The sequence below is a fragment of the Bacillus sp. FJAT-28004 genome (assembly GCF_001280845.1).
Taxonomy (GTDB): domain Bacteria; phylum Bacillota; class Bacilli; order Paenibacillales; family Paenibacillaceae; genus Pristimantibacillus.
The window spans coordinates 52,552-513,924 of the sequence record NZ_LGHP01000002.1; the positions used below are offsets into that span (position 1 = coordinate 52,552).

General features: G+C 44.8%; 355 protein-coding genes, 6 pseudogenes, 3 riboswitches and 1 other annotated feature (1 of these 365 only partly in view). Of the genes and pseudogenes, 309 read left to right on the forward strand and 52 right to left on the reverse strand.

Translation table 11 applies throughout. The annotated features are described in order from the left end of the window. From AC787_RS34155 to yajC, 12 genes and pseudogenes are all read left to right on the forward strand, one after another. Positions 1-693: pseudogene (locus AC787_RS34155) on the forward strand (hypothetical protein); the annotation flags it as partial. A gap of 273 nt (positions 694-966) precedes the next feature. After that, a pseudogene (locus AC787_RS22605) lies at positions 967-1,338 on the forward strand (DUF2975 domain-containing protein); the annotation flags it as partial. 13 nt (positions 1,339-1,351) lie between these two features. Next, a pseudogene (locus tag AC787_RS22610) lies at positions 1,352-1,567 on the forward strand (helix-turn-helix domain-containing protein). Positions 1,568-1,714: 147 nt separating this feature from the next. Continuing rightward, complete coding sequence (locus AC787_RS22615) at positions 1,715-2,353, forward strand: BofC C-terminal domain-containing protein (protein WP_054028147.1); 639 nt, start codon at positions 1,715-1,717, stop codon at positions 2,351-2,353. Positions 2,354-2,533: 180 nt separating this feature from the next. After that, positions 2,534-3,037: a crossover junction endodeoxyribonuclease RuvC gene (ruvC, locus tag AC787_RS22620; protein WP_054027249.1), complete on the forward strand. Its 504-nt coding sequence runs from the start codon at positions 2,534-2,536 to the stop codon at positions 3,035-3,037. After that, positions 3,034-3,669: a Holliday junction branch migration protein RuvA gene (ruvA, locus tag AC787_RS22625; protein ID WP_054027250.1), complete on the forward strand. Its 636-nt coding sequence runs from the start codon at positions 3,034-3,036 to the stop codon at positions 3,667-3,669. Before ruvC ends, ruvA begins: the two co-directional genes overlap by 4 nt. A gap of 19 nt (positions 3,670-3,688) precedes the next feature. Beyond that, on the forward strand, positions 3,689-4,690 hold the full coding sequence (ruvB, locus tag AC787_RS22630) for a Holliday junction branch migration DNA helicase RuvB (protein ID WP_054027251.1): 1,002 nt from the start codon (positions 3,689-3,691) through the stop codon (positions 4,688-4,690). Between the two features lie 6 nt (positions 4,691-4,696). Further along, positions 4,697-5,164 (forward strand): thiol-disulfide oxidoreductase DCC family protein, encoded by a 468-nt coding sequence (locus tag AC787_RS22635; protein WP_054027252.1) that lies wholly within the window; start codon positions 4,697-4,699, stop codon positions 5,162-5,164. Beyond that, complete coding sequence (locus AC787_RS22640; RefSeq protein ID WP_054027253.1) at positions 5,154-7,274, forward strand: SpoIID/LytB domain-containing protein; 2,121 nt, start codon at positions 5,154-5,156, stop codon at positions 7,272-7,274. Before AC787_RS22635 ends, AC787_RS22640 begins: the two co-directional genes overlap by 11 nt. Before the next feature lie 10 nt (positions 7,275-7,284). Then, positions 7,285-8,331, forward strand: coding sequence for a tRNA preQ1(34) S-adenosylmethionine ribosyltransferase-isomerase QueA (queA, locus tag AC787_RS22645; RefSeq protein ID WP_054027254.1), 1,047 nt, complete (start codon positions 7,285-7,287; stop codon positions 8,329-8,331). Between the two features lie 19 nt (positions 8,332-8,350). Next, positions 8,351-9,487, forward strand: coding sequence for a tRNA guanosine(34) transglycosylase Tgt (tgt, locus tag AC787_RS22650; protein ID WP_054027255.1), 1,137 nt, complete (start codon positions 8,351-8,353; stop codon positions 9,485-9,487). Between the two features lie 14 nt (positions 9,488-9,501). After that, positions 9,502-9,810 (forward strand): preprotein translocase subunit YajC, encoded by a 309-nt coding sequence (yajC, locus tag AC787_RS22655; protein ID WP_054027256.1) that lies wholly within the window; start codon positions 9,502-9,504, stop codon positions 9,808-9,810. Positions 9,811-9,877: 67 nt separating this feature from the next. On the opposite strand, the gene AC787_RS22660 is transcribed toward yajC, so the two are convergent. After that, positions 9,878-10,270, reverse strand: coding sequence for a TIGR04086 family membrane protein (locus tag AC787_RS22660; RefSeq protein ID WP_054027257.1), 393 nt, complete (start codon positions 10,268-10,270; stop codon positions 9,878-9,880). Positions 10,271-10,499: 229 nt separating this feature from the next. On the opposite strand from AC787_RS22660, the gene AC787_RS22665 reads away from it, so the two are divergent. Next, on the forward strand, positions 10,500-11,252 hold the full coding sequence (locus AC787_RS22665; RefSeq protein WP_054027258.1) for a DUF421 domain-containing protein: 753 nt from the start codon (positions 10,500-10,502) through the stop codon (positions 11,250-11,252). 55 nt (positions 11,253-11,307) lie between these two features. Here the strand turns inward: AC787_RS22665 and spoVB are convergent, their stop codons facing one another. Then, on the reverse strand, positions 11,308-12,888 hold the full coding sequence (gene spoVB / locus AC787_RS22670) for a stage V sporulation protein B (RefSeq protein ID WP_235561095.1): 1,581 nt from the start codon (positions 12,886-12,888) through the stop codon (positions 11,308-11,310). Between the two features lie 218 nt (positions 12,889-13,106). Between spoVB and AC787_RS22675 the strand changes: the two genes are divergently transcribed. The 14 genes from AC787_RS22675 to AC787_RS22725 all read left to right on the forward strand — a co-directional run bounded on the left by AC787_RS22675 (position 13,107) and on the right by AC787_RS22725 (position 28,623). Further along, positions 13,107-13,346, forward strand: coding sequence for a post-transcriptional regulator (locus tag AC787_RS22675; RefSeq protein ID WP_054027259.1), 240 nt, complete (start codon positions 13,107-13,109; stop codon positions 13,344-13,346). Between the two features lie 83 nt (positions 13,347-13,429). After that, the gene (gene secD / locus AC787_RS33375; RefSeq protein ID WP_082361050.1) at positions 13,430-14,662 is read left to right on the forward strand and encodes a protein translocase subunit SecD; all 1,233 of its coding nucleotides are present in this window, start codon (positions 13,430-13,432) and stop codon (positions 14,660-14,662) included. Then, entirely contained in the window at positions 14,652-15,566 is a 915-nt protein-coding gene (gene secF, locus AC787_RS33380) for a protein translocase subunit SecF (protein ID WP_082361051.1), read from the forward strand. Before secD ends, secF begins: the two co-directional genes overlap by 11 nt. 133 nt (positions 15,567-15,699) lie before the next feature. Continuing rightward, on the forward strand, positions 15,700-16,617 hold the full coding sequence (locus tag AC787_RS22685) for a cation diffusion facilitator family transporter (protein WP_054027260.1): 918 nt from the start codon (positions 15,700-15,702) through the stop codon (positions 16,615-16,617). Positions 16,618-16,649: 32 nt separating this feature from the next. Further along, complete coding sequence (gene recJ / locus AC787_RS22690) at positions 16,650-18,656, forward strand: single-stranded-DNA-specific exonuclease RecJ (protein ID WP_054027261.1); 2,007 nt, start codon at positions 16,650-16,652, stop codon at positions 18,654-18,656. A 54-nt stretch (positions 18,657-18,710) separates the two neighbouring features. Then, positions 18,711-19,241: an adenine phosphoribosyltransferase gene (locus AC787_RS22695; RefSeq protein WP_054027262.1), complete on the forward strand. Its 531-nt coding sequence runs from the start codon at positions 18,711-18,713 to the stop codon at positions 19,239-19,241. Between the two features lie 198 nt (positions 19,242-19,439). Continuing rightward, a complete protein-coding gene (locus AC787_RS22700; protein ID WP_054027263.1) occupies positions 19,440-21,620 on the forward strand; it encodes a RelA/SpoT family protein in 2,181 nt (726 codons plus the stop codon). A gap of 53 nt (positions 21,621-21,673) precedes the next feature. Then, positions 21,674-22,117 (forward strand): D-aminoacyl-tRNA deacylase, encoded by a 444-nt coding sequence (dtd, locus tag AC787_RS22705; RefSeq protein ID WP_054027264.1) that lies wholly within the window; start codon positions 21,674-21,676, stop codon positions 22,115-22,117. 92 nt (positions 22,118-22,209) lie between these two features. Then, on the forward strand, positions 22,210-22,380 hold the full coding sequence (locus tag AC787_RS34510) for a hypothetical protein (protein ID WP_162839327.1): 171 nt from the start codon (positions 22,210-22,212) through the stop codon (positions 22,378-22,380). A 679-nt stretch (positions 22,381-23,059) separates the two neighbouring features. Continuing rightward, positions 23,060-24,325, forward strand: a complete 1,266-nt coding sequence (gene hisS / locus AC787_RS22710; protein WP_054027265.1) for a histidine--tRNA ligase — start codon at positions 23,060-23,062, stop codon at positions 24,323-24,325. A 28-nt stretch (positions 24,326-24,353) separates the two neighbouring features. Beyond that, a complete protein-coding gene (gene aspS / locus AC787_RS22715; RefSeq protein WP_054027266.1) occupies positions 24,354-26,171 on the forward strand; it encodes an aspartate--tRNA ligase in 1,818 nt (605 codons plus the stop codon). 29 nt (positions 26,172-26,200) lie between these two features. Beyond that, the gene (locus tag AC787_RS22720; RefSeq protein ID WP_054027267.1) at positions 26,201-26,956 is read left to right on the forward strand and encodes a ThiF family adenylyltransferase; all 756 of its coding nucleotides are present in this window, start codon (positions 26,201-26,203) and stop codon (positions 26,954-26,956) included. Beyond that, on the forward strand, positions 26,953-27,099 hold the full coding sequence (locus AC787_RS34160) for a hypothetical protein (protein ID WP_161807560.1): 147 nt from the start codon (positions 26,953-26,955) through the stop codon (positions 27,097-27,099). Before AC787_RS22720 ends, AC787_RS34160 begins: the two co-directional genes overlap by 4 nt. Positions 27,100-27,315: 216 nt before the next feature. Continuing rightward, positions 27,316-28,623, forward strand: a complete 1,308-nt coding sequence (locus tag AC787_RS22725) for a replication-associated recombination protein A (RefSeq protein ID WP_054027268.1) — start codon at positions 27,316-27,318, stop codon at positions 28,621-28,623. 165 nt (positions 28,624-28,788) lie between these two features. Here AC787_RS22725 and AC787_RS22730 read toward each other — a convergent pair whose 3' ends face one another. Continuing rightward, positions 28,789-29,874 (reverse strand): copper resistance D family protein, encoded by a 1,086-nt coding sequence (locus AC787_RS22730; RefSeq protein WP_054027269.1) that lies wholly within the window; start codon positions 29,872-29,874, stop codon positions 28,789-28,791. After that, positions 29,874-30,446, reverse strand: coding sequence for a copper resistance protein CopC (locus AC787_RS22735; protein WP_054027270.1), 573 nt, complete (start codon positions 30,444-30,446; stop codon positions 29,874-29,876). Before AC787_RS22735 ends, AC787_RS22730 begins: the two co-directional genes overlap by 1 nt. Positions 30,447-30,917: 471 nt before the next feature. Between AC787_RS22735 and AC787_RS22740 the strand changes: the two genes are divergently transcribed. Beyond that, positions 30,918-32,264, forward strand: a complete 1,347-nt coding sequence (locus AC787_RS22740; protein WP_235561096.1) for a hemolysin family protein — start codon at positions 30,918-30,920, stop codon at positions 32,262-32,264. Between the two features lie 70 nt (positions 32,265-32,334). On the opposite strand, the gene mnmA is transcribed toward AC787_RS22740, so the two are convergent. Next, positions 32,335-33,468 (reverse strand): tRNA 2-thiouridine(34) synthase MnmA, encoded by a 1,134-nt coding sequence (gene mnmA / locus AC787_RS22745; protein ID WP_054027271.1) that lies wholly within the window; start codon positions 33,466-33,468, stop codon positions 32,335-32,337. A gap of 201 nt (positions 33,469-33,669) precedes the next feature. On the opposite strand from mnmA, the gene cymR reads away from it, so the two are divergent. The 15 genes from cymR (at position 33,670) to AC787_RS22820 (ending at position 49,833) form a co-directional block, all read left to right on the forward strand. Next, a complete protein-coding gene (cymR, locus tag AC787_RS22750) occupies positions 33,670-34,089 on the forward strand; it encodes a cysteine metabolism transcriptional regulator CymR (protein ID WP_054027272.1) in 420 nt (139 codons plus the stop codon). A gap of 12 nt (positions 34,090-34,101) precedes the next feature. Then, entirely contained in the window at positions 34,102-35,256 is a 1,155-nt protein-coding gene (locus AC787_RS22755) for a cysteine desulfurase family protein (RefSeq protein ID WP_054027273.1), read from the forward strand. Between the two features lie 17 nt (positions 35,257-35,273). Beyond that, positions 35,274-35,810 carry a PRC-barrel domain-containing protein gene (locus AC787_RS22760; protein ID WP_054027274.1) on the forward strand — a complete coding sequence of 179 codons (537 nt, stop codon included), beginning with the start codon at positions 35,274-35,276 and terminating at the stop codon, positions 35,808-35,810. Positions 35,811-35,823: 13 nt separating this feature from the next. Further along, positions 35,824-36,021 (forward strand): hypothetical protein, encoded by a 198-nt coding sequence (locus AC787_RS22765; RefSeq protein ID WP_054027275.1) that lies wholly within the window; start codon positions 35,824-35,826, stop codon positions 36,019-36,021. Positions 36,022-36,176: 155 nt separating this feature from the next. After that, complete coding sequence (locus AC787_RS22770; protein WP_054027276.1) at positions 36,177-37,247, forward strand: AI-2E family transporter; 1,071 nt, start codon at positions 36,177-36,179, stop codon at positions 37,245-37,247. Positions 37,248-37,602: 355 nt separating this feature from the next. Further along, positions 37,603-40,236, forward strand: a complete 2,634-nt coding sequence (alaS, locus tag AC787_RS22775; protein ID WP_054027277.1) for an alanine--tRNA ligase — start codon at positions 37,603-37,605, stop codon at positions 40,234-40,236. Positions 40,237-40,286: 50 nt separating this feature from the next. Beyond that, positions 40,287-40,547, forward strand: coding sequence for an IreB family regulatory phosphoprotein (locus tag AC787_RS22780; RefSeq protein ID WP_054028150.1), 261 nt, complete (start codon positions 40,287-40,289; stop codon positions 40,545-40,547). A 26-nt stretch (positions 40,548-40,573) separates the two neighbouring features. Further along, positions 40,574-40,990 carry a Holliday junction resolvase RuvX gene (gene ruvX / locus AC787_RS22785; RefSeq protein WP_054027278.1) on the forward strand — a complete coding sequence of 139 codons (417 nt, stop codon included), beginning with the start codon at positions 40,574-40,576 and terminating at the stop codon, positions 40,988-40,990. A gap of 8 nt (positions 40,991-40,998) precedes the next feature. Further along, positions 40,999-41,295, forward strand: a complete 297-nt coding sequence (locus AC787_RS22790; protein WP_054027279.1) for a DUF1292 domain-containing protein — start codon at positions 40,999-41,001, stop codon at positions 41,293-41,295. After that, positions 41,295-41,606: a DUF1292 domain-containing protein gene (locus AC787_RS22795; RefSeq protein ID WP_054027280.1), complete on the forward strand. Its 312-nt coding sequence runs from the start codon at positions 41,295-41,297 to the stop codon at positions 41,604-41,606. Before AC787_RS22790 ends, AC787_RS22795 begins: the two co-directional genes overlap by 1 nt. A 214-nt stretch (positions 41,607-41,820) precedes the next feature. Next, positions 41,821-42,927, forward strand: a complete 1,107-nt coding sequence (mltG, locus tag AC787_RS22800) for an endolytic transglycosylase MltG (protein ID WP_054027281.1) — start codon at positions 41,821-41,823, stop codon at positions 42,925-42,927. Between the two features lie 54 nt (positions 42,928-42,981). After that, a complete protein-coding gene (locus AC787_RS22805; RefSeq protein WP_054027282.1) occupies positions 42,982-43,914 on the forward strand; it encodes a peptidase U32 family protein in 933 nt (310 codons plus the stop codon). Positions 43,915-44,016: 102 nt separating this feature from the next. Then, positions 44,017-45,270 carry a peptidase U32 family protein gene (locus AC787_RS22810; protein WP_152970766.1) on the forward strand — a complete coding sequence of 418 codons (1,254 nt, stop codon included), beginning with the start codon at positions 44,017-44,019 and terminating at the stop codon, positions 45,268-45,270. Between the two features lie 198 nt (positions 45,271-45,468). After that, complete coding sequence (locus AC787_RS22815) at positions 45,469-47,685, forward strand: methyl-accepting chemotaxis protein (protein ID WP_235561097.1); 2,217 nt, start codon at positions 45,469-45,471, stop codon at positions 47,683-47,685. Positions 47,686-47,889: 204 nt separating this feature from the next. Further along, a complete protein-coding gene (locus AC787_RS22820) occupies positions 47,890-49,833 on the forward strand; it encodes a peptidoglycan D,D-transpeptidase FtsI family protein (RefSeq protein WP_054027284.1) in 1,944 nt (647 codons plus the stop codon). Positions 49,834-49,913: 80 nt separating this feature from the next. On the opposite strand, the gene ytvI is transcribed toward AC787_RS22820, so the two are convergent. Continuing rightward, complete coding sequence (ytvI, locus tag AC787_RS22825) at positions 49,914-51,074, reverse strand: sporulation integral membrane protein YtvI (RefSeq protein ID WP_054027285.1); 1,161 nt, start codon at positions 51,072-51,074, stop codon at positions 49,914-49,916. A gap of 166 nt (positions 51,075-51,240) precedes the next feature. Between ytvI and AC787_RS22830 the strand changes: the two genes are divergently transcribed. Beyond that, positions 51,241-52,632, forward strand: a complete 1,392-nt coding sequence (locus AC787_RS22830; RefSeq protein ID WP_054027286.1) for a polysaccharide deacetylase family protein — start codon at positions 51,241-51,243, stop codon at positions 52,630-52,632. Between the two features lie 204 nt (positions 52,633-52,836). On the opposite strand, the gene ilvD is transcribed toward AC787_RS22830, so the two are convergent. Beyond that, positions 52,837-54,507, reverse strand: coding sequence for a dihydroxy-acid dehydratase (gene ilvD, locus AC787_RS22835; RefSeq protein WP_414731000.1), 1,671 nt, complete (start codon positions 54,505-54,507; stop codon positions 52,837-52,839). A gap of 201 nt (positions 54,508-54,708) precedes the next feature. Here ilvD and AC787_RS22840 point away from each other — a divergent pair, with 201 nt between their 5' ends. From AC787_RS22840 to AC787_RS22925, 18 genes are all read left to right on the forward strand, one after another. Continuing rightward, complete coding sequence (locus tag AC787_RS22840; RefSeq protein ID WP_054028152.1) at positions 54,709-55,467, forward strand: response regulator transcription factor; 759 nt, start codon at positions 54,709-54,711, stop codon at positions 55,465-55,467. Next, positions 55,457-56,557, forward strand: a complete 1,101-nt coding sequence (locus tag AC787_RS22845; RefSeq protein WP_152970733.1) for a sensor histidine kinase — start codon at positions 55,457-55,459, stop codon at positions 56,555-56,557. Before AC787_RS22840 ends, AC787_RS22845 begins: the two co-directional genes overlap by 11 nt. Positions 56,558-56,653: 96 nt before the next feature. Beyond that, complete coding sequence (locus AC787_RS22850; RefSeq protein ID WP_082361053.1) at positions 56,654-57,622, forward strand: D-alanyl-D-alanine carboxypeptidase family protein; 969 nt, start codon at positions 56,654-56,656, stop codon at positions 57,620-57,622. A 217-nt stretch (positions 57,623-57,839) separates the two neighbouring features. Continuing rightward, the gene (locus AC787_RS22855) at positions 57,840-58,145 is read left to right on the forward strand and encodes an urease subunit gamma (protein ID WP_054027289.1); all 306 of its coding nucleotides are present in this window, start codon (positions 57,840-57,842) and stop codon (positions 58,143-58,145) included. 88 nt (positions 58,146-58,233) lie between these two features. Next, positions 58,234-58,602 carry an urease subunit beta gene (gene ureB, locus AC787_RS22860; RefSeq protein ID WP_054027290.1) on the forward strand — a complete coding sequence of 123 codons (369 nt, stop codon included), beginning with the start codon at positions 58,234-58,236 and terminating at the stop codon, positions 58,600-58,602. Then, complete coding sequence (gene ureC / locus AC787_RS22865) at positions 58,599-60,314, forward strand: urease subunit alpha (RefSeq protein WP_054027291.1); 1,716 nt, start codon at positions 58,599-58,601, stop codon at positions 60,312-60,314. The genes ureB and ureC overlap by 4 nt, the downstream gene beginning before the upstream one ends. 41 nt (positions 60,315-60,355) lie before the next feature. Further along, entirely contained in the window at positions 60,356-61,048 is a 693-nt protein-coding gene (locus AC787_RS22870; protein WP_054027292.1) for an urease accessory protein UreF, read from the forward strand. A gap of 25 nt (positions 61,049-61,073) precedes the next feature. After that, on the forward strand, positions 61,074-61,802 hold the full coding sequence (ureG, locus tag AC787_RS22875; RefSeq protein WP_054027293.1) for an urease accessory protein UreG: 729 nt from the start codon (positions 61,074-61,076) through the stop codon (positions 61,800-61,802). Beyond that, positions 61,802-62,695 (forward strand): urease accessory protein UreD, encoded by an 894-nt coding sequence (locus AC787_RS22880; RefSeq protein ID WP_082361054.1) that lies wholly within the window; start codon positions 61,802-61,804, stop codon positions 62,693-62,695. Before ureG ends, AC787_RS22880 begins: the two co-directional genes overlap by 1 nt. Before the next feature lie 203 nt (positions 62,696-62,898). Further along, positions 62,899-63,342: a MarR family winged helix-turn-helix transcriptional regulator gene (locus AC787_RS22885; protein WP_054027294.1), complete on the forward strand. Its 444-nt coding sequence runs from the start codon at positions 62,899-62,901 to the stop codon at positions 63,340-63,342. Between the two features lie 145 nt (positions 63,343-63,487). Beyond that, positions 63,488-64,525: a BMP family lipoprotein gene (locus AC787_RS22890; protein ID WP_054027295.1), complete on the forward strand. Its 1,038-nt coding sequence runs from the start codon at positions 63,488-63,490 to the stop codon at positions 64,523-64,525. 116 nt (positions 64,526-64,641) lie between these two features. Beyond that, entirely contained in the window at positions 64,642-66,141 is a 1,500-nt protein-coding gene (locus AC787_RS22895) for an ABC transporter ATP-binding protein (protein ID WP_054027296.1), read from the forward strand. Further along, positions 66,134-67,183, forward strand: a complete 1,050-nt coding sequence (locus tag AC787_RS22900; protein ID WP_054027297.1) for an ABC transporter permease — start codon at positions 66,134-66,136, stop codon at positions 67,181-67,183. The genes AC787_RS22895 and AC787_RS22900 overlap by 8 nt, the downstream gene beginning before the upstream one ends. A 1-nt stretch (position 67,184) precedes the next feature. Continuing rightward, positions 67,185-68,108, forward strand: coding sequence for an ABC transporter permease (locus AC787_RS22905; protein ID WP_054027298.1), 924 nt, complete (start codon positions 67,185-67,187; stop codon positions 68,106-68,108). Between the two features lie 62 nt (positions 68,109-68,170). After that, entirely contained in the window at positions 68,171-68,845 is a 675-nt protein-coding gene (locus AC787_RS22910) for a sulfite oxidase-like oxidoreductase (RefSeq protein ID WP_054027299.1), read from the forward strand. A gap of 4 nt (positions 68,846-68,849) precedes the next feature. Further along, positions 68,850-69,572, forward strand: a complete 723-nt coding sequence (locus tag AC787_RS22915; protein WP_054027300.1) for a nucleoside phosphorylase — start codon at positions 68,850-68,852, stop codon at positions 69,570-69,572. Positions 69,573-69,605: 33 nt separating this feature from the next. Then, positions 69,606-70,505, forward strand: a complete 900-nt coding sequence (locus tag AC787_RS22920) for an AraC family transcriptional regulator (RefSeq protein ID WP_054027301.1) — start codon at positions 69,606-69,608, stop codon at positions 70,503-70,505. A gap of 145 nt (positions 70,506-70,650) precedes the next feature. After that, the gene (locus AC787_RS22925; protein ID WP_054027302.1) at positions 70,651-72,147 is read left to right on the forward strand and encodes an alpha-glucosidase/alpha-galactosidase; all 1,497 of its coding nucleotides are present in this window, start codon (positions 70,651-70,653) and stop codon (positions 72,145-72,147) included. Here AC787_RS22925 and AC787_RS22930 read toward each other — a convergent pair. Beyond that, positions 72,144-72,758 carry a PolC-type DNA polymerase III gene (locus AC787_RS22930; RefSeq protein ID WP_054028155.1) on the reverse strand — a complete coding sequence of 205 codons (615 nt, stop codon included), beginning with the start codon at positions 72,756-72,758 and terminating at the stop codon, positions 72,144-72,146. The genes AC787_RS22925 and AC787_RS22930 overlap by 4 nt on opposite strands. A 722-nt stretch (positions 72,759-73,480) precedes the next feature. Between AC787_RS22930 and AC787_RS22935 the strand changes: the two genes are divergently transcribed. Together AC787_RS22935 and AC787_RS22940 are read left to right on the forward strand one after the other, a co-directional pair. After that, positions 73,481-75,835 carry a glycosyl hydrolase family 18 protein gene (locus AC787_RS22935; protein WP_054027303.1) on the forward strand — a complete coding sequence of 785 codons (2,355 nt, stop codon included), beginning with the start codon at positions 73,481-73,483 and terminating at the stop codon, positions 75,833-75,835. A 466-nt stretch (positions 75,836-76,301) separates the two neighbouring features. Then, positions 76,302-77,558, forward strand: coding sequence for an MFS transporter (locus tag AC787_RS22940; RefSeq protein WP_082361065.1), 1,257 nt, complete (start codon positions 76,302-76,304; stop codon positions 77,556-77,558). A 170-nt stretch (positions 77,559-77,728) separates the two neighbouring features. Here the strand turns inward: AC787_RS22940 and AC787_RS22945 are convergent, their stop codons facing one another. Continuing rightward, positions 77,729-78,460, reverse strand: coding sequence for an alpha/beta fold hydrolase (locus AC787_RS22945; RefSeq protein WP_054027305.1), 732 nt, complete (start codon positions 78,458-78,460; stop codon positions 77,729-77,731). Between the two features lie 127 nt (positions 78,461-78,587). Here AC787_RS22945 and AC787_RS22950 point away from each other — a divergent pair, with 127 nt between their 5' ends. From AC787_RS22950 to AC787_RS23010, 13 genes are all read left to right on the forward strand, one after another. Continuing rightward, positions 78,588-79,532 (forward strand): helix-turn-helix transcriptional regulator, encoded by a 945-nt coding sequence (locus AC787_RS22950; RefSeq protein ID WP_054027306.1) that lies wholly within the window; start codon positions 78,588-78,590, stop codon positions 79,530-79,532. A 132-nt stretch (positions 79,533-79,664) separates the two neighbouring features. Continuing rightward, complete coding sequence (locus tag AC787_RS22955; protein ID WP_054027307.1) at positions 79,665-80,471, forward strand: ABC transporter ATP-binding protein; 807 nt, start codon at positions 79,665-79,667, stop codon at positions 80,469-80,471. Between the two features lie 9 nt (positions 80,472-80,480). Then, a complete protein-coding gene (locus AC787_RS22960; RefSeq protein WP_054027308.1) occupies positions 80,481-82,322 on the forward strand; it encodes an ABC transporter permease in 1,842 nt (613 codons plus the stop codon). A gap of 134 nt (positions 82,323-82,456) precedes the next feature. Continuing rightward, positions 82,457-83,059: a GNAT family N-acetyltransferase gene (locus AC787_RS22965; RefSeq protein ID WP_054027309.1), complete on the forward strand. Its 603-nt coding sequence runs from the start codon at positions 82,457-82,459 to the stop codon at positions 83,057-83,059. Continuing rightward, positions 83,056-83,529, forward strand: coding sequence for a GNAT family N-acetyltransferase (locus AC787_RS22970; protein ID WP_054027310.1), 474 nt, complete (start codon positions 83,056-83,058; stop codon positions 83,527-83,529). The genes AC787_RS22965 and AC787_RS22970 overlap by 4 nt, the downstream gene beginning before the upstream one ends. Before the next feature lie 38 nt (positions 83,530-83,567). Then, on the forward strand, positions 83,568-85,034 hold the full coding sequence (locus AC787_RS22975; RefSeq protein ID WP_082361067.1) for a serine hydrolase domain-containing protein: 1,467 nt from the start codon (positions 83,568-83,570) through the stop codon (positions 85,032-85,034). 128 nt (positions 85,035-85,162) lie between these two features. Further along, positions 85,163-85,424 (forward strand) — a binding site (T-box leader). 43 nt (positions 85,425-85,467) lie between these two features. After that, on the forward strand, positions 85,468-87,111 hold the full coding sequence (gene metG, locus AC787_RS22980) for a methionine--tRNA ligase (protein ID WP_054027311.1): 1,644 nt from the start codon (positions 85,468-85,470) through the stop codon (positions 87,109-87,111). Between the two features lie 58 nt (positions 87,112-87,169). Continuing rightward, positions 87,170-87,556, forward strand: a complete 387-nt coding sequence (locus AC787_RS22985; RefSeq protein WP_054027312.1) for a glyoxalase/bleomycin resistance/dioxygenase family protein — start codon at positions 87,170-87,172, stop codon at positions 87,554-87,556. A 132-nt stretch (positions 87,557-87,688) separates the two neighbouring features. Continuing rightward, a complete protein-coding gene (locus AC787_RS22990) occupies positions 87,689-88,615 on the forward strand; it encodes a phosphotransferase (protein WP_054027313.1) in 927 nt (308 codons plus the stop codon). After that, entirely contained in the window at positions 88,612-89,475 is an 864-nt protein-coding gene (locus AC787_RS22995) for a MerR family transcriptional regulator (RefSeq protein ID WP_054027314.1), read from the forward strand. The genes AC787_RS22990 and AC787_RS22995 overlap by 4 nt, the downstream gene beginning before the upstream one ends. Before the next feature lie 56 nt (positions 89,476-89,531). Further along, on the forward strand, positions 89,532-90,443 hold the full coding sequence (locus AC787_RS23000; protein ID WP_082361068.1) for an NAD-dependent epimerase/dehydratase family protein: 912 nt from the start codon (positions 89,532-89,534) through the stop codon (positions 90,441-90,443). Between the two features lie 41 nt (positions 90,444-90,484). After that, complete coding sequence (locus tag AC787_RS23005) at positions 90,485-91,534, forward strand: hypothetical protein (RefSeq protein WP_054027315.1); 1,050 nt, start codon at positions 90,485-90,487, stop codon at positions 91,532-91,534. Then, on the forward strand, positions 91,534-92,547 hold the full coding sequence (locus tag AC787_RS23010) for a S66 peptidase family protein (RefSeq protein WP_054027316.1): 1,014 nt from the start codon (positions 91,534-91,536) through the stop codon (positions 92,545-92,547). The genes AC787_RS23005 and AC787_RS23010 overlap by 1 nt, the downstream gene beginning before the upstream one ends. A 207-nt stretch (positions 92,548-92,754) precedes the next feature. Here the strand turns inward: AC787_RS23010 and AC787_RS23015 are convergent, their stop codons facing one another. Further along, positions 92,755-93,069 carry a 2Fe-2S iron-sulfur cluster-binding protein gene (locus AC787_RS23015; protein ID WP_054027317.1) on the reverse strand — a complete coding sequence of 105 codons (315 nt, stop codon included), beginning with the start codon at positions 93,067-93,069 and terminating at the stop codon, positions 92,755-92,757. Then, a complete protein-coding gene (locus tag AC787_RS23020) occupies positions 93,066-94,358 on the reverse strand; it encodes a DUF455 family protein (protein ID WP_054027318.1) in 1,293 nt (430 codons plus the stop codon). The genes AC787_RS23015 and AC787_RS23020 overlap by 4 nt, the downstream gene beginning before the upstream one ends. 164 nt (positions 94,359-94,522) lie before the next feature. Here AC787_RS23020 and AC787_RS23025 point away from each other — a divergent pair, with 164 nt between their 5' ends. The 11 genes and pseudogenes from AC787_RS23025 to AC787_RS23080 all read left to right on the forward strand — a co-directional run bounded on the left by AC787_RS23025 (position 94,523) and on the right by AC787_RS23080 (position 108,342). After that, on the forward strand, positions 94,523-95,464 hold the full coding sequence (locus AC787_RS23025) for a helix-turn-helix domain-containing protein (RefSeq protein ID WP_054027319.1): 942 nt from the start codon (positions 94,523-94,525) through the stop codon (positions 95,462-95,464). Further along, the gene (locus AC787_RS23030; protein ID WP_054027320.1) at positions 95,464-97,233 is read left to right on the forward strand and encodes a sensor histidine kinase; all 1,770 of its coding nucleotides are present in this window, start codon (positions 95,464-95,466) and stop codon (positions 97,231-97,233) included. The genes AC787_RS23025 and AC787_RS23030 overlap by 1 nt, the downstream gene beginning before the upstream one ends. Continuing rightward, a complete protein-coding gene (locus tag AC787_RS23035) occupies positions 97,234-98,898 on the forward strand; it encodes a response regulator (RefSeq protein ID WP_063847663.1) in 1,665 nt (554 codons plus the stop codon). Positions 98,899-98,931: 33 nt separating this feature from the next. Next, a complete protein-coding gene (locus AC787_RS23040) occupies positions 98,932-100,422 on the forward strand; it encodes an ABC transporter substrate-binding protein (protein ID WP_054027321.1) in 1,491 nt (496 codons plus the stop codon). Positions 100,423-100,545: 123 nt separating this feature from the next. Then, positions 100,546-101,502: an ABC transporter permease gene (locus tag AC787_RS23045; RefSeq protein WP_054027322.1), complete on the forward strand. Its 957-nt coding sequence runs from the start codon at positions 100,546-100,548 to the stop codon at positions 101,500-101,502. A gap of 18 nt (positions 101,503-101,520) precedes the next feature. After that, positions 101,521-102,408 carry a carbohydrate ABC transporter permease gene (locus tag AC787_RS23050; RefSeq protein WP_054027323.1) on the forward strand — a complete coding sequence of 296 codons (888 nt, stop codon included), beginning with the start codon at positions 101,521-101,523 and terminating at the stop codon, positions 102,406-102,408. 1,145 nt (positions 102,409-103,553) lie between these two features. Then, positions 103,554-104,326 (forward strand): annotated as a pseudogene (locus AC787_RS33385) (transposase); the annotation flags it as partial. A 399-nt stretch (positions 104,327-104,725) separates the two neighbouring features. Continuing rightward, on the forward strand, positions 104,726-104,881 hold the full coding sequence (locus AC787_RS35425; protein WP_161807576.1) for a GH32 C-terminal domain-containing protein: 156 nt from the start codon (positions 104,726-104,728) through the stop codon (positions 104,879-104,881). A gap of 19 nt (positions 104,882-104,900) precedes the next feature. Next, positions 104,901-106,403, forward strand: coding sequence for a glycoside hydrolase family 32 protein (locus AC787_RS23070; protein ID WP_152970734.1), 1,503 nt, complete (start codon positions 104,901-104,903; stop codon positions 106,401-106,403). Further along, complete coding sequence (locus AC787_RS23075; RefSeq protein WP_235561098.1) at positions 106,397-107,392, forward strand: PfkB family carbohydrate kinase; 996 nt, start codon at positions 106,397-106,399, stop codon at positions 107,390-107,392. The genes AC787_RS23070 and AC787_RS23075 overlap by 7 nt, the downstream gene beginning before the upstream one ends. 224 nt (positions 107,393-107,616) lie before the next feature. Continuing rightward, the gene (locus tag AC787_RS23080; RefSeq protein WP_054027328.1) at positions 107,617-108,342 is read left to right on the forward strand and encodes an MOSC domain-containing protein; all 726 of its coding nucleotides are present in this window, start codon (positions 107,617-107,619) and stop codon (positions 108,340-108,342) included. An 87-nt stretch (positions 108,343-108,429) separates the two neighbouring features. Here AC787_RS23080 and AC787_RS23085 read toward each other — a convergent pair whose 3' ends face one another. Genes AC787_RS23085 through AC787_RS23095 form a run of 3 tightly spaced genes read right to left on the reverse strand, consistent with a single transcriptional unit; the run spans position 108,430 to position 111,715 of the window. Further along, positions 108,430-110,265, reverse strand: coding sequence for a CotH kinase family protein (locus AC787_RS23085; RefSeq protein ID WP_054027329.1), 1,836 nt, complete (start codon positions 110,263-110,265; stop codon positions 108,430-108,432). Positions 110,266-110,283: 18 nt separating this feature from the next. After that, complete coding sequence (locus AC787_RS23090) at positions 110,284-111,000, reverse strand: DUF4956 domain-containing protein (protein WP_054027330.1); 717 nt, start codon at positions 110,998-111,000, stop codon at positions 110,284-110,286. A gap of 1 nt (position 111,001) precedes the next feature. Continuing rightward, the gene (locus tag AC787_RS23095; RefSeq protein ID WP_054027331.1) at positions 111,002-111,715 is read right to left on the reverse strand and encodes a polyphosphate polymerase domain-containing protein; all 714 of its coding nucleotides are present in this window, start codon (positions 111,713-111,715) and stop codon (positions 111,002-111,004) included. 176 nt (positions 111,716-111,891) lie between these two features. Between AC787_RS23095 and AC787_RS23100 the strand changes: the two genes are divergently transcribed. The 14 genes from AC787_RS23100 to AC787_RS23165 all read left to right on the forward strand — a co-directional run bounded on the left by AC787_RS23100 (position 111,892) and on the right by AC787_RS23165 (position 127,201). Next, positions 111,892-112,809 carry a YhfZ family protein gene (locus AC787_RS23100; RefSeq protein WP_054027332.1) on the forward strand — a complete coding sequence of 306 codons (918 nt, stop codon included), beginning with the start codon at positions 111,892-111,894 and terminating at the stop codon, positions 112,807-112,809. A 75-nt stretch (positions 112,810-112,884) separates the two neighbouring features. Beyond that, the gene (locus AC787_RS23105; protein ID WP_054027333.1) at positions 112,885-114,171 is read left to right on the forward strand and encodes an FAD-dependent oxidoreductase; all 1,287 of its coding nucleotides are present in this window, start codon (positions 112,885-112,887) and stop codon (positions 114,169-114,171) included. Positions 114,172-114,204: 33 nt separating this feature from the next. Further along, entirely contained in the window at positions 114,205-115,161 is a 957-nt protein-coding gene (locus AC787_RS23110) for a phosphotriesterase (RefSeq protein WP_054027334.1), read from the forward strand. Positions 115,162-115,192: 31 nt separating this feature from the next. Further along, complete coding sequence (locus AC787_RS23115; protein WP_054027335.1) at positions 115,193-116,299, forward strand: Gfo/Idh/MocA family protein; 1,107 nt, start codon at positions 115,193-115,195, stop codon at positions 116,297-116,299. After that, positions 116,241-117,065, forward strand: a complete 825-nt coding sequence (locus tag AC787_RS23120; protein ID WP_152970736.1) for an SDR family NAD(P)-dependent oxidoreductase — start codon at positions 116,241-116,243, stop codon at positions 117,063-117,065. Before AC787_RS23115 ends, AC787_RS23120 begins: the two co-directional genes overlap by 59 nt. 31 nt (positions 117,066-117,096) lie before the next feature. After that, complete coding sequence (locus tag AC787_RS23125) at positions 117,097-117,882, forward strand: sugar isomerase domain-containing protein (RefSeq protein ID WP_054027337.1); 786 nt, start codon at positions 117,097-117,099, stop codon at positions 117,880-117,882. A 94-nt stretch (positions 117,883-117,976) separates the two neighbouring features. Continuing rightward, positions 117,977-118,822 carry a sugar phosphate isomerase/epimerase family protein gene (locus AC787_RS23130; RefSeq protein ID WP_054027338.1) on the forward strand — a complete coding sequence of 282 codons (846 nt, stop codon included), beginning with the start codon at positions 117,977-117,979 and terminating at the stop codon, positions 118,820-118,822. Next, the gene (locus AC787_RS23135; protein WP_054027339.1) at positions 118,819-120,318 is read left to right on the forward strand and encodes a CehA/McbA family metallohydrolase; all 1,500 of its coding nucleotides are present in this window, start codon (positions 118,819-118,821) and stop codon (positions 120,316-120,318) included. The genes AC787_RS23130 and AC787_RS23135 overlap by 4 nt, the downstream gene beginning before the upstream one ends. 9 nt (positions 120,319-120,327) lie before the next feature. Continuing rightward, the gene (locus AC787_RS23140; protein WP_063847686.1) at positions 120,328-121,191 is read left to right on the forward strand and encodes a DMT family transporter; all 864 of its coding nucleotides are present in this window, start codon (positions 120,328-120,330) and stop codon (positions 121,189-121,191) included. Positions 121,192-121,288: 97 nt separating this feature from the next. Continuing rightward, positions 121,289-122,371: a Gfo/Idh/MocA family protein gene (locus AC787_RS23145; protein WP_054027341.1), complete on the forward strand. Its 1,083-nt coding sequence runs from the start codon at positions 121,289-121,291 to the stop codon at positions 122,369-122,371. Between the two features lie 34 nt (positions 122,372-122,405). Next, positions 122,406-123,224 (forward strand): sugar phosphate isomerase/epimerase family protein, encoded by an 819-nt coding sequence (locus tag AC787_RS23150; protein WP_054027342.1) that lies wholly within the window; start codon positions 122,406-122,408, stop codon positions 123,222-123,224. Between the two features lie 76 nt (positions 123,225-123,300). Then, positions 123,301-124,266, forward strand: coding sequence for an ABC transporter permease (locus AC787_RS23155; protein ID WP_054027343.1), 966 nt, complete (start codon positions 123,301-123,303; stop codon positions 124,264-124,266). 20 nt (positions 124,267-124,286) lie between these two features. Continuing rightward, positions 124,287-125,234 carry a carbohydrate ABC transporter permease gene (locus AC787_RS23160; protein ID WP_054027344.1) on the forward strand — a complete coding sequence of 316 codons (948 nt, stop codon included), beginning with the start codon at positions 124,287-124,289 and terminating at the stop codon, positions 125,232-125,234. A 50-nt stretch (positions 125,235-125,284) separates the two neighbouring features. After that, positions 125,285-127,201, forward strand: coding sequence for a hypothetical protein (locus AC787_RS23165; protein WP_152970737.1), 1,917 nt, complete (start codon positions 125,285-125,287; stop codon positions 127,199-127,201). 139 nt (positions 127,202-127,340) lie between these two features. Here AC787_RS23165 and AC787_RS23170 read toward each other — a convergent pair whose 3' ends face one another. Continuing rightward, complete coding sequence (locus tag AC787_RS23170) at positions 127,341-128,204, reverse strand: AraC family transcriptional regulator (protein ID WP_054027346.1); 864 nt, start codon at positions 128,202-128,204, stop codon at positions 127,341-127,343. 127 nt (positions 128,205-128,331) lie between these two features. On the opposite strand from AC787_RS23170, the gene AC787_RS23175 reads away from it, so the two are divergent. The 11 genes from AC787_RS23175 to AC787_RS23225 all read left to right on the forward strand — a co-directional run bounded on the left by AC787_RS23175 (position 128,332) and on the right by AC787_RS23225 (position 140,112). After that, entirely contained in the window at positions 128,332-129,171 is an 840-nt protein-coding gene (locus AC787_RS23175) for a phytanoyl-CoA dioxygenase family protein (RefSeq protein WP_054027347.1), read from the forward strand. Positions 129,172-129,210: 39 nt separating this feature from the next. Then, entirely contained in the window at positions 129,211-130,047 is an 837-nt protein-coding gene (locus AC787_RS23180) for a phytanoyl-CoA dioxygenase family protein (protein WP_054027348.1), read from the forward strand. A 450-nt stretch (positions 130,048-130,497) separates the two neighbouring features. Further along, complete coding sequence (locus AC787_RS23185) at positions 130,498-131,736, forward strand: purple acid phosphatase family protein (protein WP_054027349.1); 1,239 nt, start codon at positions 130,498-130,500, stop codon at positions 131,734-131,736. A 14-nt stretch (positions 131,737-131,750) separates the two neighbouring features. Beyond that, complete coding sequence (locus AC787_RS23190) at positions 131,751-132,458, forward strand: response regulator transcription factor (RefSeq protein WP_054027350.1); 708 nt, start codon at positions 131,751-131,753, stop codon at positions 132,456-132,458. Continuing rightward, positions 132,455-133,840 carry a sensor histidine kinase gene (locus tag AC787_RS23195; protein ID WP_054027351.1) on the forward strand — a complete coding sequence of 462 codons (1,386 nt, stop codon included), beginning with the start codon at positions 132,455-132,457 and terminating at the stop codon, positions 133,838-133,840. The genes AC787_RS23190 and AC787_RS23195 overlap by 4 nt, the downstream gene beginning before the upstream one ends. 73 nt (positions 133,841-133,913) lie before the next feature. After that, complete coding sequence (locus AC787_RS23200) at positions 133,914-134,504, forward strand: PepSY domain-containing protein (protein WP_054027352.1); 591 nt, start codon at positions 133,914-133,916, stop codon at positions 134,502-134,504. Positions 134,505-134,609: 105 nt separating this feature from the next. Next, a complete protein-coding gene (locus AC787_RS23205) occupies positions 134,610-135,254 on the forward strand; it encodes a PepSY domain-containing protein (RefSeq protein ID WP_054027353.1) in 645 nt (214 codons plus the stop codon). Between the two features lie 225 nt (positions 135,255-135,479). After that, entirely contained in the window at positions 135,480-136,508 is a 1,029-nt protein-coding gene (locus AC787_RS23210) for an ROK family transcriptional regulator (RefSeq protein WP_054028159.1), read from the forward strand. A 50-nt stretch (positions 136,509-136,558) separates the two neighbouring features. Then, positions 136,559-137,119: a maltose acetyltransferase domain-containing protein gene (locus AC787_RS23215; RefSeq protein ID WP_054028160.1), complete on the forward strand. Its 561-nt coding sequence runs from the start codon at positions 136,559-136,561 to the stop codon at positions 137,117-137,119. Positions 137,120-137,260: 141 nt separating this feature from the next. Continuing rightward, positions 137,261-138,874 (forward strand): ankyrin repeat domain-containing protein, encoded by a 1,614-nt coding sequence (locus AC787_RS23220; protein WP_054027354.1) that lies wholly within the window; start codon positions 137,261-137,263, stop codon positions 138,872-138,874. 59 nt (positions 138,875-138,933) lie between these two features. After that, positions 138,934-140,112 (forward strand): acyl-CoA dehydrogenase family protein, encoded by a 1,179-nt coding sequence (locus tag AC787_RS23225; RefSeq protein ID WP_054027355.1) that lies wholly within the window; start codon positions 138,934-138,936, stop codon positions 140,110-140,112. A gap of 62 nt (positions 140,113-140,174) precedes the next feature. Here the strand turns inward: AC787_RS23225 and AC787_RS23230 are convergent, their stop codons facing one another. Both AC787_RS23230 and AC787_RS23235 read right to left on the reverse strand, forming a co-directional pair. Further along, the gene (locus tag AC787_RS23230; RefSeq protein WP_054027356.1) at positions 140,175-141,671 is read right to left on the reverse strand and encodes a sensor histidine kinase; all 1,497 of its coding nucleotides are present in this window, start codon (positions 141,669-141,671) and stop codon (positions 140,175-140,177) included. Next, positions 141,668-142,354, reverse strand: a complete 687-nt coding sequence (locus AC787_RS23235) for a response regulator transcription factor (protein WP_054027357.1) — start codon at positions 142,352-142,354, stop codon at positions 141,668-141,670. The genes AC787_RS23230 and AC787_RS23235 overlap by 4 nt, the downstream gene beginning before the upstream one ends. Before the next feature lie 215 nt (positions 142,355-142,569). On the opposite strand from AC787_RS23235, the gene AC787_RS23240 reads away from it, so the two are divergent. Both AC787_RS23240 and AC787_RS23245 read left to right on the forward strand, forming a co-directional pair. Continuing rightward, positions 142,570-143,646, forward strand: a complete 1,077-nt coding sequence (locus tag AC787_RS23240; RefSeq protein WP_054027358.1) for a peptidoglycan-binding domain-containing protein — start codon at positions 142,570-142,572, stop codon at positions 143,644-143,646. Between the two features lie 228 nt (positions 143,647-143,874). Further along, positions 143,875-145,500, forward strand: coding sequence for an S-layer homology domain-containing protein (locus AC787_RS23245; RefSeq protein WP_161807561.1), 1,626 nt, complete (start codon positions 143,875-143,877; stop codon positions 145,498-145,500). 145 nt (positions 145,501-145,645) lie between these two features. On the opposite strand, the gene AC787_RS23250 is transcribed toward AC787_RS23245, so the two are convergent. Continuing rightward, complete coding sequence (locus tag AC787_RS23250; RefSeq protein ID WP_054027360.1) at positions 145,646-146,521, reverse strand: AraC family transcriptional regulator; 876 nt, start codon at positions 146,519-146,521, stop codon at positions 145,646-145,648. 98 nt (positions 146,522-146,619) lie between these two features. Between AC787_RS23250 and AC787_RS23255 the strand changes: the two genes are divergently transcribed. Next, positions 146,620-148,929, forward strand: coding sequence for a glycosyl hydrolase family 95 catalytic domain-containing protein (locus AC787_RS23255; protein WP_054027361.1), 2,310 nt, complete (start codon positions 146,620-146,622; stop codon positions 148,927-148,929). 59 nt (positions 148,930-148,988) lie between these two features. Here AC787_RS23255 and AC787_RS23260 read toward each other — a convergent pair whose 3' ends face one another. The 3 genes from AC787_RS23260 to AC787_RS34890 form a co-directional block, all read right to left on the reverse strand. Then, positions 148,989-149,225: a hypothetical protein gene (locus tag AC787_RS23260; RefSeq protein WP_152970738.1), complete on the reverse strand. Its 237-nt coding sequence runs from the start codon at positions 149,223-149,225 to the stop codon at positions 148,989-148,991. 14 nt (positions 149,226-149,239) lie between these two features. Further along, positions 149,240-149,437 carry a hypothetical protein gene (locus AC787_RS23265; protein WP_235561099.1) on the reverse strand — a complete coding sequence of 66 codons (198 nt, stop codon included), beginning with the start codon at positions 149,435-149,437 and terminating at the stop codon, positions 149,240-149,242. Positions 149,438-149,913: 476 nt separating this feature from the next. Further along, entirely contained in the window at positions 149,914-150,075 is a 162-nt protein-coding gene (locus tag AC787_RS34890) for a hypothetical protein (RefSeq protein WP_235561100.1), read from the reverse strand. Positions 150,076-150,600: 525 nt separating this feature from the next. Between AC787_RS34890 and AC787_RS23270 the strand changes: the two genes are divergently transcribed. The 3 genes from AC787_RS23270 to AC787_RS23280 all read left to right on the forward strand — a co-directional run bounded on the left by AC787_RS23270 (position 150,601) and on the right by AC787_RS23280 (position 155,076). Further along, positions 150,601-151,881: a DUF445 domain-containing protein gene (locus AC787_RS23270; protein WP_161807562.1), complete on the forward strand. Its 1,281-nt coding sequence runs from the start codon at positions 150,601-150,603 to the stop codon at positions 151,879-151,881. Beyond that, positions 151,882-153,216: a DUF445 domain-containing protein gene (locus tag AC787_RS23275; RefSeq protein WP_054027365.1), complete on the forward strand. Its 1,335-nt coding sequence runs from the start codon at positions 151,882-151,884 to the stop codon at positions 153,214-153,216. A 210-nt stretch (positions 153,217-153,426) separates the two neighbouring features. Beyond that, positions 153,427-155,076, forward strand: coding sequence for a response regulator (locus tag AC787_RS23280; protein WP_054027366.1), 1,650 nt, complete (start codon positions 153,427-153,429; stop codon positions 155,074-155,076). Positions 155,077-155,192: 116 nt separating this feature from the next. Here the strand turns inward: AC787_RS23280 and AC787_RS23285 are convergent, their stop codons facing one another. Beyond that, the gene (locus AC787_RS23285; RefSeq protein WP_054027367.1) at positions 155,193-157,928 is read right to left on the reverse strand and encodes an alpha-mannosidase; all 2,736 of its coding nucleotides are present in this window, start codon (positions 157,926-157,928) and stop codon (positions 155,193-155,195) included. Between the two features lie 253 nt (positions 157,929-158,181). Here AC787_RS23285 and AC787_RS23290 point away from each other — a divergent pair, with 253 nt between their 5' ends. From AC787_RS23290 to AC787_RS23645, 72 genes are all read left to right on the forward strand, one after another. After that, positions 158,182-159,987 (forward strand): sensor histidine kinase, encoded by a 1,806-nt coding sequence (locus AC787_RS23290; RefSeq protein ID WP_054028161.1) that lies wholly within the window; start codon positions 158,182-158,184, stop codon positions 159,985-159,987. A 27-nt stretch (positions 159,988-160,014) separates the two neighbouring features. Further along, positions 160,015-161,370, forward strand: coding sequence for an ABC transporter substrate-binding protein (locus tag AC787_RS23295; protein ID WP_054027368.1), 1,356 nt, complete (start codon positions 160,015-160,017; stop codon positions 161,368-161,370). A 35-nt stretch (positions 161,371-161,405) separates the two neighbouring features. Beyond that, entirely contained in the window at positions 161,406-162,215 is an 810-nt protein-coding gene (gene lepB, locus AC787_RS23300) for a signal peptidase I (RefSeq protein ID WP_054027369.1), read from the forward strand. A 613-nt stretch (positions 162,216-162,828) separates the two neighbouring features. Beyond that, complete coding sequence (locus AC787_RS23305; RefSeq protein WP_054027370.1) at positions 162,829-163,755, forward strand: ABC transporter permease; 927 nt, start codon at positions 162,829-162,831, stop codon at positions 163,753-163,755. A gap of 34 nt (positions 163,756-163,789) precedes the next feature. Next, positions 163,790-164,674, forward strand: coding sequence for a carbohydrate ABC transporter permease (locus AC787_RS23310; protein WP_054027371.1), 885 nt, complete (start codon positions 163,790-163,792; stop codon positions 164,672-164,674). Between the two features lie 56 nt (positions 164,675-164,730). Beyond that, positions 164,731-166,281 carry an extracellular solute-binding protein gene (locus AC787_RS23315; protein ID WP_054027372.1) on the forward strand — a complete coding sequence of 517 codons (1,551 nt, stop codon included), beginning with the start codon at positions 164,731-164,733 and terminating at the stop codon, positions 166,279-166,281. Between the two features lie 11 nt (positions 166,282-166,292). Beyond that, complete coding sequence (locus tag AC787_RS23320) at positions 166,293-166,508, forward strand: S-layer homology domain-containing protein (protein WP_054027373.1); 216 nt, start codon at positions 166,293-166,295, stop codon at positions 166,506-166,508. A gap of 158 nt (positions 166,509-166,666) precedes the next feature. Beyond that, a complete protein-coding gene (locus tag AC787_RS23325; protein WP_054027374.1) occupies positions 166,667-167,329 on the forward strand; it encodes an HAD family hydrolase in 663 nt (220 codons plus the stop codon). Between the two features lie 292 nt (positions 167,330-167,621). Beyond that, positions 167,622-168,956, forward strand: coding sequence for a spore germination protein (locus AC787_RS23330; protein ID WP_054027375.1), 1,335 nt, complete (start codon positions 167,622-167,624; stop codon positions 168,954-168,956). Next, complete coding sequence (locus tag AC787_RS23335; RefSeq protein ID WP_054027376.1) at positions 168,949-170,028, forward strand: GerAB/ArcD/ProY family transporter; 1,080 nt, start codon at positions 168,949-168,951, stop codon at positions 170,026-170,028. Before AC787_RS23330 ends, AC787_RS23335 begins: the two co-directional genes overlap by 8 nt. Then, positions 170,015-171,073, forward strand: coding sequence for a Ger(x)C family spore germination protein (locus AC787_RS23340; protein ID WP_054027377.1), 1,059 nt, complete (start codon positions 170,015-170,017; stop codon positions 171,071-171,073). Before AC787_RS23335 ends, AC787_RS23340 begins: the two co-directional genes overlap by 14 nt. A 215-nt stretch (positions 171,074-171,288) precedes the next feature. Next, complete coding sequence (locus AC787_RS23345; protein WP_054027378.1) at positions 171,289-172,512, forward strand: enolase C-terminal domain-like protein; 1,224 nt, start codon at positions 171,289-171,291, stop codon at positions 172,510-172,512. A 28-nt stretch (positions 172,513-172,540) separates the two neighbouring features. Then, positions 172,541-173,389, forward strand: coding sequence for an NAD-dependent epimerase/dehydratase family protein (locus AC787_RS23350; RefSeq protein WP_054027379.1), 849 nt, complete (start codon positions 172,541-172,543; stop codon positions 173,387-173,389). Between the two features lie 233 nt (positions 173,390-173,622). Continuing rightward, the gene (locus tag AC787_RS23355; protein ID WP_054027380.1) at positions 173,623-174,753 is read left to right on the forward strand and encodes an ABC transporter ATP-binding protein; all 1,131 of its coding nucleotides are present in this window, start codon (positions 173,623-173,625) and stop codon (positions 174,751-174,753) included. Further along, the gene (locus tag AC787_RS23360; RefSeq protein ID WP_054027381.1) at positions 174,750-177,701 is read left to right on the forward strand and encodes an extracellular solute-binding protein; all 2,952 of its coding nucleotides are present in this window, start codon (positions 174,750-174,752) and stop codon (positions 177,699-177,701) included. The genes AC787_RS23355 and AC787_RS23360 overlap by 4 nt, the downstream gene beginning before the upstream one ends. Beyond that, positions 177,698-178,669 carry a carbohydrate ABC transporter permease gene (locus AC787_RS23365; RefSeq protein ID WP_054027382.1) on the forward strand — a complete coding sequence of 324 codons (972 nt, stop codon included), beginning with the start codon at positions 177,698-177,700 and terminating at the stop codon, positions 178,667-178,669. Before AC787_RS23360 ends, AC787_RS23365 begins: the two co-directional genes overlap by 4 nt. A gap of 4 nt (positions 178,670-178,673) precedes the next feature. After that, positions 178,674-179,531, forward strand: a complete 858-nt coding sequence (locus AC787_RS23370) for a carbohydrate ABC transporter permease (protein ID WP_054027383.1) — start codon at positions 178,674-178,676, stop codon at positions 179,529-179,531. Between the two features lie 27 nt (positions 179,532-179,558). Beyond that, positions 179,559-181,574: a YIP1 family protein gene (locus AC787_RS23375; RefSeq protein ID WP_054027384.1), complete on the forward strand. Its 2,016-nt coding sequence runs from the start codon at positions 179,559-179,561 to the stop codon at positions 181,572-181,574. Further along, positions 181,567-183,795, forward strand: coding sequence for a DUF5696 domain-containing protein (locus AC787_RS23380; protein ID WP_054027385.1), 2,229 nt, complete (start codon positions 181,567-181,569; stop codon positions 183,793-183,795). Before AC787_RS23375 ends, AC787_RS23380 begins: the two co-directional genes overlap by 8 nt. Beyond that, positions 183,795-184,688: a carbohydrate ABC transporter permease gene (locus AC787_RS23385; RefSeq protein WP_054027386.1), complete on the forward strand. Its 894-nt coding sequence runs from the start codon at positions 183,795-183,797 to the stop codon at positions 184,686-184,688. Before AC787_RS23380 ends, AC787_RS23385 begins: the two co-directional genes overlap by 1 nt. After that, on the forward strand, positions 184,685-185,668 hold the full coding sequence (locus AC787_RS23390) for a carbohydrate ABC transporter permease (protein ID WP_054027387.1): 984 nt from the start codon (positions 184,685-184,687) through the stop codon (positions 185,666-185,668). Before AC787_RS23385 ends, AC787_RS23390 begins: the two co-directional genes overlap by 4 nt. Positions 185,669-185,908: 240 nt before the next feature. Then, a complete protein-coding gene (locus AC787_RS23395; protein ID WP_054027388.1) occupies positions 185,909-187,282 on the forward strand; it encodes an ABC transporter substrate-binding protein in 1,374 nt (457 codons plus the stop codon). 1,145 nt (positions 187,283-188,427) lie between these two features. Continuing rightward, positions 188,428-189,510 (forward strand): methyl-accepting chemotaxis protein, encoded by a 1,083-nt coding sequence (locus AC787_RS35430; RefSeq protein WP_414731001.1) that lies wholly within the window; start codon positions 188,428-188,430, stop codon positions 189,508-189,510. Between the two features lie 118 nt (positions 189,511-189,628). Continuing rightward, a riboswitch (cobalamin riboswitch) is annotated at positions 189,629-189,831 on the forward strand. Positions 189,832-189,980: 149 nt separating this feature from the next. After that, a complete protein-coding gene (locus AC787_RS23405) occupies positions 189,981-193,703 on the forward strand; it encodes a DUF4430 domain-containing protein (RefSeq protein WP_054027390.1) in 3,723 nt (1,240 codons plus the stop codon). 76 nt (positions 193,704-193,779) lie between these two features. Then, positions 193,780-195,300 carry an S-layer homology domain-containing protein gene (locus AC787_RS23410; RefSeq protein WP_054027391.1) on the forward strand — a complete coding sequence of 507 codons (1,521 nt, stop codon included), beginning with the start codon at positions 193,780-193,782 and terminating at the stop codon, positions 195,298-195,300. A gap of 221 nt (positions 195,301-195,521) precedes the next feature. Further along, a complete protein-coding gene (locus tag AC787_RS23415; RefSeq protein ID WP_054027392.1) occupies positions 195,522-197,645 on the forward strand; it encodes a right-handed parallel beta-helix repeat-containing protein in 2,124 nt (707 codons plus the stop codon). Between the two features lie 162 nt (positions 197,646-197,807). Continuing rightward, on the forward strand, positions 197,808-199,586 hold the full coding sequence (locus AC787_RS23420; protein ID WP_054027393.1) for a glycerophosphodiester phosphodiesterase: 1,779 nt from the start codon (positions 197,808-197,810) through the stop codon (positions 199,584-199,586). A gap of 32 nt (positions 199,587-199,618) precedes the next feature. Further along, positions 199,619-200,350 (forward strand): uracil-DNA glycosylase family protein, encoded by a 732-nt coding sequence (locus AC787_RS23425; protein ID WP_054027394.1) that lies wholly within the window; start codon positions 199,619-199,621, stop codon positions 200,348-200,350. Positions 200,351-200,380: 30 nt separating this feature from the next. Then, entirely contained in the window at positions 200,381-201,169 is a 789-nt protein-coding gene (locus AC787_RS23430; protein WP_054027395.1) for an SGNH/GDSL hydrolase family protein, read from the forward strand. Beyond that, positions 201,166-202,077, forward strand: a complete 912-nt coding sequence (locus AC787_RS23435; RefSeq protein ID WP_054027396.1) for an ABC transporter ATP-binding protein — start codon at positions 201,166-201,168, stop codon at positions 202,075-202,077. The genes AC787_RS23430 and AC787_RS23435 overlap by 4 nt, the downstream gene beginning before the upstream one ends. Further along, a complete protein-coding gene (locus AC787_RS23440) occupies positions 202,070-203,041 on the forward strand; it encodes an ABC transporter permease (protein WP_054027397.1) in 972 nt (323 codons plus the stop codon). Before AC787_RS23435 ends, AC787_RS23440 begins: the two co-directional genes overlap by 8 nt. 79 nt (positions 203,042-203,120) lie before the next feature. Beyond that, on the forward strand, positions 203,121-203,468 hold the full coding sequence (locus tag AC787_RS23445; protein ID WP_414730994.1) for a hypothetical protein: 348 nt from the start codon (positions 203,121-203,123) through the stop codon (positions 203,466-203,468). Between the two features lie 270 nt (positions 203,469-203,738). Continuing rightward, positions 203,739-206,240, forward strand: a complete 2,502-nt coding sequence (locus tag AC787_RS23450; RefSeq protein ID WP_054027398.1) for a PQQ-binding-like beta-propeller repeat protein — start codon at positions 203,739-203,741, stop codon at positions 206,238-206,240. Between the two features lie 74 nt (positions 206,241-206,314). Then, a complete protein-coding gene (locus tag AC787_RS23455) occupies positions 206,315-206,932 on the forward strand; it encodes an NUDIX hydrolase (protein ID WP_054028163.1) in 618 nt (205 codons plus the stop codon). A gap of 165 nt (positions 206,933-207,097) precedes the next feature. Continuing rightward, on the forward strand, positions 207,098-207,799 hold the full coding sequence (gene sigK, locus AC787_RS23460; RefSeq protein ID WP_053374990.1) for an RNA polymerase sporulation sigma factor SigK: 702 nt from the start codon (positions 207,098-207,100) through the stop codon (positions 207,797-207,799). 537 nt (positions 207,800-208,336) lie between these two features. After that, positions 208,337-209,722, forward strand: coding sequence for a glucosidase (locus AC787_RS23465; protein ID WP_054027399.1), 1,386 nt, complete (start codon positions 208,337-208,339; stop codon positions 209,720-209,722). Further along, on the forward strand, positions 209,719-210,720 hold the full coding sequence (locus tag AC787_RS23470; protein WP_054027400.1) for an aldo/keto reductase: 1,002 nt from the start codon (positions 209,719-209,721) through the stop codon (positions 210,718-210,720). The genes AC787_RS23465 and AC787_RS23470 overlap by 4 nt, the downstream gene beginning before the upstream one ends. Further along, on the forward strand, positions 210,717-211,082 hold the full coding sequence (locus AC787_RS23475; RefSeq protein WP_054027401.1) for a cupin domain-containing protein: 366 nt from the start codon (positions 210,717-210,719) through the stop codon (positions 211,080-211,082). Before AC787_RS23470 ends, AC787_RS23475 begins: the two co-directional genes overlap by 4 nt. Positions 211,083-211,094: 12 nt before the next feature. Continuing rightward, entirely contained in the window at positions 211,095-212,900 is a 1,806-nt protein-coding gene (locus AC787_RS23480; protein ID WP_054027402.1) for a glycoside hydrolase family 36 protein, read from the forward strand. Between the two features lie 102 nt (positions 212,901-213,002). After that, the gene (locus tag AC787_RS23485; protein ID WP_054027403.1) at positions 213,003-213,959 is read left to right on the forward strand and encodes an ABC transporter permease; all 957 of its coding nucleotides are present in this window, start codon (positions 213,003-213,005) and stop codon (positions 213,957-213,959) included. Positions 213,960-213,989: 30 nt separating this feature from the next. Next, on the forward strand, positions 213,990-214,859 hold the full coding sequence (locus AC787_RS23490) for a carbohydrate ABC transporter permease (RefSeq protein WP_054028164.1): 870 nt from the start codon (positions 213,990-213,992) through the stop codon (positions 214,857-214,859). Positions 214,860-215,016: 157 nt separating this feature from the next. After that, positions 215,017-216,630 (forward strand): extracellular solute-binding protein, encoded by a 1,614-nt coding sequence (locus tag AC787_RS23495; RefSeq protein WP_054027404.1) that lies wholly within the window; start codon positions 215,017-215,019, stop codon positions 216,628-216,630. A gap of 236 nt (positions 216,631-216,866) precedes the next feature. Then, the gene (locus AC787_RS23500) at positions 216,867-217,886 is read left to right on the forward strand and encodes a response regulator transcription factor (RefSeq protein ID WP_054027405.1); all 1,020 of its coding nucleotides are present in this window, start codon (positions 216,867-216,869) and stop codon (positions 217,884-217,886) included. Between the two features lies 1 nt (position 217,887). Then, positions 217,888-219,711: a sensor histidine kinase gene (locus AC787_RS23505; protein WP_054027406.1), complete on the forward strand. Its 1,824-nt coding sequence runs from the start codon at positions 217,888-217,890 to the stop codon at positions 219,709-219,711. Between the two features lie 366 nt (positions 219,712-220,077). Continuing rightward, positions 220,078-222,384: a hypothetical protein gene (locus tag AC787_RS23510; RefSeq protein WP_235561101.1), complete on the forward strand. Its 2,307-nt coding sequence runs from the start codon at positions 220,078-220,080 to the stop codon at positions 222,382-222,384. 29 nt (positions 222,385-222,413) lie between these two features. Next, a complete protein-coding gene (locus AC787_RS23515) occupies positions 222,414-223,964 on the forward strand; it encodes an extracellular solute-binding protein (RefSeq protein ID WP_082361197.1) in 1,551 nt (516 codons plus the stop codon). A 33-nt stretch (positions 223,965-223,997) separates the two neighbouring features. Next, a complete protein-coding gene (locus AC787_RS23520) occupies positions 223,998-226,220 on the forward strand; it encodes an alpha-galactosidase (protein ID WP_054027408.1) in 2,223 nt (740 codons plus the stop codon). 14 nt (positions 226,221-226,234) lie between these two features. Next, entirely contained in the window at positions 226,235-227,455 is a 1,221-nt protein-coding gene (locus tag AC787_RS23525) for a hypothetical protein (protein ID WP_054027409.1), read from the forward strand. A 6-nt stretch (positions 227,456-227,461) separates the two neighbouring features. Beyond that, positions 227,462-228,502: a glycoside hydrolase family protein gene (locus tag AC787_RS23530; RefSeq protein WP_200930759.1), complete on the forward strand. Its 1,041-nt coding sequence runs from the start codon at positions 227,462-227,464 to the stop codon at positions 228,500-228,502. Between the two features lie 3 nt (positions 228,503-228,505). Continuing rightward, positions 228,506-229,483: a Gfo/Idh/MocA family protein gene (locus AC787_RS23535; protein WP_054027410.1), complete on the forward strand. Its 978-nt coding sequence runs from the start codon at positions 228,506-228,508 to the stop codon at positions 229,481-229,483. Beyond that, the gene (locus AC787_RS23540) at positions 229,480-231,612 is read left to right on the forward strand and encodes a TIM-barrel domain-containing protein (protein WP_054027411.1); all 2,133 of its coding nucleotides are present in this window, start codon (positions 229,480-229,482) and stop codon (positions 231,610-231,612) included. The genes AC787_RS23535 and AC787_RS23540 overlap by 4 nt, the downstream gene beginning before the upstream one ends. Positions 231,613-231,642: 30 nt before the next feature. After that, entirely contained in the window at positions 231,643-233,952 is a 2,310-nt protein-coding gene (locus tag AC787_RS23545; RefSeq protein WP_054027412.1) for a glycosyl hydrolase family 95 catalytic domain-containing protein, read from the forward strand. A 22-nt stretch (positions 233,953-233,974) separates the two neighbouring features. Beyond that, positions 233,975-235,099, forward strand: coding sequence for a glycoside hydrolase family 88 protein (locus AC787_RS23550; RefSeq protein ID WP_082361075.1), 1,125 nt, complete (start codon positions 233,975-233,977; stop codon positions 235,097-235,099). A 249-nt stretch (positions 235,100-235,348) separates the two neighbouring features. After that, a complete protein-coding gene (locus AC787_RS23555; RefSeq protein WP_054027413.1) occupies positions 235,349-236,899 on the forward strand; it encodes a response regulator transcription factor in 1,551 nt (516 codons plus the stop codon). Further along, the gene (locus AC787_RS23560) at positions 236,896-238,593 is read left to right on the forward strand and encodes a sensor histidine kinase (RefSeq protein WP_054027414.1); all 1,698 of its coding nucleotides are present in this window, start codon (positions 236,896-236,898) and stop codon (positions 238,591-238,593) included. Before AC787_RS23555 ends, AC787_RS23560 begins: the two co-directional genes overlap by 4 nt. A gap of 188 nt (positions 238,594-238,781) precedes the next feature. After that, positions 238,782-239,678 carry an ABC transporter permease gene (locus AC787_RS23565; protein ID WP_054027415.1) on the forward strand — a complete coding sequence of 299 codons (897 nt, stop codon included), beginning with the start codon at positions 238,782-238,784 and terminating at the stop codon, positions 239,676-239,678. 25 nt (positions 239,679-239,703) lie between these two features. Beyond that, positions 239,704-240,579, forward strand: coding sequence for a carbohydrate ABC transporter permease (locus AC787_RS23570; RefSeq protein ID WP_054027416.1), 876 nt, complete (start codon positions 239,704-239,706; stop codon positions 240,577-240,579). A 63-nt stretch (positions 240,580-240,642) separates the two neighbouring features. Next, entirely contained in the window at positions 240,643-242,247 is a 1,605-nt protein-coding gene (locus AC787_RS23575; RefSeq protein WP_152970739.1) for an extracellular solute-binding protein, read from the forward strand. 84 nt (positions 242,248-242,331) lie between these two features. Next, positions 242,332-242,694, forward strand: coding sequence for a cupin domain-containing protein (locus AC787_RS23580; RefSeq protein WP_054027418.1), 363 nt, complete (start codon positions 242,332-242,334; stop codon positions 242,692-242,694). A gap of 102 nt (positions 242,695-242,796) precedes the next feature. Next, a complete protein-coding gene (locus tag AC787_RS23585) occupies positions 242,797-243,048 on the forward strand; it encodes a hypothetical protein (RefSeq protein WP_054027419.1) in 252 nt (83 codons plus the stop codon). 8 nt (positions 243,049-243,056) lie between these two features. Then, positions 243,057-243,797, forward strand: a complete 741-nt coding sequence (locus AC787_RS23590; protein WP_054027420.1) for a Gfo/Idh/MocA family protein — start codon at positions 243,057-243,059, stop codon at positions 243,795-243,797. A 62-nt stretch (positions 243,798-243,859) separates the two neighbouring features. Continuing rightward, positions 243,860-244,840: a Gfo/Idh/MocA family protein gene (locus AC787_RS23595; RefSeq protein ID WP_054027421.1), complete on the forward strand. Its 981-nt coding sequence runs from the start codon at positions 243,860-243,862 to the stop codon at positions 244,838-244,840. Between the two features lie 43 nt (positions 244,841-244,883). Continuing rightward, positions 244,884-246,680 carry a glycoside hydrolase family 36 protein gene (locus AC787_RS23600; RefSeq protein ID WP_054027422.1) on the forward strand — a complete coding sequence of 599 codons (1,797 nt, stop codon included), beginning with the start codon at positions 244,884-244,886 and terminating at the stop codon, positions 246,678-246,680. Between the two features lie 707 nt (positions 246,681-247,387). Next, positions 247,388-247,969, forward strand: coding sequence for a helix-turn-helix domain-containing protein (locus AC787_RS23605; protein ID WP_053344573.1), 582 nt, complete (start codon positions 247,388-247,390; stop codon positions 247,967-247,969). Positions 247,970-248,009: 40 nt separating this feature from the next. Next, positions 248,010-249,131: an ethanolamine utilization protein EutH gene (gene eutH / locus AC787_RS23610; protein WP_054027423.1), complete on the forward strand. Its 1,122-nt coding sequence runs from the start codon at positions 248,010-248,012 to the stop codon at positions 249,129-249,131. Next, positions 249,115-250,893, forward strand: a complete 1,779-nt coding sequence (locus tag AC787_RS23615) for an aminopeptidase P family protein (protein WP_054027424.1) — start codon at positions 249,115-249,117, stop codon at positions 250,891-250,893. The genes eutH and AC787_RS23615 overlap by 17 nt, the downstream gene beginning before the upstream one ends. Before the next feature lie 307 nt (positions 250,894-251,200). Next, the gene (locus AC787_RS23620; protein WP_054027425.1) at positions 251,201-252,247 is read left to right on the forward strand and encodes a LacI family DNA-binding transcriptional regulator; all 1,047 of its coding nucleotides are present in this window, start codon (positions 251,201-251,203) and stop codon (positions 252,245-252,247) included. Positions 252,248-252,588: 341 nt separating this feature from the next. After that, entirely contained in the window at positions 252,589-253,848 is a 1,260-nt protein-coding gene (locus AC787_RS23625; RefSeq protein ID WP_054027426.1) for a Gfo/Idh/MocA family protein, read from the forward strand. Between the two features lie 37 nt (positions 253,849-253,885). Next, positions 253,886-254,818 carry an ABC transporter permease gene (locus tag AC787_RS23630; RefSeq protein WP_054027427.1) on the forward strand — a complete coding sequence of 311 codons (933 nt, stop codon included), beginning with the start codon at positions 253,886-253,888 and terminating at the stop codon, positions 254,816-254,818. A gap of 4 nt (positions 254,819-254,822) precedes the next feature. Further along, positions 254,823-255,716 carry a carbohydrate ABC transporter permease gene (locus AC787_RS23635; RefSeq protein WP_054027428.1) on the forward strand — a complete coding sequence of 298 codons (894 nt, stop codon included), beginning with the start codon at positions 254,823-254,825 and terminating at the stop codon, positions 255,714-255,716. A 33-nt stretch (positions 255,717-255,749) separates the two neighbouring features. Further along, positions 255,750-257,324: an extracellular solute-binding protein gene (locus tag AC787_RS23640; RefSeq protein ID WP_054027429.1), complete on the forward strand. Its 1,575-nt coding sequence runs from the start codon at positions 255,750-255,752 to the stop codon at positions 257,322-257,324. Positions 257,325-257,393: 69 nt separating this feature from the next. Continuing rightward, positions 257,394-260,594 (forward strand): hypothetical protein, encoded by a 3,201-nt coding sequence (locus AC787_RS23645; protein WP_054027430.1) that lies wholly within the window; start codon positions 257,394-257,396, stop codon positions 260,592-260,594. A gap of 323 nt (positions 260,595-260,917) precedes the next feature. Here the strand turns inward: AC787_RS23645 and AC787_RS23650 are convergent, their stop codons facing one another. After that, the gene (locus AC787_RS23650) at positions 260,918-261,469 is read right to left on the reverse strand and encodes a helix-turn-helix domain-containing protein (protein ID WP_054027431.1); all 552 of its coding nucleotides are present in this window, start codon (positions 261,467-261,469) and stop codon (positions 260,918-260,920) included. A 156-nt stretch (positions 261,470-261,625) separates the two neighbouring features. On the opposite strand from AC787_RS23650, the gene AC787_RS23655 reads away from it, so the two are divergent. Then, positions 261,626-262,816, forward strand: a complete 1,191-nt coding sequence (locus tag AC787_RS23655) for a glycine C-acetyltransferase (protein WP_054027432.1) — start codon at positions 261,626-261,628, stop codon at positions 262,814-262,816. A gap of 17 nt (positions 262,817-262,833) precedes the next feature. Next, positions 262,834-263,781 carry an NAD-dependent epimerase/dehydratase family protein gene (locus AC787_RS23660; protein ID WP_054027433.1) on the forward strand — a complete coding sequence of 316 codons (948 nt, stop codon included), beginning with the start codon at positions 262,834-262,836 and terminating at the stop codon, positions 263,779-263,781. 375 nt (positions 263,782-264,156) lie between these two features. On the opposite strand, the gene AC787_RS23665 is transcribed toward AC787_RS23660, so the two are convergent. Further along, positions 264,157-265,008, reverse strand: a complete 852-nt coding sequence (locus AC787_RS23665; RefSeq protein WP_054027434.1) for an AraC family transcriptional regulator — start codon at positions 265,006-265,008, stop codon at positions 264,157-264,159. Between the two features lie 178 nt (positions 265,009-265,186). On the opposite strand from AC787_RS23665, the gene AC787_RS23670 reads away from it, so the two are divergent. The 4 genes from AC787_RS23670 to AC787_RS23685 all read left to right on the forward strand — a co-directional run bounded on the left by AC787_RS23670 (position 265,187) and on the right by AC787_RS23685 (position 271,054). Next, on the forward strand, positions 265,187-266,572 hold the full coding sequence (locus AC787_RS23670; RefSeq protein WP_414731002.1) for a glycoside hydrolase family 4: 1,386 nt from the start codon (positions 265,187-265,189) through the stop codon (positions 266,570-266,572). A 523-nt stretch (positions 266,573-267,095) separates the two neighbouring features. Then, on the forward strand, positions 267,096-267,998 hold the full coding sequence (locus tag AC787_RS23675) for an AraC family transcriptional regulator (protein WP_054027436.1): 903 nt from the start codon (positions 267,096-267,098) through the stop codon (positions 267,996-267,998). A 94-nt stretch (positions 267,999-268,092) separates the two neighbouring features. Continuing rightward, entirely contained in the window at positions 268,093-269,091 is a 999-nt protein-coding gene (locus AC787_RS23680; protein WP_054027437.1) for a phytanoyl-CoA dioxygenase family protein, read from the forward strand. A 168-nt stretch (positions 269,092-269,259) separates the two neighbouring features. Then, positions 269,260-269,448: riboswitch (Lysine riboswitch) on the forward strand. 154 nt (positions 269,449-269,602) lie between these two features. After that, the gene (locus AC787_RS23685; RefSeq protein ID WP_054027438.1) at positions 269,603-271,054 is read left to right on the forward strand and encodes an amino acid permease; all 1,452 of its coding nucleotides are present in this window, start codon (positions 269,603-269,605) and stop codon (positions 271,052-271,054) included. A 204-nt stretch (positions 271,055-271,258) separates the two neighbouring features. On the opposite strand, the gene AC787_RS23690 is transcribed toward AC787_RS23685, so the two are convergent. Next, positions 271,259-272,194 (reverse strand): helix-turn-helix transcriptional regulator, encoded by a 936-nt coding sequence (locus AC787_RS23690; RefSeq protein ID WP_054027439.1) that lies wholly within the window; start codon positions 272,192-272,194, stop codon positions 271,259-271,261. Between the two features lie 123 nt (positions 272,195-272,317). On the opposite strand from AC787_RS23690, the gene AC787_RS23695 reads away from it, so the two are divergent. The 3 genes and pseudogenes from AC787_RS23695 to AC787_RS23705 form a co-directional block, all read left to right on the forward strand. Beyond that, positions 272,318-272,779, forward strand: coding sequence for a VOC family protein (locus AC787_RS23695; RefSeq protein ID WP_054027440.1), 462 nt, complete (start codon positions 272,318-272,320; stop codon positions 272,777-272,779). Between the two features lie 477 nt (positions 272,780-273,256). After that, entirely contained in the window at positions 273,257-274,480 is a 1,224-nt protein-coding gene (locus AC787_RS23700) for a chloride channel protein (protein WP_054027441.1), read from the forward strand. A 33-nt stretch (positions 274,481-274,513) separates the two neighbouring features. After that, positions 274,514-274,935 (forward strand): annotated as a pseudogene (locus tag AC787_RS23705) (sigma-70 family RNA polymerase sigma factor); the annotation flags it as partial. Between the two features lie 310 nt (positions 274,936-275,245). On the opposite strand, the gene AC787_RS23710 reads toward AC787_RS23705, so the two are convergent. After that, on the reverse strand, positions 275,246-276,493 hold the full coding sequence (locus AC787_RS23710; protein WP_054027442.1) for a response regulator transcription factor: 1,248 nt from the start codon (positions 276,491-276,493) through the stop codon (positions 275,246-275,248). Positions 276,494-276,517: 24 nt separating this feature from the next. Continuing rightward, positions 276,518-278,260: a sensor histidine kinase gene (locus tag AC787_RS23715; protein ID WP_054027443.1), complete on the reverse strand. Its 1,743-nt coding sequence runs from the start codon at positions 278,258-278,260 to the stop codon at positions 276,518-276,520. Between the two features lie 399 nt (positions 278,261-278,659). Here AC787_RS23715 and AC787_RS23720 point away from each other — a divergent pair, with 399 nt between their 5' ends. The 8 genes from AC787_RS23720 to AC787_RS23755 all read left to right on the forward strand — a co-directional run bounded on the left by AC787_RS23720 (position 278,660) and on the right by AC787_RS23755 (position 297,988). Next, a complete protein-coding gene (locus tag AC787_RS23720) occupies positions 278,660-279,994 on the forward strand; it encodes an ABC transporter substrate-binding protein (protein WP_054027444.1) in 1,335 nt (444 codons plus the stop codon). A 78-nt stretch (positions 279,995-280,072) separates the two neighbouring features. Next, the gene (locus AC787_RS23725) at positions 280,073-280,945 is read left to right on the forward strand and encodes a carbohydrate ABC transporter permease (protein ID WP_054027445.1); all 873 of its coding nucleotides are present in this window, start codon (positions 280,073-280,075) and stop codon (positions 280,943-280,945) included. Then, complete coding sequence (locus tag AC787_RS23730; RefSeq protein WP_054027446.1) at positions 280,942-281,775, forward strand: carbohydrate ABC transporter permease; 834 nt, start codon at positions 280,942-280,944, stop codon at positions 281,773-281,775. Before AC787_RS23725 ends, AC787_RS23730 begins: the two co-directional genes overlap by 4 nt. Positions 281,776-281,963: 188 nt before the next feature. Beyond that, a complete protein-coding gene (locus AC787_RS23735) occupies positions 281,964-286,529 on the forward strand; it encodes a X2-like carbohydrate binding domain-containing protein (RefSeq protein WP_054027447.1) in 4,566 nt (1,521 codons plus the stop codon). Between the two features lie 752 nt (positions 286,530-287,281). Further along, on the forward strand, positions 287,282-292,774 hold the full coding sequence (locus tag AC787_RS23740; protein ID WP_054027448.1) for an InlB B-repeat-containing protein: 5,493 nt from the start codon (positions 287,282-287,284) through the stop codon (positions 292,772-292,774). Positions 292,775-293,190: 416 nt separating this feature from the next. Beyond that, complete coding sequence (locus tag AC787_RS23745; RefSeq protein ID WP_054027449.1) at positions 293,191-294,963, forward strand: glycoside hydrolase family 35 protein; 1,773 nt, start codon at positions 293,191-293,193, stop codon at positions 294,961-294,963. A 158-nt stretch (positions 294,964-295,121) separates the two neighbouring features. Continuing rightward, positions 295,122-297,050 (forward strand): hypothetical protein, encoded by a 1,929-nt coding sequence (locus AC787_RS23750; RefSeq protein ID WP_054027450.1) that lies wholly within the window; start codon positions 295,122-295,124, stop codon positions 297,048-297,050. A gap of 35 nt (positions 297,051-297,085) precedes the next feature. Continuing rightward, positions 297,086-297,988: an aldo/keto reductase gene (locus tag AC787_RS23755; RefSeq protein WP_054027451.1), complete on the forward strand. Its 903-nt coding sequence runs from the start codon at positions 297,086-297,088 to the stop codon at positions 297,986-297,988. Positions 297,989-298,035: 47 nt separating this feature from the next. Here the strand turns inward: AC787_RS23755 and AC787_RS23760 are convergent, their stop codons facing one another. Further along, complete coding sequence (locus AC787_RS23760; RefSeq protein ID WP_161807563.1) at positions 298,036-300,117, reverse strand: helix-turn-helix domain-containing protein; 2,082 nt, start codon at positions 300,115-300,117, stop codon at positions 298,036-298,038. A gap of 536 nt (positions 300,118-300,653) precedes the next feature. On the opposite strand from AC787_RS23760, the gene AC787_RS23765 reads away from it, so the two are divergent. From AC787_RS23765 to AC787_RS23810, 10 genes are all read left to right on the forward strand, one after another. Further along, positions 300,654-301,631, forward strand: a complete 978-nt coding sequence (locus AC787_RS23765) for an ABC transporter permease (RefSeq protein ID WP_054027453.1) — start codon at positions 300,654-300,656, stop codon at positions 301,629-301,631. A 15-nt stretch (positions 301,632-301,646) separates the two neighbouring features. After that, positions 301,647-302,531, forward strand: a complete 885-nt coding sequence (locus AC787_RS23770) for a carbohydrate ABC transporter permease (protein ID WP_321166161.1) — start codon at positions 301,647-301,649, stop codon at positions 302,529-302,531. Between the two features lie 85 nt (positions 302,532-302,616). Then, positions 302,617-304,164 (forward strand): ABC transporter substrate-binding protein, encoded by a 1,548-nt coding sequence (locus AC787_RS23775; RefSeq protein ID WP_054027455.1) that lies wholly within the window; start codon positions 302,617-302,619, stop codon positions 304,162-304,164. A gap of 100 nt (positions 304,165-304,264) precedes the next feature. Next, positions 304,265-305,542 (forward strand): Gfo/Idh/MocA family protein, encoded by a 1,278-nt coding sequence (locus AC787_RS23780; protein ID WP_054027456.1) that lies wholly within the window; start codon positions 304,265-304,267, stop codon positions 305,540-305,542. A 23-nt stretch (positions 305,543-305,565) separates the two neighbouring features. After that, positions 305,566-305,883 carry an L-rhamnose mutarotase gene (locus tag AC787_RS23785; RefSeq protein WP_054027457.1) on the forward strand — a complete coding sequence of 106 codons (318 nt, stop codon included), beginning with the start codon at positions 305,566-305,568 and terminating at the stop codon, positions 305,881-305,883. 5 nt (positions 305,884-305,888) lie between these two features. Beyond that, on the forward strand, positions 305,889-307,490 hold the full coding sequence (locus tag AC787_RS23790; RefSeq protein WP_054027458.1) for a glycoside hydrolase family 43 protein: 1,602 nt from the start codon (positions 305,889-305,891) through the stop codon (positions 307,488-307,490). A gap of 328 nt (positions 307,491-307,818) precedes the next feature. Then, positions 307,819-312,864 carry an S-layer homology domain-containing protein gene (locus AC787_RS23795; protein ID WP_054027459.1) on the forward strand — a complete coding sequence of 1,682 codons (5,046 nt, stop codon included), beginning with the start codon at positions 307,819-307,821 and terminating at the stop codon, positions 312,862-312,864. Between the two features lie 261 nt (positions 312,865-313,125). After that, entirely contained in the window at positions 313,126-313,899 is a 774-nt protein-coding gene (locus tag AC787_RS23800; RefSeq protein WP_054027460.1) for an SDR family NAD(P)-dependent oxidoreductase, read from the forward strand. A gap of 34 nt (positions 313,900-313,933) precedes the next feature. After that, a complete protein-coding gene (locus tag AC787_RS23805) occupies positions 313,934-314,845 on the forward strand; it encodes a fumarylacetoacetate hydrolase family protein (RefSeq protein WP_054027461.1) in 912 nt (303 codons plus the stop codon). Between the two features lie 4 nt (positions 314,846-314,849). Continuing rightward, the gene (locus tag AC787_RS23810; protein WP_054027462.1) at positions 314,850-315,704 is read left to right on the forward strand and encodes an amidohydrolase family protein; all 855 of its coding nucleotides are present in this window, start codon (positions 314,850-314,852) and stop codon (positions 315,702-315,704) included. A 302-nt stretch (positions 315,705-316,006) separates the two neighbouring features. Here AC787_RS23810 and AC787_RS23815 read toward each other — a convergent pair whose 3' ends face one another. Next, positions 316,007-316,954 carry a DsbA family protein gene (locus tag AC787_RS23815; protein ID WP_054027463.1) on the reverse strand — a complete coding sequence of 316 codons (948 nt, stop codon included), beginning with the start codon at positions 316,952-316,954 and terminating at the stop codon, positions 316,007-316,009. Positions 316,955-317,103: 149 nt separating this feature from the next. On the opposite strand from AC787_RS23815, the gene AC787_RS23820 reads away from it, so the two are divergent. The 3 genes from AC787_RS23820 (at position 317,104) to pflA (ending at position 321,148) form a co-directional block, all read left to right on the forward strand. Beyond that, entirely contained in the window at positions 317,104-317,664 is a 561-nt protein-coding gene (locus AC787_RS23820; protein WP_054027464.1) for a TetR/AcrR family transcriptional regulator, read from the forward strand. A gap of 440 nt (positions 317,665-318,104) precedes the next feature. Next, the gene (pflB, locus tag AC787_RS23825) at positions 318,105-320,375 is read left to right on the forward strand and encodes a formate C-acetyltransferase (RefSeq protein WP_054027465.1); all 2,271 of its coding nucleotides are present in this window, start codon (positions 318,105-318,107) and stop codon (positions 320,373-320,375) included. A gap of 35 nt (positions 320,376-320,410) precedes the next feature. After that, a complete protein-coding gene (gene pflA / locus AC787_RS23830) occupies positions 320,411-321,148 on the forward strand; it encodes a pyruvate formate-lyase-activating protein (protein ID WP_054027466.1) in 738 nt (245 codons plus the stop codon). Between the two features lie 319 nt (positions 321,149-321,467). Here pflA and AC787_RS23835 read toward each other — a convergent pair whose 3' ends face one another. The 3 genes from AC787_RS23835 to nirB are packed head-to-tail and all read right to left on the reverse strand — an operon-like array spanning position 321,468 to position 325,030. Then, the gene (locus tag AC787_RS23835) at positions 321,468-322,247 is read right to left on the reverse strand and encodes a formate/nitrite transporter family protein (protein ID WP_054027467.1); all 780 of its coding nucleotides are present in this window, start codon (positions 322,245-322,247) and stop codon (positions 321,468-321,470) included. A 57-nt stretch (positions 322,248-322,304) separates the two neighbouring features. Continuing rightward, a complete protein-coding gene (nirD, locus tag AC787_RS23840; RefSeq protein ID WP_054027468.1) occupies positions 322,305-322,622 on the reverse strand; it encodes a nitrite reductase small subunit NirD in 318 nt (105 codons plus the stop codon). Positions 322,623-322,624: 2 nt separating this feature from the next. Beyond that, complete coding sequence (gene nirB / locus AC787_RS23845) at positions 322,625-325,030, reverse strand: nitrite reductase large subunit NirB (protein ID WP_054027469.1); 2,406 nt, start codon at positions 325,028-325,030, stop codon at positions 322,625-322,627. Positions 325,031-325,433: 403 nt separating this feature from the next. On the opposite strand from nirB, the gene AC787_RS23850 reads away from it, so the two are divergent. The 4 genes from AC787_RS23850 to AC787_RS23865 all read left to right on the forward strand — a co-directional run bounded on the left by AC787_RS23850 (position 325,434) and on the right by AC787_RS23865 (position 330,454). Then, positions 325,434-326,114, forward strand: a complete 681-nt coding sequence (locus tag AC787_RS23850; protein ID WP_054028168.1) for a response regulator transcription factor — start codon at positions 325,434-325,436, stop codon at positions 326,112-326,114. Continuing rightward, entirely contained in the window at positions 326,111-327,868 is a 1,758-nt protein-coding gene (locus tag AC787_RS23855; protein ID WP_054027470.1) for a sensor histidine kinase, read from the forward strand. The genes AC787_RS23850 and AC787_RS23855 overlap by 4 nt, the downstream gene beginning before the upstream one ends. Then, a complete protein-coding gene (locus AC787_RS23860) occupies positions 327,861-328,349 on the forward strand; it encodes a hypothetical protein (protein WP_054027471.1) in 489 nt (162 codons plus the stop codon). The genes AC787_RS23855 and AC787_RS23860 overlap by 8 nt, the downstream gene beginning before the upstream one ends. A gap of 842 nt (positions 328,350-329,191) precedes the next feature. After that, complete coding sequence (locus AC787_RS23865; protein WP_054027472.1) at positions 329,192-330,454, forward strand: alpha-L-fucosidase; 1,263 nt, start codon at positions 329,192-329,194, stop codon at positions 330,452-330,454. A 133-nt stretch (positions 330,455-330,587) separates the two neighbouring features. Here the strand turns inward: AC787_RS23865 and AC787_RS23870 are convergent, their stop codons facing one another. Then, positions 330,588-331,610: a LacI family DNA-binding transcriptional regulator gene (locus AC787_RS23870; RefSeq protein WP_054027473.1), complete on the reverse strand. Its 1,023-nt coding sequence runs from the start codon at positions 331,608-331,610 to the stop codon at positions 330,588-330,590. 332 nt (positions 331,611-331,942) lie between these two features. Between AC787_RS23870 and AC787_RS23875 the strand changes: the two genes are divergently transcribed. The 7 genes from AC787_RS23875 (at position 331,943) to AC787_RS23905 (ending at position 340,361) form a co-directional block, all read left to right on the forward strand. Next, complete coding sequence (locus AC787_RS23875) at positions 331,943-333,277, forward strand: DUF4832 domain-containing protein (protein ID WP_054027474.1); 1,335 nt, start codon at positions 331,943-331,945, stop codon at positions 333,275-333,277. Positions 333,278-333,284: 7 nt separating this feature from the next. Then, the gene (locus tag AC787_RS23880) at positions 333,285-334,577 is read left to right on the forward strand and encodes an acyltransferase domain-containing protein (protein WP_054027475.1); all 1,293 of its coding nucleotides are present in this window, start codon (positions 333,285-333,287) and stop codon (positions 334,575-334,577) included. A 13-nt stretch (positions 334,578-334,590) separates the two neighbouring features. Continuing rightward, on the forward strand, positions 334,591-335,676 hold the full coding sequence (locus AC787_RS23885) for a DUF4832 domain-containing protein (protein ID WP_054027476.1): 1,086 nt from the start codon (positions 334,591-334,593) through the stop codon (positions 335,674-335,676). Between the two features lie 47 nt (positions 335,677-335,723). Then, positions 335,724-337,007 (forward strand): Gfo/Idh/MocA family protein, encoded by a 1,284-nt coding sequence (locus AC787_RS23890; RefSeq protein WP_054027477.1) that lies wholly within the window; start codon positions 335,724-335,726, stop codon positions 337,005-337,007. Between the two features lie 7 nt (positions 337,008-337,014). Further along, the gene (locus AC787_RS23895) at positions 337,015-337,941 is read left to right on the forward strand and encodes an ABC transporter permease (protein WP_054027478.1); all 927 of its coding nucleotides are present in this window, start codon (positions 337,015-337,017) and stop codon (positions 337,939-337,941) included. 2 nt (positions 337,942-337,943) lie between these two features. Further along, positions 337,944-338,837: a carbohydrate ABC transporter permease gene (locus AC787_RS23900; RefSeq protein WP_063847666.1), complete on the forward strand. Its 894-nt coding sequence runs from the start codon at positions 337,944-337,946 to the stop codon at positions 338,835-338,837. 66 nt (positions 338,838-338,903) lie between these two features. Beyond that, complete coding sequence (locus AC787_RS23905) at positions 338,904-340,361, forward strand: ABC transporter substrate-binding protein (RefSeq protein WP_054027480.1); 1,458 nt, start codon at positions 338,904-338,906, stop codon at positions 340,359-340,361. Between the two features lie 283 nt (positions 340,362-340,644). Here AC787_RS23905 and AC787_RS23910 read toward each other — a convergent pair whose 3' ends face one another. Further along, complete coding sequence (locus AC787_RS23910) at positions 340,645-341,400, reverse strand: helix-turn-helix transcriptional regulator (RefSeq protein ID WP_054027481.1); 756 nt, start codon at positions 341,398-341,400, stop codon at positions 340,645-340,647. 141 nt (positions 341,401-341,541) lie between these two features. Between AC787_RS23910 and AC787_RS23915 the strand changes: the two genes are divergently transcribed. Beyond that, positions 341,542-342,522 (forward strand): nucleoside hydrolase, encoded by a 981-nt coding sequence (locus AC787_RS23915; RefSeq protein ID WP_054027482.1) that lies wholly within the window; start codon positions 341,542-341,544, stop codon positions 342,520-342,522. A gap of 811 nt (positions 342,523-343,333) precedes the next feature. Beyond that, positions 343,334-343,828, forward strand: coding sequence for a hypothetical protein (locus AC787_RS23920; RefSeq protein WP_054027483.1), 495 nt, complete (start codon positions 343,334-343,336; stop codon positions 343,826-343,828). Between the two features lie 363 nt (positions 343,829-344,191). On the opposite strand, the gene AC787_RS23925 is transcribed toward AC787_RS23920, so the two are convergent. From AC787_RS23925 to AC787_RS23935, 3 genes are read right to left on the reverse strand one after another with little or no spacing between them, the layout of a single operon-like run. Then, positions 344,192-345,019, reverse strand: coding sequence for a carbohydrate ABC transporter permease (locus AC787_RS23925; RefSeq protein WP_054027484.1), 828 nt, complete (start codon positions 345,017-345,019; stop codon positions 344,192-344,194). Positions 345,020-345,024: 5 nt separating this feature from the next. After that, complete coding sequence (locus AC787_RS23930; protein ID WP_054027485.1) at positions 345,025-345,993, reverse strand: carbohydrate ABC transporter permease; 969 nt, start codon at positions 345,991-345,993, stop codon at positions 345,025-345,027. A gap of 48 nt (positions 345,994-346,041) precedes the next feature. Then, on the reverse strand, positions 346,042-347,295 hold the full coding sequence (locus AC787_RS23935) for an ABC transporter substrate-binding protein (RefSeq protein ID WP_054027486.1): 1,254 nt from the start codon (positions 347,293-347,295) through the stop codon (positions 346,042-346,044). A gap of 205 nt (positions 347,296-347,500) precedes the next feature. On the opposite strand from AC787_RS23935, the gene AC787_RS23940 reads away from it, so the two are divergent. The 4 genes from AC787_RS23940 (at position 347,501) to AC787_RS23955 (ending at position 355,599) form a co-directional block, all read left to right on the forward strand. After that, on the forward strand, positions 347,501-348,733 hold the full coding sequence (locus AC787_RS23940) for a multidrug effflux MFS transporter (protein ID WP_054027487.1): 1,233 nt from the start codon (positions 347,501-347,503) through the stop codon (positions 348,731-348,733). 657 nt (positions 348,734-349,390) lie between these two features. Next, the gene (locus tag AC787_RS23945; protein ID WP_054027488.1) at positions 349,391-353,128 is read left to right on the forward strand and encodes a discoidin domain-containing protein; all 3,738 of its coding nucleotides are present in this window, start codon (positions 349,391-349,393) and stop codon (positions 353,126-353,128) included. 130 nt (positions 353,129-353,258) lie between these two features. Then, positions 353,259-354,410 carry an S-layer homology domain-containing protein gene (locus AC787_RS23950; protein ID WP_054027489.1) on the forward strand — a complete coding sequence of 384 codons (1,152 nt, stop codon included), beginning with the start codon at positions 353,259-353,261 and terminating at the stop codon, positions 354,408-354,410. Positions 354,411-354,507: 97 nt separating this feature from the next. Then, entirely contained in the window at positions 354,508-355,599 is a 1,092-nt protein-coding gene (locus tag AC787_RS23955) for a HupE/UreJ family protein (RefSeq protein ID WP_054027490.1), read from the forward strand. 183 nt (positions 355,600-355,782) lie between these two features. Here the strand turns inward: AC787_RS23955 and AC787_RS23960 are convergent, their stop codons facing one another. Continuing rightward, positions 355,783-356,385 (reverse strand): hypothetical protein, encoded by a 603-nt coding sequence (locus AC787_RS23960; RefSeq protein WP_054027491.1) that lies wholly within the window; start codon positions 356,383-356,385, stop codon positions 355,783-355,785. Positions 356,386-356,640: 255 nt separating this feature from the next. Here AC787_RS23960 and AC787_RS23965 point away from each other — a divergent pair, with 255 nt between their 5' ends. The 10 genes from AC787_RS23965 to AC787_RS24010 all read left to right on the forward strand — a co-directional run bounded on the left by AC787_RS23965 (position 356,641) and on the right by AC787_RS24010 (position 372,622). Further along, positions 356,641-358,962, forward strand: a complete 2,322-nt coding sequence (locus AC787_RS23965) for a glycosyl hydrolase family 95 catalytic domain-containing protein (protein WP_054027492.1) — start codon at positions 356,641-356,643, stop codon at positions 358,960-358,962. Between the two features lie 224 nt (positions 358,963-359,186). Then, positions 359,187-360,314 (forward strand): glycoside hydrolase family 88 protein, encoded by a 1,128-nt coding sequence (locus AC787_RS23970; RefSeq protein WP_054027493.1) that lies wholly within the window; start codon positions 359,187-359,189, stop codon positions 360,312-360,314. Beyond that, complete coding sequence (locus tag AC787_RS23975; protein WP_054027494.1) at positions 360,301-362,463, forward strand: alginate lyase family protein; 2,163 nt, start codon at positions 360,301-360,303, stop codon at positions 362,461-362,463. The genes AC787_RS23970 and AC787_RS23975 overlap by 14 nt, the downstream gene beginning before the upstream one ends. A gap of 78 nt (positions 362,464-362,541) precedes the next feature. Next, positions 362,542-364,257 (forward strand): sensor histidine kinase, encoded by a 1,716-nt coding sequence (locus AC787_RS23980; RefSeq protein WP_054027495.1) that lies wholly within the window; start codon positions 362,542-362,544, stop codon positions 364,255-364,257. A 7-nt stretch (positions 364,258-364,264) separates the two neighbouring features. Then, positions 364,265-365,860, forward strand: coding sequence for a response regulator (locus AC787_RS23985; protein WP_054027496.1), 1,596 nt, complete (start codon positions 364,265-364,267; stop codon positions 365,858-365,860). A 222-nt stretch (positions 365,861-366,082) separates the two neighbouring features. Then, entirely contained in the window at positions 366,083-367,021 is a 939-nt protein-coding gene (locus tag AC787_RS23990) for a carbohydrate ABC transporter permease (protein WP_054027497.1), read from the forward strand. 63 nt (positions 367,022-367,084) lie between these two features. After that, positions 367,085-367,873 carry a carbohydrate ABC transporter permease gene (locus AC787_RS23995; RefSeq protein WP_054028169.1) on the forward strand — a complete coding sequence of 263 codons (789 nt, stop codon included), beginning with the start codon at positions 367,085-367,087 and terminating at the stop codon, positions 367,871-367,873. A 123-nt stretch (positions 367,874-367,996) separates the two neighbouring features. Beyond that, on the forward strand, positions 367,997-369,382 hold the full coding sequence (locus AC787_RS24000; protein WP_054027498.1) for an ABC transporter substrate-binding protein: 1,386 nt from the start codon (positions 367,997-367,999) through the stop codon (positions 369,380-369,382). 135 nt (positions 369,383-369,517) lie between these two features. Beyond that, positions 369,518-370,759, forward strand: a complete 1,242-nt coding sequence (locus AC787_RS24005) for an alpha-L-fucosidase (RefSeq protein WP_054027499.1) — start codon at positions 369,518-369,520, stop codon at positions 370,757-370,759. A 45-nt stretch (positions 370,760-370,804) separates the two neighbouring features. After that, a complete protein-coding gene (locus tag AC787_RS24010) occupies positions 370,805-372,622 on the forward strand; it encodes a glycoside hydrolase family 35 protein (RefSeq protein WP_054027500.1) in 1,818 nt (605 codons plus the stop codon). Positions 372,623-372,727: 105 nt separating this feature from the next. On the opposite strand, the gene AC787_RS24015 is transcribed toward AC787_RS24010, so the two are convergent. Next, entirely contained in the window at positions 372,728-373,714 is a 987-nt protein-coding gene (locus AC787_RS24015; RefSeq protein WP_054027501.1) for a LacI family DNA-binding transcriptional regulator, read from the reverse strand. 429 nt (positions 373,715-374,143) lie between these two features. On the opposite strand from AC787_RS24015, the gene AC787_RS24020 reads away from it, so the two are divergent. The 8 genes from AC787_RS24020 (at position 374,144) to AC787_RS24055 (ending at position 385,564) form a co-directional block, all read left to right on the forward strand. Continuing rightward, positions 374,144-375,451, forward strand: a complete 1,308-nt coding sequence (locus tag AC787_RS24020) for an ABC transporter substrate-binding protein (protein WP_054027502.1) — start codon at positions 374,144-374,146, stop codon at positions 375,449-375,451. 83 nt (positions 375,452-375,534) lie between these two features. Further along, positions 375,535-376,422: a carbohydrate ABC transporter permease gene (locus AC787_RS24025; RefSeq protein ID WP_054027503.1), complete on the forward strand. Its 888-nt coding sequence runs from the start codon at positions 375,535-375,537 to the stop codon at positions 376,420-376,422. Between the two features lie 29 nt (positions 376,423-376,451). Further along, complete coding sequence (locus AC787_RS24030; protein ID WP_054027504.1) at positions 376,452-377,333, forward strand: carbohydrate ABC transporter permease; 882 nt, start codon at positions 376,452-376,454, stop codon at positions 377,331-377,333. A 65-nt stretch (positions 377,334-377,398) separates the two neighbouring features. After that, on the forward strand, positions 377,399-380,017 hold the full coding sequence (locus AC787_RS24035) for a GH116 family glycosyl-hydrolase (protein ID WP_054027505.1): 2,619 nt from the start codon (positions 377,399-377,401) through the stop codon (positions 380,015-380,017). 41 nt (positions 380,018-380,058) lie between these two features. After that, the gene (locus tag AC787_RS24040) at positions 380,059-382,524 is read left to right on the forward strand and encodes a GH116 family glycosyl-hydrolase (protein WP_200930760.1); all 2,466 of its coding nucleotides are present in this window, start codon (positions 380,059-380,061) and stop codon (positions 382,522-382,524) included. A 26-nt stretch (positions 382,525-382,550) separates the two neighbouring features. After that, the gene (locus AC787_RS24045; RefSeq protein WP_054027507.1) at positions 382,551-383,642 is read left to right on the forward strand and encodes a GTP-binding protein; all 1,092 of its coding nucleotides are present in this window, start codon (positions 382,551-382,553) and stop codon (positions 383,640-383,642) included. Continuing rightward, positions 383,602-384,714, forward strand: a complete 1,113-nt coding sequence (locus AC787_RS24050) for an inorganic phosphate transporter (RefSeq protein ID WP_235561102.1) — start codon at positions 383,602-383,604, stop codon at positions 384,712-384,714. The genes AC787_RS24045 and AC787_RS24050 overlap by 41 nt, the downstream gene beginning before the upstream one ends. A 13-nt stretch (positions 384,715-384,727) precedes the next feature. Then, entirely contained in the window at positions 384,728-385,564 is an 837-nt protein-coding gene (locus AC787_RS24055; RefSeq protein WP_054027509.1) for a nucleotidyltransferase domain-containing protein, read from the forward strand. A 150-nt stretch (positions 385,565-385,714) separates the two neighbouring features. Here AC787_RS24055 and AC787_RS34515 read toward each other — a convergent pair whose 3' ends face one another. Beyond that, on the reverse strand, positions 385,715-385,873 hold the full coding sequence (locus AC787_RS34515) for a hypothetical protein (protein WP_162839328.1): 159 nt from the start codon (positions 385,871-385,873) through the stop codon (positions 385,715-385,717). Between the two features lie 561 nt (positions 385,874-386,434). Here AC787_RS34515 and AC787_RS35110 point away from each other — a divergent pair. The 3 genes from AC787_RS35110 (at position 386,435) to AC787_RS24070 (ending at position 388,125) form a co-directional block, all read left to right on the forward strand. Next, on the forward strand, positions 386,435-386,659 hold the full coding sequence (locus tag AC787_RS35110) for an rRNA adenine N-6-methyltransferase family protein (RefSeq protein ID WP_054027510.1): 225 nt from the start codon (positions 386,435-386,437) through the stop codon (positions 386,657-386,659). 50 nt (positions 386,660-386,709) lie between these two features. Beyond that, a complete protein-coding gene (locus AC787_RS32985) occupies positions 386,710-387,279 on the forward strand; it encodes an rRNA adenine N-6-methyltransferase family protein (RefSeq protein ID WP_268760210.1) in 570 nt (189 codons plus the stop codon). 282 nt (positions 387,280-387,561) lie between these two features. Further along, on the forward strand, positions 387,562-388,125 hold the full coding sequence (locus AC787_RS24070; RefSeq protein ID WP_054027512.1) for a hypothetical protein: 564 nt from the start codon (positions 387,562-387,564) through the stop codon (positions 388,123-388,125). A gap of 228 nt (positions 388,126-388,353) precedes the next feature. On the opposite strand, the gene AC787_RS24075 is transcribed toward AC787_RS24070, so the two are convergent. Beyond that, positions 388,354-388,671: a hypothetical protein gene (locus AC787_RS24075; RefSeq protein WP_054027513.1), complete on the reverse strand. Its 318-nt coding sequence runs from the start codon at positions 388,669-388,671 to the stop codon at positions 388,354-388,356. A 282-nt stretch (positions 388,672-388,953) separates the two neighbouring features. Between AC787_RS24075 and AC787_RS24080 the strand changes: the two genes are divergently transcribed. After that, positions 388,954-389,259, forward strand: a complete 306-nt coding sequence (locus tag AC787_RS24080; protein WP_054027514.1) for a hypothetical protein — start codon at positions 388,954-388,956, stop codon at positions 389,257-389,259. A 205-nt stretch (positions 389,260-389,464) separates the two neighbouring features. Here AC787_RS24080 and AC787_RS24085 read toward each other — a convergent pair whose 3' ends face one another. Then, positions 389,465-391,222, reverse strand: a complete 1,758-nt coding sequence (locus AC787_RS24085; RefSeq protein ID WP_235561103.1) for a sigma-54-dependent Fis family transcriptional regulator — start codon at positions 391,220-391,222, stop codon at positions 389,465-389,467. Between the two features lie 230 nt (positions 391,223-391,452). On the opposite strand from AC787_RS24085, the gene adh reads away from it, so the two are divergent. The 11 genes from adh to AC787_RS24140 all read left to right on the forward strand — a co-directional run bounded on the left by adh (position 391,453) and on the right by AC787_RS24140 (position 404,098). Beyond that, positions 391,453-392,973, forward strand: a complete 1,521-nt coding sequence (adh, locus tag AC787_RS24090) for an aldehyde dehydrogenase (protein WP_054027516.1) — start codon at positions 391,453-391,455, stop codon at positions 392,971-392,973. A 12-nt stretch (positions 392,974-392,985) separates the two neighbouring features. Further along, a complete protein-coding gene (locus AC787_RS24095) occupies positions 392,986-393,351 on the forward strand; it encodes a DUF779 domain-containing protein (protein WP_054027517.1) in 366 nt (121 codons plus the stop codon). Positions 393,352-393,569: 218 nt separating this feature from the next. Next, the gene (rpoN, locus tag AC787_RS24100; RefSeq protein ID WP_054027518.1) at positions 393,570-394,862 is read left to right on the forward strand and encodes an RNA polymerase factor sigma-54; all 1,293 of its coding nucleotides are present in this window, start codon (positions 393,570-393,572) and stop codon (positions 394,860-394,862) included. 355 nt (positions 394,863-395,217) lie between these two features. Beyond that, positions 395,218-396,324 carry a Gfo/Idh/MocA family protein gene (locus AC787_RS24105; RefSeq protein ID WP_054027519.1) on the forward strand — a complete coding sequence of 369 codons (1,107 nt, stop codon included), beginning with the start codon at positions 395,218-395,220 and terminating at the stop codon, positions 396,322-396,324. Between the two features lie 104 nt (positions 396,325-396,428). Continuing rightward, positions 396,429-397,232, forward strand: coding sequence for a sugar phosphate isomerase/epimerase family protein (locus tag AC787_RS24110; RefSeq protein WP_054027520.1), 804 nt, complete (start codon positions 396,429-396,431; stop codon positions 397,230-397,232). A gap of 34 nt (positions 397,233-397,266) precedes the next feature. Next, positions 397,267-398,661, forward strand: coding sequence for a sulfatase (locus AC787_RS24115; protein ID WP_054027521.1), 1,395 nt, complete (start codon positions 397,267-397,269; stop codon positions 398,659-398,661). Beyond that, entirely contained in the window at positions 398,658-399,662 is a 1,005-nt protein-coding gene (locus tag AC787_RS24120) for a Gfo/Idh/MocA family protein (protein ID WP_054027522.1), read from the forward strand. The genes AC787_RS24115 and AC787_RS24120 overlap by 4 nt, the downstream gene beginning before the upstream one ends. Continuing rightward, a complete protein-coding gene (cysC, locus tag AC787_RS24125; protein ID WP_414731003.1) occupies positions 399,659-400,246 on the forward strand; it encodes an adenylyl-sulfate kinase in 588 nt (195 codons plus the stop codon). Before AC787_RS24120 ends, cysC begins: the two co-directional genes overlap by 4 nt. 55 nt (positions 400,247-400,301) lie before the next feature. Continuing rightward, positions 400,302-401,738: a sulfatase gene (locus AC787_RS24130; RefSeq protein WP_054027524.1), complete on the forward strand. Its 1,437-nt coding sequence runs from the start codon at positions 400,302-400,304 to the stop codon at positions 401,736-401,738. A gap of 26 nt (positions 401,739-401,764) precedes the next feature. Continuing rightward, positions 401,765-402,673: an AraC family transcriptional regulator gene (locus tag AC787_RS24135; RefSeq protein WP_054027525.1), complete on the forward strand. Its 909-nt coding sequence runs from the start codon at positions 401,765-401,767 to the stop codon at positions 402,671-402,673. 3 nt (positions 402,674-402,676) lie between these two features. Beyond that, on the forward strand, positions 402,677-404,098 hold the full coding sequence (locus AC787_RS24140; RefSeq protein WP_054027526.1) for a sulfatase-like hydrolase/transferase: 1,422 nt from the start codon (positions 402,677-402,679) through the stop codon (positions 404,096-404,098). Between the two features lie 183 nt (positions 404,099-404,281). On the opposite strand, the gene AC787_RS24145 is transcribed toward AC787_RS24140, so the two are convergent. Continuing rightward, positions 404,282-404,737 carry a VOC family protein gene (locus AC787_RS24145; protein ID WP_054027527.1) on the reverse strand — a complete coding sequence of 152 codons (456 nt, stop codon included), beginning with the start codon at positions 404,735-404,737 and terminating at the stop codon, positions 404,282-404,284. A gap of 157 nt (positions 404,738-404,894) precedes the next feature. Here AC787_RS24145 and AC787_RS24150 point away from each other — a divergent pair, with 157 nt between their 5' ends. Further along, positions 404,895-405,329 carry an Lrp/AsnC family transcriptional regulator gene (locus AC787_RS24150; RefSeq protein WP_054027528.1) on the forward strand — a complete coding sequence of 145 codons (435 nt, stop codon included), beginning with the start codon at positions 404,895-404,897 and terminating at the stop codon, positions 405,327-405,329. An 18-nt stretch (positions 405,330-405,347) separates the two neighbouring features. Beyond that, positions 405,348-405,998, forward strand: a complete 651-nt coding sequence (locus AC787_RS24155; protein ID WP_054027529.1) for a Vat family streptogramin A O-acetyltransferase — start codon at positions 405,348-405,350, stop codon at positions 405,996-405,998. A 205-nt stretch (positions 405,999-406,203) separates the two neighbouring features. On the opposite strand, the gene AC787_RS24160 is transcribed toward AC787_RS24155, so the two are convergent. After that, positions 406,204-407,082, reverse strand: a complete 879-nt coding sequence (locus tag AC787_RS24160; protein ID WP_054027530.1) for a LysR family transcriptional regulator — start codon at positions 407,080-407,082, stop codon at positions 406,204-406,206. Between the two features lie 110 nt (positions 407,083-407,192). Between AC787_RS24160 and AC787_RS24165 the strand changes: the two genes are divergently transcribed. The 4 genes from AC787_RS24165 (at position 407,193) to AC787_RS24180 (ending at position 409,914) form a co-directional block, all read left to right on the forward strand. Continuing rightward, positions 407,193-407,603: a tautomerase family protein gene (locus AC787_RS24165; RefSeq protein WP_054027531.1), complete on the forward strand. Its 411-nt coding sequence runs from the start codon at positions 407,193-407,195 to the stop codon at positions 407,601-407,603. Between the two features lie 2 nt (positions 407,604-407,605). Further along, complete coding sequence (locus AC787_RS24170) at positions 407,606-407,935, forward strand: carboxymuconolactone decarboxylase family protein (RefSeq protein WP_054027532.1); 330 nt, start codon at positions 407,606-407,608, stop codon at positions 407,933-407,935. 121 nt (positions 407,936-408,056) lie between these two features. Then, a complete protein-coding gene (locus AC787_RS24175; RefSeq protein WP_054027533.1) occupies positions 408,057-408,863 on the forward strand; it encodes a helix-turn-helix transcriptional regulator in 807 nt (268 codons plus the stop codon). Between the two features lie 82 nt (positions 408,864-408,945). Beyond that, entirely contained in the window at positions 408,946-409,914 is a 969-nt protein-coding gene (locus tag AC787_RS24180) for a proline dehydrogenase family protein (protein ID WP_054027534.1), read from the forward strand. A gap of 139 nt (positions 409,915-410,053) precedes the next feature. Here the strand turns inward: AC787_RS24180 and AC787_RS24185 are convergent, their stop codons facing one another. Then, the gene (locus AC787_RS24185; protein WP_054027535.1) at positions 410,054-410,368 is read right to left on the reverse strand and encodes a MazG nucleotide pyrophosphohydrolase domain-containing protein; all 315 of its coding nucleotides are present in this window, start codon (positions 410,366-410,368) and stop codon (positions 410,054-410,056) included. Between the two features lie 88 nt (positions 410,369-410,456). Between AC787_RS24185 and AC787_RS24190 the strand changes: the two genes are divergently transcribed. The 3 genes from AC787_RS24190 to AC787_RS24200 all read left to right on the forward strand — a co-directional run bounded on the left by AC787_RS24190 (position 410,457) and on the right by AC787_RS24200 (position 413,504). Further along, entirely contained in the window at positions 410,457-411,029 is a 573-nt protein-coding gene (locus AC787_RS24190; protein WP_054027536.1) for a TIGR00730 family Rossman fold protein, read from the forward strand. 204 nt (positions 411,030-411,233) lie between these two features. Beyond that, on the forward strand, positions 411,234-412,628 hold the full coding sequence (locus tag AC787_RS24195) for an alanine/glycine:cation symporter family protein (RefSeq protein WP_054027537.1): 1,395 nt from the start codon (positions 411,234-411,236) through the stop codon (positions 412,626-412,628). 297 nt (positions 412,629-412,925) lie between these two features. Then, entirely contained in the window at positions 412,926-413,504 is a 579-nt protein-coding gene (locus AC787_RS24200; RefSeq protein WP_054027538.1) for a hypothetical protein, read from the forward strand. 413 nt (positions 413,505-413,917) lie between these two features. Here the strand turns inward: AC787_RS24200 and AC787_RS24210 are convergent, their stop codons facing one another. Continuing rightward, on the reverse strand, positions 413,918-414,868 hold the full coding sequence (locus AC787_RS24210) for an AraC family transcriptional regulator (protein ID WP_414730995.1): 951 nt from the start codon (positions 414,866-414,868) through the stop codon (positions 413,918-413,920). Positions 414,869-415,063: 195 nt separating this feature from the next. On the opposite strand from AC787_RS24210, the gene AC787_RS24215 reads away from it, so the two are divergent. From AC787_RS24215 to AC787_RS24255, 9 genes are all read left to right on the forward strand, one after another. After that, entirely contained in the window at positions 415,064-415,786 is a 723-nt protein-coding gene (locus AC787_RS24215; RefSeq protein WP_054027540.1) for a ThuA domain-containing protein, read from the forward strand. Between the two features lie 232 nt (positions 415,787-416,018). Beyond that, positions 416,019-417,677 (forward strand): DUF4091 domain-containing protein, encoded by a 1,659-nt coding sequence (locus tag AC787_RS24220; protein ID WP_054027541.1) that lies wholly within the window; start codon positions 416,019-416,021, stop codon positions 417,675-417,677. Positions 417,678-418,098: 421 nt separating this feature from the next. Continuing rightward, complete coding sequence (locus AC787_RS24225; RefSeq protein ID WP_235561104.1) at positions 418,099-420,339, forward strand: helix-turn-helix domain-containing protein; 2,241 nt, start codon at positions 418,099-418,101, stop codon at positions 420,337-420,339. 311 nt (positions 420,340-420,650) lie between these two features. After that, a complete protein-coding gene (locus AC787_RS24230; RefSeq protein ID WP_082361200.1) occupies positions 420,651-421,535 on the forward strand; it encodes an ABC transporter permease in 885 nt (294 codons plus the stop codon). Between the two features lie 22 nt (positions 421,536-421,557). Beyond that, positions 421,558-422,457 (forward strand): carbohydrate ABC transporter permease, encoded by a 900-nt coding sequence (locus AC787_RS24235; protein ID WP_054027543.1) that lies wholly within the window; start codon positions 421,558-421,560, stop codon positions 422,455-422,457. Between the two features lie 125 nt (positions 422,458-422,582). Beyond that, the gene (locus tag AC787_RS24240) at positions 422,583-424,292 is read left to right on the forward strand and encodes an ABC transporter substrate-binding protein (protein WP_054027544.1); all 1,710 of its coding nucleotides are present in this window, start codon (positions 422,583-422,585) and stop codon (positions 424,290-424,292) included. A gap of 42 nt (positions 424,293-424,334) precedes the next feature. Further along, positions 424,335-425,744 carry an alpha-L-fucosidase gene (locus AC787_RS24245; protein ID WP_054027545.1) on the forward strand — a complete coding sequence of 470 codons (1,410 nt, stop codon included), beginning with the start codon at positions 424,335-424,337 and terminating at the stop codon, positions 425,742-425,744. A 213-nt stretch (positions 425,745-425,957) separates the two neighbouring features. After that, positions 425,958-427,289, forward strand: a complete 1,332-nt coding sequence (locus AC787_RS24250; protein ID WP_054028172.1) for a multi antimicrobial extrusion protein MatE — start codon at positions 425,958-425,960, stop codon at positions 427,287-427,289. Positions 427,290-427,344: 55 nt separating this feature from the next. Beyond that, a complete protein-coding gene (locus AC787_RS24255) occupies positions 427,345-428,394 on the forward strand; it encodes a glycoside hydrolase family protein (protein WP_054027546.1) in 1,050 nt (349 codons plus the stop codon). 78 nt (positions 428,395-428,472) lie between these two features. Here the strand turns inward: AC787_RS24255 and AC787_RS24260 are convergent, their stop codons facing one another. Continuing rightward, a complete protein-coding gene (locus tag AC787_RS24260; protein WP_054027547.1) occupies positions 428,473-429,441 on the reverse strand; it encodes a hypothetical protein in 969 nt (322 codons plus the stop codon). Positions 429,442-429,746: 305 nt separating this feature from the next. Here AC787_RS24260 and AC787_RS24265 point away from each other — a divergent pair, with 305 nt between their 5' ends. Genes AC787_RS24265 through AC787_RS24295 form a run of 7 tightly spaced genes read left to right on the forward strand, consistent with a single transcriptional unit; the run spans position 429,747 to position 443,583 of the window. Further along, a complete protein-coding gene (locus AC787_RS24265; RefSeq protein WP_054027548.1) occupies positions 429,747-431,522 on the forward strand; it encodes a vWA domain-containing protein in 1,776 nt (591 codons plus the stop codon). Between the two features lie 24 nt (positions 431,523-431,546). Further along, positions 431,547-434,936 carry a tubulin-like doman-containing protein gene (locus tag AC787_RS24270; RefSeq protein ID WP_054027549.1) on the forward strand — a complete coding sequence of 1,130 codons (3,390 nt, stop codon included), beginning with the start codon at positions 431,547-431,549 and terminating at the stop codon, positions 434,934-434,936. 2 nt (positions 434,937-434,938) lie between these two features. Further along, entirely contained in the window at positions 434,939-437,368 is a 2,430-nt protein-coding gene (locus tag AC787_RS24275; protein WP_054028173.1) for a transcription initiation factor TFIID, read from the forward strand. Positions 437,369-437,425: 57 nt separating this feature from the next. Continuing rightward, positions 437,426-438,712, forward strand: a complete 1,287-nt coding sequence (locus AC787_RS24280; RefSeq protein WP_082361090.1) for a vWA domain-containing protein — start codon at positions 437,426-437,428, stop codon at positions 438,710-438,712. A 22-nt stretch (positions 438,713-438,734) separates the two neighbouring features. Continuing rightward, complete coding sequence (locus AC787_RS24285; protein WP_054027551.1) at positions 438,735-439,370, forward strand: hypothetical protein; 636 nt, start codon at positions 438,735-438,737, stop codon at positions 439,368-439,370. Positions 439,371-439,384: 14 nt separating this feature from the next. Further along, positions 439,385-440,644 (forward strand): TRAFAC clade GTPase domain-containing protein, encoded by a 1,260-nt coding sequence (locus tag AC787_RS24290; protein ID WP_054027552.1) that lies wholly within the window; start codon positions 439,385-439,387, stop codon positions 440,642-440,644. Beyond that, positions 440,644-443,583, forward strand: a complete 2,940-nt coding sequence (locus AC787_RS24295; protein ID WP_054027553.1) for a hypothetical protein — start codon at positions 440,644-440,646, stop codon at positions 443,581-443,583. The genes AC787_RS24290 and AC787_RS24295 overlap by 1 nt, the downstream gene beginning before the upstream one ends. Positions 443,584-443,657: 74 nt before the next feature. On the opposite strand, the gene AC787_RS24300 is transcribed toward AC787_RS24295, so the two are convergent. Continuing rightward, positions 443,658-444,485 (reverse strand): sugar phosphate isomerase/epimerase family protein, encoded by an 828-nt coding sequence (locus tag AC787_RS24300; protein WP_054027554.1) that lies wholly within the window; start codon positions 444,483-444,485, stop codon positions 443,658-443,660. Between the two features lie 13 nt (positions 444,486-444,498). Beyond that, on the reverse strand, positions 444,499-445,698 hold the full coding sequence (locus AC787_RS24305) for a Gfo/Idh/MocA family protein (RefSeq protein WP_054027555.1): 1,200 nt from the start codon (positions 445,696-445,698) through the stop codon (positions 444,499-444,501). 138 nt (positions 445,699-445,836) lie between these two features. On the opposite strand from AC787_RS24305, the gene AC787_RS24310 reads away from it, so the two are divergent. Together AC787_RS24310 and AC787_RS24315 are read left to right on the forward strand one after the other, a co-directional pair. Further along, the gene (locus tag AC787_RS24310) at positions 445,837-446,697 is read left to right on the forward strand and encodes an AraC family transcriptional regulator (RefSeq protein WP_054027556.1); all 861 of its coding nucleotides are present in this window, start codon (positions 445,837-445,839) and stop codon (positions 446,695-446,697) included. A gap of 147 nt (positions 446,698-446,844) precedes the next feature. Beyond that, positions 446,845-447,123 carry a DUF2277 domain-containing protein gene (locus AC787_RS24315; protein ID WP_054027557.1) on the forward strand — a complete coding sequence of 93 codons (279 nt, stop codon included), beginning with the start codon at positions 446,845-446,847 and terminating at the stop codon, positions 447,121-447,123. 112 nt (positions 447,124-447,235) lie between these two features. Here AC787_RS24315 and AC787_RS24320 read toward each other — a convergent pair whose 3' ends face one another. Continuing rightward, entirely contained in the window at positions 447,236-448,111 is an 876-nt protein-coding gene (locus AC787_RS24320) for an arylamine N-acetyltransferase family protein (protein ID WP_054027558.1), read from the reverse strand. Positions 448,112-448,317: 206 nt separating this feature from the next. On the opposite strand from AC787_RS24320, the gene AC787_RS24325 reads away from it, so the two are divergent. The 3 genes from AC787_RS24325 to AC787_RS24335 are packed head-to-tail and all read left to right on the forward strand — an operon-like array spanning position 448,318 to position 449,420. After that, the gene (locus AC787_RS24325; protein WP_054027559.1) at positions 448,318-448,542 is read left to right on the forward strand and encodes a spore coat associated protein CotJA; all 225 of its coding nucleotides are present in this window, start codon (positions 448,318-448,320) and stop codon (positions 448,540-448,542) included. A gap of 2 nt (positions 448,543-448,544) precedes the next feature. Next, positions 448,545-448,808, forward strand: a complete 264-nt coding sequence (locus AC787_RS24330) for a spore coat protein CotJB (RefSeq protein ID WP_152970740.1) — start codon at positions 448,545-448,547, stop codon at positions 448,806-448,808. 42 nt (positions 448,809-448,850) lie between these two features. Next, positions 448,851-449,420, forward strand: a complete 570-nt coding sequence (locus tag AC787_RS24335) for a manganese catalase family protein (RefSeq protein ID WP_054027560.1) — start codon at positions 448,851-448,853, stop codon at positions 449,418-449,420. A 442-nt stretch (positions 449,421-449,862) separates the two neighbouring features. Here the strand turns inward: AC787_RS24335 and AC787_RS24340 are convergent, their stop codons facing one another. After that, the gene (locus tag AC787_RS24340; RefSeq protein WP_054027561.1) at positions 449,863-450,396 is read right to left on the reverse strand and encodes a hypothetical protein; all 534 of its coding nucleotides are present in this window, start codon (positions 450,394-450,396) and stop codon (positions 449,863-449,865) included. A gap of 100 nt (positions 450,397-450,496) precedes the next feature. Further along, a riboswitch (SAM riboswitch) is annotated at positions 450,497-450,625 on the reverse strand. A 642-nt stretch (positions 450,626-451,267) separates the two neighbouring features. Then, on the reverse strand, positions 451,268-452,131 hold the full coding sequence (locus tag AC787_RS24345; RefSeq protein WP_054027562.1) for a helix-turn-helix transcriptional regulator: 864 nt from the start codon (positions 452,129-452,131) through the stop codon (positions 451,268-451,270). Positions 452,132-452,269: 138 nt separating this feature from the next. Here AC787_RS24345 and AC787_RS24350 point away from each other — a divergent pair, with 138 nt between their 5' ends. The 8 genes and pseudogenes from AC787_RS24350 to AC787_RS24380 form a co-directional block, all read left to right on the forward strand. Continuing rightward, the gene (locus AC787_RS24350; RefSeq protein WP_054027563.1) at positions 452,270-453,094 is read left to right on the forward strand and encodes a phytanoyl-CoA dioxygenase family protein; all 825 of its coding nucleotides are present in this window, start codon (positions 452,270-452,272) and stop codon (positions 453,092-453,094) included. 636 nt (positions 453,095-453,730) lie between these two features. After that, entirely contained in the window at positions 453,731-454,012 is a 282-nt protein-coding gene (locus AC787_RS34895; RefSeq protein ID WP_235561105.1) for an IS110 family transposase, read from the forward strand. Between the two features lie 185 nt (positions 454,013-454,197). Then, a complete protein-coding gene (locus tag AC787_RS34900; protein WP_235561106.1) occupies positions 454,198-454,623 on the forward strand; it encodes a hypothetical protein in 426 nt (141 codons plus the stop codon). Next, positions 454,614-454,955, forward strand: a pseudogene (locus tag AC787_RS24360) (manganese catalase family protein); the annotation flags it as partial. The gene AC787_RS34900 and the pseudogene AC787_RS24360, both read left to right, overlap by 10 nt. 733 nt (positions 454,956-455,688) lie before the next feature. Beyond that, complete coding sequence (locus AC787_RS24365) at positions 455,689-457,455, forward strand: sensor histidine kinase (RefSeq protein WP_054027564.1); 1,767 nt, start codon at positions 455,689-455,691, stop codon at positions 457,453-457,455. 30 nt (positions 457,456-457,485) lie between these two features. Beyond that, positions 457,486-459,102, forward strand: coding sequence for a response regulator (locus tag AC787_RS24370; protein WP_054027565.1), 1,617 nt, complete (start codon positions 457,486-457,488; stop codon positions 459,100-459,102). Between the two features lie 116 nt (positions 459,103-459,218). Beyond that, the gene (locus tag AC787_RS24375; RefSeq protein ID WP_054027566.1) at positions 459,219-460,565 is read left to right on the forward strand and encodes an ABC transporter substrate-binding protein; all 1,347 of its coding nucleotides are present in this window, start codon (positions 459,219-459,221) and stop codon (positions 460,563-460,565) included. A gap of 91 nt (positions 460,566-460,656) precedes the next feature. Next, a protein-coding gene (locus tag AC787_RS24380; RefSeq protein WP_054027567.1) for a carbohydrate ABC transporter permease crosses the window boundary here: on the forward strand, positions 460,657-461,373 show its 5' portion. Its footprint extends 174 nt past the window's final position; the window shows 717 of its 891 coding nt (coding positions 1-717); it begins with the start codon at positions 460,657-460,659; its stop codon lies off the right edge, out of view.

Consider the following 461,373-nt stretch of genomic DNA (forward strand, 5'->3'; position numbering starts at 1 on the left):
CCGAACCAAGGCATGGTATCGCCAATGGCGACACAGCCAAACCAAGGCATGGTATCGCCAATGGCGACACAGCCGAACCAAGGCATGGTATCGCCGTTTGCGACACAGCCAAACCAAGGCATGGTATCGCCGTTTGCGACGCAGCCAAACCAAGGCATGGTATCGCCGTTTGCGACGCAGCCGAACCAAGGTATGGTGTCACCGTTTGCGACGCAGCCGAACCAAGGTATGGTGTCACCGTTCGCGACACAGCCGAATCAAGGCATGGTATCGCCGTTTGCGACACAGCCAAACCAAGGTATGACTTTCCCATCGAGCGTACAGCCTGAGTTTGGTTATGGCTCTGGCTCTGGTTATGGTCATGGCGGACATGGAAATGTAATGCCAGTTCAAGTACAAAATGATGGTGGTTATGGCTATCCAGTAGCCGGTTTCTCACCATTTTCGCAGCCATTTCCATCGAACCAAGGCTGGCCGCAAACGGCCGGTGTAGGCAATAAGAATCAGGATGATTGCGGCTGCAAAGGCAATCGCTCTGATCAAAATGCTGCCAAGGCGGTCGAAGTGGAAATTGAAAAACCAGTAAAGGCAGTTATACCGCGGAAAACGAACAAAAAGGCTGTTATCCGTACAGTTTCCGTAAGGTCTAATAAACCAAAAAACCGTGGTAACCAGCCTTGGATCAATCGATAAATAGAAGCAACCCCAGAGGTCTTATGTCCTTTGGGGTTTTCTTTATTTTAGGCTCTTTTCGTAAGGATAGCCGCGAAAGCGCGGCGGTGTAGCCCGTAAACGGGGTATCAGCAACGAGCAAATCAGCGTAATGGGCACAGTAAGCTATCGAGCAGGTTAATTGAACAAGTTATAAATTGAATGTTTAAAGTTATAGAGCATTTCTTTGTAATGAGGAATGCTTTTTATCTATGTCTAAAATTAAATTGACAATAACGATGAGAGGTGCATTTTATGGAACGAGGAACAACACTCTTTTTAAAGATAGCTGTTTTTATTATCGGAACTCCAGTTCTTGCTTTATGTATATTTGGGTTGCCTGGGATAGCCGCTAGAGATGCAGCAGCGCATCCAGAAACTGCCTACTTGCAGTATCCCTTTTTGATAGGTGCGTATATATCGGCAACACCGTTTTTCGTTGCCTTGTATCAGGCTTTAAAACTTTTAAGCTATATTGACCAGAACAAAGCCTTCTCGGAATTATCTGTTAGAGCTTTGAAGTATATAAAATACTGTGCAATCACCATCAGCACCTTGATTGTAATAGGAATATTATCCGTATTTATATTGATTACAGGTGAAGGTGAAGACATAGTAGGAACGGTCTGAGGTGAATAACATGGCAATGATAATTAATATTGATGTGATGCTGGCTAAAAGGAAAATGAGTGTAACAGAACTTTCGGAGAGGGTTGGAATAACAATGGCTAACCTTTCTATATTGAAAAATGGAAAGGCAAAAGCAATTAGGCTTTCAACTTAAGAGGCAATTTGCAAAGCATTAGAATGCCAACCTGGGGATATTTTAGAGTACAAAATTGAAGAAGATACTTAAATGCTATACATATTGTTATTTCTTTTTCCAAAAAAAATGAGTATTGGACGAGCAGCATAGTCTATGGATTATTAGGAGTAAATCATTTTGAATATTTATGTAATAATGGCGCATACTATCAAAAAATATAAAGAAGGGGTCTTCCCTATGATGGAATTCAGCCTTTGGAAAAACTTAAAGAAACGTTTACGGAGAAAGCGGCGGCCAGTTTGGATGTTAGGCGTTATTATATTTTGTTTGCTCGCAGGGTGGCTCTTTGTTGCTAATGATAATGAGGTATCAGCTGCGTCCGAGCCATACGTGAATCAAACCAGCGTTATTCGCATGCTGGAGCAGCAAGAAGAACTACTCTCAGTAGAGCTGCGTCTAATTTATGTGTGCGGCGAAGAATCTAAGACGCTAGGTCGAATGAGGGGTAAGGACGTTGTTCAGCTCGTGCAAGCACACCAGGAATGGAAGGTTATGTTGAATCAAGAGCAAAGCACCGTTCAGTTCGAGGAGCGTATCGAAGATTTGTCCGAGCATTGTAAAGCGAACGCTTATATGGGGGTCGACAAAAAAGGAAACCTTACGCTTTATGACGGCGCTCCCAAAAAAGAGAAGGTTGTTCGAACCTTTTTTCAGCTAGACGTACGCTATATGGAGAGCAGCTTGCCGCAAGATAAGTTGGATCAGCTTACCAGAGGAATTCGTATAAGCGACATGGACGAATACAATAGTGTACTCTCGACCTATAGCGACTACGCCATTGAGCAAAACCAGAAAGTAATGAAACCAACTTATTAGTCTGAGAGATTATAAAGGAGATCGCACATCATCGTGCGATCTCCTTTATTTATGTCTATAGGCTGAAATATCAAACGCGCGTTCTCATTCACGCCAACTTTTGCTATAATAGATGAAGCAACTTTAAGCAATGCTTACGAAGCAAGTTTTACATTGTTAAACTTTTGAGGAGATGACCGTTTGCGCGTTCTTGGAATTGACCCTGGTTATGCGATCGTTGGATTTGGATTCATAGATAAGATCGGACATAAGCTTACGCCCGTGCAATACGGTGCTATTCAGACGGAAGCCCATACGCCCTCAGAGCAGCGTTTGCTGCAAGTTTACGAGTCTGCGGGCGCTTTGATGGATAAATATAAGCCGGATACTGTTGGCATAGAGAAATTGTTTTTTAATCGAAACGTAACGACGGCTTTTGATGTGGCGCAGGCTAGAGGCGCCATTATTTTGGCTGCCACACAGCGTGGCTTGCCTATTGGAGAATATACACCGCTTCAAGTAAAGCAAGCGGTCGTTGGTTATGGTAAGGCTGAAAAGAAACAAGTACAAGAAATGGTTAAAGTCTTCTTGAAGCTCTCGGCGGTTCCGAAGCCCGATGATGTTGCCGATGCGTTAGCAGTGGCCATCTGTCATGCGCATTCCGTCGTATTGAATCAGAAAATTAATGAGGTGAAGCGTTCATGATCGATTTTTTAAGAGGCAATGTCGTACATTTAGAATCAGAATATATCGTTCTGGACGTAAGAGATACCGGATACCGAGTATTTACTCCTAATCCATATGCATTTGCCAAAAAAGAGGAACCTGTCGTCGTCTATATTCATCATAACGTCCGTGAGGATGCTGTTTTGCTGTTTGGTTTTGAGACCAGAGAGGAACAAACCTTGTTCCGTAAGCTGCTGGAGGTATCCGGCATTGGACCGCGCGTCGCTTTAGGTATTTTATCAGGCGGCAGACCAGATGCGGTTATTGCTGCTATTCAGCAGGAGAACATAGCGTTTCTCATTAAGCTTCCGGGCATAGGCAAGAAAACCGCACAGCGGATGATTCTTGATCTGAAGGACAAGCTGATCGGCGCGGGGCTGGATGGAGGTCTTTTGACGGCAGCAGGCGTAGCGCTTGATCTTACTTCGAGCAGACATTCAGGTCAAGGAGCAGGCACCGCTTGGCAAGAAGCAAGGGAAGGTCTTGCTGCGCTCGGCTACACTGCTGCGGAGCTTGATAAAGCATGGAATGGACTACAGCATAGCGTGACGGCAGAAGAATCGGTCGATTCTTTGATGAAGCGAGCTTTGCAGCAGCTATTTAAAGGTTAAAGTAGGGAGATGAAGGCAGATGGATGACAGAATCATTTCCGCCAACCTGATGATGGAAGATCAGGCAGTTGAACTCAGCTTGCGTCCCCGTTATTTAGCCGAATATATTGGGCAAACAAAAGCCAAGGAAAATTTAAAAATATATATTGAAGCAGCAAAACTACGTAAGGAAGCACTTGATCATGTGCTCTTGTATGGTCCTCCTGGTCTTGGTAAGACAACTTTGTCGAACATTATTGCCAATGAGCTCGGAGTCAATCTTCGCACGACATCCGGTCCTGCAATTGAACGTCCTGGTGATCTAGCTGCTTTGCTTACAAACCTTCAGGAAGGCGATGTTCTCTTTATCGACGAAATTCATCGCCTTCATCGCACAGTTGAAGAAGTTTTGTACCCAGCAATGGAAGACTTTGCGCTTGATATTATGATAGGCAAAGGACCAAGCGCCCGATCGGTTAGACTCGATTTGCCTCCGTTTACTTTAATTGGAGCAACTACAAGAGCTGGCTTACTATCAGCACCGCTTCGTGATCGTTTTGGCGTAGTGAGTCGACTAGAGTTTTACACGATGGATGAGCTGGCGTTCATCGTTGCTAGAACAGCAGAAATATTGAACGTCAGCATTGTAGGAGAAGCGGCTTCCGAGATTGCGATGCGGTCTAGAGGGACACCGCGGATTGCGAATCGCCTTCTTAAGCGAGTGCGTGATTTTGCACAAGTGCGCGGGGATGGAGTCATCACACATGATATCGCTCGTTCGGCGCTTGAGCTGCTGCAGGTAGATAAAATGGGCCTCGACCTCATCGATTTCAAAATGCTGCAAGCGATGATGACTACTTTTGCCGGCAGGCCTGTAGGTCTTGATACTATAGCAGCGACCATTGGCGAAGAAAGCCAGACAATTGAAGATGTGTATGAGCCGTATTTAATGCAAATCGGTTTTTTACAGCGAACGCCGCGAGGGCGGATTGCTACTGAAAACGCCTATCGACACCTAGGTCTTCCAATTCCGGGGAGGTAGTACTCCATGAGTTCAAGAGCCAAAGGTGCTTCTGAGAAACTATATGTGATCTATGATGGCCATTGCAATCTTTGCCTCGGATCTATAGCGAAGCTGAAGGAGCTCCACTCCATAGCAGATCTGCATTATGTACAAATTCAACAGTTGGAGGCAGCAGGCAGTACGGAACAGCTAATTCCCTCCGTTGGTCGGTTGAAATTCGAAGAGTTGTATGAGAAAATGCATGTTGCTGATGAGCAGGGGCAGCTGTTTGCTGGTGCGGATGGAGTTGTCCGCATATTAAGAACGGTAAAGGGCTTCCGCTGGTTATCTGTAATCTATCGAATACCTGGCATGAATCACATCGCGAATCGCCTGTATCGGTTTGTAGCGAAAAGAAGATATGAATGGTTTGGATCAACAGAACAAAGCTGTTCCGTTAATGGCTGCGAATTGCCGCAGAACAGAGGGGAGAATAATAGGAATGTCAATTAAACGGAATATGAAGCGTTACATGATCATGACGATCGCAATTGTGCTGCTTGCAACCGCTTGGACAGGCTCACCGTCACAGGCAGCAGTGCCAAAGCTCGACAATATTCGGGTTGCTTTGTTCATGCAATTACCTGGGAAATACGATGATACGACAGCAACTGCAACGTTCTCATCAACGAGTGGAATGAGCATTGGTGTGCGGCAGCCGGATGGCATCAATAATTGGTTTAATGTAGATGGAACTACTTCGGCTCGATTTACAGTTGACAGCTTTAAGGTGAAAGTTTACGAGACATCAACGTTTGCTTCAGCACTTGCTGTGCAGAAACGGCTGCAAGCTTTGAAGGGAGCAGCATTCATAACATCCCTATCGAAAAACGGAGCAATCGTCTATCAGGTCATAGAAGGTACATATAAAACAGCTGCTGAGGCTGGTACTGCACAAACGAAATGGACTGGTGACAGTGAGCTGTCTAAGCTGATCGGCGGTTTTAACTCAGTCGTTCAAGGTCCTCTTCATTTGGAAAGCGGCTTATTGCCAAGCAAAGCCGATGCGATAGCGGCTGCAAGCAGCTTCGGCGCAGTAGGCTTGGATGCCTATGTTGCCATTCGTTCACAGCAAAATGGATCATCGAGTTACTCCGTTATGGTCGGGGCTGCTGCAACAGATGCTGAGCTCCAAATCCTTAAAGCAGCTGCCGCAAAAGCTGCAGGCGGAGGAGCATTGAAGGAAGTCGAAGCAAGTTCGGCATACTTGCTTGTAAGGAATGATCATACCATAAGTGCCAAAGCAGAAAGCAGTACAGAGCTTTATATGTTTGCAGGTAGCGACACGAAGATAACGGTCTCGCCAATCGGGACTGATCCGATTAAGCTAACCGAGCGAAGCAGTCGCAGCTACAGAGGACTATTTGAGCTTAGTATACTAAATGGACGTATGGCAGTCGTAAATGAGCTGCCATTTGAACAATATTTATATTCGGTTGTAGGCGTGGAAATGTACCCAACGTGGCCAATCGAGGCACTTAAGGCACAAGCTGTAGCAGCACGGACTTATGCTTTAAATCGAGGATTTGGTTTCCAAATCGCACATGTCGTGGATACGACTTTAAGCCAGGCCTATTATGGCGTAGGCTCAGAGCGGCCGTCAACGATTGCTGCTGTTGAAGCGACCGCAGGAGAAGTCGCTTTGTACAATGGAAAAGCTATTGATGCCATTTATTCTGCTAACAGCGGTGGATTTACGGCTGATTCCAAAGAAGCATGGGGCAATGTGGTTCCTTATATGCAGGCAGTCAAGAGTCCAGACACTACGTCTGAGGTTGGGTTGCATAGCTGGTACCGCGTTGTAGTTCCTAGCGGTTCGATTGGTTATATTCGAGATGATTTACTTGTTGAGACCGGACAAACGACAGCAGCAGGAAGCCGTATTATGCAAGTCAATACAAATGGTACTAAGGTGCGCAAGCATCCCCTTATTCAAGATACCATTCCTGTTGTTGCTCAGGTTGACAATGGTACACAGGTCGTTGTACTAGACAAAAGCGTTGAGTCCAATTCGATGACATGGATACGTGGTCCTTTTAGCGCGCAAGAAATGTTATCTACGATTAATGCGAAAGCAAAGTCTCCTATTTCAGGTCCGCTTAAATCATTAGAAGTGAGCCAGCGCGGCGCTTCAGGTCGTGCTACAGAAGTTCTGGCTAATGGGCAGAAAGTGGTTGTTACCTATCCGATCGATTACCGCGCTGCATTAGGCGTGCAAGGCTCCTTGCCAAGTACATTGTTCCAGATCGAGGAAACAGCGAAAGTCGCTATGCTTGGTGCTAGCTCAGCGACGCGTACAAAACCATCAGATTCGAATCCTGTCTATATGATAAGTGCGGGCGGCACAAAAACAGAAGCTGTCAATGCAAACTTGTTTATACTTGATGGCAGTGGAAATATGCGTGCAGCAACCAAGGAGCCTTCCTACCGTTTTATAGGGTCAGGCAACGGACATGGAGTCGGATTATCACAATACGGAGCATTAAGTCTTGCTCAACAAGGGTATGACTATCAATATATTTTGAAATACTACTACAAAGATGTAACCATCGCTAAGGAATGATTGAATCGATATGAACGTTGAATGGTTTGATTTTGAATTGCCAGAACGGTTAATAGCCCAAACGCCATTGCTTGACAGAACAGCCTCAAAATTGCTTGCATTAAACAAGCAAACAGGCGAATTGACACACAATAAATTTACAGATTTAGAACAGTATGTTCGTTCCGGAGATGTCCTTGTTCTAAATGATACTAGAGTTATTCCCGCCCGTTTGACGGGGATGAAGAGCGATACTGGCGCTAAGATTGAGCTGTTGTTGTTGAAACAGCTTGAAGATGGCAGCTGGGATGCACTTGGGAAACCGGCGAAACGTCTAAAGGTAGGCACTGCATTATCCTTCGGAGATGATGGAGAAGGCAACCCACTGCTGCGCGCCGTTGTAGAGCAGGAAGGTGAAATGGGCGGAAGAACGATACGATTTGTTTACGAGGGTATATTCCAGGAGCTGCTTGACCGGCTGGGAGAAATGCCATTGCCTCCTTATATAAAGGAAAGGCTTGAAGAACGAGAGCGATATCAGACCGTGTATTCCAAGCATGCAGGATCAGCAGCAGCGCCAACGGCTGGCTTGCATTTTACGGGTGAATTTCTTGAGAGGCTGCAGGCCAAGGGCGTCAAGCTGGCTTACGTAACGCTGCATGTTGGACTAGGTACGTTCCGTCCAATGTCAGTTGAGCTCGTTGAGGATCATGAAATGCATGCAGAGTACTACGAGCTCAATGAGCAAAATGCCGCAATAATTAATGAAGCCAAACGGAGCGGAGCACGTATTATCGCTGTAGGGACAACCTCTTCCCGTACTCTTGAGACAGTAGCAGCTCGATTTGATGATAAGAGGATCGAAGCTTGCAGTGGCTGGACATCTATTTTTATTTTCCCAGGTTACGAGTTTAAACTTGTGAATGCATTACTCACTAATTTTCATTTACCAAAGTCAACGCTCGTTATGCTTGTAAGTGCGCTGGCTGGACGCGATGCTGTCATGCACGCCTATGAAGAAGCGGTAGCTCATGAATATCGATTTTTCAGCTTTGGCGATGCCATGTTTATTTATTAAATAGGAATAGGAAGCGTGAATTGTGGCTGTAAAATATGAATTAATCAAACAATGCAAACAATCAGGAGCAAGACTAGGACGTGTACACACTCCACATGGCGTGATAGAGACGCCTACCTTCATGCCAGTAGGCACACAAGCTACCGTAAAAACAATGAGTCCAGAAGAGCTGAAAGCGATGGATGCTCAGATTATTTTGAGCAACACATACCATTTGTTTCTAAGACCGGGACATGACATTGTAAGAAATGCAGGCGGATTGCATAAGTTCATGAACTGGGATCGACCAATCCTAACGGACAGCGGTGGATTTCAAGTTTTTAGTCTTAGTGAAATGCGCAAGATTACCGAAGAAGGCGTACACTTTCGTTCCCATCTCAATGGCGACAAGAAGTTTCTCTCACCAGAGGTAGCGATGGAAATTCAAAATGCTCTTGGCTCGGATATTATGATGGCATTTGATGAATGTCCACCATTTCCTGCCGAGCATGACTACGTGAAGAAATCGTTGGAGCGGACGACGCGTTGGGCCGAGCGTTGCCTTAAGGCTCATGCAAGACCACATGATCAAGGGCTGTTCGCTATTGTTCAGGGGGGAATGTACAAGGATTTGCGTATTCAAAGCGCAAATGATTTGACTTCCATGGATTTCCCGGGGTATGCTATTGGTGGACTGAGTGTAGGCGAGCCTAAGCATCTAATGTATGATGTACTCGACTATACGGTTCCCATTTTGCCAGCGAATAAACCACGCTATCTGATGGGAGTCGGCTCGCCGGATGCCTTAATTGAAGGGTCTATCCGCGGTATTGATATGTTCGATTGTGTTCTGCCAACACGGATTGCTCGCAATGGGACAACAATGACAAGCCAAGGAAGACTCGTAATCCGTAATGCGAAATACGCCGAAGATTATGGTCCTTTGGATCCAGAGTGTTCATGTTATACATGCACGAATTATTCCAGAGCTTATATCCGGCATTTAATTAAAGCGGATGAGACGTTTGGTATGAGGCTGACGACTTATCACAATTTGCATTTCTTGCTTCAACTCATGCGGGACGTTCGGCAAGCGATCATGGATGACCGGTTGCTTGATTTCCGGGATTCCTTCTTCACGAGCTACGGCCTGTTCGATAATGAGAAAGGGTTTTGAAAGGGGGGATTTCGATGTGGCTAGCAGCAGGTGAAGCAGGTTCAACTAATATTCTAGGTATGATTTGGCCATTTGTACTTATGTTTGCGGTTTTTTACTTCTTACTTATTCGTCCGCAACAGAAGAAACAAAAGCAACGTAGTTCAATGCTTAACCAATTGAAAAAAGGCGATAAAATTTCAACAATTGGTGGATTGCATGGCACAGTGGTGGAGCTCAGCGATGATACAGTTGTTCTTCGTGTAAACGATACAACAAAAATGACATTTGAGCGCAGCGCGATTAACACGATTATCAATTCTGCACCAGCAGTAACGGAATAAGAAATATCAAAATGAAAAACGGCTGACATGCTTGCATGTCAGCCGTTTTTTTTTTTTTTGTAAATGTTCATTTCTTCATATTTACGCCAATCATACCGCCAAATGCACCTGCAAGAAGAGCAGCTCCAAGGAGAAGAAGACTGTGTACGGATACGGAAGCATTCGATGCAAGGAAGCTGATAATGATGACAATTGATCCGTAAAGCAATCCGAGTATTGCGCCATTATACCAGCCTTTTCTTTCTGAGCGTCTTCCTGAGGTGAAGCCGCCAGCCAGCGCTGCGCAGCCATGAACCAGCATGGCATTAGTGGGCAGACTGCTTTCCTTCATTCCCGTAAAATGCAAAAGCAGTGAGAGCAGCAATGCGCCTACTGCTAGCCAAATGATAGAAAAAAGCACTCCGGCAAGCAAAGGTGAAGCGATTAAAGGCGGTTTAGGTGCTTGTTTAACCGAGCTCATCATATTCCCCCCAGCGTTATGAACGTATTACTTATCCATATGGTCAAGCTAGGTAGAATAGTACATGTATTAGTTTGACAGCATGTATTTATGAGCAGCTTATGTCTCATTCCCATATATTCGTATAAACAGCAGGAGTATGATGTAGTAACACGTAGGTCAGAATAGCTTTACGGACAAAACGCAGCTGGCATCAGCTCGAATGATAAAGACGAGGAGGCGGTTTCCTTTGGAATTTTGGAGCCTGTTGATCCGGACGATAATGATTTATTTCGTCGTATTTCTGATCATGCGTTTTATGGGGAAACGAGAAATAGGTAAACTATCCGTGTTCGATCTCGTTATTTCAGTCATGATTGCGGAGATTGCAGTCATTGTTATTGAAGACATGGAGCGGTCGATGTGGGAAGGGATTTTACCAATGGTCGTCTTGATGGTTATTCAAGTAGGCAGTGCTTTTATGACGATGAAAAGCCGAAAGCTAAGGTTGCTGTTTGATGGCAAACCAAGCGTGATTATTGACAAGGGCAAGTTGAATAGTGATGTCATGCGCAAGCAACGCTACAATTTAGATGACTTGATGCTTCAGCTAAGGGAAAATAAAATCAGTGCCGTGTCCGATGTTGAATTTGCTATTTTGGAGACAAGCGGTAAGCTCTCCGTCATACCAAAGGAGAATGTCGATGAGTCTGAAGGAACCCGTAATGAAGGTCAGGCATCAGATCGATCGGATCAAAAGCTTAAGCTGTACAACCAAACGAATGTTTTTCCACCAAAATATCGATTCGAAATACTGCCTGTCCCGCTTATTATGGATGGCAAAGTACAGGATAAAAATTTGGAAAATCTTGAGAAGACGAGATTTTGGCTTAAAAATGTTTTGCAGGAAAGAGGCGTCTTTGATTTTAAGGATGTATTTTTTTGTACAATAGACTATAAAGGCAAGCTGTTTATCGATACGCACGATAAAAAACCGCGGTAAAGAGAGGGCTTATCCCTTTCTTTAATGCGGTTTTTATAATTGAAACTTAACTAAATTATTTAAACCAAGCACCGAATAATGGTACGCGCGCCATATCATGGCGATCAATAATTTTCATCACAATCATCAAGATTAAATAAATGATTACACTAGCCGCACAAGCGAGAAGCAAATTTACCCATTCGATGGAGAGTGGTTCATGATTCATCGTAAACCTGGCGGCGGCACCCATAATAATCATAGCGGTGCCAACTTTTACAAAGTCAAGCAGCTTCATATGGAAGCCAATGAACCTCAAAACGCTAATACCATGCAATAATGTGACGAGTACGATATTGACGTTAATGGCAATTAAAGCACCATATATTCCAAAATCAGCATTTGATGCAAGTTGGACAATGAGAAAGAGCTTAACCACCGCACCAATCAATGTGTTGATTAATGCAGTTCCCGGTTTATTAAGTGCTTGAAGTGCTGCCTGCAAAGGTGCCTGCAAATAAATGAAAATGCCAACGGGAGCTATGAGTTGGAGCATGGGGGCTATTTCGGCATGATTGTATACAATACGGCAGATCGGTTCCGCTAACAATGCCATGATGACAACAAACGGTGCACCGGAAACAAGCGCTAGTCGCATCGACTGATGAAGTCGTTTGTGGATTAAAGCATGATCACCTCGAGCAGCCGCTTCGGATAAGGATGGAACAAGAGATACGGCAAGAGAGTAGGTTAATGCGGTTGGCAGCAGTAGAAGTGGTATGATCATACCCTGCAAAGCCCCATATTGCGCAGTGGCGATGCCTGTTGTAATCCCAGCCGCTGCTAAGCTCCGAACGGTTAGGATGGATTCCAGCAAGTAGGAGAAGGAGCCAACTAATCGACTCCCTGTGACGGGTATTGATAAGCTGAGCAATTTTCGCAACACGGGAACGTTTTTGGCAGCTTTTTGACTTGATTGACTGAGAGCATTGTGTTTAATACGGGACTTGTCGCGGTAATATTTCCAAAGCAGTACTGCTAGGCCTCCTATCTCTCCAACGACTGCGCCAAGCATAGCGCCAGCCGCTGCCCATTCAAGTCCATAAGGCAGGAGCATAAATGAAAATGATAACGAAGCAATGATACGAAGCAAGGTTTCTACAATTTGAGATACTGCGGTAGGAATCATGTTTTGTTTACCTTGGAAATAACCACGATAGACCGAGGATATGCCAATAATAAGCAGCATAGGAGTCATAACCATAAAGGTGTTATATACCCGCGAATCTGGCAGTACATGTTTTGTAATCCAGGGTGCAAAAATTACCATTAAGGCAGTCAACAATATGCCAAGCGAGATAACAAGCCCCATTGCCGTTCGGAAAATGTACTTTACACGAGTCGTATCGCCTTGCGACTCCGCTTCAGCAATCCATTTGGCAACAGCAAGCGGAATGCCCCCGGTAATCAGGGTAATCATGACAGTCAGAAAAGGATAGCTGAGCTGATATAATCCTACGCCTTCTGCTCCCATGATACGAGGGAGCGCAATGCGAGGTGCGAATCCGAGCAGCCTGTTAATTAAGCCGGCGGCAAGCAAAATCATAGCGCCTTTTATAAAGTTTTGCTTTGTTTGATCCGATCGCTTTGTCATCATGAATTACCCTCTTCTCTATCATGGAATAGCTAATCCTGTCCTGTCGGTAATGTGATACGAAGTGGTTAGACAAGCAGGTACTATCATCTTTATGCGCGGCATGTCCAGTTCCATGTCAGTCATTTTATAGATTAGCGATGAGGCGGGCAGGAAAAAGACAGCGACACAGCGAATAGAAGGGTTACAGCTTTATGTCATAAGCTTTTGGGAGGCGCAGCATGGCAGACGAAGAATTAAATCGTATGATTGAGGAGCTATGCAACAGCAAAGCGGAGGAGTTTCATCTCATTGGCTATGAACATGTAACAGGCCAAGAGGTTTGGGAATGCGTAAGCGAGAAATATAATAAGTCGGGTCAGCCCGAGCTGCATGAATTAGTAAATGATATTTTATCTTTAAAGGTTATGAAATTCATGAATTTCATGACGATTAGCGCATACAAAGGAACCCAATTCTAAATTGACGGTTTCTTTTTTTTTTGACTCGATTTTGTCCCGTCTGTATAATAGGCATATTGAGATCATAAGGGGGATTTAGACGTATGTTCGGGAAGAGAATAATAGCCTTCCTTGCGATCGTAGTCATTATGTTTGGCGTTATCGCTTGGACAGGCCCATCGCTAGTAAAAGATGTAAGGCTAGGCCTTGATTTAAAAGGCGGATTTGAGGTTTTGTACGAAGCTACGCCGCTTGAAGGCGGAGAAGCTGTAACACCGGAATCATTAAAGGAAACGGCAAGAAGCTTAGAAAAACGGATTGACGAGCTCGGTATTGTGGAGCCTGAGATTACGACAGAAGGCTCGAATCGCATTCGCTTAAGACTAGCGGGAGTTACGAACGAGAATGAAGTAAGAGACATTCTTGCCAAACCAATTAATTTGACTTTCCGCGCACCTGACGGCACGATCGAGCTTGACGGCAGCGACTTTAAGCAAAATGGTGCAGGTATTGGATATGATGAACTTGGAAAACCATTTATCACCATTGAACTCAAAGATGGGAAAAAATTCGAAGAAATTACGGGACGTCTAGCGGGTCAATACTTGGCTATTTATCTCGATGAAAAAGAGTTGTCTAGACCGAACGTGAGTGGTGCTATTCCTGGTGGCTCTGCTACAATTACCGGTAATTATACAGTAACTGAAGCAAGAGAAACGGCAGATATGATTAATCTAGGAGCATTGCCACTTAAGCTCACTGAAAAATATACGCAAAGCGTTGGCGCAAAGCTTGGACTAGAGTCATTGAAAGAGACAGTTGAAGCGGGAATTATCGGAACAGTCATTATTTTGGTATTTCTTGTTATTTTGTTCCGTATTCCAGGTATTGTTGCCGGTATTACTGTAATTACGTATACTTGGCTTTTGATTGTTGTGTTCAATTTAATGAATGCGACCCTCACGCTTCCAGGTATAGCCGCCTTTGTACTTGGTATAGGTATGGCGGTCGATGCAAATATCATCATGTATGAACGAATTAAGGAAGAGATTCGAAGCGGAAAAAGCTTGCTTTCTTCCCTTAAAGCCGGATCAAAAAACTCATTCCGTACAATTATGGATGCGAACATTACGAACATCATCTCAAGCGCTGTATTGTACTTTATCGGTAACGGCGCGATTCGCGGTTTTGCATTAACGATGATTTTCAGTATTTTGGTAAGTATGCTGACAAACATCTTCTTGTCCCGCTTTTTGATTATGCTCCTAATTAAGAGCAAGCTATTTACAAAACCAAGCTACTATGGTGTGAAGGAGGCAGAAATCCGTGAACTTTAATACAAAAATTCGTTATGATTTCATCGGGAACCGCAATAAGTTCTTTCTGTTCTCGATCACGTTAACCGTAATAGGCATCTTGTCCTTGCTTTTTTTCAGCCTTAATTTCGGTGTTGATTTCAAGGCTGGTACGAATATGGATATTTCAATAGGCAAAGCAGCTACACAACAGGATGCTAAAGAGATTCTTGTAAAAGCAGGAATTGAAGGCATTACGCCTACGATTGGCGGCACAGGAAATGAACGAGTAACGGCTCGTTTTGACGAAGTGCTTACACAAGCCAAAATTACTGAAATCCAAGATGGTTTCAAAGCGAAGTACGGTGATCAAGTATCAGCTGAGGTTAACGTCGTATCACCTGACATGGCGCAAGAGCTTGGGATCAAGACGATCTGGGCAGTTCTGATTGCCAGCGTAGCGATTATGATTTATGTAATGATCCGTTTTGAATGGCGCTTTGCGCTGGCAGCGAACATTGCGATTTTGTACGATGCGTTTGTAGTCGTCGCTTTATTCTCGATTTTCCGTCTGGAAGTTGATCTGCCGTTTATCGCGGCGGTGCTGACGACAATTGGTTATTCTATTAATGATAAAATCGTTATTTTTGACCGGATTCGCGAAAATCTTCGTTTTGGTCAATATAAAAACCGTGAGCAGCTCGCTGAGATGGTTAATGCTAGTATTTGGCAAACGATGGCGCGGAATATTTATACGGTATTAGCTGTGCTTATCGTTGCTGTATGTTTGTTCATCTTCGGCAGCGAATCAATCAAGCTATTCGCGCTTGCGAAAATTATCGGTCTATCGAGCGGAGCGTACTCATCCATTTGTATCGCGAGCCCGCTTTGGTTATTGCTTAAAGGTAAACAAAAGCAGAAGGCTGTCGTTAAGAAAACAGCTTAATGATAAGGATTTGAAAGCTTACGAAGTGGTTTTGCATTCGCAAAACCTAAGTACATGCTTACGAAGTATTCGCAAAACCTAAGTATAAGCTTACGAAGTGGTTTTGCATTCGCAAAACCTTTAGGAGGTACAAATGTCAACCACACAGCGATATGCAAAAGCAGAGTCCGCAAGTTGGGCCGGCTTATGGGGAAACATGCTGCTGGCTCTATTTAAAGGTGTGATAGGATGGTTGTCAGGAAGCAAAGCGCTGCTCGCGGATGCATTTCGAACAGCTGCTGAGGTCGCTGCTGGGGTTGCTGCCCTGTCGGGTTTAAGGGCAAGCCGGCAGAAGAAAATGGCGAATCCAATTTCTAAAGCGGCACCTATGGATGCAAGAGGAGAGACGGCAACAACGATACTGTTGTCTGTCGTCCTTCTCATCATTGGGCTCGAAATAGGCATATCTGCCATAAGAGATCTTTCTGATCGTGTAACAAGTGCTCCGCATTGGAGCGCAGCTGTGGCAATTGCGCTCGCTCTCATCGTTCAACAGCTGTTTTTCCCATCGAAGGATCGAATGACAGGACTTTATTGTTCGGTCGCGGCCTTAGTGGGAGCAAGCGGAGCGATTATTGGTAAAATGCTAAATGTTCCGGTTCTCTATTATTTTGATCCGGCGGCAGCGATTGTTATAGCGGTAATTGTCATCGTAAACGGCTACAGAATGGCCACTGTCTCCATGCGCAAAGATGACCAAAGTAATGCTTCAGAGGAAAATCCTGATGAGCTGATGCAGCTCATTCAACGTGTTGACGGAGTAATTACCGTACAAACATTGCGAGCGAAAGAGCATGGTCATTATGTCATAGCAGAAATGGTCATTAGTGTTAATCCACGCATTTCTGTTCTTGAGGGTCAAGAGATTGCCAAAAGGGTAAAGCAGCTCGTTATGAAACGTTTTATACATGTCACTGATGTATCGATTTTCGTTGAGCCTTATGATCCTGGTTATCCTTATAAGTCTAATCATGATCCGAATCAGGAGCAGATGCCGACACTGCTGCAATAAGAACAGCAAACAGCAGGAGGGGAGCAAGCAGCATGATTCAAAGGAAAACAAGATGGGCTGTATCACCGTGGTCTGTTACCGATGAAGCAAAAGCGAAAGATTTGGCATCGAACCTGAGCTTGCCGCCGTTAGTAGCGAGACTTCTCGTGCAGCGCGGCTTTGATGATACCGATGCGGCTGAACGTTTTTTGCGAGGCGGGGTGGAGCATTTTCATGATCCCTATTTATTGCTTGGAATGGAAGCTGCTGTCGAACGTATAAGACGAGCAGCTTCGAACCATGAGAAAATACGGATTTATGGCGATTATGATGCTGACGGTGTCTCAAGTACATCATTATTGGTACATTTATTTCGTTCTTTAGATTATCAATTCGATTATTATATTCCGCATCGTGCTTTGGAAGGTTATGGATTAAATAAAAAAGCGATTGACCTTGCCAAGGAAGAAGGCATCGGCTTAATCGTTACCGTTGATACAGGCATTAGCGCTGTTGAAGAAATTGATTATGCGAAGCAGCTGGGGATTGACGTTGTTGTAACCGATCATCATGAGCCTCCTGAGCGTATTCCAAATGCTTCAGCTGTCGTGAATCCTAAGCAGGCGGGCTGCGGCTATCCGTTTAAAGGACTTGCAGGAGTTGGCGTTGCATTCAAGCTTGCACATGCTCTGTTAGAGCGCCCTCCGCTTGAATGGGCCGATATTGTAAGTCTAGGAACAGTCGCTGATTTAATGCCGCTTAAGGACGAGAATCGTATTTTTGTTCGCTGCGGCTTGGATCGATTGCGCAGTCATGCAGGTGTAGGTTTCCGAGCATTAGCCGAGGCTGGCGGCATTGAGCTGGACAGCATCACAGCGACAGGCATTGCTTTTGGCATGGCACCGCGTATTAATGCAGCCGGCAGATTAGATCATGCGAAACGTGCGGTCGAACTCCTTACAACCGAGGATTATGACAATGCTATTTTGACCGCAATTGGACTGGACAGCTTGAACAAAGAACGGCAGCGCGTAGTGGAGAGCATCGTTAAGGAAGCCGAACTGCAGTGGCAGGCCAAATGCGAGGAAGCTGCAGCGGCCGACTTAACACCTCCGCCGGTCATTGTGCTTGCAGGTGAAGGCTGGAACGTTGGCGTCATCGGTATCGTTGCCTCGAAGCTGCTGGAACGCAATTATAAGCCGGTTATTATTCTTGGAATAGATGAGCAGACAGGGATGTGTAAAGGCTCTGCGCGCTCGATAGAAGGCTTCGACCTGCATGCAGCACTTACAGCTTGTGATGAGCTTCTCGATCATTATGGAGGACACCAGGCAGCTGCCGGAATGAGCCTTCATCGTGATCGATTGTCGGAATTTGAACAGAAACTTGGCGAACTGGCTGCTTCATGGCTCAGTGCTGACGATTGGATTCCGAAAACAACCGTTGATCTCGTATGCTCGGTTAACGAAGCAACACTTGATACGATTACGGAGCTTTCCCAGCTTGAACCGTTCGGGATGGGAAACCCATCACCGAGACTACTGTTCAAGAAGACGGAACTTGCTGATCGGCGTACGATAGGCAAGGAATCGCGACATCTAAAGCTGTCACTTGGCAGCGGCCGTCGTTTATTAGACGGAATCGGCTTCAGCATGGGCATGCTCGCTGAAGGATTAAAGCCTGGCAGCAAAATTGATGTTGTTGGCGAATTATCTGTCAACGAATGGAACGGGCAGCGCAAGCCGCAGCTTCAGTTGCATGATGTGCATTTTGATCCATCTGCTGCTGAATTTCCAGAGCGAGAGCAATTCGGCAAAGTGTATCAGTACTTGAGACAGCTGGGGCAAGTTCCGCTTCAAGGATTAAATGCTCGCTTATCGAAGCAAAGTGGTTTATCCTTAGAGACGGTTGAGCTAATGCTGGCTGTGTTCGAGGAGCTGCAATTTATCGAACGAGACAATGGGCTAATGCATGCTGCAGCGTCTCCTCAAAAAAGGGATTTAGCTACTTCTGAACGCTATCGAGAAGCAAAAGCGCAATTCGAAGCTACACAAATGTAGATATAAGGCAATACATTATTATGAATAGTTAGAAATGGAAAGGGTTGACCTCAAGTGTCCAACACACAATACAACTTCAAAGATTACATCCGGGTAATTCCTGATTTCCCGCAACCAGGTATCCGATTCAAAGATATTACGACGCTTCTGAAAGACGGTGGGGCGTATCGTGCTGCGATTGAAGAAATGCGTGCAGCCGTTCAACATATGAAAATTGATGTTATTGCAGGACCAGAAGCGCGCGGCTTCGTAGTAGGCGCACCATTAGCCATTGCACTAGGTGTAGGCTTTGCTCCGATTCGCAAAAGTGGGAAACTGCCAGGCGAGACCATTACAGCCAGCTACGATTTGGAGTATGGACAGGATCAGCTTGCTATGCACAAGGATGCAATCTCACCTGGACAGCGTGTACTCATTGCTGACGATCTGCTTGCAACTGGCGGAACAATCGCAACATCGATCAATCTAGTCAACCAACTCGGCGGTGAAGTAGTAGGAGCAGCTTTTCTAATTGAGCTTGCTTACTTAACAGGTCGTGAGAAGCTCGATGGAATCGAAGTGTTCTCTCTCATGACTTACGCATAATTCAAGCCGTATGATTTCTCTATAAAATGACCGCCTATCCCCTTTTATCGCATTTTGCGAGAAGGCCAGGCGGTTTTATTTTATTGTTGTAGGGGCCTGGTAGTTGACGCGGTACTGTGATTACAGGCATAATATTATAAAAACTCGGAAAACGCATGAATGGGATCCGCCAGGAGTGTAATCAGAAAGGGACGTTTCATGGGCATTGAGCATTTACTCGAGAAGGCATCCGCCTATATGAAAGAGCAGGACCTTATACGCATCCAGGAAGCCTATGACTTTGCGGAACAAGCCCATCACGGACAAGTACGGAAATCGGGAGAGCCATATATTCTGCACCCCGTAGCGGTGGCGGATATTCTTGTTGATATGCAAATGGACGTGCTGTCGATCATTGCGGCATTGCTCCATGATGTCGTTGAGGATACAACTGTAGATTTGCAGACGGTTCGCGCGAAATTTGGCGAAACCTGTGCGATGCTGGTAGACGGTCTAACGAAGCTCGAAAAAATTCAATTTCGTTCTAAAGAAGAGCAGCAAAACGAAAATTACCGCAAAATGTTTGTCGCGATGGCTCAGGACATTCGTGTCATTTTAATAAAATTAGCAGACCGGCTTCATAACATGCGCACGCTAAAGTTCCAATCGGAAGAAGCGCAGCGGCGTATCGCTTATGAGACGTTGGAAATATTTTGCCCGATTGCTCACCGATTAGGTATTTCGGCGATCAAATGGGAAATGGAAGATATCGCGCTTCGTTATTTGAATCCGCAGCAATACTACCGTATTGCCAATCTTATGAAGAAGAAGCGTGCCGAACGCGAGCAGTTTATTGAAGATGTCATCTCCCGTATTACGGAGAAGCTTGAAGAAATGGGCATTGAGGGAGATATCTCCGGTCGTCCAAAGCATTTGTACAGCATTTACAAAAAAATGACCGATCGCAACAAGCAGTTTACTGAGATTTATGATCTGCTTGCTATCCGCATAATCGTAGATAACATTAAGGACTGTTATGCTACGCTCGGTATCATTCATACGCTCTGGAAACCGATGCCAGGCCGCTTTAAGGACTACATCGCTATGCCGAAGGCGAATATGTATCAATCGCTGCATACGACCGTTATAGGGCCTAATGGAGAGCCTACAGAGGTTCAGATTCGAACATGGGAAATGCACCGTACCTCGGAATACGGAATTGCGGCACATTGGGCTTATAAAGAGGGCTCGCTTGTACCAGGCGGCAACTTTGAAGACAAAATGTCATGGTTCCGTGAAATATTAGAACTTCAGCATGAAGCACGTGATGCGTCGGAGTTTATGGAGTCGCTTAAAATGGACTTCTTTGCCGATCTCGTATTCGTGTTTACGCCTAGCGGTGAAGTTATTGAGCTGCCTGCAGGCTCGGTACCGCTTGATTTTGCATACCGGATTCATACCGAAGTCGGTAATCGAACGATTGGCGCGAAGCTGAACGGTCGTATTGTTCCGCTTGACCATAAGTTGAAAACGGGCGATATCGTTGAAATATTAACGTCGAAGCATTCATATGGCCCAAGTCAGGATTGGGTGAAAATTGCGCAGTCCTCGCATGCCAGAAGTAAAATTCGGCAGTGGTTCAAAAAAGAACGGCGCGAAGAAAACGTCGCTAAGGGTAAGGATCTGCTTGAGCGGGAACTGAAGCGGTTGGGGCTTGAGCCTTCGGCATGGCAGCAAGAAGATAAGCTGCAGGAGGCTGCTGCGAAGTTTGCATTTAACGACATTGAGGATATGATGTCTGCGATTGGCTTTGGCGGAATTACAGCGGCGCAAATTTGCACGAAACTAACTGAGAAGATGCGCAGAGAGGCCGAACTGGCTAGCCAGATCGAGCTAACAAGCGAGATCAAGGAAATTAAGTCGCCGGGCAATCGCAAATCTCGTCCAAATCAAGGCGTGACCGTGAAGGGCATCGACAATCTGCTTGTTCGCTTTGCGCGCTGCTGCAACCCTGTACCGGGCGATGCGATCATAGGATACATTACCCGCGGACGCGGCGTTTCTGTCCACCGCATGGATTGTTTGAACATTCCGTTTGGCGATCAGGGTGAAGAGGGCGAACGCGTTATAGAGGTGGAGTGGGAAGATAATATCGATGCTAATTACAGCGTCGATATCGAAATAACGGGACACGATCGCAGAGGACTTCTGAATGAAGTGCTGCAGGCCGTTTCAGAAAGCAAAACGAATATTTCAGCTGTAACGGGGCGTTCTGTAAAAAACAAAATGTCGCATATTCATATGACGGTGCTTATCCGTAATGTCGAGCACCTCACTTCGGTTGTTGAGAAAATAAAACGAGTACAGGATATCTATTCTGTTCAACGGATTATGCAATAATCGTTTTGCTCTTGCAGCATAAAGCGCGAAACGAATATCGGAGGTTTTTAGCAGTGAAGGTAGTCGTTCAACGGAGTAAACAGGCAAAGGTAGACATTGAGGGTGAAACTGTAGGTTCTATCGAATCAGGACTTGTTCTGCTTGTAGGCATGACGCATGAGGACACGGAAACAGATGTCAAGTGGATGGCGGACAAGGTAGCTAACCTGCGAATTTTCGAGGATGAGTCAGGTAAAATGAATCATTCTATTTCAGATATCGGCGGGCAGCTGTTATCTGTCTCACAGTTTACGCTGTATGGAGACTGCCGTAAAGGCAGACGGCCTAATTTCATGGCGGCGGCTAGACCCGAGCAGGCAGAGCAGTTATACGATTTGTTTAATGAGACGCTTCGTTCCTTAGGTTTGACTGTGGAGACAGGACGTTTCGGTGCGATGATGGATGTGGAGCTCATTAATTCAGGGCCTGTAACGTTAATTTTGGAGAGCAGTATTTAATATGGGCAGAGCGGGTAACAATATAGTGTAAGCTGTGCAGGCATCTCGAGAAGCTTGTACAAGCAGTATGCCATATTGGAGGTAAACCGCGAATGCACCAATCACGCAAGGAACAAGGAATGGAACGATCATCTCGCAGGCTGCTTCATTCAGATCGCAGAGAAGCTAAGATCTTTGCAGAGCTTGAGGAAGATATGGAAGCAGCGGAAGAATGGGCGGGCTTCCCGCAGCACCCACGCCGTGATCATTCGGGTCAACTATAGCTAATCCTATGACCGCCTGGGCCCAAAGCTTGGGCGGTTATCTTTAGGCATAGAGCCGTGTTTAGCTGGGAAAAGCGGCATCTTTAGGAAATCATCATTAAAACGCTTTCGAAATTGTAATATTATTGTAATCAATCTCTAACTTTTTTTTAATATCATTAACCTATAATAGAACTCGACCCCCTTTTTAAAATATATTTTACTTTTGGACCTACAAACATGTTTTGTAGGTTTTTTTCTGCCTATTAGATTCAGGTTAGAGCTGTAAGGGCAGATCGATCTTGACTTTAATCATAGTCAGAGGTAAAATTAATCCTCAGTATAGATATGGATTCGTTGATGGGACAAAGTAATTCTACGCCTTATATTCAGAGAGGGACGTCACTTGGCTGCAAGCGTCCTTATATTGGCAGAATGAACAGACTTCCCGGAGAACAGACGGTGAACGGCAGGGTGGCAGCAAGCAATTAGGCTTGCAGCTGACGCATAGTAGCTGGACTGCGGATGACGGACGTTAACCGTCTTTGAGCGAGCTGTTGCATAGGATGCAGGCTCGAAATGTGGGTGGTACCACGGGAGATTCACTCTCGTCCCTTATGGCGCAAGCTATTAGGAACGGGAGTTTTTTGCGTTTTCCGAAATTTAACCCGTTTATTATGAAAGCAGGAGGGGTTATTCAATGGCATTTCAGAAAATGCCAGGCACACAGGATATTTTGCCTGGCGCGGTAGAGAGATGGCAGTATGTGGAGCAAAAGGCTCGAGATATTTGTCAGCGTTATAATTTCCGGGAAATTCGAACGCCGATATTTGAATCTACAGAGCTATTTCAGCGTGGAGTCGGTGAGACGACCGATATTGTTGAGAAAGAGATGTATACCTTCACAGACCGCGGCAACCGCAGTCTAACGCTTCGTCCAGAAGGAACCGCAGGCGTTGTAAGGTCTTACGTGGAGAATAAGCTATACGGCGAGCCAGACGTGTCTAAACTGTATTATATCGGGCCCATGTTCCGATATGAACGGCCGCAGGCAGGACGTTATCGCCAGCTGCATCAATTTGGCGTCGAAGCTATCGGCTCGGTTGATCCTGCTATAGATGCAGAAGTCATTGCATTAGGCTATACCTTTTATACGGAGGTTGGTCTAAAAGGCGTACGGGTTGAAATTAATTCCGTCGGAACACCGGCTGTTCGTGCTGTTTTCCGTGATCGCTTGCTTGCTTTCCTAGAGCCTAAGCGTGAGCTGCTCTGCAAGGATTGTCAATCACGGATGGATCGCAATCCACTTCGCGTACTCGATTGCAAAGTCGATCAAGAGCATTTTACGGATGCGCCATCTATTTTGGACAGCTTGGACGAGGAATGCCAAATTCACTTTGATAAAGTGAAAATGTATTTGAGTGATATGGGCATTCCTTATGAAATTAATCATCGCCTTGTTCGCGGACTCGACTACTATACCCATACGGCCTTTGAATATAAGGCAGAAGGAATTGGTACGATCGATACTGTCGGTGGAGGCGGTCGCTATAACGGCCTTGTATCGGAAATCGGCGGTCCTGAACAGCCGGGTGTCGGTCTTGGCTTAGGTCTTGAAAGAACGATTTTGCTGCTTCAGCATCAAGAAACGGAATTGCCTGTTTTTAATCAGATCGATGTGTATGTAGTTGCGTTAGGCGAAGCTGCGGAGCGCGAGGTAACTAAGCTCGTATACCAGCTAAGACAGCAAGGCATACGTGCAGAGCGCGATTATCTTGGCCGTAAGATGAAGGCGCAAATGAAGTCGGCAGACCGTCTTCAGGCCCGTTTTACTGCTATACTTGGCGATGATGAGCTTGCGCGCGGCGAAATTTCCTTGAAAGACATGGCAAAAGGCGAGCAGCGTGTTGTTGCACTGGATAAGCTTGCTGAAGAAATTAGCAATTCATTTTCAACACATAAATAAATCTAACTAAACGAGGAGCATGAACACTATGTTGTTAAAAACACATCACTGCGGCCGCTTAACGAAAGCGGACGTTGGTCAATCGGTTATTCTAAATGGCTGGGTGCAACGTCGCCGCGATCTTGGTGGCGTCCTATTTATCGATCTTCGCGACCGTTCTGGTATTGTACAAACGGTATTTAACCCGGATTTCTCCGGTGACGCTCTAGCGATCGCTGATCGCGCGCGTAATGAATTCGTACTTGCCATTCAAGGAACAGTAGTTGAGCGCGATGCTGAAACTTACAACGCTAACCTTGCAACCGGCGAAATTGAAGTTCGTGTTACGAAAATCGAAGTGTTGAACGCGGCAAAAACGCCTCCATTCCCAATCGAGGATGGCGTAGAAGTAGATGAGTCGCTTCGCTTGAAATATCGTTACCTGGACCTGCGTCGTCCAGAAATGCAAAAAACGTTGTTCCTTCGTTCGAAAGCAGCAAAGGTTTTCCGCGATTTCCTAGACGGAGAAGGCTTCATCGACGTGGAAACACCTATTTTAACGAAAAGCACGCCTGAAGGCGCGCGTGATTACTTGGTGCCAAGCCGTGTGCATGAAGGTGAATTTTTTGCATTGCCGCAATCGCCGCAAATCTTTAAGCAGCTTCTGATGGTTGGCGGTATTGAGCGTTACTACCAAATCGCTCGTTGCTTCCGCGATGAGGATCTTCGTGCAGACCGTCAACCGGAATTCACGCAAGTCGACATCGAGACCTCTTTCCTTTCGCAAGATCAATTGCTTGCAATGATGGAAGAGCTAACGGCTAAGCTTCTAAAAGAGACAGTAGGCGTAGAGCTTGAGCTTCCGTTCCAACGCATTACTTATGCGGATGCAATGAACAAATACGGCTCCGACAAACCGGACCTTCGTTTCGACCTTGAAATTAAAGATATAACCGATATCGTATCAAGCAGTGATGTAAAAGTGTTCGCAAGCGTTGCTGCAGGCGGCGGCGTTGTTAAAGCATTGAACGCTAAGGGCTGTGCAAGCTGGAGCCGCAAAGAGCTTGATGACTTGCAGCCATTCGCTGCTCGTTACGGCGGTAAAGGGCTAGCTTGGATTACGGTGAAGGATGGCGAATGGCGTGGACCGATCGTTAAATTCCTTAAGCCGGAAGAGATTGCGGCGCTTACAGAGCGTTTGCAAGTTGAAGACGGAGATTTGCTAACTTTCTCTGCGGATAAGAAAAAAGTGGTTTGCGATGTACTTGGCAACCTGCGCTCTAAACTTGGTAAAGACCTAGGCTTGATCGACGAATCCAAATTCAAGTTTGCTTGGGTTGTTGACTTCCCATTGCTTGGATGGGATGAGGATGCGAAGCGTTATGTAGCGGAACACCACCCATTCACACGTCCAAATGAAGATGACCTTCATTTCTTTGATACGGATCCAGGACAAATTCGCGCACAAGCGTATGATCTAGTTCTGAACGGTTATGAAGTTGGCGGCGGCTCCATGCGTATCTACAAGCGTGAAGTACAAGAACAAATGTTCAAAGCGCTTGGCTTCAGCATGGAAGAAGCACAAGAGAAATTCGGCTTCTTGCTGGATGCATTTGAATACGGAACACCTCCACACGGCGGTATTGCCTTTGGTTTCGACCGTCTGGTTATGCTGCTTACTGGCCGCACGAATCTGCGTGAAACGATTGCATTCCCTAAAACGGCAAGTGCTACAGATCTTCTCTGCGATGCGCCGTCCGAGGTTGAGCTGTCGCAGCTCGAGCAATTGCATATCCGTACTGTTCTTAAGCCAAAACAACCTGTTGCATCGGCAGCTGCTGCAGCAACAGAAACTAACGAAAAATAAGCAATCAATGCGAAGGAGGCGGCAGCCGGATGCTTCACCAATTTTCACGAACAGAGCTGGCTATTGGGCCAGAGGGGCTAGCGCTAATGAAGGGGAGCACGGTTGCCGTGCTCGGCATCGGAGGCGTTGGCGGCATTGCAGCTGAGGCGCTTGCACGCACCGGGGTTGGACGTATCATACTCGTCGACAAAGACGTTGTAGATATTACGAACGTTAATCGTCAGATTCATGCGCTCACAACGACAGTGGGTCAAGTGAAATCAGAGCTTATGCGTGATCGGATTAAGCTTATTAATCCTGAATGTGATGTTATTGCCTTGCGCATGTTTTATACGGAAGAAACGTTCGAACAGTTTTTTGAATATCCGCTTGATTATGTTGTGGATGCTTCCGATACGATTTCGTATAAGATTCATTTGATCAAGCAATGTCTCGAGAGGAAAATTCCGATTATTTCTAGTATGGGCGCAGCGAATAAGATGGACCCGACAAAATTTCAGGTTGTTGATATTTCGCAGACGCATACCGATCCTTTAGCGAGGGTTATTCGTACTAAGCTGCGCAAGGAAGGCATCAAGCGTGGCGTTAAGGTTGTATTCTCGACCGAGCTGCCAATGAAGCCGCGTGAGGATGTTACGAAAAAAATCGTTCCTGAGAACGCGCCTGACATTCGCAAGGCGAAGCAGCCTCCAGCCAGTAATGCATTCGTTCCGCCAGTAGCCGGTCTTATTATGGTTAGTGTCGTTGTGAAGGACTTGCTCGTTGCTGGCGGCATCGAGCTGTGAACGAAGCGCTTGTCAAAAAACTAAGGTTGATGCCGGATATGAAGGCGCTTGTGCTTAAGCCGCCCTCCGAGCATTACTTGGAGGAACTTGGATTAGACTCGGATTCAACCGTTGTAGATGGTGAATTGCAATACGAGGTTTGAAATCTCCGTTCGATAAATAAGCAATGAATAAATAGCCGTTTCGAGAAAAAGCGATCTTGCCTTTTCTGCGAATCGGCTATTTTTTATAAACTATGTACGTTGAATTCCTTGTTATTTTACAGACGATGAGTTCAGTGCTGTGAGTGAATATCTGGCGAACAAATGTGCTAGTATGCTATGATCGGAGTAACAGATGGCAGAAGGTTGGGGAGCAGGATGGATTTATTTTCATATCAAGAGGCAGAAATGCCGCGTGCCAGGCTGCTTGCAGATCGCATGCGGCCGCAAACGTTAGACGAATATATCGGGCAAGAGCATATAGTAGGAACGGGTAAGCTGCTGCGGCGGGCAATCGAGGGCGATCAGGTATCATCGATATTGTTGTACGGTCCGCCAGGCTGTGGTAAAACGACGCTAGCCCATATTATATCTCTGCGGACAGCGGGCGAGTTCGTGAAGCTTAACGCGGTGGATGCTTCAGTAAAGGATGTACGTGAGGTAATAGATCAGGCTCGTACGAGCAAAGCGATGTATGGCAAGAAGACGACGCTTTTTCTAGATGAGGTGCATCGCTTCAATACAGCTAGGCAGGATGCGCTGCTTCCTGCTGTCGAGCAGGGTATTATTATTTTTATAGGTGCGACAACTGAAAATCCATTTCATCATGTGAATGGCGCTCTATTGTCTCGTTCAACTTTGTTTCAGCTCGAAGCGCTTGGCGAGGAGCACGCCTATGAAGCCATGATTAGAGCATTAGCTGATCGTGAGCGGGGTTTAGGTTTTATGGATCTACAAGTGGATGAAGACGCGCTGCGGCATATAGCCGCAATGGCGGGCGGTGACATTCGTCGGGCGCTTAATGCGCTTGAGCTGGCTGCGGTGACAACACCATCTGAGATGGATGGGTCTGTCCGGCTGACGCTTGAGGTTGCTCAAGAGTCGATAAGGAAGCCATCTATTCGTGCAGATCTATCTACACAATATGATGTGCTATCCGCATTTCACAAAAGCGTAAGAGGCTCGAGTGACGCAGCATTATTTTGGTTTTTGTATGCGGTGGAAAAGCTGGGCATGGACCCGATGACCTTTATCCGCAGGCTGATTGTAGCATGCAGCGAAGATATTGGACTTGCTAATCCACAAGCGATGATTCAAGCGGTCACGGCGATGGATGCTTATCACAAGATAGGCTGGCCTGAAGCGAAGTATAACATCTCACAAGCGATTCTATTCGCGGTAGAGAGCCCTAAGTCGAATGCTACGGCGATTGCGATCGGCAATGCGGAGGCGGCTATAGAACGATCAGGCGACGCAGAAGTGCCGCTGCATCTGCGTGACACTCATTACAAGGGAGCACAGCAGCTTGGTCACGAGGGATACCAATATCCCCATGACTTTCCGAACCATTACGTAAAGCAGCAATATTTGCCGAGCACGCTTGGGGGAATGACCTTTTATAAGGCTACCGAGCAAGGGATGGAAGATAAAATCAGGCAAAACCAGCAAAAACGAAAAGGCAAATAATAAATGGCAAAGGAAAAACTCCCGCTAATTTGATGGAAGTAAGCTGATTCATGAGCTAACGTCCGTATTAGCGGGAGTTTTTTCTGTTATTTTAATTTTTATCTATAAACATCCGAGATTGTATATTCTCATCCGACTGAAGAAATTCCCTCAGCGGAGCGAGCTTTAGGCAATCGCGAACATAAGGCCGAAATAACCGAATACTACGGTCAAAATACTCATTACAAATGCAGGGATAAGCTTATTTGCGCGGTACATCCAGATCAGACCGACTGCCATAAGTGCAGCTGCCGCAAGCATGAGCAGGCTCTCCATGTTCATCGTGAATTTCAAGCTGATGTCAGGGCTGAAACTGCCTTTGTAAATCGATGTAAAAAGTGATGAAGGTGATTCCGATTGGAGCGTTTCCTTCACTTTATGCGGAGGTGCTTGTTGTCCAAGGACGCCTGTTGCTGCAAGCACGAGCAATGCAATCAAACTTTCTGCCTTTAGCCACCGTCTCGGATTGAAATTCGGATTTTTTTTGGCTGCCTTTTTGTATCCGAAGCCGTTGGAGAAAGCAAATAGCAGCAAAGGCAAAATGAGTAGATGTTTGATCAGCAGCATCTGGCCGTAAGGAAGCATCCATGAGTTCACATATTCTGGAGTCGTGAACGACATAAGCGTAATGCCAGCAAGAAGCGTTACCACGACAGAAATAATGGCCACTGGCGAAAACCAACGTAGAAATGCGTTCCAATTTGCATCATCTTTGGAAAACCAACTGATTATAAACAAGATGCCAATCCATACGCTGACTGCGAGAAAATGAGCAGAATGTGTAATTAACCCTTTAAATCCATAGAGTGATGAAGCATGTCCTGCATAACCTAGCCATACGATTAGCAAAAAGGTAACAAACAAAGCAACCTTCGGCATATGCTTATCGCCCCGGAATGCTTTAAGTCCTAGTAAAAAAGCGAGTCCAGCTGATCCAATCGCTGTCCAAAGCCATGCCTTTCCCGTATTAACATCGAGAAGGATGCTCTTCAGAATGGCGCCATAAGTCATGTCAAAGTCTTTGGCAAATACGAGAGCAAGCTTATGAATAGGAACATAGGATAAGATCGGTATTGCTATTGCGCATGCGAGCAGCAGGCCATGAGGCACATGCACGGAGGGCCTTCTATCCTCCGGTACAAGCCGCAATAGAAAGGTGCCCGTTAAAATGGCGAAGCAAATGTATAGAAGGCCTTCGCTGATATAGATCATTATTTGCGCCTCCGCATGAATAAGAGAGCTGCTGTTACAATGATGACTCCGATAATTACATAGGGAGTATAGTTCGTTCCTGCATCATTAGTTGAAGTTTCGCTGCTTCCACCGTCAGTATTCGTGCTTGCTTCAGGTGAAGGAGTAGGAGCAGTCGTCGCTGCTGGTGCATCCGTGGCAGTGGTCGTTTCTGGTTCTTGTGTTGGTTCTTCAGTAACAACTGGCGCTTCTACAGTAAACGAATAGTCACCTTCCACTGAATGACCATCCGCTCCGATAATTACCCACTTTATAGTATAAATACCATTAGGCAGAGCAGCGGGAACCGATCCAGTCATCGTCATGCCGTCAATCTCGACCTTCTCTTTTTCCATTTCCTCGCCGGCAGCATTCAATATTTTAAAATTACTAAGCTTCTCGATCTTTGTGTTAAACGTCATCTCTATACGCTCTGGTGAAGCAGTGACCGTTGCATCTCGCGCAGGTACCGCACTTTCAAGTTTGGAATGAGCCATCGCTACGCCCGGAACGAGCCACAGGGCCGCAAGGAAAATAAGCAATATTCGTTTCATTTGTAAACCTCCTACATATTTTTGTAACGAGCCTACTTGGTAAGCTCATTGCATTATAACAGATTCCAATTAGCTGTTGCTCCACATAAAATGACCAATTCATTGCGGCTTTATGAACATTTGTTGAAGTTCGATTTATTAAAATATAAGAAGGTATATCATTTGCTCCTACTTATGTTATATTTCTCCGTCAAAGCAGCTTCAGCATCCAGAGGACGCTGAAGGCGTTTTTGCTTAGCCTCATAAAAAACGCATAGAAAGACTGAAAATCCGTGTATAAGTGTTAGCCTATGACGAATAGACATAATTACAGTCTTGAGAGCGGATTGCCTCATGGCTTTACCGTTTGACGCGGCGGTTTGTCATCTAGGAGAAATCTCACATTACACAAAGATTGCCGTATCTTTGTTCCAAAAGGAGGTGCACCTGTCATCGCATCCCGTTTCATTTATTGCGGAGGACAGGAATCTATTGAATGACCCATTACCGACCAGTATGTCTTTGCTGCTCATTTTTATTTTCGTAATGATGAACAGTTTTTTTGTTGCTGCCGAGTTTGCAATGGTGAAAGCTAGAGGAAGCCGCTTGGATGCAATAGGTGCAGAGGGAGATACACGAGCAAAACTAGCCTCTCATATGACAGGTAATCTGGATGCTTATTTGTCTGCATGCCAGCTTGGCATTACGCTTGCATCGCTTGGTCTTGGATGGGTTGGGGGGCCTGCGATCGCTAATGTGATCATACCAGCTATGGGGTTCATCGGTATTCGCAGTGAATGGTTCATTCATGTTTTTTCATTTTTGCTTGCCTTTACTCTCATAACGATGCTGCATATTGTACTTGGAGAGCTGGCGCCAAAAACGCTGGCAATCCGCAAAGCTGAATCCATTACGCGATTGACAGCATGGCCGCTCGTTTGTTTTTATAAGCTTATGTTTCCCTTTATTTGGTTATTTAACGGCATGGCCAATCTGCTTCTGAGAAAAATCGGAATTGAGCCCGTGACCGAGAAGGATTCTGCACATACAGAAGATGAAATTCGGATTCTGATGAAGGAAAGCCACAAAAACGGACTAATAGACAATATGGAGCTTACACTCGTCGATAACATTTTTGATTTTGCCGAGACAAATGCGCGCGAAATTATGATTCCTCGTACAGAAATGATATGTCTGAATACGAGCCACAATTTATCCGACAATAAAAAAATTGCACTGGAGCAAATGCTAACGCGTTATCCGGTTTGTGAGAATGACAAGGACAACATCATTGGATTCGTGCACATCAAGGATTTGCTGAAGGACACGATGCATAACCTGCAAGATATTAGGCAAATTACGAGACCGATTACGACAGTACCCGAATCGATGCAAATAAGTACGCTGCTAAAGCTGATGCAAAAACGAAAGTCGCAAATCGCTATTTTGATTGATGAGTACGGAGGTACATCAGGCTTAGTGACTCTGGAGGATATTATGGAGGAAATCGTCGGCGAGATTCAAGACGAATTTGACGAGGAACGAGAGCCTCTCGAGAAAAAGGATGACAATACCTACTCGATTAGTGGACTCATGCTGATTGAGGAAGTCAATAGCTTCTTCAATCTTGATATAGAGACAGATGATTACGATACAATTGGAGGTTGGATTTATTCCAAGATAAACATACCTCCTGTCAATAACCAACGTGTCGATTATGCGGGCGAGTATGAATTCATTATCGAAGAGACGGATCATCTTCGGATTTCACGTCTTATGGTCTGTAAGATCGGTGAGAAGAGAAAAGGGCAGGGCGGTCAGCATTTTGGTTCAAAATGAGCGTATTGATCAAAAGAAAAAGCTGCCTGACGCATCGTGAATGGATGCGTCAGGCAGCTTTTTATGTTGGTTATGCTTGTTTTGCAAGATCAGCAGCAGAATCAATTTTTTTAACCTTATCGATCGTGCCTCCTCCAAGGCAAACGTTGCCGTCGTAGAGCACAACTGCTTGTCCAGGAGTAATGGCTTTCTGCTGTTTATCGAACACGATATGGGCGTTTCCATCCTCGCCAATCGTTACGCTAACGCCTTGATCTGGCTGGCGATAACGGAATTTGGCAGTGCAGCGAATAACATCTCCGCTGTTAGCTCGGACGATCCAATTCATGCCGCTTGCCGTCAAACTCTCGGAGTAGAGACTAGGATGCTGCTCGCCCTGCACAACATAAAGAATGTTGTTCTCCAAATCCTTGTCCGCTACGAACCAAGGCTCACCGGAGCCTGATCCGCCAATACCAAGTCCTTGGCGCTGGCCGAGCGTGTAATACATCAGTCCGTCGTGACGGCCCTTTTTCTCGCCGTTCCTAATATCGATCATGTCGCCAGCTTGAGCAGGAAGATAGCCGCTGAGGAAGGTTTTGAAATTACGCTCCCCGATAAAGCAAACGCCCGTGCTGTCTTTTTTCTTAGCGGTATATAAGCCAGCTTCTTCCGCGATGCGGCGCACCTCAGGCTTCGGAAGATGCCCAATCGGGAACATCGCTTTAGCCAGCTGTTTCTGATTGAGGGCGCTAAGGAAATACGTCTGATCTTTATTTGAATCGATTCCGCGAATCAGCTTTGTTGTGCCATCCTCGGTACGTTCTACTTGGGCATAATGACCTGTTGCCAAATAATCCGCTCCAAGCTCCAACGCACGCGTCAGGAAATCGCCAAATTTAATCTCACGATTGCACATAACGTCTGGGTTAGGCGTACGTCCGCGCTTGTACTCATCTAGAAAATAAGTGAATACCTTGTCAAAATATTGCCGTTCAAAATTAACGGTATAGTAGGGAATACCAATTTGTTCACATACGCGGCGTACATCTTCAGAATCCTCTTCCGCCGTGCAATGACCGAATTCATCGGTATCATCCCAGTTTTTCATAAAAATGCCGACAACGTCATAGCCTTGCTGCTTAAGCAGCAGCGCAGTGACGGAGGAATCGACGCCGCCTGACATCCCGACGACTACTCTTGTCGAAGCTTTTGGTTTTTCCATCGTAAACACCACCTTGCTTGAATCAAACATTTATTATTGTAACATAGGCTGCAAACTTTTTCATGAAGATGTCAACCTTTTTGCACATTCTGCCCGTTCGATATGTTAACATATAAGTGAAATGGGAATACAGAGAATTAACAACCAATGCGTCAGACACATTCATAAATCAATACTAAAAACAATAAAAGAGGTGCCACTTTGAAAATATCGACGAAAGGCCGCTATGGCTTAACAATTATGATGGAGCTTGCGGCTAAATTTGGTGAAGGCCCTACTTCGCTCAAAAGTATCGCTGAACGGAATCAGCTTTCCGAACACTATTTGGAGCAATTAGTAGCACCCTTGAGAAACGCAGGTCTTGTGAAAAGTATTCGCGGAGCTTATGGCGGTTATATTTTATCGAAGGATCCAGAAACGATTACGTCTGGGGATATTATTCGGATTCTAGAAGGACCGATCTCGCCTGTAGACTTTACAGAAGAAGACGATCCGGCTAAACGTCAGCTATGGCTGCGCATTCGCGACAGTATTGCAGAAGTATTAGACTCGACTACACTTGCAGATCTAATCAATTTCGAAGACGCTGGCAAACCTGATAGCTATATGTTCTATATTTAAGGAAGCTGACCTATGAAAAAACATTATTTTGATCATGCCGCTACTACGCCTATGCATCCTGCCGTCATCCAAGCGATGCTTGAGGTTATGCAAGGTTCTGGCGGCAATTCGTCTAGTATGCATGCTTTCGGAAGAGCGGCCAAGCATCAGTTAAATCGATCACGAGACCTCATTTCAGCAGCAATCGGCTGCAAGCCAGCACAATTATTATTTACCTCAGGCGGTACCGAAAGCGATAACGCCGCATTGATTGGTGCCGCCAGAGCACAACGCAAACGAGGCAAATCACATATCATAACTTCAGCGGGTGAACATCACGCTGTTCTTCATACATGCGAGTGGCTGGTTAAGGAAGAAGGTTACTCCCTTACCGTGCTGCCTATTGATAGCTGCGGGCGAACATCGCCGGAGCTTGTTCAAGAAGCCATGACCCCAGAAACAGGACTCATTAGCATCATGCATGGAAATAACGAGGTTGGCACGATCCAGCCGATAGAAGAAATCGGGCACATAGCTAAAGCTGGCGGGGCGGTTTTTCATGTTGATGCTGTTCAAACCTTGGGCTTGTTCGAATATAAGCTTGATGAGCTGCCAATTGATTTGATGAGTTTCTCTGCCCATAAGATCAACGGTCCACAAGGTGTTGGTGCACTATATGTGGCTAACGGCACTCCGATTGATGCTCTCCAGCATGGCGGATCTCAGGAAAGAAAACGGCGCGCAGGGACAGAAAACATTGCGGGGATCGTTGGGTTTGCAACCGCAGTTGATATTTCTGTGAACGAGCGAGAAAATAAGCAACTTTTTATGGACGAGCTTCGTAAGAGATGGATAGAACTGCTTCACAAGCATGTTGAAGTGCCTATCGTTATTAATGGCTGTGAGCAGCACTTCTTGCCGCATATCGTAAATGTCAGCTTTATCGGTGTCGATACGGAGACGATGCTTATGAATTTGGATATGGAAGGTATCGCAGCCGCAAGCGGTTCCGCTTGCACCTCCGGCGCGCTTGAAAGGTCACATGTACTTAGAGCAATGCAATTGCCCGAGGAACAAATTAATTCAGCAGTAAGATTTAGCTTCGGTTTGGGGAATACTTTGGAGGAATTAGAAGATGCCGCACAGAAAATTGGAACAATCGTGAGGCGTATTCGTAATAACTACTAGGAGGACTCCAGCTAAGCGTGATCAAACTTCAACGTCTTATTGGACTACCCGTCATCGTTATCCATTCCGGCAAACTTGTTGGAACCGTCAAGGACGCCTGGTTCGATGAGCATTGGCAGCTGAAAGGCCTGATACTCGATTGTCCCAAGTGGTTTGCTTCATCCGTAAAAATAGTGGAGTGGACTCACGTGTTATCATGCGGAGAGGACACCGTTATAATAGCAAGTGAAGCAGCGATCGTTCGGATGAAGTCGAAGCAATTGCTACGTTCTTTTTACACGGGATTAGTGAAATTAAAGGATTTACCCGTCGTAACTGTCCAGGGTGTTCAACTTGGCCGGGTGTCGGATGTTTATTTTTACCCAAAAGAGGGTACACAAATAGTAGGCTACGAGCTTACGGACGGTTTTGTTTCGGATCTGATGGAAGGGCGCAGATGGCTGAAGGCGCCGAGTGATCCGGATAACGTATTACTCGGGGAAGACGCGATTATTGTTCCTGCTGTCAGTGAAGCGGAATTGGAGCCTGTCGCAGCTTCCAATTTCAGAGGATAGGGAGAAATGAAAGATGATGAGATGTCCGAATTGTAATTCGAAAGATATCGGAAAGATCGGTTCCCACCAGTTTTATTGCTGGGGCTGCTTCATTGAATTGACGGTTAACGGCGACAAAATGTCGGTTTACCAAGTTGAAGAGGATGGCACGTTAAGCTCGCTCGACGACTTGTTTTTTGAAGAAGAAATTACACAGGTTCACGTCAACTGACGTGCGTTGCTATAAACATGAATATCAAAAGACGGTCTTTGGCCGTCTTTTTTTTGCTGTTCTAGGATGAATTTTAGCGCTTGTACATATACTGAACTAGTTCGGCTTGTCTTGCAAAGGACGAATCGAATAAAGAAAGTTCGGGGGTGAGGACGGTGGAACGCTTTACAAAGAACCGTCTGTTTGTATGGCTGGTTTATATCATATTAGCGCTGCTTGCGATTTATCTCTTGCTGCTTATTAAGCCGCTTATCTTGAACGTTTATGTTTTTGTAAAAGCGGTTTTTGCGCCATTTATAATCGCGATGATCATATCCTATGTGCTGAATCCTATCGTTACGATGCTGCATGACCGAAAGGTTCCTAGGACGATTGCGGTGCTGCTCATTTATGCTGTGTTCTGTGCAGTCATTACAGTACTTCTTGTTAACTTGATTCCGATGTTCATCGAGCAAGTGCAGGAAATAAACCGTCATGTGCCTGAGCTTTCGATGCGTGCGCAAAATATCGTCACAGACATTAATAATACTTCTTTTTTACCGGAAAGCATTCGGAGCGGGCTCAATAAGTCGCTTTTGCACATGGAGAAAAAGCTGTCGGAGAGTCTGTTTAACTTTGTTAACAATATCGGCTCCATGTTGAATGCTGTGTTTATCGCGTTCATTATTCCGTTTCTTGCCTTCTATATATTAAAGGATTTTGACGTGTTTGAACGAACCGTCATAACGTATGTCCCTAAATCGCATCGCAAAAACACGGTCAGGCTGCTTAAGGACATCGATACGGCATTAGGCAGCTATATTCGCGGTCAATTCTTGGTGTGCGTTATCGTAGGCGTACTGGCTTACTTCGGTTATCTATTGATTGGAATGCCATACGCTTTGCTGCTTGCCGGCATTGTTGCTATCACGAATGTCATCCCTTATCTAGGGCCATTTTTTGGGGCGGCACCCGCAATTCTAATGGCGTCTACCGTTTCAATAAAGATGGTCATTCTCGTGGCGATTATTAACACCTTATGTCAAATACTTGAAGGCAACGTTATTTCTCCGCAGGTTGTAGGCCGAACGCTTCATATGCATCCCTTGTCAATCATTTTTGCATTGCTGGTCGGAGGGGAAATTGCCGGCATTGTTGGCATGATTTTGGCGGTTCCTATTTTTGCGGCTTGCAAAGTCATCATTCAGCATATGTTCGCCTATTACGTGCGGAGAAAGATTATTTGACAGGCGGATAGGCTGTAGCTATAATTTTAAAATAATCAAGTGTCAATTATAAGGGAATAAATCGTTGATGAAATGAAGTAAGCCAATGCCCGTTAGCCAGAGAGAAAGCTTCTTCGCATTTGCTTTTTGATAAGTATATGCGTCGGTTGAGAGAGCTTTTTATGACGAAGAGTGGCCGAAAGCTATTTTCGGAGTGTGAATGAACTTCACCGGTTGGACCCGTTAATGTCTAATGAAGGCGATTGCGCATGCTGTTTACAGCGAGGCAATAACCAGGGTGGTACCGCGATTCTATTCGTCCCTGTCAATGACAGGGGCTTTTTTGTGTTTTATCATTTGAAGGGGGCTCATCCTAATGAAAGCTAGTGAAATTCGTGCAAAATGGCTTGCTTTTTTTGAAAGCAAAGGCCATAAAATTGAACCAAGCTCATCGCTCGTACCGCATAATGACCCGTCCCTGCTTTGGATTAATGCAGGTATGGCGCCATTAAAGGCTTATTTTGACGGACGCATCGTTCCAGAAAACCCGCGTATTACGAACTCACAGAAGTGTATTCGTACGAATGATATCGAGAACGTAGGCAAAACCCGCCGTCATCATACGTTTTTCGAGATGATGGGCAATTTCTCGATCGGTGATTACTTCAAGGAAGAAGCCATTACTTGGGCATGGGAGTTTCTGACAGAGTCGAAATGGATTGGCTTTGATCCTAATCGCTTGTCCGTAACGGTATATCCAGAAGACGAAGAAGCATTTGAATTCTGGAATACAAAAATTGGTCTCCCTGCTGAACGTATCTATAAGCTGGAGGAAAACTTCTGGGATATCGGCGAGGGCCCTTGCGGACCTTGTACTGAAATTTTCTATGACCGTGGCGACAAATATGGCGATCTATCGGACCCGGAATGCTGGCCAGGCGGTGAGAACGAGCGTTTTCTCGAAGTTTGGAACGTTGTATTCTCACAATTCAATCATAACAAAGACGGCAGCTATACGCCGCTTCCAATCAAAAACATCGATACAGGCGCTGGACTTGAACGTTTTGCTTCTATATTGCAGGATGTGGATTCGAACTTCGATACGGATTTATTCCGCCCGATTATCGACCGCACATGTGAAATTGCGAAAGTAAGTTATAAAGTGAACGAAGAGCATGACGTTGCGCTAAAAGTTATTGCCGATCATATTCGTACAGTAGCATTCGCAGTAGGTGACGGAGTAATGCCTTCAAACGAAGGACGCGGCTACATCATTCGTCGTTTGTTACGCCGTGCTGTTCGTTACGGAAAAACAATCGGCATCGATCGTCCATTCCTGCATGAGCTGACTTCCGTTGTTGGCGAAGTTATGGGCGTTTACTATCCAGAGGTTGTGGAGAAACGCGAGTTCATCGAGCGGGTTATCCGGACCGAAGAAGAGCGTTTCCATGAGACGTTGTCTGATGGACTCGCAATGCTGTCTGATTTGGTAGCAGCAGGTACGAAAGCCGGCAAGACAGAGATCAATGGTGATGATGCTTTCCGCTTGTATGACACTTACGGCTTTCCTTTTGATTTGACGGAGGACTTTGCTTCGGAAAATGGAATGACGGTTGATCGTGCAGGATTCGACGCAGCGATGGAAGCGCAGCGCGACCGTGCTCGCGCAGCTCGCCAAGACACTGGAAGCATGAAGGTACAGGGAGGCCCGCTTGGCGATTTCACGGTTAAAAGCGAGTTTGTTGGCTATAATGAACTGGTAACTGAGTCCAAAATTATTGCCATCGTTCATGAGGACTTGTTGGTAGATGCTGCATCAGAAGGCAGCAAAGTCGTCGTTATTTTGGATCGTACACCTTTCTATGCAGAGAGCGGCGGACAAATCGGCGATACAGGAACGATTACGGGCAAAGGCTTTACACTACATGTTGAAGAGGTAACAAAAGCTCCACACGGTCAAAGCGTTCACCATGCCGTTGTAACGTCGGGGACTGCTCGCACAGGCGAAGCAGTAGAGGCGAGCGTTACAAGAGCTGTGCGCGATGACATCATCAAAAACCATACCGCAACGCACTTGCTTCATAAAGCGCTCAAAGAAGTGCTCGGCGATCATGTCAATCAAGCGGGCTCATCGGTAGAGGCTGAACGTTTGCGCTTCGACTTTTCGCATTTTGGCAGTATTACAGCGGAAGAACTGGTAACGATTGAGCGTCGTGTAAATGAGCAAATTTGGTTAGGTACTGCGGTATCTATCGAAACAAAATCATTGAATGAAGCTAAAGCAATGGGTGCGATGGCGTTGTTCGGCGAGAAATATGGCGATGAGGTTCGTGTGGTTCAAGTTGGCAGCTACAGCTTAGAGCTATGCGGAGGCTGTCATGTAAGCAATACGTCGCAAATTGGATTGTTCAAGCTGTTAAGCGAGAGCGGAATTGGTTCGGGCGTGCGAAGAATTGAAGCCGTTACAGGTAAACATGCGTATAACTACTTAGATGGCCAACTTGACCTGCTTAAGCAGTCAGCTGTTCTCCTGAAATCAAATTCAAATGATGTGCCTAAACGGATCGAAGCATTGTTCGGTCAAGTGAAGGAACTCTCACGCGACAATGAATCACTTCAAGCGAAGCTGAGCCGTATCGAAGCAGGTTCGCTTGAGCAAAATGCAAAAACAGTGAATGGGATTACTGTCCTGTGTGCAAAAGTAAATGCTCCTTCAATGGATGCGCTTCGGGGCATTGTTGACGAGCTGAAGCTGAAGCTAGAGTCAAGCGTTATCGTGCTAGGTTCGATTTCGGATGACAAGGTTAACCTTGCTGCAGCGGTTTCTGCAGATTTAATTAAAAAAGGTTTCCATGCTGGAAAAATTGTTAAAGAAGCTGCAATTCATTGCGGCGGAAGCGGCGGCGGACGTCCTGATATGGCGCAAGCAGGCGGAAAAGACACAACAAAGCTGGATGAAGCTTTGAAACTTACAGAAGAACTAGTTCTTAATCAAACAAATGTGATATGATATAAATGTATATCTCATTGAAATGCGGTTTGGAAAGCGAGGTGCTGGCGATGAGTTCCATGGACAAAACAATGAAATTTAACGTGAAGGCGGAGGGGGTTGAATCTTCTCAAGACATTCTGCTATCCGTGCATGAAGCGCTTCTAGAGAAAGAGTATAATCCGATTAACCAGATCGTTGGGTATCTGCTGTCCGGAGATCCCGCGTATATTCCGCGGCATAACAACGCCAGAAGTTTAATTCGCAAGAAGGAACGAGACGAATTAATCGAGGAGCTTGTCCGGTTTTATCTAAACCATAAGAAACAATAACTAATGAGGCAGGGGCCGGACAAGACATGAGATTGATGGGACTGGATTACGGTGACCGCAACATTGGAGTTGCTGTCAGCGACGCTTTTCGTTGGACCGCACAGGGAACAGGAGTTATTGAACGCAGACGAGACAGCAGCGAGTTTGACCGCATTGCCGACCTGGTTAAGGAGCATGAGGTTAGTGAAATCGTTGTTGGTCTGCCTAAAAACATGAATGGTACCATCGGTCCACGTGGAGAAATTTGTATAGAATTCGCAGAACAGATTAAGCAGAAACTAAACATACCTGTTCACCTTTGGGACGAAAGGCTGACAACGGTAGCTGCCGAACGGACGCTTATTGAAGCGGACGTCAGCCGGAAGAAGCGAAAGCTCGTAATAGACAAAATGGCGGCAACGCTTATTTTGCAAAATTATCTCGATTCTAAAGCGAAAAGGTGAGGGTAAACATGACAAAAGAAGAAATGGAATTCGAAGAGCCGGAAATTATTTATATTCCGGATGAAGAAGGCAACGAAGAGGAATTCGAAGTCATCATGAAATTTGAAGTTGATGGTTCCGATCAGAAATATATGATGGTTGTTCCGCTCACTGGCGAAAATGACGAGGAAGATGAAGTTTATGCTTTCCGTTATGAAGAAGAAGGCGATGACCTGAAGCTGTATACCATTGAAGACGAAGAAGAATGGAATATGGTTGAGGAAACGTTTAACACTCTCCTTGGTGAGATGGAGGAAGAAAATTAATGTCTGGCACAGAGCATGAAGCACCTAAGAAGCTGAATACGCTAAGAGCGGCATTCGGCAATGAAATTGAGCTTGAAGCAGATGATGGCAGCGTAGAGGTATACGATATTAAAGCTGAGTTTCAGCTTGGGGATCGAATCTATGCAGCCCTACAATCGGATCCGATGCGTGGCGAGGATGATGTCGAGCTATTTCGTGTCATTCAAGTCGACGGTGAACCGCAGCTGGAAAACATTGAAAATGACGAAGAGTGGGAAGCAGCGTCAGAAGCTTACGATGATTTGTTGTTTGCAACTGACGAGCGTCCTTAAAACGTCGTACATGTATATGCATTTAACGAGAGAGCGGCCAATAACCGCTCTTTTGTTCCATGTCTAGAGTCAATTGTAAAGCATTGGAGAAAATGATTCGATTTCTCAACTGCGTACCGCAACTTCAGCTGAGCCACCAGAGTATGGTCTCAGCCATTTCGCCTGCGCAAATCGATATACCGAAAATGATGGATTAAAAAGAGGGGGTCTAAGTTTGGACAAGTCATCACAGCACCTTGAGCAACAATCATCATCCGGACCGAGGAAAAGCCGCATCACATTATGGGTTATTTTGAGCTTGCTAGGTATTATGATAATAGGTGCTGGAAGCGTAGCTTTATACGTATGGAGCAGCTTGAAGCCAACGGCTGCTGGAGAGGTTCAGAAGCTCGAAATTGCAAGAGGAACATCAGCGAATGAGGTTGCAGAATTACTGGAAAAACAAGGGATAATTAAAAATGCATTTATTTTTAAATATTATTTGAAGTTGAAGGATCAAGGCGGCCGCTTTCAAGCGGGTATATATGAGCTTAGTCCCGGCATGAAAAATGATGCCATCATAGCCAAACTTAACGCTGGTGATACAGTAGAAGCGGAAACCATTCGATTCACAATACCTGAGGGCTTTACCGTATTGCAAATTGCTGACAAGCTTGCAGAAGAGAAATTGATCAACAAGGAAAAGTTTATTGGATTAATTGCATCGGAAAAAAATTGGGGTGATGCAGAGGCTGCTCGAGCTATCCCTAATAACGATAAGCTGCATCAGCGTCTTGAAGGTTATCTTTTCCCAGAAACGTATGAATTGAAAAAGGAAAGTACAGAAGAGGACATTATCAAACGAATGGTTCTTGAGCTTGACCGGAAGCTTGCTGAGCTTCCTGAGGGCTGGATGGATGTGCTCGAAGAGAAGAAAATGTCTTTCCACGACATGCTGACAATTGCATCGCTTGTTGAGCGTGAAGTCGTTGTGGACGAGGAAAGAGCACTTGTATCGGGCATTATTTACAATCGTATTGCCGATGGTATGAAGCTGCAAATCGACGCAACTGTTCAATATTCTCTTGATAAACCTAAGGAACGTCTATATGAGAAGGATTTGCTTGTAGACAGCCCATATAACACTTATAAGGTGGAAGGCTTGCCGCCTGGACCAATCGCTAGTCCAAGCCTTAAGTCTATTGAAGCGGCTATATACCCGGAGAATACCGAATATTTCTTTTATGTAACAAAAAAGGACGGAAGTCAGTCTCATTTGTTCGCAAAAACATATAAAGAGCATTTGAAAAACATCGAGAAAAGCAATCAGACGGCAGGGTAGTTATTCGATTAATTAGTAAGCGAAGCTGGTTGGTGTTTTTAAGGAGGAGCAAGTATGGCGTACAAGCCGGAATTGTTAGCTACCGCTGCATCTATAGAGGAGCTGGAAAGGCTCATAGCAGCAGGCGCGGATGCTTTTGTCATTGGCGAAGCACGCTACGGTATGCGATTAGCAGGAGAGTTTAGCAAGGAAATGATAGCACAGGCAGTAAAGCTTGCGAAGCCTAAGGGTGTGAAAATATATGCGGCCCTTAACAACCTTATGGATAATGAGGCAGCTGATTCATTAAATGATTATGTATCCTGGCTCGCTGAAGCAGGCGTAGATGCACTAGTATTCGGTGATCCTGCTGTCTTAATGGCTGCTAGATTGCATGCTCCTGGCATGGCTCTGCACTGGAATGCCGAAATGACCTCAACGAATTATGTTACAGCTAATTATTGGGGCCGCAGAGGCGCCACTAGATATGTACTTGCACGCGAGCTCAACATGGAGCAAGTTTGCGATACAACGGCAAGTACAGAGCTTGAAGTTCAAGTACAGGTTCATGGCATGACTAATATTTATCATTCCAAGCGTTCGCTTGTAGATAACTATATGGAACATCAGTCGGAGCCGGATCGGCTTCCGGAGAAGGACAAAGATCGTGGTCTTTATGTGATGGAAGCGGAGCGCCAAGATGAGCGTTATCCGATCTACGAAGATGCTAACGGCACTCATATTATGAGCTCGGATGATGTTTGTATGGTAGAGAACCTTCATGAGCTACTTGAGGCTAAAGTAAGCAGTTTGAAGATTGAGGGACTAATGAAATCTACCGAGTACAACGAAATCGTTGTTCGTTCATATCGACAGGCGATCGATGCTTATATGGCTGACCCAGAGGGTTACATGTTCCAAGAGGAATGGCTGGACGCTATCAAACAAGTTCAGAACCCGCAGCGTGAGCTGAGTTATGGCTTCTTTTTTAAGGAGCAAGTCTATTAATAAGGAAATGCTTACGAAGTAGTTTTGCTTCGCAAAACCAAAGGAAATGCTTACGAAGTAGTTTTGCTTCGCAAAACTTAGGAGGTACACATAGTGACAACAATGGAGAAGACGACACCTCGCTATCAAGGCAAACGCCATCGACTGGATAGACCGGAGCTGCTCGCACCAGCCGGGAATTTGGAAAAGCTGAAATTTGCGATTCATTATGGAGCTGATGCTGTTTATATCGGTGGTCAGAAGTACGGCTTGCGCTCCAATGCGGATAATTTCAGCTTTGAAGAAATGAAAGAAGGCGTCCAGTTTGCAAACCGTTATGGTGCGAAGGTATTTGTCGCTACGAATATATACGCGCACAATGAGGATGTAGAAGGTCTCGAGGACTATTTGCGTAATTTAGAAGAAGCAGGAATCTCAGCAATCATAGCCGCAGATCCTGCCATTATCGAAACAGCGCAGCGGGTAGCTCCAAAGCTTGAGGTTCATTTGAGCACGCAGCAATCAACGCTTAACTGGCAGGCCGTGCAGTTCTGGAAGGAAGAAGGCTTGCCGCGGGTTGTGTTAGCCCGTGAAACGAGCTTTAAAGACATTGCAGAAATCAAAAAAAATGTTGATATTGAGATCGAAGCGTTTATTCATGGTGCGATGTGTTCATCGTTCTCTGGACGCTGCGTATTGTCAAATCATTTTACTGACCGCGACTCCAATCGTGGAGGCTGCTGTCAGTCATGTCGCTGGAAATATGATTTGTTTGTCGATGATATGCCAATGTACCCGGAAGAAGAAGATAAGTTCACAATGGGCTCTAAAGATCTCTGCATGATCGAATATTTGCCTGAGCTTATCGAAGTTGGCGTCGACAGCTTCAAAATTGAAGGACGAATGAAAAGCATACACTATGTGGCGACGGTCGTTAACGTTTATCGTCAAGCTATCGATGCATACTTCGCTGATCCTGAGCATTTTGAGCTGAAGCAGGAATGGGTGGATGAGATAAATAAGGCTGCGAATCGTCCGCTTAATACTGGATTTTTCCTCGATACGCCGGGAGCAGAGGATCATATTTATGAGCCTGAGGAAAAAGCAGCGCCTTATGATTTTGCTGGGGTTGTTGTAGATTATAATGAGAAAACGGGTTTTGCGATCGTGCAGCAGCGCAATCATTTTAAACTCGGACAAGAAATTGAATTTGTTGGTCCCAAGGGCACATTCTTTAAGCAAACCGTAACCGAAATTACGGATACAGAAGGTAATGCACTTGAGGCGGCGCGCCATCCTTTACAGCATATTCGCATTCGTACACTAAAGCCAGTTAAAGCGATGGACATGATGAGAAAAAAGATCGAGAAAAAGTAAATATGCAAAATTATGACTGGAGTCTTATTTTTTTAGAAAATAAGACTCTTTTTTTTGTGTTTATTATTATGATTTGACAAGATTATGTCGATATAAAATAATATACTGTAAATCTACTATAAATACATATTTCGGCAAGATTCGCTAGCAGCAAACGAACTATATTAGACATACAAATTAAAGGCGGTGTCTTTCCTAATGGAAAACCAAGAAGAACAAAAAAAGAAGAAACCAAAGAAGCAAAAACATGAAAAAGAGCAAATCAGCGTAAATGAAGTAAAGTCTGAATCAAGCTTGAAAGCGTCGTCAAAAATGCAATTCATATCACAAGCAGCTAAGGCGGCGAGCCTTTCTGTAAAAGGTACGAAGCTGTCGAACCCTATTAAATCGGTAGGGACGAAACTATTTACAATCATCTTTTGCAGTATCATAGCCTGTGTATTAACTGTAGGTCTAATGGCATATTCAAAGTCAAAGTCTATTATTGAAAATAAAGTTTCGGAGGCAAGCTTTCAAACGATCAACCAGGTTGCAAATAACCTAGACGTCATTTTCAAAACATATGAGGATTTATCGCTGCAAATATTAATTGATAAGGACTTTCATGAGATTGTAAGAAAAATGAGTGATAGCGGAGACGAATTCGGAAAATTTGAGGCGTCACGTAATTTAAGCGACAAAATGCAAGCCTACGTTATGGGCAACAATACGATTGTCTCGATGATGTTACTGCCAGTAAATCCAAAGCTGAGCGTTATAACCTCTGGTACTGCATCAAACGGCACTGCGGAGAATTTAATGAAAACCGCATGGTTTATGGACGTTGTTGAAAAAGGAGGGAAAACGAGCTGGATTCCTCCTCAGCCTGAAGGACTGTCTAATCCAAAGGGTGCTCCTACCATAGCTTTGAGTCGTCTAATTAAAGATACAACTTCAAGTGTAGAATCTTATGTGCTGCTGCTCGAGGTTCAAGCCGATACGTTAGCCAAACAGTTTGCTGATGTTCACCTTGGTGAGGGCAGTCAGCTGGCTATTGTGAATGCAAACGGTGAATATATTACAAATGCTGATGAAGGAATGATAGGCAAGCCAGCGAGTATTACATTTCCTGCCGAAGGTGATAAAGCGCTTGAGAATTCAGTAAAAATGCAAACGAATAACGGTGATGATGTCCTAGCTACATACACAACATTCGAAACAATGGACTGGAAGCTGTTAGGTACGGTACCGGTAAATGAACTTGTCAAAGACGCTAAAGCGATTCAAAGTTTGACATGGATTACTGTATTGATCGCTGCACTTATTGCGATTGCCATCGGTATTCTCGTTATTATGACGATTGCTCAGCCACTGGTGAAGCTTCGCAACCTGATGACTGAAGGCGCAAGCGGCAATCTGACCGTGCGATCTGTCATGACTAAACGAAAAGATGAAATTGGTGAGCTCAGCGACAGCTTTAATCTTATGATGACACAAATTACAGCATTAGCTGTTCAGACAACTAGGTCTGCCGAGGATGTTTTGAACACAGCTACAGAACTTGGAGATGCCTCGCGGAAAACAGCCATTTCTGCCAAGGAAATCGCAGTCGCAACAGAAGAGATCGCAGGTGGAGCAACAAGCTTAGCAGTTGAAGCGGAGCGAGGTTCTGACCTGACAGGCAACATAGATGTTCAAATGAAAAAAGTCATCGCCGCCAATGAACAAATGGTGCACTCAGCTCAAGCCGTTGAGAAAGCCAGTGAGCAAGGAACGAACTATATGGGCGTTCTTATTCAAAAAACGAGTATGACGGAAGAAATGACGCGTTCTATGGTAGAGAAGGTTGATGCTTTGAAGGAAAGCACGGGTTCAATCGTTAAAATTCTGGATGTACTCAACAACTTAACGAAGCAAACGAACATCTTGTCATTGAATGCAACGATTGAAGCAGCACGCGCAGGAGCGGCAGGAAAAGGCTTTATGGTCGTTGCCGATGAAATTCGCAAGCTAGCTGATCAAAGCCGACAATCCATTGACGTTGTCGGACAAATCACGGAGAAAATCAGAGGCGAGATTGACGAGACGGTACATGTTTTGTCAGATGCTTATCCGTTATTCCAAGAACAAATCGGTTCCGTAAAAGAAGCAAATCAAATTTTCTTAACCGTTTCTGGTCAAATGGGGGAGCTAGTCAAGAAGCTGGATCTCGTAACTGACTCAATCGGACAATTGGATGAATCGCAAGTTGTATTAGGAGAAGCGATGACAAACGTAAGTGCGGTAGCAGAGGAATCCTCCGCGACCTCAGAGGAAGTTGCATCGCTAAGCTCGGAACAGCTTAGTATCAGTGATGGAATGGTTCGTTTGTCCGAGAAGCTTGATACTGTGTCTCGCGAGCTGAAGGATACACTTTCTCAATTTAAAATTAATTAATTTAGGTATCATAGCTAAAAATTATAAAATAAAGGAAGAGCTACTCAGGCAGTAAGTGCCGAGTAGCTCTTTTTTTGTTATGGAAAATAGGATTGATGTTTGAAGGGGAGCTGCGCAAGGAAATAATGAAAGTATATCGATTACAGCGCTCATAGATCATAAAGCAGCGATAAAAAAGGAGCTCTTACAACATGAGAACTGAACATGATTAAACGGATATCCATTGCTGCTTGTTTCATTAGTCTAATCATGGTGGTCTATATTGGCCGCCTTGCTTGGATTCAGCTTATGCCTGGCAGCACTTCTGCAGCGGTTCTTTCTCCATTAGCGAATAGAGGAGGGGGAGGATGGCAAAGGTTGTCGGTTCAGCAGCGTCAACGAAACTTAGTACTGGACACAGGTAGAGGTGATTTCTACGATCGCTATGGAAAATCGATAACTGGTGAAACGTATTCGGCAATCGCTTTATTTCCTGTGCGAGCAGATTTACGCGGTCAAGAAGAGGATTTATCCGAGCTTAGCCGTTTATTAGGTGTAACCAAGGAGCAATTGCAGCAGAAATGGGATGCAGTGCGAGAGCCTGTTTTTTGGAAAGCTGACGGGGTGCAGGCTCCTTTGCGTCTGACGAATGATCAAATCACTCGCCTAAAAAAACTTCAGTTGAACGGTATACGTGTGCTTCCATATCGCAATCGCTATTTGCCGGACTTTGAAGCTAAACATCTGATTGGTTTTACTAGCCAGCATCCAGAATGGCTGCAAGCTAACCACGCGGAAGAGCTCATAAACGGCAAAAGAAAGCTAGTTGATCAGGTTGGCGGATCTGGTCTTGAGAAATCGCTGGATAAGATGCTGCATGGGGTAGGTGCTACTTCTGTCTCCTACTTTTTGGATGGACGTAATGCTCCAATGCATGGACTTGATATGCGGATTACGCAGCCGGGCAACCGATACTATCCGCTTAAGGCGATGACGACGATTGATTTGCAGCTGCAAAATGAAATTGAGGCGTATGTGGATGCTCAAGGCTTAAAGGAGGGCGCGATCGTTGTGCTGGATGCGAGCAATGCGGATATTGTGGCGATGGTATCACGGCCCCAGCTGAAGCCAGGACAGTTCCTAAGCTCCGACGGCAGTGAATGGGCTAATCATGCAATTAAGGCTGTCGCACCTGGCTCTGTCTTCAAGCTAGTTGCAGAGGCTGCTGCGCTTGAAGCAGGTGTAGTTAACCAGCATGAAACTTTTTTTTGCAATGGCGAATACGGCAAATACGGATTGTCCTGCTGGAAGGAAGGCGGCCACGGCCGCTTGACGCTTCAGGAGGGCTTGGCCCAATCATGCAATATTGTGTTTGCAACGCTGGCAGAGCGGCTTCAGGCAAAGGAGTTGAAAAGGACCGCAGACTTGCTCGGCATCGGACAGCAAGCGGGCTGGCATCGTGATGAGGGCTTTGGCCCCTTTACAACGCCTCTACGGCTGCTGGAGGAGGAAGAGCGAGGGCAGCTGTTTGCACCCGTTACGAGCAAGCTGGTTCGGGATAGCGGAGGAGAAAAGGGTGAGCACGAGCAGGAGAAGGACAAGCATAGTGCGAAGCGGAGCGGGAAGTCTGACGCGGCGCAGAAAGCGCGGGAAGAAGCAGTGATGTTTGCCGGCGTCGATGGCGGCGTGCTCGCGCAGAGCGCGCTTGGGCAGCGTGATGTAAGGATGTCGCCGCTGCAAGCGGCAAATCTGATTGTAACGCTGCTGAATGAGGGGCGCGTAATGGAGCCGCGCCTAGTTAGTGAAATCCGCTATGCCAACGGCCAGCGGATGGTGAAGCTGCCCGCGCAGCGCGCGCAAGCGATCCGTGGCCGGATTAAACCGGCCACGGCGCATGCGCTGCTGCGCGGCATGCAGGCGGTCGTCGACCATGGAACCGGTCGATCGATCCGCCAAGGGCTGTGGGCGGTTGCCGGCAAATCAGGCACCGCCGAGACGACGCAGGCCGGAATCGCTCGCAACCACCAGTGGTTTGCGGGCTACGGCCCGGTCAAGTCTCCACGATACGCCGTAGCCGTCCTCGTGGAGAACAAGCCGCCTGGCAGTTCGCATCAGGCGACCAAGCTCTTCCGCGGCGTCATGGATATTGCCGCCCGCCATTCCAAATAAAAAAATAGAGCCATGGCCAAAAGCAGCGAATCAAACATTCGCCTGCAATGGCGTGGCTCTATTTTTTATATTACAGCTAACTATTGATCCTTGATGTCTTTATTATTTATTTTCACCGATACATTATCAGCGTCGGACTTGTCCGCAGGGTTGTCGTATTCCCCAAGCGGGGCGTGAATCCAGCGGTGGAAGTAACCTTGATCATACAGCGCTTTGATTAAGATCATCAGAATAGGTGATAATATTACACCTGCAACGCCGAATAGCGACAAGGAGACAATCATAAAAGCGAGCATAGTAAAGGCGGACACGCCTAAGGAGTCGCCCGTAATTTTTGGTTCAAGAATTTGGCGGGTAAGCACAACAACAAGAAATAGTGCGGACAGCCAAATGGCAAGCGAAACCTTGCCGACAATAATTAAATAAATAATCCATGGGATGAAGATTGTGCCTACGCCGAGCAAAGGCAGAATATCGAAGATCGCGGAAACGACTGCAATGACAAAAGCATTTTCTACGCCAAGCAGCAGAAGTGCGATCAAAATAACGACAAAGGTGATGCTGATCATCTTGGCTTGGGCCTTGATGTACAACGCGATTCCTTTGAATACATTATTTCGGAGGAAGAAAAAAGCAGTTTTGAATGTGTTTGGCGTTTTGTCCTCTGCCGTCCTCTTCCAAGTCGTAATTTCGATGCTTAAGAAATAAGCTAATATAATGCCGACAACAAAATTGAAGACGAAAGTAGAAAAGGATGTGACGTATCCGATAATGTTAAGTAGTACAGACTTTCCGAATAAGGCTAATGTAGAAGAAGCGCCTTCAATGAGATCTTTGGAGCGCTGTACCAGGTCCAAATCAGCTGGCAGGTTTCCGAATCTGGTTTGAACCTCTTCAGTAAGAGTAGCGATTTGAACGGCAAGCATTTCTTGGTATTTTGGGAAGTTGTTAACGAGCTCAGTTCCTTGCTTCGTAATGAGATAAGCAGCACCTGAGAAGGCTGTAAGTAAAACCAACGTGAATAGCAAAATCGAAATGCCGGAGGCGATCGATTTTTTCATGCCAAATTTGTTCAAGCGTCTTGCCAGCGGCTCGATACATAAGAAAATGAGAAAGGATAAAAATATAGGCGTTGCGATTCGGTACAGATAGCTGAAGGAAAACATAATTAAATAGACAGTGAGTGCAATGAGTGCGATGTCAAAGGCGGTTCGCCAATACTTTTTGTAAAAGGGCAGCATCGAATTTCTCCTTCTTTTTCCATAATCATATTTCCATAAAGATTGTACTATAGTTTTTAAAAAGATGCCTATTTTTAATTGCGTTATGCTACAATTAAAGCTACTGTTGTTGTTTTGTACCGCTATTTATTCGTCGACTAAATCATATAACGGTGGGGAAAACAAAATGGAAAATTTACTGTTATGGGGATTATACGTCGCATCCTTCTATGCGTTTCTTCCTGGACTTATTAGCCGTACTTTTGGCTTTCGTGTTTTTAAGAAGGGCCGCGTGGGAAAAGAAATTTCTTTGACGTTTGATGATGGGCCAGATGAGGTTTACACGCCGCAATTGCTCGATCTTCTTGCCCGCTATAATGCGAAGGCAACCTTTTTTGTTGTCGGCTCGCATGCCGAGGGGCAAGAAAAACTGCTGCAGCGGATGAAGGATGAGGGTCACAATATTGGTGTCCATAATTACGTTCATAAATCGAACTGGCTTATGCGTCCGCGAACGGTTAAGCGACAAATCGAGCGTACGCTTGACATTATTGAGCAAGCAACGGGACTGCGTTCGACTTATTATCGACCGCCATGGGGAATCGTGAACGTATTCGATTATGCGAACTTAGGCCATTTGCAAATTATTTTATGGTCGGCGATGTTCGGTGATTGGCGCATTCGTCTAGGCTCAGAACGTTTGAAGAAACGGATGCTGAAAAAGCTTCGACCTGGTGAAGTCATATTGCTACATGATTGCGGCATGACCTTTGGGGCGGACAAGGATGCTCCGAGAAATATGATTGCTGCACTTGAGGCTTATTTAGAAGAAGGCACGAAGCGAGGTTTCCGTTTCGTTGGCATTGAAGAAATGATGAAGTTATCCGAAGCAACGCGTGCTGCTCATACTTCACTCTGGAAGAAAGCAATGATATCGCTTTGGTTGATGTGGGAGCGACTGTTTCATGTCGTATTCCGTCTGAAAACAGTTGGTGATGTGAAGGATGCAGCCTTTCATTACCGAGTTACGACATATAATGGTCAGGACATTGAACTAGCTGAGGGCGGGCGCGTCTCCAAGGGAGACCGTATTGCTGAACTGCATTTTGACAACAAGAAATTGTCAATGATCGCTGCAACCTCGAAATCACCTGTAGCAACAGGTATTCGCATGCTTCGTGAAGTGGAGCAAGCACTTCCGCTGCTCGCAAATCAGCTTGCTGTAGATACAGATGCGGATGACATTAAAGCCGTATATGGGGTCACAATGATTCATCGCGGAGCTGATCGACTAGGCTTTGAAATTTTCCAGCTACCTGAAGGCTGGTTCGCCAGATCGACGCGTGTGTACTTGCGCATATTGATTAAAGTACTAACAAACACGAAGCAGACAGCGAAGAGCAAGAAGAAAAGAGAACTGATCTCGCCTCGTATGCTGTTAATGCCGGTCGCAACGATCAGGCAATATGCTACGGCGCAGCTGAATATGATACAAGATATGAGTCAAACGGTGGAGAGAACATTAAGCGCAGCAGCCGACGAAGCTGCGCAGCTAGGTACAAAAACAACAGCGATTTGATGTTGAAATATAAAAGACTTCTCTCGAATTGAATCATAAATAAATAAATAAATAAATAAATAAAGGAGTGCAGGCTGTTTCCAGCTTGCACTCCTTTTGTTTAAATATAATAAAGTATATCAATTGCTCCTGCTTATCTTATATTTCTCCGTCAAAGCTACTTCAGCATCCAGAGGATGCTGAAGGCGTTTTTGCTTGGGAAAACTACATTTTCATTACGCCGCCAGTGCTGGCAGATGTAACGAGGTGAGCATAGCGAGCCAAGTAGCCGCGCTTGATTTTAAGCTCAAAGCCTTTCCATTCGGAGCGGCGTTTCTCAAACTCTTCATCGCTGATAAGTAGATCCATCGTACGGTTGTTCATGTCGATCTCGATAATATCGCCGTCTTGTACGAAAGCGATAGGGCCGCCTTCAGCTGCTTCAGGAGAAGCATGGCCGATGCTGATGCCGCGAGATGCGCCGGAGAAACGTCCGTCTGTAATGAGAGCAACCTTAGCGCCAAGACCCATACCCACGATTTGTGAGGTTGGTGCAAGCATTTCTGGCATACCTGGGCCGCCGCGTGGTCCTTCGTAACGAATGACTACAACATGGCCTTCTTTAATTTTGCCGTTAGCGATGCCGTGAAGCGCATCGTCTTGTGAGTCGAAACAGATAGCAGGACCTTTGTGGTAGCCGCCAACGGACTTGTCAACTGCACCTGTTTTGATAATAGCGCCGTTAGGAGCCAGATTACCAAATAGTACAGCTAAGCCGCCGCGTTCTGTATGTGGATTGTCGATTGTATGAATAACGTCGGTGTCTTGAATTTCACAGCCAATAACATTTTCACGCAACGTTTTGCCGGTAACGGTCATGCAATCACCATGCAAAGCGCCTTCTTTCTTGAATAGCTCATTAAGCACAGCACTTACACCGCCTGCATTATGCACATCTTCAATGTGATAATCGGATGCAGGAGCGATTTTTGCCAAATGCGGAACGCGTTCAGCCACTTCATTGATACGCTCAATTGGGTACTCGATTCCAGCTTCATGCGCGATTGCAAGCGTGTGAAGAACTGTATTTGTTGAGCCGCCCATTGCCATATCTAGAGCAAATGCATTGTCAATTGTATCTTTTGTAACGATGTCGCGAGGTTTGATGCCAAGCTCGATAATTTTCATCAATTGGCGTGCTGCGTCTTTAACGAACTCTTTGCGTTCTGGAGATACAGCAAGAATTGTGCCGTTACCAGGCATAGCAAGTCCCATACCTTCTGCCAAGCAGTTCATGGAGTTAGCTGTAAACATACCGGAGCAAGAGCCGCAAGTAGGACAACCGAATTGTTCAAGCTCCATCAGTTGATCGTCATTGATTTTACCAGCTTGGTGAGCGCCTACGCCTTCAAATACGCTGGAAAGTGAAATCGAACGACCATCGGATGTTTTACCGGCTTTCATAGGTCCGCCGCTTACAAGCATAGTCGGGATATTGACGCGAAGTGCGCCCATGATCATGCCTGGCGTGATTTTGTCACAGTTCGGAATACAAACCATACCGTCGAACCAGTGAGCATTTACGACTGTTTCAATGGAATCGGCAATAATTTCACGGCTGGCAAGTGAATAGCGCATACCGATGTGACCCATCGCAATGCCGTCATCAACGCCGATTGTGTTAAATTCGAAAGGAACGCCGCCAGCCTCACGGATGGCTTCTTTAACGAGCTTACCGAACTCCTGTAGATGAACATGACCAGGAATAATATCAATATACGAGTTGCAAACCGCGATAAACGGCTTGTCGAAATCTTCCTCTTTTACGCCTGCAGCGCGAAGCAAGCTGCGATGCGGTGCGCGGTCGAATCCTTTTTTGATCATGTCTGAACGCATTCTTTTGGCCGCCATGTAAGTTCCCCCTATATGCTTATTAAAATATCAATACTCTCGATTTTATCACAATGGACAGGCGTTGGCTATAACGGCAGCCGAAAGGCATTCCACAAATAAATGTTAAAAAAACATTAAAAATGGCTTAAACATTGTGATATTCCGGGAAACAATAGGACATGATGCAGGTTATTCATGTATAGTATGCTCATTGGCAACGATGAGAATAATTTGAAGACGATAAGGAGGCGCTTGCATTTGGAAAGAAGAGTATTAATTGTTGATGATGAGCGGGAAATTGCCGATCTTATAGAGATCTATTTGAAAAATGAAGGGTTTGTTACCGAAAAAGCGTATGACGGAGAACAGGCATTGCTTGCCTACGCACGCGATCCGTTTGACTTAGTCATCTTGGACATCATGATGCCTAACATGGATGGACTGGAGACTACAAGGCGATTAAGGCGGGATCAATCGGTTCCTATTCTAATGCTTAGCGCAAAAGCAGAAGATATGGATAAAATTATGGGACTGATGACCGGCGCGGACGATTATATGATCAAGCCGTTTAATCCGCTTGAACTTGTTGCGAGGGTTCGCTCTTTACTGAGAAGATCCTACCAGTACAGCGGGCAAGCAAATGGAAATGGCGGAGCGCGCCTTGATAAGGAGCTTCGCCTTGGGCCGCTGCGAATCGATAAGCTGAGTCATACGGCTGAAATAGACGGCAAGCCGCTGCATCTGACTTCAACTGAATTTGGCATATTGCATTTGCTCGCTGGTCAGCCTGGCAGAGTGTTTAGCGCGGAGGATATTTTCCAGCAGGTGTGGAAAGAAAAATATTTTGATTCCAACAATACGGTAATGGTCCATATTAGTAAGCTCAGAGATAAGCTGGAGAAGGAGCTGGGTGATAAGATGATCATCACGGTCTGGGGGGTTGGCTATAAAATTGAAGGATAACCTAGCGCTAAAGCTTGTCTTCCGCTCGTTGCTGAATATGGTCATAAGCGTTGTGCTTGCGGCCTTTACGCTGTATATATTATTAGGCTTCGGTATGTGGCTAATCGATAATATAAGGCCAATTAGAGTTTTATATCAATTCGTTAATTCTATAGTTAACGATCGAAAGCTTGTACCTATTGCGGCAGGGGTCTTTTTGTTTGTTTTCTACTACATCATTCTCCAGTGGAGCTTATTTCATTATCTTGGGCGAATGAATAAGACGGTTCGCGGCATTGCGGATGGTACGTATGAAATGGATTACAAAATCGAAGTTCGGAAAAATAATATTTTTGGTCCAATGGCGGCGAATGTGAACAGCTTGGCTGGACGGCTTCATCACGCGCTCGTAGAAGAGCGGAAGGCAGAGCAAACCAAAAACGAATTGATTACGAATGTCTCTCATGATCTTCGGACACCACTAACGTCTGTCCTTGGCTATTTGGGACTAATTGAGCAAGATCGCTATCGAGACGAGGTTGAGCTGCGCCATTACGTTCAAATTGCTTATGAAAAATCAATGCGGCTGAATGTCCTCATTAATGATCTCTTTGAATATACGAGAATGCGTCATGATACGACCGCACTTAAAGTAACGAATTTTAATTTAATCGAAATGCTGGGGCAACTGCTCGTGCAGTTTCGTTTGCCGCTGGAGGAAGCGGGAATGGAAAGCAAGCTGGTGACGGATAAAACATCAGTCATGATCAAGGGGGATGCAGCCAAACTTGTGCGTGTATTCGAGAACTTGGTTGTAAATGCAATGAATTACGGCAGAGACGGCAAACAAGTTATTGTGACCGTTCAGGTGGAGGGAAAAACAGCTGTCGTTGAGGTTATCAATTACGGTGAACCGATTCCAACGATGGATATTCCTCATATTTTTGAACGTTTTTATCGCGTAGATAAATCACGCACTCAGTGGTTAGGCGGTTCAGGCCTGGGACTTGCCATTGCCAAGGGCATTGTAGAAAAGCATGAAGGTACAATTTCGGTGACAAGTGATTCGGAGCAAACCGCATTCCGCATAACATTGCCGATTATTAACTAATAATTAAGGGTTTCTTATGGTTTGTTTACGGTCTCCTTAAACTGAAGCTCCTATACTTGGTTGTATAGAAGTGACAGTGAAAGGGGATCGTTTTTTATGCAGCAAGAAACGTACGGAAGAAAACGTGGAGGCATAGTCCTATGGCTCCTAACAGCAATTGGAGTGATGGTTTGTATCTTTTATGTTATTTCATTAAAAGGGAGCCCTTCTAAATCTGATTTGCAGCTCGATTCAAGTTCGGCTATTTTAATAGATCTCGGCACGGGGGAAGTGCTTTACGAAAAAAATGCGAATGAGGCGCTGCCGCCTGCAAGCATGTCCAAGCTGATGACGGAGCTTATCCTATTAGATCTGACAAACGAGGGGCAGCTCAATTGGAAAGATCAAGTCATAACGAGCTCTTATGCTGCTGAGGTGCCGGGCTCGCAGATCGGCTTCGAGGCGGGACAGACTTATACGGTGAGAGAGCTTTTTGAAGCGATGGCGATTCATTCCGCGAATGATGCGGCTGTAGCGCTTGCGGAGCATGTTAGCGGCAGTGAGGCTGCATTTGTTCAATTAATGAACGCTCGGGCAGCTAAGCTGGGTTTATCCAGCGAAACTGTTTTTGCGAATGCAACGGGGCTCAGCTATGAGGATCTAATCCCATTCGCAGCCGCTTCATCGACTAGGGATACTATGATGACAGCTAAGGATACAGCATCGCTTGCAGCTTATGTGTTGAAGAAATATCCCGAGGTATTAGATGTGTCCAGCCAAAGCAGCATGAAGCTTGCAAGCACCTCGCAAAGATTGAAATCGACAAACTTGATGCTAAGCGGCATGCCTTATGCTTTTCCCGGCAACGATGGACTGAAAACAGGTTATACCGTACAGGCAGGTTATTGCTTTACAGGCACAGCAAAGAAGGATGGTAGACGCCTTGTATCCGTCATTATGGGAGCAAAGACGCCTGAGCAGCGATTTGCGGAAACAGGAAAGCTGTTTCAATATGGCTTCAAATTGAATGGCTTGGAGAGTGTAATGGGTCATGTTCAAAGTAAACTTGGTTTAAAAATAGGATGATTTCGGCAGAAGGAAAGTCGTACTCTCTCGAATAAAGTTGAAAGTAGTCGAGTAATCTCATCTAAATAGTTGTGTAAATGTCGTGTTAAGTCTAGGAGAAGCGCAAGTCGCTTTTTCTAGATTTTTTGTTTTTATGTCATAAAATCTGACGCGGAAAGATTTACTATCCATTATTTGCTGTTTATAATGAAACTATTACGGAAAAAGAGGTGAGTACATGCAATTGACCGAACGAGAAAAAGAAAAGCTGCTCATTACGATCGCTGCGGATTTGGCGAGACGTCGAATGAACCGGGGCTTGAAGCTTAATTATCCTGAAAGCATAGCGTTAATCACCTCTGAAATCATGGAAGGCGCACGTGATGGAATGACGGTCGCACAGTTAATGGAATTTGGAACAAAAATTTTGAAATCTGATCAAGTCATGATCGGCATCCCGCAAATGATTCACGAGGTTCAGGTAGAAGCGACTTTCCCTGACGGAACGAAGCTCGTTACCATTCATGACCCGATAACAGGATAAGTTTATGGATGGATATTGGCATTTGTAAATTTGATATAGAAAGTGGAATGTGACGGATTAGCTTCATAGGGAAAGGAGTGAATGGCCCATGATACCTGGACAATTTCGCACGGCTGAAGGTGAAATTGAATTAAATGCCGGACGTTTAACGAAGCAGATCATTGTAGTAAATACGGGTGATAGACCGGTTCAGGTTGGCTCGCATTTTCATTTTTTTGAAGTGAATCGTGCATTGAAGTTTGATCGCGAGACAGCTTTCGGGATGCGCCTGCACATTGCAGCAGGGACTGCGGTTCGTTTCGAGCCAGGTGAGGAGAAGCCCATTACAATCGTAGAGCTGGGTGGTTCGAAGCTTGCTTATGGACTTAATGGTCTAAGCCAAGGAAAAGCGGTGAATGGCGTGCTGCCTGATGCTGTTCGCGAGAGACTTGAGGCTTGGGAGGGCGAAGGTACATGACGAAGATGGATCGACGAAGCTACGCGGCCATGTTCGGCCCTACAAAGGGAGATGCCATTCGGCTGGCAGATACAGAGCTTTGGGCACAGATTGAACACGATTATACGGTGTATGGCGATGAATGCAAGTTTGGTGGCGGCAAGGTCATACGCGATGGCATGGGGCAGTCTAGCGGTGCGCTACGTGATGAGGGCGTGCTGGATACGTTGATTACAAATGCAGTTATTATCGATCATTCAGGAATCGTGAAAGCTGATATTGGCATTAAAGATGGTTTTATCGTTGGCATTGGCAAAGCGGGAAATCCAGACATTATGGACGGCGTGAATCCGAATATGATCGTTGGGGCAAGCACCGAGGTCATTGCAGGTGAGGGCAAGATCGTAACAGCGGGAGCTATCGATTCACATATTCATTTCATTTGTCCGCAGCAAATCGAGACAGCGCTCTCCTCAGGTGTTACGACGATGATCGGCGGTGGAACAGGGCCGGCAACAGGAACAAACGCAACGACGGTCACACCAGGTGCGTGGCATATGCGGCGTATGCTGGAGGCGGCTGAGCATTTTCCGATGAATATCGGCTTTACAGGTAAAGGAAATGCTTCATTCACCGCTCCGCTCATTGAGCAAATCGAAGCGGGAGCGATCGGATTAAAGCTGCATGAGGATTGGGGTACGACACCAGCAGCAATCGATGCCTGCCTGCAAGCAGCAGATCAATATGACATTCAGGTTGCCATCCATAGCGATACGCTGAATGAGGCAGGTTTCGTTGAGGATACTTTGGCGGCAATAGGCGGGAGAACGATTCATACCTATCATACCGAAGGCGCAGGAGGCGGTCATGCGCCAGACATTATCATCGCGGCTGGCGAGATGAACGTGCTGCCTTCCTCAACGAATCCTACGCGGCCTTTTACGATTAATACGATTGAGGAGCATTTGGATATGCTGATGGTTTGTCATCATTTGGACAGCAGCATACCTGAGGACGTCGCATTCGCCGATTCTCGAATTAGACCGGAGACGATTGCGGCGGAGGATATTTTGCATGATATGGGCGTATTCAGCATGATTAGCTCAGATTCACAGGCGATGGGGCGTGTCGGCGAGGTCATTATTCGGACATGGCAGACAGCTGACAAAATGAAGAAGCAACGCGGACCGTTGTTATCGGACAATGAACAGCATGATAACTTTCGCATTAAGCGCTACATTGCTAAATATACGATTAATCCAGCGATAACGCATGGCGTTTCTCATCTGGTAGGTTCGCTCGAAGCTGGCAAATTCGCTGATCTTGTGATTTGGAATCCGATGTTTTTTGGCGTCAAACCCGATCTTGTTTTGAAGGGCGGGAGCATCGCTTTTGCACAAATGGGCGATCCAAACGCTTCGATTCCGACACCCCAGCCTGTGTTTGGCCGTCCGATGTTCGCCTCCTTCGGAAAGCTGGTGTTCAGCAGCTCGATAACGTTTGTATCTCAGGCAGCGTATGACCTGGGGGTAGCGAAGGAGCTCGGTCTACAGAAACGCATTGAACCTGTAAGGGGCTGCCGCAGCGTAACGAAGAAGGATATGATCCATAATGATGCAACCCCTAAGCTAGAGGTGGACGCAGAGACGTACCATGTTCTGGTAGATGGCGAGCATGTGACCTGTGAGCCAGCAGAGGTGCTGCCAATGGCGCAGCGTTATTTCTTGTTTTAGGTGAGCGCTGCGGCCTCGAAGGATAGGAGGGGCAATCCTGTATGAATGATGATATTAAATGGCTGGCTATGCAGCAGCTTCTTGATTCGGCGCTGCCGATCGGTGGCTTCTCGCATTCGTTCGGTTTGGAGACCATGGTTCAAGATGGCAGAATGAATCGATCAGGACAGCTCTATGATTATGCTTCGGCTATGCTTCTGCAAAGCTGGGCAAGCTCGGATGCGATGGTGATCAAGGCTGTATATAGGGATGCGCCGCAAGGAGATTGGAAGAAGCTTTGGTCAATTGAACGGCTGGTCCATTTGCAAAGAGTCGCATCAGAAACACGCGGCGGTGTCGAGAAAATGGGCCGGAGGCTGCTTCAGCTTGCTGCAGCTATACATCCACAGCTGGATTGGTCGCCTCTGATGGAGGCGATGAAGGCGGGGAACTGTTTTGCATCCCATCCGCTTGCACACGGCTATGCCTGCTGGATACTCGGCGTTCCGGAGGAGAAAGCAATACAAGGATATTTGTATACTTGCATCGTAACCTGCGTCAACAGTGCTCTACGACTTATGTCGATGGGACAGACGGAGGGACAATCGTTGATCGCAAGGCTGACCCCTCTTACAGCGGAGGCTTTGGAAATAACACGAACGATGGAACCAGAAGAAGCATATTCCAATATGCCGATGGCAGAGATGGCGATGATGCGCCACGAACGGTTATATTCGCGATTATTCATGTCTTAATTATAAATAAATGGAGGAATGAAAAATGTGCCAAGGACAAGGACATACGCATCAGGAATGGGAAAGCCCGTCAATAGATAACTCGAGACCGATTCGAATCGGAATTGGAGGGCCGGTAGGCTCAGGGAAAACAGCGCTTGTAGAACGTTTGACGCGTGAACTTCATACTAAGTACAGCCTTGCTGTTATTACGAACGATATTTATACGAAGGAAGATGCTCGTATATTGTTCAATACGGGCGTGCTGCCTGAAGAACGTATAATCGGTGTTGAGACTGGAGGGTGCCCGCATACAGCTATTCGTGAGGATGCTTCGATGAATTTTGAAGCTATCGAGGAGTTGGAGCGGCGTTTTGACCATTTGGACCTGATCTTCATCGAGAGTGGCGGAGATAATCTAGCTGCGGCGTTCAGTCCTGAGCTTGTCGATCGGTTTATTTATATTATTGATGTCGCCCAAGGCGAGAAAATTCCACGCAAAGGCGGACCTGGCATTATGCGTTCGGACCTGCTTGTTATTAACAAAATCGATCTTGCGCCGTATGTTGGCGCGAGCCTCGAAGTTATGGAGGCGGACACGATCAAAATGCGCGGAGAGCGTCCTTTCGTATTTTCTAATTTGTTCGGCGGAGATGGCGTGGATGAGATTGTGAACTGGCTTACACATGAGGTGGCTCATGCGCGCGGAACGGAACACTCGCATGTGATCCAGTTAACGAGCATACCAGATGATAAGCGACATACAGCATCCTAATGAAGCAAGAACCAAGCAGTGCGGAGGCAGCAGTGATTCGGGGCGAGGGAAATGGAGTGCCAGAGGTCAGGACATCCGTTCTGCGCGCAACGTTCGCAAGTCGCCTCGGCCAAACATTAATCGGTAATAAATATCACACCGCCCCCATTAAGATTGCCAAAGCTTTTCCGCTGGATGGTCAGCTGGGCGTGATCGTAATGGATGTGTCACCAGGACTGCTCAGCGGCGATAGGTATGAGCTGGAATGGACTTCCGAGCAGGACTCTCATGTCATGATTACGAACCAATCGTATACGAAGGTACATCCTAGCTTGCCGAGCAGAGACTCCTCGATGCAGCAGTCGTTCGCGCTTGAGAATAATGCAGTCGTTGAGCATATGCCGGAGCCGATCATGCTTTATAAGGGAGCTGCGTTTCGAAACGAAACGAACGTTCGACTGCAAACAGGGTCTGCTTGGCTGCAAGCCGATGTGCTTTGTCCTGGTCGTACGCTACGTGGCGAACGCTTCGACTATCGCTCATACAGCAATTCACTAACCGTTCATTATGGTGAAGAGCTTATCTTCTCACAGCGGCAGCGAATTGAACCTGAAAGCCAAGCTATTTCCGCGCCAGGGAGCTGGGACGAAATGACCCACTGGGCTACTTTTTATATGTTCAGCGATCGTGTCAACAGTACTCATCTGGAGCAGCTTCAGGAGAAGCTGGATAGCTTCGTAGCTCCTGAGGCTCACAAAGTGGTTGCCGGAGCGTCTATGACCTATCGATACGGGGTTTCGGTGTCCGCTGCTTCGACGGCGGCATGGCCGCTGCTGCAATTAATGCAAGAGTTGTGGCAGACAGCGCGTATGGGATTGCTTGGCAAGCCTCCGCTGCGATTTTTGCAAGGATAATGCAAGCAGCTCCCTTCTTTTGTTTTGTTGAAAAAAAAGGTCAACCTGCAACCGTCGGTTGGCCTTTTTTGAGCTAAAACGAAAAGGTTTCATATTTATTTAATGAAGAACGTTAGTTAAACAAAGAAAGGGAAGGTATAATGTGAACAACAAGATGAATTAAAGAGAGTAGATAGGTTGGTGATCAATTGGAAGCTTCAAATGTGGAAAAGCAAGAATTAATGAGGCGGCTCGACGAATCATTTCGACAAGTGAGAAGACAAATAAACACCGAGTGGCACACCTATAATGTGCATGGTTTAGGCATGACTCATGGAAAAATGCTAATTATTTTGGGGAAAACGGGACCGCAGAAAGCATCAGCTTTGGCTGAGCAGCTGCTTATTACAAGTGGCGGAGTTACTGGAATTGCAGATCGTTTGATTGAGCTTGGATATGTGAAACGCGAACGCGGCGAGAAGGATCGGCGTGTCGTAATGCTGGACATTACGGAAGAGGGTATGGAAATTATCCATTTAATTGAGACGATACGCTCGAAGCTGATGCTTAAGCTGTTCGATGGAATGTCGATCGCAGATATGGAGCAAGGTGTTCAGCTATTCGAGCAAATGAGTAGAAATATGGAGTCGGATGTTACAAATTCGTGACTAATTGCATATTTCATTATTATTATGGATGAATTTAGTGTAGAATAAACTAGAAATTTGTCGAATCGAAAAAGATTGACAAAATCCGATAAAACAACTAGGATTAAAAGGAATTAAAACATTCAATTGTTTAGGGGAGATTACGATGAAAAAGGTTTTTGCTTTGGCGGTATCGTTGTTTCTAATGGTTGCGATTGTTGCAGCTTGCGGATCCAACAAAAATGAACCAGGAAACGCAGCGAATAACGGTGCAGGCGACAAAGCGGAGAAGAAAAAAATCGCTCTTGTATTGCCCGAAAAAATTGGCGTTAACAAGTTTTTTGTATTGATGGATGAAGGCTTCAAAAAAGCAGGATCCGAATTTGGCGCTGAAGTGAAAACAATTGAGTCCACTGACCCAGCGGGTTTTGAACAAAATCTTCGTGCAACGGTAGCTGAAGATTATGACTTGATCATAACTGCAACATTCCAAGCAGAAGATGCACTTAAGAAAGTGGCTGCTGAAAATCCGGACAAGTCTTTCGCGGTTATCGATACTGTCGTTGACCTTCCAAACGTTCGCAGCGTTAACTTCCGTGAGCATGAAGCTTCCTATTTGATGGGAGCACTTGCAGGTCTTGCAACTAAAACAAATATTGTGGGTGCAGTCGTTGCAATGGACGCTCCACTGCTTAGCAAATATACTTCAGGTTTCGAACAAGGCTTGAAGAGCACAAACCCAGATGCACAATTCCTTATCAACTATGTAGGCAGCTTCACTGATCCTGTTAAAGGTAAAGAGCTTGCTTTGCTTCAACAGTCCAAAGGCGCTGACTTTATCGCAGGTATGGCAGCAGTTGGCGACAACGGTGTTTTTGATGCAGCGAAAGAAAAAGGCTTCTTCACTTCCGGTCAAGATACAGATCGTACCGATGAAGATCCAGAACATATCGTGCTTTCACAATTGAAAGGTACGGATGCCGTAGCTTATGAAACAGTGAAAAGTTTTGTAGAAGGCAACTTCGCATTCGGCGTCGCAGACTACGGTTTGAAAGAAGACGGCGTAGGCTTAACATTCGTAACAAGAGATAGCAAGTCGACGCTTAGCCCGTTCATTGGCCAAGAAAATGTCGATAAAGTAAAAGCTATCGCTGAAGACATTAAATCTGGTAAAATCGTAGTAGTTAATCCGCTAGCTCAATAGAATAACATGCCGGCTGCTACCCATGCAGCCGGTTTGCTTGTTGCATAGAAGCTTCCTCCGTAATCGAGGGAGCGGTTTTTTTGTTTATATCGGGATTGAAAGGGGAGAGCTTTTGTATGTTGCTGCAAATGGACAGCATTACGAAGTCATATGGGAGCGTAACCGCGAATAGCAATGTTCAGTTTTCGCTGCAAAAAGGGGAAATTCATGCTTTAGTAGGTGAAAACGGTGCAGGGAAAACGACGTTAATGCGTATTCTGTACGGGATGGAAAGTCCGACAAGCGGTGAAATTCGAATTGATGGCAAGCCGGTTTCGTTCGGGAATCCTGCTGATGCGATTAAGCATAAGATTGGAATGGTTCATCAGCATTTCATGTTATTCCCGACGTTTACGATAGCTGAAAATATAGTCATTGGACGTGAGCCCTCCAAAGCGGTAGGCTTTGACCGCAAGGCTGCTGCCGCGGAGGTGGAGAGACTAGGCAAGCTTTATGGTATGCCAGTAGATCCTAGGAAAAAGGTTGCAGATTGTTCACTCGGCATGCAGCAGCGCGTTGAAATATTGAAGGTGCTCTATCAGGGCGCAGAAGTCATTATTTTGGATGAACCAACAGGCGTCTTAACGCCGCTCGAAGTGAAGGAGCTGCTTATTGCTATTAAAGGATTAGCTGCGCAAGGCAAAAGCTTTATTCTTATTAGTCATAAGCTGCAGGAAATTATGGAAGTCGCTGATCGCGTTACCGTACTTCGCGATGGAAAGGTTACGGGAACAGTCGACGCGAAAGATACGAGTGCAGAACATCTGTCACGGCTCATGGTAGGCCGGGATTTAGTACATATATCACGCAATGAGGCGAGCAAAGGCAAGCCTGTTCTTGAGGTATCCAATGTTTCTATTCCTGGGGTCAAAACGAAGCCGCTGCTGAGCGCTATTAGCCTTCATGTCAATGAAGGTGAAATTGTTGGGATCGCCGGCATATCGGGCAACGGTCAGTCGGAGCTTTTACAAGCGATATCAGGATTAATGAAACCGGAGAGCGGTACGATTAAGCTGCTCGGTAAAGATGTGACAGGCGCGCCGGTTGGCGTTATTCGTGATAGCGGACTCGCTCATATTCCAGAGGACCGTTACCAATGGGGGGTTGCAAAGGACGCAACCGTTACCGAGAATGGCTTGATGGGACATGCTGTTAAGCATCAGAAATATGGTGTTTTGAATGGATCGAGCATTCGGCAGATGGTTGGCGAGTGGGTTACGCGCTTTGGGATAAAAACAGGCTCTTTATCTACGAAAGCTCAGTATTTATCTGGGGGAAATCTTCAGAAGCTCATTGTTGCACGGGAGCTTGCGCAGAAGACACCGTTTCTTATTGCTGCGGAGCCAACGCGAGGCGTTGACGTCGGCGCTATGGAAATTATACATGGAGAGCTGCTTAAGAAGCGGGATGAAGGCGGAGCAATATTGTTGGTTTCATCGGAGTTGACTGAAATATTGAAGCTTTCGGATCGGGTATTGGTCATGTATGAAGGTAAGATCGTAGGCGAGCTGGATGCTGACAAAGCTACAGAAGAGCAAATTAGTTTGTTAATGGCGGGAGGAAAAGCGGTTGGATAAGCTGGTACAATTCGGACGTTCGCTGTTACAGCCGCTTTTGGCTGTTATTATTGGTTTAGCAGCGGGTGCGATTGCCATTGTTATCGTCGGAGGCTCCGTAATGGAGACATACGCGGAAATGTGGAAGGGCGCCTTCGGCAGCTTTTATTTTTTTACGAATACGCTAAGTAGAGCTACGCCTATTATTCTTATTGGACTAGGGGTGGCGCTGGCTTTCCGAGCTGGATTTTTTAATATGGGATCGGAAGGTCAGATGGTATTAGGCGCACTAAGCGCTGCTGTTACGGCAATCTATTTGCCGGGACCAGGTTGGTTTAAGCTGATTGCCGCTATTATAGCTGGAATTATTTCCGGGGGAATATGGTCGGCTTTTGCAGGCTGGCTCGATGCAAGATTTCGAATGAACCTACTTATCACAACATTATTGCTTAATTATATTGCGACTTTATTTGCAGGGTATATGGTATCGTATCCGCTGAAGGATCGTACAGGCTCTGCTGCAATGGCCCAAACGGTTATGCTTGATCAAAGTGTATGGCTGCCGAAGCTGTTTAAAGGAATGAGCCTTCATGGCGGATTTATCATTGCTGTGGTCGGAGCGATATTGCTGTTCTTGTTCATGCGATACACGGTTAAGGGCTACGAAATCAGAATGCTTGGCGGCAACCCGCTGTTTGCAAGTTATGGCGGTGTGCAACGTGGAAAAATGATGCTTATAAGTATGTTCGTTAGTGGAGGATTTGCCGGATTAGCGGGCTCCGTAGAGGTTCTTGGAACACAGTACCGCTATTTAGACGGTGCTTTGACCTCTCCAGGTTATGCTTGGTCGGGTATCATGGCAACACTTCTTGCCGGATCCCACCCGCTCGGTACGGCAGTTGCCGCTATTTTGCTTGCTGCACTGCAGACCGGTGGAATGGGAATGGAGCGTAATACGGATGTTCCGCTAGAGGTGTCCAGCATCATTCAAGCGGTGCTCATTTTGTTCGTCTCAGCTAAATTTACTTATTCGTTCATTAAACGCAAGAAGGCGAGGTCATAGTATGGATTTTTTATTAGATGTCTCGCTGTATGCCTCGACGCTTCGTATGGTTACACCTATTCTGCTTGCGGCACTCGGCGGCGCGATATGTGCCCGGGTCGGATTGTTCAACGTAGGCCTTGAAGGCTTAGTGTTGATCGGAGCATTCTCTGGGATTGTGGGCAATCACTTTACGGGAAATGTATTCGCAGCCGTATTGTTTGCGGTCATGTGCTCGCTCCTATTTTCAGTTTTGTTTGGTTTTATGAGTATCCATTTGAAGGCTAATGTCATCGTTGTCGGTATTGCGCTTAACTTTCTAGCGCTTGGACTCACGACATTCTCGCTGCGCGCGATCTTTAATGTAAAAGGCGCATACTACAATAAGGATATGATTGGGCTGCCCAAATGGGATATTCCGGTGCTAAAAGATATTCCATGGCTGGGCGAGGTTTTATCCGGGCATTCCCCGCTCGTCTACTTGTCCATCATACTCGTTATTGTGCTGCAGCTGTTTTTGTTCAAGACGGTTACTGGCTTTCGCTTGCTAGCAGCTGGAGAGAATCCGACTGCCGCCAAAAGCTTAGGCATTAAGGTAACTCGCATTCAGTATGGAGCAGTGCTGCTATGCGGTGCGCTTTGCGGACTTGCAGGCGCGCAGCTGTCGCTTGGCAATGTCACCATGTTTACAGAGGGCATGACTTCCGGTAGAGGTTTCATTGCTCTGGTTGCAACGATGCTTGGTCAATCGAATCCAATCGGTGTTGCGGCTTCAAGCTTGTTGTTCGGATTTATGGATGCACTCAGCATCAGGCTGCAGGGTTTTGCTCTGCCGACTCATTTTACGATGATGCTGCCTTATATTGTTACGATACTCGCTATGTTGTTCTTTAAAGATAAAGGTTATATGCAGGAAGCTCGCAAGTCGAATGAGAGCTCCCGTTAGAACCGAGATGGCTTATTGTCAACTGATGAATCTGCAGGGAATGGAACTTGGAGGTAAACGACATGCATAAAAAAGCAGAACGTCTTAAAAAAGTGACTAGCATTAAGCAGGCGGTGCTTGCTCCTGAGCTGGCCCATCGGATTCCGCCTGGTCAAACGATGACAGAGCGTTTTCCGATTTTGCATGAGGGAGAGGTTCCTTCGTATGACATTAATAGCTGGTCGCTGCGCGTGTTCGGCGAGGTAGAGGAGGAGCGTACGTTCAGCTTCGAACAACTGCTTGCTTTGCCTCAAACGAAAACGATGTGTGACATTCATTGCGTAACACGCTGGTCGAAGCTTGATACGGAATGGGAAGGCATTAAGTTTAAGGATCTGCTCCCTCTGCTCGGCGTAAAGCCAGAAGCGAAATATGTAATGATTCACGCGGATGAGGACTATGACACGAATGTGCCGCTTGAGGATTTAATGCACGATAACGTACTGCTTGCCCATCGATTTGCCGGTGAGCCGTTGACGGATAAGCATGGCTGGCCGATGCGGATGCTCGTCCCTCATTTGTATTTTTGGAAAAGCGCGAAGTGGATTACGGGTATTGAGTTTATGAAAGAGGATCGCGAAGGCTTCTGGGAGCGCAATGGCTTCCACAACTATGCCGATCCATTTAAGGAACAACGCTTCACGAGCGAAGAGAACTCGATGCCGGAAGACGAATGGATAACGAAGGAGTTTGATTAATCAGATGCTGCCTATACTACAAGTTAACCCAGAAGATTTGCCGGCTTACGCCATCGTATGCGGTGATCCGCGGCGCGCGGAGACGATTTCACAGAAACTAACCAATGTAAAAGAGCTTGCGTTCGCTCGCGAGTATCGGACATTTGTAGGTGAATATAAAGGCGTAAGACTAGCCGTAGTAAGCCACGGCGTAGGTTCACCAGGAGCAGCGGTATGTTTTGAGGAGCTTATCCGCGGAGGTGTTAAGACGCTTATTCGTGTCGGTACGGCGGGTTCTTACTCAGCGGATCACCCTGCAGGAAGCCTAATCGTCAGCACAGCGGCAGTTAGAGCTGAAGGGCTCACGCATCAGCTTGTGCCGGCTGGATTCCCAGCTGTCGCTGACAGCGCGGTTACAGAAGCGTTGTATGCGTCTGCGCTTGAGAGCGAAGGCATTGTTAAGAAAGGCATAACAGTAACGCTTGATGTCTTTTTCTCAGGTGTTGTTGACATTCCGCATCGCCAGTACAAGCAAGCAGGCGCACTAGCCGTTGAGATGGAGATTGCGGCATTGTTCGTCATCGCAACGCTGCGCGGCGCGCGTGCGGGAGCGATTCTGGCGCTGGACGGCTATGCGGATTCTGATTTGGCGGGCGAATATGATCCGCATACAGATGTTGTAGCGAAAGCGATTGAACGTGAGATTGAAACGGCGCTTCTTGCCGTAACTAAGCTTGCATCCGTGTAACCATACTTGTCGTTAAGTAAAGGAGGGCTTCACGTGAGTGGAACGTTGTTTAAACGAGAGTGGCTGAATGGAGATTTTTATCCGCATGTGTACGCTTATTATTTTAAGCAGTGGTCTGATTACGCGATGACCTTTCACACGCATGATGCAATCGAAATTATGTATGTCATCTCAGGAGCTTGCGGTATCGAGCTGGAAGCAGCAACAACAAGGCAAGCATGTGAAATGACGCTCAAGAAGGGTGATTTTATTATTCTTGATGCGAATGTGCCGCATCGACTTACCGTGGACGAGCGTGGGCCCTGCCGGATGCTTAATGTTGAATTTGATTTTAGGGAGCGTCCGTCGGCGTTCCCCTCTATACGGCAGCTTGCTTTGGAGGATGAATTTGTGGACAGATTGATCACAGAGCCGTCCTCTTATTTGTTATTGCGTGACCCGAGTGAAGTCTATCAGGTGCTCAAAAGCCTCGTGCTTGAGCTGGACGGACGAGGCAGAAGCATCAATATGAAGGCGGAGCTGTTGTTTGCGCAGTTGATCTTGGCGATTGCAAGGCTTCATAAGGAAGCTGGCGTAAAGGGCGCTAATCCGATCGAAGTTTATGTGAAGCAATCGATTGAATATATGCATCATAACTATGATAGAGATATTCAAGTAAAGGATATTGCCGCGGCTGTAAGCTTGCATCCAGGGTATTTGCACCGTGTATTCCGCGCGCAGCTTGGTCAGACGTTAACAGGGTATTTAACCGAACTTCGGATGGAGAAAGCGAAAATGCTGCTCCGTGAGACGGATATTGCTATAGCGGATATTTGTGATTATGTTGGAGTCGGAAGCAGGCAATATTTTCATGCGATGTTCAAAAAATATACGAATCAGACGCCTATCGCTTACCGTCATTCGGTTGAAACTCAAATATGGGACATCCGCTAGCAAAACAGAGAGTAGTATAAAGTGACGATTTCTGACACTCTGAGCGACTTTGGTCACAATATTGATAACGCTTCCTTATTATCGTTGATAAAATGTAGAGGAGATCAACGAACTCTATTCAGACGATAACTGGAGGCTGATTGGCATGTCTACTTTTAAAATTGCATTTATAGGCGCGGGCTCGATCGGATTTACTCGCGGACTGCTGCGGGATTTGCTTGCTGTACAGGAGTTTCAAAACATTGAAGTCGCATTTACGGATATTAATGCGCATAATCTTGAGATGGTTACAGCCCTTTGTCAGCGTGATATAGATGAGAACGGCCTGTCGATTTCTATTCAATCTACAACGGATCGGCGCGAGGCTTTGAAGGATGCAAAGTACGTAATTTGTACAATTCGCGTCGGAGGCCTTGAGGCTTTTGCAACCGATGTAGATATTCCTCTCAAATACGGTGTTGACCAATGCGTTGGCGATACGCTTTGTGCTGGCGGCATTATGTACGGTCAGCGAGGCATCGCTGAGATGATGAACATTTGTCGTGATATTCGCGAAGTTTGTGCGAAAGATGTGCTTCTGCTCAACTATGCAAATCCGATGGCGATGATGACTTGGGCATGCAATAAGTACGGCGGAGTGCGGACGATTGGTCTATGCCATGGCGTGCAAGGGGGACACTGGCAAATATCCGAGGCTTTTGGACTGAAACCCGAGGAAGTAGATATCATTTGCGCGGGTATCAACCACCAGACATGGTATATCCAAATTAAGCATAACGGCGAGGATTTGACAGGCAAGCTGCTCGAAGCATTCGAGAAGCATCCAGACTTCAGTCGCACAGAGAAGGTACGTATCGATATGCTGCGCCGTTTCGGCTATTATAGTACGGAGTCAAATGGGCATTTGAGCGAGTATGTGCCTTGGTATCGCAAACGGCCAGAGGAAATTACTGATTGGATCGATATGAGCTCATGGATTAACGGAGAAACGGGCGGTTATTTGCGTGTATGCACAGAGGGTCGCAATTGGTTCGAGACAGATTTCCCTAACTGGATGAAGGACCCGGCGAATGAATTCAAGACAGAGCTGCGAAGCCATGAGCATGGCTCATACATCATTGAAGGACTGGAAACGGGGCGAATCTACCGAGGCCACTTTAATGTGGAAAACAAAGGGGTCATTGCGAACCTGCCGAGCGACGCCATCATTGAAGCTCCAGGCTATGTTGATCGCAACGGTATCTCTATGCCTACTGTTGGCGAGCTGCCGCTGGGCGCCGCAGCGGTATGCAATGTAAGCATCTCTGTACAGCGTCTTGCCGTTGAAGCAGCCATTCATGGCGACATCAACCTGCTAAGACAAGCTTTTATGATGGATCCGCTAGTTGGGGCAGTTTGCAATCCGAAGGAAATTTGGCAGATGGTCGATGAGATGCTTGTGGCGCAGGAGCAGTGGCTGCCGCAGTATACGGATTCTATCGCAGCAGCCAAGAAGCGCCTAGCGGAAGGACCTTTGCTTCCTACGCGTGATTATAAAGGTGCAGCGCGTCTGAAGGTGAAGACGGTAGAGGAAATGCAGCAGGATCGAGATGCCGCTAATAAAAATGCAGGCGAATCGGATAAAGGGAAGGAACGGGTTTAACGCGGTGCGTATTTGAGCTCCATTGCTTCAAGCCTAGTCCCCGGGGGTGTCCAAGCAGGTGGTCCGAATTTCTTGAGGTAGCCTAATGTGTTTAGGTAACTCTCTACCGACTGCTCTTCGTCCATCTTGCGGAAAATTTCCCAACAAGCAATAACGTCATTTAGTGCACGATGTCCGCCGATTAGCGGAATGCCATAGCGATCCGACATGTCTTTCAGCGTATGAGGATAAACATGCCGTGCCCTGCTAATCGTGAGCGTATCGATGAAGCTGTTCGTAAACGATCTGCCAGCGATTCGAAGCAAGGAATGGTGCAGGAAGCCAAGGTCGAAAGCAGCGTTGTGAGCGATCAAAACATTGTCGCCTAACATTCGGTTTAAAATACGAAAAGCGGTGTCCTCGTCCATGCCGTATGAAGTCATCTCATCAGTGATGCCAGTCAGCTCTGTTATTTTGGCGGAAAGCTTGCCGTCGTAACGTACCAGTGTACTGAATTCACTAGCTATTTCGCCATTAACGCAGCGGATTGCGGCCATCTCGATAACACGATCCTTCTTCGGATCAAGGCCGCTCGTTTCAAAATCGATTACCGTATAAGAATGATTAGTCATCGTTGGTTCACCACTTTTTCTAGTAATAAGTTGCCATCTCTTATGAAATAATTCGACAAAAAACATAAATAACCTTCTATTGTGAACATGAAACGACCCATTGCCGGAGCTTAGTAAGCCGGCAATGGGTCGTTTTTGCTTTGTTAGATTCCGTTTACGGGTTAGTGGTTATTGCCGGATGCGTTGCCTTTTTTGTCGGAAGTTTTTGTCGTTGTATTTTTGGTTGCGTGACCTTGCTGCTTCGCCATGATCGGTTCCCCCTTTTCACTGTAATGGTTGTATTTTGTGATTAGAGGGGAGGTGTCTATTCGCGATTAGGTAAAAAGAGGTGGTTATTACAAGTAAAAAGATAGTTAATTCGAACGATAGTAATTTCAACAAATGACATAATATGACCAAATTCATCTAATTTATTTTTATAAAATGTATTATTTATTATTTATACTTATAAATAAATACAGAAAAAAGTATTTAAATACGGTTTTAATTATTAAATATATAAAATTTAACATAAACTTCCCCCAAAAGTGTTGAAAAATATCCCTATTCAACTACGTGATTCATCCCCCAAAATAATCAGTGTAGCCTATTTAGAAAGCGCATACATTTCCAATTCTTTCCGGGAGGTGATTTGCTTTTCGCAGCTTTGATTTTGTAAGAGGAAGCAGCTAAAAAACGATAGAAAAGGAATATTTTTTGAATTTGAGAGGAGAGATTGATGAATGAAGAAGAAGAAGATGAAAGCTCCCACGCTTGTGATGCTGATGGCCATGCTCCTATCTGTGGTTGGTTTATTTGTACCTGCTGCGTCGACTCATGCTGCTGCAGCGCAGGGAGCGGCGAATAATTCGTATAAAATAATCGGGTATTATCCGTCATGGGGCGCTTATGGGCGCGGTTATAATGTGACGGATATCGATGCATCTAAACTTACTCATATCAATTATGCATTTGCGGATATTTGTTGGAATGGTTCTCACGGAAATCCTGATCCAACTGGCCCTAACAGTGCGACTTGGGCTTGCCAAAATGAAGCTGGAGCCATTAATGTTCCGAACGGGACTATTGTGCTTGGTGATCCTTGGATTGATGCTCAAAAGGCTTTTGCAGGAGATTCATGGGATAAGCCGCTAAAAGGCAATATTGGCCAGCTTATTAAGCTGAAGCAAGCGAATCCGCATCTAAGAACGATGATTTCGATCGGCGGCTGGACATGGTCGAATCGGTTCTCGGATGTTGCAGCTAGCTCCGCGACACGTTCCGTTTTCGCTAAGTCCGCTGTCGACTTTATTCGCCATTATCAATTCGACGGCGTTGATCTTGATTGGGAGTATCCGGTAAGCGGAGGTTTGGCTGGCAATAGCGCAAGACCTGAAGATAAACATAACTATACGCTGCTCCTGCAGGAGGTACGCAAGGAACTGGATACGGCTGAAATCGTAGACGGCAAGACGTATGAGCTTACGATCGCTTCGGGTGCATCACCTTCATACGCGAACAATACGGAGCTGGCACAAATTGCAGCCACAGTTGATTGGATCAACATCATGACTTATGATTTCAACGGAGGTTGGAGCACAAAAAGCGCGCATAATGCACCTTTATATACAGATTCCGCAGCTGTGCAAGCTGGCATACCAAACGCTGACACTTTTAATGTTGCAAAAGGTGTGCAAGGTCATCTTGATGCGGGCGTCCCAGCAAATAAGCTCGTGCTAGGTGTTCCGTTCTACGGACGCGGCTGGAGCGGCTGCGCAGCTGGACCTAACGGTGACGGCCAATATCAAGCTTGTGCAAGCACGCCACCTGCAGGAACATGGGAGGCTGGCGTATTCGACTACGGTGATTTGGCTGCGCAATATATTAACAAAAACGGATTTGTTCGTTATTGGAACGATGTTGCGAAGGTGCCTTATTTATACAATGCTGCTTCCAAAGTTTTTATCAGCTATGATGACTATGAATCGTTTGGCTACAAAATCGACTATTTGAAAACAAAAGGATTAGCGGGCGGCATGTTCTGGGAGCTTTCCTCGGATTGCCGAGTAAGCGGCAACTATAGCTGCAGCGGCAATAAGCTGTTGGATAAGCTTGCAGGTGATTTAAATAACGGAGGAACGCCTGGCGGAGGAAATCCAACTGATCCTGCGGACACGACAGCTCCTTCCACTCCTGCTAATTTTACTTCGAATGCAAAAACAGCTTCTAGTGTTACCCTGAGCTGGTCGGCATCTACAGACAATAAAGGCGTGACCGGTTATCAGGTTTATAACGGAACGGCACTCGCAACAACAGTTGCAGGTACAACCGCAACAATTAGCGAATTGAACGCTGAAACGACATATTCGTTTACTATTAAAGCAAAGGATGCGGCAGGCAATTTGTCGGCAGCAAGTGCGGCATTGTCGGTAACGACAGAAGCAGCACCTTCTGGTACCTGCCCTGCTGTAGAGTGGGCGGCAGCTACCGCTTATAGCGGTGGTCAACAAGTGAAATATAACGGAACTGTATACGAGGCAAAATGGTGGACGCAAGGCGATCGTCCTGATCAATCTGGCGCATGGGGCGTTTGGAAAGTAATCGGACCTTGCGGCAGTGGCGGAGGCGGGACGACCTCGCCTGAGCCAGTGGATACGACAGCTCCAAGCGCGCCTGCTGGATTAACAGTGACGGGACAAACGTCCTCGACCGTATCGTTAAGCTGGAGCGCATCTTTAGATAATACCGATGTGACGGGATATGAAGTGTTTAATGGATCGACAATAATCGCACAATCTATTACAGCATCTGTTGTAATAAGCGGCTTAACGGCAGGAACGACATATAACTTCACTGTAAAAGCAAAAGACGCAGCCGGCAACCGCTCGGCAGCGAGCTCACAAGTATCAGTGACACTGGCTGCAAGCAGCGGAGGCGGTAACGGCACTGGCGCAGCAGCTTGGAGCGCAGGCGTTTCCTATAATACCGGAGATTTGGTTAGCTACAACGGCGTGACTTATAAATGCTTGCAGCCCCATAAAGCGATAGTTGGCTGGGAGCCAGCTAATGTGCTGTCACTATGGCAAGCACAAGCTTAGTCGATTAGAAGCTGGGTAACGAAAGAGAAGCTAGTGCTATCTCGTATTCGTTACAGTAAATAGGTGAGTCTCGAATGAAGGATATAAACGCTTCCAAAACCACATTGACAGTGGGGTTGGAGGCGTTTTTTGTTAGGATGATTGATGTTTGAGTCGGGGGAGGAGGCGCGTATGAGCCAAGGGGAAGTAAACCTATTAGCATGCAATTGCAACACTTGCAAATATTTGCCGGATAAAATCCGTTTAACCGCTATGTCTACCATTTTCAAGTCGGGTCGGCAAGTCTAATCATGCGAACAAAGGACATAAACAATGAATACGGTTACTTGATTGCTCCATATGGAAGGATAGCGGCTATTTTGAAGGAGAGAGCACTTTCTTGAGTCGAGGGTATAGGATAGCCATGTGATAAACTATATAAAAAAGAAAGCGTTTTTCAGTTGAGAAGCAACGGGGGAAGCTGCAAATGCGGACGGGGTCAAGATTTTGGAGTAAATTGAATCTAATGAAAAGTACGCCGCTTGCACCAGAGAGCAGACTTAGCAAGGAAGCAATAACGGCTTTAATCATTCATTGCTGCTTTCAGTTTGGCGCATCAATGTCAGGGTTGTTTCTCAATTTATATTTGTGGCGGTTGACGCAGGATTTAACAGTAAACGGAATGTACAACATCATTGTTTTTGTGGTGACACCACCTGCTTTTGCACTGGGTGGCTGGATTGCTAAACGACGTGATCGTATGGTGACTTATCGGCTTGGTATCGTAATGATTGCCATTTTCTATTTAATGGTCGTCATCGCACAAGAACATGTGGCTCAGTATTACATATGGTTTGCCATTTTTAATGGGGTCGCCGCGGGTCTTTATTGGACTGGTTATTTAGTTATTCAATATGATGTTTCAACGGAAGCGAACCGAATACGTTTTCTAGCGATTAATATGATTGTATTTAATGCATCTGGGTTAGCGGGACCAGCACTTGCGGGGTTCATTATTCAGCGAAGTGATGGGCTGCAGGGCTACGTTTTTATTTTTATGCTTGCATTTATTATGTTCCTTATTGCTGCGATCGTCAGCTTCCGGATTCCTATGATCAAGTCACATCACAAAGCCTATTATTTAAAATTTATGGGGCTGGTCATGCACAAGAATCGTCGCTGGCTAAAGGCACTATACAGCTTCTTCGTTCTTGGACTTTTTCAGGGGATTATGCTCTTCCTGCCAAACATTATGCTTTATCAGACGGTTGGCCGTGAGGATTGGGTAGGTTATATGGGTGTTTTCTTCTCATCACTTACTGTCGCGACGGGATATGTCATTTCAAGAAAAGCACAGAAGGAGCAAGTGCGCAAATATGTGCTGCTTTCTACTACAGGGGTTGCTATCGGTTCCTCGCTGCTGCTCATTCAAGTTGAGTTTTGGTCGGTTGCCTTATTTATGATTTTGTTCTCAATATGCAATCCGCTTGCAGTCAATACACTTACTTCCTACTACTATCGCTTAATCGGGACATTGCCCCTTAAAGGCCAGCTGCGTGTAGAATCCGTTGTCATGCGGGAGCTTTTCTTAAATACGGGAAGAGTACTCTCCATTTGCTTGCTCATTATCCTTGCAAAAGACCTGCAATCCATATGGATGCCGATTGTGCTGTTTGCTATGGCGGTTTTGCAATACATATCGGTATGGCTTATAAAAGAGAAGCAAAGCTCAGAGCAAAATTAACGAAATGCGCTTAATCATTATCGTCTTGGAAGTTGAGCCTCGACCGTGGTATGACAAGGTTGAGGCTTTTTGCTGCGCATGCATGACATGACCTGAGAATATTTAAACAATCAAACTGAAAATATTATGGCGTAGGCCCGAAAGAATTTCGGGATCGGCAAAATGAGAAACTATAATTCTACTTGCTCAATGAAGTTTTGCAATAAGAGCTTAACGCCGAGTGGATCGCTCAGCATCGGTAAATGTCCTGTTGCAAGACTTTGTACCGAATGCGGTTTGAAATGAAGGATCATTTTATTTTGCAAGGAAGGACTGAGCTCCTTATCCTTCGTCAGCTTCACATATAACTTAAGCACTGCTGGAGCAGCAGCTTCGATCCGATCGGTATATACGCGTATCGACTCGGGTACAAATCCTTCTACTATTCGGGAGGACTGCTCTGGCGATAGATCATTGCATAACCCTGCTAGGATGGCAGATTTAGGGGGCTTTGTCCCCGTTTTTTGAAGTATCATGGACATCAGGAGTCTTTTTGGGAAAGGGAGAGTGGATAAGAATGAACCGCCGTTCTTCGGGATGATGGCTCCAATAGCGACAAAGCCGACTACCCGCCCTTGCAGCTCGGAAGCAAGTTTAAACGCAAGTGCTCCGCCTAATGAATGTGCTACAATAACAAACCTCTGAATAGCCCACCCTTCGATCTGACTTTTCATATGATTCACATAATCCGCCAAAGAAAGCTCCTTCCTCAAGGCATCACTACCCTTCCTATGAGGAAAATCAATTAGCAGATAAGGATGCCGGAGGTCGGATACTAATTGGTGCCAAATCGTTTTTTCCAAACCTGCTCCGTTAATAAATACGAAACCGATCTTCTCTTGCGCGTTTACTTGTTTGTTCATCTACAATTACCTCCACAAATCATGAATTAGATTAAGATTACAAAATAATCGTATCATTCAAACAAGACAAATATTGTCTTATTTATGTGATAATATAAAATAAAAATGCTGTGAGAGAGGGTTATCCTTGCAAAAGTCTCAACGACTTATAAAGCTCATCATGATGATCAATGCTAGAAAGTCTTTTACTGTGCAAGAATTAGCCGATGAATTTGAGTTATCAAGTCGGACGATTACACGCGATTTGCAGGAATTGAGTGAGCTCGGAGTTCCCATTTATTCTGTTCAAGGCAGGGGAGGCGGGTATAGGCTGCTGCAAGAGAGATTGCTCCCGCCAATCAGCTTCACTGAAGGTGAAGCGGTTGCTATGTTTTTTGCATGCCAGTCCTTGGATTATTTCAGTTCCTTGCCATTTGGCGATGGCGCCAACTCTGCGCTCCATAAGTTCTATCATTACTTGCCGATGGATGTGAAGGAACGGATAGACCGTTTGAAAAACAAGGTCGCTATTTACAGCCCGTACCGACTAATGTCACCAAGCATTCTTCAAACACTGTTGCAGGCGATTATGTCAGGCAGCATCGTTACGATAGAATACCGCTCAAGCGGCGGCGTGCTGCAACGAGATATACAGCCAATTGGACTTTATGCAAGTTCGGGTTATTGGTATTGTCCTGCTTATTGTTTTTTGCGAGAGGAAATCAGGCAGTTTAGAGCTGATCGAATGCTCTCGGCTTCACGCAATGAAACGATGGAGGCGAGAGAGGACATTGAACAACAGACTTTGCTGAATGTGCCTAACAAAGATCATCTTGAACAGACAGTGCTGCTGCTGGAATTGAAGGAAAAAGGGATATGGCTGCTTGAAAGCGATGCTCGGTTCGCTCCTTTTTTACAACGACATGCTGAGGGCGGGGGCAGTGCATCCGTTCCGCTTGCGATGGAGGACTTGCAGCTCTATGTGGAGTTGATATGGCCGCTCGGGGATGATGTAACAATAGTAGGACCATATGAGGCTGTCACGTATATTAAACAGAAGATCAGAAATATGAGTCAACTGTATGATCTATAGAAAAATATTTATTAAGAAAAACCTTATAAAATCTTAACGGTTACATTAAGTATGCTTTGGGCGTCTTCCTTATACTAAGTATGTTGCAAGATATCGTACAGGTATCAAGGCAGAAGGAGATGTCACTAAGCTATGACAACAAGAAATCCAGTTATTGATATAAGACAAATATCCAAAATATACGGCAGCAATAAGGTGAATCAGGTTTATGCTCTGAATAATATCTCGTTCACGATGCAAGAAGGGGAGTTCATCGGCATTATGGGAGCCTCCGGTTCGGGCAAAACGACGCTCTTGAACGTAATCTCGACGTTGGATAATCCAACGGAGGGGACAATTTCAATCGCCGGCACGGATATTACGCGAATGAAAGCCCGCGAACTTTCGGATTTCCGGGCGCAGCGGCTAGGGTTTATTTTCCAAGACTTTAATCTGCTCGACAATCTGACGGTGTATGAGAATATCGCACTTCCTTTGTCCTTGCAGGACGTACCTGCTGGTGAGATAAGAATCAAAGTCCGTCAAGTTATGGATAATCTCGGTATTACAGCGCTTGAAGGGCAATATCCAGCGATGATCTCAGGAGGACAGCGGCAGCGTACAGCCGCGGCTCGCGCTATTGTTCATGAACCTGCTTTGCTGCTAGGTGATGAGCCGACAGGCTCGCTTGATTTGAAAAATGCAGTCAGTCTGCTGGAGACGATGAAGCGACTGAATGAGGAACAGCGAATATCGATTCTCATGGTGACTCATGACGCATTCAGTGCAAGCTATTGCGGACGAATCCTATTCATACAAGATGGTCAGCTTGTGAAAGAGCTGTACCGCACGGGCAGCCGTGAAACCTTTTATAAGCAAATATTGGACGTACTCGGCGACTATGGCTCGGCGGCGGCCGCTGCTGCATCCGATGATGTTTACGAATCGGAAAGGCAGTGAGGTGACGACATGCTTATGAAATTAGCTTTATCCGGCATGAAGAGCAAATTCAAGGATTATATTGTGCTGCTTGCCGGACTGGTCATGTCGATAGCGATCTTTTATATGTTCCAGACGATGGCGTGGAACCGCGACTTTACTGAGGCGAATGCGGTTATCAACTCGATAGGACTCGTCTATATATTGGGCTCGGTACTGCTCTCGGCAATCACTTTTTTCTACATTATTTATGCCAACAGCTTTTTGCTGTCGCTGCGTCAGCGAGAGTTTGGACTCTATCTAGTTTTAGGCGCACGCAAAAGTAAAATACGTACTTTAATGTTTATTGAGACGATTGCTCTCGGCATTATTTCACTAGCAGTTGGGCTTGCGCTCGGGTTTGGCTTATCCAGGCTAGTCGGACATCTAATGGCTAAGCAGCTTCAGACGAGTCTGGTAGGTTACCATGCCGTTTTTGGACCAGCCATTTTATTTACAATCATCTTCTTTACTTGTCTATTTGGATTATCTGCGATATGGAATCAGCTGAAGCTGTCCCGCATGAAGGTATTGCATCTCGTGCATGGCAATATGCAAGCAGATCGGTTATGGGGAGGCAGCCCATGGAAAATTGTACTTAGCATCGTCGGAATGATCGCTTTGGGACTCGGTTACTTCTCCCTTACGTTTATGGAACAGCTAAGGGAGATCGGATTGTATACAGCTACATTCATGACACCGCTCGGGACTTACCTCCTGTTTATGATGCTGCTCCCGCCTCTTGTGGTTAGGATGAAAAAGAGAAATCAAACGCGAGGAATCCGCGCTTTCACATTCGGCCAGCTGAGCTTCCGAATTAATGGTTTAACGAAGCTGCTGGCTACGGTAGCGATGTTGATTGCACTCGGAGCAGGCGCAATTGCCGGAGGTATGGCGTTTGTGAACGATGCGCAAATAAGGGGAGAGAGCTACCGCGTTTATGACGCGATCGTGCATAACCCGAATGCGGAGGAAACCAAGATACTCGGTTCTATTCCGTTTAAGGAGCAGTTCAAGTATCGCTACAAGATAGAGAACGAGCTGATTTATTATGCGAAAGAGGACCTCGATAGTCAGCGGCCTTTCGTTCATTCCCAGCAGGGCCGGGAATATTGGGATGAATTAGAACAAATCAAGGGACCTCTTCCCACCGATTCGGTTGGCGCTGAAGATGAGGCGGATATCGATGAGATGTCTAGCCAACAATGGCGAAATTTCCTCTGGGAGATTTCACCGCCCATGAAATACGATTACAAGCTAGTCGACGCTGGCGAGTTTGCAAAGCTTGGGGCTAATGAACAGGTCGTCGTGATCGGAAGAACAGGCGATTTCCTCGCTCATCGTATGTCATGGAAAGAGCTTGACCAGTTGGAAGCAGAGAAGTCGAAGGGTGAGTATCTGTCATGGAGCAAGTACAAAAACTATGAGAATGCCATAGGCATCGCTAGCGGCACTGTCTTTATGGGCTTCTTCCTTGGCATCGCCTTTCTTGCTATGATGGCGAGCTGTTTAATGTTCAAAATATTATCAGGTGCAGCAAAGGACGTTCAGCGTTATGAGATGCTCAGCAAGCTTGGCGTAAGGAGAGAGAGACTGTCACGATCAATCTATCATGAGCTGTTCCTCGTATTTTTATTTCCTGGCATCGTTGGGCTCACGCATGTTCTAGTCGGTATGAATCTCTTTTCATTTATATTAAGTGAGCCTTATTATCGCTTATGGATTCCCATTGCATTGTTCGCGGCTATCTATGCTGCTTACTATTTATTGACAGTCCGATTGTACCAGAACATCGTGCTGTCTAAGCGGGACAAGGCTGCGCATTCAAAATAACAAAATAAAGAGCCCTCGGAATGAATGACCCGTGGGGCTCTTTGTGTTGCTCTAATACTACAAATATTTTCCTGTTTTATCTCAATTTTATGTATAATAGCGCTTAATACTACTATTGATTATGGGAGGATCACATGAGAGAAATAGATTATAGTCAATATTTTTGGCAGGATGAGGAGATTAGATTACGAGCCATTCAGGCTGCTGATTGGGAAGGACATTACTTCAACCGTTTCGATACTCCAGCTCGGAGACTTTTGGAGTGTACGGTAGAGTTGCCGCCTACGATTGCCGAGGCCAAAAATTTCGCTGAAACGTATGCTGATTTCTCTACGGATAACAGGCGTATCATGTTTGCGATTGAAAATAGAAACGCTGAAAATGTCGGAGGCCTTAATCTGAATAGCATCGATGAGAAAAACGGCACGTTTAGTATTGGCATACAAATTGATAGAGATCACCGAGGCAAGGGATATGGGACAAGAGCGATGAGAATTCTTTTAAAGTATGCTTTTATGGAGAGACGGCTTAATAAATTCAATGACTACGTGCTTGAAGGCAACGTAGGCTCAACTAATATGATGATAAAACTTGGCTGCCAGCAAGAGGGTGTGCGCCGGAAAGTCATTTATACCAATGGAGAATATAAAGATTTAATTTTATTTGGATTAACGAAGGATGAATTTATAGCTCAGCAAGAAAAGGTTCGTTGCGAACAGGAGGATAATAAAATATGAATATTCGGTTGTTTGAGAGTAATGATCAACAAGATGTAATTAATATATTTATGGAGCATCCACTGCAATTCCCGAACTTCGTTATTGAAAGATATCCGCCTCGGTGGGAGGACTTTGCAAAAGCTCCAGCGGGTAAAAGCCAATATTATGTAGCCTATACCGATGACAATCAAATTATGGGGCATGCAGGATACCTATTTAATGATGAAGTAGGTCTTTATGAAATCGTAGGCGTAGTCGTGAAAAAGGACTTTCAACGAGCAGGTGTCGGTAAAGCTTTGATTTCTACGATTTGCAGCGAAATGAACGAGTTGAATGAGCATAAAATCATTCTTTATACGTTGGGTCATGAAGGTAATGAAGATACGCTAACCTTTTATCGTCGAATTGGCTTTGAAGTAAGCAATCATGAAAAGGATTATTTTAGAAGTGGTTATGATAGAGTGACGTTTATTAAACAATTGGGCTAGTAGATTCGTTGAGTATAAAAGAGTGGGTGATTGCATTCATGCATAACGGTGTTAAAGGCTTGATAAGCGTTATGGAAACGGATCGACCAGAAAATCATGGTTTGTCATCGAAGTCGTTGCTTGCGTTTTTTGCTCAAATCAATCAACTAAACTTAAATTTGAACAGCTTTATATTGATGCAAAACGGCAAAGCTACTTCCGAGTTTTACCGTGATCCCTATCGTCAGGGCAATCCGCAGCTGTTATTCTCACTCAGCAAAAGTTTTACATCAATCGCAATAGGCATTGCTTGTGACGAGGGACTTCTGGATGTAAGCAACAAAGTCATATCATTTTTTCCTGACAAATTGCCTCATACGATTTCGGACAACTTAGCTGAAATGACGATTCACCATCTTCTATCGATGAATGCCGGTCATCATGACAATATTTACGGAAGCGTAGCGGAGAAAACGGACTGGGTTAAAGCTTATTTAGCAATGGAAGTGGAGCATAAGCCAGGAACCTACTACCGTTACAGTACGCATTCTACCTATATGTTATCGGCTATCCTTGAGAGAGTAACTGGGCAAAAGTTAATCGATTATTTAATGCCTCATTTGTTTGTACCGCTTGGCATTTCAAGCCCTTCTTGGGAAACCTGTCCGCTTGGTATCGTTGCTGGGGGAATGGGACTGAGTATACCTACTGAAGGGATAGCGAAATTTGGACAAATGCTGCTAAACAAAGGTGTATTTAACGGCCATCGAATCGTTTCTGATCAATACATTTTACTTGCCACTAGCGAGCAAAGCGATACATCACGAGACGAAGAGCGGATTGATTTTTCCCAAGGGTATGGCTATCAATTTTTTATGTGTCGTGACGGCTGCTTCATGGGAAATGGCGGGTATGGACAGTTATGTTTTGTGTCGCCCAAACATCAGGTTGTCATTGCAGCAACATCCAGCTTTTCTTCCATGAAGCAGCTTCAAACGTTGCTAGATTTAGTTTATGATCATATCCTCCTGCCACTAGACACGGATATCCTCTTTGACCACGTTGAACAAAAAGCAGAATTAGATCAGCATCTCTCGAATATGACATTCCCGTACACTACACCAAGAAGCGAGCCTAACCATACGATTTGCTTAAATGATCTTCATTTTTCATTTATGGATAATACACAAATGCTCACTCAGCTGCATTTTACATCAAGTGGGAGCGAATTTCAGTTTAAGCTTATTTTTGACGATCAGAGTGTGAAGACGTATCCGTTTAACTTCAACAGCTTAATCCATTCAACAGATCATTTTACGAAGGATTTGGCAACACATGATCAGGAAGTGGTCACACAAGCTTGTTGGATAGATAGTTACCAACTATCTCTTACATTGATCTACATAGAAACCCCGTATGTGGTAATTTATTTCGTTCGCTTTTATGATAATAAAATAGAACTTAAATATACGAATAACATGTCATTTGGCTTTGATGAGTACGAATTAATTGGTGTGCAGGTTTAGATTAGTGAATAGCAGAGCAATGCGCTTAAGCGGAAATTCAGAGGCATGAGCAGGGACATGTGAAGATGCATAATCATCTTGACTTAAAAAAACATTTTGAGTATAATTCCAATAAATTGAATATTCTAACAAAAGCTATGATGAGAAAGAGTACCACGGCGATGTCTTTTTACAGAGAGCCCCAGTTGCTGAAAAGGGGTAAAGAATAACCTTGGGAATATGGTCTCTGAGCTGCGCATCGAAACCTCATATGGTTGTAGGCTGCGCCGGAACCCGCACCCGTTACTGTGCTAGGGTATACATGCATATGCATCGTACCTGAAGAGGTTAATGTCGCAAGGCATTAATAAAATTGGGTGGTACCGCGTGAGCACAGCTCTCGTCCCTTTGGGATTGAGGGCTTTTTTGTTTGTCAAAAAAAGGAGGAGTTATGATGACAAATGTGTTTATTGGCGGTGCATGGCCCTATGCGAACGGTTCATTGCATTTGGGAAGATTGGCAAGTTTATTACCTGGAGATGTGCTGGCACGCTATTACCGCGCAAAAGGAAATAAGGTGTTGTACGTATCTGGAAGTGACTGCCACGGTACACCTGTTGCGGTGCAGGCTATTCAAGAGGGTGTTTCTCCGGGGGATATTGCGGATCGATATCATCAGGAGTTTGCCGAATGTTTTAAACAACTTGGATTTACGTATGATTTGTATACAAGAACGGATCAGCCGTTTCATCATCAAGTCGTTCAAGATTTATTTTTGTCACTTCTGGAAAAAGGACATTTATATAAAAAAACAATCCAACAGACTTATTGTGAAACAGACCAACGATTTTTGCCTGATCGATATGTAGAAGGGATTTGTCCTGTTTGCAGCAACCGTGCGCGAGGCGACCAATGTGATTTTTGTTCAACACTACTTGACCCAGCAGACCTATCAGACAAGACATGCAAGCTTTGTGGGAATCCTCCAATTGAGCGCCCAACGGAACATTATTATATTGCACTCTCTTCCTTCCAAGCGGAACTTACTGAATATGCCGAAAAAGCTCAAGGTTGGAAAGAAAATGCAGTACAATTAACGCGAAGATATTTAGCCGAAGGGCTTCAAGATCGTGCGGTGACAAGGGACTTAGATTGGGGCGTGGAGGTTCCGGTTGCAGGGTTTGAGGATAAAAAAATTTACGTTTGGATCGAAGCAGTCAGCGGGTATTTATCTGCAAGCAAGCAGTGGGCTGCTGAGACAGGCGGAAGCTGGGAGTCCTTCTGGAAGGATGGAAATGAGGAAATAACCGCTTATTATGTCCATGGCAAAGACAATATCCCTTTTCATACACTAATTTGGCCGGCTGTACTTTTAGGCGTCGAAGATCTTCATTTACCTGATCGAATGATCTCTTGTGAATACATGACGCTGGAAGGGAAAAAGTTTTCCACAAGCAATAACTGGGCGGTTTGGGTGCCGGACATTTTGAAGCGCTATGAGCCAGACTCTATTCGTTATTTTCTGATCGCAAACGGACCAGAGAAAAGGGATACTGACTTTTCTTGGCGAGAATTCATTCACAGTCACAATGGAGAATTGCTTGGTGCATTTGGCAATCTAGTAAATCGTACATTAGCGTTTGTAAATAAATCTTTTGAAGGAAACGTTCCAGAACGTGAGCACAGTGAGGAATGGATGAGAGCCATTGATTCTTTGTATGGAGAGTCAGGTGCCCTCATTGAAGAAGGACGACTCAAGGAAGCGATTGAGCTAATTTTTGTTTATATTCGCAGAGCAAACAAATATTTTGATGAACAAAAGCCATGGGTACAGATCAAAGAAAATCGAGAGGCTTGTGCTTATACTATAAATACTTGTGTGCAAATTATAGCGAATCTTTCTCAATTGTTGAACCCGTTCATTCCTTTCTCATGTGAGAAAACAAGAAAGTTTCTATCGCTTCCTGAGCCTAGCTGGGGGCTCATTACTGTAGCTGCTAACCAAAAAATTCAAAGTTTAGAGCTATTGTTTGAGCGTATTGACGTTGGTCGCATTGAAGAAGAAACGAATGCATTGAAGCATGTGGCTGATAAATGAACAGGTTTTTTGATACAATAGTTAGAATAAATAATAAATTTTGGGAGTTGGTATAAAGATGGAACATAGCCGGGCGAATTTGGTTCATTTGAAAGGACCATCATTGGTTTTTCTAGTAGCCGATTTACAAGATTCCGTACATTTCTATGAGGAAATAGGATTTACTCCAGAAAATATCGGTGGACACATGCATATGAACTATGGAGATGTCACTTTTATCTTGCACGAAGCTAGATTAAAAAGTGACATTCGGCCCAGCTCATCAGTAGAAGGCGGGCTTTATTTTGACGCCTTCTGCTATACGAATCCAGAGGGATTAAGACAATTACATGAGTTGTTTATCTCAAAAGATGTGAAAATCGTGCAAGGACCGCATTGGTCAGATGGATGGAGTGAGCTCACCATTGTCGACAATAACGGTTATCGCATTGCATTCGGTGGGTGAAGATGAACAGGAAGCGATGAGAAATGGCATGGACAGAACTTGCCTAGAGTTGACTATTAAACGTTTTTTACCTTTGAACGATACAGCAGCGAAGCTAAAATGAATGTATATCTTAATTAAGGAGCTGCTGTATTGCCAATAAAAAAAGAGCTTGTTATACAATTATTATCTACGGCCATTGAATGGGGATTAACAGATATTACACCTATTGAGCTTTGTGAGGGTGGGAATCTAATTATTCATCTAGCTCCTTATCCCATTGTGGCACGAATAGCTACTGTTCTCTCCGAAGCAGATGAAGAGTTTGCCTACAAGATACTGGATCGAGAGCTGAGTGTAGCGCGTTACCTCCATTCCAAGGATGTCCCCGTGTTGCTGCCAACTAGCCTTGTTGAGGCAGGACCTCATAACGTGGCCGGAGCTTGGCTTACGCTGTGGACTTATGTCCCTCCTACGGCATTACAACCTCCATCACCGAGCGAAGCTGTTGATCTCATAAACAAACTTTCCACGGCAATGAAGGACTTCGAAGGTGAAGTTCCTATGCTTGGTGTATGGGAGCGCACTTGTCAATCAGCACAAAGATTGAGAAAAAACCCCGATCAACGAATACAAGCTTTATTGCAAGTTTTTCATAATATGGATGAGCAGATGCGAGTTGAGCCAGACTTGTTACAACCAAGTCATGGGGATGCCCATGCAGGAAACTTGATACCGAGTCCAGAGGGCTGGCTCTGGATGGATTTTGAGGATGTATCCTTAATGCCCGCCTACTGGGACCTAGCCTCCTATGTTGGCAACCTTGTTTTGTTCGGCGGAACACAAGAGCCAACCTTCACATACATGCTGGAGTATTCCGAATTGGTTTCTGATCAAAAAGCTTTTGGAATTATGGTTTCCGCACGCATACTGATGTCTACATTAGGCAATTTAGATTTTGCGCTCGCAGGGCATGGTGATTTGGAGTTTGCAACGAAACAACTAGAATTAGCGGTACCCATTTTGCAGCAGATAGACCTATTAATAAATCGGCTTGTCAAAGGGGGAAATATTCCATGAGCAACGATCAATTCTACTCCATAGGCCAAGCGGCAAAGATTTGTAATATCGCTGTTCAAACGCTGCGCTTTTACGACAAGATCGGCTTGGTGATACCCAGCCATACTGACAAATCCACAGGTTATCGTTATTACTCCAATTCTGAACTTCTTTATATTAAAATCGTCCAAGACATGAAAACATTGCAATTCTCGCTTGACGAAATAAAGGCAACTTTAAAAAGTGGAAGCTTGCATAGTTTAGTAGAGAAGCTTGAATTAAAACGAAAGAACATGATTTCTGAAATTGTACAATTAGAGCAAATTGTACAATTGATTGGAAAGAGAACGAACCAAATTAATTATCTGCTGGATTTAGGCCATGAACTTAGAGACCTCGATGTTTTAGTGGAACTAAAACAATTGCCTGAGCGGTTCGTCCTATCTGATCGCAGTAGATCAGCCTGCGGGATGGAAGCGTCGGTCGTGAAGTTTACACAATTATTTCAGCGAGCTGACTCAAACGGATTCATTCCAAAACAATTGATGACGATCTACCATGAAAATATTTTGATATTCGACCGTGATGATTCCGATCTGGAATTTTGTATTTCTACTGACGCTTTGGGCGGACATGTTCCAAACGACTTTAGCCGTACCATCCCTGAAGGCGAATATATTACGGCTCTTTATTGCGGAATTCCGAACGCAGAATCGTGCAAACGGATTTATAGCAAATTGCTGGAGTGGATGGAGAAACATAACTACATCGAAACGGGTCCGTCGATTGAGCTGTATCTGGTTGATATGGCTCAAATGATGAAGCCGGAGGAGTTTATTGTGGAGCTTCAAGTTTCTGTTCGGAAAGTGTTGACCCTATAGTTACTATAGGGTTTATATTGTTTTTATCCACCAAGGATAGGGAGGAAAAAAACAATATGAATGTGATTTTGGGAACGGGTCCGCTGGGCAAGGCCGTAATGAGGGAGCTTGTTGCCCTTGGAGAACCCGTCAAAATGGTTAGTTTGAGCGGGAAAGCTACTGTGCCTTCAGGGGTGAGATTAGAGCAAGCGAATGTAATGAATAAGGATGAGACAAAGGCAATTATGAAAAAAGCAAAGATTGTCTTTCAGTGTGCGCAGCCGCCATATCAGAAATGGAATGATTTGTTTTTGCCTTTTCAGGAGCATATCGTATCGGGGGCCATAGCTGCAGGAGCAAAGCTGGTCGTTGCCGAAAACGTATATATGTATGGGCAGGTTAAAGGGAGCATGCATGAAGGTTTACCATACTCAGCCGTTACTAAAAAGGGTAAAGTACGGGCGGACATGTCCAATCGACTGCTGCAGCTCTATCAAGAGGGCAAGCTGCAGGTGACGATGGGGCGAGGAGCGGATTTTTTCGGACCGAATGTTCACAATTCTTCTGTTGGTTCGCGGATTTTCAAACGGATCGTGAAAGGCAAAGCTTGCACGGTCATGGGTAATCCGGATAAGAAGCATACGTATACGTTTATCGATGATTTTGGGAAAGCGCTTGTTGTGTTAAGTCAAAATGAGGATGCATATGGCCGTGCCTGGCATGTTCCGAATGCTGACACGGTTACAACAAGAGAGTTTGTTGAAACGGCTTATCGGCTTGCTGGATATTCTGCAAACATTCGAACGATGGGAAAAGGGATGCTTCGAATAGGGGGATTGTTCATACCGGAAGCGCGAGAAAGCATTGAAATGTTGTATCAGTTCGAGAATGATTTTATTATAGACAGCAGTCCATTTTCGAAACGGTATGGCTTGACGGCAACCCCCTTAGAGGAAGCTATAGCTAAAACATTAGAATTAACAGAGTAGAGGTTTTGAAGGCGGTACCCAGAACAGTTGGAGGTGCGCTTATGAATGAAAATAATCAATGGAATGCTAATACATTGGTGAAAATTGATCATTACAAATTTAGTGGACTGGACAGTTCTTTAATCGGTGCAATTAAATCTACGGCCGACTTTTATCAAATGCCGCTATCGGCAGCATGGATTTATGGTATGACGGGGCTTGCTTTCTTACATGTAACGGATGAAAGACTAGTTGAACCCAATGGGGGACCTCCTGAGCCGGAGGTTTTTCGACTCGTTCGCAATATTGGATTAGAGGTTCGTGGACTGCATACGTATGCGGATGGTGTAAACTTTAAGCTATTGCAAGCAGAAGCGTGGGAGAAAGCGAAACTCGCCTTACAAGCCAATCAGCCCGTTTTTTCTAAAAATATTGATATTCAAAATCAAACATCAGTCGTGTACGCCCATGATGAAAATGGTTATTATACTTATTCATGGCATACTGGGTATGAGCACAGCGAAGATGCAATACCTTGGAACTTCTTAGGTCTAAGCCGCTGTCCTTGTATAAACTGTGTGAAGGATCGAGAGTCATACGAAGGTAGAAACACGACAGGCGGTCTCATTTCTTTGCACTCGGCTGTGCCCATCCAAGCAGTAGACGAGCGGGCTGCTTTTAGAGAAGCGCTTGATTATGTTATTCGTTTAAATGAGGATGGCGCTTATCGGTGGCAGGATAAAACGTATCTAGTTGGTGCAAAAGCTTATGAACGGTGGCTGGACGCACTCGCGACCGAAACGATGGATAAATATTATTTCAGTTTATTTATCGAGATTTTGTGCGAAGCTAGGAGTCATGCCGTGCTGTTCCTGACGGAATTAAAGGGAAAAGCATCAGGTATGGAAGAACAAAGCTTAAACGAGTTAATCCATACGTATAGCGAGGTTGTCTCTCGATCTAATAAGTTGAAAGAGATGTATCCGTATCAAGAGCCGCGAGAGCGTGAAGTGAAACAAAAAGAGCAATGTATAACTATCGTTAAAGAGTTAATGACATTAGAGAATGACGCTTTCTCTATTTTAAAAGACATTTATGCTGGGGGACAATGATGATAAAATATCCGCAGTTTGAAGAAGGAGCAACGATAGGCGTAACCGCACCATCGTATGGGGTTTCTGCTCATATGCATGACTCGTTTAAGCTAGCTTGCAGTCGTATGGAGACGAAAGGGTATTCAATCATTTGCGGGGAGACGGTTTGGACGCAAAATAAAGCCAAATCATCAACAGCCAAAAAACGAGCGGATGAGTTTAATGAAATGATGAGCAGCGATCACATTGATATCATCATTCCTCCATGGGGAGGCGAGCTGTTGATTGAGATGCTTGAACATATAGATTTTAACCACTTAAATGATAAATGGATAATGGGCTATTCAGATATAAGCGTGCTGCTATTTGCGACTACGTTAAAGACAGGAATAGCGACTGCACATGGTGCTAATTTATTTGATTTAAGAGGCGAATATTCGGATGAGACGACAGCCATGTGGCAACCGGTTTTATCTACTAAGGCAGGAGAATCTATTATTCAATATTCGTCTAACAACTATCAAAAAGAATGGCAGCACGATAAACCTACACCCTATGTATTTCATTTGAACGAGCCTACATACTGGAAATCTACCTCAAACCAACAAGTGAAGACCCAAGGGCGTTTACTTGGAGGCTGTATTGATGTGATCAGACATTTAGTCGGTACACCTTATGGTGATGTATCAGCCTTTCGAGAGCAGTTTATCGATGGTGAGCCTATTTTGTGGTACCTCGAAAACTGTGAGTTATCGACAGTAGATTTACGCAGATCCTTGGTCCAAATGAAGCTGGCAGGCTGGTTTGAGCAAAGCCCATGCATTTTGTTCGGGCGGAGTCCAGCAAATCAACCCGTGGATGGTTATACTATTGAAGATGTGTATAATGAGCTCGCTGACGAGCTTCAAATTCCGATTATTTATGATGTGGATTGCGGGCATGTCCCTCCACAAATTACGCTCATAAACGGTGCCTATGCAGAAGTGGAAGTTGATGAGGGGAAAGGTATAGTCAGGCAGTATTTTAAATAGCGAAAAAAGTCAAAAAAGATGCGATTTCAGAAAAGAGATGACCCTAAGCAAGTGTGGGCACTGAAAAAGTTCCTCATAAACTAAAAAGGCACAGATCTTCAGATTTTTGAGGAATCTGTGCCTTTTTTCTGTATAATTAACTCAACTTTCGTCTAAAGAGGTCTGGATTTTCGGCATGGCCGTTGAATAATGTCACTGTACCATGATCTATTGTGCGGACTCAGCGGAAGTCCGGCTCCGTCGAGGCTGTACTCTCTCCACGACGGCGTCGCTTTGGCATAGACTCATACATAGAAGACGACGGTTCAACTCAAGCTCTTGAACAGAAATCATACAGAGGTCTGCATCTACCGGTTGAACGGTTCCTTCTTTCACCTCGATCAAGCATGTTCGGCACGTTCCATTGCGGCATGAATACGGCAACCGAACTCCCTGCCGGATGGCCGCATCGAGAATCAGCTCCTCACGGCCGACCGTAAATGTTTGATTGGAGGGCTGAATTTTGACATTAAATTCATTCATGAAACCTTACCAGCCTTAGCTTCAATCTCCACAATTTTCGCTTGTATCCGGCTATTAAACGGTTCATAGTCCCACTCTTGATGCTTGCTTACCATCCAGACTTGCCAAAGTTCAAGCATCTCTTCCTTCAAATCTTCCAATACATCCAAATCTCCATTCAGACGATGCAGCACCCACTTATGTCCGTAAGCAAGATGGATACTCTCATCCGCCCAATCGTAATCAAAGTCCTGGGAGCTTGCCGTATCTCCGGCTGCTTCGAATTCCGCTTTCAGTCCCGCTTTCCAACCCGGACCACCCGACTCGAATGCATGCAGCAATGCCAACACACCCACTTCTCCCTTGACACTCGCAGCGATGTAGTGGTCTGCTACGACTGGATAATCAATGCCGACCTCGAATCCCCAAGCCTTCATCCGCTCTTCTCCCATCATGCAGTGCCTTGATTCGTCGAATGCCCAACGGGAACAATCCAAGTAAAATTCCCAGGGCATGCCATTCCATTTCCACAACACGAACAAAGGAATCTCCGCAGCCCATATTTCATTGACATGATTGATTCCTTGCCATATTTGCCGTTCGATGAATTTTTCGGGATGCTTCGGCGGCATATGGTAAACGGCGGAAATAAACCTTGGATCCCTCCGCGGGACAGTCGGCGGGATATATTCCGGACGGTCGTTGACTTCCTGTGTGATTTCACCGCTCTTCTGATCTTTGCCGAGCAACCCGCCGATATTCTTTAAGGAGAGCTGCAGGGCTTCCCGCCATGCTTGAACTTCTTTCCCGGCAGCGGTTTCCTGCAATTGAGCGAAAAGCTCTTTGATTTCGTCCAGTTGGGACCGGATTTGCGGAGCGAATCGGCTCATGAACTCAACTGTCGGCGCATCATCCAACGGATCGGCGTCCCGAAGATATGTTTCATAAGCTTCGATCAACGCTTCCTTCGTAACGAAGTATACGGCGGTGATTAGCTCCGCATCGTTGTTGCATCTAATTAACGAAGAGAGAAATTTCGACAAATACGGATCGTGCTCTTGATCCACGTCCCTCCGCGGATATCTCATCTCTAGTACCCGGGTCCTTAATGCATCAGCCCGCAAGGAATCCTGCCATATATGGCGCGGGAGCTGCTTTTTCAATTCCCAATTGGCAATGTTTACATGGTAGCCCCCAAGCGTCCTCATCAATTCTCTCTCTACAAGATACAGCCGTTTAATCATTTCGGATGCTGCATCCACAGTACGTTTCCCGGGCATTCCCATTACAAGAACCTGCTCTTGTGTCATTTCTCATTTCCCCTTAGTTATGAACTGTGTTATTTTATTGACTTGTGATTTTCTTCATGATAGCAGTCTGAATGAAAGAAGACCATTTACGAATGTTGTAAATTCTTATATATTTGTTGAATGAATTCTTTCATATTTTCATTTTTTTCGTAGGAGGGATCGTGGTGGAGCAACTTTTTAGTATTCAGAAATTATATACATCCATCCTCATGGAATGGATGCATTATGCCAAGGTTCCCAAAGGGTGGTCGTTTCCCAATCACAAGCACTCCTTGTTTGAATTTATTTACTGCGCTTCCGGGAGAATGGAGCAGTGGGTAAATGGGCAGTCGTTTATACTGCAGGAAGGGGATTCCCTCATCATCAAGTACGGCCACGTTCACCATACCGCCGAGCTTACAGAAGACACTGAGTTTTTTGTGTTCCATTTTGATATGGATATGAAGGAAGTACAGACGATATTTCAGGTTGTTCCGAATCCGCATATTCCGTCCGGTCAGGAGGATAACGGCATTTGTTCCGTCAGCCGACGAGTCAGGGATTTCCTGGATGAATTTAAAGAACTGTTGATACATCATAACGATCTAGCAGAGTATGTCGACAATCGGATGGAGCAGTCCGTGAAGCTTCTTCGGATGCAGATGCGCGTAATTGACCTGATCTGTTTAATTGCGGAGCACTTTACCAGGGAATCGAGTGTTTACTTAAACAGCTCCATGAGTCCAGCACAAATCAACCTTGCCCATGAAGTGGCATTCCAGCTCGAATCGCATTCGGGAGAACGACTGCAAATTAATGAACTGGCGGAAAAAACCGGCTTCCACCGCTCCTACGTGAGCAGCTGCTTCAAAGAAGTATACGGAATCTCACCTCGTAAGTACTTAACGAAGATTAAAGTCCGAACAGCTAAGCAGCTATTGCAAAATACGGAGTTAACCGTTACTGAAATCGCAGAAAAGCTGGAATTTTCTTCTCCCGCGCACTTTAGTAAATTTTTCCTAAACAACGTGGGCTTACCCCCTCTAAAATACCGGAACCAACTTTACCAATATTCTAATCATCCGATAAAATCAAATGATGACATCACTGAAAAGGAGTTATTATAATGGGTGCTAAGAAAATGATCGATGGTATTCCGAGATTTTCCTGGAACTCAATTCGCTTCAAGCTGGTCATCGTCATACTACTCATCCTCGTCCCTCTGATCTCCCTGCTCATTTATTTGAGTGATTACGCCGTTCATGTCGTCCGAAGTCAAATTGCCGAATCCAACAAAAACTTAATATCGCTATACATGGGACAGATCGATAATAGTTTAGAGGTTGTCGACGAGTATTTGATCAATCTCATGCTAGAGGGTGCAGACCGGAAAGACCTACAGTACTTTACAAAAGACTCGGACCGTTATTATTTGGCCATTACACGACTAAGCAACAAGATAACGAACATTCTATCCTATCAACCGATAGACGGCTTCTTTATTTACTCTACCACCGGGCAGGATTATATAGGATCATCTTCAGCAAAAACAACTTTTGAGGAGAGGCAAAACGTAAGGACATTTATCGAACAGATGGATAAAACCGATACCGATCCAAAAGAAATGTATCAAAAAGGCTGGTTTGTGAAGCAATTCGAAGCCAATCATTACCTGTTTCGCCTGCTAAAACAAGATGATAGTTATGTAGGGGCATGGATCAAAATGGATAACTTAATGATACCTCTCAAATTAATAAATATTGGCGAGAAAGGTGCATCTTTGTTTGTGAACGACCGCGGCGAGCCGATGGTCAACCCTGAATTTGTACACAATAATAGTATTGTATTGAGTCAGAACCTTCACGATTATTATCTAACCGGAACGAAGAATCGTTATTTAGCGGTCGGCAAACATTCCTCAAAAGGAGAGTTCAGCTTATATGCGTTTATACCGGATGAGAAAATACTTGAGAATTTGCCGAAACTGAGAAAAATCATTATTTTCATGCTTCTTGGGGCGGTCATTTTGTTTCCAATTTGTATTCTGCTCTTGAGAAAATCATTACTTGTTCCTATTAGAAGATTGCTGCAAGCGATGAAACAGATTAGGGACGGAAATCTGGACGTCCGGATTAAACCGTTTTCAACGTCGAACGAATTCCAAATCGTTAACGATACATTCAACAATATGATGTCCCAAATTCAAGATTTGAAAAACAATGTATATGAGGAACAACTGAATAAACAGAAGGCTGAGCTGCAGCATTTGCAGCTGCAAATTAACCCACATTTTTACATGAATTCGCTGAATATTTTGTATACGCTTGCACGGACGAAGAATATTGTGCTTATTGAAGAAATGTCCTTATGTTTAATCCAGTATTTCCGTTATATGTTTAGGAATAATCTGGATTATGTTTCTTTAAACGATGAGTTGAAGCATGTACGCAACTATATCCGAATCCAGGAGTTAAGATTTCCTGATTATTTGAACTGCGAGATTGAGGCTCCTGAGTTTCTGCTTTCAACTCCCATACCACCGTTAGTCATCCAGACTTTTGTAGAAAATACGGTTAAGCATGCGGTTACAATGGATGAGCCTATCCTGCTGTCGATACGGGTTGAATTGTATAATCGTGCTGAGGAGCCCTGTTTGTTCATCAAGATAACAGATACGGGAAAGGGTTTCAATGACGACGTTCTGAGGATGATTCATAAAGGCAAGCGCATTGTGAACGAAGAAGGAGAGCGTATCGGAATATGGAACGTTCAGCAAAGGCTTCAACTGTTGTATCAGAACCGCGCACAAGTTTCATTTGCAAATGCGGCTCCTTCAGGCGCTGAAATCGAGATCGTGCTGCCTTTACAACCAGATATAAGAAATAGGGTGTTTTAAATGCTACAAGTGCTTATTGTGGATGATGAAATCATCGTCGCGGAAGCGGCAAAAACAGTTATTGATTGGGGGGAATTTGGCGTTACGTCCCTCTTTACCGCTTATAATATCCGGCAAGCAAAAGAAACATTGGACAAGCATCCGATTGACATCATGTTATGTGATATCGAAATGCCTCAGGGAAACGGGCTGGAGCTAATAGCCTGGGTAAGGGATCATTATCCGAAGACCGTATCCATCATTATGACCTGTCATGCCGATTTTAAATTTGCACAGCAGGCTGTACAGTTAGGCAGCTTCGATTACTTGTTGAAGCCGGTTCCGCCCGATGATATGGCGAACATTGTCGCTAAAGCCATCGATAAAATCAATAAAGAGAGTGAAATGATGCAGTACAACCAGTTCGGACAATATTGGTTCCAGCATCAGCCGTTTCTTGCCGAACGGTTTTGGCTAGATATCATTCATCAAACCATTCCTTCGAACCCCGAGGCGATTAAAAAGGCTGCCATGGAAAGAAATATTCCTATTGTGGATCAATTAATCATACTACCGATCTTAATTAGTGTGCAGCGATATCATAAAGAATTGAATATGCGCGAAGAGAAGATTTTGGAATTCGCTTTAAGAAATAGTGCCGAAGAGATGATTCTTGATCTGGGGAACTTCCAAATCATTTCTTTGACTGAAAGAAAATTGCTTGCTATATTGCCGTTTGAAGACAAGTTGACTTTCGAAAAGCTGAAAAAAAGCTGCGAATCATACATCACGTCATGCAACCATTATTTCTATTGCGATCTTTCCTGCTATATCGGAGATCAAGTATACAGTCATGAACTGCAAGAGATGTTTCAACAGTTATTCCTTATGGAAAAGAATAATGTCGCTCACAATAATAAGGTTTACATATTAAGTAAGCAAGCTACAAAAAGCGTCGCGATCCCGATGCCAGATATGAACTTATGGTCTGTTATGCTTAAAGAGAACTTGAAACAAAAACTGATCGCCGAAGCGGAGACCTTTCTCGAACGGTTAATCAACACGGAGGGTATGGACGCGAAGACGCTGCATAATTTCCAACAAGATTTCCTACAGATGGTTTATTTCGTTCTCAAGCTCAAAGGCATCCAGGCCCGGAAGTTGTTCAGCGATACGTATTCTAGGGATCTACTAGCTCGTGCGACCCGTTCTGTGTTAGATATGATCACATGGATTAATCACATGGTCAGCAAAGCAGTGCAGTATGCAACGGCTGTAGAGCAGTCACAATCCATCATGGACAAAGTCATCAAGTATATTTCACTCCATTTGGATACAAAGGACCTGTCCCGGGAAGAAATCGCGAACCATTTCTTTTTGAACCCGGATTATTTGGACAGAGTCTCCAAGAATGAGATCGGAATGTCTGTGACGAAATATCTGGAACAGGAACGTCTCAAAATCGCGCAAGAGCTCCTTTCCAAAACGGACATGCTCGTGAGCGCGATTGCCGCCCATGTTGGATATTCGAATCTGTCACATTTTTCTAAGCGATTTAAGATACTTACCCATATGAATCCCATTGAATATCGACAGCTAACTAGTCGAAATCGGACAAACGACAAGTCGAAAATGGAGCAGAAAGCTTCTAATGATAGCGCTATACTAAAAACAGATTCGAAGTAATCGAGTCGAAATTACAAGCTGTGGGGGATTAATATGAAAAAGATTGGTTGGATAACTCTTCTTTTGTCACTGATGCTGTTCGTTTCAGCCTGTAGCGGCAACTCCAACGGTAACATAAGCAAAAACGTAGGGAATACGGGCACTGATGCCGTAAGTGAAGAGCCGTACGAGATTGTTTACGCATTCCCTTTTTGGGGAAGCGTTCCGAAAGACCTTCAATTGGTACAAGATGAAATCAACAAAATAACCAAGGAGAAAATTAATGTAACACTAAAATTACTACCGATCAACGGAAGCACAATGGATAACCAAATCAACATGATGATGGTAAGCGACGAGAAGCTTGACTTGTTTCTAATGTTCAACTACAGTACCCAAGTTGCGAATGGGAAACTCTATCCGATTGGCAAGATCATGGAGCAGAACGGCAAAGGCATTATTGATGCTCTGGGAAAAGAGTATTACAACGCTACCAAAATTAAGAGTGAAAGTTATGGTGTGCCTAGTATTCGCGATATGGCACAAGATCATGGATATGAAATTAGAAAAGATTTGGTGGAGAAACACAACATTGATTTAAGTCAAGTGAAAACGTTTGGGGATTTAGAGAAGATCTTCCGTATCATCAAAGAAAAAGAGCCAAATATGGTAGCTATGAAACCCAGTAGTATCGGTTCAATTGACACACTAGATAACTCTCTAGGAGTATTGATGAATAACGGTCAAACGAACTTTGAAGTTGTTAACTGGTTCGCTACGGATGAATATAAACAGTTTCTGAAGACGATGAGAAAATGGTATCAAGAAGGCTACATTTTGAAGGATGCCGCTCAAAACAAAGAATCGAATATAACTCTTATTAAAGCAGGCAAAATTGCAGGCGCTATGTCGCATATGAAACCTGGATTTGAAGCTCAAGAGAGCCGGGCAATCGGCAAGGAAATGGTCGCCGTCAGAGTAATTCCTGCAACTGCGCAAACAAGCACAGTAACGAACGTGGTGTTGGGTGTAGCAGCAAATTCAGAAAAGCCTGAAAAAGTTGTCCAATTCTTGAATCTGATGTATACCGATAAAGACATCGTGAACTTGTTTGACTGGGGTATTGAAGGCAAGCACTACGTGAAATTGAATGGTCAAGAGAACGTGATAAAGTATCCGGATGGCGTGGACGTCAATAATGCTGGATACTCCGGTGCCAGTTGGATGCATGGCAACCAATTATTGTCGTATGTTTTCGAAGGCGATGATCCGGAAATTTACAAAAAACTAGAAGAGTTTAACCAAACAGCCCTCAGATCGAAAGCTCTAGGTTTTTCATTTGACGCTGATCCGGTGAAAGCAGAAGTTGCAGCATGCATGGCGGTGCTGGAGCAATACCGATTACCTCTGGAGGTCGGTGTATTGGATGTAGACAAAACGCTTCCCGAATTTTTGAAAAAGCTTGAAGATGCGGGAATTAACAAAATTATTCAGGAGAAGCAAAAGCAATTGGATTTATGGGTGAAAGAGAATAACGTCAAATAGTTAAATATGAAATGTATCCGATAATCTTATGTTCACAATCCATTCTACCGTTTAGTAGATTGGATTGTGTGCTTTAACCGTGCGGATTACAGAGATCTTATTAACAAAATGGAAGTGATGGAAATGGAACGAGCAGTTCAAATAACGATAAAGCAAAAACCAGACAGAAAGAAATTTAAGAAACTAAAGAAATATTTCCCTTTATTTCTTCTCATGATTCCAGGGTTACTATATCTCATAATCAACAACTATTTGCCGATGTTCGGAATGTTCATCGCATTCAAAGACATCGACTATTCCAAGGGGCTTCTCGGCAGTGAGTGGGTTGGTTTTAAAAACTTTGAATATTTGTTTAAGACCTCGGACGCCTTTATTATTACGAGAAACACGATAATGTATAACATCGTATTTATCGTGATCGGGACGATCCTCTCCATCGGGATTGCCCTTTTGTTGAATGATATCCGCAACAAAATTCTTAACCGCTTTTATCAAAGTATCATCGTATTACCCCACTTGATCTCCTTCGTTATTGTTAGTTATCTCGTATATGCGCTATTCAGTATTGATAGTGGACTTATGAACAAGACCATTCTGCCGATGTTAGGAATTAGTGAAATTTCTTGGTATACAGAAGCGAAATATTGGCCATTCATTCTAACGATTGTTCATTTATGGAAATCTATTGGGTTGTCTTGCATCATTTACTTGGCTTCGATCATTAGTATTGATCCGGAGTACTACGAAGCAGCAAAGTTAGACGGCGCATCCAGGTGGCAGCAAATCCGATCGATTACGCTTCCACTCATCACACCGGTTATCGCGATGCTTACCCTGCTTGCAATCGGACGCATTTTCTATGCCGACTTCGGATTGTTCTATCAAGTCCCGATGAATTCAGGAGCAGTAGCGGATACAACCAACGTTATCGATACATATGTATTCCGCGCTCTGATGACAACTGGTGATATCGGTATGTCTTCCGCAGCAGGTATCTATCAATCGATCATCGGTTTTGTTCTCGTTATGTTATCGAACTATATCGTTCGAAAAGTAAATAGAGAGAATGCTTTATTCTAATTGGCAGGGGGGTAAACTATGGAATTTGAAAATAAAAGCTACCAGTGGATCGCCAGCTGCATCATGATGACCTTATCCATCGCATGCCTAATTCCTTTCATTCTTCTCATAATGTCCTCCATAGCGAGTGAAGATAGTATCATTCAGCACGGTTACTCCTTCTTTCCGGTGGAATTCAGTTTAGATGCATATGATTATTTGTGGCATCATGGATCCGAGCTCGGCAGAGCTTATGGTATTACTATTCTCGTAACGGTCATTGGGACGGCTGTAAGTCTTGCGATTACTTCCATGCTCGCTTATCCGTTGTCCCGAAGTGACATGCCGCTCAAATATTTTTGGTCGTTTCTAGTATTCTTTACGCTACTTTTCAATGGAGGATTCGTTCCAAGTTATTTGATCTATACGCAAATTTTTGACATCAAAAATACGATTTGGGCACTGATTGTCCCAGGATTGCTAATGAACGGATTTAACGTTTTGCTTGTGAGAACCTTCTTTAAAACTTCGATCCCATCTGCGCTGATAGAAGCCGCGAGTATTGACGGAGCGAGCGAAATAAAAATTTTCTACCGCATTGTGCTTCCGCTATCGCTGCCGATTATGGTGACGATCGGTTTGTTTCAAACGATTACGTATTGGAACGATTGGTTCAACGGTCTAACCTATATAACGGATTCGAAATACTTCAGTATTCAGATGATTCTAAACAAAATGATAACGGATATTGAGTTCTTAACGAGCAACAGCAATCTTGCTGGAAACGCGAGCCAAGAGCTTGCCCAAATCCCAAGCACATCGGTACGTATGGCGATTGCCGTGATAGGGGTTCTGCCTATTATGATCGCGTATCCGTTCTTCCAGAAATATTTCATCAAAGGCATTACAATTGGCTCAGTCAAATAATTGTTCAGTTTTTCTTCTCCACTCGTGATTAGGAGAATCTTGATAAGCGAGGATACCGAAACGAACGGCAAGGTTTATTTTCCCTCACCATTCATAAGTCCCTAATTTACAATTCCAATGTTAAAATGTAACCCTTCTGTAACAACGTCTTCATCTTCCGCTAATGTTAGCAGGGTATGATGTTACTAACCCCTTTTTATTGATATAAGACTCTCGGAATCAAAGATTCCGCGCTAGCTCTGGCCTGACGGCTAGGGCTTTTTATTGTTTCACCCCCAAAATTGGGTGGGAACACATCTTCCTCTTGACTTTTTCAAAGCACCTCAATAATCACTAAGAAGGCATTTCCTACTGCCTATCTTGTAAAATTTGGGTGATGTTGATGATTCCTCTAGCTCGTTCGCACGATGAGTACCGTCGATTTGTTTCAGAACAATTGAACCGGATATACCCTTCGTCAAAGGCTTTCTTGCAAGACTTCTTTGCTGACCAGATTTTCTGGATCACGTCCATCGATCTTTCTAAGATGGCTTCACTAATGAAGCACCGCTATTCACCCAAGAAAACGGGTAAGCAACCGCTTGGTCCCGCCGACCTTCCTCGAAGCTTGTTACTCATGGTTAAACAACACATCACTAGCGTTGACGATTGGGTGAGACAACTTCGCATGATGCCCATCTATGCCATTCTTAGCGACTTTACTCCATAAGCAACGCCCGGAGTACGTACTTTCTAAGACTTCTTTAAATGATTGTGGCTAGCACCCTCCGCCCACTTGTCCGGCCTTAACAAACGGAGACTCAAGAAACCGCGTTAGAAAGGCAAGAAGAACGAAAAGATGACTCCACGAAATCCCAAAAAAAAGAGAAAAACTTCCTCACAAGTGGTCTTTTTTTGTGTTGGAGGGGCTGAGCGGAGGGGGAGCCGAGGTTTCGAGCAGTCTTAACGGACATCAGTTCCGTTAAATTATAATCCAACTGGGTTGTGAGATTATTACGGACATAAAAGCCGTTATTTGTGAAGTTTCACCCGGAATGACACGGAATTAAAGCAAATAGCGGAACCTATGTCCGCAAAACCTTTAAAATGGGGTGATTTGCACAAATAGCGGAACCTATGTCCATGACTAGACGATGCGCATGAATAAGCAAGCCGTATACAAGGCAGATGAGTCGCTGAAAGCCAAATTCCCTGTCAAGAACACCAAGGATATCCTTGAAGACGAAATCACTTATTGCCAAAAACTCATCACAGTGCTTGAAGCAGAAGGCGGCAATTGCGAGCTCCCGAAGATTAAAGAACCGTTGAACCTGTTGAAAGAAGCGGAGGCAGACGACATAGAACAGCTGCGGATCTCGGAAGATCATGATGCTAAGGTGAGACATAAGAGCGCGGACTCCTCGTTCTTCGGCTACAAGACCCGCATTGTCATAACCGAGTAACGGATTATTACAGCCGCTGTTGTTACAACGGGAGAAAAGAATGACGGTAAAAAACTACAGACATTAACAAAGATGCAGGAATGTAAGTATGTAAAGCCGGTCACATGGCCATTCGAAAAGCTCGGCATGGAAAAAAAGGAATTGGAAGAAACTAAATCGAAACATACTTCTTCGATGTAGAAGTATGCAAACGGTGTCCGTTTAAAAAAGGTTGCTACACCGAAGGTGCAAAAAGAAAAACCTACTCTGTCAGCATTAAGTCTGACGAACACGCCGAACAGATGGCGTTTCAGGAAACCGAATACTTCAAAGCAAAAGCGAAGGAACGCTACAAGATTGAAGCAAAGAACAGTGAACTAAAACACAGACACGGGTACAATGTAGCAACTTCCTCGGGTCTAATTGGCATGCAATTACAAGGCGCTATGGCCATATTCGCGGTAAATCAAAAGAGGATAGTGAAACTGAAGAATTAAGAAACAAGCTCTAAAAGGGCTTCAACAAAAAACACGACCTCAGTATTCCAAAAAAACGGAAAACCGGGTCGTGTTTTTTCATATCATAATTCAAACGCAAAAGAATCGTAAGTTCTTCAGTGGCCTCATGCAAGATAGGGTCATCTTTTTTTTTTGCGTCTTCAGATACCAAAAACTTTGAAAGTCCGAACCCGAGCATAGTGAAATTAGTACAGATTTCTTTCTGATATATTGGTCATGCAGCAGTAATTCAATAGGTTTGCACCCTGATAATCAGGGCGGGAAAGCGGGGAAAATGAATTCGGGGGTTGGCCGTGAATAAAAATTGGATCTTTTAGAGTTAACGTTCAATAATAGATGCTCCGAATATATTAAAACGGAGCTTTCGCCGAGGAATCTATTGTAGAATGGTTCATAGATAAGGGTGAATCGATATTTACAACATGGTTATACCCGTCACCTGACGGCAACGGACTCGATTTTTTTACGAGCGGAGGAGCAGCTCTGTTTCAAGAGATAAGCAATGATAAGATGAGATCGATTTGGGATGATTAAAAATTACGAGCGAGGATAGGTGAGTGGGTTGGGGAATACGACAAGCAAACATGATGTTCATCAGGCTTTTATCGCAAAGGCTGAAGAAGCGCTAAACGTGAATGTAAAAACGATGGATAATACATACCGGCTTCATTATCACATGATGCCGCCCGCAGGCTGGATGAACGACCCGAACGGTATGATTTATTTTGACGGGCATTATCATCTGTTTTATCAACATGATCCTTATCAAGCGAAACAAGGGCCAATGCATTGGGGACATGCTAGAAGCAAGGATTTGGTTCGCTGGGAGCATTTGCCGGTTGCGCTTGCACCGTCTGAGGATTACGACAAAGGGGAGCATGGCGGACAAGGGTGTTGGTCAGGAAGCGCCGTGGATAACAACGGGGTATTAACGCTCATTTATACTGGACATGTTGATGGTAAAATACCAGAAGAGGTGCAATCTCTGGCGACTAGCACGGACGGTGTGACGTTCCATAAGTACGCAGCTAATCCGGTAATTGGCGATTCACCAGACGCACAGCGGTTTGGCTTCCGTGATCCGAAGGTGTGGAAGCATGAAGACAAATGGTATATGGTTGTTGGTTATGGTAAAGATGGACTTGGCAAAGGAATCATCTACACGTCGAGCGATCTGCTCAGTTGGGAATATCAAGGTGCTGCGGCCCAGAGCGATGGTACGATGGGGGATATGTGGGAATGTCCAGATCTATTCCCGCTTGGAGAAGGAAATCAGCATACTCTGCTTATCTCCCCAATGAATATTGCACCTATCAAAAACTTGTATTTGTCAGGAACTTTCGATTACGATAGCTGCCGCTTTGAGAAGCAGCATGTTGGGCAAATCGACTACGGCTTCGATTTCTATGCGCCGCAGACTCTGAAAGATGATCAAGGCAGAAGAATTATGATTGCTTGGATGAACATATGGGGAGCTACGATGCCAGAGCAGGCACATGGCTGGCTTGGCGGAATGACGCTGCCGCGCGAGCTGACGCTGGCAGCAGATGGAACGGTGCGAAGCAATCCGGTGCCGGAACTCACCGCGCTGCGTGGACAACATGTTACTGCGGCTGATGTAGTTCTAGCAGACGATAAACTCGTAATGATAGATGGCGTTCAAGGAGATTCAATCGAAATGGATATCGTTTTTGATTTGGCTGGCACAGATGCGACAGAGGTTGGCATTCGTGTTCGCAGCTCAGAGGATGGGACAGCGTATACGGAAATCAGCTATTCCATAAGCGAGCAAAAGGTATATATGGACCGCAATCTTGGCGGAGCAGGCGATGGCGGAATTAGTGCAGCACCTCTGGAAATGCTGGCAGACGGACGCTTGCAGCTTAGGCTGTTTCTTGATCGTTCTTCTATTGAGCTATTTGCAGATGAAGGCCGTATCGCGATCACAAATCGGATTTATCCGAGACCAGATGATGCGGGTATCTCCTTCTTCGCTCGTGGTGGTGCGGCGAAGATTGAAAAGTTAGATGTTTGGGAGTTGGGTTCAATTTGGTAACAAATGATAATGCTGAAATCGTTAAAGAATTGGATGTTGTTGCGCTTGGTGAGCTGCTGATTGATTTCACGCCGCATGGTGTATCGGATCAGGGACAGCCTTTGTTCGAGCGAAATCCAGGCGGAGCACCAGCGAATGTGCTGGCTGCCTTGGCTAAGCTGGATCGCAGAACCGCTTTTATTGGAGCGGTAGGCGAGGATGCATTCGGTCATTATTTGACAGATGTGCTGGAGCAAGGAAGTATTGGGACGGAGGGGCTTAAACTTACGTTAGAGGCAAAAACGACACTTGCTTTTGTCCATTTGGATGCAAGTGGTGACCGTTCCTTTTCATTCTACCGTCAACCCGGTGCCGACCATATGCTGCGTGAGGAAGATGTAAACCGCGAGCTGATCGATTCCGCGAAAATCTTCCATTATGGCTCGATCTCGATGACTCATGAGCCGTCTCGGACAGCAACGCTTAGTACTGCTGCTTATGCGAGAAGCCAAGGGCTGCTCATCTCTTATGATCCCAACCTGCGTATATCGCTTTGGGAAAATGAACAAATCGCGAAAGAACGTATCATAAAAGGGCTCCAGTATGCGGATGTGGTGAAGCTTTCGGAGGAGGAGCTTTTGTTCTTAACAGGGACGAGCGACCTCGATACGGGAACGAAGCAGCTGGTAGAGCAATTCCCATCGCTGCGGCTGCTGTTTGTTACACTTGGACCTGATGGGAGTTATTGCCGAGCAGGCGAAGCAACAGCTTCACATGGTGGCTATAAAGTAGAAGTACAAGATACAACGGGTGCTGGTGATGCCTTCTTGGGAGGTATTCTGTATACCCTTCTTAACAAGGGTGGAGCTGCACAAACCGAGTGGACGGCTGAGCAGTTGGAATCGATGCTCTCATTTGCCAACGCAATGGGCGCGCTAGCTGCGACCGGCAAAGGGGCAATCCCTTCCATGCCGACGCTGGAAGCAATTATGTCTCTCGCGAATGCGTAAGTGATTGATTAGTCTTAGTATGCAGTAGGGTGAAGAGCAATAAGCGCGAATTCGCGCTTATTGCTCTTTTTTGAGTCAAAAGCCGAAAGGTTATCGGTAACGAATCGTGGTTTGGCTTATATCGCGTGTAGTTCATGTTTATACTATAATGATAGTTATGCGTGATTGGGTGAAATTGGATGATTTGTGATTCGGGATAGATAGAGTTAGAGGAGGTTTTTCGTTTGACGTTAATTGGTGAAATCAGTGGCATAAACCGTTATCCAATTAAATCATTTGCCGGGGAGAGCCTGGATATAGCTGAAATTGATACATACGGTTTAGTCGGCGACCGCTGTTATGCTTTTTTTGACGAAACCAAGGAAGGCTGGGATAGCTTCTTTACTGCAAGAGAAATTCCGACGATGCTTGCTTACAAAGCGCGGTTCGTCGAAGAGAACAAGGATTCAGAATATCCCCAAGTGAAAATAACGTCTCCAGAAGGTCAGACTTTTAGCTGGGATGATGATTTGTTAGTAGAAATGCAGAAGTATTCCAAGAAGAAGATGCGGATGCGCAGCTATCAAATAGAAAGCCCCGACCTTAAAGCAGTGGATGAAGGCAGCATCCTCATCATTACGAACACTAGCCTGAAAAAGCTTGAAGAGATATGGGGAAAGCAGTTGGATGAGCGGCGCTTTAGAGCCAATATACTGGTGACCGTAGACGAGAACGCTTTTGGCGAAAAGGATTGGATTGGTAAACGCATAGCTGTGGGCAGCGCGGAATTGCAAGTGGATAAGTACTGCGATCGCTGCTCTATGGTTACGCTTGATCCGGATACGCTTGAACGTGACGCCTCTTTGTTGAAGAAAATTAACACAGAGATGAGTTTAAACTTTGGGGTTTATGCTTCTGTTAAGAAAACGGGACATATTCGTGTTGGCGAGAAGCTAGTTCTGATTGACTGACCGACATGCGAATATTGTAGACAGACAAAAGATCGCTAACTGAGTGCCTTATGGCAAGAGTTAGCGATCTTTTCTGAATTCGAATATTTACAGCCGTTTACGTTTGTAAAAGACGATGAATGCGCAGGAGAGAAGCAGGATGATAAGTGTGATTCCAACTGTGGCAGCTTCCTTAGGGCTGCCTTGCACCTGAGTCTGCTGAGTGCCTGGACCGCCGAAACCTCCACCCATATCGCCCATACCTCCCATGCCGCCTTGTCCATTTGGCCTTTGGCCGCCAAACTCGCCTTGCATGCCTCCTTGCTGACCAGGTATTTGACCGTCTGGTGGAGCAACGCCCGCATCGTCTTGAGGAATTTGCTCGTTAGGTGCAGTGGTGCCCGCATCGTCTTGAGGAATTTGCTCGTTAGGTGTAGCGGTGCCAGCTTCGATTTGTGTGGCTTGGCCATTAGGAGCAGCAATTCCGCCAGCTTCTTGCGTTGGCAGCTCTTTAGTTGCTGTTATTCCTGCGCCTTGCTGCTTTGCTCCGGCAAGAGCAGCAACGTTGCTGTTAGCTGTTGTGGTTTGGGAATTACCCTGCTGGGTGTTTGGTCGATTACCGCCGAAACCGCCGCCTCCCATCCCGCTGTTGCCGCTGCCTGATCCGTCCCCCGAAGAAGGAATTGTGCCGGCAAGCTGCTGTGCAACCGAGCTGGTTTGCTGTGAATTAAAGGATAAGACCTGAGTGATGCCTTGCTCATATTGCTCATACGTGTAGAAGGAAGATGGATCTGCCTTCACATTGTCAGAGATCATATCTTTTATTTCAGCTACCCGTGCTTTGAAAGTATCTTCTGCTAAATAACCTTCAAGCATACTTGCGACGATGGTATGATACTTCTCCTTATACGCCTCTACTTTAAGCAGCTTGTTAATAAGCGGTCTATCGGCTACTGCGCCCGTTGTGGGCTCATCAATGAGTACACCTGAGCCGCCTCCGAACCCGCCAAATGACATATTATAATCCCAAGGCAAAATATTAAAAATACCATCATCCTCATACAAATAATAATTATGTTTCTTCTCGGACAGGTAGCTGTCAAAGTTGCCGGCTACCGCATTTAAAGCAATGAACTTTAACGCTTCATCAACGTCTAGCACACTCTCATAATTGGAGCCGTTGTTCAGTTCATCAAGCATATCCAGCAAAATATCATCATTTGATTTATCGGACTTCAGATCGAGGCCTGCATAGGAATCTATGGTCTCAAGCCAGTTCAGCTCGCTGCCGCTGCCGCCGTTTGCTTTGTAAAGCGCGCCATAAGCGTTGCCGAAATTCCGTTCAAGATACGCATCGCCAATTTGTTCAACAGCCAAATAAAAGCCCCAGAGCTCACCATTTACATAAACATTCACATAGGAATATTTCGGAGTAGGAAGCCCCATTTGCTCAGCCAGCTCATACGATAGAAACTCGCGCATATAGGAAGCATCGCTGTAGTTATTATTTAAATTGATTTTGCTTATACCTTCAAATGTTTGATTGACATACTCATCGAAGGATATCTTAAAGCTGTAGCGATCGGAATCTGTCATTCTAACGACGCTGTTCAAGCTGAGATTACCCTTCGTTCGAATGGCTACGTTGTCAAACTTCTGACCATTATATTCAATGGAAGCTTCTTTGTATTCTTCCGAGCTGGCGTTGTCCAGCATATTTTGAAATTCGTCTTCATCGATCGTTATTTTAACATCAACAATCTTATTCTTTGGGAAAATGGTTTCATCAAGCTTCTGCTCATCCGCTGATATTTTATTTGCGCTCGCTGCTTTACTTGAGCCCAAGAGGTTGAAGGAAGTACCGCCTACGCTACATCCCGTCAAACCGATAATCAGGAGAATGGAGCAAAAGCACAGCAAAATTAATTGAGCTTTCGCTTTCATCGGAACTCCTCCTGACTATTAAGATACATAATCCCCGCTGTAGCTAATAAGCACTGCATTTCGAACGCCGGCCAGTTCCGTCAATTGATTAATGAATCGGCCTGTTTCATCATGCAGACGAATTTCCAGTGTCATTTCAATATTGCCTTGTGTTACTGTTTTTTGTTTCACGTTATAACGTTTCACTAGCGTACCTATTTGTTTATGAACGAGTTGTTCTGTTGCATCACTATCACAGTTCACAACTAGCAGGTAGGGAGATTCTACGGAACCGCCTTTGACGAAGAAGAACAGAATAAGGCCAACGACAACAGAGCCGATTACTGCTAGTGTGAAGAAACCTGCGCCTGTAACGATTCCTGCCACTGCAGCCCAGAACAGAAAGATCAGATCAGTAGGGTCTTTGATTGGTGTCCGGAAACGAACGATGGATAATGCGCCGACCATACCGAGTGACAGCACAAGATTGGAATTAATGGCAATAATAACGACAGCAGTTATCATCGTCATGCCGATTAGTGAAACATTGAAGCTCTTGGAATATAGCACACCGCTAAATATTCGTTTGTAAAGCAAGTAAATGAAGAAGCCAAGCAGAAAAGCGACACCTAGCGTAATTAAAATTTTCGATAGGCTAATGTCCGAAGTGAAGTTGTCCATGACTGAATTTTTTAAAATATCGGCAAAGTTTGTAGTAGTTTCAGCTGTCTCAGCAGCAGTAGTTGTTGTTTCCATTTTAATAATCCTCCCAAGTGTTGAATTTCAAATGTTTACGGCAAATGACATATTTTGAAGCGGATTGCCGATTTAAGCCTTCAAGCTGCAACGCGATTTTGATAGATGCGGGAATGTAGGCATCATACTTGACCTCAAGAATGATCAGGTCATTATCGAGGGCGCGAATAGGCTCTAGGCTTTGGTCAAAAATATCGACAGCATGCAGCCCGGTCCGCAGCTCCTTATCGAATGTGATCCGCACATTGCCGTTATCGCAAACGTAAGGCTCCCGGACATAATCGACGATGACTTTCGGCCGCAGCAGACTATGGCTCATTTCGTCGTGGATTTCGTTTAATAGCGGCTTGTTCGGCTCTTTGAGCACATCGAAATCGCCAGCCATCAGCTTGTCGTACATGTTCCTGGTGAGTGGCTCCTTCACCTTGGCGATATAGTCTTTGAATTTAATTTTTTTCTCAAAGTGAATGACGTTGTCTTGACCGTTGTAGATGCGGATGCGGTACTTGACCCGATCCCGAACGCCGGCCAGCTTCTCATGCAGTGCCTTGTTATTAATATCATCAAAGTACAGGCTCCGAATATGGTACTCTCCAGTCGGGCCGACGTGCTTGTCTTGCTGCATCAGAACTTTCAGCCGCTGTCGTATGATGAAGTATTGATGATAATTAATGAAAAATTTCAATTCGTTGCGATAGCTCAGATTTTTATTCATTTCACACCTCTTTTCTTGTTCAGGCCCCTTGTTGCTTACAAATGCTATTGTACGGGCCTTTACTTATTCTTAACTTAAGGCTGGCTGAAAGATCGCTGAACGCAATGATTCAGACATTTTTGCAAAGAACATCGATAGGGGATTGACTTAATTTCAATTTTCCGTATACTGAAAATATGAAAAATTTAAACTCCAAATCAGCCGATTTAGTCAAAAGCATTGCTAGAGAGCTGATGACATGCAAGGTAGGTACGAAGATTCCCACTACGCCTCAATTGGCGGCTAAGTTTTCCGTCGGCTTCGGCACTGTGGATAAAGCGATGAGTGTGCTCAAGGAAACGGGCGCGATTAAACTACAGTCGAAAGGACAGCTTGGAACCCTTCTTTTGGAGAAGGATATGTCGGCGTTATGGGTCATGACGGAACAAGGACCGCTGGTCGGATCGTCACCGCTTCCGAATACGATTGAATTCCAAGGTCTTGCGTCCGGACTGATCGAGATGTTCATGGAACAGGGCATCACATGCAGTCTGACATACAAAAACGGCGGGACCATCAGAGTAAAGCAGTTGCTCGGAGGGCAGTGCGATTTTGTGATTATGTCGCATATGTCTGCGGTGCAAGTCTGCGCGGAGCATCCGCATTTACGGATTGTGTCGATCATGGAAAACAACAGCTATTATATGGATCTGATTATTTTGCGGAGAAAGGATGTAACTTCGGACATAACCGAGTGGAGGATAGGCTTCGACCCGACTTCTTACGACCACATTACCCTGTCGGACGAAATATTCTCAGGCAACGAGAAAACAAATGTTCATTACGGAAACATTCCTTATCTAATTGCGGACGGCGTTATCGATGCCGCCATTTGGCACAGCACCCAGCTCGTTCCGACTGCGCTGATCGATATTCTTGCAGTCCAGCAGGTGGAAACGCCAAGAACGGAAAACGAGAAAAATATGGCGGCTGCGTTTGTAGTCGACGGAGCTCGTGAGGATATCATTGCCCTGTTCGAGGATCAGTGCGATGCCGGGAGGATCGGAAAGATCCAACAGGAGGTTATTACGCGCAAGCGTTCCCCGGCGTATTGATCAGGCACCGTCAGATTCGGAACTTTAGAGAATCGGCAAACCTTTCATCAAGCGGAGAAGAGAATGGAGGCATTCATGATTAAGCGACATACGGAAGAAGCTGACATTGTAGTTTTGGGCGGGGGTGCTGCGGGCGTTATGGCAGCAGCGGCGGCGGCGAGAAACGGCGCAAACGTATTGCTCGTGGAGAGTCAGAATTGTCTTGGAGGCTCCCGGACAGCAACGGGTGTAGATACCTTTTACGGATTTTATACGCCTGGCGAGAACCCGAGAAAAGTCGTGGGCGGCATCCCCGACGAGATTGTGGAACGGCTGCGCGGGGAGAACAAGCTATTTGAGCGGCTGAATACATACGGCGCTGGAACGGGGCTGACCTACGATGTGGAGGCGCTGAAGATCGCTTACGAGGATCTGATTTTGCAAGCCGGCAGCCGGCTTCTGTTTCATACGACGGCGTGTCATGTGGAAGCATCGGACGGCCGGGTGAACAGCGTCTGGCTTGCTAACAAAGCTGGACTGACGGAAGTAAAAGCGAAGGTTTTTGTGGACACGACGGGAGACGCTGATATTGTAGCCCGTGCGGGAGGAGGCTTCAACGCCGGATCGGAGTTGGAGCCGAACCAGTCGCTTAGCACGATTTTTTTTATGGGTAACGTCGATCTGGAGCGTGCGGCTGCGATAAGCCATAACGAAATGGTGGAGCGTATGAAGGAAGCGAATCGAAGCGGTAAGTTTACGCTCCCCCGGGAAGACGGTTCATATCACCGGACGCCGAATCCCGGTGTCATACAAGCGAATATGGTGCGGGTTAAAAACATCGACGCCACCGATCCCTTTGCGCTGACGAAGGCCGAGATCGAAGGCAGGAAGCAGGTGCAGCAGTATGCCGCTTTCCTGAAGTCACAGATGCCGGGATTTGAAAGCGCCTTCTTGATCGGCACGAGCCAGTATATAGGCGTACGCGAAACGCGCAAAATCGAAGGACATTATACGCTGTCCGAGGAAGACGTCATCAACGGCCGTAAGTTCGCGGATTCCATCGCCTGCTGCGCTGCTCCGATCGAGGATCATCATCCGGGCGAGGGCACACGTTGGGCTTATGTATTGGACGGCGGGCATTATCATATTCCGTACCGCTGCCTTGTCCCAACCGCGCTGCGAAACGTTATTGTTGCTGGTCGATGCCTCTCCGCTACACACGGCGCGCAGGCATCGGCTAGGAATTCAGCGCAGGCGATGGCTATGGGCCAGGCGGCAGGTACGGCAGCAGCGCTTGCGGCGAAGGCTAAATCCAATTTCGCCGATTTGGATATAGAAGCGGTCAGGCGCAAGCTTAAAGAGCAGCATGCTATTATCGATTAAAGTTAATCAGGTCTTCGAGTGGGAGGGACAAAGTTGGGAAAAGTCAGAACGGTGCTAGGCGACGTCGATTCCGCGAATCTGGGCATGGTGTATGCGCATGAGCATCTTATTATTTCCGGCGGTCTGGGAGTGATGAAGAAAAGCGACCTGCTGCTTGACAGTGTAGAGGCGGCCTGCAAGGAAGTGGAGGAAGTGAAGCAGCACGGCATTAAAACCTTTGTCGATATGATGCCGCTCGATTGCGGCCGGCATCCCCAGAAACTTGTTGAAATCGCTTCCAACACGGATACGCATGTCATAGCCGCGACGGGATTCCATAAGCCGATGTATTACGACGATATTCACTGGATTTATCACTACTCCGAACGTCAAATCTGCGACCTGCTAGTAGCAGAAGTCATGGAAGGGATGGACCGTCACAGCTACAACGGACCGATCGTGGAGCGCATACAGGCGCGTGCGGGACTGCTAAAGGGGGCATCGGACTATAATCGGATCAGCACCGTGTCGCAAAAATTGTTCAATGCCGTCGCAGAAGCTCAGAGCATAACCGGGGCACCTATCTCGACCCATACGGAAGAAGGTACGATGGGGTTGGAACAGATTCGGCTAATGACCGATCTGGGCGTTCCGGCGGACTCGATTATTATTTGCCATACGGACCGAAACCCGGACCTCGAGTATCATATCGCTATGCTGGAGAGCGGCGTCTTCCTGGAATACGACAATGCGTCCCGGATCAAATATTGGCCGGACAGCATGATCATTGACTTGATCGTGAAAGTTGTGGAGGCTGGCTTCGGGGACCAGATCCTGCTCGGTACTGACTTTGCACTTCGTTCTTATTGGAAAGCATACGGCGGAGGTCCCGGCATGGCTCATCTGGCGGAATCCTTTATACCGCGCTTGATGAAGAACGGACTTAACGCAGAAACGATTGCCAAGTTTATGATTCATAATCCTGCACGGGCGTTTTCATTTTCGAAATAAGCGCAAATGGAAGAGGCGGCGAGGAGTAACGATGGATGAGGAAATTATGCAATTAGACTATATTCCCGAGATGAGCGCGAACACCGCTTACGGAATAGGCATTATTGGAAGCGGATTTATTATTAAAGAATGTCATCTCCCCGCTTATCGGGAGGCGGGGTTCCGTGTTGAAGGAATCGCCTCGCGGACAAAGGCGAGCGCAGCGGCTGCGGCGGCCGAATTCGGCATCCCGAAGGTGTATGATTCGGTTCGAGAGCTGCTTGAGGACCCTGCGATCGACATTGTTGATATTGCCGTTCCGCCTCATATTCAACCGGAACTGATCGTCATGGCGGCAAAAGCAGGCAAGCATATTCTGGCGCAAAAGCCGCTCGCTTCGACTTATCAGGAAGCGGTTGATGTCGTGGGTATTTGCCGTGAGGCGGGCGTCCACCTGATCGTCAACCAGAACGGGAGGTTTGATCCGGCGGTTATGGCCACAAAGGATTTGCTTCGGAAAGGTTTTGTTGGCAAGCCGGTTTATGCCACGATCGAAATGCGCTACAAGCCGCATTGGCAGGAGTATCAGAAGAAGTACGAACGATTGATGTTTCTATTCATGAGCATTCATCATTTGGATCAATTCCGCTACTGGTTCGGGGCGCCGGATCGCTTGTTCGCCAGCGCGATTCCTCATCCGGAGGGCAGCTCCCGCGGTGAATACGCATCCTCGTATATCTTGGAATACGACACCGGGATGCTGGCGTCGGCATGGGATGACGGTTTTACTTGGGACAAGGAAGGGTTTGGTGTTTTCTATAAAATCGAAGGCACAGAAGGAGTCATCCGGCTTAACATCGGTTGGCCCTCTGGCGGTCCGAGCCAGATGTCCTATTTATCCAGAAAACCGGATTCCCGTTGGCAATCGCCGAAGCTTGAAGGAAGCTGGTTCCCTGGAGCCTTCAAATATACAATGAACGAAATGTTCCGCTCGCTGTCGACCGGCGAGGAGTCGTTCATCAGTGGACGGAACAATCTGGGGACGATGGCTATGATGGAAGCCTGCTACATATCGCTTAAAGAAAAACGCTCGATTTCAATTGCGGAAACGGTTACATCCGCTACATCGAATATACGAAGGAGTGGAAATGATGCCTAAAAACGCCATAATCGTAGGGGGCACGAGCGGTATCGGTCTGGCGACAGCCAAGCTTTTTTTGGAAAAAGGCATAAATGTCGCCGTCATCGGAAGAGACGTGCAGAAAGCGAATGCGGCCCAAGACGAACTGATGGCGCATTCGACTGAACACGCTACCGTCCGCTCGTTCAGCGGAGACGCCTCAGACTATGCAACGATTGCAGCAATCTATGAACAATTGATGGAAAGCTGGGAGACATTGGACATACTCGTTCACGTCGCCGGAATCAGCGGGCGAAGATGGGGGGACGGTCCACTCCACGAGTGTACCGTAGAGGGCTGGAATATGGTCATGAACAACAATCTGAACAGTGTGTACTACAGCAATCAGCTGGCTCTGCGCATCATGAAGAAACAGCAATTTGGGGCGATCGTGAACATTTCGTCCATTCTCGGTATGCTGGGGACGCAGGATCATTTTACCACACACGCTTACGCAGCGAGCCGAGGGGCGGTCATCTCGATGAGCCGCTCGGCAGCGGTCTATTATGCCAAGGACGGAATCCGAATCAACACGGTATGTCCGGGGCTTCTGGATACGCCAATGTCGCAGCGAGCAGTCACGAACGATGAAATTCGGGATGCGCTGACGTTTTACCAGCCACTCGCCCCGCATGTGGGTTACCCGCAGGACGTTGCGGCGGCCATCGCGTTTCTAGCTTCGGACGAAGCGAAGTTCATTACGGGAATTGCACTTCCGGTGGACGGCGGATGGCTCGCCCAATAAGTTGATGTATATCTAGAAAGGGAGATGAAGAATGAGCAATACGAATCACGATTTTGAATATGTCAGCAATTACTTGGATGGTGTTCGGCAGGTCATCGAAAAAATCGAAACGTTTCAAATGGACGCCATCGACCGGGCTGTCGACATTTGCATGAACAGTATGGTCAACAACAATGTCGTCCATTTGTTCGGCAGCGGTCATTCCCGCATGGCAGTCGAAGAGATGTATCCGCGGTACGGAAGCTTTGCCGGCTTTCATCCCATGGTGGAGCTGTCTCTTACGAATCATCATGCAGTCGTCGGCTCTAATGGGCAGCGGCAGGCGATGTATCTGGAAAATGTGGAAGGCTTCGGGAAAGTGATTGCATCAAATTTTCATTACGGGAAGCATGACAGCATCATCGTGTTCTCCCACAGTGGGACAGGCAAAGTCGTTGTCGAAATTGCCCAGGAGATGAAAGATCGGGGCATTCCGATTATCGCTGTGACCTCCCTGGCGCATAGTGAGCTGTCCCCGGCTAAACATTCTTCCGGAAAGAAGCTCTATGAATTGGCCGATGTCGTTATCGACAACTGTGCGATTCCCGGGGATGCCATGGTGAAGATCGAAAATCTGGAGACGCCGGTAGGCCCCGTTTCCACTATTGGCAACACCGTCATCGTTAATCTGATCAAATGCAAGATTGCACACAAGTTGACTGAGCTGGGCCGACCGCCGAAGGTGCTCACGAGCGCCCTTGTCGTCGGGGAAGAGAAGGCCAAGCAGTTGTTCGAAGGATCGTATGAAGATTATTGGGCGAAAACCCGTTATCTGTAAACGTAAGCGGGCCGGTGCAATCGGCGCAGCCATCAGAAGGCTATATCATCGTTGTCAGTCATATTTAACGAAACCATTCGAGGAGTGATGAAGGATGAAACTGGGTTGCATCAATTCGGCTTGGTTCGAATCGGACGTTGAATATTTTGAAGGGATCAACAGGATTAAGGAAATTGGCTTCGATACGATTGATATTTTTCCTGACTTTTCATTCAAGTCCTACGATTTGAAACGTATCAAGAAGATGTGCGAGGAGAGAAACATGCCGATTTCCTCGATGGTCTCTGCTTATCCGGAGCTGATCTCGCTGGAGGAGCATGTCCGCAGGTACGCGATCGATTCCTACAAGCGGCTGCTGGATATGGGCGTCTATCTGGACGCGAGAAATCTGCTGATCGTTCTCGGAGAATACATCTGGGAGAAAAATGTGATCAAACCCGAGCAGCAGTGGCGGCAGGCCGTCGAGGCTGCGAAAGAATTGTCCGACTACGCAGCTAAATGTGAGATGAACGTGCTTGTCGAATTGGAGCCGTTTACCTATTCGCTGGTTAACGACATCGACACGATGGAGAAGTTTCTCCAAGACGTCGACAAGCCCAACTGCCTGGCCAATGTTGATCTTGGCCATCTGCACGTCCAGGGTGTTCCCGCTGCTGAGATCGCGCGACTGAAAGGGAAAATCGGCGGCGTTCATCTGTCCGACAACGACGGCATCGTTCACAACGATTGGCCGACTGGACGAGGCAACGCGGATCTGGAAGGGTATTTGAAAGTGCTGCACGAATGCGGATACGACGATGTGGTATCCATTGAGCTTGAATTTGCCGATAATCCGGATCAAATCATTGAATGGGTGACCGAAGCGTACGACCGGACGGCCGAATTAATGGATCAATTAGAGCTTCGGTCATTAGCAAAGATAGGGAAGGTAATGGGATGAATCATAACCATAAAGAGCTGGTCGTGTCCCGTACTGCAGGGACGTCGGTCACTTTCATCGTAGATCAGCCTGCGGACTGGCTGGTACTTGAGTTCGATTACGAGCGCGAGCACACATGGCGGACCTTGAATCTGTTCGACCCGCATGGGGCTGTTCGCGCATCGCATCTGGACTGCTATAACGGTAAAAAGATTGCCATTCACAACGATTCTACACTCTGCAGTTATTTGACTGTACCGGGTGCCATACTGGAAGGCAGTTGGCGTATCGAATTCGTCGATAACTTCGAGCCCACGGAACAATCGTTCAAGCTTTCGGTGAAGAGCGGCAGCGGACCGCTATTGGATGATGTTGCAGCAACATTCGGAGAACGCCAATTCTGGACGGATGATACCGGAGCCAAGGCGCATTACGAGCTGCATCATTATGACTGGGAGGCATGCAAAGAGAAAGGAGCCCGCTGGTACAAGGGGGATTTTCATACGCACACGATTCTCTCCGACGGGAAAATGACACCTGAGCAAAATATGGAGCAGGCCGAAGTTATGGGTTTGGATTTTTTCGTCGCCACTGATCATAACCTGTTCTCGACCTGCTGGCCGGTGGGGAACGTGCTTGTCATTCCCGGCATCGAATTTACATCCGATTACGGACATTGGAATGGGCTGGGGCTCCGCCAGTGGATCGACTGGCGATACCGCGCGGCCGATGGCGGCATCGGCACACAAGAAGGGATGAACCGGGTCATGGCCGAAGCCGGCTTGCAGGGGGCTCTGCGTTCGGTCAATCATCCGATGCTGGTGCCTTGGGCTTGGATGTATGAGGAAACACCACTCCTCGAGTTCGATACGATTGAAATCTGGAACGATCCGACCTACCATAGTAATCCCATTGCGACTGAGAAGGCATTGAAGCTGTGGAACGCCTGCTGGAACGAAGGCTGGCGTATTACGGGGATCGGCGGCTCCGATTCGCACATGCTGCCGACTGAAAGTTATGGGGAGAACAACCTGCCATCGCTCATCGGCGATCCCGCTACATACGTTTATGCGGACTGTTTATCTGCCGTTGCGATTCTGGAAGCCGTGAAGGCTGGCCGCGTCTATGTATCGCGCGGACCCGTGTTGGATATCGCGGTTACCGTGGGCCATCAGGTCTTCTTGCCTGGAAGCGATCTGACGGACGTGGTTCGGCAATCGGCGGTAGGCGTCTTACACGGCAGGCTCACGGTGTCGAACTTGTCCGAAGGCGTGCTGCATGTCATCGAAAACGGTGAGGAGATCGGAACTCGCGAGATAACAGACAAAGACAGAAATTTCGATTTTGACCTGAATTGGAAAGATGCGGATTATGTCTGGAGAAGATTCGAGCTGCGCAAACCATCCGGCGAGCTGCTGGCCTTTACCAATCCGTTCTTCTGCGGAGCCAAGCGGCCGGAGATCGCAACCTGGAAGCAGCTTCTGGACAAAGCGGCATTCGAGAGTCCGATCAACTAGTTGCACCATATGAATGTGGATCAGCTTCTGTTCCTGTCGCTGCTGCTTGTCATCGGTTCCGGGTTGTTAAATGCGATATGCGGCTACCTGACAAAAAAAAGCATGAATAAAGGGGTATTTCTCGGTTCCATGATCGTCGTTGCATCGGTTCTGTTGACGCCGCATCTGTTAATGGAGTTGGTACGGTCGGACCTTCCGGCGAAAGCTTACGCCCTGCTCGCGCTTTCCATGATGATTCAGGTTATGAACGGTTATTTGCTTTCCAAGGCTTATATGCTCGGTGACCTGTCCCAGGTTTATCCCATTATGCGGGGGACCGGCGTCATTCTTATTCCGATCATTGGCGTGTTGTTTCTTGGCGAAACACTGAGCCTATGGGGCTGGGCTGGCGTGGCTGGCATTGCATGCGGCATCTTTATGCTCAGCGGCTGGAATCCGCGGGCGCGCGATCATTTGACGCTGCGTCCGGTGCTCGCTGCATTCCAGGTTGGGCTTTGCATAACTTGCTATACCATCGTCGACAAAATGGCGCTGGCCTACATCTCGCCGCTGTCGCTGCTGCAGATCGGAAATTTCGGATTCCTGCTGGTCTTTCTACGGCCTCTGTGCAAGTGGGGATTGGTGCGTCAGGAGTGGTCAGTCAATTGGAAATTCATTTTGATTGCCGCGCTTTTCTCGCCAGCCTCCTATCTGTTGTTCCTGATTGCGATGGACATGGCGCCGGTATCCCGCTTAGCCCCGATCCGCGAGATCGGAACCGTGTTCGCGACTTTGCTCGGCGTTTGGCTGCTGAAGGAAAAGCAGGGCTGGCGGCGGTTAGTGACTTCAGTTATGATCGCCACGGGAATCGTGATCATCGGTCTGAGCGGCTGAATTTTTATGTAGTACGAGTGGAACGGCCCATGAAAAAATCATTTTACGTTTCGTTTGAATGGTTAGAACTACAATAAAAAAAATGAGGTGCTTCACTATGCGTTTTTATTTGATTGGCGCGGGCGTAATTGGGCGTACCCATGCCGAAGCTATCCGTAAGCTTGCGCCCCGGGAAGGCTGCGAGATTAAAGTCGCAGACCCGAGTCCACAGGCGCTGTCCGGCTTTGCCGAGCTTTATCCCGAGGCGCAGACCTTCACCGACGCGCAGACGATGCTGGCAGAAGAAGCCAATGACGACGATATCGTCATTGTCGGTACGCCGCCTTTCACGCACTGCAAGCTGTCGCGGATGGGACTGGAATCTGGACGCCACGTCTTGTGCGAAAAGCCATTTGTCATGAATGCCGAGGAAGCGAAGGAGCTGTTGGAGGTGGCCAAGCAGCATAACCGGCTGATCGGATGCTGCAGCGTCCGCTTCCTCGGTCTGCCCAAGATGGACGAAGTCAAAAAGCTGCTGCATTCCCGCGCGCTAGGCGATATTTACAAAGTCACCTTCGTATACCGGGGCCAACGGGCACGATCGGGCATCGAATACCAGTCGGAGAGCCGCTGGTTTCTCGACCGCTCCAAGAGCGCGGGAGGTGTTGGGATGGACTGGGGGCCTTACGATTTTACCGTCATTAATGATTTGTTGTCGCCGGCTTCCATCGAGGTTGCTGCGGCTTGGACCAGCAAACCGCAGACCGAAGCCGATCCGGTCGATACCATCTATGACGTGGAGGGCCATGTCGGAGCGATGCTGAGCTACCGCTTGAACGACTCCAGCAAAGTAACGGTTCAGTATGAACGGGCTTCCTGCACGCATGGCGAGGCTTACCATCACGTCGAGATCGAAGGCACGCTCGGAGCAGTAAGATGGTCGCCGTATTTCGAGTCGGACAACGTGGTGTATACATGCGACAAGAACGGGGAGCCGCTATCAAGCGAGAGCCTGGCCGCGAACGAAAGCGAATTCGGCTTTATGGATCATCCGGTCCTTTTCTTCGTCCGCAAGGTCAGAGGAGATGTCTCGCAGGCGGTCGTCAACGAGCAGGCGGTTTTCAATTTCTCCTGTTTGCAGGCTATATACGATTGCGCTGAATCCGGCAAGCCGCAGCGCATAGAGCGCGGACAGATATGAGGCGTGTACGTCTAGCTGAGAGGGGAAGGGTAACGTGGAAATAAAGGGTTTTTCGACTGGCATGTTCGGTTGGAATGTACAATATTGGAAGCAAGGAAAGGATCCGGTATGGGAGGAAATTTTCCGCGAATGCGCTGAAGCGGGACTCGATGCGCTGGAGATTGATGCCGTACCGGAGCAGACGGAGGCAGCCAAAGAGTTAGGGCTCTCGATCTCAGGCACTTATGTAGGGCTGCCTCTTCACGAGCCGTTCGAAGCCCTCGATATAGTCGGCGGCGTCATGCCGGCGGCAAAGCTGCTTGCGGAAGCCGGTGGCACCGACCTCATCATCAATGCCGATCCGAAGGGCGGGTGGGGAGAGCCGCAGCCGAAGACGGAAGAGGAATTTAGGAGGCAGGGCGATAATCTTGCGAGAATCGCCGCCGCGGTCCGCCCGCTCGGGCTCAAGGTAAGCCTGCATAATCACGCGGCGGACAAGCACAATGCGGAAGGAGACTTGCGCTCTGTCATAGAATACGCTTCGCCGGAAGTGGGACTCTGCATCGATACCGGTTGGGCCCATGTGGCGGGCTGCGATCCGGTCGGCTGGATCCGGAAATATCCGGAGCGGGTCGCGGCCTTGCATCTGCGAAACCAGAACGGGGACATTCCGACGGAGGATATCCTTGCTGGCGAGATCGATATGCGCGATTTGATCGCTGCTCTCGCGGAAATCGATTATAAGGGCTGGCTGTCCTTCGAGCTGTGGCACCGCGAGGATACGCATCCGCAGCGCACGCTGGCGGAAGACACAAAGCTGTCGATCGAGGGCCTGAAGCGCTGGATTGCGGAGTTTGAGAGCAATCGAAAATGAACAGGCATGGATAACTGTTAAGATCCAGTCTCTAGTTGAAAGCGCTTATGTTTATGAATAGGGGAGGGGTTTTCAGGTGGATACATTTAAAAGCACGATGCATGATGGGACGCTAAATCAAAAAAAACGAAAAAGCTTAAAGGCACATAATATTCATGTGCTGTATTTGTTTCTGCTCCCCGCCATTGTCCTTACCGTTATATTTGCCTATTTGCCGATGTTCTCTAATTACATTGCATTCTTAGACTATGATTTCAATAAGGGATGGTTCGGCTTCGGCAGCAAATTTATTGGATTTGACAATTTCGAAAAGTTTTTGAATGATCCCGGTTTTTATCAGTTGATGGGAAGAACGCTGCTGTACAGTGTAACCATGATGCTTGCAACGTTTCCGGCCCCGCTTATTTTAGCGTTGATGCTGAATGAATTGCGGAGTGAGCGCTTCAGGAAACTGGTGCAGACCTCGTCCTATATCCCGCATTTTGTATCGTGGGTAACGGTTGCGGGTTTGTTTTACATGTTTCTAACCGTCGATCCTACCGGGCTTGTCAATAATATTCGTCAATTGATCGACCCGGAGGCAACACGTATTTCTTATATGCAGGACTCAAATAACTTTCTTTCGGTTCTCGTGATTTCGGAGGTTTGGAAAGAAACGGGTTGGGGAACGATCCTCTATCTCGCGGCACTCACCAGCATTGACCCGCAGCAGTACGAGGCGGCGCAGGTGGATGGAGCAAGCCGGTTCCAGCGTTTGCTGTATATCACGCTCCCGGGATTAGTTCCAACGATGTGCATCCTTCTTATTTTCTCGTTGAGCGGACTGTTCGCAACAAATTTTGACCAAGTCTTCAACTTGCAAAATAAGATGATCCGATTAGATACGGATACGATAGGCGTATACACCTATTACCAAGGATTGGTGAGCGGACAGTATGCTTATTCCGCCGCGGTCGGTCTGTTTCAGGGGCTGATAGCCTTTGTTCTAATTATGGTTACAAATTATACGACGAAGCGCCTTAGTAACGTAGGCATCATTTAAGGGCAGGGGGGGCTTGAAAAATGAAAGCGGTACCAGTTCCTTTTTTAAGAAAAAATAAGATTAAACGAACGACATCTGAACGAGTATTCGATGCGTTTAACGTCTTCATTATGATTGTTTGGAGTCTATCCGCCATCTATCCGTTCTGGTATATCTTGATCATGTCATTTAATACGGGAGCGGATGCGGCTGCCGGGCCTATATGGTTTTTCCCACGTATGTTCACGCTTGAAAACTATGCTTTTGTTTTCCAGTATGACAGGCTGCAGACTGCATTTGTCGTGACAACGCTTCGCTGCATTGTTGGTCCAATTCTTTCTGTTTTTGTAACCGTGCTGGCGGCATTTGCTTTATCCAAACGATTCTTGCCGGGACGCAAGACGTTGCTCTTTTTCTTCATGATGCCTATGTTTATTGGCGGTACGATCATTTCAAATTATGTTGTTATGGTAAAGCTCGGCCTGCTTAACAACTTTTTGGTATACGTATTGCCAGCAGCATTTGGATTTTTCAGTATGATCATTATGCGAACGCATATTGAGGAGCTGCCAATCGAATTGCAGGAATCGGCTACGATTGACGGCGCAGGGTATCCGCGCATATTTGCGCAAATTATACTGCCTTTATGCAAGCCGATTCTTGCCGCATTTTTGTTTTTCTCAGTAGTGGGCAATTGGCTGGATTACTACACCAACTTGATTTATGTAACAGATAGGAGCTTAAGCACATTACAGTTTGTGCTGTATGAAATAATAAATCGCGCTGAAGCCAGCACATTGATTGATTTTACCAAGACATCAAGTGCTTCGCAGCGCCGAATCATGTCAATGGCTAACAATACCGTACCTACTCCTGAAGTAATCAAGATGACTGTAATGGTAGTCGTAACGTTCCCAATACTCTTTGTCTACCCGTTTTTCCAGAAATATTTCGTAAAGGGTATGTTGACGGGCGCGGTTAAGGCGTAAAACTTCTATATTTGATAGGTAATATAAAAAGGGAGGGTTTATATTTGTTTATGAAACGTAAGACTATGACGATTATGCTCGCTTTTATTCTAGCGTTTACTCTTTTTGGATGCAGCAACAATAATGAGGAAACAATCAATTCGGAAAGTGCAGCTCCCACAGACGGCGAGTCTACTACTGCTTTTAAAGAAATCCATTTGGACGTATTGGGAGAATTATCAACAAATCCGCGTAAACCAGTAGAAGACCGCTTAACTCCTATCTGGCGCGAAAAAACGAAAGTTATACCTAACATCATAGAAATACCCGCAGGTTCAGACTATAAAAGCTGGTTGCAAATGCAAATAATAGCCAATACCGTACCGGCTGTTATTGCAAACCAAAACGGTATTGCCGATAACGGAGACAATATGGTCATGCTTAAAAAGGCTGGAATGGCTCGTGAATTCACATTGGATGAATTGAAAAAATATATGCCATATACGGCTGAAAGGTTGGCAGATTTAGGCGTTACCATGGAACAATGGTATCAAGCAAGCGTTGACCCGAGTGATGGCAAGTTGTGGGCCATACCATCGCTTCCAAGTCCGCTGCTCAAAGAAGAATATCGCAAATCACCTTACGGTGACGCCAGCCTCGGAAACGGCGGTTATGCGGTTTGGATTAGGGATGATATTTTGAAAAAAATATATCCGGATGCCATGAATGCAGCCGAACTCAAAGCTTTGACAATAGCAAACGGAGGTAAATTAACGCTAGAGCAAATTATGGATATTCCAATCAAAAATCTTGATGAATTATCCGATTATCTCAAAAAGGTACAGGACCTCAAAATAACAGAGAATGGCCGAGAAATCACGCCGGGCCACCTTCAATTTGAGAACTCCAGGGGAGCGCTGCATTGGTCATTGTTCTCAGCAACAGGATTGAGCTTAAGCAACGCATATCCGCTTATTATCAATGAATCTAAAAATACGTACGTGGACTACCAGTTGACGCCAGAGTGGAAAAACTATATTTCCTTTATGAACAAAGGCTTTAATCAAGGTCTGTTTGGCAAAGAATTTTACATTCAGAAAAACGAACAACGTGATGCTAAAATTATTAATGGCGAGTATGCTGTCGTAAATATGTGGCATCCTATTTCAGCAAATCTAGAAAAGATCCGCAAAGAAGGCAAGACATATGACTGGAGATACTATCCTATTTTTGCTAATGAAGTAGATCCCAGCTACCAAGATGCGGCTAATCAATACTTTCCTTTAACTACAAGGTGGAATTCGAAGGTAATTAACCCTAAAAAAGTGACTGAAGATATGATACCTCAAATCCTTGGCTGGATTGATTGGAATTATTCTACTGAAGCTGCTCTCCTGCGTGAATGGGGTACACCGGACATGTATACAGGCGAAGGAATGGATCGACGCTACAAGCCGGAATACCAAAAGGTTGAACAATACAAATTAGTCGGCACACAAGATGAAACAGGCGACGGATGGTACTACGGTATTAAAGGCCAAGATGGCACAATGAATAATCCCGAAGTATATGGTCTTGTTCAGGCGGGAGAAATGGGTTATGTATATAGTCCGTCAATTGTGTATCCATTCAGCGAAAGCAATTACGATCAATTAACTGTCGTTAACACGGCATGGCAGAAACATAACTTAAAAGCAATGACGTTATATGCAGAGTTAGCACTTGATGAAGCATCGCTTAAAGCGAAAGCTGATTATGAAGCTATAACAACTGAATTAAATAACAATCTTATTGCGCCGCACAATGATTTGTTGGATAACCTTATAGTAAAGGCGATTACCGGACCAGTTGATAAATTTGACAGCAACTATAAAGACTACACAGATATTTTGTCGAGAGCGGATATTGTGGATGGCGAAGTCAAGCAAGCAGAAGCTTGGAAGAAGTATTACGAGCTGCGGGCTGGCTTCTTACAGAAGCTGAATTAAGGCTTAAAATCATTTCTCTATGCCATTATTTGGTAGTCATTTGGACATTACGGGATGGAGCACCCCTTTAGCGTAGACATTGGAAAATACCACTAGTGGTCAAACCAATGAATATTGCAGGGGGTGCTTTTTGTCATGATCACAGCCCAGAATCGGGATTAATCGATAAATAGGCATGCCGCACCCTGTAATCAAGCGGAGAAACCGCCTGGCTTGCCTTGAACGCCTTGGAGAAATGGGCGCCGTCATAGAAACCGGTTACAACTGCGATCTCGGTAACCGGAATGGATGTCGTTTCCAGCAAGCGCTTGGCCCACTCGATCCGAAATGAGAGAATATACTGCCCAATCGTAGTCCCCGTTATCGTTTTAAATAGATGATTCAAATACCTTTCATTGAGAGAGTGTCTTGCGGCCACCTCAGGCAATAAAATTTTCAGACCGTTGTCAAGACGCTCCTGGATGTCTTCAATAACTTGACGGACGATTCGCTCGTTCTTATTCCGTTGCCCGGTGCTCTGCATCAGAACCATGTGCATTTTAACGAAGATATGAAGAAAATAATGTTTGGCCAGCACGGAAACTTGACGATTCATCCGAAGCTCGGTGATCAGAGCGTGAAGATCCGATTGCGAACCGGGTACGGACAGCGGCTCTGTCACGAGCTTCAACTGCGAGAGCAGACTCCGCATACGTGAATTTAATTCCGGCCGATCGAAATGAAACATCAAATAATACAAATCGAACGATCCCTCGGGACAATAGCTATGATGAACGGAGTCTGAAACCAGAAACAGGTCCCCCTGCTTGAAAGTCAGCGTGCGACTATCCTGCACGACCGTGTTTTCTCCCCGTGTGTAGTAATTCAATTCGAACCCAGAGCCTGCCCCGTCCCATCCTCTGTTCCGCCAGAAGCCAAACGAATGAATAGAAAACTGGTTCCACTCCGAATCGAATAATTCAATAAGCGCCTTGAGAGGCGAAGCCGAATGGTGCTCTCGCATAGAAATAACCTCATTTTTTTCTTACAATTTTACAAATATGATTTGATTATACAATACTGAATTCGGAATGAGAACTACAATACAGGTATGGAAACGCCATTGCAAAGAAAATGAAGGATGTGAAGCCATGAAGGATATGTTTGAACTTGCAACCCAAGAGGATAAGGAATTTTACAAGCAAAATGGCTACTGGATCAGTCCTGTCCTATTCGATGAGGAAGAAATCGAGGCCATGCGCAAAGCCCATGACCGCGTATGGTCTTCCGATTACGACGGTGACGGTTATCCGCTGGGAGAATGGCAGCCGAACGGCAATCCCAATCAGCTTAGAAAAATCGATAATACCTGGTGGATCAACGATGTGATCCGGGGGACAGTGACGGATCCCGTGCTCGGTCGAATCGCCGCCGGTTTAATGGACAGCACTGAAGCGCGGTTGTGGTACGATCAGATTATTTACAAACCGGGTACTGGCACCGGCGAGAAGGGCTCTGTTTCGCTGGGGAATGTCGGATGGCATCAGGACTATGTTTACTGGCAATGCACGAATACGGACAATCTGGTCACAGCATGGATCGCTCTTCAAGATACTGATCTGACGAATGGCTGCATGTCCGTTATCCCAGGTTCCCATAAATGGGGATTGCTTGAAGGGAGTGACGGTTTCTTCAACCGGGATCTGGACGCTGTCAAGTCAAAGCTTGAGGGCGAGGGAAGAGAGTGGAAGGAAGTGCCTATGACGCTGAAGGCCGGTCAGGCTAGTTTCCATCATTCCTTGACGATTCACGGCTCTGGGCAGAATTATTCCGAGCATCCGCGGTTGTCCGTTGTCGCTCATCTGATGCCGCACGGCACAGCCTACCAGAACCGCGGCCATAACGTGGACAATATCCGTCTGCTAGGTCCTCGTCCCAAAGAGGGGCAATTATTCGACAGTAACTATTTCCCAGTCGCTTATTCTAAATGATAGTCTAGTTCATAAAACTACAATTCACGGAGGTACACTATGAAAATCAAATTGACACCCGAAGAAATTAAAAATGGCCGCCTCGACCCGGAAACGCTCGCAATTGCGATCGAGCAAGTGAAAGCGAACGGCTATATCGTGTTCGACAAAGTATACAGCGACGAGCAAATGGCTGAGCTGCGCGGCGCTTTCGATCCGATGTTCGACGAATACATCGCTAAGAAAGGATTCAACACCGGTACCAACCGGGCGCAGATGCATCTGCCGTTCCAACAACCTTTTAGCGATTCCTCTATCATTGAGCATCCGATTGCGATGTCCGTAATCGACGGTCTGCTCGGTGAATACAGCAAGCTGACCTACTTCGCATCCGATACGCCGATGCCTGGTTCGGACTATCAAGCCGTTCATTGCGACATTAATCCGCTGTTCCCGGACATGTCTGTTTCCCTGCCCCCGTTCTGTCTCGTTATGAATATTCCGCTCGTTGATACGACGGAGGAGAACGGACCGCTGGAGATATGGCCGGGCGGAACACATCTGCATGGGGACCGCGCAAACCAGGATACGCTGGGCGGCGTGATCAATCCGCATATGCATATTGTGAGAGCTGCCGAGCACATGCTTTCCGAGAAAGTATTCATGTCCGCCGGCTCCATCGTCATCCGCGACATCCGTATGTGGCACCGCGGCACGCCTAACCGTTCGGATTACCGCCGGACAAACATCGCGCTGATCTACAACCGAGACTGGTACGGCAGCGGCTACCAGATTCAAGTTCCAACGGAGGTTTACGAGAATCTTCCGGAACGCTCGAAGCAGCTGCTTCGCACCGAAAAAATCGGCTACCCGGTGAAGATGCCCTGGGAATGGTAAGCTGTTATAAGAGGTAATATGTTGTACCGTTTACGAACGTGCCGATCGCCAATCTATGGGACGTATGCTTGTGGATGGCCCGCCGGTTTGAAGAGCAATTCTACAGCGGCACAGTTGACATCAACAGCTCCTCGGAGCGTAGTACGGGATAGAGTTTAAGCAGACCATTATTAAGACGCGGATGCTGCGGCCAATGGATTTACTGCGGTTATCGGCAAAAGCGCTCATTGGTCAAATCTACAACCTGGCTTGGCTGATATGGCCTTATGGCAAAACAATGAAGATCGCTTTCCATCCCCCATAGGGGGAAATGGAGCGATCTTCTTCTATTGCATGGGCTTTTACTGATGATAAACTTAAGGCAAGCTGAAAGATTGCGTAATGCGTGGGATCCAAGGTTTTTGTTAAAATGAGAATAAGTTGATGTATAGCGGAAGGAGAGGAATCAGCTTGAAAAAACGCAAAGATATGCTGGCGATGCTCGCTTGTTGCGCACTATTAGTTATTGGTGCCGTAGGAATGGAGTGGTTGAAAGCCGAGAAGCCATTGAAGCCGATCGCGATCGTGACCACGTTCAAGGGCGATCCGATGACAAGCCGCGCTTTTACTTGGCACAGCACGAATTTGAAGGCTGCTGCAATTGTTCAGTTAATTAAAGGAGATATTAAGAATGATTGGGATAAGGCACAAGTTATTACCTTTACTGGCGTAACTTCTGAGCTTGATCTAGGCGATGGAGTCAAGCATGCTGTCCATAAAGCAGAGGCAATCGGGCTTGAACCGGGGACGGTCTACACTTACCGAGTAGGCAGCGGGGAAGAGAAGGCATGGAGCGATTCAGCTGTATTTGAGACGGAGTCAAATGAGAATACTGCATTTACTTTCATTAACGTTGCAGATTCGCAAGGCGTTACGGAGCAAGATTTTGAGCTGTGGGGAAATACATTAGACAAGGCGTTTGCTGCTTTTCCGAGTGCAGCATTTATCGTTCATAATGGTGATTTGACAGAGGACCAGGCGGATGAGAAGGCATGGACTCATTTATTCGCAAAAGCTAGCAAGTGGGTAACCCGGGTTCCTTTTATGCCGGTTACGGGTAATCACGATGAGGTAGACGGAGACGCCGAGCAGTTCGTATCCCATTTCAACGTCCCTGCTAATGGTGCAGAGGGCTCTACTTCAGGCACGACCTATTCGTTTGATTACGGGTCTGTACATTTTATTGTTTTAAACTCTGAGTCGAATATTATGGAGCAGACAAAATGGCTGCGAAACGATCTGGCTAGTACGGATAAGCCATGGAAAATCGTCGCTGTCCATAAGGGGCCTTACGGTGGCAATACATATAAAAAGGTAAAGGACTGGTCCAAGGTTTTCGATGAGTTTGAGGTAGATTTGGTGCTGCAGGGCCACAACCATGAATATTCGCGTTCCTATCCATTACGGGATGGAGAAATCGTCGGCGACGGCGAGGCCGCCGTTCATAATCGTGAGGGTACGGTCTATGTCGTGACGAATACGTCAGGACCGAAATTTAACGAAAAGAAGGAGGATCAATTCTATCACAAGGTACATTTTCAGAATGAGCAGCAAATGTTCGCAGGAATTACGGTTAATGGGGAAACATTAACCTATCAGGCCTATGATGTGTCAGGAAAGAAGCGGGATGAGTTTGTGATTCAGCACTAATGAGGGGGATGGGCATGGAAGATACGATCTTGGTCGTCGAGGATGAACGAAAAATCGCCAGACTGCTGCAAATCGAGCTGGAGAGTGAGGGGTATCGCGTGCTGCTGGCTGAAAGTGGAACGGATGGATGGTCTGTCTTTCGCGAAGGAGGGATCGATCTTATTCTATTGGACGTTATGTTGTCGGGCATTAGCGGCATCGAGTTGCTGCGGCGTATACGCACACTAGACAGCAATACTCCGATTCTGTTGTTGACCGCCAAAAGCTCTGTCGAGGATAAAGTATCGGGTCTTGATCTTGGCGCCAATGATTATGTAACCAAACCGTTCGAGATCGAGGAGCTACTTGCTCGAATACGCACGGCACTCAGAACTTCGACGCGCTCGAATATCGGGGGAACTGCTCAAGATATTTCCGAAGGCTGGCTTGAAGCTGATGATTTGCGGCTTAATCCGCTGACGAGAGAAGTTCTGCGCAGCGATCGCAGTATCGAGTTAACGCATCGCGAGTTTGATTTGTTAGCGTACTTACTCCGCAACAAAAAGCTGGTGCTAAATCGCGATCAGATTTTAGCCGAAGTATGGGGCTATGAATACGCTGGCAATACGAATGTCGTTGATGTCTACATAAGGTATGTTCGAAAAAAAGTCGATGAAGGCTTTGGTCATGAGCTTATCCATACTGTCAGAGGTATCGGATATGTTCTGAAGGATAAGCCATGAAACTGAGAAGCAAAATATATTTGTATTCGTCAGTCTTATTCGCGGGGCTTCTAATTGCCGCCAACGTTTCGGTGTATTTTGTTTTTTACAAAGTGACGATCAATCGGGAGCTGGGGCAATTGGCCGCAGAGACGACTCAGGCAGCTGATGTAATCCGGACTTCGGATAATCGATTGACGACGGTAGAGCTGCTCCGTGCCTATGTTCCGCTTGATGGAATGATTAATGTTATAACGGAAGCGAACCCTGGCAACGAGCCTATGGTAACCTCAGCTTCCGAGACGGAGCTGAGCTTGCGCAAGCCCGTTTTTTATTCGGAGCGTCAGGTTGAATGGATAAGCATCGAAGGCAAAAGCTATGGGTTCGTTTCTATTCCAGTCCTTGCATCGGACGGTGGGGTTGTAAATGTGCAAGTTGTGCAAAACATGGAAGAACAGATCGCTTTGCTGCGCCTGCTGCGGCTTGTTCTAGTTGTCGTGTCCGCGGCTGTTGTGGTTATCGCTTTATTATCCAGCGGGCTGCTAGGGAGCTTGATTATGAGGCCGATCGCAGCGATGACCGGCACGATGAAGGAAGTTGCACGAAGCGGCCGATTCGTAAAGCTGGAGCAGAATGGTCGTTCCAAGGATGAACTGATGCAAATGGGTGAAACCTTTAACGAGATGATCGGGTTATTGGAGAACAGCTTTGCAAGGCAAGAAATGTTTGTCGCAGGTGCTTCTCATGAACTGAAGACGCCGCTTACGATTATTGAAAGCTATTCCAGCTTGTTGAAGCGCAGAGGCCTCGATCGCCCCGATCTGTTTCTGGAATCGGTGGAGGCTATCCACTCTGAAGCTGTAAGAATGAAAGGAATGACCGAGCAATTGCTGCTGCTCGCGATCCCACATCGGCAATGGAAGCTGGCTATGGAAACAATGGATCTGCTGCCATTCGCGGAGCAAGCGGTATCCAGCTTTAGGCGCGCCTATAATCGGGAAGTTGTTGTGCAAGATTTTGCAGGAGCTCCAGTAACCATCATGACGGACGCTGATAAATTGAAGCAGCTATTATTTATATTGCTCGATAACGCACGCAAATATAGCAGCGGCACGATATTCGTCCAAATAGATGTCGACACTAACGGTGCTGGTTGTATTCGGGTCGTTGATAGCGGCATCGGCATTTCGCAGGAAGAATTACCGCATGTGTTTGAGCAATTTTACAGAGTAGATGAAGCTCGGAATAGAGGCACGGAAACGGTTGGAGGAGCGGGTCTTGGATTGTCGCTGGCCAAAGAAATCACGTTTGCCTTAGGAGCCCATATCTCACTTGAAAGCGTTGAAGGCAAAGGGACTTCAGCTGTCGTCTCCTTTCCTAAGACAAATTCAGCAGTGAGGTGAATAGGCTAACATTCTCATTAAATTGTAATGTTAAACATGTAAGCTATGGCAAAAAGGGATTGGCGGGGAAAATATGACTACTCGAAAGAACAGTTGGATTAGGTGGGCGGCGGCGCTGTTATTGCTTGCAGCGGTGCTGGGGATTACCGCATTATGGAGGTGGGATACCAATAAAGATAGCCAAGTCTCGGAAGAAGCTGCACGCCAAACCGTACTCCATTATTATAAAGGGGATATCTTGGACGTAGCCGAGCAGGGAGACGGCTATGTGATCCAATTGAAAAACAAGCAAGGACTCTATGAGTTGAAGGTTGATCGGAATCAAGCAGTAATCGCTTCTATCCGAATGCTTGAGCGGTATCCGGACTCGAATCAAGATCCTACTCCTGCTCCGCCGCTAGTTGAAGCAACACCTTCGCCAAATCCGTCGCCAACGTCTAATCCTTCTGTAATATTGACGGAAAAGGAAGCTTCCGATACGGCACTCAAAAAGGTAAAGGGTAGCGTAAAGGAAGTCGAACTGGAGGACTCGAGGGGCAAGTGGTATTATTTCGTTGAAATAGAAACCGCAGACGGACGGGAAGCGACCGTACAACTGCATGCAGCATCTGGTTCTGTCGTATCCGTTACATGGGATGATGACGATCAATCTAATGATGATTAACTTATTTTATCATCAAATTCTAATGTTGCTGTAATGGTTCTCTTAGATTACACGGGTAAAGTGTAGAAGTAAGAAGAGAATAGCCATTAGAGAGGATGGACTTGAATGAAAAAGAAAAGCATCATTATCGGATTAGCAGTCATCGCTGTACTTGGAGGAGCGGGAGCAGCAGTAGCTGCGGAATCGACTGGAACCTACATTGGCAAAGAGAAGGCTACGGCGATCGTACTCAAAGCTGTACCCGGTCATATAACGGAAGTGGAGCTGGATCGCGAACATATGACAGCTATTTATGAAATTGAAGTTCGCAAGTCAGACGGTACGGGGAGAGAGGTCGATATCGACGTGGATGCCGTAACAGGCAAGGTCGTTTCGATACATGAAGATGACGATGATGATGATAGAAAACAAACTTCATCGACTCCGTCCACATCATCCAATCCTTCCGATACTTCAACTGGCAGTGGAAAAGAAATAACGGTTGAGCAAGCGAAGAAACTGGCAGTTGCTGAGGTTAAAGGCGACGTCGTGAACACGAAAACCGAATGGGACGATGGCATGAAGAAAATCGAAGTGAAGATTAAAACAAGCAAGGGGATTGCCGAGGTGGAACTCGCTGCGCTTAGCGGCAAGCTGATCTCAATCGATTATGATGACGACCTAAATGACGATGACGATTATAACGATGATGACCAAGATGATCAAGACGATCAAGACGATCAAGACGATGATCAAGATGACAGAGATTAATGCTGAGCTTGGACACGATATTGGAATCATGTGTTGTAGATTATATATTTGAAAAATTGAAGGCACCTTTCCCAGATGATTGGGGAAGGTGCCTTGTTGTTTTTCAACTCCATAGAGAATGCCAACTGATTGTTCCATTCTTTTCTTTGCTCAAAAATTCTGTTATTATCAGGTTGACTTATTAAACGCATTTAATAAGCATGGTGCTATGAGGCGGTGATCATGATGAATGAGTTGCTTGCAACTCCAAAAGAATTGAAGAAAGTGATCCTACATGGTATTCGTACAGCGCTTTTGGCAGAGGGGAGCGCAACGAAGGTTGAGCTCAGCCAGAAACTGGGAATCAGCTTCCCTACGATTAGTAAGTTCCTGACGCAAATGGAGAAAGACGGGGAGCTGCTATTAGTTGGTCTTGATCATTCTAGCGGTGGAAGAAGAGCAAAGAGATATACCTATAATCCAGAGTATATGCTCGGTTTGGCTATTTTTTTGGAAAAAACAGAAACAAACTATACTGTCTTTAATTGTTTAGGAGAAGTGAAAGAGCAAGGTCATACTTCGAGTGTCCTTATGGATGATGTTTTAAGTTTAACTAATCATATTGAAAACATCATTTTAAAATATCCTAAAATCAGTTCGATAGCCATTGGTGTTCCAGGATCGGTTAATAATGGTCGAATTATACATATTCCGAGCTACGAGCACTTTCATAATTTTGATTTGAAGGGGTACTTTGAAGAACGATTATCGATACCTGTAGTCGTAGAGAACGATATGAATGCAGCAGTCCTTGGTTACAATAAAAAGCATAATCAAGACAATCCCTCCTTAGTCTACTTGTATTTGGGTCAAAATGGTCCCGGTGCCGGCATTATGATTAATGGTGATGTGGTGCGAGGAAGTACTTTTTTCTCTGGGGAAGTCTCATTCGTTCCTCAGTATGATGACAAAAACTTTCTGCAAGCTTTGGACAGTGGGAGCGGAACGGAAACAGCAAATCAACATGAAGAGAAAAAGATTGATGCTATTAGTCGGTTGGTAGCTTCTTTTACAGCGACAATAAACCCTCACACGATTATTTTTTACAACGATGAAATAAACACGTCATTTAAAGACAAAGTAGCACTAAGAAGCGCAGCGTACGTCCCGAAAGAACATTTGCCGGAGCTTACAACAAGCGATTGGAAACAGGATTATTTACACGGATTAAAGCATCTTGGACTTGATCTAATGATCTCTAGAGCGAAGATTTAGAACGGATTATTTTTGGAAAAAGAGAGAAATTCGAAATGGAGTGGTACGGAATGAAAACAGAAAAAGAGAAAATGTTGAATGGAGAGCTTTATCTTGGAAGCGATCCGGAATTACGAAAAGAATTTTTAAACGCTCGTAGATTAACACGGTTATTCAATCAAACACTTGAAACGGAAGTTGACAAAAGAACGGAGCTGCTCAAAGAATTATTCGGTTCAACAGGGGAAAATCTATTCATCGAACCAACCTTACGTTGTGATTATGGCTACAACACACATATTGGTGAAAACTTTTATGCGAATTTTGATTGTGTATTTTTGGATGTGTGTGAAATACGGATCGGTGATAATTGTTTCCTTGCACCAGGGGTTCACATTTATACAGCAACTCACCCGTTGAATGCAAAGGTGCGCATAACGGGGCTAGAATATGGAAAACCGGTAAAGATCGGTCATAATGTCTGGATCGGCGGGAGATCCGTCATCAACCCTGGCGTTACAATTGGCAATAATGTTGTGGTCGCTTCTGGTTCTGTTGTTACAAAAGACGTTCCAGACAATGTTCTAGTTGGCGGAAACCCTGCGAGAATCATTAAACAGATTGAGGAATAGATGAACTAATGAACAAAGACCCGAAATGAAGTCACTTTGAAAAAAGTGTCCATCCTTCGGGTCTTTTACGTTTATAATCAGAAATATAAGAATAGCGAGGAAATTTCATATAACGACTAATTCATCCATGGAGGAACGAAAATGGAACGGATAGATGCGTTTAACGGCTATGACCTTTCGGATATTGAAGAAAACAAGAGAAATCTATTAATCTTTGCTCTTCGTGGAGACCTAGCATCTTTGAAAGAACTGCTGAATGAAGATTCGGAGCTTGCTAACTGCGTTTGGGGATATTTTTCACCGATACACTTTGCCGTTAGGTCAGGGCACACTGACGCAGTCCAACTTTTATTGGAGCACGGAGCGGAATTAACCAAGAGTCCAATAGGATGGTCGGACGATCTTTTGACAAAGGCAAAAGACCGAGGTTACGAAGAAATCGTAAATATTATAAATCAGCATCTTACACAAAATTATAATGTGTCACTTGGTGGCAGCGAACTTATGAAATTGATAACTAAGGGGCAGAAAGAGGAAGCTTTGAGGGTATTGGACACATCGCCGGAAATGATTCATTCAAGTGATGAGCGGGGAAATACCCCTCTCCACTGGGCCGTGCTTACTCGGGATCTTCCGCTTATCGACAGCCTGATTCATAGAGGTGCGGATCTGCGCGCAAAGAGAATGGATGGGGCTACACCTTTGCAAGTTGTTTTCGAAGGGGATTACTGGTTTAGAAGCAATCGGGACTTGAGCGAGAAGGCAATGCGTAATGAATGGTTCCTCGGTGGATATTTGGTAGCTCGCGGGGCGGCATATGATATTTGGACGGCCTCCTCAATTGGTGATGCCGAGCAGGTTGCTTCCTTTCTACAAAAGGATCCATCGCTGGTTAATGCAAAAAACTCGGTAGGCAAAAGGCCATTGGGCTATGCGTCCAAATATGGGCATACCGTTACGGTTAAGCTCTTGCTAGAACAGGGAGCCGACCCGATTGCAGAAGAAAAAGATGCTCCGCATGGAAGTGCGCTATGGGCTGCCGCTAAGGGCAATTATGAGGACTGTGCCAAGCTGCTGCTGGAGTATGGAGCGGATCCGAACGGCGTAGTAGAATCCAGTGGTAATTGTCTATACATAGCCACAAGTAGAGGCAACCATTCATTGGCCAAATTGCTCTATACTTATGGGGCTTCGATGAGCCTTGATTCGGCCTGTTTTTTGGGAAGAGTGGATTTGGTAGGAGAGATCATTGCCGCTAATCCAGCCTTGGTTAATACAGGCGGTGACTACGGTCCGTTGTGTATGGCTGTGGGGGAGGGGCACAGGGAAATTGTCAAAATGCTAATACGCAGCGGTGCGGAATTAAATGGCCCGTGGTACGCCAATAATTACATGGGATATGCCATTGATTCAGGAGCTGAAATGGTTAAGTTTCTATTAGAGTCGGGGGCTGACCCCAATCACTCAAATTGGTTAGGTGTTACCTATCTCCATAAAGCAGTCTATCTGGGAAACTTAGAGTTTGCTCAATTGCTCATTGAGTTCGGAGCTGACCTTAATGCTATCGATGAAGAATACAATTCTACGCCGCTCGGTTGGGCAGCGAAATATGGGAGAGTGGAGATGTTCCAGTATTTACTGACCAAAGGCGCAAATCGCGGCCTGCCAGTAGATCAATTGTGGTCACAACCACTTGCATGGGCTAAACGGAGAGGACACACTGCCATAATCGATATTTTGGAGAGAAAAGTATAAACGGATAGGAACGATTTCGATATATTTGTGAAAATTGGGATAGGAGGTGCGACAATCATATGTATTTGATAGGACAAACGGATCGGTTCATTCGCAATGAACGGGAAGCTGCGATCGTCGCAATAGCGGACCAATTGGCGAGCATGTTTGCGGAAAGATCGGCGAAGCATGATAGGGAGGGATCCTTTCCTCATGACAACTTTGCAAATATGCGGGAGTTTGGGTATTTGAAACTTACTGTGCCGAAGGAGTATGGCGGGGATGATGCTTCATTATATGAATTCGTGCTTGCACAGGATCATTTGGCACGCGGTGACGGATCTACGGCACTTGCCGCCGGCTGGCATTTAGGACAGGTAATGCAGCTTCGGATAAAACGTTCATGGCCGGAAGACTTGTATGCGAGCTTTTGCAAAGAGGTTGTCAGTAAAGGCGCTACGATCAATCATTTTGCCAGCGAGCGTGCAACGGGCAGCCCAAGCAGAGGCGGGAAGCCGGAAACGACAGCCATTAAAGCGGCTGGGGGCTATTTTATAAACGGACGTAAGACATATAGTACGCTCAGTCCCGATGTATCGTATTTCACTGTATCTGCATGGATGGAAGAAGAAAATCGTGTAGGCGAGTTTTTTATCCCAATGGGTACAGGAATAAGTATCGAAGAAACATGGGATACGCTCGGCATGCGAGCGACGGGAAGCCATGACCTTGTTCTGGATCAAGTGTTTGTACCCGATGGGGACACCCTCAGTGGAGCGGTAATTAAACGAAACGGTGAGACCCCATTCGATGGTGGTACGCTTCTACATATTCCTGCATGTTATATCGGAATTGCGCATGCGGCTCGTGATTTTGCTATAAACTTTGCGAAAAACTACCGACCGAATAGCTTGCCTGGTCCGATTTCTGAGCTACCAACGATTCAGCGGCAAATTGGAGAGATGGAAGCGGAGCTTATAACAGCGCGCACCCTTCTCTACAGTGTGGCAGATCGTTGGGACCGGGGACCGGAGGGGCGGACTGGATTAAAGCCGGAGCTCGGTTTAGTTAAATATGTGGCGACTAATTCAGCGGTTCGAATTGTTGACCTTGCAATGAGAATTGTCGGCGGAGCTAGCTTGTCTCGCAAGCTGCCGCTTGAGAGAATGTATCGTGATGTTCGCGCCGGCTTACATAATCCACCGATGGATGATATTACGCTAAATGGACTTGCTCAGCGGGCGTTAGCGGAGCAGTAGAAAAATCGACTAATAAGCCTAGTGCGAGATGCCACTAGGCTTATTGCGGTTTCAACGTAGAGTTAATCTCGAATGTTGATCTGACTCGGAGGAGCGGTTGGAAGGAGGATTCGGAATGTCGTGCCCGATCCGGGTTGACTATCGACTATAATTGTTCCCTTATGGGCATCTACAATTGATTTCGTAATGGCGAGGCCAAGACCTGCACCGCCATTTTTCCGTGTTCTAGAAGTTTCACTTCGGTAAAAGCGCTCGAATAAATGGGGTAAATGTGCAGCTTGAATGCCTGAACCATTGTCAGAAATGATTAATTCAGCTTGATTATTGTGCTGGGCAAGGGAGATGCGGATCAACCCTGATTCTGAATCCGTATGTTGTATAGCGTTGAGAAATAAATTCAATATGACCTGTTTGAGCTTGTCTGCATGAAACTGACCTCTGACATGAGGAGCGAGAGTAAACGCAATCTTTCGGCTGCCCGCAAGCAATTGCAATTGCGGTTCCATCTCTATCAGAAGCTCATCTAGCTTCGTATCAGCGAGCTGCAGGAGTGGGTCTTGATCCAGCTTCGCCAGCACGAGTAAATCTTCAACAAGCTTGTTAATGCGATTAGATTCGAGAAACATGCTGCTCAGAGCACGATAAAGCTGATCTGGATTTGCAGCAGCTCCGCGCAGCAGCACTTCAAGAAACCCGTGGATAGAAGTAAGCGGCGTGCGAAGTTCATGTGAGGCGTCCGCCACGAAACGACGCATCTTTGTAGTTGTTTTTCGCTCGATTTCGAATGAATGCTCCAATCGCTCAAGCATTCCATTAAATGCATCGGATAATCGATCAATTTCCTCTTGTCCTTGGCTGGCTGGAATTCGCTTGGTTAAGCTGCCCGCATCGGTTTGCTCTGCGGCCGTAACAACGCGTGACAAGGGGCGAAGTGTACGGCGAAGCAGAGGCAAATAGAGTGCGAGTCCGGCAGTAAGTGCGAGTATGGACAGTCCAGCGAATATGGCTAGCTGAGTCATAAGCAGCTGTTTAAGGGAATCTGTTACAGTACTCACTTGAATGATGCCCTGAGCTTTGTTTGGCGGTCCAGCCATTCGGTAGACGACGAGCTGTTCTATTCCTTCAGCGTTGTTCATTATTTTATACTCGATATTTTTATGTGCTTGAAGTTGAGTTCTAATCTGCTCATATCCCTCTGCGGATAGAAGCGGTGCGTTCACCTCGGTATCCTTGGATAAGTCAGTCGTGACACCGTTTGGATCGATAAGGACGATAGACAAACCCGGTTGATAGAACATTGGTGAATCTCGCGGGTCACGCTGATGTCTATCTGGCGGGACTGTGCCGTCTGTAAACCATTCCTTCGGCATAGCCATAATTTGTGATTGCAAGGATTCTGCTTTATTTTGAAAAACAAAATCCTTCATAAAAATGTACTGAAGAACGCCGATCAACAGAAATAAGACCGCTAATATGAGCAGGGAGCGGAATAATAGTTGATAACGGAGGGAGCGAGGGGCAAAAATCCGAGTCATTGAAGCTAATCTATATTTGCTCATGACAAGTCCAACCGATAGCCAGCACCCCGAAGTGTTCGAATAAGCCGATGTTCTTTGTCATTTAATTTCTCACGAAGCGAGCGGATATATACTTCGACGATATTTTCTTCCCCGCCGAATTGATAGCCCCACACCTTGTCCAAAATCAGTGATTTGCTGAGCACGATACCATTGTTCAAAATGATAAACCGCAGCAGCTCATATTCGGTAGGCGAAAGCTCAAGCACCTGTTCCAAATAAACGAGTTCCTTACGGCGGTCATCAAGTCGAAAAGGTCCATAAATGGCTTCTCCAAGCAAATTAGGGAACTGGTTACGAAGCCTTGCACCAATGCGTGCAATCAGTTCACTGAAGCTGAAGGGCTTCACGAGATAGTCGTCTGCCCCAAGTGTTAAACCTTTGACGCGATCTTCAACCTCATCCTTTGCAGTGAGCATAATGATAGCCATGTTATCTCCAGTTGCCCGGAGTGCTTCGCACACTTCAAATCCGTTCAGTCCCGGCATCATCACATCAAGAATGACGACATGAGGTTGGAATGCGCTTGCTTCCTGAAGTGCTGATTCTCCATCCAAAGCGACTCGAATTTCAAACCCTTCATTGATCAATCCAAGCTCTAGAAACTGCACAATATTCGGTTCATCATCAACAATCAATATTTTAATTCCTTTAAAGGATGTCATGTTCAAACCCCTTTCACAGTATACCCATCTATTATCGGGCTTTTGGGCAAAAGATGCACCTTATTAACGAGAATTTCAGCAAACTTTCAGCGTGGTTACAGTAATGGCTTCTTCAGTTAACTGATTTTTTTTTGAATGAGCTGGGATGAAATCAAATAATTGGGGATAGTAAGTGGGTGTTAAAATTAATAAATAAAAAGGATGGTGTATTTTGCATGCAACAAAAGAAAGATGCAATAGGAACGAATGAAAAAAGCAATAAGATTGGGAGGCGTGCTGCAAGGTACATAGGTGCAGCGCTGCTCGCAATTACTGTGATGTTCAGTATGGCCAATGTTGGACAAGCAATTGGTAAAAATGCAAAGGGTCCGGACGTATATGTTATTCAGGGCATGCTGAAATCACTTGGCAGCTATTCAGGTAAGATTGACGGTCGGTATGGGCCATCTACGGTCCGCGGCGTAAAATATTATCAAAAAACACATGGCTTGCCTTCAACAGGGGCCGTAGATATTAAAACGCTTCAATCGATTTCCTATTCCTATTCTGAGAAGAAAGCAGGAACAAAAGCTAAGAGCAAAGCGAAATCTAATGTGAAAGCAAAAGGAATTGGTAATGGTGCAGGTGCAGGCGGCGGAGCTGGTGGCGGTGCAGGCGGCGGTGCAGGTGGCGGTGCAGGTGGCGGAGCTGGTGGCGGAGCAGGCGGCGGAGCTGGTGGCGGTGCAGGCGGCGGAGCAGGCGGCGGCGCAGGTGGCGGTGCTGGCGGCGGAGCAGGTGGCGGTGCAGGCGGCGGAGCAGGTGGCGGTGCAGGCGGCGGAGCAGGTGGCGGAGCAGGTGGCGGTGCAGGCGGCGGAGCAGGTGGCGGTGCAGGCGGCGGAGCTGGTGGCGGAGCTGGTGGCGGTGCAGGCGGCGGTGCAGGTCAAGGCCAAGGCAAAGGCGGCGGATTTGGCGGAGGCCAAGGAGAAAACCGTGGCAAAGGCGGCGGATTTGGCGGAGGCCAAGAAGAAAACCGTGGCAAAGGCGGCGGCATTGGTGGTGGCCAAGGAGAAAACCGTGGTAAAGGYGGCGGCATTGGCGGTGGCCAAGGAGAAAACCGTGGTAAAGGCGGCGGCATTGGCGGAGGTCAAGGAGAAAACCGTGGTAAAGGCGGCGGCATTGGCGGAGGCCAAAACAACAATCAAGGAATTGGAGGAGGCAACTCCAACAACCAAGGCAACAGCGGTCCTTCTGAGAATCAAGGCAAAGGCGGCGCTCAAAAGGAAAACCAAGGTCCAAATGGAAGTCAGCAGTAAGCAGCTCGTTGCATAGAATTAGAAGCAAAAAGGACCTCACAGAGTGAGGTCCTTTTTGCTTTGCCAGTGGTATCTGCATAAAAAAGATTGCAGCGTTTAATTACCTAATATCAATCACAACGAACCCACCATAACTTGGATCTGTTAGACTTTTTATGGGATTTAGGATATGATTCTATCGAATAATTAAATAGAGTAGCAGCTATGCTCTTAAGGGAGAGGGATGTCGTGAGGTTACGGGGAAAAACGACAATGCTTATTGGAATTTTAATGTTGTTTATGTTGGGAACAGTTATGCAGGCGTTTGCTTATGATGCGCAATTAAAACCTTATCGCGATGTGCCGGAGAAGGATTGGGCAGCCGAATCTATTTATCGGTTAGTCGCTCTAGGCGTCGTTTCTGGATATGCGGACGGATCATTTCGGCCGAATGCTGAGCTTACGAGAGAGGCGTTCGTTAAGCTGTTAGTAGAATCTGTTAAACCAGTGGTAGATAAAGAGAAGCGAGCACAGCTCTCTGACGTAGCCAAAGATCGCTGGTCCTACAGCTTCATTAAGTCGGCATATGATGCTGGCTGGTTGGATTTACTTATCGTTAATGGGAAATTTAGTCCTAGTCAAAGCATCAAGCGTGAGGAAGTAGCGGCATTAACTGCCTTTGCGCTGCTGCAAGAAAAAACCGCAGAAGAGAAGCAACAGTGGTTAGAAGCAGGCTGGCTGGAAGCTAGCAAGCAAGCCTCCTTTGGAGATATGAATCAAATGGATAAGGTACTCGCTCCTTACGTGCTAAGGACTTATGCGGATTCCATTATGCAAGGTGACAATAATGGCTTATTTCTTCCGAAAAAATCATTATCGCGCCGCGAAGCAGCGGCAATTGTGGATCGGATGATCGGCTTCCGCAGTAAAGAACATCAGCTCGAGGTTTCAGTTTTTTATGCTGCAGGTGGACCTTACAAAAAACAGGAACGATTCGCAGCGACTGATGAGGTTATCTTTGATTGGGCGAAACTTGATTACCAAGGAGAAGGTAAAGCATCCGTTGCCTTTTCACCGCCGAGTGATTGGAAACAGACCATTACTGCGGCAGAGGCAAGCAAGTCTACGAAGACGTTGATGATCTTTGGGAATACTACTCTATCAAAGCTAGGCGAATTTTTATTGGACGCTGAAGCTCGCAAAGTATTTGCTGCTTCCGTGGGTGAGGTTATCGCTAATCCTTTGTACGGTTTTGACCGGGTAGCCATTGACTTTGAAGGCCTTATACCTGCAACGTACAAAGAGCCGCTCATGGAGCTGCTCCGTGGCATCAAGGAAAATCTAAGCAATGAAGTATCAATGACCGTTGTCGTTCCGCCATCCTATTATTATCATGGCTATGATTATAAGCAGATAGGTGAGCTAGCGGATCAGGTTGTCCTAATGGCCTATGAGTTTACCTATGCAGAAGATGGGCTGCCATCTGCTCCGCTTACACTAGTGGGCGATTCTGTACGTGATATACTATCGTATATCCCAGCAGATAAGCTGCTGCTAGGTATATCCAAACAAGCTAACCAATGGACAACAAGGGTAGACGGAACCGTTGAATTTTTCCGCTCACCGTCGATTGCCGCAGTAGAAAGCCGATTAGCTGCTGCCGGTACAAAATCTGTCATGTCACTGCCGTACTTTTTGAATCAAATCACGTTTACTGATGATAGAGGCTCGCACCTGCTTTGGTATGAGAATGAGCAGAGCATTCAAGCCAAAATGCGTTTAGCGAAAGATTTTGGACTGCGCGGTGTTGCGGTTTGGCAGATCAATCAGCTGACGGATAAAGATTGGACAGTGATCTCTTCCTTTTATAAGTAGACTCGACGTTAAACGAATGAAATACAGAGCATGTGAAAATAGGACTGAACAGTGCTTTATGGCTGCTCCGTCCTATTTTTTTGTAACTAGTGAAGTCAGGTCCTTAGTTTTATACCCTTATACCTTAGTTTCTTACATCGTTACTTTATGAATGCGCTTTTATAATGATATTAGCGGGAGGAAGTAACCTTTGGTCCGAGTAGGCTGCCCGATAATCGGTGGGGGTGAGACTCGTTTCTTTGCGGAAAAATTTCGTGAAATGATTCGTTTCTTTAAAGCCGGATTGATCCGCAACTTCCTTAATACTAAGCGAGGTTGTCGTTAAAAGCTGCTTGGCACGATCCGTTCGTTTGCGGCTGACGTATTTAAGCGGCGGCAGGCCGAAATGTTTTTTGAAATAGGAACTGAAATAGTTCGGATGAAGATGGACGGACTCGGCCATTTGGTCGATGCTAATGCTCGTATGAAGTCGGCTGTCCACATATTGCTGAATGACTCGCAATCGGTTCATTTCCTCTGTCCGGTGCTGAAGCACTTGAATCGGAACGGATTCAAGGAAGCAGCTTACGATTTCAAGCAGCACAGCTTTCTCGCGCAGCCTGGCGACGATAGAGTCTTGTGCATGCCATGCAATCAGCTCTTGGAACAAACCTGTCATGCTGCTCACATCCTCCAAGTTGATGCAAAGAGGAACGCCAATCCACTGAAATAGATCAAGAGGGCCCGCCATGATATTGAAGTGGCACCAATATTTTAAGTAAGGTCGATTGTTTAAGGTAGAGAAGGAAACGGTTGTATGAGCAGGAGTTAGAAACAACTGTCCTGGCTTAGGATAATAATCATCGTTGCCGATTCGAATCCAGCCATCTCCCTCACAAATAAAATACAGCTTATTGTATTCGGGAACGGATTCCGTTTCTCCCCAATTAAAGGATACTTGCGTTTTATGCGCCATTAGCAAATTCAACTGCAGCGATTGCAGCAAATCGGATAATGCATTTTGTTCGCTTGTTCTATTCACCTGCGGCACCGCCATCCGATGTTTTTTGAGGAATTACTAATATAGTAATGGATTGTTCTGATAAATAAAAGATTAGGATATGAAAAGGGGAATGGAAGATGGCGTCTCATGAAGAAAATCGTTTGTGGTACAAACAAGCTGCCTCCGTATGGGAGGAAGCTTTGCCTGTAGGCAACGGAAAGCTGGGCGGCATGGTATTTGGAGATACTCGGAATGAACGAATTGCTTTGAATGAAGACAGCGTCTGGTACGGCGGGCCGCGTGATCGTAACAATCCAGATGCGCTGAAGCATTTGCCGATCATTCGGGAGCTTCTCATAGAGGGACGGCTGCACGAGGCACATGAACTATCCGCGATGGCATTATCCGGTGTACCCGAGACGCAGCGCCATTATATGCCGCTTGGAGACTTGCAGATAAGCTGCAGGTACCAAACGGATGAGAGTGAGCGCGATTATGTCCGTGCACTTGATCTAACAAATGGCCTTGCCACCGTACAATACAAGAAGGGAGAAGTTAGCTATCATCGTGAAACGTTCGCGAGTTTCCCTGACGAAGCGCTGATTACAAGACTGACAGCGGACCAACCTGGAAACATCAGCTTTACAGCTCGTTTGCTGCGCGGTAGCAATCGTTACTATGATGAGCTGGTGAAAGCAGATGAGAATACGATCGTGATGCGCGGGATGTGCGGCGGTTCAGGTGGCTCTGAATTCCGAACTGCTTTGCGCGCGGTTGCGGATGGCGGCTCAGTGTCTATAATTGGCGAGCATCTCATCGTGGAAGGCGCCAATAGCGTAACACTTGTACTAACTGCAGCAACATCTTTTCGCCATGTTGATCCGGAGGCATATGTCTTGCGAACAGGCGAGAGGGCAGCTTTAATGAGCTATGAAGTGCTGAAAGCTCGCCATATTCAGGATTTCACCTCATTATCAGCGAGGGTGAAGCTTCGTTTAACGGATGCTGCGCGTTCGAGTGTTGCCGATGTGCCTACAAATGAGCGATTGAGGTTAGTCCAAGAGGGCAAGGCTGATGTAGGATTAATGGCTTTATACTATCAATTTGGCCGTTACTTGCTAATATCGAGCAGTCGGCAAGGATCGCTGCCTGCCAATTTGCAAGGCATCTGGAACGAGAAAATGCTGCCGCCTTGGGATAGCAAATATACGATAAATATTAATACGCAAATGAATTATTGGCCGGCAGAAGCGGGCAATCTAGCTGAATGCCATGAGCCATTATTTGATTTAATTGAACGGATGCGTGAACCTGGGAGGATAACCGCCAAAGCGATGTACGATTGTGGAGGTTTTGTTGCTCACCATAATACCGACATTTGGGGCGATACTGCTCCTCAAGATATTTATTTACCAGCATCATACTGGACTCTTGGTGCTGCTTGGCTTTGCCTACACTTGTGGGAGCATTACGAGTACGGGCTCGATAACGCTTTTCTTGAACGCATATATCCGACTTTAAAGGAGTCGGCACAATTTTTTGTGGATTTCTTGACGGAAACGGAGAATGGTTTGCTCGTTTTGAATCCTTCTGTTTCTCCGGAGAATACATACGTATTGCCAAGCGGACAGTCCGGTACGCTATGCATCGGTGCATCGATGGACAGTCAAATTTTATATGAATTGTTTACGGCATGCGCAGAAGCAGCGAAAACGCTCGGCATCTACCCATCAGAGCAGCAGCAATGGGAGAATATAAGAGCCCGTTTGCCGGAGCCTGCTATCGGCAAGCATGGGCAAATTCAAGAATGGATGGAGGATTACGAGGAAGCGGAGCCTGGACACCGTCATATCTCACATTTGTTCGCACTGCATCCCGGCAAGCGCTTTACAGTCAGAGGAACGCCAGAATGGGCAGCAGCTGCAAGAGTAACACTAGATCGAAGGCTTGCGAGCGGCGGCGGTCATACGGGCTGGAGCAGAGCTTGGATTATTAATTTCTGGGCAAGACTTGAGGATGGCGAGAAGGCGTATGTTAATGTGCAAGAGCTGCTAGGCCATTCAACACTGCCAAATCTATTTGATAATCATCCTCCTTTCCAAATAGATGGGAATTTCGGCGGTGCAGCAGGCATAACGGAAATGCTGCTTCAATGTCATGCGGGAAGTCTTCATGTATTGCCAGCATTGCCTGAGGCATGGGTAGATGGAGAAGTGACTGGCCTTCGTGCAAGAGGTGGCTTCGAGGTTGATATTCGTTGGTCAAATGGCTTGCTTGCTGAAGCACGTATTCGAGCGTCTGCAGCTAATAGCTGTATCGTTCAAAGCAGCAGCTCGCTAGTGGTGATGAGAGATGGTCACGAGGTGAAAGACGTAATCAACAAAGAGGGGCTCGTATCATGGACGGTTAGTGCTGGAAGCGAGTACGTGCTTACTCCGAGCTTGTAGAGTTTAATCAAAGAAACCAGCTGCACTTATTGAAGGGTGCAGCTGGTTTCTTTGTTTTGTTAGATTTTCTCTGATGAAACCGTACTGCGCTTGAAAGCTTTGCCTATTCGTTGGACGCCCTCATAAATTTGTTGATCATTTAGATGTCCATATCCAAGCAGTATCCGGTTATTAGGCAATAAGGCTGCAAATATGGACTCTTCTTTCAGTCGGTTCATGAATTGATCCGGAAGCTGCTCGTCAAACTGAACGACTAAATGCAATCCGGCCGCTCGGCCACATATCCGATATGGCATGTCTATTTGGTCGTTTAGAGCTTCAAGGAGGAGCTGGCGTCTCCGTTCGTAATAATTATTTGTTCCGGCTTGCTGATGACTCCTCTTGATATCCACAGTTGTTTGGCTAACAGACGGCGTAATTCCAAATCGCCAGAGGGATCTCCATACCCTAATTCAGCAATGGAGGAATCCATACATACTTTTTGCAGAATGGAGCCCCATTTTTTCATAGGAAATAGATTCAGTGCTGGAAGGCCGGTACGAAACGAGATGAAATCGAACGCCGATTCTGATGCGAAATGGCAAATCAACGCTCCGAGTCGGGAGAAAGGATTTTTTATTTTTACTGCTGAAAGCGTTTCTCGGGATGTTACTACACTTGTGCACCTAGTTACGCCAATTAGTTAAAAGCAGGTGTACTTCTGTGCTTATTCACACTCCACGCACGGTACACGCACGGTACACTCTTGCTTCACGCACACTCCCGTGCGTTCAGCCGCCACTCCCTAAAAAAGCCGAGAATACAAAGCTGGCTAGCCAAGCTAGCTAAGTGAGCACCCCGCTTAGCCGCAGCAGCTTCATCTAAGCGCATAAATGCACCTATTCTGCCAACTACTTTTCAAATCTGCGCAAATAGATGCACTTGTGCACCTATTTGCTCCATTTTCATCTGATTAGTTAAAAATAGGTGCACTTCTGCGCTTATTCACACTTCACGCGCGGTGCACACACGGAACACTCTCGCTTCCCGCACAATCCCGCACATCCAGCCGCCACTCTCTTCAAAAAAAACGAGAATAAAAAGCTGGCTAGCCAAGCTAGTTATGTGAGCACCCCGCTTAAACGCAGCAGCTTCATCTAAGCGCATAAATGCACCTAATCCGCCAACTACTTTTCAAATCTGCGCAACTAGATGCACTTGTGCATCTAGTTGCGCCATTTCTCTTCCGCGTACTTATGCTTTATGGCCTGCGATCAGCGCTCGCAACGGAAGCAGGCATCATCACGAGCCTAACTCCGGCAGCACTAGCTTTCCTTTTGTATATTTTTTAAAAAGAAAAATTAACGAATCCGATTAAAATAGGCATCATTTGCTCCATACTGGGTGTTGTTAGCATTCAGGCGCCTGGATGGCTGCATCCATCCTTAGCACCTCCGCCACATGCTTCGTATATCGGACTTTTGCTCATTTTAGGAGCTTTTGTTTGCTTAGGTATATGGCAGGTTTCTAAGAGTGATTCATTGGCGCCGCGCAAGCTGAAAAGAATTCATAAAAGCAGCAGCGCTTAATGCTTAAAAGTATCAATTCTCACATTATTGAATCTCCATTGTTTCACACCCTATACATATGGGATAATTAATGTGGAACGATCATCAGGAATGGAGCTTGTATATGAACAAATTCAGTATTAAGAAGAAAGCGGATTTAGCGCTGCTTTTCTCAGCTATCGGAATATTAGCAGCGTTTCCCTTTCATGATACTTTTGTTGGAGGACTATTATTTTCCTTATTCAGTGCTGCAACGATAGGCGGACTGGCAGATTCCTTTGCGGTTAGCGCATTGTTTGGAAATCCTTTGCAAATAAAGTGGCCGGTCTGGATGGGCACAAACATCATTTCTCGGAACCGGGAGCGCTTGATAGGCGAGCTTGTCCAAATGGTTCAAAATGAATTGTTAACCATCCCGAATATTAGGGAAAGGCTGGACGAATACAATATTGCGGACGTTCTTGTTACATATCTAAGGCAGCATGGCGGCGAAGATGGCGTGAATGACATTTTGCAGCAGGTGGCAGATGATGTGATCACGACGATTGATTTACAGGAATTGGCCAAAACCGTCCAGACATTTTTACTCGAGCATGCCGATACGATTCCTGTAGCAGACATTGCTGCTGATGCAGGTGATTGGACCATTAGAAATGGTTATGACGATCGTATTATCGAATTTATGATTCCAGAGCTTATAAAGATCGTAAAATCAGCACCATTCGGCGCGGTCGTAGGCCAAATTGTTGATTCTGCCATTCGTTCCTACGAAGGCGATAAGTTTAGAAGGAAGCTAATCGATTTCTCCGCGGGGCTGGAAGCGGCGAATATTAGCGGGCGATTGCAGGAGTGGCTGGTATCATTTTTACAGAAATTCCATGCTGAAGACCATCCGCAGCGAAAGCAAATAAAAGCTTTTATTGAGCAATTTGTAACACGGCTTCGTACGGATGAACAATTGCGCAGCCGGATAGAAGCGGGCAAAACAAACCTGTTAGCATCTGTTAAGGATGATATTAAGCTTGATGTATTTATACAGCGGGGGTTGGAATCTATTCGACTCGCTGCCGCTTCGAATGCGGAAGGCCAGCAAGTGCGCTATCCTTGGATTAAGGACAAAGTCCAAGAAGGAATAACGTATGTAGAGGGAAATACAGAGCTGCTCACTCGTCTGGATCAATATATAAAGACTACATTGCTGAAATGGATGGAGCAGAAGCATTCCTACATTGGCAAAATGGTTACGGATAAGCTGAACAGCTTCTCTGAAGAAGAGCTTATCGAGCTTGTTAAAGAGAAAGCGGGACGCGACTTGCAATATATTCGGATAAATGGAATCGGAATCGGAGCGCTTATCGGCGTAGTCCTGCATCTAGCGACCTTTTGGATTGGAGGGCGAGCTTAAATGGCAATGAGAAAAAAAGCAAATCGCAGCTTGATTTTATTGGCCGTTTTATTCGTTATTGCCGCCTGCTGCTTGTATGTTTTCCCAGATCAGTGGTGGACTCGTATGCTGCTCTACACGACGGAGGCAGGACTCGTTGGAGCACTGGCTGATTTGTTTGCTGTTACGGTGCTATTCCGCCATCCATTTGGATGGAAGTGGATTCCGCATACTGCGATCATTCCGAAAAATCGTGATAAGCTGATCGAAGGTGTCGCCAGTATGGTCGAAGAGCAGCTGCTTAGCAAAGATTTGTTAAAGGAAAAGGTAAAGCAAATATCGCTTGTAGAAATAGGCATTTCATGGATAGACCGCCGTCCAAGCGGCATGCTTGCTGAGCAAGGCTGGATGCTGGTGTCAGGTCTGCTTGCCAAGCTGGACATTAAAGGGCTTTCCGTCATTTTAGATGAAAAAGCACGAAAAAGCTTAGGGAAGATCAGCCTGTCGCCTTACGCTGGCAAAGCGCTCAAATGGGTCATGGCTAAAGGTAATTTCCAAAGCTGGGTCAGTCAAATCGTGGAGTTTGCGGCTGCCCGCGCAGCTGAAGAGGAAACAAAGGTCGTTATTCGTGAGCTGCTCGGCAAGGAGAAGGAGAAGTTTGTCAATCAAGGCAGTATTTTTTCCAAGTGGCTCAAAAAAATGGCTGTGGAAATCGCAGAGTCAACGAATGCACTCAATCTCGACGACGCTACAAAGGTGTTGTTTGACGATTTACAGCTGCTTATTAATGAATTGCGGAATCCGCAGCATGAGCTTCGTGTTTTACTGGAGGAAATGGTGCTGCAGCTTGCCGATAATTTGCAGCATCGTGAGGATGTTTCAGCTGCTGTTGATGAGTGGAGAGATGAAGTTATTGAGAAAATCTCATTACTTCCTTCTATAGAAGCTTTACTCGGCAACTTGAGACAGCTGCTGATCAGCGAACCGAAGCTGCAGCTTGTCGTGCCGGAAAAACATTCGGTGAATCAATCTGATATTAAGGAGCTGATTAATCAGTTTATATTGTCATATTGGGAATGGTTCAAAGCGAATGAGGAAACGAAGGGCTGGCTGGAGCAATACGCGCAAAAGTTTGTTCATAAGATGATCGAAACGGAGCATGCGATTATCGGAATTATCGTGCGTAAGACGCTCGACGGTTTCACTGAACAGAAGCTTGTGCATTTCATAGAAAGCAAGGTCGAGACCGATCTACAGCGTATTCGTTTGAACGGAGCTTATATTGGATCGGCGCTAGGAGCAGCATTTTATATTCTGTTATATGGCGTATATGAGCCGATATTGAATTTGTTTTAACGGGAAATAATGGCTGGCTGAGCAGGTGCTTGTAACCTGCTTGGTCGGCCACTTTTGATTTTCTGACCACCGAGCAGCCATTTATTTAATACTACCCCATAAAGTTTGCAATTACCCCCGTGTAATCCGAAATACAGTCAGGTAGTATGTAGTTATGTAATGGTTCGGTTTTTGAATGTCTATGAAAAGCTAGAGGGGAAAGGTGAGAGGATGCTGCGTGCTTTAATAGTGGACGATGAATTCGAAATCCGCGAAGGTTTGCGTAACCGCTTTCCTTGGGATACATTCGAAATCGACGAGGTGCTGGTGGCTGATGATGGGGATACGGCTTTAATGCTCGCCCTTGATATGCGGCCGGATCTTATCGTGACTGATATTAAAATGAATCGGATGTCGGGGCTGGAATTTCTTCGATCGTTGATTTCCGTTGAAAATTATAAACCAGAAGCAATTGTTGTAAGCGGGTATGATGATTTTGAGTTGGTGAAGCAGGCGATACAAATCGGCGTATTGGATTATATACTCAAGCCGATCAATTTGGAGGAGCTGACCCAGATCGTCCGAAAAACGATGGATCATATCCATCGAAAGAGAATAGATCAACATAATGAACAGCTGCTCATCAATCAAGTGAGGTTTGCGATTCCAAAAATGCGCGAGGAGCTGCTCAGAGAAATGATTGAGCAGGATTATGATCCGTACAGGGAAGCTCGGAGACGCCATCGATTGCAGACGTTGAATCTGGAGTGGATAGCCAGTCAGCATATGACGCTTGTTATAGTCGAAGCGGATGATCTAAAGGCAATCGAGAACCGCCATACGAAGGAAAAGGATTTAATCCTGTTCGGAATCGGCAATGTGGTGAATCAAACACTTGAGGAAGAGTATCCTCACCCCTTTGCACTTTGTATGGACAGCAGCAATCGTTGGGTTGTTATTTTTAGCTGCTCGCGCCCAGAGCATGCGGAGCTGAGTCGTAGCATGGCGCAGCTTTGCTTGCAGCGAATCAATGATTTCGTTAAGGTGAAGGCAAGCGCTGGCATGAGAACGACACCTTGCACATTTGAACATCTTCATGATATGTATGCAGAAGCGATGAATGTATTGGAGCAAAAGGCTGTATACGGAGGCAATCGATTATTTACGGAGCAGGGCTTATTTTATGAGGGTGACGGTAGTGACTTGTCGCTTAGCGAGCCCGAGGAGGTGCTCGATCTCGTTAAATATGGCTCGGATGAAGATATAACTGCTGCGATGGATCGATTTGTGGAGATGGTACAAGCCTGGCGTCTCAATCAATTGCGCGATATTCAGCAAAAAATATTTGAATGGTTATTTGAGGTGTTTCGCAGGGCAGCATCAGCAGGGGTTCCTAATAAAAACTTGGGCAGCAATCCGATCGCTGTGTGGGAGCTTCTTGAGCAGTACGATACGCTGCAATCACTGCGCGTGCAGACAGAGCTATTCCTTCATGCGATCGCAGCAGATTTCCGCAAGCTGTCCGATACACCGAGTCAGATCGTATATGAAGCGGAAAAGATATTGCATAGGGATTATGCCGAAAGTTTAACGCTTCAGAGCGTTGCAATGGCGGTACATGTGACGCCGGTATGGCTGAGCAAGCTTTTTAAGAAAGAGAAACGAAAAACTTTTTTGGAATATTTGACGGAAATACGGATTGAGAAGGCGAAGGAAATGTTAAGCGACATCAAGTACAAAGTGTATCAGATATCATTTCAGGTAGGGTACAAGGACCCGGTGCATTTCTCAAAGCTATTCAAAAAGCAGGTCGGCTGCACGCCGAAGGAGTATAGACGACAAAGAGGCATTGCGGACGAAGACTCTGTTGTGCCAAACTAATCATATGAATAGTTGGACTCATCAAGATGCATGAAGAGGCAGACTCCTAGGTAGATACGGCATAACCTTAGGAGACTGCCTCTTTGCATCTGATCATTGTAATTTTTTGAAGCTGTTTATTTTGAACTAGCTGATAAGCCAATGGTTACAATTTTAAAACCTTCGACTTGAACGGTGTCTCTGACCTTACTATCGCTATTGTTCTCCATAATGTCGCTTACGTAAACCTCAGAAACGGTATTCGGATGAATAGCCAAGCTGGTGGTGGATCCTGCTAAATTATACCACCGTGCCATGCTATCTCCTCGCTCTTCGTTGATCTTTAGGCTTGAGAAAGCGAGCTGGTCACCGTTCCATTTGAGAAAATCACAAGAGGGAGCGAGCTCGCCATCATGCAATCCAGCAGCGATCGCCGTAACCGGAATGGGGAAACGATAAGCTTCTCGATAAGCAGCAAAACGCTCTTCAGCGTTGCCGTAAGGTATAATCATCCATTCTGCTTCATTTGTACCTAAGCATTGCGCTTCAGGTGTATGAAATACGCCCCAATCGCCAAGCTCTCCGACTGAGCGCAGAAGGGTTACAGCGATCGTATTTCTTCCGTCTTGAAGCACCTCGTACTCATTTAAGCCTTTGCCTGCAATCGTCAAGCCTCTTTGACTATTGTGTACGTCGATGAATGTCTGCATATGCTGAGCGTTGCTCGGATTTTCCCATTCCTTCGCAGGTACGTTTTGACGCTCAGCGACCTCGAAGATAGAATCAGCAAAGTGTGTGGATGCAGCGATATCCGATGGCAGCAGTACGCGCAGTCTGTGATCCAGCGACTGATTTTCAATGCGCGCATGGACATGTACGCCTTTGCCTTCACGTTCAAGGCTGACAAGCGTCACAATGACTAGCGGTGCAAGGGAATCGGATCTGCCAGCCTTCCTCTGCCGGAACTCAACCATTGTGCGGATTTCTTCTGACAGAAGATCATCTGCTCGTGCGGGTATGGCAAGGCGATGAATGATTTCGATCGCTGCTCGATAAGGAGAATCTTCAACAACTTTAATTTCGGCTTTGCAGCCCTTAGTCGTAATTGGCAAATCACCAATAGGCTGCTTGAAAATATACTCATTGCCGATATCGCCTACATTCTCGTAATGGCCGAGATCCGAAAACAACTGCTGGCTTTTCTTATCATAAACATTAAAACTTCCGTCTTCCTCTACCGTCAATTTAAGCTGAGCATTTTCTAGTGTTCGTTCACTAGTCACCAAAGACTCATGTTTATCTGCTATAGTCTTACCTTCATTCTGACATGGAATCCAAGCGAAGGATGCATAACCCATCGAAGGCAATGTACCGGTCTCGAAGGTCAGGCGCAGCGCACGAGCCATATAAGGCTGCCGGAATTTATCATGTGGCAATTCATAGCCAAAGCGGACGCCCAAATCTTGAACGGAGAAGTCGATGCGTTCACCGCTGCTGTTCACCAAGTAACCTTCGGCGTGCGTCCGATCCTGAACTAGCTTAGCGATGGCAACTGGGTCTTCGCTTTGATCGAAGAAGCGGTGCGACCATTCTACCTCAAAATGGTGAACCGAGGAGCCTTCATAACCACTTGAGTTAAAGACGATGAAGGGTGCTGCTGAATCACTATATTCGGCAAAATGACCCGTATTGACCTTTGCGCTTATGAATTTAATGCTCTCAGTCGTTAACGCTTTGCCAACTTCCATGCTTTTGGCAAAACGGGTTTTCATTTCTTGGTACACCTCATCGACACTGCAGCCGCAAATGCTGTCATGCGGATGATTTTGCATAAGTGTCTTCCATGCATATTGAAATAGACCATGCGGGTAAGGCTTGCCCAGCTGATGGGCGATGGCAGAGATCGGCTCGGCCACTTTCTCCAGCAGCGTCTGATTTCGTTGATTAAGCTGTTTGATGTATACGCGTGCGGATGCTGTATTGACTAGCGAATACCAGCCATCCGTTTGCTGGCCGCGAAGTTCACCGCGTGTTAGACTCAGGTCTGAAGGCTGCTGCGATTGAACCGCCTTTACATAATCATCAAAATTGGAGTGAACGAACATATAGTCTGGGAAAAGTTCTCTCGCGACGCGGAGCGCTTCTGAGAGATTTGTCTGAATCGGCTGGTGATCGCAGCCATTCATTAGCAGCAGCTGCGAAGTTGAAGCATATTGTTCAGCTCGCGCAAGGCGATGCTCCCAGTAAGGCTTAGCTTTTACAGGATCAACAGGAATCTCCATGCCGTTGTTATACCAATTCGCAAATAAGATGCCTAATACGCTTGAACCGTCGGGCGCCTGCCAGATTAGCTCAGAGTAGGGGGATTCTAGGCCAGAGGAATCCACAACCCGATTGTTGAAGCCCGTCGCTTTTACACCTCTTCCGAAGACGGCGGTGTCGATGCCTGCTTGTCTTAGGAGCTGAGCTGCTTGACCCATATTGCCGAACGAATCTGGAAAATAACCAAGCTTGGAGATTGGCCCGAATTTTTTGGCATCCCGATGTCCGATTTGCAAATTTCTAACGTTTGCCTCGCTGCTGGTTAGAAACTCATCCTGCAAAATATACCAAGGACCTAAAGAGAGCTTTCCTTCATCACAAAGCTTTTGGATTTGGCCTTGCTTCTCTGGATAAACCTGCAAATAATCATCTAAAATAATCGTCTGACCATCGAGATAAAAGCTGCGGAAATCAGGATCGGCCTCGAACGTTTCCAGCAGCGTGTCCATCGTCTCTATCAGCTTTACATGATGGGCTTCGTAAGGCATATACCATTCTCGATCCCAATGGGTATGCGAAATGACATGTACCACCCGTTTCGATGCAGTCATCGTTGTTCCTCTTTTCGTTGAAAGGTTGGGTATTACGCCATTAGTCTAAAGAATCTGCAAGCTGCTCACAATGAGGGAAATACAAACTTTAAGGGGAATTATTGTCGCTTTGCTAGGAAAGAGGTAATTTGCATACGTAAACGATGAAATGATCTCAAATTACTTATTGCAATCATGGCACAATGAAGTATATTATCGAGGACAAGTCTACCCCAGCGATGGAGGTAGCATCGTAGAAGGCAGGTGCATACTTGTGAACAAAGTCTCCTTTCGGCTCGCTTCATCCTTTCGCAATCGGATGATTTTAATCTTTTTTATTATCATTATCGTTCCTTTTCTGCTATTTGCGTATTATGCGCATATTAAATCGATCGAGGGCATCTCCAATACGAATACGAAAATGACCATGAGCTATCTTCTTCAAGCGAGAAAAAACTTCGAGATTTATCTGGGTAACTTAAATGATCAAATTAACGATGTAATCGGAAATAAGGAACTGCAGGATTTGCTAGAAAGTGAACCATTAAACCAAGCAGAAGAGGAAGCGTTTACAGTCAATCTATTGACAGTGCTGTATCATTCCACGTCTACTATCGATGCCTTTAGAGTCAAGGTTTACCCTATAAAGCCGACAGATTATCCGTCCTACATGAGGACGATTGACGAATCGGTACGCATTGGAGACCAGTACTGGTTTCAGCGCTCGAAAGCGACGGTTAGTCCGACGTGGTATCTGACCATGCCTTTGCATGGGAAATATGCGAAGCCGCTGCTCTCCTATGTCAAACGATTTTCGGGACTATACGATCAAAAACTAAGAGGTATCATCGCGACAGATTTATCCGAAGATTATTTAAGAAGGTATTTCTCGCCGTCCGATCAGCTTAAGGATCAGAAGCTGCTGCTCATTAATGAGAAAGGCATTGTGCATTATGATTCTTCGGTTAATGAATGGACAGGCGAGGAGTTTCCGTCCACAGCCTTGATATCTTACATGAAATCCGGTGATGAAGGCTCCACATCAATTACCATTGAAGGGGAAACCTATCTCGCAACGTATTTGAAGATGGCTAACCACCCATGGACGATCGTGAGCCTGACCCCTCTACATGAGCTGACAGGAACGATAGATGAAATTAACCGTATGCTCGTTATCTTTTTGATCGGCTATCTCCTTTGCTGCATTAGCGTCGTCTTTTATATTACGGCTTACTATACACAGCCAATTGCGCATTTGGTTCGTTTAATGAGGAGACTGGAAGCGGAGAATCTCCATTACTTGCTGCCTTCGTCATCCCGGAAGGATGAAGTTGGTTGGCTGTATAGGGGAGTCAGCAATCTTGTTCAGCGCATAGAAGGATTGATCAAAGAAGCAGCACACTCGGAAAGGAACAAAAAAGCGCTTGAGTTTCAAGTACTGAGTCATCAGATTAACCCTCATTTTCTTTACAATACTTTGGAATCGATAAGGTGGAAGGCGGAAAATCATGGACGCAGCGACATTAGCGAGATGGTATCAGCGCTTGGTAACCTGCTGAGGCTGAGTCTAAACCAAGGGAAAGAGATTACAACGCTGCGCCGCGAGATAGAACAGGTGAAAGCTTATGTATCCATTGAACAAGCAAGGATGGGGAAGGTCGTTCGTATTTTGTATTCCTGTGAGGAGGAAACGATGGATATGCCATTTCTACGGCTTCTGCTGCAGCCGCTTGTAGAAAATGCGATTCAGCATAGCGTGCGCGACGACTTCGATAAAGGTAAAATCATGATTGCAGCAAGAAAGATCGGAGACGATATCGTAATCGATATCGTGGATAACGGCAAAGGTATTCCCACATCTGTTCTGGAACAGCTGGAGAGGGAAGAAGAGCCAAGCGAAAAGTTCTCGCATACGCGCAGAGGTGTCGGTCTTCGCAATGTGAATGACCGTTTAAAGCTGTATTTTGGCGACAATTATAAGCTTCAAATCCAGACGGGGCCTGATACCGGAACAACGATTACGTTAAGGCATCCCATTCTGAAAGAAGGCCAGGATATGGATTCGATTGGGAATGAGTAAAGCGTGAATATCAAAGGAGGCATAACCTTGAAAAACAAACGTAAAAAAACATTTGTTATAAGTATACTCCTGATGTTTATGCTAGTTCTTACCTCTTGCACGTTTAAAGGCTGGGAAGGCGGGAATGCGGCAAAGGGATCAGCCAATGGTCAAGAAGAGCAATATTCGGGCAAAACACCAGTCACACTTAAGCTTCTGACATGGGGAGGAGAGACCTATAAGGAGCTATATGACAAATTCAATGCGAAATATCCATGGATTACGATTGAGCCCGTTCAAATAGAGGGTGGCGATGATGGCATCATGGATAAAATTATAGCTTTGGAGGCGGCAGGAACACCTGCTGATCTGACGTGGGTTGTTGGCGATTTGCTTCGCTATGAACAAAGCGGCTTGCTCGAAAATTTAAAGCCGTATATGGATGCAGATGCTTCCTTCCAAGGAAAGGTGCTGCCCGATGGTTATTTTGATACGATGGCCTTCAATGGCCGTACGCTAGCCGTCCCATTCGTTGACGTTCCCATGTGGATAATCGTAAATAAGGATTTACTTGCCAAACATGGAATAGACATGCCTCCGAATAATTGGAGCTTCGAAGATTTGCGTGATATCGCCAAGCGTGTAACGGACCCTGCAGCTGGGGAATATGGCCTGACTACGAACAGTGATTTTGTCATGCGCCTGCTGCCAATGAAAGCTGCAGCTGATGGGCATGCGCCAAATTTGGCTTACTTAAATGATCGATTGACCCAAAGCTTGCTTAGCATGCCGGATGTAATGGAGGATGTGCGCTGGCTGACTGAATTCGTCACCAAGGATGGATCTATGCTCTCTTGGGCTGATTCTGCAGCACAAGGTGATGTGGTCAAGGAATTCATTAATGGCAAAACTGCGTTTGACATTGCCGGCGATTGGCTGCTTCCTGTGCTGCAAAAGGAGGCTAAGTTCAATTGGGACATCCTTCCTTTTCCGAGAGGGAAGGTAAACCAATACTCCTTTCATATCTATGGTCCGCTTGCGATGCTGAGCGGCTCGAAACATAAAGAAGAAGCCTACAAATGGATTAGCTTTCAATTCGAGATGGAAGCACAGAAGTGGAAAATCGAGAAGGGAGCGAACGCTTCCGTCATTGATCCGGAGCTGACGGCGTACATTGATGAGGTACCTTTATGGCAAGGAAAAAACATCGAAGCCGTTAAGATGACCAAGGATAACAGCCTCGTATTGCCCGGTGCGACGATACCTGGATTTTCTGAGTACAACTGGATTAATGTCATTAACGATATCGTGTTCCAAGGAGCGGACATCAACCGAATTATTCCGGAGACAGAGGCTTGGAACAAAAAAGCGTTGGAATTGCGTGAGCATTGGAAGCGGAATTGAACGAAGTGACAACCGGTAACAAAGGGGGATGTTGTATGAGAATGAGAATGATCGTTATGTTTGTGATAAGCGCCAGCATGATTATTAGTGGCTGCAGTCATTCCATTACGGATACCGCTACAGAAAAGAGATTAGAGATTATTCAAAACCCGGACTCGTCATTGACGAAGATAAAAGTAGAAACGGATGGCATGCTGGCAGAGCTCGGTTACAATCATCCCCATCCCTTTGGATTGAACAATGAAGTGTTGGTTGATTCGAATTACTATGAGGGAAATAAAGTATCACGCGGCGATATAACAGTATTCAAAATTAAAAACGATAAAAAAGCGACGGATATTGCAAGAATTGTTGGGCTGCCTGGTGAAACGGTTCAGGTTAAAAAGGGGCAGGTGTTTATTAACGGAAATAAATTGGACACGTTTTACGGGGATGATTCTACCTCCGATAACAATGATTCTATGGATAAGCCATTGCAGCTAAAAGAAAATGAATATTTTATTTTGGCAGATGTGCGTTGGCGAGGATTCAATGACAGTCAAACAGCGGGTGCGTTTGTGGACGGGGAAATAGTAGGAAAAGTAGTAGGTTATGAAAACAAAATCGAAGTAGTAAATGAGGTTAGGAAAGTAACCAATGAGCAATTACGGCTAATTACGGAGGATATGACTTTCAAGGAAGTTATTAATTTATGGGGAGATACCAAGGATTTTGGTTCAGGGAGATATATCAAAAGTTATGAATATGAAAATGGGGAAAACATTATCTTTAATTTTGGAAGCTATGACGACATTCTAGATGAACAAAGCTACTTAACGATTCAAAGCTTATTAGGTAAAGACTGAGGACGAAGGCTATTATTGGTTAAAAATACTGTTTATGTAGAGATCACTTTTCGTTTAGGTGGTCTTTTTTTGTCATATTTAAATGCATGAGAACTAGATTTCAACAACGTTTGGCCTCCTCTACATCTCCACCTAACGAACAACTGTAGATGGTACACCAAGGACGCTGAAAGGCGTTTTTTTTGTTGCTGTAAGCACGCATGTGTTCTTATAGCGGGAGAGTAGCCTCAGTTTGTTGGCTGTAAGCACATATATGTGCTTACAGAGTAGAAAAGGCGTCTGTTCTAGGTGGAAATGGAGCGAAATGGGGCTGTAAGCACGCATAGGTTCTTACAGCGGAAGAATAGCCTCAGTTTGTTGGTTGTAAGCGCATATATGCGCTTACAGAGTAGAAAAGGCGTCTGGTCAAGGTGGAAATGGAGCTGTAAGCACGCATGTGTTCTTATAGCGGAAGAATAGGCTCAGTTTGTTGGCTGTAAGCACGTATATGTGCTTGGGCTACCACTAGGACAGGAGGCTAATCTTAAACAACAAAGTATAAGAATGGCTCATAGTAAGCCCGGCTGTGCTCCCTTAGAATAAAAGTATCACATCAATGGAAGGGAAATCGATTATGAAATCAAATGGAGTCATTCGGGAAATACTTAGAAATCGAACGCTGCTGCTCATGTTCCTGCCCGTCGCGACGCTCCTTTTTCTCTTTAACTACTTGCCGCTTGCAGGACTAGTCATCGCCTTCAAAGACTTTGACTTTGCTAAAGGAATATTCGGAAGCGATTGGATGGACCCGCTGCTTAATAACTTTGATTATTTGTTCTCTTCCTCGACTGCTTTTCGGGCAATGAGAAATACGATACTGTTAAACGCATTGTTTATTACAGTAGGGCTCATGTTTGAGGTAGGGTTTGCCTTGCTCCTCAATGAAATTAGAAACAAATATTTTAAGCGAGTTACACAGTCGTTAACCTTTCTTCCCTTCTTTATTTCATGGATAGTGGTCGGGGTGTTCGCTTACAATTTAATGAACTTTGAGAGCGGGGCAATTAATCGTTTACTAGAGTCGATAGGAATGCAGCCGATTGACTTCTATAGTGAAGCTGGTTTATGGCCGCTTATTCTAACTATCGCAGTTCGCTGGAAGGTAACGGGGTACGGCACAATCATTTACTTGGCGGCGTTAACGTCTATCGACAATTCGTATTATGAAGCGGCATCTATCGATGGTGCCACAAGATGGCAGCAAATTCGTTTTATCAGCATACCGATGCTGCGGCCAACGATCATTATTTTAACGCTGCTGGCGGTTGGTAGAATTATGAACGCCGATTTTGGGATGTTTTACGCAATGGTCGGTGATGCTTCTCTCTTATTTCCTACGACTGACGTTATTGATACGTTTGTTTATCGCAGCTTGCGCAAATCAGGGGATATCGGCATGGCATCTGCGGCGGGCTTCCTGCAGTCGTTCATTGCATTCGTGCTAATCATCGGCAGCAATTATGCGGCACGCAAAATAGACAAGGATTCAGCTATTTTCTAAAAACGTCATTTTACATCAAGGGAGGAACATCAAAATGCATGCGAAGAAGTTTTCAATTTCACAATTTATTATCATTGTAGCCATCTCCCTGTTCAGTCTGTCCTGCTTGTTTCCGTTCATTATGGTTATTTCAGGCTCATTAAGTACGGAGAAGGACATTATGGACTATGGATACACCTTGTGGCCCAAAAGCATTACCTTCGATTCTTATCGCATTTTATTTCTTGGTTCCAATCGCATCATTGATGCTTATGGCGTAAGCCTTTTCGTTACGGTTGCAGGAACGGTTCTGTCTTTGATCGTTACGAGTATGGGCGCATACGTGATGGCGAGACGGTCATTTAAGTATAGAAACATTTTGTCCATCTACGTCATTATTACCATGCTGTTTAATGGTGGATTAGTGCCGTGGTATATCATCTGCGTGAGATACCTTGACCTTAAGGACACGCTATGGGCGCTTATTTTACCGATGCTGGCTAACGCGTTCAATATGTTTCTCATTCGCAACTTTATGTTATCGATACCCGAGGATATGAATGAATCGGCCAAAATGGACGGTGCAGGCGACTTTAAAATATTTTATCGACTGATTGCTCCGCTCTCCTTGCCTGTACTTGCCACCGTTGGTTTATTCGTAGCTCTGAGTTATTGGAACGATTGGTTTCTAGGTCTAATGTTCGTAGATAAGCAAGAGCTTCAACCGCTGCAGCTGCTGTTGCGAACGCTCATCTCGAATGTAGAATTTCTGAAGAGTTCCAGTAATGCATCCGCTATGCAGCGAATATCAGCACAAATTCCTTCGGAATCTATCAAGATGGCGCTTACGGTCATTACCATTGGTCCTATCATTTTCTTATATCCGTTTGTTCAACGTTTTTTTGTTAAAGGCTTGATGGTAGGCGCTGTAAAAGGATGACTATCTCGGCTTCGGCCGTGTAGTATATAAATCATAAGCTAAGGGGAGAGGTTCAGATGCAAAAAAGCATAGCAAGAATGCCGCTATTTATTGCTGTCATTATGTTGTTTAGCATTATTCTAGCAGCGTGCAGCTCAAACAACGGCAATACGCCAAGTAATGGGACTGCGACTAATGCGCCTTCCGGCGGGACCGGAGAAAAACAGGAGGATGAAGTCACGCTAAAGTTTTATTTTGGCGGTGATAAAAAAGCGGCTACGGACGAGGTTTGGTCCAAGGTCAGCGAATATGTAAAGGCTAAAGGACTTAACGTGAAGTTCGATATCAATTTCATTCCATTTGGCGATTTTAAAGAAAAGATGCTCGTTATGGCCGCTTCTGGCGATAACTGGGATATGAATTTCGACGGCGATTGGCTATCGTATAAGCAAATGGCTGCAAAAGGCTCGTACATGGCGCTGAACGATCTGCTGCCGGAATTTGCTCCTAATTTGCATAAGAAATACGAGGAGCAGGGCACATTAGCCGCTGCAACAGTGAATGGCGATATCGTAGGTCTTCCATGGACGATGAAAATGAATGAGCGCAAATTTACGGGCTGGCGTTCTGATCTCGTAGAGAAAGCGGGACTTGATATTCCTGCAGGCTCAATTAAAACGATTGAGGATGTCGACAGATTGCTGCGCGAGCTGAAAAAAGCGTACCCGAACGAAAGAATATCCCGGACGCCGCCCGTATCCCTCATTATGATTCGTGATGAGTGGGTGGATCTTAACTTCCACGGACTCGGCTTCTATTTAAGCGATGACAAAATTACGATTCAAGCGGTGGAGCAGCAGCCATTCTACCTAGAAGCTGCCAAGCTGGCAAAGGTTTGGTATGACGACAATTTGATCAACAGAGATGCGATGATTGATAAGTCAGACGAAGCTGCGGAATGGAGAAATGGCAAGAAGCTGTTTACTGTAACATCTCATGAGTGGGTAAGCGCTAATCCAGGTTTCTCTGATCCGACATTTAAGATGGAATCGGCAGAGCTTTATCCGGACAAAAGATTCGTTAACCGTACCGCTCTTGCTAACGTAGTCGCTATAAACCGGAACTCCAAAAATCCAGAACGCGTTCTTCGTTTCTTGGATATGATGGAAACCGATAAAACCTTGTATGACCTCGTGCAATACGGCATTGAAGGAAAAACCTATGTATTGAACGGTGAAACTGCTGAATATCCGGAAGGCATGGAAACAACTACGAGCAACTACATGGAGTGGGGCGGTCAATGGGCATTCTGGAAGCCTCAATTCATGCGTCCGACCATGACATACGGAACGGATTTCTGGCTGAAGGAAGCTGAATTTGCTAGCAAACCAAATAACGTGAATTCTCCTATCGATGGCTTGTTTATCGCAGAAGACAATATGAAAAACGAAATTGCCAAACGCGATACAGCAAACGATGAGCTAAATAGACCGATAGAGTTTGGCGTAGTGAAGGATGTCGAGAAGGCAGTAGCTGCTTATATCGAAACGCAAAAGAAAAATGGACTTGATGTGATCATCGCTGAAACACAAAGACAAATTGATGAGTTTCTAGCGAAAAAAAAGTAATGTGACAATGAATGAGAAGCCGACCTTTAGTAGAGGAAGGAACAGAAGCAGCAATTAGCAGCTTTATAGATAAGCATCAAATTGCTGCATATGCAAGAGATAGCATTATTGTGCTTGTAGAGGCAAAGCTTCTGCAAGGGGATAACGGCATGCTGAATCCGAAAGGCAGCTTGACTCGTGCTGAATCGGAAGTCCTTTTGTATCGCATTTATAACCAGCAGCCTTAAAACGCGAGCCTGGTCCCCCGGGGGATCAGGCTCTTGTTAATCATCCGACTAGTCATCAGTAAGCACTCATAGCCTTAAATGAAAAAGGCGATCCTCTAGCGGGATCGCTTTTTTCACGACTATAATAGAGAAGCAGCAGCAGGAGAGGAGAGATTGTTTTGAACAAAATTAAACATATTATTTTTGACTTTGACGGTACATTAGCCGATACTTGGCCGGTTATGTATCAAGCTATTGCAGGTGTATTTCTAAGACATGATGACCGGCAAGTGATGATAGAGGATATGTACACATTGGCAGGGCCGACGGAGCTTCAAATTATCGAACAGCATCTGAGCAATCGTGAGCAAATTAATGCAGCCATAAATGAGTTTTTAGCTGATTACGAGCAGCATCATGAGGAACTCGTGGAACGAAACACGGCGATAGCTGATTTGCTTGTCTCACTGCGTCAATTAGGCATCGGAATTGCCTTATTTACAGGTAAATCCCGGCGTACGCTCGATATATCACTGGATAAGCTGGGCTGGGAGGTTAGCTTCGATAAGATCGTTACCGGCGATGATGTGGAGAAGCGAAAGCCTTCAGCAGAAGGCATTCATCAAATATTGAACGAGCTTGGTTGGGCTCGGGATCAGACTATTTTTGTTGGCGACAGCAATGATGATATGCATGCTGGTCAAGAAGCTGGTGTACGAACATTCGCTGCTCAGTGGATGGCTGTCGTACAGGATAAGCATTACCGCATTGAGCCGGAGCGTATTTTTGATACGGTTGAACAATTCGCGCAGTTTGTAATGGAGTCGCATAAGAAAAGCTAAACCGTACCGCCTAATGGAAAACGTTAGATTGTGCGGAGGATGCTTTTATCCGGGTTCCCTTGATTTAATTCTCTATATTGCACAAACTACAATGTAGTCAGCGCGCGAATGTTAGGTCCTGCGGGTGTGCTTAGTCAAAGAAATGATGCCAGCTGTTAATCAATCTATATAACAATCATTGTTAAGCAGAAAAGGAGTGTCCTTATAATAGGGCACTCCTTTTGTTGTATATAAAGTTACGAGGAGGGGACAATCGTAAGATGGAATAATTGTACATAAGGAGAAGCGGCATATGGATTCTTTTTTGCTGGAAGTGAAGGAGAAGCTTGGCGGAAATGATGATTTCCTCATCCAACCGGACGAAATTTGCGGAGTGCCGGTCGTTATGATGGGTTTCACTTCGCTAATTGATTTGGTGAGCACAAAAATAGCGCTTCGAAAAAATATAGAAAACGTTAATCCTGTGCCTCAAACCGTAGCGGATATTATGGCATTGCTCGGCGACATCATAGAAATGGATGCAAACGAAGCCTATGCTTTATTCGTCGGGGGCAAATTCATCATCTATTTCGAGAGTGAGCGAAAATGTGTCATTGTAGAACCATTCCCGATCGTTCTCAACCGTTCAATCGAATCTCCTACGAATGAAAACGTGCTGCAAGGACCGATGAGCTCGTTTATCGAAGATATCGATACGAACATCGGATTGGTCAGAAAGCAAATGATGTCGAAGCACGTTCGGGTGAAATCCTATTTGGCTGGCAATGATCAGCATAAAAAGATATCGCTTATGTACGATAGCATTAACGCTGATCCTGAGCTGGTGAACAAGGTTACGAGCCAAATCGAGAAGAACCTGCATAGAGAAATCAATAATTTGCAAAACATGGCGAAAACGATGGGTTTTTCCTCATGGGCCGCCATTCCCAAATTTAATACGACCGAATTGCCGCAAGAGGTAGCAAGCGCATTAAAAAAGGGTAGAGTCGTGCTATTTATTGACCGGCTGCCGTTTGCGCTAGTGCTCCCAAATCTGCTTTGGGATATGTTTTCTCTCGAAAACGATCGGAATTATCCGATTCCATTAACGATAGTAATCCGTCTCTTGCGAGTGATCGGCGTATTGATAACGCTGCTTGCACCGGGTATATATGTCGCTCTCGTAGCGGTGAACCCTGAGGTATTACGAATAGAGCTAGCTCTTAACATTGCCCAGAGCCGTGAAGGCGTGCCATATCCGGCGATCGTTGAAATTATATTGATGCTGGTCGTATTGGAATTGATTATCGAGGCCAGTACAAGGCTTCCGAGGAATATCGGTCCCACTATCACGATGGTAGGAGGCATTATTTTGGGACAAGCAGTTGTGACGGCAAGATTGGTAAGTAATCTGCTCATTATCGTGCTTGCGGCTACGACGATAGCGAATTCTACCGTTGTTGGATTTCAAAATTCGCTTTCGATCCGTCTGTTCAAATATGTAATTGTCATTTTGAGTGCCATATACGGGGTTCTTGGATTGCTTGGTGGGTTGGTTTTATTAAGCACGTATCTAGCCAGTCTTACTACGTTTGGCATTTCATATTTGAATTTTAGTATGAAAAAGGGTGAATTGGAAAATGGATAAATCTTATCATGTCGTATTAATGTACGGTTTGACTCAACTGGGATTTATGTTTTTTTTCTATCCCTATGATATTATCGCTAGCACAACAGAGGGGCATTGGTTTGCGATTACATTTGGGATCGCCATTAATATGCTTATCGTATGGGCTTATATGAAGGGTCTCAGTTATTTCCCTAAACAGGATATTATCAGTATTTACTTAGGTGTCGGCAAGTGGGCGGCCATCCTTTTTTTATTGCCGCTTGTCCTTTTTTTGATAGTGGTTAACATCTTCACGGTACGCGCTTTTGCTGATATCATTACCCTCGTTTTCCTGACAAATACGCCTATGTGGGCGATTACGGGGCTCCTTATTGTCATCTCAACCTATATCGCCTTAAATGGGGTGAATGCCATATTTCGAACGGGACTTCTGCTTGCCCTTTTATTTCTTCCGTTGATCCTATTCACGATTTTCATATCGTTTCAGAATGTTGATTTTCGGTACTTGTTTCCGTTATTCAATATCAATTTTTCGTTTATGACAAAGCCGGCCTATTTACAAAGCTTTTCTGCATTTGCTGGAAACTTTTTGTTTCTCGGCTTCGTGCAGCCGTATTTTTCCTTTAGCCGCAAAAAAGTGATGTTTACCTTGGTGGCGCTCGTTCCTTTTTTCTTTCTGTCTGTCTACCTGCCCCTTCTAACCTTCGGCCAGGCTACCGCCTCTAACTTTAAATTTCCTTTCGTTATCCTTGTCAGTACCATCCATATCAATTGGCTGATGTTTGACAGGGTGACGATTTTTTTGCTGCTGTGCCTAATTACATTCACGATGTTGTTTATTTCCTTGCTGCTGTGGGAAGTCAGCCGTATTTTAAACCGGGCCATGCCGAAAGTGAAATTAAATTATTATGTCATCGGGGTAGCTGCGATCATTTATGGTTGCTGTCTGCTGATTCCTAATTGGGAGTCCATTCAGGTGATTATGAAGTGGAATATGGTATTTCGGTTTTTTGTATTGTTCGCGATTCCTTTCTCCATTTTATTTATAGGGCTTCGTTCCAGAAGGATGGATAAAGATGAGAGTGTTTAAATCGCTAATCGCCATCAGCCTCGCTCTCTCCCTAAGCGGATGCTGGGATAATCGAGATATCAACCACCGAGTATTGCCGGTTGTAATGGGCGTAACGAAAAAAAATAACGAATACTACATTTATCTGCAAATTCCTGTACCAAGCGGGAATACGACAAAAATTAAGATTGTATCCGGATCAGGGAAAACGATTAATCATGCGGTGGATAAAATCAGTGCGAATCTGGAGGATCATGTGGATTTGCTTCACGTGAAGGTTATTCTGTTAGATAAGAAATACGCGCAGGAGGGCATGGATGACATCATCACTGATTTTATGAGAGAGCGTGACGTATCATCCAAGTCGCTTATCACGATTTGCGATGAAGACATGGAGCATTTTTTTGCAAATGCGATGAAAAATTTGGACCCTGAAGGGACAGCTCTCTATGACTTTTTTGAGAAAAATGCAGGTTGGAATCCGCAAATTGCGTTGACTCGGGTGTGGGAGGTATACCGAAGCATTCATTCCTACACGCGTGATGTAGCGGTTCCGATCATTCGGTCAGGGACAAGCACCGTCGTTCAGCATGTTGGTTCAGCGGTAATCAAAAATGGAGAAATGGTTGCGCAAATTAACCCAGATGAGACGTTATTGTTCAACGCCTTCAGTGGCGAAAGTACGCAGGGGAAAATAGAAGTCAGCAACCATGCAAGCGTGTTAATCGTCAGCAATTCGATAACGAATAAAAGTATGATGAGCAACGATATGCCAATTTTGAAAAGTAAAATCAAACTAAAGGTCGTTATTTTGGAGACACAAGGAAAACCTACGAGCGAGGCGATCAAGTACGAGCTTGAAGACATGTTGAAAAAGCGATTTGATCAGATGTTTGCCAAGCTTCAAGCAAGCGGAGCGGATATTTTGGGGACAGGCCAATATTTCAGAAATAAAATACCAAGGGCAAAGCTAAAAAATTGGCGCACGCAATATTATCCCGAACTTAAGCTGGAGCTTCAAGTGGATGCGATCGTTGAAAGTTCAGGGTTTCTAAATATGCCGTAGTTCTGGGCTAACCCGAACAAACAAAGGCGTATGGCACGGCTTCTATTGCAGGTAATGCAGCAGAGGCTATTTGCTATTTTTCCATGCCAACTTCCGCATTCGGCGGGCAGTTGGAAAATAGGCTAATAATGGGACAGAAAGTTTAAAGATGCCTCATGTGGATTGACATGTGTTTACCTTAAACTAAACGAGACACGGAAAGGGAAGGTGAGAGCATGGCGAAAATAACGGGAATCAAATGTATTCGAACGCGTAAGAACGGAACTTGGACCATCGTAAAGGTGATGACAGATCAAGACGGGCTTTATGGACTAGGCTCGGCATCGGATGTTTATAATCCGGAAGCCGTTGTGCAGGTCATTGAGCAATTGCTTGCGCCGCTTCTGATCGGCAAAGATGCCGCTAACATAGAAGATCTCTGGCAGACGATGTATATGAGCGGCTATTGGAGAAATGGAGCTATTTTGCATACTGCAATCGGCGGAATTGATATGGCATTATGGGATATTAAAGGGAAGGAAGCGGGCTTGCCTGTCTATCAATTGCTCGGCGGAGCAAGCCGCGCGGCTGTTCCTTGTTACGGACATGCAGGGGGATCGGATATTTCCGAGCTCAAAGAGGACGTACAGCGTTACATGGAGGAAGGTTATACGGTCATTCGCGTGCAGATGGGCGGTTATGGCGGAGGAGGCTTCATTAACGCTGACAAAGCGAACCTTCCTGAGGGAGCATGGACGAAGGGAGCGGTGTTTGACGAGCAAGCTTATTTGAATGCCATTCCGAGCATGTTCGAGCAATTGCGTGTCGCGTTTGGTATGGGTATACAGTTTACGCATGATGTTCATGAGCATCTGTCTCCTATTAATGCGATTCAGCTGGCGAAGCGGGTCGAGCCATACGGTCTGTTTTTTCTGGAGGATGCGCTGGCACCTGAGCAGATTGGCTGGTATCGTCATCTAAGGCAGCAGAGTGCAACGCCACAGGCGGTTGGCGAGCTGTTCGTTAATCCACAGGAGTGGACGGAGCTCGTGAAGGAGCGGCTAATCGATTTCATTCGCGTTCGTGTCTCGAAGGCTGGAGGCATTAGCGCATGCCGCAAAATAGCGGCGCTGTGCGAAGCCTTCGGCGTGCGCACCGCTTGGCAGGAAGGTGGAGAAAACGATCCCGTTAATCAAGCAGCGGCTGTACACTTGGATATGGCAATATGGAATTTCGGCATTCAAGAAGTGAATCATTTTAGAGCGGAAGAGCTCGATGCCTTTGAGGGGCATATCGTTAGAAAGGGCGGTTATCTTTACCCATCGAATAAGCCGGGGCTTGGCATTGAGCTGGATGAGCTAAAGGCACAGCTGCTTGTCGGCGAGAATTGGAATCGCTCTGCGTATCATAATCCCTATCATCTGGATCGCAAGGCTGACGGGACGCTGGTACGGCCATAATAATAGTTGAATCGGAGGTGCTTCTCATATGAAGACAATTGCAGTAACTGGAGGGAGTGGCAAGCTCGGTACACAGCTCGTCCAGTCACTTCAGCAACAGGGTTATCAGGTTGTTTCCTTGGACAACCAGCGTTCTAACCAGCTGCACTGCAAGCAAATCAAAGTGGATTTGAACGATTTTGGACAGGTCGTGGCAGCGCTTCATGGAGCGGATGCTATTATTCATTTGGCCGCTATTCCAGCACCTCTTGGCCATACGTACCCGTATATTTTCGCGAACAATACCGTTTCGGGCTATCATATTTTGGAAGCGGCCTCCATTCTTGGCATTCGGAAGGTCGTTATGGGTTCAAGCGAGTCCTCCTATGGCTTTGCATGGGCGGAAACCCCATTCTCGCCGGATTATTTGCCGCTTGATGAGGAACATCCGCAGCAGCCGCAAGAATGTTATGGCTTATCAAAGGTGTTGAATGAGCTGACTGCTGAGATGTTCGATCGAAGGAACGGCATGCAGGTCATATCGCTGCGTTTCTCTATGATCACGAAGCCGGAGGACTATAAGCATCTGTCTATCAGCAAGCCGGAATCCTTTAAGAAAATTTTGTGGAGCTATATTGATATACGGGATGCTGTCAGCGCTTGCATAGCATCTATTAAGGTGGAGGATCGCGGGGCAATTTGTCTCAATATTACGAGCAACGATACACTTAGCGATTGGGAGACCGAGCGTTTGCTGCAGCAATTTTATCCGGGAGTCATTGACCTGCGCGCGCCTTTGACTGGGCGGACAGCTGTAGTCAGCAATCAAATGGCGAAGGACACGCTGGACTGGAGCCCGCAGCATTCTTGGGCGGATAGCGAAAAAATAGTGGAATAAGTAAAAATGTAAAGAGGCTGTCTCAAGAGGTTACAAATCTTGAGAGACAGCCTCTTATTTTTTTCTATTTTAGAAAGCGCTTTCCGAGTGTGGGGGCAAAATAGTGATTTTTAGCTAATAGAGGCTAATTTTTGACTGCAAAAGAAAATATCACCTCATATTTGCTGACGAATGTATGCGTTAACATTAATGGTAGCAAGAGGAAGACAATACGTCATGAGAGGTGAGCAAGGGTGGGAAGCATTACGTTTAGCCATGTATATAAGCACTACAAAGGGGAGTCGCGTCCGGCGGTCAACGATTTCCACCTTTCCATTGAGGAGGGGGAATTCCTGGTGCTCGTCGGTCCTTCTGGCTGCGGCAAATCAACAACGCTCAGAATGCTGGCTGGCCTAGAGGAAATCACCGAAGGAGACCTGTACATCGATGAGAAATTCGTAAATTATGTCTCGCCAAAGGATCGAGATATTGCGATGGTATTTCAGAACTACGCCCTATACCCGAATCTAACCGTTTACGAAAATATCGCGCTAGGACTAAAGCTTCGCAAGACGGCAAAGCACGATATCGAGCTAAGGGTAAATCGCGTGGCGAAAATTTTGGAAATATCGCATTTGCTGGAGCGCAAGCCAAGCCAGCTGTCAGGCGGTCAGAAGCAGCGGGTTGCTCTTGGCCGAGCGATTGCAAGGGAGCCGCAAGTATTTCTAATGGACGAACCGCTGTCCAATCTTGATGCCAAGCTGCGGGCTCAAACAAGGGCTGAGATCATTAAGCTCCAAAGCGACCTCAAGCGGACGATGGTATATGTCACGCATGATCAAGTGGAAGCCATGACGATGGGGACTCGGATTGTTGTTATGAAGGATGGCGTTATTCAGCAGGTTGCCCCGCCGCGCCAGCTGTATGATGAACCGACGAATTTGTTTGTCGCAGGATTTATCGGCTCGCCCCAAATGAATTTTATGGAGGGCAGCTTGGTCTTGGAGGACGGTTGTTATTATTTCCTCAATAAGCGGATAAAGCTGCTCGTTCCAGAACGTCATTATGAGCATTTTGCCGTAAAGAGCGGATCACTCCGCAACTGTGTGATGGGCGTTCGCCCAGAGCATGTATGGCTGAAGCGGGAAGAAGCTAATGAAGCGGAGGATGAATTTTTTCGCTGCGTAGTTGAGATGACGGAAGTGACGGGAGCCGATTCGTACGTGTATGTGAAGGTAGGGGAGAAAACACTTATTGGCAGAACGGAGCCAGAGATCGTTTACCTCAAGGAGGAGAAGCTTGTCGTCGGTTTCAACATGAGCAAGGTTCATTTCTTTGATGCGGAAACGGGCGTATCCTTGGCAGCTGGAGGAGAGGACAGATGATGAGGATGAGGATGCTGGGCATCGCTCTTCGTCTCATTCTGGTACTGGCGCTGGTGTTCGGAGTCATCCGGTGGATTACGGCTAGTGAACCAGTCCTTCACGCAACCTCGGTGAGCACGGAGCAGTTGCTCTCCTACAAGAGCAAAACAGAGGAGCTGCCTTACGCCAAGCTGATGTTCCAATATCCGGAGGCCGCCAAAACAGTCGAGAGCTTGCTGCCCATTGTGATCTCACCAACCGTGTATCAAGCTGCTGCTGAAGAATCGGTTTTGAAGATTGACAAGGAGCAAGGTGAAGATGCCCTGTACTGGGAAAATGAAAAGGGCTGGGTGGAATGGACGTTCGACGTGCCGGAGGGCGGCTGGTATGAGCTTCATTTTGATTACAAGCCTCTTGAAGGGGGCAACGCCTCCGTCGTCCGCGGCGTTCAAATTGACGGTCGTTATCCGTTTGCAGAGTCGGAGCGTATTGAGCTGGAGCGACTTTGGAAAGACTCCAAATTTCCATATGATCGCAACGAGATCGGACAACAAATTCGTCCTCCGCAAACCGAGCTTGTAGGCTGGAGCGAAAAAGCGGCAGCCATCTTCTCAGCTTCGTCCGAGCCGGTGCTCTACCGCTTGGAGCAAGGTCAGCACACGCTGCGAATAGTTGGGGTGAGGGAGTCAGTCGCGCTCCGAGAAATTGCTTTTAAGCCAAAGGAAGCTATTCCAACTTACGAATATTACCAAAGCTTGTTTCCGCCAGTAGAGGAGCAGCAGAGCTGGTTCAGCATGATTGAAGCGGAACAGTTTCAGCGGAAATCAAGCCTCGCTATTCAGACTGATTTTTGGTCGGAGCCTTATATATCGCCTGATCCAAAAGGGAGAATTACTTATAACGTCTTAGGCGGACAGCGCTGGCGATTGCCCGGCGAGTGGGTGGAGTGGGAACTTACAGTGCCGGAGGCCGGCTGGTATGAAATCGACCTCAAAACATTTCAAAACTATCGAAACGGCTTTGAGGCATACCGCACCATTTCAATTGATGGGAAAACGCCATTTCAGGAGCTGCTGCATTACGGTATTCCGACCAAGAAGGAATTCGACATTGGGACGCTTGCAGATGCAGAAGGGAAACCTTTTCTCTTTTATTTGGAGAAAGGAGCACATGTCCTGCGCATGACCGCTGACTCCTCACTCGTTCAGCCTGTTTATCTGGCTTTGAAGGAAACGCTGGATCAGCTTGCGATATTTGACCGACATATACGATTGCTTACAGGCAACTACAGCAAATCCGCTTTTGACGCCAACATCGATTCAACGAGAACTTGGGATATGAAGAAGCTTGATCCTGATGTGGAGCAGAAGATGACGGGCTTCGTTGCCCAGTTAACGGATATTCGGAATTATATCAATGGTCTCAATGAAAAGGATTCTGATTTATCTGAAGCAATCAAAGGTTCCGTAGCAATACTCGAGAAAATGCTGGCGGACGTGAACGAAATACCGAACAAAATCAATGATTTCTCAACCATTCAAAACAATATCGGAACGTGGATGGCAACGCTGACTCAGCAGCCTTTGCTCATGGACTACATCGTGGTTCGCGAGCCAGGAACAGCTACGAATTTTAAAGTGCCAACTACGCTATCTAGAGTACCCTACTCGATTGCTGATTTCGGTCGCTCCTTCTATTTGGATTATGACACGCGCAAGCATAACAAAAAGGAAGCGCTGACCATTTGGGTGCAGCGCGGACGGGATTACGTAGAGCTGCTGCGCGAGATGGTCGATAATGATTTCACACCAAGGACGGGAATTGAAGTGAATATCAATCTGATGACCAACCCGAACATGCTCATACTCGGAAACGCAGCTGGGGATGTGCCGGATATTGCACTTGGCGTAGGGGAGTCTACACCAGCCGACTTTGCGATGAGGGATGCAGCCGAGAAGCTGTCTGATTTTCCGGGCTTCAAGGAAGTGCTTGATCGGTTTATTCCAGGAGTCAGCCGTTCCCTTAGCTATGACGGGGAAATTTACGGATTGCCAGAGGTGCAAAACTTCCAGATGATGTTCTACCGAACCGATATTTTGGAAGGCTTGAATCTGAAGGTTCCGGATACTTGGGATGATGTGTTCGATATACTGCCGACGCTGCAGGAAAACGGAATGACCATGAATTATCCGAAAAGCGACTTCTCTACACTCTTTTTCCAAAATGGTGCAGAAGTGTACTCGCCCGATGGTTTGAAGGGTGCGCTCTCGAGCGATGCAGGCCAGCAAGCATTCAAACGCTGGACAGAGCTGTATAAGAAATATAATCTGCCAATTGATATTCCAGCTTTCTTCCAGCATTTCCGCGATGGAGACATTCCAATTGGCGTAGCAGATTTCAACACTTACGTACAGCTGCTCGTTGCCGCTCCGGAAATAACGGGTCACTGGAAAATCGCACCGCTTCCGGGCATGAAGCAAGAGAACGGCGAGGTAGCAAGATGGTCGCCGCAGGGCATATCGGCAGCAATGATCATGAAGAAAAGTGAAAGAAAAGATGATGCTTGGAAGTTTCTAGAATGGTGGACTTCGGAAGAGGTGCAATCGCAATACGCCAAAGACGTCGAGTCCTTTTATGGCATCGAGTTCAGATGGAATACGGCGAATGTCAATGCGATGAAGTCACTCACATGGCCGAGCGACGACCTGAAGGCTCTTCAGGAGCAAGCGCGCTGGGCGAAGAACATGCCTTACGTACCAGGTTATTATTTCTTGACGAGAGAAATGGAGTTCGCATGGAATCGCACGGTTCTTGAGGGCATACCTGCGCAGGAGTCGCTTGAAGCTGCTCAGCTTTCCTTGCAGCGGGAAATGAACCGCAGACAAAATGACTTTGGCATATCAGCTAACGAGGATCTGCACATACCGCAAATTAAACAACCTTACGAATGGGAGGAACAGCAGAAATGAATACGCAGCTTTCTCCCAGCATAGCTAAGCCGAAGCAAAAATCCGCTTTGCGCATCAAATGGAGCCGGTTTTGGCGGGAAATGAGACGTGATGCTTTTTGTTATCTGTTTCTCGCGCCGTTCCTCATTTGCTTCCTGTTGTTTATCGTTATTCCGGTTGTTATGGCAGCGACACTTGGATTTACGTCCTATGACGGCTTCGGATCGCTTCATTTTATCGGGGTAAGGAATTACATCAGCTTGTTCACACAGGACATTATTTTTCTGACCAAAGCGATTCCGAATACGTTTTTGTTCGCGTTAATCGTCGGGCCGGGAGGTTATATTTTAGCTTTCCTGTTCGCTTGGCTCATTCATCAGCTGCCAATTCGCATTCGCGATTACTACACGCTCGCGTTTTATGCGCCGTCTATGGCTGGCGGCGTCGCGTTATCCGTCGTTTGGATTGCAACGTTCAGCGGTGACCGCGTCGGTTATTTTAACAATTTTCTGCTTAAGATGGGCTGGATCGATAGTCCAGTGATCTGGCTGCAAGACCCCAAATATTTGCTCAATATTATGATCATCGTATCGCTCTGGGTCAGCTTCAGCGTTGGTTTTCTCGCAATGTTGGCTGGTCTTCAGACGGTAAACCGGGAGCTGTACGAGGCTGGCCGCATTGACGGGATTTCCAGCCGCTTGCAGGAGGTTTTCTACATTACGATTCCGTCGATGAAGCCGCAAATGCTGTTCAGCGCGGTCATGTCAATCGTGGGAACGCTGAAGGCGGGAGGCATATCCACCCAATTGACGGGAATGGCGATCACCCCTTCCTATTCAGGTCATTTAATTATTAATCATATTGACGATTACGCTTTTATCCGATTCGAGCTCGGTTATGCATCGTCGGTCTCAGTCATGCTGCTGATCATCAGTTATTTTGCAATGAGATTTGCCTATCGGCTGTTCGGATCAAAGGAGGAGCTATAAAACCATGATTCGAAAACTTCGCAGAGTGACGCCGTTTCAGATCATCCTTGTCACTGTTTTTACCGCGCTGGCCGCATTCATGTCGCTGCCGATCGTATTTATCTTAAACCATGCCTTCAAGCCGCAAAATGAGCTCTTTCTATTTCCGCCGCGATTTCTAGTGCAAAATCCAACGCTGCGCAATTTCGAATCGCTTATTCTGCATGCATCAAACGCGACGGTGCCATTTACCCGTTACTTGTTCAACAGCTTAATTGTAGCGGGACTTACGTTATTTACGGTCATCATCGTCAGCACAATGGCTGGTTATGTGCTTGCGAAATACCAGTTTCATTTTAAGCAGCTGATCTTGTCTCTTATTACTTTATCGTTGATGTTCGCACCGGAGACGGTGGGCATTCCAAGGTACTTGATCATCAGCGGAATCGGCATCAACAATACGTATTTCGGACATATCCTGCCGGCATTAGCTTCTCCGATCGCCGTATTCATGCTGGTGGGCTTTATTTCGCAAATTCCGGGAGAACTGCTGGAGGCAGCCAAGATTGACGGGGCCAGCCACTTCGGCATTTTTACCAAAATGGTGCTTCCGCTCTCCGTCCCTGCTATTGCGACAATATCCATCTTCACATTCCAAGGCGTGTGGGGGGATGTAGAAACATCGACTCTGTTCATGCAAGAAGAGACGATGAGAACGTTAGCCTTCTATGTCAATAGTCTGCTTAGCGGACTACAGAACAGCGTATCAGGGCAGAACATGGCCGCCGCTGCCGGCTTGCTCATGTTTGTGCCAAACCTTATTATCTTTTTGCTCTTCCAGCGAAGAGTGCTGGAGACGATGGTTCATTCCGGAATTAAGTAATTCAAACCAGCAAAGGAAGTCGTGACGATGAAGAGATTTCTAATATTCCTGCTTCTTGCGGCGACCTCCATGCTTGTCGCACCAGAAGCGATACACGCGGAGCTTCCCTATCGAACTGCCTATTATGACAGCAATCAATCGACTTGGCTGCGTATTCAGCCGGTTTATTCGCCGGCAGAAACGAAGGGCGTTCGCTTCGTTGAGCCGATCGACTTGCAGGTGGGAGCAGACGATAAGGTGTATGTAGCGGACAAAGGAGCAAACCGAGTTATTGTGCTCGATAACGACGGGGGGCTGCTGCAGACGATTGGCGAAGAAGAGGGAGCCGGCATGCTCAGCGCTCCAGAGGGCTTATTCGTTACGCCAGAAGGGGTCGTTTATGTAGCAGATTCAGGCAATCAGCGAATTGCTGTCTTCCGTGCTGACGGTACGTTCGACCGAGAATACAAGAAGCCCGCATCCACTTTTCTGGAGCAGGAGCATTTTGTTCCCGTGAAGCTTGTCGTTGATCGACGCGGCGTCATGTACGTCAGCTTGAATTCCTCCTATCAAGGCTTGCTTCGAATGAATGATGATGGGGAGTTCATGGGGTTCTTTGGCGCCAATAAAGCGCAGCAAACGGTGCTTAACTGGCTGAAGAAGCTCGTTCTCAACAAAGAGCAGTTATCGAAGGAGCTGGCCAGTCTGCCGCGTCCCATTACGAACGTTGCGATCGACCAAGACGGCTTTATCTTTACAGCAACAGCAGCTGGATTCGGTCAGGGTGCTATTCGTAAGCTAAATGCCGGAGGCGTTGATGCGTTCAAAAATAAAACGCTGGTAAACGGTCATGGCATCGTTGACGTAGCAAGTGATCCGAAAGGCTTCTTATACAACATCGATATGGAATCGGCGAACATTAATATTTATGACCAAAATGGCGAAGCATTGTTTGCTTTCGGGTTCATCGATAACGCAACTCAGCAATACGGTGTTCTTGGGTTTCCGACAAGCATTGGCGTAGATTCCAAATTTGGTGTCTGGATTTCTGACAGCCGGACGGGAACCATTCACAAATTTGTTCGCACGGAATTCGGAAGCGACGTTATGAATGCGCTTGCTCTCTACTTGGAAGGTAAATATGAGCAGAGCAAGCCTTATTGGGATCGCGTTTATGCACGCAATGATATGTACAACGGAACGTTTCAAGGACTTGGCAAGGTTTACTTGCATGAGAATAACAACGAGGATGCTTTGTCCTTCTTAAAAACAGCGTTTGATACGAAGGGCTACTCCAAAGCGTTCTGGCAAATCCGACTAGAGTTTCTACAGCAGCATTTTATTTGGCTCGTTGCAGGTCTGGCAGCGTTTCTTCTCTTGCTCAGATACGGCCGCCTGCTGCTTAAGAAGCAGCTTGAGCGGCGTCCGCTGCCTGAATCTTGGCAGCGCCCGCTCGGTGATTTGCGCAACCTATGGTATGTAATGCTTCATCCTTACCATGGTTTCTACAAGCTGAAGGAAGCTAGAGTTGCTCCTTGGATTATTATTCTAATCTTGGTATCTGTTGTTGTAGTGAAAATAATAACGATTTATTACACCGGATTTTTGTTCCATCCCGTGGAGCTGTCGCAAATCAATTTATTCGGAAGCCTGGGCTTGTTCGTGGTTCCTTGGGTAACATGGATCATTGCCAATTATCTCGTGTGCAGCGTGAAGGATGGGGAAGGGAAATTCAGGGAGGTCATTCAAGGCAGCACCTATGCGCTTGCGCCTTATCTGTTCTTCTCCATTCCTACATTATTGTTGTCCAATATCGTAACGCTGGATGAGCGAGTTATTGTGGATTCATTGAACACGGTTATGTTCCTATGGATGGGAGTCATGCTGATCGTTATGACCCAGGTCATTCATAATTTCGATTTCCTTGAGACGCTCAAAAATATCGCGATTACGATATTTACTATCGGAACGATTTGGCTGTTTGCTTTCCTTGTTTTCGGATTGTCCTACAATTTATACGATTTCTTCTATCAGCTTTACAAGGAGGTAACCTTCTATGGTTGAGTTCATCAAGCGTACTTCCCTTCGAGTAAAGCTTGCAGCAATCGCATTTTGCGCGTTACTTATTATTATTTTGGCTGTTCTCCTGCAAGGAGATGAGCTCTCGCCAGCACAAGCTCTTGCTTATACGGGAATTAAGGAGCAAGCAGCGAGCAAGGCTCCACTTTATGAAGGTGAGGCATGGAAACCGCAAGCTGGAGCCGATGGTTTCGCCGAGGCGCTGACAAGCGAGGACTTTGCCCTCTATATTCATCCTGCAAGCACACAGATTGCATTGGTCGATAAACGTACCAGTTACAGATGGAGCAGCAATCCGACTGATGCTCAGCTAAGCACCGAAACCGTAAAAGGTGTGCTGCTCGCCAACTTGAAATCGCCTTTTGTTCTGACCTATGTCAGGACACAAGGGAAGGATCAGACGATCAGGGAAGTGCTGAATGCAAACGATCCAAAGGTCGAAACAACGCTGATCAGAACAGCGGATGGGCTTCAGGTGTCGTATGTTTTTCCTGAAAAACAACTGGGCTTTACCATTCAATACGAGCTCACGCCAAAAGGGCTCAAGGTACGCATTCCAACGGAGGGAATCAAGGAGGATGGGGAATATGCCGTCTTTACCGTAGACCTGCTTCCTTACTTTGGCGCTGCTTCTTCTCAGGAGGATGGTTATATATTCGTACCGGATGGACCAGGCGGCTTGATTCGTTTTGACAGTGAGCGGGCAGGCGTCTCCAGAGGATATATCCACCAGGTATACGGTCTTGAACTCACAAATTCGGGAAATTGGACCCGCTCAGGTGAAAGACGGGAGAATATTGCATACCCCGTGTTTGGCATGAAGCGAGGCAGCAATGCATTTATGGCTGTGCTCACGGATGGCGGAGATTCAGCGAATATTGCTGCAATGCCGCCAGGTCTTAAATCTAACCTGTATAACGTTTTTTCCAATCAGATTTATCGCGAGGAATATTTGTATAGAATGAGCCGGCTTGCCGCACCGCTCAAAGCGGTTCAAAAGCAGCGATTGGATACGGATAGAGAGGTGGAATATCGCTTTCTAAACGGTGATGACGCAGGTTATGTAGGTATGGCGAAGGCTTATCGCGATTATATGAAGGAATCCGGCAAGCTGCAGGAGCCCTTAAAGCCTGTTGAACACACTCCCCTGTATCTAAAAATTATGGGAGGAAACTACACGGAAGCTTTTAGCAAAATCAAATATATTACGGCCACGACCTTCCCGCAGGCGACAAATATCGTAAATGGTCTGCTGGAGAAGGGGATCGCTAATCTGAAGGTCATCTATTACGGCTGGCAAAATCAAGGAGACTATGATCTCTACGACCGTTTCCCGATTGAGGAGTCGTTAGGCGGCGAAGCTGCTGCCAAGGATTTTGTTTCCAATATGACTAAGCATGGCATTTACGTATTATTCGAGGACGACTTTGTCTGGATCGACTCGGATCATTCCGATTTATCGGGCAAGTCGAACGGTATTCGCGGCATTGATGAAACGGTATTTGTCGATGAGGGATGGTTTATTAGCAAACCAGCACGGACCGTAGCTATGGCCTATCAAACGATTGAGAAGTTGAAGGAGATCGGCGTATCCGGAATTTTGTACAACTGGATGGGTGAAATGGTGTTCCACGACTACGATCCGTCAGGTATTGAAACGCGCTCGGATACGATTGCCGTTTATGAAGGCTTACTCGATTACACGCAGAAGACGCTTGGCATGGCTGGCGTATACCGGGGGAATGACTATGCGGCGGGTCAAAGCGATTATATTGCTGGTCTGCCACATGAATCGAGCTATGACTTCATGGTTGACGAGACCGTTCCTTTTTACCCGATTGCGCTGCATGGTTATGTATCGTACTCGTTTGGAGACGGAAATCTTCGCAATGACGTGGAAACTGAGTTTTTGAAAGCGATTGAATACGGGGCTGTTCCTTCGTTCTTCCTCACGCACGAGGACTCGCGCAAGCTTAAGTATACGTCCGCCGGCTTCTTATTCAGCAGTCAATACGACAAGTGGACAGACCGCATTTTAAAGGAATATGAGGCATTTGACTCACTATCCGGTTTGTATGCTCAAACGATTAAAAATCACGAAAAACTGTCTGAAAATCGGTTCGTTACGGTTTATGAGGATGGCACACGGGTAATCGTCGATTACAGCAGCAAGACTTTCGTTGTGGAAAAAGGGGAGGGCGCATAATGCAAGCAAAAGCTAGAGTACGTGCAGCGCGCCTTTATCTCTGGAAGCGCTACGGAATGGGATTGCTGTTCATGCTCCCATGGATTATCGGATTTGCGATGTTCGTGATTATCCCGATTAGCTGGTCGTTATTTATGTCCTTTAACAAGGTGCAAGTAGCGGTCGGAGGATTTAAATATGAATGGGTCGGATTACGCAATTTCCGGGATGCATTTTTGAAGGATAACGTTTTCCCAATTGAGCTGATCACTTATTTCCAAGAAATGCTGCTAATGGTTCCGATCATCGTCATTTTCGCCCTGTTGATTTCATTAATGCTGAATCAGAAATTTCCTGGACGGTTCATTTTCCGCGCGTTGTTTTTCCTTCCGGTTATTTTTGCGACGGGGCAAGTGCTCTCAGAGCTGTTCCTGCAGGGAGCAGGAGATATTCCATTCCTGGAACAGTACAATTTGCTGCCGATCGTAGAGGAATACGTAGGCAAACAATTTGCTGAGACGGTGATGGCGGTTTTAGGCAAAGCGATTCTTATTTTATGGTATTCAGGCGTGCAGATTCTTATCTTTATTGCGGGTTTCCAGACGATTTCACCAACGATATACGAGGCTGTGCGGATCGATGGCGCATCGCCTTGGGATAGCTTCTGGAAAATTACGCTGCCAGCCTGCGTGCCATTCATCAGCTTGAATGTGCTCTATACGATTATCGACCTGTTCACATTCCCGCTTAATCCCGTGCTGAAGCACATCAAAGACAATATGTTTAAGGTCGATACCGGTTACGGCTACGCCAGCGCGCTCGCTTGGATTTATTTTGGACTCATCTTCGCGTTGATCGCCCTCGTATTATGGCTGTTTAACCGGAGCCTCAAGACAAGGAAGGTGCATTCATGATTACTGCGATGAAAACGGAGTTCGAGAAGGTTAGCCGCAGCGTTAGGGGAGTGCTTTGGGGCCGCAAAGCCCAGAAAACGAAAATGTTGGTGCTTGGACGAAGTTTGTCTGACGGTTTGCTGGCGAAGCTCATCATTTATCTGCTTCTTTCCATTGTCGCTTATCTCTATTTACAGCCGATACTCTACATGGTTAGCACGATGTTCAAGAACATGAGTGATCTACTTGATCCGACCGTTAAGTGGATTCCGCGAGAGATTACTTGGGAAAATGTGACGAAGGCGCTGAAAGGTCTGCAATATCCGGAAGCCCTTAGAAACACTGCCCTTATATCGGTGACATGTTCGCTCGTACAGGTCATTATTTGCGCAATGACCGGCTATGCGCTGGCTAGGCTGGAATTACCGTTTAAAGGGCTGTTTACGGCGCTGATCATATTGACTTTTTTGATTCCGCCGCAGGTTATCATCATTCCGCTTTACGTTATTTTCAGCAAACTGGGTTTGTTGAATTCGATTTTTGTCTTTCTCATTCCGGCTATTTTCGGGCAGGGGCTTAAGGGAGCTTTGTTTATTCTCATATTCCGCCAGTTTTTCAAAGCGCAGCCGCCAAGTTTGGAGGAGGCCGCGAAGCTGGACGGAGCTTCTACAGCGAGGTTGTTTTTCGGAATTATGCTGCCCCTTGCCCGGTCAGCGTGCTTAGTCGTATTTCTCTTCTCGTTTATCTGGTATTGGAACATGTACTACGAGCCATCGATGTTTCTTACAAAAGGCTTCACGCCGTTGTCGATCCGCCTTGATATGCTGGAGGATGTGCTGAACCCGTCCTTGCTCGGAAATACGCGGACCATTGTTAATCCGATTACGGAAAGTACCAAGATGGCTGCGGCCTTTCTCATTATTTTACCGCCGATCATCGTGTTCATGTTTCTCCAGCGCTGGTTCGTGAGCGGTATTGAGAGAACGGGAATTGTGGAGTAGTTCTTTAAATGTGCTTAGGTGCAGCAGCTCTTTAGGGGGGTGATGTTTCGGCAAACAGCTGCTGGAACGGTTTCTACGTTATAAAGCGTGCTGAACAGCAAAAATCGAGGGGAAGGCTTACGAAGCTAGTTTTGCTTCACAAAACTAAGCGAATGCTTACGATGCTAGTTTTGCTTCACAAAACTAAGCGAATGCTTACGATGCTAGTTTTGCTTCACAAAACTTTTAGGAGGTTAAACAATGAAAAACAAAAGCGCTTTGACATGGATGTTGTGTATCGTATTGCTATTCTCAGTCGTTCTCTCGGCTTGCTCCAGCAATGGAGGCAAAAATGGAGCTTCAAACACGCCTACCAATACGGCGGAGGCGACTGATCCACCTGCCGATGACGCAAACAAACCTGCCCCAGAAGAAAAGCATGAACCTGTTACAATTAAGCTAATTTCATGGTCGGATTCATACACGGAATTATATAAAATGTTTAATGAAAAATATCCATGGATCACGATTGAACAGGTTCCAGTAAACGGCAAACCAATTATGGAGATCATCGCTACGTTGGAAGCTGCAGGAACACCTGCCGATCTAACTTGGATCGATAGTGATTTGATCTCTTTTGACCAAGCTGGTTTAGTCGAAGACTTGACACCTTATATCGACAAGGATATGACTTTCCAAGACGTTCAGCTTCCTGAAGGATTTTTCGATACGATGATATATAAAGATAAAAAACTTGCTGTTCCATTCGTTGACGTGCCGATGTGGATACTCGTAAATAAAGATTTGCTTGCCAAGCATGGCGTCGAGATGCCAGCGAATGATTGGACTTACGATGACTTCCGCGATGTTGCTAAGAAAATTACCGATCCAGAAGCAGGGGAGTATGGCTTAACGACACAGCCTGAATTCCAAATGCGCGTACTTAGCACCAAAGCGATTGCTGACGGACATGCAGCAAACATTCATTACTTAAATGAGGATTTGACGCAAAGCTTGCTAAATACGCCTGATGTTATGAACGATGTTAGATGGTTATCAGATTTCGTATGGAAAGACGGCTCCATGCAGAGCAATGCTAAGGCTGCAGAACAAGGCGATGTTACTAGAGAATTTATTAACGGTAAAACAGGCTTCGCGATCGGCGGGGATTGGGTGCTGCCAGGTCTCAAAAAGGATGCAAAATTCGAATGGGATGTTTTGCCTTTCCCAAGAGGAAAAGTAAGCCAACCAGGTTATAGTATTTATGGTCCACTTTCGTTGCTTAGCGGCTCAAAACATAAAGAAGAAGCGTTCCTATGGATTAGCTTCCAATTCTCAAAAGAAGCACAGAAGTGGAAAATTGACCAAGGCGCGAATGCTTCAGTCATTGATCCTGAATTGACAGCTTATTATGATGAAACGCCAATGTGGGAAGGCAAAAACAAGGAAGCAGTTAAAATAGCAAAAGAAAATGCTAAAATACAGCCGGGTGTAACGGTTCCTGCTTGGTCCGAATACAACTGGAACAATATTTTGAATGAAATTATTTTTGATGGAGCAGATATTAATAGACTGATTCCTGAAACGGAAAAATGGAATAAACGGACGCTAGAGGTTCGTGAATCGTTGAAATAATTGGATCGTAACTCTAGTAAGCTGTACTCGAAGTCACCCTATGTCGCTTAACAAGCGGCAATAGGGTGATTTTTTGTCTTATTAAGGAATAGTATTTCGGAAACATACTCCTATAAAGTAATTAATAATTGTAATATAAATATGTATTATTTGAGAATTTTCATTCTAATTGATTTAATTTACATAACATTTTAGTTAAACTGGTTTAATATAGATAAAATAACAATGGGGGGATATGGAAAATGAAGATGGGATTACGCTCGTTGACGAATAAATTTATGCTTGTCATGGCCGCGGCATTAATCATAATCGTTAGTGTCATTCTCATGTATGAGTGGAATTCTACACGTGTAGCTGTCGAGGAGCAGCTTCTGGATAAGGGCCGTACGATGGCTTTGTCTCTAGCTCACACACTTGAGAAGGTAACGGAGCAGGATTTTAAAACAGGTGTTGTCCTGGAAGATGGAACGAAATGGGATGGCAACAAGCTTAAAGAGGATTTTTTCAACGATACATTGACTGTAAATCCTGAAAGTGAGAAAGTGGCTGAAAAAAGGCTGAAGGACTCAACCTATGCGGGGAAAGAATCGATGTTGTACAATGGAGAGTCCATTCCGCTGTCTCAGTATGAGCTGAAATATGATAGTGCCTATGACCGCTATACGGATTACCGTTGGCAAGGCATTATGGATAGTTTTCTGACCGAGGAAAATGTCATTTTCGCCATTGCGGGTGCTTATTCAGAAAATCCGAATTTTGCAGGTTATATCCCAACGCATAATAGCATTTACAGCCCTATGGGAGAAGATTCAAAAGATGCTTGGGGAGACGAAGATATATATAGTCAAAACTATCGGGCCAATCGGATTTTTAACGATAAAACCGGCTACAATGCCGCTATGAACACTAAGACGGACGATGTCCTCCTGCAAAAGTATAATCGACTTATAGACGGGGAAACGGTAGAAACATGGGATATTTCCTATCCGTTAATTATAGATGGCAAGCATTGGGGCGGCGTACGTGTTGCATTGTCCAAAGAAAAGGCAGATGCGCTCATAGCTTCAGAAAGAACGATGGTTGTCATGCAATTTGGCGGCCTGATGGCTGTTGTATTGATTATTTTGTTTCTTCTATCACAATTTATGGTAGGACGAAAGCTTCGCAAAATTGTTCATGCTGCGATTAATCTTAATTCTAGCGAAGCGGATCTTACTTATCGTATAGAAAATAAAGGAAATGACGAGATTGCTCGTTTAGGAGAAGAAATCAATCATTTTATTGCCCATATGCAAGACTTGATGCGGACGATTCGGAACAATGCAGCATCCGTATCGGATTTTGCAGGTCGATTAGGCGTAGGCTCACATCAGAGCAGAGAGCTCTCATCCCAGCTAGCTTCCTCTGTTCATGAGATGGCAACCGGCGCGGAAAATCAAGCGGATGGCGCGGTTGAGGTAGCAAGGTCTATGGAGGATATGGCAACAAGCGTTGGCAGAATTGCTTACTCCTCAAGCCAAATGTCGGAAGCATCGGGCGATATGCTGCTTGCAGCGGAGCAAGGTAATGAAAAGGCAGATAACGCGGTTGGTCAAATGGAACGGCTTGGCGCAGCAACGGCTTCAATATCACGAGTGATCGGCCAGCTTAATGAGCGCTCATCCGAAATACAAGAGATGGCAGGAACCATTGCTTCCATTGCTAACCAAACCAATTTGCTGGCATTGAACGCTGCAATTGAAGCTTCTCATGCAGGAGAGTATGGCCGTGGATTTGCGGTTGTTTCGAGTGAGGTGCGAAAGCTGGCGGAGCAAGCTTCCTCTCATGCTGGCCATATAGCAGAGACGATTAATGAGGTGCTCACATTGACAGCTGATGCTGTTGGTGCAGTAAATACAGGAGAGCAAGAAATGGAGCAAGGCTTACTGATCGTTCAGGAGCTGAAGACGTCTTTCGATACGATATGGAATGAATCCCGCCTTGTTGCCTCACAAATCGAAGATGTATCGGCTTCAACAGAGGAGATGGCAGCAGGCAGCGAGCAAGTGAGTGTGTCAGTGGAATCGATGGCGCAGGTAGCGAAGGAAACTTCAACCCATGCTGCGCAATCAGCAGTGGATACCGACCGTCAAAATCAGCTTGCTGCGGAGATGCTGCAGCTTGCTTCGTCTGTAAATGAGCTTTCAGAGGAGCTTCAGCGGTCGATTAAGAGATTTAAAATTGAGTAATTTGAAGTTTAGTAGAATGTAATCGTTTATGTATTTGTATAAATTGAAAAAAAACGGTCAGAACCTTTGTCTAATCCTTTCAAATTTGATACAATTCACAAATCAAGCACTTACAATTTCATAGAATAGCTAATATGGTGTTGCCGTGAATCTATCATTCACAAGCAGCTTAATAGGGAAGTTCGGTCAAAGTCCGACGCGGTCCCGCCACTGTATCGCTGAGCAGACGATCATTTTGTCCACTGTCTTATCATGACGGGAAGGAGTTCGTCTTTGCAATGAAGCGAAGCCAGGAGACCTGCCATAGGAGCGCTCTATATTTCTCACGAGGATGGGAGGGAGATGTTTATTCGTGCTTTTGCAATAGGTGGATTCCTATGCTTTCTTGCGCACGTGTCAGCCCAAACATCTTTCCACAAACGGAAAGATGTTTTTTTTGTTGCCAAAAATGATTAAAGGGAGAGAAAACATTGCTTAATTTAAAAAGATTTATGAAAAAGAGTTTGCCTGCCATTTTAAGTTTTGTATTGGTGTTTACTTTATTTGCACCACAAGTAGGTAAAGCGGCAGATCATTCTGCGAATTCGTCATTGAATGAGATGATTGATAAGACGGTTGAATATTATAAAAATAAGAAAAAACCGCTAACATCATGGTGGGAAATCGTAGCGCTTTGGGGCGCAGGCGTGAATTTGAACGACGGCAACTGGCAGTTGCCAAGCTGGGAGACTCAGGAGCCTACAAATCCGGTACTAAAACCGGATAATGGAGGAACTGAGCATATCCGTTACATATTCGGATTGCTTGCTATGGGCGAAGATCCTGCTCATGCGTGGGAAACAGATCGCAATCTGTATGCCGAGCTGGCATCGCAGCAAGATGCTGCCACTGGAGCAATTGGTTCAACAAACAAACATATGTGGGCAATGCTTGCACTTGATACTGGGGAAAAGCTAGGGAGCAACGTTGGAAAATGGGATGCAGCTGCTAAGAAAAAAGCAGTAGATTTTTTGCTAAGCAAGCAACTGGCTGATGGGGGCTTTGCTTACTTCGGCACGAAGTCTGATCCAGATATGTCAGGGATGGGACTGCTTGCACTTGGAAACTACCAGAACGACAGCGCTGTACAAGAAGCTATCTTAAGAGTCAAAGCGTTTTTACAAACGATAAAGTTAAACCAAGAAGATGTTATGTTCAGCACTAACTCGAACAGTATAGCCGCTGTAGTGACCGGCATGACGGCTGCTGGTGAAGATGCTTTGTCTGATGTTTGGAAAGCAAATGATAAAACGGTACTTGATTCCTTCTCGTTGTTCCAGCTTCAGGATGGATCATTTAAATACCTTTTAAATGGCGGAGCTAATTCGATGGCGACTGAGCAGGTGCTTATTGCTCTGCTTGATATTAAATATCAGAAAACGGTATGGCATCGTTTAGAGGAAATTAAACAACCTATTTCTGTTAATATGAGTGTTGATGGCGTTACGGATTCTGTTTATGCCAAACAACCGGTAAACTTCACTCAAATTAAAAAGCCAACAGTGTTGGATGCGTTTAAGACTGCTTTGGATAATGCATCACCAGCAATTTCGTACAATATTGTAGACAGCAGCTACGGCCCTTATATTAAAGGGGTTGCAGGACAAGATGCAGGCACCTTTGGCGGCTGGGATGGTTGGGTGTATACTGTCAACGGCATAGCTCCGAACGTAGGTGCAGGCTCTTACAAGCTTAAAGCTAACGACGAGGTTCGTTTCTTCTATAGCCGTTATGCAGATATTACAACTGGAACAACGCTTGTGAACGGCGCATCAAATCCTTCTGTCGACGTAAAGCTTGTTGGAGATGAGTTCAACAGCAACGCGGCAGTGACGGACAATTGGAAAATTAACACTGAGGAATCAGGACTAACGATTCAGTCGATCGTGAAAGAAAGCGATCAGAAGATCAAACTTAATTTGTCAGGCAAAGCTACAGAAAAAGCAGTGACAATCCAAGCATTGGCTACAGCTTTAGTTGGTAAAAAAGACAGTACTACGATTACACTGCGGGTTCCAGTAACCGCTAAACTGCAGGTAGATGGCCGATCCGGCTCGATTTATAGCAAACAAGCGGTAACGGTGAAAAACACGGTTAAGCCAGTCACTGCATTAGATGTACTAAAACAAGCACTCAATCAAGCAGATCCTAAAATTAGCTATAAAATTGAAGACAGCAGCTACGGACAATATGTTTCTGCCATAAACGGAGAAGCAGCGGGTACATTCGGCGGCTATGATGGTTGGATGTATCAAGTGAATGGCATTGCTCCAATGGTTGGCGCAGGTGAATACGAGCTTAAAGAAAACGATGAGGTTCGTTTTTATTACAGCAGATGGCCAGCTATTTCTTCGGGGTCGAAAATTGCTAATGGTGCTGTAGATCCATCGATTGAAGTTAAACTAGTTGGCGATGAGTTCACTAGTCAAGCGACGGATATCAAAAATTGGTCAATTGATCCAGGAAATACAGGTCTTCAAGTTAATACCTTTACGCAAGATGGAAATAAAATAACGATTTCGTTAACAGGAACTGCAACTGGCGGCGCGATTACGATTAAAGCGCTTGGGGCTGCTTTTGTTGGCGGACAAGATAGTGAAGATCTAATCTCAATTGCCGTACCACGGGTTGTTGGTGATACAACGGATCAAAGCTTTGCCATCAACAAGAACGAGAAAGAGGTTGTAGTTGGCGCAGCAAGCGGGGGACAAGTAACGAACAATGTAACCCTTACGTTTGAAACAACAGCATTGCCAAAAGTAACAGCGACACGCGGTACCACAGTACTTGAAATCCCAGCTGCTACAGTGGTGACAACAACGACATGGGATAAAGCGCTAGTGCTCCCCAAAAATCTAAGCATCGATGAAAGCGGTCTGGCTTCCAAGCTGGATGCAGTACTATCAGCTGACAGCAAGAAAGTAGAATCCATAGCCGTTCGCATTCAAGTTGGCGGTTCTGCAAAAATTCAATTTAATCAGCATGTATCGATCACGCTGAAGGGTCAAGGCGACAAGGAAGCCGGTTTCATTGATCAAGCAGGTGTATTCACGCCAATTAAGAAATATGCAGATTCATCCGTTCGTACGGATGAGGTTTATGCTTACAAAAAAAATAACGACTTAGTTATTCAAACGAAACATTTCACACAATTTCTTGCTTACAAAACTGCTGCTGTAACTGGCGGCGGTGGTGGTACTGCTCCAATTGTCCAGAAGATTACACTATCCGTTGAGAAACGTTCGTTAAACGAAGGAGATTTCGTTGCACCACTTACGGTAACTATACAAGATGGAGATACTGCTTTTAGTGCACTGAAACGTACACTTGAAGATAAAGGTGTAGCTATTGATTTCTCAGGAACAGGTTCAAGCATTTATGTGAAATCGATTGGCGGTCTTGCTGAATTCGATAAAGGCAAGGAAAGTGGCTGGATGTATTCGGTTAACGGCGTTTTCCCTAAGGTTAGTGCAGGCGCTTATTCACTGAAAAATGGTGATGTTGTTCGCTGGCAATATACGAAGGATCTTGGAAAAGATCTTGGTGCGCCATCAGAGCCTGGTGAATCAGGCGGTCAAGTGCCGGGCGAAAATCCAGAACCACCAACAGCTCCGAAATACTCAGATGAATCTAAAATTTCAAGCTGGGCTTTGGAAGCAGTAAATAAAGCAACTGCTCTAGGCTTCATGCAAGGCACAAACACGAGTAATGCAACATTCGAGCCTAAGCGTAATTTGACGCGTGCTGAATTTGCAGCGCTAATGGTCAAGTATTCCGGAGTTGACCCGATTATGGAGGATTCTGGATTTAAGGATGTTAGCAGTCAAGCGTGGTATTATGGGTATGTTAAAGCAGCCAAAGAAAAAGGATTGATGTCAGGTGTAACCGAGACTTCTTTTGCACCGAACCAACCAATTACAAGACAAGAAATGGCTGCCGTTTTAGTTAGACTTAAAGGTCTAGCTGATGCGAATGCTCCACAAGCAGCAATTAAGGATCGTGACGCTGTTGCAGCATGGGCTGTTCCTTATGTAAACGTAGCTTACCAAAAAGGTCTGATGACAGGAGATAACGGCAAGTTTAATCCACAAGCTCTAGTTACACGTGAGATGGCAGCTGTTACGATCATCCGACTTCATGAATTGAAATCATAATTTACTAAGCTGTCTCGTAGGCTATTGCAATAGCTGCGGGACAGCTATTTTCTTGAAAGGAGAGTGTAGATTCGGGATGAACAAAAAATCCGTATCACTTAAATCGTTATTATTGTTGGTTATATACGCATTAATGCTTTCTTGCATCAGTGCGGCTCTGTTGCCTATGCAGCGCGCGGCAGCGGCAGAAACGATGGCGGTAGAGAACGAAATTACAGCAGCTGCGAAACAAATCTTAAGCAGCGGCACCATTAGCGATTGGGAAGCGATTGCCTTATATCGGTCTGGTTATGTGGTGCCAGCAAGCTATTTGAGTCAATTGACTTCTTATTTAAAAGAGAACAAAGGCGAATTCCGCAAAGTAACCGACCTTGAACGAATGGCTATTGCGATTAGAGCGGCAGGTGAAGATGCAACCTCCTTCGCAGGCTACAATCTCATTCAAAGCATCTACAATCATTCGAGAATGACGAATCAAGGCACGAATGGCGTGATTTTTGCATTGATTGCTTTGGATAGCGGCAGCTATAAGGTACCTGCTAGTGCGGTATGGACGCGTGAGAAGCTGATAGACTGGCTGCTCAGTCAGCAAAACGCCAGCGGTGCATTCCCGCTTTCGGAAAAATCCGAGGATAATTTGGATATAACCGCAATGGCAATAAGCGCACTCGCTCCATACCAAGAACAAGCAAATGTGAAGAGCGCAATCGATAAAGCCGTAAAATGGCTGTCTTCCGAGCAGCAAGTAAACGGGGGCTTTAATGCCTTCGGTGACGATAACAGCGAGAGCGTCGCTCAAGTGATTATTGCTGTGACAGCTATAGGCGTTAGTCCGCACGATACAAGCTTTATGAAAAAGAATGGGAGTCTACTGACTAGCTTACTCCGTTTTCAGCAGGCAGATGGAGGTTTTGCTCACGCACTTGGTCAACCTTCTAATGATATGGCGACGGAGCAGGCGATGATGGCGCTAGCCGCTTACGATCGTTATAGCAAGCAGAAACCAACCTTGTTCAACATTTCTGCGGATACAAACTTGTCTGGCGGGAAGCTGCAATTTGCAGATAATAACCTTATATCGATATGGGCTTATGATGCGGTTTATAGCGTGTTCGAAGCCAAAGTGATGGTAGGAGTAAGCGGTACGGAGCTTCGCTTTGATCCGAAGAAGCAGATGACAAGAGCAGAGTTTGCAACCCTGCTCATTAACCTGTTGGAGGAAGCACCTGCTGGTGACGCAGCAAAAGTATTCAAGGATGTCCAGCCGGGCGCATGGTATTACGGAGCTATTATGCGCGCCAAGGAGATCGGTATCATTCAAGGAATCACAGCCGATTCATTTAAGCCAAATCAGGCTGTCACAAGGCAGGAAATGGCGATCATGATTGCCAAAGCTTTCAAGCTTAAGGGCAGCACGGAGTCGCTCCCTTTCAAAGATGCGAATACCATTCATGAAAGTGCTAGAACATACGTCAATGCCGTATATGCGAATGGCTTGATGCAGGGCTCTAACGGCAGCTTTAATCCGAAAGCGTTAGTAACGAGAGAAATGGCAGCCGTAGTAGCAGATAAGCTGCTGCGTTTGCCGGCAGCCTAAATCCAAAAGAAGCGAAATAAAAGAGCGAGCTGCTCTTTTGTTTCGCTTTTTTTTTTTGCATCTAAATGCATAGGAACGAAGTCCTTTTTTTCACTAAACGAACCAAAATAAGGATTATGTTCTTTATAAAGAATCTTGATAGTGGTATATTTAAGAAGTTGAAAGGAGGAGCATTTTTTTGTTGCAATGAGATGAATTGAACCGCAAATAGGAGGTTTAAAGTGAATATATTTAAGATAGTTATGTCACTAATACTAGGATTTCAGCTATTGCTGCAGCCTAATCAGGCTTCAGCTGAAGCTTCGGAATCAAAAGGCTATTATTTGATTGAGCTTTCTAAATTTGGCATTTATAACGATGGTACGCATCCTGTTGAGACAGCAAAGGGCATTAATAACGCGCTGCAATGGGCAGTTAAAAATGGGAAAACAACGACGTCGCTTCCGCCGGGAACTTATTTAATCGATAAAGCAAACCGGATTAATATGGTCAGCAATATGGTGTTTGATCTCCCAATGGATGCGGTGCTTCAGAAGGAAACGAACGATAAAGAGTTGTACCATCTCATGTATTTGGGTAATGGCGTTCATAACGTTACGCTTAGAGGTGGAACCTATATCGGAGATAGGGAAACACATAACTATTCCAAGAAAGACAATAAGCACAGTTCTGGGACACATGAAGCTGGTTATGGCATTATCACGCAAGGGGCAACTGACATTACAATTGACGGCGTCAAAGCGATTAATTTTACGGGAGACGGTCTCTTGCTCGGTGGACATGGCACCATGGCAAAGGATTTATATGAAGATCATTTCGTATTAGGAGCATTCGATGATAAAGGAAAAAATATAGCGAATGCAAAAAAAATCCGAACGAAGCTGCCGCTTAATTTTTCAAACGCTATTTTTAAGACTGAAAAACAATTTGAACTATCTAATGCGATAAAGTTGCCGAATAAATTTGACATCTTCTTTTATAAAGCGAACGGAGCTTTTATTAAGAAGCTGGCAAATGTGAAGGTACGCGAAATGATGGATATTCCTGAAGGAGCTACGCAGTTTCATCTCGTATTCGAACAAGCAACTAAAAAGGGTGCATATGTGGAATTTTGGAACAAGAGAGTTTCGACTAATGTTGTAGTGAAAAATTCTGAATTTGCTTATAACCGAAGGCAAGGAATTACGGTTGGCGGTGCTGATCAAGTACTCATTGAGAACAATGTTCTTCATCATATAAAGGGGACGATGCCGCAATCGGGAATAGACGTGGAGGGCGGATTTGGCGAGAACGGGCACCGCAACAGCAACATTACAATCAAGAGCAATAAATTTCATGATAATGCTTCCTATGATGTCATCCTTTATGATGGGAGAGACGCAATCGTAGAAGACAATCATCTTGCGTCAAAAGGAGCTATCGGGTTAGCTATTTCTGATCCTTTTAAAGGGGCCACCATTAAAGGTAATCACTTTGATGGTTCACGAATTGCCGCAGGTCATGACGCAACATTTATCGATAATAAGATGAATGACTCCTATACGTCGTTTACTGGACCTAATATCAAAATAGACGGCATGACATTTACGGATTCCATGTTTTTAATTAGCGCGAAAGATGCATTTGGGGTGAGTGTATCTAACGTCGTTATAAATAACAATAAAAAAAGTGATTCAGGTTTATCTCTTTGGGGAAAACCGATTCATTTAAAAAATATTACGATTAATGGCGAGGGCAAGCTTAGGGTCGTTACGGGGGGGATAGCCGAGGGATCTACATTCGATAACTTGAAGGTAACTGGCTTTAATAACGATTACGGCTTAGCGCTGCCGCCTGGTACGTACAATAATTGTGTGTTTGAGGGAGCTGCAGGAACCGGTAGATTTGGCTCAATTACGATGTCATTAGCAGGCAAATATGTGTTCGACGGCTGCTCTTTCCAATCACCGGCGTCCCTTGGCGCATTCTTGATCGCTGAACATCCTAAGCTCGATTTGACCATCAAAAATTCGAAGTTCGAGCTGTTAGGCAACTCGCAAGCGATCAGCGTACAATCGGCCAAAAACTTGCTTTTGGAGAAGAATACGATTACGGCGGAAAAACTAACCTCTGATAAAACAGAAATTATTCGAATTAATGATTATTGGAAACGAAAAGATCCGCATGATGTTCTCAAAGCTGTGATTAGGGGAAATACGATTAAAACAAATTTGGCTGCGATCGGCATCGCAACTTTATATGCGGGAACGGGAGCACCTGCCTACCTTATCGAGAACAACATCTTATACAAGGCTAAGCTGCTGCAAAAGAAAAACGATATCCTTAAAAATAATACCTTAAAGTAATTTACAGGCATCCGTTTTCTTCATTCGAAGAGAGCGGATGTTTTTTTGCCTTTTCCGATTCGACGCGGGGGTATGTATATACGCTATAATAAGAGAAGAACTTGTTAAGCAATTCCATTTCTCACACTATAGATCACCAAACAATGAATAGGATGAATGTTTATGCTTAAGCGGCTTGCTAGAAGTATCCGTGACTTTCGTGAAACGTACAAGCAGCATTTGTTGTTTGAATATTTATTTATGCTGTTGACGAGTTTTGTCATCATTCCGATTATTTCTTTTATTTTTAACCGTATGCTTCGTGTACTCGGATCTGGTTCCGTCTTGAATGGCGATGTTTACAAAATCGGGCTGAGTTATACGGGGGTTGCGGGATTAATCGCGATTTGTTTAGTAGCCGTACTTGTGCTTTTTATCGAGTTTGGCGTAGTCATTACGATTTCTCAGCAGCATTATTTTGGCAAAGCGGTACTCATATCCGATGCTGTGTTAACGACGCTGAGGCAAACGCCTAAACTATTTGGATTTGGCTTGATTCAGCTGCTGTTCTTTCTGTTGTTCCTTGTTCCATTTATTGATTCGCCGCTGTCATCGTCCCTATTTGCGCAGTTTAATGTCCCGATATTTTTCAATAGCCGCGTGTTGAGCTCGTCTATGGTTATGCTTGCTTTGTACGGCTTTTTGTTCTTGGCGGGATTGTACACCATTTTGAGATGGATTTTCGTTTTGCATTTTATTATGATCGAAGACAAATCCATTCGTATGGCAATTAGAAGCAGCCTCATGTTAACGAAGGGAAAGCGTTTGTCTATCTTTGTTAATTTATTTTTGCTTAATGCGGTTGTGTTCGCGCTTGGTTTTGTGGCCATTTCATCTGTCGCTTATTTGCCAGCCTGGTTGGACATCAATGTGCTTAAAGTGGTATCTAACCATTATTCATTAACGTTAACTACGGTACTTACCTATATGTTCACACTGTTGCTCGTTCCGATTAATATCATTTTTTTGACCAGGCTTTTTTATCATTTTAAACGTACACGAGGCGTGATGCCGAGAGATCAGCTGCGTTTATACAAAAACGGTTGGGTAGGCCCTCTAGAGAAACGTCTAATGACTTTTCTAAAAGGAAGAACAAGGAAGCGAGTGTTGTATAGCTCTATATTGGCCGCTTATTTAGCACTCGCGCTGTTTGTGAGCTATGCCGCTAATGATCAATTGGTTTATGTCAAATGGAGTGTGCTTTTGTCTGCGCATCGCGGGGATACGCAGGTTGCACCGGAAAACTCGCTCGCTGCGGTTCGCAGCTCCGTGGAGCAAGGCATCGATGCCGTTGAAATTGACGTACAGATGACAAAGGACGGCGTAGTCGTCCTTAATCATGACTTTAATTTACAGCGAATGGCAGGGGTGCCAAAGCGGGTTAGCGAGCTGAACTATGAGGAAATTGCAAGGCTGAACATTGGCAAATCTGGTGGTGAATTAGATGAGATTGTACGAATTCCTATGTTATCCGAGGTGCTCGCCGAGGTGCAGGGGAGATCAAAGCTGATTATTGACCTTAAGCCTTATGGTTCGGGCGAAGAATTAGCTGCACATGTTGTAGCCTTAATTGAACAGTTTGATATGGTACAGGACTGTTATATCCAGTCATTCGATCGGGTTACGCTGCAGCAAATTCGGTCACTGAATCCCGATATTAAAATAGGGCAAATCTTATATTTTGCACTCGGTGATCTCTCACTTCTTGATGTTGATTTCTACACGATCGAGCAGGTTATGTTGACAGAACAGCTCGTGGAGCGTGCGCATAAAAAGGGCCGCGAGGTATGGGTATGGACAGTCAATAGCGAGCGGAATTTAAAAGAAGTGCTGAAATTCGAAATCGACGGCATTATTACCGATTACCCTGCGCGCGCGCACAATATGGTTGAGTTAAAATGAGAACATGCAGATGAGCTAGGGGAGCGGAAACCGTGACACAAATTGAAAAATATAAATCCTTTATTGAGTCGCTCCCTGCGGGCAGCTTGTCCAAGGAACAGCTGTTTGTGAAGGATTTGCTTATTCAAGAAGAGCATGACATGTCGATCTATTACGTGCCTTACGAATATGTGAATAGCGCTGCTAAAGTGATGATTATCGGCATTACGCCTGGGTTTACTCAAATGGAGCTGGCGTTACGCAGCGCACGGGAGGATCTCGTAAATGGGGTGTCTTATGAGCTCATTGATCAACGTGCGAAGAAGCTTGCCAGCTTTGCTGGCTCAATGAGAAAAAATTTGATCGAAATGCTCGATCAAATCGGATTGCCTGCCGCGCTTGGCATAAAGAGCAGCGAATTATTATTTTATGAGCTCAGAGAGTTACTGCATACGACATCTGTCATTCGGTATCCCGTATTCATTAAGGGCAAAAATTACACAGGACATAGCCCCGTCATTTTGAAATCAGAGACGCTTTATCATTATGCAGAAAGCATTTTTCTTCCAGAATTGCTGGCGGTAAAAGATGCGCTTGTCTTACCGCTTGGCAAGTCGGTATCCGATGTGGTACAGCATTTCGCTAATAAAGGGTGGATAGATAAAGAAAGATGCGTGTTCGAAATGCCGCATCCCTCGGGAGCAAATGGTCATCGAAAAAGCCAGTTTGAGCAAAGTAAAACAGGAATGCAGCAGCAAGTGTTGGAGTGGTTCAGCCATAAATAGCAGCTATAGAAAGAGAAGGGATGATTGGGGATGCATAGTAGAAAAGTTCGCATGATTACCTCTTTTGCGTTTCTTGCCAGTCTCTTATGGATATTTGCATTAGGCTGGTCGATAAAGGATTATTTGTTTGGAGCAACGAGCCAATCATCCGTTCAGCAAGATACGGAACAAGCAGCGGAAGCATCCAATGAGCTAAAGATCATTGCTCTAGGTGATTCGTTAACAAGAGGAACAGGTGATATTGAAGGAAAAGGATATGTGGGTTATGTCAGCGATCAGCTGAAGCAAGCAGGTACAGAGGTTTCCTTAATTAACTTAGGCATTAAGGGGCTTACCTCTTCACTGCTAGTGGAGCAGATGAAACAAAAGGAGATCGAGCGGCAAATTGGACAAGCAGACATTATTCTGATGACCATTGGCGGCAATGACTTATTTCTTGGTGGTCAATCGCTTACGGATCTGTCGGAGGCTAGTATTTCGGGATTAGAAGAAGCGTATTTCATTCATCTAAAAACGATTCTGACGAATATTCGTGCCGTTAACACCGAAGCTGCCGTTTACTTGCTTGGACTGTATAATCCTTTCAGCGAATTTCAGAATGGAGAGTTAATGTCGACTGTTGTAAGGAATTGGAACAGCAAAACGGCGGAGACGCTTGCACAATATTCGAAAGCCATATTTGTACCGACCTATGATTTGTTTCAGCTGAATGCAGAGAAACTTTTATTCACTGATCATTTCCACCCAAATGAGACAGGGTATCGCTTAATGGCTGAGCGGGTAGCCGCGTTAGTTGCTGAGGCAGGAGGACAACCATGAGCGACATCACATTAGCGGTTCAGGGACTACGGAAGGTGATTGGCAAGCGGACGATTATCAAAGATTTAAGTTTTGAGCTGAAGCGTGGCGAAGTATTTGGTTTCCTCGGTCCTAACGGGGCGGGGAAAACGACCACGATTCGAATGCTGGTCGGCTTAATTAAGCCGACCTCCGGTACCATTCATATATGCGGATTAGATATAGCTAAACATTTTACAAAAGCAATGCGGCATTTAGGTTGTATCGTAGAAAACCCAGAGCTGTATCCATTCTTAAGCGGAATGGACAATCTTCGTCACTTTGCCGTTATGATTAGCGGAATTTCGCAGGAGCGGATTCATGAGGTCGTCAGGCTGGTCGGCATGCAGGATCGGGTAAATGATAAAGTAAGCACCTATTCGCTTGGGATGAGGCAGCGACTTGGGATCGCGCAGGCACTGCTAGGCAAGCCGGATGTCCTCATACTGGACGAGCCAACGAATGGACTTGATCCATCGGGAATTAGAGAAATGCGTGCGTTCATTCGGTTTTTGGCAGAGGAAGAAGGATTAACCGTGCTCGTATCGAGTCATTTGCTGCATGAAATTCAATTGATGTGTGATCGGGTTGCGATTATTTCCAAGGGCGAAATCATTCGAGTGGATTCTGTGAAGCAGTTATTGTCCAGTGAAGAACGTCTAGTATGGCGCATACAGCCGCAAGCACTAGGCAAAACGATTCTGAGCGGCCTTACGAGTGTTCTTAGCGAGACGGAGGATACGGTTACGACGGCTTACGTAGAACATTCAGTTGGTGAGTGGAATCGCAAACTTGTGGAAGCTGGGGTCAGTGTGCTGGAGATGAATCGGAAGCTTCCAGCGCTTGAAGATCTATTTCTTGAGCTGACAGGAGGTGAATCCATTGATTAATCTCGTTCAAAATGAAATGACGAAGCTGGTCGGCAAACGACGTTTTAGCGTGATCTCGATCATTATTATAGTCCTTCTCTCTATGTTTACTTATGCGCAGGCGAAACAGTCAGAATCGGTCAAGGAACGATTAGGCAACGTGGATTGGCGCACCGAATTGCAGCAGCAAATTGTTGATATGCAAAATCGATTGAGCAGCGCCGGACAATGGCGGGAGCAAATTCAAATTCAAATCAAGCAATCCGAATATTATTTGGACAATAATGTGAATCCCTCCGAGCCTGGAGCTCCAACCTTTATTAGAGGTTTTGTTCAAAATTCAGCGGAGCTGTTTCTACCTTTGCTCATTATGATTATAGCAGTTGATATCGTCTCATCGGAGCGAAGCATGGGAACAATAAAGCTGCTGCTAACCCGCCCGGTGAGCCGGTTCAAAATTTTGCTTAGCAAATATATCGCGCTTATTTTGTCCGTCTCCTTAGTTATTTTCATATTTGGTTTGTTGTCTTACATCATCTCAGCCATTATGTTTGGCAATCAAGGCTGGTCGGCTCCAGTATTGACTGGATTCTCCACACAAGGAGGCGAGCTGGACATATCGGGCGTACGCCTTGTATCACAATGGCAATATATCATGCAGCAATTTGGACTCGCATGGTTTATATCGCTCGTAGTTGGGACGTTATCCTTCATGCTGTCCATTCTAATGAGAAGCAGCGCAGCCGGTATGGGCACAATGCTTGCGTGCTTAATCGCAGGTGCAATTCTGAGCAACATGGTATCCTCATGGGATTCGGCCAAATATTTGTTCATGGTCAACCTTGGGCTGATGGACTATGTCAGCGGATCTGCTCCTCCAATTGAGGGCATGACACTTGGCTTCTCGATTGCCGTGCTGGCCGCTTGGATGGTCGGTTCGCTGCTCGTTTCGTTTACAGTGTTTATGAGAAAAGACATTTATTAATGATGATGAAGGCTGTCTGACTCGTCCTAAAATGCTACTTCTATGCATAAGCATGTAATAGAAGAGGAGTGTGATAAGGTTGGACAAAACGGTACGCAGATATTATCAGCAAAAACAAAAGCAAAAAGAAATAGAGCAGGAGCTAACGGAACTTCGGCAGACGATTATGACTTATTTGGCCGAGCAGGAGGCCAGCGAGCTGGAGATTGGGAGCCATAAAGTAAAAGTTGTCGTGCAAGAACGTAAGGAATACGATGATAATAAACTTTTTGAGGCGCTGCCAGATCCCGAGCTATGGCGAATGTTATCGAAGCCTGATGGCACAAAAATTGCAAGCTTGATTAAGCTGAACATCATTAATGAGGAAAAGCTGAAGGATACCTTTTCTACAAAGACGGTAAAGCTGCTTCAGGTCGATAAGAAGTAAATACGGTGAGCATACGAGAGAACGATTCGGTCAAACGAGTCGTTCTTTTTTGTGTGAGATAAGAAGCTCGGTGGGACTGCTGACGCTATTGGCATTACGCAAAATGTATCTCAAAAGCGCGAGACCAGCAGCATAGATCTAGTAACTAGACTTAATACGCTGCGATTCCCGCTAAACGCAACTTTTTCACAACTCTTATCGTCATACTTACCAAATAAATCCAAACTGCGGGCGCATTAGATTTTGCTGCGCAATGGGGGCCTTGTATTTATGTTTATCAAAAAATATCAAACGACAGCACTCGTTTTGCTGCTCGCCTTGCTCGTTGGATGTGAGAGCAATGCCATTAACGACATGGCTTCAAACCGAGTATCCACGAAGGAAACACCCGTCAATTCTGTGCAGTTCGCCAAAGAAGAAGAAGTCGTAACACCAATACCAATCATGCTTGATAGGATTAAGAGTGAAGTGAAAGATGGTTTAACCCAAGATCAGGTTCATACACTTTTTGGAATACCAGCATCATCTGGAGAGACGTACATAATGATGAACGGTGAAATGAGTGTCATTGATCAAGACATATATGAAGAGGACCAATCAAAACTCGTCATTCAATGGTCCAAGGAAGGGAAGCTGCTTTACGCTGTTTTCTACGATACGGATGCTTCTGGGAAGCGCAGGAGCTTCCTACCCACCATTAATGGGCTGTCGTCATCCTCATCAGAAGATAATCTTGTAGCTAGAGAGCATGCGATAGAGCTGAATAAGCCAGTAACATTATATACGAACACGAACGCCTATGAGTGGTGGGGAGGAACACGAGCTGTTCGGTCCCTCTCGGTAGATGTTCAGAAGAACTATAAGGTCGTTACATTATCGGATGATTTTGCCGAGATGCAGGACGAATCAGGATACGGCGGCTTTGTACCCGTGTGGTATCTAACGAAAGAAGCCGCTCAAATGAAGGATATAGCACCACAATCGTTAAAGGCAAAAGAAAGTGCTAAAGTGAAGTGGTATCCGGATTCACAAGGTGATGCCCTAACGATGAAAGAAGGAGATGACCTTTATGCTTACAAGCAATATGGCGACTGGTATGGAGTAGCCGTACCGGATAGTGCCCAAGTGGATAAATCGTATGGCCTTCTATGGATTCATAAGGATCAAGTAACTTCTACTGGTGCTGCTGCGGCTTGGTTTGAGATTGAAAATCCAGATAACATGAGTAATCGAGCTATTGCTGCTGCTGTGCAGAGTGTACTTGTGCCTGGTCTTGAGAAAGCTCGCGTAAAGGCGATCTTCGGTGAACCTTCGTTCGAAGAGTTTTCTGAAAATGTAGCATCATTAGATGAAAAAGCTCGCACCCTTCCATTATGGCGTTATGAGGATGAGCAAAATGAGCTTATCGTTGCTTGGTCAGAAGCGGGGACACTTCGGTATTCGATGTACCGAGACTCCTCCGAATTAGTTGCCCTTCAATTTGGTGTCAGTGCGCAGGGGCCTCTTGTACCTTCGCTGCATATGCAGTGGGGTTGGCGCTTCCGCTCCGACCTAGCATTCAATTTTTTACTCGAAAAAGTTGGTAAAGTGCTGTTGATCTCAGGCGAGGATGGGGGGTTCAGCGGCATGCACAATAATTCGAACCTATATGCGCTTGACTCTGCTACTGGTCGAAAGAAATGGCAGTTTGATTTTGGTTTTGGAAGACATCATTACGGTTTATCACAGGACAAAGGAAGAATAGCGTTTCTGAAGAGCTCCACGCAAGAGGATCGTCCAGTTCATACCCTTCAGACATTAAAGACAGCTACAGGACAAAAAATGTGGGAAAAGAAGCTGGATAACGGTAAGGATGTATCCTCCTTTGCTGTATCCAAAAACGTGATCTCAGCCGTACAAACAAAACGTATTAGCACGACGGAAGAAAAGTTTAACTACGATATCATTGGATGGAGCATGGAAACAGGTAAACAGCTTTGGGATATTGAGCTAACTCAAACTTCAGATTTGGTACGTGATGTCGGAAATCAAGACGTGCTGCTTGTACAGGCGGGTGAGGACATGAGCCCTGAAATTTTGAATGATCTGCAAGCATACGATCCGTTGACTGCTAAGCTGCTCTGGAAGAAGCCGGAGCGTAAAGCTGCCTCAGATCAAGAAGTGACGGATAGTGTTCGTTATGCGGAGCATACGAAAGCTTTTTGGACGAAGACGGTGGATGAACTGGTGTTAATAGATGCTAAGACAGGTAATGATCGGCTTCGCCTGCCGCTTGTCGGTTATAGCCGTTATGATATTATTGACGGAAATTATGTGTTTTTACAACAGTCATCGGATAACAACATGTATAGTGAAAATGTGAAAAGCTCCCTGGTCGACGTTAAGTCAGGCAAGCAGTTATTTACACTAGAAGGAAGGGCTGAATTCGGGAAAATAGAAGGAAACCTACTCTATTATCGTTTGAATGGTAAAGCAATGTCATTTGATTTGATAAAGGAAGAGCAGCGATGGACATCATCGAGTGTTCCTGGCAAGGAGACGGATGGCGCTTCAGTTGTTCAGTATGGCAACAAGCTGATCGGCGTCTCTCCGGGTCTCGGTCATATGTATGTGTTAGACGAATTGTCTGGAGAAGCGTTGAATAGAATCTCAGATGTTCGAGTCGGTTATTACGATTTTACGCCAAATCAACTGCTGAGTGGTTATTTATCGGTTATTGATGGGCAACTTTATGTAGGTTCTTCGAATGGTTATTTTAGCAAGGTTAAATAGGAGGACGTGTGCATGTCAATCGAAGCAATGCGGATATCGTGGCGGGTAAATCAGGAAAGAAGAGGGATAGGACGATGGAATTGAAGTGGCTAGAGTGGGCGAAACAGATGCAGGCTATTGCTCAAACGGGACTTACCTATACGAAGGATGTTTATGATATTGAACGTTATGAACAATTGCGGCAGATGAGTATTGAAATCATGATGAACTATACTTCTGTCAGCCAGGAGAAAGTTGCTCTAACTTTCGCAAGTGATTCTGGTTATGCGACGCCAAAGGTTGATATTCGTGGTGTGGTCTTTAAGGAAAATAAAATACTACTTGTTCGGGAGAAGTTAGATGGAGCTTGGGCATTGCCGGGAGGTTGGGCGGATATAGGTTATTCGCCTTCCGAAATTGCAGTGAAAGAGATCAAAGAGGAATCCGGTTTTGATGTCGTGCCGGTTCGTCTGCTTGCTGTATTAGACAAAAAATTTCATGATCATCCTCCTGAACCTTACCATATTTATAAGTTTTTCATTCAATGTAAAATCGTAGGTGGAGAGGCCACTGGCGGCGTAGAAACAAGTGAGGTTGATTTTTTTGAGCATGACCAGTTGCCTGAACTGTCTGCGGAGAGAAACACCAAAAAACAGATTCAAACGATGTATGAGTATCTTGAAAATCCAAATAAAGAGATTATTCTTGATTGATTAGTTGCGATAACAAAGGGATTGAGCTTTTTTATATCACATATGTTGAAGCGGCTTTATTTTCAATTGTCGAAATACCGTACATGCACTTCTAGGCGGCTACCCACATATAATGGAGAACAGACTTCAGTGTTCATCTGTAATACATCGTGGGGGTGATTGAGCATGCCAGGATTGTTTTCGGCAATTGCACTATTTATTAAACAGCTTTCGCTACTTGTCTCTTATGTTAAAAATAATGCTTTTCCCCAGCCTCTTCAAGAGGAGGAGGAAACTAAACATCTGCAACTGATGGCGGAAGGTAATCAACGTTCACGGAATCTTTTGATCGAACATAACCTTCGACTTGTCGCTCACATAGTGAAGAAGTTTGATAACACAGGCGAGGATTTAGAGGATCTGATTAGCATTGGGACAATCGGCTTGATCAAGGCGATTGAGAGCTTTCAAACCGGAAAAGGGACGAAGCTCGCTACTTTTGCAGCTCGTTGTATTGAGAACGAAATACTTATGCACCTTCGGTCTTTGAAGAAGACGCGCAAGGACGTATCTTTGCACGATCCGATCGGCACGGATAAGGAAGGAAATGAAATTACGCTTATAGATATCCTCGGCACGGAGGCCGATGATATTGTTGATAAGGTGCAGCTGAAGATTGAGAAAAGCAAAATATATAAAAACCTCGATATATTGGATGACCGGGAGAAGGAAGTTGTCATCGGCCGTTTCGGGCTAGAGCATGGCGGAGATGAGCGGACGCAGCGGGAGATTGCGAAGGAGCTTGGGATTAGTCGGAGTTATGTGTCGCGGATTGAGAAAAGGGCACTCATGAAGCTTTACCATGAGTTTTATAAGGCGAAGAGATGACGGGTAATTATTAATATTGTCTTTAGAAATTCTATCGTAGATTCACTGGCCACGTCTTTGTAACGTGGCTTTTTTTATTCCTGTGATTTTGAGAAATCTGTTGGTAAAAAGATATAGTAAATCTCAACTAAGGTTGGATTTGTTTAATAGGTTATATTCTTTATAAATTGCATTAAGAATTTACGCTTTAGATGAAATAAGAAACATAAAAGGGAGCCCTTTCAAGTAGATTCATTACTTGATAGGGCTCTTTGGTTTCAGCCTGTGGAAGTTTGGTTGATGATTTGCCCATTATTTGACGGAAGTTTCTCGGTGAAAATCCGATAAACTGTTTTACGAGCCTGCTCAAGCTGAACGTCATTTCGGAGGTAAAGCTGAAGGATACCTACTCCACGAAGAAGGTCAACCAGCCCCCGCTGGTTGGCCTTTTTTTGTCCACCGCAGTAAAAAACGACAACAGAGCCAAAGTTTTTCCATACCGCAGTCTATATTTGAATTCTATACTGAGGTGGAATCGTTAACAGAAGGAGGAACAACATGCGATATGCAAACGGCAAGGTGAATGAAATACAAATCGCGTATATCGGCGGAGGGTCGATGTATTGGGCGAAAAACCTAATTGCGGACCTGGCGCTGGAGGAGCAGTTGTCGGGGACGATCCGATTATATGATTTAGATTATGGCAAAGCGAAAAATAATGAAAAGCTGGGAAACTCGGTGTCTGCTTATGAGGACGCCAAGTCTCATTGGAAATATAAAGCATACGAGACACTGCAGGAAGCATTGACCGGAGCTGATTTTGTTTTCATTTCGATTCTTCCCGGCACCTTTGCGGAGATGGCAATCGATGTGCATGAGCCGGAGAAGGCTGGTATTTATCAGCCCGTAGGCGATACGACTGGGCCGGGAGGACTGATTCGGGCGCTCAGAACGATACCCATGTACGTGGAGTTCGCCGAAGCGATTGAACGCTGCGCGCCGGATGCTTGGGTTTTCAATTATACGAATCCGATGACGCTGTGCACGCGGACGCTTTATGAGGTGTTCCCCAAAATCAAAGCATTCGGCTGCTGCCATGAAATATTCGGGACGCAAGGCCTGCTGATCCGGATGCTGAAGGATTTAGAAGGCATCGAGAATGTTCAGCGGGACGATATTCAAGTCAATGTGCTGGGCATTAATCACTTTACATGGATTGATCAAGCGACTTACCGAAACATCGATCTTTTTCCGCTCTACAGAAGGTTCGTTGATAAATATTACGAAGCGGGCTTCGAAACGAGCAAAAACGGCTGGCGAACGAATACGTATACGGCGGCCAACCGGGTGAAGTTCGATTTGTTCCGAAGATTCGGGCTTATCGCAGCTGCCGGTGACCGTCATCTCGCCGAATTTATGCCGCCATGGTACGTGAAGGACAAAGAGACCATTGACTCGTGGATGTTCGGTCTCACGACCGTGCCTAGTCGTGTGGAGAAAAACGAGGCTGCTGCTGCCTACTACGCGAGGCTGATCAGCGGGGAGGAGAAGCTGCCGCTTAGGGCTTCCGGCGAGGAAGAGATTCGCCAGTTGAAGGGGCTGCTCGGCCTACAGCCGTTCGTCACCAATGTCAATTTGCCAAATGTCGGACAAATGAAAGGCATTCCGCTCGGGGCAGTAGTGGAGACGAATGCCGCTTTTTCCGGAAACAGGCTGAGCCCTGTGCATGCCGGCGAGCTGCCTGTGGATGTGAACGGGCTTGTGCTGCGGCATGTGATGAATCAGGAGACCATTTTGCAAGCGGCGCTAAAGCGGGACAAGAACCTCGCATTCCATGCCTTTGTAGCCGATCCGCTCGTGACGATCGGCGTGAACGAAGCGGAGGAGCTGTTCGAAAAAATGATGAAACAAACCAAATCTTATTTGCCGGGGTGGAATCTATGACAACCTATTACGCTTCCAATAATCGCTACGAAACTATGAAGTACAATCGCTGCGGCAATAGCGGACTCAAGCTGCCTGCTATCTCGCTCGGTTTATGGCATAATTTCGGCGGGATCGATTCGCTGGAGAACGGCAGGCAGATTTTGCATCGGGCTTTCGATCTCGGCATTACACACTTCGATCTTGCCAACAATTACGGTCCGCCTCCAGGCTCGGCGGAGGAAACGTTTGGCCAAATCTGGAAGCGTGACTTTTCCGGTTACCGCGATGAGATGATCGTTGCGACTAAAGCCGGCTATACGATGTGGCCAGGCCCATATGGCGAGCGAGGTTCGAGAAAGAGCATGCTTGCGAGTCTGGATCAGAGCTTGAAGCGGATGAATATGGAATATGTCGATATTTTCTACTCGCATCGATTTGACGCGGAGACACCGCTTGAAGAGACGATGGCCGCTCTTGATCAGGCGGTCCGGCAAGGCAAAGCGCTTTATGTAGGCATATCCAATTATGGACCGGAGCAGACCAAGCAGGCAGCAAATATTCTTCGAGGTCTGGGTACGCCATGTCTCATCCATCAATCGCACTATTCGATGTACGAGAGAAGATTGGAGCAAGGCCTGCAAGAAACGCTGAAGCAAGAGGGTGTTGGGACGGTAGCTTATAGTCCGCTTGCGAGAGGGCTGCTGACCGACCGTTATTTGAAGGAAATTCCTGCCGATTCACGAGCGGCGGGAGCGAGCACCTTCTTGAAGCGCGAGGACATAACGGAGGATAAGCTTGCGAAATCGCGCGAGCTGAATCGGATGGCCGAAGAGCGGGGGCAATCGCTCGCACAGATGGCTATCGCTTGGGTGCTGCGTCAGGGACGGGTGGCATCGGCATTGATCGGAGTCAGCAAGGCTGAGCAAATTGACGATATTGTCGGCTACTTGAGCAAGCCTGACTTCAGCGACGAAGAGCTGAATCAAATCGAGCGAATTCTTGGAGGTGCGCAATGATTCGGACCACGTTAAGCGAGCTGGCGGAGAGACCGAAGTCCGGCGAGCACTTTCTAGGGGACCTGCTGCCAGGCGCCTATCTCACATCCGGCGGTCTCTCGTTCGCGAAGTGCGGCGATCGCAGCCATACGAATGACGGTCCCGACGGCAGAGATTATCACGTTCATCGTGACCGGGAAGCGTTTATTATTTTGCAAGGGACCGGGACGATGGAAATTAATGGCGCGCATTATCCCGTTGGAGCCGGGGATATTGTGATCGTCGAGCCAGGGGAGGATCATCATCTTTGCTCAAGCGAGGATGACCCGATTGTAACCATATGGTGCCATGCTGGAGAGAATCGCCATCACAATCAATCCTAGGAGGAATGCAGCATGATTACCGTGTCGACGAAGAAGCATCAATTTCTACTTGTGAGAGAGGGAGAGGAAGAGACGGATTCCGGCTTTCAAATCTCCTTAACTGCTGAAAATAAAAGTGACGGCATCGACATGATTAGGCTAAGCCTTAAAGCGGAGCAAAAGCTTAAGCCGCCAGTACTGACGCTGCGCTGGGGGCATCCTGCTGATGATATTCAGGCGAGCTGGCATCCGGCTCAAGACCGGAATAAGAGTTTCAAGGCGGATTGGATGCGTAATCTGCGCGCCAATGCCGCGACATCTGCGCCTGTTTACTCGCTCTTTAATATGAACGGAAAAAACAGGCTGACGTTTGCTTTCTCGGACGCCTTGCATACGAGCCATTATGCGGGTGGCATTCGCGAGGAATCTGCTGTATTTGAATGCAGCGTGCAGCTGTTCAAAGAATCTGCGGCGCCGCTTGAATTGTATGAAGCAACGCTGCTTGTAGACACCAGGGATATTCCTTATTACGAGAGTTTACGGGACGTACAGCGTTGGTGGAGCGAGATGCCGGCCTTTGCGCCAGCTATCGTACCGGAAGCGGCCAAGCGTCCGATGTATTCGACTTGGTACAGCATGCATCAGAATGTAACAGCAGAGAGCGTCGAAGCGGAATGTAAAGTTGCGCGGACGCTCGGAATGGATGCCGTGATCGTTGACGATGGCTGGCAGACTGAGGACAATCACCGAGGTTACGCGTACACAGGCGATTGGGAGCCCTGCGTGAGCAAGTTCCCGGATATGGCCGACCATGTGCGTGCGGTTCACGAACTTGGCATGAAATTTGTGCTTTGGTACGCCGTTCCTTACGTCGGCAAGCATAGCAAGGCATGGGACCGCTTTAAGGATAAGCTTGTCCGCTATAACGAGAACAGCAATGCCGGAGTGCTTGATCCGAGGTATCCTGAAGTGAGGGAGTATATGATTAACACCTATGAAAATGCAGTGAAGGACTGGGGACTAGACGGCTTCAAGCTCGACTTCATCGATGCCTTCTATTCTCCGGAGATTCAGCAGCCATCGACAGTGGAGGGCCGCGATTATGAGTCGATTCCAGCTGCTGTGGACCGTTTATTGACCGATTCCTTAAGTCGGCTAAGAGCGATAAACCCTGACATCATGGTTGAGTTCCGCCAGCCATATGTCGGTCCGGCCATGCGCAAATACGGCAATATGTTCCGGGCTTCCGATTGCCCGTACGACGGTATTCAGAACAGGGTTCGCACGATTGACATTAGGCTGCTTTGCGGCGATACCGCAGCGCATGCGGATATGATCATGTGGCATCCCGAGGAACCTGTGGAGAGCGCGGCGCTGCAGTTAATCAACCTGCTGTTCTCTGTGCCTCAAATTTCAATGTCACTGCAAGCGCTTCCAGATGAGCATCGCAAAATGCTGCGTTACTGGCTCGAATTTTGCACGGAGCATCAAGACGTTCTGCAAGGCGGGGAGCTGGTCCCGTTAAGTCCAGAACTTCTGTATCCGGTCGTGCAAGCGACAAGCGGAGCCAAAACGATTATCGCGACCTATCATGATGCGATTGTTCCGCTTGCCCCGCTGCAGGAAAGTGGAATGTCTCAGGAATGGATTATCGTGAATGGCAGGCTGAAGGATGGAGTCTACGCGGAGATGAAGAACAAATTCGGCAAAGCGGATGTTATCATTAAAAATTGCTGCGGCACCGTCGTAAGCGAGTATTTGCTGCATCTCGACCCGGGACTGCATCAACTGCCAATCCCACCGTCCGGCACCGCCACGATTCGAATCGCCCAGTCGTAAAAAAACACAGCCTGCCTCTAAATTACGCCATGGCTGCCTGCATATTTCACAGCTATGATGGTAGGGACAAAACAATAATCGAACGAGGAAGGGGAGGAAAGTATGGCGAGCAAGCTCGAGAGTTCCAACAGCATCACGTATCAATTCGCGACGCCTGATCAGAAGTTTAAGTTCATGCGCAAGCATTGGCCGCTGTACGTGCTGTCGATACCCGGCATCATTTTTTTTCTAATATTTCGGTACATCCCAATGTTTGGATCTATCATCGCATTTCAGGATTACAACATTTTCAAAGGCATACAAGGAAGTCCCTGGGTAGGTCTTGCCCATTTTAAACGAATGTTTGAATATGCGGAATTCCTTCCGATATTAAAAAATACGATTCTCATCGGCGTCTATGATCTTTGCTTCGCATTTCCGGTGCCGATCATTCTGGCGCTGCTGCTGAACGAGCTGCGCGTCATGGCCTACAAACGGATTGTCCAGACGGCGGTCTATATGCCGCATTTCCTATCATGGGTCATCGTCGGAGGAATTGTCGTCGGCGTGCTGTCTCCGTCCACCGGTATCGTAAACCATATACTGGCGTTGTTTGGCATCGAACCGATTTATTTCCTCGGGGAGAACACTTTTATACGATCGATTCTAATTGGATCAGGAATATGGAAAGACAGCGGCTGGGGAACGATCATCTATCTTGCTGCGATCGCGGGTATCAATCCTGACTTATATGAGGCGTCACAAATGGATGGTGCTAGCCGCATACGGCAGGTGACTTCGATTACGATTCCTTGCATTCTGCCAACGATCGTTATTTTGTTTCTGCTGCAAATCGGCAACTTCCTTGATTTTGGCTTTGAGCGCGTATTCGTATTTTTGAATCCGCTTAACAGCGAGAATGGGGAGATCATCGATACGTATGTGTACCGGGCGGGTCTCGTCGACAGACAGTACAGCTATACGACAGCGATTGGCTTGTTCAAGTCAGTGGTCGGCCTTGCACTTATTATGATCGGCAATAAATTTAGCAAGAAGGTAACCGGTGACGGGTTGTACTAACGCTATTGGAGAAATGGGGTGGAAATCGTTATGATTAAGACAAGAGGTCAAAAAATATTCAACGTATTCAATATCCTCTTTCTTGGCGTTATCGGGCTGAGCATGGTGCTGCCGCTGATTCATATCGTGGCTCAATCGCTTAGCGACGCTGTCGCCATCAACGCAGGAAAGGTCAGCTTCTGGCCGATTGGCTTTACGCTCGGCAGCTACAAGCTTATTCTAGGAGATCCGTCCATTTGGGCTGGATTCCGCAACAGCGTACTCATTACTGTGTTCGGAACGCTAATTAATCTGCTAATGACGGCGATGCTTGCGTATCCGCTGTCTCGCCCGGAATATTTGTACCGCAAGGTTGTGCTAATCTTCGTATTGTTTACGCTTGTCTTTAGCGCGCCGCTTATTCCGAACTATTTATTGGTGAAGCAGCTGGGGCTGCTTGATACGCTGTGGGCGTTGATGCTTCCAATGGCGATCAGCGCATTCAACCTGTTCATCATGCGTTCATTCTTCATGAATTTGCCTAACGAGCTAATTGATTCGGCGAAGATCGACGGCTGCGGGGAGTTTCGGACCTTTTGGAAAATTGTGCTGCCACTTTCGAAGCCCGCAATGGCGACGATGGGGATCATCTATGCGGTGGCGCATTGGAACCGATATGCAGAGGCGGTATTTTACATTAGTGATCGTCGCTGGATTCCGCTTCAGGTTCGACTGCGAGAAATCGTCTTCACGGATCAATACGGCCAGTCGGATGTTACCTCCGAGCTGCTGCTCCTGCTTTCGCCTGAAGGGATTAAGATGGCCGTTATTGTTGTCGCGACGGTACCAATTATGATGGTTTATCCGTTTTTGCAGAAGCATTTTATCCAAGGCATGCTGGTTGGCTCCATTAAATCGTAATGGCTCACGCTCATTCTTCGTTGTGAAAAACGTACCATTGAAAAATACAAGCGGGCTTAAATTACGACATACAGAAAAATGTAAATTGTTTCTATAATAGCCTCATACAACACGAAAACGCTTACAAATATTAAACATGTGAAAGAGGGGTTATTGTATGAAAAAATGGATGACAACGGGACTATCCTTGGTTCTGGCAACAAGCCTTATAGCAGGCTGTTCAGGCAACAAGCCTGCAGAGGAGAAGCCAGCTAATGAAAAGCCTGCAAATGAGCAAACGAATAACGGGGAGAAGCCAACGGACGAAGGCAAAAAGGAACCAACAAAATTCTCGTTCCTGCTGCCTACGACAGTTAGCTCGGGTTACCATACTCGGGTGCCTGATCTGAACAAGGACAAATGGGTAACAAAGCTAGAAGAACTGACGAACACCGATCTGGACATTAAGGTAATGGAGGATGCGAAATACGGCGTTATGTTTGCAAGCAACGATATTCCAGACGTTATTGGCAGCATCGGCGGTCCTGGCAGCAAATCGATGTCGGGCTCTGTGGAGAGCGGAATCTTTATGCCTCTGGACGACCTGCTTAAAGAGCATGCTCCGGACCTGATGAAGCTTATTCCAAAAGCGGCTTGGGAAACCGTATCCTACGATGGTAAAATTTACGGTATTCCAGAGTTTCTGAAAAGCCCATCGCGCAGAGCTACCTATATCCGTACAGATCTGCTTGAGAAGACCGGCTTGAAGGCGCCGACGACGGTTGAGGAGTTTCTGGACGTGCTGCGCGCCTTCAAAAAGATCGGCGTAGAGACGCCATATCAAATGCGTGAAAACTTCAAATACGCGGATATCATGCTTGGCGCTTACGACGTGCTTCCTTATAAGGATCAGTTCGAGCTTGTCGATGGTCAGGTTGTACCGAAATTTTTTGACTCTGAGAATATGCAGAAGGCGCTCCAAGCATACAAAACGATGTATGAGGAAGGCCTTATTCCGAAGGAGTTCGCGACGATCTCTTCGACTGATTTCACGAAGAGCCTTGATGCCGGAAAGCCGGGCATGTGGTCGCAGAACGCATCCGGTATGCCGGGCTACCGTACTAACGTAGGCCGCGCCGTGCCAGGATCGAAAATCGATATTATCCCATCGCCGAAGGGACCAGAAGGCAAAGGCGGCTATTTCCTTTATTCGCCGGTCGTTCGTACGTTCTACATTAACAAAAATGTCGATGAAGCGAGAGCTGTTGAAATCGTGAAGTTCTTCAACTGGATGGTTTCGCCGCAAGCGGAGGAGTTCTTCACCTTCGGTATCGAGGGAGACACTTACACGAAGGATGCGGCAGGTCTTATCACTTATAAGTTCCCGGACACAAAAGAGCTGCAGGAGGAAGAGAGCTTTAGAAGCGGCACGATGTGGGCTGTCCATGATGCCACTTACAACAAGCTGAGACTAGAGCTTAATGAAGACGGCAAAGCGACGCTCGCTGCATTTGACAACGTATTGTCGCAGGAAGGTCTTTCCGGCATCGGCTTCTATCCGGAGCTGACCACTTTCAGTAAGTATCCGGATCTTGCTGCTCCGCAGCCAGACGTTGGCCCGAAACTGATCATCGACCATATGGTCAAAATGATTTATGGCAAGGAACCAATCTCCGACTGGCCGAAAGTTATAGAGGAATACAAAGCGAAGGGCGGAGACGAAATTATTAAGGAAGCAACAGAGCGCTGGAACAACAAACAGGGCGCCGTTCTGATTGAGAGTGATAGTTAAAACGGTCGACTTTAAGAGAAAGCTCCCTAATTGATTAGGGGCTTTCTTTGCGTTTACTGCAAAAAAAATCGTAAAAAAACACAACGAACCTAAAAATTACCCTTTCGCTGGGATCGATTATGCGTCATGATAATGATAGCGCTATCACTTTGTATCCCATTTTATGAAACAAAGGGTATGTCCGATATGATGTAAGAAAAACGATATGTTGAACAGACGAGCAAGGGGGACGATCTATGCATGTGCTTATCGTAGACGACGAGCCTGTCATCCGCAGAGGAATCTCAAAGATGACGGAGCAATATGTTCCGGCATTCACCAAAGTATCAACCGCCGAGAACGGACAAACCGCACTCGAGCTGATTCGGGCCATGGAGCCCGATATTGTGCTAACCGATATTCGAATGCCTAAGATGGACGGACTTGAGTTATGCCGCATTCTTCATGAGCAATACCCGCACATCAAGACGGTTGTCATCTCCGGCTACAACGACTTTAGCTACGCGCAGAAGTGTGTGGATTACGGTGTAAAACATTATTTATTGAAACCGATTACAAAATCAGACGTGCATGAAGTGCTTGCCCGGCTGCTCAAGAAACAGAGCGCCGGTTACATTGCACCATCACGATATATGGAATGGATTGATCTTATGGAACAGCATATTTGGTCACTCCAGACGGATGAGCTGGATGGGGTGAGCGAACGCTGGCGAGAGTACTGCTTGTCAGCCAACCTATCGCTCGCAAGATTGAAAGAGCTGCTGAGCGATTGCTGCGAGATGCTGCTGAAGCGATTTCAAGCCCGGAACTTCGTCCCTAAGAAGAACTTGTCCTTCCAGAAAGCATGTACAGTGAAGGATGCGCTTGATGCCTTCGAAGCGGAGCTGCGCGGAATACGGGACGCGTTAGCGTCAGTTCGGAGCGGTAACTTTCGTGATCCAATGGAAGAAGCCAAGTCCTATATCGATAATAAACTTTCACAGGAGATCACACTTGATCAGGTAGCGGCAATGGTTGGGCTTACGCCGACGTACTTTAGTTCCTTATTCAAAAAAATGACGAACGAGACGTTCGTGAAATATCGGATTAACAAAAGAATCGACCGCTCTAAGGAACTGCTGGCTGTCCCTCATTTACGTATTGTCGACATTGCGTCTGAGGTTGGATACGATGACTATCCGCATTTTACGAAGACGTTTAAGAAGCTCGTAGGCGTCACGCCTTCCGAATACCGGACTGCGCTGGGGATTAAATGAGATGAGATTCCGCAGCCTTTACGCGAAGCTGTTTTTTTATTTTCTTGTCGTCATCGGACTGACCTTAAGCGGTGTTGGCATTTCTTATACGACCTCCTCCCGCGAGCTCGACGAAATGCTCGAGAAGCAGATGGAGCAAATCGCTAGCAATGCTGTCCACCATACCGATTTGTATTTAAAGGATTACGAGCGCTCCATGGTCTCCGTGCTCACTTTCCGCTACGTCATGGAGTTTATGGATTTGCCAGCCGATCGCGAAGAGTACGATTACTATTATTATCGCAAGACGATTCGCGAGGTGGCAGCGGACCCGTTGTTCATCCGTAATCCGAAAATCGCTTCTATTTATTTGATCAGCGATAAAGGAAATGCCGTTTACTACTTCAATGAGGCGAACGAGCAGTCGTTCACCCCAAAGGAGATTCGTAAGCAACGGGAATATTTCATGGACAATACGAGCCCGCAGGGCCAATTAAGCATTTTAAAGAGCAGTATTTTGACCGGTCAGGAAAATCAGATGGTTACGCTCGTTCGCCGCATTCGCGGATACAGCTCGCCAGAACTGAAAGGGCTGCTTGCGATTGAAATCCGCTCAGCCGATCTTTCCGCTCTCTGGAAAGGCGTAGATCTAGGTAAATATGGTTATTTGCTCATCGCAGACGCAAATGGGAATGTCATCTACCATCCGGAGAAAAGTAAAGAAGGAACGGTGCTTCCGGAAGTCGTGCGCAATAAGCTCGAGAAGGCTGGCGATCATTCTTTTTTTGATGGAAGTGAAGGCAAGGAACGAATGTACAAGGCAAGAACGTCGGACTATTCGCGCTGGAAGCTGATCGTTTCCATGCCGGTGGATGAGGTGAGGAAGCCGGTTACAAACATTCGCAATTCGACGCTTACCGTAGGTTTGCTCACGCTACTGTTGGCTATTTATCTTGCATACCGCTTCGGAAAATCGATTACGAAGCCAATTCAAACGTTAAAGTCTGGGATGCGGGAGACCGAGAAGGGCAATTGGGTGCCTATTCCGCTGCCGAAACATCGTGATGAGATCGCAGAGCTGATGCTTCGTTATAATCACATGGTTAAACGGTTGTCTGATGCGGTGGATAAGGTTGTTCAGGTTGAACTGAGCAATCAAGAAATCCAAATGGAGCGCCAACGTGCCGAGTTCCAGTCGCTGCAGCTGCAGATCAATCCGCATTTTATGTACAACACGCTCGAGACGATTATCTGTTATGCAGCCGTGCAGGATTCCGAGGATATTGCCGAAATTGTACAAGCGCTCGCTTATATGCTTCGTTACTCGGTTCAAACGAATCTCGAAGAGATTACAGTTGCGAACGAGCTGAAGCATGTGATGTATTATATGAAGGTTATGCAGCACCGGATCGGCAGAGAATTCGAGATCGATGTGGCATTGAAGCCTGAGTATTTGCTGCAAGCGATGGTTCGGTTGACGCTGCAGCCGCTTGTGGAAAATGTATTTCAGCATGCCTTCCCTGATGGTGTGGAGGAATACCACTTCATTCGCATCGATTGCGGCGAGGTTAACGACGTCTTCTGGGTTAGCGTTGAGGATAACGGCTGCGGCATGAAGAGCGACCGGCTTGTTGAGCTGCGCCTTAAGCTGGACGCGAACCGGCTCGCGGACGGTGAGGAGCAGGATGACGCCGGCCATAAGAGCGGCATTGGCGTGTTGAATGTGCATCGGCGTATCCAGATGGTTTTTGGGGACAGGTTCGGTCTGCGTATTGAGAGTGAGGAACAGCAAGGCACAAAAATTACGATGCTCATGCCGAAAGGACGTCAAATTAAAAGAAAATAAAAAGTTTTTTGCAAAAAAACACCTCTGTTACGCTTAATCGTCAATGTGAAGTGAAGCTGCCCTTAGAGTTAAAGTTGGAGCAACCGCTGAGTTATTCTGATGGATTCTAAAGGTGCGCTTCCATGTTGATGGATAAGAGACAGAGGCGTTTTTTATTTTTGCTTCCAAAGGAACGAAGTCTATGAGATGGAATGAATGTTTTGAATCGGAATGATAGGTTACGGATGTAAGTTATGTTTTAAGCAAAATAGACGAGCGCAGCGTAGGAAAACACATTTCGATGTGAAGAAAAGACATGTCAATGTAAAGGCAGCAGGGGTATTATGAAGGCGTTTCAATAAACTGCGGAGAGGCGGGAAATGAAGCATGGGTGGAGTAAGAAAATTCAGCTTGAATTTGGCGGCGCTGTTTTTGTTCGCGGATTTATTGCCGCTCGGAAATCAATCCGCGACGGATGCAGCAGTGAAGGACGGCGTCACGGAGCCCAACGCACCGCTGGATTTGAAACGAATTTATTTTGTGGACGGCGAGGGTAAGGAGTTTGGGGTGAATGCCGAAATTAGGCTGAACAAGGGCGATTTCATGAGCTTATCGCTCAAGGGCCGATTAGAGTCTGACGAGGAAGTAGATCTGAGCAGCGTCGCTAAAACGTTCCTTCATTCAACTGATGGAGTGTCGATCGATTCAGAGGGCCATTTATCGGCGAATCAAGTAGGAGCCTCACTGATCTGTGCGGAGGTGCACGGAGGAGGTGCGCGGCTGAGGACGAATGACCTTTGGGCAGTTGTTAAAGATCCAAACGAATTCTTTGAGGAAAAATCTGTGTTTTCTCATGTGTCGGTTACGCATGCCAGGATGGTCGCAAAGATTGGCCAGCCCGCAATGATTGAGCCGGGAGATCGTTATCCCGAACTATCTCTGCTTTCGAATATAAATGCGGGTGTGACAGGCGTGTTGATTTTGGACGGTTCGATTGTTGTGTGCCAAATACCTGCGTTTTCTCTCAAAAACGGCGATAAGACAAAGCTTTCGCTGCCTGGCAAGGCGAGCGAACAGGGCAATTACGAGCTGCGATTAACGATCGAGCGCGAAGATTCGGAGCCGGTATATGATTCGTACTATTTCACGGTATGGGATGAGAAGGACATTTCTAAAGGGCATAGCCAGATCGCTTTTCTTAGCAAAAACAACAAAATGAATTATGTCAGTGACTATAAAGGCAATAAGATTATCGATTTCTCGAGCGCCGGCTACATGGGCGGCGGAGTGAAGCTTCCTGATATTCCAGCGAAGGCGATTGTCGAGCCCGGTGAGGGTGATGATACGGCGCGTATTCAAGCGGAGATCGATCGAATCGCGCAAATGCCGATGGATAAAAATGGATTCCGCGGAGCGTTACTGCTGAAGCGTGGAAAGTTCCATATAGGCGGCACGCTTTATATCCGGGCAAGCGGAATCATTCTTCGCGGCGAAGGCGACGAGGAGGGAGGGACGCTCATTCACGGAACCGGTACGGTCAAGCGTAATCTGGTCGAGATCGGAATTGCGTCCGGTCCCAAAATCGACACGGCGTCAAAGGTGGATATCGCCGATTTGTACGTGCCGTCAAGCGCTATCAGCTTTCGGGTAGCGGATGCTTCCTCCTACAAGGTCGGAGATCAAATCATCGTCCGCCGTGCCAACAATGCCCGGTGGATTCATGAGATCGGAATGGACTATATTTATAACCGCCCAGGCGGTGGTGCGACCCAGTGGTCTCCATTTAATCTCGACTTCGACTGGGTCATTACCGCAATCGACAGAAATGAAATAACGATCGACGCGTCGATCTCAAGCGCTATCGAACGCAGGTGGGGCGGCGGGGAGATCTATAAATATGCCGATGACGAGCGCATCGAGCAGGTAGGCGTCGAGCATATCCGCGTGGATAGCGATTTTGACCCGAGCGTTATAGATACGGTTATGGATAATGACACGACTGCTCCTTATTATGCTGACGAGAACCATGCTGAACGTTTTGTTGTGTTTGACGGTGTTAAGAACGGTTGGGTGCGGAACGTGACGGGCAGCCATTTTTCCTATTCGTTAGTCCAAGTGAGGCGCAATGCGAAGTGGATTACGGTACAGGATTGCAGCATGTACGATATGGTCAGTATCGTGACAGGTGGCAGGAGGTACGTGATTCATTTCATGGGACAGCTGAATTTGGCTCAGCGCATTTACACAGAAACGGCGCGGCACGCCTTCGTCGTAGACAGCCACGTTATGGGGCCAAACGTCTTCTTGGACAGCAAGTCCACGAAGGATTACAACACGAGTGAGCCGCATCATCGCTGGTCGGTCGGCGGACTTTTTGACAGTGTGAAAGGACCGATCTCGATTCGGGATCGGGCATGGCTCGGCAGCGGGCACGGCTGGTCTGGCGCAAATTATGTCACATGGAATACGGTAGGCAATCTGACAAGCCAGAAGCCGCCAACGGCGCAAAACTATGCGATCGGCCATATTGGCCCGAAGGTTATCGGTCTTGTGCCTTCTGCTTATGATCCCCGCCCTAGAGACGACGCCTTCTGGGATCACGAGGGAATGCATGTTAAGATCGACAGCCTGTATAAACAACAGCTAATGGAGCGTCTTGGCAATCAAGCGGTAAAAAACATTCGGGAGAGGTGAGCAGGGTGAGACGAGGCTTAAAATGGACAATGATTAGCGCGTTAATCGCTTTGGCTTCAACAGGCTGCGCGGACGCGAAAATAACGAACAGCAAGTCTGACAAGAGTAACAGTGCTCAGGCGGACAGCAAAACTTCCTTCACTATGTCAATGGCAACCAGCGGAAATAAACATGCGGAACGCTCGGTTGATGTTAACGGGGAGAAGTGGGTGCTCAAGCTGGAGGAGTTGACGAATACGGATCTGGACATTAGGATGCTCCCGTTGAAGGACTTTGCCAGCAAAATGTCGCTGTTATTCGCTTCAAACGACATTCCCGATGTCGTTCAAAACGTGGGAGGGGCTACATCCAAAGGCATGTCCGGCTCCGTAGAGTCTGGCATCTTCATGCCGCTGGACGACTTGCTGAAGGAGCATGCCCCGAATTTAATGAAGTCGGTGCCGAAGGAAGCTTGGCAGGAAACGAGCTATGGCGGCAAAATCTATGGCATACCCGCGTGGCTGTCCAATCCTTCCCGCCGTGCGCTGTTTATTCGATCCGACCTGCTTGAGAAAACGGGCTTGCCGGCTCCCAAGACGGTCGAAGAATTGCTGGACGTTATGCGGGCTATGAAAAAAGTTGGCGTAGAGTTCCCGTATCAAATGCGGGAGAACTTCAAATACGCTGACACAGTGCTCGGGGCATACGACGTGCTACCATCACAATTTGAGCTGCAAAATGGAGAGGTCATTCCGAAGTTTTTTGACGTGGAGAACATGACGAGAGCACTGGAGACTTACAAGACGATGTATGACGAAGGCTTGATTCCCAAAGATTTCGCTTCACTGACATCGTCTGATTACAACAAAAACAATGAAAGCGGCAGGTCAGGCATGTGGTCGGCCAATGCCCAGCTTCTGCCGGAGCTGCGCGGCAAGCTGTATGATGCAGTGCCTGGAGCGAAGCTGGACATCATCCCTTCGCCGCGAGGACCGGAGAACGTTGGCGGTCACCTGCTCTACTCAAGCATCAACACTTCGTATTATATCAACAGCAAAGTGCCTCAGGAAAAGGCGATTAGCATTATTAAATTTTTCGAATGGATGCTGACGCCGGAGGCAGAAACTTATTTTTCATTCGGCATTGAGGGCGATACCTATACGAAGAACGGGGATGGCTCGATTGCGTTTACGCCGCCGACAGCGCCCGAAGCGATGGACGAGGACCGATTCCGCAGCATGTTCTGGTTCGTGCACGACATGATCTACAACAAGGCAAAGGAGGAACTGACGAAGGACGGACGAGACATGATTCATTATTTGGATACGGTCATGTCGAAGGAAGGGCTTGGAACGATTCGTTTCTCTCCCGCATTGGAGACTTTTTCGAAATACCCGGATGCATCCCCGCTCGGAGATGACGTCGGTCCGAAGCTGATCATCGAGCACATGGTGAAAATGATCTACGGCAAGGAACCGATCTCTGACTGGCCCAAAGTCATCGATGAATACAAAAAGAAAGGCGGTCTCGACATTATCAAGGAGGCAACGGAACGCTACAACAGCGGAGAAGGCGTAATTGTCTCGAATAATCGGAAATAAAGGACATAAGCTTGTCCACATCGGAGGAGAACAATGACCATCGTCTATGATGAGGCATCGCAGACCTTCCATCTGCAGAGCCGCACAACCAGTTATATTATGCAGCTCATAAAGTCCAAATATCTTGCACATGTACACTGGGGAGGCAAAGTCCGGGGCACAAACCCTGGTCAGCTTCTCGCCACTCGGCGAAGATGCTCTTTCTCTCCGTCGACGGATTCAAGTGATCTAACGCTGTCGCTCGATACCCTCCCTCAGGAACTGCCAAGCTTTGGCGGCAGCGATTTCCGTGTTCCCGCGTATCAAATACAGCTTGAGAACGGCACGACAGTCAGCGAGCTCATCTACGAATCGCATCGGATCTATGCCGGTAAGCCCGCTCTGGAAGGCCTGCCTTCCACCTATGAAATGGAGACGAGCGAGGCTGAAAGTCTTGATATCATTCTTAGCGACAATCAGATCGGCCTGAAAGCGATTCTGACCTATACGACGTTTCGCGATATGGATGCCGTTACCCGTTCGGTTCGTTATGTAAACGAGAGCGGCGGCAAGATGAAGCTGCTTCGTGCCCTTAGTATGGGAATTGACCTCCCACACGATGACTTCGATATGCTCCAGCTGTCTGGAACTTGGGCGAGAGAGCGTCATGTTGAACGACGTCCGCTCGCGTCAGGCGGGTCGGTTATCGAGAGCAGGAGGGGAGCGAGCAGCCATTCCCTGAACCCCTTCCTTGCGCTTCTTTCGAAGGACGCAACTGAGGAGCAAGGCGAGGCATATGGTTTCAGCCTCGTATACAGCGGCAGCTTCGTAGCTCAGGCTGAGGTCGATCCTTATCATACGACTCGGGTCGTGATGGGCATTAACCCATTCGACTTCTGCTGGCTGCTGGAGCCAGGGGAATCGTTCCAGACTCCAGAAACGGTGCTTGTCTACTCGTCAAATGGGCTGGGAGGCATGTCGCGAACTTATCATAAGCTGTACCGTACCCGTTTATGCCGGGGATCATACCGCGACCGGTCCCGTCCCGTCCTTCTGAACAACTGGGAAGCAACGTATTTCGATTTCGACGCGAATAAGATCGAGGAGATCGCACTGGAAGGGAAAGAGCTTGGTGCGGAGCTGTTCGTGCTTGACGATGGCTGGTTCGGCAAGCGGGATAACGATAAGAGCTCGCTCGGCGACTGGTTCGTCGATCAACGCAAGCTGCCGGAAGGCCTTCCCCATTTAGTCGAGCGGGTGCGCAAGCACGGCATGCAGTTCGGTATTTGGTTTGAGCACGAGATGGTGTCGCCTGACAGTGAGCTGTACCGCGCCCACCCTGACTGGTGCTTGCACGTACCTGACCGCCGTAGAACGGAGGCGAGGCAGCAGCTGGTACTCGACTATTCACGCCAGGATGTTAGGGACTATATTGTTCACACGATATCGGAAGTTCTTCATAGCTGCCCGATTACTTATGTGAAATGGGATATGAATCGCAATATGACGGAAGTTGGCTCTGCGCTGCTGCCTCCTGAGAGGCAGCGCGAAACGGCGCATCGCTGCATCCTTGGCTTGTATGAGGTGCTGGAGCGTCTCACCTCTGCTTTTCCCTATATTTTGTTTGAGAGCTGCTCTGGCGGCGGAGGCCGCTTCGACCCTGGTATGCTCTACTATATGCCGCAAACATGGACGAGCGACAACACCGACGCTGCCGAGCGGCTCAAGATTCAATATGGCACGAGCATCGTCTATCCAATAAGCGCAATGGGCGCCCACGTATCGGCTGTTCCTAACCATCAGGTGCACCGGACGACGCCTCTCGAGATGCGCGGCCATGCAGCCATGTCCGGCAATTTCGGTTATGAGCTGAATCCGGCATTGCTGACTGACGAGGAGAAGTCGGCGGTGAAGAAGCAGATTAGCTTGTACAAGGATATGCGCTTCCTTATTCAGAGCGGTGAGTTCTACCGCCTGCGCAGCCCTTTCCAAGGAAACGATACGGCATGGATGTTCGTGCTGGAGAATGGCTCCGAAGCGCTGGTCGCTTATTTCCAGGTGCTATCCGAGCCAAACGCGCCGCTAAAGAAACTAAGATTGAACGGACTTAACTCCGAACAGGACTACCATGTATACGATGCCGATCGGCCGGAGGACGGCGAGGAGCTGTTCGGCGGCGATGAGCTGATGAGAGTCGGGTTAAAGCTTCCGGTATGGAAGGGTGATTTCCGGAGCAGGCTTTACCGATTAAGAAGAGTCAATTTGAATACCAAATAAAAGGAGATGTTCGGATGAGCTCGATCGAAAACGGAAATAAAGCACTATTTATGAACCGTGTGATGGCGCTGCCGGTATTTGATACGCATACTCATTTGGTGGGCGACCGTCTAAGCGCACGTGATTTTTGGGAAATCGCGCATTACTTCTGGTTGTTTAGGGAGCTGCAGGCGGGCGGTTATCCCGCAAATGCAGAAACACTTCCGGAAGAAGAGCGTATCGTTGCATTTCTAGACGCATATAAGGAAACGAGAAGCACGCTGATGAATTGGGCTTTCACTTCGATTATGCGGGAGCTGTACGAAATTGAAATAAAGGATGCCGATTCCATCAGGGAAGCGATAGCCGCGGTTAAACGCTCCAGCGCAAACAAAGGCTGGGCGCAGCAGACAGCCGACCGTCTGAACATTCTCAGGTTCGTCGTGAATCACCCGGAGCATGCCGCTTTCGAGGGTATGCGCGAGCATGCTGTACTTATTCCGCGTATAGATGGGGCAATTGGTCAATGGGTTGATCGCATCGTCCGCTCGGCTGATCCAGCGAGTGAATTTCTGGCCGCGCAGACTGAGATCGCTCAGCAGCTGGACGGTTATAGAGAGGCTGGCTTGCCCGGCATTATGACGACGCTTCCAGCGTACGAGGCCAGCGCTCATATCCGCCGATCAATTAGCCATAACAGCAGCCGCGATGAAGTTTTGATGGAGCTCTTGCATGCTGTATGCGCCGCAGCTGAGCAAAACGGCTTACTCGTTCAGCTATTCCTTGGCGTTGAACGCTCGTGGTGCGGAACGGCTGTTCCAGTAAACGATACTCAGCGGATTTTGAAATTGACAGCCTTATTTGAGAAATACAGCTGTCAATTCGAGCTTGTGCTCGCGTCGGAGCTTAATAACCTCGATGCGGTACAGGCAGCTTGGAACTTCTCAAATGTACATATCGGAGGAATGTGGTGGTTCAACTTCCGCAGAAGCACCTACCGAGACAGCATGCAATACCGGCTTGAGGCGCTGCCAGCGAGCAAGAGCTCAGTCATCGTATCTGATGCCCGCTGCATGGAATGGAGCTTTGGAAAAATATTGCTCGTAAAGAAGCTTGCCGCAGAGTTTTTGTGGGAGCAATTGGAATCGGGATGGATTGATCACGATACCGCGCTGCATACCGCAGAGCAATGGCTGTACGGCAGCGCGGCTAGGCGTTACGCCTTGAAGGAAATACATCAGACGATGAAAGGATGAAACGCTATGTTAAATATCGGCTTAGCCGGCAGGATGCTGCCCGCGCCAAGGGATGGCGGTTTCAAAATGGAAGGCTACTGGATCTGGTGCGGCTCCGTCGTTCAAGGCGAGGATGGACGATTCCATATGTTTGCCTCCAGATGGCCGAAAAGCTTGCCTATGCATCCGGGCTGGCTAGTAGCATCAGAGATTGTAAGGGCGGCAGCAGATACGCCCGAAGGTCCTTATACCTTTCAAGAGGTTGTGCTTCCGGCAAGAGGAGCGGAATATTGGGATGGGCGCAGCACGCATAATCCGCATATCGTTAAGCATAACGGCGTCTATCTTCTCTATTATATGGGCACGACGCATCCGCTTTCTGAGCCTACTGCCGGAGATGGATACGGCTTGGATGACCCGCGCTGCATCGTTGCCCGCTCGAATAAGAGGGTCGGTCTTGCGGTTGCGGACAGCGTGTTTGGTCCTTGGAGGAGGAGCGACGCTCCGCTTCTGCCGACTCGTCCCGGACGCTTCGACAGCTACTTGACGTCCAATCCGGCACCTTGCGTGCGGGAGGACGGCTCAGTGCTGCTCATCTATAAGGCGCGACGTTATGAAGGAAACGAATTCGGCCAAATGACGATTGGAGTCGCCGAGGCGGAGCATTGGAGCGGGCCTTACAAGGTGATGTCGGAGAATCCGGTATTTCCGCCGGAGCAATTCCATATCGAGGATCCGTTCATCTGGCGAACGGAGAGCGGCTTCTCGCTAATTGCCAAGGATATGGACGGCACGTTGGGGGGAGAAAAGCACGGCGGCATTCAAGCCTTCTCCAAGGACGGCGTTCATTGGGAACTTTGCGAGCAGCCAGCAGCCTATTCGCGCACCGTCCGCTGGGATGACGGAACAGTTCAGACGATGGGAAGCCAGGAGCGTCCGTTCTTGTTGTTTCAGAACGGGAAGCCGACGCATTTGTTTACCGCAACCGCGGATGGGCCGGGAGGCTTTCGAGAAGCTTCAAATACATGGAATATGGTCATTCCGCTAGCGGAATCGGAAGGAGAATGAGTGATGAAGGCACTATTAGTTGGTCTCGGCAGCGCAGGTTTTAGCTGGTACAAAAGATTAAGAGACAGGGGGCTGCTTGCGGCTGTCGTTGAAACCGACCCGGCCATGAAAGCTAAGCTGGAAGGTGCGCCGTACCCTTTCTATACGTCTCTGGAGGATGCGCTCGCACATGAGGAGGTCGATTTCCTTGTCAATGTGACCTCACCTGCCGCACATACGCGGGTGAATCATGCAGCATTCGATAAGGGGCTGCCCGTCCTATGCGAGAAGCCAATCGCATTCGATTATTCCGAATCGGTAGAAATCGTAGCCCGAGCAGAGAAGGAAAATATTCCGTTCATGATTGCTGAAAACTACCGCCGATTTCCTTATGTGCGCAAAATAAAGCAGCTGCTGGATGAAGGCGTCATCGGCGCCATCTCGACGATCGACATTCAATTTCGCCGTTATCATCAGGTGAACCGCAAGTATGCGGTCCGTATTTTGGACGATATCGGCGTACATCACTTCGATATGCTGCGTTATTTGACTGGCCAAGAGGGAAAGGCCATCCAGACGAAATTGTATAATCCGATTGGCGGCTGGCAAGAGGAAGGCGCGCTTATTAATGCAAATGCGATCATCGAGATGGAAGGCGGTATAATCGCAAGTTATGCAGCAACGATTGCATCGAGAGGCCAGGAGACGCTATGGGGCGGCGATTGGCAAATCGAAGGGACAACTGGCGCGCTGGTGCTGACCGGCAAGGAAATTCGGGTTTATAAGGATGAAGGGGTAACCGTTATTTCGGACTTCTTGGATGTGAGCGAGACGGATATTTTATCTGAATTTTTAACCTCGCTTGAGACAGGATGCGAAGCGGAATCAAGCGGTAAGGACTATTTGCTGACACAAGCGCTTGTTCACTATGCAAACCTATCTGGTGAATTGGGCAATAGGATGCAAATGGATTTACCTGACCTTAGGAGGATCACACGATGATGTTGTTAACATGGACGGAAGCTGCACCGGGAGTGTGGCGTACTAGAGTAGGAAATCCGCAGGCACTTACTCCTTTATCCTTAATCAGTGCTGATCCGAAGGTCGAAGCGCTGGGGCAGATGGAAAGCGCTAATCCGCCTTTCGAATGGGAGCATGTTCGAGTGGAAGAGACTGTAAACGGACGACGGATGCTCTCGCTCCCGCTTGAGGACGATGAAAAGCTGTACGGAACAGGCCTGCAGTTTATGCGAATGAATCAGCGTGGACGGACCCGCTATCTACGCGTGAACAGCGATCCGAAGCAGGATACGGGAGAAACTCATGCGCCGGTTCCATTTTACGTAAGCGATCGCGGTTATGGCGTTCTGATCGATACAGCTCGCGTTGTTACGATGTTTCTCGGCTCGGCTGTACGTCTTGACGAGACGAGTAAGGAGAACGCGAAGGACCGCAATCGCGATAAAAGCTGGCGGGCGACGCTGCCTTCGGAGCGAACGGAAATCCGGCTGCCGGAGGAAGGTGCAGACGTATATGTGTTTGGCGGCCCAACGCTTAGCGATGCTGTAAGCCGCTATAACCTGTTTTGTGGCGGCGGCGCTCTGCCGCCGAAGTGGGGACTGGGCTTCTGGCATCGCGTGCCAACATTATTCAGCGGGGAAGAGGCGCTTGCGGAAGCGATGGAACTCCGGCGCCGGGATTATCCTTGCGACGTCATTGGGCTGGAGCCTGGCTGGCACAGCCGCAGCTATCCGGTAACGTATGAATGGGACGAGGAGCGATTCCCGGCTCCAGAACGTTTTGTGCGCGGTCTCGCAGATCATGGTTTCCGCGTCAACTTGTGGGAGCATCCGTATGTGTCGCCAGAGAGCGAGCTTTACCCTGCCCTTAAGCCGCTTTCCGGCGACTATTCGGTGTGGGGAGGACTTGCCCCTGATTACGCTCTGCCGCAAGCACGCGAATTGTATGCACAGCAGCATAAGGAAAAGCATGTCGCGATTGGCATATCGGGCTACAAGCTGGATGAATGCGACGGCAGCGAGCTGACGAACAATTCGTGGATGTTTCCAGAGCATGCAAGCTTCCCGTCCGGGCTTGACGGCGAGCAGATGAGACAGATGTACGGCTTGATGTTTCAGAAAATGACAAATGACCTGTACCGCGCGGACAACCAGAGAACTTATGGGCTGGTCCGCGCATCCAACGCGGCAGCATCATCGCTTCCCTATGTGCTTTATTCGGATTTATATGACCACAAGCAGTTCATTAGAGCGCTTTGCAACTCTTCCTTCAGTGGTCTGTTGTGGTCGCCAGAGGTACGCCGCGCGAGCAGTGCCGAGGACTGGGTTAGAAGAATGCAGACCGTCTGCTTCTCGCCGCTTGCTATGCTGAACGCGTGGGGTGACGGGACGAAGCCGTGGTCTTATCCTGAAGTCGAACCGATTATTCGCCGCTACATCAAGCTGCGGATGCGTTTGCAGCCGTATCTATATACGGCATTTGCCAACTACCGAGAAAAAGGGATACCGCCTTTCCGGGCGATGCCGTTCGTCGTTCCGCCTGAGGAGATTGCCCGCGCCGAGCAGCAAAGAGTGGAGGCTGAGAAGCTGAATACGACCGATGGAGCGTACGGAAAGCGCGTGATACCACAATGGGATGATCAATATATGATCGGGGATTCGCTGCTCGTCGCTCCTCTCGTTGAAGGCGAGCTCGAACGCGAGGTGCTCCTGCCATCCGGCTCATGGATCGGATTTGAGACAGGTGAGCGGTATGAAGGGGGCGGCGTCATTCGAATTCGCCATGGGCTGGAGACGATAGCGGTATTCGTGCGCGACGGCGCGGTCATTCCGATGATGCCAGCGCAGCCGCATGCGCTGCGTCCCGGAGAGCAGATTCCGCTTGAGCTGGTGCACTTCGGTTCTGAAGCAGGGACGTGCTTATTGTATGACGACGATGGGTTAACTCTGGAGCATGAAAGCGGCGTATGTGGCTGGTATAAGGCGGTTGTGACGAAAACGGACGATGGTGACTTTCAAGGTGAACTATTGGGCGAGTCGGATCTTCCGGCCTCTTATTCTAGTGTGAAATGGCATTTTGCGACAATGGGGCTGGGATTTCATGACGAATAGACTGAGGAATGATGGAAGGAGATAGAGAAGATGAAGCGACGACTGTGGTACGAAGCGCCCGCAAGCAGATGGGAAGAGGCGCTGCCTATCGGCAACGGTCGAGTTGGCGGCATGGTTTTTGGCGGCATTAGCAAGGAGACCGTGCAGCTTAACGAGGATTCTCTCTGGTACGGCGGTTCGATTCGTGGCAACAATACGGAAGCGCGCACAAAGCTTCCGGAAATCCGGGAAATGCTTCAGCAGGGCAAGCAAAGCGAAGCTGAGCATTTGGCGCGAATGGCACTGATGTCGAATCCGAAATATCTTCATCCTTATCAGCCTCTCGGCGAAATGTTGCTTTGGATGCAAGGTCATGAAGGCGCCGTAGACGGGTACGAGCGGGAGCTTGATCTGGAAGAGGCGATAACCCGCGTCCGATATGAACGAGAACAGACCATGTACGAGAGAGAGTACTTTAGCAGTGCGGCTGATCAAGTATTGGTGGTTAGATTAAAAGCTGATGTGCCCGGCGCGTTAACGGTTGGGGTCAATCTAATGCGCCGTCCGTTTGATGAAGGCACGAAGGCGGCAGACGAGAAGACGATTCTGATGAGTGGGCAATGCGGACCAGGCGGCGTCCATTATGCCGCGGCAGTACATGCGTCGGTAGAGGGAGGAACTGTGCACATTATCGGAGATTTCCTCTCGATTGAAGGAGCAGATGCGGTCACGCTGCTGCTTGCGGCCAATACCTCATTCCGGCATGACGATCCGCGGCAGGTTTGCCTTGAACAGCTGCATGCCGCGAGTCTTATGTCTTATGAGGAGCTGCGCGAACGACATGTGGGCGATTACTCGTCGTATTACCGAAGGGTAGAGCTGGAGCTGCGCAGTTCAGGGAATGACGCGATGGCAGATGTGGAGCAAGCTGAAAAGCTGGCTACCGATGTTCGCTTGCGGAGACTTGCAGAGGGTGCGCATGACGCGGGGCTGTTCGCTTTGTACTATCAATTTGGCCGCTATCTCCTTCTATCCTGTTCACGGCCGGGTACGCTTGCGGCCAATCTGCAAGGAATTTGGAACGCAAGCTTCACGCCGCCATGGGAGTCAAAATATACGATTAATATTAATACGCAAATGAACTATTGGCCGGCGGAGTCTGGAGGGCTTCCGGAATGCCATGAACCGTTGTTCAACCTAACGGAGAGCATGCTCACAGCAGGCAGAATTACCGCTCAAGAAACGTATGGCTGCCAAGGATTTGTCGCTCATCACAACACGAATTTGTGGGGCGATACCCATGTCGAAGGCATACTTGTCTCGTCCTCTATCTGGCCGATGGGAGCAGCGTGGTTATCACTCCATTTATGGGAGCATTACAGGTATGGCCTCGATGAGGAGTTTCTGAAGCAGCGCGCCTACCCTTTAATGAAGGAAGCGTCTCTATTTTTTCTCAGTTACATGACAGAGGATGATTCTGGGCGGCTGGTCACAGGGCCGTCGCTCTCGCCGGAAAACCGTTTTCGGAGACCGAATGGCGAAACAGGTACACTTTGTATGGGGCCATCGATGGACAGCCAAATTGTTCATGCGCTGTGGAGCTCCTTTATAGATGCGCTGCGAATATTAGACGTGGAGGATGAGCTTCGCCAAGAGCTGAAGGAGGCGCTTGCCAAGCTGCCTCAGCCGGAGATCGGCAAGCATGGACAAATTATGGAATGGCTGGAGGACTGGGATGAAGTAGATATCGGGCATCGGCATATTTCGCAGCTGTTCGCGCTGCATCCCGGCGAACAGATTCATGTAAGGCAGACGCCGATGCTTGCAGAGGCAGCTAGACGGACGATCGAGCGCCGATTGGCGCATGGGGGCGGCCACACCGGATGGAGCCGGGCTTGGATCGTCAATTTTTGGGCGCGGCTTGAGGACGGCGACGAAGCTTATTCTCATCTTCGGCAGCTATTGACGAGCTCGACCTATCCCAATCTATTCGACGCCCATCCTCCGTTTCAAATCGACGGAAACTTCGGCGGCGCTGCTGGCATCGCCGAGCTGCTGCTGCAGTCGCATGCTGGAGAGCTGTCATTGCTGCCGGCGCTGCCGACTTCTTGGAGCAGCGGGAAGGTGAAAGGGCTACGCGCAAGGGGGGCGCTGACCGTCGATCTCGAATGGGATGACGGATTGCTGAAAGAAGCACATATTACGGCAATGAAGAACGGCGACTGCTGCCTGAGGTACGGCGCTGCTACTATCGTTATTTTTGACGGTGATAGACGTTTAATAGAAAGTGCTAATGACGGTATCGCAAGCTTCGTACTGGAACAAGGCAAGACATACCGAGTCTTTCGATTAGTCGTATAGATCAATAAAGGAGGATAATAAAATGACAGATCTTCTTATTTTAGAGGAAGCGCAGTTGATCTCGTGGTGGGAAAAAATTCAGAGCAAGACGGAGCGGATGTTGAGTGAGATCGGTGATCAATCTCCTCATGTCGCGACTGTGAATGAGTACGACGATATGCGAATCGACTGGTGGACTTCCGGCTTCTGGCCGGGAATGCTGTGGATTTTGCACAATATGACCGGCAAAGACGGATACCGTCATGCGGCGTGGACATGGGACGCTCGTATGGAGCAATGTTTTGTAACGGAAAGCAATCTTCATCATGATGTCGGGTTTCAATTTCTACCGACCTCGGTAATCAAGTTTAAGCTGACGGGAGATGCGGATGCGCGCCGAAGAGCGCTCGCCGCGGCGAATTTCCTCACTGGCCGGTTTAATTTGAACGGACGTTTCCTCCGCGCTTGGAATCAGGATAAGACGGGCTGGGCGATTATCGATTCTATGATGAATCTTTCCCTGCTCTTTTGGGCATCCGAGGAAAGCAAAGACCCGCGGTTCCGACAGATCGCCTGTGCGCATGCAGACACCGTAATAAAGCATTTTATCCGTGAGGACGGATCCGTCCATCATATCGTCGCTTTTGATCCAGAGTCTGGAGAAGTGAACGAATATTTGGGCGGACAAGGCTACGCTCCTTACTCCTCTTGGAGTAGAGGCCAGGCGTGGGCGCTGTATGGCATGGCCAATACGTATAGATATACGGGCGACATTCGTTATCTCCGCGCTGCTCAGCGGGTGGCGCATTATTTTTTAAGCTGCCTGCCTGAGGATCATGTCCCGCATTGGGATTTTCGGACACCAAATTCGCAAAACGAGCCTAGAGACACCTCTGCTGCAAGCTGTGCAGCTTCTGGCCTGATCGAGATTGCTGCGCTTCTGCAAAAGGAGGAAGGAAGGATATATCGCCAAGCGGCTGAGCGTATCCTAAAGTCGTTGACGGAAAATTATGCGACACTAGATGAACCGAGCTGCCAAGGCTTGCTGCGGGAAGGAACGGGCAACAAGCCTGCTGGCCAAAATATCAATGTATCCCTCATCTATGGGGACTATTACTACGTTGAGGCGATCGCCAAGCTAAGGGGCTGGTCGAACCGGGTATTTTGAGCGGTAGCAGATGAAACTTTATCATGAGTTTTATAAGGCGAAGAGATAATTGCATTTTTTAAAAATACGATTAGGTATTCAAAGAAAGCGAAAGCCACGTCGTAGAACGTGGCTTTTTATGTATAAGAATGACTTGTTCTTCTACATTTTCGAAGGAGCCCGGAATTTCGCGACTCAACAGAACAGCGCAGTAGACAACTTGATGATGAAGGATTTAACCATTTGATCGCCGACATGAGGAGGATTCCAATGTTTAACGTGTTGATCGTGGACGACGAAAAATTTGAACGTGACGGTATCAAATATTTGCTCTCCAACTACAACTTTAATGTAAGCGTTGCCGAAGCTCATAATGGCAAGGAGGCGCTTGATTATCTTCTTCATCATGAAGTAGATGTTCTGATAACAGATATTAGAATGCCGATCATGGATGGAATAGGTTTGGTGAATTCGCTTAGAAAGCATGACCAGTCGTTGAAAATCGTCATTTCCAGTGCATACGGCGAATTCGAATATGCGAAGAAAGCCATCGAGCTTGGCGTAGAGCATTATATATTAAAACCTGTCGACATCGAAGAATTTATCGACGTCATTCGAAAAGTGTTCAGCTCGTGCGAAGCAGGAAGAATGGAGAACGAAAAAAGAGAGAAACTGTTGGCGGGTTATAATCGAAGCATCAAATACGAAAAGGAAAAAATAATGCTGGATCTCATCCAGGGGGCAAGCGCCGACGTACCGATGATGACAAGGATGCAGCAATCCGATTTCGATTACCAATATAAATGTTTCCAGTTGATATTGATCCAAATGAACTTCAAAATATTTGATTCAATGGCATATCGGTTGGAGATTGATTTACGCACCATGATTCAAACTCCGTATGACTTTGTCAATCTGAACGAATATCAAAGTGTGATCTTGTTAAAATCACACCATATGCTCGCATATTCCGAATTGCTGGAGATTGGTAACCGAATGCAGCAGTTTTTTACTAGTAAAGACCTGATTGCCGCGTGGATCGTATTCGGCAGATCGGTGAACAAAATCGAGGATCTTCATGATATATATGCGGATATGGAAACGATGCTTGATTACCACCTCTTTGGTCATGAAAAAGGGAGTTTATTATTTGTGGATCAGTTCTATGATAAGGAAGAGCATTCTACCTCCATCTTGAACCGGGATCTGGAGGAAATAAAGGGCATGGTCCGATTTCGGAATCTCAAAGAAGGGAAGCGGCGAATCTCCTTGTTCTTTGATGAACTTCAGGAAAGCAATCATTTTTCCAGCATTTATGTCAAGCATCTGTGCGTGGAGATTATAAAAGAAATTTGCTTAATCTACCCCATACACGCTCATAAATTTCAAAGTGTCATTCGAGACGTGTATTTAATTAGGACGCCCGCCGATATCAAGAAGATTCTATACGCTTTGCTAGATAATGAAGATACCAATACGACTAGCGACAATATCGACCAGAATCGTAAAGTGATTAAGGAAGTCGTAGACCTTATCGCCAAACAGTACAATCAGGAAATTAGCTTGGATACGATCGCTTCCGGTGTTCATTTATCCCCAAGTTATTTAAGTCATCTGTTCAAGAAAGAAACAGGTGAAAATATAGTCAAATATATTACAAGCATAAGGCTTAGGAAAGCAAGCGATTACTTGAGGAATACGAATATGAAGATCGTCGACATCAGCAAGGAAGTGGGATTCTCCAATGTGCCTTACTTCTACACCATATTCAAGAACTATTACGGTCTTACCCCAGCAAAGTATAGGGAGAGAGTTGAATGAAGCGGGCCCGCCGGATTCATGCAGTTCAATTCACTTCTATTAGGCAAAAGCTATTATTATCTTATATATTACTAATCGTGATCCCAATTGTAGTATTGGGCTGGTATTCATATTATCAGTCCAAGTTATTGCTCCAGAAGCAGGTCTTACAGGGAATACGAGAGACGATTCAAACGATTTCTGACAATATGGACTATAAGGCGGATCAATATAACCGGATTATGGATTCCATTGTGTACAATACTGGCATCCTCAAAATATTTAATAACGATTATACTGACGTATCCAATTTATCTAATGATTTAAGAAGCTACCTGGATCCTACGTTCAATACGATTAAGGGATTGAACAAGGAAATTATACAGCTTACCGTTTACACGCAAAATAAACTGCCGGAATACGGCGATTTCATTCAAAACAGCAGCCGTGTCGCGGAAACGAGTTGGTACCAGAGAGCTTCGACCAATGTCAATACGGAATGGTATTGGGAAGATGGAAACTTGATCGTAGCCAGGAAAATACCAGACATTTTCCAACTCCGGGATCCGAGCACCGTCTCTATGAATCTTACTTATAGCAAAATGTTCGAAGGTTTGCAGGGCGAAGAAATGAACAATTTCGGCATCGTCGTAAGAGATAAGAATTCCAAAGTTGTTTACAGCAATTCTGCCTATCTAAAACTAAGCCCTCTTTTGGATGCTATGGGCAAATCCTCCAAGATCGGAAATCATTACTTCATTATCGAGGAGCATATTCAGCATACGAACTGGTCATTATCGTATTATATTCCTCTTAATGAGGTATCTATTAATGCAACGAGCATCATTAAAGCTACAGTCATTATCGTGCTCGTATGTTTTTCAGTTCTCTTACTGATGATTTGGATGTTTTCCAACAGGTTAACTAGACCGATCAAACGGTTGATCAGTAAAATGGAACTGATCGAGAACGGGAATTTGAATGTCGTTGTCTCTTCCAATTCGAGTGACGAATTCGGAATGCTGACCAACCGATTCGGACAAATGTTACAAAAAATTAACGAGTTGATTCAGGTCGGTTATCAGAATAAGATCGATCAACAGAAAGCGGAATTTAAGGCTCTTCAATCCCAGATAAATCCTCACTTTCTCTATAATACGCTGTCTGCGATTAAGTGGAAGTCCGTTCAGGCTGGACAGGATGAGATCAGCAAAATCGTCACCTCACTCTCAAAGTTTTATCGAACGGCATTGAACAAAGGGAATAATATCATTCCCATACGTGAAGAAGTCATCAATATGAAATCCTATATGGAGATCATGCTGATTTTGAGGGAAAGTAGCTTCGATGTTAATTACGACTTTGATGAAGACATATTTCGTTATGTGACTATTAATTTGATTTTGCAGCCCATAGTAGAAAATTGTATCCAGCATGGGATCAGCAACAAAACGGATGGGAGGGGAAAGATCACTGTAATAGGACGAAGCGGTGACGGGTATATTGAGTTCACAGTAGCGGATAACGGAGTTGGCATGACGGAGGAGAAAGCCCGTGAAGTGTTGTCACGGGAATCCCAAGGCTACGGGCTGAAAAATGTAAATGACCGATTGAAATTATTTTTCGGTGAGGAGTATGGGATAACTATTGAAAGCGGTCTGGGGAAAGGAACTGTTATGGCCGTTCGCTTTCCGAAAGGAGCGGAGCCATTGTAGGGCATGTGAAACGAACATGACTGTCTGAAAACACGTATACCCGGGCCGTCATAGGGAGATTCGTGTTTTTTGTTTTCGATCGGGAAAAGCTGATAATTTATTGAAGTATATCAAAAGAATCCGAAATTGTTGGTGAGAACGGAAGCTCCTATAATAAATACAAGGAGGTGAATGTTCTGGAGATTCGTATGAGGGGGTTCAAGAAGTATAAAGTGCTATATGTGATGATGCTGCCCGCAATAGCGTACTACATTGTTTTCCATTATGTTCCAATGTATGGTGCCGTATTAGCCTTTAAGGATTTTCAGCTTATGAAGGGGATTTGGAACAGCCCTTGGATTGGAATGTACAATTTTATGTATGCGTTTTCAGACCCTGTTTTTTTACAGGTTTTGAAAAATACGATTATCATCAGCTTGTACAAATTAATATTCGGCTTCCCGGTTCCGATCATATTTGCCCTGCTGTTAAATGAAATAACCAGTGAAAAGTTTAAAAAAATAGCTCAAACGATATCTTATTTGCCACATTTTATTTCGTGGGTAGTGATGGCGGGCATCTTCATGAGCATCCTATCAATCGACGGCTTAGTTAATTCCATTGTCAAACTGTTAGGGATGGACCCTGTCTTATTTATGGGAAATGAAAAGTATTTCCGACTTATTCTCGTATTGACGGACATTTATAAAAGCTTCGGTTGGGGAGCGATCGTTTATTTCGCCGCCATATCTGGCATTAACGGCGAAATATATGAAGCGGCTATTATCGACGGGGCAAGTAGATTTCAAAGGGTCATTAACATTACGATCCCTATGCTCGTTCCAGTAATGGCCATCCTGTTAATTTTGTCGATGGCGGGAATTCTAGATGCCGGATTCGATCAAATTTTTAATATGTATAGTGTTAACGTATATCGAGTATCGGACATTATTGATACGTATGTGTACAGAAAAGGCATGATAGAGATGGAATATGGCTATGCAACGGCGGTAGGTTTATTCAAATCGGTCATTGCCTTAGTCATGATTGTAACGGTTAACTGGATCATCAAGACTGCAGGTGGAAAGGAGCATTCATTATGGTAAAACCGGCATCTTGCGGAGGGGCTATATGAAGAAAACGAAAAGTGAAAAAGGGTTTGATGTCCTGCTGTATATGCTCGTAACAGGGATTCTATTCATTACTTTGCTGCCGTTTTGGAATCAGCTAGTTATCTCCTTATCTTCGGGCAAGGGAGCTTATTCATCCGGACTGATGTTGGTTCCTCAGAATTTTTCTTTAGCCGCTTATAAGCTTGCTTTGGAATTCACAGGCTTGTGGGTCGGTTATGGGAATACGCTGGTGCGGACAGTGTTGGGAGTTACCTTAAGCCTCACGTTTACTTCGATGCTGGCTTATCCTCTTTCCAAGTTGGATTTGCCGCTTAACAGAACGATCACGTTGTTCATCTTGTTTACAATGGTCTTTAGCGGTGGATTAATTCCTACATTTCTACTAATCAAAAATTTAGGTCTGTTGGATATGATATGGGCGTTGGTGCTGCCGTCACTAGTCGGTACGTACAACGTTCTAATCATGAGGAATTTTTTTCGGTCGTTGCCGGAAAGTCTGGAAGAGTCAGCGAAGATGGATGGCGCGGGTTATTTTACGATTTTTTGCAGGATTACAATTCCCTTATCGAAGCCTGTTTTGGCAACGATTGCGCTATGGGTGGCGGTTTACCATTGGAATGCATGGTTTGACGCAATGATTTATATTAAGGATCCTGGAAAGGACGTGCTGCAAATCGTGCTTCGTAAAATCGTGATCGAGAACAACCTCGACTCGATGCAGGCTTTAATCAACAGGACGGATACGACGAAGCATTTGGGCAGAGAGCTGTATGCGACTATCGTGATCTTGTCGATATTGCCTATGCTGGTCATTTATCCGTTCGTGCAAAAATTTTTCGTTCGGGGTATTATGCTGGGTGCTGTTAAAGGCTAATCAGTTGTAGAAGAAGGGGGAGCCGTACCAATAAATACAGTAAATAAAAGGGGTGTGATTCAATTGAAGAAGAAAGCATTGGCAGGCGGTATTATAGCAGTTGCACTTGTGGTCCTAACCTCATGCGCCGGTCAGGACAATCCAAGATCCAAAGGAGAGGAGACGACGGCGTCTGGTGTTTCTAGTAAGGAAGAACGCCTCAAGCTGACATTCCTAACCTGGGACGGCGCCAAAATGACGGATCAACCTTACGCAGTTAAAGCGATGCAGGACAAGTTTAACGTAGACATTACCTTTCAGCCGGAAAAGGGGGAAACGTATCAGCAGCAGCTGCTTTTGGACATCGCTTCGGGAAAGATGCCCGATTATTGGGTGGATTTGAAAATGCCCGAATATGATAAATTTGTCGCACAGGGTATTCCGGCCGAGCTTTCAGAGGATTTCATCAAGCAGAACGCTCCTAATTATTATAACTGGCTGGTCAAAAATTCGGATCAAGAAGATCCGTTCATCTATCAACGCCGAGACGGCAAAATTTACTCTTTACCGATTATTTGGACACTCGGCAGCGATGGTACGGTAGTTGGCATCCGAAACGATTGGTTGAAAAATGTAGGGATCACCAAAGTGCCGGAAACTCTCGGCGAGCTGGAAGAAGCGTTAATCAAATTCAGAAACGATGACCCCGATAAGAACGGAAAGAAAGATACGTACGGAATGGTTGCAAAAGCCGAGCTGCAGCCTGGGGTGGTGCCATTCTCGGATATGTTCACTTCGATCTTCGCCGCTTTCGGCGTGTATCCTGGAGCATTTACTGAAGAAAACGGGGTAATTGTCAAAGGAGAGATTCAGCCTGGAGCCAAGGATGCTTTGACCGTACTAAATAAATGGTATAAACAGGACCTTATCGATCTTGAGTTTGCCATTAACAAAAAAACGAACATAGAAGATAAAATCATTTCTGAGAAATTTGGCGTCGTTGAAAGTAACTGGTGGAACTTCCTCCCCGCAAGGGCGTTCTCCGGAGGCAAATACTATGAGAAAATTCCCGGCGTAGATTGGGCGCTCTTTGCCGGACCAAAAGGTCCCAATGGTGATTACGGAGCAATACAGAGAAATCCGGTAGGCAATTCTGGTCAACAGTTCGCCAAAAGATTGGAAAAAGATCAAGAGAAACTGAAAAAGTACCTTGAAGTTATGGATGCCTACAACTTTAACAAGGATGTTCGTGCCTCGGTCATTTATGGTGAGGATGGAACAACGTATAACATTACGTCAGAGGGTGACTATCAATTTATTCCGCCTTATGACGAAGAAAGCGAACGAATCAAGTTTGGAATCGGACCGCAATATCCGTTTATGGGCAGCTTTAATGATTATGAATTCCAGACTCCATTCATGACCGATGCGAAATATAGGGATTTGAGGAAAAAGGTCGAGCATATCGGCAAAGGAAAATATGATATTCTGGAGCCCGTATCTAGACCCCTGTATAACGAGTATAAAGATCGTCTCGATCAATTTGCTGTCAAAGCCTTCATTGACTTCATTACCGGGAAACGACCGATCAGCGAGTTTTATGGGTTCGTTACAGAATGGAAGGCAATGGGCGGAGATCAAGTGATGAAGGAAGCTAAGCAAAAATATGACGAATTGTTCAAGAAGTAACTGCAACTCATTCGGGCTTAGGCTGTGTTGTCGGCCTTAAGCCCGACTAGATGGCAAAATAAAAGAAAAAAGGAATGATTTCAAATGAGAACTTATCGTTTACAGCAGTTGGCCGATGTTACGGAAGGACATATTTTGAAAGACATTATGCCAGGGGATTACATCTCTTACGGCGGACTTGCCTTCGAGAAGCCGGGTGCGCGCGCTCATACGAACGACGGTCCAGGCGGTATCGACTATCATGTGCACGAGGATTGTGAAGCTTTCCTTATTCTGCAGGGCAAAGGTGAGGTTGAAATCAACAAAGAACACATGTACCCAGTAAAAACGGGAGATGTCGTCATTATTGAACCGGGAGAGGACCATCATCTCATTTCAAGCATGGAAGATCCTATTGTCGTCGTCTGGTGCCATGCGGGACCTTCCCGAAACAAAAATCAAATGTAAAGCAGAGAAGATTAACATTAAGGCGGTCGGGAACAAAAGAAGGCTTGTTCTACTTTGAAAACTTACGGAATCGGGACTAATTTAATATAGGAGAGGGTATGGTTGAAAAAGACAAAGGTTATTCAAATAGGCACCGGATTGCACGGATTAGAATGGATTAAAGCGATAATAGCGATGGAGGATAAAGTGGAGTTTGCTGCTATTGCCGATATGAGCACGGATAATCTGGAAAAGGCAAAGGAGCTTTTGGATGGCAGGCCCGTTCCGGCATTTACCGATTACAAGCAGGCACTACAGGAAACCGACGCAAATATCGCGTTGTTGATTACCCCCCTGGCACTCACAAAAAGCTAATGGAGGAAATGCTGGAGGCGGGTCTTCATATCATTTTGGAAAAGCCTATTTCATTGGATTGGGATGAATCTGTAGAGATGGCAGCACTGGCCGCACAAAGCGACCGCTATGTGATGATCAGCCAAAATTACCGTTGGAATCCTGCCGTTTTGGCAGTGAAAAATGCGGTAGAGGCAAACGTCGTCGGTCCTATAGAAGCCATTGAATGGAGCTTTGCACGCAATCATACATCTACGAGCTCCTTTGTAGCATGGCGCAAAGAATTGGAAGAAATGTTTTTAAAAGAAATGTGCGTCCATCATTTCGATCTAATGAGATATATATTGAACAGTAATACAGTCTCCGTATATGCACAAAGCCATAATCCTTCTTGGAGTTGGCTGGATAGCAATGGAAGCGTTTCAGTAATTCTTGGTTTCGAATCGGGTGTGCATGTCCACTACTACAGTAGCTTTGTCAATCGGGGGACGGATACCCCTTGGATCGGCAATTTTCGGTTGGTTGGCAATGATGGAGCAATCGAGGTATACAATGACTCACCTTGCATTGTGAGATTGGACGGTTCTAGAGAGGATATTCCACTTCCAAGCATGGCATATACAGGACTAAAGCATTCATTGTTCCATATGATGGAGTCGATCCGGGACGGTCGTAAGCCGTTAACCCACATAGGTGATAATCTCCGAAGCTGGGAAGTCGTGTGTAGAGCTGTAGAATCGATTAGGGAACAACGAATGATCAAGTTTTAATCCTGAGAGCAAAAGTTAAACAGCAGAATATAAGGATAAAAAGCGAAGAGAGGATGAGCAATATGAAGGCAGTTCTGGTCGGATTAGGAAACTTCGGTTCAGGGTGGTACAAGAGATTAAGGCGCCATGCTGGCGTGGAGGAAGTATGCGTTGTTGAAGCGAACGTTCAGCTGCGCGAAACGATTGATCCGGAAACCCCATTTTATTCGTCTTTGGAAGATGCGATCATCAGCGAGCGCCCCGATTTCGTCATAAATGTTACGCCTCCCCATATTCATACTACGATTAATGAGATCGCATTTGCGCATGGTCTGCCAGTTCTTTGCGAGAAGCCGATTTCGAACGATATTACGGATGCGCAATATATTGTCGGCCAAGCCGAACTGAAAAGCATCCCGTTCATGATTTCAGAGAATTACCGTTTTTTTGCTCCGGTTCTGAAGGCGAAGGAGCTTTTAGACAGTGGCGTTATCGGGCATTTGTCATCTGTGCATATCGAATTCGACCGCTATCATGTCGTACCCGTTCCTTATTTTGGTCGGCTTGAAAACGGACTGCTGGAAGATGTAACGATTCATCATTTCGATATGATCCGATATTTTACCGGCCAGGAAGCGGTGAAAGTGTTCGCGATGAACAGCAATCCGCCTGGCAGCTGGACGGAAACGACGACAGTCCACCTAAGTGCTTGGATGGAGCTAGACGGCGGGACGGTCGTGGATTATCACGGCAACATGATGGCCAAAGGAAAACTGACCGAATGGTATGGAGATTGGCGTTTCGAAGGAGCGGATGGCGCGATTTTGGTGACGAGCAACCGAGTGCAGCTTATAAAGGAAGGGATGGCCGATGAAGAATACACCTTTGCCGGGGTAGGAAACATGCTGTCGATCGATGAATTTCTAACTGCGTTGCAGGAAAAGCGGGAGCCAAGACCAAACGGAAGAGATTATTTGAAGTCACAATGCTTGGTGCATGCTGCAGCCGTATCGTCGAGAATGGGTAAAAAGCTTTCCGTGGAAGAAGCACTGAGAGAGGTGTGACGACGATTTCGAATTGTGAATTATTTGAAGAGAGAGGTTCAATATGCTGAATTTGGAAGATATGAAAAATATCAACTCTAGTGTTAGACTTACCGATTGCACAACAGCTAGTGACCGTGAGGTTATCGTAGAGAAATCATGGGAGAATAATCTCTTAAACGCTAAAGTTGTGAATCGGTCCGATCATTCACTGCGGATTAGAGAGGTCGTACTTTTTTCTGGGGATATGTCTCTTGCACCCGATACTCCATTTTACGGTGAAGGCTTTCAAATGCTTACCCAATACAGTGGCACTCTTTCTTTGCCCTATGTGATCGGGGCTTACGGAAAAGATCGTGACTTCTTCCGAGTCCCCGAAACTCCGTTTCATGAGAACTTATGGACGGTATACAACCTGATGGCCTTGTCTCCCAGTCATGAGGAGCACTTACTGATGGCGTTTACTTCATGCAATCGCTTTTCCGGCGAGTTTCGATTCAGAAATTCCTATATCGAAGTGATTATGGATACAGAAGATTTAGAGCTGGGGCCTGGCCAGTCGTGGGAATTGGAACAATTCATGTTTTCTTCCGGAGCGAACCGCGATCTGCTCTTTCAAGAATTGGCTGAATGCCTCAATCGGAACCACCCGCGAATGCTTTACCCTGAAATTCCTACGGGATGGTGTTCCTATTATTGCCTTCGCCCGATAACTGCAGAGGGGCTCTACGAGAATGCGCGCAGCATGGTCCAGCGAATACCTGAACTGAAGCGAATTCAAATTGATGGGGGCTATGCAGCAGCCGACGGAGACTTCCTAATTCCGAGTGTTACGCTTGGGGCAGACATCAAAACGATTAGTGAAGGTATCCGGGCAACCGAGATTGAAGCTGCAGGTTACATTTCTCCCTTTATTGTAGAACCGGGGTCGAAGCTGATGCTTGAGCATCCGGATTGGCTGGTTCAAGATCAGGAAGGCAAACCGTTCAATGGAATCGGTCAAAAAAAGAAGCTGCCGGAAAAGCAATGGTATATGCTTGACGGAACGCATCCTGAAGCCCAAAACTATTTGAAGTCAGCTGTCAGGGTTATGCATGATGAATGGGGTTGGCGGTATTTTAAGCTGGATTTTCTGCAATACGGTGCCTTGCCAGGATACCGTCACGACAAACAAGCAACTAGAATCGAAGCATTTCGCAGTGGAATGAAAGCGATTGTCGATGAAGTCGGGCACGACAGCTTTATTCTTGGGTGCAATGCTCCTTTCTGGCCGCTTCTTGGTTTAGTTCATGGGAACCGGGTGACCAATGATATTGCAAGGGACTGGAAACATGTCAGTGGCAATGCGAAGGAGCTATTTCCCCGAAACTGGCAAAACGACACCTTGTGGTATAACGACCCGGATGTCATAGTCCTTGAAAGAGTAACGTTTAATAATCAGACGATTAGCGGCGAAGTTATTGAGAAAAAATCGGATATTTCGGATCAAGAGTTCGAATTTCATAAAGCCGTTATCTTAGCATCCGGAGGGATGATCCTAAGCGGAGACTTAATTCCATCTTTGTCCGAGCAAAATGTTCGGGTATTGCAAAAGCTCTTGCCTCCAACCGGCAAAGCCGCCTACTTTGACGATGATACTTATACGATTGGACGAATTAAATTGGAGGATCGATATCTCATTTGCGTCTTCAATATTGACGACCAGCCTAAAGATATCGAGATAAGTTTGGATGGGAGCTATCGGGTTTACGATTTTTGGACGGACGAGGAAGTCGGGTACTACACGAACGCGATGAAACTTAACGGCCTAGAACCTCATTGTGCCAAGGTATTATATTATGAGGTACACAAGAACACATAAATGGACATAAAGGCTTCGAGAGTCCGCATGACAAACACGGTTGTATGGTGTTAGTTCGGTCGCGGATTGAGAAGCGGGCGCTGATGAAGCTTTATCATGAGTTTTATAAGGCGAAGAGATGACGGGTCATTATTAATATTGTTCGAATAAGTTCTTTTGTAGATTCAATGGCCATGTCTTCATGACGTGGCTTTTTTTATTCCTGTGATTTTTTCAAATCTGTTGGTTGATAAAAATTGTAAATCACCAAAGGTTGGATTTGTTTAGGGCAACCAGAGCCAATCGTATGCCTTATTAGAAGTTTCAAAACTTGATCAAAGCTTGAAAATTTTTCCTCATTTTAATATAGATCTGTACCTAAAAAACATGACCTAACCAGAAGACTGAGGTTGGTTAATCAAATTGTAGGCAGACTGTATCTTTACTCTCCTTCGAGTTATTGGCGCTTTAGTTGAGTAAGGCACTATAAGATAGCTCTTTTTCGTATTTTATTATTTAATAATCTAGGCGCATAGATCTAATAGAGATCTAATAGATCAAGCGTCTTTTTTGTGCCAGATTGTGTAATTCTACGGACTGTTCTTGAGAGAATAGATGATTACGTTAATTTAATGATTTTCATATCCATGAAATTATTTCATGATATATTGCTAAATACTCTAAATTATATTATATTATTCACAATAATGAAAATACGGGGTGAATTTATGAATATAGGAATGGAAATAAAGAAATTGAGGACTGAAAAAGGAATTACTTTGAAAGAGTTAAGTGAAAAAAGCGAACTATCTGTTGGATTTCTGTCTCAATTAGAAAGGGGGCTTACTACCATAGCTGTTGATTCACTTGAAAAACTAGCTGATATTTTGGAAGTACATTTAACACATTTTTTTGATTATCCACTAAAAAGGAAAGATATGGTTTTAAGAAGTTATGAACAAGAATTAATGGATTCAGTAGAAGGTGGTTTTATTAAGTATAGTTTAAGTACAAACTTAGAAAATAAACAACTTTTTCCAAGGCTTATAGAAATTCTTCCACAAAAGAAAGATGAAGAAATATTATCCTATAAGCATAAGGGAGAAGAGTTCATTTATGTTTTAGAGGGTATATTAACAGTTTACATAAATGGTAAGAGGCATGAAGTATATCCTGGTGACAGTGTTCATATGGACTCAAATATTGCCCACAATTGGGCTAATTATACGAACAAAAAGGTCAAGCTTATAGCTGTTAATACGCCTAATTATATCTACAATAGTGGGTTTTATACTACAGATGCTGATTAGTAAAGACATTATATAAAATAAACAGAAAGTGATCATAACAATGGAAAAATTTGTATTATATCTAATCGGTTCTTTTTTTGTAATCGGAGCTATTGATTATATTACCGGAAATCATTTGAAACTGGGTGGGAAATTTGAGGAAGGCATAAAGACCATGGGAGCTTTAGGGCTTGGCATGATAGGAATACTTTCTTTAGCCCCTATACTTACAAATTTTTTATCCGCTGAGATTATTCCAATCTTTAGAGTTTTTCATCTAGATCCTTCTATTGTTCCTGCAGCATTTTTAGCTGTAGATATGGGGGGCTATCAAATGGCAAATGAGCTAGCATTGACAGAGGAAATGGGGGCATTCTCAGGAATTATCATCGCATCTACATTAGGAGCCACAATTAGTTTTTCAATACCTGTCGCGTTAGGGATGCTTTCTAAAGAGGATGAAAAATATTTTTCTATGGGTGTGTTGGTTGGAATTATTACTATACCAATAGGATGTCTTGCAGCAGGCCTTTGGCAAAAAATAAATATCAATATATTAGTATGGAATCTGGTACCTATATTTGTTTTTGCCATTATTTTAGGAGCAGGATTATTAAAAGCTCCTCATGTTTTTATAAAAGTTTTTAATGTATTTGGAAAGCTTATAATGAGTTTGAGTACTGTTGGATTACTTTTACAAGGTATAGATGTGATATTTGGTGTAAGGCTTGTCTCAGAATTAGCACCACTATCTGAATCTACTGTAATAGTAGGCAAGATCGCATTTGTTTTAGGTGGAGCATATCCTATGCTAGCACTTATCAATCGAATTTTTAAAAATAGTTTTAAAGAAATAGGGGAGAAATTTGGAATTAATTCAGTGTCAGTAGCAGGCATTCTAGGAAGTTTGGCTAGTAATCTGTTGATATTTGGAACATTTAAGGAAATGAATCCTAAAGGAAAAGTGGTATGTACTGCCTTTGGAATAAGTGGAGCATTTGTATTTGGAGGTCAATTTGGATTTGTGTCAGGAGTAGCCCCAGAAATGTTAGGAGCGTTTATCATATCAAAACTTACAGCCGGAATAATTAGTATAGTACTAGCTGCATGGCTATATGATCGTGAAAATAAAGAATTTAGTCTTAAGGAAAATGGAGGTATTAGTAATGAATATCAGGGATAGGATCGAAAAGTTAAGACAGCTAATGAAAGAAAATCAAATGGATGCTTATATAATTCCCAGTTTCGATGCACATCAGAGTGAATATGTAGCAGAACATTGGAAATGTAGACAATGGATATCAGGATTTACAGGGTCTGCAGGTACTGTAGTTATTACATTAGAGGATGCTGGGTTATGGACAGATGGTAGATACTATATTCAAGCAGAAAAGCAGCTTGAGGGCTCAGGAATCAGATTATTTAGAATGGTGGATCCAGGGGTACCATTTTATTCAGAATGGCTAGCAGATGTTCTTAATGAAGGAAGCATTGTGGGCTTTGATGGAAATGTTTTTTCAATTAATATGGTTAAAAAGATGGAAAAAGATCTAAAAGCAAAGAGAATCGTATTAAAAATGAATCAAGATTTAATTGGTGATCTGTGGGAAGATAGACCAGAGATTCCTAAAGGACCAATTTTTACTCATGACGTAAAATATGCAGGCAAATCACAAGTAGAAAAATTAAATGAAGTAAGAAAAGAAATGAAAAATATAGGAGCAAATTATTATATCTTAACTTCCCTTGATGACATTGCATGGCTTTTGAATATAAGAGGGGCCGATGTGCCTAACAATCCAGTTGTAATAGCTAATGTAATCGTAGCAGAACATGAATGTTATTTATTTATTGATTCTTGCAAGGTTTCCCCTTTGGTTAAATTAGAACTGGAGGCTGAAGGAATCGAGTTAAAAGCGAATCATGAAATACAAACTTTCTTAGGAAATCTTTCAAGCGGAGATACTATTATTTTAGATACGAATAAAACAAATAGCAGATTATATAATGCCATTAACAGTATTACAAAGAAAATTGAAAGTCCTGACATCACGACTAATTTAAAAGCGATTAAAAATGAAGTTGAGATAAAAAATGTAAAATGGTGTGAAATAAAAGATGGTTTAGCCATGGTGAAATTTATAAAATGGCTAAAAAACGTTGTAGACAAAGAAGAAATTACAGAGATTACTGCAGAAGAAAGATTAGAAGATTTCAGAAGGGCGCAGGAAGGATATGTTGGACCTAGCTTTGATACGATAGCAGGTTATAGAGAACATGCTGCGATGATGCATTATAAAGCCAATAAAGAAACGCAATTTACTCTTAAGAATGAAGGACTTTTTTTAATTGATTCAGGCGGACAGTATTATGATGGAACAACAGATATTACACGAACGATTGTTTTAGGAAAACTTACCGATGAACAAAAAAGAGATTTTACTTTGGTGTTAAAAGGATTTATTGCATTAAGCTCAGTAAAATATTTATACGGAGCTACAGGCTCTAACTTAGATGTTTTAGCAAGGCAACCAATATGGCAGTATGGTTTAGACTATAAATGCGGGACAGGACATGGGGTAGGTTTTTTCTTGAATGTTCATGAAGGACCACAAAGCATAAGGAATAATAATAATGTTACATTAGAAAAAGGCATGATTATTACGAATGAACCGGGAATATACCTCGAAGGTAAATATGGAATTAGAATTGAAAATATGATGTTAGTAGTTGAAGACGAGAAAACAGAGTTTGGTCAATTTATGAAGTTTGAAACAATTACGTATTGCCCAATTGATTTAGCCGGTATCAATAAAGATATGTTAACAGAGAGTGAAAAGCAATGGTTAAACAATTATCATCAAGAGGTATATACGAAGCTAGCTCCTTATTTAAATAAAGAAGAGAGCGGATGGCTAAGGGAAGAAACTAGGGAAATTAAGTAGCATGAGCACATCAAGCCCGCATTCAATTGAATGCAGGCTTGATGTGTTCTAGTGCAGGGAGAGCCTCGAATGGGGAGATGTCCCTCTCTTACATATCTGAATACATAGAATCTTACGTTTTAGCAAGCCATATTCATGGCTTTTGGGACACCTCTTTTTGTCTATGAGTCAGCGATTGATTAACATTCAGATTTATCAGATTTTTCAAATTTTTAGTCATCACCATATTGACTCTCGAATAAAAGCGTATTAAAATGAAGTTGGAAAGCGTTTGGCGCCAAAATTAGGGAATAAGGAGCACTGTATCTTGCCCACACTCAAAGATATTGCAAACCAGGTCGGCGTTTCCGTTTCTACGGTTTCAAGAGTCATTAATAACGATACAAGTAGGCAAATTAATGCGGAAACGAAAAAAAGAATTTGGGAAGTTGTCCTAGAATTAGGCTATAAGCCGAATGAAGCTGCGCGCAATTTGGTTCAAAATAAAAAGGAAGAAGCTAAGCCTTCTATGCAGGTAGGCTGCATAGTGATGAAAGAGCAGTTCCGAGGGCAGCATCCTTATTTCTCCCCCATTTTATCGGGGTTGAGCAAGCAGTTACAGGATTCTGGTTATACATTGACTTATATTCACTCCTTGGATGAATTGCAAAGCGAGCAGCAACTGCACAGAGTGGTAACGGAAACACATCTGGATGGGATGATTCTCATCGGAGAGATTGATTCCGAGATTTTAACCTATATCCGAAAGCACATCCGAGCAGTTGTTGGCATCGATTTAACGGATGCAGACGTTGCTGACATTGCTGTTGTGGATTATGACCGCATAGCTGCTGTTCAAGCCGCAATTGAACATTTAATTGCACAGGGACACCGTAAAATCGGCTTTATCGGAGGCGATATGGGTACCAATGGAAACCCAGAAGATAAGCGATTTATTGGGTTCAAATACGCGATGCATCGCGCCGGATTGGAAGTGAATCCCGACTGGGTAATCGATACCGAGTGGCTGGTTGAGAAGAGCTATAGCGGCATGATGAATGTATTAGAATCACAGTCAAACGATCTGCCGACGGCCATGTTTGCTGCAAGCGACACCCTTGCAATTGCGGCCATGAGAGCGGTCTCGGAGAGTGGACTGCGTATCCCTGAAGATATGAGTTTTATCGGCGTAGATAATATCGAATTGTCTGAGTACACGAATCCACCTTTGTCTACAGTCGCTGTTCCGAAATACGAAATCGGGGTTACTTCGGCCAAACTTTTAGTTCAATATATAAACGGAACCTTAGATATACCTGTGAAAGTACAACTACCATTCCAACTGGTCATTCGACAGTCTTCTGTGAGATCATAATTATTTACGGAAATCCGTAGATAATTTTTTTTAGCAAATTTGGAAAACGCTTTCCTGTTTTGCCCCAAAGAAAGTTTGTCTAGGTAAACGAATCCGTCCAAGATAGCATAATTATTTACGGAAATCCGAAGATAATTATTTTTAGCAGGTTTGGAAAGCGCTTTCTTGTGTCGCCCCAAACAGTGAGGCCGTTTATTTTGATTCTATTGGGAGGTGATGGACACGATCGTACATAAAAAGCATAATGACACCTTTCTTCAGTCGCCATGCAAAAAAACATGTACTTTATTGAAGCTATTGCATTTACAGGAACTAAGGGATAGGGAGAAGGAAAAACCATAATGAAAACATTGACAGCTGTGCTTATTGGAGCGGGATCTCGCGGAGCTCGAAGCTATGCGCCTTATGCGCTTGATTATCCGCATGAATTGAAAGTTGTGGCTGTAGCCGAACCAAATAGAGAAAGGCGTGAGAACTTTGCACAGGAGCATAAAATTGCTGACGAGCACTGCTACGCAACTTGGGAGGAAATCCTAGAACAGCCGCAAATGGCGGATGTCATGATTATTTGTACGCAGGATCGAATGCATCATGGACCTACGATTCAGTCATTGAATAAAGGCTACCACGTTCTGTTAGAGAAGCCAATGTCGCCGGATCCGAGAGAATGCATCGAAATGGAAAAAGCAGCAAAGGACAACAATCGTTTGTTGTCGATCTGTCATGTGCTGCGCTACACGCCGTTTTGGTCTACGATTAAACGGATTATCGATGAAGGACGCATTGGCGAAGTGGTTTCAATCCAGCTTAACGAAAATGTGGGATATTGGCATATTGCGCACAGCTTCGTTCGCGGGAATTGGAATAACTCGGACACGTCAAGTCCGATGATTTTGTCCAAATCCTGTCATGACATGGACATCTTATCTTGGCTGATGGATCAGCCTTGTGTACGAGTCAGCTCGTATGGTTCGTTGATGCACTTTCATTCTGGCAATTCACCGGAGGGGGCTACGGAACGCTGTCTAGACGGCTGTGCTGTGGAATCGCAGTGTCCCTATTCGGCTCCGAGGTTTTATTTGGGGGATGGGAAAAACTGGGCGTGGCATTTTACACAGGATACTTCCAAAGAGGCCATCATAGAAGGTTTAAAAACGTCACCGTACGGTCGTTGCGTGTATAAATCTGATAATAATGTGGTTGACCATCAGGTAGTGAACATGGAATTTGCGAATGGCTCCACGGCAACCTTCAGCATGTGCGGATTCACGATGGAGCAGGAGCGAATTGTTCAAATCATGGGCACGAAGGGGCAAATCAGTGGGCATGATGATCGAATCACTGTATACGATTTTGTTACGAAAGAGAAGAACGAAATCTCCGTTCATGTGCCAAATAGCGGGCATGGCGGCGGTGATGCAGGGGTAATGCGCAGCTTCTTAGGTGAAGTCCGCACGAATAGTGGCGAGGAAAGCTTGACGTCCGCGACCGCTTCGGTTCGCAGTCATTTGATGGCCTTTGCAGCAGAGGAGTCCAGATTGAACAAAGGGAGATCGGTCGAAATTTCCGAATTTTCCGAACGGATTATGGGTGCGGACTAGTGCGATAAACAAAAAGATAATGAAGTGAGGTGAGTTTTTGTTAACGACTACTGAGAAAACATCGTTTATTGCAAAGTTTAGGTACGATTGGAAATGCAACCGCTTTCTTCTGTTATTATCGTTTCCGGGATTAATCATGATTGGTTTCTTTGCTTATTATCCCATGGTCGGTGTCGTAACTGCTTTTCAAAATTACAGTTTGTTTTTAGGAATAAGCGGCTCTGAATGGATTGGCTTTGATAACTTTACTCGGTTTTTTAAAGATCCAAACTTTTTTAGAATAATAAAAAACACGTTTGTTCTTGGTTTTAATAATCTGCTTTGGGCTTTTCCCGCACCCATTATTCTGGCTTTGTTGATTAACGAAGTGATACATCCAAAAATTAAGAGATTTATTCAAACCGCTACGTATTTACCTTATTTTATTTCGGTTGTTGTCATTGTGGGCATTATGAAGTCCATTTTTAGTGGTGAAGGTATTGCAAATGAATTGATAGCAAATTTCGGTGTTGACCCGATCCAATTTTTTAACGAATCCAGTTACTTTAGAGGCTTGTATATTGGCTCAGGTATTTGGCAGGAAGTTGGCTATGCCAGCATACTCTACTTGGCGGCCATTACAGGGATTGACTCAGAAATGTATGAAGCGGCTAAGATCGATGGCTGTTCTAAGTTAAAACAAATTTTTCACATCACCTTGCCCAGTCTCCGCCCAACCATCATTACTTTGTTAATTTTAGCAATTGGCGGTATTGTAGGCGTTGGATTCGATAAAATTCTGTTAATGTATAGCCCTGCCACATATGATGTTGCCGATGTTATTTCTACTTATGTTTACCGTAAAGGTATAATCGACCAAGATTATGGATTTTCAAGTGCTATTGGGTTGTTTAACAGTTTGGTTTCCATTGTTTTTTTATTAGGGGCAAACTATTTTTCCAGAAAACTCCTAAAGGAAAGTTTATGGTGATATCATGAAAAAAAATTCTTACAAAATCAAAGAACCAATGGGAGATCGGGTCTTTCTTTCTGTCGTGTACATCATGTTGGCTATTGTTGTACTGGCTATGCTCTATCCCTTTGCTTACGTTGTGTCTGTGTCTATTAGCAATCCCGCAGAAGTCATTGCGGGGAAAGTTAGTTTTTTTCCAAAAGGTTTTGACCTAGGTGCATTCAAGACCATGATAAACCATCCTATTTTTTTCACGGCATATAAAAACACGATTGTGTATACTGCCCTGGGGACGCTTTTCACCTTATTTTTCACAGCAATAACAGCATATCCACTTTCCAAAGATAAGTTTCAAATGCGTTCATTTATGTCCAAGGTGTACATTATAACCATGTTTTTTGGTGGCGGTATGATCCCTACCTTTCTGGCTTATAAGTCCCTGCATATATTAGACACCATTTGGGTTATGGTTCTTCCGGGGGCACTGTCTGCATGGAACATTATTCTCATGAGATCCTTCTTTAGGAATATACCTGAAAGCCTTAGTGAATCCGCTTACATTGATGGGGCCACTGATCCTCAAGTTTTAGTGAAAATCATTTTGCCACTTTCCAAGCCAATCCTGGCTACCATCGGCTTATTCACAGCTGTTGGCATTTGGAATGGATATTTTAATGCGTTGCTTTACTTAAATGACACCGAAAAGTATCCTTTGCAGATGATTTTAAGAAGTATTTTGGTAGCTGCAACATTCAATCCAAGCGAAAAAGACGCTTATGCTCAATTAAATCACTCGGCAACGGAATCTTTAAAAATGGCATCCATTGTCATCACTACCCTTCCTATTATGTGTATTTATCCTTTTATACAAAAGTACTTTGTCAAGGGCCTTATGGTTGGCTCAATAAAAGGATAATTCATAAAGTTAACTAAAGAGGAGAGATTTATCATGAAAAGATTTTTAATCTTAATTGTAGCTACCATGATGTTGTTAGTTACAGCGTGTAACAAACCAAGCGAACCTACCAAAACCACAGAACAGTCACAGACAGCAGACTCAAATGCCGCCACACAAAAAGTTAGCGAAGAACCAATTGAAGTTACTTGGTTTTTCCAGGCTAATACCCCATACACTGGCGACGAAGAAATTTTTAAGACCATTCAAAAGTACACAAATATTAAAATCAAACCCGTTACCGTTGCCCGTGCAGACTATACACAAAAAATGAATACCATGTTAGCAGGTGGATCACTACCGGATTTGATTACGTTATCAAGAGATAATGCGGATCGTTATGGTCCACAAGGAGCATTCTTAGATTTAACGCCTTATATGGAATCAGGGAAGCTTGATCATTACAAAGCGATGTTGGAAAAATATCCACCTGCCATGGATCTGACTCGTTCGCCTAACGGCAAATATTATGGCGCCCCAAGAGTGTATGATGTGCCATATCGTGCCGACGAAGTTATGTTAGGCAGGACTGATATTTTTGCAAAACACAACTTATCCACGAAGTTCGAAACCTTTGACGATTTATACAATACCTTAGTTGAACTGAAGAAACTCTACCCAGATTCTTACCCATTTTTCGTAAGATGGGGGACGTCTCATCTAATTGGCAACCAAGCTTACTTTAGAGGAACGAACACCTCTTTCCATCTTGACCCAGATGGGCAAAAATATTTATTCGGTCCAGAAAGCCAAGCCTACAAGGATACGTTGGTTTACTTGAATAAATTGTATTCCGAAGGCTTGTTAAATCCAAACTTTGCTACGATTACAGATGATGAATGGAATGAACTGTTAGCTACAAACAAAGGTTTGGTGACCTTTGACTACCCACAAGTTGGCGACGAGATTGTTCAACTAATGGGAAGCAAAATTCCAGAGGGCTTTGAATTTACGGCTATGCTTCAACCTGCTTACAACAATAAAAGAGTTGGTACCACTGTTTTAAGCGGCTATTTCCAAAACTACAAAGTGATTTCAAACCAAACTAAATATAAAGATGAATTGGTTAATTTGCTGAATTGGATGTACAGCCCAGAAGGTATCGATGCAATGCAATTTGGTATCGAAGGCGAGTCTTACGAAAAGAATCCCGATGGTACTGTGAAATTTTTGAAGGATTTTCAAACTCCTGCTACACCAAATGGTACCATCAAGAATACGGGGCTAAATACCCAAGAACTTTTCAGTGTTGTAAATCAAGCTGCTATTAATACTTTTGAATTAAATGGTGCTGCCATGAAAAAATCGGTATCATTTTTGGAAGAAAACCAAGCCTTTGGCAAGGCAATCTTTGATGCGAAATTTAGCGATACTAATGCAAAAAAAGAATATACCGACCTCAAAACGGCTATTGATACCTACGTAGAGGAAGCTTCGGTAAATGTGATTATCGGTAAGCAAAGCATTGATACCTGGGATTCAAAAGTTATACCACAGGTTAAAAAACTTGGTTCTGACCGAGCTCTGGAACTAATCAATAAAGCCTACGACGAGACTTTTAAAAAATAATGGACATAACTTAAGGTGAACATAGGAGCGTGATGTTTTCACGCTCCTTATGTTGATTAGGAGGAAAGCATGTATAGCAAACTGACCATTCAAGACTATCCGGAACCACCCCATATTAAACCTGGAGATTCCTTGCATTGTGATTTTATACTAGATGATTTGGAATTTATCACCAAGAACGATTTCAAAATCATGTTAAAAGGCGAATATGCCATGCACCCCTCTTGGATGACAGAGGGAGGGTACCCCTATTTATATCGAATGGTTGATGACTGTCTGTCTCCAAATGATACCCATCATAGCCAGTTTTGTTTGCATTTAAAAGGAGAAGGTGAACCCTATCGAAAGCGTGCCTATTATAAATTCGTAAAACCTGAACACGCTGGAAATCAATTTACCTTCTCTATCTATGCAAAGGCAGATTATTTAGAGAAGAATAACACAGCTGATTTGGAAATTGTTTTTGAAAAGCGATTGATAAAAGAAGGGATAGACAAGGCTTCCATCAGTTTAGACCCCGATGAGGTCATTATCATTCCTATAGAAGAAGGTACTTACCCTTGGCAAAAGATTGAGAGAGATTTTGTTTTAGAGGATGATGTGGCTTCCATTTTGGTTTATATCCAAGTGAAGGGATGCCTTGGGGACCTTTACCTGGAAGACCCACGCTTTAATGGTAATTTCTACAGTGAACCCAACTATAATTATTTGGCTCCGTTTACGATGTCTGATCCTTACCATGAAGAAATGAACTGGTTTGGGGAGAATCTATCCAAAAAAGAATGGGCAAACCTAACGATTAAAATCAACAATGAGATTTGCTTTGACGGCGAATTTTTTCAACGGTGTTTACGGTTTTCCGAAAAGGAATTCAAAATAGATAAGGATCTATTGAAAATAGGTAAAAACACCATCAGCATCACCAATCAAGCCGATTATTTTATGCCCCAGCCTTACACGGTTAAATCATTATATTTGCTATATCAAGAGGCAAAAAATTTAACTGTAGTTGGTTTCGATGATTGCATTCCTCTGCATACGCAAATACCTATTATGGTTTACCTAAAAGACCGATCTACCGTTATCGTAAGCGCCGGTGAAAACGAGAACCTGATTTTTGAAAAAGAACATTGTTGTCAAAAGGGTTTTAACGTAATCAATTTTATGGCTACATCCCACCAAACGAATTTCAAGATCAAATTAAATTGTGGTCTGGAAGAAGAAACGATTACCATTACACGAACAATAGAAAAAAAAGATGACAATGTATTAACAGGAACCTCAGACGCCATTTTTATTAGTCAAGATATAGAAGATTTTGATGAGTTTTTTTGTTGGTACTTAAACAACCGTTTGGGGAATTTTATATCCTTACGGCCTGTTTATCGATGGACTGGAACTAGGGAATTAAACAAAGATTTTTGGGCGCACCTTGTCAAAATCTTTACGGAGTACCGCTATCATTATTGCCACATTATTGATGGGCGCGAGCTTCCAGGTATGAATGCAAACCCAACGAAAGAAATGCTAAATGGACCTTATTTTATTGGAAATCAAGGACACGAAAGAGACGGTGCCTTCTATTATTGGGGTATTGGGCGGGGCGCTAAATTTGCTTTTTTTGACGAGCTCATGGAGCGGTTTATAGATAAAATTGAAGATGGAAAATATTTAACGCCTCCTGTTTATGCACAAAATAGAGTTTTTTCAGGTTATAATCCTGTGAAGCCAACGGACATGGAAGAGGCGGCTGCACAACTCGTTGAAAACGTTCGCTATTCGTTAAACGGCGTGAAAAGACATTCGGGTCCAAGCACGCTATTTAAGTATTTCTACGAGGGTGGCTTAGAAAGTGCAGGCAGTGAATTGATGTATGGCCCTCATGAAATTATAATCGCTGCACAGCGGGGAGCGGCAATTGCATACAACAAAAAAGATTTGTTAGCGCATTTAGCAGTTCAATGGTCAACACTGCCTCATGACACAAAAGAACGGTTTAGAAGGTATCAACTTTCTTTATTTGTTTGCTATACACATAACATCAATCACATCAACACCGAAGAAGGACTTTGGCATATCGAAAGTGAGTTGGCATTTTTCGATCGATTTTCCGAGGCTTGCCTTGGGCATTTACAAGTGCAAAAAAACTTTGCCCATTTTGTAAACACCCATACAAGACCCACGAAAATGGTTGTTCCATTTGGGTTTCTACATGGAAATAATGACGCTTGGGTATGTTTTACAAGACCTAATGCATGGGGGCAAGTGGGTGAAAAATGGAAGTTTGACCGTATGGAGGAAAGCTGGGATTTGCTAAAAACCTTCTTTCCGGACTCTGTTTTGAGTGCCATTTATCGATACCCATGCGAAAACAAACCACAAGGATTTTATTCCAGAACCCCTTATGGCACGGTTGATATTTTACCGATAGAGGCTCAGCCAGAAACGTATCAAAAATATAAAGTGCTTGCATTTTTAGGTTTTAATACCGCTACAGATCAACAGTTTCATAAGCTCCTTGAATTTTGCTACGATGGTGGCACGGTCATTTTAACTTGGGCTCATCTTTTCACCACAACGGATCGAGAAGAGGCTTTGAATGGAACAAGTGGCCTAATCGAGAAGGGCTTAATGGAAAAGGTGTTGGGGATAAAGGAATATATTTATCCTGAAAATGTTGATAATCCTAAAAGGATCATGGACCTTACATTGCAAGATACAGTAACGGTAGTCGAAACACACCAAGGCAAACCATTAATTATTCAAAACACTGTAGGCAAAGGGAAAGTTATCTTTATCAATTCACTGCACTATCCTGCCAATCCAGCCATTCGAGAAGAATACCAATCTGTATTAAAACAAACCGCAGAGGAAGCTTGCAAAGATGAGTATGAGAAAGGGTATATTGTTGGTGATGATACCGTTAACTTTACCGTGTTTGACCGTGAAGATGGGCTAAGAGTAATCTACTTACTAAACATCGATTGGTGGAGTGACAAAGAGATTGCCAAGGCTACATTGAAATGGAACAACAAAACATTTGAAATCAATGTTGAGCGTGAAAAAATCAATATCATAACGTTATCCGAATCAGTAGGCATCCTATCACGGGATTTTGATACAGAGGTGGTTTCCATCCAAGAATCCATGGGTGAAGCTATCATTCGCCTGCAGGGGTATGGAACTACATCCTTAGAGGTGCTGACAAAAGACAAACAAGAAAAAACAATTCAGATTGATGGCTTTTATGAAATGAAACTAAAAACGTGAACGTCAAATAACCCCCACCACAGGGAGGCCGCTGAAAAAAAGTCTGACTCGTGAAAAAAAATACATTGTTAAGCGGAGCGATTTACTCCAGTACAATAGAGTCAGCCACATGATCGATGTAATCGATCAGTTCCACGTCAAATCCGAGTGTGTTGTAGTAGTAAGATAGCAGTTTTAACTGAAAATCCATGAAAATGCACCTCGTGTTATTGCTTTAATGGTGGTAGGATTACTTCCATTAAACCATTTTTTGCTTGGTGCATTTTTGTCTTTTATCCGAATTTATGAGCTTATTGAACACGCTCTTGTAGTGTTAATATGAATTAAGGATAATAAATAAGAACGTGATATCGCACAATATTATTCGTATAATTCATATAACTATGGGGCTGATCAGCGATAAATCTAAGGGATTCATTTGGCTTAATTGTGTAGTTTCTGCCGTCAATTGTAATTCCCAAACTCCCTTCTAAAAGCATAATGTATTCCTCTACTCCGGCAGTGTGCGCCTCGGATTCGTGAACGCAATGCGGATCCATTTCAACCAAATAAATCTCGAATTGCTTGTGCGGACTAAATGGAAAAAGTGGATAGGAACGAAATGAGCCTTTTTCTTCTAATAAGGGATCCATATCTGCACTGTTGACAATAGAAACGGAAGGATCTTGTTCTTCGATTAATGAAGTGAATGATAAACGAAGTCCATTGGCTATTTTCCAAATAATAGAAATAGAAGGATTTGATTCACCGCGTTCGATTTGTGCAAGCATTGCCTTGCTAACTCCGGTTAACTCAGCCACTTTATCAAGACTCAGGCCCCTGCCGTTACGGATTGACTTTAAGTTTTTACCCAATTTAACATGTATCGGTTCCACGATTTCCCCACTCTCTTTTTTGTTTTTTACCCATCGTAACGTAAAAAAACTCGAAAGTCGACTATTTCATATTTCACTATTGTGCGTTATTTAATACATATGTATACTATAACATACATAGTATAACGTATGTATTGAGATTGAGGAGGCGAAATTATGTCCAGCAAACAATTAGAGCAATTCTTAATAGACAATTTGACGGAGTTAAAAAGTAAAGGGCTGTACAATGTTATTGATCCCATGCAGGGGGCAAATGGCCCGATGATTACTATTGCGGGTAAAGAGTATATTAATTTATCCTCGAATAATTATCTGGGTTTAGCGACTGACTCTAGATTAATTCAGGCAGCCGTAGAGTCTGTGAACATTTATGGAACTGGGGCGGGAGCGGTCAGGACAATTAATGGAACATTAAACATTCATCTGGAGTTAGAAGAAAAATTAGCTGAATTCAAGAATACGGAAGCTGTTGTTGTCTATCAATCAGGGTTTAATTGTAATATGGCAGCTATCTCGGCAGTGATGGATCAGAATGATGCAATTCTATCCGATGAATTAAATCATGCTTCAATTATTGAAGGGTGCAGATTATCCAAAGCCAAGATTATCCGCTACAATCACTCTGACATGGATGATTTGCGGAGGAAGGCGAAGACAATTAAAGAATCCGGATTATATAAGAAGCTCATGGTAATTACGGATGGGGTTTTCTCCATGGACGGGGACATTGCGAAGCTTCCAGAAATCATTGAGATTGCAGCGGCGTATGACCTTATAACGTATGTGGATGATGCTCATGGTTCCGGAGTTCTGGGAGGGGGCGCGGGTACAATAAAGCACTTTGGGCTTTCTGATCAAGTAGACTTTCAAATTGGTACGCTCTCCAAAGCTGTCGGCGTCGTAGGGGGATATGTTGCGGGCAAGAAGGAATTAATTGATTGGCTGAAAGCCAGAAGCAAGCCGTTTTTATTCTCAACCTCATTGCCTGCTGCTGCTGTAGCACCCAGCATTATGGCTATAGATATCATTAAGAACAGTCCAGAACTACTGGATCGATTGTGGGGGAACGGTGATTTGCTGAAGAAAGGACTCCGTGATCTAGGCTTCGATATCGGAAACAGTGCGACGCCGATATCACCATGTATTATTGGAGATGAAAAACAGACGCAGCAATTTAGCAAAAGGCTTTATGAAGAAGGTGTTTATGCAAAGGCGATCGTATTCCCAACAGTACCAAAGGGAGGAGGAAGAATCAGAAATATGCCAACCGCAGCGCACACGGGGCCAATGCTTGAAAAAGCATTATCAATCTATGAAAAAATAGGGAAAGAGTTGAAGTTAATATAAAAGAGAGGGGCATTCAGATGAAAAGAATAATGGTCACTGGCGCATCGGGTCAAATTGGCACTGAGCTTGTCACTAGACTACGAGAAATTTATTGTACTGATCAGGTAATTGCTACGGATATAAAAAAATTAAGCACAGATGAAGGATCAGGTCCCTTTGAATTTCTGGATGTCACCGATCCTCAAGAAATGTATGACATTGCCAATAAATATCAAGTGGATACAATCATTCATTTAGCTGCACTGTTATCTGCGACTGCGGAGGCGAAACCGTTGCTTGCTTGGCAATTGAATATGGGGGGATTGCTCAACGCATTAGAAGTGTCTAAATCATTGCGATGCCAACTCTTTACTCCAAGTTCGATCGGTGTATTTGGACCAACGACACCCTATAGTAATACGCCGCAAGAAACAATTCAAAGACCAACTTCCATGTATGGTGTCAGTAAAGTCTCAGGGGAATTATTGTGTGATTATTACTATAACAAGTTCGGGGTCGATACTCGGGGCCTGCGTTTCCCCGGAATCATCTCCTATGCAACTCCGCCTGGGGGAGGAACTACTGATTATGCAGTAGAAATTTTTTATGATGCAAGTGAGAGAGGACGTTATACGTCTTATATTTCGCAAGGCACTTTTATGGATATGATTTATATGCCGGATGCTCTTGAAGCAATTATCACCCTAATGGAGGCAGATGCATCTAAGCTCAAGCATCGCAATGCTTTTAATGTATCGGCAATGAGTATCGATCCCGAAATGATTGCTACAGAAATTAGAAGGCATATTCCTCATTTTGAACTCGCTTATCAAGTGGATCCGCTCAGACAAGCGATCGCAGATAGCTGGCCTGATGCGATTGATAGCACCGCTGCCAAGGAAGAATGGGGGTTTAGCGTAGAATACAATTTGGAGAAAATGACTAAAGATATGCTCTCGCAAGTGTCCCTTAAATTCGTGGGGTAATGTGTCTCGGTTGCCTGGCCTCAAACTCTATAAGTCGAATGTAATTGTCCCGCTGATCATTAAAAATTTACCACTAAGCAGACCGGTTTTCAGGATTTGCTTTCATATCCTACTTTAATTGAAGGACACAGCTCAAGAATAGTGATCATATTGATTATTGATAGATAACGTCGATCTATAGTGGGTTTGTCATGGTTAGATGCTGAGAAAGGATCTCCATCTTTTCAATTAATTGATGATATTCATATAAATTACGCTTGAGCCTCAGTGTAACCTCAGCGAGCGCTATCGGGTCAATGAGAAACAAGTTATTTTCGTGCCTGAGCTGAAACGGGAGGCGAAAAGCTGTCAGGGGACATGTCCTCTGACAGCTTTTCACTCGAACTTTGACGGTGCAACGTTATAGTATTTTTTAAAAGATTTCGAAAACGTAAAAGGATCAGGATAACCTAGAAGGCTAGCAATTTGTTGAATCGTATATTTCTTTTCGTTCAGATATTCTCTCGCCCGGTTCATTTTAATCTGGTAAATATATTGTCCCGGAGTAATGCCCAAGGCTTTCTTGAAATAAGTAATAAAATATTTTTCGGATATGCCTACAATCGCTGCAAGCTCATTCATTTTAATAGATTTGTGCAGGTGGTTATTAACGTATTTGAATACCGGCTGCAACACGTCCAAATTTCTCTCTGCTTTTCTTGACGTTCTCCCATTCAGAAATGTGCCGGTATATTGGCCATGACCGTGGAGTTCAATAATTTTGGCAATAACGGCCATCAGGCAAGCCTTTAAATATAAACGGTTCCCAGGTATGCTTCGTAATAGATTCGATTGCGTAAAGGTTTTGCCGAACAAAACGGCTTCTTCCCGGATTAGCTCTTGCGGTATAATTCCCGAGAGCTGAAAGTCGTTTAGAATCCGCTCTTGCTTGCCGATTTCAAAATCGAAATGAATGTATATAAACCGGCACCCTTTATCAGCAGCTGATGCCATATAGGGAGTCCCTGGGTAAAAAAAGACCACATCTCCCGGGTTTGCTGTATGTTCAATACCATCAATAGTAATGGTAACGATTCCGGATTGAATGAACCAAAGATCATAGTCGGTGTGTGCCTTGTGTTCGATCCATTTCGTGTCGTGGGCAAGCTCAAAAAAGGATTTCATTCGAAGCGAGATCAATTCCGACAATTCATTGAGAATCCCCATGTCCGTCATTTTCGTATCCATTGGCATCCCTCTACATTCCTCAACCAGATGACATTTATCATGTTTATTTAGTATATCACTGAATTTATTTATCACAAATATTCGTACTATTTGACATGAAGGTGAAACTATCTCATATTCTACTTTTAAACCATTCTCCTATAATTAGGTTATAACCAGTTAGGAGGACTTGATCATGATGGATTCGAATGTTTCACATCCGAAGGTAGTTGTCATTGGGGCTGGGAGTCTTTTCTTTGGGCGGCAGTCAATCTGGCAGATGGTTCACTCTAAATATTTGAATAACGGAACGCTTTCTTTAGTAGATACTGACGAAGAAAAACTATCCAAGATGGTAAGGCTCGCTGAAATGGTTGCAAAGGAAAACAATGTATCTCTTAAAGTGGAAGGCTCGACGAATCGGAGGCAGGTATTGAAGGGAGCGGATTTCGTCGTTCTCAGCTTTGCTGAGGATACCGTCAAATACCGCGGCATCGATTGCCAGGTTTCTTTAAAATATGGAATTAGGATGTGCTCTGGGGATACCATCGGTCCAGGCGGAATCTTTAGGGCGATGAGAGAGCTGCCGATCATAATGGAATGCGCTAAAGACGTTGAGGAACTTTGTCCCGATGCCTGGGTAATCAATTACATCAATCCATCTACCGTTCATGGGATCGCATTAAGCCGATATGCGCCGAAACTTAAATCCTTTGCGCTTTGCGACTCCCATCACATGCCGCACAAGAAAGCTTACTACGCGATTCGAGCGGGTATCATCCAGGATCAAAGCGAATTCAATGAGGAGATCGACCGAAGATTTGATTTCCGCGTTGCCGGCGTCAATCATTTCACCTGGCTGCTTAAGGCGGAGTATGACGGAAAGGATGTTATGGCTCCGATTGCCGAGACATTAAGGAGGTCGGCAGGAACGGAAAACAACGGCGGGGATAGAGGAGCAAAGGCGCTTTATAACGATGCAATCACTTATGAGCTTTATAATATTTTCGGCTGTATTCCAACATGTACGGCCCATACCAAAGAATACGTCCGGTATTGGCAGGGACTTGGCAAGACGGAAGACGCCATCCCGCCTTTATCGATTTGGGAAACGGAAGACCGGTATAAACGGCATGAGGAAATGTGGCGGCAAGTGGATGACTTCATCTCAGGGAAATATTCTATCGCCGATTATATGAAATCTTTCGGACCCGATCATGCTACCGATATTATCGAAAACATGGTGGGGAATTTGAACAAGCGGTTCTTTATTAATACGCTCAATAACGGTGCGGTGACTAACATGAATAACGACTCGTTCCTTGAGTTGTTAAGCGAAGTAAGCATGGACGGAATCAAACCGCTTCACATAGGTGAAATGCCGAGGGGAATCCGGGGCATGCAGGAGCTGGTGCTGGATACGCACGAACTGACTGCGGAGGCTGTTGTGGAACGGAGCTACACGAAATTGAGAAGAGCGATGATGACCGATCCGCTTGTGAATTCCATACATGATGCGGATATCATTATTAAAGAGTTGTTGGAACAGGAAAGGGAGGTCATCCCCGGATATTGGTACGAGTAAACAAGTACGGCCAACATATTTCGACAATAATGGGGAGGATCTCGAGCACGGCGGAGATGAGCGGACGCAGGAGGAGATAGCGAAGGAACTCATTTTATAAGGCGAAGAGATGACGTGTCATTATTAATATTGTTGTTATAAGTTCTATAGTAGAATCAATGGCCACGTCTTTGTAACGTGGCTTTTTTATGCGATTTTTTCAGCATATCCCCTAGGTAGCAAAGGTTCATTACAAGGATCGTCTGCCGGCTGATTTTCTTGTTCCCGGGCAAGTAACACAATAGTCATAGAAATGGGGTAGAGAAAAGTTGGATGTGCCTGATTTCGGACAGCGCCTGCGCGTTGGGAGTTGTTAAATGAACATGATTTGACGGGAGTAACTAGTAAAGCAGTGACAGTTGCCATTATGGAAGGTTAGAGACTTGACAGCTGCGCAGCTTGAATCCTAATTCGTGCACTGAAAAAAGTAAACTGGTAGAATACAAGGATCAATATAAATTCGGTAGAGAGGCGGCTGAAGAACATGAGAGAACAGGAGCTTAGCCACTTGCCCTTTGTACATAGTGCAGGAGACTTTGTCATTCAAGCAGGGTTTGTGCTTGGACCCAGGCAGATTGACGATTTTGAATTAGTCTACTTTCCCGATGGTACCCAAACGGAATATGAGATAGACGGAAGCCTATTTGTTCTTAATGAGCCTTGCTTCATTTTCACTCGCCCAGGTGACTGGCATACCTACCGGTTCGCGCCGGAAAAAAACGTAAGACATTTGTTCGTACATTTTGATTATACCTCTCTACGGGAAGCGGACGAGCGATTTGTGTCCTTGCTCCGAGAGGGCCATATGTTCCCGGCAGGACGCCATATACTCGTAACCGGCTTAATGGAGAAAATACTTTGGATTGCGAATCACCAGCCTGCGCATTGGCGGAGAAGGCTTGCCGTTTTGGTTTCCGCCTCTCTAGAAGAGCTGTCGTCCTTTTCCTCGCAAGTTGCGGAAGGGGAAGCCATCTCCTTGCCTGTCCCTATTCAACATGCGATTACCTATATGGAAGAGCATTTGAGCGATCCCGTAAAAATTGAAGAAATTGCAGCGATATCTGGCTGGTCCCATGAATACTTCACACGGATGTTTGTTGCCTCTACCGGCATTTCCCCCAAACGCATGCTGCTTGAGTTAAGGTTTCGGCGTGCCGAGATACTGATGATGAGGGGGTCCGGCACGGTGAAGCAAATCGCCTATTTGGTAGGCTTTGGAGATGAACACCATTTCTCTAAAATGTATAAGAAGATTCGAGGAATAACGGCATCGGATTACATAAAGAGATGCCAGGATCCATTATTCCGCCACACGGTGTCCGTATTCGACCCATATACGTTCTATCCTTTGAACCGAAATATTTTGGTGAATTCCTTGGTCAAATAAACACATCATTTACCGGTTTTAGACTATGGAGCGATCTGAATTAACACGCTACAATTAGCGGGTAAGCATTTCAATCTAGGGAGTGGATTGGTCTATGGGGAAGTTTTATGTGCCTAAATCACGTGCAAGGGATAACCGCTATTTAGTAAGTGTGAAAGAATATTCCCACTATCATAGAGAAGGCTACTTAATTGTCCGAAACCTATTGTCAAAAGAAGACATCGCCGAGCTCTATGAATTAGCAGAGCAAACTAGGCTTAATAGCCTTCAGTTAGATAAGCACGCAGATCGTGATAATGCGGATCCACTCAAAGAGGAATATGCTAAGGCGACAAGAATTCATATGCTGTCTCGTTTAAATGCAGCAGCGGAGAGGGGGTTGCTTAACCCTCGAATAGTCGATGTTACGGAGGCGTTAGTTGGGCCAGATGTATACGCTCTTCAGTCCATGCTCTTTTTAAATCCTCCTGGAACAGGCGGTCAAGGCTGGCATCAGGATGCATGCTATATCAAGACGCATCCGGATACGCTAATTGGAGCGTGGATTGCCTTAGAGGAAGCGGATGAAGAAAATGGCTGCTTGTGGGTCGTACCCGGCTCGAACAACGAACCGATATATCCTCCTGATGGTGTCGGAGGAGGAAATGTGCACGCGGTGGATGCATTCGAGGATTTGAATGGCGTGCAGAATGTGAGCCATTTGGACGATAATGTGAACACGCTTTCTAAGGTTGTCGCAAACTATCCTCCAGCCATACCCGTTCCACTACGTACGGGAGATGTTTTGTTTTTCCATTCACATCTACTTCATCGCTCTTATCCGAATCGTACCCAGGATCGGTACCGCCGCTCATATGTTTGCCATTATTGCAATGCACGTTCTTGGGTGCCATGGGATCATGATGGATTCGAAGGTCATTCAGGGAATTACCGTCAAATTCTCGCCCGCGGAAACACAAACCTTCCTTATGCAGAGCCAGCATTCGGTACGGAGGTTTACTTGGCAGATGGAGAAGAGGAATCGAGCAGCGTTACGATGATGGGGATGGACAATGGGATCATGATGCCGATGGGAATGGAGAAAGATGAATAAGTGGTACTGATTTGTAATAAAGCGAAGATTGACACTCTCTTATTTCACATTATGTTACTCTCCATCGGTTTTAGATTCTAATATACTTTTTATACCATTGTTTACCCTCTCAATGTTCGATATAATGTTCTTGTAAATTAAATTGAATACAACCCTCATCCTATCAAACGGTGAGGTAGAGGTCGCGGTTTTTAGAAGTAAATCAGTGGAGACGCAGAGAACGTCATTGAAGCTGTTGAAAGGAACTACCGCCGAAGTTTGATTGCTGCTCTGGGCAATTGGGCTGGGACTGTTGCCGGAAGGTGCAGAACTGTCACAAATTTATGATAAGTAAATTTGTGATGAGCTATCTTCAAAGAAGATAAGTTGGGAATGATATAAAACGTTCACCTCTGTGAGCGTTTTTTTTTGTGACCATAAGAAACGTATGTTCTGAAAGACAGTGTCACCGTTTCTTCTTGTTTCCCACTCCACAACAATGGATCGACATCATGATTAAGGAGTGTTTTTAATGTCATCAAACAATTCGACTGAGCCACAGCAGTTGAAACGCGGGCTCAAGGCTCGTCACCTCACGATGATTGCACTTGGAGGCTCCATTGGTACAGGCTTGTTCCTTGCTAGTGGTAGTGCAATAGCAGAAGCTGGTCCAGGGGGAGCTCTTCTCGCTTATATAGCTGTGGGTATTATGGTGTACTTCCTTATGACTAGTTTGGGAGAACTTGCAACCTATATGCCAGAATCGGGATCTTTTAACACATATGCTAGCCGCTTCGTGGATCCTTCTTTGGGATTCGCCCTGGGATGGAATTTCTGGTTTAACTGGGCGATTACGATTGCCTCTGAGCTTGCAGCAGCAACTCTTATTATTAAATATTGGTTTCCTGATAGTCCTTCTTATCTGTGGAGCTTACTGTTCCTTGCCATTATTTTCGGTTTGAATTTACTGTCTGTCAAAGGATATGGTGAATCGGAATACTGGTTTGCATTGATCAAAATTGCCGTTGTCATCATCTTCTTGATTGTTGGGGTGCTTATGATATTTGGTATAATGGGCGGCTCGAAGCCGACTGGCTTCAGTAATTTCACACTAGATGGTGGACCGTTCCATGGTGGTTTTCTAGCGTTTCTTGGTATCTTTATGGCAGCGGGTTATTCGTTCCAAGGAACCGAGCTTGTCGGCATTGCAGCGGGTGAAAGTGAGAACCCACGTGAGAACGTACCGAAGGCCATTAAACAAATCTTCTGGCGTATTCTGCTTTTCTATATTTTTGCAATCTTCGTAATTGGCATGTTGATTCCTTTTACACATCCGAGCTTGATGCAAGCTGGTATTGAGAATATTGCAGTTAGTCCGTTCACCCTTGTTTTTGAAAAAGCGGGATTCGCCTTCGCGGCTGCTATTATGAATGCCGTCATTTTGACTTCGGTGCTGTCTGCTGGTAACTCGGGGATGTATGCATCTACACGTGTACTGTGGGTACTTGCCAAAGAGGGCAAAGCACCTAAGTTTCTAGAGAAATTAAACAAACGCGGTATTCCTATTAATGCGCTGCTGGTCACTTGTGCAGTCGGCATGCTTGCGTTCCTAGCTTCCTTCTTCGGTGATGGGGTTGTGTATTTATGGCTGCTGAATGCTTCTGGCATGTGCGGATTTATTACATGGCTTGGAATCGCAATTAGTCATTACCGTTTCCGTAGGGCATTCGTTGCACAAGGTCGGGATTTAAGTGAACTTCCTTATAAAGCCAAGTGGTTTCCGTTAGGTCCACTCTTTGCCTTTGCATTATGCATGTTCGTTATTATCGGCCAGAACTTTAAAGCTTTCACTGGAGAAACGATCGATTGGTATGGCGTGCTTGTTTCCTATATCGGAATTCCGTTATTTTTAGTTGTATGGCTAGGCTATAAATTTGTGTACAAGACCAAAGTCATTCCTCTTAAAGATTGTAAATTTGACTAGAATGAAGTGGAGTCATGAGCAATGGGACAGGCAGACAAGTCATGTTGAGTGTTGCTCACTGTTGGTAAGGAATGACTAATAGTTGAGATGTATTGGCGTATAAGCAACGGAGCGGGTAAAATCCCGCTTCTTTTTTATTTTCTTTAAAAGACTGACTATTACCGAGCTTGATTCGCTTCACAATAAGCCCCCGAACATAGCGATCTATATCTTTTGATAGTGATTTAAAAGATTCTCTATTCGATCTTGGATCATTTGTTTTAACGATTCAGGTTTCACTGAAATAACATAATGACCATATCTCATCAAATAGTTAGCTATAAACTCCTCTTCTCCTATATTATAGAATCCTTTAATGACTGTTTTATTACCATTTTCTAATTTCATAGAAGGATAATGTTCTTTATAAAAAATATCCTTGGCTTGTTCAAAAATCTCTACTTCAAAGTCGATACTCTTCTCAGATTGATATATTTCTAATGAACGACTAACGAGTTCATCTATAGAAAAGTGAGAGTTGATTTCTTCTTCTATACGGGTTATTCTATCGCATCTGAAAACTCTATATTTATTTGTATTTAACTCTATTCCAGCAGCATACCATTGACCAAACCTAGCGGAAATTTTGAAAAATTGAACTGGGTAACTTTTTGCTTGATTATCCTTTAAATATTGAATCTTACAGCTGTTCTCATTAAGAATGCTTTCTAGAATTTTATCTAAAAAACGACTGACATTATGATGCTGATATATTTCAAATTGTAGGACTTTTTTCATTTGGTGAATCTGGTTTATTTGTTTTTTAGAAAGACAGTTTTCAAACTTTTCATTTAGTTGATTAACACTTAAATGAAATGGTGTTGATTGATAAGATTCTAACGTCAACATTGCAAAGTACAGAGCATACACTTCATCTATAGTAAAAATAATGGGGGATAACAATCTATTTTTTAAGATACCATATCGTCCATGTCTGCCATGTTCCGAATAAATAGGCATACCTAATTGTTCTAATGAGCTAATATCACGTAGAGCCGTACTTTTTGAAATATTGTATTTAACCATTAGGTCATTTAAATTAAAGAACTCTCGACTGTTTAAGTATCTGGTCATGTCATTTAATCTTTCTGATTTCTTCATTAACATATCTCCTTATAAAGGTGTCATATTTTGACGCCTTTATATATTATGATAAGTTCAAGGTAATATATCAAATGTATAAGATATCTACCTAGAATGATAATATGAATGGAGAATGATATCATGAGTACAACACTAGAAATTGCTATTTTCTTATCCATGGACGGAAGAGCAAAAGAAGCTATAAATTTTTACAAGAACCATTTTAACGCAGAGGAATTGTTACTTGTTACCTATCAAGACATAGCAAAACGTGACAGCTCCATACAGCTTACTGATGAGAATAAGAATTATATTTCTCATTCTGTCTTATCAATCGGAAGAACAAAAGTCATGATAGCGGAAGATACAATGAATACCAGTGAAGCATATTCAGTTGGTAATAACACTTCATTATGCATTCAAAGTTCTGACTTAGCAGAAATTGAACATTTTTATAATAGCTTAATTACAGATGATCGAGTGAAAATCATTGTTCCTTTATCGAATAATTTATTTAGCGAAGCATACGGTATTATTGAAGACCCGTTCGGTATTCAAATTCAATTAATGTTTGATGATAGATTATATAAGGGTATTGAGTAGGTTTGTAGCATAGTTGGGGACGAAATTGGGACGTGAGTTAATCACGTTCCTATTTCCGAATTATTGTAGGATTATAATGTGAAACACAAAGGTTGTCTTTATGAATATGCTGTTGTTGAAGCAACGTTCAAGTCTAGATCTCAGAGTTTTCTAACCACAAAATCCAACTTAGTTTAGCTGATTCACCTGTTATCCGCCCATTATCCTACATAACTATTTTTTATTAGTTCACAAAAAAATAGTTAGGGCTTGATTGCACGATGTTATATCAATAAATGAAACCAAATGGTAGAGATTCCATTTGGTATTTTACTGTATAGACACTCCACACATATGGAAACTATCGTACTGCTGATACGTATAACGCCGGTATTGATAAGAAATAATTAAACTGTAACGAACTCTGCCTGTGGCAACGTCAGAGATTATTAATGTATCAGGATCTGTTCTTATTAGGAAAGTGAGGCAATAAAAGAAATGAAGTTTTTAGGTGCAGGTACTTTTATTCTATATAGCATCGTTACAGGAGGGATTGTTGGGCTTCTTGTATGGAGTTTTCTCGCTATTCTTTCTGTAACGACTCGCTTTTTATGGGTTGATTTGCCGAATGTAATTGATATTGGAGCTTGGCCATTAATCGTGTGTGTAGTTGGCGGTATTTTGATAGGTTTATCTCAAAAGTACCTTGGTAATTACCCACGTTTAACAGATGAAGTAGTAGCAGAATTCAAGCAAACAAAAAGAATTGATTACAGATCAGTGTTTAAGGGTGCTATAATTGCAATTTGTGTACTTTCTTTTGGAGCCAGTCTTGGTCCCGAGGCGGCTTTAGTCGGGATTGTAGGAGGCCTTTCTACGTGGGCGGGAGATGTTTTGAAAACATTAGTTAAGAAAAAATCTGTATTAAATGAACATGGAGATATCATCATCGAATATAGTATTGAGACAACAATGGGTATGGTTTTTAGGGCGCCGCTATTTGGAGTTAGTACATTGTTTGAAGATAAAAAAGAATCAAGGTATATTAAGCTAATAAAGGCAATTGTATATTCATTAACTACTGCCGCAGGATTTTCTGTATTTATACTATTATCCAAAATAGATAACAAACAATTTTCCATAGCGGATTTTGGTACACCAGCATTAGGCGGATATGAAATATTAGTGATAATTCCGTTGATCCTTTTAGGAGTATTGCTTGCAAAATTATATGAATTTTTCAGTCATAGTGCCCAAAAAGTACTCAAACCACTTGATAAATATAAAGTCATTAGAGCAGTTATTGGCGGGGTAGTACTAGGATTAGTCGGAACGATTCTCCCTATTACTTTATTTTCGGGGGAGCATGAGTTAACCGAAATAGCTGCTAAGTGGACCGGTATGTCAGCATATTTATTACTGGCAATAGGTATTTTAAAGCTGTTTTTAACTGAATTTTGTTTAGCATCTGGTTGGCGTGGAGGACATATCTTTCCTATTATTTTTGCAGGGGTGAGCATAGGCTACGGAATTGCATCGTTACTCTCGATAGATCCGGTAACATCCATTGCCGTAGTCACCACATCTCTCGCCAGTGCAGTACTCCGGAAGCCGCTGGCAGTTTTGTTGCTTTTAATCCTGATCTTCCAAGTGAAGCTGGTTATACCTATGTTAATTGCAGCATATTTACCGATGTATTTATTAAAGCTGAAACGTGTATAACTTAAGGTTACTCTCTGGGAAATTTTAAAATACTTCCAAACCGGCAAAGGCACGAAGCTAGCTACATTTGCCGCCCGTTGTATTGAGAACGAAATACTTATGCACCTTCGGTCTTTGAAGAAGACTAGGAAAGACGTATCACTTCATGATCCAATTGGAACGGATAAGGAAGGCAATGAAATTACGTTGATTGATATCCTTGGTACTGTAGCGGATGATATCGTCGATAAGGTGCAGCTTAAGATTGAGAATTCGAAGATATGTAAAAATTTGGATATACTCGATGACCGCGAAAAGGAGTTGTCATTGGTAGGTTTGGTTTGGAGCACGCCGGGGATGAGCGGACGCAGCGGGAGATTGCGAAGGAGCTTGGGATTAATCGAAGTTATGTTTCAAGGATTGAGCAGCGGGCGCTTATGAAGCTTTATCATGAGTTTTATAAGGCGAAGAGATGATGGGTCATTATTAATATTGTCCTTATAAGTTCTAAAGTAGACTGAATGGCCACGTCTTTGCAACGTGGCTTTTTGTTTATTCCATAGTGCTAACATTAAGCTATACCATCTAATTGCTTGACTAGATTACAGTGAACTTAAATTATTTTGGTTTGCTCGCTTACTATCTATGATATGAGCCATCGCCTCCAAATAAAGAATGAATTGTTCATTAAGAAGTGCAAATAATTGATTTTGGAATTGGATAGATCTATTGTCCACATTTGGAGAACGAATTAAACGAATAAGAAAGATACTGGACCACAACCCACTACTGCTCCGTATGGTTGTTTACTGATAGACGATAGTCGGAGGGGGAGATGCCGTGTACCAGCTTGAATTTGCGGAAAAAATAATTAGGGTCAAGAAATCCTACTGCAGTAGCGATTTCCGATGCCTTTAGCGCAGTAACGGCCAGCATCTTCTTGGCATGACTTAATCTGACACGATTAAGGTAGTCGTTGAAATATTGTCCTGTTTCCTTCTTGAATAATCTTCCCAGATAGACGTTGTTTACATTGAAGTGCAGCGATAGCAGCTGCAAGGATAACTCCGCACTATAGTTTTTCTGTACATATCGTTCAACCTGTCTGGTTATCGGGTTCTGTGAGATCAGGTTAATTTCCTGGTCTGTCGCATACAATACTTTATTATTGCAGAGTGCCAGCGCTTCATTATACGATTCATGTAGCTGACTAGGCAGGCAGGTGACCTTCCCAAAGTAATTGATCCAGGGTGTTTTGAGTATCTCTCCATACCGCTTGGAAATGTCAGTCATCCAGCTGTGATTGCTCTCGCTGAAGCGGTCGGCATCATTGCCCTCGTCCGTGAACAGCACAATAATTTGCCTATGCTCATTTAGAAAGGCAATTCCACGGCCGCTTTCCTGCAGCACCTCTTCCACACTATTGAGGATAGCAAATGAGCGATATTGTTCTTCATTTTGGGTCAGCTCGCCTTCCTGCCGGTCACACCAATCAATGATGCAAATTTGGTATCGTTCATTCATCAGCAGAGGCAATTGCAAAAATTTCAGCTTTTCACGCAGCTGATCATGCTGAATCCGGTTTTGCACCCAGCGAAGTAATATATTATTTTTCAATAATTGAAACGACTCTCGCTGCATTTGCTCGGCAATATATTGTCCCTGGAAGCGCTCTGTGCAGGACGCTATAATTTCAGTAAGTTCTGAAGCATCAATAGGCTTGAGCAAATAATCTTCGACTTGATATTTCATTGCTTGCCGCACATAAGCATATTCATTGTACCCGCTTAGCACGACGATAGAGGTATTCCAGTTTCTTAGTCTTATCTGCTCGATCAGATGTAACCCGTCCCCCTTAGGCATACGAATGTCTGTAAGCACAATATGTGACTTATGCGCCTCCATAAGCTCTAGTGCTTCATAAGCCCCCTCTGCCTCGGATAATTGCGTAATATTAAGCGCTTTCCAATTAATTAACCGCTTCAATCCCTCTCTTATATATTGATCGTCATCGACAATTAGTAGACTTGTCATATTAAACCTCCTCAAGAAAACTGGCTAACGTTTATAGGGGAAAATCATATTCAGCCGAAATGGCCCAGTCTCAGATTGCTTCTCGTGCAGAGACAAGCCGTACTCATTGCCGTAATAATGCTTGATGCGCTCGTGAATATTTTTAAGTCCCAGATGCTGTTCGGGGAATGTATTTTCGGTTTGCAGAAGCTGCTGCAATCGGCTGTGCTCCTCTTCGGAAATATTCTTGCCGTTGTTATGAATTTCGATCATGAGCAGATTGGACTCTCTCTTGATTGCTATCGTAATAACAGGTTCATCATATTGCTCCAGCTTGCCATGCTGTATCGCGTTCTCAATGATAGGTTGCAATGTGAATTTTAGCATGAAGCAGTTTTCCAGATTTAGCTCAGAGATCACCCGAAGCTCGATGCGGTTGGACTTGCCAAGCATAAGCAGTTCCAAGTAGTAGTTCGTATGTGCGAGCTCCTCCTGCACCGAGATGAGGTCGTCAGTTGGTTGGAGCATCCAGCGATACAGCCGTCCAAGGTGGTAGAGTTTCTCCGCCAGAGAGGGCTGCTCGCTAATGACGGCCTGCATGCGTAGGGATTCCAATGTATTGTATAAAAAATGAGGATGTATCTGGGTTTTTAAAGCAATAAACTCTGCATTGCGCTTACGGATTTCGGATATGTACACCTGATTGATATGATTTTGCAGCTCTTGTGTCATCCGATTGAAACGAAGCATCAGATCGCTGATTTCATCTTCGCCGTTTACGGGCATCAAATGAGTGAACGGATTACGCTGCACCTTTTTGAAGTGTTTGCTCATCTGGTTAAATCGCCCAACGATAAACCGTTGAATAATATGAATGATAATGATGCAGACGAGCCAGCTAAGTCCAAGTATGATTAATACGCGGACCGCGATGTCTGATAGCTTACTTTGCAAATTAGATTTGTAGCTAATGCCTATAATCTCAATTTGGTATTTATCAATCGAGAGCTGCGAGATTAAATCATCGGATACGTTCCAATCGGATTGTCCATCCGGCCTACTGTCCAGCAGAACGGCGTCCTTCTGCTTAATAATGAGTCTGTAGTCCGAACTTTGGGAATCGAACTCATTCGTAATGGTATGTGTATTTAAGGAAACGAGATGGTAACCGTATACCTGCTCGGGATGTATACTCGTTGGATTATAGATTGGATTGACTATATAAAGCATACGGTCAGCGGGTGCCAGCAACTGATCGGTGCTTCCGAAATAGGGATGCTGATAAGACTTTGGGAATGAATCGAAAAACTGCTTATACGGATATGAGGGATTGACACGATACTTTTGCTGCTGCGATTCAACAAATAATCGCTCATCCTGCAGACGGTACATCATAACTGCTGAAGTATATGGGTTACGAGAAAGCATATGCGTCATAACATTTTTAAGATAATTTTGTTCGGATACCGCTTTCCTATCCTCCATATTACTAGGAATATTGTCTGGGAGGAACAACTCGTACACACTGGTCTGCATATTGCTTTTCTGATAGATGCTCATGGAATCATATTTGAACCGCTCCATGATATCGATCAATTGAATTTTTAGTTTCTCTGTTCGAAAGGTCAGCAGTTCATGCTCTTTTTTCTCCAGAATCGAGTAGAAGTTATTGTAGATGCCGAGGCCTAGCAGCAAAAATACGATAAGCAAGGCTGCACCAATACCAATATTCAGCTTCCGAAATATAAATCTGCCGATCCATTCACGGTATAAGGTCTTAATCCACATGGAGCCGACTCCTTTGGTGTTGACAGATTCAGGTTTAGTGCGAGTGCTGATTCATCTAACGTCATTTTATGAACAAATTTAAAGCGCTGTCAACTTTTTAATCGTAAGTAGCTGATGCACGGCAATGCGTGAGACTGGTGCTAATTCCCGTTTAATCTTGCGAATGTATGAGTCGTAAAGATACAGTTTCTCCAGTAAAACTATGGTTTTTACTCTAGCAGTAGTTTTACATCGTTTTAGGGGGCAGCGTGCGCTCAAGCACGGAATCGCGTGTATTTTGAACCCGCGAAAAGAAGTTTAATTGGTCTAGTTAAAGTAGAATTTATACTGTGGAAACAATTAACAACATCTTCCTATAATAGACTTGAGGTTATTAAAAGAGAAGAAGAGGTGGTCGAAATGAGAAAGTGGTTTGCGGTTTGTATGAGCATGATGCTGGTTACGGTATTGGCGGCTTGCGGCGGCAATAACGGTAATAGTACTGGCGAGAAGGAGTCAACACCAACCCAGTCTGCTAATAACAGCGCAGAGAAGGGCACGGATAAAGAAGCGGTCAAGGATGTTGAAATTGTATTTCAATCATGGATTACTCCGAACCTGACGGTCGAATATTACGATCAATTAATTAAAAAGTTTGAAAGCGCTAACCCTGGCATCAAAGTGAAACGAATTCAACCTCCGGCGAACGAAGGATCACCTGATAGCTACCTAAAAACATTGCTTGCATCTGGCGACTTCCCTGATATCATCCAGAACGCTACGATCCAAATGTTCGTAGATGCTGACGCATTGCTTGAAATTCCAATTGACGATGACATAAAGAAGATTAACAACTATGAGGCTGAGATGATTGATGGCAAGCTATACAATATTTCGGCAATCAGACAGCCGCAATCTCTTATTTTCTATAATAAAAAGCTATTCGCCGAAGCGGGCATTACCTCCACTCCGAAGTCATGGGCTGAGCTGGAAGCGGCTGCGGAGAAGCTGAAGGCAAAAAATATTACTCCGCTGCTTACGGCGGGCGATTGGACGGCTGGATTTACGTTTTCGGTAATGACATCGCCTAGCGTCTATAAGGACAATAAAAACTGGTACGCAGACCGCTTCGACAATAAAGTGAAATTTACAGATGCGAACTGGAAGGAAGCAGCCGATTATTATATCAATCTAGTTGAGAAGGGGTACTTCAACAAAGGTGCTTTAAGCATCGACTACACGGCAGTTGAGCAGGAGTTTTTGAAGGGTAAGGGAGCTATGTATCCGATGGGGTCATGGTTCAGTGCGGCTGAAGCTGTTGCGGACAAGGATTTTGAGGTAGGCGTATTTGCAACACCTACCAAGGATGGCACGCAATATTTGCTGGGCGGAGAAAATGCGGGCGGTTATGCGGTTGCCAAAAACAGCAATCACCCGGAAGAGGCGCTTAAATTCGCAAAATTTATGATGCTGGACCCGGAAGCCCATAAAGGCTATTTGCAGGCAGATGCTTTGTTCTCGAATTTGAAGGAGCCGCTCAAATGGGAAATGTCTCCTTTGCAAACGGAAATTTACGAGCTGCTGCTTAACAACCCTCCGATGGTTGGCCATATGAACAATAAAGTCGGCAGAGTGCCTGTAGCAGGCATTCAGGACCAATACAACAAAGTAGCGCAAAGCATTATGCTCGGTGATTTGGACATGGAGAAGGGTATGAAATCACTAGACGAATATTGGGATAAAAACAATAAATAAAGCTGCGGCAGAAGGGGCGAACAATAGGGCTCGCCCCTATCACAATGGCATCATTAAGATACTTGGCGGTGATACAAATTGCTTAAAAATGATCGATGGTCTTTTGCGTTAATGTTTTCACCAGGAATTATTATTTACTTCTGTTTCCTGCTGATCCCTATCTTCCTATTAGTCTATTATTCTTTTTACAATTGGGATGGCCTCAGCCCTTCCTATCAATTTGCAGGATTAAGCAACTATGTGGAAGCCTTTCATGACAAGGCCTTTGCACGGGCGTTGCAGGTCACCTTGTTTATTACGGTGGTGGCAACCCTGGCTGTGAATATACTTGGAATTGCCTTTGCGGTTCTCCTGAACCAAAAAGGGCGGATGACAAATTTTTATAGATCCGTCTTCTTCTTCCCTTTGCTGCTGAGTACAGTCTCGATCGGTTTTATTTGGAAGAGCATTCTGAGCTATAACGGATTGCTTAATAACTTGCTGGAGAAGCTTGGGGCGGAGCGCATCGAGTTTTTTGGGAACCCGGATTTGGCAGTATTGACCATTACTTTCCTTGCGATCTGGCAGTCTACCGGCTTTATTATTGTCATCTATTTGGCAGGGCTTCAATCGATCCCGGGTAGCTTGTATGAGGCGGTCAAAATGGACGGGGCCAATCGATGGCAGCAGTTCAGACATATTACGTTTCCGATGCTGGCACCTGCTTTTACGATGAGCATCATCTTTATGTTTACGGGATCTATGCGGGAATACGACCGCGTTGCTATCCTTACTTCCGGCGGACCGGCCGGAGCGACTGAAACAATCGCCTATCAGGTGGTTAAGGTTGGCTTTAGCGCGAACCGGCTGAGCTATTCTGCTAGTCTTGCAGTCTATATGCTGATTATCGTAAGCCTTTTATCGGTTTCCTTGACGATCTATTTGCGAAGAAGAGAGGAGAGGTTGCTATGAGGAGAAATTTCTCTCATTCTATCAGGCATCTATTCCTCATGCCTTTGTCTCTGTTATTGCTTGTTCCGTTCTATATCGCTGTCGTCAATGCATTCAAGACAAGAACGGACATTTTGAACAACCCTTTTTCTCTGCCTGTGCTCAACCTGACGCTAGACAATTTTATAAGATCGGCAGTGACGCCATCCTTTAATATTTTCAAAGCATATGGGACGTCTGTTCTCATTACATCGGTATCGGTCGTTCTGCTTATCGTGCTGTGCTCGATGATGTCCTTTGTTTTTGCCCGCGTGAGCAACCGCTTTTTGTCCGTATGCTATTTGCTGCTGCTGTCAGGTTTAATGATTCCGCCGCAAGTGATTTTGATTCCGCTTGTTAAGGTACTGGCGAAGCTCGGATTGATGTTCACGCCGCAGGGGTTGATTCTTTACAATATCGGGTTTTATGTGCCGTTTACGGTATTTATATTTGTAGGCTTTATCCGCACGCTGTCGAGGGAGCTGGATGAGTCCGCAAAGATTGACGGGGCGAGCCAATTTACGATTTTTTGGAAAATATTATTTCCGCTGCTGCGTCCCGCGACTGCCTCAGCCGTTATTTTCTTATGCCTGTGGATTTGGAATGATTTTATTAATCCAGTCATTATTTTGGGCTCTACCAAGAGCTACACCGTAACGACGGGAATCTTTCAAGCCGTTGGGCAGTACAGCACGAACTGGGAGGATGTGTTTGCACTGGTTGTATTGGCCTCGGCGCCGATTTTTTTACTCTATCTGTTCATGCAGCGGCAGTTTATTGCGGGGCTGACGGAAGGCTCGTTGAAGGGGTAGCACGTACCAAACGGAATCGCTGATTTTCTTTTTCGCTATAGCGATGAGCATCATTCTCTGATGGTATATTCTCTGGGAAGGGGGCGGAGCTCTGACATTGGTTAAACTTACGATACAGTGCGGCGGGGTAAGGCCGCACTGGTCATAAACGAATAAAAAACGAAAAGAAACGTAGGAGGCGTCTATTTATGAAAAGAAAGCTTGCTTTACTAATCGCCATATACATGGTGTTCACAAGCTTATCCCTGTCAGGTGCGATTAAACCGGTTCAAGCTGCTTCGCAGCAGAGCTTTTACGTATCGCCGCTAGGAGATGACAACAACAGTGGGACCTCTGATTCGCCATTTAGGACCATTGATAAAGCTAGGGAGGCTGTACGCGAAATAAACAGCACAATGACAGATGATATTTATGTCTATTTGCAGGATGGCGAATATCTGTTAGATGAGACCTTGACATTCGACAGCTTGGATTCGGGTAATAACGGCTACAAAGTGATCTATACGGCTGATGCGGGAGCGACTCCTGTCATTAGCGGCGGCGTCGACATTAGTGCAGGCTGGGAATTATACGATAACGAAAAAAATATCTATAAAAAGACAGGTGTAGATTGGAATTTCAGGCAGCTGTATGTTGGCGAGGATCGGGGAATCCGGGCACGGCAGCCCAATTTGACCAATGATGTAGTCAAAGGTCCATATTACAGGGCTAAGAACGGCGAATATCCTTATGCCATTAATGAGGATGCACGCTCGTGGGCCAGCGAGTTAAGCGGAACATCTGCTGAAATGGTTATTTTGCAAAGTTGGAGTCAAGTGCGCGGCCGAATTGACACCATTAATGAAACGACAGGTCAAGTAGACTTTAAATTCCCTGAAAGCGGCTTTTCGTACAATCATCATGGCCAAGGCAATTCGCCATACTTTTTTGAAAACGCTTTATCTTTACTGGATGCAGAAGGAGAATGGTATCTGGATACTGCTGAGGAAACGGTATATTACAAGCCAAGAATCAGCGAGACGATCAATGCCACTCGGATCATTGCCCCTAAGCTGGAGACTGTTGTGAATGTGGAAGGCAGCTTAGGCAGCAAAGTCCATGACATCGAATTTTCTGGCATTACATTCATGCACAGCAATTGGCTGGCTCCGTCGAGTTATGGTTATGTAGATGTGCAGGCAGGCTTCAGATTTCAGTCCGTCACTGGCGGCAATAACACCGAAATTAGAAATACAGCCCGTTATACCGCATCCCGAGCGATGCTTGAGTTGAAATACACAAGCCATATTACGATTTCTAACAATATTTTTCAATATGCGGGAAGCTGGGGCATTATGGGGTATGAGGGTACCGATCACACCTCGATAGACGGGAACAAGTTTAGCGACAATGCCGGGGGCGGCGTATCTATGGGCATTGTTGGCGATCTGTGGGATGACAACGAAGGAAAAGATCTTTATACGCTGCCTGACGGCCAAAGCCAATTTGATACCATTACAAATAACACAATCGATCATATTGGACTAGATTACGGCGATATGGTTGGGATTGGAGCTATGCTTCCCCAAAACATGACCATCGCAAATAATGAGATCAGCAACCTGCCGTATTCCGGCATTAGTATCGGGTGGAACTGGTCTGATGCAGATCATGGCATGACGAATAATCAGGTACACAACAATTACATTCATGATTCAGTAAGGCTTATCCAGGACGGAGGCGGCATTTACACACTGGGTCGCATGGATGGATTCTCCAATATCTACCACAACTATATAAAAAACATGAGGCAAGGTGAATATGCGGCCTGGAACCATATCATGGGCGTCTATTTGGATGGGGCGACGAGTTACAGGATGGTTGAGCGAAACGTGATCGATAATACGGAACATGCTTTTGCAACAAACAATGCTCATGACAATATCTTCAGGTATAACTATTACAATGTTGATTTCGGTGGAATAACTTCAAACACTGCAATTGGAAATATAAGTGTTTCAGGTACCAACTGGCCGCAGGAAGCGCAGGACATTATTGCAGCGGCAGGCCCGTGGAAAGCACCGCTTCCGGCACCTCAAGAGCCTGTAAATCTCGCATTGAAAAAACCGGTAACGGCATTCTCGCATAGCAATGACCCGGCGCTAGCAGTGGATGGCGATACGAGCACGAGATGGGCGCAGGAAGAAGGAAGAACTGATGCCCAGTGGTTGACGGTAGACCTCGGAGACGTATATTCCATCGCTTCGACAAGTACGATGTTTGAGTTAAACACAGGCTACAAATACAAAATTGAATACTCGGAGGACGGAGAGAATTGGGAGCTGTTTACCGACAAGACAGCGATAGCCACAACCGAGCAAACCAATCAGGATGAAAATGACGTAATGGCGCGTTATATGCGAATTACGCTGTCTCACGGTTGGGGAGGAAGCATTTATGAATTCAGCGTGTATCCTGGAGATGGCGGTACGCCTCCCGAATCCAATTCATTGATTCAGCGGAATGAAGTCACCTTCGATAAAAATCCATCAAGACAAGTTGACATGCAGGTCAAAATGGTATTAAACGGCGGGAAGCTGGATGGAATCAAAAACGGGGCGGCTCAGCTGGTTCCTGATCAAGACTACAAATTATTTTGGGATCAGGTATTGATCTATAAATCCTATCTCCAATCACTGCCAACTGGGGAAAATAACCTGACGTTTGATTTTGCAGCCGGAGAAGACCCTGTCCTGAAGGTGAAGGTTATTGAAGATGACGGGTCCGTCAATGTCGCGCTTAACAAGCCGGTAACGGCTTCGTCGCAAAGCTTGGAGCCTGCTAATGCCGTTGATGGGAATACAAGCACAAGATGGGCGCAGCAGGAAGGGATATGGAATACCGAAGGCTGGTTAATGGTTGATTTGCAGGGCGTATATGCCGTGAAATCCGTTACGACCATGTTCGAATTGTCTAGTGGATATAAATACAAAATCGAGTATTCCATGGATGGGCAAAGCTGGCACACCTATACAGACCGAACAGCAAGTGAAACGACGCAGCAAACGTATCAGGATAACAACGAAAATGCTGTATCCGCAAGATACATGAGGATTAAGGCGTTATATAGCTTAGGCCCGAGTATATATGAGTTTAGCGTATTTGGCACAAAGATAACTCCTGATTCAACTATTGATAAAACAACAGCTGTTTTTAATAAAGACCCGAATAACCAATCAGATATAACCGTTGGAATGGATCTTCAAGGCAATACGCTAACTGGAGTCAAAAATAGATTACTCTACCTGAGCCCTGATATCGACTATAGCGTTTCAGAAAACGAAGTCATTATCCATCGCTCTTATCTTGCAACGCTAGGTGAAGGGAAGAGCAACCTGACTTTTGAATTCAGTTCAGGCGACAATAAGCATTTAGAGGTAAGCGTGACAGACATAAACGGTGCAGAAATCGATATCGCTTTAAGTAAAGCGGTTGTTGCATCGTCACAAAGCAAAAACCCGTTATATGCTGTAGATGGGGACAGAGCGACCAGATGGGCGCAGCAGGAAGGGTTAACCGTACCTCAGTGGTTGAAGGTCGATCTTGGCGATGAATACGACATAACAGGCGTGAAAACCAGATTTGAGCTGAATTCGGGATACAAATACAAAATTGAATCCTCCACAGACGGCTCTAACTGGACAACGTATGCGGACAAGACCGGCACAGCCACCACACAGCAGATTAATGAGGATCGCAAGGAGACTGCCATTCCAGCCAGATATATTCGGTTGAATATAACGGATTCCGACGGGAACGGGGCCGGCGTTTACGATTTCAATGTATTTACTTTTAAAGAAGCGGCCGCATCCAATTCCTCAATAAGCCCGGCATCGGTCATTTTTGACAAGAATCCTTCGCAGCAGCTGGACGCAGTGATCGATGTGGCCTTAAACGGAAATACACTTATTGGAGTGAAAAATGGAGAGGTGCAGCTGACAGCTAATGTGGATTATACTCTGATCAACGATAAGGTAACGATATTGAAATCGTATTTGGCTGCTCTTGAGGTAAGTACCGTTAACCTTACCTTTACGTTTAGCGCAGGACAAGACGCTAATCTCGAAGTACAAGTGATGAACACCAGCGGTGGCAGCAATGGCGGAGGCAATAACGGAGGCAATAACAACGGTAATCCTTCGGACGGTGGAACGGAGGATGGTCATGGCACGGAAGCTCCGAAGTTCACAGACGTTAACGGTCACTGGGCGCAAGCCAACATTGAGGCAGCCGTGAAGCAAGGCATCGTCAAAGGATATACGGATGGTACGTTTAAGCCAAACGCAACTGTGACACGGGCAGAGTTTGTAGTCATGCTCATGAACGGGCTGAAGTTAGCTGACAACAAGGCCGAGCTGAGCTTTGTCGATGGCGAAAAGATTGGCGCCTGGTCTCAAGAAGCGATTGCGCAAGCACTGCAAGCAGGAATCGTAACAGGCTATAATGACGGAAGCTTCCGTCCGGCCGCGAGTGTTACTCGCGCGGAGCTGGCGGTCATGATTGCCAGAGCAGGTGGGGCGAAGCTACCGGACGTGGAAACGACCGGCTTTGCAGACGACAGTGAAATACCGGCCTGGGCGAAGAGCGCTGTATACGTCATGAAGGAAGCAGAAATCTTGAAGGGCAGATCAGGCAACATGTTTGCGCCCAAAGCGCAAGCAACTCGAGCTGAGGCGATTACAATTATTTTGAATTTGCTGCAGGCTGGCAAGTAATCGAAAATATTAGGGCTTTTTCTAAAGACTATTTCATGCTGCGACCGTTAAACGGAACAGTATGGGGGGGGGGCGGACTTCGACGCGCGGGAGATAGCCGCAATCTGCCTGCCATGACTTTGCAGCTTTCCGAGCGCCTGCCGGAAGATGATATCTTTCTTGAGGTTTTGATGTAGTCAGGAACGACCGAGAAGGGTTGCAACATTCAAATAGAAGGCTAGAAATCACAGAAGGTGGCTTCTGAAAAAGTCCAATTATCAAGCAGGTATCATTTGCACAATCTAATTGTGCGAGTGATACCTGTTTTACGTTTAATCGAATTATCAAATTCAGGCGGGTGCTTACATCAAAAGAACGATATAAAATTGGAATGACAATGTCACACGATGCCGGAGTATAGAAATCTACAACATACAAAAAGCAGGTGGAGGAAAACAATTTGTATTCACTCCATCTGCTTTTATTTTTTTGGGTTTTCAGACAGTAATAGCGTTCTGTCTAATAATGAATGAATTTTTTGGAAATATCGAAAAATCGGTGAAATTCGTACTTTTTGAAGAACTTCATTGAGAAAAATTTATGGGACAAGTACTTTTTCGTGTATTGGGATTTTGTAGTGCTTGTTACGATCTGATTGTAATTCAACTATTGAAGTATCTAAAGGAGTAGGGGGATGGCGATGTAGGGGAAAGGTGTGTGTACAGTAATTCGTGTTGGACATGAAAAGATAAAGAAGGAGATATGTGAATCCTATGAAAAAAATTGCAAAAAAAACTACAGCAATTGCATTGGCCATTACATTAGTAATTTCAACATTCTCATTCACCAATACAAAAGTAAGTGCTGACGAAATAAACTCTCAAGTACGAAGCAATGTAATGGAAACTATTTATGTCGGATCGACTGGTAACGACACCTTAGGTGACGGATCACAGTTCAGTCCATTTGCTACTTTACAAAGAGCACAACAAGCAGTGCAGCAAATCAATCAAAACATGACAGGCGATATAATCGTTAGCATTGCACAAGGTGACTATTATATGCCAGATACTCTTCATTTCACACCACAGGATTCTGGTACAAACGGTTACAATGTCATTTGGGAAAGTTCCGACGGAATCGGCGCAGCAAAACTAATCGGCGGTGTACCCGTTGATCCAAGCGACTGGGAACTAGCTGCTCAAAGCGACGTTAACAACTACGGATTGCCAACTGATCTAGTTGGTAAAGTGTGGAAGGTTCAACTGGACAAGGCGAACTATCCTACAACATTCAGCGGACTGAATTCTGAGGCTTTTAATACATTGTATGTCGATGATACGCGGGCAACGATGGCAAGAACGCCTAACCTAATACCTCAGGCGGGATTCCCTCAAGCCAAGGATACCTATAAACGCACAGCAGGAAGCTCCAATGGGAAAAATATTCAAATCTATAAAGGTGATTTAACTGCCGATCAGATCAATGGATTACAACTTGCGCAGAATAATGGTAAGGAAGTTGCTCAAGTATTTACTTGGGACGGCGGTACTGGTGGCGTTGCCGGTTCATGGGACTGGTTTACAGATACGGAACCTGTCGCAAGTATAGACATAGGTTCATCCACAATTTCACTGAACCAGCCACAAGTAACAAATTCGGATTTCTATCACAAATACCAATATTACGTAAAGTACCCAGTAAGCAATGGTTCAAGATATTTCCTTCAAGGTAATCTTTCGTTCCTTGACACACCGGGAGAATACTATTATGACAAGACAGAAGGCATGCTCTATTACTATCCGGCTGATGGAACGATGACCAATAAAACAGTTGTCACTCCAACTATGCAAACAATTATCAACATGCAAGGTACTCCAAAATCAAAAGCTGGTGATAAACCGAATCCAGCACTTCAAGTTCATCATATTGTTTTAGATGGCCTTGCTGTAAAGGACACAGAATTTAGCGATTATTACAGCTATACCTATAACTATGGTGATATGGGTGGATTTGGGGTATTCCCACCTGTAGCATTGGAAGAGGGCGTAACTTTGCCGGCATATGTCGAATCCGCTGAGCGTCCGGCATTCCAAGTCGGCAGTATTACGATGCAAGGCACTAACAACATAACAATTAAAAACAGTCTGGTTAAAAATGCTGGTGTATACGGCATCTTTATGAAAGGTGACAATCAGTTTGACACGATTACAAACACCACGGTTGAATACACTGGTGCTGGTGGAATTTCCATGGATGGTGGATATCCCGGTGTCGGCAAATATTCCAATCATAATACGATTAACAATGTTCTTATCCATGACGTTGGTCAGCTTGTAGGACATGGGGTTGGTCTTACCGTTATGAATACTGGTCAAAGCACATTCAGCCACTTGGAGATTTATAATTCGCCTAAACGTGGGATGCTTATTCTTGGCGGATATCCTCGCGGCGGGAAAGGTGCAAACCCGAATTTCGATAATGTAAGAGATAACTATACCGTCGGCAATCATTTCTCATACATCTACTTGCACCACACTCACCAAGATGCCGGTGAAGATAGTTCCCTGTTTATGTCATGGTTAACTGCAGGTGGCGGACAATGGTATTCTGCTGCAACACAGCACGGATCAAATGATGTTAACCATTTAACCACCAACCTCTCAGAAATTGATCTATCAGTTGACCGTTATAACTACATGGATCAAGTGCTCATCGGTAATATCGGTACCGCAGCGTCCGTGCATGAAAAAAATTCGGTTGGCGGGTTGGATACTGCTATGGGTGCAACCGGTTTTGTGTTTTCTAATGTTCAAGCCGTGAACGTGCAGAGTCACTCATTGGCTATTCGTCCTGGCAATTCTGGTGGCTATGGAGATATGTACATTTTCCAAAACGTAACCAACAATATTGACGACATATCTAGCGTACAGTCGTTTGATTCGTCAAAAATGCAATACAATTTAATTGGGTTAACTTCTTCATTCCCGACGCAGTTGCTCGGAGCCAATCAACCGACCTACCCACAAACAACTCCTTCGAATGTATACTTTTCCGATACATTTAACGAGTCCACTCTCGACACAACAAAGTGGACAGTAGAAAAAGGCAGTGTGGATATGTCTATGGGCGTGTTGGCAAGTCCGAACGACCCACTGCTAGGTAACAGATCGCTTTCGATCTTTACTCCACTTAATCGTAGTGGGGTTGTTGTTAGCCGTCCTTTTGCAGATCCTATAAATAAGATTGTGACAGTCAAGTTCTTTGACAGACATAAGGATTATTTCTTTGGAGATCCACCAACAACTTCTCCCAATGACCCTAATTTGGCGCATACGTACTTGCGGGTCGATGACGGCAAAAATATTCTCGGAGTTGGTGCCAACGGTAATGTATCGTACGATTACTATACAATCCAAAAAGGAGATCAATCAATTGTAACAAATGTGCGTCGTGATTTCGGTTGGCGTACTCTTACAATGGACTATTCCTCCGGAACCGAAGTGGAAATTTCTATTGATGATCAGCAAGTTGCAGCTTATACCGAGGAAGATGATGTCGCTACTGCATTTACATACGTTGGTATGGGCGACTGGGGAACAAGTTGGCCAGATGGGAAATCGGTTGGTAGTTCGACTCATTTCAGCGATTTCTATATTTATGGCGGCCAGGAGGCTCCGCCAGTTCTACCACTTGAAAACATTCCACCGGCTGCAGAATCAACCCAAATTTATTCTGAGGATTTCAGTAATTACGCTATCGGGAGCACGGACAGACCCATCGGCTGGAGAGACAGCAGAGAAGGTACGTCAAATGCCAAGGCTTCTTTTCGAATCGTGGAAGATGCAACAGTGGGCAAGGCCATGCGAATTACGGAGCCGGACAATGTTGTATTCTATGGTCTCGGAGATTCATCACTGAAAAACTATACGTTAACAATGCAAGCGAAATTTGTGTCATGGTCTGGCAACACGAACGGAACTTACGCAAGTTTTGGCCCATCCGTATTTGTCAGCGGCAATGATAGAGGTAATGTATCTCGTTATGAGCTGAGATATAATTATCCGAATCTCTCGAATGGTCAATGGAGTATTTACCAAAGAGGTGGAAATCCTACCGACAACAACTTGATCAGCAATATCAAAATGCCTGACGGTTATAATATGAATGACTGGAACACCTACAAAATTGAAACCGGAAATGGTTCTATCACATACTACGTTAATGACACTGTGGTTGCTCAAGTCTCAAACCCTAGCAATGCTTTTGGTGGTTTTGGGTTTGGCGGATACAATGCTACGTTTGATGTTGCAGACATTAGCCTTGTACAGAATCAGGATTCATTTAAGCTCTTAGCAAAGAGCGTAACTCCTACAAACAGTGTCAGCGATGGAACGAACGGGCCTACGGGTACCGCAACTGTGACATTCACTGCTGATCGAGCTGGCACTTATTACTATTCAGTGGTGTACAGTGCTGCCAATCAACCTATAATTAATACATCAGGAACTGGAGTGGAGGTTAGAGAAGGCGATAACACCATAAATATCCCGAATCTTGCACCGTATGTTCCATATACAGTCTACATTCAAGAGAAGGATGCGAAAGGTAAGTTAAGCAATATTCTCAAAATGGATATTCCGAGCAGCACACCAAAGCTTAATTACTTAACATCTGGTAACGGCACTGTAACCAAAGGAAATGCAGGCACATATCTTTCGGGTACGGCAATGTTAATTGACGCAACTCCGGATACGGGGTCCTACTTCCTTAATTGGACTTCATCCAATGGTGGAGTGTTTGCGGAGGCGAACAGCGCATCAACGGAATTCGCAACATCGTTCTATGATAATACGGTTACAGCAAACTTTTACCATGTATCGAACTTTAAATCAACAACCACAGGCACAGTGTACAACGGAACAGACATTGACCTAGTTGTTGATGTTGAGGGTACAAATCTAAACAATCCTGGTGCTGCCGTTGGCATGTACGTATTAGCGAATGGTATGAGCTATCAGGTCACAGAAGGGACTCAAACGATCAATGTTTCAACACCTTTAAGCGGAGAGCTTATGACTGTCCAGCTGTATGACCAAAAAGGAAACTTGCTTGGCACAACCGAAGTTTCGTTATCACCACCTATTGAAACGACACTGGTGGGTATTACGACACCTACAGCAATTACAGGTGTAGCCAATGGAACGGCCAAGAGTGCAGCAGCCCTTGGGTTGCCTTCAACTGTACTACTAGAAACTGATGCAGAAAGCGTCAATGCCAGTGTGACATGGGATGTAGAAGCATCAAGCTACGACCCGTTGTTGACGACGGAACAGATCTTCACGGTCAATGGAACAGTTACCTTGCCAGCAGGGGTGCTCAATCCAGATGAGATAGCTTTAACAACAAGTATTAGCGTCACCGTCAATGCGACCACGGAATCAATGAAAGTGGTATTGTCGGGCCCAGGTAATGTTGACGCCGGAGACAGCTTCACGTTGACTTACGTCCTAAGCAATGTTGCAGAATTCGTGTATGCGCTGGATCAAACGATCCATTATGACAGGTCCCAAGTCGAATTCCTATCCGTCGAAGCTATGCAAAGTGGATTTTCGATCGTCGGACAGAAAGAAGGAGAAGGTGAGGTTCGCATTCTGATGGCAAGTGCTGGGCCTGGAAGTGCAATAAAGCATACGGCTCCTGTATTGAAACTGAACTTCAAGGCCAAAGAGATTGACCAAAGTGCAACGAGCTCCATCTTCTTAGCTGACGTAACGGCTGCGGGTGCAGATGGAATCGAAACGGCTGTGAGCAATGGTTCCGCACACACGATTCAAATTATTGTCGTGGATAAAGCGGCATTGCAAGCACTAATTACGAGTGCGCAAGCAACGCATGATGCAGCGGTAGAAGGAGCAGGAATCGGTCAGTATCCTGCTGGTTCAAAAGCGATATTGCAAGCGGCAATTGATCGTGCTAAGGCAGTAGCGAGTCAAGGCGGGGCTACTCAGGAACAATTAAGTCAAGCAATCGCTCAATTGCAGGCAGCGTTGCAAGCATTTACAGCTTCCGTGAATGTAGAGGCTAATGGTGACCTAAATGGAGATAGTAAATTCAGCATTGGTGATCTCGCTCTCATCGCAGTGAGTTATGGAAAGACTTTTGCTGATGCGGATTGGGCTATGTATAAACAAGCGGATATGAACGGTGATGGTAAGATAGACATCCTTGATCTTGCAGCTGTTGCAAGATTGATAATGGGTTAACGAAATCACCTAAGCTATCCTCCTACTTTTGTAGGGGGATGGCTCATTCTAATTAATCAAAGCATAGAATAAAGGCGAATTCTCATTCCATATGGAATGGAAATTCGCCTTTTTCAATTTTTGAATCTATTAATAGTGTTCACAGACAAAACCGCTAGAGTTCGACACTAAAGATTAAAAATCAGAGAAAAGTCATAAAAAAGTTGTTGGAAATCTTTATTTTTTGAAGAAATGATATCTTATTATTATTTTCAAAACCGTTGAGGCTAGTTAAGCTAACATTAACAATATTTGAAATTCAATTATATCAATGAATTAAAGAACGATGAATAAAAAATTAGAAAGAGTTTCTAGGCGCATTAGAATTAGACTCTCAGTGCTATGAAAGCTCTCTTTCAATTCAAAGGAGTTTAACAATGTCTACATTTACAACTGAAGGAAAACAATTCGTATTTAACGGCAAACCTATTCGTATTTTATCAGGAGCTATCCATTACTTTCGAGTCGTACCTGAATATTGGGAGGACCGTTTAGTTAAGTTAAAAGCCTGCGGTTTGAATACGGTGGAAATTTACGTTCCTTGGAACTTTCATGAACCTGTTGAAGGGGAATTTAACTTCGAGTATATGTCGGACGTCATTCGATTCATTCAGCTCGCAGATGAGCAAGGCTTGTTTGTAATCGTGCGCCCGAGCCCTTATATTTGCGCGGAATGGGAATTCGGAGGATTGCCTGCATGGCTTCTGAAAGAAGATCATATGCGTTTGCGCTGCAGTCATCCTACCTATTTGGCTAAAATCAATGCGTATTACGATGTATTAATCCCCAAATTTTTACCGTATTTATGTACAAACGGCGGACCGATTATTGCGATGCAAATCGAGAATGAGTACGGAAGCTTCGGTAACGATCGCAGCTACATGGAGCATTTGAAAAATGCGATGATTAATCGCGGGGTAGACGTTCTCTTATTCACATCGGATGGTTATACCGATAGCAACTTGCAAGGGGGGACATTGCTTCCAGATGTTCTAGCTACCGTCAACTTTGGTTCGAGAGCGGATGAAGCGTTCGGAAAGCTGTTGGAGTATCAACCGGATAAGCCGCTTGTTTGTATGGAATTTTGGAATGGTTGGTTTGATCATTGGAATAAAGAGCATCATGTTCGAGCTCCAGAAGATGCGGCAGAAGCTCTGGATCAAATGCTTAAAGCTGGCGCATCCGTTAATTTCTATATGTTCCATGGAGGGACGAATTTCGGATTTTATAACGGTGCGAACGATCTAGGGAAATACGAATCAACGGTAACAAGCTATGATTATGATGCTTTGTTGGATGAATCCGGAGACATCACGGAAAAGTATAAGGCTGTTCGTGAAGTCATTGCGAAGTATGCTGAAGTAGAGGAGATTGCATTACCTCCAGCTATTGCTAAGAAAAATTATGGAGAAGTACGCCTTGGGGAACAAGCACGTTTGTTTGATTCTCTCTCACAATTGTCTTCGCCAATCCAAATCCCTTATCCCGAGGCGATGGAAAAATTGGGGCAGGATTACGGTTTTATTTTGTACACTACTCGAGTTAAAGGGCCAGTATCGCAAGCAAAAGTAGCTATTCAAGAAGTAAGAGACCGCGCGCTCGTCTTTCTTGATGGAGTTTATCAAGGCATCGTTGAACGCAATACGCATAATACAGGTCCGGATATCGTAGATGGAGATCTCGTGCTGAATATTCCAGCTGAAGGTGCGGTATTAAGTATACTCGTGGAAAATCAAGGGCGAATCAATTACGGATTTAAATTAAAGGATCCTAAAGGCATAACGGAAGGTGTTCGTCTTGGTTTGCAATTTCTTTATGACTGGACGATTCATACGCTTCCATTGAATGATGTAGCAAAGCTCATATTTAAGGAAGAACTGCCTAACGAATCATTTACACCTACCTTCTATAAAGGGAAGCTCCAAGTAGAAGAAATTGGCGATACGTTCTTGAAATTGGAAGGCTGGACAAAAGGAGTCGCCTACATTAACGGATTCAATCTCGGGCGATATTGGGAAATCGGACCGCAAAAAACATTGTATATACCAGCTCCATTATTACGCGAGGGTGAGAATGAACTCATTATCTTCGAATTGCATGGGACGAAAGATCCGAAAGTGATCTTTCAAGATTTTGCTGAGCTAGCATAATACAAGCTTTTATTAAATTTTAGAGAAAAATTAAATAAAAGTAGTCGTTATTGTAGTTATTTTAGAGAATCGTTATTATTCAATGTTCTCAATTACATGGGATCTTGTTAAGCTTTTTTATGAGAAGGATCATGAAATGCAAAAGGGGAAGAGACATAATGAATGCGAATCAGCTTGATAGAAAGCCTGTCCAAATTAAGTCATCTGAGCAAGTGACCCCCCCGCAATGGGCGTTGCAGCAGCAGCAGTTGTTTCGAACTCTTAATCAAGCGGCGCAACAATTTATTGCACGTTACACACATGCAGATGGCACCTTAATTTGGCGCAGTGATTGGCCAGGTATGGATGGTTCAGATGATCCCTATGAAGGTTTTATGAATTTGGCACTTCTATATGTTCTAGGAGGAAGTACTGAATTACATGAGCAATCACGTAAAATATGGGAAGGTATAACTTGGCAATGGACGGAATATGGGCAAATCCACCGAGAGTTTGATCGTTATTATGATTGGATGCATCATGGCGAAGGTTATCTCTATTTGTATTTCCTCGGTTTAGCGGGGCCTGCAACGCCTAAAGATCGCCAGCGTGCTGTACGTTTTGCCAATATGTACACAGGCGACGATCCAGATGCTCTCAACTATGATAAAGAAAATAAGCTGATCCGCTCTCCTATAACAGGTAGTTTAGGCCCGAGGTTTCAAGTAACGGAAGAGGATTGGAGCACGCATCGTGGTATTTTAGATGATTATTTGGCTCCATTCGAAGATATTCCAGGTGTGGATTTCGCAAGTGGAAAATGTCCATGGTCAGATGATACAACCTATCAGCATATTATTCATATGATGAATGAACGGATGAATAGCGGTGATGTCCCACTGAATTTGAATGTGACAAGCCTGCTCGCGAACGCTTTTCTTCATACGGGTGATGAACGGTTTCGTGATGTAATCAAAGCATATTTAAGTGCTTGGGAAGAAAGAACGAGGGAAAATGGCGGCATCATCCCTGACAATATTGGTTTGTCTGGCGAAATCGGACAATATAACGATGGAAAATGGTGGGGCGGATATTATGGCTGGCGCTGGCCGCATGGTTTCCTAACGATTATCGAGCCGATTACGAATGCGTGTATGAATGCAGTCTTGCTTACTGGGGATATGAAGAAATTACAGCTAGCTAGGGAACAGCTTGATCGAAATTGGGAGCTGCGTCAAAAGCAAGAGGATAAATGGGTCGTTCCGCACAAGCATTTCGATAATGGTTGGACAGACTATCGTGAAGCTACTCCACATTATCCGGTATATTTGTGGTTTATGTCGATGGAGGATGAAGATCTTGAACGTGTAGAGCGCATCCCGAAAAATCACGATTGGAACGAGGTTCTCGTCCCAACGATGTCAGGCACCGACAAGAAAACGGGACGGAATACGAAGCATTATATTGGTAATATGCAGCCCTGGTATCAATATATTCGCGGACTTAATCCGGATTATCCCCAGCAAATTTTATCTGCGAACTATGAGCTTATTGGCAAACAGCTTGCCAAAATGCGTTCAGCAGAAGGTGATCCGCATAACTGGTCGCAGCAGTACAGCGAGGGTGATTTCTCTAGCATACATGCATGGCAAGAGATGTGTCCGATTTATTTTGAAGGACTTGTGCAGTTAACTTTAGGGGCTCCGATGCACAATTCTCACGGTGGTTTGCAGCATGGTCGCGTACGTTATTTCGACGTTGGAGCCAAACGACCAGGATTACCTTCTGGCATCTCCGCGCTGGTAGAGAAGCTGACAGCGGATTCGGTTACTCTTCATCTGGTTAATACGAGTTTATTCGATGATCAGGAAATGATCGTTCAAGCAGGAATGTTTGGTGAACATCGATTTATGCAAGTAGAGATTATGAATCAAAAGGGTGAAGTAATGGACTCTGTAACAGTAGGGGATAAACACCTGCAGCTACTGCTACCAGCGGGAACTGGCATTACTTTGCAGGCTCAGATGGAGCGTTATGTTAATCAGCCAACCTATGATATGCCTTGGCAAGAGGAACATAAGCCAATGCTACAGGGACGAGTACAATAAAACAGCCGACATAAATATGAAGCGGGGATGACGACATGCAATTTACAACATTCGGTAATATGGGGCTCAAAGTTTCAAAGCTTGGCTTAGGTGGTGCACCTCTTGGAGGAGTATATGGTCAAACGGATGAGGCGGAAGTAGAACGATTAATTCATGAAGCATTGGACTCTGAAGTTAATCTAATCGATACTGCGCCTATTTACGGTGACGGCGAATCCGAGCGTAGAATTGGAAAGGCGTTGATTGGAGGGAGACGGAACCAAGTCATTCTAGCTTCGAAAGCCGTTCGTTCCGATCGCCAATACGATTATGCAAGCACGATTCGGTCTGTAGAAGATAGTTTGCAAAGATTGCAAACGGATTGGATCGATTTACTTCAAATTCATGATGTGGAATATCAACCTTGGGAAATGATCATCGAAGAGACTATTCCGGCGCTTCAAAAGCTAAAACAAGATGGGAAAATTCGCTACCTTGGCGTGACGACGCGAAATCTACCGCTTTTGCTGCAGTATATGAAAACGGAATTATTCGATAGTATCCAATTTTATGCCCGCTACATGCTTATTGACCATACGGCCAAAGACGAAGTATTGCCACTAGCCAAAGAAATGGGTATTGGCGTAATGAACGGCAGCATACTTGGTATGGGCGTTCTTGCAGATGCACCGGCTCACTTTTTGGAAGAGGAAAACATGATAGATGTTGAGCGGAGATTGGAAATGATACGGTTTTTACGAAAGTCAGAGCCTAAAGGATTGATAGAACCTGCAATGCGTTTTAGCTTAAGCAATCCAGATATTCATGTGAGCTTGATGGGGACCTCATCTTTGAGCTCTTTGAGGAAAAACATAGCTTATTGCGATGGGGTTAGTTTTAGTGACGAAGATAAGCAGGAACTTTACCGACTATTCGATAAGCAACAGCTATTCGTCTAATCTGAATACTTAAAAGGCAACGAGATCATACTCGTTGCCTTTTTCATTTACATATTCTTTTCGGATAATCGGTATTCCGTTAGCGACATGCCACAATGTTTTTTGAATATCGTATAGAAATAGTTAGTTTCTTCAAAACCACATTGTTCCAATATATCTTTTGTAGTTAAATTACTGCTATCTAGTAAATGTTTAACATGAAACATACGGATATTCGTAATGTACTCGGAAACGGATTTGTCGGTCATCTCTTTGAAATGTTTTCCCAAGTAGTTACTCGACATTTGAAGTTCATCGGCAATCGATCTTAAGCTTAGATTTTTGTCTTGGTATTGTTCTTCAATCATTTTGATAACTCTTGCGGTGAGGACGTTGTGCTTATTTTGTTTATTATGGTCCACAGTTTTGACGATTTCCGTAAATATATTAGCCATTGATTCCCGAATATCGTCCTTCGTTTCAAATAGTTCGATATTCGTCGAGAAACTCTGAATTGCGTTTGTCAGTCTAGGATTATTGCTATTAATCATGTTTATGAAAGTACTGCGGATCATAAACATGAGGTGCATCATCGAGGAAAGAATACTTTCATAAGTAGCCCCAGAATAGACTTGGAAAAACTCATCATAGGCTTTCAGCGCTTTATCTTGTTGTCCCAGTTTTAGGCAATCGAGCAGTAACTTCACTTTCCCTTCTGGATAAGCACGAGGCTCCTGTATAATTGTTTCCATGAAAGATGGAGATAAGATGCAGCCGTGTCCTACCATCATACGATAGAGAGATAGGGAATAGATTTCCGAATACGACTGGGATAGCAGTTCATTGGGAGCGATCGGTGAGCTGATCGCGGCAGACAGCGAAAACTTCAAGTATTCAGACACTGCAATTTGAATGGTTTTCGTCAATTCGAAAATCGTTTCCTCAACGTTTTCTTCTAATGGTTGTGCCTTTAATTCCGCAAGCAACACAATCTTATCCGAATCTAATTCTATGACTTCGTTATCATATTTCTTCGAGGCAATTTGGCTAATGATATTAGCGATTGCAAATTTCAATAAAGCACGATCACTTTCATTGTAAGCTTCCAAAAACGATTGATAATGATCCAAACGGAATAATACAAGCTGGAGAGGTTCGTTCAAATCGACATTAGAGCCATATTCTTTTTGCTTGCTTAGCAAATCTTTGGTGCTTAAAAAAATAGTTCCTTGAAGAATATCTTTTAGCCAGCTGTTTTTTAGGCTGTGATGATGATTTCTGTGTTTCCGCTCGAGTTCCTCGGTTTTCATTATCATTTCGCTAAATGCATTATGCAAAAAATGAATATCCGCCGAAGAAGCTTCGTTGCTATATGGAGCTTTTAATTTCTGGCGGACAATGTTCATCAACTTGCCAACGGGGGCATAAATAGATCTCGACATAATAATGGAAGTGAGCAACCCGAATAATAAAACGACAAGGCAAATGATCAAGGTAGAAAATTTAATAGAATTAACAGGACCCATAAACGAATTGTATGATGTTAGACTAATAAATTTCCAGTTAGGATTATCGGAAGAAACAAAATTCACATTATAAAGCTCGTTATCTATTTTAATTTTGAAGTTTCCTGTTGGAGTTTGAAAATCCAAAACTTTCTGGATGTATTCCGTCTGCTTCAAATTTTTAGAAAATAAGTTGTTATTGGTGTCATTGACAATTAAACCATTCGAATCGATCACCGTAATGTGATTACCTGGCGTTTCTGATTTGGCATTCAACGAAGTAATTAGGCCACTTAGCTGGTTTGATTTGATGTTGACTACAACGGCTTTATCTGGATGCTTGTCTGAGACATTCCAATAAGGAACGATGTAAGTATATACATTCGTATGCTGCGATGGGTCACTCACATTATATCCATTCGGTATTGATCGAGCTATAGGCATAGAAGAAGGCGTTACTATGTTCATATTTTTCAGTATGCTAATAATATTTTGATCATAGAAATCGCTTACATTGTAAAAGCGACTAGTTTCAGTAGAAGTAATCCGATCTAGCGTGAGATTGACCGTGTAAACGGAAGAAACATAATCTTGAAGCAGAGTAAGGTTGTTAAGATTTCGTAGCGCATCACCGAGCAAGTACATGTCATCTTCCTTATTGTATAGAAGAATAGATGTGTATGGACTTGTGATGAGGGAATCCATAAAATTTTTAGATAAATTTTCCATATAATTAGCGCTATAGCTAATTTGAGATAGTTTTGATGAATCCATACGATTGATAAGTTTCAGGGAAGATGATGAGTAATTTTGGTACAAAAGAAGGGACAACCCTGATATAAGGACGGTCAACATAATGGTCAAAGAGATCAGCAATTTGGCAAACAAACTGTTTTGATAGGACTTAAAGGGAAAAATCATAGGTACAAGTCTCCTGTAATCTCTAGTATTTTATAATCGTTAATACCTATTGATTATAAATATGTAATTCTGTTTTTGCTATAGAAAGTCAACATATTATAGAAAAAGTTATTATTTTGAGAGCCAACAGGACTAAAATTGGTGGCTGGATTGCATTTTATAGTATTTATTTGGTGAGTGCCATTGTACAGTGAAGTTGAGCAAAAGAGCAACCAGAATTAGAAAATATGGTTCTATGAGAGAGGGGATTTATTACAGAGATGAATAAAGGATCTGAGGTAGCAGTTAGAAGTCATTCACGTATTGGAAAAAAATTAAAGTCTGTTTTGCCATCGAGAAGCGAATGGAAAACCCAACGAGCATTCTATACAATGATGATTCCAGGAATACTTTTATTGTTTGTTTTTAACTATATTCCAATGTTCGGGGTCATCTTGGCTTTTAAGGATTTTAATTTATCAAAAGGTATTTTGGGAAGCGATTGGGCAGGGTTTAAAAACTTTGAATTTTTCTTTAGCTCCCAAGATGCTGCAAGGATTACATTTAATACGATTTATTACAATGGTATTTTTATTGTAAGTGGATTACTTGTTGCTTTATTTTTTTCTCTACTACTTAATGACATAAAAAATAGCCATCTATCGGGATTTTATAAAAGCGCGATGTTCCTTCCTTTTCTTATGTCATGGGTAGTTGCAGGCTATATATCATATGCAATGTTTAACGTTGATCTAGGGATCGTCAATCAATTGTTAAATGCGTTAGGTTTCGAATCCGTGAATTGGTACTCGGATGCAGAGAAGTGGCGATACATCCTCCCAATTGCTAACTTATGGAAAACTGTTGGTTATTTGAGTGTTATCTTTATCGCTGGATTAGCAGGAATCGATAATTCGTATTACGAAGCGGCTGAAATGGAAGGGGCCGGAAAAATTCGTCAAGCACTTAGTATTTCCCTTCCTATGTTAATGCCGATTATCGTGACGTTATTCTTGTTACAGCTTGGCAAAATATTTTATGCTGATTTCGGTCTGTTTTATAACTTACCAAGAGAAAGTGGCTTGTTGTTCAGTACGACCGATGTTATTGATACCTATGTTTTCCGTGCTCTTAGAACGATGGGAGATATCGGAATGTCTTCAGCGATTGGATTATATCAATCTGTAGTTGGTTTTACTCTTGTCGTTTTATCCAATTGGATTGTACGCAAGTTCAATAGTGAAAACGCATTATTCTAAATGGGGAGGAGGTACATGATGATACAGAAACGCAGAAAGATATCTTCAGGTCAAATCATTAGTAACATGATTCTAGCAGTTTTCAGTCTTTTTTGTATATTGCCACTGGTGCTCGTGCTTTCGATTTCATTATCAGATGAGAGAACAATAGCTAGCTCAGGGTATAGTCTCATTCCAGAAAATTTCACATGGTTCGCCTATGAATACGTAATGAAATCATCTGCAAGTCTATTTAATGCTTACGGCGTGACCATATTCGTAACTGTCGTAGGTACAGTGCTAAGTGTAATAGTAACAGCTTTACTCTCTTATCCATTATCACGCGGTGAATTACGTTACCGCCGACCGGTTCTGTTCTACGTTTTTTTCACGATGCTGTTTAATGGTGGTTTGGTGCCTTGGTACATTCTGATCACACAGTATTTAGATATGAAAGACCAGATTTTCGTACTGATCGTACCGTACTTGGTTTCTGCATGGAATGTGCTCTTAATGCGAAATTTCTTCCGTACTATTCCAGAATCTATTATGGAATCCGCTCGAATTGATGGTGCTGGGGAATGGCTTATTTTTTTCAAAATCGTAGCACCGTTATCGTTACCTTCTTTTGCAACGATTGCGCTGCTTAACTCGATAGCTTATTGGAATGATTGGTGGCTTGGTTTGTTGTTTATTGAAAACCGCAACTTGTTCCCACTTCAACTCTTACTTCAATCCGTCTTATCTAATCTTGATGCTCTTGCAGCATTCTCGGCAGCTCGGAATATTGTCGTAGAGATACCTGGAGAAACAGCAAGGATGGCGTTATGTATATTGGCGATTGGGCCGATAATAATAGCTTACCCGTTCCTTCAACGTTACTTTGTCAAAGGCTTAAGCGTAGGTGCCGTTAAGGAATAAAGTAAACGGTACGTTAAGTTCGGTGATATTGCGGATTATCTGCATTCACATATAGGCTTCATAAATATAAGGGAGGTTTTTCGAAATGATGAAAAAAAAATCAAGTCGTTCCAAATGGGCAGCACTAGCAATGGTGGGTATTTTTTCAGTAACTGCTCTATTATCCGGATGCGGGGCGGATAAACAGAATACGCCATCACCCACATCCGATTCAAAAGGAACAACTAATGATTCACTAGCTCCAGTAGAGTTGAGTTACTATTATGTCGCTCCGCCGCAAAAGAACCAACAGGCAATCGAAGATGCGCTGAACGTAATTACAAAGAAAAAGATTAATGCAACTGTCAAATTAAATGCACTTGACTTCGGTAACTATGAACAAAAAATGACGGTCATGATCGCTTCTGGTGAAAAGTTCGACCTTGCATTTACTGCATCTTGGTTTAACAACTATTTTGCTAATGCAGCCAAAGGAGCTTTCCTTCCGATTGATGATCTGATGGATCAGTATGCACCACTTACGAAAGCTGGCGTACCTACTAAAATTTGGGAAGCGGCTAGGGTAAACGGTAATATTTACGGTGTCATCAACTATCAAACGATGGCGGCTGGTCAAGGGATCATGGTTCAAAAGGAATTAGCGGATAAGTATAATTTCGATTGGAAATCGGTTACTAAGCAGTCTGACTTAGAGCCATATTTGGCAGCCGTTAAAAACGGGGAACCGGATAAGGTACCTCTAGAATTCTCCACAGCATCGGATTTATTTAATCTTAACATGCATGGATTCGATGGCATCGGTGATGCCAAATCACCAGGGGTTATTTCCTTAGTAGATTCAGATTTGAAAGTTGTGAATCAATATGAGTCCGAGGAATACAAAGGTTTCATTACTATGTTGCATGATTGGTATAACAAAGGATATTTGCGTAAAGATGCAGCAACGGTTAAGGATGTTTCCTCTGATCGTAAAATAGCGAAATACGCGGCAGTAATGCCAGCGGGACTAGATTTTGATTCGACGAGCTCTTATGATCAGTTCGGCAAATTGAAGTCATTAACTAGTGTGGAGTGGTATGACAAATTAATTACGAAACCGATAGTAACGACTTCCTTAGCATCAGCAACGCTTACAGCAATTTCCAAAACTTCCGCGAATCCGGAACGTGCAATGATGTTTATCGAGCTATTAAATAGTGATCCAGAGGTTTCAAATTTACTTAACTACGGAATTGAAGACGTTAACTATAAGAAGGTTGGCGAAAACAAGATCGAACAAATCAAAGACAGTGGTTATGATCCGGTCGTTCCATGGGTATTCGGTAACAATATGATCGTTTGGCAAAACCAGAACGAGACTCAAAATATGACTGCAGTTTGGGATGAGTTGAACAAAAAAGCCGATGTATCGCCAATTTTGGGATTTACCTTCGACGTAGAACCTGTTAAATCAGAGATTGCTCAAACCCAAGCGGTAATCGACCAGTATTTGGCCGCACTTTCTTCAGGTACAGCAGATCCAGAAAAAGTTCTGCCAGAGTTCGTTGCGAAGCTTAAAACAGCAGGATCTGAGAAGATCATTGCTGAAAAACAAAAGCAATTGGATGCTTGGCGCCAAGTAAACAGCAAATAAATATTTGAAGTAAGCTTTATAGTTGAGGGAGCTATCCTACTCGTGGATATAGCGGGGGAAAGTTCCCTTTTCTATAGGCATTTAAGGAGTGGAAATGGATATGAGGAAAATTACAGCAGTGTTAATCGGGGCAGGGCAAAGAGGCGCGGGATCGTATGCTCCTTACGCATTAAAATATCCGGAAGAAATACAATTTGTTGCTGTTGCGGATACCGATCCAAAGCGGAGAGAGTTATTCCAGCAAGCACATTTTGTTCCAGAAGAGAATTGTTTTGCAAATTGGGAGGAACTTCTTGCAGGTCCTAAACTAGCGGATGCTATTCTAATTTGTACACAAGATAAAATGCATTTCGAACCTTCGATTAAGGCATTGGAGAAAGGGTATCACGTACTATTGGAAAAACCGATGTCACCCGATCCGTTAGAATGCATCATTATGGGTGAATATGCTGAGAAATATAATCGTGTATTCTCGATTTGCCACGTGCTTCGCTATACTGATTTTTTCTCCAAAATCAAAGAAATCATTGCGAGTGGACAGATTGGCAACCTTATTTCGATACAACATACGGAAAACGTGGAGCATCGACATCAGGCACACAGCTTTGTCCGAGGAAATTGGCGAGATTCGGAAGTGTCAAGCCCGATGATTCTAGCCAAAAGCTGTCACGACATGGATATCATTCAATGGCTGGTGGATTCGGATTGTACAAAAGTCTCTTCATTTGGCTCCTTGACTCATTTCAAAAAAGAGAATGCGCCGGAAGGAGCTCCTAAGTACTGTTTGGATGGTTGTCCTGTTCAAGATACATGCCCATATTATGCGCCTAAGACGTATCTGGAGCGGGATGACTGGGTAGGAGAAGTGCTCCGTGCCGTTGTTAGCAATGATACAAGCGACGAGGGTGTTCTTCGTCAGTTGAAAGATGGGATTTACGGGAGATGTGTGTATCATTGCGATAATAATGTGGTAGATCATCAGGTAGTTAATATGGAATTTGCCAATGAAGTAACTGTGTCCTTTACCATGAGTGCTTTTACTTTAGAAGGCGGTCGATCGATGAAGCTGATGGGCTCACTTGGACAAATTCGGGCGAGTACGGACAAGAATGTAATTGAAGTAACAAACTTTAGTACTCGCGAGACGGAAACAATCCAGTTAGATAATGATTTGGCAGGACATGGTGGAGGAGATAGCGGTATTATGCATGACTTTGTGCGATTGGTACAAAGCGACGGTAGGGATAAAGCACTTACCGGGGCAGACGCTTCTATTAAAAGTCATCTTATTGCATTCGCCGCGGAAAAATCGCGCTTGGAAAGCCGTGTCATTCTGATACCAGATTATATAGAGGAATTGAAAAAGATGGATAAATAAGTCGAAATAGTGAGGTGGTATCCGTGTCTACGACGCGCACAATCGTATGTAAAATAGCTAAGCTATATGCTGATCAAGTTGAACATTATGAGCAGCTTCATAACGAAATTCCCGAACTGAATAAGAAATATATGCAGGAAGCGGGCATTATTTCATTGCGAATTTTTCGGGAAGGATTAAGCCTGTTCATGATAGTGGAATCAGATTCCATGCTTGAAGTACCAGATAGATTCGTCGATCCTGTCGTTGAAGAGCGATGGCAGCAACTCACTGGTGCCTGTTTCTGGAACACGTGGGAAGATGCAAACGAAATATTCACATTTACGCGGAGGGAGGATTAAGCAGAATGAACTTTATTGAAGAAGCTAACTTTAAGAATCCGGTATTACCAGGCGACAATCCGGATCCTTCGATTGTGCGCGTCGGATCGGACTATTACATGGTAACGTCAACGTTCCAGTTTTTCCCTGGCGTTCAAGTTCTTCACTCTCAGGACTTGGTTCACTGGAAACCGATCGGTCATGTTATCACTCGCAAGAGTCAATTAGATTTGACTGGAATGCCGGATTCATTCGGCGTATTCGCGCCGGACATCTCATATTATGATGAGAAGTTTTGGGTCGTCGTGCCGTATTATCACGGGCAACCAAGATGTACGAATCTATTGTTTACCGCGGATCGTCCAGAAGGCCCTTATAGCGAAGCGATAGAGTTGAATCATCATTTTATTGATCCGTCTATCTTCAACGACGATGACGGAAAGCGCTACTTGGCATTCGGTGGCGGTTGGGTACATGAGATGGCGCGGGATGGCTCGCGACTCATCGGAGAAGCGAAGCAAGTATGGCCAGGAACTGGCGGTTCCGCCCCAGAAGCACCTCATCTAGTAAAGAGAAATGATTGGTATTATCTTATGCTCGCAGAGGGAGGCACTTTCTTCGAGCATAAGGAAACGCTAGCGAGGAGTCGTTCGATTTGGGGGCCTTACATACCATGTCCGCACAATCCAGTACTTACTCAGAAGGATCCAGAGAAACGCATTCAAAAAGCGGGCCACGGAAAATTGGTGCAGGATGAATCTGGAAGTTGGTGGATGTATCATCTTGGAGGCCGGCCTCTTACGCCTGGCGGTTTCTGCCCACTCGGCCGAGAAACGTTTCTACAGCCAGTGATTTGGACAGAAGATGATTGGTTCGTTGTCGGGGATGAGGGAATTCCGATGGATGAGATTACGATTCCGTACATGAAGAATATGGACGTATCGAACTTCGAATCGTTAGATACATTTTCTGGGAAGGAATTGTCTCCAGAATGGGAGTGGGTACGTCATCCAGTAGATGATGGATTCCGATTAACGCCTGAAGGACTTCGAATATTCTGTAAGCCGTTCATCCCCTATGGACTTCAATCTACACTTATTTTAACCCGGCGATGGAAGCATTTCGGCTTCGAAGTGACGACGAAGCTAGTATTTGATTCGAAGACCCGAGGAGAAGAAGCGGGATTGACTCTCTACCGTGATTCCGACGCGTTTCTGTTCTTCTCTATACGGAACGGACTCGGGCAAACTACTGGGCAGGCCTTCGATGTAAGTCGACGACATGAAAACCAGGAGATGGATGGACTCTACCTGGAGGTTGATCAATACGTTGCTGTCGGCAAAAAAAATCTCAAGAGGGTATCGCTCCCAATGGAAGCTTCCTCGGCAGTATGGCTCAAAGCGCAATTACACTCAGATTCGAAAACTTTCACTTTCTCTTATTCACTAGATGGGGAAACTTATACGGATATTGGAATGGAATTGTCTGCGGAATTTCTATTTCCCGAACGCCATACGCGATTTTTATGCTTTACGGCTCCTCGCGTCGGAATCTATGCGAAGGGCGTTAAGGGGCACATCGAAGGGAACTCGACCTTTGAATCGTTTGAATATAAAGGGTTAACTTAGTATTTGTTTACCTCGTAACATCAACAATTTAGAGGGAGATCCATTATTTAGAGGATGCTTTATCGAAATATGGGGGATTTTATCACTTTTTGTACTGTTAATTATACGAGTTGAAAGTAGTATGGAATTGTAGTCGGAATAAGAGATTTCAAATGTAACTGGGGGGGATTCAAATAGAGAAAATGATACATAGGTCCTTAGCTCCACTAAGTTTTTTCGTTTTGTAAGCGGTTTAACAAATGTAGTTGCTTGATCATCGAAGACTTATGAATAAGCTCAAAAACAGCTTTATACATGTTTATTTAATAAACGACTGGGGGAAAATGAAATGCTTAAAAAGCAATTAAGTTTTTTGATTGTTCTGAGTATGCTAATCACGACATTGCTAGGCTCGGGAGTTAGTGTACAAGCCTCAAGCATGACGGAAGGCAGAATACAAGCACAATTTTTTGTTTCACCAACCGGTAACGACACCAATAATGGGTCTTACGACCATCCATTCGCTACGATGCAAGCGGCTAGGGATGCCGTTCGCTTAATTAACGAAGAAATGACAGGAGATATTTACGTATTTATTGCTTCGGGCAATTATTATGTAAATGAGCCGATTACTTTCAATGAAAGTGATTCGGGAACAAATGGGTTCGACGTTATCTACAGAAATCTGGATGAATTGGGTAGCGCGCAATTTATCGGTGGTAATAAAGTGACATCGGCATGGGAGTCAGTAACTCGTACAGACGCGGATGCAGATTTACCTGCAGTTGCTGCAGGAAATGTGTATAAAACGAATGTGGGAACAGAAGTAGACTTCAATACATTATATGTAAATGATGCCCGTGCAACGATGGCACGCACGAAAAATAAAAAGGTTGACCCTAGATTTCCAGCTTCGTCCACTGAATATATGAGATCAGCCGGCGGTGGAATTTCTTCATTAGTGTATAAAGCGGCTGATCTGGATGCAGAATCATTAGCTGGCTTAGTAAATGCACAGACGCGCGGCGAGTTAGATGCACAAGTATATATGTGGGACGGGGGATACTGGGATTGGATGACAGATACGATTCCGGTAGCGGGTATTAATACTTCATCACATACATTGACCTACAAAACAGTGCCAGGAGAACCGCATAAATATCGTCCGAAATATGCAACAGGAACTAACGCTAGATACTTTTTACAGGGGAATTTAGGTTTTTTGGACCAACCAGGAGAATATTATTATAACAAAAAAACGGGATATCTCTATTACTATCCGCTAGCTGATTCGGGAAATATAGAAGATCAGAATATCGTCATCCCTGCTGTAGAAAAAATCATCGATATTAAAGGTGAATCTCGTACAAGCATGGTATCGCATATAACATTCAGCGGTTTAACATTTAAAGATACGAATTTCCCTGACTATTATGCCTACGGTTGGAACTGGGGAGATGCTGGTGTTGGCTTAGGGTACTACCCGCCAGAAGCAGCTAATAGCACACAACCGTCATATGCTGAACAATCTGAAAGAGTAGAGTTTCAGGTTGGTGTTATTACATTGTCCAACACGAATAACATCACAATATCCAAAACGCATATTAAAAATGCGGGTATGTTTGGAATAGAGCTTTATTTGGCCAACCAGCATACGATGATTGAAGATAGCCTTATCGAACATACCGGACATGGCGGTGTTAATATCGAGGGCGGTTACCCTGGCACTGGCGGAGATGATAATGGAGATGGGTATAGCAGAGATAACACCGTTACGAATTCGATTATTCACGATATCGGTCAGTTAGTTGGTCAAACTGCGGGTGTTACGATCAATAATTCAGGTTATAACACGCTTTCACATCTGGAAATTTACAACACGCCAAGAAGAGGAATATTTATTACAGGCGGTTATAACCGCAATCCTAACGTAGATTTTCCTAACGGTGATAAAAATTATAATATTATGACTGATTTATATGCCCATCACAACAACTTCTCATACATCTACCTGCACGATAGTCAACAAGATGGCGGAGATGATGGCGCATTCTTCTCAATGAATTTATACAGAGGTTCAGGCCAATCCAAACCTAACTATATTAATCAGATGATTATAGACAATGTAGGATCTAACCCTAGTATGACGGACTTCGCACCTAACGGCATCAATTTGGATGTAGGGGCTTCTGGGTTTGAACTCAGTAATCTAAAAGTAGTAAATCCTCAGAACTTTAATGTTGAATTGAACACGATCTATCAATATGGAGACAGCATAAAGCTAACAAACACCAATATTGATTATGGTTCTCTTGTTAGTCAAATCGGTACTTTTGACGATACTTTAATGGAGTATGATCTAATTGGCGTTACGAAGAATTTCCCAAGTGCCTATTTGCGAGCTAGCCATATCGTAAGTGAACCAGATGATATTTATTTCAAGGAAGATTTTGAAAATGGTATTGAATTTTCGAAATGGTCATACAAAGGTACTGTACCAGTGATTACAACCGAATGGATGTCAGAGGGCGTTCTCGATGGTAAGCAAGGCCTAAAAGTCGATAGCAATAAAGCGACAGGTGCGAAGCCAGTACTGTACAGAAGCTTTACGGATGACCTAAATAAAATTGTTACCGTAAAAATGTTTGATAGACAAAATAATAATCTCGCTTCTTACGATTCTGGGGTTCAAAATTCCTCAAGAGTCAAATCACTAGCAAGAGCAGATGACGGTACTCATATTCTCGGTCTAGGAATAGATGCGGTTGTGGATAGCAACTATTATGTTATGTCCAATGATGGTGCGGTAACATCAACTGCTGTTCCTCGCACATATGGTTGGCATGAGCTGAAATGGGATTATACAAGTGGCAGCGATGTGAAACTGTATATCGATGATGTATTGGTCTCCACTACTACTACATTGACAAGTTTCAATAACGTTTCGATCGGTTCTGAAGATGGTTTCGGCATCAGTTATTACGACCAGCTGTATATTTATGGCGGGGAAGATGCAGCTGATCCTGGCTCAATATCCACACCTACCGCACCAGCTTATGATTCATCTAATGACAATGTGATACGGTTGGATGAAAGTTTTGAAGATGGTGTCACGCCGGACTTCGCTCCGAATAATAGATCGACAATGAGCGTTATTGCTGATTCAAACGATCCGGATAATAAAATATTGGAAAATGTTAATGCAGATGGATCGAACTTTTATGAAACAGGTGCGTCATGGAATAACTATATATTTAATTTGAAGTGGAAGTTTGGTGGATGGGGTACAGAAAATGTACTTGGACAAGCATATGATAATTTCACCATCTATGTAATGACCGCAGTTATTAATGGAACAACAGCAAAAAATCCTGCAGCCTATCAAGTGATCTACAGAAGAAATAAAAATGGCACAAACGGATTTCCAGCAGGAACTCCATATTTCGAAGTGAATAAGCATACTTCTTCAAGTGATATCTCGCTCGGGAAGAGTGCGGTACCAGAAGGATTCGTTGCTACCGACTGGCATGATCTCCAAATCCAGACGTACGGCGGTAAAGTCGGGTTTGTTGTAGACGGATCCACATTATTGACAGTAGACGATGGAACCTACACTTATGGCGGAGTAGGTTTTGGAGGAATTAATTCAACGGTTTACATGGACGATTTCAAGATTACTTCAAATCCGACCTACGTAAATTATGGTACTAATTTCAATTTGGGTAATGCAACAATATCCGGTGATTTTAATCCAACCTGGTATCAGTATGAAGCATCTATTAACGATGATTCACAGCCGATCACCTTGGTTAGACCTGAGCCGATATTGGCTGGATCAAGCACAAAGGTGGAGCTCAATGGTAATGATATAACGGATCAATTTACCGATTATACAACAGCAATAGAACTGCCTAACTTAAAGTATGGAAGAAACACTTTAGTTTTATCGGAAATTACATCAGCAGGCACGAAAACGTATACGATTCATATCGAGAAAACGTATAAGATTTCGTCGATTGAAACTATCGATTCTTTGACTACTGAACTGGGAACGGCTCCGTCCTTACCAGTTACAATCGATGTTACTTTTGAGGATGAAAGTATTAAAACGTTAGGAATTAAATGGGATCATGTAAAGCCTGCACAATATAAGCAGACAGGAATGTTTACAGTAAGTGGACAATTAGTGGGCATAAATGAAACAGTCAGTGCAACTGTAAACGTTGTAGGACTCGAGTCCATTAGTGAACTTGAAGATGTTATCACGACTGTAGGTACAGCACCAACGTTAGCAGAAACGATTAGCGCACAATTTACTGATGGACCTCAAGATTTAACGTTAACGTTTGTTGAATTTGATCCAGCTATGTATGCAAATGCAGGTACAATTATTGCAGTTGCTAACGTTGAAGATTATCCGGGTAATGTTTTGCAAAAAGTGATCGTGCAATCAGCACCTTCAACATCAGACGACTTGACGGCGCCGAATTGGCCGGCAAATACGACAGCAACGGCTACAAAAATTACGACGAATGGCTTAACTTTGAGTTGGACGGCTGCAATTGATGCTGTCGATGTCACTCAGTACAAAGTCACTTGGGACGGCGGCAATAAAAACGTCACAGTTAATGGAGCTGCGAATTCCGTTGATATCTCGGAATTGAATGCTGGAACGAAGTACAGCTTTAAGATCGAAGCGGGTGATGCAGCGGGAAATTGGAGTACTAATGGTCCAGTTGTAAGCGTCGAAACGAATAGCGGCGGAAACGGTGGAGACCCAAGTACAGGTACACCGGGAGATGGAGGTAATACTCCAGATCCAGGAGATACAAACGGCAATGGCGGAGAGCCATCTACTGGTATCGTATTAACGGATGTTTCTGGTCACTGGGCGAGGGCGTCTATCGAAGAAGCGATTAAGCTTGGATTCATTGCAGGCTATACAGATGGTACGTTCCGACCGAATGCACAAACGACACGTAGCGAATTTGCGGCTATGTTGAGTCGAGCGTTGAAGTTGGAAGGAGAAGGTAAGAAATTAACTTTTGCCGATCTTGAGAAGATCCCAGCCTGGGCTATTCCATTCATTGCTCGTACGACAGCTGCAGGCATATTACAAGGCTATGGCGATCAAACATTCCAGCCGGATCGTAACATTACAAGGGCAGAAATGGCGGTCATGATCGCTCGTGCGTTAGAGCTCAAGGTCGATCCGAATGCGAAGACAAGTTTTGCCGATGCGAACACCATTCCTGCGTGGGCAAAAATTTATGTAGCTGCTGCAAATGAAGCGGGTATCATTAAGGGACGAGGAAATAACCGATTCGCACCGAATGAGAATGCAACAAGAGCGGAAGCGGTAACGATGGTCTTGGCGATGTTGAATAACAAATAGTAGGTTAACTACGAAAGGAGGAAGGTATTTTACTTTCCTCCTATTTTTTTGTCGCAAGGATAACTAAATGATTGTTTACCGTATATCATCAACAAATTGAAGAAAAAGCAACTTTTTAGGGATGCTCTTGTTGAAATATCCGAGAATTAATTGTTTTTTGCTCTGTTAATTATACCAGTACAACTGTAATGTTTAGTTACACTAGAATTATTAACCGATTTGTAACCAGATCATTAAGAGATTCTAAGGAGGCAGTCATATATGAGGTTAGAAAACAAAGTTATTCTAATTACAGGTTCCGGTTCTGGTATCGGCAGAAGCACGGCATTGTTATTCGCTCGTGAAGGCGCAACTGTAATTGTGAATGATCTCAATGAAGTCAATGGAACAGAGACGTTGAAGGATATTCATACTGCCGGAGGAAAAGGTCACTTCATCTGTGCAGACGTGACAAATCCGGAATCTGTATTGCAGATGGTAGATCAAATCATTGAAAAATACGGTCAGATTGATGTGTTATTTAACAATGCGGGAATTAGTGGTGTCGGAGCTTTGGATGAAATAGAGCCCGATGCATGGGACCGAGTTATTCAGGTCAATATTCGTGGTGTATACTTGCCTTCCAAATATGTGCTTCCGCATATGATGAAACGCAGATCTGGTAACATCATTAACATGTCCTCCTGCGTTGCAGAAATCGGACTTGCCAGACGGGCATCATATTCCGCAACTAAGGGAGCAGTATTGGCGCTGACGAAGTCCATGCAAGTGGATTACGCATCATACAATATCCGTGTAAATGCCCTTCTACCCGGTACAATCCTAACACCATTCGTTGAGAACTATTTAAAAACATCTTACGATGATCCAAAAACTGCAATTGATTCACTCAAGAAACGCCAGCTCAGCGAGGAGCTCGGCTTACCTGATGATGTTGCTCAAGCTGCATTATTCCTCGCTTCAGACGAATCGAAATTTATGATGGGTTCTCCTCTGTATATCGATGGAGGCGCTACTTTCGGAAAAAATGCGTAAATAACAGTAACCGACAAAGGTGGGGGATTTAACAATGAAATTATTAACATTCATTAACAACGGAGAATACCAACTAGGAGTCAAAACAGAAAAAGGTATTCTGGATGTTGCAAACGCATTATTAGATATACCTATGCACAATGGAGAATCCGTGCCGCTGACCGTTCACGAAGTTATCAACGGTGGTGAGGCAGCGGTTACGGCACTTGCTCAATTCACAGCACAAGCACTAGAGAAGTCTGGCGACGATTGTTCCTACTTGCTTGATGAAGCGAAGCTGACGCTCGGGCCATGCGTGACCCATCCGAATAAGATCATTTGCGTAGGTCTTAACTATCGCAAGCATGCGGAGGAAACGAATGCAGCGATCCCGCAATACCCGATTCTATTCAATAAATTCAACAATACATTAACGGGTCATGGCGACGATATTCCACTTCCGAAAGTGACGACGAAAGTCGATTATGAAGCGGAGCTCGTCATCGTTATCGGTAAAACTGCAAAGTATGTTACCAAAGAGGATGCGCTTAGCCATGTGTTTGGTTATTGCAGCGTGAACGATTTGTCTGCACGAGACTTGCAGCTGAGAACACAGCAATGGTTGCTAGGCAAGTCATGTGATAAATTCTCTCCACTTGGACCGTATCTAGTTTCGGCGAATGAAATCGGAAATCCGAATGATCTGGATATTAAATGTACGGTCAACGGACAGGTTCGCCAGCATTCCAATACGTCGGATATGATCTTCCCTTGTGACGAGATCGTGAGTTATATATCACAGCATATGACACTCGTACCTGGGGACATTATATTAACTGGAACACCTGAAGGCGTCGTTCTCGGTTATCCGGAAGATAAACAGGTTTACTTAATGGATGGAGACATCGTCACGATTGAGATTGAGAAGTTGGGTAAGCTGACGAATCGGCTTGTTAGCGAGGTTTAATAATATGAGAATTGATGCTCATCAGCATTATTGGCAATTAGATCGAAACGATTATGGATGGCTTACACCAGAGGTACCTACACTTTATCGGGATTTTATGCCTAATGACCTTGCAGAATCATTAAATCGGCATGGAATAACGAAAACAATTGTTGTCCAAGCTGCTGCCACTGTTGAGGAAACCGAATTTCTTCTAGGTTTGTGCAAGACGTATGATTCAATAGCTGGTGTAGTGGGTTGGTTGGATTTTGAGCAGGACAATTTCGTGGAAACATTTGAACGATTACGTAAAGATCAATATTTTATCGGTGTCCGTCTCATGCTTCAAAGTATAGATGCTATGGAATACTTGCAACGTCCTCAAGTTATTCAAAATTTAAGATGGTTGGAGAAATTGGGATTCCCTGTAGATTTATTAATCCACGCTGCCCAATTCCCTGCTGTACTAAAATTACTCGAGCTTGTACCTAATTTAAATGCGGTCATTGACCATATGGGTAATCCACAAATTTCTCAGCAAGAAGTATCACCTTGGCAAGAGTGGATTACGGAAGTCACCCAATTTCCGCAGCTGTATTGTAAACTATCAGGCATGGTTACCCAAGGGAATATTTCAGATCGGGTAGAGTCTGATTATAGCTTTTATGTGGAACATGTCATAAAAACATTCGGATTGAAGCGAGTCATGTTCGGCAGTGATTGGCCAGTTTGTCTACTTGCAGCAAGCTATGATCAGACAGTTGGCAGTTTGCATTATAATTTACCCAAAGAGCTTACAGATCAACACTTAGACGATGTTTTTGGCAATAATGCGATTCGATTTTATCAATTGGAAATACTTTACAATTCTAGCATATAGATTTGCAGCTCCACTGCTAAGACTCCTAGAGATAAGGATATTCATTTTGCATAAGAGATTCCGTTTGGTTTTTTTTCTGTATACACACTCAACACATGTGGAGTGCTGTGTGTCGCTAGTTAGTAATTAGCATTTTAAGAGTCGCATATACCCACCTGTTAAAGCCCGAACGTATGCTACATTCGGGCTTTTATATTTATAGAATAGAAGGAGTTGTAACTACACAGCAGAACTTCCCGGACTAGAGCTCTCGTTGCAATAAGCAAGTCCTAGTGCAACTAAGTATTTCTGTTATGCTAAAGTCAGCTAATCTGTTCTTCGTTGATACTTTTTGTAAAATACAATTCCCCTAAAATATCGTTCACTAGATAACGATTTGTTGGAAGCTCTTGTTCAATAAAAGATTTAACATCTGTTTGTTCAATATCATACATTACTTCAATTTCTTTGGAGAAAAGAAGTTTTTCTTTATCAAACAAGCTAGAAAGGGAAGGGAGTGGTTTGGGTTGTAATTCTTCGAGATTTAGAACTTTTTTCAAACCGTTAACATAGTATTCCAACGGGCGGCTGCCAACAATTTTTACGCCTTTATTTTCCTCATTGGTCATAATAATAGTCGGGAAGCCTCTGACACCCAGGTTTTTAACTAGTTCAAAATCTTCATATAACAATTGATGACCGATCTGTTGTTCAGCTTCATTTACAATAATTTTTCCATCAAGTCCGATTTTATTTACGATTTCAATCATAACGGATTTTTCTGAAATATTTTGATTAAATGCAAACAGTGCTTCTCTTGAACGGCGTAAATATTCCGATGCTATTGCATCAGTATGATTTTTTTGAATTACCTTAAATACACGAGACGGCGGGTAAGATGATTGAACCGGATTGTCAATCATTAAAGTCCCGTCAATCGGCATTCTGGAATATTCCCCAACTTCTCTCCAATGAACAGCCACATCGGCCGGTTTATTAATTCCGTTAGCAGGATCGATTGGTCCGTCATGCCATTTTTCCAGCAAGCCACCCATCTCCGTATGAAAGTTGAAGTAATCTCCATACTGCTCTAGAAAACGACGAAGAACAGGCTCAAGTGCCCAGCAATGCGAACAAATCGGATCGGTCACATAATAAAGATTAACCGCTTTTTTGGGTTGATTAAAATCAACAACCTCTATTTCTTCCTCGCCAGCTACTCCGCATACACCTGTTTTTAGATCACAAACCATATTATCATTGTTCGGCATTATATTTTCCTCATTTCACGACATACATATTTATTTGCTTGCAATTGAATTTTAAATCATAATAAAAATCATTAATACCAATAGTTCTGTGGATTTGTCGTTTATACAACACATTTAAGAACTTGTTTAAAAAGTAGGAGGTTAACAAAATGACTGAATCAAAGACGGACCCCCGGGTTCTACGTACCCGCAAATTAATTATGGATTCTTTCATTGAACTTTCGGGGAAGAAGGAATTTAAAGATATTACTATAAAGGATTTAACTACAGAAGCTATGATTAATCGCGCAACTTTTTATTATCATTTTGAAGATATATATGACTTATTGGAAAGAGTACTGTCAGAAGTATTGTTAGTTAAGTTGAATTATGATTTCTATCAAAATGAAGAACTAAATGAAGAAGTATTTGTAAGCATCTTTGAATCCGTAACAAATTTTCAAAAGTCATTATCCAGTCGTTGCCATAGAGGTTACGAAGATACCATTGCCCGTATTATTAGGGAACAGCTCGAAATTATTTTTTACAAAATGTTGTTAAAGCAACATAAAACTGAAAAGGATGAAGCTCTAAAACTTACAGCTGTCCTATTAAGCTGGGGAATTTACGGGGCTTCTGTAGAATGGAGAAGAAATAGTCAGAAGACATCGCCGGAAGAATTTATCAAATTAGCGATTCCTTATATACGGACTGGAGTCGATAGAATTTAAGGTGGTCAAAAAAATTGAAAATCGTAAAGGGGCACATGCTCATACGTGGTGTACTCCGTCTTTTTTCTTCAACTCGTCTTTTTGCCCTCTCTGCTTTTCCCCACTGTGATAGTGCTTCTCTCTAAATCTCCATTTGAACAAATTTTGACGGATGTGGATCATTTCTTCTCATAAATATATTTTTTGCAGATAAATACCGTTCATTGTGATAAATGTCATAGTTAGCAGATCGTGATTTCGATATGATTAAGCCATCAATGAGATGCAAGATTCCTAAGAAGATCTCCTAGGAGGAGAAGCCGATGGCTGGACGTACTTACTCATGCGATTGAATCGTATGTGTCGGTAATTGCGAGTGATTATACAGATGGACTAGTGTTTCATGCGATTCGTTTTGAGATGTTTGGATACTCAGCTGTACAAAATGGAGGTGCTAAGTGATGGCTAAAACAGAAAAGGAAATCATGAAGCAGACTGGATCACAAGAGGCATGGCGAGGTTTTGCAGCAGGGAACTGGCAGGAAAAGGTCGATGTCCAATCTTTTATTGAAAGTAACATTACTTCATATGAAGGTGACGAAAGCTTCTTAACAAGCCCAACGGAAAGTACCGTAGCGCTGTGGGCACAGGTTAGTGAACTGCTCAAGGAGGAGCGGGACAGAGGCGGCGTACACGATATTGATGTCAATACAGTATCCAGCATTACGTCGCATGAACCCGGATATATTGATCAGGCTAAAGAAAAGATAGTTGGATTGCAAACCGATGCTCCATTGAAACGTGCCGTTCAGCCATTTGGCGGAGTAAGAATGGCAGCTGATGCTTGTGAAGCTTACGGTTATAAGCTATCGCCAGAGATTGAGCGCATATTTACCGAACTGCGGAAAACGCATAACCAAGGTGTTTTCGATGCTTACACGACTGAAATGCGCGCTGCGCGTAAAGCCGGCATCATCACAGGTTTGCCAGACGCTTATGGTCGTGGTCGGATTATCGGAGACTATCGCAGAGTTGCACTATATGGTGTTGATCGCCTCGTTAAAGCTAAGAAAGAAGAACTTCTCCAATTAGAAGAAGACGCTATGATAGGGAATGTCATTTTACTTCGCGAAGAGCTTTCCGAGCAAATACGCAGTCTAGCCGAATTGAAGCAAATGGCTGCTACGTATGGCTACGATATTGCTGTACCTGCTGCCAATGCGCATGAAGCTGTACAATGGCTATACTTTGCCTATCTTGCCGCAGTAAAGGAACAAAACGGAGCAGCGATGAGTCTTGGACGTGTATCCAGCTTCCTAGACATTTTTATCGAACGTGATCTACAAGAAGGCGCAATAACAGAACACGATGCTCAAGAGCTAGTAGACCATTTTGTTATGAAGCTGAGAATTGTGAAATTTCTACGTACGCCAGATTACAATGAGTTGTTCAGCGGAGACCCAACTTGGGTAACTGAAGCTGTCGGCGGCATGGGGCTAAACGGGAAGTCATATGTGACGCGCAACTCGTTCCGATTCCTTCATACGCTTTACAATCTCGGACCTGCGCCTGAACCTAACTTGACGATTCTTTGGTCAACAGCGTTGCCAGATAACTTCAAAAAGTATTGTGCACGCGTCTCGGCCGAAACTAGCTCGATCCAGTACGAAAACGATGATCTTATGCGTCCGCATTTTGGAGACGATTATGGAATTGCATGTTGTGTATCGGCTATGCGTATCGGGAAACAAATGCAATTTTTCGGTGCACGTGCCAATCTTGCTAAGGCATTGCTTTATGCGATAAACGGTGGCGTAGATGAGACACTTGGCGTGCAAATCGGTCCGGCTATTAAACCATTAACGTCGGAAGTGCTGGATTATGAAGAGGTGAAGGCAAACTTCGAGATCGTTCAGGATTGGCTTGCAAAGCTGTATATGAATACACTGAACGTCATTCACTACATGCATGATAAATACTGCTATGAGCGAATTGAAATGGCGCTTCACGACAGAGATATCGTAAGAACGATGGCATGCGGTATAGCAGGATTATCAGTTGTAGCCGATAGCTTAAGCGCCATCCGCCACACGAAAGTTCGTCCGATTCGTAATGAAAAGGGAATTGCGATTGACTTTGAAATTGAAGGTGAATACCCGCAATATGGCAACAATGATGACCGTGTTGACCAAATAGCTATTGGGCTGGTAGAAGGATTTATGGCCCGTCTTCGCACGCATAAGACGTACCGTAATGCGATTCCGACATTGTCAGTGCTTACGATTACTTCAAACGTCGTTTACGGAAAGAAAACGGGAAGCACGCCAGACGGCCGCAAAGCAGGTGAGCCTTTTGCTCCAGGTGCTAACCCTATGCACGGACGTGATCGAAAAGGGGCGCTCGCTTCACTGGCTTCGGTCGCAAAAATTCCTTATGAACACAGCTTGGACGGTATTTCGAATACTTTCTCGATCATTCCTAAAGCACTAGGCAAAGAAGACAATGTACGCTACAACAATCTTGCTGCAATGCTGGACGGTTATGCGATAAGCGGCGGTCATCATCTCAATGTCAACGTCTTTAATCGAGAGCAGCTTATGGACGCGATGGAGCATCCAGAAAATTATCCTCAGCTTACGATACGTGTATCGGGTTATGCCGTAAACTTCATTAAGTTGACAAGAGAGCAACAAATGGATGTCATTAGCCGCACGTTCCATGGGGAAATCTAACAACTTGAATCTACCATCGAAAGGAGCGTGCCTGCATGAAAGGTCGCATTCATTCCATGGAAACGTTCGGCACCGTGGATGGCCCCGGTATACGCTTTGTCCTGTTCATGCAGGGATGCGCACTGCAGTGCCGGTTTTGCCATAATCCTGACACATGGGATACCGCAACAGGGCGACAAGTAACTGTCGATGAAATCCTCCAAGAGATTGAGCCCTATTTACCTTACTACAGGGGTTCTGGAGGAGGGATCACAGTTACAGGAGGAGAACCAACACTTCAAGCTCCATTCGTCGCTCAACTGTTTAAAGCTTGCAAGGAAAGGTTTGGCTTGCATACAGCATTGGATAGTTCAGGATTTTGCGATACGACTAACGCTTCCGAACTTATCGATTATACAGATCTTGTATTGCTTGATTTGAAGCAGATCAATAAAGAAAAGCATGAGTGGCTTACTACACAGCCTAACGATCGGATACTAACATTCGCTAAATGGTTGTCAGAGCGTAATAAGCCGGCTTGGATCAGGCATGTGCTTATTCCGGGTATTACTGACCAACCTGAGGATTTGATCGCATTAGGTGAATTTATGGGACAACTTGCTAATGTTGAGAAATTTGAATTACTGCCATATCATCGTATGGGCGTATATAAATGGCAGCAGCTTGGACGGGTTTATGAGCTAGAAGGAGTACCAACGCCCAGCGATCGGGAAGTCGAACGTGCTAGGCAAATAATCGAGGAAGCTCGAAAACTTGCGTCATATCGTTCATAGTTACCGTATAATCTAAGACGCGCAACAATTGCGCGTCTTTTTTTTGTGTGCGCGCGGCATGGGCAATGTCTCAAGGGTTAAAGTCCCGAATGGCGAAAGCAGTAGTAGCCATAGCTTAAGGCAAGGTTGTCCATCGTGAGGTGGAATCTGAAGGAAGCCGCTGGCAAATCTACAAATAATCAGGAACACCTAAACCCACTGTTTTTAATGTCTATATGAAAAAATGACCTAAATTCCACTTCCTTGATAACAAAAAACATGAGCTCTGTGGGACGGAGCTCATGTCTGTATATACCATAACGTTCTCTAGCGGTAGAATCTATAATTTTCGTACGGGTGAAATTCTCCAATATGCCAAGCCTACAAATAATGTACCCCCGACCATATTTCCAAGTGTGACAGGCAGCATATTATGCAGCCAGCCTACTAGATTAATGGCTTCAGGATGATTAGGCAGCAGCATTGCAACGCTTAGAAGCGTCATATTTGCAACACTATGCTCATATCCGCTGCCAATAAAAGCGAATAAGCACCACCATATCGCGAGCATTTTCGCTCCTTCACTTTTCAAGCGCATACTCATCCAAATTGCCAAACAAACTAACCAATTACAGAGTATCCCTCGAAAAAACAATTCACTAAATGGAGCCGTCATCTTCTTGGCAGCAGAGCTGAAAATCAAATGATCAGCTGGTGCAGCATCAAATAGTCCTGCTGCTTTTACAAGTAACGCAAGTATAATGGCTCCTAGCAAATTTCCGATAAATACAATGATCCAATTTGACAAAGTATCCTTTATCGTTGTTTTCCCTGCTAAAGTACTAACAGTATAAATCATGTTGTTGCCAGTAAACAATTCTGCCCCGGCAATAATAACTAATGTCAGCGCGATCCCGAAGCTTGCTCCCATTATAAGCGATTGGTAGGGCGAGTTCGCTTGTGCTAACGGTGCTCCGAGAGAAAAAATAAGAATAATGCCTAATCCCACATAAGCACCGGCTAATAAAGTTGCAATAAAATAACCGATCGGATGCTGCTTCATATAATCACGCTTTACTGCACCTGCTTCAGCAATCGTTTCTACGCTCTGTTTGTACATGTGCATTCCTCTTTTACGTAGGGTTCAAAGCTTCTATCTACTCAGGTGTAATCATTGCTAAACAAAGATGTATACCTTGCCATGATCAATTGAAGTGTCATACGTTGCTACACATCCATCATCTGGCTCTTGAACCTTTCCATCGAGCAAGGAAACCTTGTATTCATGAAGTGGACAGAACACATACTCACCAGAAACAATGCCTTCAGCAAGCGGCCCATGCGTATGAGGACAAACCCCGCCAATTGCCTTAACACGATCATCCAGCAAGCGAAAAACGGCAATTTTATTGCCATCTACAACGATTTCACGTCCAATTCGCTGCTGCATCTCATCAAAATTTGCGACAAATATTTTCTGTTTGACTTGATTCATTGTTATCCTCTCCCCACAGTATAGAGTGCTTTTTCCATGCTTTCATTCTCACGAACAGTTGTCCATGGATCATTGCGTTTGCCAGCGACTGCCTCATCCAGCTCTGCAAGCAAATCCTTGCACTGTTCCCGGTCTAGCAGGACAGATTTGATATGATCGAATCCAAGTCTTTCCACCCACGGTGCAGTACGTTCCGCATAGATTCCCGTTTTGCGATAGTATTGAATCATTGCTCCACAAAGATCAATAACCTCTTGCTCAGTCTCGACCGTTGTTAGCAGATGTGCCTCCTTTATTTCGGTTCCACCATTTCCTCCTATATAAATTTGGAAGCCGTTCTCTAAACCTATGACACCAAAGTCTTTCACTCCACTCTCTACGCAGCTGCGAGGGCAAGCAGAAACTCCCATTTTAAACTTATGCGGTGTGTCAATATACTCGAAGCGCTCCTCGAGCTTAATGCCGAGTCCCATTGAATCCTGCGTACCAAATCTGCAAAAATTAGCTCCGACACAAGTTTTGACAGAGCGCATTGCTTTGGCATAGGCGGAAGCAGATGTCATGTCTAGTTCCTCCCAAATATCAGGCAGATCTTCCTTCTTCACACCAAATAAGCCAATGCGCTGACTACCTGTTATTTTAACAAGCGGGACCTGATACTTGTCTGCAACCTGTGCAATTTTCAACAATTGCTGTGGCGTTGTTTTTCCGCCTCGCATTCTTGGAATAACAGAGAAGCGACCATCCTTTTGGATGTTTCCATGCATACGTTCATTGACAAAACGAGATTCTTTTTCATCAATATGTTCTTTGGGGAACGTAACATGGAGGTAGAAATTAATTGCTGGACGACACTTGGAGCATCCCTCAGCGTTACGGAAGTTTAGCTCATGGAATACCTCTTTCGTTGTCGTTAAGTTTTTTTGATGGATCTGCAGTACAATCTCGTCTCTCGTTAAATGAGTACAAGCACATATACCAGTAGGTGCCGTTGTAACTTTATCTCCTATCACATGAGTTAATAGTTCGTTGATGGTAGATTTACATTTGCCACAGGAATTCCCAGCCTTAGTGCAACGTGTAACCTCCGCAACAGAAGTTAATTGCTGAGCATGAATCGCTTGAACAATTGTGCCCTTCGTCACACCATTACAGCCGCACACCGTATCTGCATCGTCCCAATCTGCAACACTCATGCTTGTCTCACCACCCGCTGAAGCCAGCAGTGTCACAGGATTGAGTGTCGTAATATCAACCCCATCTCGTAGCATTTTATAGTATCGATTTTCCTCTGAAGTATCGCCATAAAGAACGATGCCAACTACTCTATTATTTTGTATATAAAGCTTCTTGTAGCTATTAGCCAAACCATTATATGCTTCAATACCTTTAATATCATCACTCTCATGAATGATTCCTGCTGAGAAAAGATCACAACCTGATACCTTTAAAGAGGTGGAAACTGTGCTGCCTCGATAGCCTTCTGTTGCTCGATCTGTCAAAACATCCGCCAACACTTTTGCCTGTTCATAAAGTGGTGCCACAAGTCCATACACCATATGATTATGCTGGGCACATTCACCCACAGCATAGACGCCCTCAGCACTCGTCGCCATAAAATCATCAACAACAATCCCGCGCTCAACGTTCAAACCAGCTTCTTTGGCTAGCCCTGTTACTGGTCTAATTCCAACGGACATCACAACCAGATCTGCTTCTAGAACACTACCGTCACTAAATTCAATTGCTTCTACTTTTGTTGTTCCTAGTATTCGAGCTGTTTTTTTCTTCATTAAAAATTTAATGCCTTGCTGCTCCAAATCCTTTTTCAGCAGTTGTCCTGCTTGCTCATTTAGCTGGGTTTCCATTAGCCATTTTTCCAAGTGTACAACAGTTACCTCCATGCCTTGGTCTATTAAACCTTTGGCTGCTTCAAGACCTAACAATCCTCCGCCAATCACTGCTGCTCGTTTGCAGCTTTTAGCCTTCTCAATCATTTGTATGGTATCGTCAATCGTGCGGAAACCCACCACTCCTTGAAGCTGTGCACCCTCAATTGGTAAAATAAAGGCTCTCGAGCCTGTAGCAATAATACATTTGTCATACGTTATACATGTTCCACTTGCTGTTGTTACTCGTTTATTTTCTGTATCTATTCGTACAGCAGGGTCGTGGTGAACAAGCCGAATGCCATTGTCCTTGTACCATTGCATTGGATTGGTAATAATCTCATCGACCGTCATCTTTTTCTGCAATACATTGGATAACATAATGCGATTGTAGTTTGTGTAGGGTTCTTCGCCAATAATCGTTATTTCATATTTGGTGGAGTTGCGTTCCAAAATTTCTTCAATCGTTCTTACGCCCGCCATGCCATTTCCGATTAACACTAGTTTTTCAGTCCTCATAGCAATCCTCCTCATTGTGAAATAATTCACTTATATTGTGAAAAGTTTCACGTTCATTGAGTTGATTGTATCATATATTTGGAAATTCGTAAATTAAGGAAATCGTAGGATTACAAAAAAAAGAAATATATCCTTTTCCGGAAGCTTCACAGGAGCAGCCCGACGAATCGTCGCAACGAAAGTATCTCACTATGCTATAATCGACGCAATGAAAATAACGAGGATAGTTTAACGAATAGAGCATTTGCTGCTAACGGGAAGCTGCTGGCCAATAAATGAGTCGGAGAAGTACATAAAGTTGATTCATTCATTTGAAATACACACAACGTACACAGGTGACCTTTAAAGTAGGTTATGGGAGTAATAAAACATAGAAATGCAGGCGGAAGCGGAGTGCGGTGGAATGAAACGAACGATATTGCTGGTTGAAGACGATACGCTTATGCGAGAGGTGATAACGGACTATTTCAAGAAGGAACAATGGGACGTGTTTGAAGCGGAAAACGGGAAGGTCGCGCTCGACATTTTTGAACAGAATTCCATTGATTTGGTCGTCCTCGACATTATGATGCCGGAAATGGATGGATGGTCGGTATGCAAGCGTATCCGAGAAAAATCGGATGTCCCGATTATGATTATGACTGCCAGAGCAGAGGATGACGACCAGTTGATGGGGTTCGAGCTTGGCGCCGATGAGTACGTAACGAAGCCCCTGAGCCCAAGGGTATTGGTAGCCCGCGCTACTGCTTTGATGAAGAGAACGGAAGGGACGATGGGACGCGAGGGAGATACGCTTGTCTATGGTGATTTAATGGTGAACAGGTCGGCATATACCGTCTTTGTAGCGGGTACTAAGATCAATTTGTCACCTAAGGAGTACGATTTGCTCCTTTTTCTCATCAAACATTACGGCAAGGTGCTGCCGCGCGAGTATATTTTGGACTCTGTCTGGGGGTACGATTATTTGGGGGATTTGCGAACGGTGGACACCCACATTAAAAAGCTAAGAGCTAAGCTCGGAGACGAAGGACGATCGATAGCGACAGTTATTCGTTCTGGCTATAAGTTCGAGATGGAACGATGAAAAGAAGAGGTGTAGCCCTTAAACTATTCGTTGTCACTTCCGTGTTGATCCTGCTTGTGTTCACCATATTGCTGCTTGCACAAGGATTGTTTTTCGAGCGGTTTTACCGTATGTCTAAAATTAATGTTTTAGAGAAGAGCATGAATGAATTCGCTCACCAATACAAAGAGGCGCAATCGAGTGAACGACAGGTGTCACGACTGCTAGGCGCATTCATGAATGAGCATGATACGAGTACCGACATCCTGAATAGCCGATTTGAGCGAACAAGCACACATCCTTATTATTTGGAACTGGAAGCTGGCAGCAAGACGATAACGATTCAGATTTCCAAAGAAGGCATGACTGTGGATCAAATCCCGCAAAAGATTCAAATAGGCGAGACGCTGGTGGTCGATGGGATCTTCATGGATGAGGAGGATACGATTATGCATCCTGTTGTTATCCAGCAGACCGATATCGTTCTCAAAGAGGGCTTGGTACGCGTGCGAGGAAAAGTAACGGATCTCATGCTGCCGGAGCGGCGGTCATATAATCCGCTTTATCAGGATGCTCTTGTCGATGATGTGCTTCTAGATTGGAATTCGCAAATGGAACAATGGCAGTCAAGGCTGCGGAGCGGTTCGGTCGTGCAGCTGGATTGGCAGGATAAATGGAGTGGTGTCCCCTATACGGTTCTCATACGTCTGCTCTCAGAGGGCAACGAAGAGAATAGCTATTTATTCGTTATGACCTCTATGCAGCCTGTAGGGGAAGCTGTCGGGATTCTTAAGCAATATGTCATTTATTTGGCGCCGCTTATGGTTCTGCTTGCGATTGTTTTGTCTTTGATTTATTCCAGAATTGTCTCCCGTCCCTTAGTGCTGCTTAGCCGCTCTGCAGCGCGTCTTGCCAAGCTGGACTTTACGGAGCAGCCAGCAATCGATTCGAAGGATGAATTCGGGGAGCTGTCGAGAAGCATGGTTGCGTTGTCGCGGAATTTGGACGCCTCCATGAAGGAGCTTACCCATGCGAATGCGATGCTGCAGGAGGATGTGGAGGAGAAACGGCGGTCCGAGCAGCTCCGCAAAGAGCTGATCGCGAACATTTCCCATGAATTGAAGACGCCGCTCGGGATTGTGAAGGGCTTTGCGGAAGGGCTGCAGGACGGCGTGGCGAGCGACAAAAGCGAACGTTATCTGGCTCTCATCGTCAATGAAACGGATCGGATGAATGCATTAATTATGGATATGCTGGAGCTGTCCAAATTCGAAGCGAAGGCCATTCAGCTGCAGCCGAGAAGCTTAGCTCTGGCAAGCCTGATTCAAAGGGTGAGTGATTCATTCACTCAGCAATTGGAGATGAAACAGCTTCAATTGCAGTTAAACGCGGATAAAGAGGAAGAGCTGCTCGTACGGGCTGATTCCAGACGCCTCGAGCAGGTCATTCTGAATTTCATGAGCAACGCCATTCGGCATGCTGTTGTGAACAGTGCCATCACGATCGGCATCCAGCGAACGGCTCCAGGAAAAATAACAACCGTCATCGAAAACATTGGACCGCCGATTCCCGAAGAGGATATCAGCCTTGTCTGGGATCACTTTTACCGAGCGGAGCGTTCACGGGATCGTAAATCCGGTGGAACGGGACTTGGACTCGCCATCACCAAGCATATTTTGGAGCTTCATGGAAGCGAGTATGGCGTAGAGAACACAAAGCAAGGCGTAGCATTTTCTTTTACATTAGATGAAAGCGGAGGAACAACCCATGACTAGAACAAAATATATGTATTTGATATCAGCTTTGATCGTACTGCTGCTGGCCAGCGCATGCGGCAATCAGTCCAACAACGAATTAGACGCTACGGCGACACCTATAACGAAGCCAGAGAACGAAGCAACAGGCGATCAAGCAGCGGATACGGACTCTGACAAGAAAATATTAATTATCATTGACCAGACGGAAAAGCCAATTGAGGGCAACAGCTTCGATTTTGTCGTGAAGCAGCTTCCGGAAGGATTTGCTCTTGCCGAAATGCAGTGGGTGTCCAAGGAAAACCAAATCATCAATTCGGTTCAACTAGCCATTGAACATGGAGCAAGCGGTGGAGACGGCTTCTATATTAGCGGCGACGGACAATTTACCGGATTCTTCTATCCGGATGCGATGAAAGGCGAGAAAGGGCAGGTTGTATTCGTGTTCAAGAATGAGCAAGGCAAGGAATTAACGTGGAAAAAGGAAATCACTTTGAAATAAACATCAATGTTCATGTCAAAAGCAGCCGATTGCGGCTGCTTTTTTCATGTAGATGCGCTTCATAGCCGTTTAATCTGAATTTGAAGATGAAATAGGGAAATATCGACAGGACAAAAGGCATGTTGGCATTTCCCGTAAATTAGCAGATGCCCTATGAGTTAATAAGTAACATCGTTAGTTATAGAGTAGTTAGTCATTTAGAAAAAACTAAAAACAAGCTTTTTTCGTTGTTATATACGGTTGCTTCATTATGCCTTTTCCATTGCTGCCCAAATTTTGGCCATCGTATTAATCCCTGCTGTTAGATCTTCGTCCGTGAGGTGCGAAAAACCAAAACTTATACCGATCTTGTCAAGAGTTGAACGGTCTCGCACCCACTCAACGCCCGCGCTTTGGCAAGCTTTTTCGTAAGCTGCATATTGTTCCTGAGTTTGAATCCGATCTGCATCATTTTCTTTTTCATTTTAAATTGAACAACCGGAAAGTAATGAAACTGCTAAAAATAGCAATGTGAAAATGGCCAGATATTTTTCATGGTGAGAACTCCTTTTTTCACTTTCAAAGTAAGGAAACCACAAGCCGAAGAAGGCATCTCCTTTAATGATTATTTGTTGAAAGTGCACTTGGAAAAGGCTGCGGAGTTTCTAGTTTATTCCGATAAAAAAAATATATGAAATGGCTCCTCTAGAGGTAGAGTATCGGGAGTTGGATTAGTTTTATAAAAATTCAAGGAATATACTGGTGTTAGCTCGAATGAATATCACAAGAAAGCGAAAATGAGTTAGTAGGTTATTTCCTAGTGCGAATAAAAATACTCCATTAATGAAGAAGAGGTGCTTAAAATGACAGCAGATTCTAATATTAAACCAACCCCGAAACAGCTCGAGTATCAATCCTGGGAATTCGGATTATTTGTGCATTTTGGTCTAAGAACGTTTTATGAAGGATACGTAGATTTTGATCCAAGAGGCATGTCCCCTGATTTGTTTAACCCGCAGCAATTGGATTGTGAGCAATGGATACGTACGGCGAAGGAAGCCGGAATGAATTATGCTGTACTTACGGCTAAGCATCATGATGGGTTTTCTAATTGGCCGTCGCAGTATAGCTCGTTCTCTACCAAACAATCCCCTTGGAAGGATGGTAAGGGTGATGTTGTCCGGGAGTTTGTAGAGGCTTGTCGAAAGTATGATGTAAAGCCTGGTTTATACTATTCTCCTTTTGATGGATCTGCGGATTTCTATAATCAGGATGCAAAGGCTTATGATGATTATTTCGTAAATCAAATTACAGAGCTGCTTGGTCAATACGGAGAGATTGATATTCTGTGGTTTGACGGCTGTGGCTCGGAGGATCATGAATATGATTGGAAACGGATCATCGGAGAAATTCGCCGCCTTCAACCGAATATCTTAATTTTTAATATGGGAGACCCTGATTTCCGGTGGGTGGGGAATGAGGATGGCATTGCGCCGATTCCTTGCTGGAATGTTGTGGATTCGCTTGAGTTCTCGATCATGACCGAGGAGAAGGAATCATTGCCTGATAAGCTATGGTTGCCTGCGGAATGTGATGTGCAGATGCGAGCGAATTGGTTTTATAGCGATAGCGATGAGCATACGGTCAAAAGTCTGGATCAACTCATGGGCTTATACTATTATTCTGTAGGGCGCGGTACGAATTTGCTGCTGAATATCGGTCCGGACAGACAAGGCTTACTGCCTTCAAAAGACGTAAGCCGCCTGGCTGCAATGGGCGCAGAAATACGAAGCAGATTTGACAACCCCATCGCGACCTTGGAGCAATGTATACAGAACCAGAATGAATGGGTTTATGAGCCTGCTCATTCACATATGCTTGATCATATTGTTATTCAAGAGGATTTATCTTCGGGAGAACATATTCTGAATTTTCAAATCAATATCATGACAGAAAAATCGCATCGAACCATAACCGTATATGAGGGACAGAACATCGGTCATAAAGCTATTGTACGATTTCCGCCGGTTAAAGTTCGAAGCGTCTCTCTTACGGTGACAAAGGCGAAAGGCGAGCCTTCTATTAAGGAGTTATCATTTTACTATGTTGGGGAAATTGGAAATTAGCTTTCTTCCATATTCCTTTCCCGGAATATCAATGGCGGTAATAAAGCAGCTCTTCCTCAACAGAGGAGGGGCTGCTTTTGCTCTATTAGTCTAACTTTTCGTTTTTCATGGCGCGTGATTAGGTGTGTTTTGTTTAAGTTGAACTACGTATGACTAAATGTGTAGGTAAAATAACCTTCTTCGGCAGCAGGGTATTTCCATTTAATCGCTCTAATAAAAGGTCGACGGCGACCATGCCAATTTCCTCGGTTGGCACATCAATTGTAGATAGAGGAGGATTGGAGTACTTGGATACTTCAATATTGGAAAGGCCAATAACAGCCACTTCATCAGGAACAGAGACACTATTGTTATATAAGCTGTTAAGGGCTGCCATAGCCATTAAATCACTGGCAGCAAAAAAAGCAGTAGGTAGATTATTTGTTTTGCATAAATGATTGATTTTATCTATACAAACAACTTCATCCCATAAACAATCTATAATCCAATCGGGATTTACAGACATTCCGGCAGCATGCATGGTGGAATAGTACCCTTGATAGCGCCGACTTTCTTTTAAGTTGCTCTTTAATCCGCTTCCGCCTATATATCCAATATTCGTATGGCCTTTTTCAATAAGATGGCTTACTGCCAGAGAAGCAACATTGTAATGATCATAGCCTACATTATCGATATCCAAGCGTTCGGTATCGATGCCAACAATATGCGGAACCTGCTTGCGAACATACTCGTATGTTTCGCTATTTAAAGACTCCATTAGGATAAGGCCTGTAATAGATTCACTAAATGTATTAAACAAGATCTTCTTATCATCTAACTCTGGTCCAGTTCGAATAAAGGAAATATTGTACCCTGCGTGAAGCAATCGCTCTTCTACACCGGACAATATAGACATGAAATAAGGATCGTTATACTTATTTTTTGTAACACTTAATACACACCCTATTTTGATGTGTGCTTTGTTTGTGGAAGTTTCCTTCGTTGCTATTTGACGCTTGGGGCTTACATTGATTTTATAGTTAAGCTGTGTAACAGCCTGCCAGACTCTATCACGAGTTTCATCTGTAATTTTATATTTCGTATCATTATTTAAAACTCTAGATACGGTGGCCGTGGACACATTTGCTAATTTAGCAACATCCCTAATCGTACTCATAAAAATGCATAGTCTCCTTTATTGCTAATGATCGCAATGTTATGTTGTGAATCGTCATTAGCTCTTTTTATGTTTTGTTGCGTAAAAATTACGTTCGTGCAGGCTTCTCCCTATGTATACCTTTAAACTATATAGTAACATACAGACGATGGACTTTGTCATCCTAAATTTCGTTTTATCTCGGTGTAAATTTCTCTTGCAGGTTTGGTTGGAAATGTTATAATTGCACCATAAGATTACTAAACAAACATTACACATAACGTAACATACAACGTAACAAAAATGCAAATGCTGTTTACTTAAGAATATACATGTTTGGGAGATGATGAGACATGAATAAAACAGTAACGGTGTACCCTGCAATAATCGATAGCTTAATTAGCAATCCTGGTATTGGTTTTATTTCAGCTCCTGGATTAATGGGCGACATCGGTGATGTGTACGACAACAGAGGGGAAAAGAAAGAGAAATATAAGTTTACGGAAGACAGCAGCACTTACAATCACCCAGATAGCAAAGTCTATTTCTGCAGTGTTCGCTGGAGAGATATAGAAGTCGCGAAAGGTGTATACAGGTGGGAAGTGCTGGAGGGAAAGCTGAACTATGCAAAATCCATTGGTTGTACCGCAGTGGTACGTTGTTCGCCATACGCTTTAAATGAAGAAGATGATATACCGGATTGGTTCCGAGCGGAAAATCCGGAGGAGCCTGAATTTCCTTTTTGGAGAGTAGATCCTCAGACAACACGATATGTTGACTATTGGTCTGACTTTATAAAAGCTTTTGCTGTAAAGTTTGACGGGCATCCCGTTATAAGCTCTATCGATTTGACGATTGTAGGAGCATGGGGGGAAGGCGGAGGAACGGAGTTTTTAAAGCAGGAGGCCATTCAGACGATTACAGATGCTTATTTAGATGGATTTAAAATAACACCTCTCCAAGCACTTTTGCATGACCCTATTTCTATGAAGATTATAACGGATCGAAAGGCTAAAGTGGGCTTTCGTGTAGATTGCTTAGGAGATATGGGCGGATTTCATGGAGAAGAATGGTCACATATGACCGATTTCTACCCTCAGAATATACAGAACTTTAAAATGGAAAATGCCTGGGAGAAAGCTCCGATTTTATTTGAAGCATGCTGGCATATGAATGACTGGTATCTTCAGGGCTGGGATATTGATTACATCATTCAAGAAACGCTCAAATGGCATATTTCCTCCTTCAATAACAAAGGTACGATCGTACCGGAGCCTTGGAAAGAAAATGTGAAGCAGTGGCTAAAGAAGATGGGGTACCGCTTTGAATTAAGAAAGTTCACTTATGACGCTGAAGTGAAGGCGGGCGAGAATCTAGACATCACTGCTTTGTGGGCTAATGTAGGAGTCGCTCCTATCTATAATCACTATCCGCTTGTATTGAAGCTAACAGGCAATGATCAGACTTTTACGCTTTATAGCAGAGAAGATATAAGAGAATGGCTGCCGGATGAAGATATTGCTTGGGAGGAGAGCTTCTCTATACCGAGCGATGTTCCAGAAGGAGAATACATTTTAGAAATTGGCATAGAAACCGGTGTGAAAGAGATCGGAAATATAAAGCTTGCGATCGAAGGGAATAAGGAAGGTTATTACCAAATGGGCAAACTAGTAATAGAAAGGGGATAAGTAACGAATGGGGATTCGGATAGATTTTAATGAATCTGCTGCGTACTGCAATTTTGATTATTTACCTGAAGGCTTAGAAGAAAAATATAAACGTTATGAACAAGGTAATAAGACCATACTCATTCCACGCTCGTTTTTATCTGATATTTTTGAGCAATACCAACTCCCTCAGCATACGAAGCAATTACTGACTTACGGGATTGAAGCTATTGAAAATGATCCAGTATTATTGCATTTCACAACATTTTTAGTGGAAGATATGTGCTCTGCGCGTAATCGTTGTGATGAAGACTTTTATACGAATATAACTCCGGGATGTTTGAAGCAATATGGAGATTTGTATTCCTTTCTTTTGCTGCTTGCTTGCGTTATCCCTTCTATGGAAATTTTGGAAAATCGCGGTATCCCTAGCGAGTATTACGAGAAGATACCTCATCAGCCCCTTAAGGCTCAATTAGAAAAATTAGTTGTACATGGCGATTCTAAAGTTCATGACTTTCCGTGGGATATGAATTTTTATACTTGTTCCATATTTCGATTAGATAGATTTCTGTTTATACCCTATCGATTTGAAGATCCTTTTACCATATATCGTCATGTACACACGCAAGAAGTTATTGCACTTCGGCATGCGGGAGAAGAGTTTCGAAGCGATGGTCAAAGAAATGGAATCAATGATGTTTTTGATCACCTAGGACAGTTCACTTCGAAATGGGACGAAAATGCTGATTGCATCATAGCTAATCGAATTAATCCAATGGGATTTGTTGAAAGAGAAACGACTTCTATTGTAAAGAAGGAATGGGAACCGGTTCTTCAGACAGGGGATACCCTTTTAGCGCTTCATATTCCATCTGGGTCCGGTTATACACCCGACAGGCTAAAAAATTCAATGACATTGGCAATCAAATTATACGCCCAATATTATCCTGAGCTATCCCTAAAAGGCTTCTGGAGCGCAAGCTGGCTTTATGATACTAGACTATCTCTTATATTAGACAATGATAAAAGCAATATCGTGCAAGTCCAAAGACAGTTTTATAATTATCCAACATTTGAAGGGGACGGCATGCTGCGTTACGAAGCCTTTGGAGACCGGGAGGCAGATCCTGTCCAGAGCCCTGACCAATTAACAACTTCGTTGCAAAAAGCAGCTGCGGAGTATATGAAGACTGGAGCCCGATTTAATACATTAAGCATGATTGTTTTGAAGGAAGAAATCGAAAAGATTGGAAGTATGCCTTATATATCAGCTGCAGATATAGAAAAATTTCTTAAGACAGTAGACAGCCATTTATAAGGGAGGTAATTGGATGGGTAAATATTCGCTTGAAAACTACGAGAAGTATAAAGCAATAAAAGTTCGGCCTTATCCATTACCGAGGAATGAAAAAAATTCAGGAAATGGACAGTTTCAATATGTTTCATTTTCATGGAGAGATCTGGAGCCAACGAGAGGAGAGTATAGACTCGAGCAGGTGAATGAAGCACTTAACACAGCAAGTAATCCTATACTTGTACTAAAGCCAGACTTACCTTTATGGGTAAAAGGCCATGCTAATGATTGTTTTGCGGCCCTTATAAGAAAAGTGGGGAGTTATATAGATTCAGACAGTCGCCTTCTGGGCGTTTTTATATCGACAATGGCTGATGGCAAGGAAGAATGGAATGCCTATATGGATTCGTTTGAAGTCCTGACTCTTCTTGCTGATCTGCACAATTTTAGACTGATTCAGTATTTAAGAGAACATGGCCGAGGGTTTGGGTTACTGGTAAAGTGCAGCGAAGATAATTGGATAGCATGCTGCGAAGCATTTGCCAAACAGAAGCTGCAACAGGTATGGAAGAGTTACCCGGTTGTCCTTCTTAATACCGATAACGTATGTGGTCCTAATATTAGACGTGAGGCACACCGATGGCATGTAAGCCTTTCCAATTTGAAAATAGAGCTTGGATATAACCTTGCTCTACGTAGGCTGACTTATCCAGAGACCGTTTCAAGTCATGGCAGCTTGCCGCTTCGATTCTGGTTTGTTAACACAGGGATCTCTAGGATTTACCGTGAATTTAGTCTATGGGTGAAATTGGAGCAAGGGGATGTATCCTATGAACTCTCCATGCATGCTGCAACACAAACATGGTTAACGGGAGACCTTGTCCATAACGAAATTATACAATTGCCGGAAATGCAGCCGGGGAATTACACATTAAGCATAGCATTATTTTATAAAGACCGATCCTATATCCATCTAAATATACAAAACAACGAACAGGATGGGTACTATGAGGCGGGGATTGTAAAAGTCGAAATAACAAGTGAAGATCCACTTTTGAATATATGGGATATGTACTATCCGGAAGGATATTATCCACTGGAAGACCCTAAAGTACCGGAGTAGAAATAGAGAGTGTCTTGGATAAAAATCATACGTTGGAGGTAGTTGATTTGAAATTAGCATTAATCGGAGCAGGGCAAAGAGGTATGATTTACTCAGAGTACGCGAGCAAACGTGCAGAAATTGTTGCGGTAGTTGAACCGAATGAAGCCAGAAGAAAGGCTGCGGCAGATGAGTTTGGAATCCCTATGGAGAAACAATTTGAATCTGCAGATGAATTTTATAGTTTAGGAAAGATTTGCGATGCCCTTATTATTTCTTCTATGGACAGAGACCATTATTCGCAGACTATGGAGGCGCTTGACCTTGGTTATGACATTCTTTTGGAAAAACCAATTTCACCGAGCCCTGAGGAATGTTTAAGAATACAACAAAAAGCGAATGAAAAAGGTCGTAAAGTTATCGTTTGTCATGTACTCCGATATACAAATTTCTTTGCGGAAATAAAGAAAATCATTGATAGCCATGAGCTGGGAAAGGTAATAACCATTCAGCATAATGAGAACGTTGGAAATTATCATATGGCTCATTCCTTTGTAAGGGGCAATTGGAGAAGAAGCGACCTAGCAAGCCCGATCATTATGCAGAAGTCCTGCCATGACATGGATATTCTATCCTGGCTAGTAGACAGTGATGCGAAGCGGATTTCTTCTTACGGTGACCTAACTTATTTTAAAGAAGAGAATGCACCAGCTAATAGTTCTGATCGATGCTTAGACTGTAAAGTCGCTGCAGATTGCCGATTCGATGCAAGAAAAGCATATCTCCCAATAAGAGGCCAATGGCCGGCAACAACTATTTCGGTGGATCAGACAGAAGATGGATTGTTGAAGGCTTTAGAAACAAGCGCGTACGGACGCTGTGTTTATCGATCTGATAATAATGTTTGTGATCATCAGGCGACCATTATTGAGTTTAAAAATGGTGTCACGGTAACTTTTAATTTAAGCGGATTTACCAATAAAATGTATCGAACGATTAAAATTATGTGCGAGCATGGAGAAATTAGAGGTGATGATAGCTTAAATAGCATTGAAGTAACGCGTTTCACATCTAATATGTCTGAACAATATGAGCACACCGTGATCCGGCCAGCTGCCATGAATGGCGGACATAATGGCGGGGATACAGGACTGATGATCGATTTCTTGGACAATTTAGAAAATGAGGACAGCAACAGCAGATCTTCCATTGATAGATCAGTAGAAAGTCACATTATGGCCTATGCAGCGGAGAGAGCAAGGGTTACAGGTATGGTGATTGATATCGATCTTTTAAAGCAAGAGCTGCAAGAAACATTACGGGATAGCCGCTCGATAACGATGCAAAGGTAGTGATGTAATGAGTTTAAAGGTGAAAGGATTTCTATATGAAATAAAGAAAAACAGAATATTGTATCTCATGTGCGTGCCTGCTCTTATTGTGCTAATCATGTTCAGTTATATCCCTTTTGCAGGGATATGGATGGCATTTACCGATTTTAATGTCGTTGACGGAATATTTGGCAGTAAATTTGTGGGTCTGGATAATTTCACCTACTTTTTTTCTAAAAACAGCATGGGGTGGAAGGTTACTTATAACACCTTATACATTAACTTTTTCAGCCTTATATTAGGCATTATTGTTCCAGTCAGTATTGCCGTTTTCTTAAACGAGATACGCAATAAAGCATTCAGAAGAGTAGCTCAAAGCATGATGTTTTTTCCATATTTCATATCGTGGGTTGTAGTTGGAGCTATACTCTACGGGATATTCTCAACGGATGTAGGTGTTGCTAATAATATCTTGGAGTTCTTTGGGGCAGATCCGATCAGATGGTATTCAGAACCAAAGTATTGGAAATGGATTATTATTCTTTCGAGTGTCTGGAAGTGGAGCGGGTATAGTTCTATTCTTTATATGGCTGCAATGGCTAACTTTGATGGAAGCTTGTATGAAGCAGCTAAAGTAGATGGCGCTAATAAACTGCAGCGTATTGTTTCCTTAACGATTCCTATGTTAAAACCGACAATCATTGTCTTAACATTACTGAGTGTTGGACGGATCTTTTATGGTGACTTTGGAATGATTTATGGCATTGTCGGTAATAACCCGGTATTAATTGACGAGGTGACGGTAATCGATACCTATGTTTACCAGTCTATGCGTACATTGGGCTTTTCTTATTCGACTGCAATCGGATTATTTCAGTCACTCATGGGATTAATTCTAATTACTGCAGCAAATAAATCGGCTAAGAAAATAAACGATGGAGAGGGTCTATTTTAATAATGGAAACTAATCGATTGCTTGGTGATAGACTCGTAAAGAGCTTGGCCTACTGTTTTATTAGCTTATTTGCACTCGTTTGTCTATACCCTCTTGTATTAACACTTAGCGTCTCCTTTTCCTCTGAACAGGAAATTGTTAGAAATGGCTATTCAATTATCCCTCTTACTCCGAGTTTGGATACGTATAAATATATATATGTTAATAGTGGAATGAAGATATTGAAATCTTATGGTGTAACCATCTTTGTAACCGTAGTTGGCACCGTAAGCGCATTGCTGATTACAAGTATGATTGCATTCTCGATATCCATAAAAAAGCTGAGATATCGTAACATAATCGCATTTATCAGTAATTTTACGATTATTTTTTCAGCAGGCTTGATTCCATGGTATATGGTTAGCGTGAATTATTATGGATTGAAAAACAGTATTTTGGCATTAATCCTTCCTTCTGTTTTTAGCGTTTGGAATATGTTTTTGATGCGTACGTATTTTTCAAGCATATCCCCGTCTTTATATGAAGCTGCGGAGATGGATGGAGCAAATTATTTTACTATTTATATTAAAATAGCCCTTCCTTTAAGCAAGACCGCGCTACTCACGGTGGGTTTAATGTATGCGCTTAATTATTGGAATGATTGGTGGAATGCACTCATCTTCATTAACGATAAAGATTTATTTCCGCTGCAATACTACCTCTACAATATCTTATCTAATGTAAATGCAATTAGCTCCGGCCGTATTCCATCAGGGGCTTCAGGCAACATCACGCTGCCCGCAGAAACCGTGAAGATGGCTATAACCGTTATCACAATTGGCCCTATTATTTTCTTATTTCCTTTCATTCAAAAGTATTTCGTTCATGGTATTATGGCTGGCGCCGTAAAGGAATAAGCGATAGATGGTTTGCAGCCTATCAAGGCTTTACATATAGTAACCATTTTATAGGGAGGGTTATCAATGAAAACAAGGAAAATGCTTATCATTTTGGTGTTAATGCTAGTGTCAATTTCTATACTAGCAGCCTGCAGTGACAAAAAAGAGACTGAGGGGAAGCTCGAAACACTCACCATTTTGTACCCTGGGGACGAAAATGATCGTATGACTGAATTTCTTCAAAATGAATTTTCAGAGAAGATGGCAACTGATCTTGGATTAAAGGTGAAAGTTATATTTGTACCATGGTCCCAATATTGGGAGCAAAAAGATATCATGCTGGCTGCAAATGAACCTATTGATCTCTACTGGGATGGCCTTCCTGACCTCTCCACCATTGTTAATAAGAAGCAAAGTATGCCGCTAGATGATCTAATTAAGGAATATGGTCAAGATATGCTTAAAGTGTTACCAATGGAACAGTTTCAAGGTGCAGTAATTGATGGTAAAATTCAAGGCATTCCATCTGCATATGCTCCATCCTCTGCGATGTATCAACTGGTAGCTGTACGTCAGGATATACTAGAGGCAGTTGGCATGAGCGAAGTGAAAACAGCTGATGATCTGAAAGAGTTTGCAACAAGGGCGGCAAAAAAGTTTCCGGAAATGAAAGGGCCTGCTGATATTGTCTTCAAACCTCTAACCAGGTATTTTACCGAAGAGCAATATAACTGGATTGCAGTAGAAGATTTAGTTGTATTCGGGGAAGACAGCAAAAAGGCTTATAGTTATTATGAGACGGAGGCTTTTCAGAAAGTAGCAAAATTTAACCGCAGCATGTACGATGCAGGGCTATATTCGGAGGATCTGACCATTAAATATAATGAAAGAGACTCTCGCATGCAGACAGGTTTATATTTATGGGTTGAAGGATCTCTAGGTAAGGAAATGGAAATTATTGATGCAATAAAGGCCAATGCACCGGATGCTAGAGTTAAAACTTATCTTTTGGCAGATGATAAACCTCGTTATATTACAGCAACAGGCGGAGAAGTTCTAGGCGTACCTGTAACTGCCCCAAATCCAGAAGGTGCTATCAAATTTGTGAATTGGATTTATAAATCCAAAGAAAATTATCAATTAGCACTCTATGGTGTTGAAGGCAAGGACTACGAGATAATAGATGGAAGAATCAAAAAGCTGAGCGCAAATGAGTTTTTCTATGAATGGATGTTTAGAAACCAAAACTATCAAATGTTTGGACCTGATGTAGCACAAGAGTCCATAGATAATTATAAAAGCTGGGATGATAAGGCGATATTATCCGCTTCGCTCGGCTTCCGATTTAATAATGAGAAAGTAAAATTGATTGAAACTGCCCTGAAAGAAGTCGCGGGCAAGGACTTAGCTGCTATACGCTCAGGTTTTGTGGACTTTGAAACGGGATATCCGAAGGCTATTAAGAAGCTAAAAGCAGCAGGGATCGATGAATACGTAGCTGAGATACAGCGTCAGCTGAATGAGTTTTTGGCTAGTAAATAAAGAGATATAATGTTTTCAACTTGGGATATCGCGGAGTTATGTGTTGCGGATTAAGAAGAGGGCGCTTAAGAAGCTTTACCATGAGTTTTATAAGGCGAAAGAGATGAGCGGTTATTTAGTATTGTTGTTTTAAGTTCAAACGTAGACTCAATGGCCACGTCTTTGGAACGTGGCTTTTTTTTGTTATTTTGCGAATTCTATGGGTTGAAAGAAATGAGCATCGCATCGGGATAAGGAGAATGGCAGCGAGAAATGAAATGATTTCAAAGGTGTTAGCCTTTCTTTAAAGCAATTCACCGGCAAGTTCTCTGTACTGCTTCGGGGTTATCTCCGTTTCCCGCTTAAACAGGCTGCAAAACTGCGCATCTGTTGAAAAGCCGCATTCCATCGCGATAACCGATATTTGCAAGGGGGTATGCCTAAGCATTGTTTTGGCATGCTCGATCCTACGCTGCAAAATATATTGGCTGGGAGATAACCTGACCTTTTCCTTGAACAAATGACGAAACCGGTCGTAGCTATAACCGGATTGGTCGGCAAGAGCTTGGAAGTCTATTTTCTGCATATAGTACTCATCAATGAAAGCCTGGGCGAATCGTATAATGTCATGGCGGCTATCTGCTTCTTGGGAGGGATAAGCCCGCAATACCTCCAAATATAGGCGAGAAATCATATTATCGAGCAATTGCTTATAGAATGGAGGTTTATCGCGAAGCTCTTTTGCCATCATTTGCATGAGGCCAAAAATAGGCCGTGACGGGGAATCTTGGTAGATCCCTTCTTTTAAGGGAGGATAGACGGTGCTGGTAAAGCCCGTAAACATAACCTTCGACTGTTTGCCGTGCCGTTCATCGTGAGGCGTACAGGGTGCTATTATCGCATAATCACCTGCCTTGAAAGAATGCTCGGCTTTCCCGATTCGGGTTATCCCCTGACCACAGTCGTAATAGACCAGCTCGTAGCACTGATGGTGATGCAGCGCGATATGCTCATGCTTCGCTCTCGTTTCTTGATAAAAGAAGTCCAATGAGGCAGCCATTCATAGCTCTCCTATCATAGTAGCCAATTTGTGATATAGAACAACCGTATAATGCTACTGCATGCTTGAAATTGTTTGTAAAATGAATTCATTATAGCATGGCTGAAAAGCCAATTCATTATATAGATGGAGGAAGAGTATATGGGTCTAAGTTTTCCGACATTATCCACTAATGAGCTGGTGCGCAAGTTGGAGGCTCCAGGCAGTAGAGTTAGAATGGTGCTCGATACCGATACTTTTAACGAGATCGACGACCAATTTGCGGTCATTTATGCGCTCTTGTCACCAGAAAAAATAGAGCTTCAGGCTCTTTATGCAGCACCGTTCCATAATGAGCTCTCTACCGGACCGAAGGACGGGATGGATAAAAGCTATGAGGAGATCATTCGCATTCTTAAGCTATTGAATCGAGAGGATGTCCCTGTCTATCGAGGCTCAGAAGCCTATTTGCCTGCTGCTAACTCGCCGATTCGCAGCGAGGCAGCGCTGAATTTAGTAGAGCGCGCAATGGCATGCGAGCCAAATGATCCATTATATGTAGTCGGAATCGGTGCCATTACGAATATTGCGAGTGCCATTCTGCTGGAGCCGCGAATCATCGAGCGCATCGTCGTGGTCTGGCTGGGCGGCCACGCAATGGATTGGCCTGACACGCGCGAGTTTAATCTTGCACAGGATCTCCACGCCTCAAGAACGTTGATGGACTGCGGCGTGCCTCTGGTTCTAATCCCCTGCATGGGAGTCGCTTCAAACCTGCGTACGACACTATCGGAGGTTAGAGATTATGTAAAGCCTTCCGGCGCAATTGGAGAGTACCTCTATGAGACGTACAAAAACTGCAAAGATGATCATTTCGCCTATTCCAGAGTGATATGGGATATCTCGGTTATCGCTTGGCTGAATCAGCCAAAGTGGGTTCCTTCGCGGCTTATTCCAAGCCCAATCATTTCGGAGGACTTTCGCTGGAGCACGGATGGCACAAGACATTTGATACGCTGCGCAAGCTATATTGACCGTGACGCGGTATTTCAAGATCTGTTCTCCAAGCTTGCGCTAAGCAACTTGAATGGCGCTGAGCTTGATCTTGGCGTAAATGAACCGGGCGAGATTGACATCATTTGATTTCGTATGAGTGCTCCGCTTGTAACCCTTCTTGACCGTCATATGCTGCAATCGGTGTTGCCGACCAGCATCGGCGAGGTCAAGGCGCGAATTCCGGAAGTTAATCTACATCTTAAACCAAACGGAGAGATTACGTTTGGTTTTTTGATGTATTTCCAAAAGCAGTGTCACAAACGATTAGTACCATAAGGCATATACATACTAGAAACCGGGGGTGTCAGCGCCGCCAAAGCCGTTTACAATTTTCGCATAGTTTTTCATAAGTTCGAGTTTCATAATATTAAATCGTCGGATATAATTTACTTGTCGCCATTTCGATCGGAAGCTGGAAGAAGATGTTTCGCCCCCGGCGCGTGTCCCAAGTTCTTTCAGCGCGTACGGGGTATTTACATTCGATGGGGGAATACGATGATACCGCACGACAACGAACACATTCGAATTATCAGCGAAGTAAAGAAGTCCGACGGACGCGTACAAACGACATTTGTGTTTGGACGGTTCTTAATTACGTGGAACGAATTTTTTAAACCCGACGACGATAAGCACACAAAGGGGGAGGCATCATAAAAAAATGGCATAAAGTTACGATCGGCATTGCGTCCGCCGCGGTTCTTGCGGGCTTCGCCGTATTCGGCGTTATTACATATCTGGAACGAATCTTGAACCCGAATACAGTATACGCAGTGCCAGAGACGCAAACGGTCGAAATGATAGACAAAGAAGCGGCGAACGACTTCGAACTAACCCGATACAAATTCGACTTCCGGGATATGAAAAGCATCAACGGTCAAAAAGTATCGTTATCAGCGAATTGACGTCGGTTGCGCTGTTGCCGCTAGCTGATCGAACGAAGGCGATCAATAGCGCGATTGCGACGCCGGAAGAAGCAGCGAAGGCGCTTGGGTACATTCATCTTCGGTTTAACGAAATCCTTGGCGGCTATAACGCGGGTTGGTTCAAAACAGAAGGGTACGGTCATTCGGTCGAAGCTGCTGAACAGGCGAAAGAAGGCATTTTTGACGTAAGGTTGACTAATGACACGGAATTATACCTTCGTTTGGCTGACGTGATCGACAACGAGAAAGCCGCGCAAGACTTGCGGGACGTTGCGGCATTGGTCGAAATCGGCATGAAGAAACGCGACGTTCAAGCGTACCTATACGCGCACCGCGTCATTCATGACGTTGATTCATTCGTACTTAATTCGCCCGACGATGGCGAAGAACCATACGGCGCGGCGCGATCGGTAAAAGGCGCGGACTCGAAGAAGGTCGCCGAGATCGCGGCATATATTGAGAAGAACTAAGGACGGGAAGGCTAACGCCGAACCATCTTCCTTCGTATTGTCAGACGCTCTATTTGCCGTGTGCAGCGTTGTATGGCGATGGGAATACGTTCTCTTTCCCTACACAAAAGAAAAGACGCCGTGTAAAGGCGTCTTTAAGTCGTGGGCAAATGCCGTTCCAAAAGTGTTAAAAAGCCTGTACTCCCTGTCAACTCGACTCACGTGGACTGGGGACAGGGGTTATTTTGCCGTCGAAAAAGCGTTCGAATCCATTTGTCATTTTTCAAATACTCGGTTCCACTATAGGATAAATTTATGGATACCAGACGTTGGATAGCTGCCGAATCCAAAAACAAACCAAGATGATTAATGCCTTTGGCGTATTCAGCTCTTAACTGCACCGGCTGCGATATCGGATATAAACTGCCTGCTGATGAAGAGAAACAGCGCAATTAACGGAACAACAGCAAGAAGCGTTCCCGCGATAACCATGGAATAATCCGTCGTGTATATTCCGTTTAATGAAGACAGGGCTACCTGCAGCGTAAACTTGCTCTCATCTGTCAGGATAATGAGCGGCCAGAGATAATCATTCCAAACACCGATAAATGTGAAGGCGCCCAGAAAGGATAGTGCGGGCCGCAGAATAGGCAACGTAATGTTCCAGTAGATGCGGAAAAATCCGCAGCCGTCAATCTTACCGGCATCCATCAGTTCAGATGGGATCGAATCCTCGGCATATTGCTTAATCCAGAAAATGCCAAACGCATTGACCATACCCGGAATAATCAAGGCCTTGAACGTTCCTACCCAACCAAATTTGGCCATGATGACGAATGAAGGAACGAGCGAGAGCTGGGCCGGTGCCATCATCGTTGCGAGAAGAAGGATAAAGAGCCACTTTTTCCCTGGAAAATGGTATTTGGCAAAGGTTACTCCAGCTAGTGAGTCAAAGAATAGAACCAGCAATGTGCAAGCAGTTGCAACGAACAGTGTATTCAAAAACGCACCGAAAAAATCAATGTTTGCCATCACCCTCGATATATTATCAAAGAGATGACTCCCGAACCAAATTTTTGGAGGATAGCTATAAATTTCTGGTGTTGTATGCGTTGACATCACGAGCAGCCAGTAGAAGGGAAAGATAGAAAGAATAAAGCCGGCTATCAATCCGAGATGGAGCAGTGTTGTTTTCCATTTGTTGATTATCATATCTCTCACCCCCGATTGTCTTTATCCGATTTACCTTGGACGAGCTTCCAGTTAACGATTGAGAACAAAGCGATCAACACGAACATGCCCCATCCAACGGCTGCACCATATCCGAAATAGTTATTAATGAATGCCTCCCGGTACAAATAAAGAACGATGGTAAGCCCGCCGCCGTTAACGCCGCCGTCGTTGCCGACCAGCACCTGGGATTCTGTGAATATTTGCATGCCGCCAATCGTTGAGGTGATGACGGTGAACAGAATGATCGGCTTCAGAATCGGTACCGTGATCCGGAAGAAGGATTGAGCTGCGGATGCCCCATCCATTTTGGCTGCTTCGTATAATACGGTCGGAATACTTTGCAAACCTGCCAGAAAGATGACGGCGTTATAGCCGACCCATCGCCATATTACCATCAGGGAAATGGCAATTTGGATGCCCCAGCTTTTGTTAAGCCATTCAACCGGTGAAAAGCCGAATAAAGCGAGAATGTAGTTTAGTAAACCGTAGTTGTTGGAAAAAATGGTGCTGAATATAATCGCAACAGCGACCAGTGAAGTGACATTCGGAATGAAATATCCGATACGAAAGAAGGTACGGAATTTCACCAATGTCGAATTCAGCAGGAAAGCAATGACGAGAGCTGAGAACAGCATCGGAATCGTCGAGAATAGCCAGATTAGGAATGTATTTCCGACGGCTTTCCAGAACTCGGCATCCGTGAGCATGAATTTATAATTATTTAAGCCGTTAAAAGTCATGTCACCGATTCCATCCCATTTCTGAAAAGATAGGTACATGGAGAAAGCTATCGGAAAAAGCCCAAATATAGCAAATAACAAATAGAAAGGGGAGATGGCCAAATATTGTTTGCGGTGCTTCCATATTTCGGAGGCTAGCCCGGTTTTCTTTTCAGTCAGAACTTCATGTCGACCTGATGTGTGCTGCGGCCGGTTATGCAAGGATTGTGCCATTTGCTTCAACCTCCTCGTTAGTTGACTATCTATATAAGCACCATTTAATCAGCGCAGCAGCTCTTTCTTGACTCGCGCAAGAACATCTTCCCATGCTTCATCAGGATCTTTTCCTTGGAGTGCTACTGACTGAAGCTGCCGGTTTACAATTCCGTTGATATTTGCATATTTTGGCCCGAAGTAAGCAGGCTTTACATTCCTGGCAGATTCGGTAAAGATTTCACCGGTTGCCTGACCGCCGAAGAATTCTTCTTTCTTCAGAAACGCACGGTCATCAAGAGAGCTAATAGTTGATGGGAACAAGTTGGTATTCCTGAATGTCTGGACCTGATTCTCAGCATTCTGTATCCATTTCATAACCTCAAACGCTTCCTTGGGATGCTTGCTTGTCTTCATGATGGCTAAAAAAGATCCACCATTATTGCCGTCGCCACCAGGCGCACGGGCTACCCGCCATTTACCGGCAGTATCAGGCGCAGCTTGTTGAAGCACTTCTTTATTCCAGACCGCCCCAACAAAGGAAGCGATTTTACCGTTACTCATCGCTGCGTTCCACTCGGATGAGTTGCCGTTGGCGTCTGCGAGCAGTCCCAATTGGGAAGCCTTAGCCGCCAGGTCCCATGCCTTCTTCATCGATGAAGATGGATCTTCTCCAATAAATGTATCCTCTTTGGAGAAATAGATCGTATCGCTCTGTGCGTTAACCTGCGTATAGATGCTGCCGATATTGTCGGTCAGCTTGACGTCTTCCCCTAGAGCAGCCTGCAGTTTCTCGCCTAGCGCAAAATAATCCTCCCACGTGCGTACCGTACGAGTTACCTCATCCGGATCGCTAGGAAGTCCTGCTTTTTTGAACAGATCTGCCCGGTAATATAAGCCTGTTGGTCCAGTGTCGATCGGAAGCGCAATCATTTTACCATCCGGTGTCACCCCAAACTGCCATTTCCACTCCAGAAAATCCTTCTCAATGTCTTTGGCACCTAGCTCATATAGATCGTAGAAGCGATCCGCGTTGGGAAACATCTCGGTTACCCAGTCGTTAAAGGCGACAATGTCGGGTCCGCCTGAGCCGGCGGCCATCGTCGTTTTCAGCTTCGATTTGAAATCGCCTCCAATTTTCTGGGCATTTATTTGTACATCAGGAAATTGTTTCTCCACGGCCGCTATAAGCTCGTCATCCAAACCGCGGTTCCAGTACCAAAGTGTAAGCACTTTCATTTCGTCGGTAGACGATTCACCGGTACAGCCGCACAGCCCCATTATTAGGATCATCAGCAATAATACGACTCGTTTTTTAGTCATTTGATCCGCCTCCCAACCTAGTTAACTCTTAATACATATTTCTTAATAGTAAACAGGTTGGTAATCTTTGAATCTTGTAAAATGTGGAAAAAGATAAAAGGATCAAGTTACTATTGGGATTAACTCTATCTTGGTCTATAATGAAGCAAGTTAACACGATTACCATGATTCATCACTTTGGAATAGTTTAGGAGAAGATCAAACGATGTCTGCAACAAAAAACTATGATCGCCTAAGATTAGTATTGCTGTTAGGTGCTTTTTCAGCACTTGGCCCACTTACGATTGACATGTATTTGCCGTCATTCCCGCAAATTACCGCTGATTTTGGAACCCAGGCTTCTCTTGTTCAGCTTAGTTTGACAGCATGCCTCATTGGCTTAGGTTTGGGCCAAATTATTATGGGACCATTAAGTGACGTTCATGGGAGACGCAAGCCCATTATTATTTCACTTATTTTCTATCTGGTTGCTTCGTTTGTCTGTGCGATCTCCCCGAATATTTATTGGTTTATAGCTGCACGCTTTATTCAGGGTTTCGCTGCCTCTGCGGGAATCGTTATCTCTAGAGCAATCGTACGTGATTTATACAGCGGAACAGAATTAACGAAGTTTTTCTCAATGCTCATGCTTGTAAATAATCTGTTTCCAATGATTGCGCCTATGGCTGGCAGCGGTGTGATCTCCTTTACAACGTGGGTAGGTGTATTTTTCGTACTAAGCATTGTTGGTTTACTGCTCGTTATTTTGGCAACGATGAACTTAAAAGAGACCTTGCCTGTAGAGAATCGGGTATCCGGTAACTTCGGGGAGCTGCTAGCCGGTATTCAAGCTCTGATTAAAGATCGGCAGTTTATCGGCTATGCGCTTGCGCAAGGCATTATGATTGGGGGCGTATTTGCTTACGTATCAGGGACTCCATTTGTTTATCAAAATATTTACGGAGCTTCTCCACAACTGTTTGCGCTGTTGTTCGCATCCAATGGAATAAGCTTAATTATTGGTTCACAGGTCGTTGGACGGTTCAGCAAAAAATTCTCGGAACGCAAATTTGTTATCCTTGGTCTGCTGTTGGCTTGTACGGCCAGTTTTGCAGCCTTGCTCGTTATTTTATTGCACGGTCCTTTAATGGCATTGGTTATTCCGTTGTTCTTCTTTGTGGCTTCAATCGGTATGACGGCAACAGCTTCTTTTGTTCTGGCGATGGGTTCGCAAAGTCAAAGAGCAGGAAGTGCAGCTGCTCTGCTTGGGTTGTTGCCTTTTGTGATTGGAGCATGTACTTCACCACTAGTCGGCGTTGCCGGAGAGAATTCCGCGGTTCCGATGGGGATCATTATCTTTTCCACTAGCCTGCTTGCTCTTTTCGCTTTCTTTGGACTCGCACAGAAGCCGCATATTAAACTTGCTAATAAGCATATTGCATCAAAAGTTTCTCAATAAAGCCTCCTCCCAGTTCGATGTGGGCAGAAAAACTCCTCATTTTGGGAAAGAGCTTCTTCGATCCCCCTAGACTCCACCATATATAAACAGCGAACGCTTGGGTTTCCGAGCGTTTTTTTTTTTTTCTAGAGAAAAAATAATCTTGCAGGGACGTTCGCTTTTTACAAAACCTTCATTTGAGTTTTACACGTAATTAACCTATTAATAATCGATCCAATGTACAATAAATTTTGTACATAAACGAAAAAACATCTTTTATCCTAAAAATATTGATGTTGTAAAAAAAATATTGAACACAAATGCAAGGCCATTCCAATGCGAAAATTGCTTTTTTTGTCCAAGCTTAACATCCCCAAAGCGTTATAGGAGTCGATCGATTTCGATATGCAATTGTTTTCCACAGGAATGAGACAGTTTTTTTGGGGGTGGTGCTTACGGATTAAAATGTCCTTTAATTATCGCAATAGACTTTGTTCGATCATGTCGTTAATTGGCCTGTTCGTCATTGTACGAATTATCGGATTGAGGAGTGATTAATATAATCTAGTTGTACAAATAACATTACGGAATTGTAGATTTTTATCTGGAGGATATATAGAATTTCACGAGTTTTTCGAACAGATTTTTAAAACATTTAAAATATGGAGGTTTTCTGTAGTGAAAAGAATTTTATCCTTTACCCTCGTATTAACGATGATGTTCGTTATGTTATCGAATACTGTCAGCGCAGTAACAGTAGATAATGACGTGGTCAAAATCGACAATGCCAACCCTCTTATTGCATCGATGAAATTCGACAATAATTTAAAGGACGATGCAAATCAAGAGAATTTGAAAGCAAATGGAAATTATAGTTATGTAGACGCTATATTACCTGGGACCAAAGCTCTGCACTTAGAAAGCGGAGATGACAACTATGTCGGTACGACGCAGAGCTTGAAGTTTGGAAATGACAGTTTTACCACATCCTTCTGGTATAAGGGCGACACTAACAATAGACAGGTAATAGTATCAAACAAGGATTTTACTAAGGGCTCTAACGAAGGCTGGGCGATTTATACATCAGCCAATTCGGTCGAAATGAATTTTGGATTCCCGACCGCAGCAGTAAAGAACATTTCTTTTGGGCGCGATACGTTTAATGCTTCCGATTGGCGTTACGTGACATTTGTTGTAGACAGAGAAAAAATGCTTGGATTGTTGTATATTGATGGTTACAAAATGGCTGAAACTACGCTGGGGCCTGGATCTTTAGATACATCGAACCCATTAAATATAGGTAGCGATGGATTGGGCAAAAATGGCGGTAATTCATTCGATATAGCTGATCTGAATATTTGGAAAGGCGCATTAAGCAGTGATGTAGTTCAAGCTAATTATAATAGTTACGGTGTAAATAAAGTAGATATGAACGCACTTAACGACACCATATCCGAAGCAAATACAATAGTAGCAGACGGTCTCGGTAACGGCTTCAGCGAAACCGATTTTGATCATTTGAAAAAGGTTTTGAATACAGCAACTACGGTTGCAACAACGCAAAAAGTAAAATTATATACACAGGAAACGATCAATTATTACGAACGTGAACTAAACAATGCCCTATTCATCTATCAAAAAAGCAATAAAACATTAACTCCCGCTGGTTTAAATATGATTGTGGACAGCGACCCGGAAATCAGTAGTAATCCCGCATCACACGCGCGCATTGAAAAAGATTACAGAACAGAACTGAGATTATTCCCACAGGCCGACGTGCTCTTTATTCCTGGCGACGTTACCGGCGGAAATAATGCTAATGAATATGTGTGGATGAGTGAGTTGACAAAAATACACACTAAACTTACAAATGAGGGTTTATTAAACAATACGAAGTTTTATATGGTAAGAGGCAACCATGATATGGGCGGTGCCGAACAATTTATACCTGTCGGTTCGGCGGGCGCGTGGAACGAGTCAACGAATTCATACGATAACAATTTCTTTAATAGTGCTTATAGGGTAAAGGTAAAAGGATATAATATTGTGGGCTTTGACGGAAATTTTAACAACGACAATACGGTGAAAAAAACCAACAATTTCCTCGACCAAATTAGAAAAGAAGAGGATTACGATCCAACCAAACCCATATTTGTATCTTCTCACTACCCTATAGGCGGAACCGTGTGGTCATCGAGATGGAGCAGCGCTGCAAGTAATAATGTAGGCAAATATATTGCCGACAATAATTTTTCGCAGGTGGTATATATGTCAGGTCATACGCAATATGACCCGACCGACGAACGTTCTCACTATCAAGGATCGGCTACGTATCTCGATAGCGGTGCGAGTTCATATTCCAGTTATATCGATGAAGGTCCATACGGCGGATATATAGAAGGCTCGTATATCAACTATAAAACCACACCTCGCATCGTGAATTTCATAGAGGTTTACGGCTCGAAAATTATCATCAAACAGTATAATTTAAGTACAGATGAATATGTAGGCATACCTTCTGTAAAAATCGTTGGTGAAGGCAAAGATGCCTTCACATATAACAAGAGCGATATAAGAGAACTCATAGCTCCGCAGTTTGATGAGGGTATTACGGTCGATTCCTACAAAAACAACGAACTTGCTTTTACAATAAAGCAAGCAAATGACAATGTGCGCGTTTTGGAATACAATATTCAGCTTATCAACAAGCTCACCGGGAAAGTGGACAAATCGTTTAACAGCCTTTCGCTGCCGCTAGACAAACCATTCGGTGAATACAGACAATATAAGTTTACAGATTTGTCGCCGACTACTCCATATATACTCAGGGTATTTGCCGCAGATTCCATGTATAACCGTTCGTCGCAGGACATTGACATTACAGCTCAAGATGTTAATTTAAACAGCATCACTGCGCCTGCTGACCTAACAGGGGTAGCAATCGCAACGGCGAAGACAGCAGACGCCCTTGGATTGCCAAAGACAGTATCCTTGGATACCGATGCAGGCAAGGGGGATGCCATTGTGACATGGGATGTAGATGCTTCAAACTATGATCCCACTGTAAAGACTGTACAGACCTTCACTGTAAATGGAACTGTAACTTTGCCAACTGGGGTGGCAAATCCGAGTAACGTGTCTTTGGCAACAAGCATTAAAGTAACGGTTAATAAGATCCCTCAGTCACAAATGACAGCAACGGCGACAAGTGAGGAAACAATTGGTGAAAATAGTGCAGCATCCATGGCGATTGACGGAAACCCACAAACGGTATGGCACACAAAGTGGGATAAATCGGATGTTCTCCCTCAATCGATTACCTTAAATCTTGGAGGAACCTATAACATCAATAATGTTGCGTATTTGCCAAGGCCATCAGGCAGCAACGGAAATATTACAGGCTATAACGTTTATGTAAGTACAGATGGAGTGACCTTTACTAAAGTTGCAAGCGGAACTTGGGCAAACGACAATGCTGAGAAAGTAGCAACTTTTGATTCGACAGATGCATCATATGTCAAGCTCGAAGCAACGGCGGGTACTAACGGCTGGGCAGCGGCTGCAGAGATTAATGTAACAATTAGCGAACGATTAGCATCACCTGCCACTACATTGACAGGCTTACAGCAGGTGAGCTCGGGTCAAACATTTGATGTAAAGATGGGATTGACCGGCGTAACACAAAGTGTATACCAGTCGGTGTATGCCCAAGATTTGACTCTACATTATAATCCAGTGAATGTGCAATTCGATTCGGTTACATCGCTGAAAGATGGATTCCAAGTCATTGAACAAAAGGAGACAGCGCCGGGTCAAATTCGAATTATTGCTTCCAGCGTGGAAGCAAGCCAAGGGGTACTTGCCCAAGGCGATTTGTTGAATTTCAAATTTACAGCCAAATCTGCAACGGATGCAACGACAATTTCTGTTGACAATGTTGTGATTGCCAACGGACAGGGGAATGAACTGAAGGTTAACGGAGCCTCCCATGAAATACAAATTAGTAAAACCATTGATAAATCACTCTTGAATGCTTTAATCACAAGCGCTCAGGCCAAGTACGATGCAGCAGTGGAAGGCAATGGGCACGGCATGTATGTAAATGGATCCAAAGCGGCATTGCAGTCGGCAATCGCTGCGGCCAAAGCGACAGCAAACGATCCGAATGCCACTCAGCAGCAGGTGGATAGCGCGAAAGCTGCATTGGAAGCGGCCATTCAAGTGTTTGACACCAAGAAAATCAATGCGGATGTCAATAGGGATGGAAATATTTCTATTGGAGACTTGGCTATTGTTGCAGCGGCTTACGGCAAACAACAAGATCAGGCGGGCTGGAATGAGAAAGCGGATGTAAATAAAGACGGCAAGGTGGATATTATAGACCTTGCAATCGTAGCTAAAGCAATCTTGCAATAAACAAACCCGCTTGCTTTAGCGAAATGTAGAATGAGTTGGTAATGAAATGGGAGGGGAGATCAATTATCCCCCCTTCCTCACTTCTTCCCTCTCATCAAATAAGACGAGTACAGAAAGGGCGGATGGTCCAATGATGAAAAAACTACTTGCATTTAGTCTGGCGTTGCTTTTGACCATACTCGTACTTCCCCAAGTCGTTACTCAGGCAAGCTCCGGCTCGAGCTTTTCTCTGTCCATTTCGGATAACAGCATATCCGCAGGTGATGACTTCCAAGTGACGGTGAGCGGAAAGAAATTAAGCGACTTGTACGCATATGAAGTCAATTTAACCTATGATACCAGCCGTTTGGTGTTTGTGAAGGGTGTTACCGAAGGCGGCGGTTTTGCCGTGAACCCTATTGTGAACGGGAATAAGATACAAATCGCGCATACGAAAATAGGTAATGCTGCAGGCCAGAACGGGGATGTAACATTGGCTACGCTGACCTTTCATGCGGCTAGTCAGGGTAAGGCCGATATTGGACTGGACAGCGTGAAAATGGTGAATTCGCAGCTCGCGACTACGGAAGTTTCAAGCAAAAGCAAAGCATCGGTGAATATAAAAGCGTCGGGTCATGTGGACCGTGTATTCAAGAGCGACATTGTTAATGAAACAAAATTGGTTGATACGATTTCGTCCAAAGTAGCGGCAGCTAATAAGTCTGGTGTAAAGGTTGAAATGGCTGACATTAAAGGACATTGGGGCGAAAAGACCATCGGTGCGTTCGTGAAACTGCAATTTATCAAAGGATATGGGGATGGTACGTTCCATCCGAACGGCAACATTACACGCGCCGAATTTGCAGCGATCATTTCTCGAGTATTCGATATCAACGGAGGCGGCAATCAGCCGGTCGTTCTGAACGATATTAACCGCCACTGGGGTAAAGACGCCATTGAAAAACTTGCTGGCGCAGGAGTGATTACCGGATATGATGACGGGACGTTCAAGCCGAACAAAACGATTAACCGTGAAGAAATGGTTGTAATTCTATCCCGTATAGTGGACTTAAGTAAAGTGGATAAAGATGCTTCCAAAGGCAACTTTGCGGATATAGCAAGCGCAAGCTCTTTTGCAGCAAATCAAATCAAGGATGCGGCAAAAGCGGGCATTATCAGCGGCAAGGGCAATGGCTTATTTGATCCGAAGGGCAATTCCACACGCGCAGAGGCGCTTACGATCGTTCTGAACGCATTGAAACTTAACCCTCAAATAAAAACAATCTTGGACAGCTTGAAATAAGTCGAGCAACATGTTCAAGTTGCAGAATGAACGTTCGTAACCGGACAAACTATATTGCAGATTGTAATACTAGCATTTCATGAAAAGAGGTTCCGCTATGAAGCAGCGTTCATTTCTGTCCTTGCTCATCATAATGATCTTATTATTTTTTGGGACTGCGACAACTACACTTGCGCATTCCATAAATATGAATTACTCGGATTTAAACATTGAAGGAAACGAGATTCTCTATGATCTTTTTATTGAACAAAAAGACTTGTTTCAACAATTCGGTACTGACTTGGATAGTCTGGTGAACGATGAGCTGGCCTCGCAAAAAATTGAATCCTATCTACAGGAAGGTCTTCGCATAGATGCGGATTCGAAGCCCTTAACGATGGAATTGGTTTCGATGAACATGGCGCAAAAGGGTGCCGCGAGAGGCATGGAATTTCAACTGACGTTTATCGCCGATGAAGAATTCGAACAATTTAATCTTCATTACAATCTGGTGTTTGATGATGCACCTGCTCATACGAGTGTACTTATGATCCATGTAGGGGATTATTTTCAGCAGGATATGATTAATAGCACTAATAGAGATATTCAAATCAACCTTCCCCAAGACCAACAGCAGGGCCAGACCAAGGACCTTCCCCAGCCTAAGATTGGCGCTGTTTTGTGGAAATACTTTGTACTTGGAATCGAACACATTTTGCTCGGTTTTGATCATTTGCTGTTTTTGTTATCCTTAGTATTAATCGCAACTCGCTTCAAGGATGCGTTGAAAATTGTTACTGCTTTTACAATCGCTCACAGCATCACACTGTTCTTGGTGGCGACGGGCCGCATTCAGGTCATCCCGTACTGGGTCGAAGCTTTGGTTGCCCTGACGATTTGTTATGTGGCAGTAGAAAATATTTTTGTTCAAAAGGCGAAATGGCGTTGGGTAATGACAGCCATATTTGGCCTGATTCACGGTATGGGCTTCGCCGGGGCATTGGCCGAAACGGGACTTCCAAAGAGCAATATGATTGGCACGCTCCTGATGTTCAATTTAGGTGTAGAAACGGGCCAACTGATGGTCTTATGCCTATTACTGCCCCTCTTGATTTGGCTGCGAAGGTTCCCGTGGTATCGTAAAATGATGATTGTAACGTCTTGCCTTATTTTTGTGCTGGCATTTTATTGGTTGATTCAAAGATTGTAATTAGGCCATTATTTGATCAATACGAGAGTTAGCAGTATTTTTGCTAGCTCTTTTTTTTATTATTGCGGGTCTAACTTTATGAGGGCGTCTTTTTAATTTATGGAAAGGTAAACCCCAAAGCGTTAAAACGTACGGTTACAAAAAGACCGGAAGCAGCTTGCCTCCGGTTTTGATCTTCAATATTCAATTATTAACGACGTTCGCAATGTACGCCCCCATTTTGGAAACTCGTGCGCCATCCTTCGCGGGAACCGTATTCGTCACGCCCCAAAAGTCGCCCGCAATCGTTTCTTCGCCTGGGAACGCGTACAAGTCCAGATCGTGCAAAATTCTATGCATAAACTTCAACGCTTCCGGGTCGTGCTTCTCCTTCGCAATCCAGGCTAGTTCGATAAGGGTCGCTATATCAATTTCAAGCCCTTGAATGGAATATAATTCTTTGCCGATATTGCGGTACTTTTGCTCGTTGAATACTTCCGATCTCAAAAATTTGTCCCAAGCTGCGCCGTTAGGGTCAGTGAAGCGATCAATACCGCCGCCTGTTACTTCCAGATCGAACGCCGCGTGAAATTCTTTCAACGTATTAATAGCGCGGGTTTCCGACGAATATTCAAGAAAATCAACATGCGGTACTCGTGCGGGCGTTTCCTTTACGACTTCCGCCGCTTGTACCGTTTGTGTATCAATGTTCCCCATTACATAAGTAATGCCCCAAGCCATGCCTCCGAAAACCAATGTGAAGGCGATAGAGGCGCCAATAATGTTTAATTTTAAGTTTGTTTTCATATGTAAGTTCCCCCTTGATGTTACATTGCCTATATGTATACACTTCATCTTACGAAAAGTTTCATTAGCAGGAAATAAAAAACGGATAGAAAGACTCAAATAGTCAAAATTTCACTTGCCTAAAGTCAGTATTCCTCCTTTGAATTGTCACTATTTACTCTATAGTAGAATGATTACTGTTTTATATTTCAGCATAATTAGTGTTATAAGATTCTAGTTCTTCGTTTTGTACGAAGTAATCAGGAGTGATAAAATATGGGGATTAACAATTATAGATTAATAGAAAATCGGCCTGCTGGTTTGTGGACAGAGGCATTTCCGATCGGCAATGGACGCTTGGGCGGCATGGTATTTGGTGGTATTCAGACCGAAAGAATTCAATTAAATGAAGACTCAATCTGGTATGGAGGACCGAAAGGGAATGATAATCCGGCAGCCATAGGAAAACTAAAGGAAATTAGAAGCTTATTGCTGGAAGGAGAACCGCAGGAAGCAGAAAGATTAGCTTTGTTGAATATGACCAATGCTCCGCATTATTTTGGTCCTTATCAGCCGCTAGGTGATTTAACGATTAAGACGGAAGGTCATCATAACGCCTCGGACTATCAGCGAGAGTTGGATCTTCAGTCCGGCATCAACTGTATTGAATATAAGTCTGAATATAAGGCTGAGCCTATTCATTATCGGCGTGAGGTCTTTTCAAGTGCAGCAGACCAAGTATTAATCATTCGTCTAACCGCTTCGCAGCAGGCTGCTCTTACTTTGACTGCTCGTTTGAGTCGTAGGCCATTCGAGGGGGAACTTTGCTGTGAGGCAGACGGTATTTTGACAATGAAGGGACAATGCGGGCAAGGTGGCATTCATTACGCAGCTGTATTACAGGCGGTCGTGGATGGAGGCGAGATACAGACTGTTGGGAACTATTTAGACATCCGTCAAGCGAGTTCAGTTACATTGATATTAGCGGCACAGACCTCGTTCCGGTGCTCGGACCCTTGCCAAGAGGCGCTCAAACAGGTGGAACTGGCTGCTTCATTGCCATATGCAGAGCTTAGGAATAGGCATGTTCAGAATCACAGTCATTTATTCGATAGAGTCTCACTAACATTAGGCTCTGATGCTGAGGAAGAGCTTAAGCTTGAACTTGATCAAAAACCTACCTCTGAGCGGCTATTGCAATATCAGCAGGGTCATGCAGATCTAGGTCTTGAAGCGCTGTTCTATCTATACGGACGTTATTTGCTTATTGCAAGCTCAAGGCCTGGAAGCTTACCGGCTAATTTACAGGGAATATGGAATGAAAGCTTCACACCTCCTTGGGAATCAGATTTCCATCTCAATATCAATTTGCAGATGAATTACTGGATGGCGGAGGCTGGCAATTTGCCGGAATGTCACGAGCCGCTGTTCGATCTCATCGATCGGCTGATGGTTAACGGTCGAGAAACGGCACGTAAATTATATGGTGCAAGAGGATTTGTAGCTCATTCCGTCACCAATCTGTGGGCGGAAACAGGGATATTCTGTGCATGGACTCCAGCAATCTTCTGGCCATCAGGTGGCGCTTGGCTTGCCCTTCATTTATGGGAGCATTACAGATACAACGGTAAGGTATCGTTTCTACGTGAACGAGCCTATCCGGTGCTGAAGGAGGCTTCACTTTTTTTCCTCGATTATCTGATCGAAGATGACAAGGGCAGGCTTTTAACCGCGCCATCCCTTTCTCCAGAGAACAGTTATGTATCAGAAAGTGGAACAATCGGGTCGTTATGCGTGGGTCCTTCTATGGATTCTCAGATTCTATATGCGTTATTTAGCGCCTGTATCGAGTCAGCAGAAATTCTTGATCTTGATCCAATGCTTCAAGTGGAATGGATGGAAGCTCGGAGCAGACTTCCTAAGCCGGAGATTGGTCAGTACGGTCAAATTATGGAATGGGCGATTGATTATGAGGAGGCTGAACCTGGACATCGCCACATTTCACATCTATTCGCCCTGCATCCGGGAGAACAAATTATTGCTCATCGAATGCCTGAATTAGGAGAAGGCGCTCGGCGTACGCTCGAGAGGAGATTGGCGCATGGTGGCGGTCATACTGGATGGAGTCAGGCCTGGATCGCGAATTTCTGGACGAGGTTAGGTGACAGTGATAAAGCTCATAAAAGCTTGCAAGATTTATTGCGTAAAGCCGTTCATCCCAATTTATTCGGTGACCATCCACCATTTCAAATTGACGCTAATTTTGGAGGGGCAGCTGCTATTCAAGATATGTTATTGCAATCGCATGGAGGCGAGCTTGTTTTGCTGCCAGCACTTCCTTCCACATGGTCCTCTGGCATGATTACAGGCTTACGGGCAAGGGGAGGGTTCATTGTTGATATCGAATGGTTGGATGGACAGCTAAAGGAAGCCAAGATTCGTACCGAGTCTGGCGGGAAGCTTGCTATTTATAGCGATGTACGGCTAGAGGTTCGTGATATGGAACATAAACTTATATTGGCTGAATGGACGGATTGTACCTATCAATTTGTGATTCCGCCTGGAGCTATGTACCTTCTTAAGCTTGTAAAAGAGTAGACTCAATACATGTAAGGCTAATATTTAGGGTCAATAAGAGGTTTCCGAAGCTTGAAAGCGGCTTTGGAAACCTTTTTTTATATTCTAATAATTGATAATGCGAAGTTTTTAAAAAAAGTCAAAATAGTGCACATTCCTGCTAAAATTCATTCTCATTAAACGATCATTCTTTCGTTATGATTGAGCATAACTAATAAATTGATGAATAAAGGGGGTCTAGCATCGTGTGGAAAACGGCTATTGATGATGCTATTGCAAAGACGCTAAAAAATATAGAGAGATTTGAGGGTAAGTTTCCTCATGTTAGCAGTAATGGAAAATATGAATTGAATGAAAATAATGATTGGACCAATGGTTTCTGGAGCGGGATGCTTTGGTTATGCTACGAATATTCACAGGACGAACGGTTTCGAAATGCGGCGGATAAGACGGTTACAAGTTTCTCTAAACGATTGAAAGACCACGTTGTGCTCGATCATCATGATATCGGTTTTTTATACTCATTGTCCTCCAAAGCACAATGGATCGTGGAGAAGGATGAATCAGCCCGTCAATTAACGCTGCAAGCAGCTGACTTGCTTATGAACCGATGGTGTGAACCTGGAGGCTACATTCAAGCTTGGGGACAAAAGGGAGATGCAAAAGAGGGCGGCCGGATAATCATTGATTGTCTATTAAACCTTCCATTGTTGTATTGGGCGAGCGAACAGACAGGAAATCCATCCTATTTGGAGGCAGCTCGTACACAAGCAGAAAAATCAAGGCGTTACCTAGTAAGAGGGGATGACAGCTCCTATCATACGTTCTTCTTTAATCCGGAAACGGGTGAACCGATCGGAGGGGCGACGCATCAAGGTTATACGAACGGATCAACTTGGACAAGGGGACAAGCTTGGGGTGTATATGGATTCGCACTCTCTTATCGCTACACGAAGGATATCAAATTCCTCGAAACCTCAAAGCGCCTTGCTCGTTATTTCCTTGAACAATTGCCAGACGACCATGTAGCTTATTGGGACTTTAATGCTCCTACCCGGAAAGATACATTCAGAGATAGCTCAGCCTCTGCGATTGTCGCTGCGGGTTTATTAGAACTCCTATCCCTCATGGAGGAGCAAGACCCTGAACGTCTCTATTTCCAAGAACAACTTGAGAAATCGATGACCTCACTCGTTCAGAGATACGCGACGACCTTAGAAGAAGACGCAGAGGGACTGCTTAAGCATGGATCGTATTATGTGCACGGAGGAATATCACCAGATGACTATATGATCTGGGGGGATTATTATTATCTGGAAGCGCTAATGAGGCTTGAGAAGGGTATGGGAGGTTATTGGTATGAACGTAAATAACCAATCTCAGTATGAAGAGCACCTATTTAGCCTATTAAATCTAGATTATGTAGGGTTAGAAGAGGTAAAGAAGGCTGTCCTTCAGAATCGGATTGATGATGCATTTGCGATGTTAAAGCAATATTTTATAAACCGTACTTCACCGAAGATGTATCTGCATAAGCAAGAAATATCAGAGGTTAGCGAGTATGTTAAAGCACATTGTTCAGAAGAATTGCAGGAAGTGCTACAAACAGCTGATGATGTCGTGTCGCAAACTTTCCTATTCCGCTTTCAGTGGGATATGGAACGTACCCGCGTTCCTGTTAGTTTTGATGGTTTAATTGATTGGAATCACATTCAAGACAGTGATGTGGAATGGCCTTACATGCTCAATCGACACCGGTACTGGATTGCGCTTGGACAAGCCTATCAGCTAACCGGAGATGAGAAATATGCCAATAGCTTTAGTTTACAATTAGAGGATTGGATAGATCGAAATCCTGTTCCTTCGGCGCAGACTAGGAATACGTTAACTTGGCGCTCTATTGAAGCGGGATTGCGCTGCAGTAACTGGATCAAGTCGCTGCCCTATTTAATAGATAGTACGGCTATGACACCGCGTCTATTAGCAAAGATGTTAGTCTCCCTCCATGAGCATGCACAATATTTGGCTTCTTCCTTCACAGGCTGGAGTAATATTAGCAACTGGGGAGTTATTGAAACGAGTGGATTATTCCAAATGTCCGTATTCGTTCCGGAATTTAAGCTAACGCATCACTGGCAGCAGTTAACGGCCCAGAGGCTTAGAGAAACATCTCGATTACAAGTGATGAAGGACGGCATTCATTGGGAGCAGTCCCCTACTTATCATCATGAGGTACTGAACTGCTTCCTAGATATTATGACTCTTGCGCGAAATAATGAGATGACCATGGAGGCTAGTTTTACTCATTCGGTAAAAAGTATGGCTGCTGCCTCGCTCTACTGGGCAAAACCGGATCATAGACAGGTAATGCTTGGTGATAGCGATAATAATGATATTCGGTCAGTTATGACGGCTGCTGCGATTATATTCAAGGACCCTATGTTTCGGTTCGCCGGATGGGAAAAGGTCGATTTTGATCAAGCGTGGAATTTCGGACTAGAAGGTATTCGTTATTATGAGGAATGCCCCGTTCAAATACCGCCGCAGCAATCTTATGCGTTTGAACATTCAGGACATTATGTGATGCGTTCTAGTTGGGAAGAACAAGCGTTATATTTATATTTTCGCTGTGGTCCTCTTGGAGGAGGACATGGACACGCTGATATGCTTCATATCGATATTCATGCGTACGGTAAGGCGCTGCTTACGGATCTGGGAAGATATAATTACTCTGATCATACGCCGCTGCGGAAGCAGCTTAAACAGTGCAGCTCTCATAATACAACGGTAGTTGATGATACTGAATTTACGGAAGTTATCGATACATGGCAATTTGGAAGAATTGCTGCAAGAACGGGCAGCGAGTGGATTTCTGAGCCGAATTATGATTATGTTAGCGGGACTCACAATGGCTATATTCATCTGGATGATCCGGTCTATCCCAATCGGAAAATCATCTTTGTAAAACCGTATTTTTGGCTTGTGGTTGATTGTTTTGTGAGCCAGAATGAACATACGTTTAAGCAGTTTTTCCATTTTGCTCCGGGACAATTGAGCTTATCGCAGGAGACTGGTGTTTGTCGTACGACAAATGAGAATGATGCAAATCTTTGCATTATCCCTATCCAGACTGCTGGACTTACGGCTGAACAGAGTGAGGGCATTATTTCACATGAATATAATCTGGCGGAGCCTAACCAATATGTAACCTACGAGAGGACGGGATCAGGTACGACATCTATGATGCAGGTTCTTTACCCGTTACGTGCAGGAGAAACGACCCTTCCTATCGTTGAAAAAGTTCCAGTCTACCTATATACTGGTGAGTTGGCAGAGGACAACAGCGTAGAAGCATGCCGGATCATGATTCCGCATTCAACAGAGGAATATATCATTGTTGTATGTCATAGGGATCCTTCCTATCATATTGACTCTTACATGGTTGACGGCACACAAGTTTTCGGTGAAGTGGTGTTAATTTCCTTGATAGAAGAGGTCAAAGAGATTACGGTCATAAAATAAAGCCTAAAAAGCGAAAACAGGCGATAAGCTACCCTGCTGCAATAGTCATAAAAGCAACTTGAAAGAGGCACGGTAAATATGTCTAGGTTGAGCTATTATCAAAAAATTCAGTTGTCATTTCTCCTATTTATTATTGTACCTATCATTACCGTATCGGTAATCTCATTCGTTCTTATTAAAGAGACCATGGTTGAGAAGCTTCAGTTAAGCAATGATAACTTCTTGAACGTCATGATCGAAGAAATTGGGAAAACGATTGATGATGTTACATTTGCATCGCATTTCATCGTTAATGATACGAATGTCCGGTCAGATTTAAAAAAATTCGCGGATACAGATCGGTTGAATACGTATGCTGATTACACGAATTTCACGAACATAAGGGGAGTATTTTCCCTCATTACATCTAAACCCCTAAATAATAACATTCGCATGTATTTGGTAAATAGAGAAGGCTTTATTATTTCTTCGAATGAGGATGATTTGAATTTAGTTAACAGAAACCTAGACGATTTATATAAAAAAATTGATCTCAACAGGCCAGAAACCCTTCAATGGCTCGGTATGGTAAAAGAAGAGTCCGATAAGGAAGGGACCTATTATATGGCAAGAGTGATTCATGATAATGATGACAAACGCTATCTATCGGTTCTAATTATTGGTATTTCAGAGTCATACTTTGAGAAAGTTCTGAAGCCCGTGGAGTTTGGTAAAGTAGCGCTTTTTGATGCAGAGGGAACTCTTATTGCTGGAAGCACGGAGCTTCTGTGGCATGATGCAGCAGCGAACAGGGATATTCTCCGTTCTGAAGTCACGTTGGACAAAACGGACTGGACGCTTGTTTATGAAGCGAATAAGGAAACCTTTACTGGGGAAATTTCAAGAACCTTCTATTTGGGTATTGGAGGCGTTATTTTCCTCTTTATTATTTTTTCTATCTCTTCTATGTTTATTGCGAGGAGACTGCACAGGCCTATTCAAAAGTTACAGCGTGCTGTCAGGCAGTTTGGATCGGGAAACCTTGATGTAAAGCTTGAAGTAAAGGGGAAAGACGATATCGCTGAGCTTGGTCATTCGTTAAACACGATGATGGATCAGCTCAAAGGGCTTATCCATGATATTGAGCATGAACAGGAACAGAAGAGAGTCATGGAGCTTGAGGCCTTATTCATGCAAATTCGGCCGCACTTCCTAATTAATACCTTAAACTCTATCAAGTGCAGCCTTATCCTGCAGAAAGATCTTCTGCATAGCAAAAGTATCGATTCACTAATGAGCTTGCTAAGAGCTTATCTGAAGGTAAATGAACTGACTTCATTGAAGGATGAATGCGTGCTGCTGGGGCATTACATCGATATTATGAAGATCAGAAATGAAATGCTTCTTGAGCTTACGGTTGAACTTGAACCGGGGCTGGAACAATTATTGATTCCCAAGTTGATGCTGCAGCCTTTAATTGAAAATGCCATTGTACATGGTTTGGTTGACAACCCTGCTGCCAAAATTTCAATTCAAGCAAGAAGAGTAGAGAATGGGATTGTCATTGAAATTGAGGATAACGGTTGTGGAATAGAGGAAGAAAATTTAGCGGTACTGAATCATCATCTACAGTCTGTCGGTTCGGAGCAGTCTTCATCTTATCAGAGGGTCGGCTTGATTAATGTGATTCAACGGTCAAGATTAACATTCGGTCCAACTGCGACTTTAGCTCTTTATCAAAATGCAATAGGTGGGGTAACAGCTTTCCTTCATCTTCCTGTTATTGATCGACATGTTTATTCTTCGGAGGGGTGAATCGGTGATGTATAAAGTAATGTTAATTGATGATGATGTCCCTATGATTCGAGTTTTGCAGCAAATGATAGATTGGGAGTCACTCCAGCTGCGCGTAGTGGGGGCTACCTATTCAAGTGCAAAGGCATTGCATATGTTTGAAGAAACGTCGCCTGATATCGTCATCACTGACATTGGATTGCCGCAAAAAAGCGGAATCGAGCTTGCAGCTATTTTCCGCCAGATGAAACCGGATATTAGAGTCATCTTTTTAACATGTCATGAGGATTTTCATTATGCACAGCAGGCAGTAAAGCTGAATGCAGATGATTATCTTCTTAAAGATCAATTAACGGCGGAGCAGCTGGAGCAAAGTTTAGGGAAATCTATACAACTGCTCAAAATGAAAGTAACAAAGATCGACAATGAAGTATCGAACTATAACAGTGAGCTTTTCAAGCAAGGTTTATTTCAAAGAGTCATTGATGGTGTTAACCCCACATCAACTGTGGGGTACGCAGCTCAGCTCGGTATCTCGTGGGGATACCCCTGGTTTATGATGGGGGTTGTCCATATCAATTTTTCAACTTACGAATCGCTCTACGTTCAGAATAATATTTCGTTGATTTTCTATGCCATCCACAATATCGCAGTAGAGCTGTCTGCTTCTTATGATGGAATAACACCATTTTTGGAAAAAGAGAACTTAGTTATTTTGCATAATTACCGAAATAATTTAGCGGATAACGCCTACCCCTATTTTCAAAAATATATGCAGGAGCTGCAGACTCTTTGTCTTCAATTTCTGAAATTACAACTTAATATAGTCACTGTGACGGATAAGATGGAGCTGCAATCCATTGGAGCCGTCTATCAACAGGTGGTTCAGAATAAAAATGAGTTTTATAAGAGTAGTGAACTTACGGTTACGAATATGAATGTCTTCATGCAGAACATGTTTTTATCATATCCGCTAGGTTTTCTAGATTCTTATAAATCAGATATTGAGCGTGCTATTATGAAAGGCGATTTTGATAGTATCCATAATATCGTCACGAATATAGGAAAGAATGCACAAGAGAATAGAGTCGAGCCAAGTGAGTTGGTTCAGGATTTATCAACCCTCATTCGCAGCATTGATTTAATGTTCTCAAGATGGAAGTCGGATGAAGGGATTTATATGTACCTGTCTTCTGCAAGGACTCTGCACGATGTGACGGGATTGATTGAAAGAAAGCTTATTCACATTGCGAAAAACCGGCAGAAGGGCGTAGAACCCGTTATCCAAGAACCGAAACTGCAGGTTATTCAACAATATCTAGATAAAAATTTATCTGAAAACATTACCTCAATTGACATGGCACGTTATTTATATTTGAATTCAAGCTATTTTTCACGCTATTTTAAACGTCTGACAGGTATTAATTTCACGGATTTTGTTCACCAGTATAAAATGAAAATTGCTGCAAAAATGTTGAAAACGTCTAACCAAAGCATTGAATCTTTAGCGATGGGACTTGGCTATTCGGACAGAACTTATTTTTCAAAAGTGTTCAAGAAGTATATTGGCATGACTCCTAGTGAATATAAAGCAAATTATACGATTAACACTTATGTAAGATGATTAGTTTATAGTCAAAATTTTTAGTAACCTGTCCTCCGATACTACCGGGGTACAGGTTATTTATCGTTCCTGTGGTTTATAATTCTTATGCTGTGTTTTCCATGAATTCAAGCGATTTGGAAAGTCAAAATATTGCTCCTACGAAGTCATAATCCATCGTTCATCGGCTGGGGAATTCTATTATCATTAGTATCAACTTAATAAATGTTGAGGTGATAAGAAATGGAAGCTGCTAAAACAATCACAAACCCTGAAATTCTACAGAAGCCAAAAAAGTTTTGGACTCCGAAGCGGAAAGAAGCTCTAATCGGCTGGTTATTTCTTGCCCCAGAAATCATAGGTATGTTATTGCTAAATGTATTTGCACTTGGGTTTTCTCTTTATTTGAGCTTTACTTCGTGGGATCTGTTATCAGGTCTAGGAGGCATTAAGTTTAACGGTATCGACAATTATATTAAAATGTTCAATGATCCAACCATTATTAAAGCGCTGAAAAACAATCTGCTTTACACCGTGCTAACGGTTCCAGTTCCTATTGCTATATCACTGGTACTAGCTGTTCTCATTCACAATAAGGTGTTTTGGAAGGACTACTTTAAGGTTGTGTTCTTCATTCCCTACATTTCATCCATTATTGCGGTTGCAGCAGTATGGAGCGCTTTATTCCACCCTTCATTAGGGCCGATTAATCAGTTCTTGATGGATCTAGGAATTTCCAATCCGCCTAAGTGGTTGGTGGACCCGAAAAGTTCACTTATAGCTATTGCGATCATCACTTCTTGGGCAGGGCTTGGTTATACGATTATTATTTATTTGGCCGGTCTTACAAGTATATCGAATGAACTATATGAAGCTGCGGAAATCGATGGAGCGACTTCAATGACCAAGTTTATCAAAATTACGGTTCCTTTGCTTCGTCCGACAACTTTCTTCTTGTTTATTACAATGTTGATTGGTTCATTTAAAGTATTTGATATTATCTCTTATTTGACAGCAGGCGGACCAGATAATTCTTCTACAGTGATTGTTTTCCGGATCTATGAGGAAGGATTCGTGAATTACAATATGGGGTACGCGGCTTCTATATCATGGTTGTTATTTGCGATTATTGCTATCATTACTGCGGTTACCTGGAAATTCAGAAATGAAGAATCGGTATAAGGGGGAGGGATCATCTTGCTTATCATTAGAAAAAATATTTCAAAAATAATCACTACCATTATCATGGGTGCAATTTCTATTTTCTTCTTAGTTCCATTTATATGGATGCTTTCATCAGCTTTTAAATTTGAAAAAGATGTTATGCGATTTCCCATTGAATGGATTCCTAAAAATATCAATGTGGTGTACAATTTTAAAGCTGTTTGGATGGGGAATGTAAACTTTCTTCATATTTATTTCAACTCTATTAAAATAGCGGTCATTGTAACTTGTCTTACATTGCTCTTTTCCACTATGGCAGCTTTTGCTTTCACAAAGCTCCGTTTTAGCGGGAGAGGTCTTGTATTTACGGCTCTGATTTCGTTCATGATTATTCCTGACCAGGCCACGTTAATTCCTCGGTTTATGCTGGTTCGTTGGCTAGGTCTTTATGATAATCACTTAGCGCTGATTTTTATGGGGATGTTTTCAATTTATTTCACATTCCTGCTTCGTCAGTTCATGGCGGGCATTAGCGATGAGTATATGGAAGCTGCAAAAATTGATGGAGCAGGCCATTTAAGAATATTCAGCTCTATTATCATTCCGCTGTGCCAACCGGTGCTTGCTACCGTTGCGATTATAAAGTTTATATGGTCATGGAATGATTATCAGAATCCGCTTATTTTCTTGCAATCAAAGGATTTATATACGATCCCGCTGGGCATGAGCCTATTCAGGGATGATTATACGACGAATGATGCCATTATGATGATGGCTTCGTTGTCAGCCATTATCCCTTTATTAATTATATTTATCATATTGCAGAAACAAGTTATTAACGGCATTGCACTTGGCGGCGTTAAAGGTTGATATTTGCAAAAAAGTCAAAAAAGTAATCTTTTTACCTCAAAATTATACTCTTGTGTGAATCATCCAGTCTTTATACTGATGATGAAAGAAGATTAGTCAGCTATTAAATTGGGGGGCAAACAAATGATTAAAAAAGGAAAACGCAAGTTCTTAGTTTCTATCTGTCTTATGTTAGCTGCTTTTGCAGTGCTAAGCGCATGTGGAGGTAATTCTAATTCGACTAAAAAATCAAACGCTACGGAGTCTGAGGGTGCAGCGGACAAGCAAGTAACCATTAAGTATTACAATTTTGATAGTGCGGCTCAAGAAGTTGGTACGAAAGCCATGCTGCAAGAATTCGAGAAAGAGAACCCAGATATTAAAGTTGAGCATGTCATTCTCGTTCCGGGTAATTCCTTGGAAATGTTGAAAAAGCTTGATTTTCTAATTTCATCGGGTGAAGCGGTCGATGTTGTTAACGTTCCGAGCGCGTCAGCGGTTATCGAAAGAGCAACTAGAGGTGCGCTTGCTCCTTTGAATGAATTTTATACTGCCAATAATCTTGTTGCTGAGGATGAATATTTCGTTAATCCAAAAATCGATGACAAGACTTATGGTATGCAGATGTCCACAGGCTACCAGTTCATTCTACTAAATAAGGATGCCCTAGATGCAGCGGGCTTGCCAGTGCCAACATATGGTTGGACATGGGATGACTTCCGCGAGTATTCCAAGAAGTTGACCAAAGGTGAAGGCGTGGATAAACAGTACGGTTCGTACTTCCATACGTGGGAATTGTATATGAATGCTCCAGCGCAAACGGTGATGAAAGATCCTTTCCGTTATGATGATGGAACGACGATCTTGGCTGATCCAACTTATAAATACTTCTTCCAGCTGCGCAAAGACATGGAAGCGGTAGATAAATCGGCTAAACCTTATGCGGATGTCCTTGCATCCAAGCTTAACTATCGTACTGAATTCTTTAGTGAAAGTGCTGCCATGATTCTTTCTGGAAGCTTCATGATTCCTGACCCAGGAAATACGGAACAATATCCGCATGATTTCAAGACGGCATTTGCTCCAGTTCCGCTTCCTCCTGCGAATGCACAGCCAAAAGATTATGATGGCGGTAAATATTTTGTAGGCGGAGGACATCTAGTAATGGGAGCGACTTCCAAGCATAAAGAAGCTTCGTTCAAATTAATGCGGTTTATGACAACGACTGACTCGGAATCAAGAAACGAGTTCTCAGGATGGAAAAAATCAGACCAAAATGCCGTTCTTGATCGTTTGATCGGTAAAAACGCTGATAAATACGATGTTGAATCTCTTAAAAACACATTGTTTGGTCCTGAAATTAAATATTTGGATGCCTCACAAGTTGTAACTACAAGTACTGCTGATTTAACCAAAGTTATAGGTGATGGTTTTAGTAAATTCATGCTAAGTAACGATTCGATTGATGATGTACAAGCATGGATGGTAAAAGAAGCGACGAGAATCATTGATGAGAAAGAAACGAAATAAAAACAAGTGAAATGAAACAGGAATTGAGGAGCTTTGATCAGTCTAGACATGGCTGCTGCAAAGCTCCTTTTTCTCGTGACGGATCAATGTAACTTATGTAATAGGACACTAAATGTAAGGAAAGGGAGATGTAATATGGCTAACTTATCACCATCATTATCAGTGCCAACCGAGCAGCAGCGTCGTTGGCAGGATCTTGAACTAGGAATGTTCTGTCACTTTGGAATGAATACGTTTTGTGATCAGGAATGGGGCGATGGGAATGACTCGCCTGCTTTGTTTAATCCGGCCCAGCTTGATGCTCGCCAGTGGGTGCGTACGGCGAAGGATGCAGGATTCCGATACTTCGTGCTTACGGCAAAACATCATGACGGCTTCTGTCTTTGGCCGACCGCAATGACGGATTATTCGGTTGCCTCTAGTCCTTGGAGAGATGGCAAAGGGGATATCGTAAGGGATTGTTCAGATGCCTGCCTTGAAGAAGGAATTGGCTTTGGCCTATATTTATCTCCTTGGGATAGACATGAACCGTGTTATTCTGATCCGGAGGCGTATGATCATTTCTACGCTAGACAGCTGGAGGAATTGCTAACGGGTTACGGTCCACTCGTTGAGATCTGGTTCGATGGAGCGGGCTCAGAAGGAAGAGAGTACGATTGGAAACGAATTATGAATCTGATCAAGCAGCATCAGCCGGATGCCATGGTATTTAATATGGGAGCACCGACGATACGATGGGTAGGTAATGAGGATGGTCTTGCCCCTTATCCTTGCTGGAATACAGCTGAATCTGCTCGGGTGAGCATGTTTAGTGAAGGGTCTCTGAAATGGCTGCCTGAAACACCTCGCTGGGTACCGGCAGAATGTGATGTGCCTATTCGCAAGGACCGATGGTTCTGGCACCCGGATGAGGAGCATCTGCTGCTTTCCTTGGAGCAATTAATGGACATCTATTATCGGTCGGTTGGTCATGGTGCAACACTGCTTCTGAACGTAACGCCAGATAACCGGGGACTTATGCCGGAGGCAGATGTGAATCGCGTTATCGCTTTCGGGAACGAGGTTCGTCGCAGGTTTGATCATTCACTTGCCGAGATGTCTGGCGAGGGAGAAGTTATCGAGCTTGAGCTGCCTGAGAATCTGATCATTGACCATATTATCACAATGGAAGACATTGCTTATGGAGAACGGGTACATGACTATAGGATTGAGGCCCACTCCGGGAATGATTGGATAGAAATTATCCGCGGCAGCGCAATTGGGCACAAAAAAATAGATCACTTCAACCCAATTTCTACGGACAGAATACGTTTAAGTGTGCTTGGGGCGATTGAACGTCCAATGATAAGACGATTTGCCGTATTTAATAGTAAATAGGTTCGTAGTTAACAAAGGAAACTGTTAAGGATGGGAGAGGGAACCATGAGTCAATTGGAGATTAGAGATGGGCAGTATTACTTGCATGGGAAGCCTTATCGTATCGTGTCGGGTGCCATACACTATTTCCGTGTCGTGCCAGAGTATTGGATGGATCGTTTACAGAAATTGAAGGCATGCGGATTTAATACGGTGGAAACTTACGTTGCCTGGAATGTGCATGAGCCTCAGGAAGGTCAATTTCAATTCGAAGGAATGGCTGATATCGTTCGGTTTATTGAGCTTGCGGGACAACTGGATTTGCATGTCATTGTTCGACCTAGTCCATTCATTTGTGCGGAGTGGGAATTCGGGGGATTGCCGGCATGGCTCTTGAAAGAAAACGATATGCAGCTTCGCTGCTCGGATAAGGCCTATTTAGCGAAGGTGGATCGGTATTATGATGTATTAATTCCTAAGCTTGTTCAACTGCTCTCTACGAATGGTGGGCCGATACTGGCGGTTCAGGTGGAAAATGAATATGGTAGCTACGGCAATGATACATCCTATTTGAAATATATTCGTGACGGGCTTGTACAAAGAGGGATAGACGTGCTGCTCTTCACTTCTGACGGTCCTACTGACGAGATGCTGCTCGGCGGCACGATAGAGGATGTTCACGCAACAGTGAATTTTGGTTCGCGTGTTGCGGAATCGTTCGGAAAGTATCGGGAATATAGAGAGACAGAACCGCTTATGGTGATGGAATTTTGGAATGGTTGGTTCGATCATTGGATGGAACCTCATCATGTTCGTGATGCTTCCGATGTGGCTGATGAATTGGATAAAATACTGGATAGTGGTTCGTCAGTTAATCTTTATATGTTCCATGGCGGAACGAATTTTGGATTTTACAATGGCGCCAATCATATTAAAACGTATGAGCCCACGGTAACTAGCTATGATTACGATGCACCGCTGAGTGAATGGGGAGATGTGACGAGCAAGTATGAGGCGGTTCGCAGCGTGTTTGCTAAGCACGGCATTGAGCCAGGATGTGAAATGCCGCAGCCGATTCCTAAATATTCATATGGAAAGGTGACACTTTCAGAGAGCGGGACACTGTTCGATCACCTAGACCAATTATCTGAGCCAGTAGAATCGACATTTATACAGCCTATGGAGAAATTCGATCAAGCATATGGTTTTATTCTATATTCGACTTGGGTGAAAGGGCCTCGATCCGGGCAGAAGCTGCATATTCAGGAGGTCCGTGACCGAGCTCAAGTATTTCTAGATGGCAAGTTATTAGGTGTTGTGGAGCGCTGGGACCCTAAGTCCTTAGATATTAACATTCCAGAAACTGGGGCAAGACTCGATATTCTTGTTGAGAATATGGGCCGAATCAATTACGGTCCTCGACTTCGTGATCCTAAGGGCATTACGGAAGGAGTGCTCCTTGATAACCAGTTTCTATACAATTGGACGATTCGGACACTTCCCCTAAGTCCCGATTCTCTATTATCTGTGAGCTACGAGAGAACGAAAGATCAAGAATTGTATAAAGAAACTCCGGCATTTTACAAAGGTTCTTTTGAGGTAGAAGAGATAGGGGATACTTTTTTAAGGTTTGATGGTTGGAAAAAGGGTGTAGCATGGGTTAATGGCTTTAATCTGGGACGGTATTGGGAGATAGGACCTCAGCGTGCGTTGTATATCCCAGGGCCGCTGCTTCGTAAGGGACGTAATGAAATTGTACTGTTTGAGCTGCATGGTTATTTAAATGAGCCCGTGATCACCCTTATTGATCAGCCTGATCTCGGAAAATCCGCAGCGGTGGACGACCGAGTGTTAAATTTTGTTCAAGATGAGCAGACAACCTAATAATAAATAGCATTCTTTATTTTGGCCGGATGTGGAGTATTAATTAAGGTGAGAAGCACTATAACCATTAGGTTGTGGCGCTTCTCTGTTTATAACCAGAATCTATTAGAGTGAATCGCGATCGATGATTGTGTATGGGACATTTGTGCGGAGTGGAATCTCATTTCCTTTAATATTTCCGATCAATAGCTCGACTGATCTTCTCCCGATTTCGTCCACATTAAAGTCGATCGTGGTGAGCGGCGGATTGACGTAATTCAGAATGTCGATGTTGTCGAAACCCATGACACCGACTTGTTCCGGCACTCTAATTTTCTGTGTTTTTAGATACCGCAGTATATCTAACGCATAGAAATCGCTGCTGCAAAGTATCACCGGTTTTTCTTTCGATTCGACTATCAATCGATTGATAGTCATTAAATAATCTTTGTCGGTTACAACGTTAAGCTGAATGTCGGGTAACGCTTCACAAGCCTCTAGAAATCCTTTATGTCTTTGTTCTGGACTGTAAGTATTTTCTCTACCCTTATTGCGTAATGGGGGGCTGACATAAATGATGTACCGGTATCCTTTAGAAACAACATGGTTGACAGCGTCTTTCATTGCTTGTTTGTCATCAATCCAGACAAAAGGAAATCTTGCGGACAGTCGATTACCGAAAGATAAAATCGGAATATTCGATCTATTAAGAAATGATTCGAACTTGAGGCCACTATTGATTGGAGATAACGCAATTCCATCAACTCTTCGGTCTAACAGGCTGCTTATATACTCAATTTCAAGATTTTTATCTTTATTGGAGAGTACGAGATAAATGAAGTAACCCTGTCTTCTTGCTTCCTCTTCAAACGAGTGGAACAGTTGGGAGAATATTCGATTATGAATATCAAATAATATTACCCCCAAAGTTTTGGTTTGACCTTTCACAAGGCTTTGAGCCAAAAAGTGTGGACGATACCCAAGATCTTCGGCTACTTTTAATATTTTCTCACGTGTTGCTGCACTGATTCCTGGGCGGTTGTTGAGCGCACGGTCAACCGTTCCTCGGGTCACTCCACATATCTCTGCGATCTGTTTGCTAGTTACTTGCATGACTCTCAAGGAACCTCCAATGTCATATTCTGCAACAATAATCGTATAACAGAAATGAAAGAAGGTCAATCCGTTCATGTGCACGAAAACAAATTTATCCAGAAAACCGTCTTGAATATATTAAAAATAAAACGTTTACAAAATAAAAAACGGCTGATACAATGAAATAGTTCACGTGCACGGTGATCTCGTAATTTTTGGAAAAGGCGGTGATGGACACCAAACTTAAGAGGCTTTTATTCTTGGTGGTGTTTCCATTTCCATCGGCTTGTTTGATTGAATCAGTAATTTTTTTTACTCTTTTCCGTTCACGTGAACGGATTGGGGAATACCTCATGAATTCGAATGCATAAAGGGTGGGTTTTGCTCGTATTTCCGCTGTACGACTGGCGAGGAACCAACATTATAAATTCGAGGATGGTGTTCTGTTTGAGAAAAACAGTCATGTTGTGCTTGATTTTTGTATTGTGCTTTAGTCTTTCAGCATGCAATTCTTCTAATTCCTCTAGCAACTCCAATAATTCAAATTCCTCTAACACATCAGGCAATGGCGCTTCCGGCGACGAGAAAGCTGAATTAACGCTCGTTTGGAGTAAAAACGAAGCTTCCGATGCGCAGCTCAAAGATGTCCTGACAGAATTTAATAAGTTATACCCTAATATCAAGGTCAAACGAATCGAAGTGGTTAATAGTTCTTGGGGGGATTATTTCAATAAAATCCAAACTATGATTGCCGGCGGCAATCCGCCCGATGTCATCCGTGTAGCGATTGAAGGCATACAGATGTTCGCCAAGCAGGATTTGCTGCTTCCGCTGGACGCTTATATGGAAAAGGACCCTAACGCGCTCGACAATTACGACGACATCCATCCAATGGTTCAAGCTCCGTTTGTAGTCGACGGCCAGACCTACGGATTCGTCTGGGATTGGAACAACGTGGTCATGCATTTTAATACTGATAAATTGAAAGAGGCAGGACTGGAAGTTCCAGGAAGAGACTGGAACAAAGATGATTTTCTTACTTACGCTCAAAAGCTGACAACAGAGAAGGATGGCAAAAAGTCTTATGGCTTTGCGATCCCTGCCTACTATTTCGGTGCTTCGGCATGGTTGTTTAATAACGAAGCAAGCGTACTGGATGAGGCTATGACGACCAGTAAGCTTGACGATCCGAACGCGATCGAGCTCATGCAGTTTTTCCAAGATCTCATTTATAAATACAAGGTATCGCCGGTACCAAACCCTAAGGATGACCAAATTCAAATGTTGATGAGCGGGCAGGTCGCGATGATGTCTGCCGGTAAATGGCCGTTTGCCTCTTATGATAAAAACGATTTTAAAGCTGTTGATGTACAGTTCCTGCCGACCCTCAAAACCAATAAAGTCATATTCGGCTCGGGTGCTTTCCCAGTACTTAAGTCCACGAAATATCCAGATGCGGCTTATAAGCTGTCCGCATTTCTAGCTGGTGTCTATTCGCAGAAAAAAACACTGTCGAATGCCTCCATCCCTACTAGAAAATCGGTTATGGAAGAGGTGCTGCCGAAGACCCCGGCGTCCAATTGGCCAATTTATGCGGAAAGTGCGGATATTGCGAAAGCAGTGGAATCACCTGTTCAGTATGCGGAGGTACAAGGTATATTCGACCGCTATCTGTCACTAATCCTATCCAACCAATCGGATGCGGCAACGGCTTTGAAGAAAGCTAAAGAGGAGATTGACAAAATATTGAAGTAGTTCCTATCCTTACGGCTGCTGCGGCGGGCTAGAGAGTCCGCTGCGGCTCTCCGTTTCTCTGGAGGAGGTATCGATAATAAAACATGGCGAAGAAAACAAAAGATATCATCGTAGGTTACCTTTTCTTAGCTCCTGCCATATTGCTGTTTCTCGTGTTCATCGCCGAGCCTGTGGTGGCTTCTGTAATTCTTAGCTTCACTGAATACAATGTTATTACACCTTCTAAATTCGTTGGCTTGGACAATATCAAGCAGTTTTTCCAAGATGATAGACTCGGTTTAGTGTACTGGAATACGTTCAAGTATATTTTAATCCTAACGCCTCTCCATGTCATATTGGGGCTGCTTCTCGCACTTGCCGTACAACGTAAGATGGCGAAGGGATGGAAGTACTTTTACCGGACGGTATTTTATTTTCCGGTTCTTGCGACTTCCGCAGCGGTTGCCGTGGCCTGGTCATTTATTTTTAATAAAGATTTCGGTATACTGAATTATTTTCTTAGCTTGTTTGGAGTTGATGCGATTCCTTGGATGCAGTCTCCGAACTGGGTGTTTTTGGCGGTTGCTCTTTATAGCTTTTGGAAGTTTATCGGCAACGCTTTTCTGTATTATTTTATCGGTCTTCAAAATATTCCAGAAACGCTGTATGAAGCTGCTGAGATCGACGGGGCTAACAAGATTCAGCGGTTTTTCAACATCACACTTCCAATGCTCTCTCCGATGTTGTTTTTTGTACTTGTGACGACATTAATCGGTACGACGCAAATATTTGACGAGCCTTACCTGATCACGGGGGGTGGACCTGGTGATGCATCCCGTTCCGTAAATATGTATATTTACGAAATTGCATTCCAACATCATGAAATGGGATATGCATCGACGGTGTCTATAAGTCTATTCCTAGTCATCTTATTGATTACTGCACTTCAATTCGCTTTTAGCAAGAAGTGGGTCTCATATGATCAAGAGTAAAGACGTGTTCATAAGGAGGTATCGCGAAGATGAACAGGAAAGTTGAGGCTGCCGGTGTATTTCCGGAAAATCGTATCCGTACTGCGTCACGCAAAGGAGTTGGAGGTTTCATTCTTGACGGCTTTCTTATCGTGCTGTGTTTTCTAATGATTTCTCCTTTTCTGTGGATTGTCTCCACATCTTTGCGGCTGCCAAAGGATTCATTTTCGCTACCGCCGGCTATTTTCCCGACTACATTTAACTTTTCTAATTATATAGAAGTATTTCAGCAGGTACCGTTTACAGCGTTCATTGTGAACAGTCTGAAAATTTCCATTGTCATCGTTATCGGTCATATTTTTATTTCCAGTATGGCAGCTTTTGCTTTTTCTCGTATTTCGTTTCCGGGCAGAAACACAATTTTTATGGTTTTTCTCGCTGGGTTGATGATTCCAGGGCAAGTCACGATTATTCCACAGTTCATCCTTATTTCCAAGCTTGGTCTTGTGGATACCCATTGGGCGCTGATATTGCCTGCTTTGATTAATCCGCTAGGTATCTTCCTGATTCGGCAAATGATGATGACGATTTCATCGACCTACGATGAAGCCGCCTACATGGATGGGGCCAGTCGAATGTGGGTCTTCTTGAAAGTTGTTTTACCGATGGTATTCCCGGCGGTTGCTGTTACGTCGGTTATGACCTTTATTTCCCACTGGAATGATTTTTTCAGACCTTTAATATTTTTGAACACATTTGAGAAAATGACTCTTCCTATTGGAATGACCGTTCTGAATGGCACCTTTGGCTCAGGAAACTTATCCGCTATCCTTGCCGGCGTTACGCTATCGCTTATCGTACCTTTGATTTTTTATATTTTCGGACAAAAATACCTTGTCGAAGGAATTACAGCCGGCGGTTTGAAAATGTAAGAAGGGATTTTTTAAAGATCATGATTTGAATTTCATTATTCAATAATGACTGGGAGGAAAAACGATTGAACGTTCAAAAAACGAATGATCTGTACAAAATGGAGAAGAGCTTTACGTATACCGGAAGTAAAACGAATGAGATTTCCTTTCCGCTTGGCGGAATCGGATCAGGCTGCATCGGACTCGCAGGTAACGGCCGCTTGATCGATTGGGAAATATTCAATCGACCAAATAAGAACAGCTATAATGGTTTTTCCTTCTTCGCGATCAAAGCTGAGCATAACGGTGAAGTTAGAGTGGCGAAAGTACTAAATGGGGATTTGCATCCGCAATATTCTGGAAGCGGTAACGAAAAGTTTAGAGGCTTCGGCTTCGGCGTTGAGAGAGAGAGCCTTGCCGGTTTTCCTCATTTTACGTCAACATCTTTCAAGGGAGAGTATCCTTTTGGCGAGATTCAATTTATAGACGATCAGGTTCCTTTGGATGTGAAGCTGACTGCCTTCAATCCATTGATTCCCCTTAATGATAAAGACTCATCCATTCCGGCAGCTATCTTTACCTATGAAGTGGTTAACACCTCAAATGAGGAGCTCGATATTAGCCTTGTCGGCAATCTATCAAATCCTTTTACTAAAGATGCTTTGAATGACTTTGCGGATTTTGGAGCTTACAAGGGTATCAAGCTTTCTTCCACCCATTTCAAAGAAGAGGACCCTGAATTCGGAGATCTTACACTAAGCACGGATTCGGAAGAGGTAAGCTATCAGACCTATTGGTATCGCGGAGGTTGGTTTGATAATCTTACCGTGTTCTGGAAAGAGTTCGTTGCGCCAGGAAAGTTTAAAGACCGCAATTATAACTTGATTAGGGAACAAGCAGCAGTCGCTACTTATAATCGAAATGACGTTTGCTTGTTAAGCAGCCATAAGAAGCTGGCGCCTGGGGAAAAAGGCGTGTTTCGATTTATGATTACATGGAATTTTCCTAACTACGTTAATTTTTGGAACCCTGGTGAATGCCGTGATGGTGAAAAATGCGAGCTGCCTAGCTGGAAAAACTACTATGCCACACTTTTTGAAAACTCAACAAAGTCCGCGGCATACGTCTGGAACAATTTAGACCGATTGTACCAGGATTCGCTCTCATTTAAAGATACGCTGTTTAATTCGACGCTGCCTGATTATGTGATCGATGCGGTATCCAGTAATATTTCTATTCTGAAATCACCTACATGCGCAAGGCTTACAGACGGAACGTTGTACGGGTTTGAGGGCTGTCACGGACAGGAAGGCTGCTGTGAAGGCACATGTACACATGTGTGGAACTATGAGCAAGTTACGCCGTTCCTCTTCCCGTCGCTCGCTCGTTCTATGATCAACGCGGAGTATAAAGCGACCATGTATGACAACGGGAAGATGGCATTCCGAATCATGATGCCGATTGAAAGAACGCTAATGGACACGTCGGACTGTGCTGGACCAGAAAGGGCAGCAGCGGACGGACAGATGGGTACGATAATTAAAGTTTATCGGGAATGGAAAATATCAGGGGATACAGCGTGGTTGAAATCAATCTGGCTGAAGGTAAAAAAATCGCTCGAATTTGCTTGGAATCCGACGAATATGGATTGGTGGGATAAAGATTGTGACGGCGTCATGGAAGGGGTTCAGCATCATACGCTCGATGTGGAAATATATGGTCCGAATTCGTATATCAGCGGTTTATACCATGGGGCATTGCTCTGCGCATCTGAAATGGCGGAAGCGCTTGGCGACGAAGCAGGCAAGAAATATGTAGAGCTGTATGAAAAAGGCCGTAAATGGGTGGGTGAAAATTTATTCAACGGGGAGTACTTCCATCAATTGATAGATCTCCAGGATGAGAGATTCCCGATTGATCCGGAATTAGAAGAAATCAAATATCAGATCGGGGAAGGCTGCCATATCGACCAGGTATTGGGGCAGTGGCATGCACATATTATAGGGCTTGGTTACATTTTTGATCAGGATAAAGTGAAGAAGGCGCTTGAATCAATCTATAAATATAACTTTATTGAGACGATGCGCGATTATCCGAATGCCTGCAGAATATATTCGCTCAATGACGAAAAAGGCTTACTCATCTCCACTTGGCCGAAAGGGAACAGCCCGAAGGTGCCTGTGCCTTATGCGGACGAGACGATGCACGGATTCGAGTATCAGGTTGCTTGCCATATGATCTATGAAGGATTAATGGAAGAGGGATTAAATGCCGTGAAGGCAGTTCGCGACCGTTACGACGGCGAGAGAAGAAATCCTTGGAATGAAATTGAGTGCGGCAGCAACTATGCGAGATCGATGGCTTCTTATTCCTTATTGCTCGCTCTCAGCGGTTTTCAATTTGATATGCTCCGAAAGCATATCGGCTTCAACCCGAAAATTAATCAAGAGCAATTCCAAAGCTTTTGGTCGCTTAATCGGGCTTGGGGGAATTTCATTCATCAGAACGGAGAAATTCAATTGGAAGTTAAATATGGTTCACTAGAATTAAGCAGCTTCCAAAGTGACTTGTTTGACAGAAAGGAAACGATAGAGGTTTATCTGGACGCTAATCCGGTAACAGCTGACCGCAATGGCAGTTCAATTACTTTCGTCGCAGCGCTTCAATTGAAAGCGGGAAGCAGATTAAGCTTGTTGTTGAAATAGATGATTTACTCTAAGAAACAAACAAATAGCAGGGTGAAAGGGTGGAAACAACATTGTATACAAAAGAGGATTTATATAATTCCGCTGCTCAGCGGACTTATCCCGGTGAAGCGAAGGAAGCGGCTTTCTTGCTCGGAGGTATCGGTACAGGAAATATCTCTATCGGCAGCAGGGGCGAATTTCGGGATTGGGAAATCTTTAATCGACCTGGCAAAGGGAAAATGATGCCCAATACCTATTTCTCAATATGGGCTAAGCAGGAAGGAGCTGAACCAGTAGCCAAGGTGCTGGAATCGAGATTAAACCCGTCGCACAGCCTCTCCCACGGGTATCATCCCATAACAGGAGCGGGTCTTCCGCGAATGGAAAAGTCGACTCTCCGCGGGGAATACCCAATCATGTGGGTCGATTTTGAAGACAGGGATTTACCGTTAGAAGTCACCCTTGAAGCCTTTACGCCCTTTATCCCGTTAAATGTTGATGATTCCAGTATCCCCGGAGCCTATTTAACCTATAGGGTGACGAACACTTCCGATCTACCCGTTGATGTAACTATCGCAGGTTCGATGATGAATCCGGTCGGCGGGGTGAATTTCGACCGGTTCGGCAATTTGGATTTAAAGAATACCGATGGGAATGTAAACGAGTTTCGTCAAGAAGGCGAATACGCGGGATTATTATTCGGTTCCAACAAGCTCACTCCGCAAGATGAGCATTATGGGAACCTGTCCCTAGTAACGACAAATACAAAGCTGACGCATAAGCGCGCATGGCTTCGCGGAGCCTGGTACGATTTTCTTCAGGAGTACTGGGATGACTTCACTGAAGACGGTCTGCTGAACGATCTAGGTTACGAAACGCCGTCCGAGAAAAACAAATCCGATACAGGATCGCTTGGCGTGTATGAAACATTGGCTCCTGGCGAGACGAAAGAGTTTGTGTTTATAATGACATGGTATTTCCCTAATCGGTTAAATGGCTGGAGCGAGAATGTTTGTGTGAAGGAAGAGGGAAGGCAGCTTACGCAGAATTACTATGCTGCCAAATTTGAGAGCTCATGGGCTGCGGCGTCATATCTCGTGAATAACCGTACTCGTTTGGAGCGAGAGACGAAGCTGTTTCATAGTGCACTTTTTTCAAGCACTTTGCCGGAGCACGTCATCGATGCGATATCGAGCAATATAACCGTACTAAGAAGTACAACTTGTTTTCGAATGATAAATGGTCTTTTTCTTGGTTATGAGGGCTGTTTTGACGAGGCGGGCTGTTGTGATGGTACATGTACACATGTTTGGAATTATGCTCAGACGCTTGCTTTTCTATTTCCGGAGCTGGAACAAACTATGCGGCAAAATGAGTTTCTGGAGGAAGTGCAGGAAGATGGGAAAATGGAATTTCGCTCCTTAAAGATGTTCGATTCCAAATGGATTTGGCACGGACAATCTGCGCCGGCCGCTGCAGATGGGCAAATGGGAACGATCATGCGTGCCTACAGGGAATGGAAGCTGACGGGTGACGATGCATTTCTGCGTAAGTTGTGGCCATCAATAAAGAAAACTTTAAACTACGCCCCTATTCACTGGGATACGGATGGAGATTTGGTATTCGACGGTGTCCAGCATAATACATACGACATTGAATTTTATGGACCGAATCCATTGACCGGTATCTTTTTCCTAGGTGCACTCCGTGCGGGACAGGAAATGGCTGCCTATCTTGGTGAAGAGGAAGTCGCGCGAAAATATGCAGAGGCATTTGAAGTAAGCTCGAAGCGCCTTGATGAGCTGCTGTGGAATGGGGAGTATTACGTTCAGCGTTTGGATGACGTCAATGCCTACAAATATCAGCATGGATTAGGCTGCTTATCGGATCAAATGCTTGGTCAGCAATTAGCCCATCTCTATGGTCTAGGTTATCTTCTGCCGAAGGAAAAGGTACAAAGCGCCATTCATGCCGTCTATAAGCATAATTTCAAAACCGATTTTTTAAATCATATCAATTGCCAACGTACCTATGTGTTAAATGATGAGAAAGGACTTCTTCTTTGCTCATGGCCGAACGGCGATCGTCCGAAGCTGCCCTTCGTTTACTCCGACGAAGTATGGACGGGAATCGAATACCATGTGGCGACCCATCTCATCTATGAAGGTTTTATTGAAGAAGGGTTAACGATCGTAAAAGCGGTGCGTGACCGTCATGACGGTTACCGCCGTAATCCGTGGAATGAAGTGGAATGTGGACATCATTATGCAAGGTCTATGTCAAGCTGGGGACTGCTTATTGCACTAAGCGGTTTTGAATTTGATATGTCCCGCGCCGAGATGAAGTTCGCACCCGTTATCAATCAAGAGGACTATACCGGTTTTTGGAGTACGGGAAGAGCATGGGGCACCTATAGTCAAAAACAAGATGCACAAAGCGGTGAATACGAAATCGAAGTGAAGGTGCTTTACGGAGATACTTCGGGGTTAAAGGTTTATGCCTGCGGTAAAGAATTAATCTTATAAGTGGTCTTCATCTTAGGAGGATTGTGATGGGAAAATCGGAGCTTATTTTGTTAAGCGGATTTTTGGGATCCGGGAAGACTACGCTGATGTTGTCTGCGGCTGCTCTATTGCGACAGAAAGGCCTTAAAGTGGCATGTATTACAAACGATCAAGGTGAACAACTGGTCGATTCGAAAATGGTGCTGCGCAAGGAATTGCCGCTTCAGCAAATTCAGGGCGGTTGCTTTTGCTGCCGCTTCGAAAAACTAGCAGACTCTATCAACGAAATCATTGAACTCCACAGTCCCGATGTGATCATTGCCGAAGCAGTGGGCAGCTGTACGGATTTGACGGCCACGGTTATTAGGCCATTGCAAGCCATGCACGGCGATTTATTGGAGGTTCGTCCGCTCAGTGTCGTTGTTGACCCTCGTCGTTTGGCGGAAATGATGTCGCAGTCCGCAGCTTTTACGAGAGAAATTGTATATCTATTCGAGAAGCAGTTGGAGGATGCTGGCTGCATTTTATTGAACAAGACCGATTTGTTGTCCGCAGAAGAAATAGATAGATTGCTGAGCGGATTGCGAAGTGAATTCGATTCGGCACATTTGCTGCAGCTATCCGCGCTTACAGGCAGCGGGCTCTCGGATTGGCTCCATTATTTAAAGTTCGCGGAATCTGCAAATTTGCCAGTGCTTGATATCGATTATGATATTTATGCGGAAGGCGAAGCGCAGCTTGGCTGGTTAAACGCCAGCATTGCTTTGAATGGACCTATGTTTGATGTAGGAAAAGTTTGCTCATCCATCATAGAAGAAATGTTGATCTCATTTAGATCGTTGAAAGCAGAGACAGCACATCTAAAGTTGTGGGCGCAGGATGTTAAAAACAGCTTGAAAATAAGCGCCGTTCATAATCAGGACTCTTATAATGCGGATCATTCGACCTCTCTGCAATGGCAATCGGATGCCGTGACCATTTGGGTTAATGCGCGCGTAAATATTGGAACTGAGCAGCTGCGAGATATATTTACCGGCACGATGCGTGGATTAAGGGAAACGTCTGCGCTTTCTGTATCGGTCGAAAGGATGGATTGTTTTGCTCCTAGCCGCCCGGTCCCAACTTATAGAATGGTTTAAGCTGAATAAGACGGTCGCCAATTTGATAACGGGATTATTTATCGCTGTAATTACGACATTGTTATTCGTCGCGTTAGGGCTTCTGAAAGGATTCTCTGTACAGTCAGTGATCGGATTTATCGTTGTAGCTTGGTTAGCCGTTGAAAATGGCGGAAACGATGTGTCAAAGGGGATTGCTCCTTTACTGGCATCCGGGGCAGCCAGTAAGCAGACAGCACTGATCTATGGGGCAGGCGTAACGATAATCGGCGGCATATTATCGATTTTTATTTCCATGAAATTGTTGAAATTGTTTACAACAGGACTAATAGGATCCGGTTTCCCGATAACCGGAAACATGGCGCTGATGATAGCGGTCGGCGCAGCGCTTTGGGTAGCACTTGCAACTCGATTCGCTCTGCCTGTCTCAACTACCCATGCCATAATTGGTTCGATCCTGACAGTCGGGAGCTTAACCTATGGGTTATCGAGCATTTTATGGGGAAATCTGGTTGAGAAAGTAGTGATGCCGTTACTATTTGGCCCACTAGTCGGCTTAGTCATTGCATGGCTGCTGACCTACGTGATTAAATACGTTCGTTTACCGCTGCAAGCAGGAAAAATATTAATCTGGTTGTCCAGCGGAGCGATCTGCTTTGTCCGAAGCTTAAACGATGTGCCGAAAATTGTGAGCATCGCCGTAATGGCTGCTCTCATTGGAATCGATGGCGCTGAAATGAAAACGCTATTCTCATTATTCCTGCTGATTACGGTAGCAATGGGAATTGGAAGCCTGGTCAAAGGAGCGGCCGTCACGGAGCTGCTTTCTCAGAAAGTTACAAACCTTGACGATAAAAGCAGTCTATCATCATTATTAACAACCAGCCTGCTCGTCATGTTTGCGAGTAAATTTGGACTGCCGGTATCGACGACTCACGTATCCTCCTCCGCTATTATCGGCTCAAATCTGCATTCAGGAGTAAAGTCAGTCAACTGGGTCATCGTACGTCACATCGTTTTATCATGGATCGTGACGGTACCGGGAGCGGGTTTACTGGCCGCAGCCGCATTCTTGTTTTATCGTATACTGTAAACAGGAGGTATGTATGCTGGACATTGAACCTATTTTAGAGGCAACGGTTTCGCGTTTACAGAACATTCCCGGTATCGAGGCGATTGTCCTAGGAGGTTCACGCGCGAGGGGCACTCATACTCCGGAATCTGATATTGATGTCGGTATATATTACGCATCTGCTTATCCAATCGACACCGACGCCCTTGAGGAAGCAGCAGCAGATCTTGACGATTCGAGACAGAAAAAACTAGTTACGCGGATCGGAGAGTGGGGGCCTTGGGTTAATGGTGGAGGATGGTTGAAAATCAAATCGGTACCTGTTGATTTTCTATACAGGGATCTCGATAAGGTTACCGCTGTAGTGGAGGATTGCTTGCGAGGGGAAATATCTGTGCATTATCAGGCTGGTCATCCTCATGCCTTCTGCAGTTCAATCTATATGGGCGAGGCGGCAGTGTGCCGGAGCTTGTGGGATCCGAATGGCAAAATCGAGCGGTTGAAAAATGTTACGGCTTCTTTTCCTGTTTCTCTGAAAAATGCCATTGTCTCGAAATTTTTGTGGGAGGCGGTTTTTTCGGTATCAAATGCGAAAAAAGGGATAAGCAGGACAGATGTGTCCTATGTTGCAGGCCATCTCTTCCGAGCTGTCAGTTGCTTGACACAGGTGCTTTTTGCTATAAACGAAACCTACCTGTTGAATGAGAAAGGAGCGATTGCAGCATGCGCTGCCTTTCCTAGAAGCCCCGACCGATTCGAAGCCAGGATTCGCCACAGCTATACACTCCTTACAGATGATAAAAAACATATGGAGGCTTCCATTGATGGAGTTGAGTCGCTGATTAAGGAGACGGAACGGTTGCTAAACTGATAACTCATGCCAATATCGGAATAAAGACCTGATAAGACGGGGGAGAGGAAACGAGAGAGAGGGGCAAAACCCTTCTTCTCCATCCTTTCCCCTGTTTTTCTATCACGACAGTATAGATCAAAACGGATAGAGATCAACAAAAACGTTAGCTTATTTTTTTATTAGATTCAAGAAAAGCGCTTGCTCCTCCGATAATATAAATTCCTCTTTAGGCCAAAAATCCTCATCTTCGTCTCTGCCGAAGAGACGAATGATCTCCTTCCATACCCCTTTTTCCATTGCTTCCGAGGCGGAAATCATGATTTTCAATGCAATCACCTCCTGCAATTTCCTTACGTTTAATTACACTTATAATTGTGAAGATAAACATAATTTTATTCATGATCCATTTTTCAAATCAATATCCACCATATCATTCAGGTCAAAAAGAAGGAACAACTGAACTTTTTAATATATGATGTCGTCTACTTTGAATTGAAATGAAAAGGGAGTACCCCCTGGGTACTCCTTTACTTATTACAGGCAGCTGGTTTTCAGAAGAAAATAAAGTCTTAGACTAGAAAAATTAAGTGTTAGACTGAGTAAATAAAGTTGTAGACTAGAAAAATAAAGTATTTTCATTAAGCTAACGGGAAGTTTACAGTAATGAATGCCCTTTTCATGTGCCAAGCGGCAACACTTGAAATCGTTAGTGAATTTGTTATAATGGCAATAGTTTTTAGGAGGTGCTTTATTTGATCACCCATTACATGCGTTTACGGTAAAAAGAGGTGCGGTACAGGTTGACTCATCCGTTTTTTTAAAAGCGGGTTCGGGTCTATTTGTGGTGCGCCTTTTTCATTTACCTAAACAAATGAATGAGGTGTTTTTGTGTTGCATAAAAAGAATAAAAAGCCCGTCGTTACCGGGAATAGGTCCCGTACGAATCCAAATAAAAGCGGAGGCAGCCCTAACTTCTCCGGTCAGCATTTCCTGCATAACAAACGCGCGGTGCGTGATTTGATCGAAACGGCAAAAATTACGAAAAAAGACGTCATTATTGAAATAGGGGCCGGCCTCGGTGCGATCACGCTGCCGCGTATGTTCAAAAATTGATCGGCAAGGTGGAAGGCGAATCTAATATTAAAATCGTTCATGGCGATTTTATGCGAGGATACCTTCCAAGAGAGCCCTTTTGCGTCGTGTCGAATATCCCTTTTTCAATTACGACTCCGATTCTGAGAAAGCTATTGGATGATCCTTCTACCCCGCTGCAGCGGGCTGCCATCATTTTAGAGAAGGGAGCGGCCAAACGGTTTACCTCTTCAGTCGTGACGAATCCGGAGCTATTAAGCTGGAGGATGAGGTATGACATGGAACTGGTGCAGACACTTCCCCCGGGTTATTTTTCGCCGCCGCCGAAGGTGGAATGTTGCATAATATCGATAAGGAGAAAGGCATGCCCTGAAGTTCCATGCCGCTATAGCGCTTTGTTTACGGGTCTTGCTGAAAGGGGGCTAAGAAATCCGCAGTTACCTTTCGACGGAGCGTTCAGTACCGTCTTTACCCCCCCGCAATTGAAACACTTGGCGTCGAGCCTTGGGATTGACCGGGATAAGCCGGTTTGCGCATTAAAAGAACGCGAATGGGGCGTTATTTTCCAAACAATGCTGGATCATGTCCCTTCCTATCGGTGGCCCAAAACTTTGCAAAGCCAAAAACGGAAGCGAAACTAAGTCTCGTTGCTCAAAATAAACACTCAACGCTGGAGCACTTTACGACTTGCACAAATCGGATTATATTAAAGTTGGTTAAACTAACGGGTACGATAGTTAAATACCGAAGGGCTGCCGCTTGGCAGCCCTTTTCTCAGTTAGCGGGTGACATGTTCATAAGAATTGAAGATTTTGTATAGAAGTCAACCGAAACCGAGTTAAGTAATGGGATTTTCTGGATACCGTAACCATTGATTTCTAAACAACGTCTATAGATGGAATACGAAGCATAGGGGGCATGATATGAGAAAACCACAGCTGTATATACATATTTTCACTATACTAATGGTGATTCTGACGGGTTGCGGGAAAGGAGATAATGCACAATCAACGTCAATTGCCGATTTAGCGGTCATTTATTCAACCCTTGAAGAAATAACAGATGATTCAGAACTCGTGGTTGAAGTTACGATGACTGGCGAATTCGAACAAATACCAGAATATGAGGGTGCTAATTTTAAACTCACAGATGCAGAAGTAAATGAGGTAATTAAGGGTGATGAAAGTTATAACGGTAGTAATATTAAGATTTTTGAATTTGCAGCATCTAACATAAAAAAGAAGAATGACAAGTTTGTTCTGTTTTTGCACAAATATGAAGGGCCGGTTACTTCAGAAGAAGCATTTGTCATTTCCGGTCTCTATCAGGGCAAGTTTAGAATAGATGACAAAGGAAAAATAAATTATGATGCGGCTAAGAATAATGGTGAAGTCACATTTCAAGATGAACTGAGTAATAAGAATCTTGTGGAGTTTAAAACATCGATTAAAGAAAAAATGAAGAAAAGTTCAGGGTATCTGAATTAAGCTAACGGAACATCAATTTAAAATGGAGAACGTTAGTTGAACAACAAAGGAGCAGTTTGCGACAGCTGCTCCTTTCTTCTAGCCGGTGAACGTCTCGTTGTTGCTTTGAAAACTCCCCAATTGTCTATTTTTTGTCAGAAAATAATCCCATTAAGTGTACCATTTCAAATACTTTACCTGTTAAACTCAGATCCTTCAGCTTGTTCAATACAGGCGCTTATATTGCATTTAATCCGCCTCAAGTTCACGCGCATCCTTAAACATTAATATCACCGCTGTTATGAATAAGACTGCGGTCATTACGCAGCATTCCGCGTAAGTCATGCCAAGACCGAACCACAGTTCGAGGACTGCGTAGAGWCCCGCCGCTGAGCCCGCAAATATGCCGATGCACGCGAATAGTAACGCGATGAATACGAACATGTGGCCGCCAGTGTTTGGTTTGTACAATGTTTTTTTTTCCGGATTTAGAATTAACGAGATCCGCTCCATAGTCACCAAAAGCACGCGTGACTTGTTTAGTTTTTTTCTTTTATTTGGTGACAAAGTTATCTCCCCTAATATCTTGTTATATTCTTTTTCGGAACTTGGACTGGTTAAGTTAAGGCTTGAAGAGATTCCAAGGGCGAAACAGGACGAGAAATTGACGGAGGCAGGCATAAGATTGCCCGATTTTCTAAATTTTTTTGCTTAATTATGATTAAACTAACGGGCAGAATAGTGTAATTACAGTGTAGAATAAGTGATGTTGACTTACTTGAAAAATTTGCATGGTAAAGCTATATATTGTTGCTACATCCTAAAAAGTAAGGTGATAAATTGCATAATATGATGAATAAGCAGCAATTTATTGAAATGACAGTAAAAGAACAACGTACTATTGTAATTAGATTTAAAAATGCTGATGAGTTTGTTCGAGGCATCTCTAGAGAAGTGAATGAAAAGTATTTATTTGTTGAAACAGAAGAATGCTCCATTTGTAAAGTTGTTATTACTGATATTATTGAAATTTTTGCTATACAGTCTCCATCCCAAAATCGCAATGTTTCAAAATTCAATAGTGTAGAAACACAAGAAAACGGGAATGAACTTGATTTAATCATAGCTCAATTTAAAAATCTAAATGATGATTAACAGAGGATAAAGCTAGGCAGACGAGTTTCTTGATTGCATTTAACTTATCAACCAAAAAGGGTTTTTGCAGATTAAGCTAACGGGACATGATAGTTCAATAAAACAGCGGCAGTCTTGGACTTTTTTTTTCGTCCACGGCTGCCGTTGTTTTCATAGTTGGGTCCAGTCTAATACTTTATTTTCTTTCTACACTGGTAGCTATTAGCTAGAACAATGAAATGTCGTATTCCTCGATTTTTCGATATAAAGTCGTTCTTCCGATTTTTAATTGGCTGGCAGCTTTGCTCAAGTTCCATTCTGCAGCCTTCAGCGCCTTTTTGATCGCGATAATCTCCGTTTCTTTCAAAGTGAGTTGAGTCTCCCCATTATTTTCTTGGGCGCGCTCAACAGACTGCTCAAGTGATAGATGCTCCGCGTCAATTGCTTTGCCATCCGCTAAGAAGGCAGCCTGCATAAGAATGCCGTTTAGCTCTCTTATATTGCCAGGCCAGCTGTAGCAAGGCAGCATCGCTTGTGCTTTCTCCGTCAAGGCAGGTGGTTGGCCGGTAAGCTTCAGGAGCAAGTGCTCTGCCAGAACGAGAATATCACTTCTCTCCCGCAGCGCGGGCAGTATAATATTGATCCCTTTCAGACGGTAGTAAAGATCGGCCCGGAAACGGCCGACTTTTATTTCTGCAGCCAAATCCTTATTGGTTGCCGCAATGATTCTCACATCAATCGATTTGCTCTTCGCGCTTCCTACAGGCGTGATTGTTCCCTCCTGCAGCACTCTTAGCAGAGCTGCTTGCGCCCGAAGAGGCATATCGCCTATCTCATCCAGAAAAATAGTGCCGTTATGCGCAGCCTCGAACTTCCCAGCATTGCCGTCTTTATTGGCCCCGGTAAATGCGCCGCGCGCGTATCCGAACAATTCGCTTTCGATTAAGCTGTCCGGAATAGCGCTGCAATTCAGTGCAATGAACGGCTCCGCTGATCGCGGACTTGCGGTGTGAATCGATTGGGCAAACAGCTCTTTGCCTACCCCGCTCTCACCGAGCAGCAGTACGGGAAATTCTGTCAAAGCCGCCTTCTTGGCAAGCTCTTTCTTTTGTATAATGGTTGGGCATGTACCGATGATATCCTTGAAGGTATACAAATGGGGCTTGTTTGCCGCCTGTTTGTGGATAGAAACGGACTGCCATATTCTCTGATGATTATTATGAATTGTTTCAATGGCGAAGCCGTCCACCTTCGAAAATTCCTTGCCTATCGCATCGCTGCCAACAATACGGATGGCTGCATAGTTAGCTCGAAGGATACGGTTATCCTGGCCGAGAGAGAGCAGCGGCAGCGTATGGTTCTGAGCGGTATGTTCAAGCTCTCTTAACGTAATGAGATGCTCCTGCTTCGATTCTTCCAGCAGTATTTTGTTCTGTAGGGAGAAGGCCGCCATACAGGCTAGTGTAAAAGTATAAGCGTGGTAATGCTCTTGCTTGCCGCTAATGTTGATCACACCGATCAGCTCGCCGATTGCATTGAAGACGGGCGCTGAGGCGCAGGTCAAGAAGTGATTGGAGCTGAAATAATGCTCTTCAGCATGGACACGAACAGGCTTTTTCTCCGCGAGAGCGATCCCGATGGCATTTGTGCCTTTTCTTCTCTCGGCCCAATTGGCTCCTACCTGCAGCTGGACAGCTGATGCCCGGTGGGAGAAATCGGCATCGCCGGCTGTGTGAATAATGGTTCCCTCCGAATTGATAAACAGCGCCATCTGACCGGATTGTTTAATGCCAACGTTCATTTGCTCGAATACTTGCTCAACATGATTTATCGTTTGCTCATTTTCACTTAATAGAGCGTGAATACGGCTTCCTGTTAAAATATCATCGTCAACAGGGTCGGTTGGTTTTAAACCAAAACCTTGACAGCGCTTCCAAGATAACGCCGCCGCTTCGGATAGAAATTTATTTTCCACTGATATCACAATGAACACCTCCATCGTAATCGGTATCCTAATCCGAGCATACCATAGTTGCTTTTATTAATGGAGAGCCGGAAGAAAGAATGTTCCGAAATGAAACACTTCCAGTGTATCAGAAAAGAACAGCTCTATTAAAGCGCTTTCAAGAAAAGATTGATTTGCCTTTATTTCAGTAGTTGGCACAATTCTTGCTTATATATTTAGTGTAATCCATTTTAAGGAGGCTGAGCTATATGATTTATGCACAACCTGGACAAAACGGATCAAAGGTTACCTTTAAAAAACGGTACGAAAACTTTATCGGAGGACAGTGGGTTGCACCTGTTAAGGGTCAATACTTCGAAAATCCGTCACCTGTAAATAACCGCGTTTTTTGCGAGGTTCCTCGTTCTACATCCGAGGATATCGAGCTGGCTTTGGACGCGGCGCATGCTGCGAAGGATGCATGGGGCCGTACGTCCGTTGCGGAGCGCGCGCTCATTTTAAACAGAATTGCTGATCGCATGGAAGCAAATTTGGAGCTGCTGGCAGTTGCCGAAACTTGGGACAACGGCAAGCCAGTTCGGGAAACACTCGCGGCCGACATGCCGCTGGCGATTGATCATTTCCGCTATTTTGCAGGGAGTATTCGAGCTCAGGAGGGCTCGCTTAGCCAACTAGATGATAATATGGTCGCTTATCACTTTAATGAGCCGCTGGGTGTCGTCGGTCAAATTATTCCGTGGAACTTCCCGATACTTATGGCGACATGGAAGCTTGCTCCTGCTCTTGCGGCCGGAAATGCGGTCGTCCTGAAGCCTGCTGAGCAAACGCCGGCATCTATTTTGGTGTTGTTGGAGCTTATTCAAGATTTGCTGCCGCCAGGTGTGCTGAATGTCGTTAACGGCTTCGGACTTGAAGCGGGCAAGCCGCTTGCCTCGAGCAGCCGGATTTCAAAAATTGCCTTTACCGGCGAGACGACAACAGGACGTTTAATTATGCAGTATGCTTCGCAAAACCTAATACCAGTCACCTTGGAGCTGGGTGGGAAATCGCCAAACATATTCTTTGAGGATGTGACCGCTCGTGATGACGCCTTCTTTAATAAAGCACTCGAAGGTTTTGCGATGTTCGCCCTGAATCAAGGGGAAGTCTGTACGAGCCCGTCTCGCGCGTTAATTCAAGAATCGATCTATGATCAATTTATGGAAAGAGCCTTGAAACGCGTCGCCGCTATCAAGCAGGGCAACCCTCTTGATACGGAAACGATGATCGGGGCTCAGGCCTCTACCGAGCAGGTTGAGAAAATTATGAGTTATATCGACATCGGTGCGCAGGAAGGTGCCGAATGCCTGATCGGCGGAAATCGGGCAGCAGTTGAAGGAGACATTTCCGAAGGCTACTACATTCAGCCGACCGTTCTGAAGGGGCATAACAAAATGAGAATTTTCCAGGAGGAGATTTTTGGGCCGGTACTCTCTGTCACTACGTTCAAGGATCAAGAGGAGGCGCTCGCGATCGCCAATGACACGCTCTACGGACTCGGCTCCGGCATATGGACACGCGATATGAATACGGCTTACCGGATGGGGCGCGGCATTCAAGCAGGCCGTGTTTGGACGAACAACTACCATGCCTATCCTGCTCATGCCGCCTTCGGGGGATATAAGAGCTCAGGCATCGGCCGTGAAAATCACAAAATGATGCTCTCGCATTACCAGCAAACAAAAAATCTACTCGTCAGCTACAGCCCCGACGCATTGGGCTTCTTCTAAGAGGACCTTGCGATGACGACAGAAGTGAGCAAGGTTGTTGCTACCGATGCCGCTTTGGAGCTAATCGAAACTGTAAAGGCCAAGCATGGTCCTGTCATGTTTCATCAATCGGGCGGCTGCTGCGATGGCAGCTCTCCCATGTGCTATGCGCAAGGAGAGTTTCTAGTCGGTGACAGCGACGTATGGCTGGGAAACATAGGCGATGCACCCTTCTATATGAGCAAGGCCCAATATGATTATTGGAAAAATACACAGCTCATTATTGATGTGGTCCCTGGCAGAGGCGGGATGTTCTCGCTTGAGGGGCCGGAGGGGCAACGTTTTCTGACACGATCGAGGATGTTCACGGACGAGGAGCGGCGTGTGCTGGGTCTATAAGCCATTTTATAAATGAAAAACATAGGGGCAGCCTGAAACTTGAATTTCAAGTTTCAGGCTGCCCCTTTGCATGGTGTTGTCGTTACTCTTCTTGATCGCTCTGCTCGATACGGAACGGTTGAATCCCAGATTATGCATAGGCCATATTAACAGCTTATTTAAGCTATAATACATAGTAATAGTAAACGCTTACAACTAAATGGCTAGGGGGAATGTACATGGAACTCTCATTGAACGGCAAGCAGGAACAGAAGCTGCTGCTTACCCCGCAGATGCGGCAGTCCATGGAAGTCCTACAAATGTCCGTTTGGGATTTGAGTGAGCTGATTAAGCAGCAATCAATGGATAATCCTTTTATTGAGCTTAAGCCAGCTAAGGATTTCTCCGGCCTTCATCAAGCAAGCAGCACCGGACTAGATTGGTGGCTAGATGTCGACCATCCAAACGAGCCAGCTTTAGAATCGGTATTGATTGAGCAGCTGACTTATATGAAGCTTGACCACACGGTCCTAGTCGTGTGCCGATGGATCATCGGCAATCTGGACGAGAAGGGTTATCTTTTATATGACAAAGATGAAATTTCTACTTTAACAGGCACTTCGTTAAGGCATGTAGACGAGGCTGTCGGCGTCATACAAGGCTTAGAGCCGTATGGTGTGGGAGCTTCAACATTAACAGAATGCCTTATCCTTCAATTGCGGCATCTGCATAATTCCGATCCCTTGGTTGTTAAGCTTGTCCAGCATGATTTGCTCCGAATCGCGGAGGGGAAGCTGCGATTGTTAGCAGAGAAATACGAAACAGAGGTTGCGGTAATTAATGCCGCCATTGCGAAGATAAAGTCGCTCAATCCAAAGCCAGGAGCTTTGTACAGCAGGGAAAAGCCTCAATATATCATGCCGGATCTTAAGCTTATGCATATTGCAGGGGAATACAAAGTGTTCCTAGTAAATAGTTTCCTTCCAGAGATCACATTAAATGATTCTTATATGAACTTGATGAAGCAGAATGTTTCAAGGGATATTCAGCTCTATTTGAAAAAAAACTGGCATGCGGCAAAAGGGATAATCGATAGTATCGAGCGGAGAAAGGCGACGCTGCTGAAGGTGTCCAGTGTTATTTTTGAGCTGCAGGCAGAGTTTTGTGTGAAAGGCTCCGTTCATATTCGGCCGATGACCATGAAGCAAATCGCGGAGGTACTGCAAGTGCATGAATCAACGATCAGTCGTGCGATTAGCCATAAATATATTCGAACGCCGTGGGGACTATTCGAGCTTAAGCATTTCTTCTCCTCCTCTATTAAACATGCTGACGGAACAACAATTTCATCGGTTTACACAAAGGACCGAATTCGTGAATATATCTCAGCAGAGAAGCAAGCTTCACCGTTATCTGATCAACAAATCGCATCGCTGCTGCAAAGCGAGGGATTGCTTATCTCACGCAGAACGGTGACCAAGTACAGAGAACAAATGAATCTGCAGTCCTCCAAAAGGAGGAAAAAGCAATAATAAGAGCTTAAGGAACCATCCGCGATAACGAAACCACCGAGCCCTTGGGAGAAACTCTGCCCTCTGGGCTCATTTAGGTTTGTCATAGTTTTTTTTAGCAAAATATGGCACATCGCAAGGACTTTGGTCGACCAAACAATGTCGCCAGTCTGACGTGTTACTTAAATCGAGCCGCTCCTTTTATGAAAGCGGTCTCGATCGGAAAGGTTTTTGTCCCGAACCGCCATGATTCATACAGAAAGAGACAGTATGATGGAAACATAAAGCGTTTACAACTATGACGGCTTAACGATTCGGCTATTGATCTTATCTAGGAATATGATTATCCAATTCAGAGGACGAGGGGACGTTGAACATGGCGGTTAAAATCGGAATCGTAGGCATGAACGGCATCGGCAATAACCATGCGAACTGCTACAAGGAGGATGAATTAGCTGATGTCGTTGCGGTATGCGATGTCATCAAGGAGCGAGCAGACGCAGCTGCGGAGAAGCATGGTGTAAAGGCGTACTATACGCTAAAGGACATGATCGAGAACGAGCCTGACATCCAGGTCGTCGATGTGACGACAGGCGGCATCGACAACGGCAGCTGGCATTTTGAACCGGCGATGGAAGCGATGTCTTACGGAAAGCATGTGCTGGTGGAGAAGCCGCTGTGCAACGATGTGCGCGAAGGCCGCCAAATGGTTGCTTTTGCTGAGAAGCAGAATGTGTATCTGGGCTGCAACCTGAATCATTACTTCACGCCGCCGGCAGAGAAAGCGAAACAATATATGGATAGCGGCGAGGTAGGCGAACTGGTCTACTGTCTGGCCAAAATGGGCTTCAATGGCGGTGAGCTCAATTACGCCCTTGCCGGCTCGGACAAAATCAAAGGCCATCCTTACTTTCACATGAGGGCGTTTCTAACCCATCCCTTCAGTGTTATGCGTCATTTCTGCGGTGACATTACGCATATCCAGACGTTCTCCGACCGTCCAGGCTTCCGGCGCAGCGCAGGCGATGTTATGGTGTCCATCAACAGCATTCATATGAAGTTCGCAAACGGAGCCGTCGGCTATCTACTCAGTCAGCGCGGTGATGCGGTCTACGGATTAGGCGGTTGGTGGAGTCTGGAGGTAGCGGGCTCGAAAGGGACATTCACGATCGAGAACTGCGTCGAGAAAGTGTCATTCTGGAAAGCGAGCAAAGGCATTCCGGCCATCAGCGTTCAGCCTGAGCCTGAAGTGACTGATTTCGGTACGAACGATTTCAACCGGACGTTCAACAACCGGCTGCACGCGTTTCTGGAGGATGTTAATGGCAAGGTTTCTCCCGATGCGCTGCGCGCCAGCGGACGTGACGCGCTTGCTGTGCTGGAGTATGTGCACGCGGTGCAGGAGTCGTACGAACGGGGTGGCGAGGTTGTGCGGCCGCATCCGCTGCCGCCACTGCACGGCGATCCGTTTTATTTGAAATAATCGCAGTAAAATGACGTGATGCTTTTTCGATGCTTCCGATTCCTTTGTAGGTATCGTAGGCCTTATACATGCTTTACTAATCGATCATTCAGGAGGACTCTTATATGATTAAATTGGGTGTCAATTCCGTGCTGTTCAAAGAGTTCGATTTTGCCACAGCGGCGAAGCATATTGCGGCTTGTGGCTACGACGGCGTAGAGATCGCCGCGATTCAAGGCATGTGCGAGCATTTGGATCTCAGCCGCTGGAAGCAGCAGAAGAGCGAGCTGCAAGCGATAGTGCAGGAGAACGGACTGACGTTTCTCTCGACTGAGGTGGCGTCGCTCAATGAGGAACGGCTGCTGCCGGCGTTCGAAGCTGCCGCTGAAATCGGTATTCCGATCGTTAACGTTGGCCCTGGCGGGAAGCTGGGTGTCGAAGAAGACCTGCAGGCGTCGATTGAGATGCTTGCACGGATGGCGGAGAGAGCTGCTTCGTTTGGCATCACGCTCTGCGTGAAGGCACATGTTGGCAACGCCATTCACAATACGCCGACCACGCTGCGGGCGATGGAGGCCATCGTTTCTCCGGCGTTTGGAATCGACATGGACCCCAGCCATATTCACCGTGCCGGCGAAAATGCCGAGAAGGCGCTGCCCGCCGTACTTAGCCGGGTGAAGCACGTTCATATCCGTGACTGCAAGGGACGCGAGCAGGGACCGGGACCGATCGCCCTCCAGGCGTGTGGACGCGGAGACATCGATCTGTATGGCTACTGCAAAGCAATGGTGGATGGAAGTTACGAAGGACCGGTCGTCGTTGAGGTTATTGGTGCCACACCGGAGCATACGCTTGCGCATGTATCCATCGTAGCCGCTGAGTCGTACGGCTACCTAAATGCCGTCCTTAAGCAGCTGAACGCGCGATAAAATCATTTTTTTCATCCAAAAGGAGGATTTCAATATGGCAAGTAAGAAACCGAATATTCTACTTTTCGGCATAGATAGCCTTCGTAGGGATCATATGAGTGCGTACGGCTATTCAAGGCTGACTACTCCGCATCTTGATAAAATAGCAGCTCAGGGCGTTCTGTACGAGAAGCACTTCAGCCCGGGTATTCCGACAACGCCGGCTTACGCATCGATGCTGACTGGCATGGACATGTTCGGCACTGACGTTGTAGCGCTGCGCCACGAAGGTCCACTCGGCAGTCACGTCAAGACGCTGCCGGAGGTTCTCGCGGAGAACGGCTATAACACGACATGCGTTGGCTTCACGGGCAATCCGTCATCGCGCGGTTTCCAAACGTATCTTGATTTTGAATCGTGGGTCCCAGACGAATCGGGACGCACGCCTAAGGCGCAAAACCTGAACGACGTCGCCATACCAGAGCTGGAGCGGCTGGCGGCTGACGATAAGCCGTTCCTGCTGTTCATGCGACATATGGATCCGCATTCGCCGTATTTGCCGCCTGCGCCGTTCGAGCGGATGTTTTACGGCAAGGACGAGAAGGACCCGGCCAATCATTCTATGGAGCCGGTTTATGATTTCAAGCCGTTTGCCGACTTTCTGAAGTCATGGATCCCGGAAGGCGTTACCGATGAAGCCTATGTCAGCGCGCAGTATGATGGCGCAATTGCTTATATGGACGCTTGTATCCAAAGCATCTTCGAGAAGCTGAGCGCGCTTGGTTTGGAGGAAGAGACACTTGTCGTTATCACGTCGGATCACGGCGAGACGCTTTACGAACACGATTGTTATTTTGATCATCATGGCCTATATGACTGTACGCTTGTCGTGCCGCTCATCATCAAGTTCCCCGGACGTTTGCCTGCAGGAACGCGGACTCAAGATGTGACGGTCATCTCGGATATTATGCCGACGCTGCTGGACTTGATTGGCATCGACAGCGGCATTTCCTTCAACGGTCGCAGTCTAGTGGAGCAGGTTGCGAGCGAGGAAACGGACCGAAACAGCGATCTGTATCTGACGGAATGCACGTGGATGCGCAAGCACGGCTGGCGGACACCGGAATGGAAGCTGATCCGCGCGCTTGAGCCAGATTTCCACTTCAAACCGGAGGTAGAGCTGTATAATCTAATCCAAGATCCGGAGGAGAACAACAACTTGGCAGAGCAGGAGCCAGAGGTTGTCGCGCTGCTGACGAAGCGGATGGAGGACCATATCGCGAGACGTGAAGAGCAGACGGGACGTACGAATCCTATCTATACGAATCTGAACTGGCACGGTAAAGGTGAGACGTTCACCTCGTCCGAGCAGGCATACGAGTCGCTGCATATCGGCAATATTATCGGCGCACGCTCCCTCCAATCCAAGGAGGAGGCGGCATCCAAATGATTCGGGTTGCGGTCGTTGGGGTCAACCATATCGGAAAAATTCACTGTCGCTCCTACCGGCAGCATCCGGACACGGAGCTTGCGGCTGTCTGCGATCTGATGCCGGAACGCGCGACGGCGGCAGGTCTTGAACATGGCGTTCCCGCTTATACCGACCTGAGAGAACTGCTAGCTAAAGAGCAGATCGATGTAGTAGCCGTTGCGACGGCGGGTGTGGAGAAGGGCAGCCATCATTTTGAGCCAGCGATGATCGCGATCGAAGCTGGCAAGGACGTCCTTGTGGAGAAGCCGATCTCCAACCGGATCGAGGAAGCAAGGACGCTTGTCGCAGCCGCCCGGGAACGAGGCGTCCGGCTCGCCTGTAATTTAAATCACCGCTTTACGCCAGCTGCTTACAAAGCGAAAGAATTAATGGAAGCGGGAAAGCTAGGCTCCCTTCTTTTTCTCAATATGCGGCTAACTATTCAGAATCCGCAGGAGGATACGGAGTGGCTGCACATGCGTGCTCTGCATCCACACTCCATCGATGTCATGCGGTATTTTGCCGGTGATGTAAAGCGGGTGCAGGCGTTCATGACCAAGGCGCCGGGACGTCAGAGCTGGTCGACTGCGTCCGTCAATCTAGAGTTTGCATCCGGCGCGGTCGGCCACTTGACAGGCAGCTACGACATGTCGATGCGCCATCCGATCGAATATTGCGAGGTGGCTGGTAACGAAGGCAGGTTTGTCATTGACAACGTGTACGAAAGCATGACGTATTATCCGCACCAGTCTGACGAGCTGCTTGTTGTCCGCAATTCGCTGTTCGGTGGGATGCAGGGCTTCAATGACACGTTTACACATCGGATCAATCGATTCATCGGGCAGATCAAGGCAGGCGATGCGCCGGAAATGATCGAGGCGTCCGGAGCGGATGCGCTTGCCGCACAGGAAGTTATTGAAGCCGCGATTCGTTCGCATCAGTCCGGCGGTATGCCCGTTGACGTACCCGCGAACGGATAAACGAAAGAACTCGACGAGAGGAGACGATCAACATGGACAAACAACACGGTTCGGTTATATGGTTCATGGGATTGTCGGGAGCGGGCAAGACGACGACGGCCCGGCATGTAGCGGCGGAGCTGCTGCAGCAAGGACGGCACGTGGAGCTGCTGGACGGCGACGAGCTTAGAGAGACGATCTGCAAAGGGCTTGGCTTCTCCCGTGAGGAACGGATTGAGAATATCAAACGGATCGTCTACGTGGCTAAGCTTCTCTCTCGCAACAGCGTGGATGTGCTCGTCTCCGCCATTACACCCTACCAAGAAATGCGGGACTACGCGAGGTCGCAGCTGCCCGGATTCGTGGAAATTTACGTGCAGTGCCCGCTCGGCGAGTGCGAGCGCCGTGACGTGAAGGGCTTATATGCCAAGGCGAGAAATGGCGACTTGCGCCAATTTACCGGCGTTTCCGATCCGTTCGAGGTGCCGCAGTCTCCCGACATCGTGATCGACACGGCTACCGCCTCGCTGCAGGATAACGGCGATGCCGTGATCGGCTGGCTGCATGCTAATTTGCGGTTCATGCACGCGGCGCAGAGAGCATAACCCGATAGGTGAATAAGGACCGGATTACCGGACATCCCGAAGGAGACAGCATACAATGAAGATCATACTGATATCGCTGGATACGCTTCGCGCCTCCCGTTTGAGCGGGTACGGCTATCCGAAGCCGACGAGCCCATATTTAGACCGGATTGCCGAGCAAGGTGTGCTGTTCGAACGCGCTTATGCCGCCGACATTCCGACTGAAGTGGCGCATACCGGCATTTTTACCGGCAAAGTCGGGCTTACGACAGGGATTGTCTCCCACGGCTCTGAGCTGACGCATCTGCCCAGATCTACCCCGTGGCTGCCGAACCTGCTGCGCAGCGCAGGCTTCACAACGTCGGCGGTGGACAATCTGTACCAGCTTAAGGAATGGTTTGCGCGCGGCTACCGCTACTATACGAACAGCGTTGGAGGAAATCGCTGGATCGATGGTCAGACCGTCAACGATCTGGCCATGCCATGGCTGACGGAGCACAAGGACGAATCATTTTTTCTGTTCCTTCATTATTGGGACGCTCATACCCCTTATTTGCCGCCGGAATCGTATATTCCAGACTTTTATGAAGCAGGGCGGGATCCGTATGATCCGGACAACCGAAGCATGGAGCCGGCGTACAACCATCCCGCCTACCCGTTCTTCAAGCACCACCATTACGATCTTGTTGGTCCGGTGACCGACAGCACCTACTACGACGCGCTATACGACGCAGAAATTCACTATCTTGATGATCGTTTGAAGGAACTGGACGCTCATCTGGAGAAGTTAGGTATCAAAGAGGATACGCTGCTCATTCTGTTCGGCGATCATGGTGAAAGTCTGACGGAGCACGACATCTACTGGGATCATTGCGGCTTGTACGAGCCGACTGTTCATGTGCCAATTATTATGCGGTGGCCGGGTCGTATTCCAGAGGGACGCAGGGTGCCGGGCCTCGTGCAGCAGGTGGACATTATGCCGACAGTACTGGAAGCGATACGCAGCGAAAAACCTGACGGCATCGATCTTGTGAAGGTTGCTGACCCGCCCGCAATGGACGGCCGAAGTTTATGGCCTTCTATCCGCAGCGAGACGGACAGTACGCACGACGCCGTCTACCTGAGTGAATGCGCCTGGCAGGCGGCGCGCGGCGTAAGGACGAACCGCTACAAATTTATCCGCACGTACGACGCGGGGCCTTTTACTAGACCGCCAAGAGAGCTGTATGATCTGGATGCTGATCCAGAAGAGACGGTGAATCTCGCGGAGCGGGAGCCGGAGCTCGCCGACCAGCTGGAACGGCAGCTGGAGAGTTGGGTGGAGGCGAAGTTGAACGGCCGTGAGGATCCGAAGGACCGGCAGCTCCGCGAGGCGGGACTTCCATTCCGCAGGCGCATTGAGCAGATTCTGGCGGAAGCCGGGATGACGTGGGACGAATGGTTTCAGGATCCGCGCCGTGAGCGATTCGATCAGGCGACAGATGGGCGGCACGAAGCGATCATAAACTCTTGATCCGATTACGAAGCGAGGGATGAAGGATGGAGCGAATACTGGGAAGCAATATTTACATGAAGGATGAATTTCCGTTCTGGATCACTCGGATGGTGCAAGCTTCTGTCGCCGAACACGGTCACGAGTTCATTGAGCTCGTCTACGTGGTGCTAGGACAGGGCGTCCATATCTTCCAAGGCAACCATTACAACATTCATGCAGGCGACGTGTTCATTATCAATCCCGGCGAGACGCATGCTTATTCCGTAGAGCCCGGCGGACAGATGGAAATTATCAATTGCTTGTTCATGCCGTCCTTTATTCCCGATGCGCTGCTACAGGAGCTGGAAATAACGGCATCGATGGACTATTTCTACGTACATCCCTTCCTGAAGCAGGATGTCCGCTTCAACCATTACCTGAATCTGAACGGTCAGGAGGCGTCGTCCGTGCTGGCGCTGCTGGAGAGCATGATCCGCGAGATCAGCAGCCGAGGCTCCGGCCACACGATATTGATCCGCCTGCAGATGGTGGAGCTGCTTGTGCTGCTGTCCCGCTATTATGCGAATATGCAAAGCCATCGTATCCAAAGATCCCCGCGCCAATCGGAACGAGTGATGATGGCCAGACGGATTTCCGGTTATCTCGAACGCCATTTCGACAAAAAAATTACGCTTCAGGCGCTGTCCGGCCTGTTCAATGTCAGCACCCGGCAGCTGAACCGGCTGGTACGCGAGGAGTTCGGCAAGAGCGTATTCGATCTGCTGCACGAAATTCGCATCGAACGGGCGAAACGGATGCTGCTCGAGTCCGACGAGAAGGTCATCTATATCGCGACCATGGTCGGCTACGACGATCCGTCGTTCTTCAGTCGACTGTTCGTTCGTTATGCCGGCTGCTCGCCGCGCGAATACCGGACCGGCTCACCCATCAACCGGAAAGAAAGGAGCGGATAGCGCATGCCAGACGGGGTGAAAAAGCGGAGGCCTAACGTACTGCTGATCACAGCCGACCAATTGCGAGAGGATTGCGTCGGCTTCAGCGGCAAATATCCGATTCGCACACCGCACCTGGACCGTCTGTCTGAGCAGGGAGTCTCCTTCTCCCACGCCTACTCTGTGCTGCCGGTGTGTTCGCCTTCAAGGCAGTCACTGCTGCGCGGACGAAGGCCGGAGACATTTGGCGCCCTATGGAATTACAGCGGTGCCCTGCCTGTGATGGCACTGCCGCCAGAATCCTATACGTGGACGAGAGCGCTTTCGGAAAGTGGCTATGCGACGGCATATTTAGGCAAATGGGGTGTCAATCCGGTGCACGGCCCTACGGCTTATGGTTATGAGTCGTACGTTAGCGAAGCAGAATATCAAGACTTCGTCTTGCATAAGCATCCGGATGTCCGTTACGAGAACGGCTTCTTCGGCGAAAAGAGCCCGCTGCCGCTGGAGGACACGGAGACGCATTGGTTCGCCGCGCGTGCGGGCGAGACGCTGGAGCGGCTGCGGGATGACGGACGGCCCTGGCATCTGGCGCTGCACTTCAGCGAACCCCACTTGCCCTGCCGACCGTCGGTTCCCTTCGCAGGGATGTACGATGCTGCGGATATCCCTGAATGGGCAGGCTTCCGCGAGACATTTGCCGGCAAGCCGTACATTCAGCGCCAGCAGCTGCAGAGCTGGGGCGTCGCCGGTTACGGCTGGCAGGATTGGGCGCCGATCGTTGCCCGTTATTACGCTGTCATCAGTCAACTCGATGATGCGGTCGGGCGGGTGATGGGGACACTGGAGAGCCTAGGCATGGCGGACGACACCATTGTGATCTTTACCGCAGACCACGGCGACATGTGCGGTTCCCACGGCATGATGGATAAGCACTATATCATGTACGACGATGTTGTAAGGGTGCCGCTAATCGTTCGGATGCCGGGCGGCGGGAAGGACGAACCAGGCTGGCGCTGCGACCGGTTCGTCTACAATTTTCTAGATTTGCCGCCGACGATTCTGGAGCTTCTCGATTTGCAAACGTCTGATCCTGGGGATTTACAGGGTCGCTCGCTTTGGCCGCTGCTATCTGGGGAGGAGCCGGAAGGTTGGCGGGACGCCATCGTGTCGACCTATAACGGCCAGCAGTTCGGGTTGTATACGCTTCGGATGATCCGCACGGCAGACTGGAAATACATCTGGAATTTAACGGATGTCGACGAGCTGTACGACATGGCCTGCGACCCTGGCGAACTGACGAACTTGATCGGGAAGGCTGATCATGCAGAGCTGCTCGCCGTGCTGAGGAGACGGCTGTATGAGCAGCTGTCCTTGGACGGCGATGCGATCGTCGCCAACGAATGGACACGCCGTCAGCTGCTGCAAGGCGCGAAGCTGGGCTGAACATGAAGATGATTGCATACATTCCTGTGCATCAAGTAGTGGACACAATACGATGCCACTGGCCACTTTGGGCTGGAGATGTTCCATTACTATTTGAAACGAAACAGCAGAAATGCTGTTTTTTTATTGCATGCTCATTTCTTTTATGTGGAGTGTTATCACGACAGTAACAGGTTACTGATTTTACAAGTTGGTGGACATATCAAAATCAACATCTTCAATAAATTCGATAATTTCCCCATTGGGACTGTGAATGACTGCATTCTTTATTAGAAGAGGCGGTTCGCCTAGAGTAAGGTAATCCGGTTTTATAAAAGCCTTTGCTCCATGAGCAAGAGCTTTTTGAAACATTTCATCTACATTATCTACATAGAAGGCGAAATGTAATAATGCTCCATGAGCTATATCTTCTTCAGACGTTGCTTTCTTCCCTTGAGCGGGAATGACTGCATCGTTATCAAAGATCTCAATGCAGGTTCTTTGGTCAGGTGAAATCAGCATGGAAGCCTCTTTAATTTGAAACAATGGTAAACTCCAATGATGACCTAACTTGAACCCTAAAACTTCAATATAAAATGAAATCGTTGCTTTATAATCTTTGGCTTGGATCGCTACATGTGAAAGGCCTTTTACGCTCATCTATAATCGCTCCCTTATATAATATATATTTATTATAGTTGCATTAAAACATGAGATACATGCAAAAGATAAGAGTTTTATAGTAATATGGTTAATGAATATAAGGTATTTTAGGTGAATGGGTTTATTTTATTAAATGGGGTCAGGGGCTCTTGATATGGAACATATTATAGATGACATTGATAAAAAGATCATGGCATTACTTCAGTACAATGCACGAATGTCCATTTCTCAAATCAGCAAAGAGGTTTCAATGTCGCAACCATCCGTTAAAGAAAGAATCATCAAGTTGGAAGAGAAAAACATCATTTCTGGGTATAACACCGTTTTTAATTTACGGGATCTGAATCGAGGCACGACCACTTTCATTCTATTAAAAACAGAACACTGCCAAGAGATCACTGATTTTTGTAAAAATGCTATGGAAGTAACTGATTTATTTCGCATTAGTGGAGAATATAATTATCTCATTAAGGTGCAAACCGCATCTATTGAGGAACTAGCTGAATTTCAAGATTGTCTTATAAAGTTCGGACCATCAAAGTCTCATATCAGTTTGAAAAATATATTGGAAAACAGAGTTTTGCTCTAGTAGAGAGGAAGTGTAAATATGACGATAGCTCCGGATAAAAATAAGCTTTATCCAAATGAACACATTAGTACAGTTTGTTACATTAAAAATCTACCAAGTAGACCAAACGTTGAAATTGGCGACTATACATATTACAGCGACAATACAAGCTCACCAGAGAATTTCTATAACAATATTCAACATCATTATGACTTTTTAGGTGATAAGCTGATTATTGGTAAGTTCTGCGCCATAGCTGAAGGAGTTACTTTTATTATGAATGGTGCTAATCATCGGATGGATGGTTTAACTACATACCCCTTCAATATTTTTGGGGGAGGTTGGGAAAAGGTCACTCCAACGATAGAGCAGCTGCCTTTCAAAGGCAATACTTTGATTGGCAATGATGTATGGCTAGGACAACATGTCACGATTATGCCGGGGGTAAAAATAGGAGACGGTGCCATTGTTGCTTCGAATGCAACTGTTGTAAAAAACGTTGAACCTTATACAATTGTTGGCGGCAATCCTGCAAACGTTATTAAGAAGCGTTTCAGTGATGAGATGATCAATATGTTGTTGGAACTTCAATGGTGGAACTGGGATGAGAAAAAGATATTTGAGAATCTTGAGCAATTAGTATCGGTTAACGATATTCCCACATTAATGAAGCTATTGAATAAGAAGTAGGATTTGAAACGAAACAGCAGAAATGCTGTTTTTTTTGTTTTTTATTGTACGCATATTCCTCACATATGGAGTGTGGAATATTAATTCATTCAATCCAAGTGAATTGTGTTTCGTATAGGCCAACTAGAAGCTTCTGGTTGGCCTATTTTTTAGGTGCTTTAGGAGAAGAATCCTGAATTTTTCCAATAGCGTAAGATCAATACACTTAGTTTCGCCGCAGTTCCTCTTTTACACATTGCATGAAAAGATTTTTGGATGATGAATTATACTCCGTGTTACGTAATTGCAGCAGACCGACCGGAATGGCTGAATCCTTAAGTTCGACGTGTATTTTCACGACATTCGTGGGTAACGCTGTGGAATCTAGAACGACTCCAACGGAAGGAATTCTTTGAACGAATCCGGGAATTGCCGAGATTTGACTCACTGTAAATAGAAAAGGGGTTTCGGTGTAATGGGAATATTGCTTAGCTAACCTCAGATAATACAAGCAGGTATTTCCACCAACGATCATCGGATAGTTAAGCAGTTCATCAAAAGGTATTATTCCATTTCTTTCAGCCAAGGGATGGCTATTCGCTACAACGAAGGAAATATTCTCGTTATATAGCGGCTCAAAGCTGAATGAAGAAAAATCGGTTGGCTCTCCGCATATGGCAAAATCCAGTTGATTCTGGAGTACCGCGCGAGACAAGGAGTCGGTATTCCCACTGATAAAGTGACATGATACTTTTGGTTTATGTTGCTGGAATTGCCGCAGTGAGTTTGGCAGCACATGCTCGAATATCGATGCTAGCCCTCCGACAAGCAGGGAGCCGATCTCCTCTCTTTGCAAAGCTTTCGCTTGCTCAGTTACATGGTTCCAGTGTTGAATGAGCTTGTCAATTTCTACGGCAAAAATTTGTCCAGAAGCTGTTAACTCCGCATCCCATCCTCGCTTGAATAGCTGGATACCCAATTCCTTCTCCAGCCGCTGGACTTGATTGGTAATCGTAGACTGCGCGTAATTCAATTTCGTGGCCGCTTTGGTGAAGTTTCCTTCTTGAATAATCGTTCGAAACGTAATGAGTTCCTTTAAGTCCATGGCATAAATCTCCATCTGATTATTTGAATTAATATTTCATTTTATTCAATTATACAAATAAATAAGCGGGGAGTAAAATGGGGGTATCTCATTGAAGGAGTGATATAAAAATGCCATTCATCAGAGTAAGCTACATGGAAAATCAATATGGGAGAGAGCAATTGCCTATTATAAGCCATGCCATTATGAGTGCTCTCATTCAGCATTTCAATGTGCCGGAAGACGATTACTTTCAAGTGTTCCATTCGCACAAAGAAAGCGAGTTTTATTATAGTCGGAATTACTTAAATATAGAGCGAAGCGACGGTCTGCTCTATATTCAAATCATGCTCAAATCCGGAAGAAGCACTGAGCAGAAAAAAAGCTTTTATGGAAGGTTAGCCGAACTATTGTCAAATACGCTTAACATGAGGAAAGAAGACATTTTCGTCGTACTTGTCGATACAGAATTCGAGGATTGGACATTCGGTAATGGCGTTGCACAAATGATCCAAAGTCCAGACATAAAGGCGGGGGTATAGTGATGAAACATCGAAAAATGGTATCAAACGTCCGAGAATCGTTTGGGGATACTGCACCTACTTTCGTGCGCTATTCGGAAGAAGTACTCTTTGGAGACGTTTGGAGAAGAGAACAATTATCGCTTCGGGAACGCAGCCTCCTTACGATATCAGCTCTAGTCGCCGGTGGGCTTACAGGACAACTTCCTTATCATCTCCGCTTAGCAAAAGAGAACGGTCTGACCGAAGAAGAACTGATCGAAGCGTTGACCCATCTTGCGTTTTACGCTGGATGGCCGCGAGCCGCATCTGCGATTCAAGTTGCGAAGGATGTATTCGAGGCGAACATATAAAGATGGCACTCGCTGTTTCGGGCGTTTTTTTTGAATATATGGATTTCCATTGGTTCAATAGAATCATGATATACTAATGTTTGTTAAATAGTTAAAGCATAATAAAGAGGAGGGCTCAAGCATGCCGGCTGTGGCCTTTCACCGCAATGATTCGCTGCCTTTTTTGGAAGCAAAGCGATGTATGAGGAGCGATCTTGTATATCAAAAGCATTTTCATGAGGAATATTCGATTGGACTCATTGATGAAGGAGAAACGAATGCTTGGTGCGATGGAACGCTGCTTCAGGTTGAAGCGGGACGGCTGATCAGTTTTCCGCCGATGATGATGCATGCTTGTCAACCTCTCACTGATATGGAATGGCAGTACAAGATGCTCTACATCAATACAGAATGGCTCCAAGGTCTTAAGCAACGGGAGCTTGACCAGCTTTATATCCCTTATTTACTGGAAGATGGTAAAAACAAAGCCTGTCGTTTGCAAATAAACCGTACGGTGGATGCACTTATTAGCAAAGGTACTCCGCTTGAGATCGAAACGGCTTTAATCGAGCTGGTACAAGCGCTTGTTAGTCAGAATCCCTCTGATCTTGAACATGAACCTCATGGCAGACAGGATCAGAAGTACGTCAATATCATAAAAGAATACCTGCATGAGCATTTTGACGAAAATGTTACGTTGGAGAAACTGGAGAATGAAGTAGGTATCAGCAGATTTCATCTCGTACGTCTATTTAAGAAGTGGAGTCATCTGCCTCCTCACGCTTACCAAATATTGCTTAGAATCAATCATGCAAAGTTGGAATTGACGAAGCAGCGTCCAATATCCGAAATTGCGGCAGAAGTGGGCTTCTATGACCAGAGTCACTTCTCTAGAGCTTTTGTCAAAATAGTTGGAGCAACGCCGCAAAAATATGCGTTATCCATTTAAAATAGAGCAATTTTATACAATACCGCTTCCTATCTAACTTGTACACTTAGGGTTACTTGAAAGAAGGAGAGGTAGAACCATTATGAATCACAGATCAGACTTGGAAAAACAATTCGCAGCTGCGCTTAAATCTATTGCTCGCCGTCCTGACCTAAAGTCTTATGTGGAGCAAACGCCGCAGCTGAACCAAATGCTGCGACGTGCAGCTGCGCGGTATGTAACCGGTGAAGCAAGACAAGATGGAGTTGAAGCAGCAAGAGAGCTTTCCGTTAAAGGATATGCGATATCACTCGAGTATATCGGTGAGAATACAACTGTTTTCTCTGAATGTGAGGCAGCAGTCAAAGAAATGATGACCCTGATCCAAGACTTTGGCCAAAATGGGATCTCAGCACGAGTATCATTCGATCTATCGCATATCGGGCTCTCGCTGGATACCGAGCTTGCTTATTTGCATCTGATGAATCTAGCTGAGCAAGCTCAGAGAGTTGGTGTTGAACTATTCATAAGTATGGAAGAGTCCTCGAAGACGGAGAGAATACTCTCTATTTTTGAGAGAGTAGTTTCTATTTATCCGAATGTCGGCATTACGTTACAGGCACAGTTGAAGAGAACACCGCAGGATTTGGCAGCTATTGCCTCACCTAGTCGGATCCGCATCGTCAAAGGCGCCTATCAAGAATCAGATGACTACTCGTTTCCTCGTTCTCCAGCACTTAATGATCGTTATGTTGAACTTGTTGAAAGTTCGATTCGCCAAGGTCATCGCGTGTCGATCGCTACTCATGATGAGCACATTATTGAGGAACTCTGCAAACGGGAATGGGTATTAAGCTCAAATGCAGAGTTCGAAATGCTGTATGGCATTCGCTTAGATCTAAGCAGCATGCTGAAAGCAGCAGGACATCCGGTGAGGATTTATCTTTCTTATGGACATGAATGGTATTTGTACTTATGCCATCGCATTGCGGAGTACCCGCCGAATCTTTTTCAAGCTGTCATCGATACGGTAAGTCATGAGGGAGTCAAGCCTGTGCAGTCGTATGAGTGATGTGGCTGAATCAATTGAAACTATTCTTATTAGGCATGGACAATCTATCGCAAACAAAAATCCCCGCTTGCCAACTGTTGAGGTTGGCAATGCGGGAAATCCCAACGCATAATTTTCTATTATCGAATGTTCAGCAGCTTTACTTATAACGATTATGTAATTTCTCTTGATGAGACTTGAAAACATCTTCAAGACTAATGTCGTACTTATTGGCTATGACGATAACATTCCCTAATACATCACCAAGTTCTTCTATTAGCTCCTGTTTATTTTCTACATAGGTACCGGCCGTTTCATCAGGACGATCTCTACCTATTTCTAAGGCTCTAATAGCACGTGCTACTTCTCCCGTTTCTTCCGCTAAAAAACCAATCCGTATGAAAATATCGAGCTCTGACCAACCTCGTTCTTCATAATATTCTTTCACCCATTTTTGAAACTGATTTACGTCCAATGTATGTGCCTCCTATTTTATTAAAACTGAAATTTTAATATACTTATATAGTATAAATGAAAGTTTTTTTTGGAATGGGGTAAATATTGTGAAAAGAATTGCTGTTTTTTGTGGATCTAGTTATGGTTCTTCAGAAGTGTACAAACAAGGAGCTATTAAACTAGGTGAAGAATTAGCAAGACGTGGTATTACTTTAGTGTACGGTGGTGCTAGTGTCGGAATTATGGGAACGGTAGCTGATACGGTGCTAAAAGCGGGCGGTCAAGTCATTGGTGTAATTCCAAAGCTGCTTGAAGAACGAGAAATTTCACACAAAAACTTAACAGAATTAATCACAGTTGAGACTATGCACGAGCGAAAAAGCAAGATGGTGGAGTTAGCAGATGGCTTTATTGCGCTTCCAGGTGGGCCCGGTACATTAGAGGAATTTTTTGAAGTATTTACTTGGAGTCAAATCGGTTTGCATCAAAAACCATGCGGCATTTTAAATGTTAACCATTATTATGATCTTCTGATCTCTTTTTTCGATCATATGAACGAACAACAATTTTTGCAAGATCAGTATCACCAAATGATTTTAGTGGATCAAGAGCCCGTGGGATTATTGGAAAAATTCACTACGTATGTTCCACCTTCTGTGAAGACTTACGTTAAGCAATAGTAATCCGATAAAAGCATATTTAATAAGTATCTCAGATAGGGATGACTCCACCTCGTTTAAACCAAACAAGAAAAGCTACGTTCATTAGATCGTAGCTTTTTGTTTTTTTAAATTCTTGAATCATTACATGAATTGGTAATATTCCTTCATTTGGGGAAGTCTAATGCTTGAGTTAATACTAGAAAAACAACGTGAGGGCAGAGGATGGAGCAGACGATTCAAGATTTAGTTGGCGTTGTAAATGATTTTTTGTGGTCGAAGTTGTTGATCATTATGCTTATTGCAATAGGTCTCTACTTCACCTTACGATCCAATGTACTTCAAGTACGGATGTTAAAAGAAATGTTCCGCTTGTTGTTTGAGTCCAGTAGCGGTCCTCGCGGCAGCATCTCACCATTTCAGGCTTTTTGCATTAGTATGGCAGCTCGTGTAGGAACGGGGAATATTACGGGAATCGCTATTGCTATCGCATTAGGTGGACCAGGGGCTGTTTTCTGGATGTGGATTATCGCGATTATAGGCTCCGCCTCGAGCTTTGTAGAAAGTACGCTTGCTCAGGTTTACAAGATCAAAGACGGAGACAGCTTCCGCGGGGGCCCAGCGTATTATATGCAATCGGGCTTAAAGAAGCGGTGGATGGGCGCCTTATTTGCAGTATTAATTACGCTGTCCTTCGGACTTGTGTTTAATGCCGTGCAGTCGAACACGATTACGATTGCTTTTGAGAACTCTTTTGGTACAAATAGACTGGCTGTGGGATTAATTATGACGGCGATATTTGCTGTCATCATTATTGGCGGTGTCAAACGAATCGCCAAGCTATCCGAGTATATTGTCGTTGTACTAGCCGTTTTATATATCGGAGTTGCTCTGTCCATTGTTGTGATGAATATAACAGATATGCCGGCTGTGCTTGCTCTAATTGTGAAAAATGCGTTCGGAATTGAACAAGTAGCCGGAGGTTCGCTTGGGGCTGCGCTTTTGCACGGAGTAAAACGAGGGTTATTCTCTAACGAAGCAGGTATGGGTAGTGCTCCGAATGCTGCAGCTACCGCAACGACTAGCCATCCGGCGAAGCAAGGATTGATTCAAGCACTAGGTGTGCTTTTTGATACCTTAGTGATCTGTACGAGCACCGCATTTATTATTTTACTCTCAGGGGTGTATGATCAGCAGGGTCTTGGCGGAATTGAGCTCACCCAAGCAGCACTGAGTGTACACATGGGTTCATGGGCATCAGGTTTTCTAGCTATCATGGTCTTTCTGTTCGCGTTCAGCACATTGATGGGTAATTATTATTATGGGGAGACTAATATTGAGTTTCTCAACACCAGTAAAGTCTGGTTATGGTTATATCGCATATGTGTACTGGCAATGGTCATCTTCGGATCCGTTGCAAAAGTACAGCTTGTCTGGGATTTGGCGGATTTGTTTATGGGGCTGATGGTGGTGGTCAATCTCATAGCAATCACCCTTTTATCGCGAATCGCTTTTGACGTGCTGCGTAATTATATGCAGCAGAAGAAAGCTGGACATGACCCTCAATTTGTGAAGAGCAGCGTCAAAGGTCTGGAAGAAGTTGAATGCTGGGATGACTAATAGCAGGAAATAGCGTTAAGGAAAATAAAAGGAGTGTCCGAAGAGTCAGTGTTAATGACTTGTGGGACACTCCTATTTATTTTTGGATAAACTAATTATGTGTTTTTTGTTGTTATTAGTTGTTTTTATGTTGAATTTGTAAAGGTCGGTGAGTATGATAAACATGGAAATAATGAATCCCTAGAGGAGTGATACGCCATTTCCATTGCTATCATACTTGTCTTTTGCTCTGGATTGACACTTGCAATTTGGAATCTGTTTACTAAAACAAGTAAGAATAAAAGTGTTTTTCTGTGGATGATTCATATCACTTCATTTGTTATTCTTCTTCCTTATTTCATTGCCGATGTCGCGAGCCGTTCGATTTCGTTAAGTGGATACTTGTTCATGCTATTATCGATGGGTTTCCAAATGGGATACTTATTTTTGCTTCCGATCGTATATCGTCAAGGCGAGATGTCGCAAATGTACCCGATCATGAGGGGAATGGGAGCACTCCTCGTGCCGCTCTTCAGCGTGTGGATTTATGATGAATCGTTATCGCTTGTCGGATGGGTTGGTGTCAGCTGTATCGTTCTAGGTTTGTTTGCCATTAGCGGTTTTATGAAAAAGCAGAGGGGAGCATCGGTTAGTTTCCGAGGTATTATTCCTGCACTGATGGTTGGTTTATGTATTACGGGATACGTAATGACGGATAAAATGGTACTCCAATCGTTGTCGCCTATGTCTATCATCGAACTTAGCAATATTGCTTATGTCATCGTGTTGAGCCCTGCTGTTTCTGTTTGCAATGGATCTTGCGCCGTTGTCACATCTGGCTCCGATTCGCGAAATAGGCACTGTGTTTGGTACAATGCTCGGTATTTTCTTACTTAAGGAGTCGAATGGCATGAACCGTATCCTATTATCAGCGGTCATTACTGCGGGAGTTACCCTGATAGGAGTCTGGGGCAGCCCCTAATTCATAAATAAGAGGAGAAGTGAATCATGGAAAAAATAGCTCGGGTGATCATTATCGGTACCTTATCCTTCGATTTTTCGAATCGTTCGGGATGGCTATCCTGATGCCAAAATGGCTGCGTTCAGCGTCTGGAATCCAATTAACTATGGCATTATCGAATCAACAAGGTATCAAGCCAAATACCTCTCTTCCTTTCCTTATTTTGATTAAAAGCAATTAGAGGCAACAGGGTATAATTCTAAAATGTCATCCGAAGTTTAATTGGCCACGTTCAATCGAACGCGGCCTATTAAATATAATATCGTAAATAGGATATGGATATCGCCTATTATGGAGTGTTTTGTTGCACGGCTTCCATCGCAACCCTGGATTCGCTTCGCATGCGCAGCTTGTATTCCCTTGGAGAGCATTGATTTTGCCTTTTGAAAAGTTTATAGAACTGTGCCATGTTCGTAATTCCAACCTCGTAGCTCACATCCATAATGCTAAGCTCACTTGTCAGCAATAACAGCTCGGATCTCTTTATTCGTTTATAGTTGACATACTCCACAAACGAGACGCCCATCGTTTTCTTGAAATATTTGATGAAATAATGGTAGCTCAAATTAAGTAAAGAACAAGCATCCTCTACGGAAAGCTTATTGCTTAAATGGTTGTTTACATAATCAAGAACCGGTCTTAATCGATTTAATTCGATTTCCTCTGTGTAGTTCAGTACGTTGCGGCAATCGCTTCTTAACAGCAACAGCAGCAATCTCTTGATAATCGAGCTGATGGCAATCTCATAGCCTCTCATCCTCGTTTGCGATTCTTTAAATATTTCCAAAATGAAAGCATACGTTTCCTGTTTGGCGGACTCGTCAATGTCAAAAATATAGTTTAGCTTATCCAGCGGCTCAGTCAGTTCTGAGAAGCAGTTCAAATAAGGCATCGTGCTTTGGTCAAAATGTTTGCCCAAATCGATCTGAAATACGACATAGTGCAGTACATCCGTAAGAGGTTTATGGGAACGATGGGGCTGGGAGGCTCCTAGTACCATAACATCGCCAGGACCGAGGACAACATAGCCGTGCTTGCTTTGCACACCCAAGTGACCTTCGATGACAGCAAGAAATTCTACTTCTTTATGATAGTGCCATGAATGTTTCTCCAAAGCACTGCAATAGTGAGCTTCCGAGTAAATCTCCCATATCTTAAGAAAAAGAAGCGGATTCTGATAAATAACCTCTTCGTTAATGGCTTCGGAATGTGTATCAATGGTAGTTTTCATTAAGGGCATGAGCATTACCTCCATGATTGAGTATACCACTTTTGGAAATGTAGGATCAATAAACCGATCGTTACTCCGTGTTTTTTTCGTTCATCGAAAATAGGAAGACACTTTTGAATATAAAAGAAGCATGTTTAAGTATTACCTTATAGGCTCGAATTTTTTATACTGAGATTAATTGAATGAATAAGGAGTGTTCGTATAATGGTAAAGGTAACCGTATGGAATGAAAATCGTCACGAGCAACTAAATCCGGTTGTAGGTCAAATATATCCTAAGGGCATTCATGGTGCGATCGCAGGCTTTTTAACGGAAGCAGGATTTGAAGCGGGTACGGCTACACTAGATGAGCCAGAACACGGATTAACTGATGAGGTATTAAACAATACAGATGTACTCATTTGGTGGGGACATCTTGCGCACGGAGACGTAAAAGATGAAATCGTTCAAAAAGTACAGCAGCGCGTGCTTGACGGAATGGGCTTAATTGTTCTTCACTCCGGTCATTTCTCAAAAATCTTTAAAGCATTAATGGGTACAAGCTGTGATTTGAAATGGCGTGAAGCGGATGAGAAGGAGCGCCTGTGGGTTGTAGCGCCAAGCCATCCGATTGCTGCAGGAATTGGGGAGTATATCGAGTTAGAAAAAGAAGAAATGTATGGCGAGCATTTTGATATTCCTGCACCAGACGAGCTTATTTTCACAAGCTGGTTTGAAGGCGGAGAAGTGTTCCGCAGCGGATGCACGTTTACACGCGGTAACGGCAAAGTGTTTTATTTTAGACCGGGACACGAAACCTACCCAACCTATCACAACAAAGACATTCAACGTGTCATTACGAATGCCGTGAAATGGGCACAACCTGTAGATCGCAATCGTCCCGTTTATGGGAATGCACAACCGCTTGAAAAAATATCGGTAAAGTAAACGAATAAGGTTTTCCTTATCATTATAAAAAAGTAGTGTAACGCTTGGGATTAGAATCCCAAGCGTTATTTTGTTTTTAGCTCTATTTTGAACCCTACATTTAGTCAAAATAGTGCATTGGCAAATTGGAATTATTCAACCATACTACATTTAGGAATCACTAACGCTTGTATTCCCTATCTAAGATCAGGAAAAAAGGGAGTCATGCTTATTAAAAGGAGGCTATTTATTCATGTTATCCGTAATTGAAACGAAATGCGTCAGTTCGCTCGCTAAAGTGTTTCCGGATGAGGAACTAATGGAAGAAACACTTTCTATAGCTTCCGCTTTTAAGAACGAGGTCTTCTCTTTTCAAGTCGCTTACCGCGCGCAGCATGTCTCCCGAGCCATAAGAGATTTAAACATTCAGATTGAAAGTGAGCTTTCGGATCAAATATCGGTTAGGTTAATAGGGCTGGTACCATCCGAATTGCCCTGTTATCCCGATCAGGATGAGCATATCCTTCGATCGACGCCGGGATTATATCCCGATCCGTTATTTCCAATGGATTCGAATCGGGTTATGCATGCTGTTCCTAATCAGTGGCGCTCGATATGGATAACGGTAGCGCTTAACGGTACGGTTATAGCTGGCAAATATCCGATTCGTATATTGTTCCAAGATGAATCAAATAACTTGTTATCCGAGCAAGTCGTTGAACTCGAAATTCTGAACGCTGAATTGCCGAAGCAGAAATTGATTCACACGGAATGGTTTCATACAGACTGCATAGCAACTCATTATCGCGTGGATATGTTCAGTGAGGCGCATTGGGTCTTAATCGAAAAGTATGTAATGACGGCTGTTCAGCATGGTATGAATATGCTGTTGACGCCACTATTCACCCCTCCTCTCGATACGAAAGAAGGGGGAGAGAGGCCGACGGTTCAGCTTATTGAGGTGGATAAGCAAGGAGAAAGCTATACTTTTGGATTTGAACGGTTGAGACAATGGATTGACATGGGGAACCGAAGCGGAATTGAATATTTTGAGTTTTCACATCTCTTTACACAGTGGGGAGCAAAACATGCTCCGAAGATTATGGCGACTGAGAACGGCGTGCTTACTCGGATTTTTGGTTGGGATACAGATGCAATGGGTGATAGCTATAAAGGGTTTCTAAGACAATTTTTGCCCGCGCTGGTTCGTTTTGTTGAGGAGAACAACTTAGAGAAACGAAGCTATTTCCATATCTCCGATGAGCCTGGATTAGAGCATTTGCCTTGGTATACAAGCGCTTATGAGATCATGAATGAGTATGTGGGTCAATTCCCGATCATTGATGCGTTATCTGACTATACATTTTATGAACAGGGATTGGTATCCAATCCGATTCCAGCGAACAATCATATAGAGCCGTTTTTATCTAAAGGGACAGAAAATTTATGGACCTACTATTGCTGTGCCCAATACGAACAGGTATCTAATCGCTTTTTTTGTATGCCATCCGCACGAAACCGAATTATCGGTATGCAAATGTACAAATACAAGATAGCGGGTTTTTTACACTGGGGTTATAATTTCTGGTACTCGCAATTTTCAGTAGCTCCGATTGAGCCCTTCGAAACGACGGATGCAGGCTGCGCATTTCCATCAGGGGATTCGTATCTTGTTTATCCGGGAGAGGAAGGACCGATCGAGTCTATTCGTTTAAAAGTATTTTACGAGGCACTGCAAGATATGCGGGCGCTAGAGTTGTTAGAAAGTCTTGTCGGGCGAGCGGAGACGGTAAGATTTTTAGAGGAAGGGCTTGCGGACGAGATTACATTTGATGTGTATCCAAGAGATCAGAAATGGCTGCAGTCTATTCGGGAGCGCTTGAATCAGACGATCAAATCATTGTTGAAATAAAAATAAGATGCACTATATCCAAGTGGTTGCGTGCTCTTGGGTATGGTGTTTTTTATAGGATAATCATTGGCTAGCAGTTGTTGTGTTCATAACGGGAGGCAGCCGACTGCTGTTAGGCGAAAATAATGCATGAAGTTGAAAACGGTTTATTGATCTTATTAGCGATGTCGCCTAAAATAAATAAAACCAAACTCGCGCGGCCTGCACACAAGAAGAGGGCATAGCTCCCTAGGAGACCGTCATGCCTCGATACGGAATCGGTATCGGGGCTTCTTCGGTTTACATCACCCGGGAAATAAATACAGCTTGTCTGAACACGAAAGTTTGTATAGTTCGTCTGATAGCTTTGAAATATCAGGTAAACGGCGGCTGCTGATCCACAGAGAACAGCGCCAATCATCCCGGAAACGAGTGAGGGCTAATGATGAGCAAATCATGGTTTAATCGGCTGCTGCTTTCCTATATGCCGATATTTATTATCGTAGTCACCTTCACCTTTTTCGTATTTTTTCAATTAATTAGTGAGCAGGGTCGGAAAGAGGCTATCAATGCCAATAGCATGTTGTCTTTGCAAGCGATGAGGCTAATAGATACGTCCTTAAGAGCTGTCGATAATATGGTGATGAAGGAATCGATTAACAACAAGTCGATAATCGATTTTTTCAACAGCAAGGAGGACGGTGATCCTTATATTAACATTAGCGCCGTCATGAAAATGAAAGATATGATTTCTTATTATCCTATCATCGATTCTGTCTATCTGGTCCGTTACGATGATCAGGTTGTGCTGAGTAACGCAACAAACGGACATATTGACACTTATCCGGACAAAGCATTTATTGAGCAATATCGAAATACGACATCTCAAAAATGGACAAACATGCGAACATTTCAGCAATTTACTGTCTTGGAAGGAAAGAAGGTAGTCAGTCTCGTGAGAGGCGCTCCATTCATGACAAGCGAGAAAGGAATGATCGTTGTGAATGTGGCAACGGATTCTTTGGAGCGTTTAGTTCATGAGCTTTACAATTCGGAAGTCAGCTTCATTCGGATCAAAGACGGAGCGGGCAATGAACTTCTCAAAGGGGAAGAACCTGTAGATTCCATGCGCATATATGCAGATTATAAGTCGAGCTATTCGAATTGGTCTTATATAAGCGGTTTTGTGCAAGGTACGTTCATCCAAACGGTATCCTTGCTTTATAACGTATGGTTTGTGATCGGAATCCTGATGATTATCGCAGGTCTCATATGGATGATTTATATATCAAGGCGAAATGCGAAACCTGTTGAACAGATTGTCTCACGCTTTAGCGGGTATAAGCTGGCACTTGCTGGAGGAGTTATGAAAGCCGGACCAGGAAGAATTAATGAATTTGTGTTTATAGAATCTGCTCTCGATAATTTAACGGAGCAAGCAAGGCAATATCAGCAGCAATATAAGGAGGATCTTCATTTACGGACGCGCAACCTGTTCCATCAGCTTATTGAAGCTGGAACGGAGCTTACGCTGGGGGATTGGCGGCGCGAAGCGGAGCGGCTGCAGCTTCCTGCACCTGCGGATCGTCATTCGCTTATCGTCTTGGAGCTTGATAAGTACGGAGATTTTTGCAGCAGTTATTCGCGTCACGATCAAAATTTACTGAAGTTTGCTATGCGAAGCATTACCCATGAGCAGTCTTCACGTTTTGGATACGAATGCTGGGCAGAATGGACAGCTTCATCACGTCTCAGTGTTATTTTATTCGCAAGCAGCGAGGGTGTTGAAGCCCAAATCGTTGTACAGCTCTGTGATAGCATTCGAGCTTGGATTGAGCAGAACATGAAATTTACGATAAGCATTGGGATCGGGAATCCTGCCTTACAGCTCTCCGAAATCCCCCAATCATTTCAGCAAGCATTGGAAGCGCTAAATTATAAGATGGTGCTGGGCGAAAACCGCCTCATTACGCGTGAGGATGTGATGAGCCAGGGCCAAGTTGAAGTATACGCTTATCTTGGAATGATTAGAGCTGCTGTTTATGACTTCCGCAAATCGGAAAAAAGTTGGAGAAACCAGTTGGACGATTTGTTCAACCAGATGAAGCAAGGCTTGTTGACTAAGGACGAGATTATGAATGTGATTAATTATCTGATCTATAGTCTGGGGCGCGAATTGTCGGGACTTGGTAAAGAAACCCAGTTAGTGTGGGAAACTGAGGCTCTGCCGGTCTTGATCGACAAATTGGATAAATGCCATTCACTGGAAGATATGCATGAAGCAATAATCGGCAAAATGATAGAGCTTGAAGACACGCTCGCAGACATGCGTTATAACGGTCAGCATGCTGGAATTATTAAAGAAATGCGGAGAGTTATTGAGATGGAATATGTAAATCCGAATATGTCACTTGAATATTTAAGTGAGAAATTCGATATTAATGCGAAATATGTGAGCAAGCTGTTCAAGGAAACAACAGGACAGAAGTTTATAGATTTCTTAATCGATATTCGCTTGAATGAAGCGAAGAGACTTCTAATAGAGACACGGAGGACGGTGCAGGATATCGCTGAAGTGGTTGGATACACAAGTGCGATATCGTTTACGAGAGTGTTCAAAAAGGTCGTCGGTTGCTCACCGGGCGAATACCGTTCAGAGACGCTGAAGCAGCAAAATGGCTAAACAAAGACGGCGTTGAAAATGGTTAAGCTCAAGAATTATGTTAGTTCTTTTATATGGAATGGTTGCGAAAGTGACGGCAGCACCGAGAATATAAGGTGCTGCCGTTTCTTGTGGAGTGGTGATGCGAAAAAGGTTAAGCGAGCAATTAATGTATCTTGTTACATGGCGAGTGCAGCTTATAAAATGAACACATGAAAGCGTAATCACAAATGAGACTGTTAAAAGGAGGCTAGCCCTTGTCCAAACTTAATCATGGCTCCGTTTCGGTGCCCCTTGCACACACAGCAAGACGTTATGCGCCTCTGCGCAAAATGGCTCGCCACTGGCAATTGTATTTCGTCATATTATTGCCAATTGCCTACCTCATTATATTCAAATATGTACCTATGGCTGGCATCATGATCGCGTTCAAAGACTACAACGTCATCAAAGGTATCTTTGGAAGCGATTGGGTCGGACTAAAATACTTTAATCAGTTTTTCGATTCTCCAAATTTCTGGCTGTATATGAAAAATACGCTCGGCATTAGCCTTTATGGCTTGCTAGTCGGCTTCCCAGCTCCTATCATTTTGGCGCTTGCTCTCAACGAAGTACGCAATGGTCTGTTCAAGAAAAGCGTACAGCTGATCTCTTATGCGCCTTACTTCATTTCGACGGTCATTATGGTATCGATAATAATCGTCAATTTGACCCCAAACGTAGGCATCGTAAGCAAGCTGTTCCAGATGCTCGGCGTGGAAAATACAAATTTTATGGGTATTCCTTCCTTTTTTAAATCTATCTATGTCTGGTCAGATGTATGGCAGCATACTGGCTACGGGGCGATTATCTATATTGCTGCATTAGCGGGCGTCAATCCTGAGCTGTATGAAGCGGCCAAGGTCGATGGCGCATCTAGAATTCAGAAAATTATCAATGTAGATATTCCTAGTCTAATTCCGGTATCCGTCATTCTTCTTATTCTTAATCTAGGAAATCTAATGAAGCTGGGATTCGAGAAAATCTATTTGATGCAAAATCCGCTCAATCTTGCGACCTCAGAAGTCATTTCTACTTATGTATATAAAGTGGGCTTGCTTGGTTCGAGCTTCAGCTTCTCTGCGGCAATCGGCGTCTTTAACTCGGTTATTAATCTAACATTGCTCATAGTCGTTAACTATATCGCTAGAAAAATTTCTAATAATAGTTTGTGGTAGCGAAGATAAGAGAGGAGAACTTATGGCAAAAAAAATATCCATTCGAGAATCAAACGGTGACCGCGTATTCATGGCATTCATTTATGCCTTTCTGACCGTCGTCCTATTAGTCGTGCTTCTGCCGCTTCTCTACATTTTAAGCTCATCCTTTAGTTCGCCGCAGGCTGTCGTTTCCGGCAAGGTATGGCTGTTCCCGGTGCAATTCACACTCGATGGCTATAAGGCTGTTTTTAACAATCCGCAGATTGGTACCGGATTTATGAATTCATTGTTTTACACGGTTTCCGGAACGATCATTAACGTTGTTCTGACGGTAATGCTTGCATATCCGTTAGCGAGGAAAACTTTTTATGGAAGAAATTTTTTCATGGTTCTTCTTGTTATAACGATGATGTTTGAGGGCGGGCTGATTCCGTATTATTTGGTCGTAAAAGAATTACATCTATTGGATACACGGTGGGCTATGATTTTGCCAGGCGCTCTTGCCGTATTTCAAGTCATCATAGCGCGAACCTTCTTCCAGACGAGCATTCCTGAGGAGCTGGCTGAGGCGGCTGATTTGGATGGCTGCAGTGATATTCGTTTTATTTTCAGCATCGTACTCCCGCTGTCCAAACCCATCTTGGCCGTCATGATGCTGATGTACGCGGTAGGACATTGGAATGCGTATTTCGAAGCGCTCATATTTCTGCGATCTCCAGACTTGTTCCCTTTGCAGATCGTATTGCGCAATGTGCTTATTCTAAACACGGTGGACGCGTCGATGATCTCCAATGCGAATCAGATGCTGGCTCAGCAGGGATTAAAGGATTTGTTGAAATATTCATTGATTGTTGTTGCCAGCGGACCTGTGCTCCTGATCTATCCATTTGTTCAGAAGTATTTTGTGAAAGGTGTCATGATCGGTTCTTTGAAGGGATGAACAACACAAAGTTTTTGGAGGGGGGATGGGTTGCCTTTGGGGCCGAGGCGGTCATTCAGATATAAGGATAGCTTCATGGTATGCTGCTAGGAATGACTAGGATATAACAAGGAGGAGTCGGTTTTATGAGAAAAGGATGGAAAAAATCCAGTGCAATCTTAATGTGCGTCTTAATTAGCTGTGTTGTTATTCTAGCTGCTTGCAGCAAGGATACGGGGACATCTGGCAATGGTAAAGTAGAGGAAACAGGACAGAAAGAGACAAATGCTGTGCAAGAGGATCTTTTTACAGCTGTTGGTACGTATCCCATTGTTAATAAACAGATGACGCTTAAGATGTTTGCTCCTCAGCTTCCTACAATCGAGAACATGGAGACGAATACGTACACGAAGTATTTGGAAGAGAAAACGAACATTAAGATTGCATGGGATCTCGTCCCAAATAATGCCCTTGAGGACCGTAAACAGCTGATGCTCGCGAGCGGTGATTATCCGGAAGTCATTTTGCAAGCTAATCTGACGAGAGAAGAGCAAATGAAGTATGGAAAGCAGGGAGTATTCCTTCCTTTGAATGATTTGATTGATAAGTATGCCCCTAATATTAAAAAAGCGCTGGCAGATATTCCATACATGAAATCGTCGATTACAGCTCCAGACGGAAACATCTATGCTCTGCCACAAGTAAATGAATGCTACCACTGCGATAATGCTTTAAAGCTTTGGATTAACAAGGCTTGGCTTGACAAGCTCGGACTCCAGCTGCCTACAACAACAGAGGAGTTTTATCAAGTTATGAAGGCATTTAAGGAACAAGATCCGAACGGAAACGGAAAGAAAGATGAGCTGCCTCTAACGGGATCTGATGAGATGTGGGCTGGAAATATATCTGCTTACTTGATGAATGCCTTCATTGTCGATGATTACACCGAGAAAAATGCAGGCACATTCTTATCTGTCAAGGATAGCAAGGTCGATTTCGTAGCGAACAAGGTCGAATGGCGGCAAGGACTTGAATACTTGAATAAAATGTACAAGGAAGGATTGATCGACCCGGCAGCCTTCACGCAAAATGCAGACGCTATTCAACAGCTGGCGAACCGCGAGCCGGATAACATTATGGGAGCTGTGACGACCGCACTTATTAGCTATGGCTATAATATGACGGAAGCGCAGCCTCGGCACAAGGATTATGTGACGCTGCCTCCGCTGAAAGGACCAAATGGCGTTCAGCAGACGCTTAACTTCGCCGGCATTAGCAAATCACAATTTGCGATTACGAATAAGGCGACAGAAGAGCAGCAAATCGCTGCGATCAGGCTGGCTGATTATTTGTACACCGAGGAAGCGATCGTGCTGCAAGAGAATGGCCCTGAAGGCCAAGGCTGGCGCAAGGCAGAGGATGGCGAATTAGATATTGATGGCAAACAGGCTAAGTATGCCTCTATTCAACGGGAAAGCAAGCAAACGCATAACGATGGTTGGGAGCAAATCGGGCCTTCTCTCCGCACCTATGCGTACCGTTCCTCTTGGATGGCGATCCAGGACACGCTCGCAGACGGCGGGTATGGAACACGTTTGAATACGGAATCCAAGAAATATGAGTCCTTCCATTCCAAAGAAATGTATCCGAACGGCGTGTTCATCGCGCAGGAAGATGCGGAAATCGCAGCGCAGCTAAAAACGACGATTATCGATTATACGAAATCGAATATGGCGCAGTTTATTACGGGCTCCAAAGATATCAGCAAGGAATGGGATGCATATGTGAAAGGTTTTGATGGTCTGCAGCTTGGTAAGTACATTGAAATTTATCAAAATGCATTAGGTACCTCTTAAAAAAACATAATGGAATAACCGATTCAAGGAGGACTTGCAACGATGAGCGATCTGACAAGTGATAACTTACTAGAAGAGAATAATGAACAAGAGCTGCATGAAGGTGTACACAACTTCAGCAGCGAGCGCGAGTGGATACGTCCCGATAATCCGGTTACGCTGGAACGACTGGAATGGTTTAAGGATCAGAAGCTCGCACTGATGATGCACTGGGGACCATACTCTCAGCTTGGAGTCGTAGAGTCTTGGGCTCTAAGCGATGAGGATCAGGATTGGTCGCGTGAAGGCATTGACTGGGAGCAGGATGGGGAAGCATTCAAGCGACAATATTTTGATTTAAACAAGACGTTTAATCCGATTCGCTTTCAGCCTGACGTATGGGCGGATTTGGCTGAAGAAGGAGGGTTTAAATACCTTATTTTTACGACGAAGCACCACGACGGCTTCTGCATGTGGGACACGAAAACGACGGATTACCGTATCACCGGCGACGAGACACCTTTTCATACGCATAAATATGCCGATATTTGCCGCCACGTATTTGATGCATTCCGGGCCAAAGGATTGTCTATCGCCGCTTATTACTCTAAAGCCGATTGGCACACGCCATACTACTGGGCGCCGGATATGGAGCGCAGTCTTACCAATACGAGGCGGGGGCCAACTTATGATCCGCAGGAGCATCCTGAGCTGTGGAACAAGTTTGTCGCGTTTACGCATGAGCAGATTACGGAATTATTGACACAGTATGGCCGAATTGATGTCCTATGGTTGGATGCGGGCTGGGTAAAGCCGCTCCGCAGCGGACAGGACATTCGTCTTGGCGATATTGTAGAGAAGGCTAGAGAGCAGCAGCCATGGCTGCTCTCGGCAGACCGCACGGTAGGAGGCCCATATGAAAACTACGTCACTCCCGAGCAGACCATTCCGACCGAGGCGATGAACATACCTTGGGAGAGCTGCATTACGATGGGTACCTCCTTCTCTTTCCGATATGAAGATAAATATAAACCGACACGCCAAATCGTGAAGATTTTGCTTGAGGTCGTCGCAAAGGGCGGGAATCTGGCGTTAAATGTGGCTCCGCAGCCTGATGGCAGGCTGCCGGAAGGCGCGATCCAGCGTATGAAAGAACTAGGCGCTTGGCTGAAGGTGAATGGAGAAGCCATTTATGGAACACGTATTTGCGCGCCCTATTATACAGGCAGTCTAGCTTTCACGCAAAAAGGTGATGCTGTCTATTGTTCCTGCCTATATCCATCAGCAGATACAATAGTTTCAGAGACGATCTTTATTCCGTTTGATGGTGCTCTGGAATCGATCGAGCTGCTAGGTATGGAAGGCAAACTGAACTGGACACGCGAGGCTGATGGGATCTCCGTTCAACTGCCAACAGCTGCAATCAAGGAATCGGCACCCATTGCGCATGTGTTTCGGATGTTGAGAAAATAACTTGAGGTCTTCTAATAAACAGTGATCCTAAGCATGTTGCACCCAGCAACATGCTTTTCGCTTGTTGATTATCTTCAATCAAAAAAAGAAGGTGAATCAGAAAGAAATAGCAGTTATACTGAAGATTAACAAATGATCGGCGGCCGCTTCTCGGATTTATTTCCGGGAGGAGGTCGCCTAAAATTTTTTTTTGATATGGCAAGGAGAACAGCTATGAACCTATCATTATCAGAACCACAGAAGCAAGCTGTAAGTATGAAAAAGCTTTGGTCTTTTTTTCTCCCGCTAGGAATTTCCGCAAGTTTAGTTACGATTTCACATGTTATTATCAACAGTACGTTAAGCCGGGCGGCAGACCCTGAAAGCATTATTGCCAGCTATGCGATTGCGATGAGCCTGCTTGCTATTACGGAGAGACCAGCCGTGCTGCTGCGGCAAACCTGTTCCACACTCGTTCGCGACAAACGATCGTTTAAATCGACTCTTACAGTCGCACAGCTTGTATTTGCCAGCATTATGGTATTGGGATTATTGATCAGTTATACTCCGCTTGGGACACTTATCTTCAAGGGAGTGTTCGGAGTAAGCGAAGACAATGTCCATGATGTTATTCGTGTTTATAAGGTGCTGATGTTCGTAAGTTTGTTTTCCGGTATTCGTTGTCTTTATCATGGCGTAATTATTTATAATCTACGTACGAAATGGTTAACCATTGGCATGGCGGTACGACTAGCAGGTATGTATGCGCTTTCTCTTTATTTTATTCATACAGGAGTTACCAGCGGGGTTGTTGGAGCAGTCATTTTCTTATTCGGGATGATGATTGAAGCCGCTGTCAGCTACTCAGAGGGACGTATACTTGTACGCAAGATGCCAGATAAGCTGGAGTATCATCCGATTGAAAACAAACGTCATGTTTTTTCTTTTTACCGGCCATTGTTGTTTTCCTCGTTTATTTCGGTATGGATCGGCCCGGCGATTAATGCGATGTTGGGAAAAACATGGGATGCCGAGCTAGCCATTGCTTCCTTTGCTATCGCAGCTAGTCTAGTCATGCTTCTCAGCAGCTTTTTCAGTTATTTTCATCAGATTGTTATTAACTTTTATCGTGTCGATCCTTTGGCTGTCCGAAAGTTTATTTTAATGCTTGGTTTTATTCCCGCTCTACTCATGGGGTTGATCGCCTATACACCCGCAGGTGTATTTTTACTGGAGCATATCATAGGTGTTCATGGACGATTGCAAGCTGAGAGCATTCGGGTGCTGCAAGCATTTGTGTTGTTCGCGCTCGTTATGCCTTGGCTCGATGTTATGAATGGACTTGTTTTTGTACGCGGACAAACAAAACTTATTTTTGGTTCGCAAATTGCCAATCTCAGCTTTACCTTCACGACGCTTCTTATTTGTATTGGACTCGCGCCTGAATGGAATGGGACGATTGGGGCATGGGCACAATCAATCGGCATGACGGCAGAACTCCTCTTCGTAACGCTGGCGCTGCGGTTTGTGAAACAACCCGATCCTGTGCCAATGGGCAAACAATGATAGATTCATCGCACAATATTCGAAATCGACTAAATCATCGACGAGGAGAATGATCGTGGGAAATCGCATATATGAAAACCTGTTGCCAGCGCCTAAGAACGGTGGTTTTAAGATGGATGGCTATTATATTTGGTGCGGCTCTGTTGTGCAAGGCGAGGATGGAAAATATCATATGTTTGCTTCAAGGTGGCCTAAGGAATACGGCTTTGCTGCACAATGGCTGTTCAACTGCGAGATTGTCAGAGCGGTGAGTGAAACGCCTGAGGGCCCCTATACGTTTGCCGAAGTCATATTTGAGCGAAGAGAGCGGAGCTATTTTGATGCATTAAATCAACATAATCCATCGGTGAAATATTGGAACGGCACCTACTATCTTTATTATTTTGGAACGACTTATGGAGGGCCTATTCCTGCTGTGGGAGAGAAAATAAGTCAAGAAAGAGATATCGAAGTTTGGAATAGAAAAAGAATTGGGTTAGCCACTTCGAAATCTATATTCGGACCATGGGAACGTCCAGATGCCCCTTTGTTAGAGCCAAGAGCTCCAGGGCATTGGGATTGTACAATTACAACAAATCCATCAGCGGCTATATTGCCAGATGGAACGACGTATATGATTTATAAGTCGAGAGAGTATGCAGGCTCTACCTTGCAATTAGGTGTTGCCCGTGCTCCTCGTCCGGAGGGGCCGTATACCCGTTTGCAGGATGATCCGATTTTTCAATTTGAGAACCCGGACTTGCACGTCGAAGATCCATTCCTATGGTGGGAAGATGGGAATTTTCATATTTTAATTAAAGACGATTTTAAAAATGATTCTGGTGGTGTAACGGGCGATTGGGGAGCGGGCATCTATGCGACAAGCACCGATTGCTTAAACTGGGATATTGCTAGTGACCCAAGGGCCTATTCAAGAGATGTTTTGTGGGATGATGGAACAAGAACGATTCAAGCGAATATTGAGCGGCCAAATTTGTTGTTCCATGATGGCAAACCAACTCATTTATTTCTGGCAACCGGAAGCGGGTCTCATCCTTGGGATTTTGAAGGGAATACTTGGAGTATGGTTATTCCTTTAAAGGAAACAGTGTCTGAGCTTATCTAAGAACAACCAAAAAAGGCAAACGATCACTTCTGTTAAAGTGACTGTTTGCCTTTTTGATTATTTTTCTTACCTACTCTTCTAATCTCGATCCATATGCAAGCCAGGAACCTTGCTCGTACGCTGGAAGTCCTCGTCCCATTTGTATCTTTCGTTATAAATGTCCATAACCTCTTGGTGTAATGGGCTGGAGCTTGGATTTGGGCTGCTTTGTATTATTCGATAAAGCCGCATAAAACGGTCTTTAGGTAGCTTTCGAGCATAGCGCATTAGTAAATATGGATACAGGGTGATGTATCGCTTCATTCTGACCGCCGCACCCGCAACACCAACTAGTATACTCTCGCCATGCTCCATTTTTAAAATCTGCGCCTCGTGAAGCAAAACGTAACGGAATGTATTTTCTTTCAGCAGATCTCTTCTAATTTTGGCGAGCTCGCCAATATATTCAACAAGATCGGGATTGAAATGATCCATGAGCAATGGGTCCAGCATCAGATCCATATCCTTGCGCAAAACGAATGATTGAAGCAGCAATATTTGTTCCAGCCGGAGCTGGTCAGTATGGACGAGCGCACCGATTTCACGAAGCATCTCATAAGCAAGCGGCTTATCGCCATCATGGAACACTTGAATGGCTGTTTCGCGGTCATTTACAAGACCAGCAAACAGGGTATAAGCCTCTTTTTGAAATATTTTTTGCAGCTGCAGGAGCAAAAGTGCAGGGGTCGACCGCCTCTGCAACGTCCATAATAGAGCGAGTAGCAGCATTCCTCCTGCAGTGATCAAACCGGACTGCATCGTCGACTCGCTCATCACGAATCCAACAACCATAATAAACACAACTATGAGCCGCTCTTTCCACATCGTACGCTGCAGCATGGAGGCTGCCCGTGCTTCCACATTTTGCAGGGCAGATTTGCCGCATACGGGACACTCCGCATCACCTAGTACCGTAAAGTGATTACAGCTTCGGCAAATTTTAAGTTTATTATAAGGATAGCGTGTTTTAATATAAGGGTTAAGTAGTATCGGCAGCTTCTTCATCATTCGCGATCACGCTGCCCGCTGCTTTTTAAAATGGAAAGGACAAGCTTGCTCAGCTGATCTGGAGAAGGGGCCCGTCTCCGCTGTGCACGGTAGCTTATAGCTTTGATGATGACAAAAAGAAACAATAGTCCAAGACAAACGTAGGTAACCATATGCTATTCCTTTCTTACAATAAAAGTGATTTAAGAAAATCTATCAGGTATACTTAATTTGTAGTATATCATCATACTGGTAGCAGTGACTAACAGTGACTATTGGACTAGCGAGGTAGATCCGTTCGTCCCATTACAAAGGAGTACAGCAAAATGAATAGATTTAAACGTTTTTCATATCAGCTTATTATGGTTTCTGCTCTTTTGCTGCTGCCATTCAGCAGCTTACAAACAGCGCATGCGGCACAAGGCGGATCACAAATTGATGCCGTACTGGTACTGGATGTCAGTAATTCAATGAGCACAAGCGATCCGGGAAAAATAGGAAATGAAGCGATGAAGATGTTCATCGATATGCTGTCGACACAAGGCGACCAAGTAGGAATCGTCGCTTATACCGATGAAATTCAACGTGAGAAGGCGCTGCTGGAAATCCAGTCGACAGCGGATAAAGAGAAGCTGAAGAGCTTCATTGATCAATTAAACCGTGGTGCTTACACCGATATTTCGGTCGGAGTCAAGGAAGCGGTACAGATTTTGGATGATGGGGCTGATCAAAGTCACGAGCCGATGATTATTTTGCTTGCTGACGGCAATAACGATTTTAATGAGAAATCGGGCAGAACGCAATCACAGTCGGACGCGGATATGGAGAAGGCTTTAAAAGAAGCTAATGACAAAGGCGTCCCGATCTATACGATCGGCCTGAATGCTAATGGGAAATTAAATGAGGCTGCGCTTGCCAAGCTATCGGAAGTGACCGGCGGGAAATCGTTCTCTACCGATTCGGCAGACGATTTGCCGCGAATTTTGAGTGAGATTTTTGCCAGCCATCTTGAGCTGAACGTCGTACCGGTTGATTCGCTGACGGCAAACGGAAGCTACCAGGATGTGAAAATTTCCGTTCCCAATTCGAATGTATTGGAAGCGAACATTTCGATTATGTCGAGTAAGCCGGTTGAGGCGAAGCTTATAGACCCAAACGGAAAGGCTATTCCTATTCCTTCGGATGACGTCTTGTTATCGAGCTCGAAGAGCTACTCCTTGCTGAAACTTATAAAGCCGTCAGAAGGCGATTGGACGCTTCAAGTGAAAGGCGTGAATCGTGATAAAATCGACATTAATCTTATTTTTAACTATGACTTGAGCCTTGTGATGGATCCACTTGCTTCGACGACCTATTCGAAGGGCGACAAGGTGCCTTTCAATTCTTATTTGGTAAGCGGCGGAAAAAAATTGGAAGACACATCGCAGTACAGCAACATGAGCGCGGTTTTGCTCGTTAAAGATTTAGACACGGGCAAGACCGAGGAAATACCAATGGAAAATGCAGGCGATCATTTTGAAGGGTCCTACAAAATTGCTGAAAAGCATGACTATGAGATTAGAGTGAAAGCCAAGGAAGAAAGTTTCTTCCGAGAGACGGATGCTGTAACGATCTCGGCCAAGGCGGGAGCAACGGGACAGACGCCGCAGCCAGAGGCAGGTAAAGAAGAGAAGCCGTTTCCGGTTGTTCCGGTCGTAATCGGCGTCATAGGTCTTGTGGCATTGCTTGCAGCAGCTTACTTTATTCTAAGAGTCTTGAAGCAAGCGAATCGGGGTTTTGTCGGCCAACTAGTCATTGAAATTCGAGATGAGAATACAGGTGACAAAACGTCGCCACAGTATAAGAAGCTGTCAGCCTTCAAGGGCAAATTGCAGCTGCACCAGCTGTTGCAGCTTGCACCAGAGCTGAAGGAAACCGATAAGGTGATCTTCAAACCGGGCAGCAATGATCGTATCGTTCTGCAAAACGGTTCCTCATGCACGGTTGAGAAGTCGGGACGAGCAGTCGATGCGACGCGCGAATTGGAAATGAAAAGCGGAGACCGCATAACGGTTTCATTGAAGCAAATAGACAAAACGATATTCATTGAATATCTCGTATAAATAGAGCCCTGGAGGTAATTGAAAATGAAACCGATCGTAAGAGAACATATACAACAGCTCGACGTCTCGCTTGGCGGAGGTATTGTCAGCGAGAAAATCCGAGTAGACACGATAGATAATCCGATTTTGATTATTGGACTTGGCGGTACCGGCATTGATGCGCTGCTGCGCCTAAAATACCAGATTAATCGCCGCTTTAAGCTGCCTGAGGATCCGGTTTCCAAAAGAAAGCGCGAAAAGCCCGACAATGTGGAATTTCTTGCTTTTGAAACGAATGAACAGGATCGCAATAAAAAGTATAAAGGGATCGGTCTTGATCCAATCAATGAATTTGTATTGCTATCCAATGCTGAGGTTGGAGGGCTGCTGCAAAACCGCAGCATTCTAGAGCCGTATATTACGGACTGGTTATCGCCAGAGCTGAGCATTACAGATGGCATGAATGGTGCAGCTGGCGTGCGTCAAGCTGGACGGCTGCTGCTGTTTACGAAGATAAATCAAGTCGTGCAAAGCATCGACAAAAAAATTAAGACGTTATCCGTCGGCACGAACAAGAAGCTGATGGTATTTCTGCTTACCGGCTTGTCCGGTGGAACAGGAAGCGGCTGTTTCCTCGATATCTCTTATATCGTACGAGGAATTATTGAGCGTGATCATGGCTCCGCTGGCATCGACCGCGTCAATACGCTTGGTTATTTGTTTACGCCGGATATTAATCTTGCAAGCAAAAGTTTGAGCGACCATACACGCGAGTACATTAAAAAGAATGGTTATGCTGCTCTGAAAGAGCTGGACTATTGGATGAATGTGGACAGCCGCGGAGAACGCTTCAAGCAGCAATACGGCAATATTCTAACGGTCAATTCACCGCTTCCACCGTTTAATCTATGCCATCTCATCTCGGCTACTAATGCGGAAGGCAAGCTGCTAGAAAATGCCTATGATTACTGCATGAATGTAACGGCGGAGAACATTACGAACTTTATTTCTAGCGAGGAAAAACAATCCGGCGAAGAATTCGCCATTCATGACTATATTAGCAACATTCGGACAAATATTGCTCAAATGAACAAAATGTATCCGGCTAACTACGATTACAACATTATCGGAGCTTCTTCAGCGGTACTGCCGATCGAGGAAATGACGACCTATTTGGCTTACCGGCTTTTCAACAAAATGGATAAGATGTTCGAGAAGGCGCCAAGTCAGGACGATGTAGAGAAATTTGCCCGCAAGCTTGGGATCGATCTTGAAACGATGATGAAAACCTTCGATTCACGCGTACCGGAGCCGCTGCCAGGTTTCGAGAACAGCGAGCGCCTCAGTTACAATAACGTTGTGAAAATGCAAGCCGTGAACATGGATACCGAGCTGGAGCAAAACTTTTTGGCACGTGCGCGCGAGGAATATATTAAGGCGAAAAAACAGCTGCCAGGCGAAATCGTCGGACAATTTACCGATCAAATTCGTCGCACATTTCTGCATCCGGAGCAAGGACCGTTCTATGTATCCCGCTTGCTGTATACCGAGAAAGGTTTTTGCTTGCTGAAGATGCTGCTCTCTTATATTGAGACGCTTCGCGAGGGACTGTCACGGCTTCCTAGAGAAATCGAAGCTGCTAGAGAGCAAGCGAATGAGCGCATGGGCGATGCGAAAAGTGCGTTCGTGTCCAAGGATAAGAAGAAAAACAACTATATTGAAGCGAAAATAAATGAGTACTGGCTGCTTGCTGACGTTGAGCGGATGGAGCAATTGATTGAATTTTATGAGGATCTCCACCAGCTCCTGAACAACGAGAATAACCGCATCTATAATGTGTTTACCGAAATTCTAAATGTGCTTAATTCGATCTTTGCCAAAAATGGTGAAATACTGACAAGCGGCGATGAACAAGCCGATCATAAAGGAAACAAAACCTATTATTGGAACATCGTCGGGGTGCCAGACATCTCTGATGTTATCAGCCGTTTAATGGATAAGAAGGATGGCGATGATCTGATCCGCGACTTTACGCAGGAGCTTCTGGATCATTCGAATCTTTGGGTGAAGGAGCAGGAAATCGATATCGTCAGCTCGATTTCAGAGTTTTTGACGAATAAGTTCGGTGACCTCATTACGAAATCGATGGAAGAATTTCTTGTCATGAAATACGGGAACGATGAATCGATTGAGAAGTTTGTTGAGCGTCATATTGCGAGCAAGCTCGATGAGGAAGCGGTACCTGTATTCCATCTCAGCAACAGCTCGGGCAATTTGCATGTACCTTCTTGGGGCTTTGTATCCGTGCCTGTGCAGGCGCCGAGCATTTTGAGAGGGATTCGGAACTATCAAAATAACTCAATTGGCAAATCCCACTTTACAATTAAGGAAAGTGAAGTGAAAAACCGTATTTTCTGGCTGAATACAAGAAACGGTGTGCCGTTGTTTGTTTATACGCCGCTGAAAGTATATGAGGAAAGTTATGAGCGCACGATTCTGGATAAGGAAGGCATCGGCCGCCACTTGGTACAGACTGACCGTGTCAATTGGACGTACTTGCCTTCACCGATTCCAGAGAAATCATGGGGCGACACCTACGTCAACCCACGCGTAAAAAGCTATAATGCGAGGGTTCGCGCCGAGTTTGTCAAAGCCGAGAACTTCCGCATTATTGAGGAGAAGGGCATAGACAATAACACGAGCAGCCGTTACTCCGTTCGCTTCACGAAACCATTCCAGTTGTCTGATGCTTTAAAACCGTTCAATATGCAGCTTGATGCGGCTAAGCCGAATTTGGGTGAAGTCAAACGAGCGTTGAATGAGCTGAAGCGGCTTCTATCCGAAGGGTTGGAGCTTGAATCGACGAAGGATATTTTCGGCAGCTTCACAGAGGAGCTTGCGCAGGAGAATCTCATTCGTTCGCCGGAGCAGCTAAGACGGGTTCGTGAGGAATTGGCGAAGTATGAGTCCATTTCAGTAAAGTCAAACGAGCTTGAACAGCTGCTTCTGCAGCATCAAGATGACGAGAAATGGCTTGATCAATTTATCGAGGCGCTTTACACGGAGACGATCTGCAAGAAGGGTGCGCTTTATGTGTACGACCGCGAGCCAGAAGAAGAAGCATGGCCGCCTTTCGCTAATTTAATGAAAAGCAGCAGCTATGTCGAGTTTGAGGTATTTGAGAGTTTCCGCAAGCTCGATGAGAAGAATCGCAGCGTCCTAAGACGCAAAGCGGAGCGTAGAGTAACGGAGCTCACTGCAACGGAGGATACTTCAAAGCTGCTAGCCAAGCTGGAGGAGCTGTTCGGCACATTCCTAGATGCGCGCGAGCGTCTCGAATACGAGAAGGTTGAGCTGGCAAATGGAGAGGACATGCACCGGTTCTATAAGGAAATGTCCACTAAACTTAACGAAATTCGTAGAAAGTTGAAATAATGATGAGAGAATTGCTAGATCGATTTGCAAGCGACTATTCGGCTGCTGAGCAGAAGCTTAGCGGCCTTGAGGATGATCAGAGCAGCATTCACTACCCGACGGTGTTTCTATTTATCGGTGATGAGGCAGAGCATGCGATTGAGCCTATGATTCACTCGAATGAACTGAAATGGGACAACAATGCCGGAGTTATCTATTTCCATGTATCGTCGAGTGAAGTTACCCAAAGCGATGCTCCTGGGAATACAGGTCATCATGTGTCTTCATACCAAGGTGTAAATCTTAACCGATCTGCTCCGAAGGTGATGCGGGTTGCGTTATCTGATATTGTAGATGGGAAAACGGACAATCGCACCAAACGTAAAGATATTGGCACAGCCTTCCACAAGGAGGGGCGTCATTTGGTTGATCTCAACCGGGCGCTGCGTCAAGTTAGCGATACCATTGCCGATTACGGCCGATTGTACGCATCTTTCGATCGCCTTCATCTTGCGGTGATTACAAGGGTCGATGATCCATTGAACGTGCTTGTTCCAGAAATATCGCTGCTCGCACAATCGATTTTTTTGCAGCTATTCAAATCGGTTCAAATGGACTTGTACGCTTTAATTAATGAACGCGAGCAATCAGAATCGTTTGGTTTTGCAGGCGCGTCGGGAATCAGCTTCCTGCGTGAGCTTGATGGGATGCAGCGGCCGGATTATTCATTCTCTGCGCGGCTGCAGGTGACTGGTGACGGTTTATCCATTCCGGTCACGCATAAACAGTCGCCATTATTTGATCTTGTTTATGTATTATCTGATCGCAACGAGCGGGGAATTACGACCCTTAACGGGATGCAGGATAACTATGAGATCATTTGCAACATTCTGCTGCTCAAGAACAGGAAGCGGAAGGAAGCACAGGTTCAATCGAGTGACGTAAGTTATAACAACTCGTCCTTCAAGAACAGTCTAATGACAGAATCTGGAAGGCAGGGGTTCGTATCAGCGGGATTGTCCAAGGTGAAGCGACCGAACCATTCGATTGCTTTAACTGTCCTGTATCACTGCTTTAAGCAAATAAAAGAGCGGCTGGAATTCGCTGACTTGCAAGGCAGCAAAGAAAAGTTGTCCTTCTTCGGGCTGGATGCGGCAGCGATGGAGACTAGAATGCTCGATCTGGTGCCAAGCGTGGACAATCTCATCGATATGTCTGGTCTACTGACGAGCAGCATTCGTTATGAACAACTGCGGCGGATGTCGCTGCGCGAGGCAGAGGCAGCATTGTTCGGAGATGGCTGTGCCATCTTCTTCCGCAAGCACTTTACTAGTTCAGCTGAGGTGAACTTAGGTTATGTGAAGGCTGCGGAAGAGCTGCGAACCATGGTTAACCGTAATATGAAGGAGCAGCCGCTGATCAGCTTCTTTCAGGTTGCCAAGTGGACAGACGAGAAAAATGAGACAGACAGCGTGATGACAGCCGTTCGTGCTCGAATTCGTGATTTGGTTAGAGAAATTGATGTTGCTCAGGATGAGCTTGATCGAACCCGCGAACAACGTGTTGACGATTTGAAATTTCAGCGGCTCCCCTTTATGGATAAGCAAAATGTACGCTCCTTTATTCGCGCTTTTTTTGATGCGGTCTATCGGCTGGAATGGCAGCTATTACGACTGGAGACAGAGCTTGCCTTATACCGTAGATTTGTTGCGGAATTGGAGCGTCTTCACGATAAATATCGAATTCGCGTGGAGCAGATGGCTATATTGGAGGAAACTCTAAATGCGACGGCTCAGCACAGCATCCGCTCAGCGGATGATTATATCGGGCAGAACATCTTCGAATATTATGAGCGTGTAACTGCAGGTGTAATGAAGGATATTGAAGAGAAACGCGGCGCATCGGTATTTTTTGAGGAACGATTCCTGGGCAGTGTGACAGAGCTTCTGCAGCAAGGAGATTCCGCTTTTCTTGAGCGATTAATCGATATATGCCGAAAGCATATTTTGACAGCAGAGCCGTTTGCCCAGACCTTCGAGGAGGAGCTTCTGCTGCGTGCGAACGTATCGGTTGCATACAGTAATCGTAAAGCATTATCGAGGGATGAGCTATTTCACCGGTTGTATCGGACATTGGAAGAGCATGCGGTCGTTCATATCCGTCTTCTCGATTATACTCATGAGCATCGTTACGAGGAAAAGTATTTGTTCGGAGATCGTGAGAGTGAATTTATACGTTATGCTCTTGGCGTTGACGAAACTTCGCGTATTTATAAGCTGGGGTGTGTACATGAGAAGCGCAGCAGCGGCGTAGAAAAATTAAATATTATGGGCGGCTTTCATTTAGAAGATTTGATGTATTATCGAAACGGCAAAGTGTATTATGAAACCTATTTGCAAAATGGGTACGAATTTCACACGCTTGATCCTGCTCTGCTGCCCGAGCTTCGCTGACCGATATACATCAATAATCGCTGCGGTCCACTAGCAGGTAGAAAGGATGCTGTTATTATGCAACGAAAAATAAATGGGCTTCTCTTATTGTTCAGCTTAATAGGAGGCGCAGTAGGATTTGTCATCGGGGAAGTAATACTGGGCGCGCTGTCAGAGAGTTGGCCGCGCTTTGCCGTCGTTGGCCTATACTTTGGCGTTCTTGCGTTATGCATCGGACTGTCCTGCCTGATTGCTGAGATGATTACGCCTCGTTTAAACGGTACTTCGTGGCGACAACGTTATACCGGTTTGTCTTGGCAGCTGCTTGTACCGGCGACGCTAGTACTGCTGTTTGCAGTCGGCGGATTGCTCCAACTTATTTACGGGGCGCATTTCGGCGGTGCGAAGCAGGTAAAGGATATCGTGCTTGTCATCGATAATTCGGGAAGCATGCTGGAGACAGATCCGGATAACGAGCGCTATACAGCCGCGAAGCAATTGATTAACAACATGGAAAGCGATAAGCGAGTAGCTGTAGTCGTCTTCAGCAATACCGCGGAATTGCTTCAGCCTTTTGTTAAAGTAAGCTCACAGGAAGAGAAAGATAAAGTAAATGCTGCAATCGACGCACTTGAGCCGACGGATGGCGGTACAAACTTCAGCCTTGCGCTTGGTGAAGCGATGAAGACGATTAAGGGCAAGGAAAAAGCTGGACGCGGTACAATGGTCATTTTGCTATCAGACGGTTTTAGCGAATCCGACATCAATCAACAAGTTGCAGATTATCAAGAGCAGCAAATTGTCGTGAATACAGTTGGTCTCAGCGTTGCAGACACCAAAGGCTCTGCCTTACTGCAGCAAATAGCGAGTTCAACTAAAGGAAGCTATTACGACGTGTCGGAAGCGAACGGTCTGGCGCTCGTATTCCAAAATATATACGATACGATCGACAATCGTACGCTGTTAACGGAACGTACGGGTGCGCTTGCTGACAGTACGCTTTATACACTGCTTCGTATTTTATCATTAGCCGTTATCGGTGCAGCTTTAGGATTGTCGCTCGGATTGTTTTTCGACAATCGGTTTTTGGCATTAAGCTTCGGGGCTGGCGGTATTGTCGGCGGTTTGCTGGCTGGTTTCATCTTAGATTCCGGCTTGTCCGGGGATATGCTCTCTGATGGATTATCCCGTCTATTCGCTGTTCTCGTACTGGCAGCCATTATTAGCATTTTCACGCTTATTGTTCCGATTAAGGATAATAACAGTACAAACCCTTTTGGCGGCGGCAGAAAAAACAGCACAAGAGACCATTCCGCTAAGGGCTTAGGCGAACGGACGAAGGACAGCCGCAGTCATGGATTTTAAACGATGCGGGAGGCGGATATAAATGCGGTTTATCGATGCAGAGGATGGTTCACCGCTCATCAGCGGCTTAACTCGCGTTATTGAGGAGGACCGCTGCACGCTGCGCTGGATTTGGCCGGGCGGTATAGAAGCAGTTTATATTGGGAAAACGCCGGCTGAACAGGCGGCGGAAAGTCCCAAGGATATGGGAACTGTCAAGTTGTACACGAAGGCAGAATATAAAGCGAATAATGGCTATCACAGCCGATTAGAGGGCATCGGTCGTTTTGTCTTTACGGTATATGCCGTGCTAGAGGGGAGCGGCGGTCCACAGCTCATCCTTCAGCCTAATCAGGAAAACAGCATTGAAATAAGTGCTGGCAGAGCTAAGATTCATTATTCGATTTCAAATAAGAGCGGTTTGTTCAGAAAGTTCAAAACGATTCAAATTCAAGTGACAACAGAGGTACCGATTGCCAAAGACGTGCTTTGTTATGTTAAAAAGCAGGGCAGTTACCCTGCGAATAAAGATGACGGCATGTTATATCCGTTTGTCGCGCCATTTGCAGCAGGTAAAACCGTTTTGCCCGCGATTGAGGTTGGCAAACAGGATTTTATACGATTGTTTTTCACCGATGGCCGAACGTACGGACAAATGTACGAGTTGATTTCAGTATAAAGGAGGAAGATCGCATGGGTATTTTCGATCTTTTCAAGAAAAAGCCGGAAACAAAGCAAAGGCCTTTGTTTTATGATATTGTTTGCCCCTATTGCTTTAGTAAATTCACACCTGATGAGGTCGTTTTCCGCGCTTCTCATTCCCGTGAGGATGATGAGGATTACGCGCTTGGAGAAGATGATGAGCTGAATAAGTATCGTGAACGCTTTGGCCTTGATTCTGTACATGATATGGAAGCAGTGCTCTATCCGAATGACGTGCCTGAAGAGCATCGGATTTACTCAGACCATGTATTGATCGGAATAAATGACCGATATGGCGAGCTGACACGCAGAAGGCTTTGCCCAAAATGCCACAACGAAATTCCGGTGACGGCAGGCAAGGTGCCTAGCAACATTATTTCAATTATTGGCGCTTCACAAGTAGGCAAATCGGTGTATATGACCGCATTGATACATACGCTGCAGAACACGACAGCGGACCATTTTAATGCAGCCTGCATGCCTCTGAACGCTGAAATTAGCCGGAAATTCCGAACCTATTACGAGGAGCCGTTATTCGAGCGCGGCGATCTGCTTGCATCAACCCAAAAGGAGAAGATGCAGGAACCGTTTATTTTTCAATTCGTTTTTAAAGATGAAACAAAGCCGCCACTCACTCTCGTATTTTTTGATGTGGCAGGAGAGGGTATGGTAGAGCAGGATTATCTCGGATTGCACGGTCAACATATTAAAAATTCGGCTGGTATTTTATTGATGGTAGATCCGCTGCAAATTCGTTCAATCCGTGAGAAAATCAGAATGAATCTAGGCGATAAGCCCGGTGAATGGGTATCCCAATACGACGAGCCGCGCGACGTTGTTCTGACGATGTTTGGCGACTTCATTGCCTATCAGGAAAATAACAAAACGGATATACCGACTGCGGTCGTCTTAACTAAGAGCGATATGCTTCATTCTCTAAAGGATGAGGATGGCGAATATATTAAATCAAACAGCAATATTTTCAACAATATGGTGCACCGCAATTATTTTAACCTGACTGAGTTTGAAAATATTGATGGAGAAATCCGCCGTTTCATCGAGAAGGTCGATCGTCCGTTCAAGGGTACGATGGACGTTTATTTTAAGGATACGGCTTATTATGCGGTTTCTGCACTCGGCAGCAATCCCGTCGATCAGAAGCTGCAAACTGTCGTAAGTCCAATTCGGGTAGACGAGCCCTTCATTTGGCTGCTTTATAAGCTGAACTTCATTGAGGGGAGAAGAGAATAGTGCGCGATTCTACGCCCAGCAGGATGATTCAGCAGCAGATGTATGCACGGGAAAGACGCGGTATTTTCAGATCTACGGAGGGTTATGACACGATCGCCAAATCAAGCGGCTTAGAAGCTTCTTTTATCAAAAAAGTGCTTCACCCGTTCTGCGTATACGATGCCCCGACCGAGCTGGCTACGCGCGGAGAGAAGGACGGCTCCGCGTATCCGGAAACGATGCACTTGCTTCATCTAGATAATGGCGATGTTTTGCTTGGAAGAAGCGTTTATCAGGCAGCAGATTTTACTGGTCTTCGCAGCGCGTTTTTTACGCATAACTACATTATTCCGAGCGATCATAGCAGCAAACCGGCAAATGATTATGTGAACTGGCTGCAAGCCGCTTTCGTTGACAGTTATGATATCGAAAGCGGCTCGGAGATCGCACAATTATCAAACCTGCCTATTCACGCCGCAGTCGCGATTAAACCGTCTGCTCGTTCCATCCTTTCTCTGCTTAACATAGGAGAAAAGTCGTTCAAACAGCTGCTTTATGCGGTGATGGCAGCAGTTGGAGGCAAGAAAAAGATATATGTTGCGCTCGACGTTCCAATCAAGCAGCTTCCGGACAAGGCAAAACAGCTGCTTGGGGTGCTCTATGCGAGTTTACCTTATGCCTTCCGCAAGCAGCTTGGTTTCATTACCTATGCAAAAGAACCGCTAAGCCGCAAATCGGTTCATCTTACGTTCGTAGAGCAGGGGAGCCTTCGCCAAGGGGATCGCAGCATTGAGAAGGATTTTACGTTTGATTTCGGTAACGACCGCATAATGAATGTCGATCTGGACGGCGTAGATCAGCCGTTTTTGGATTTTGTATGGGATCATTTGGATCGCCCTGACCGCATGGATAGCTTCTTCCAATTCGCGGAGCTGATGCTGGCAGACATGGGCCAGGAGCGTGAGCTCGCAGCAGCCAGTTATCATGAGCTATGCGTAGTTTACCAAATCGAGGAAGGCAACGAAACATTATATGAATCGCATAAAACCGCGGTGCTGCGCAGCTTGCTGGAATATTTGCAGCCATCCGGCGCTATGGATGCCAAAATGCGTTTGAATGATTTGTTCCTGTCTCGATTTGATCTTGAATTTGACCGTGCGCGGCAAGGAATAGTGCCGGAAGCGTTCATCGTAGATGTGTTTAAGGAATACTACCAAATCGAAGGCAAACATATAGAAAATAAAATGGTTTCCTTCTTTATATTAGCTCTACTAAACGCGAATAAGCAGAATGAGCAAGACGCGGCTGCTTCTTTCTTTGCGGCAGTTGAAAGCGATCCTGCTTTAAGCATGGCTTTTTTCACTAGAGTCCTATCAGATTCGAAAGCAACTGCCAGCTTATTCATTCCTTTTCTGGAGGAGAAGCTTAAAGAAGCAGCAGGAGCCAAAAGCGTTCTTCAGCTCATTGAGCAGTGGGGCAACGCTCATCCAAAGCTATTTGGATATGAAGCATTTTATTCACTTGCCCGCCAGCAGCTCATCGAGAAGCTGAAACGTGAACGCCATTCGCTGCCAGCGACAAGCAAGGCGCTTGAGCAATTGCGAAGCTTAGCAAGTGAAGGCAAGTTTGGAATAAGAAAACAGCTGCCGACTCAAGAAGCTGCTGATTTCTATACGGAGCTGGAGCTTGCTGCTTATCGTGCAATGTTGATTGAACTTGATATGGATAGACTGACGAAAGATCAGCTCATGCTAGGAGAATTTCTCAAATCGAAGGAGCAACTGAAAAAGTGGAACGGACAGCTGAACGATCCGCGCCAGAAATCAGCTGCTCTTGAGCTGCAAGCCCTTTATGAATGCTTCGCGTTCCCGGAGCCAACCGTTGATTTATTTGAGAATCTATCCCCAGCAGAGATCGACCATGTGCAGCTGGTTGGACGAAGGCTGCTCGCGAATCAGCTGGAGTTGGCTGAATTTCCGCGTCTCGTGCTTTTGTATCTTCGCAGCTCGGATATGGAATCAGTAGATTATGCGGGGCTTCTCAACTATTTGCAGCAAAACGCAGCTCATAAAGATACGGTATATCTATTCTTCCGATGGGCAGAGAAACATCCTGATTTTATGAGGTCCAGAGGTTTCGTACCCGCATATGTAACGGCCATAGTCAGCTATTTCACAAAATATGACCGAGATGCATTTAAGAAGCGTGCCAATTGGAAGCAGCATTTTGACAAAGCGGGTCCTGTCCTTAAAGGGGTGTATAAGCAGGCGGAGCGGGAGCTATCTTCGCCGCTGACCAAATTTTTTCGCCGCAATCGTAAATCGACGTTGATTACCTCGTTATCGGCTATTGGTATTGTATTAATCGTGTTTGGCATAATGTTTACATTTGGAGGCAAGGGTGATGAGAAGCCAGGAGAGGCCATTTTGCCTACGCCTGAGCCGAGCATTACCCTTCCGGATACGATCGTTTACGCGGAACAAAATGCTGCATCAGAGGGACAGAAGGCAACGACTTCCCTCGTCTTCGCATTTAAGGAGGCAGCAGCTTGCACACCGTTTAAGCCTAGCTCATTAACGGTAGAATCACCGGGTGCTGAAGCGGTAACGTACACGACACTTGAACTTACATCTGCTTGCGATTCGGATGCAGGGAATAGCAGCACCGAGGGAGATCAAGTCGAAGGCTCTCCACAGCCGACTGAATCAGCAGATTCGACTGTTATAGAGTCTGACGAGCCAACGCCTACGAATCAGCCTTCGGACACTAGTCCACTGAAGGCAGCTACCGATGCTCAGACGGAGCAGGAACAAAATAGCAATACGGCAACAGACCAACCGGACTATACGAACCGGGTTGTTGTTAACCTCGGAAAGCAGGTCGATATTCCAGCTAACAGCATCATCCGAGTCGGAGAAACCGAATATCAACTTACAGTGCTGCAGGTTGTCAATAAATAAACATTTAAAATAAGGACCACCCTCTTTGTGTCTCAGACACAAAGAGGGTGGTCCTTATATCGCTCAATTTCTTATTATCGCCATTCTATGTTGTGTTTCTCCAATAATGCCGTAAGCGCATGAATAGCTGTTAACACCCGCCCCGTATCGCTTTCATTAGGAAGATAGTGATGGAGATGTGCCTCTACTGATAAAAAACCAGTAAACCTGCGTTTCTGCATTTCAATTAATAGTGCCTCAAGTCCACCTTCTCCTTCGCCTGCGGGTACGAACTGCCGAGGGCTGGAGGTCGCATCCTTGATATGAATATATTCAATATCGGATGCAACTTTAGGGAAAGCCTGCAGCATCGGATCGATACCTTCAATAACGTAGTTACCCGGATCAAAAGCGAATTTTAAGAAAGGGGATTGACAGTGCTCCATAATCTCCAAGCCGCCCTCATGGGTACTTCCGTACATGCCGCTGTCATTTTCCAGTATCAAGGTGAGCTTACTTTGTGCGGCTACATGAGCGAGCTGAGCCATTCGCTGCAATACTTCCTCCCGATACTTCTCCTTGGCTTCATTCTCAGGGATATAATACGAGAAAATACGAATATATGGTGTTTTTAAGATGTGAGCCGCTCGAATCGCCCGATTAAGAGCCTCCAATTGAGGTACGAAAGGCGATGTGATCGGATATTTACCGATTGGCGAGGCAATCGATGAAACAGAAAATCCTCTAGCTTCTATGATTTGATGAAGTTGCTGGAGCTCTTCGGTACTTAGTTCAAGTATATTTTTGCTCCAAATGCTGCGAATCTCGAGATGGTTGATGCCCTTTTGCTCAAGCAGATCCAGCTGCTCCTCTAAGACTGAGGAAATTTCGTCAGAAAAACATGTTAGTTTAAAAGTTGTCATCTGTGCAGCCTCCTTATGCGTGGCTTCCAAAGGATTTAGACATGTCTTCGTCTTGAGAAACTGCTTTTGCTTGTTTTTTGACAAACTTCGAGGAATTAGCCAGATCCTTGAGCTTTGCCTCAAAAACATCGGTATCGAACGGTACTTTAACGGTTTGTCCGGTGAAGGAGGACAGCATAATGCCGTTTGCTAATACAAGGGAACGGGGACCTTCCCAACCTTCTGCCACTAGTTGTCCTTCTCCGATTAGAATTCGGTTAAAAAAGCGTGAGGCTACATAATGGTGAGCGTTCTGATTCTGCACGACGTCTACTGCAATTTCCTTGCGTTCCGTCTCCATTTTGCTGAATCGCTGGTCTGTTTCATTGGAATATTTCAGCATGGAAATGGGATTCTTAGTAAAGACGAGTCGTCCTTCCTCCAATACAAGCTTCCCATTTTCCCCAATGATCTCCATCCTATTTGTTCCAGGAATTTCGGCAGTCGTTACAATTAAGTGCCCGATCATGCCGTTGTCATGCTCAAAATACGCGGTTACCTCATCTTCAACCTCAATATCGTGGTATTTGCCAATATGAGCATGTCCGGAGATCAGATTTGGCAAGCCGAATAGCCATTGGTACATATCAAGCGTGTGCGGGCATTGATTAGTCAAAATACCGCCGCCTTCTCCCGCCCACGTAGCACGCCAATCTCCACTATCATAGTAAGCCTGACTACGGAACCAATCGGTATGAATCCAGGTTGCACGCGTTAATCTGCCAAGCTCGCCGCTCTCGAGGATCTCTTTCACCTTGCGGTAATGGGGGAAAGTACGTTCCTGAAACATTAGTCCAAATACTAAATCCGGATATTGCTGCTGAGCGTGTTCATATGCATCAAGCATACGATTGGCATCATTCAAATGCACGGCTATCGGTTTTTCGCATAAAACGTGAATGCCGCGCTTAAAGGCTTCTATAGCGATGATAGGATGATCATAATGAGGTACAGCAATGATAATGGCATCAAGATCAGCCTGTTCAAGGAAATCCTGATAGTTGTAATAAGCAACAGTGTTATATTCTTCAGCAAAGTGATCCGCCTTCTCTTTCAGCAGATCGCACACACCAGCCAGCTTGACTTGATCAATGGTTTGCAAATATTTCAAATGGGTGCCGCTTCCTATTGCGCCAAGGCCGATTATTCCGACATTCAAAGATTTCGTACTCATCCATTATTCCTCCCGCATCCATAAATGAAAAAATGACTTATCTTCCTTCTCATTGTAGAATGAATAAATGACGACTTCTTTGTAATTTTTGCTTAAAATGTTGGAATTATTGCTAATTAGCAATAGGAGGCGTGGTTGTTGGTAGAGCGGTATTTGGATCGGATAGACGATGTTGTTAAATATATGCATGTGACGAAGGCCGTGCAAAATATTGATTTTCATCTGCATGCAGGCTGTGAGATCTACTTTCTTATTCATGGAGACGTGCGTTATTTCGTAGAGAAGGCCGTGTATCCGCTGCAATATGGGGATCTGATTATTACCAACGAGCATGAAATCCATAAGCCCTCGTTTTCTTCTAGTGAAAGGTATGAAAGAATAACAATTGAATTTGATCCGATGATAGTTAAAGCATTTGCCACTGCGGCCTACGATCCATTAGCATGCTTTTATAATCGTCCACAAGGGGAACGGAATAAACTATCGCTTACGCCAAAAGAAACCTCACAGCTCATTGAGCTGTTTATGAAATATGAAAGCCTTGACCGAAGCCGATCGGGAGGCGCAGCCGTATTGAAGTTAACCTGCATGATGGAGCTGCTAATTACGATTAACGATCTTTATCACAATCAGAAGCATACAAGCAATGAGATGGATCTTCATCACAAATTAACTCCGATACTCGATTTTATTGAGCTGCATTTACATGAGAATTTGTCATTAAATGAGTTGGAACGTCGTTTCTTTATCAATAAATACTATTTGCTTCGGCAATTCAAGCAGTATACGGGAAGTACTGTCCATGAATATATCGTGTCTAAGCGGATAGCGCTGGCAAAGAAATATTTGTCGGAGGGAATGGGGGTACTGGAAGCTTGCATGCGCTGCGGATTCAACGATTACACAAGTTTCCTTCGTATGTTTAAGAAAAAAACAGGCTTGCAGCCGAAGGAGTACCAAAGAGGGATTCGAATGGCGAATTTTACACACGATGTATGATTTACGCTTGTTGGATCCGGAACATCGTTTGGATTCTTTTATGGCTTGAAAAGTTTCTATAGAGAAGCTATTATCGAGGATAAAAGGCTCGTATTTGCGTGCAACTTATCATGTTTAGCCAAAAAAGATGTTGAAAGGAAGATCGTGATGTGCCGAAATATTAAAACGTTATTTAACTTTGATCCTCCAGCAACAGAAGAGGAAGTAGCTGCAGCTTCACTCCAATTTGTTCGAAAGCTATCAGGATATCAGTCACCATCGAAAGCCAATGAGGAAGCGTTCAACATTGCAATTCAGGAGGTAGCCGCGGCAGCTCAGAAATTGTTGGACACCCTGGTTACCCAAGCTGAGCCGCGTGATCGAGAGGTTGAAATCGAGCGTGCCCGTGCAAGAAATGCCAAAAGGTTCGGTACGGCGGAAGTCTAAGCTCTTGAGCTTCTTTAAATGTCATCATTCTGATAACAAATGAAGCCCGACAATGAATGAACCTCAGATTTATCTGAGGTTCATTTTTTAATAAAAATCAAGGATTGGAATGTTAAGATGATGATGCTTTCGCTATTTTCCATTCTTCATTAGCAAGTTGTACTCTTTTCCATAGTTCATCCCGTTCTTGGCGGCTGTAGTTAACGAGTTTTTCTCCGAAAACATCGCCTAACACTTCGAGCCATTGAGATTGACTCGCTAACTCCGTCTGTCGCATGCCATCAGTTCCTCGTTCATTCCAAACGCAGCCTCGGATTTCATTACTTCCTCCGGCATGTCTATTTCTAATTAAGAACATATTTATCCATGGTGATTCCGGAGAGCGGCTGTAATGCTCATGCTTGGACTGAAACTCTTCCATATCCGGCAAAATGGTAGAATCATAATCAACGCCAACAAATGACGCGGATGGATCATGCTTTAAGCGCCATCCATTCGGAACAACAAGAGATTCTGTTACTTTATAAATAAATGGTGCTTGGTTATATATTCCAGAAAGAAGCGGTAGAGGCTCGAAAGGCATATCGCCTAGTCCAACATCAATAATCCACTTTTCTTCTTCTTGGTCTTCGCTCAGCAAGCTAACCGTTAGTCCCAGATGAAACGAGTTGACACGAGGCTCGGCACCTAGTGGCTGTACGCCAGCTCGGTGCAATGAAACCTTGTAGCCTAATGAACGCAGAAGCTGGCTAAATGCGCCATTCAAGTGAAAACAATAGCCGCTTCTTCCATTTATAAGGAGTGGAACGGATTCTTTGAAGTGGATTCCTGCTGGCTTACCTGCAAAAATATCTATGGTTTGCCAAGAAAAAATTTTCACATGGGCCCTATGAAGCTCAAATAGATATGCCTCAGTAGGCTCCTGAATTTCTGAGATTCCGAGTCTACTTAAATAAGCTTTAATTTCTTCTTTCGTCAACTGATCCATTACTATTCACCTCTAATGCTCAAACATCGTTGTTTGAGTTTCTTTAATTTGTGTCTTTAACACATCCTAAACGAGAAAGATCTAGAGAACAATATAGAAATGTGTGAAGTGTACCGGTACAGGTTCATTCAATGAATGTACAGACATGATGACCAAGTCTTTTTACATATACTTGTTTGAAGAGCATACCGAGAGGAGACATCTGCGTGAATAATCAGGTGCGTTATTATAAGCCTTTTATTAGTCCGTTAGATCCCTGCCCACCAATAAAAGTGAAAAGCTTCAGTACACCGCCACAATTATTTGTCACCTTTCAACCGCCTAATTTACCTCAGTTTTCAGCTCATGAAGCATTGAAGTATGGTACCCTCTGGCCCATGTTGTATAGCACATATGACTCGAAAAACGCCAGACAGGAAGAAGGTGATTGACGGTGGCTATCATACTGAATGAAGAGTATTACAAGTTGCTGCATGATTTGCAAGCGGTGGATTTCGTATTGGTGGAGTTAAATTTATATTTGGATACTCATCCTACAGATTCAAATGCTATTCAACAATACAATCAGTTCGCAAAGCTAAGGCAGCCCATTGTACAACAGTATGAGTCAAAGTACGGACCCTTAAAACACTTCGGTCAAAGCTATTCAAGCGACCCATGGTCATGGAATGATACACCATGGCCTTGGCAGGTATAATAGTGGATTTGGCTAGTAAGCAAATTAGAGGAGGCACCGTACATGTGGGTTTATGAGAAAAAACTGCAATACCCCGTTCGCGTAAGCAAATGCGATCCTATGATGGCTAAGTTTCTAATGGAGCAATATGGCGGTGCGGACGGTGAGCTTGCAGCAGCACTTCGTTATTTGAATCAACGTTACACGATTCCGGACAAAGTCATTGGATTGCTTACAGATATAGGAACTGAGGAATTCGCGCATTTGGAAATGATTGCCACAATGATCTACAAGCTGACCAAGGATGCGACGCCTGAGCAGCTAAAGGCAGCTGGGCTCGGTGCTCATTATGTGGCTCATGACAGCGCATTGTTTTATGAGAACGCAGGCGGCGTACCGTTTACAGCTGCTTACATTCAAGCCAAAGGTGATCCGATTGCGGATCTGTATGAGGATATAGCGGCGGAGGAGAAGGCTAGGGCGACGTATCAGTGGCTCATTGACATGACGGATGACGTGGATCTACAGGACAGTTTGAAGTTTCTGCGGGAGAGGGAGATTATACATTCGCTACGGTTTCGTGAGGCGGTTGAGATCCTTAAGGAAAAGCGGGATGAGAAGATATTTTATTAGGGGGAACCTCTCTGCAGGGTGCTGCGGGGAGGTTTTTTTGCCTACTTATGTTATTAAGCAAACGGGCAGTATAGTTTAATTAACTTAACGAGTACTTTTAATAATGAATAAGCCCCAGATGAAATCACTATTGAAGGAAGGTACGTAGAAAATGAGTTTTATTATAATTGGTTTGTTACTAATTATTATTTTCTTATTGAAGGATATTAAAAACAGGCTTTCTAAATCAGATTCAGTAAAAGAAATAATAAATAGAAATCGAGAAATAAGAAGAAAAAATAAAATGAACGATTAAGCTAACGGGGAACGTTAGCTTGATTGAACAAACTATTTTTGTAATTCAGCCCCAAAGCAGACACTCGGAATCTTCGGGCCGTCGGTCTGCTTTAGAGAAGTCGGGTTGCAGCTCTTTGTTCCGCTTACGGGTAGGATTGTTAATCTCTTAAAAAGAGATGTACGTTTGCGTATGGTTAAATATGTATGCCCGATCCCAGAAGTAGAAGTATCTTTGATCCTTGTTGTTTATTAATGCTAATTCATTTTTTTTAATTATATCCATTATTGCGGACTCAATTAATTCAAATCTCACGGGTCCCCATGCCTCTTGCTTTAATTGAGAATAATTCATACTTTCCGTCAAGGTCAGACCTTTAATTCGCTGGAAAGGAGCAGCCCACATAGTCAAATCAGACCTCAGGCAGTTACAGGGGATCTCAAATTCCCTTAAGCCAACTGCTCCTGTATTTGTGGAGATAGCAATTAGCCCGCAGATATCATCTGTTCCATGTCCAAGTTGCAGCTTTTCTGTATGTTTACTGTCAAATCGAAAACATTCTATTCGGGTAATCTTACACTGCTGCGAACTTTCAAAAGAAAGACCAATCGCTGATTTTTTCAAATTTAGCAAAGCAATACGAAGGGGATGAATATCTTGGTGATACTCGGCAGTTTCATTGTTAGGAATCGTGATCGGCATCCTTATCACACCTTTACACATGTTTAGTTAGTACATGAAAACAAAAATGACCTTCTCTGGAATCAGAGAAAGGTCATAAGAATTCAAAGTCATATCCTCGCTCTTATCTCCCAGATTCGCTTAGTACAGCTTTTCTGCAAGAATTAGCACCGTGCATTCCTTTGGTAACAAAGGTTTGTCGGTTGCCGGGTTTCATCGGGCTAGTCCCTCCACCTACTCTTGATAAGAAAATTCAACATATTCAATTATTTTTTATAATACTATATAGCAATCTGATGTCAAGGTACTTCGACGTAAAAGAGGTCAGAGAGGAACCAAGTTTGAACCCCCCATCTTCGATTTTTGTACAATGGTATTTTTTTATAAATTCCCAAAATCCTTTTTGGTAAGTTACAACCTAATTCCGAAGATCGATTTCCATCGTTTAAAGCAAAAAAGGATGGAGAGCCAGTAATCATTGTTGTTGATCAGTATTTTGGTCGTTAGGAAAAGAAACATCCTTTACTTAATCATTCTTACATTTTTATATATCCCCATTCAGAAAACATTCAAGAAAATAAGATCGCAGTTCCGATGGTCAAGATAAATACGAAAGTACAGCGATTAAACAAATAATTGTTACTGGAGGACGTCCTACCAACCTAATTTTTGAATTAGAAGATAAAAAGGTAATTGACACTTATGATTGGGGACTGCGTCTAATTAAAGATTACTAATTCATTCTTGTGTATAAGGAATTGCACTAACGCAGAACTATAGCATAATAAAACACCAGTGAAGGCAGCCGAGATCAAGAGGCTGCCTTTTCCCCGCTAACGGGCAGCATAGTTTATTTAAGCGCTGCTTTTTTGGAGTACTTATTAAACTGAAATCACCTTCGCCACTGCGAAGGTGACAGACCCATATACTTTTTGAATACAGTGGAAAAATGCTGACTAGTCTTATAACCTAAATCCATTGCAACTGTTGTGACGCTGATTTCTTTCTGAAGGAGTAACTGACAGGCAAGTTCAATTCGTAGCCGATCCATATAATTAGCAGGTGACTGTCCATACATAAGGTGAAACAATCGATAGAAATGGGATTCACTTACTCCGATTTGATTAGCCAGGTCTTTATTAGTCCATCTCTTTTCTGGCGCTGCCTGAAGGGTTTCGGTCAAAGTAAACATAGCCTTTTGGAGATCAAATGAGATTTGACGGTTAGAGGATGGGTTCAGCATTTGCAAAATGATATCGAGTACATAATGACGAATTCGGCAGGAGGCGAGTGGCTCGTAATGCTCAATGATGTCTCTTAGCTTGGTGAAGGGTTCACGAACACGGATATCCACAGGTATGATTCTCGGTAACTTTTGTAGTTGGTTATGAATCTCCATACGCTCTTCATCTGGTAAGTTTAGCCAGCCGACATGCTCTGAGGGATCTAATAGTATCATCCACCAAATTCTGCAGGGTTCGATGAAATTAAAACGTGCACGATGCCATTCTCCAGGTCGGGTGTGAAAGATCTGTCCGGTGTGGGAAGTAATTAATTGACCGTCTACCTCCCATGTGACTTTTCCGCTGTCCACGAATACAAACTCGTACGATCGTTCATGCTTGTGAATGACGAGGGGAGAGGCTTCTTGAAAGCGGTCATATCCCAGCATTATTAATTCAGGCAAATGGGCAAGCTGATTTGACTCTGAAAACTCATACACCCATCGTGATGTTTCCGTCTGTATTTTTACCATAGTCACGGTCCTTCTCGTTTCTAATGATCTCCTATGTTTCTAATCCTATTTGATAGGCTTTGGGAAGTCAATCCTCATCTTGTGGTCTACAATAAAAGAAGTAAGCCACTTTGACTAAGAAAAGATGAGGTGTCCATCATGGGAGTTATTCCTTATAACATCACGGCAGCTGATAAAGAGAGATTTGATCAAGACGGTTATTGGATCAGCCCGAAATTACTGGATGACGAGACAATCGAGCAACTTCGCGGAGCGCATGAGCGCGTATGGAAGAAAGATTATGATGGGGCTGGGATGCCATTGCATGCCTTCAAACTTTCGGAGAATCCGCATGCTCTTCGTAAATTCGATAATGGCTGGTGGATTAACGATGAAGTTCGGAGTGTTGTCACTGATCCGAATTTAGGAGAAATGGCTGCGAAGCTGCTGAACGAGGACGAGATTCGTCTATGGCATGATCAAGTGATCTACAAGCCAGGTACTTCAGGGCAAGAAACAACAGCTGGAAATGTGGGATGGCATCAAGATTACGGTTATTGGCGATCAAGCAGCACAACGAATATGGTGACCGTTTGGATTGCATTGCAGGATACAAATCTGAATAATGGCGGCATGATGACGATCTTGGGTTCACATAAGTGGGGTGCAGTCGAGGGAAGTGATACATTCTTCGATCAGGATATGGTAAAGCTGAAGCAACGTTTTGCAACGCGTGATTGGATTGAGGAGCCTTGTATACTAAAAGCTGGACAAGCGAGCTTCCACCATGCGCTAACCTTCCATGGATCGTCAACAAATTTTACAGATCAGCCTCGGTTATCGGTTGTTGCTCATCTAATGCCTGGAGATACCTTTTACAAAGAGGGCAGAGCACGGCATGATAATGTTCGATTGCTCGGGCCACGTCCGCAATTTGGACAGAAGTTCGATAATGAGTTTTTCCCGTTACTGTATTCCAAATAAGCAATAGAAAGTGAGTGTGTGAAGTTTCTGAATGATTTTCAAAGTATACAAAATTTACAAACTTTACTAACATATAACTCGTTGAGCTAACGGGTAACGATAGCTTAACAATCACAAGGATGAGGCTGCCGGCATAGATCGGCAGCCTCGTTGTGCTAACTGGCAGGGCAGGTTAACGTGGAAGTTGGGATAACAAAAAATGACCCGTTGTGGGTCACAGTTTTCAGTAAGTAATTTGTTTTCGATTATATTTTTTTAAGAAGATTATGTATCCAAGGAAGTTTAACAAAACGAAGACAAGCACCCATCTAAATTTAAATTCACTTTTTTGACGTAAGCTTTTTATGGACCAAATTGAGAATAGAAGCCAGTATAGCACGATTCCAGTAATTAAGATATAAACGCTTAGCCCATGATAACTTTCCCGTACTGTCCTTACATACCATGGACCATCGCCACTTCCCGAGGGTATAAAATCACTAAAAAACGATGAATGAGCATAACTATAGCTCCAAATTGGGCTGGATTTTTCTATCTCATCAACTGCTGTTGATCCTAAGAAATGGGCTTTGTAAAAAAGGGAGCGCCTCGGTATGATGGGTTTGTCGAATATACCATCAAGGAGACGCTCTTACTATGAAGTTTAAGCAATCAGACGCACAAAATCAACGGATTGAACGAATTACCACCTCGCATCTCGTCGTAGGGATCGACATGGCTAAAGAAACGCATGTCGCACAAGCAACGAATTTCCGAGGGATCGTGGTTTCCAAACGACATCTCTCATTCTCAAATAGCATGGAAGGCTTTGAAAAATTGAACCGCTGGATGACGGAGTTACTGCAGAAACATCGATTAAAGAAGCTCATCATCGGCATGGAGCCAACCGGACATTACTGGTTTAACCTGGCCAACTGATTAGCAGATAAGGGATTACACGTGGTTATGGTTAACTCTGCTACGACCAAGAGAAACAAAGAAAACCGGGATAACAGTCCATCAAAAAATGATCCCAAGATGCTCTTGTCATCGCAGACTCTGTCAGTCGGGGCATCTACTACGAGTACACGCGTCAATCGGTTGTGTTTCAACGATTACGGACGATGATGAGTGATCGCGAATTCTGGGTGTCGAACAGTGTACGCCTGCAGAATCGAATCATACGCTGGCTGGACATTCGCTTTCCTGAGTATCCATCCGTATTCAAAGATTGGATCTGTAAGCGATCATTGGCGACCCTCAAGATATTCCCTTGCCCTCGAGATTTGGAGACGTATACTGTACAGGACATCATCAATGCTTGGCGAATCCATATGCAGCGCGCTGGGGGTATTGCGGGGATAGAAAAGGCCGCGCAGCTCAAACGTAGTGTGGGAGATCAAACTGCTTTAGAAGAAGCTAAGGCTGATTTAAAACGGCTCATTGAAGAATATGAGCGTGTTACCACCATGCTTGAACAGATTGAACAGGACATCGAAGCACTGCTTTCTGAGATTCCTATGGCGCAGCAGCTTCGCACCATAAGCTAACCAAGGATGCGACGCCTGAGCATCTAAAGGCAGCTGGGCTCGGTGCTCATTATGTGGCTCATGACAGCGCATTGTTTTATGAGAACGCAGGTGGCGTACCGTTTACAGCTGCTTACATTCAAGCCAAAGGTGATCCGATTGCGGACCTGTATGAGGATATTGCGGCGGAGGAGAAGGCTAGGGCGACGTATCAGTGGCTGATTGATATGACGGACGATGTGTCTGCAGACAGTTTGAAGTTTCTGCAGGAGCGGGAGATTATACATTCGCTGCGGTTTCGTGAAGCGGTGGAAATACTTAAGGAAAAGCGGGATGAGAAGATATTTTATTAGAGGTAAACCTCTCTGCAGGGTGCTGCGGGGAGGTTTTTTGCTTACTCATTTTATTAAGCTCCCTCGATATGATTCAGTTTACTCACTCAGACTCATGAATTCGCAGGATTTCACCTCCCATGTCGGGGCGTGTCTAAGCCCTTTCATTCCTTCGTCATTAACTAAGGGGTGGAGGTCGAATTTTTTAACGGAACGGGTCCGAGCCCTTTTGCTTAATGTCTCCCGATACTCCGTGCATCTTGTCATCCTGCGAATGCATCAGTGGGTGAGATAATGCTGCTTAAGCTTTTTGCCGCCTTTTCGGGGGGCTTTTACCTTGCACTTCATGGGGGAAATTTAAGTATCATTTTTGGGTATTTTTCTATTGCAGTTGACTTGTGTGTATATAGCACGTAATATAGCCCAAAAAGTACGTGTATCTGATCTGATCGTGCAATCATTTGTGAAGACTTCAAAGCTGTGTACCGAACAGAAGACAAGCAATTGGGTAAAGCAGCTCCAGATGCCTTCTGTGACAAGTGAAGATCGACTAATCCAAAGGCGGTCAAATCCTTATGTCATAATCCAAATATCTTAACTTATTACAGCTTGTCGAAATCCGTCTAGAGAAGCATCTATTCTACTAATCTAATTGAATCGTTTTACAAACAGATCGAGAAATATACGAAGCGAAAAGAACAGTTTCCACATGAAGAAGCACTGTCTTACAATTGATTTAGTTTGGAGGGTATCTATGTTCAGGCATAGAGATAAAGGGATTACGAGACATTTTATTAGATCTTTTTTATTGATTATCATTGTTCCATTCATCCTGTTTATCACCATATTTTATAAGTATTATTCAACATCATTAATTCAGAGGTCCGTTGATCAAGTTGTTCAGCAGCTGGATATCGCATCTAACAATATGAACGCTGAGCTGAAACGAGCCTCACTTACAATCGCGACAATCGCTAATGTGAATGACCACATCATATTAGATGCTGCCTCAGCGTGGAGCAGAAGTTCGACTTCTGTAGACAAAATTCAACTCGCACGTGAGATCGATGCATACTTAAATAGTATTGCGAATTATAGCAATGAGATTGCCAGCGTTATTTTTACATTTAAGGATGGAGGTTACTATTATTTCAAGAATCCTCCAACGGTTACCGATTCTTCCATTCGCAGTCTGCCATGGTATCAAGAGGCGCTGAGGAGCAGTAATGGAACAACAGTCATCGTGGATAGCTTGAACGGTATTACTTCAGATAAACAGGATATGTTTACCTTTTTACTTCAACCGGATCAATCGTTGGAGACTGAGGTTGAAATGATTTATTTGACGACTCACGCCACTCTTCCTGATTTCAAACATACGAATCCTGAAATTCAACAATTTATTATTGATCGAAACGGAAATCGAATTGTGAACCAGAATAATCATAATAAGCTAGATCCAAGAATCATGACGGAACTATCCAAGATGATAAAGGAGCCATCGCATGATCGTGATAATGATTACTCCTTTATTAAAATAAATGGAGAGAATAAGCTTATTAAGCTGTACTCGTTCGAGAAGACAGATTGGAACATCGTCAATATTTTAGACAAAAGTGTGGTTACGAAGGATGCAAACCAGTTCTTGAAGCTATCCATTGTTTTTCTGTCCGCTAGTTTTGGGTTGTTTATCGTATTTCTACTTTGGTTTTTTCAAGACATGCTTAGACCGTTGCAGCATCTCATTAGAGCAATGAGACAGGTGGAGAAAGGTGATTTTCTGACTGAGGTCAAGGCAGACGGAAGAGGTGAGATTAGACGGTTGGGCCATTCCTTTAATCGCATGGTTTCTCAAATCAGAGATCTTATTCAAGAACGTGATGTGAAGGAACGAGCACGCAGCCAGGCTGAAATCGAAGCTCTGCAGTCACAAATTAATCCACACTTCTTATCGAATACATTGAATTCCGTTCGACTTATGGCCATGATCGCCAAGACAGACAATATTCGTAAAATTATTGAAAGCCTATCAGCCCTTCTGACCCATGTATTTCGGGCGCCAAACTCGCTAGCACCGATCGGTCAGGAGATCAAAATACTAGAGTCATACGTTCATATCATGCAGGTTCGTTATGGAGGCAAGCTTAATATCAAATTTAATATTGATGATACGCTTTTGGATTACGGCATGCCCAAAATGCTGCTTCAACCGATTTTGGAGAATGCCATTTTCCATGGGCTTGATCAACAGAATATGAACGAACTGATTGAGGTGAAGGCGATTCGACATGAGCTTGGCGTGAGCTTTACCATCACGGACTATGGGAGAGGAATGTCAGACGAGCAAGTTAGGGGATTGCTGCAGCAGGGTGAGAAATTCCAGCGTGGAAATTTTAGCGGGATAGGCGTAAATAATGTGTTACAACGAATTGAGCTTAATTTTAGTCATCCCTATGGTCTGCAAATTGATAGCAAGTTAGGTCGAGGGACCATCGTTACAATTCTGCTTCCAAGGTTATGAACATGATACTTCATTGAGAGGACGAGCCGTATGATGAATGTGATGATCGTAGAAGACGAGACGATTATGAGATTGGCATTAACTACTCTGATTGACTGGGAAACGAACGGATTTCGGATTGCTTATGAAGCGAGTAATGGTTATCAAGCACTTCAGTATATTAAGGAAAATCGTGAGATTGACATTGTGATTACGGATTTGAAGATGCCTGTAATGGATGGTTTAGAGCTTATTGATGAGCTTAATCAGTTGAATGGAACTTCACCACATGTTGTCATTTTAAGTGCGTACGATGATTTTGAATTTGTCAGGAAGGCATTTAAGAAGGGGATAAATGACTATATTCTTAAATCGGAGATGGAACCTAATCTTGTACTGGAACTCATGAGTAGAATTAAGCATGACTATGAAGTTGAACAGACAATGTCAAAACAGTCGAGAGAAATCTTTCATGGTGAACGGATACGGTTGAAACAGCAAACCATCCGAGAATGGCTTGAAGTTGGCGTGAGTCCTCAGTTGGAACCTTCTATTCTGGAGGATTCGAACATGAGATTGGAATGGACAAACATTACAGTTTCAATGATTAGAGTAGAGGGCTTTGCTGAGGTGCAGGAGCGGTATGGTTCGTCTATTGGAGAGTTTGTAAGTTCCGTTGTAAAGTCTATTGATCAGGTGCTAACAGAGGTAGGAACAGGTGAAGTCATCAGCTGTAATCCGCATGAGTACGTGGTGCTGTTATCGTTTCAAACGAGTAGTTTAATGTTAGTCCGACATAGTATTTCGGAGATCATGGATCAAATCATATTTGTACTGAAGGAATACATCAATATTCAAGTTACGATCGGCGTAAGTGAGCTGTGTGAAGAGTTGAAGCACATCCCGGCGTTTTACCTTCAAGCTCGAAAGAATGCTGATTTGGGCTTTGTTATTAATAAACATAGGATTATTTACCCTGAGGAGGCTAACCATTTCCTGAAGCAGTCGGGAGAGACCTTGATCGGAAAAGAGCAAGCCTTGCTGGATGCTTTGAGGGAGGGCAACGAGCAATCGGTGCTGCAAGAACTAGACCATATGTTTACACGGATAAAGCGTTCTGCCTCCTTGGGAAATGAAGTACTGCGTGCCCGCTATACGGAACTCTTAATGATATTAGTGAAATTCATGTATGATAACGGTTTTGTAAATAACAAGGAAATGAACAAGATAGAGGACGTATATCAAATGGCTTGGCAGATTGACACCGCTGATCGTTTGCAAGCCAGGATTTCCAGTTTGGCTCAGCAGCTTCTTCAAGAGATCGATAAGAAGGCGGGTCAGATGAATCGGGTTGTAGCCATTGCGCAAGCTTATATTGTGGAGCATTACGATGAGGAAATTACACTTGGAAAAGTAAGTGAAATCGTGCATTTAAGTGAAAGTCATTTCAGCACGTTGTTCTCAAAGGCGGTAGGCGAGACGTTTAAAGAATTCGTAACCAAAATACGCATGGAAAAGGCAATGGAAAGCATGAAGAAGGAGCCTTATCTCAAAATATATGAGATTGCAGAGCGTACTGGGTATGCAAATACGGAGCACTTTAGCCGGGTTTTTAAGAAGACAACCGGCGTAAGTCCAAATCAATTCATGAAATCGGTTTCAATGTAACCAAAACTATATCATGATTTCGAAAGTTTTATCATTCAGACCTCTTATCGTAAAGGCTATTATATAAACAGCAGAGGGGTTATAGCCTGCTCAAATAAGTATAGGGGGAATGTTATATGTTTAATGTTAGACCACGTATTACACGCATGCTAAGTTTGATCATGATCTCAGCCTTCATGATACCATTGTTATCAGCTTGTACATCGAAAGGGGATCCAGGCACTGCTAAGGGGCAATCCGTTCAGTCCGATACGCAGCAGGAGCAGAAAATAGAAGAGAAGGATCCTGTTACATTAAAAATCCCGATATGGTCAACGATTACGGAGGATTTATTTACGAAGCTGGATCTTGTAAACGAATACAAAAAGGAACATCCCAATGTCACCATTGAATTGGAACTATTAAAGGATACAGAGTATGAAAATACGATGAAGATCCGTAATGCAGCTAAGGAATTACCGGACATTATGCCGCTGAAATCGGTATGGCTGGTTAATTTCAAGGACAATATTCTACCGCTTGATGATTTAGATGCAGCCAAGAACAATTTATTTGCAGCTGATTTCAAGGTGAATGATCATATTCTTGGCATTCCGGAAAGCCAATTCAATGAGTTTGTCTGGTATCGGAAGAGTATTTTCCAGGAGTATGGAATTGAGATTCCAAAGACTTGGGGAGAGTTCGTAACGGCTGCTAAAAAGATTAAAGACGGCGGCAAATATATTCCGATTGCGATGGGCGGTAAAGACGCTTGGCCGAATTATCCTTTCAACGAATTTATGCCTTCTCTTGTAGCAGGTGATGGGAATTACTGGACTACGATGGCAACGATGGATGAACCTTTTACGAAAGGCCAGGCCTTCTATGATGCTTATGTGAAAATTCAGGAACTATATGATGGTCAATTGATGGGTCCTGATCCCCTCGGTGTTGGCTTTGACCAATCCAAGCTGATGTTTGGTTCCAAGCAAGCGGCGATAATTGCGCTTGGTCAATGGTTCGGCAGTGATTTGAAGTCGATGAAAGATGTGGATATCAATGATATAGGTGCCTTCTTGTTACCGGTTCGTGATTCCGAGAGTGATCCGTTTAATACTATTTCGATGGTAGATACGTTCTTTACGATTCCGAAAACTTCGAAGCATCCAGAAGAAGCGAAAGAATTCATTAACTGGTTCTTCAGTGAGGCATGGTACTCTAAATATTTGGGCGAAGCTCAGCTTCAATCGACGATGAAGGATATTAAGATTGATCTAGGCTCAATGTTCAATGGTGCTTTTGATGTATCAAATCTGAATTATGTGCTTTATAAAGGCGGCAGTGAGAATTATAAGAAAATTGAATCAGCGATTAAGTTCGATGTGAAGAAAATGGGTCAGGATATGATGGCAGGGAAGAATTTCGATAAGATGATGCAGGCAAAGAATGATAGCTGGAAAGATGCCCGTTCCAAATTAAAATAAAACGCAATTCGAAAGTTGAGTAATGAAGGGAAGGTGGCTACCGTTAAGTTTAGCCACTTTCCTTGTATATAAAGGGTTGGAGGGGTAGAAAATGAAAACGGTTTCATTACAAAGAAACATACTGTTATTCAGCTTTTTGTTTATTCCTGTATTGCTGCTTTTAATGTTCGTGCTGTACCCGTTGTTCGAACTTGTTCGATTAAGTTTTACCGATTGGAATGGAATGGATGCGAAGCAAGTTTACATTGGTTTCGATAATTTCATAAAGATGTTTACCGATTCATCAGATGTATGGCTGTCCCTTCGCAATAACGGAATCTATTTCATCTTTCATTTGATTATGATTCCGCTTGAATTAGCGATTGCGGTTGTATTGGACAGTAAGATTCGTGCCAGCAAGTTTTTTAAGGCAACCGTATTCATGCCTTACATTATTAATGGGGTTGCTATTTCGTATATGTTTGCTTTCTTTTATAGCCCCATTAATGGCGGGTTAAATGGCATTCTTGAAGTGTTGGGGCTAGATTCGCTCATACAGAACTGGCTCACGAATGAATCCATTGTTAACATTAGCTTGGTTTTTGTATCGATTTGGCGATTCTCAGGCTTCCATGTCATCTTATTCCTAGCGGGCTTGCAATCCATTCCTCAGGATCAATTCGAAGCTGCTGAAATCGATGGCGCGAACAGCATCCAGAGTTTCTGGTATATTATCGTTCCTGGGGTGAAAAAGGTGCTGGAGGTTCTTTTGTTCTTAAATGTTGTTGGCGCACTACAAGTGTTCGATATTCCCTATATTATGACACAG

What these genes read in the sequence shown, in the direction of transcription:
- AC787_RS23140 (WP_063847686.1), top strand. Translation starts at nt 120,328, where the DNA reads ATGAATGTGGATCAGCTTCTGTTCCTGTCGCTGCTGCTTGTCATCGGT.
- AC787_RS24070 (WP_054027512.1), top strand. Translation starts at nt 387,562, where the DNA reads ATGAGAAAACCACAGCTGTATATACATATTTTCACTATACTAATGGTG.
- AC787_RS23455 (WP_054028163.1), top strand. Translation starts at nt 206,315, where the DNA reads ATGGAATTGAAGTGGCTAGAGTGGGCGAAACAGATGCAGGCTATTGCT.
- ruvB (WP_054027251.1), top strand. Translation starts at nt 3,689, where the DNA reads ATGGATGACAGAATCATTTCCGCCAACCTGATGATGGAAGATCAGGCA.
- AC787_RS23715 (WP_054027443.1), bottom strand. Translation starts at nt 278,260, where the DNA reads ATGTGGATTAAGACCTTATACCGTGAATGGATCGGCAGATTTATATTT.
- AC787_RS23780 (WP_054027456.1), top strand. Translation starts at nt 304,265, where the DNA reads ATGAGGAAAATTACAGCAGTGTTAATCGGGGCAGGGCAAAGAGGCGCG.
- AC787_RS23095 (WP_054027331.1), bottom strand. Translation starts at nt 111,715, where the DNA reads ATGAATAAAAATCTGAGCTATCGCAACGAATTGAAATTTTTCATTAAT.
- AC787_RS24240 (WP_054027544.1), top strand. Translation starts at nt 422,583, where the DNA reads ATGAGAAAAGGATGGAAAAAATCCAGTGCAATCTTAATGTGCGTCTTA.
- AC787_RS23640 (WP_054027429.1), top strand. Translation starts at nt 255,750, where the DNA reads ATGAAAAGATTTTTAATCTTAATTGTAGCTACCATGATGTTGTTAGTT.
- AC787_RS24290 (WP_054027552.1), top strand. Translation starts at nt 439,385, where the DNA reads ATGGGTATTTTCGATCTTTTCAAGAAAAAGCCGGAAACAAAGCAAAGG.
- AC787_RS24300 (WP_054027554.1), bottom strand. Translation starts at nt 444,485, where the DNA reads ATGACAACTTTTAAACTAACATGTTTTTCTGACGAAATTTCCTCAGTC.
- AC787_RS23335 (WP_054027376.1), top strand. Translation starts at nt 168,949, where the DNA reads ATGGATAAATCTTATCATGTCGTATTAATGTACGGTTTGACTCAACTG.
- AC787_RS23385 (WP_054027386.1), top strand. Translation starts at nt 183,795, where the DNA reads ATGCAAGCAAAAGCTAGAGTACGTGCAGCGCGCCTTTATCTCTGGAAG.
- AC787_RS24340 (WP_054027561.1), bottom strand. Translation starts at nt 450,396, where the DNA reads ATGCCGATCACGATTCCTAACAATGAAACTGCCGAGTATCACCAAGAT.
- AC787_RS23170 (WP_054027346.1), bottom strand. Translation starts at nt 128,204, where the DNA reads ATGCGAGAGCACCATTCGGCTTCGCCTCTCAAGGCGCTTATTGAATTA.
- AC787_RS23305 (WP_054027370.1), top strand. Translation starts at nt 162,829, where the DNA reads ATGAAATCAAATGGAGTCATTCGGGAAATACTTAGAAATCGAACGCTG.
- AC787_RS22795 (WP_054027280.1), top strand. Translation starts at nt 41,295, where the DNA reads ATGTCTGGCACAGAGCATGAAGCACCTAAGAAGCTGAATACGCTAAGA.
- AC787_RS23470 (WP_054027400.1), top strand. Translation starts at nt 209,719, where the DNA reads ATGACAACCTATTACGCTTCCAATAATCGCTACGAAACTATGAAGTAC.
- AC787_RS23535 (WP_054027410.1), top strand. Translation starts at nt 228,506, where the DNA reads ATGAAGGCACTATTAGTTGGTCTCGGCAGCGCAGGTTTTAGCTGGTAC.
- AC787_RS24080 (WP_054027514.1), top strand. Translation starts at nt 388,954, where the DNA reads ATGATGAATAAGCAGCAATTTATTGAAATGACAGTAAAAGAACAACGT.
- AC787_RS23850 (WP_054028168.1), top strand. Translation starts at nt 325,434, where the DNA reads ATGAAACGAACGATATTGCTGGTTGAAGACGATACGCTTATGCGAGAG.
- AC787_RS23525 (WP_054027409.1), top strand. Translation starts at nt 226,235, where the DNA reads ATGAGCTCGATCGAAAACGGAAATAAAGCACTATTTATGAACCGTGTG.
- AC787_RS23775 (WP_054027455.1), top strand. Translation starts at nt 302,617, where the DNA reads ATGATGAAAAAAAAATCAAGTCGTTCCAAATGGGCAGCACTAGCAATG.
- AC787_RS24305 (WP_054027555.1), bottom strand. Translation starts at nt 445,698, where the DNA reads ATGAGTACGAAATCTTTGAATGTCGGAATAATCGGCCTTGGCGCAATA.
- AC787_RS24230 (WP_082361200.1), top strand. Translation starts at nt 420,651, where the DNA reads ATGGCTCGCCACTGGCAATTGTATTTCGTCATATTATTGCCAATTGCC.
- AC787_RS23885 (WP_054027476.1), top strand. Translation starts at nt 334,591, where the DNA reads ATGGGTAAATATTCGCTTGAAAACTACGAGAAGTATAAAGCAATAAAA.
- AC787_RS23880 (WP_054027475.1), top strand. Translation starts at nt 333,285, where the DNA reads ATGGGGATTCGGATAGATTTTAATGAATCTGCTGCGTACTGCAATTTT.
- AC787_RS24345 (WP_054027562.1), bottom strand. Translation starts at nt 452,131, where the DNA reads ATGGTAAAAATACAGACGGAAACATCACGATGGGTGTATGAGTTTTCA.
- AC787_RS34895 (WP_235561105.1), top strand. Translation starts at nt 453,731, where the DNA reads ATGAAGTTTAAGCAATCAGACGCACAAAATCAACGGATTGAACGAATT.
- AC787_RS23285 (WP_054027367.1), bottom strand. Translation starts at nt 157,928, where the DNA reads ATGACTGCATCGAAACGGGTGGTACATGTCATTTCGCATACCCATTGG.
- AC787_RS24110 (WP_054027520.1), top strand. Translation starts at nt 396,429, where the DNA reads ATGATTAAATTGGGTGTCAATTCCGTGCTGTTCAAAGAGTTCGATTTT.
- AC787_RS22700 (WP_054027263.1), top strand. Translation starts at nt 19,440, where the DNA reads ATGGGCATTGAGCATTTACTCGAGAAGGCATCCGCCTATATGAAAGAG.
- AC787_RS22735 (WP_054027270.1), bottom strand. Translation starts at nt 30,446, where the DNA reads ATGAAACGAATATTGCTTATTTTCCTTGCGGCCCTGTGGCTCGTTCCG.
- AC787_RS23875 (WP_054027474.1), top strand. Translation starts at nt 331,943, where the DNA reads ATGAATAAAACAGTAACGGTGTACCCTGCAATAATCGATAGCTTAATT.
- AC787_RS23450 (WP_054027398.1), top strand. Translation starts at nt 203,739, where the DNA reads ATGTTTATCAAAAAATATCAAACGACAGCACTCGTTTTGCTGCTCGCC.
- AC787_RS23635 (WP_054027428.1), top strand. Translation starts at nt 254,823, where the DNA reads ATGAAAAAAAATTCTTACAAAATCAAAGAACCAATGGGAGATCGGGTC.
- AC787_RS24045 (WP_054027507.1), top strand. Translation starts at nt 382,551, where the DNA reads ATGGGAAAATCGGAGCTTATTTTGTTAAGCGGATTTTTGGGATCCGGG.
- AC787_RS23520 (WP_054027408.1), top strand. Translation starts at nt 223,998, where the DNA reads ATGACCATCGTCTATGATGAGGCATCGCAGACCTTCCATCTGCAGAGC.
- AC787_RS23655 (WP_054027432.1), top strand. Translation starts at nt 261,626, where the DNA reads ATGTCCAGCAAACAATTAGAGCAATTCTTAATAGACAATTTGACGGAG.
- AC787_RS35430 (WP_414731001.1), top strand. Translation starts at nt 188,428, where the DNA reads ATGGTAGGACGAAAGCTTCGCAAAATTGTTCATGCTGCGATTAATCTT.
- AC787_RS24285 (WP_054027551.1), top strand. Translation starts at nt 438,735, where the DNA reads ATGCGGTTTATCGATGCAGAGGATGGTTCACCGCTCATCAGCGGCTTA.
- AC787_RS23870 (WP_054027473.1), bottom strand. Translation starts at nt 331,610, where the DNA reads ATGAGTACGATTAGGGATGTTGCTAAATTAGCAAATGTGTCCACGGCC.
- AC787_RS22805 (WP_054027282.1), top strand. Translation starts at nt 42,982, where the DNA reads ATGGCGTACAAGCCGGAATTGTTAGCTACCGCTGCATCTATAGAGGAG.
- AC787_RS23985 (WP_054027496.1), top strand. Translation starts at nt 364,265, where the DNA reads ATGTATAAAGTAATGTTAATTGATGATGATGTCCCTATGATTCGAGTT.
- AC787_RS22840 (WP_054028152.1), top strand. Translation starts at nt 54,709, where the DNA reads ATGCTCATTGGCAACGATGAGAATAATTTGAAGACGATAAGGAGGCGC.
- AC787_RS24210 (WP_414730995.1), bottom strand. Translation starts at nt 414,868, where the DNA reads ATGCCCTTAATGAAAACTACCATTGATACACATTCCGAAGCCATTAAC.
- AC787_RS23220 (WP_054027354.1), top strand. Translation starts at nt 137,261, where the DNA reads ATGGAACGGATAGATGCGTTTAACGGCTATGACCTTTCGGATATTGAA.
- AC787_RS24350 (WP_054027563.1), top strand. Translation starts at nt 452,270, where the DNA reads ATGGGAGTTATTCCTTATAACATCACGGCAGCTGATAAAGAGAGATTT.
- AC787_RS24265 (WP_054027548.1), top strand. Translation starts at nt 429,747, where the DNA reads ATGAATAGATTTAAACGTTTTTCATATCAGCTTATTATGGTTTCTGCT.
- ilvD (WP_414731000.1), bottom strand. Translation starts at nt 54,507, where the DNA reads ATGCGTTCAGACATGATCAAAAAAGGATTCGACCGCGCACCGCATCGC.
- AC787_RS22935 (WP_054027303.1), top strand. Translation starts at nt 73,481, where the DNA reads ATGAAGAAGAAGAAGATGAAAGCTCCCACGCTTGTGATGCTGATGGCC.
- AC787_RS23695 (WP_054027440.1), top strand. Translation starts at nt 272,318, where the DNA reads ATGAGTACAACACTAGAAATTGCTATTTTCTTATCCATGGACGGAAGA.
- AC787_RS23805 (WP_054027461.1), top strand. Translation starts at nt 313,934, where the DNA reads ATGAAATTATTAACATTCATTAACAACGGAGAATACCAACTAGGAGTC.
- pflA (WP_054027466.1), top strand. Translation starts at nt 320,411, where the DNA reads ATGAAAGGTCGCATTCATTCCATGGAAACGTTCGGCACCGTGGATGGC.
- AC787_RS23280 (WP_054027366.1), top strand. Translation starts at nt 153,427, where the DNA reads ATGCTGCGTGCTTTAATAGTGGACGATGAATTCGAAATCCGCGAAGGT.
- spoVB (WP_235561095.1), bottom strand. Translation starts at nt 12,888, where the DNA reads ATGATGACAAAGCGATCGGATCAAACAAAGCAAAACTTTATAAAAGGC.
- ruvA (WP_054027250.1), top strand. Translation starts at nt 3,034, where the DNA reads ATGATCGATTTTTTAAGAGGCAATGTCGTACATTTAGAATCAGAATAT.
- AC787_RS23555 (WP_054027413.1), top strand. Translation starts at nt 235,349, where the DNA reads ATGTTTAACGTGTTGATCGTGGACGACGAAAAATTTGAACGTGACGGT.
- AC787_RS22925 (WP_054027302.1), top strand. Translation starts at nt 70,651, where the DNA reads ATGTCTACTTTTAAAATTGCATTTATAGGCGCGGGCTCGATCGGATTT.
- AC787_RS34900 (WP_235561106.1), top strand. Translation starts at nt 454,198, where the DNA reads ATGATGAGTGATCGCGAATTCTGGGTGTCGAACAGTGTACGCCTGCAG.
- AC787_RS22850 (WP_082361053.1), top strand. Translation starts at nt 56,654, where the DNA reads ATGCAGCAAGAAACGTACGGAAGAAAACGTGGAGGCATAGTCCTATGG.
- AC787_RS23995 (WP_054028169.1), top strand. Translation starts at nt 367,085, where the DNA reads ATGGGTGCAATTTCTATTTTCTTCTTAGTTCCATTTATATGGATGCTT.
- AC787_RS23310 (WP_054027371.1), top strand. Translation starts at nt 163,790, where the DNA reads ATGCATGCGAAGAAGTTTTCAATTTCACAATTTATTATCATTGTAGCC.
- AC787_RS23600 (WP_054027422.1), top strand. Translation starts at nt 244,884, where the DNA reads ATGCTGAATTTGGAAGATATGAAAAATATCAACTCTAGTGTTAGACTT.
- AC787_RS22965 (WP_054027309.1), top strand. Translation starts at nt 82,457, where the DNA reads ATGAGAGAAATAGATTATAGTCAATATTTTTGGCAGGATGAGGAGATT.
- AC787_RS23795 (WP_054027459.1), top strand. Translation starts at nt 307,819, where the DNA reads ATGCTTAAAAAGCAATTAAGTTTTTTGATTGTTCTGAGTATGCTAATC.
- AC787_RS22635 (WP_054027252.1), top strand. Translation starts at nt 4,697, where the DNA reads ATGAGTTCAAGAGCCAAAGGTGCTTCTGAGAAACTATATGTGATCTAT.
- AC787_RS23390 (WP_054027387.1), top strand. Translation starts at nt 184,685, where the DNA reads ATGATTACTGCGATGAAAACGGAGTTCGAGAAGGTTAGCCGCAGCGTT.
- AC787_RS22720 (WP_054027267.1), top strand. Translation starts at nt 26,201, where the DNA reads ATGCTTCACCAATTTTCACGAACAGAGCTGGCTATTGGGCCAGAGGGG.
- AC787_RS24105 (WP_054027519.1), top strand. Translation starts at nt 395,218, where the DNA reads ATGGCGGTTAAAATCGGAATCGTAGGCATGAACGGCATCGGCAATAAC.
- AC787_RS23515 (WP_082361197.1), top strand. Translation starts at nt 222,414, where the DNA reads ATGATTAGCGCGTTAATCGCTTTGGCTTCAACAGGCTGCGCGGACGCG.
- AC787_RS22660 (WP_054027257.1), bottom strand. Translation starts at nt 10,270, where the DNA reads ATGAGCTCGGTTAAACAAGCACCTAAACCGCCTTTAATCGCTTCACCT.
- AC787_RS22780 (WP_054028150.1), top strand. Translation starts at nt 40,287, where the DNA reads ATGAGTTCCATGGACAAAACAATGAAATTTAACGTGAAGGCGGAGGGG.
- adh (WP_054027516.1), top strand. Translation starts at nt 391,453, where the DNA reads ATGATTTATGCACAACCTGGACAAAACGGATCAAAGGTTACCTTTAAA.
- AC787_RS23000 (WP_082361068.1), top strand. Translation starts at nt 89,532, where the DNA reads ATGAATGTGATTTTGGGAACGGGTCCGCTGGGCAAGGCCGTAATGAGG.
- AC787_RS23395 (WP_054027388.1), top strand. Translation starts at nt 185,909, where the DNA reads ATGAAAAACAAAAGCGCTTTGACATGGATGTTGTGTATCGTATTGCTA.
- AC787_RS23480 (WP_054027402.1), top strand. Translation starts at nt 211,095, where the DNA reads ATGATTACCGTGTCGACGAAGAAGCATCAATTTCTACTTGTGAGAGAG.
- AC787_RS23180 (WP_054027348.1), top strand. Translation starts at nt 129,211, where the DNA reads ATGAAAATCAAATTGACACCCGAAGAAATTAAAAATGGCCGCCTCGAC.
- lepB (WP_054027369.1), top strand. Translation starts at nt 161,406, where the DNA reads ATGAGAATGAGAATGATCGTTATGTTTGTGATAAGCGCCAGCATGATT.
- ureB (WP_054027290.1), top strand. Translation starts at nt 58,234, where the DNA reads ATGATACCTGGACAATTTCGCACGGCTGAAGGTGAAATTGAATTAAAT.
- AC787_RS23205 (WP_054027353.1), top strand. Translation starts at nt 134,610, where the DNA reads ATGAAAAAGAAAAGCATCATTATCGGATTAGCAGTCATCGCTGTACTT.
- AC787_RS23965 (WP_054027492.1), top strand. Translation starts at nt 356,641, where the DNA reads ATGGGGATTAACAATTATAGATTAATAGAAAATCGGCCTGCTGGTTTG.
- AC787_RS22725 (WP_054027268.1), top strand. Translation starts at nt 27,316, where the DNA reads ATGGATTTATTTTCATATCAAGAGGCAGAAATGCCGCGTGCCAGGCTG.
- AC787_RS23660 (WP_054027433.1), top strand. Translation starts at nt 262,834, where the DNA reads ATGAAAAGAATAATGGTCACTGGCGCATCGGGTCAAATTGGCACTGAG.
- AC787_RS23765 (WP_054027453.1), top strand. Translation starts at nt 300,654, where the DNA reads ATGAATAAAGGATCTGAGGTAGCAGTTAGAAGTCATTCACGTATTGGA.
- AC787_RS23690 (WP_054027439.1), bottom strand. Translation starts at nt 272,194, where the DNA reads ATGAAGAAATCAGAAAGATTAAATGACATGACCAGATACTTAAACAGT.
- AC787_RS23820 (WP_054027464.1), top strand. Translation starts at nt 317,104, where the DNA reads ATGACTGAATCAAAGACGGACCCCCGGGTTCTACGTACCCGCAAATTA.
- AC787_RS22675 (WP_054027259.1), top strand. Translation starts at nt 13,107, where the DNA reads ATGGCAGACGAAGAATTAAATCGTATGATTGAGGAGCTATGCAACAGC.
- AC787_RS22685 (WP_054027260.1), top strand. Translation starts at nt 15,700, where the DNA reads ATGTCAACCACACAGCGATATGCAAAAGCAGAGTCCGCAAGTTGGGCC.
- AC787_RS24170 (WP_054027532.1), top strand. Translation starts at nt 407,606, where the DNA reads ATGAAACATCGAAAAATGGTATCAAACGTCCGAGAATCGTTTGGGGAT.
- AC787_RS22890 (WP_054027295.1), top strand. Translation starts at nt 63,488, where the DNA reads ATGAAAAAGGTTTTTGCTTTGGCGGTATCGTTGTTTCTAATGGTTGCG.
- AC787_RS23430 (WP_054027395.1), top strand. Translation starts at nt 200,381, where the DNA reads ATGCATAGTAGAAAAGTTCGCATGATTACCTCTTTTGCGTTTCTTGCC.
- AC787_RS24150 (WP_054027528.1), top strand. Translation starts at nt 404,895, where the DNA reads ATGGAACATATTATAGATGACATTGATAAAAAGATCATGGCATTACTT.
- AC787_RS23135 (WP_054027339.1), top strand. Translation starts at nt 118,819, where the DNA reads ATGAATCATAACCATAAAGAGCTGGTCGTGTCCCGTACTGCAGGGACG.
- AC787_RS22970 (WP_054027310.1), top strand. Translation starts at nt 83,056, where the DNA reads ATGAATATTCGGTTGTTTGAGAGTAATGATCAACAAGATGTAATTAAT.
- AC787_RS23380 (WP_054027385.1), top strand. Translation starts at nt 181,567, where the DNA reads ATGGTTGAGTTCATCAAGCGTACTTCCCTTCGAGTAAAGCTTGCAGCA.
- AC787_RS24260 (WP_054027547.1), bottom strand. Translation starts at nt 429,441, where the DNA reads ATGATGAAGAAGCTGCCGATACTACTTAACCCTTATATTAAAACACGC.
- AC787_RS24275 (WP_054028173.1), top strand. Translation starts at nt 434,939, where the DNA reads ATGAGAGAATTGCTAGATCGATTTGCAAGCGACTATTCGGCTGCTGAG.
- AC787_RS24140 (WP_054027526.1), top strand. Translation starts at nt 402,677, where the DNA reads ATGCCAGACGGGGTGAAAAAGCGGAGGCCTAACGTACTGCTGATCACA.
- AC787_RS32985 (WP_268760210.1), top strand. Translation starts at nt 386,710, where the DNA reads ATGCGAGGATACCTTCCAAGAGAGCCCTTTTGCGTCGTGTCGAATATC.
- AC787_RS23935 (WP_054027486.1), bottom strand. Translation starts at nt 347,295, where the DNA reads ATGACTAAAAAACGAGTCGTATTATTGCTGATGATCCTAATAATGGGG.
- AC787_RS23510 (WP_235561101.1), top strand. Translation starts at nt 220,078, where the DNA reads ATGGGTGGAGTAAGAAAATTCAGCTTGAATTTGGCGGCGCTGTTTTTG.
- AC787_RS22955 (WP_054027307.1), top strand. Translation starts at nt 79,665, where the DNA reads ATGACAACAAGAAATCCAGTTATTGATATAAGACAAATATCCAAAATA.
- AC787_RS23925 (WP_054027484.1), bottom strand. Translation starts at nt 345,019, where the DNA reads ATGATAATCAACAAATGGAAAACAACACTGCTCCATCTCGGATTGATA.
- secD (WP_082361050.1), top strand. Translation starts at nt 13,430, where the DNA reads ATGTTCGGGAAGAGAATAATAGCCTTCCTTGCGATCGTAGTCATTATG.
- AC787_RS23975 (WP_054027494.1), top strand. Translation starts at nt 360,301, where the DNA reads ATGAACGTAAATAACCAATCTCAGTATGAAGAGCACCTATTTAGCCTA.
- AC787_RS24115 (WP_054027521.1), top strand. Translation starts at nt 397,267, where the DNA reads ATGGCAAGTAAGAAACCGAATATTCTACTTTTCGGCATAGATAGCCTT.
- AC787_RS24320 (WP_054027558.1), bottom strand. Translation starts at nt 448,111, where the DNA reads ATGGATCAGTTGACGAAAGAAGAAATTAAAGCTTATTTAAGTAGACTC.
- AC787_RS22995 (WP_054027314.1), top strand. Translation starts at nt 88,612, where the DNA reads ATGAGCAACGATCAATTCTACTCCATAGGCCAAGCGGCAAAGATTTGT.
- alaS (WP_054027277.1), top strand. Translation starts at nt 37,603, where the DNA reads ATGAAAGCTAGTGAAATTCGTGCAAAATGGCTTGCTTTTTTTGAAAGC.
- AC787_RS23505 (WP_054027406.1), top strand. Translation starts at nt 217,888, where the DNA reads ATGAGATTCCGCAGCCTTTACGCGAAGCTGTTTTTTTATTTTCTTGTC.
- AC787_RS34890 (WP_235561100.1), bottom strand. Translation starts at nt 150,075, where the DNA reads ATGCGCTTAGATGAAGCTGCTGCGTTTAAGCGGGGTGCTCACATAACT.
- AC787_RS23855 (WP_054027470.1), top strand. Translation starts at nt 326,111, where the DNA reads ATGAAAAGAAGAGGTGTAGCCCTTAAACTATTCGTTGTCACTTCCGTG.
- AC787_RS23475 (WP_054027401.1), top strand. Translation starts at nt 210,717, where the DNA reads ATGATTCGGACCACGTTAAGCGAGCTGGCGGAGAGACCGAAGTCCGGC.
- AC787_RS22915 (WP_054027300.1), top strand. Translation starts at nt 68,850, where the DNA reads ATGCTGCCTATACTACAAGTTAACCCAGAAGATTTGCCGGCTTACGCC.
- AC787_RS24165 (WP_054027531.1), top strand. Translation starts at nt 407,193, where the DNA reads ATGCCATTCATCAGAGTAAGCTACATGGAAAATCAATATGGGAGAGAG.
- AC787_RS23195 (WP_054027351.1), top strand. Translation starts at nt 132,455, where the DNA reads ATGAAACTGAGAAGCAAAATATATTTGTATTCGTCAGTCTTATTCGCG.
- AC787_RS23160 (WP_054027344.1), top strand. Translation starts at nt 124,287, where the DNA reads ATGAAAGCGGTACCAGTTCCTTTTTTAAGAAAAAATAAGATTAAACGA.
- AC787_RS23980 (WP_054027495.1), top strand. Translation starts at nt 362,542, where the DNA reads ATGTCTAGGTTGAGCTATTATCAAAAAATTCAGTTGTCATTTCTCCTA.
- hisS (WP_054027265.1), top strand. Translation starts at nt 23,060, where the DNA reads ATGGCATTTCAGAAAATGCCAGGCACACAGGATATTTTGCCTGGCGCG.
- AC787_RS23955 (WP_054027490.1), top strand. Translation starts at nt 354,508, where the DNA reads ATGAAGCAGCGTTCATTTCTGTCCTTGCTCATCATAATGATCTTATTA.
- AC787_RS24220 (WP_054027541.1), top strand. Translation starts at nt 416,019, where the DNA reads ATGTTATCCGTAATTGAAACGAAATGCGTCAGTTCGCTCGCTAAAGTG.
- AC787_RS23530 (WP_200930759.1), top strand. Translation starts at nt 227,462, where the DNA reads ATGTTAAATATCGGCTTAGCCGGCAGGATGCTGCCCGCGCCAAGGGAT.
- AC787_RS23040 (WP_054027321.1), top strand. Translation starts at nt 98,932, where the DNA reads ATGAAAAAGATTGGTTGGATAACTCTTCTTTTGTCACTGATGCTGTTC.
- AC787_RS23815 (WP_054027463.1), bottom strand. Translation starts at nt 316,954, where the DNA reads ATGCCGAACAATGATAATATGGTTTGTGATCTAAAAACAGGTGTATGC.
- AC787_RS23270 (WP_161807562.1), top strand. Translation starts at nt 150,601, where the DNA reads ATGAACAAATTCAGTATTAAGAAGAAAGCGGATTTAGCGCTGCTTTTC.
- AC787_RS23020 (WP_054027318.1), bottom strand. Translation starts at nt 94,358, where the DNA reads ATGACACAAGAGCAGGTTCTTGTAATGGGAATGCCCGGGAAACGTACT.
- AC787_RS23265 (WP_235561099.1), bottom strand. Translation starts at nt 149,437, where the DNA reads ATGAAAAAATGGGGCTCCATTCTGCAAAAAGTATGTATGGATTCCTCC.
- AC787_RS23330 (WP_054027375.1), top strand. Translation starts at nt 167,622, where the DNA reads ATGGATTCTTTTTTGCTGGAAGTGAAGGAGAAGCTTGGCGGAAATGAT.
- yajC (WP_054027256.1), top strand. Translation starts at nt 9,502, where the DNA reads ATGTGGCTAGCAGCAGGTGAAGCAGGTTCAACTAATATTCTAGGTATG.
- AC787_RS23105 (WP_054027333.1), top strand. Translation starts at nt 112,885, where the DNA reads ATGATTAAGCGACATACGGAAGAAGCTGACATTGTAGTTTTGGGCGGG.
- AC787_RS22755 (WP_054027273.1), top strand. Translation starts at nt 34,102, where the DNA reads ATGAAAAAACATTATTTTGATCATGCCGCTACTACGCCTATGCATCCT.
- AC787_RS23745 (WP_054027449.1), top strand. Translation starts at nt 293,191, where the DNA reads ATGTCTACATTTACAACTGAAGGAAAACAATTCGTATTTAACGGCAAA.
- AC787_RS23770 (WP_321166161.1), top strand. Translation starts at nt 301,647, where the DNA reads ATGATGATACAGAAACGCAGAAAGATATCTTCAGGTCAAATCATTAGT.
- AC787_RS23115 (WP_054027335.1), top strand. Translation starts at nt 115,193, where the DNA reads ATGGATGAGGAAATTATGCAATTAGACTATATTCCCGAGATGAGCGCG.
- AC787_RS23680 (WP_054027437.1), top strand. Translation starts at nt 268,093, where the DNA reads ATGGGGAAGTTTTATGTGCCTAAATCACGTGCAAGGGATAACCGCTAT.
- AC787_RS22730 (WP_054027269.1), bottom strand. Translation starts at nt 29,874, where the DNA reads ATGATCTATATCAGCGAAGGCCTTCTATACATTTGCTTCGCCATTTTA.
- AC787_RS23375 (WP_054027384.1), top strand. Translation starts at nt 179,559, where the DNA reads ATGAAGAGATTTCTAATATTCCTGCTTCTTGCGGCGACCTCCATGCTT.
- AC787_RS24145 (WP_054027527.1), bottom strand. Translation starts at nt 404,737, where the DNA reads ATGAGCGTAAAAGGCCTTTCACATGTAGCGATCCAAGCCAAAGATTAT.
- AC787_RS23675 (WP_054027436.1), top strand. Translation starts at nt 267,096, where the DNA reads ATGAGAGAACAGGAGCTTAGCCACTTGCCCTTTGTACATAGTGCAGGA.
- AC787_RS24370 (WP_054027565.1), top strand. Translation starts at nt 457,486, where the DNA reads ATGATGAATGTGATGATCGTAGAAGACGAGACGATTATGAGATTGGCA.
- AC787_RS22815 (WP_235561097.1), top strand. Translation starts at nt 45,469, where the DNA reads ATGGAAAACCAAGAAGAACAAAAAAAGAAGAAACCAAAGAAGCAAAAA.
- AC787_RS23005 (WP_054027315.1), top strand. Translation starts at nt 90,485, where the DNA reads ATGAATGAAAATAATCAATGGAATGCTAATACATTGGTGAAAATTGAT.
- AC787_RS23900 (WP_063847666.1), top strand. Translation starts at nt 337,944, where the DNA reads ATGGAAACTAATCGATTGCTTGGTGATAGACTCGTAAAGAGCTTGGCC.
- AC787_RS22880 (WP_082361054.1), top strand. Translation starts at nt 61,802, where the DNA reads ATGAAGCAAGAACCAAGCAGTGCGGAGGCAGCAGTGATTCGGGGCGAG.
- AC787_RS23175 (WP_054027347.1), top strand. Translation starts at nt 128,332, where the DNA reads ATGAAGGATATGTTTGAACTTGCAACCCAAGAGGATAAGGAATTTTAC.
- AC787_RS24010 (WP_054027500.1), top strand. Translation starts at nt 370,805, where the DNA reads ATGAGTCAATTGGAGATTAGAGATGGGCAGTATTACTTGCATGGGAAG.
- AC787_RS23260 (WP_152970738.1), bottom strand. Translation starts at nt 149,225, where the DNA reads ATGCCATATCGGATATGTGGCCGAGCGGCCGGATTGCATTTAGTCGTT.
- AC787_RS24335 (WP_054027560.1), top strand. Translation starts at nt 448,851, where the DNA reads ATGTGGGTTTATGAGAAAAAACTGCAATACCCCGTTCGCGTAAGCAAA.
- AC787_RS23895 (WP_054027478.1), top strand. Translation starts at nt 337,015, where the DNA reads ATGAGTTTAAAGGTGAAAGGATTTCTATATGAAATAAAGAAAAACAGA.
- AC787_RS23350 (WP_054027379.1), top strand. Translation starts at nt 172,541, where the DNA reads ATGAAGACAATTGCAGTAACTGGAGGGAGTGGCAAGCTCGGTACACAG.
- AC787_RS23740 (WP_054027448.1), top strand. Translation starts at nt 287,282, where the DNA reads ATGAAAAAAATTGCAAAAAAAACTACAGCAATTGCATTGGCCATTACA.
- AC787_RS23670 (WP_414731002.1), top strand. Translation starts at nt 265,187, where the DNA reads ATGGATTCGAATGTTTCACATCCGAAGGTAGTTGTCATTGGGGCTGGG.
- AC787_RS24160 (WP_054027530.1), bottom strand. Translation starts at nt 407,082, where the DNA reads ATGGACTTAAAGGAACTCATTACGTTTCGAACGATTATTCAAGAAGGA.
- AC787_RS24280 (WP_082361090.1), top strand. Translation starts at nt 437,426, where the DNA reads ATGCAACGAAAAATAAATGGGCTTCTCTTATTGTTCAGCTTAATAGGA.
- AC787_RS22895 (WP_054027296.1), top strand. Translation starts at nt 64,642, where the DNA reads ATGTTGCTGCAAATGGACAGCATTACGAAGTCATATGGGAGCGTAACC.
- AC787_RS23950 (WP_054027489.1), top strand. Translation starts at nt 353,259, where the DNA reads ATGATGAAAAAACTACTTGCATTTAGTCTGGCGTTGCTTTTGACCATA.
- nirB (WP_054027469.1), bottom strand. Translation starts at nt 325,030, where the DNA reads ATGAGGACTGAAAAACTAGTGTTAATCGGAAATGGCATGGCGGGCGTA.
- AC787_RS23275 (WP_054027365.1), top strand. Translation starts at nt 151,882, where the DNA reads ATGGCAATGAGAAAAAAAGCAAATCGCAGCTTGATTTTATTGGCCGTT.
- AC787_RS22820 (WP_054027284.1), top strand. Translation starts at nt 47,890, where the DNA reads ATGATTAAACGGATATCCATTGCTGCTTGTTTCATTAGTCTAATCATG.
- recJ (WP_054027261.1), top strand. Translation starts at nt 16,650, where the DNA reads ATGATTCAAAGGAAAACAAGATGGGCTGTATCACCGTGGTCTGTTACC.
- AC787_RS23345 (WP_054027378.1), top strand. Translation starts at nt 171,289, where the DNA reads ATGGCGAAAATAACGGGAATCAAATGTATTCGAACGCGTAAGAACGGA.
- AC787_RS23860 (WP_054027471.1), top strand. Translation starts at nt 327,861, where the DNA reads ATGACTAGAACAAAATATATGTATTTGATATCAGCTTTGATCGTACTG.
- ytvI (WP_054027285.1), bottom strand. Translation starts at nt 51,074, where the DNA reads ATGCTGCCCTTTTACAAAAAGTATTGGCGAACCGCCTTTGACATCGCA.
- AC787_RS24225 (WP_235561104.1), top strand. Translation starts at nt 418,099, where the DNA reads ATGATGAGCAAATCATGGTTTAATCGGCTGCTGCTTTCCTATATGCCG.
- eutH (WP_054027423.1), top strand. Translation starts at nt 248,010, where the DNA reads ATGGAAAAATTTGTATTATATCTAATCGGTTCTTTTTTTGTAATCGGA.
- AC787_RS23800 (WP_054027460.1), top strand. Translation starts at nt 313,126, where the DNA reads ATGAGGTTAGAAAACAAAGTTATTCTAATTACAGGTTCCGGTTCTGGT.
- AC787_RS23010 (WP_054027316.1), top strand. Translation starts at nt 91,534, where the DNA reads ATGATAAAATATCCGCAGTTTGAAGAAGGAGCAACGATAGGCGTAACC.
- AC787_RS24130 (WP_054027524.1), top strand. Translation starts at nt 400,302, where the DNA reads ATGAAGATCATACTGATATCGCTGGATACGCTTCGCGCCTCCCGTTTG.
- AC787_RS23420 (WP_054027393.1), top strand. Translation starts at nt 197,808, where the DNA reads ATGCTTAAGCGGCTTGCTAGAAGTATCCGTGACTTTCGTGAAACGTAC.
- AC787_RS23215 (WP_054028160.1), top strand. Translation starts at nt 136,559, where the DNA reads ATGAAAACAGAAAAAGAGAAAATGTTGAATGGAGAGCTTTATCTTGGA.
- AC787_RS24000 (WP_054027498.1), top strand. Translation starts at nt 367,997, where the DNA reads ATGATTAAAAAAGGAAAACGCAAGTTCTTAGTTTCTATCTGTCTTATG.
- AC787_RS24005 (WP_054027499.1), top strand. Translation starts at nt 369,518, where the DNA reads ATGGCTAACTTATCACCATCATTATCAGTGCCAACCGAGCAGCAGCGT.
- AC787_RS23320 (WP_054027373.1), top strand. Translation starts at nt 166,293, where the DNA reads ATGAGAAGCCGACCTTTAGTAGAGGAAGGAACAGAAGCAGCAATTAGC.
- AC787_RS23625 (WP_054027426.1), top strand. Translation starts at nt 252,589, where the DNA reads ATGAAAACATTGACAGCTGTGCTTATTGGAGCGGGATCTCGCGGAGCT.
- AC787_RS23590 (WP_054027420.1), top strand. Translation starts at nt 243,057, where the DNA reads ATGCTGGAGGCGGGTCTTCATATCATTTTGGAAAAGCCTATTTCATTG.
- AC787_RS23235 (WP_054027357.1), bottom strand. Translation starts at nt 142,354, where the DNA reads ATGACATCCTTTAAAGGAATTAAAATATTGATTGTTGATGATGAACCG.
- pflB (WP_054027465.1), top strand. Translation starts at nt 318,105, where the DNA reads ATGGCTAAAACAGAAAAGGAAATCATGAAGCAGACTGGATCACAAGAG.
- AC787_RS23410 (WP_054027391.1), top strand. Translation starts at nt 193,780, where the DNA reads ATGAACAAAAAATCCGTATCACTTAAATCGTTATTATTGTTGGTTATA.
- AC787_RS24245 (WP_054027545.1), top strand. Translation starts at nt 424,335, where the DNA reads ATGAGCGATCTGACAAGTGATAACTTACTAGAAGAGAATAATGAACAA.
- AC787_RS23100 (WP_054027332.1), top strand. Translation starts at nt 111,892, where the DNA reads ATGAAAAATTTAAACTCCAAATCAGCCGATTTAGTCAAAAGCATTGCT.
- AC787_RS24175 (WP_054027533.1), top strand. Translation starts at nt 408,057, where the DNA reads ATGCCGGCTGTGGCCTTTCACCGCAATGATTCGCTGCCTTTTTTGGAA.
- AC787_RS24055 (WP_054027509.1), top strand. Translation starts at nt 384,728, where the DNA reads ATGCTGGACATTGAACCTATTTTAGAGGCAACGGTTTCGCGTTTACAG.
- AC787_RS23360 (WP_054027381.1), top strand. Translation starts at nt 174,750, where the DNA reads ATGATGAGGATGAGGATGCTGGGCATCGCTCTTCGTCTCATTCTGGTA.
- AC787_RS23550 (WP_082361075.1), top strand. Translation starts at nt 233,975, where the DNA reads ATGACAGATCTTCTTATTTTAGAGGAAGCGCAGTTGATCTCGTGGTGG.
- AC787_RS24200 (WP_054027538.1), top strand. Translation starts at nt 412,926, where the DNA reads ATGATTCATATCACTTCATTTGTTATTCTTCTTCCTTATTTCATTGCC.
- AC787_RS23960 (WP_054027491.1), bottom strand. Translation starts at nt 356,385, where the DNA reads ATGAAAACAAACTTAAAATTAAACATTATTGGCGCCTCTATCGCCTTC.
- AC787_RS23200 (WP_054027352.1), top strand. Translation starts at nt 133,914, where the DNA reads ATGACTACTCGAAAGAACAGTTGGATTAGGTGGGCGGCGGCGCTGTTA.
- AC787_RS23125 (WP_054027337.1), top strand. Translation starts at nt 117,097, where the DNA reads ATGAGCAATACGAATCACGATTTTGAATATGTCAGCAATTACTTGGAT.
- AC787_RS23145 (WP_054027341.1), top strand. Translation starts at nt 121,289, where the DNA reads ATGCGTTTTTATTTGATTGGCGCGGGCGTAATTGGGCGTACCCATGCC.
- AC787_RS23490 (WP_054028164.1), top strand. Translation starts at nt 213,990, where the DNA reads ATGATTAAGACAAGAGGTCAAAAAATATTCAACGTATTCAATATCCTC.
- AC787_RS24250 (WP_054028172.1), top strand. Translation starts at nt 425,958, where the DNA reads ATGAACCTATCATTATCAGAACCACAGAAGCAAGCTGTAAGTATGAAA.
- AC787_RS34510 (WP_162839327.1), top strand. Translation starts at nt 22,210, where the DNA reads ATGCACCAATCACGCAAGGAACAAGGAATGGAACGATCATCTCGCAGG.
- AC787_RS23910 (WP_054027481.1), bottom strand. Translation starts at nt 341,400, where the DNA reads ATGGCTGCCTCATTGGACTTCTTTTATCAAGAAACGAGAGCGAAGCAT.
- AC787_RS22870 (WP_054027292.1), top strand. Translation starts at nt 60,356, where the DNA reads ATGAATGATGATATTAAATGGCTGGCTATGCAGCAGCTTCTTGATTCG.
- AC787_RS24215 (WP_054027540.1), top strand. Translation starts at nt 415,064, where the DNA reads ATGGTAAAGGTAACCGTATGGAATGAAAATCGTCACGAGCAACTAAAT.
- AC787_RS23340 (WP_054027377.1), top strand. Translation starts at nt 170,015, where the DNA reads ATGAGAGTGTTTAAATCGCTAATCGCCATCAGCCTCGCTCTCTCCCTA.
- AC787_RS22960 (WP_054027308.1), top strand. Translation starts at nt 80,481, where the DNA reads ATGCTTATGAAATTAGCTTTATCCGGCATGAAGAGCAAATTCAAGGAT.
- AC787_RS23580 (WP_054027418.1), top strand. Translation starts at nt 242,332, where the DNA reads ATGAGAACTTATCGTTTACAGCAGTTGGCCGATGTTACGGAAGGACAT.
- AC787_RS23560 (WP_054027414.1), top strand. Translation starts at nt 236,896, where the DNA reads ATGAAGCGGGCCCGCCGGATTCATGCAGTTCAATTCACTTCTATTAGG.
- AC787_RS23035 (WP_063847663.1), top strand. Translation starts at nt 97,234, where the DNA reads ATGCTACAAGTGCTTATTGTGGATGATGAAATCATCGTCGCGGAAGCG.
- AC787_RS23990 (WP_054027497.1), top strand. Translation starts at nt 366,083, where the DNA reads ATGGAAGCTGCTAAAACAATCACAAACCCTGAAATTCTACAGAAGCCA.
- AC787_RS23090 (WP_054027330.1), bottom strand. Translation starts at nt 111,000, where the DNA reads ATGGAAACAACAACTACTGCTGCTGAGACAGCTGAAACTACTACAAAC.
- AC787_RS24155 (WP_054027529.1), top strand. Translation starts at nt 405,348, where the DNA reads ATGACGATAGCTCCGGATAAAAATAAGCTTTATCCAAATGAACACATT.
- AC787_RS23485 (WP_054027403.1), top strand. Translation starts at nt 213,003, where the DNA reads ATGGCGAGCAAGCTCGAGAGTTCCAACAGCATCACGTATCAATTCGCG.
- AC787_RS23165 (WP_152970737.1), top strand. Translation starts at nt 125,285, where the DNA reads ATGAAACGTAAGACTATGACGATTATGCTCGCTTTTATTCTAGCGTTT.
- AC787_RS23045 (WP_054027322.1), top strand. Translation starts at nt 100,546, where the DNA reads ATGGAACGAGCAGTTCAAATAACGATAAAGCAAAAACCAGACAGAAAG.
- AC787_RS22830 (WP_054027286.1), top strand. Translation starts at nt 51,241, where the DNA reads ATGGAAAATTTACTGTTATGGGGATTATACGTCGCATCCTTCTATGCG.
- AC787_RS24195 (WP_054027537.1), top strand. Translation starts at nt 411,234, where the DNA reads ATGGAGCAGACGATTCAAGATTTAGTTGGCGTTGTAAATGATTTTTTG.
- AC787_RS24015 (WP_054027501.1), bottom strand. Translation starts at nt 373,714, where the DNA reads ATGCAAGTAACTAGCAAACAGATCGCAGAGATATGTGGAGTGACCCGA.
- AC787_RS23540 (WP_054027411.1), top strand. Translation starts at nt 229,480, where the DNA reads ATGATGTTGTTAACATGGACGGAAGCTGCACCGGGAGTGTGGCGTACT.
- AC787_RS23230 (WP_054027356.1), bottom strand. Translation starts at nt 141,671, where the DNA reads ATGAGCAAATATAGATTAGCTTCAATGACTCGGATTTTTGCCCCTCGC.
- AC787_RS22765 (WP_054027275.1), top strand. Translation starts at nt 35,824, where the DNA reads ATGATGAGATGTCCGAATTGTAATTCGAAAGATATCGGAAAGATCGGT.
- AC787_RS23710 (WP_054027442.1), bottom strand. Translation starts at nt 276,493, where the DNA reads ATGACAAGTCTACTAATTGTCGATGACGATCAATATATAAGAGAGGGA.
- AC787_RS23465 (WP_054027399.1), top strand. Translation starts at nt 208,337, where the DNA reads ATGCGATATGCAAACGGCAAGGTGAATGAAATACAAATCGCGTATATC.
- rpoN (WP_054027518.1), top strand. Translation starts at nt 393,570, where the DNA reads ATGGAACTCTCATTGAACGGCAAGCAGGAACAGAAGCTGCTGCTTACC.
- aspS (WP_054027266.1), top strand. Translation starts at nt 24,354, where the DNA reads ATGTTGTTAAAAACACATCACTGCGGCCGCTTAACGAAAGCGGACGTT.
- ureG (WP_054027293.1), top strand. Translation starts at nt 61,074, where the DNA reads ATGTGCCAAGGACAAGGACATACGCATCAGGAATGGGAAAGCCCGTCA.
- AC787_RS22790 (WP_054027279.1), top strand. Translation starts at nt 40,999, where the DNA reads ATGACAAAAGAAGAAATGGAATTCGAAGAGCCGGAAATTATTTATATT.
- AC787_RS24135 (WP_054027525.1), top strand. Translation starts at nt 401,765, where the DNA reads ATGGAGCGAATACTGGGAAGCAATATTTACATGAAGGATGAATTTCCG.
- AC787_RS24270 (WP_054027549.1), top strand. Translation starts at nt 431,547, where the DNA reads ATGAAACCGATCGTAAGAGAACATATACAACAGCTCGACGTCTCGCTT.
- AC787_RS23365 (WP_054027382.1), top strand. Translation starts at nt 177,698, where the DNA reads ATGAATACGCAGCTTTCTCCCAGCATAGCTAAGCCGAAGCAAAAATCC.
- AC787_RS23605 (WP_053344573.1), top strand. Translation starts at nt 247,388, where the DNA reads ATGAATATAGGAATGGAAATAAAGAAATTGAGGACTGAAAAAGGAATT.
- metG (WP_054027311.1), top strand. Translation starts at nt 85,468, where the DNA reads ATGACAAATGTGTTTATTGGCGGTGCATGGCCCTATGCGAACGGTTCA.
- AC787_RS23790 (WP_054027458.1), top strand. Translation starts at nt 305,889, where the DNA reads ATGAACTTTATTGAAGAAGCTAACTTTAAGAATCCGGTATTACCAGGC.
- AC787_RS24025 (WP_054027503.1), top strand. Translation starts at nt 375,535, where the DNA reads ATGGCGAAGAAAACAAAAGATATCATCGTAGGTTACCTTTTCTTAGCT.
- AC787_RS23645 (WP_054027430.1), top strand. Translation starts at nt 257,394, where the DNA reads ATGTATAGCAAACTGACCATTCAAGACTATCCGGAACCACCCCATATT.
- AC787_RS23370 (WP_054027383.1), top strand. Translation starts at nt 178,674, where the DNA reads ATGATTCGAAAACTTCGCAGAGTGACGCCGTTTCAGATCATCCTTGTC.
- AC787_RS24375 (WP_054027566.1), top strand. Translation starts at nt 459,219, where the DNA reads ATGTTTAATGTTAGACCACGTATTACACGCATGCTAAGTTTGATCATG.
- AC787_RS23940 (WP_054027487.1), top strand. Translation starts at nt 347,501, where the DNA reads ATGTCTGCAACAAAAAACTATGATCGCCTAAGATTAGTATTGCTGTTA.
- AC787_RS22945 (WP_054027305.1), bottom strand. Translation starts at nt 78,460, where the DNA reads ATGAACAAACAAGTAAACGCGCAAGAGAAGATCGGTTTCGTATTTATT.
- sigK (WP_053374990.1), top strand. Translation starts at nt 207,098, where the DNA reads ATGCCAGGATTGTTTTCGGCAATTGCACTATTTATTAAACAGCTTTCG.
- AC787_RS24315 (WP_054027557.1), top strand. Translation starts at nt 446,845, where the DNA reads ATGTGCCGAAATATTAAAACGTTATTTAACTTTGATCCTCCAGCAACA.
- AC787_RS24235 (WP_054027543.1), top strand. Translation starts at nt 421,558, where the DNA reads ATGGCAAAAAAAATATCCATTCGAGAATCAAACGGTGACCGCGTATTC.
- AC787_RS23735 (WP_054027447.1), top strand. Translation starts at nt 281,964, where the DNA reads ATGAAAAGAAAGCTTGCTTTACTAATCGCCATATACATGGTGTTCACA.
- AC787_RS23665 (WP_054027434.1), bottom strand. Translation starts at nt 265,008, where the DNA reads ATGGATACGAAAATGACGGACATGGGGATTCTCAATGAATTGTCGGAA.
- ureC (WP_054027291.1), top strand. Translation starts at nt 58,599, where the DNA reads ATGACGAAGATGGATCGACGAAGCTACGCGGCCATGTTCGGCCCTACA.
- AC787_RS23685 (WP_054027438.1), top strand. Translation starts at nt 269,603, where the DNA reads ATGTCATCAAACAATTCGACTGAGCCACAGCAGTTGAAACGCGGGCTC.
- AC787_RS23130 (WP_054027338.1), top strand. Translation starts at nt 117,977, where the DNA reads ATGAAACTGGGTTGCATCAATTCGGCTTGGTTCGAATCGGACGTTGAA.
- AC787_RS23570 (WP_054027416.1), top strand. Translation starts at nt 239,704, where the DNA reads ATGAAGAAAACGAAAAGTGAAAAAGGGTTTGATGTCCTGCTGTATATG.
- AC787_RS23760 (WP_161807563.1), bottom strand. Translation starts at nt 300,117, where the DNA reads ATGTACTTGCTCGGTGATGCGCTACGAAATCTTAACAACCTTACTCTG.
- AC787_RS23545 (WP_054027412.1), top strand. Translation starts at nt 231,643, where the DNA reads ATGAAGCGACGACTGTGGTACGAAGCGCCCGCAAGCAGATGGGAAGAG.
- AC787_RS24095 (WP_054027517.1), top strand. Translation starts at nt 392,986, where the DNA reads ATGACGACAGAAGTGAGCAAGGTTGTTGCTACCGATGCCGCTTTGGAG.
- AC787_RS22940 (WP_082361065.1), top strand. Translation starts at nt 76,302, where the DNA reads ATGCGGACGGGGTCAAGATTTTGGAGTAAATTGAATCTAATGAAAAGT.
- AC787_RS23315 (WP_054027372.1), top strand. Translation starts at nt 164,731, where the DNA reads ATGCAAAAAAGCATAGCAAGAATGCCGCTATTTATTGCTGTCATTATG.
- mnmA (WP_054027271.1), bottom strand. Translation starts at nt 33,468, where the DNA reads ATGGAAAAACCAAAAGCTTCGACAAGAGTAGTCGTCGGGATGTCAGGC.
- ruvX (WP_054027278.1), top strand. Translation starts at nt 40,574, where the DNA reads ATGAGATTGATGGGACTGGATTACGGTGACCGCAACATTGGAGTTGCT.
- AC787_RS23500 (WP_054027405.1), top strand. Translation starts at nt 216,867, where the DNA reads ATGCATGTGCTTATCGTAGACGACGAGCCTGTCATCCGCAGAGGAATC.
- AC787_RS22855 (WP_054027289.1), top strand. Translation starts at nt 57,840, where the DNA reads ATGCAATTGACCGAACGAGAAAAAGAAAAGCTGCTCATTACGATCGCT.
- AC787_RS23190 (WP_054027350.1), top strand. Translation starts at nt 131,751, where the DNA reads ATGGAAGATACGATCTTGGTCGTCGAGGATGAACGAAAAATCGCCAGA.
- AC787_RS23615 (WP_054027424.1), top strand. Translation starts at nt 249,115, where the DNA reads ATGAATATCAGGGATAGGATCGAAAAGTTAAGACAGCTAATGAAAGAA.
- AC787_RS23495 (WP_054027404.1), top strand. Translation starts at nt 215,017, where the DNA reads ATGAAAAAATGGATGACAACGGGACTATCCTTGGTTCTGGCAACAAGC.
- AC787_RS23720 (WP_054027444.1), top strand. Translation starts at nt 278,660, where the DNA reads ATGAGAAAGTGGTTTGCGGTTTGTATGAGCATGATGCTGGTTACGGTA.
- nirD (WP_054027468.1), bottom strand. Translation starts at nt 322,622, where the DNA reads ATGAATCAAGTCAAACAGAAAATATTTGTCGCAAATTTTGATGAGATG.
- AC787_RS22905 (WP_054027298.1), top strand. Translation starts at nt 67,185, where the DNA reads ATGGATTTTTTATTAGATGTCTCGCTGTATGCCTCGACGCTTCGTATG.
- AC787_RS22810 (WP_152970766.1), top strand. Translation starts at nt 44,017, where the DNA reads ATGGAGAAGACGACACCTCGCTATCAAGGCAAACGCCATCGACTGGAT.
- AC787_RS23225 (WP_054027355.1), top strand. Translation starts at nt 138,934, where the DNA reads ATGTATTTGATAGGACAAACGGATCGGTTCATTCGCAATGAACGGGAA.
- AC787_RS23835 (WP_054027467.1), bottom strand. Translation starts at nt 322,247, where the DNA reads ATGTACAAACAGAGCGTAGAAACGATTGCTGAAGCAGGTGCAGTAAAG.
- AC787_RS23085 (WP_054027329.1), bottom strand. Translation starts at nt 110,265, where the DNA reads ATGAAAGCGAAAGCTCAATTAATTTTGCTGTGCTTTTGCTCCATTCTC.
- AC787_RS22910 (WP_054027299.1), top strand. Translation starts at nt 68,171, where the DNA reads ATGCATAAAAAAGCAGAACGTCTTAAAAAAGTGACTAGCATTAAGCAG.
- AC787_RS23700 (WP_054027441.1), top strand. Translation starts at nt 273,257, where the DNA reads ATGAAGTTTTTAGGTGCAGGTACTTTTATTCTATATAGCATCGTTACA.
- AC787_RS22640 (WP_054027253.1), top strand. Translation starts at nt 5,154, where the DNA reads ATGTCAATTAAACGGAATATGAAGCGTTACATGATCATGACGATCGCA.
- AC787_RS22985 (WP_054027312.1), top strand. Translation starts at nt 87,170, where the DNA reads ATGGAACATAGCCGGGCGAATTTGGTTCATTTGAAAGGACCATCATTG.
- AC787_RS24365 (WP_054027564.1), top strand. Translation starts at nt 455,689, where the DNA reads ATGTTCAGGCATAGAGATAAAGGGATTACGAGACATTTTATTAGATCT.
- AC787_RS23755 (WP_054027451.1), top strand. Translation starts at nt 297,086, where the DNA reads ATGCAATTTACAACATTCGGTAATATGGGGCTCAAAGTTTCAAAGCTT.
- AC787_RS24120 (WP_054027522.1), top strand. Translation starts at nt 398,658, where the DNA reads ATGATTCGGGTTGCGGTCGTTGGGGTCAACCATATCGGAAAAATTCAC.
- AC787_RS24180 (WP_054027534.1), top strand. Translation starts at nt 408,946, where the DNA reads ATGAATCACAGATCAGACTTGGAAAAACAATTCGCAGCTGCGCTTAAA.
- AC787_RS22975 (WP_082361067.1), top strand. Translation starts at nt 83,568, where the DNA reads ATGCATAACGGTGTTAAAGGCTTGATAAGCGTTATGGAAACGGATCGA.
- AC787_RS23865 (WP_054027472.1), top strand. Translation starts at nt 329,192, where the DNA reads ATGACAGCAGATTCTAATATTAAACCAACCCCGAAACAGCTCGAGTAT.
- AC787_RS23050 (WP_054027323.1), top strand. Translation starts at nt 101,521, where the DNA reads ATGGAATTTGAAAATAAAAGCTACCAGTGGATCGCCAGCTGCATCATG.
- AC787_RS23565 (WP_054027415.1), top strand. Translation starts at nt 238,782, where the DNA reads ATGAGGGGGTTCAAGAAGTATAAAGTGCTATATGTGATGATGCTGCCC.
- AC787_RS24030 (WP_054027504.1), top strand. Translation starts at nt 376,452, where the DNA reads ATGAACAGGAAAGTTGAGGCTGCCGGTGTATTTCCGGAAAATCGTATC.
- AC787_RS23210 (WP_054028159.1), top strand. Translation starts at nt 135,480, where the DNA reads ATGAATGAGTTGCTTGCAACTCCAAAAGAATTGAAGAAAGTGATCCTA.
- AC787_RS22930 (WP_054028155.1), bottom strand. Translation starts at nt 72,758, where the DNA reads ATGACTAATCATTCTTATACGGTAATCGATTTTGAAACGAGCGGCCTT.
- queA (WP_054027254.1), top strand. Translation starts at nt 7,285, where the DNA reads ATGAACGTTGAATGGTTTGATTTTGAATTGCCAGAACGGTTAATAGCC.
- AC787_RS23435 (WP_054027396.1), top strand. Translation starts at nt 201,166, where the DNA reads ATGAGCGACATCACATTAGCGGTTCAGGGACTACGGAAGGTGATTGGC.
- AC787_RS23905 (WP_054027480.1), top strand. Translation starts at nt 338,904, where the DNA reads ATGAAAACAAGGAAAATGCTTATCATTTTGGTGTTAATGCTAGTGTCA.
- AC787_RS23730 (WP_054027446.1), top strand. Translation starts at nt 280,942, where the DNA reads ATGAGGAGAAATTTCTCTCATTCTATCAGGCATCTATTCCTCATGCCT.
- AC787_RS23915 (WP_054027482.1), top strand. Translation starts at nt 341,542, where the DNA reads ATGGGTCTAAGTTTTCCGACATTATCCACTAATGAGCTGGTGCGCAAG.
- AC787_RS22615 (WP_054028147.1), top strand. Translation starts at nt 1,715, where the DNA reads ATGATGGAATTCAGCCTTTGGAAAAACTTAAAGAAACGTTTACGGAGA.
- AC787_RS23030 (WP_054027320.1), top strand. Translation starts at nt 95,464, where the DNA reads ATGGGTGCTAAGAAAATGATCGATGGTATTCCGAGATTTTCCTGGAAC.
- AC787_RS23750 (WP_054027450.1), top strand. Translation starts at nt 295,122, where the DNA reads ATGAATGCGAATCAGCTTGATAGAAAGCCTGTCCAAATTAAGTCATCT.
- AC787_RS23595 (WP_054027421.1), top strand. Translation starts at nt 243,860, where the DNA reads ATGAAGGCAGTTCTGGTCGGATTAGGAAACTTCGGTTCAGGGTGGTAC.
- AC787_RS23255 (WP_054027361.1), top strand. Translation starts at nt 146,620, where the DNA reads ATGGCGTCTCATGAAGAAAATCGTTTGTGGTACAAACAAGCTGCCTCC.
- AC787_RS23810 (WP_054027462.1), top strand. Translation starts at nt 314,850, where the DNA reads ATGAGAATTGATGCTCATCAGCATTATTGGCAATTAGATCGAAACGAT.
- AC787_RS23015 (WP_054027317.1), bottom strand. Translation starts at nt 93,069, where the DNA reads ATGAATGAATTTAATGTCAAAATTCAGCCCTCCAATCAAACATTTACG.
- AC787_RS23930 (WP_054027485.1), bottom strand. Translation starts at nt 345,993, where the DNA reads ATGGCACAATCCTTGCATAACCGGCCGCAGCACACATCAGGTCGACAT.